Genomic DNA, 450,501 nt, shown 5'->3' with positions numbered 1-450,501 from the left:
GGCAACAACAACCTCTCGATGGGCCAGGGCGCGGGCGGCGGCGTGCAGGGCAACCGCAACCAGGCCTTCGGCGCGACGGCCGGGCAGGGCGTGACGGGCAACGACAACACGGCGCAGGGCAACGGCGCCGGCGCGCACGTGAGCGGCAACGCCAACATCGCCATCGGCAACGATGCGGGCGTGTACGTCAACGCGAACCAGACGCTGTCGATCGGCGCCTCGGCCCGCGCCAATGCCGACAACGCGATGGCCATCGGCAGCGGCGCGCAGGCGCAGGCCGACGGGGGCATCGCGCTGGGTGCCAACGCGGTGGTGCAGCACGCCAACAGCGTGGCGCTGGGCGCGGGCAGCGTGACCACGCGCGGCGCGCAAACCAACTACGTGGCCACGGGCATGGCGGGCCTGCAGTCGTCGGCCGGCGAAGTGGCGCTGGGCAACCGCCAGCTCACCGGCGTGGCACCCGGCAGCGCGCCGACCGACGCGACCAACGTGGGCCAGGTGCAGGGCATGGTGCAGAACGGCGTGGCCACGGCCAACGCGTACACCGACACCGTCGCCGCGCAGGGCCTGCCGTTCGGCAAGGCCTACACCGACCTCACCGCCGCGCGCCTGCAGAACCAGATGGACGAGAACTCGCGGCGCGCCTTCGCGGGCATCGCGGGCGTCGCCGCGATGGAAGCCGCGCCGCTCGTGCCCGGCAAGGTCAGCTATGCGGTGGGCCTGGGCAACTTCCGCAGCGAGAGCGCGATGGGCGGGTCGCTGCGCCGCACCTCCGAAGACGGCCGCTACAGCGTCACCTTGGGCGTGGGCGTGAGCAGCTCGGGCGCGGTGAGCCGGGTGGCGTTCACGGGCGTGTTCGACTGACAAGGTGCGCGTCAACCTGCTGCGCGCCCCGATCTCGCATCTGCGGTCCTCACCGTACGTGCGTACGGCTTCGGTCCTCGATGCAAGCTCGGGGCGCTCGCGACGGTTTCCTCACACCTTGTCCCTCGGCGATGCGTGAGAGGGCGCTTGCGCATCGGCGCCTTCTCACGCGGGTCTAAGCAACTTCTCACTGGCCCGTAAGTGGGCCGGCCTAGAGTGAAAAAACCAATCACTCCAGGAGACAGCCATGAGAGTCCGTACCGCAGTCCTTTGCATCGCCGCCGTGCCGGCGCTGGTGCTGGCCTCGCTCGCGCATGCGGGCGGGCGCGGCGATCCCGACTATCCGCAGATGTCGCACTCGACCCAGTCGCGCGACGCGGTGGCCGAGGACGCCATGCGTGCCAACACCGGCATGCACGCGACCGAGATTCTCGAATCGCAGGTGCAGCGGCCGGTGTCGGGCGCCGACCGCGCGCAGGTCCAGGCCGAGGCCGTGCGCGCCAACAACGCGATGCATCCGACCGAGATCCTCGAATCGCAGGTGCAGGCGCCGGTGGCATCGGCGAACCTGCCGGCATCGACCGCTCACGCGAGCGCTGGCGCGAACCTGAACAGCCAGTAAGCCGCGCGGCTCACTCGCGCCTCACTCGCGCGTGAGCACGAAGCGCTTGCGGATGCCGCCCGCGGCCGAAGGCGCCACCCACAGGTCGAACTCGCCCGGCTCGACCACGGGCTTCATGTCGCGGCCGATGAATTCCATGTCGGCGGCGGCGAGCGTGAACTCGACCACTTTTGATGCGCCCGGCTCGATGCGCACCTTCTGGAAGCCCTTGAGCTCGCGCACCGGCCGCGTCACGCTCGCGGCGCGCTCGGACAGGTACAGCTGCACCACTTCCTCGGCCTCGCGCATGCCGGTGTTGGTGACGGTGGCGCGCACGCGCAGTGTGTCGCCCATCGTCATGCGCTCCTGGCTCAGCTCGACGTTGTCGTAGCGCACCGGCGCGTAGCCGATGCCGAAGCCGAAGGGGTAGAGCGCCTCGTTCGTCGCATCGACGTAGCGCGTCTTGAACGACGTGCCCGGCGCGCCCTCGGGCGAGGGGCGTCCGGTGCGCTTGTGGGCGTAGTAGTAGGGCACCTGGCCCGCCGTCTGCGGAAAACTCACCGGCAGGCGGCCCGAGGGGTTGAAGTCGCCGAACACCACGTCGGCGATGGCGTGGCCCGTCTGCACGCCGAGGAACCAGGTCACCAGGATCGCGCGCGCATTGCGCACCGCGCCCTTGAGCGCCATCGCGCGGCCGTTGCTCAGCAGCACGACCACCGGCTTGCCGGTGGCGGCCACGGCCTCGGCCAGGTCCTGCTGCGGCGGGGGCAGGCCGATGTCGCTGCGCGAGCGCGACTCGCCCGACATCTTCTGGCTCTCGCCGATGGCCAGCACCACCACGTCGGCATCGCGCGCGGCGGCCACCGCGGCCTCGATGCCGCCGGGCAGCGGCGACTCGACGTTCGAGCCGCGCGCGATCGTCACGGAGGAATCGGGCCCCAGCGCGGCGCGCAGCCCTTCGTCGATGCCCACCGGCGCCGACTGGCCCGGGAACAGGCTCCACGAGCCCATCAGGTCCTTCGTGCCTTCGGAGAAGGGACCGATCAGCGCGATCTTCGTGCCGGCCTTGGGCAGCGGCAGCAGCTTGGCCTCGTTCTTGAGCATGACGATGGAGCGGCGCGCATCCTCGCGGGCGAGCGCGATGAACTCGGGGTTCTCGGTGCGCTGGGCGGCGGGCGGGCCGTCCAGGCCGCGGAACGGGTCGTCGAAGAGGCCCAGCTTCTGCTTGACGTGCAGCACGCGGCGCACCGCTTCGTCCAGCCGCGCCATCGGCACTTCGCCGGACGCCACGAGGTCGGGCAGGTGGCGCATGTAGAGCCCGCTCTGCATGCTCATGTCGGTGCCGGCCATGAAGGCCATCTTGGCGGCCTCGCGGCTGTTGGCGGCGTAGCCGTGCTCGATGAGTTCCTCGTCGGCCGTGAAATCGGAGACCACGAAGCCCTTGAACTTCCATTCATCGCGCAGCACGCCGGTCAGCAGCGCCGGGTTCGCGGTCGAGGGGATGCCGCCGATCTCGTTGAAGGCGCTCATGACCGAGAGCGCGCCCGCGTCGATGGCCGCGCGGAACGGCGGGAGGTAGACCTCGCGCAGCGTGCGCTCGGAGATGTCGCTCGCGTTGTAGTCCAGGCCACCCTCGGCCGCGCCGTAGGCCGCGAAGTGCTTGGGCGTGGCGAGCATCGAATCGGCATTCGAGAGGCTGCTGCCCTGGAAGCCGCGCACCCGTGCGGCCGCGAACTGGCGCGCGAGGAATGGGTCTTCGCCCACGCCTTCCAGGCCGCGGCCCCAGCGCGCATCGCGCGCGATGTCCACCATCGGCGCGAAGGTCCAGCGGAAACCGTCGGCCGTGGCCTCGACCGCCGCCGCGCGCGTGGTGCGCTCGGCCAGCGCCGGCTCCCAGCTGGAGGCCTCGGCCAGCGGCATCGAGAAGATCGTGCGAAAGCCGTGGATCACGTCGGCGCCGAAGATCAGCGGAATGCCCAGGCGCGACTCGCGCACCGCAACCTGCTGCAGCCGCAGCTTGCCTTCGAGGCCCGCGTTGTTGAAAAGGCCGGTAACGCGCCCGGCGCGCACGTCGGCCGTCTCCTGCTGGCCGTTGCGCCAGGCGGTCTGCGGGTTGTTGGGGATGTTGATGTCGGCGGGGCCGTAGAGGCTGAGCTGGCCGGCCTTTTCCTCGACCGTCATGCGCGCGATCAGCGATTCGATGCGCGCATCCGCCACGTCGGCGGGCGTGGGATCACCCGGGGCGGAGGCGGCGAAGGCGGAGGGAAGGAAACCGGAGGAGAGGGAGAGGAGGGCGGCGAGCGCCGCTTTTCGAACGTGCATGGCCTCCTATTCTGCAGACAACGGGCCTCGCCCCCGGCAAGCGGGTTTCCGTCGTCGCCGTAGGGCTATGTCTGACTTGGCCCCTTTACTCCGCCGTTGCGCCGGCTTCTTTCGCCACCTTCACCCACTTGGTGGTCTCCGTGCCGATGAAGGTCGCCAGCTCCGCGGGCTTCATGTTGCCGGCCGTCACGCCCTGCTCCTCGAAGCGCTTGACCACGTCGGGCTGCTGCACCGCGCGGGCGAGTTCGGTGTTCAGGCGCTGCACGATCTCGGGCGGCGTGCCGTGCGGGGCCATGAGCGCGAACCACGTCGTCATGTCGTAGCCCTTCAGGCCCGCCTCGTCCAGCGTGGGCACGCCGGGGTAGGCGGGCGAGCGCGTCTTCGTCGTCACGGCCAGCGCATGCACCTTGCCGGCCCTGACGTGCGGCGAGGCCGAGGGGCTGGTCTCGATGGCCATCTGGATCTGCCCGCCCATGAGGTCGGCCATCATCGGCGCGCCGCCCTTGTAAGGCACGTGCACGATGTCGGTCTTGGTCATCGAGCGGAACAGCTCGCCCGAGATGTGCTCGGTGCTGCCGTTGCCGGCCGAGCCGAAGTTGACCTTGCCCGGGTTGGCCTTGATGTACGCCACGAGCTCTGCCACCGTCTTGGCGGGCACCTTCTCGTTGACGATCAACACGTTGGGCGTGGAGGCCACGAGCGCCACCGGATCGAAGTCGCGCTGGAAGTCGTAGGCCAGCTTCTTGTAGAGGCCCGGCGCGATCGAATGCGCGATGGTGGCCAGGAACAGCGTGTAGCCGTCGGCCGGCGCCTTCGAGGCGATGGTCGCGCCCACGGTGCCGCCCGCACCGCCGCGGTTGTCGATGATCACCGGCTGCTTGAGCGATTCGGAGAGCTTCTGGCCGATGGTGCGCGCGACGATGTCGGTGGTGCCGCCCGCCACGAAGGGGACGACGAGGGTGATGGGTTTGGTGGGCCAGTCGGCGGCGGAGGCTGCGCCGGCCGCGAGCATCAGCGTGGCGATGGCGGTGCGGAGGAAATTCTTTCGGTTCATGGTCGTGAGGTCTTGGTGTTGTTGTTTGAAAGGAGATGGCGTCAGGCCACGCGGTTCAGCAGCGGCTGGCCTTCGTTCCAGCGTTTCAGGTTGTCCAGGAAGAGCGCGGCGACGCGCGCCTCGTTGCCGTCCGAGTGGCCGGCGGTGTGGGGCGTGACGATCACGTGGGGCATGTCCCACAGCGGCGAATCGGGCGGCAAGGGCTCGTGCGCGAACACGTCCAGGTAGGCGCCCGAGAGCGCGCCGCGGCGCAGTGCATCGATCAATGCGGGCTCGTCGACGACCTCGCCGCGCGAGACGTTCACGAGCCGCGCACCGGGCGGCAGCAACGCGAGCGCGGCCGCATCGACAAGGCCCCGCGTGCGGTCGGTCAAAGGGCAGGCGAGCAACAGCCAGTCGGCGCGCGGCAGCACGGTGTGGATGTCCTCGAAGCGCACGCTGTCGGCGCCCGCGCTGCTGCGCACGGCGATCACGCGCAGGCCTAACGCAGAAAGCAGCGTGCCGAGGCCTTGCCCGATCGGCCCCCAGCCGACGATCACCGCCGTCTGCCCCGCCGGGTCGCGCGGCAGGCCGCTGCCCACGAGCGGCGCCCAGGTCTTCTCGCGCTGCGCCGCGAGCAGTTGCGGAAAGCTGCGCGCCAGCATCAGCACGCCGGCGAGCGCGGTCTGCACGACCACGCCTGCGTTGGCGCCCGATGAGGTCGTCACCTCCACCCCGCGTGCGCGCAGCTCGCCGTACACGGGCCGGTCGGCGCCCGACGAATGCGCATGCACCCAGCGCAGCGATGGCGCGTTGCGCAGGGCATCGTGAAACTGCTGCGTGTGGGGCAGCACCTGGTGCTTGGTCGAGAGGCCGGTGACGTCGCGCGAGACGAAGGCGACGTCCGCATCGTCCCCGGGGTTCACCACCACGTGCGCGCGGCCGCCGAGCGCTTCGGCCAAGCCCGCGCCGGCCTGCCGCGCGGCCGCGGGCGTCATCAGGATGCGCAGCGGTGAACTCATTCGGCCGTCGCGCCCGAATCGCGCACGATCACTTTCCATTTGTCGTACTCCTGCCGCGTGAACTTGCCGAACTGCTCGGGCGTGCCGCCGACCGGGTCCGCGCCCTCGCGGATCATCTGCGCTTCCAGCGATGGCAGCGCGTCGTTCACCGATTTGTTGAGCAGCGCGATCACCGGTGCCGGCGTGCCCTTGGGCGCGAAGAAACCGAACCACGAGCCCGCCGAGAAACCGGCGAAGCCCTTCTCGGCCACCGTCGGCACATCGGGCAGCGAACGCGAGCGCTTCAGGCTGCTCACCGCGATGGCGCGCAGCTTGCCCGCGCGGATGTGCGGGATCACCGAGGGAATGGTCGCGAACATGAACTGGATGCGCCCCGCGAGCAGGTCGGTCAGCGCATTGGCGCCCTTGTAGGGCACGTGCAGCGTGTCCGCGCCGATGCGCTTGCTGAGCATGTAGCTGGACAGGTGCGAGGAGGTGCCGATGCCGGTCGAGCCGTAGTTCAGCTTGTTGGGGTTGGCCTTGGCGTAGGCGATGAACTCCTCCATCGTCTTGGCGGGCACCTCGGGGTTCACGACCAGCACGTTGGGCACGTCGGCGATCTGCACCACCGGCACGAGGTCGGCGAGCGGGTCGTAGGTCATGTTCTTGTAGAGCGTCTGGTTGACCGCCATCGGGCCCACCGAATTGACGATGAGCGTGTAGCCATCGGCCGGCGCGCGCACCACGAACTCGGTGCCGATGTTGCCGCCGCCGCCGGGCTTGTTGTCGATGACGAAGGGCTGGCCGAGCTTCTCGGACATCTGCTGCGTGACGGCGCGCGCGAGGATGTCGGTGGTGCCGCCCGCGGTGAAGGCGACGACCACGCGCACGGGTTTGTTGGGATACGCGGACTGGGCATCCGCACGCGGCGCGGCGCCCAGGCCCGCGGCCAGCAGCACGGCGGTGGCCGTGCCCATGAGCTTTTGCAGGAGGAAGGAGGAAGAGGAGGAAGGCGTGTCTCGTTTCATTTTTCTGATCCTTGGGTTCTGTCGTCTCTGTCGCTTGTCACTTACGGGGGTGGGGGAAAGTCGTACAGCGCCGCCGGGTTGTCCACCAGCACGCGCCTGCGCTGCACTTCGTCGGGCAGCCAGCGCGCCAGCAGGTTCACCAGGGCGCCGTCGTCCGGCACCTGCTGCGCTTCGAAGTAGTTGATGTGCGGCCAGTCGGTGCCCCACACCACGCGTTCGGCATTGGCCTCAAGCAGCGCGGCGGCGAAGGGGTCGATGTCGGCGTACGGCGGGCCCACGCCCGTGTTGCGGTCGGCGCCCGAGATCTTGGTCCACGCCTTGCCTTCTGCGACGAGGCGGCACAGCGTGCGAAAGCCCGCATCGTCGATGCCGCGCGATGCGGCCATGCGGCCCATGTGGTCGATGACCAGCGGCACGCCGGTGCGCAGCAGGCGCGGCGCCAGCTCGACGAGGTCGGGCGCATGAACCCAGATCTGCGCGTGCCAGCCGCGCTCCGCAAGACGCGGCGCCAGCGCTTCGAGCACCTCGATGCCTACGCCGTTGCGGTACACCGCATGGCCGTCGCGCTGGAAGAGGTTGAAGCGCACGCCGCGGATGCCGGCCGCGTGCCAACGGTCGAGCTCCGCATCGGTGGTGTCGGCTTGCGGCACGGCAATGCCCCGCAGGTGGTCGGGGTACTGCGCGAGCGCGGCGAGCACGGCGCCGTTGTCGGTGCCGCTCGCGCTGCCGGTCACCAGCACGCCGCGCGAGAGGCCCAGCCGGTCGAGGTGCGCGATGAAGGCCGCGCCGGGATATTCACCAGGCGTGTAGCTGCGGTCGTCAGCCAGCGGAAAGCGGTCGTAGGGACCGAAGACATGGGCGTGGCTGTCGCAGGCGCCGGGTGGCAGCGCGAAAGACACGGGCGTGAAAGCGTCGCGGGGAGGCAGGCAGGGGCGGGTCATGGTGCGTGCGTCTCCTCAATCGACCTTGAGCTTGCCGCTCTTGGCGAGCAACCGGGCACTCGCGTCTTCCTTCTTCAGCGTCGCGAGCCATTCGTCGGGCGACGAGGCCTTGCCGGGGCTGCCGACGGAGACGAGGTGGCGCTTCACGTTCTCATCGGCCAGCGCCTTGCGCAGCGCGGCATTGATCGTCGCGATCACGTCGGGCGGCGTGCCGGCGGGCGCGAGCAGGCCGGTCGCGGTGGTCGCGTCGAAATCCTTCAGGCCGGCTTCGCGCAGCGTGGGCACGTTGGGCAATGCGGGGTCGCGGTCCTTCGACATCACGGCCACCGCGCGCAGCATGCCCGACTGGATGTGCGCGGCCGAGCTCGTGAGCTGGTCCACCACGAGATCGATCTGCCCGCCCAGGAGATCCGTGAGCGCCGGGGCCGAGCCCTTGTACGGCACGGTGTTGAGCGTCAGCTGGCCGGCCTGCTCCAGTTGCAGCAGCGCGATGTGGTTGGTGGTACCGGGGCCCGCATGCCCGGCCGTGACCTGGCCCGGCTTGCTGCGCGCGGCCGAGAGCACGGCATCGATGTCCTTGTAGGGGCCCTGGCCGCGCACCGCGATCACCAGCGGCGTGGTGGCTGCGAGGCCGATGGGGGCGAAGTTGTCGAGCGCGTAGGTCGTCTTCGTCATCAGCGGCAGCACGACGAGCGCGTTCGGCGTGCTGACCAGCAGCGTGTAGCCGTCGGGCTGCGCACGGGCCACGTAGGACGCGCCGATGGCACCGCCTGCGCCCGCGCGGTTGTCCACGATCACCGATTGGCCGAGGATCTTGCCCATCGCCGGCGCCAGCGTGCGCGCGACGACGTCCAGGTTGCCGCCGGGCGCGAACGGCACGACGAGCGTGACCGGCTTCTGTGGGAATTTCTGTGCGAGCGCGGGCAATGCAAGCGCTGCTGCGAGCGCCGCGAGCGCGGCGGGGAGGAATCTTCTCTTCATGGGGCGTTGTCTCTGCTGTTCTTCGGTGCGTGCGTGTCAGTCGCGAAAGCCCGGGTCCATGCGGTCGAGCTTGCGCAGCAGCGCGGGCCACTCCATGAGGCCGTAGGGGCGGCGGGTGCCGGGTTGGTAGTTGTTCCAGGTTTCTTCGAGCACCTCTTGCGGCACGGCCTTGAGCGGCGTGTTGCACGACATCGCGCCGATCTGCGCGCGGCACGCCAGTTCCAGCCGGTGCATCCAGTTGAAGGCTTCGCCCACGCTGCGGCCCACCACGAGCGCGCCGTGGTTGCGGAAGATCACGGCCTCGCTCTGGCCGAGGTCGGCGAGCAGCGAGGCCTGCTCCTCGGTGTTCAGCACCACGCCCTGGTACTCGTGATAGCCGATCTTCAGGAAGCGCATGGCCGTCTGCGTGAGCGGCAAGAGGCCGCATTCGAGCGAGGACACCGCCATCGACGCCCAGCTGTGCGTGTGGATCACGCAGGCCACGTCGGGCCGCGCGGCATGCACCGCGCTGTGGATCACGTAGCCGGCCTTGTTGATGCCGTAGTTCAGGTCGCCGAAGTCGGGCGAGGAGAGGATGTTGCCCGCCTGGTCGACCTTGATGAGGCTGGAGGCGGTGATCTCCTCGTACATCATCCCGTAGGGGTTGATGAGGAACGCGCCGTGTTCGCCGGGCACGTGCGAGGAGATGTGGTTGGCCATCATGTCCGACATGCCGTACAGGTCGACCAGCCGGTAGCAGGCGGCCAGGTCGATGCGGGCCTGCCATTCGGCGGCCGAGCACCTGTCTTTCATGGAGGGGATCTGGAGTACGCCAGGGTTCGTCATCTAGTGGTTCCTTTTTCGATTGCAGGATTCGGTCATTCGGTCATTCGGTCAGTCGGCGCCCAGCTGCAGGCGGCTGGGCAGGCGCTTCTCGATCGCGAACTTCAAGAGCGCCGCCGAGCGGAAGATGCCGTGCGCGAACTTGCCGTAGGGCAGCGTGAGAAAGAGCGCCATCACCACGCCCAGGTGCACCGCGAGCAGGAGCGCCATGAAGGTCGTGTCGCGCCATGCGAGGAGCGCGAGGCCGGTGATGCTCGTGAGCAGAAGGAGCGCGATGAAGCCGCGGTCCATCGGCCGCTGCGCCACGTCGCCGTGCGCCGCGTTGCGCCGCAGGTTCAGCCACAGCAGGCCGACCGGGCCGACCACGAGGCCGATGCCGCCCGCGGTGCCCAGCAGCACCGGCAGGCTCGTGAGCGCATAAGGCGCATGCAGGCCGAACAGGTAGTGGTAGAGCGTCGCCACGCAGGTGGAGGCGAAGCACAGCATGAAGCCGTAGAAGGTGAAGTGGTGCAGGCGCCGGCGCCAGAGTGTGAAGCGGTCGTCCTCGTTGTTGCAGCCTTCGCCGTGGCCGCCGCCCAGGTACTTCAGGCGCAGCGCGTCGTGCGCGGCCTCGGCGCTCGCGGGGCCGCGCACGCCCGGCATCGACGGCGCATTGCCCGGATCGTTCGCGGGCGACACCTCGCGCCAGAAGCGCCGCACGCCCATGGCCAGCGCGAACATCACGAAGAGGAACACCGCGCCGAACACCAGCGCGAGAAAGTTGTGCGGAAAGATCGCGTAGAAGTTGCCGGCCAGTGGCTCGTGCAGCAGCGAGCCCGACATCGCGACGGCCAGCACGAGGAACAGCGCGAGACCGCCCGCGAGAGCCAGCGCGACGGTGAGGCCCGCCTTCTTGTAGAGCGCGCCCATCGCAGGCGGCCACGCGTAGTCGTGGTAGGTCTGCATGCGCACCTGCGCCATCGCCTGCGGCACGTTCACCGCGAACTCGTGCGGCGGCGCGTACTGGCAGGCATGCAGGCACGAGCCGCAGTTGTGGCAGAGGTTCGCGAGGTAGTGCGTGTCGGCTTTGCCGAATTCGAGCCGGCGCGTCATCGCGGGGAAAACGGCGCAAAAACCCTCGCAGTAGCGGCAGGCGTTGCAGATCTGCAGGATGCGCGCGACCTCGCCCTCGCTGGCGGTCAACGGGAGGGCGGGCTGGATCGGGATCACGCGCTGCGAAGGCGGCGCGCTGCCGATGCCGTCGGCATCCGCACGGGCGCGTGCGACGAGATCAGTGAGCTGCTGCAAGGGCGGTCTCCGGGGAATTCTTGGAAAGGTTTTTTGCTGCGCGTGCAGCCTGCGTGCCGGCGATGCGGCCGAAGGCCGTGCCGATGCTCATGCCCACGCCCGCCGTGTAGCCCTTGCCCAGCACGTTGCCGGCCATCATTTCGCCGGCCACGAAAAGGTTGGGGCTCGGCCGGTCGCCGAAGCGCACGGCCGCGGTCTCGTCCACTTTCAGGCCGAGGTACGTGAAGGTGATGCCGGGGCGCACGGGGTAGGCGTAGAAGGGTGCGGTGTCCAGCGGGCGCGCCCAGTGCGTCTTGGCGGGCGCGATGCCTTCGGTGTGGCAATCGTCCAGCGCGGTGTGGTCGAAGCGGCCGACGCGGCAGGCGGCGTTGTAGTCCTGCACGGTGCGCACGAAGGTGGCTTCGTCCAGGCCGATCTTCTGCGCGAGTTCGCCGAGCGTATGGGCCTGCGTGCCGGTGAACACCGGTGGCATGAATCGCCCGACCGCCTTCTGGTCGATGATCGACCAGGCGATCTGCCCCGGCTGCTGCGCCACGAGGCGGCCCCAGATCGCATAGCGCTTGGGCCAGAAGTCTTCGCCTTCGTCGTAGAAGCGCTCGGCCTCGCGATTCACCACCACGCCCAGCGACACGCAATCGATGCGCGTGCAGATGCCGCCGTCGTACAGCGGTGCGCGCGCATCGATAGCCACCATGTGGCCCTGCGATGGATCGCCGATGGTGTCGGCGCCCGCGGCGATCATGTATTTCAGCAGCACGCCCTGGTTGAAGCGCGTGCCGCGGATGAGGAAGTTGTCGGCCGGCCACTCGCCGCGCTCGTTCTGGCCCCACGCTTCGCGCAGCCATTCGCGGTTCGATTCGAAACCGCCCGAGGCGAGCACGCAGCTCTTCGCTTCGATGCGCTCGCCGGCTTCGGTGCGCACGGCCACGAAGCGGTCGCCGTCGAGTTCGACCGAGGCCACGGGCGTGTCGTAGCGGATCTGCACGCCCAGCTTTTCGGCGCTGCGGAAATAGGCATTCACCAGCGCCTTGCCGCCGCCCATGAAGAAGGCGTTGGTGCGCGCCACGTGCAGCGCGCCCGACAGCGGCGGCTGGAAGTGCACGCCGTGGCTGCGCATCCAGTCGCGGCAATCGGACGAAGCGCGGATGACGAGGCGCGCGAGGTGCTCGTCGGTCAGGCCGCCGGTCACCTTCAGCAGGTCTTGCCAGTACTCCTCTTCAGGGTAGGCATCGATCAGCACGTCCTGCGGCGCGTCGTGCATGCAGCGCAGGTTGCGGGTGTGCTGCGAATTGCCGCCGCGCCATTCCCTGGGCGAGGCTTCCAGCAGCAGCACCGAAGCGCCGGCCTCGCGCGCCATCAGCGCGGCGCACAGCGCGGCATTGCCGCCACCAACAACCACTACGTCTGCCAGTACATCCATCACTCGTGGGTCTCCTTGGAATCCAGGAGACTTTAGGGAGCATGGCCTTCACGCGAAAGGCCTGAACAGGCAACGGGTGTTCAGTTTTCGAGAAGACTTGCGCCCGTCCAGCGGCCCTCGCGAACGAGGGCGCGGGCGGTGTCGGCGACCACCACGCGCGCGGCCAGCGCGGCGGGAGAAAGCTCGTCGTCCGACAGGCTCACGAGCAGGTTGCGCCGGCCGACGTGGGCGTCGCTGATCTGCGTGAGTTCGAGGTCGTCGCGGTCATGCCGCGCGGTGGCCGCGCCGGGCTGCACGGTGGCGCCGTAGCCGGCGTGCACCGCATCCATCAGCAATGCCAGGCCGTCGACTTCGGCCACGATGCGCGGCGTGACGCGCGCCCGCAGGAAGGCGGCCATCAGCGTGGCGCGCAGGCCGTGGCTGCCGCTCGGCAGGATCAACGGCACATCGGCCAATTGCGAGAGACGCACCCTGGTGCCCTTGGGGCGTTCGGCCAGCGTCGGCGAGGCGACCACGAAGAGCTTTTCGGCCAGCAATGGCGACACGCTCCAGCGCCGCGGCGTGTCGGTCTGGAACAGCACCGCCAGGTCGAGCTGGCGCGCATGCAGCATCGTCGTGAGGTGGCCCGAGAGCGCCTCGACCATGTGCAGCCGCACCTCGGGGTAGCGCTCCTGCATCGCCCGCATCAGCGGCACGCCGAGCACGGTGGCGGTGGTGGGGGCGAGGCCCACGCTCACATGGCCCGACAGGCGTGCCTGCTGCGCCGCGCGCACCGCGTCGTCGGCATGGCGCAAGGTGAGTTGCGCCTGCTGCAGGAAAGCCAGGCCCGCATCGGTGGGCGTGACGCCGGTCGAGCTGCGCTGCAGGAGGCGCGTGGCCAGTTCGCTTTCGAGCCGGCTGATCTGCTGGCTCAGCGCCGAGGTGACCACGCCCAGCTCCACGGCCGCGCGGCCCATGCTGCGCAGTTCGCAGACCTTGACGAAGTAGCGCAGTTGCCTCAGTTCCATGCGCGCATCATCGCGCAGGCACGGCGGCGGGCTGGCCGCGCCGCAGCAACAGCCATCCGAACAGAGGGGCCGTGATGTACATCACCACCGAGTAAATCGCGGCCGGCAGCGCGAGCGGAAAGCTCCCCAGCACGCTCACCGCGATGAAGATCGCGAGCGTCGAGTTGTGGATGCCGATCTCGTAGCTGATGGCGGTGGCCAGCGGCTTGTCCAGGCCCGCGGCGCGGCTCAGGTAGTAGCCCGCGAGCAGGCTCACGAGGTTGAACAGCAGCACTGGGAGGCCGATCTCGGCGAAGGTGGCGGTGATGGTCTTCCACTCGTTGGCGATCGCGAGCACCGTGACCACCGCGAGCACCACGCCGCTGAAGATCTTGGTCGGCTTTTCCATGCGCGCCGCAAAGCCGGGCCGGCGCGAGGCCACGAACATGCCGATGGCCACCGGCACCAGCACGATCGCGATCACCTCCACCAGCTTGCGCGTCTGCAGCGGCACCACCTGGCCGCTCTGCGCGAAATGGCCGATCGCCCAGTTGGCGATGAGCGGCAGCGTGACGATCGACAGCAGCGTGTTCACTGCCGTGAGCGAGATGTTCATCGCCACGTTGCCCCCGAAGAGATGCGAGAACAGGTTGGCCGAGATGCCGCCCGGCGATGCGGCCAGCAGCATGAGCCCGATGGCGAACACCGGCGAGAGCCCGAAGCCCACGATGATCGCGTAGCACGCGAGCGGCAGGCCGATGACCTGCAGCACCAGCGCGATGGTCACCGCCTTCGGGTGCTTGAAGAGCCGCCGGAAGTCGGCCAGCGAGAGCGACAGCCCCAGCCCGAACATCACCAGCGCGAGCGCGCCGAACAGGAACCGGGTCACGATGAGCGTGGTGTCCATGGGGTGTGTCTCCTCTTTCGTTTTTCTTGGATGCGCTTGAAAAAATGGCTGCCGGCACCCGTCGCGCGGGCGCTGGCAGCCGTGGAAAACCGGGACCGACGCGTCTTATTGTTTGTAGCTGTCGTCGATGCGGTCGAGTTTGCGGATCAGCGAAGGCCAGACGAACATGCCGCCCAGGCCGCCGCTTTGCACCTTCATCGCCTGGCCCACGCCATCGATGATCTTCGGGTTCACATGCGTGAGTTCGCTGCCGCCCGATTGCGCCGCGATCTGGATCTGGCAGGTGTTCTCGAAGGTGTACATCGAAAGGAACGCATCGGCAATGGTCTTGCCGCAGGTGAGCAGGCCGTGGTTGCGCAGCATGAGGAAGTTGGCGTGGCCCATGTCGGCCTGCAGGCGCGGCTTCTCGTCGTCGCGGAAGGCCACGCCTTCGTAGTCGTGGTACGCCAGCGAGGCCAGCACGAAGGTCGATTGCTGGCTGATGGGCAGCACGCCGTTTTTCTGCGCGCTCACCGCGATGCCGGCCTTGGTGTGGGTGTGCAGCACGCACTGGATGTCTTCGCGCGCGGCATGCACCGCGCTGTGGATCACGAAGCCGGCCGGGTTCACCGGGTAGGGCGACTCGATGATCTTGTTGCACTGCTGGTCGACCTTCACGAGGCTCGATGCGGTGATCTCGTCGAACATCAGGCCGTAGGGGTTGATGAGGAAGTGGTGCTCGGGGCCGGGCACGCGCGCACTGATGTGCGTGAACACCAGGTCGCTCCAGCCGTAGAGCGCCACGAGGCGATAGCAGGCGGCGAGGTCGACGCGCAGCTGCCACTCTTCGGCGGAGACGAGCTTCTGGATTTCGGATTGGGAATTTGCGTTCATGGTGGGGGTGTCCTTTGTCTGGGGTCAGGCCGTGGCCGGCTCTTTCAGCACGGTCTTGTAGATGCTCTGCTTGGGCTGTGCCATCAACCGGCGCAGCATGGGCTCGAATTCGCCGATCGGCAAGGTCTCGGCCTGGGGGTCGAAGGCCGGGTTGTCGTAGAGCGCGCAGAACTCGGCCGTGCGCTCGTAGTGCGGGTGGTCCTTGAAGTTCTCGCGCATGTCGCGGTCCAGCCCGATGTGGTGGAAGAAGTAGTGGCCCTGGAAGATGCCGTGGTGCTGCACCATCCAGTGGTTGGCCTCGCTCACGAAGGGCTTCAGGATCGCGGCGGCGATGTCGGGGTGGTTGAAGCTGCCGAGCGTGTCGCCGATGTCGTGCAGGAGCGCGCACACCACGTACTCCTCGTCTCGGCCGTCGCGCAGGGCGCGCGTGGCGGTCTGCAGCGAGTGGGTGTAGCGGTCGACCGGAAAGCCGCCGTAGTCGCCTTCCAGGATCTGCAGGTGCTTGATCACGCGCGCGGGCAGGCCGCCCGCGAACTGCATGAACTCGCCGCCGATCAGTTGCCAGTCTTCGCGCGTGCTTTCCTGCATGCTCTTGAAACTTGCCCTTTCGCTCATCGTGCTGTCTCCATTGTTCGTCCGTTGTTCGTCCGTGGGGTGCCGGTCACTGTAGACCTGCACTTGACGCTCAACTGTCAAGAATTTGACAATGCGGGGTGCTGGTAAACCCCTGTCCCCAGGGGGACCCGCCCGTTCTTTTTCTCCCCATGCCCCCTTCCACCAAGCCGCGCCTCTCCGCCCCGCACCGCGTCGCGCTGGAGGGCAACCCGTGGTTCACCAGCATGCCGCGTGCGCAGCGCGAGGCGTTGGTCGGCGCGGCCGAGCTCATCCACGTGCGGCGAGGCACCATGGTGTTCCGCCAGGGCGACCCGATCCACGCGGCGGGCGGCGGCTTCTATGGGCTGGTGGCGGGCACGATCAAGATCTCGTCGCTGCGGCAAGACGGGCGCGAGGCCATCCTCGCGGTGCTGGAGCCGGGCAACTGGTTCGGCGAGATCACGCTGATCGACGGCTCGCCGCGCACGCACGACGCCACCGCGCTCGAAGCGCTCGACCTGCTGGTGGTGTCGCCCGAAGCCTTTGCGCGGCAGATGCGCGACGTGGTGTTTTCCAACGCCATCGCCGCGATGCTGGCGGCACGCGTGCGCATGCTCTACGGCCTGGCGGAAGACGCGACCTTGCGCAGTCTTCGCGCGCGGGTGGCGCACCGGCTGCTGGTGTTGGCGCGGGGCGATGCCACGCAGTCGGTGCACCTGCGCCACGAGCTGATGCTGCCGCAGGAGGCGCTGGCGATGATGCTGGGCGTGACGCGCCAGACGCTGTCGAAAGAGCTCAACGCGTTGGCGGGCGAGGGCGTGGTCGCGCTGGGCTATGGGCGTATCGAGCTGCTGTCGCTCGATGCGCTGCAGCGGCTGGTCAGCACCGGTTGATGCCGTTCAGCGCAACACCCGGCCGTCTGCGGAAATGCTGATCAGGTCGATGCTGCGCACGTTGTCGCGCAGGCCCGGGCGCAGGTTGATGCGAAAGCCGCCCACGTCGTAGTCGGTCATGGCGGTCATCGTGCGCTGCAGCGTCGCGGTGTTGAAGCCGCGGCCCGCGCGGCGCACCGCCTCGCCCACGGCCTTGGCGGCGATGAAACCCTCGAGCCCTTCGTACGACGCGGTCTGGTCGGAGTTGTCGACCGCCGCCAGGTACTCCTTGACGATCGGAATGGCCGAGGGCCGGGGCGAGGGCACCACCTGCGAGATCACGATGCCGCCGATGTCCTTGCCCAGCTCGGCGTAGAGCGGATCGATGCCCACGATCGAGAAGGCCATGAAGTTGCCCGTGTAGCCGCTCTTGCGGAGCTTGCGGATGGCGCTGGCCGTGGTGCCCGAGAGCGACACCAGCACGATCGCCTGGGGCGACTGCTTCTGCACGTCTTTCAGCGCGGCGTCGAGCTTGTCGCCGCCCGCGGGCACCAGCGCGCTTGCGACCAGCGGCGTGAGCTTGAGTTCGGTGATCGCCTGCTGCACGGCGGCCAGGCCCGCGCGGCCCATGGCGTCGTCGTCGCCCACGAAGGCCACGCGCGTCTGCCCCACGGTGGCGCACTGGCGCACGATCTTGAGAGCCTCGTCGATCATGCCGGGCCGCACGTGGAACACGTTGGGGTGGTCGGCGCCGCGCAGCGTGTCGGAGGCCGCGAACGGCGCGAAGAGCAGGCTGCCCTGCTGCGTGGCGACGTTCGCGCCGGCCTCGCTGCTGGCGGTGCCGACGAAGCCGAAGAGGAGATCTGCCTTCTGCGCGCCGAGCAGGGTGCGCGCGTTGGCGCTGGCGCGGGCCGCCTCGTAGCCGTCGTCGAGCTGGACCAGTTTCAGCTGAAGGCCGGTGGTGGCGTTGCGCGTGTTGAAGTCGCTCACCGCGAGCCGGCTGCCGGCCGCGAAGGCGCTGCCGATTTCAGCGGCGCCGCCGGTCAGCGGCACCGATTGCCCGAGCAGCACGACGCGGGGCGCGCCGCCCGTGCGGGTCTGCGCCGAGACCCGGTGCGTCATGCCGATACCGCCTCCCAGCAGCAGCGTGCCGTATGCCTTGCCCAGCCATTCCCTGCGTGACTTGTTCATCTGGACACCCTTTTACTTACAGTAGTAAAAAAGTGTAGCAATATCGAGGCCAAGGCGATAGGCGGGCCTGCTACAGAATTCCCCTATGAAATTTGCTTTTCTCCGGGGTGGTTTGGGGTTGTGCATGGCGCTCGCGGGATGCACCGTGCCGCCGCGCGAGGTGGTCGAAATCGCGGAGCCCGTGGGGGTGCCGTCGCCGTCTGTTGCTGCGCCGGCACCGCCCATGATCGATGCGCCGATCATCGGGACAAGGCGCCTGGATCCACCTGTCGTGACGCCCGCCGTCCAGACGATGGCGGTGATCCGCCAGCGCCGTCTGCCCCGCTATCCAGCCGTTCTTGCGGAAGACGGCATCGGGGGCCAGGTGATCGCGGTGTTCCACGTCGGCGCAGAAGGCAAGGCCGAAGACGTCCGCATCGAAAGATCGCCGCACCCGCTGCTCTCGAAAGCGGTGACCGATGCGCTTGAGGAATGGCGTTTCGATCCGGCACGGTCGGCGGACGGGCGCCCGGTGCGCACCCGGATGCGCTTGCCGTTCAGCTTCCAGGTCGAGTAGCGGGCTTTTCTTTCTTCAGGCGCGTTCGAACACCAGGTCCCACACGCCGTGGCCCAGCTTGATGCCGCGGTTCTCGAACTTGGTGAGCGGCCGGTACGCCGGCTTCGGCGCATAGCCTTCGGCCGTGTTGCGCAGGAGCGGCTCGGCCGCCAGCACCTCGAGCATCTGCTCGGCGTAGGGCTGCCAGTCGGTCGCGCAGTGGATGTAGCCGCCGGGGCGCAGGTGCTGCGCGAGCTTGGTCACGAATTCGGGCTGGATCAGCCGGCGCTTGTTGTGGCGCTTCTTGTGCCACGGGTCCGGAAAGAACACATGCACGCCGGCCAGCGTGCCGGGCTGCAGCATGTGGTCGAGCACGTCGACCGCGTCGTGCGCGCAGATGCGGATGTTCGGGATCGACTGCTCGCCGATGCGCTTGAGCAGCGCACCCACGCCGGGATCGTGCACCTCGCAGCAAAGGAAGTTGGTCTCCGGCAGCACCGTGGCGATGTGCGCGGTGGCCTCGCCCATGCCGAAGCCGATCTCCAGCACCGTCGGGGCGGCGCGGCCGCCGAAGGCCGCCGTGAGGTCCAGCGGCTCGGGGGTGTAGGGGATGAGGAACAGCGGGCCCAGTTCGGAGAAGGCCCGCGCTTGGCCGTCGGTGGTGCGGCCGGCGCGCTTCACGAAGCTCTTGAGGCGGCGGTGCAGCGGGTGCGGCTTGTTGCTGTCGCCCGCGCTGTCGTCTGTGGTTTCGTCGCTGGGCGGGAGGTCGTGGGGCACGGTGTCGGGAAAGGTCATTACGGCCGCGAATTGTAGAGAGCGCGCCATTCGGGCACCCAGCCGGCCAACGCGGCCGCGCAGGATGCGGCCGTGGCGGGGCCCAGGCCGAGCACGCGCGCGGCCGTATCGAGCGCGGCCAGCGCGGCTTCGGGCGTCGACGTGTCGATGGGCGTGGCGCCGTTCTGCTTGGAGAGCTTGTCGCCGTCGGCGCCGCGCACCAGCGGCGTGTGCAGGTAGCCGGGCGTCGAAAGGCCGAGCGCGCGCTGCAGCAGGATCTGGCGCGCGGTGTTGTCGGCCAGATCCTCGCCGCGCACCACGTCGGTCACGCCCTGTTCGGCGTCGTCGATGACCACCGCGAGCTGGTAGGCCCAGGGGCCGTCGGCGCGGCGCAGCACGAAGTCGCCGACCTCGCGGCTGACGTCTTGATGCTGCTCGCCCAGGCGCCGGTCGGTCCAGTGGAGCTCGCCCGAGAGCTCCGGTGCCGATGCCGATTCGAACTTCTCGGTGGCGAAGCGCCAGGCCCGCGCGGGTTTGCCGTGCAGGCCGTCGCGGCAGGTGCCGGGGTACACGCGCTCGCCATGCCGCTCGTGCCGATGGCCGAGCCGCGCGAGCGCGGTGTCGATGTCCTTGCGGGAGCACCCGCAGGGGTAGGCAAGGCCCAGCGCCTGCAGCTTGTGCAGCGCCGCTTCATAGCGTTGCGTGCGCTGCGTCTGCCACACCGGCGTTTCGTCGGGCAGCAGGTGGCAGTCGGCAAGCTGCCGCAGCATGTGCTCGCCCATGCCGGGAAGGCAGCGCTCGGTGTCGGCGTCCTCGATGCGGATCAGCCAGCGCGCCTTGGGGCCGCGGGCGCGCACGTCGAGCCAGCTCGCAAGCGCGGCCACCAGCGAGCCGGCGTGCAGCGGGCCGGTGGGCGAGGGCGCGAAACGGCCGGTCTCACGCATCCCGCGGATCACCTTTTCAGATCACGGCAAGCGCCAGCGAGAGGCCCGAGAGGAACGCGTCTTCCACCCGGTGCCCCGTGCACCAGTCGCCGGCCACGCCGATGCGGGCCTTGGCGTCCCAGAGGTGGGACTTGCCCACGGGCACCTGCGTCTGGGCTTCGGTCCAGCAGCGCGTCTGCGCATGCGAGGGGACGGCGTGGATGCCGGTGATCTCGGCGAAGGCGCGCAGGAGCTTGGCTTCGACGCGCGGTGCGTCGTCGCGCAGATGTTCCTGCGACCAGGTGGCGCTGGCCTGCAGCGTCCAGCGCTCGATGCGTTCGCGGCCGGGCTTGGACGATTCGCGCGCGAGCCACGCCACGCGATGGTGGGTGCTGCGCGCCGCGTTCCACTGCGGGCCTAGGTGCGACATGTTGGCCTGGTTGGCCTGCGGGAACGCGATCATCAGCGTCCAGCAGGGCGCGATGCGCACCGGCTCGATCTTCTGGCTGATGGAGGCCGAGAGCTTGCCGTCGCCCAGCAGCACGCGGGTGCGCGAGGGCGGCACGGCGAGCAGCACGGCGTCGAAGCCCGAGTACACATGCTGCGAATCGTCTTCGCCCGCGGTGCGCAGTTGCCAGCGCTTGGGATCGAGCGCGTCGGGCTCGATCTGGGTGACCTGCGTGTTCGTGATGAGGTCGCCGGCCAGCGGCGCGGCCCAGTGGGCGACCAGCGCGTCCATGCCGGGCTGCGCCACCCAGTGCGATTCGCGGCCGGGCAATGCCGCTTCGGCCACGCGGCCATGGGCGTCGAGCACGCGCACGAGGTTGGCGCTCCAGGGACGGCAGAGGTTGGGCGTGGCTTCGAGCGCCAATGCGAAGCGCGGATCGCGTACGGTGAAGTACTGCGCGCCGCTGTCGAAGCGGCCGAACGCCGTGTCGATGCTCGCCATGCGCCCGCCCGGTGCGGCTTCGCGTTCGAACAGCGTGACCTTGTGGCCGGCCTGCACCAGCGTGCGCGCGCAGGCCACGCCGGCAATGCCGGCGCCGACGACGGCGTAGTGGCGGCGAACGGTGGGAGGGGTGCGGGAGGTGCTGGAGGTGCGAGAGGTGGAGGGGGTTCGGTGGCGGTCGGTCTGCTTTGCAGTTGCGCGAGTGGTCATGGCGGACTCTTTTCTTTTGACAGGGAGACAATGAATGTGTCCGCACTCTACATCGGTCTGCGAGGGCGGCAGGAGGACGGGCCCTCAGGGCTTTCCTCAGCGTCCCCGATGACGCTCGAGCAGCGCGCGCCGCGTGGCCTCGTGCTCGAACTGCGCGAGCCACCATTCGAGCGCGCGCCCCGGCCCGCCCGCGCTGCGCACGCGCCATGCGCAATGCATGGTGCCCAGCGGCGGCGTGCGCTCGGTCTTGCGCTCGATCAGGTGACCCGCCTCGATGTACGGCCGCGCCATCGGCTCGGGCAGGAAGCCGCCGCCCAGCCCATGCAGTTGCGCGGCCAGCTTGAACTGCATGTTCGGCACGGTGAGCACGTCCTGCCCGCCCACGAGGTTCACCGTCATGCTCGGCCCGCTGCGCACCGAGTCGGCGGCCGCGACCGCGCGGTACTGGCGCAGCACCGCATCGGTCAACGGCTCGGGCAGGCGCGCGAGCGGATGGTGCGGCGCCACCGCGTACACGAAGCGCAGTTCGCCGATCGGCCGGCTGCGGATGCCCGTGGCCGTGAAGGCGAGGCTCGCCGCATCGAGCACGGCGCCGATGGCGAGGTCGGCCTCGCCGCTGGTCAGCGCCTCGATGGTGCCCAGCAGGGTCTCGTCGCGCAGCTTGAGCCGCGTGGGCGGATCGAGCGCGAAGAAGGCGGTGGCCAGGTCCAGCAGCGGGTCGCGCGCGATCACGCTGTCCACCGCGATGGTCAGCATCGGCTCCCAGCCGGTGGCCACGCGCTTCACGCGATTGGCGACCGCATCGATCTCGTTCAGGAGGCGCGCCGATTCGCGCAGCAGCTCGGCGCCGGCCTCGGTGATGCGCGCCTGGCGCGCGCTGCGGTCGAACAGCAGCACGTCCAGCGCATCCTCGATCTGGCGCACCCGGTAGCTCAGCGCGCTGGGCACCAGGTTGAGCGCGCGCGCCGCGCCGGCGAAGCTGCCGGTGGTGGCCACCGTCTGCAGCATGGCGAGCGCGTCGGGGGTCAGTACGTCTCTGGCGCTGGGCATGGCGGCTCCATTGATCAAAAAATTTGAATGATGCCATCAAAACCGAACGCTTTTCCCTCGGGGGTGCGGGCCTAAAGTTCTTCACATCCGCTGCGCATCCGGCGCGGCATACGAAGAAGGCCAGAACATCCCCCCGGGGAACGGCCAAAGGAGTTCGACGATGTTGCAAGTCCGTAAATCACAGGAACGCGGTTATGCCGACCATGGCTGGCTGCGCTCGTTCCACAGCTTTTCCTTCGCCGGTTACTACGACCCGGCACACATGGGCTTCGGCAACCTGCGGGTGATCAACGAAGACCGCGTGGCCGCGGGCGCCGGCTTCGGCACCCATGGCCACAAGGACATGGAAATCATCAGCTACGTGCTCTCGGGCGAACTGGCGCACAAGGACAGCATGGGGAACATCGAATCCATCCCGCCGGGCGACGTCCAGCGCATGAGCGCCGGCCGCGGCGTGATGCACAGCGAGTTCAACCACAAGAAGGACGAGACCACGCACTTCCTGCAGATCTGGATCGAGCCCAATGTGCGCGGCATCGCGCCGGGCTACGAGCAAAAGCAGTTCGGCGACGCCGAGAAGCGCGGCAAGCTGCGCCTGGTGGCCTCGCCCGACGGCAGCGACGGCTCGGTGAAGGTGAATGCCGATGCGCGCCTCTTCGCCGGGCTCCTGGACGGCGAAGAGAAGGCCAGCCTGGCGCTCGACCCGGCGCGCAAGAGCTACGTGCACTTGATTCGCGGCGAGCTCGAAGTCAATGGCCAGAAGCTCGTGGGCGGCGACGCCGCGATGCTCGAAGGCGAATCGCAATTGACGCTCGGCGCCGGCAAGGACGCCGAAGTGCTGGTGTTCGACCTGACCGCTTGATCCATGGCCGGGCGCTTGTCGCCCGGCTTTTTTTCTGTTCCCCTGTATTTCAACAACCCGAGGAGTTTTTCAACCATGGCAACCACCACCACCCCCAACGCAGCCCAGGACACCCTGGCGCTGATCGGCCGCATCCTGATCGCCACGCTGTTCATCCCCGCCGGCTTCGGCAAGCTGATGGGCTTTGCGGGCACCGTCGGCTACATCACCTCGGCGGGCCTGCCGCTGCCCCAGGTCGCGGCCGCGATCGCGATCATCGTCGAGCTCGGCTTCGGCATCGCACTGCTGCTTGGCTTCAAGACGCGCTGGGTGGCCCTGGTCATGGCGATCTTCACGGTCGCGACCGGCCTGTTCTTCCACAAGTTCTGGATCGATGCGACGCAGAACACGCAGTTCTTCAAGAACCTGGCGATCGCCGGCGGCATGCTTGCTTTCTCGGCCTTCGGCGCCGGCCGCTTCAGCATCGACAAGAAATAAGCGCTCCCCCAGGCTTGGCGCACTTCGTGTCGCTTCGCCACTCCCCCACCGAGGGCCACACCTGAGGGCCGGCAAAGCCGGTTCCTCGGTGTTCCGCGAAAAGACATTCACCATCACCGACCATCGTTTCACTCAGGAGATCATCCAATGGCAAACATCGTTGTCGTCTTCCATTCCGGCTACGGCCACACCCAACGCGTGGCGCAAGCCGTGGCCGAATCCGCCGGCGCGCAACTGCTCGCCATCGATGCCGACGGCAACCTGCCCGAAGGCGGCTGGGAAACGCTGGCCGCGGCCGACGCCATCGTCTTCGGCTCGCCGACCTACATGGGCGGCGTGAGCTGGCAGTTCAAGAAATTCGCCGATGCGTCCTCCAAGGTCTGGTACACGCAAGGCTGGAAGGACAAGCTCTTCGCCGGCTTCACCAACAGCGCCACCATGAACGGCGACAAGGTCACGACCATGGCCTACCTCTGGACGCTCGCGATGCAGCACAGCGGCATCTGGGTCAGCATGGGCATCTTGCCGACCAACAACAAGGCCGCCACGCGCGAGTCGATGAACTACGTGGGCGGCTACGGCGGCCTCTTGACGCAATCGCCATCGGACGCGAGCCCGGCGGAAATGTTCAAGGGCGACTTCGACACAGCCCGCGCATTCGGCGAGCGCATCGCCGCAGTGGCAAGATCGCGAGTCTAGAACTCACCCCCAGTCTTCGCGCACTTCGTGTCGCTTTCGCCAACCCCCTTTCAGGGGGCGACACCGGTGGCCCGGCAAAGCCGGTTCCACGGTGTCCCGCGAAAAGGCAATGGCGAAGCCGACAAAAAATGGAGCCCCCGATGACAGATACCACCGCCCCCGCACAACTGCTTCAACCGCACGACAAGGACCTGGGCGGTGGCTTCAACGTGAGGCGCCTCCTGCCCGCGGCGCAGCGCCGCTCGGTCGGGCCCTTCGTGTTCTTCGACCACTTCGGGCCGGCCACCGAGAAGCCCGGCACCGCGCACGACGTGCGGCCGCATCCGCACATCGGCCTGGCGACGGTCACCTATCTTTTCGAGGGCGCGATGATGCATCGCGACAGCCTGGGCAGCGTGCAGGAGATCCTGCCCGGTGCGATCAACTGGATGACCTCGGGGCGCGGCATCGTGCACTCCGAGCGCAAGCCCGATCGCCTGAAGGCCGACACCTACGTGAACCACGGGCTGCAGCTCTGGGCCGCGTTGCCGCAGGCGCATGAGGAGGTCGAGCCGAGCTTCGAGCACACGGCTGCCAGTGCCATCCCCGAAGTGGTGGCGCAGGGCGCCAACGTGCGCGTGCTGGTGGGCGAGGCCTTCGGCCAGCGCTCGCCGGTGAAGACATTGACGCAGACCGTCTACCTGGACATCGCGCTGCCGGCAGGCGGCCGCTTCGAGCTGCCCGCGCTGGCACCCGAGCTGGCCATCTACGCCGTCGATGCCGATGCGCGCGTCAACGGCGAGGCGATCCCCGCGCACACGATGGCGGTGCTGCCCGACGGGCAGGGCGCCGTGCTGACGGCCGACGCGGCCGTGCGCCTGATGGTGATCGGTGGCGAGCCGCTGGATGGCCCGCGCTACATCACCTGGAACTTCGTCTCGAGCCGGCGCGAGCGCATCCTGGAAGCCGGCGCCGACTGGGCCGCACAGCGCATGGGCCACGTGCCCGGCGAGACCGAATTCATCCCGCTGCCGGGCAAGCCTTTCGGCGTGCGCGAGCCGGACACCGGGACCACGCCCGTCTGATCCCTCGCGCGTGGAGCGCGCGCACGGTCCTCGCGCGTGCAGCGCGAACACGGCACACCCTGTGCCTTCGCCGGAGAGATTTCGCGAGATTCACGGACATGTGCAAGTAGTAAGCTGCGCCCCGCAAACGGCGATCGAGGGGATCGCCGTCCCAACGAACATCCCCAGAAAGGGAGCAAGGCACATGGCAGTTTTCCGAACCCCCGAGGTTGCACCGGGCGAATACGGCGATCTTTTCGAATTCCTCATGAAGGAGCTGAAGCTCTTCAAGCGGCAGTTGCTGGTCATGCTCAAGCATGTGCAGACCGGCGAGTCGATGGTCTACGAACAGGCCTGGTACGACTTTCACCTGAAGGACCGCATCACCCAGTTGCTCAAGACCGACGACTACGCCGCCGTCGCGCAGCTGCCGATCAACAAGAAGGGCCAGACGGGCATCTACATCGAGACCCGCTACGTCAAGAGCGGCAAGCTCGTGGGCCTGCAGCTCGTGGAGGCCCGGCCGCACGAGGGCGGGCGCTACGTCGGCCTCACGCCGGCGGTGGTGTTCACCGATGCCGATGGCGAACGCATGCTGGCCTTCGCGCAGAAGCTCAAGTAGAAGCTCGAACGAAAAAAGGGCCCGACTGAGCGGGCCCTTTTTCTTTGGGTTGTTGCCTCGGCCTACTTGCCGCCGAGCGAGATGGCTTCTGCAGGCGGCGTCCCATCGGGCGTCTTCGGCAGTTCGATCACCGCCTTGCGCCCCCCGCGGGCGCGCCACGCCGAGAAGCCCACACCGGCCAGCAGCAGCACGCACAGCCCGATGAAGGTGCCGCTGATCGGCCGCGTCACGAACACCGACATGTCGCCGCGCGAGAGCAGCAGCGCGCGGCGGAAGTTCTCCTCCACCATCGGCCCGAGCACGAAGCCCAGGAGAATCGGCGCGACCGAGAACTCCAGCGTCATCAGCAGCGCGCCGACGATGCCGAACACCAGCACTTCCCAGATCTGGAACAGGCTGTTCTGCGTGCTGTAGACGCCCGTCGCAATGAAGAACATCGCGGCCGGGAACAGGTACTTGTAGGGCACCTTCAGGAGCTTGACCCACACGCCGATCATCGGCACGTTGAGCACCACCAGGATCACGTTGCCGATCCAGAACGAGGCGATCAGGCCCCAGAAGATGTCCGGGTGCTCGGTGATGAGCTGCGGGCCGGGCTGGATGCCCTGGATCAGCAGCGCACCGAGGATCAGCGCCATCACCGCGTCGCCCGGAATGCCCAGGCTCATCGTCGGGATGAAGTCGACCTGCGTCTTGGAGTGGGCCGAGGCCTCGGGGCCGGCCACGCCTTCGATCATGCCGGTGCCGAACTTGTCGGGCGTCTTCGATACCTTGCGCTCCAGCGCGTAGGCGATGAAGGTGGTGATGGTCGGGCCGGTGCCGGGCATCGCGCCGAAGATCGTGCCCACGATGGTGCCGCGGATCATCGCGGGGAAGGCGCGCTTCAATTCTTCCTTGCTCGGGCGCATGTCGCTCAGCTTCAACGTGCCCGTGTCGCCGATGGCCTTCATGCGGTTCACGTTGAGCAGGAAGTCGGCCACGCCGAAGAGGCCCATCGAGATCGCCACCAGCTCCAGGCCGTCGCTCAGCTCGGGCAGGCCGAACGCGAAGCGGAAGCTGCCGCTGTTCACGTCGGTGCCGACCACGCCGCACAGGAGGCCGAAGATCGTCATGGCCACGCCCTTGAGCGGCGAGCCGCGCGACATGGTGGAGCCGGCGAGCAGGCCCAGCAGCATGATCGAGAAGATCTCGGTCGGGCCGAACTTGAACGCGATCTGCACCAGCAGGGGCGAGGCGAAGATCATCACGATGATGCCGACCGACGCCGCGAAGAACGAGGCGATCATCGTCACCCCGAGCGCGACGCCGCCCTTGCCCTGCTTGGTCATCGGGTACCCGTCCAGGCACGTCACCGCGTGCGGCGGGTGCGAGGGCATGTTCATCAGGATGGCGCCGATGGCACCGCCGTACTGCGAACCGTAGAAGATGCCGGCCAGCATCAGGATGGCGGGCACCGGGTGCATCGCGTAGGTGAGCGGCAAGAGGATCGAGATGGCCTGCAGTGCGCCCATGCCCGGCAGCACGCCGATCAGGTTGCCCACCAGCACGCCGAAGAACGACCACAGAAGATTGGAGCCCTGGAACGCGACACCGAAGCCGAACCAGAGGTCGTGGAGCGATTGACCGATCATGATTTCAGCCTCCCCACTGGAACAGGGGCAGCTGCAGACTCAGCGCCCACCAGAACACCACCACCGCGATGAACGACATCGCGAGCGAGAGCAGCACCGCTTCGGTCAGCGTGTTGTCGCGGTCGCCCAGCGCCGAGATGAACACGATGGCAAACGTTGCCGGCAGCAGGCCGCCGTATTCGCCGAGCAGCAGGAACGCGAGGATGCCCAGGATGATGCAGATGCCGCCGCGCAGGTCGGGCATGCCCGTGGGATGGCCGTGGGACACGGCCTCCGTGCTCTCTGGTTTTTCGCCTCGCGCGGACAGCGCGATCAAAAGGCCCGTGAGCGCCAGCAGGCCGCCGAGCGCGACCGGGAAGAAGCCCGGTCCCATGTGCGCCAGCTCGCCGACGCGGTAGCCGACACCGGCATAGACGGCCGCTAGGCCGATGACCACGAGCAACGCGCCGCCGTAGTAATCCTTCTTGAATTTGGATGCGGGCCGAAGCGCGTGCGAGGCCGGATCTTCACCGTGCGGGTGCATTGAGTCTCCTTCGATTTGGAAGGAGCGCAGTCTAGGAATCGAGGCTTTCAATCGCCTTTCGATGAGAGTGCGAAAGGCCTCTATCCCCTCAAAATACGTGTAATTGCGTACCGCTCTACCCCGCAGAAACCCTAGGTAAAACGGCCGCCAGCGGCAGTTTCAGGATCGCGCGGAGGCCACCGCCGTTCATGCGTTCGGGCATGTCGGCGTTGTCCAGTTCGATCTCGCCGCCGTTGCGCCGCGCATAGCCGCGCGCAATGGCCAGGCCGAGGCCCGCGCCCTGGGTGGCGGCACTGGCGGACGCATCGCGGTGAAAGCGCTCGAACACGCTGTCGCGCCGCTCGGGCGCAATGCCCGGGCCGCTGTCGCACACCTCGGCCAGTGCGTGCGAGGCCTCGCGCCGCACGGTCACCGTGATGTTGCCGCCGCGCGGCGTGTACTTGATGGCGTTGTGCACGAGGTTCGCGAGCACCTCGTGCAGCTCGGCGCCGTTGGCCTTGACGGGCAGGACCGGGGCCACGTTGTCGTCGTCGCCGTCGCGCTCGTCTTGCGCCTCCGGTTCGCCGCGCGCATCGACCCAGCCCAGGTCCTGGTCGTGCTCGCGTGCGAGCGGTAGGTACTGCAGCACCACGGCGCGCGCGATGTCGCTGAGGTCGACCACCGCGGGCTCGGCGCCGGCGACCGGGTCTTCGGTGGTGGCATGCGCCAGCGCCAGCAATTGCTCGCTCAGGCGACGCGTGCGCGCCAGCTGCGCGACGATCGCGTGCAGCGATTCGCGCATGCGCGCCGGATCGGTCTCGCGCACCGCGTAGCCGGCCTGGATCGACAGGATGCTCAGCGGCGTGCGCAGCTGGTGCGAGGCATCGGCAAGAAACTGCGATTGCTCCGCCACCATGCGCCGGTGGTCCGCGATGTGGTGGTTGACCGCGTCCACCAGCGGCACCACCTCCTGCGGCACGCCGCTTGCGTCCAGCGGCTCGAGGTCGTCGCGCGGGCGCTCGCGCAGCGACCGGCGCAGGCGCTCCAGCGGGCGCAGCGTCCAGGCTACGCCGAGCCACACCAGGAAGGCCATCACCAGAATCATGCGCGTGTCGCGCAGCAGTTCCTGCTTGAGCGATTCGGTCTGGGCCTGCAGGCGCGGACCGGTGCCCTCGGCGGCCTGGATCAGCACGCTCCAGGCGTCGCCGGGATGCTTGTTGTCGTAGACCGTCTGGCGCAGCGCGGCCACGCGCACCGGGTGCTGCTCGTGCACCGCGTCGTAGAACACAGGCGTGCCGTCGGCCGGTTGCCCGGGCGGAAGGGGCAGGGCAGGCACGCCCATGAGCGTGTCCTGCGGCGCGCTCGCATCCAGCGGCTCGCCCTTGGCGATGCGCTGCACGCCCACGTGCAGGTACTTGTAGCGCAGGTGCGTGGACTCGAACATCGCCTGCACCGAGAAGGCCTCCTGCACCCTCACGCTGCCGTCGCTCGCGACCACGATGCCGTTGGCCAGCGCCTGCACCGGTTCGAGCAGGCTCTGGTCGTAGGCGACCAGCAGCGATTCGGTGAGCGCCTGGTAGTCGCTCCAGCTGTCGAGCGCCATCAGCCCGACGATGCCCGGCACCAGCAGCGCGAGCAGGCGCGCGCGGATGCCGAAGCGCCGCGGTTCGGGGCTGCGCGGATCAGGCTGCGGCGGTCGGGGAACCTGCGGGTCCATCGGCAATGCCCTCGAGCATGTAGCCCAGCCCGCGCACGGTGACGATGCGCACGTCGCTGTCCGCCAGCTTGCGCCGGAGGCGGTGCAGCACCACCTCGATGGCGTCGGGGCCCGCGGTGCTGTCGTTGGTGAACACCTTGGCAAAGAGCTGCGACTTGCCCACCGGCGCGCCGCTGCGCATCAGCAGCGCCGTGAGCGCCGCCTGCTCCCGCGGCGTGAGCGACAGCAGCGTGCCGCGCAGCGTGAAGGCGTGGCTCTCGCTGTCGTACGAGAGCGAGGCGCACTGCAGCCGCGGATGCTGCTTGCCGCGGCTGCGCCGCACCAGTGCCGCCAGGCGCGCCTCCAGCTCGACCAGCTCGAAGGGCTTGGTGAGGAAATCGTCGGCGCCCAGGTTCAGGCCGCGCACCCGGTCCTGCAGCGCGCCTTGCGCGGTGAGGATGAGCACGGGGGTGCGGTCGTCGGCATCGCGCATGTCGGCCAGCACGCTCAGGCCGTGCTTGTCGGGCAGGCGCAGGTCCAGGACGATGGCGTCGTATTCGGTGCCGGCCATGAAGGCCTCGGCGGTGCGCGCATCGGGGGCGTGGTCGGCGACGAAGCCGCTCTGGGTCAACGCCCGGATGAGCCACGAAGCCATGTCCAGTTCGTCTTCCACCAGGAGGATGCGCATGAGGGGTTGCCGGTTATTTCTTCAGGCCGCGGCCCAGGTCGATGTCTTCCGACGCGCGTGCGCTGGCATCGGCCGCGCGCGCGCTCAGGTCGGGCGCCAGCGCGCGCCGGCCGTCGAACACGAAGCAGTCGCCGTGGTAGTGCGCGCCGCCCACTTCCTCGAAATATTTGAGGATGCCGCCTTCCAGCTGCAGCACGTGCTCCACGCCTTCTTCCCGCATCAGGATGGCCGCCTTCTCGCAGCGGATGCCGCCGGTGCAGAAGCTCACCACGGTCTTGCCCTTGAACTCCTCGCGGTGCGCCTTCAGCGCGGGCGGGAATTCGGTGAACTTGGTGATGCGCCAGTCGATCGCGCCGTCGAAGGTGCCTTCGTCGACTTCGAAGTCGTTGCGCGTGTCCAGCAGCGCGATCTCCCGGCCTTCGTCGTCGTGGCCCTGGTCGAGCCAGCGCTTGAGGGTGAGGGCGTCGACGCCCGGGGCGCGGCCGGCGGACGGCTGGATCGCCGGGTGGTCCATGCGGATGATCTCGCGCTTCTGCTTGACCAGCATGCGACGGAAAGGCTGCGCGGCGGACCAGCTTTCCTTGGTCTCGAGGTCGGCGAAGCGGGCATCGGCACGCAGGCCGGCCAGGAAGGCGTGGACGGCGTCGGCGGCGCCCGCCAGAAACAGGTTGATACCCTCCGGAGCCAGCAGGATGGTGCCCATGAGGCCCAGGGCCTGGGTGCGGGCACGCAGGTCTTCGCGCAGCACGGGGCTGTCGTCTATGGCCACGAATTTGTAGGCCGCGATATTCAGAATCTCTTGCACGGGGCGCGATTGTAGGGATTGGCGAATGGCGGGCGGACTTCCGGAGCGGGTAAAGTCTTGATACAACTAATCTGGGGGAGAAGAATTCATGGTTCGACGTTCGATCGCGTGTGTGGCCATTGCGCTATCTGCATCTGCCTGGGGGGGCTCCGACGCGTTGCAGGATGCCTATGATCTTTGCAATACAGGCCAGGGATTCACAACGGACAGGCTCACCGCCTGCGACAGGGCAATTGCCGCCAAGGGGCTCACGAAGCGGCAGTACGCCGTCGCACACACCGTGTTGGGCAATGCGTTGAAAGAGGACGGTGATATTTCTCGCGCGATGGTCGAATACACCGAGGCCTCTCGCATTGATCCGACCTATCCGTTTGGCCACAACAACCGTGGTGCGCTCTGGAACCTGACAGGGGAGCCGCGCAAGGCACTGCCATATTTCGACAAAGCCATTGAGCTTTACAAGCAGGTCGACAAGGCTGAGAGCCGCGCGCCCAAGTACGCCGAAATCTACAAGAACCGCGGTGCGACCTGGGAGGAGCTTGGAAACTTGGACAAGGCCATCGCGGACTATGACGAAGCACTTCGCATCAATCCTCAGGACTCCGGCGGTTATCAAGGTCGAGCCCTTATCTGGTTCAACAAGGGCGACAACGACCGCGCGATTGCGGATAACACAGAGGCTATTCGCGTCGACCCCCAGAACGTGCAGGCGCTGAACAACCGTGCAGTCGTGTGGCAGAAAAAGAATGAGATGGATAAAGCCATGGCGGACTTCAACGAAGCTATTCGACTCGCGCCTGGCTTTCCGATGGCACGGATGAGTCGCGGCTACATGTGGATCAATCGCAACGATCCGGGTCGTGCAATCACAGATTTCGATGAGGCCATTCGGCGCGTACCGAGCTTCTATAGCGCATACATTGGCCGCGGATTGGCCTTGGACGCCAAGGGCGAGCACGACAAGGCGATGAAAGACTATGACGCGGCGATCCGCGTCGAGCCGAAGAAAGCGGCTGCATACATTCATCGCGCCAACGAGTGGACGAGAAGAAAAGACTTTGATCGTGCATTGGCCGATTTCAATCAAAGTATTCTTTTTCAACCAGACTACGTCGACGGTTATTTAGGTCGAGCGGATGCCCGCAGGGCAAAAGGCGACCTTGACGGCGCGCTGACGGATTTAGACAAGGTCATCAGCTTCAAGACATGGCGCGCCGTTGACGCTCATTTCGTACGTGCCGACATCTGGCGCAGCAAAAACGATCCAAAGCGCGCGGCCGAAGAGGAAGAGGCCGCCTATCGCCTCGATCCGGGCCTCAGGGCACGGTCAGCAAAACCCGCGAAATAGTCCGAACGAAGGTCTTCATGACCGCGCCTCCGGGCGCCCGAAAACTACAATGGCCGGATGTTTGTTCACCTGCGCCTGCACACCGAGTTTTCCGTCGTCGACGGCACCAACCGGATCGACGAAGTCATCAAGGCCGCCGCTGCCGACCAGCAGCCCGCATTGGCCATCACCGACCTGAACAACCTGTTCGGGGCGGTCAAGTTCTACAAGCAGGGGCGAAGCAAGGGCGTCAAGCCCGTCATCGGCGCCGAGATCTTCATCGAGGGGCTGGGCAAGGAGCCCGGCGTGCTCACCCGCCTCGTGCTGCTGGTGCAGAACACCGAGGGCTATCTGCACCTGTCCGAGCTGCTCGCACGCGCCTGGACGCAGAACGTGGGCCGCGGCCAGTCGCAGGCCGCCTGCAAGCTCGAATGGCTGGAGGAGCTTTCGGGTGGGTTGATCGTGCTGTCGGGCGCGCAGGCGGGGCCGCTGGGCGTGCCGCTGCTGCAGGGGCAGGAAGAGCGCGCCGCTGAGCTGGCGCTGAAGTTGGCGGGCATGTTCCCGCACCGTTTCTACATCGAGCTGCAGCGCGCGGGACGTCCGGAAGACGAGCCGCACGTGGTCGCCGCCGTGAAGCTCGCGGCACGCCTGAAGCTGCCGGTGGTCGCCACGCACCCGGTGCAGTTCGCCGAACGCCAGGACTACGAGGCGCACGAGGCGCGCGTGTGCATCTCCGAAGGCGAGATCCTGGGCAACCCGCGCCGCGTGCGCAAGTTCACCGAAGAGCAGTACTTCAAGTCGAGCGCGGAAATGCAGGCGCTCTTCGCCGACGTGCCGAGCGCGCTGGCCAACACGGTGGAGATCGCCAAGCGCTGCAACCTCACGCTGGTGCTGGGCAAGCCGCAGCTGCCCGACTTCCCGACGCCCTTCGTGAGCGAAGGCGTGCGCATGCCGATCGACGACTTCTTCCGCCAGGAGTCGTTCGAGGGCCTGGAGGGGCGCCTGGCGCATCTCTACCCCGATGCTGCCAAGCGCGAGGCCGAACGGCCGCGCTACGTGGAGCGCCTGGAATTCGAGATCCACACGATCCTGAACATGGGTTTCCCCGGCTACTTCCTGATCGTGGGCGACTTCATCAAGTGGGCCAAGGAAAACGGCTGCCCCGTGGGCCCGGGCCGGGGCTCGGGCGCGGGCTCGCTGGTGGCCTATGCGTTGAAGATCACCGACCTCGACCCGCTCGAATACAAGCTGCTGTTCGAACGTTTCCTGAACCCCGAGCGCGTCTCGATGCCCGACTTCGACATCGACTTCTGCCAAGGCAACCGGGACCGCGTGATCGACTACGTGAAGGACAAGTACGGCCGCAACGCGGTGAGCCAGATCGCCACCTTCGGCACCATGGCCGCGCGCGCCGCCATCCGCGACGTGGGCCGCGTGCTGGACATGAGCTACATGTTCTGCGACGGCATCAGCAAGCTGATTCCGAACAAGCCGGGCATGTCGGTCACGCTGCAGTACCCGCCCGAGAAAAAGATCGAAGGCGACAAGAACAACTACGCCATCGAGATGGAGCCGCAACTCGCGCAGCGCATCGAGAAGGAAGAAGAAGTGCGCATGCTGGTCGAGCTCGCGCAGAAGCTCGAAGGCATGACGCGCAACATCGGCATGCACGCCGGTGGCGTGCTCATTGCGCCCGGCAAGCTCACCGACTTCTGCCCGCTCTACCAGCAGCCGGGCAGCGACTCGGCCGTGAGCCAGTACGACAAGGACGACGTCGAGGCCATCGGCCTGGTGAAGTTCGACTTCTTGGGCCTGGCAACGCTCACCATCCTGGAGATCGCCAAGGAGTTCATCGTCGCGCGCCACAAGGGCCAGGAGAACTTCGCGTTCGAGAACATTCCGCTCAAGGACGCGGCCACCTACCGGCTGTTCTCCGAAGGCAAGACGGAGGCGGTGTTCCAGTTTGAAAGCCGCGGCATGCAGGGCATGCTGAAGGACGCGCGGCCCACGCGGCTGGAAGACCTGATCGCGCTGAACGCGCTGTACCGTCCGGGCCCGATGGACCTGATCCCCAGCTTCGTGGCGCGCAAGCACGGCCGCGAAGAGGTGGAGTACCCGCACCCGGCCGTGGCCGAGATGCTCTCGGAGACCTACGGGATCATGGTCTACCAGGAGCAGGTGATGCAGACCGCGCAGATCCTGGGCGGCTACTCGCTCGGTGGCGCCGACCTGCTGCGCCGCGCGATGGGCAAGAAGAAGCTCGAGGAGATGGCCGAGCACCGCGAGAAATTCCGCGCGGGCGCCCTCGCCACGCACGGCATTCCGCAGGACAAGGCCGACGAGATCTTCGACTTGATGGAGAAGTTCGCGGGCTACGGCTTCAACAAGTCGCACGCCGCGGCCTACTCGCTGCTGGCGTACCACACGGGTTGGCTCAAGGTCCACTACACGGCCGAATTCTTCTGCGCCAACATGACCGTGGAAATGGACGACACGGACAAGCTCAAGCTCCTGTTCGAAGACGCCCAGAAGAATTTCGGCATCACCTTCGAGCCGCCGGACGTGAACCGCGGCAACTACCGCTTCGAGCCGGTCACCGACCGGGTGATCCGCTACGGCCTGGGTGCCGTCAAAGGCACGGGCCAGCTTGCGGTCGAGGCCGTGGTGCGGGCGCGCGAAGAGGGCGGGCCGTTCAAGAGCCTGTTCGACTTCTGCGTGCGCATCGACCGCCAGCGCATCAACAAGCGCACGGTCGAGGCATTGATCAAGGCCGGCGCGTTCGATGCGATCCAGCAGAACCGCGCGGCGTTGATCGCCTCGGTGGACCGCGCCTTCGATTTCGCCAGCGCCACGGCGGCCAATGCGGCGCAGGTCGACATCTTCGGGGACGCAGAGCACGGCTCGGCCACCGCAGAGCCCGACCTGGTCGACGCCACGCCCTGGGGCGTGAAGGAGCGTTTGACGCTCGAGAAAACGGCCGTCGGCTTCTATCTTTCAGGCCACCTTTTCGACGAGGTCTCGCACGAGGTGCGGCGCTTCTGCAAGCGCGAGATCGGCGACCTGCTCGACAGCCGCGACCAGCAGGTCATCGCGGGCATCGTGAGCGACTTCCGCGTGATCAACGGCCAGCGCGGCCGGCTCGCGATCTTCAAGCTCGACGACAAGTCCGAGTCCATCGATGCGACGGCCGACGAGGCGCTCATCAACGCCAACCGCAACACGCTGAAAGACGACGAACTCGTGATCGTGAGCGGCCGGCTGCAGCCCGCGCGCGGCGGCTTCGAGGCGCGCTTCCAGGTGCAGCAGGTGTGGGACCTGGCCACGGCGCGCTGCCGCTTCGGCAAGTTCCTGCGCGTGGCCGTGAACGGCAAGGCGCCCGACATCGCGCGGCTGGTGAAGGACTTTCCCCCGCGCACGGAGCAGACGGAAGTCGGCGATCTGGTGCAGGGGTTGCCGGTGCGTTTGTCGATGGCGCGCGGCGGCGCACAGGTCGAATTGCAACTGGGAGAGCGCGCCAAGTTCTTCCCGACCGATGCCGCGCTCGCGAGCTGGACGGCGCAGGCGGAGGCAGGCAAGGCGTTGATCGTCTACGAGTGAATGGCCCTTGGCTTTCGAGGGTCGTGGAACGTTTGGGCGCATCGCGCATCCATCTGTTTCTTCACAACCAGGCTGTTCGAGGAGGAACGATTGCCATGACCCATCACAAGACCAAGACCCTGAAGACCGCCTCGCTCGCGCTCGGCATGTCGCTGGCGATGTCCGCCGCCTTCGCCCAGTACGCCGGCCCGAGCAGCGTGCCGACGATGACGGTCAAGCAACTGCTGGACACCGGCAAGGACGACCAGCACGCCACGCTGCGCGGCTTCATCGTCTCGCACGATGGCGGCGAGCACTACACCTTCGCCGACGACACCGGCCGCATGAAGGTGGAGATCGACGCCAAGCACTTCCCCGCGGGCGTAAAGATCGACGACAAGGTGCGCGTCGAGATCTCGGGCGAGTTCGACAAGGACCTGGTCGGCAAGGCCGAGCTGGACGTCAAGCGGCTGAGCCTGGCGCGCTGACCCCGGCGGCGGCGGCGGGCTCAGCAGCCACGCCGCCCTTGCCACCCTTTTTCCGGAGCGCCTGCTCGATCTGTTCGAGCACTGCCTCCGGTGCATGCAGCCAGTCCTTGGCCAGCACCTGCACCACCTGCCACCCGAACGCATCGAGCACGCGCGGCCGCGAGACATAGCGCTCCAGCACGTTGCGGTTCTCGTAATGCGTGGCCGTGTCCACGAGGATGCCCAGCGCATAGTGCCCGGCACCCGGTGCACGCAGCGCGAGGTCGCAGCGAAAGCGCGACTGCCCCACCTGTTCGTCGACCGCGTGGCCGCGCGCGCGCAGCGCGGCTGCGAGCTGCGCCGTCACCTCGTCGGCCCGCGCATGCTGCGCGCTGCTGCCGCGCGTGAGCGGGTTCATGCTTTCGAGCACGCGCCGCGCCGTGGCCGAATCGCCGCGCGACAGGCACTCCGCATAGCGCAGGAACTGCTTGAGCGCCGCGGCGCCTTCGTTGTGGTCGTTGGTGATCGCCTCGTGGCGGATGGTCGAGACGACGGCCATGTGGTGCCGCGCGCGGCTGAAGATCACGTTCAGCCGCTTCTCGCCGCCGCGCTGGTTGATCGGGCCGAAGTTCATCAGCATCCGGCCCTCGGGGTTCGGGCCGTAGCAGATGCTCAGGATGATGATGTCGCGCTCGTCGCCCTGCACGTTCTCCAGGTTCTTGATGAAGAGGCCGCAGAACTGGTCGTCTTCCTCGCGCACGTACTCGGCTTCCAGCCGCGCGGCGAAGTCGCTGTCGATGGCGCCCAGCGCATCGAGCTCGGCCTCGATCTCGGTCTGCTGCGCTTCGGAGAACGCGACGATGCCCAGGCTGCGCCCGGTCTCGCGCCTGAGCAGCTCGCGCACCAGTTGCGCGATGTGGCGCGCCTCGCCGTCGTTGATGCGGTTCTCGTACACCGCATCGGTCACGCGGTGAAAGCTGATGGCGCGCGAGAGCAGGGCGTCGACGTTCGCGGCCACCGATTCGTCCGACGGGCTGCGCGACTGCACGAGGATCTCCTCGCGCGCATCCGCCGGAAGGCTCCGGTCCGGAATGGTGAAGAGGTTGCCCGCGTAGAAGGCCGCGTTCGAAAAACCGATCAGCGATTCGTAGCGGCTGCGGTAGTGCCAGGCGAGCAGCGTGGCCGGCAGGTTGCGCGCGCCCTGGTTCAAGAGGCTGTCGGCATCGAGCACCACGGCGATGCGATCGCCACCACCTTCGCTCTCATCCTCGACCGACACGGTGTCGTCCTCGGGGTCGCGGCCCGACGAGAAGAAGCTCGTCGGCGGCAGCTGCATCTCGTCGCCCACCACGATGATCTGCGGCGCGCGGTAGAGCGCGGGCACGGCTTCTTCCACCGGGATCTGGCTCGCCTCGTCGAAGATCACCACGTCGAAGAGGTCGGCCGCGAGCGGCAGCGTGTCGGACACCGAGAGCGGGCTCATGAGCCAGATCGGCTTCATGTCGCGCACGACCTGGCCGGTCTCGCCCGAGGCGAGTTCGCGGATCGCCTTGTAGCGCATGGTCTTGCCGAACTCGTGTTCGAGCTCGCGCCGGCCCGCGTTGTAGCTCTTCTTGAAGAGCTTGCCGCCGGCGTCCAGCTGGCTCGCGGGGAGCGCGCTTTTCTGCACGTGGTCGCGAAAGCGCTGGCGCACCGCGGCGGCGAGCGTGCGGGCGTTGCGGCCGAGCAGCTGGCGCTCTCCGTCGGCCAGACGCTGCGCATGGCGCGCAAGCGCGGCGCTGTCGAAGCGCGGCAGCCAGCGTTCGGTGCGGTAGACGCGCTCCAGGCCTTCGCGCGCGACGGCGTATTCGATGGCTTCGGGGGCGAGCGGCAGGGTGCGCAGGGCCTTGGCCAGGGCCGGGTCGGCATCGGCCAGTTCCTGCAGGTGCGGCAGCACGGTGGGCAGCGTATCGGCCTGTTCGCGCAGCGTGCGGGCCAGCGCTTCGAGCGCGGCCAGTGGCTGGGCGGCGGGGTCGTCCAGCAGGTCGTGCCACAGGGCATCGAGCGAGTCGGTGCGCTCGCCGAGGGCGGCCAGCCGTTCGACATTGCGGCTCGCGCCGGGCTCGGTGCGCAGGTGGGCGTGGAAAGTCGCGCGCAGGTTGTTGCCTGCGCCATCGCCGCGGCGCAGGGCGTCGAGCTGTTGCACGAAATCGTCGGGGTCGGTGCAGCCGTAGGTGGCTTCGATCTGCGTCCCCTGCTTGCCGACGGCCGCGCGGGCGGTGTGCTCGGCCAGCAGTTCCTCCAGCACCTGGCTGGGTTGCGGGCGCACCGCGTGCCTGGCGAAGTCGTAGCGGCGCTTGAGTTCGCCCGACAGGCGCCACCACGAAGGCTGGAGCCAGCGCAGCAGGGAGCCCTGCTGCGCCTTGGCCTGGGCGAGCCCGGCTTCGGTGTCGCCCGGAGAGAACCTGTCTTTCCAGTGGGCGGTGCGTGCCAGGGCTTCGTTCAGCACCTGCTGCAGCGCGCGGCGCTGCGCCATCGCCTCGCCGAACGCGAGGCTGGTGGGATGTGCGGTGTCGAGCAGCGAGAGATGCCCGCGCGCAGCCAGCGCAGCGACGCGGCGCGCGTCGGCCACCACGGCCAGCGCATCGCCCCAGAGCGTGGGGGCATCGCCCAGCGGCGGCCAGGCGTCGGTCAACGCATCGCGGTGCGGGCCGATCTGCTCCGCCGCGCGATCGCCGAGTTCAACCAGCCGTGCCAACGGCCGCTCCTGCCGCAGCAACGCGGGCGCGAGTTGCGCGAATGCATGCGCCGAGAGGTACGGCACGTCGAGGCTTTCGGTGACAGCGAGGTGCAGGCGCGCGACCAGGTCCGCATGCTGGCGCCATGCCGCGAACGCGGGCAGCGCCTCCGCCTGCAGCGGTGTGAGCGCCGGGTCGTGCGGCTTGAGCGCGACCAGCCGTGCCATCAGCGTGCGCACCGTCACGGCCAGGTGCGCGGGTGCCTCGCGCATCGCGGCGTCGAAGCGTTCGAGCGCCTTCAGGTCGGCGTCCATCGTGTCCACGAGCTGCGTGCGCTCGCGGGTCTCCGCGTCCAGTTCCTCGGGGGCCGTGAGCCAGTGCTCGTAGGTCTTCTTGAGGTTCTGCACGAAGGCCTTCTTGTCGCCCTGCGAGTCGTGGATCATGCAGCACAGCTCGTCCAGCCCCTGCTGCCGGAGGCGATGGAACACCACGTCGATGGCGGCGCGCTTCTCGCAGACGAAGAGCACGCGCTGCCCGCGCCCCACGTAGTCGGCGATGAGGTTGGTGATGGTCTGCGACTTCCCCGTGCCGGGCGGCCCCTGGATGATGTAGCTGGTGCCGGTGCGCGCGAGCGCCACGGCGGCGGTCTGCGTGGCATCGGCCTGCACCACGGGCCACTGGTCGGCCAGCGGCAGCGCGGCCGGCGTCTCGGCATCGACCTGGCGCGGCTGCAGCGAGAACACGCGGTCGAAGGCATCGCTCGCGATCTCGGTTTCGCTCAGCGCCGAGTAGTCGCGCACCAGCGACATCTTGCGGTGGTTGAAGTTGCCGAGCGTCACCGAGGTGAGGTCGACGTCCCATTGGTAGGGATTGCCGCTGCTTTCATGCAGCGCGTACGTCTGCTGCTCGGTCTGCGCGGCGGTGGACGCCATCTGCGGCGCGCGCGGCAGGGGCCGCGCGCCGACCGCATCGCGCAGCGCCAGCGGAACCGGCCGCACCTTGGTGTGAAAGAGCTGCAGCCCGAGCGGCCGGAAGTCGTCCTTCGCGTAGCTGAAGTCCTGTGCTGCCTGCACTCCCAAAGGCTGCGCGCCGGGGTTGCGCACGCGGGTGCGCCGCTTGAACTGTTCGAGCCGCTGGCGGGCGCGCTGGTGGATCAGCTCGATCTCGGGCTGCTTCACCAGCCGCAACTGCACGCCGGGCTCGCTCGCCGCGATCTGCGCGGCCAGCTGGGCGTGGAACTGCTCGATGGTGGTTTCGCGCAGGTCGATGGTCTCGGGCAGCACGATGCCGTAGAGCTGGCGCAGGTGGTGCCTGAGCGTCGGGTTGACCTGCGCTTCACTGGAGGCGGCTTCCAGCAGGTACTGGTCCTTCACGCCCTTCTTGCGCGTGAGTTCGACCGACAGCATGAGGAGCGGCGAGGCGATGCGCTCGGCCCGTTCGGTCTCTCCCTCCTTCAGGTTGTGCCAGCGCAGGAAGGCGATGACCAGCGACAGCTGCGAGAAGCCGTATTCGGAACGGTCGCGCCGCGCCTCCTGCAGGATGCGGTCGAGCGCGCCCGGCAGGTACGGCTGGTCTTCGAAGCGCAGCCAGCGCGCGAGCGGCACGGGGTCGCAGGTGGCGATGTCGCTGGCGAAGCGGCCGTCCCATACGCACAGCTGGTCGACGCGGATGTTCTTGATGTCCACCACCAGCGGCACGCTCGCCACCGTGAGGTTCACATGCGTCTGGCTCGGCTTGAAGTGCAGCAGGCGGTTGCGGCGCGAGAGGTCGAAGAGGCGATCGCGCAGGTGCACGCGGATCGCCTGGCGGCGCTGGCCTGCGCCGTCTTTCGCGGGCGCGATGCGGTCCAGGCCCAGGTCCAGCGGCTGGTCGCGGTAGGTTTCGAGCCGGCGGATCACCGAGGGCAGGTCGCGCGCGCGTTCGTGGCGATCGAGCGCGGTCATCTCGCCGATCACGGCGCTCACCACGGGGTGCAGGCGGCGGTTGAGCGCGAACAGGTTGCCGCGGTTCGCCACGAAGCGGGCGAGCGCCTCGCTGTCGGAGAAATCGAGCCCGCACGAGAGGCTCGCGAGCACCTGGCCGAGGCAGAGGATGTCGGTGAGCGCGTCGTGGTGCGCGAATCGCAATTCCCACGCGGTGTAGCCCGGCAGGTAGACAGGGCGCGTCGGCAGGGCGTCGGGCGCGGCGTCGGCCATGAGCGCGAGGTTCTCGACCGAGACGCCTTCGTCGGCATCGAGCGTCACGCGGTGCTCGCCGACCACGCGCAGCACGGAGGCGGCGGGCGCTTCGAGCGGCGCGATGGCTTCGCGGTTCTGGCGCGGCTCGGTGCCTTCGGGCTGCACGAGCACGAGGGCGGGCGTGTCGTCGACGCGGTAGGCGTAGGCGCTGCCGAGCGCGGCCACCTTGCCTTGCTCGTGCAATGCGGACACCTCGCGCAGCAGCGGCAGCACGAGGCTGAGCACATCGTCGGTCTGCAGGCCGCCGTGGGCGTCGGCGGTGTCCAGCAGTTGCAGCAGGGGGGCGATGGCGGCGGTCATTCGAATACCTTCGTGCTTCGCACTGCGGTGCGAGCTTGCTTGGGGCGGCCCGGCGCTGCGCTCATGCGGAGGCGCCCTGCAGATGTTGTGCGGCTGCTTTTTCGAGCAGCGTGGCGGCGTCGCGCTTCACGCGGGTGAGGCTGCGCTTGGGAAAGCGCATGTCCTTGACCACGCGCTCTTCGAGCTGCGTGGTGCAGCCCATCGCTTCGGCGAGACCGAGCGCTGCGGCGAGGGTGACGTCGTCCAGTTCGGGGTCGGCCGCGACGAAATCGACCAGCACGCTGGCCAGGTAGTCGTGCACGCCCGCCGGCACCGGGCCGGGTGGCGGCATCGGACTGGCGGGCGGGGCGAAGTTCGGGAAGAAGCGGCGCGCATGGGCCAGCAGCGATTCGGACTGCAGGAACGGCCGCTGCAGCAACTGGGCGATGGTCTCGCGCGTCAGTGCATCGGCGCGCTGTTGGCCGAGCAGGTCGAGCGTGGTGAGGTCCAGCGGGCCTTCGAGCGCGCCGGCGAGCCATTCGTCGGCCTCGGGCTGGCGCTCGGTCCACAGGCGCAGTGCCCGCGCCCGCACAAACACCTCGGGGTGGCTGGTGCCGCGCGTCTGGAGTTCGGGCGCGGCGCAAATCTCGTCGGCCTGCCGCAGGTAGCTGGCCGCGTTGACCTGGGCGAGGCCGGTCTGCACCTTGACCAATGCGGTGACCGCGGGTTCCAGCGCCTCGCAGGCGATGCAGGCGCCGCGGTCGGCAAAGGCCTCGGTATACAGGCCGTAGCGCCGCGCCGCGTGCAGGTGGCTCGCGTCGGCGCGGGAATCGGCCGCCGCGGCCTGCAGGATGCGGTCGACCACGTGGTACCTGCCGCCGTCGCGCTCCCACAGCAGGTAGTGCGCCAGTTCATGGCCGAGCACGGCCTGCAGTTCCGCGCCCTGCAGGCGCTCCATGAGCGGGCCCGAGAGCACGATGTGCGCCTCGCCCGGCAGGAAGAAGAGCGTGGCGTTCATCGTGCCGTCGCCCGCCTGGTAGAGCGCGACGCGCGCCGTGATGCCCAGGCGCTGCACCGCCGCGTTGCAGTGCGCGTGCAACTCGGGGTGGGCGTCGGCATCGAGCCGGTACGAATTGCGCAGCAGGTCCGCGCGGACGGCCGCGGCATGCTCCTCGCGCGCCTCGGCGGAAGCGGCCCAGCGCCAGACTTCGGGCTCGTTCGCCTGCAGATGGGCGGCCAGGGCCTGCTGGTAGGGGAGCGGGGTCAGGTCTTCGAGGCGAACGGCAGGAGGGGTGTCGACCATGTCAGGAGCGCCAGGCAATGAATTGCTGACGATCCTAAACGAGCGGGGTGCAGGCAATGCGCCATCAATGCGCCATCAATGCGCCATCAATGCGCCATCGACGTCACGGGCAGGTCGGGCAGCACGTTCAGGATGCGCAGCGTCTGCTGCACCACCTGGCTGAACACCGGCGCCGCGACCAGCCCGCCGAAGTACTTGCCCGCGCCGGGCTCGTCGATCATCACCGCGACGATGATGCGGGGCTTGTCGATGGGCGACATGCCGGTGTACCAGGCGCGGTACTTGTTGCTCGCGTAGCCCTTGCCGACCTGCTTGTGGGCGGTGCCGGTCTTGCCGCCCACCGAGTAGCCCTCGGTCTGCGCGAGCGGCGCGGTGCCGCCGGGCGCGGCGGCCAGGTGCATCATCTTGCGCACCTCGCTGGCGACCTGCGGCGAGAACACCTGCACGCCGGGCGGATCGGTGTCGGCGCTTTTCAGGAGTCCCACCGGGATGACCTCGCCGTTGTGCGCGAAGGCCGTGTAGGCGTGCGCGATCTGGAACAGCGACGCCGAGAGGCCGTAGCCGTACGACATGGTGGCCTGCTCGATCGGCCGCCACGACTTCCAGGGCCGAAGGCGCCCGGTCACCGCGCCGGGGAAGGGCGTCTGCGGCTTCTGGCCGAGGCCCAGCGAGGTGAACGAGTTCCACATTTCCTGCGCCGTCATGCGCTGCGAGATCTTGGTGGCGCCCACGTTGCTCGATTTCTGGATCACGCCCTGCACCGTGAGCACGCCGAAGTTCTCGTCGTCGTGGATCGTGGCGCCGGCCACGGTGATGCGCCCCGGGTTGGTGTCGATGATGGTCTGCGGCGTCACGCGGCCCAGCTGCAGCGCGGTGGCGATGGTGATCGGCTTCATCGTGGAGCCGGGCTCGAACACGTCGGTCATCGCGCGGTTGCGCAGCTGTTCGCCGGTGAGGTTGCGGCGGTCGTTCGGGTCGTAGCTCGGGTAGTTGGCCATGGCGAGCAGCTCGCCCGTCGCGGCATCGACCACCACCACGCTGCCCGCCCTGGCCTTGTTGGCCACCACGGCGTCGCGGATCTTCTCGTAGGCCACGAACTGCACCCGGTCGTCGATGCTCAGCTGGATGTCGTGGCCTTCGGTGGGTGGCACCTGGTCTTCGGTGTCCTCCACGATGTGGCCCAGGCGATCCTTGATCACGTGGCGCGAGCCCGCCTTGCCGGCCAGCTCGCTGTTGAAGGCGAGCTCGACGCCTTCCTGCCCGATGTCCTCCACGTTGGTGAAGCCCGCCAGGTGCGCGGCCGCCTCGCCCTCGGGGTACTGGCGCCGGTAGTCGCGGCGCAGGTAGAGGCCCTTGATGCCGAGATCGGTGATCTGCTTGCCGACCGCGGTGTCGACTTGCCGCTTGATCCAGACGAAGGTCTTGTCCTCGTCCTCGAGCTTCTTGTCGAACTCCTTCTGCGGCATGCCGAGCAATTTGGCGGCCTCTTTCAACTTGGCCTGCACGGCGGGGTCGTCGCGCTCGATGTCCTCGGGAATGGCCCAGATGCTGGGCGCCGGGATGTCGGAGGCGAGGATGAGGCCGTTGCGGTCGAGGATGCGCCCGCGGTTCGCGGGCAGCTCCAGCGTGCGCTGGTAGCGCACCTCGCCCTGGTGCTGGAAGAAGTCGTGGTTGAAGACCTGCACATAAGCGGCCCGGCCGGCCAGCAGCACGAAGCCGAAGGCGATGCTGGCCACGATGAACTTGCTGCGCCAGACGGGGGTGGGGCTTGCGAGGAGCGGGCTGCTGCCGTAGCGGATTCGGCCATTGGGATTCATGAGCCCCGATTATCGAGTTCCGGGTGACGTGTCCGTCACCCGGAAGGCCCTCGTTTTCTTAGCTGCGCGTTAGATGCGCGCCGAACTGGATCTACTTGGGACGCAGCGTCACGATGAGCGACGGGAAAATGCGCCCGTCGATGTCGCGCGGCACTTTTTCGGTCTTGTGCAGGCCGCGTTCGGCGGCTTCATCCCAGGCCGGCAAGCCGCTGGATCTGGTGAGCTTCACGCCGACGATGGTGCCGTCGGGTGCGAGATTCACTGCGAACTCGGCGGTGGGGTTGCCGTCCACGGTGCTGTTGTCGAAGGTGATGTTGGGCCTGACCGCCGCAGCGATGCGCCCGGCATAGCCGCTCGATGGGCCCGAGGAGCGCAGCGCATTGCCCTTGGCGTCGTCGGCACCGCTCGCACCCGCCAGACCCTGCATGCGCTTGAGCGTCGCCGCGCGGTCTGCCGCCGCCTGCTTGGCGGCAGCCTCGGCTTTCTTGGCGTCGACCTGCTTGGCGTCGGCCTCCTGCTGCTTTTTCTGGTCGGCGAGCTTTTGCTGCTGTTCCTTCTTGCGCTGGGCGTCGTCTTCGGCGCGCTGCTTGGCTTCGAGCTCTTTTTTCTTTTGCTGTTGCTGCTGCTCGAGTTCGCGCTCTTTCTGTTCCTTCTGCTCCTTGAGCTTCTTCTCGCGCTCCAGGGCGATGTCGGGGGCCTTGGGGGCGGGCGCGGGCTCGGGGGCCTTGGCTGCTGGAGGCGGTGGCGGCGTGGGCGCAGGAGGGGGCGGCGCGGGAGCGGGCGTCGGCGCCTCCGGTGCGGACAGGCGCGGCGCGGCCTGTTGCACCGTGGACGACCACAGCTCCGCATCGACGGCGCCTTCGTCGGCGTCGCTGCGCCAGCGCACGCCCCACGTCAGCGCCGCGATCAGCAACGCATGCGCGATGAGGGCGAGCACCACGGCGCGCGGCGTGCCGCGCTGCGGCGGAGGCGCGAACTCGGGGCGATCCAGTGCGAGCGACATGCCTTATTTGCCGCCCGTGGTCGTGACCGACAGGCCCACGCGCTCGATGCCGCTGCGCTTGAGCTGGTTCATCGCCTTCACGACGGTTTCGTACTTCACCGTCTTGTCGGCGCTGATGACCACGGGGCGCTCGGCGTCGCCGCCCTGTGCCTGCTTGGCGGCCGCGCCGATCTGCGTCATGGGGATCGACGTGCCGCCAGTGCCGGTGGACGGGTCCTTCTTGATCTGCACTTCGTCATCGCTCTTGATGACGATCTCGATCGGCTTGTCGGGCTGCTTGTTGGCGCGGTCGACCGAAGGCAGGTTGATCACGCTCGGCGTGATGAGCGGCGCGGTGACCATGAAGATGATCAGGAGCACCAGCATCACGTCGATGAACGGGACCATGTTGATCTCGTTGATCGTGCGGCGTCCTCGGCCCCGGGATGAAACGGCGGGCATGCGCTGCTATCCGTTCAGCGGTTGGCCGGAGCCACCGTGGTGGCTGCGGCGGCGGCGCCCGGGTTGGCCGAGAGGTTGCGCTGCAGGATGTTGGAGAACTCCTCGATGTAGGTCTCCAGTGCGATGGCGATCTTGTCGATCTCGCGGGCGAAGCGGTTGTAGCCGACCACCGCGGGAATCGCGGCGAAGAGGCCGATGGCCGTGGCCACCAGCGCTTCGGCGATGCCGGGTGCCACGGTGGCGAGCGTCACCTGCGCGAGGGCGGCCAGACCCGTGAAGGCATGCATGATCCCCCAGACGGTGCCGAAGAGGCCCACGTAGGGCGACACCGAACCGACGGTGGCCAGGAACGAGAGGTTCTGCTCGGCCGCGTCCAGCTCGCGCTGGAAGCTCGCGCGCATCGCGCGGCGGGCGCCGTCCAGCAGGGTGGCAGGGTCGCTCACGTGGCGCTCGCGCAGTTTTTGATATTCGCGCATGCCCGAGGCGAAGATGCGCTCCATCGGGCCCGCGAACTTGGCGTTCTGCGCGGCCGAGGCGAACAGCTCGTTCAGGCTGGTGCCCGACCAGAACTCGCGCTCGAAGTCGTCGTTCAGGGCGCGCATGCGCCGCAGCGCGAAGTACTTGCGGATGATCGCGGCCCAGCTGGCGATCGAGACGATCACGAGCAGCAGCACGACCAGTTGCACCACGAAACTGGCGTGGAGCAGGAGGTTGATGATGGAAAGATCTTGGTTCATGGCTTGAAAGGTTGAGTCATGGAGCCGCCGTAGTGCTCGAGGGTTCCCGAAACCTGGGGCGGTATGCGTGCGGGGCGCAATGTGGCGGCATCCACCCACCCGATGCGGATCGTGCCTTCGCACAGCAAGACCGGTTCCGGGGCACCGGTTCGCTCTTGCTCTGTTTTTGATAGCACTTGCTGTCTGATTATCAATGACGCGGTGCCCAATTGTTGAACATCGGCTGTCACCAGCAGTTCGTCGTCCAGGCGCGAGGGCCGATGGTATTTGAGCTGCGTTTCGCTCACCACGAACTGGCCGCCGGTTTCTTCGCGCAGCTTGCGCTGCGCGATGCCCAGGGAGCGCAGCCACTCGGTGCGCCCGCGCTCCATGAACTTCAGGTAGTTGGCGTAGAACACGATGCCGCCGGCATCGGTGTCTTCCCAGTAGACGCGGATCGGGAACGCGTAGCTCACCGGCATGCCTCTGTGCGTTGCACTGCGGCGCGCGCTTGCCTGGGGCGGCCCGGCGCTGCGCTCATTGCGCCCGGTTCTCGGCCATCGCCCGCAGGCGCTCGACCGATTCCTTCAGGTGTTCCATCGAGCTCGCGGTGGAGAAGCGCACGAACTTCGCCGTCTCGGCCGTGCCGAAGTCGCGGCCCGGCGTGATGGCGACGTGGGCGCGCTTCATGGTCTCGAAGGCGAAATCCCAGCTGCCCGAGATGCCGAGCTTCTCGGCAAAGCTCGAGCAGTCGGCCCAGGCGTAGAAGGCGCCATCGGGCACCACGGGCACGTTCAGGCCCAGGGCATCGAGCTGCGGAATGAACCAGTCGCGGCGCGCCTTGAACTCGGCGCGGCGGCGTTCGTACTCGGCGATGCTGGGCGCTTCGAAGCAGGCGAGCGCGGCGTACTGCGACACCGTGCTCGCGCAGATGAACAGGTTCTGCGCCAGCCGCTCGACCACCGGCACCAGCGCTTCGGGCACCACCAGCCAGCCCAGGCGCCAGCCGGTCATGTTGAAGTACTTGCTGAAGCTGTTGATGCTGATGACGTTGTCGTCGATGGCCAGCGCCGTCTGCCCGAAGGCATCGTCGTAGGACAGGCCCAGGTAGATCTCGTCGATCAGCGTGATGCCGCCGCGATCGGACACCACCTTGTGGATGCGGCGCAGCTCGTCCGGCGCGATCGAGGTGCCGGTCGGGTTGGAGGGCGAAGCGAGCAGCACGCCGCGTGTCTTGTCGGTCCAGGCGGCCTCGACCTTGGCGGCGGTGAGCTGGAAGCGCTCTTCGGCCGTGGTCGGGATCAACACGGCCTTGCCGTCCGCAGCGCTGACGAAATGGCGGTTGCAGGGGTAGCTCGGGTCGGGCAGCAGGATCTCGTCGCCCGATTCGATCAGCGCCAGGCACGCCAGCTGCAGCGCGGCCGAGGCGCCGGCCGTCACCACGATGCGGCGGGCCGGCACGTCGACGTTGAAGCGCTCGCGGTACCAGCCGCTGATGCGCTCGCGCAGGTGGTCAAGGCCGGTGGCCTGCGTGTACTGCGTGGCGCCGGCACGCACGGCGCGAAGGGCGGCTTCCTGCACCAGCGGCGGTGCGGTGAAGTCGGGCTCGCCGATGTTCAGGAAGATCATCGGCCGGTCGGTGTGCGCCACCTCGCGCGCGAGCACGCCCGCGGCCTTCGCCACCTCCATCACATAGAAGGGCTCGATGCGCTCCGCGCGCGTCGAAATCCTCATGCCTTCGCCTTGCCGGATGCGCGGTCGGCTTCCACTTCGAGCGGCCGCAACTGCGGCGCCAGCCCGTTGAGCACGGCGTTCACGTACTTGTGGCCGTCGGTGCCGCCGAATTCCTTGGCGAGCTCGATGCACTCGTTGAGCACCACGCGCCACGGCACGTCGGGGCAGTTCTGGAACTCGTACACGCCGATCCACATCACGGCGTGCTCGATGGGCGAGATCTCCTCGAACTTGCGGTCCAGCAGCGGGCGGATCAGCGTGTCGAGCGCTTCGGCGTTGTCGATGGAGCCGTGCAGCAGCGCGTCGTAGTGCGCGGCATCGGCCTTGTGGAAGCCGGCGAGGTCGCGCGTGAAGTGGTCGATGTCGGTCGGGTCGTTGCGGCCCACCAGGTGCTGGTAGAGCGCCTGCAGCGCGAACTCGCGTGCGCGGCTGCGGTTCGACTTGGCCGAAGCCTTGCGCGCGCCGGTGCTGGTAAGGCCCGTGCGCGTCTGGCGGGGCTTGGCGCCGCCTGCCTTGGTGGTGTCTTCGGTCATGAAAGGGTAGCCAGCAGTTGCGCCATCTCGACGGCGACCTGGGCTGCATCGCGGCCCTTGTCTGTTTGCCGTGCGACAGCCTGTGCCAGGTTTTCGGTGGTGAGGATCGCGTTGGCGATGGGAAGGCGGTAATCGAGCGCGATGCGGCTCACGCTCGCGCCCGATTCGTTGGCCACCAGTTCGAAGTGGTAGGTCTCGCCGCGGATGATGCAGCCCAGCGCGACGAGCGCGTGGTATCCGCCGCGCTCGGCCAGCGCCTGCAGCGCCACGGGCACTTCGAGCGCGCCAGGCACCTTCAGGTGATGGATGTCCGCCGCGGCCACGCCCAGCGCTTCGAGCTCGGCCAGGCACGCCGCCGCCAGCGCGTCGGTGATGTCGGCGTTGAAGCGCGCCTGCACGATGCCGATGCGAAGGCCCTTGCCGTTCAGCGGCTTCGCATCCGCTCCCTTGTTTGCACCTTGCATGATCTCAATTGCTCCTGTTGGAAATACCGCGGAACCGGCTTTGCCGGGCCGCAGGTATCGCCCCCTGCAAGGGGGTTGGCGAAGCGACACGAAGTGCGCGAAGACTGGGGGTGTACGTCATCTTTTGAGGTAGCCGGCAATTTCCAGGCCGTAGCCCGCTGCCATGCTGGGCATGCGCCGCGGCGTGCCCAGCAGGTTCATCTTGTGCACGCCGCATTCGCGCAGGATCTGCGCGCCGATGCCGTAGCTGCGCAGGTCCATGCGCCCGCGCTCGGGGGCCTGCGCGGGACGCGCGGTGCCGTCGAATTGCGCGAGCAGCTCGCCGGCGGTCTCGCCGCAATTCAGCAGCACGGCCACGCCCTTGCCCTCGGTCGCGATGTGCGAGAGGCTGGCGTCCAGGCTCCAGGAGTGCAGCGAGCGGTTGATTTCGAGCGCATCGAGCACCGAGAGCGGCTCGTGCACGCGCACCGACACCGTGTCTTCGGGCGACCACTTGCCGCGCACCAGCGCCAGGTGCACGCCGCGGCTGGGCTTGTCGGTGAAGGCGTGGGCGGTGAAGGCGCCCCAGGCCGTTTGAATCTCGCGGCAGCCGACCTTCTCGACCAGCGATTCGGTGCGGCTCCTGTGCTCGATGAGCGCGGCGATGGTGCCGATCTTGATGTCGTGCTCGGCCGCGAAGATCTGCAGGTCGGGCAGGCGCGCCATGGTGCCGTCTTCGTTCATCACCTCGCAGATCACCGAGGCGGGCGAGCAGCCGGCCATGGCGGCCAGGTCGCAGCCGGCTTCGGTATGGCCGGCACGCATCAGCACGCCGCCGTCCACTGCCTGCAGCGGGAAGATGTGGCCGGGCTGCACCAGGTCGGCGGCCACGGCATTGCGCGCCACGGCGGCCTGCACGGTGCGGGCGCGGTCGGCGGCCGAAATGCCGGTGGTGACGCCTTCGGCCGCTTCGATCGACACGGTGAAGGCGGTCGAGTGCTTGGCGCCGTTGCGCGCAACCATCGGCGGCAGTTGCAGCCGCTCGCACATTTCGCGAGAGAGCGTGAGGCAGATGAGGCCGCGTGCATGGCGCGCCATGAAGTTGATGGACTCGGCCGTGATGTGGTCGGCCGCGATGACGATGTCGCCCTCGTTCTCGCGGTCTTCCTCGTCCACGAGGATCACCATGCGGCCCGCGGCCAGCTCGGCCACGATTTCTTCGACCGAGGCGATCGGTGCGGGGGCGCGCGCGGCGCTGGGGGCGGCGCCGATCGGCGTGACGGAGGCATTCATTCGGCGGTGTCCTTGGAGTACGTGGCGGTCGGCGGGACCAGAACGCCGGCCTGGAGCATCCGCTCCACGTAGCGCGCCACGGTATCGATTTCGAGGTTGACCTTCGAGCCGGCCGAAAGGCCGCCCAGGGAGGTGTTGTCCACGGTGTGCGGGATCAGGTTGATGCTGATCTCGGCACCGTCGGCGATGTCTTTCACGCTGTTGACCGTGAGGCTCACGCCGTTGATGGTGATCGAGCCCTTGTAGGCAAGAAAGCGGGCGAGGGCGGGCGGTGCGACCACGCGCAGTTCCCAGCTTTCGCCCACCGGCTGGAAGAAGCTCACCGTGCCGATGCCGTCCACATGGCCCGAGACGATGTGGCCGCCCAGGCGGTCGCTGGCGCGCAGGGCCTTCTCGAGGTTGATGCGGCTGCCTTCGTCGGTGAGGCCCGCGGTCTTGTCGAGGGATTCGGCCGAGATGTCGATGGTGAACTGCTGTCGCTCGGGGGCGAGCGTGGTGACGGTCATGCAGGCGCCGTTCAGCGCGATGCTGTCGCCCAGCCCGACGTCGTCGAGATAGCCGTCAGGCACCGCAATGCTGAGTCTTTTGCCGTAGGAGGAGGAGGTGCCGAGGTCGTGGATGGCGGCGATGCGCCCCACGCCGGTGATGATTCCGGTGAACATTCGCACATTTTCGCAGACATCGAAGGCCCCCCGGCTTTTCATGGCGCTTTGCGCCATGTAATTCGCCACCCCCCGAGGGAGAGGCCCGGCTCGCCTCGAGGCTGGCCGGCGGCGGCGGCCACGATCCGCCTCTCTAGAAGGCGTCTTTCTCGCGGACCCGGGCGAGGATCCGGATGTCCGGCCCCAGCATGTCGACGGACCTGAATTCGAGGGGCAGGGCGCCCGCGAGCGCGGTCAGCGGACCGTCTGCGTGGATGTGGCTGGCCATGTCCAGCCCGCGGCCGATCACCTTGGGCGCGAGGTAAACGAGCAGTTCGTCGACACAGCCCTCGCGCAGCAGCGAACCATTGAGCTTGTGGCCCGACTCGACGTGCAACTCGTTGACGCCGCGCGCCGCCAGGTCCTTCAACATCGCGCCCAGATCGACCTTGCCATCGGCATTCGCCAGGCAGGTGACGGTGGCGCCGCGGGCTTCGAGCGCGGCGGCCCTGGCTTCGTCCCGCACGGCCGCATAGATCCAGACCGGGCGGCCCGCTATGAATATGTGAGCGTCAGGCGGTGTCTGGAGGCGGCTGTCGACCACCACGAGGTACGGCTGGCGCGGCGTCTCGACCAGGCGCACGTCCAGGCGCGGGTTGTCTTCGAGCACGGTGCCGACGCCGGTAAGCACGGCGCTCGCGCGGGCGCGCCAGGCATGGCCGTCGGTGCGTGCGGCCTCGGCGGTGATCCATTGGCTCACGCCGTTCTCCAAGCCCGTCTTGCCGTCCAGCGAGGCCGCCACCTTGAGCCGCACCCACGGTGTCTTGCGGACCATGCGGCTGAAGAAGCCGATGTTGAGTTCGCGCGATTCGGCGGCGCCGGGGCCGACTTCGACCTCGACACCCGCCGCGCGCAGCCGCTCGAAGCCCTGGCCCGCGACCAGCGGGTTCGGATCGGCCAATGAGGCCACGACCCGTCCGATGCCGGCCGCGATCAGCGCATCGCAGCAGGGGCCCGTGCGGCCATGGTGCGAGCAGGGCTCCAGCGTGACGTAGGCCGTCGCGCCTTCGACCGAATGGCCCTGCGCCGCCGCATCGCGCAACGCCATCACTTCGGCATGCGGACCGCCGGCCTTCTGCGTATGGCCCTGGCCCAGCACGCGCCCGCCGGCATCGCACAGCACGCAGCCCACGCGCGGGTTCGGATCGGTCAGCAGCAGCGCGTCGGAAGCCAGGCGCAAGGCCGTCGCGATGTGCTGCGTGTCTTGTTCGGGTGAGGGCATGAAAACAGGGAGAGGGGGATGGACGGAAAAATTTAACACCGGTGCCGTTCGATCATACGAGCGGCATGCCGATGCGGATGAACGGTGCGCGCGCCGTTGCACGCGGCCTCTACGCTCGAAGTTCGATGGCGGGAACAAAGAAGCAACACAAGTTGCAGCAGATCAGGGAGGACATCGAACATGGCTTCAACGAAGCATCGGGCCGCGGGCTTTTCGCTCGTGGAGGTATTGGTTTCCATCGTCGTTCTGAGCGTGGGGCTGCTCGGAACGATCGGCATGCTGCTCGCGTCGGTGCGCACCGGCAATGAAACGGCCACGTTCACGGCGGCGCTCAACCTGGCGCGCGAGTTGTCGGAAAAGGTGCGCATGAACAAGGGCGTGGCCGCGCGCAACGACGCGGCCAATGCGTACCTTGTCGAAGACTGGCGTGAAGGCGCCGCACCGGGTGCCGCTTCCGCCGGCGGTGCTTGCGTGGCGTCCGGTGCGGCCTGCAGCACCGCGGACCTTGCGACGTGGGACATGAGCGAGTGGAAGCGCCGCATCGCCAAGGCCCTGCCCGATGCGCGCCTGAGCGTGTGCTTCGACGAAGCGCCCTGGAATGCGGCGGCGGACGAATACACGTGGGCGTGCAGCCAGACGGGGCACACCTTGGTCGTGAAACTCGGCTGGACACCGCGCACGGTGCGAAGCGCCAAGGTGCAGTCGTCGGCGGCGCCGCGCCTGGTGATGCAGCTGGTCGCGGGGCATGCACACGATGGCCAAGCCGGTTCCTGATCCCATGGGCGATGTACGTCAGCGCGGCGTAACGCTGGTCGAACTGCTGGTCGCCATGGCCATCGCGCTGGTGGTCGTGCTCGCGGCCACGGCCGCGTTCATCGGCAGCCAGTGGCTGTTCACGGTCGATGCCGATGCGCAGGCGGTGGAGGAGTCGCTGAGGTTCGCGGGCTTCGTCGTGAGGACCGTCGTGCGGCAAGCCGGCTACGCCGACTACGCGCCCGACTCCCAGAGCCCCGACGGTGCGGCAACGATCGCGAGCGGCGCGACGGCGTCATCGAACGACCCCCTGGACCTCGACATCGTGGGCGCGAGCGATACGCGTGTCAGCGGTGTCGGCGACAGCTACGGCGCGCACAACACCCGCGGCGTCAACGCGAGCGATTCCCTGCGGATCCGCTTCTTCGGCCGCAGCCGCCCGGGAGGCGATGGCACCGAGCCCGACGGCGCCATGATCGATTGCATGGGCTTCGCGCAACCCGGGCCCTCGGCGGACAAGCCGGTGTCCGCGGACCGCGCCTGGAGCTTCTTCTACATCGCCGAAGCCGCGGACAAGGAGCCCGAGCTCTATTGCAAATACCGCGCCTCGAAGAACGGCCCGTTCCAGGCACAGCCGTTGGCGCGCGGCATCGAGGTCTTCAAGGTCGTCTACGGCCACGACGCCGATGGCGATGGCGTCCCCGATCAGTGGATGGACGCCGCCCAGCTCGAGGCGATGGCCGCGTCGCAAGACAAGGTCGCCGACGAATGGCGCAAGGTGGTCGGGTTGCGCATCGGCATGGTGGCACGCAGCGCGCACGCCCGGGGCGGGGGGCCAGAGGCGGAGGAGGTGCTCTATCCGCTGGGCACCGATTTTTCCGAGTTGAGTTTCAGGCCGCCAGCGGACGGCAGGCTGCGTCGCGTCGCGACCTTCACGGTCATGTTGCGCAATCCGATGAAGGGGCTTGCATCGTGAGCCCGCGCTGTCGTTCGCCGCAATGGGGCTTCTCGCTGATCGTCGTGCTGCTGCTACTGCTCGTGGCCACCGTGCTGGGCGTCGGCGCGGCGCAGGTCTCGCTGGTCAACGAACGCAGCGCCCGCAACGACCGCGACACCGAGGTGGCGTTCCAGGCGGCCGAGGCGGCCCTCGTCGACGCCGAAACCGATGTACTCGGCCCCAACGACGACACGCGGCAGCGCCTCTGTCTCTTCAGCCGCCGTGACGTGAGCGGCTTTGTCGAAGGATGCGGTGGTGACGGCAAGCAGCAGGGGTTGTGCGCACCCTCGGAGCCGGGTGTCGATCCGGCGTGGACGACCGTCGATTTTTCCGCCGACAGCGGCAGGTCTGTCGCCTACGGCACCTTCACGGGACAGCGCTACTTCAGCGGCGATGCCGCCACGGGAATGCGAGCGGGCGCGTTGCCTGCCCGCGCACCGCGCTACATCGTGGAAGCCGTTCGCAGCCGTGGTGGCTGGCCGGCCGATGCGCTGCAGAGCGCGAGCGCCCGTGACGCCGACTACCTCTTTCGCGTCACCGCTATCGGCTACGGCATGCGCGACGAGACGCAGGTCGTGCTGCAGACCAATTTGTACAAACCGGCGGCCGGCCCCGGCTGCCTTCCTCAAGACTGAACCTGCATGCGCTTTCTTCGACTTTGCGCGGCGCTGGCCTGCGCCGCCTCTTGTGCCCACGCGGCGACGACCCTGCTTCCACCTGAAGCGGTGCTTCCGAGCGAGCCGATGTTTTCGCTGGCATCGCGCGTCGATCCCGGGGTGGTGATCGATCTTTCGCTGAAGCGCGCGAACGCAGGCGCGGCGTACCGCGACAACTTCGACGCGAAGAAGACCTACGGCGGCTACTGGGACCCGATGGGCTGCTACAGCTACGCGACGGGCGACGGTTATTTCAAGCGCTCGGCCACGGCGACGAAGCCGGATGGCGGCGCCATTGCCTGCGTCAACCAATGGAGCGGCAATCTGCTGAACTGGGCCGTGTCATCGTCGCTCGACGGGGTGCGCCTTGCATTGACCGGGGGCGATCGCGTGATCGACGAACCGGGCCGCACGGTGCTGCAGCGCGCGGTGTTGCCGGAAGACTTTTATCGCAGCGGCTCCTTCCCCGACAAGACTGTGACTGGCAACCTCGACAAGCTGACGCCGTTGGTCACCGCAGCCCGCGATGGCTTGCTCGCGACCGGCACGCTGCACTTCGGCAACTGCCTGGACCGGTTTGCCGTCGGGCCGGCCGGTGGCGGCACTTGCACGGAGCCGGGCGGCACGACTTACCTTGCGCGCGTCGAGGTGTGTACGCCGACCGAAGCAGCGGCGCGCTCCTCGTTGTGCGCTTCGTATCCCGACGGCAACTACAAACCCGTGGGCAGCATCCAGCGCTACGCCGGGCGGATGAAGTTCTCCGTCTTCGGCTATCTGCCGGACGACGACCCCGCGCGCTACGGCGGCGTGATGCGCGCGCCGATGAAGCACGCCGGGCCGAAAAAGATCGACGCGACCCTCGACACGGTGGACAACCCACGGGCGGAGTGGGATGCGACGACCGGCGTGTTCAAGGCTGGTGCGGCGGAGGGCGACGGTGTCGTCGACGCCATCAACCGCTTCGGTCGCAACGGCGCCGGGCAGGGCGTCTACAGCCTGTTCGACCCAGCGGGCGAGCTCTACTACGAGTCGCTGCGCTACCTGCAAGGCAAGGCGCCGACGCCCAACGCGGTGTCAGACACGGACAGCGCTCGGAGCCGTGGAGACCCCATTGCCGCCAGTTGCCAGAGAAACGGCATCCTCGTGATCGGCGACGCCGAGACCCATTACGACCGTTCGCTCCCCGGCCTCTCGAAGGGCGACTCCATCGGCGACTTCGACCGCGGTTTCAACAGCGCAGCCTATGAACCCGACACCGCCTACTGGACGGGCCTGGTCGGTGCCTTCGAAAACAGGGAGGCACTTTCTTTCACGCACCCTTCAGGAAAGGCGGGCCTCACCACGAGCGGCAACGAGGGGCCCAGGGCGCTCAACTACAAGGGCGGAACACCGCTGACCTCCGCCAATATCGCCGCCATTGAAACGGGCGCAGACAAGGGCTCGTTCGGCATGGCAGGCCTCGCGTATTGGGCTCACACGCAAAAGATCCGCAGCGACCATCCCGATCTGCGGGTGCAGACCTTCGCCGTCGACATGGGGCGGGGCGGCGAGAGCGCCATCGGGCAGAAGCAGCGCGGCAGCGCTTTCTACCTGGCCGCGAAGTACGGCGGCTTTGCCGACACCAACGACGACGGCAATCCGTTTCGCGCGTCGGGCGGTGGTTCCGAATGGGCCGAAGGCCTCGACGCCGACAACCAGCCCAAGCCCGCCAACTACCTCCTGGCGGGTGAGCCGTCGCAGTTGACCGCTGCCATCCGCCGGGCCTTCCTGCGCGCCGAAGCATCGGCGGGCGGCATTTCGGCGGGCAGCGCGATCTCGTCGGACACGATCACGAACGCCGGTGCCAGCCTCTACGTGCCGCAGTTCGACGGGCGACGCTGGTCGGGCACGCTGCTGTCGTATCGGCTCGGCGTCGATGCGGCGAGCGGCGCTGTGCACAAGTCCGACAAGCCCGACTGGGATGCCGGCGAATTGCTGACCGGCAACCCGAACGCAACGCCGCCCGTGGCTGCGCGGGACATCGCGGGCCGGCGCATCTTCACGCTCTCGACGGCTGGTGTCGGCACGCCGTTCGAATGGGCGGCGCTCGATGACGGGCTGCGCGGATGGCTGAGCGCGACGCCGTATGCCGTGCCTGAAACCTCGGACGGTCTTGGCGCCGATCGCCTGGCCTATCTGCGGGGGGATCGCCGCAAGGAGCAGTCCTCGCCGCAGGGCATTTTCCGCGTGCGCGATTCGATCATGGGCGATGTGACCAATTCGAATCCGGTCTACGTGGGTGCGCCGAGCCTCGCGAGCCAGGGGGCCGGCTACGACAAGTTCCTGGCGGCCCATCGAGGCCGGCCGCACGCGGTGTACGTCGGCGCCAACGACGGCATGCTGCACGCCTTCGAAGCCCGCACCGGCAAGGAATTCTTCGCCTATGTGCCGCGGATCATGTTCGCCAAGCTGGGCGCCTACACCTCGCCCGACTACGTGCACCAAAGCCATGTCGATGGAACACCGGCCGTGGGTGAAGCGCGGATGGCGAACGGTGCGTGGAAGACCGTGCTGGTCTCCGGCAGCGGCGGAGGCGCCACCGGGGTTTTCGCGCTCGACGTGACCGACCCTGCGGACTTCTCGGCCGACAAGGTGCTGTGGGAGTTCAGCGGCGCGTACGACAACGACATGGGCCGCGTGACCCAGGCGCCACGCATCATGAAGTTCCGCACGGCCGCGGCCACGAAGACCGAGGCGGCGACCTATGGCTGGTTCGCCGTCGTTCCTTCGGGCTTCAACAACGCCAACAAGGAGGGACGCGCCGCGATGTTCCTGCTTTCGCTCGACAAGCCCGCAGCTGAGGCATGGAAGCTGAACGCCAACTTCTACAAGATCGTTCTGCCTCGCCCGGCGGACCTCACCTTCGTGAATGCCTTGAGCACGCCGGGCGACTACGCGGCAACGGACGGGTCCACGCGCTTGCTCTATGCCGGCGATACGCAGGGCAACCTGTGGAAGTTCGACTTCACGGGCAATGCGCCTTGGAGCGCGAGCAATGCACTGGGCTTGAATGGCCGCCCGCTGATGGTCGCCACCGCCGGCAGCGGCGCGGATGCGAAGCGCCAGCCCATCACCGTCGCGCCGGAAGTCGGTGTGGGGCCGGCTGGTGGCGCGATCGTGCTCTTCGGCACGGGCAAGTTCGTGAGCCCGGAAGACCTTGGCCGATCGAGCCGCGGCGTGCAGACGATCTACGGCGTGTACGACAACGGCATGGCGATTCCTGCCGGCGAAGCGCGCACGCAGCTTCAGCCTCGCAAGGTATCGCCCAGCGATGGACAGGCATCCCCGCCCCTCGCCGGCGATCCCTTCGTCTACGGTGCATTCGACCGCAAGACGAACACCCGGCGCGGCTGGTACTTCGATCTGCCGGCGGGACCCGAGCAGGGCGAGCGGCTGGTCTTCCAGCCGGTGCTGAGCGACGGCCAGCTGTTCTTCAACACGCTGATTCCCAATGCCAGCGCATGCAGCGCCGATGGCGGTGGCCGCAGTTGCGCGGTGAACGCGATGACCGGACTTTCGCAGGGCGGCTCTTGCACGCCATCAGGCATCGGCATGCTGGGCGCGCCGCACCTGGTGCAACTGGGCATGGCTGGCTTCGGCGCCACCGATGCCTTCGGGCGTCGGTCGGAAACCAAGCGGCTGGGCATCGTCAGCATCGGCGCGCGGGATGCCCGGGGAGGCCGGGCCGGCGGCATGTCGAACGCCCAGCCTGCCGGCGACGGCAAGATGGTCCAGACCGGCGGGCGCCTGAACTGGCGAGAGGTCGTCGATTACCGGGGCGCGAAAAAATGAAGCCCTCGGCATTTCGTGGATTCACGTTGATCGAGATGCTGATCGTGGTGGCCATTGCCGCGATCCTGGCCGCCATCTCCTATCCGTCGTACATGGATTTCGTGCGGAAGGGCTGGCGCAGCGAGGGGCGGTCCGCGCTGATGCAGCAGATGCAGGAGCAGGAGCGCCTCTACACGCAGGTCGGGCGGTACCGGCGCTACGCGGGCGACTCGGGAGACTCGGGAGACTCGGGAAGCTCAGGAAATGGCGGCGCAGGCGGCAAGTACACCGTCGAGAGCGGCAATTGCGAGGGGAAGGGGAGCATCGACAGCTGCATCCGGCTGACGGCCACGCTGAAGGCCGGTTTCTCCGATCCGCAGGTCGGCAACCTCTGGGTGGACAGCACGGGCGGCAAGGGCTGCGACGGCACGCAGGCGGGCAGGTGCTGGCAATGAAGGGCGGCAAAAGAACGTTGTCGGCTGGCTTCACCTTGATCGAGCTCATGGTGGTCGTGGCCATCGTGGCAGCGCTGGCGGCCGCGGGGGCGCCGAGCTTTCGCGACATGCTGCTCAACCAGCGCCTCGCGACCGCGGCACAAGGCTTCAATGCCGCATTGAGCTTCGCGCGCATGGAGGCCATCCAGCGCGCGCGGCCCGTCGAAGTGGCGGCGCTCGCGGGCAGCGACTGGTCCGATGGCTGGGTCGTCCGGACCGGCGCCGATGAATCGCCCCAGACGCTGCGGCGCTTCGAGCGATTGCCGCAGGGTGTGAGCGTCGACACGACACTGGGGGGCGGTTTCGCGCAGGGCCTGCGCTACGACGGCAACGGCTTCTCGCGCCAGACGAGCCGGTCCGGCTTCAGCGCGGGCTGCCTGACGCTGAAGGCCGAGACCGGGCGCAGGGCGTCGATCATCGTCTCGGCCTCGGGCCGGGCGAAGGTCTGCAATCCGGATGTGAGCGGCGATTGCGGCTCGGGCGCGTGCGCCAGGGGAGGAGAAAGCGGCGCCTGAGGAGCGCCCCTGCAGTCTCAGGTAGGCAGGCTCAGATGTCCCGCAGCAACTGCCTGAATTCGTCCACGTCTTCGAAGCTGCGGTACACCGAGGCAAAGCGCACGTAGGCCACCTTGTCCAGGCGCTTCAACTCGCGCATCACGAGTTCACCGACCTTGGTCGAATCGATTTCGCGCAGGCCGCTGGCCAGGAGCTTCTGCTCGATGCGCAAGAGGGCGGTGTCGATCTGCTCGATGCTCACCGGCCGCTTGCGCAGCGCCAGCATCATCGAGGCGCGCACCTTGGCCGAGTCGAAGTCGGCGCGGCTGCCGTCCTTCTTCACGACCACGGGGAAATTGACGTCGGGGCGCTCGTAGGTGGTGAAGCGCTTGTCGCAGGCGCTGCACTGGCGGCGCCTGCGCACGAAGTCGGCGTCTTCCGAAACGCGGGTCTCGACGACCTGCGTTTCAAGATGACCGCAAAAAGGGCATTTCATGCGGTCGTCTCGCCAGTCGGATCAGCGATAGACGGGGAAGCGGCTCGTCAGCGCATGCACCTTGGCACGCACCGCGTCGATGTTCGCCGCGTCGCGCGGGTTCTCGAGCACGTCGGCGACCAGGTTTGCGGTGATGCGGGCCTCTTCGTCCTTGAAGCCGCGCGTGGTCATGGCCGGGGTGCCGATGCGCACGCCGCTGGTGACCATCGGCTTTTCGGGGTCGTTGGGGATCGCGTTCTTGTTGATCGTCATGTGGGCGCTGCCCAGCACGGCTTCGGCTTCCTTGCCGGTGATGCCCTTGGCGCGCAGGTCGACCAGCATGACGTGGCTTTCGGTGCGTCCGCTCACGATGCGCAGGCCGCGCTCGGTGAGGGTGTCGGCCACGATCTGGGCGTTCTTGACCACCTGTTGCTGGTAAGCCTTGAACTCGGGCGCCATGGCTTCCTTGAACGCGACGGCCTTGGCGGCGATCACGTGCATCAGCGGACCGCCTTGCAGGCCGGGGAAGATCGCGCTGTTGATGGCCTTCTCGTGCTGCGCCTTCATCAGGATGATGCCGCCGCGCGGGCCGCGCAGGCTCTTGTGGGTGGTCGAGGTGACGATGTCGGCGTGCGGCACCGGGTTGGGGTACACGCCCGCGGCCACGAGGCCGGCGTAGTGGGCGATGTCGACCATGAAGATCGCGCCCACGTCCTTGGCCACCTTGGCGAAGCGCTCGAAGTCGATGCGCAGCGAGTAGGCCGAAGCGCCCGCGATGATCAGCTTGGGCATGTGCTCGTGCGCCTTGCGTTCCATCGCGTCGTAGTCGATGGCTTCGTTGGCGTCCAGGCCGTAGCTCACCACGTTGAACCACTTGCCGCTCATGTTCAGCGGCATGCCGTGGGTCAGGTGGCCGCCTTCGGCCAGGCTCATGCCCATGATGGTGTCGCCGGGCTTCAGGAAGGCGAGCATCACGGCTTCGTTGGCCGAGGCGCCGCAATGGGGCTGCACGTTGGCGGCGTCGGCACCGAAGATCTGCTTGACGCGGTCGATGGCCAGTTGCTCGGCCACGTCGACGTGCTCGCAGCCGCCGTAGTAGCGCTTGCCCGGGTAGCCTTCGGCGTACTTGTTGGTGAGCTGCGAGCCCTGGGCGGCCATGACGGCGGGCGAGGCGTAGTTCTCGCTGGCGATCAGCTCGATGTGGTGTTCCTGGCGCGCGTTTTCGGCTTGAATCGCAGCCCAGATCTCGGGGTCGGTCTGTTCGACCAGGATATTGCGTTGGTACATGGCAGTCCTTTGAAGACGAGGTCCTTGTTCTTCAACCAAACAAGGGCTGCCCAGGCGAACGGCTGAACGCCTGTTGTGGTCAGGCGGCACGCTTCCCAGTGGTATTCCACGTCAGCGCGGGGCACCTTGTTCGGGTGCTGCGCCTATCGCCAGTCGCGTACGGGGCCGAGTGTAGCTCACACCCGGCCAGGCCAGTTTCAGGAAACGGCGGAAAGCAGCGCGACCTTTGCGGGTTCCGAGCCTTCTTCGGCCTTGATCGGTGCCGGGGTCGGCGTCACGATGGGAATCGGCTGTGCGCGAATGATCGGCCGGGGCGGCAGCACCGACGGCGCACGGCCGTTGGCGACCTGCAGCAGGCGTTCGTGCTCGGCCATGACCTTGCTGGCGTAGCCGCCGTCGTCTTCGAGGTTGGCCGCGCCCACGTAGTAGCGCAGGCCCCCCTCGAGCGAGCCGGCACGGGCGATGCATTCCTGCAGCACCTTCACGCCCACGCGCATGTTGGTCACCGGGTCGAAGGCGGTGAGCGTGCCGCCCGCGCTTTCGTACTTGTCGCCGTGCACGCGGGTCATGACCTGCATCAGGCCCTGGGCGCCGACGTGGCTCTGGGCAAAAGGATTGAAACTGGATTCCACGGCCATGATGGCCAGGATCAGCGTCGGGTCGAGCTTGGTGCGCTTGCCGATGCTGTAGGCCTCGGACACCAGCACGCTCAGCGGCTCGGCCGCGACGCTGTACTTCTTGCTCAGCCAGTAAGCCACGGCCGCCTGCTGCTTGGGCAGGTCGCCGGGGCTCGCGGCCGTGGTGCGCTCGATGGCGGTCGGCTCCAGGTCGCTGACTTCAGGCGCGGGCTTGCGCGACTGCAGCCAGCCCATGAGCTGTTCCTCGCCGGTCTGGCGCAGATCGGGCCGTGCCACGAGGGCGAGGGCCGCGAACACGATGGCCAAACCGACCAATGCAAACCCGTTGTGGGTGATTTCAAAAAAGCCGTCTGCCACATCGGACACAAAGGTCCGTAGCCCGCGGGCTGTGGCATCAAACGCCTTGTTCATCGCTCTTCCTTTCTGTGCGGCACCTGCTCGCAACGCCTGGAGAGGCGATGGATGAAGGCAACGGCGCTTGGATTGGTACGAATCAGGCTCCGCGCATGGAGGGGTGTAGGGTAAGGAGCGCGGCGACCTGATCAAGCCGAGGGAGTTCTCGGCAGCGGATTCAGGGGGTGGCCCCGCTGCGTCTGGCAGTCGGGGCAGGGCGGATTCTATCGTCGCTAAATACCCGGTCAAGCATAAGGAAATCGTTTCATATGCTAATAGATGTTTAAAAATCCGACGCGTACAGAGGCATTCGGCTTACGGGAAATCCCTTGGAAGAATGAATTTGCAATGCAAGGGTGCGGCACCTAATCTGAACGGGCCTGGGTTTTCAGGCGTTTTTCCGAAGTCGGGCCGCCCGAGGTGCAAGTCAAGGGCTCGAACGACCGAGGATCCACGGCGGCAATCTCTTGCTGCCAGCACGGCAGGAACCATTGACTTCCGGTCGCGCGAATCGATGGCTTGGGTGTTAGGCCCGCCATCAAGCCCGGCAACGAGGCATTCAGTCGCGTTGCCGGGCTTTCTTGTTTCTGCGTTGACGCATGTTTGCGGCACACTCCCGCGATGGATGTAGCTTCGCTCAAACAAAACAAATGGGTGCGACGCGGGGTCGTCGCGTTGCTGGTTCTGTTGGCCCTCTGGGTCATCGCATGGCTGGCAGTGCCGCCGATCGCCAAGAGCCAGCTTCAAAAGATCGCGAGCGAGAAACTGGGCCGGCAGGTCACGGTGGGCAAGATCGACTTCAAGCCCTGGACCCTGGAGCTCGCGCTGCACGACCTGCGCATCGCCACGGCCGACGGCAAGCAGCCGCAACTGGCCATCAAGCGCATCTACGCCGATGCCGAACTGCAGTCGCTCTTTCGCCTGGCGCCCGTGATCGACGCGGTGTCGATCGAGGCGCCCGCGGTGCTGCTCACGCACCAGGCCGACGGCAAGTACGACATCGACGACATCCTGGCCAAGCTGGCAGCGGGCCCGCCGCCCGACCCCAAGGCCGAGCCGGCGCGTTTTGCCATCTACAACATCTCGATCAAGGACGGCGCGGTCGACTTCGACGACCAGACGGTCAAGCGCAGGCACGAGCTGCGCAACTTCGTGCTCAACGTGCCTTTCCTGAGCAACCTGGCTTCGCAGCGCGAGGTCAAGACCGAGCCCAAGCTGGCCTTCGTGCTCAACGGCAGCAGTTTCGATTCGGCCGCCTTCACCACGCCCTTCGCGCAAAGTCGCAAGACCGACGCCCACGTGCAGTTCAAGGGCCTCGACCTGGCGCCTTACCTGGGCTACATCCCCGGCGGCCTGCCGGTGAAGCTGCAGGCCGGCAGCCTGGATGCCGACCTGAAGATCGACTTCCAGCAGGCGGCGACCACCGGCCTCAAGATCTACGGCACGGTGGAGGCGCATGGCGCCAAGCTGAGCGACGCCCGGGGCCGCGACCTCTTGGGCTTCGATTCGCTCAAGCTCGCGCTGGCGGACGTGCGGCCGCTCGAATCGGTGTTCCATTTGAGCGAAGTGGCCCTGGCCAATCCGCAGCTCGTGGTGGCACGCGACGCCGCGGGCCAGCTCAACCTGATGGCCACCGACCCGGCGACGGGCGCCGCGGAAAAGGTGGCGCCGCTGCCGGCGGCCCCCGCCAGCGCACCGGCCGGCAAGACGGCGGAAAAGCCCAAGCTGAAGGTGCAGGTCGACAAGGTGGCGCTGAGCGGCGGACGCATCGGCTGGCGCGACGAGACCCTCAAGCCCGCGGCGGCCGTCGACCTGACCGACCTGGGGCTCGACGTCACCGCCATCACCTGGCCCATGGAGAAGCCAGCGCAGTTCAACGGCAGCACCGCCATCGCCGGCGCCTCGCTCAAGTTCAAGGGCAGCGCCACCGACAAGGCGGCGGATGTGCAGACCGAGGTCGACGCGCTCCCGCTCTCGCTGGCTGCTCCTTATCTGGCGCAGAGCCTGGAGCCCACGCTCGACGGCAAGCTGAGCGGTCAGATCGACATCGCCTGGAACCAGCCGAACCTCAAGTTCAAGGCGCGCCGCCTGGCCGCCGACGGACTGGCGCTGACCCAGACCAAGACCGCGCTGGCGAGCGTCGGCCGCTTCGAGCTGGTCGACGCCGAGGTCGACATGACGCAGCACACGCTGAACATCGCCTCGTTCACCGCCACCAACCCCAAGGTGCGCGTGGAGCGCGACAGCGAAAAGCGCTGGATGTTCGAGCGGTGGCTCCGCACGCCGGCCGGCAGCGGCGGCGCGGCCGAGGCGAAGGTGGCGGCGCCCAAGCCCGCCGGCGCCGGATCGGCCAAGGCCGACGCCAACACCAAGCCCTGGGCGCTGACCATCGCCACCATGGCGGTCGACAACGGCAGCCTCTCCTATTCGGACAAGGCCGGCGCGCTGCCGGTGACGGTCGAGGTCACGGCCTTCAAGCTGAACGCCCAGAAGATCGCGCCCGAGACGAACACCGTGTCGCCGCTGCAGGTCTCGGGCCGCATCGGTTCCGGCCGCTCCGATCCGGGCAAGTTCGACTACAAGGGCAACGTGGTGCTCAAGCCGCTGGCCGCCGAAGGCCGGCTCGAGGTGATCTCGTTCCCCGCGCACGCCTTCAAGGCCTATTACGCGGATGCGCTCAACGTTGACATCCGCCGCGCGTTCGCGAGCTACCGCGGCACGGTCCACTACGCGACCGCGCCGGCGGGCATGACCGTGAAGCTGGCCGGCGACACCGCGCTGGACGACTTCCGCGCCAACAGCGTCTCGCTCACCCAGTCGCCCGGTTTCGACCGCAACACCAACCAGTTGCTCAGCTGGAAGACGCTGAGCCTGCGCGGCCTGCAGGTCAGCATGGCGCCCAACGCGCCGCCGAACGTGAATGTGCGCGAAACCACGCTGACCGACTTCTTCGCCCGCGTGATCGTCGATCCGACCGGCCGGCTCAACCTGCTCAACCTGACGAAGAAGGGCGAGGCCGAAGGTGCGGCCACTGCGGCGGCGACCGCGGAAGCCAAGACGCAGAAAGGCCCGGGCGGCACCACCACCACGACCCGCGGTGCGCCACCTGCGCAGCGCTCGGGCGGCGCACCGGTGTCGGCCGAAGCCATGGTCGGCGGCAGCCCCGAGCCGGCCAAGCCGGCCAACCCGGCCGCAGCGCCCGTCGCCACGGCGCAGGCACCCGCGGACACCGGCCCCAAGCCGGTCATCAACTTCGGCCCGATGAGCCTGGTCAACGGCAAGATCGACTTCACCGACCTGTTCGTCAAGCCCAACTACTCGGCCGACCTGAGCGAGCTGACCGGCAAGCTCAGCTCCTTCTCGTCGAACCCGCCCAACGGGCAGGGCGGCCGGCCGGCACTGGCCGACCTGGAGCTGCGCGGCAAGGCGCAGCAGACCGCGGCGCTGGAAATCACCGGCAAGCTCAATCCGCTGGCCAAGCCGCTCGAACTCGACATCACCGCCAAGATGCGCGACCTCGACCTGGCGCCGCTGTCGCCGTACTCGGTGCGCTACGCCGGCCACGGCATCGAGCGCGGCAAGATGAGCATGGACGTGAACTACAAGGTCGCGCCCGATGGCCAGCTCACGGCCACCAACAAGCTGGTGCTCAACCAGCTGCAGTTCGGCGAGGAAGTCGCCGGCGCGCCCAACAGCCTGCCCGTCAAGCTGGCGGTGGCCCTGCTGGCCGACCGCAATGGCGTGATCGACGTCGACCTGCCGCTCAGCGGCTCGCTTAACGATCCGCAGTTCAGCGTCGGACCGCTGATCTGGAAGGCCGTGGTCAACCTGATCGTCAAGGCCGTGACGGCGCCGTTCAGCCTGCTCACGGGCGGTCTTGGCGGCGGCGGCAGCGGCGAATCGAGCGCCATTACCTTCGAGCCGGGCAGTTCGGTGCTCAGCGCCGCGGCCAGGGAGAGCCTCGAGAAGGTCGCCAAGGCGCTGACCGAGCGGCCGACGCTGGAAATGACGGTCGTGGGCACCTCCAGCCTCGAGAAGGAGCGCGATGCCTACCAGCGCCAGCGCGTGCGCCAGATGACCCAGGCCGAGAAGCGCCGCGTCGCGGTGCGCGGCGGCCAGACCGGCACCGACGTGGCGCCGGTCACCGACGCCGAGTACCCCGAGCTGCTGACCGCGGTCTACAAGCGCGCCGACATCACCAAGCCGCGCAACCTCGTCGGCCTGGCCAAGGACCTGCCCGTCAAGGAAATGGAAAACCTGTTGTTCGCGAGCGTGCCGGTCGACGAGGAATCGATGCGCCAACTGGCCGTGGAGCGCGGCGCCGCGGTGCGCGACTACCTGCTGGCGCAGAAGCTCACGAGCGAGCGGCTGTTCCTGGGCGCGGTGCGCACCACGGCCAGCGGTGCCGACTGGAAGCCGGGCGCCGAGCTCAAACTGACCATGAAGTGAGAGCGGCCACTTGGTTTTTTGCATCGGCTTGCTATATATGTAGTCACCTTTAATCTCCCAGCCCGCAACCTGCATTGGCCGCCGTTCCGCAACGGAATTGGGCGGGCCATCGCAAGTGGGTGAAAATGTCGATGTGCGCCGGCCTTTGCCGGCGCCTTCGCTTTCCATACCAAGACAACGATTTCGCGCAGTGACCTCTACTTCTTCCAAGCCACACGACCTTCAGGCCCTCGACACGCTCACCGGCGGCGCCTTCACCGCGCCGACCTCGGGAGAACGCGCCGCGCGCATCCGCGACTGGCTCGCGGGCAACCCCGCGTCCGAGCAAATGCAGGAAGTCTTCAAGGAGCTGAGCGGTCGCGACAAGGGCGCGGCGCGCCTCTTGCGCGAGAAGCTCGACGAGCTCAAGCGCGCCAAGGGCCAGGAGGCCATTGCCGCCGAATGGGCGCAGAAGGCCGAGGCGCTGCTGGGCCAGTCCAAGCTCAACATCGCCGATGCGCTCGCCTGGCAGCGCGACGCCGCCAAGGCTGGCGCGCCGCTCTCGCGCGAACCGCTCGCAAGCCTGAAGGCCAAGCTGGCCGAACGCGTCAAGGGCATCGAAGACCTGCAGCACCGCGCCCAGGTGCACCGCGAAGCCGCCGTCTTGCTGGCACAGCGCTTTGAAGTGCTCTCCACCAAGGGCTGGCAGGACGCCCAGGCCGCCGAGGAGTCGCTGCGCAGCGACGTTACCCATTGGCAGCAGCAGGCCGGCGACATCACCTCCGACATCAACTGGAACAGCCTGGACGCGAAGTTCGCGCCGCAGCTGGAAGGGTCGAAGTCGCAATTGCTGGTCGTGTCCGATGCGTTCCACAGCGCGCTGGCACAGGCCATCGCTGCCGCAGCCGACGCTGCCGCGCCGCTGCCGCCGGTGCCCGTGTGGGCCGACGAGCTGCGCAGCGCGCGCGGCGAGGTGCTCGCACCCAAGGCCGCAGCGCCCGCACGGCCTGCCGCACCCAAGATCGATCCGGCCGTGCGCGCCGCGGCGCAAGACGCCGTGCAGGCCGCACTCGCCAAGCTCGAGCAGGAAACCGCCGAAGGCCACGGCAAGGCCAGCGCCGGTGCGGCCGCTGCGCTGCGCGCGGTGCTCAAGGAGCACGGCAAGCTGGTCGAGGCGCCGCTCGAAGCCCGCGTGCATGCCGCGCTGGTCGCGGCCGGCGAGCTCGAAGGCTGGCAGCGCTGGAGCGCCGACAAGGTCCGCGAAGACCTCGTCGCCAAGGCCGAAGGCCTGCTCAAGCGCCCCGAAGGCCAGGCCCTCGGCGGCCGCAAGATGCAGGAAACGCTGCGCGCGCTGCGCGACCAGTGGAAGCAGTCCGACCAGGGCGGCGTGCCGAACCATGCGCTGTGGAAGCGTTTCGACGAAGCCTGCAACGAAGCCCACAAGGTGGTCGAGGCCTGGCTCGAGAAGGTGCGCGCCGATGCGGCCGAGCACCGCGCGCACCGCGTGGCGCTGATCGAAGAGGTGAAGGCCTGGGCCGCCGAGCATGCCGGCGCCACCGACCTGAAGGCGCACAACCGCGCGTTGCACCAGTTCGCCGACCGCTGGCGCGATGGCGGCCACGTGGGCGAGAAGGTGTTCGCCGAACTGCAGCCGCAGTGGAACGAAGCCTTCGGCGCCGCGCGTGCGCCGTTCGAGACGGCGCAGAAAGCCAGCGTCGAACGCCGCCAAGCCATGATCGCCGAGGCTGCCGAGCTCGGCGCCCAGCCGATGCTGCGCATCGACGCCGTCAAGGCGCTGCAGCAGCGCTGGCAGCACGAGGCGCAGAGCGTGCCGCTCGACCGTCGCCATGAACAGAAGCTGTGGGATGCGTTCCGCGCGCCCATCGACGAAGCCTTCAACCGCAAGACGGCCGAGCGCGAAAAGGCGTCGTCGGCCATGAGCGAGCACGACCGCCATGTGCTGGACGCCTCCAAGGCGCTCGACGCGGCCAATGCGGGTGGCGACGTGCAGAAGATCCGCGCGGCCATCGCCCGCCTCGAAGGCGCATTGCGCGGCGAAGCACCGCCGCCGGCACCGAAGGCTGAGCGGGCCGCCGAGCCGACCGCATCGACCGAATCGACGGAATCCAGTGATGGCCCGTCGCTCGGCGCGACCGACGTCGTGGCGCCCGGACAGGCTGCTGCGGAGTTCGCCGAAAGCGCCGAGCAGGCGCCGAGCCCGAGCGACGCGGAAGCATCGCCGGCCGCACCGGTCGAAGCGGCGCAGGCTGCCACCCCTGACCTCGTGGCACCCGCCGATGGCGCCGACGCCTCCGCACGCGCCGATGGCGCAGCGCACGACGCTGGCGAAGCCGCCGCTGTCGAAACCCCGGCACCGGCCGCCGCGCCGAAGCCGGCGCCCAAGCCGGTGGTGGCCATGCGCGGGGACGATCGTCCCAGCAGCAAGAAGACGGACGCGGCGCCCGCAGGCCGCGCCGGTGGCAAGTTCGGCGACCGCCGCGACGGCGGCCGGCCAGGCCCCGGCGGTCCGGGTCGTCCTGGCGACCGTGGCGCTCCGCGCCCCGATGCACGCGGTGATCGTGGCGATCGCGGCGGTGATCGCGGCGCACCGGCCGGCCGCTTCGGCGACCGTCCTCCGCGCTTCGAAGACCGCGGCCCACGCCTGGGTGATGCGGCTTTCCGCGCCCAGCGCGAAGCGCTCGAACGTGCGGACATGGCACTGCGCAAGCTCGCGGCGCAAGCCCACGGCGAAGCGCTGACGCAGGTGCTCGGCGCCTGGGAACAGCGCGATGCCGCGCGCCTGCCGAGCGTCCAGGAACTGGGTCGCGCGGTCACGCCGGCCGTGCGCACGAACTGGTCCCAAGCCATCGGCAGCGCGCCGACGGCCGCCGCCAACGACGCCGCCGAAGCACTGCTGCGGCTGGAAATGGCCGCTGAAGTGCCGACGCCGGCCGAGCAGCTCGACGCACGCCGCGCCCTGCAGCTCAAGCTGCTGACCAAGCGTGGCGATCCGGCGCCGGTGCAGACCTGGGGCCAGGACGCCGGCAAGGTGCTGGCTGCGGCGCACGACGCTGCCAGTGCACGCCGCCTGCAGAACGCGCTGAAGGCGCTGCTGCGCAAGTAAGCGCGCGCCGGACGGCCATGAAAAAAGGCGCCCCGCGGGGCGCCTTTTTCTTTGGGGGATGCACGCCCCGTGGGGTCAGGCCTGTCCGGGCAGGAAGAACTCGTCGAAAAGAACCACCACCCCGGCGAAGTCCCGGGCGAAGTTCGGGCGGTTCACGAAGTAGGCCTCGCAGGCCACAGCGAAGAATTCGCTGAGCGACGTCGCGCCATAGTCGTCCAGCCACGGCGGTTCGGTGCCGAAGCGCTCGGCCATGATGGTTTTCTCGCGGAAGTCGTCGTAGGCGGGCTGCAGCACGGCGAGCCACGCGGCGCGCGATTCCCGGGCGCTGCGCTTGCCTGCGAAGCCGGCCGGCAACGGCGGGCAGCCGTCGGCATCGCCGCCGCGCATGTCGATCTTGTGGGCGAACTCGTGGATCACGACGTTGTAGCCGCCTTCGCTGGTGACGCTGCTTGCGAGCACGTCCTGCCAGCTGAGCATGACCGGCCCGCGGTCCATGGCTTCGCCGGCCACGACCTCGTCGTACTCGTGCACGACCTGCGCCTCGTCGACGACCTTGCGGCGCGCCACGACCTCGGACGGGTGCACCACGATGCCGACGAAATCGTCGTACCAGTCGAGATGGCCCTTCAGGTGCAGCACGGGCAGCACGGCCTGCGCGGCAATGGCCAGCGCGACCTCGTCGGTGATGACGAAGCCCTGGGTGCCATGGAATTCCTTGTCGCGCAGGAACTCGGCCGTCAGCATGCGCAGCCGCTCCAGGTCCGCGGCGGGGCGGTCGGCCAGGAAGGCGTAGCGCGCCAGCGTGGCGTGCCAGGCGGCGTCGAGAATCGGGGGCAGGGCGCGCAGGCGGCGCAGCCACTTGAACATCGGCGGTTCCGCGGTTCGGGGCGCTGCTAGCGCAGGTCGACGCGCTGCGCGCCGGCGGTGGACAGGCACAGCAACTGCGCGCGCGGCGGATGGGCCGCGGCATCCCAGTCGCTCAGCACGATGCGGCGCAGGCCGTGGCCCAGGTCGTGGTCGGCGGGCCGGTGCGTGTGGCCGTGCACCATCGTCTGAGCCTGCGCCTGCTGTAGCCATTGGCGTGCGGCGTCGGTGTCCACGTCGGCCCAGATCGTCGAGGGGTTGCGCTTGCGGTCTTCGCTTTGCGTGCGCATCGAGCGTGCGAGCGCGCGGCGCTCCTGGAGCGGCCGGGCCAGGAAGGCGGCCTGCCATTCGGGCGTGCGAACCATGCCGCGGAACTTGAGGTACTCGGTGTCCTCCAGGCAGAGGATGTCGCCGTGGCTCAGGAGCCACCGCTGGCCGTGCAGCACCAGCACCGTGGGGTCGTCCAGCAGCGTGAAGCCGCATCGGGCCGCGAGCGCGGGGCCGACGAGGAAGTCGCGGTTGCCGTGCATGAAGAACACTGGCAGGCGCTGGGCGGTGCGGCGCAGCAGTTCGGCGCATTGCGCCTCGAAGCCGGGCTCGTCGGCGGCATCGTCGCCCACCCACACCTCGAACAGGTCGCCGAGGATGACGAGTGCATCGGCCGGCGTGGTCTGCAGGTACCCCTGCCAGGCCGCAAAGGTGGCGGGCTCGCCGGCCTGCAGGTGCAGGTCGGAAATCAGGTCGACGGTGCGCCACGCGGGCGGCGCGACCAGTTCCTTGAACACCCTCATTGCGGCCGCCGCCGGGCGGCCCCAAGGCGAGCCGCGCCTCCCCCACGGGCGTTGGCGAAGCACACGAAGTGGCAAGCCGCGGGGCTCACGGTTACTCCGCGATGACGACGGCCTTTTCGATCACCACGTCTTCGAGCGGCACGTCGTCGTGGAAGCCCTTGCGGCCCGTCTTCACGGCCTTGATCTTGTCGACCACGTCGGTGCCGTTGATGACCTTGCCGAACACCGCGTAGCCCCAGCCCTGGGCCGAGGGTGCCGTGTGGTTCAGGAAGCCGTTGTCCGAGATGTTGATGAAGAACTGCGCGGTGGCCGAGTGGGGCGCGCTGGTGCGGGCCATGGCCACCGTGTAGTTGGCGTTCTTCAGGCCGTTGTTGGCTTCGTTCTCGATCTCGGCGCCGGTGGGCTTTTGCTTCATGCCGGGCTCGAAACCGCCGCCTTGCACCATGAAGCCGGGGATCACGCGGTGGAACACGGTGTTGTCGTAGTGGCCCTTCTTCACGTAGGCGATGAAGTTCTCGGCCGACTTGGGCGCTTTCTCGGCGTCCAGTTCGAGCGTGATCACGCCGTAGTTCTTGATGTGCAGTTCGACTTGGGGATTGCTCATGAGGGACTCCTTCGGAAATTCGGAATGGGGGAATTACTTCGCCAGCGTGGCGGACTTGATGGTGATGGTCTCGACGGGCACGTTCTGCATGCCGCCCTTGTTGCCGGTCTGCACGGCGCGGATCTTGTCGACCACGTCGGTGCCGGCCACGACCTTGCCGAACACCGTGTAGCCGTAGCCATCGGGGTTGGGCGCGTTGAGCGAATCGTTGTTCTTCACGTTGATGAAGAACTGCGAGGTGGCCGAGTTCGGGTTGCCGGTGCGCGCCATCGCGATCGTGTACTTGTCGTTCTTCAGGCCGTTGCTCGCTTCGAGCGGAATCGGCGGGCGCGTGGGCTTTTGCTGCATGTCGGCGGTGAAGCCGCCGCCCTGGATCATGAAGCCGTCGATCACGCGGTGGAACACCGTGCCGTCGTAGTGCTTGTCCTTGACGTACTGCAGGAAGTTCTCGACCGACTTGGGCGCTTTGGCCGCATCGAGTTCGACCACGATGTCGCCGGCCGAGGTGGCCAGCTTGACGCGCGGTGCGGCTTGCTGCGCGTAGCCGGTGGCGGCGAAGCCGATGGCCGCGGCCAGGATGAAGGCGTTGCGGCGGCTGAATCTTGAAAGGGCGTGGATCGTCAAGTGATGCTCCGTTTGCGAAAGGGGGAGGGCGCCGGCAGCGCAACGAATGCGTCGCCGTGTCCGGGCCGGCAGCGGCTTATTTGCTGGAACGGCCGACCGGCTTGCGAATGACCACGGGCGCCGCCGGCAGTGCTGCGGCTTCGGCCTCGGTCTTGGACGAGAAGATCTGGCGGATCAGCGTGAGCTTGGGCGCGACGCTGGCGTTGGTGCTGGCGAATTGCTGGGCGCGCACGTATTCCTGTGCCGCAAGGCGCGCATAGACGTCGCCGAGGTTCTCGTGCGCGGTTGCGTAGTTCGGGTTGAGCTTGAGCGCGGTTTCGAGCGCGGCACGTGCCTGGTCGAACTTGCTCTGCGAGGCATACAGCGCAGCGAGGTTGTTGTAGGGCTCGGGCAGCTCGGGGAAATCTTGCGTGAGCTGGGTGAAGGCGATGATGGCCTCGGCCTGCTTGTTCTGCTCGGTGAGGATCACGCCGCGCAGGAACCGCATCTGCGGATCGCGCGGCTTGCCGGCGATGTAGGTGTCGGCCTTGGCGAGCGCTTCGGTGGACTTGCCCTGGCGCAGCAGCAGGTTGACATCGTCGTAGTCGTTGGCATGCGCGGCGGAGCCCCACAGGCTGAACAGGAGTGCGAAGGCGATGGAGAGTTTGGAGAACACGGCGTGCTTCATGAAGCCTCGGCAGGATTGGGGGAAGCGGGCCTGGAGAACACCCGGGAGGAACGCGGCGGCAGGCGTCAGCAGCCGTTTATACTGCGTTGCATTGTAGCCGAGGGGCCATGTCCAACCCCTCGTGGCCACTGTCCCGTCACCCCTGAAATACACCCGTCGTTCGCCCGTGCCGCACGTGCGCGAAGCGACGCTTTCCGAGCCTCATGAGTCTGCGCATCTACAACACGCTGTCGCGTGAACTGGAGGAATTCTCCCCATTGCAACCTGGCAAGGTGCGCATGTACGTTTGCGGCATGACGGTCTACGACTTCTGCCACATCGGCCACGCCCGCATGATGATGGCCTTCGATGTGGTGCAGCGCTGGCTGCGCGCGAGCGGCTACGGCGTGACCTATGTGCGCAACATCACCGACATCGACGACAAGATCATCGTGCGCGCCGTTCAGCGCGGCATCACCATCCGCGCGCTGACCGACGAAGTCATCGCGGCCATGCATGAAGACATCGGCGCGCTGGGCATCGAGCCGCCCACCGTCGAGCCGCGTGCCACCGAGTACGTGCCGCAGATGCTCGACATCATCCAGACGCTGGAGCGCAAGGGACTGGCCTACCGCTCGCCCGATGGCGACGTGAACTATGCGGTGCGCAAATTCCCGGGCTACGGCAAGCTGTCCGGCAAGTCGCTGGACGAGCTGCATGCCGGTGAGCGCGTCGCAGTGCTCGAGGGCAAGCAAGACCCGCTGGACTTCGTGCTCTGGAAGGCCGCCAAGCCCACCGAGCCGGACGATGCGAAGTGGGACAGCCCCTTCGGCACCGGCCGTCCGGGCTGGCATATCGAGTGCTCCGCGATGAGCTGCGCAACCCTTGGCGAGACTTTCGACATTCACGGCGGCGGCGCGGACCTTCAGTTCCCCCACCACGAGAATGAAATTGCGCAAAGCGAAGGCGCCCATGGCAAGCCGCTCGCGCGTTTCTGGGTGCACAACGGCTTCGTGCGCGTGGACAACGAAAAGATGTCCAAGAGCCTGGGCAACTTCTTCACCATCCGCGAGGTGCTGCAGAAGTACGACGCCGAAAGCCTGCGCTTCTTCCTCGTGCGCACCCACTATCGCAGCGCGCTGAACTACAGCGATGCACACCTGACCGACGCCCGCAACTCGCTCAAGCGCCTGTACACGGCGCTCGACCTGGTAACGCCCGCACCGGTCACGCTGGACTGGACGAATCCGCACGCGGCAGCTTTCAAGGCTGCGATGGACGAAGACTTCGGCACGCCCGGCGCCATCGCGATCCTGTTCGAGTTGGCCACCGGCGTTCACCGCACGCAGTCCGCGGAAACCGCCGGGCTGCTCAAGGTGCTCGGTGGCACGTTGGGCCTGCTCCAGGGCGACCCGAAGGCCTTCCTGCAAGCAGGCAGCACGCTCGACGATGCCGCGATCCAGGTGCTGATCGCCCAGCGCGCAGCGGCCAAGGCCGCGAAGAATTTCGCCGAAGCCGATCGCATCCGCCAGGACCTGCTGGAGCAAGGCATCGTGCTCAAGGATTCGCCCACAGGCACGACCTGGGCCGCTGCGCAGTGAACGGAACGACCAACCCCATGCCTGCTTCCAAAAACCCGACCGTACAGATCTACACGCCGGATTATTGGGAGGAGGCCTGCAAGCACCTGGCCAAGAAAGACCGCGTGATGAAGCGGTTGATTCCGAAGTTCGGCGAGGCCTGTCTCGAGTCGCGCGGCGACGCCTTCACCACGCTGGCGCGCAGCGTCGTCGGCCAGCAGATCTCGGTGAAGGCCGCGCAAACGGTCTGGGACAAGTTCGCGTTGCTGCCGCGCAAGCTGACGCCGGCCAACGTGCTCAAGCTGAAGGTCGACGACATGCGCGGGGCAGGGCTCTCGGCGCGCAAGATCGAATACCTGGTCGACCTGGCCCTTCACTTCGACTCTGGCGTGGTGCACGTCGATTCGTGGAAGGACATGTCCGATGAACTCATCATCGAAGAGCTGGTGGCCATTCGCGGCATCGGCCGCTGGACGGCCGAGATGTTCCTCATCTTCCACCTGATGCGCCCCAACGTGCTGCCTGTGGACGACGTGGGGCTGCTCAACGGCATCAGCGTCAACTACTTTTCGGGCGACCCGGTGAGCCGCAGCGATGCCCGCGACGTCGCCGTGGCCTGGGCGCCGTATTGCAGCGTGGCGACTTGGTATATTTGGCGATCGCTGGACCCCGTGCCGGTCGCGTATTGAAATAAAACAGGAGAAGACGTTGGCGAAACGAACCTTCCTCGATTTCGAGCAGCCCATTGCTGAACTCGAAACAAAGATTGAAGAACTGCGCTATGTACAGACCGAATCGGCGGTCGACATCTCGGAAGAAATCGATCAGCTGGGCAAGAAAAGCCAGCAGCTCACCAAGGACATCTACAGCGACCTGACGCCTTGGCAGATCACCAAGATCGCCCGGCATCCGGAGCGGCCTTACACGCTGGACTACGTCAACGAAATCTTCACCGACTTCGTCGAACTGCACGGCGACCGGCATTTCTCGGACGACCTGTCGATCGTGGGTGGCCTCGCGCGCTTCAACGGCGTGCCCTGCATGGTGCTGGGCCACCAGAAGGGCCGCGACACGAAGGAGCGCACCGCGCGCAACTTCGGCATGAGCAAGCCCGAGGGCTATCGCAAGGCATTGCGGCTCATGAAGACGGCCGAGAAGTTCAAGCTGCCGGTGTTCACCTTCGTCGATACGCCGGGCGCATACCCCGGCATCGACGCCGAGGAGCGCGGCCAGTCGGAAGCCATCGGCCGCAACATCTTCGAGATGGCGCAGCTGGAGGTGCCGATCATCGTCACCATCATCGGTGAAGGCGGTTCGGGCGGCGCGCTGGCGATTTCGGTCGGCGATCAGCTCGTGATGCTGCAGTACTCGATCTACTCGGTGATCAGCCCCGAAGGCTGCGCTTCCATTCTCTGGAAGACCAGCGACAAGGCGCAGGAAGCGGCCGACGCACTCGGCATCACGGCACACCGCCTGAAGGCGTTGGGCCTGGTCGACAAGATCGTCAACGAGCCGGTGGGCGGCGCGCATCGCGACCATCGCCAGATGGCCGCTTTCCTGAAGCGCGCGCTCAACGATGCGTTCCGCCAGGTCAGCGACCTGAAGACCAAGGAACTGCTGGACCGCCGCTACGAGCGCCTGCAGAGCTACGGCCGTTTCAACGATACCAAGGCCGACACCGGCCGGTAAGCACCCATGAGCGAAGCCTTCGAACGCGCCCTGGCCGCGTTCGAGCCGGCGCAATGGCCGCTGGCGGTGGGCTTCAGTGGCGGTGCGGATTCCACCGCCTTGCTGGCTGCATGCGCATCGCGCTGGCCGGGGCGGGTGGTGGCCTTTCATGTGCATCACGGCCTGCAGGCCGCGGCCGACGATTTCGAGCGGCATTGCGGCGCGGTGTGCGAGCGGCTCGGCTTGCCGCTCGTCGTTCGCCGGGTCGATGCGCGGCACGCACCGGGCGACAGCCCTGAAGACGCGGCGCGGCGTGCTCGCTACGAGGCGTTTGCAGCCATGGCGCGCACGGATGCCGGGCGATCCGCCGTCCGATCCATTGCCCTGGGGCATCACGCCGACGACCAGGTCGAAACCCTTTTGCTGGCGCTCTCGCGTGGCGCCGGGCTTCCGGGCCTGGCGGCCATGCCTGCGCATGCTGCGCGCCATGGCCTGGACATCTACCGGCCGCTGCTGGCGGTGTCCGCGGCCGACATCCGTGCCTGGCTCGCAGCGCGCGATCTCCCGTGGATCGAAGACCCGAGCAACGGCGACGCGCGCTACACCCGCAACCGGATTCGCGCGGTGCTTTTGCCCGCGCTGGAGCAGGCCTTTCCGCAGTTCCGGACGACTTTCGCCCGCAGCATCGGCCATGCCGCGCAGGCGCAGCAGTTGCTGGTCGAGCTTGCGGCGCAAGACCTGCAAACCGTGGGCGAGCCGCCCCACATCAAGGCGCTGCAGGCGCTTTCTCGGGCCCGGCAAGCCAATGTCCTGCGCCATTGGCTGATGCAGGCACACGGCTGCGCGCCCAGCACGGCGCAGCTCGACCAGCTGCTGGACCAGGTCCGCGCCTGCACCACGCGCGGCCACCGCATCCATCTCAAAGTGGCCGGCGGATTTGCCGAGCGGAAGGGCGACCGGCTGCATTGGTACAATGCCCCGCCCTCGCCGAAGACTTAGCTCCCACAGCTTGCAGGGCGCCGCCTATCCAGCGGCCCTTTTCTTTTCTCTGATTTCACCCATGGCATTGATCGTTCACAAATACGGCGGTACGTCGATGGGCTCGACCGAGCGCATCAGAAATGTCGCCAAGCGCGTCGCCAAGTGGGCGCGCGCCGGCCACCAGATGATCGTGGTTCCGAGTGCCATGAGCGGCGAGACCAATCGCCTGCTCGGCCTCGCCAAGGAGCTGGCGCCGAGCAAACCGGGCGACGCCCACAACCGCGAACTCGACATGCTGGCATCGACCGGCGAGCAGGCTTCGTCCGCGCTGCTGGCCATTGCGCTGCAGGCCGAGGGCATGGCGTCGGTGAGCTACGCGGGCTGGCAGGTGCCCATACGCACCGACAGCTCGCACACCAAGGCCCGCATCGAAAGCATCGACGATGTGCGCGTGATGGCCGACCTGAACGCGGGCAAGGTGGTGGTCATCACCGGCTTCCAGGGCATGGACGACGCCGGCAACATCACCACGCTGGGCCGCGGCGGCAGCGACACTTCGGCCGTGGCCATTGCGGCGGCGATGAAGGCGCACGAGTGCCTGATCTACACCGACGTCGATGGCGTCTACACCACCGATCCGCGCGTGGAGCCCGATGCGCGGCGCCTGACCACCGTGAGCTTCGAAGAGATGCTCGAGATGGCGAGCCTGGGCTCCAAGGTGCTGCAGATCCGCTCGGTGGAATTCGCCGGCAAGTACAAGGTGCCGCTGCGTGTGCTCTCCAGCTTCACCGCATGGGACATCGACATCAATGAAGAGGCCAAGTCCGGCACGCTGATCACTTTCGAGGAAGACGAAAACATGGAACAAGCCGTCGTATCCGGCATCGCATTCAACCGCGACGAAGCCAAGATCTCGGTGCTGGGCGTGCCCGACAAGCCGGGCATCGCGTATCACATCCTCGGTGCTGTGGCAGACGCCAACATCGAGGTCGACGTGATCATCCAGAACCTGAGCAAAGACGGCAAGACCGACTTCAGCTTCACCGTGCATCGCAACGAGTATGCGAAGACGATCGATCTCCTGCAGTCGAAGGTCATGCCCTCGCTGGGTGCGACCGAGATCGTGGGCGACACCAAGATCTGCAAGGTCAGCATCGTGGGCATCGGCATGCGCAGCCACGTGGGCGTGGCGAGCAAGATGTTCCGCGTGCTGAGCGAAGAGGGCATCAACATCCAGATGATTTCGACCAGCGAGATCAAGACCTCGGTCGTGATCGACGAAAAATATATGGAATTGGCCGTCCGGGCGCTGCATAAAGCCTTCGATCTGGATCAACCGGCCGTCTGACGGTGGCATAATCGCGGCTTCTTTCAGGAACTGTGACCGAGTGGCCGAAGGTGCTCCCCTGCTAAGGGAGTATGGGGTGTAGAGCCTCATCGAGGGTTCGAATCCCTCCGGTTCCGCCAAGACAAAGCCCCTGCAATCGCAAGACTGCAGGGGCTTTTCGTTTGTGGCAGCGGTTTGCCGACGCCGCAGGTTGGTCTGCCCATGTTTTGTTGGTTGCCGCCGAAAATTGACCCCGTGGGGTCAGAGATCAGCGGAACTCAACACACAGGCGGACCGCTGTTGCGACAGGTCGGCCGCCATGACTACTTGGTGGGCGACCGAGGGCTGACACCACAGGCTGTGGCGCAGGTGGTGAAAGCGGCGGTCAAAGCGGCGAGAGGACCGGATGCGGCGGCCGGGTGTGGAGCGAATTCACTGCGCGCCGGATTCGTGACTGAGGCTGCAGCGATCGGACTGCCCATACGCGAAATAACGAACACCACTCGACATACCTCGGTGTCCACGTCGTATGTCTACGTCCGGCCCATCGAGAAGGGGCGCGCGCGGAGCTTGCTCTAGTGAGATAGCGTCCATGCGCAGTGGAACTCATGGGAGGGGACATACTCCAGTCAGAATTCGCATGCGAACTTGCACTGGAGCCTTTCTCTTTGTCAGTCTGTGGCGCTGTACCCGACCTGCTTGACCACGGCGCCCCAGCGCTCCGTGTCCGTCCGCAGGAGCGCCGCAAAAGCCGCCATCGGCATCGACTTCGGCTCCATCCCGATCACCGCCAAGTTCTCAACGGCTGCCGGTTGCGCCAGTGCAGCGACGACGCGTGCGTGTAGCGCCTGCGACACATCGTCGGGAGTCGCCGCGGGCGCGAACAGTCCGAACCAGGTCGACGACTCGATCTCCTGCAAGCCCTGCTCCCGAAAACTCGCCACAGCCGGAGTGAAGCGCGAGCGCTTCCCTTCAGAGGTGCCCAGAATGCGCAGCTTGCCCCCGCTGGCAAGCGGCAACAGATCGGTCAGCACCCCGACGCAAGCGGCGATCTGGCCGCCGGCAGTGTCTTGTGCCGCGAGATTGGCGCCCCGGTAGGGAACGTGCGTCAGCTCGATCTTCGTGACGCGGGCGAACATCACACCGGTGAAATGCAGCGTTGAGCCGGCGCCCGAGGTTCCGAATGCCGCCTGCGCCGGGTTCGCTTTGCACCAGCGGGCGAAGTCGCTCATGTTGCGCACGTCCGCCGGGACGGCCGGGCCAACCGCCAGCGCGATGGGCACCGTACACAGCGTGGTGATGGGGCGGAAATCGGTAAGCGGCGCGTAGGGCAGGTTGCGGAACACGTGCGGGTACATCACCATGATCGCGTCGGGCGTGGCGAGCAGCGTGTGCCCGTCGGCAGTAGCGCGCTTGACGTATTCGGCCGCGAGCCGGCCCCCGGCGCCGGTGCGGTTCTCCACGACGTAGTTGAGGGTGCTCTGAGTGAGCTGGTTGGCGGCCAGGCGCGCGACGCTGTCCCCGGATGACCCGGGCGGAAAGCCGCTGATGACACGTCCGTAGTTCGTGGTCTGTGCGTGGCCGGTGGGCAGTGTCAGTGCGCCCATGGCGGCGGCGGTCGTTACGGCAAAGCGCCGTCGGTTCAACATGGTTTTGTCTCCTGGCTTGTTTTTGTTCGGGTGCGCTCGGGCGCTCGGGCGCTCGGGTTCTGGGCCTCAGCCGGGATCGGCATGCCATCCGGCAGCTTTGATGCCGGCGAGTGCGCAGTCTTCGTCGTTGTTCGGCAGGTCACCGCTGATGCCTACCGCGCCGACGACGTCTCCTTGTGCGTTGCGCACGAGCACTCCGCCAGGCACTGGCACCATGCGCCCTTCGGATGCGGCGGCCAGCGCTGCGTAAAAGCCCGGATGGGCCTGAGCACGCTCGGCCAGCGTACGACCACCCAGCCCCATGCCCAGTACGCTCCAGGCCTTGCCGATCGCGATCTGGGGGCGCAGGATGCCTGAGCCGTCCTCGCGCAGAAACGCTACCAGATGACCGCCTGCATCGAGCACAGCTATCGTGAGCGGTTTGAGTTGGAGGCCGCGGCCTCGAGCCAGTGCGACGTCGGCGATCCGCGATGCGGACGCAAGATCGAGGCGGCCCGATGAGATTGCGGCGGTGCTCATGCGGTGAAGGCCAGGGCGCGTTCGACGCGGCGAGACGCAAAAAGCCAGCGGCCGTCGGAATCCTTGACGAAGGTGTCGGCCATGTCGTTCACCCGGACCTGCATGGCCTGCCCCTCGCCAAGCTGCTCGTACGTGACTTGCACCGCAGTGGCGACGATATGCGAAGGCAGTGCGCGTTCGATGCGCAGGTTCGACCAGACATGGCGCGTGCGGCGGCCGGGCTGTGCCGCGCGGCGCAGGCAGTCGTCGGTAATCGCCTGCCGGCCGCTCAAGTCGAGCCCGCCCACGCGCAGCGTGCCTTCGGGTGCGAACAGTTCGCCCAGCGCCGAAGCATCGCCGTGGTCGGCATGCCACGCGAAGTCGGTCAACAGTCGTTCGATCGCCGCTTGGTCGGTGGCAGGGAGTAGGCACGTTGCCGCAGGCTCTTGGATCGATGGAGGGTGCATGTCTGAGCCTTGGGATTGCGGCATAGGATCGGGTGGGAGTGCGCTTGAGCACCCTGACACCAAGTCACTAGGTGACTTGGTAAAATGTAGTCATTGAGAACACAGAAGTCAAATGCCCGAAATGATCCCCTCTATCGCCCCGGCGCCCTGGACGCCCCGACGTATCGACCGCGGCAACGCAGCCGATCGGATCCTGCAGGAGCTGCGGAAGTCGATCCTTTCCGGCGTCTTCGTGCGCGGGGCTCGCTTGCCCACCGAAAAGCAACTGGCCTCTGGCTACGGCGTGAGCGGTGCGACAGTGCGCGAGGCCGTGCGTGGCCTGACCACCCTTGGGTTGATCGAAGTCAGGCACGGAAGCGGCGCCTATGTGACGGCGCGTCCCGATGAGCTGCTATCGGCACCCCTTCATTCGGTGATCGAACTTGAGCAAGTCGGCATCACCGAGATCTTTGGCGTACTCGGTGCGCTTAACGCGCATGCCGCCGGGGTAGCGGCACGTCGTGCCACGGATGCCGAGATCGCCGCCATGCGTCAGGCACTCGAAGCCATTGAAACGGCAACCGACCGTGACGGCGTGTCTCAGGGGCTGGCTTCTTTTCTGGATGTGCTCGCGCTGGCCTCCGGCAATCCCTTGCTGGCGGCGCTCTGCCGTTTTCTCTCGCGCATTCAGATTGACATCGCGCGCGAGCATTCGGGCGAGACCTTGAAGGACTGGCGCCGCACCGTGCGCAAGTTGACGACCGAACGGGCTCGGCTGGTGGACGCCATCGAAGCGCGCACTCCGGAAGCCGCGTCAGCCGCTGCTCGCGCGTATCACGAGCGGGCACTGGCGGTCATTGGCTCTTTGCCCCGTTCGGCCAGCGTGCGCATCGACGATCCGATGCTGGCGCGTCTTTTTCAAACTGCACATGGACGTGATCCCCGGGCGCCATAGGCAGAGACTCGCGTCCGATCTTCTCGACCATAGAAAGCTGAAGGAATTCATCGGGACGGGGACGGCCTTTCTGGCTTCGCTGGCCGACGCCGGCCGAGAACGGCGAGCGAGATCCTGAGATGCACCAGACGAAGAAGGGCAACCTGTGGCACTTCGGGATGAAGACGTACATTGGTGGGACGTGGACTTGGGGTGCACAGGGTGACGGCGACCGCTGCCAACGAGGTGGACCTGGAACAGATGGGTGACCTGCTGCACGGCAAGGAAGACATTAGCTCGGGCCACATGAGTTGGCGGGATGGCGCGCTCGACACGAGTGACGAAGTGTGCTTTGAAAAGTTTTCAGGTCAAGGCGACAAATGCCGACACCAGTGGAGCGCGGACACCTGAGCGCTGCCACATGATGCCGACGGTGCGGCTGGGAAAAGGGGAGGGCAGCGGCCACTTGCGCACCGGGCAGTTCGTGCCGGCGCCTGGCCAATCGGGCAACACGGAAACGCCCAGTCCTTCGGACACCAGCCTCGTGATGTTCTCGATGCCGTCCAGCTCGAAGCGCACCTTGGGACGCACATTGCGTTTGCGCAGGTAATCGTCGGCCAGACGGCCGGCAATCACATTTCGGTCGTAGCGGATAAATGGCTCGGATGCGATGGTGGCAAGCGCGTCGCGCACGCGCATGGTGGTCGGTGTGACGAGCACCAGGGGCTCTTCGCGCAATGTGTGCCACATCACGGTCTTTGGCAGTTCGTAGGCGGGGTGCACGAGGATGGCCGCGTCCAGTTCACCGCGCAGCACACGTTCATGAAGGAGCGCCGTCGGGGCGGGCTCGATGTAGACCTCGATCTGCGGGTGGTGTTCGACCCACGCTTTCAGCACCGCCGGTAGCGTTCCCGTCATGACCGTGGGCGTTGCTCCCAGTCGCAACGGCCCCGCCGGCAAGTCTGTGCCAGACGCGGCGGACATCAGGTCACGGATCTCGCGCAGGACGACCCCAGCGTGTTCTATCACTCGAGTACCCGCCACGGTCGGCTTCACGGTTCGACCGGCACGTGTCACCAGCGGGCTACCGACCTCGGCTTCCAGAGCCCTCAGCCGCTGCGCAACAGTCGGGGGCGTCAGGTCCAGTCGACGGGCCGCCTCAGCGATGGACCCCAGCTCCACGACGCGCACCAAGGTTTCCAAGAATCGCGAGTCCATGATGGAGGAGATTCTAGTTCGTGAGCCAGTCAGAATATGTTTTTTCCATCTTCTAATGAAGATGAAAGACGCTTGTTCCTTCTTGCTCGGAGCTTGAGACTTGAGCCTCGCACAAGGAGACTCAGTTGCCGAAAATTCAATCCATCGAGGTGTGTGCACTTGCCGTGCCACTGGACAAGGTCACCTCGTTTTCCAATCGAACGGTCACCGCGCGTCACTACGGACTGGTCAAGGTTCGCAGCACCGACGGTATCGAAGGCCTCGGTTTCTGCTACGTCGGTAGTGCGGCCGGCAAGCTCTTTCATGTTGCCGTGGAGGAACTGCTCGCGCCCGTCCTGCTGGGGCGTGACTCATCGGCCGTCGAGGGCCTGTGGAAGACCATGTACCAGGAAGCGCTGCTTCAGGGGCGCATGGGCACCGTGATGCGCGCCCTCAGCGCGCTCGACACGGCGTTGTGGGACCTGAACGCGCGTTCGGCCAAGCTGCCGATGCACAAATTCCTGGGCGCTGTGGAGCTGGACAGCGTTCCGGCATATGCCAGTGGCGGCTACTACCTCGAAGGCAAGACCGCCCAAGGCGTGGCCGATGAAATGGCCGGCTATGTGGCCCAAGGTTTCGGCGCTGTGAAGATGAAGACCGGCCGCTGGTCGCCACAGGGCGAGGAAACCCGCGTCCGCGCCGCGCGTGAAGCGGTCGGCCCCGACGTGGAACTCATGCTCGATTGCAACAACGGCTGGGTCGATACCGTGCAGGCCATGGAGTACCTGCGACGCATCGAGCAGTACAACCCTTACTTCATTGAGGAACCGTTCGGCCCCGACGACGTGGAAAGCCATGCGCGGCTGGCCAAGCTCACGCGGATCCCTGTCGCCACGGCCGAGATCGGCTATGGCCGGTGGTATCACAAGCAACTGCTCGACATGGGCGCAGCGGCCATCCTGCAGACTGACGCAGCGGTCTGCGGTGGCATCTCCGAATGGCGGCGCATCGCCGCCACAGCCGGCAGCTATGGCGTGCAGATGTGCCCTCATTGGTTCCACGATCTCCACGCGCCGCTGGTCGCTGCCACGCCGAACGCCCGATACGTCGAGTTCTTCGCCGACGACCAGGTGCTGAATTTCCGACGCCTCGTCGATCGCCAGCTCGAATACAAGGATGGTCGCGTCATGCTGCATCAGGAGCCTGGGCTGGGCTTCAACTTCGACGAGCGCGAAGTAGCCAAGCACGGTCGGTGGACAACGCTGTCATGAACGGCGCCGCCCGACATCGCCTTCGGGGCGTGCTCTCTCCAGTGCTCACGCCCTTTGGTCCCGACGGAAAACCCAGCACGACGCGCTTCGTGCGGCATTGCCGCTGGCTGCTGGATCAAGGCGTGGGGCTCGCGGCATTCGGAACCAATTCAGAGGCGAACTCGTTGAGTACAGCCGAAAAGATGTCGCTGCTCGACGTGTTGCTCGACGCTGGATTGCCGGCCGATCGCATGATGCCCGGCACCGGTGCGTGCGCATTGCCCGATGCCATTGCCATGACGCGCCACGCCGTGGACGCGGGCTGTGCCGGGGTTCTGATGCTGCCTCCTTTCTATTACAAGGGCGTCAGCGACGAAGGCTTGTTCCGCAGCTTCGCAAGTGTCATCGACGCCGTTGCCGATCGCCGGCTTCGCGTTTATCTCTACAACATCCCGCCCATGACGCAAGTGCCGCTCAGCCTCGGGTTGATCGAGCGTTTGCTCAAGGCCTACCCTGACGCAATCGCGGGGGTGAAGGACAGTTCCGGCGACTGGACCCACACGCACGCGATGCTGCGTGAATTCCAGCCAGAGGGTTTCGACGTCTTCGCCGGGTCCGAGACGTTCTTGCTGCAGACCATGCGGGCGGGCGGCGCTGGCTGCATCACCGCCACGGGCAACGTCAATCCGACAGCCATCCTCAGGTTGTATCGCGAATGGCAGCAGCCTGATGCACCCGTGCAGCAAGCGGCGCTGGACGCCACGCGCGCGTTGTTCCAGAGACATCCCATCATCGCTGCGATGAAATCGGCCATCGCATGGAAGTCCGCAGATGAGCAATGGGCCGCCGTACGAACACCGCTGATCGCGCTCAATGCGACCCAGCGTGAGCAGCTGGAGGCCGACCTGGCGGCTGAGGGATTCACAATCCCCAAGGCCGAAACGCTTGCCGGCAACGATGCCTCTTGCGCGACGAGCGCTGCATGAGGCGTGCCTTTCCAGCCTCCGCGTATTCCCATCCGGGCCCGGGCGAACAACACAAGGATTTCAGATGAACCAGAGCGACATGCTGTTCGACAAGGTGCTTGGCTGCCTTGCCGGCGGCGTCATCGGCGATGCAATGGGCACGCCGACTGAAAAATTGAGCTACGAGGAGATTGATGCCCGGTTCGGTTGGGTCACGAGCTTCCAAGGCGAGGGGACCGATGACTCCGCGCTCAAGCACATCCTGTGCGAGACGATCTTCCGTGCGCATGGCCATCCCACGGCCGACATGTGGGGCGAAGATTGGCTGCGCAACGCGGACACCTTCATCGGCAGCACGCTGTTCTTCGCGCCGGTCGTCAGCACCTTCTGGAAGCTGCGCGGTGAGCGCGCTCTGCCGCGCGAAGCCGGCAATGGGAACATGGCCAGCAGCAGCTCGGCGATGTGCATCTCGCCCATGGGCATCATCAATGCGGGCAACCCGCGGCAAGCGGCGCTGGAGACTTTTGAGGTAGCCAGCCTGATCCACCACAACTCCTCTCGCGACGGTGCTTGTGCAATCGCGGCCGCGGTGGCCGAAGCCTTCCGCCCACAGGCCGATGTCGACAGCGTTCTGGAGGCTGCTGCCCGCTACTTGCCCGAGCGCAGCGCGCAGGCGATGCGCGAGGCACTGGCGGCCACTTTGGCGCTGGCGCGCAGCTGCGGCGACTACCTGGAATTCCGCAAACGCTTCCACGAGCAGCTTCCACCGACCATGCACTTCACCGATTCCCGCGAGACGGTGCCGGTGGCCCTGGCGTTGGTGTTGCTGGCGAAAGGCGACGCCGAACAGGCGGTGATCTATGGCGCCAACTTCGGCCGCGACGCGGACACGATCGCTTCCATGGCTGGTGCGGTCGCAGGCGCCCTGCGCGGTGCCAGTGCCTTTCCTGCGCAATGGATGGACGGACTGGGGCCGCAGGCCGGCAAGCAGCGCGAGCTCGCCGCACGCATCACCGAAGTGACCCTTGCCCGTGCACAGGCGTCGTTGGAGGCAGCGCGGGTGTTGATCGGTATGGCTGGCGCTGCGACCGATGCGCTTCCCGGGAGCGGCGCATGAAGACCGTGCTCATCACTGGTGCCGCCGGCGGCATTGCCACTCACCTGCGGCGTGAACTCGCCGGCCGGTACCGGTTGCGCCTGTGCGACCTGCGGACCGTCGGTGAACTGCAGGCCGGCGAGTCCTTCGTGCAGGCGGATCTCTCCAGCCTGGACGAGCTGCAGGCGGCCATGCGCGGTGTCGACGCGGTGGTCCACCTCGGCGGCCTGTCGATGGAGGGCGCGTGGGACGACATCCTCAGCGCCAACATCGCCGGCTGCTACAACGCCTACGAGGCAGCGCACCGGGAGGGCGTGGGGCGCTTCGTCTTCGCATCGAGCAACCACGTCGCCGGCTTCTACCGCCGTGACGAGGTGATAGACGACAAGGTCTACCCGCGCCCCGACAGCCGCTATGGCGTCTCGAAGGTGTTCGGCGAGGCGCTCGGCAGTCTGTACGCGGACAAATACGGCATGCAGGTGCTGTGCCTGCGCATCGGCAACGTCAACCCGGCGCCGCTGGATGCGCGCCGCCTCGCCATCTGGCTGAGCCCGCGCGACATGGCGCAATTGGCGGTGATCGGCATCGAGCACCCGGACATCCGCTTCGAGGTGGTCTACGGTGTGTCGGACAACCGGCGCTCCTGGTACGACAACCGGAACGCGCATCGGCTTGGTTACCGTCCCATGGACGACAGCGAGACGTTTGCCAATACCGTGCTGGCCGGTGTGCCGGTCGAGGATCCGCGCGGTGCGCCGTTTCAGGGGGGCGCCTTCGTGCACCAGGAGCTGTTCGACAACCCCGCGCCCTTGCCGGGCAGAGAGCGTGTGCAGTGACAACGACGCCCGCGCAATGGCCGCAGGGAATGCCGGCCGGCGCATGCGACACCCACATGCATGTGTATTCGCAAGCCGTCGCGGGCGCACCTGGTGGCCCGCCACTGCCGGGCGACTACAGCGTCGCGGACTACCGCGCGTTCCAGGCGAACATGGGCTTGCAGCGCGTCGTCGTGGTGCAACCCAATGCCTACCAATTCGACAACAGCGTGCTCCTGTTGACCCTGCGCGCATTCGGGGAGAGCGCGCGTGGCGTCGCGGTCGTGAACAGCGACACAGACGACGCCCGGTTGGAGACGCTCACTCTGGCAGGCGTACGCGCCCAGCGCTTCTATGCGCTGCGCTGGGGTGCGATGGATTTCGAGGCCATGGACGCAGTCATGCGGCGCGTGCACCCGTATGGTTGGCACGCCAACATTCAACTGAACGGCAACGCACTGCCGCTGCATGAGGACCAACTGCGTCGTCTGCCGGGGGACTTCGTCATCGACCACGTCGGCAAGTTTTTGCCTCCTCCCGACACAAAGTCCGAGGCGTTTCGCGCCTTGCTGCGACTCATCGATACGGGTCGCTGCTGGGTGAAGCTGTCGGCGCCCTACGAATCATCGGCTCAGGGGGCATCAGGTTACAGCGACGTCGGGTCGCTGGTCGCCACGCTCGCCATGTATGCGCCCGAACGCATGCTGTGGGCGAGCAACTGGCCGCATCCGTTTCCACCGGGAGGCGAAGCGCCAGATGACCGCGCGCTGTTTTCTCTCTTCGCGCAATGGGTGCCCGATGCAGTCACGCGGCACCGAATCCTCGTTGACAACCCGGCGCAGCTCTATGGGTTTGCCCCCGCGGTGTCCTGACAGCTCAGAAATTCAAAGTAATACATATAAGGAGACAAGTGATGAACTGCAATAGATTCTTGGCGTTGATGCTCGCGTCCATGGCAGCACTCAGTGCGCCGCTGCAGGCCTATGCACAGGGCGATTTCCCCGACAAACCGATCACCATGATCGTTCCATTCCCGGCGGGAGGCGCTGCCGACAGCGCGGCGCGGGCGGCCATGAACGGTCTGTCGATCGCACTCGGTCAACCCGTCATCATCGATAACAAGCCGGGCGCTGGCGGCAATATCGGCGTGGCATTTGCCGCTCGAGCCAAGGCTGATGGCTATACCTTGTTGCTCGGCCATATCAGTCCGATCACGATCAATCCGCATACCTATGGAAAGCTGGCTGTTGATCCGATGAAGGAGCTGGCTCCGATCGGACTGATCTCCAGCGGTCCGATGATCCTGGTTGTGCATCCGAGTGTGCCGGCCAGGACGTTGCCCGAGTTCATCGCCTACGCGAAGGCAAATCCGGGAGCCGTCAACTACGCGTCCGCAGGCGCTGGTGGAATCACACACGTGGCGATGGAGCTTCTGAGCAGCAAGGCGGGTATACAGATGACGCATGTACCCTATAAAGGCGGCGCTCCCGCCCTGCAGGACCTGCTGGCGGGCCGCGTCCAAGCCATGAGCGATGCGCTGCCGCAGCTGTTGCCTTATGTGAAGGAGGGCAAGCTGCGCGCGATCGCCGTGACGTCGGCGCAGCGATCTCCCTACGCCCCAGACGTTCCCACGGCTGCGGAAGGCGGTCTTCACGACTACATCTTGTCCGGGTGGCTGAGCGTGTTTGTCCCCGCCAAGACCCCCGAAACCATCCGTCGGCGCATCAAAGAAGGGTTGGACGTGGCGGTGACGAGTACGGCGTACGCCGATTTCCTCACAGCCGCGTTCAGCCCGAAGATCAAACCCATGTCGACGGAAGACTTCACGAAGTTCGTGCAAGCCGAATACGTTCGTTGGGGAAAAGTCGTGCACGACGCGAATATCCTGTTGGACTGAGGGTTGCCCTTCGTATGCATTGGTCAAAGTGTTTGACGGTCTTAACGCCTTCCGAATTCAGCATGCCGATGCCGATGCCGATGCCGATGCCGATGCCGATGCCGATGCCGATGCCGATGCCGAGAAGCTGAGTCGCTTGTCACGGCGAAAGTCCTCTGTGCGCGCCAGGAGGCCACTGCACGGTCATACCCTTCTGCGACGCGCTTGTTGGCCCACGCCTCAGAGCTCCCTTAACTCCTCCGATGACTGCGCCATCTGACGCATACACAGACAGATTGGGACGGTCGTACGCCAGCTTGCAGGGCCAAGACAAAGCCCCTGCAGTCGCAAGACTGCAGGGGCTTTTCGTTTGGGCTCAGCAACTTACTGCGCCAGAGCGGCCCCTTCGCCGAGATAGCTCCGCAACCCCGCGAGATCGAGCACCTCGACGCCACCGTGCTCCACCCGCAGCAGCCCCGCGCGCTCGAGTTCGTGCAGCGCCCGGTTGGCGCGCTGGCGCGAGACGGCGGACAAGAGGCCGATCTCGTCCTGGCTCAGGCGCACGAAGCTGCTCGTCTTCGGATAGAGCAGGGGATCGAAAAGGCTCGCCAGGCAGCGCGCCACGCGCGCATCGGGCCCCAGCAGGCGGTCGAATTCCATGAGCCCGATGAACAGGCTCAGGCGTGCGTTGATGTGCAGCAGAAGAAACCGGTTGAAGTCCAGGTTCGTCGACACCAGGCGCTCGAAGGTGTGGCGCGGCACGCAGGCCATGCGCGTCGGGCGCATGGCCACGCCGTCGTAGCGCCATGGGCCGGGCTTGAGCAGCGAGCCTTCGCCGGCCCAGCCGCCGGTGGTCACGCCGGTGAAGGTGGAGACGCGGCCATCGGCCAGCGAGACCGACATCTTCACCAGGCCCTCGATGACGCCGAGCCACTGATCGGCCGATTCGCCGCGGCGCAGCACGAACCCGCCGGCCGGCACCTCGCGCTCGTGCGACTCGCGCACCACGCGGTCGAGCTCCTCGGCCGTCAGGGTCTGTGCCCACAGGCTCTCGCGGAGCATGGTCTCCATGGCGTTCGACGACATACGTGCTGTTCCTCGCTCGCTTGCTTGCTTGCTTTTCAGCTGGCTGGCTTGCTCACTCTCCACCCGTGTGGACCTGCATTGAAAAGGCCCGCGGACCGCGCGTAAGGAATGTCGTTGAAACGACACTCTCGGCGCAATGATCATGACATATTGACTCCTGTTCGCCACAACCAGAAGACAGGAGACAAGGATGGAACATCCCGAATCCGGCACGGTCCCCACGCATGTGCCGCGCCAAGACGAACCACCCGGCATGCGCCGGCGCGACCTCCTGGGATACGCGGCTTCGGCGCCTTTGGTTTCAGCCGCTGCCATAGGTCTTGGCGGGCTCGCAGCCCCCTCGACGGCCGAGGCCGCAATCCTGCCGATGACGCCCCCCGACACCACCGACCTGATCGACATCGGCGATGCGGTCACGCTCACCGCGTTGCCGACCATGCCGCTGGTCAAGGTGAGCAACGTTGCCAACGGCCGCGTGCGGCTGGAACTCCCGCGCCTGGAGTCGGGCCAGGGCATCGCCACCGCCGCCGCGATGATGCTGGCCGACAAGCTGCGCCTGCCGCTGAGCGCGATCGAGGTCGGCTCGGCCGACGCCAGCCCGGAGCTCATCTTCAACCAGCTCACCGGCGGGTCGTCCAGCGTGCGGTCGCTGCATGCCGGCATGCCGCTGCTGGGTGGCCTGGGCGGGTTGCTCTCGGGCAGCGCGAATGCGGTCGTCGGGCAGCGAACGACACGCCTGGACGCGCTGGACATCGTGACCGGGCGCAAGAAGTTCTCGATGGACCAGGCCGTGCCCCAGGCGATGCCGACCATGGTGTGCCGCCCGCCGACCATCAACGGCAAGTTCGTGCGCATCAACAACCTGAACACGGTGACGGCGATGCCGGGCGTTCTGGGCATCGCGCCGATTCCCGCGACCACCGGCATCGTGCCCACGCCGCCCGGCGTGGCGGTGATGGCCGAGACCTTCGGGCAGGCCTGGGCCGCGGTGAATGCGCTGGACGTCACCTGGACCGCCGGCCCGGTGGCGGGCGAGTCCAACGCCAGCATCCAGCAGAAGCTGAAATCCGCGCTGTTGCCTTTCCTGCTGCCGCCGCTGGGCGCGCTCACGGTCGAGGGCGAGTTCGAGTTCGCGGCGGTTTCGCACTGCCCGATGGAAACCGAATGCGCCATTGCCGACGTGCGTGCCGACCGGGCCGAGATCTGGTCCGGCCTGCAGAGCCCGATCGTCACGCAACAGGCCATTGCCGTCGAGCTGGGCCTGCCGCTGGACAGGGTGAAGGTGCACGCGGTGCCCTCGGGCGGCTCCTTCGGGCGGCGGCTCTTCTGGGACGCGACGCTGCAGGCGGTGCAGGCCTCCAAGGCGCTGGGCCGGCCCTGCAAGCTGATGTACCACCGCACCGACGACATGCGCCACGGCCGCGTGCGCCCGCCCATGTTCCACCGGGCGCGCGCCACGATGCTGCTGGGCCAGGTCATCGCCTTCGAGCAGCGCATCGCCGGGGTGCGGCTGGATACGCGCCACGGCTTCGGCGAGATGCTGGGGGCCGCGGCCATCGCGCTGCCCAACGGCTTTCCGCAGACGGTGGGCAACTTCGCCATCGAGCAGATCATGTTCAAGACGATGGTCACGTCGCCCTACAACTTCGGCGTCACCACCAAGCTCTTGACGCCGGTGGCGATGGACATGAACACCTGCTCGTACCGCTCGGTGCACATCCAGCCCTCGCGCCTGGTGGAGGAGATCCTGGTCGACGACATGGCCCGGGCGCTGCGCAAGGACCCGGTCGCGTTCCGCCTGGAGTACCTGCGATTGCCGCGCGCACGCGCGGTACTCAGGGCGGCGGCCGAGGCGGCGGGATGGGGCAAGGCGATGCCGGCGGGTTTTGCGCAAGGCGTGGGCGTGCACCAGGAGTCGAAGTCGTTCACGGCCTGCATCGTCGAGATCGATGGGCGGGTGCCGACCGACGTGAAGGTCATTCGCGCCACCATCGCGATCGACGTCGGCACGCCCATCAACCCCTCGGGCATCGAGGCGCAGATGCAGGGCGGGTTGTGCGAGTCGATCTCCATCGTGCTCACGGCGGGGCTGCACATCCAGAACGGCCTGCCGTTGGAAGGCAGCTATTCGCAGTACCACTTCGCGCGCATGAAGAGCTACCCGAAGGACGTGAAGGTGATCATCATGCCGGCCAGCACCGGCGAGGCGATCGGCGGGCTGGGCGAGGTGGGCCTGTCGGCCAGCTCGAGCGCGATCGCCAACGCCTACGCGCGCGCCACGGGCCGCAAACCACGCAGCTTCCCGCTGAATTTCCCGGTCGATTTCACCCCCATCCCCCCGGGCAAGCTGCCCACGCCGGTCGTCGTGCCGGTCCCCGCCTGAGGAGTTCGCCATGCCCATGCAATCTTTCAAGGTGAACGGCGGCAACGTCGATGTCGAGGCGCCCGACGACATGGCGCTGCTCTGGGTGCTGCGCGACAAACTGGGCATCACCGGCCCGAAGTACGGTTGCGGCATCAACGTGTGCAAGGCCTGCACCTGCCACGTGGACGGCAAGGCGGTCACCACCTGCTCCACGCGGGTGGCCGACGTGCGCGGCCGGCAGGTGACGACCATCGAGGGCCTGGCCAACGGCAACGTGCTGCATCCGGTGCAGCAGGCCTGGATGAACCTGGACGTGCCGCAGTGCGGCTTCTGCCAGCCCGGGCAGATCATGGCGGCGGTCGACCTGCTGCGGCGCACCCGCAACCCGACCGATGCCGACATCGATGCCATCGAGAACGTGTGCCGCTGCGGCACCTACGGCCGCATTCGCGAGGCCATCAAGGCGGCCGCGGCGATGATGGGGTAGCGGGGCGCGCGCTGCGGCCTGGTGCCGGTGCGACGCGCAACGGGGTGGGCGGAGACATAATTGTGAACTAATGCACACGTCTTCCGTTGCCCCTGGCCGACACACCATCCGCAAGGGCTGCAGGCAGACGGGGCAATGGATCGCAAGGCTGTGCCTCGCCCTGCCGTTGCTTGCCTTGCCTCTTGCGCATGCCAGCGAACCGCCGGCGGCGGGCGAAGCGCCGCAGCGCGACGGCGCGGTCCACGCGTCACAACAGGACGGCGCGGTCCACACGCCGCAACGCGACGGCGCGGTCCACATCACCCGCGCCGAGTTGCTGACCGTTCCCGGCACCGGCTATTCCGATCCGCCGCGGCTTGCCGAGGACGCCCGCCTGCCGGGCGACGAATGGCGGGAGATCAGCCTGCCGCACACCGCCGGGCGCGAACTGGTTCCCACGTCGTTGGGCGGCATACGCACCCTCACCGACTGGTACCGCATCGATCTCTCCGGGCTCGCGCCGTCGGCGCAGCAGCGCCTTCTCTATCTCCCGCGCTGGAAGACCCTGGGCCACATCGCGGTGTATGGCGACGGCGTGCTGCTTTATCAATCGCATGGCAGTCCCGTCCACAACGGCTACAACCATCCGCTGTTGCTGCCATTGAACGCGGCCGCCGGCACACCTTCCCCCACCTCCGTGCTGATCCGCGTGGACCGCCTGCGCAGCAGCGGGAGCGGATTCTCGACCGTGTGGGTGGGCGACCAGGCATCGCTGGTCTGGCGCTACCAGGCCCGCCAGCTGCTGCAGGTGCAGCTGCCGTTCATGGGCAGCGCCGCGTTCCTGGCGGTGGGCGCCTTCGCCTTCGCGGTGTGGCTGGGCAAGCGGCGCGAACCACTCTACCTGCTGTTCTTCGCCATCTCGGCGCTCGCTTTCCTGCGGACGGTGCATTACTACGCGGGCGGCAGCTATCTCCCGATCTCGGACGAGCTGTTCGAATGGATGACCGTGGCCTCGCTGATCTGGCTGATCATCGCCATCCACCTGTTCCTGGAGCGCCTGCATCAGCAGCCTTCGCCGTGGCTGACCCGCTCGTCGCTGGCGCTGGCAACGGGCTGCAGCATCGCCACGCTGCCGCACCTGTCGCCCTCGATCGCGAGCCTCTACCTCATCACGCCGCTGCTCAACCTGGCGGTGCTGCCCGTCGCGGTGCTGATCTTCGCGGTAAACCTGCGCAAGGCATTGCGCGCGAAATTGCCCGAGGGGCGGCTGGTGGCGGGCTGGACGGTCTTCGCCGTCGCGTTCACCTCCTACGACGGGCTCCTGCAGAACAACCTGGTGAGCCCGGAGAGCGTCTACACCTCGCCCTACGCGATCATCAGCCTGTTCTTCGTCTTCTCGTACATCATGTTCGAGCGCTACACCGGCGCGTTCGCCGAGGTGGCCCGGCTGAACAAGGGCCTGGCCCAGCGCCTGCAGGCGCGCGAAGCCGAGCTGGAGCAAAGCTATCAGCGGCTGCGCGTGATCGAGAACCAGCAGATGCTCAACGCCGAGCGCCGGCGCCTGATGCAGGACATGCACGACGGGCTGGGCTCCTCGCTGATCAGCGCCATCCGCTCGGTGGAGCGGGGCGCGATGAACGACGCCGAGATCTCCGACGTGCTCAAGGGCTGCATGGACGACCTGAAGCTGGCGATCGACTCCATGGAAAGCGTGGACGCCGATGTGTTGCTGCTGCTCGCGACCTTGCGCTTTCGCCTGGCGCCGCGCATCGAGAGCGCCGGCGTCGCGCTGCGCTGGGAAGTGCAGCCCGTGCCCGAGCTGCCCTGGCTGGATGCGGGCAGCGCGCTGCACATCCTGCGGATCATGCAGGAGTGCATCGCCAACGTGCTGCGCCACACGCGGGCCACCACCATCTGCTTCAGTACCGCGACGGTGGGCGAGGGCGTCTGCGTGGTGATCGAGGACAACGGCGCGGGCTTCGCCGTGGACGAGGCCCTGCAGCGAAGCGGCCGGGGGCTGCGCAACCAGCAGCAGCGTGCCATGGCAATCGGCGGGACCGTGAGCTGGGAGTCCGGCAGCGGCGGCACGCGCTTCACGCTCTGGCTGCCGCTGCAGCGCAAGGCCGATGGAGAAAAGGCTGCGCGGTCTTCCTGAGCGCAGGCGCGAGCGCTACTTCGGGCCCGGCGACGGCTGCGACAGCACCCAGCTCGCCAGCACCCGCGCATCGGCCTCCGAGACCAGGCTTTGCCGCGGCATGATGACGCGCCCCCAGGCCCCGACGCTGCCGTTGCGGATCTTCTCGGCCAGGCGCGGCGGCGCTTCCGGATCGTTGCGATAGCGGTCCGCGATCTGCGCGAAACCCGGGCCGACCTGCTTGTGGACGAGGCCGTGGCAGGCCATGCAGCCGTTTTTCCGCAGCAGGTCCATGACGGGTGCAGGGGGCGCGGTCTGCGCGAGGGATGTCGGCGCGCCGCAACAGATCGCCAGGAAGGCGCACAGCGCCGGAATCGAGAACTTCACGGGGACTTTGGTTTGCAGCCCGGAGAGGGCGGGGAAACGCATGGTCGCATGCCCGCGCACAGGTCGTCGTGCATTCGCGACAAGTCGATTCAAGAGTAACTATATGTATGGTTAAATCCGCGGAACTATCGCGAAAGAGGACGAGGGAATCCCATGAAGCTGTTGCTGAGCATTGCGTTCGCCGCTGTCGCCCTGATGGGCTGTACCGCCAGGGCGCCGCTGGTGCCGACCGAACCTGGCACAGGGTCTGGACTCACCTACGTGCCCCTGGTCGCCATGGAAGGCGTCGACAAGGTGCGCTACGACAGCGACGTGCAGGCCTGCCGCACCGCCGCCACCCGCATCACGGCGCGCAGCGAAACCGGCGATGCGATGTGGCTGGCACTCGGCCTCGGATTGATCACGGTGCACGGCCAGGGCATCGTGGCCGCCGCTTCGTACACCGGCATCAGCGCAGCGGTCATCGACTGGAACGGTCGCCCGACCTCGGAACTCATCGCCGAGCACCAGGAGATCGCCATCGTCCACTGCATGGCCAAGCGCGGCTATCGCAACCTCGATCCGGACGTGCGCGACACCTTCTACGGCCACACCTTCGATCCGGTCGTCGCCGCCAAGCCGCGCCGCACGGGCATCGACACCTACAACGTCGAATCGCTGGCCAAGGCCGGTCGCTGCAACGTGCAGCCGCGCGCCGAGCTCACGGCCAAGGGCCCGGGCTTCGAGTCGTACAACGTGCCTTGCGAAAACGGTGGAACCTGGGCGGTGCGTTGCGAATTCGGCAAGTGCCGCGTGCTGGCGCAGGCGCCGGTGCGCCGCTCCTGAGTTTCCTCAGGCAACGCAACTGCCGGCGCCCCATGCCGGCTCCGGCTTCATCGGCTTCAACGCCAGACGTAGTGGCCCGGCACCCGGCGGCCATGCTCCCGGTGCGCGGGCACCCAGACCTTGTGCTTGCGGTGGTTCTGTCCGGCGTGCGACCGGTCATAGCCCGGTCCGTGGCGCGGCGACATGGGCTGTGCCAAGGCGGCACTGGAAATGACGCAGGCGGCGAGAACGAAGAGTATCTTTTTCATGTTGGAGTCCCTCGGGTTGATGGATGCACCTTGAGCAGGTACGGCATGAACCTTAGTTTGCGGCGGTGCACGGCCTCGTAGGCCGCCGAGCACTTTACAAACAGGACGTTGCAGTGGCACGACGCCGCTGCAACCAACGGCACCGTCCTACTTGACGATCATTCCCTTGAGCGCCGGGTCCGGCGGCGGGGCCTTGAACTTCATCTGCCGCAGCGTCTTCATCAGCAACTGCGCAATCATCAGGTTGCGGTGCCGCTTGCTGTTGGCCGGTATCACGTACCAGGGCGCATGCTCGCTCGAAGTGGCCGAGAGCGCGTTCTCGTAGGCGCGCTGGTAGGCGCTCCACTTGGTGCGCACTTCCAGGTCGCCCATGCTGAATTTCCACTGCTTGCCGGGCGTGTCGATGCGCGCCTGCAGGCGCTCGCGCTGCTCGTCCTTGTCGATGTGCAGCATGCACTTCACGATGACCGTGCCGGTCTCGACCAGCAGCCGTTCGAAGTCGTTGATCTGCGCATAGCGGCGCTGGGTCTCGGTCTTGTCGATCCAGCCTTCGACCACCGGCACCAGCACGTCTTCGTAGTGGCTGCGGTTCCACACCGCGATCTCGCCGGTGCGCGGCACGACGGCGTGGCAGCGCCAGAGATAGTCGCGGGCCCGTTCTTCTTCGGTCGGCGCCTTGAAGGCCGCCACGCGCACGCCCAGCGGGGAGGTGCGCGAGAACACCCAGCGCACCGTGCCGTCCTTGCCGCTGGTGTCCATGCCCTGCAGCACCAGCAGCACCTTGCGGCGGCCTTCGGCGTGCAGCAGGTTCTGCAGCTCGTCGAGCTCGACGGCCATCGCGTCGACTTCTTCGCGCTGGGCCGCTTCATCGCCCTCGCAGAAGGCGGTGTCGCCGGGGTCGATGTGCGAGAGCTTGAACTTGCTGCCGACGCGGTATTTCTTGAAGCTGGCCATGAACCGGAACTCCTGCAGAAAAAGGAAAGCCGACAGCGTAAGCGAATCAGCGCTCGGTATCTTCAGGGTCGATCGAGGCGCTCCAGCGGTTGTCCCATTCGGCGTGGCGCACCGCGCCGTCCAGATCGCGCCGGTCGCGCTTGGTCGGGCGGCCCTGCTCGATGGCCAGTGCCGGCTCGCTGCCCATGCGGCGTTGCTCGCGGAGAGCGGCCTGTGCGGCAATGCTCTCGGCCGTCTCCTCGTAGAGCAGCTGGGCGACCGGCGCCGGCCCGCGCTGGCCGCTGATGCCGCGCACCGTCACGGTCCGCGTCTGCACGCCCAGGCGCATCGTCACGGTGTCGCCGGCCTTCACCTCGCGCGAGGCCTTGGCGACGTCGCCGTTCACCTGCACCCGGTTCTTGCCGATTTCCTCCGCGGCCAGCGAACGCGTCTTGAAGAAGCGTGCGGCCCAGAGCCATTTGTCGATGCGCAGACGTTCCAGAGAAGATTCCATAGGTCAGGAATTGTGCCGCCAGAGCGGCAGGTGCACGACGGCGTCCAGCCCGATGACCCTGGCGGCGCTGTCCAGCGTAGTGCTCTGCGTAGTGCCCTGCGTGGCGCCCTGCGCGGTGCGGTTCTCCAGGTCGATGCGTCCGTCCAGCGCCAGCACGATCTCGCGGCAGATCGCCAGGCCCAGCCCCGAGCCGCTGGACGCGCTGCCGGCGGAGAAGGGCGCGAACAGCCGCTGCCGCAGCTCGGGCGAAATGCCGGGCCCTTCGTCGCGCACGATGAGCACCGCGTGACCGTCGACAGCGCGCACGCTCACCGACAGCGCCGCGCCCTGCGGGCTCTGCTTGATCGCGTTGTGCAGCAGGTTGCGCGTGAGCTCCTGCAGCATCCACTGGTGCGCGCGCACGGCCACCGGCTCGCCCGCGGCCAGTTCGAAATCCAGCGCCTTGTCGGCCACCAGCGGCGACAGGTCGAGCACGACGTTGCGCACCACGTCGCAGAGGTCGAGCGTCACCGACTCGGGCTGCTGGCGCAACTGCTCCACTTTTGCAAGCGAGAGCATCTGGTTGGCCAGCATCGTGGCGCGCTCGACCGTCTGGCTGATCTCGCCGAAGGCCTGCTCGGGCGCCACGTCGCCGCGGCGCGCCGACTGCACCTGTGCCTTGAGCACCGCGAGCGGCGTGCGCAGCTGGTGGGCGCTGTCGCGCACGAAGCGCTTCTGGTGGTCCAGCAGCCGCTGCAGCCGTCCCATCACCTCGGTGGTGGCGTCGATCAGCGGCAGCAGTTCGCGCGGCGCATCGGGCGCGTCGATGGGCGAGAGATCGTCCGCCGGCCGCTTTTCGATCGCTTCCCCCAGTTCGCGCACCGGGCGCGTGGCGCGGTGCACCACGAACACCGTGACGCCCGCGATCACGCCCATCAGCAGCAACTGGCGCCACAGCGTGTCCAGCAGCAGCTTGCGCACCAGCGTCTCGCGCAGCTCGAGCGTCTCGGCGACCTGCACCACCGCCATGCCGCGGCCGCGCGCGCTGGCCACCGGCTGCAGCAGCACCGCGACGCGAACGGGTTGCCCCCGGAACTGCGCGTCGTAGAAATCGACCAGCGCCGCATACGCGCTGCGGTCCGGAATGCGGCCCCGCCAGAACGGCAGTTCGACGAAACCCGAGATCAGTTCGCCATCGAGCGCGGAGACCCGATAGAAGAGGCGGCTGCGGTTGTCGGCCTCGAAGGCCTCCAGCGCGGAGTAGGGCACGATGGCGCGCAGCTGCGCGCGCTCGTCGTAGCCCTCCACGTCCAGCTGCTCGCCGATGGTCTTGGCCGAGGCGAGCAGCGTGCGGTCGTAGGCGGTGGTGGCCGCCGCCAGGCTCTGGCGATACAGGCTCACGCTGTTGATCACGATGAACAGCGCCACCGGCGCGAGGATGCCGATCAGCAGCCGCGCGCGCAGCGAGGAGACATGCCTCATGCGGCCTTCATGTCTCGGGCCTGAGGAGATAACCCAGGCCGCGCATCGTCATCAGCACGGCGCCCGTGCCCGCGAGCTTCTTGCGAAGGCGATACACCACCACCTCGATGGCCTCGTACTGCACGTCGGTCTCGCCCGGGAACACCAGCTCGAACAGGCGCTCCTTGGTGACCGCGTGGCCCGGCTTCATCATCAGCGCCTTCATCAGCGCCAACTCGCGCGGCGTGAGCTCCAGCAGATCGGCGCGGTTGTAGATGGCGCCGTTGTCGGGCTCGAAGCGCAGGCCGCCGATCTCCTGCGGGTTCAGGCCCGAATCGGGTCCCGCGCTCTGGCTGCGCCGGCGCAGTGCGCGGATGCGGGCTTCCAGTTCGTCCAGGTCGAAGGGCTTGGGCAGGTAGTCGTCGGCACCTGCGTTCAGGCCCACGATGCGGTCGCCCACCGTGCCGCGGGCCGTGAGCAGCAGCACGGGGGTGCGCAGCCCCTCGGCGCGGGCCTGGGCGAGCACCTGCAGGCCGTCCAGGTTGGGCAGGCTCAGGTCGAGCGCGACCACATCGGGCTCGATGGCGCGCCACTGCGCCACCGCCTCGGCCCCGTCGCCGCACACGCGCACGTCGATGCGGCGGCGGGCAAGGGCGCGCTGCAGCGTGATCTGCATCGAGGGATCGTCTTCGACCAGCAGCAGCTTCATACGAGGGTCATACGGGGAGAGCGCAATGGATACTTTGGTGTTTTCCCCAGTCTGGCGGACAGCCAACTGACAGCGGGGCGGCGCATGATAGCGGCTCAGGCCTGAGTCAGGTTCCTTCAGGTTCCTGCCACCTTTCTTTCAGCCCCTCTGGAGACAACGATGCGTCGCGATACCTTTTTGAAGTCCCTGGCCGCTCTGGCCGCCGCCGGAGCGCTTCCGCTCTCGGCACGTGCTGCAGCCAACGTCAAGATGATGATCCCCGCCAACCCGGGCGGTGGCTGGGACACCACCGGCCGTGCATTGGGCAAGGCCCTGAGCGACGCCAAGGTGGCCGACACCGTCACCTACGACAACAAGGGCGGCGCCGCCGGCGCGCTGGGCCTGGCCCAGTTCGTGAACGGCTCCAAGGCCGATGCCAACGCGCTGATGGTCATGGGCTCGGTCATGCTGGGCGGCATCATCACCGGCAAGCCGCCGGTCAAGCTGGAACAGGCCACGCCCATCGCGCGCCTGACCACCGAATACAACGTGTTCGTGCTGCCGGCCAATTCGCCCCTGAAGACCATGAAGGACGTGGTCGACCAGCTCAAGAAGGACCCGGGCAGCGTCAAGTGGGGCGGCGGTTCGCGCGGCTCCACCGAGCACATCGCCGCGGCCATGATCGCGCAGAAGGTCGGCGCCGATCCGTCCAAGATCAACTACGTGGCCTTCCGCGGAGGCGGTGAAGCCACCGCCGCCATCCTGGGCGGCAACGTCACCGTCGGCGGCAGCGGCTACAGCGAATTCGCCGAGTACATCGCCGCCGGCAAGATGAAGGCGATTGCCGTCACCTCGGCCCAGCGCCTGCCGGGCATCAACGTGCCCACGCTCAAGGAACAGGGCATCGACGTGGAAATCGGCAACTGGCGCGGCGTGTACGGCGCCCCCGGCATCTCGGCCGAGCAGCGCAAGGCGCTGACCGACATGGTGCTGGCCGCGCTCAAGAGCGGCTCGTGGGCCGAGTCGCTCAAGAAGAACGAATGGACGCCGGCCGTGCTGTCGGGCGATGCCTTCGCCAAGTTCGTGGACGACGACTTCGCCAGCCTGCGCGCCATCATGACCAAGTCCGGCATGGTCTGACGCGCACACCGCACCACTTGCCTGCCGAATGGCACGCTGTCCTCGCAAGAGACGACAGCGTGCCGTTTTCAAATCCAGCACCACATTCCGGGCGCAAAAAATGACAACTCCAGAACCCTCGGTTTCTCCGCCCGACACGGCGGCCCAGGCGGCGGCGGTATGGCCGCAAACCCTCGTCGGCGCGGGCGTGCTGCTCGCCGGCCTGGCGCTCGCCTTCGGCGCCATCGGCATTTCTTCCGAAGCCGGCTACGGCGGCGTCGGCCCCAACTTCCTGCCCTGGATGGTGTCCGTGGTGCTCGTGCTCTGCGGCGGCTGGATCCTCTGGGAAGCGCGCACCGGCGGCTTCCGCGAACTGGACGCGCCCACGGGTGCCGATCGCGCCTACTGGCCCGGCTTCATCTGGGTCTCGGCGGGCTTGCTGCTCAACGCGGCGCTCATCACCACCCTGGGCTTCATCCTGAGTTGCACGCTGTGCTACGTGCTGGCCGTGCAGGGCCTGCGACGCGCGAGCGGACAGGCCGGCGTGAATTCGCCGCGCACCTTCGCCATCGACTTCGTCACCGGCGTGCTCATCGCCGCCCCGGTGTTCTGGATGTTCACGCAATTCCTGGCCATCAGCCTGCCGGGCCTCACTTCCACCGGGTGGCTCTGACATGGAAATCTTCAACGCACTCATGGCGGGTTTCGCCACGGCGATCACCCCGATCAATCTGCTCTGGTGCCTGATCGGCTGTGCCCTGGGCACGGCCGTGGGCGTGCTGCCCGGCATCGGTCCGGCGGTGGCGGTGGCCATGCTGCTGCCCATCACCGGCAAGGTCGACATCACGGCCTCGATGATCTTCTTCTCGGGCATCTACTACGGCGCCATGTACGGCGGCTCGACCACCTCGATCCTCTTGAACACGCCCGGCGAAACCGCCAGCATGGTGACCGCGATGGAGGGCAACAAGATGGCCAAGAGCGGAAGGGCGGGCGCTGCGCTCGCCACCGCCGCCATCGGCTCCTTCGTGGCCGGCACCATCGCCACGGTCATCGTCACGCTGTTCGCGCCCTTCGTGGCCGAGTTCGCGGTCAAGCTCGGCCCGCCCGAGTATTTCCTCCTGATGCTGCTGGCCTTCACCACGGTGAGCGCGGTGCTCGGCAAGAGCACGCTGCGCGGCATGACGGCGCTGTTCGTGGGTCTTGCGGCCGGCTGCGTGGGCCTGGACCAGATCTCCGGCCAGGGCCGCTACACCGGCGGCGTGCCCGAACTGCTGGACGGCATCGAGATCGTGCTGGTCGCGGTCGGCCTGTTCGCAGTGGCCGAGGTGCTGTACGCCGTGCTCTACGAAGGCAAGGTCACCGAGGGCCAGAACAAGCTCAGCCGCGTGCACATGACCAAGCGCGACTGGAGGCGCTCGATTCCCGCGTGGCTGCGCGGCACCGCCATCGGCACGCCGTTCGGCTGCATTCCGGCCGGCGGCACGGAGATCCCGACCTTCCTGAGCTATGCGATGGAAAAGAAGCTCGCCAAGGACAAGGACGCCAAGGCCGAGTTCGGCACCACCGGCGCCATCGAAGGCGTGGCCGGCCCTGAGGCGGCCAACAATGCCACGGTGACGGCCGCGCTGATCCCGCTGCTCACGCTGGGCATTCCGACCTCCAACACCACCGCCATCCTGCTGGGCGCGTTCCAGAACTACGGCATCCAGCCGGGTCCGCAGCTCTTCACCACATCGGCCGCGCTGGTGTGGGCGCTGATCGCCTCGCTCTACATCGGCAACGTGATGCTGCTGGTGCTGAACCTGCCGATGGTGGGCCTGTGGGTCAAGCTCTTGAAGATCCCGAAGCCGCAGCTCTACGCCGGCATCCTGATCTTCGCGACGGTGGGTGCCTACGGCATGCGCCAGAGCGCGTTCGACCTGTTCCTGCTCTACGCCATCGGCCTCCTGGGCGTGGTGATGCGGCGCTTCGACTTTCCGACCGCGCCGGTGGTCGTCGGCATGATCCTCGGGCCGCTGGCCGAAGCGCAGCTGCGCAACGCCATGTCGATCGGCGAGGGCAGCGCGGTGGTGTTCTTCCAGCGTCCGATGTCGATCGCGCTGGTGATCATCGTGGTCGCCGTGCTGGTGCTGCCGCGCCTGGCCAAGCGCATGAGCGACCGCAAGTTGAAGCGGCTGGCGCAGCTGGACGCCTGAGACGCTTTCGCTTTCTCTGCAAGATGCCGCGGCGCCCTGGCCCCGCGGCATTTTTCGTTCAGGCCCCTGCCACGGGCGCGAGGAAGTACGCCGTCTCCTGCTGGAGTTGCGAGTAGGGATAGGCGTTGCGCGCAATCACGCTCTTGTTGCCCTTGCTCTTGTCGTTGGCGTCGGGCCCGAAGGCATTGCCGTCGATGCTCTCCATGCGGTCGTTGGCGTTCGAGGTGACGATGAAGTGGTGGTTGCGCCCGCCCGGCTTGATGCCGCTCACCACGCCGATGCAGCCCGGGAACACCGCCGAGTAGTCGCTGATGCGCTGGAACACCTTGCGGTCGAACACGTTCTGGGTGTGCTGCGCCCAGCCGCCCGGCACGCTCACGCCGGCGGCGCGGTACACGTAGATGCAGAAGATGCCGCACCACGCGCACAGGTCGTTGGTGTTGCGCCAGGCGCCGGCATTCATCTCCTGCCATTTCTGCACTGCCTGCGCGGTGATGGTGGGGCAGCGGCCGATGTAGGCGCCGGGAACGCTCGCGTCCTGAAAGATCTTCTGCAACCCCACGCCGCCCTGGCGCGGGCGCTTCGGGTTGCCGCTGTCCGCGCACAGCGCCGCGGCAATGCGCTCGACGTTCTGGTTGGGTTGCGAGGCCAGCGTCCAGCCCCATTTGGCCAGCGCGGCCTCGGCCGCCGTCACCACGTTGGCGCCGAGCTCAGACGGCGTCTTGTGGTTCCCCGGCGGCACCAGCAGCCCGATGACCTGGCCGATCAGCGCCTCCAGCACGGCCCAGGTCTGCGGCCCGACGATGGCGTCGGGCACCAGCTTGAAGAAGCTCTGGTATTCCTTGACCTTCGAGTTGGTCTTGGCGCCGAACTGTCCGTCGGCCACGAGCAGCGGGAGCTTGGACGTCACCCATTGGTTCAGGGCCGATTGCATCAGCGACACGTCGGCGCCGTGTGATCCGAAGCGCAGGGTAGGTCGAGTCATGGGGTGTCTCCCCCGGCGATGCCGGTGTGTCGTGTGTGAAGTGGCACCGGGATTATTCGAAGGGCGGTCCTTGCGCGAAATCCGCCATGCAGCCTATTTCACCGGCCGAACGGGCAGCCGTTGGCGCGCCGCGGTGGCCGTTCGCGCTGTGCCTGCCGCATTCCGTCGCAAGGCGGATGCAGCGCGCAGTGCGCGTTCCTAGAGTCCGGCACCGAAGACGAAATGTCTTTGCCCGCCACGAACACCGAAAGGAAATCCACCATGGAACGCCGTCATTTCGCCCGCTCGATCCTTGCTGCCGCCGGCGCGGTCGCCCTCGGTGCGAGGGCGCAAGAGACCCGCTCGCAAGCACCGGCGGCGGCATCGCCCGCGCCCATTGCATCGGCCGCATCGGCCGCATCCGCCGCATCCGGACTGAAGCCCTTCCTCTTCGCGCAGGACGACACCTTCTGGTACGAGACGCTGCGCTCCTTCGGCCACATCGCCTATGGCGGCGCGGACTTCGGCGAAGTGGTGGTCACCGCCCAGCGCATCCGCGGCGGCGACTACGACAGCTGGCACGACGAATGGCGCCTCACCGCCGACCGGGTGGCCGCCGAGGCGCAGAAGAGCCTGGCCGCGGGCCACGCGGTGAGTGCGCGCGATGCGTTCTTCCGCGCCTCTAACTACTACCGCAGCGCGGAGTTCTTCCTGCACGGCAACCCGGCCGATCCGCGCATCAACGCGGCCTACGACCGCAGCGTCGAGTGCTTTCGCGCGGCCGTACGGCTCACGAACGGCGCGATCGAGCCGGTGCGCATCCGCTACGAAGGCACGAGCCTGCCGGGCTATTTCTATCGCGCGGCCGGCATGGGCAACAAGCGTCGACCCACCGTCGTCATGCACAACGGCTTCGACGGCTCGGTGGAAGAGATGCACTACGTTGCCGCCGCCGCGCTGGCCGAGCGCGGCTACAACGTGCTGAGCTTCGACGGCCCCGGCCAGCCCGGCCCGATGCACTGCGAAGGCCTGGTGCTGCGGCCCGACTGGGAGCGCGTGGTCGGCCCGGTGCTGGACCATGTGCTGGCACGGCCCGACGTCGATGCGAAGCGCGTCGCGCTGCTGGGCAACAGCCTGGGCGGCGTGCTGGCGCCGCGCGCGGCGGCGTTCGAGCCGCGCATCCGCGCACTGATCGCGCTGGACGGCATCTACGACATGGGCGAGAAGACGCTGCCGATGTTCGGCGGCCAGCGCGAGGTGGCGCGCCGTGTGCTCACAGCGCCCTCGGCACCGGACATCGACAAGGCACTCGCGCAGGTCGCCGCGCACGATGCGCAGGCGCGCTGGGCCTTCGGCCACGGCGCCTGGGTCACCGGCAAGGGCACGGCGCGCGGTTATCTCTCGACGCTGCTGGACTACAACGTGGCCGACGGCGTGGCCGAGCGCATCCAGTGCCCGACGCTGGTGTGCGCCGCCGCCAACGACATGTTCTTCAAGGGCCAGCCCGAGGCGCTGTATGCGCACCTCACGTGCCCGAAGACTTTTCTCGCGCTCGACGACACGCTGGGTGCCGGTGCGCACTGCCATGCGGGGGCACAGCGGCTGGCGATGGCGCGCATCGGCGACTGGCTGGATACGACGTTCGCGGCTTGAGGTTCGGCTCCCTTTCCCGCGAGCGGGAGAGGGGACAAGACCCCGCGTCAGGCCGCGGGCCGCGGCGTCTCGACCAGGTCGTCGTCGATGTGCGGGTCGGCCGGCTGCCCGCGCAGCCTGCGCACGGTGCGCTTGATCCAGTGCTCGATGTCGTCGATGTAGGTGAACACCGCCGGCACCACCAGAAGGCTCAGCACCGTCGAGGTGATCAGCCCGCCGATCACCGCCATCGCCATCGGCGAGCGGAAGCTGGAGTCGGCGGCGCCGAAGCCCACGGCGATCGGCAGCATGCCGGCGCCCATGGCGAGCGTGGTCATGATGATGGGGCGCGCGCGCTTGTGGCAGGCGTCGCGCAGCGCGTCCCAGCGGCTCATGCCGTGGTCGCGGCGCGCCACGATGGCGTATTCCACCAGCAGGATCGAGTTCTTCGTCGCGATGCCCATGAGCATGATCAAGCCGATCAGCGAGGGCATCGAGAGCGCCTTCTGCCCGATCAAGAGGCCCACGAAGGCGCCGCCCAGCGCGAGCGGCAGCGCGCACAGGATGGTCACCGGGTGCAGGAAGTCCTTGAACAGCAGCACCAGCACGATGTAGATGCACAGCACGCCCGTGAGCATCGCGAGGCCGAAGCTCGCGAAGAGTTCGGTCATCACCTCGGCGTCGCCCACCTCGGTCACGCGCACGCCGGGCGGCAGCTTCTGGATTGAGGGGAGGTTCATCACCGCGGTCTTCGCATCGCCCAGGCCCACGCTGGACAGTTCGATCTCGAAGTTGACGTTTCGCGAGCGGTCGTAGCGGTCGATCACGGCCGGGCCGCCTTCCATGGTGAGCGAGGCCACCTGGCTGAGCATGACGGGGCCGCGCGCACCGGGCACCGAGAGGCGCCCGAGCAGGTCCAGGTCCTTGCGCGCCGAGTCTTCCAGCTTCACCACGATCGGCACCTGCCGCTGCGCGAGGTTGAGCTTGGCGAGCGACTGGTCGTAGTCGCCCAGCGTGGCCACGCGCAGCGTCTCGGCGATGGCCGCGCTGGTCACGCCCAGATCGGCGGCGCGCGCGAAGTCGGGGCGCACCGCGATCTCGGGGCGGATCAGGCTCGCGGTGGAGGTGATGTTGCCCAGGCCCGCGATGGTGCGCAGGTCCTTCTCGACCGCGCTGGCCGCGGCCGCAAGCGCCACCGGGTCTTCGCCCGTGAGCGCCAGGATGTACTTCTCGCCCGAGCCGCCCAGGCCCACGGTGCTGCGCACGCCGGGCAGGGTTTCCAGGGCGGTGCGGATCTGGTTCTCGATGACCTGCTTGCGCGGCCGGTCGCCGCGCTCGTCCAGCTTGATGGTGAGCGTGGCCTTGCGCGTCTCGGGCGTGCCGAAACTGGCGAACGGATCGCCGCCCGCGCTGCCGCCGGCCACCGTGGTGTAGACGCTTTTCACGTGCGCGATCTTCATCACGCGGTTGCGCGTTTCCTCGGCGGCCGCGGTGGTCTGCGCGAGCGTGGAGCCCGGCGCGAGCGACAGGTACACCTGCGTCTGCGAGTTGTCGTCCGGCGGAATGAAGCCGGTCTTGAGCAGCGGGATCATCGCCAGCGAGCCGAAGAAAAAGAGGGTGGCCAGCACCATCGTCTTGAAGCGGTTGTGCGTGCTCCACTCCACGGCGCGCATGTACCAGCGAAGCCAGCCGGGCTCTTTCTCGGCACCCACGATCGGCTTCAGGATGTAGGCCGCCATCATGGGCGTGAGCACCCGCGCGACCACCAGCGAGGCGAACACCGCGAGCGAGGCCGTCCAGCCGAACTGCTTGAAGAACTTGCCGGCCACGCCGCTCATGAACGCCGTGGGCAGGAACACCGCGATCAGCGTGAAGGTGGTGGCGATCACCGCCAGGCCGATTTCGTCGGCCGCCTCCATCGCCGCCTGGTAGGGCGTCTTGCCCATGCGCAGGTGCCGCACGATGTTCTCGACCTCCACGATCGCATCGTCCACCAATATCCCGACCACCAGCGAGAGCGCGAGCAGCGAGATCACGTTGACCGAGAAGCCCAGGAGGTACATGCCGATGAAGGCCGGAATCACCGACATCGGCAGCGCCACCGCCGAGACGAACGTGGCGCGCCAGTCGCGCAGGAAGAGCCACACCACGATCACCGCCAGGATGGCGCCCTCGTACAGCAGGTGCAGCGAGCCGTTGTATTCCTCTTCCACCGGATCGACGAAGTTGAAGGCTTCGGTCAGCTCGATGTCGGGGCGCTGCGCGCGCATGTCGGCCAGCGCCTTCTGCACCGCATGGCCCACTTCCACTTCGCTGGCGCCGCGGCTGCGGGCCACCTCGAAGCCGACCACCGGCTTGCCGTTGAGAAGGGCCCCCGAGCGCGGCTCGGCGATGGTGTCGCTGATGCGCGCGACCTGGTCCAGGCGCACGCGGCGGCCGTCGGACAGCACGATCTGGATGTCCGCCAGCTGGTCGGCCGACTGCACGGTGGCCATCGTGCGCACCGGTTGCTCGCTGCCGCCCAGGTCGAAGCGCCCGCCGGCGCTTTCCACCTGCACCTGGCGCAGCTGGCGCGAGATGTCGCCGGCCGAGGCGCCCAGCGCCTGCAGCTTGGCCGGGTCCAGGTCGATGTGCACCTGGCGCGTGACGCCGCCCACGCGGTTCACCGCGCCCACGCCGGGCAGCGCGAGCAGCTTCTTGGTGATGTCGTTGTCCACGTACCAGCTGAGCGCCTCGGCGTCCATCTGCGAGGAGGAGATGGTGAAGGCCAGCACCGGCTGGCCCGCCAGGTCCAGCTTGGTGACCACCGGGTCGCGCACGTCGGCCGGCAGGTCGGCGCGCACGCGCTGCACCGCGGAGCGCACGTCGTCCACGGCTTCCTGCACGGGCTTTTCGAGACGGAACTCGACGATCAGCGTGGCAGCGCCGTCCTGCACCTTGGTGGTGATGTGCTTCAGGCCCTGCACGGTGGCGATGGAGTTCTCGAGCTTGCGCGCGACGTCGGTTTCCAGCTGCGAAGGCGCGGCGCCGGGCAGCAACGCCGAGACCGTGACGGTCGGCAGGTCGATGTCCGGAAAGTTCTGCACCTTCATCGCGTTGAACGACAGCAGCCCACCGAAGGTGAGCAGCACGAACAGCATCACCGCCGGAATCGGGTTGCGTATGGACCAGGCGGAAACGTTCATGGCGTGTCCTTGTTTGTCTTATTTGGCGACCGCGGCGGATGCCGCGGATTTGGCCGGCACGGCGGCCGGCGGCGTTGCCGCCACGACGCGCACCAGGTCGCCGTCGTTCAGGAAGCCCGCCCCCTGCACGACGATCTGCGCGCCTTCGGGCAGCGCACTGGTGATCTCGATGCGGTCGTTCAGCCGGCGGCCGATCTGCACCTTCAGCTGCGAGACGCGGTTGTCCGGCTGCAGCAGGAACACGTTGTTGAAGCCGTCGCGCGGAACGATGGAGGCCTGCGGCACGGTGGGCGCCGAGGTGCGGCCCAGTTCGAAGTCGCCGCGCGCGAACATGCCGGCCTTCACGCCCGTGTTCTGCAGCACCGTGGGCAGGTCGACGTAGACCAGCGCCGCGCGCGTCTGCGGATCGACCGTCGGCGCGATGCTGCGCACCTTGCCGCGCACCTGCGCGCCGCTGGCGCTCACCACGAAGGCCTGGGTGCCGACCGCGATGCGCGCGAGCTCGGCCGAGGTGACTTCGGCGCGCCATTCGAGGCGGCCCTGGCGGATCAGGCGAAAGAGCTCGGTGCCGGCCGACACCACGCTGCCCACCGTGGCGGTGCGCGCGGAAATCACGCCGTCGTCCGGCGCCAGCACCTGCGTGTTGCGCCCGCGCACCTGCTGCGCGGCGAGCACGGCCTCGGCCGCCTCGACGCGCGCCTTGGCGGTCTGCTCGGTGGTCTGGTACTGGTTGATCTGCTGCTGGCTCAGTGCGCCGGTGGCTTGCAGCGTGCGGGCGCGCGCGGCATTGCCGGCGGCGTCTGCGGCCGTGGCCCTGGCTTCGGCCAGCGAGGCACGCGACTGGGCGATGTCGGCCTGCACCGTCTCGGGCGAGAACACGGCGAGCACCTGGCCCTTCTTGACCACGTCGCCCACGTTCACGCGCACCTCGGCGAGCCTCAGGCCGTTGGACTCGGAGCCGACGACGGCCTCCTGCCAGGCGGCCACGTTGCCGTTGGCAGCGAGCGTGACCGTCAGCTCGGTGGCTTCGGGCCTGGCGACAGTGACGGTCAGCGAGGGCTTGGGCGCCGGTGCGCCGTCTTTGGCGTCTTTGGACTTGGCCGCCGCGGCCTGCTCGGCGGGCGTGCCCGAGGGCTTGCGCACGAGCCACACGGCCGCAACGACGACGATGACGAGCGCCAGCAGCGCGATGACAAGGGTGGAACGCTTCATTGTTTTCATGGTGACGTCGCAACCGTAGAGGTCGAGGAAGAGGTCATTGACGATTCAGGCCGGTTCCAGCCGCCGCCCATCGAGCGGTACAGCGAAACCCAGGCTTCGGCGCGTTCGCGCTGCAGCGTGACGCGCGCGGTCTGCGCGGTGAAGAGGGTGCGGCGCGAGTCCTCCAGCTCGAACAGGCTCGCCAGGCCGCTGCTGTAGCGCGCCTGCGTGGCGTCGAAGGAGGCCTGGTAGTTCTTCACGGCACTGTCGGCATCGGTGGTGCGGGCATCGATCGCGTCGAGGTTCACGAGCGCCTCTTCCACCTCGCGCACCGCCTGCCGCACGTTCGCGCGGTAGAGCGACACGGCCTCGGTGTAGCGCGCCTTGGCCGCATCGGTGTTGGCCTGGCGGGCGCCGCCATCCAGGAGCGGCACGGTGAGCGACACCGGCCCGACCGTCCAGGTGTCCAGCGACTCGCGAAAACCGCTGGTGCGGATCTGCATGCGGCCGATGGAGCCGGAGATGCTGAGCTTGGGATAGCGCTCGGCCTCGGCCGAGCCTACGTCGGCGCTGGCCGATGCCACGGCGAGTTCGGCCGCGTACACATCGGGCCGCTGCGACAGTGCCGCTGCCGGCACGCTCTGGATGCTGCCCATCACCACCAGCGCGCGCTGCGTGTGCGAGACGGCGAGCTTCTGCGCGAGCGTGGGTTCGTCGATGCCGCTGAGCGCCACCAGCGCCTTGCGCTGTATCGCGCACTGGGCGCGCTGTTGCGTGAGGCGGCCGGAGGCGTCCGAGGCGCTGGCGCGCGCGAGCGCCGCATCGGCCGGCGCGGTGAAACCGGCGCGCGCCGACAGGTCGGTGAGCCGCGAGGTTTCGCTGCGCGACTTGGCATCGGACTCGGACACGCGCAACTGCTGCCGGCAGGCGCGCTCGGCGAAATAGGCGTTGGCGGTTTCAGCCGCGACGGCCACGCGCGCGTCGTGCCATTTGGCGGTGGCGCTGTCGAGCTTCTGCTGGGCCGAATCGCGGTCGGCGCGCAGGCGTCCGAAGAGGTCGATCTCCCACTTGGATTGCAGGCCGGCCTGCAGCGTGGTGAGCGGCGCGGTGGCTGCCGCCGCGGCGCTGCTGCTGCTCGATGAAGAAGCGCCCGTGCCGCCCCCGCTGAAGGACGAGCCCGAGACACCGCGGCTCGCCGTGCCTGTGCCGTCCAGGCTGGGCAGCAGCGCCGCGCCGGCCTGCACGCGCGTGGAGCGCGCCTCGGCCACGCGCGCCGCGGCGCTCGCGAGATTGGGGCTGGCGGTTTCGGCCGCGGCGATCAGTTCGACCAGCAGCGGGTCGTCGAGCTGGCGCCACCAGTCGGCCAGCGATGCGAGCGAGCCGCCGTGGGGCAGGGGCGCATTCCATTGCGCGGGGAACGGCGCCTCGACGGTGGCCGGCGGGCGCATCAGGCCGCAGCCCGCAAGGCCCAGGCTCAAGCCCAACGGGAGGAGGCAGCGGGAGGCAATCAGTCGGAGTCGTCTCATGGCTTCTTTCTCGCGGCGCGTGCAGGGGAGGGCGCAGGCGCGGTGGCGGTTTTTTCGTCGACGCCCGCGCCCTGCCGGCGCGCGGCCTCGGCCTGCACCAGCGCCAGGGCGTAGACGGTGAGGCGATCGGCCCAGGTGTCGATGCTGCGCGGCGTGCGCAAGAGCGACGGGCGCACGGCCTCGATGAAATCCTGGTTCACGTAGAGCTGCATCGACAGCCCCGTGATCGCGAAGGTCAGGCGGTGGATGTCGTCGTCGGCGCGCTCCAGCTTCAGGTGGCGGCACAGCAGCTCGGCGATGGCGCGGTGCGGCCCCTTGATGTCGCGCTCGATTTCCTTGGCCCACTGGCTGGTCGGCTCCAGCATTTCGCGCATGTGCAGCTGGATGCATTGCCGCACGATCTCGCCCTGTTTGAGCGGCTCGATCACCGAGGTGAAGCAGATGCGCAGGGCCGCTTCGAGCGTGAGGTCGGGGGTGCTGAAGATCGCCACCAGGTCGTCGGAGTCGCCGCCCATCGGCTCGGTGAAGCAGGCGCCGTACAGGCCGTTCTTGTCGCGGAAGTAGTAGCTGATGGCCGAGATGTTGACCCCGGCCTCGCGGGCGATCTCGCGGGTCGAAGTCTTGGCGAAGCCCTTCTGCGCGAAGAGCCGCAGGGCGGTGTGCAGGAGGCGGTGGCGCGCCTCGGCGCCATCGGCGCGCGCGGCGCGGCGCGGCGTGGAAATGATGGGATCCCTCGCGTTCATGCCCGGCATTAAACCACGGACGAAATCAAACGATTGATTTACTTAAGGGATGCTGAAGGTCTTTGTCTTCGGCCCTCGCTCCAGCCTTGCCGCGGGCATTTCCAGTGCCACATCCATGCCGGATTTGCCGGGGCCGATGCACAGTACGATCCGCCCATGCCTGCTGCCCCAGCCGCTTCTCCCGCCTTGCCCCTCGATGCAGAGGGCATCCTCGCGCTCGCCGCGCGCTCGATGTTCCATCTGTTCTCCAGTATCAGCCAGGGCATGTTCCTGGTGGACAGCAGTGGGCGCATCGTGTGGGTGAACGAAGGCTACCGGCGCTTCCTGCCGGCGCTGGGGTTCTCGTCAATCGACCAGTTCCAGGGGCACATGGTCGAGGACGTGATCCCCAACACGCAGATGCGCCGCGTGCTCGAGACCGGCGAGCCGATCCTGGTGGACCTGTTGACCAACAAGGCGGGCACCTTCGTGGTCAGCCGCATTCCGCTGCGTGCGGAGAGCGACGGCCTCGAAGGCGGAGCGGGCGATGTGATCGGCGCCATCGGCATCGTGCTGTTCGACCAGCCCGAGACCACGCTGCAGCCGCTCATCAGCAAGTTCGCGCTGCTGCAGCGCGACCTGGACGATGCGCGGCGCGAACTCGCGAGCCAGCGCAACAATCCTCTGTACCAGCACGCGCCCGACGGGCAGCGCCGCTCCAAGTACACCTTCGCGAGCTTCATCGGCAGCAGCCCTGCGGCGGTGGAAGTGAAGCGCCATGCGCGTCGCGCGGCGCAGTCCGCCAGCCCGGTGCTGCTGCTGGGCGAGACCGGCACCGGCAAGGAACTGCTGGCCCACGCGATCCATGCGTCGTCGGCGCGCGCCAAGGGCATGTTCGTCAGCGTCAACATCGCCGCCGTGCCCGACACGCTGCTCGAAGCCGAGTTCTTCGGCTTCGCGCCCGGCGCCTTCACCGGCGCGGACCGGCGAGGGCGCGAAGGCAAGTTCAAGCTGGCCGACGGCGGGAGCCTCTTTCTCGACGAGATCGGCGACATGCCGCTCGGCCTGCAGGCCAAGTTGCTGCGCGCGCTGCAGGAGGGCGAGATCGAGCCGCTCGGCTCCAACAAGCTCGTGCCCTTCGATGCGCGCGTGATCGCCGCCACCTCGCGCGACCTGCCCGAGCTGGTGCGGCGCGGCCTCTTTCGCGAAGACCTCTATTACCGGCTCAACGTGCTGCCGTTGCGCGTGCCGCCGTTGCGGGAGCGTCGCAGCGACATCCCGGCGCTGGTCGAGGCGCTCGGCGAAGACATGGCGCTGCGCAGCGGCGAGGCGCCGCCCGAACTCACACCCGACGCACTCGCGCTGCTCGCGGGCCAGCACTGGCGCGGCAACATCCGCGAATTGCGCAACGTGCTGGAGCAGGTGACCATGCGCAGCGACTCGCAACGCATCGACGCCGTGCAGCTCGAGCGCATCCTGCGCGAAGCCGGGCTGGAGCAGATCGAGCTGCCTGATCTGTCGCATGCGGGCGGCGATGAAGAGGCGGCGCTGCTGCGCCCACTGGCGCAGCAGATCGCGGAACTGGAGCGCAAGGCCATCGCAGCGGCCATGGCCAGCACGGGCGGGAACAAGCTCGCCACGTCGCGGCTGCTCGGCATTTCGCGCGCGACCTTGTACGAGCGCATGACGAACCAGGGGCAGCCGTGAGCGTCCGAGCCCTGCGTTCCACCTTCGGCCCCAACTGCCACTGGTGCGGCCTCCCCATGGACTTCGAGGAGCCGCACGGCAGGCCTGAGTCCGCGACCATCGAGCACCTCGTCGACTCGACCCTGGGCGGCCTGCGCACGCAGAAGCACCGGCGCCTGGCCCATGCCGTCTGCAACCACACGCGCAACGAATTCCGCATGCAGGCCGAGCGCGAATTCCAGCGCTGGATCGCGGTGCGGCAGGCTTCTGGCAAACCCTGACTGATAAAAAGACAGTCGTCTGAAATTCAGACACGACAAGTGTTCTGAAATCAGGCGCCGAGGGCTTCTTCCCAATGAAGAAACCTTTGTTATCAATGAGTTGGGTGCGTGGCACGAACTGTGCAATATTCAGTCACCACTTTCAGGAGACATAACGATGATCCGTCGCCACCTCGTCGCGCTGGCTGCGCTTTCCGCCTGCGCCGCTGCCGCCCCCGCCTGGGCCCAGTCCAACGAAATCCGCATCGCCCACATCTACAGCAAGACCGGCGCGCTGGAGGCCTACGGCAAGCAGACGCAGACCGGCTTCATGATGGGCCTGGACTACGCCACCGGCGGCACGATGGAGGTCAACGGCAAGAAGCTGGTGGTCATCGAGAAGGACGACCAGGGCAAGCCGGACCTGGGCAAGTCGCTGCTGGCCGCCGCGTATTCGGATGACAAGGCCGCGCTGGCCGTCGGCCCGACCGCTTCGGGCGTGGCACTGGCAATGCTGCCCGTGGCCGAGGAATACAAGAAGATCCTGCTGGTCGAGCCCGCCGTGGCCGACTCGATCACCGGCGACAAGTGGAACAAATACATCTTCCGCACCGGCCGCAATTCGAGCCAGGACGCGATCTCCAATGCGGTGGCGGTCGACAAGGCCGGCGTCACCGTCGCCACGCTCGCGCAGGACAACGCCTTCGGCCGCGATGGCGTGAAGGCCTTCGGCGCCGCGCTCAAGAAGGCGAAGCTGGTGCACGAGGAGTACCTGCCGCCCGCGACCACCGACTTCACCGCCGGCGCGCAGCGCCTGATCGACAAGCTGAAGGACCAGCCGGGCCGCAAGATCATCTGGATCGTCTGGGCCGGCGCGGGCAACCCGTTCAAGATCGTCGACCTCGATCTGAAGCGCTACAACATCGAGATCGCCACCGGCGGCAACATCCTGCCGGCGATGGCCGCGTACAAGGCGCTGCCGGGCATGGAGGGCGCGGCGTACTACTACTTCGGCATCCCGAAGAACCCGGTGAACGAGGCGATGGTCTCGGCGCACTACAAGCAGTTCAAGACCCCGCCGGATTTCTTTACCGCGGGCGGCTTCTCGGCCGCGATGGCGGTGGTGACGGCGCTGAAGAAGACGGGCGGCGACACCAACACCAACAAGCTCATCAGCACGATGGAGGGCATGAGCTTCGACACGCCCAAGGGCAAGATGACCTTCCGCAAGGAAGACCACCAGGCGATGCAGTCGATGTACCACTTCAAGATCAAGGTGGACCCCGCGTTCGCCTGGGGCGTGCCCGAGTTGGTCCACGAGATCAAGCCCGAAGAGATGGACATCCCCATCAAAAACAAGCGCTGAGCGCCCACCCGATGCCGCGGCCCTGAGGACGGCCGCATCTCCTTTCGCCCCGGATGGCCGCCGGGCGAAGCGCCAGCCTGCGTCCGCGCAAGCCGGCGCGTTTCCACGGCCGATTCGTCAGTCTGCAAGCAAGCGTTCGATACCCACAACACTAGGAGACAGCGATGCAAGCGATGAGAAGGAACTGGAAGGGACTGGCCGCGGCTGCGGCAATGACGGTGGCGGCGCATGCCGCAGTGGCGGCGGTGCCGTTGCCCGCGCTCAACGCCAATCCGGCGGAGGTCAGTGTGTCCGGCCTCTCGGCCGGCGGCTTCATGGCGGTGCAACTGCACGTGGCCTATTCGGCCACGTTCAAGCGCGGTGCCGGCGTCGTGGCCGGCGGGCCGTACTACTGCGCCGAAGGCTCGGTGCTCAATGCCACGGGGCGCTGCATGACGCACAGCACCAGCATCCCGGTGTCCACGCTCGTGAGCACCACCAACAGCTGGGCCGCGAGCGGCGCGATCGACCCGGTCTCGAACCTGACCGGCTCCAAGGTCTACCTGTTCTCCGGCACCGCGGACAACACCGTCAAGCAGGCGGTGATGGACGACCTGAAGACCTATTACCAGAGCTTCGTGCCTACAGCCAACACGGTCTACAAAAACAACCTGGGCGCGGGCCACGCGATGGTCACCGACGACTACGGCGGCGCCTGCAGCACCACCGCCTCGCCCTACATCAACAACTGCGGCTTCGACCTCGCGGGCGAGATCTTGACGCACCTGTACGGCCCGCTGAACCCGCGCAACAACGGCACGCTGGGCGGCACCTTCACCGAGTTCAACCAGTCGGAGTTCATCACCGGCCACGGCGCGGCCGCCACCGGCTGGATCTACGTGCCGCAGGCCTGCACCACCACCTCGTGCCGCGTGCACCTGGTGCTGCACGGCTGCAAGCAGAACTACACCGACGTGGGCGACCAGTACGTGAAGAAGACCGGCTACAACCGCTGGGCCGACACCAACAACATCGTGCTCATCTATCCGCAGACCAGCACCGCGGCCACCAACAGCTGCTGGGACTGGTGGGGCTACGACAACGCGAACTACGCGAAGAAGTCGGGCCCGCAGATGGTGGCGATGAAGGCCATGGTCGACCGCGTGACCAGCTCGGGCGGCGGCTCGTCGCTGCCGGCGCCTACCGGCGTGGGCACCTCGGGCGCGACCGCCAGCAGCATGGTGATCGGCTGGGCGGGTGTCTCGGGCGCCACCGGCTACAACGTATACCGCGGCGGCAGCAAGGTCAACGCGGCGCCCGTTGCCGGCACCAACTACACCGACACCGGCCTGGCCGCCTCCACCACCTACAGCTGGACCGTGGCCGCGCTGGACGCGAGCAACGCGCAGGGCGCGATGTCGACGGCGGCCACCGGCACCACCACCTCGGGCGGCACCGGCGGCACCTGCTACACCGCGAGCAACTATGCGCACACCCTGGCCGGGCGCGCCTATGCGTTGTGGGGCCTGACGTATGCCTACGGCTCGGCGCAGGCCATGGGGCTGTGGAACATCTACGTCACCACCACGCTGAAGCAGACCGGCCCGAACTACTACGTGATCGGCACCTGTTGAGGCCGGTCGAGATCGACACTCTTTTCTTTTCGCAATGACCAACGATGCTTGAGACGCTAGATCTGACCATCCGCTTCGGGGGACACGTGGCCGTCAACAGCGTGAGCTGCGCTTTTGCGCCGGGCACGCTGACGGCCATCGTCGGCCCCAACGGGGCGGGCAAGACCACCTACTTCAACCTGATCTCGGGGCAGCTCAAGGCGAGCGCCGGCACGGTGTCGCTCGACGGGCAATCGCTCTCGGGCCTGTCGCCGTCCGCGCGTACGCACGCGGGGCTCGGGCGGGCCTTCCAGCTCACCAACCTGTTCCCCAACCTCTCGGTGCTGGAGAACGTGCGCCTGGCGGTGCAGGCCACGCGCGAGGGCGCGCACCGGCGGGGCCTGAACCTCTGGAGCATCTGGAGCGACCACAAGGCGCTGACCGAGCGCGCGGACCAGATCCTCGCGGACGTGGCGCTCAAATCGCGGGAGCACGCCACGGTCGCGAGCCTGCCGCACGGCGACCAGCGAAAGCTGGAGGTGGCGCTGCTGATGGCACTGGAGCCCAAGGTCTTCATGTTCGACGAGCCCACGGCCGGCATGAACGCGGCCGAGGCGCCGGTCATCCTGGACCTCATCCGCAAGCTCAAGCAGGACAAGACCAAGACCATCCTCCTGGTCGAGCACAAGATGGACGTGGTGCGCGAGCTCGCGGACCGCATCATCGTGCTGCACAACGGCACGCTGGTGGCCGATGGCGAACCGGCCGAGGTGATCGCCTCGCCGGTGGTGCAGGAAGCCTACCTGGGCATCGCGAAGGAGGCAGCATGAGCGCAGCGCCGGGCCGCCCCAAGCAAGCTCGCACCGCAGTGCGAAGCACGGAGGTCTTCTGATGAACACCAACTTGTTGACCCTCGAAGGCGTGCAGACGCACATCGGGGCGTATCACATCCTGCACGGTGTGGACCTCGCCGTGCCCAAGGGCCAGCTCACCATGCTGCTGGGCCGCAACGGCGCGGGCAAGACGACCACGCTGCGGACCATCATGGGCCTGTGGCATGCATCGCAAGGCCGGGTGCGCTTCGGCGACAAGGACATCACCGCGCTGCAGACGCCGCAGATCGCGGGCCTGGGCATTGCCTACGTGCCCGAGAACATGGGCATCTTCTCGGACCTCACGGTGAAAGAGAACATGCTGCTCGCCGCGCGGGGCGCCAAGAACGCCGCGCAGATCGACGATGTGCGGCTGAAGTGGATCTTCAAGCTCTTCCCCGCGGTCGAGAAGTTCTGGAACCACCCGGCGGGCAAGCTCTCGGGCGGCCAGAAGCAGATGCTGGCCGTCTCGCGCGCCATCGTCGAGCCGCGCGAGCTGCTCTTGATCGACGAGCCCAGCAAGGGCCTCGCGCCCGTGATGATCAACAACATGATCGACGCCTTCGCCGAGCTCAAGCGCAGCGGCGTGACGATCCTGCTGGTGGAGCAGAACATCAACTTCGCCCAGCGCCTGGGCGACAACGTCGCGGTGATGGACAACGGCCGCGTGGTGCACAGCGGCTCGATGGCGGCGTTCTCCGCCGATGCGCAACTGCAGCAATCGCTGCTCGGACTGGCTCTATGAAACTCGACTTCGACTGGAAGCCGCTGCTGCTGGCTCCCGTGCTCGCGCTGGTCGCGCTGCCGCTCACGGGCTCCTTCTCGACCTGGCTCACGCTCACGGTCGCGGGCCTGGCGATGGGCATGATCATCTTCATCATCGCCTCGGGCCTCACGCTGGTGTTCGGCCTCATGGACGTGCTGAACTTCGGCCACGGCGTGTTCATCGCGCTCGGCGCCTTCGTGGCGAGCAGCGTGCTCGGCCTCATGGGCGACTGGACCGGTTCGCAGGAACTCTGGCGCAACCTCGTGGCTGTGTTTCCCGCGATGCTGGTCGCGATGGCCGTCGCGGGCGCGGTCGGGTTTGCCTTCGAGCGCTTCATCGTGCGGCCGGTGTACGGCCAGCACCTGAAGCAGATCCTCATCACCATGGGCGGCATGATCATCGGCGAGGAGCTCATCAAGGTGATCTGGGGCCCGGCGCAGGTGCCGCTGCCTTTGCCCGAGGCGCTGCGCGGCTCGCTGCTGGTGGGCGATGCGGCGATCAGCAAGTACCGGCTGCTCGCGGTGGCCGTGGGCATCGTGGTTTTCGGTGTTCTCGCATGGACGCTCGGCCGCACCAAGATCGGTCTCCTGATCCGCGCCGGCGTGCAGGACCGCGAGATGGTCGAGTCGCTCGGCTACCGCATCGGCCGGCTCTTCGTCGGCGTGTTCGTGGTGGGCAGCGCGCTCGCGGGCCTGGGCGGCGTGATGTGGGGGCTGTTCCAGCAGAACCTCGTGCCGCAGATGGGCGCGCAGGTCAACGTGCTGATCTTCATCGTCATCATCATCGGCGGGCTCGGTTCGACGGGCGGGGCGCTCATCGGCGCGCTGCTCGTGGGCCTCATGACCAACTACATCGGCTTCCTGCTGCCCACGGTCACGCAGTTCGCGAGCATCTTCCTGATGGTGGCGGTGCTGTTGTGGCGTCCGCAGGGCGTGTACCCCGTGGCGAACCGTTGAGGAAGAAGACGCTCATGTTCCTGAAACGACTTCTCTCCAACGACATGCCGCGCAGCCGCCTGCTGGCGCTGCTGCTCGTGGCGCTGTTCATCGCGCTGGCCTTCGCGCCGTTCATCTTCCCGGGCGTGAAGGCGCTCAGCGTCGCGGCCAAGATCCTGGTGTTCGTGGTGCTGGTCGCGAGCTTCGACCTGCTGCTGGGCTACACCGGCATCGTGAGCTTCGCGCACACGATGTTCTTCGGCATCGGTGCGTACGGCATCGCGATTTCCGCTTCGCGGCTCGGACCCAACTGGGGCGCGGTGCTCGTGGGACTGGGTGCATCGCTCGCGATCTCGCTGGTGCTCTCGTTCGCCATTGGCCTGTTCTCGTTGCGGGTGCGCGCGATCTTCTTCGCGATGATCACGCTGGCGGTGGCCTCGGCGTTCCAGACGCTGGCCTCGCAGCTGTCGGATTTCACCGGCGGCGAGGACGGTCTGACGTTCAAGCTGCCCGAGCTGATTTCGCCGAGCTTCGAGTTTGCCGAGGAGCCGTTCCTCGGCGTCTCGCTCGATGGGCGGCTGCTTTGCTACTACCTGCTGTTCGTCGCGGCCGTGGTGCTGGTGCTGGCGCTGCTGCGCATCGTGAACTCGCCCTTCGGCCGCGTGCTGCAGGCGATCCGCGAGAACGAGTTCCGCGCCGAGGCCATCGGCTACCGCGTGGTGGTGTACCGCACGACGGCAGCCGTGCTGTCGGCGCTCTTCGCCACGCTGGCGGGCGCGATGCTCGCGATCTGGCTGCGCTACAACGGGCCCGACACCTCGCTGAGCTTCGAGATCATGATCGACGTGCTCCTGATCGTGGTGATCGGCGGCATGGGCACCATCTACGGCGCGGCCATCGGCGCGGTGCTGTTCGTGGTGGCGCAGAGCTATCTGCAGGACCTGCTGCGCCTGGGCAGCGAGGCGGCGAGCGGGCTGCCGTGGCTCGCGGCGCTGCTGTCGCCGGACCGCTGGCTGCTGTGGCTCGGTGTGCTGTTCGTGCTGTCGGTGTATTACTTTCCGACCGGCATCGTCGGCAAGCTGCGGGCGAGGGCGGCACGATGAGCGCGCTCCTCATTCCCACATCGCACTACGCGGAACTTGTCGGGCGCGAGATCCATTGGCTCGAATGGGGTGCGCCCGATGCGCCGGTGGTCATCGCCTGGCATGGTCTCGCGCGCACCGGCCGTGACATGGACGAGTTGGCGCAGCACTTTGCCTCGCGGGGCTTTCGCGTGATCTGCCCCGACACCATCGGCCGGGGCCTGAGCCAATGGAGCCCGTTGCCCGACGAGGAGTACCAGCTCTCGTTCTATGCAAAGCTCGCGAACGCGCTGTGCGACGAGCTGCGCCTGGGTCGCGTGCATTGGGTCGGCACCTCGATGGGCGGCGCGATCGGCATGGTCTGCGCCTCGGGCCTGTTCGAGCCGCGCATGAAGGCGCGCATCGCGAGCCTCACGCTCAACGACAACGCGCCGCAGCTCGCAGAGGCCGCCATCGAGCGCATCCGTGCTTATGCGGGCCAGCCGCCTTCGTTCGACACGGTGGCCGAGCTGGAGGCGTTCTTCCGCACCGTCTACAAGCCCTACGGATGGCTGAGCGATGCGCAATGGCGCCGCCTCACCGAAAGCTCCACCCGCCGCCTGCCCGACGGCCGCGTGACGCCGCACTACGACCCGGCGATGGTCAAGCAGTTCAGCGCGCACGACAACGACTACCTGATCTGGCCGCACTACGACGCGATCGAGGTGCCGGTGCTGTGCCTGCGCGGCGCCGAGTCGGACCTGGTGCTGCCCGAGGCGGTCGAGGAGATGCGGCGCCGGGGGCCGGGCGCCGAGGGGCGGCTGCAGGTCATCGAAATCCAGGGGTGCGGCCACGCGCCCGCGCTCAACGTGCCCGAACAACTGGAGCCCATCGAGGGGTTTATCCGCGCCGCCGGTCGCTGAACGCAGGGCGGCAGCACAATCGCCGCGGCTTCAACCACTACAAGGCTCACCTCACCATGGCGCTCTCGATGTACGACATTTCGGTCCCGGTCTTCACCCGCGGACTCGGCCAGCTCATCCACCTGTTCGACAAGAGCCTGGCGCACGCCAAGGCCAACGGCATCGACACCGCCACGCTGGTCGATGCGCGCCTGGCGCCCGACATGCTCACGCTGGCCGGCCAGGTCCAGCGCGCGAGCGACGCCTCCAAGCTCGGCGCAGCGCGCATCGCGGGCATCACGGCGCCCAGCTTCCCCGACGAGGAAAAGACCTGGGACGATCTCGTGGCCCGCGTCCGCAAGACGCAGGATTTCCTTGCGACCATCGACCGTGCGCTGATCGACGGCCAGGAGGAACGCCCCGTGACCATCAAGCAGCGCGAAGGCGAAGCGCACTTCACGGCGCAGCGCTACCTGCTGCAGTTCGCGCTGCCCAACTTCTTCTTCCACGTGACCACGGCCTACGACGTGCTGCGCCACAGCGGCATGCCGGTCGGCAAGCTGGATTACCTCGGCAAGTTCTGAGTGCCCCCAGGGCTGGGCTGCGCCCAGCCCGTCCCCGCAGGGGATCAAGTCAAGTGGCAAAGCCACATCGGCTTGAGAGCGCCGTTCGTCACGGCTTCGCGACAAACTTCAAATTGCCGTGACACATGCGCGCCGGCCCGGCGCGCGCCCAACAATCGCGCCAGACCGCTGTCGGTCTGACACGAATGGGGTTGCGATCATGGGCAAGCTGCTGTCGAGAAGGGCGTTTTCAGGACTGGGTGCGAGCGTGGCTGCGGCCGCCTGCTGGCCGATGCAGGGTGCGCTCGCCGCATCGCCGGGCCTGAAGGACTACGGCCGCGCGCCCGAGTTCGCGGGCATCGAGAAGTGGCTCAACTCGGGACCGCTCACGATGCAGGGCCTCGCGGGCAAGGTGGTGCTGGTCGACTTCTGGACCTACACCTGCATCAACTGCATCCGCACACTGCCGCACGTGGTGCGCTGGTACGAGACGTACAAGGACCAGGGCTTCGTCGTCGTCGGCGTGCACTCGCCGGAGTTCGCCTACGAGCGATCGACCCGCAACGTGCAGGACGCGATCGAGCGCTTCAACATCCGCTACCCAGTGGCGCAGGACAACAGCTTCACCACCTGGAAGGCCTACGACAACCAGTACTGGCCGGCGTTCTATCTCGTCGACAGCAAGGGGCAGGTGATGCGCCAGCACTTCGGCGAGGGCGAGTACGCCGAGATGGAGGCCGCGATCCAGGCGTTGCTGGCCCGCAAGGCCGCGGGCTGAGTTACCGGGTCGGCCAGCCGGCGAGGTTGCGCTCGGCGATGCCCGCGAGTGCGGTGATCCATGCCGGGCTGTCGTTCAGGCAGGGGATGTAGTTGAACGCCTGGCCGCCCGCGTGCAGGAAGGCCTCGCGGCCTTCCATGGCGATCTCTTCCAGCGTCTCGAGACAGTCGGCCGGGAAGCCCGGGCACACCACGTCGACGCGCTTCACGCCGCTTGCGCCGAGCTCGCGCAGCGTCGGCTCGGTGTAGGGCTCGAGCCACTTGGCGCGGCCGAAGCGCGACTGGAAGGTGACGCGGGACTGCGCGTTGGAAAGGCCGAGCCGCGCGGCGAGCAGGCGCGCGGTTTCGAGGCACTGCGCCTGGTACGGATCGCCGAGCGCGATGTTGCGCGCGGGGATACCGTGAAAGCTCATCAACAGCACCTCGCCGCGGCCCTCGGTCTTCCAGTGGCGCTCGATGCCCTGCGCGAGCGCATCGATGTAGCCGGGGTCGTCGTGGTACTGGTTGACGAAGCGGAATTCGGGAATGCGGCGCTGCGTGCGGCTCCAGTCGTTCACCGCGTCGATCACGCTCGCGGTGGTGGTGGCCGAGTACTGCGGATAGGCCTGCAGCACCAGCACGCGCGTCGCGCCTTCGGACTGCAGCGCGTCCAGGCGCGAGGCGATCGATGGGTTGGCGTAGCGCATCGCATCGCGCACCGTGACGCGGTGGCCGCGCTCGCCGAGCCAGCCGGCCAGGAGCGTCGCCTGCTTCTGCGTCCACACCTTGAGCGGCGAACCCTCGGTCATCCAGATGCTCGCGTACTTGGCGGCGGACTTGGCGGGCCGCGTGCGCAGGATGATGCCGTGCAGGATCAGCGCCCAGAGCAATTTCGGAATTTCGACGACGCGCGGATCGCCCAGAAAGTCGGCGAGGTAAGGGCGAACGGCGGCGGCGGTGGGGGCGTCGGGAGAGCCCAGGTTGCACCAGAGCACGGCGGTGCGGTCATTGGCGGAACTGGTGTTCGTCGTGGCGTTCGTCATGGCATTCGTCGGGGCTTGAGGCATGCGATATTCTCGGGCATGACCTCCGCTCCCCCAGCGCCCGCGAGCGCCGCGCCGCTCGACGTCCAGCGCATCGCCGCGATCTCCCTCGACCTGGACGACACCCTCTGGCCCATCTGGCCGACCATCGAACGTGCTGAAGCCGTGCTGCAGGAATGGCTCTTGCGCGAGGCGCCCAAGACCGCCTCGCTGCTGCTCACGCCCGGCATCCTGCGCGAACTGCGCGAGGCCACCGCCAAGGAGCGCTCGGACCTCGCGCATGACCTGAGTGCGCTGCGCCGCGAGTCGATCCGCACCGCGCTCACGCGGGCGGGTGAAGACCCGGCGCTGGCCGATCCGGCGTTCGATGCCTTCTTTGCCGAACGCCAGCGCGTGACGCTCTACGACGATGCGCTGCCCGCGCTCAAGTGGCTCAGCGAACGCTATCCGCTGGTCGCGGTGTCGAACGGTAACGCCGACATCCACCAGACCGGCGTGGGCCGCTGGTTCCGCACTGCGTTCAATGCGCGCGCCTTCGGCAGCGGCAAGCCGCATGCGCAGATCTTCCGCGCCGCCGCGGCCTCGGTCGGCCTCTTGCCCAAGGACGTGCTGCACGTGGGCGACGACGCCGAGCTCGACGTGGTCGGCGCGCTCAACGCCGGCATGCAGGCCGCATGGCTGGTGCGCGACGAACGCCCCTGGGTGCACGGCGCGCGGCCGCAGCTGATCGTGCCGAACCTGCACGCGCTGTGCGTGGCGCTGGGCGCCTGAGCCTTATTCGAAGACGGGCCTGAAGAAGCTGCGCTCGTAGCTGAGGAAACAGCGCGTGTCCTGCGCGTACTTGAACGCGGCCTGGCACTCGGGGTCCTGCATCGAGTCGGCGCGGTACTTCTCGTAGGCCGCGAGGCTCGGGAAGCTGAACATCGCCAGCGCCACGTCGTTGGCGCCTTCCGAGGGCAGGAAGTAGCCGTGGTGCGTGCCGCCGAACTTCTCGACCAGCGGAATCCAGAGCTTGCCGTAGTGCTCGAATTCCTTGAGCTTGTAGGCGTCGACGATGTAGCGCAGGTAGCAGGTGACCATGTTCTTTGTCCAGGGGTGAAGGGCAATTGGCGCGGCCCTGGCGGGCGGCGGGCCGTCGGACTATAGTTTCCCGCTCCCCCGTCTCCGCATCCCTCGATCACCTTTCGCGCAGGAACTCCGAAAGTGCACCTCTCCAACTGGCTCATCTTCTGCGGCGTGACGCTGCTCGTCGCCTTCACCCCCGGCCCGGCCGTGCTGCTCGCGGTCTCGAACTCGATCGCCGTGGGCCCGCGACGCGCGATGATCAGTTCGCTGGGCAATGCGGTGGGCCTGTTCATGGTGTCGGCGGCCGCGATGGCGGGGCTGGGCGTGGTGCTGACGACCTCGGCCTCCGCGTTCATGGTGCTGAAGGTGGCCGGTGCGGCTTACCTCATCTACCTGGGCGTGAAGCAGTGGCGCAACCGGGCCAGCGTGTTCTCCGACCTGGCCGCAACCGGTGCGCCCGCCGCGCCGCGCGCCGCATGGCGCCTGTTCGGCAACGGCGTGACCGTGGCGCTCACCAATCCCAAGGGCATCCTTTTCTTCTCGGCGCTGTTCCCGCAGTTCCTCATGCACGACGCGCCGATCCTCGGGCAGTTCGCGGTGCTGACGGCCACCTTCGCCGCGGGCTCGGTGCTGTCGCACGCGTTCTATGTGCTGCTCGCGCGGATATTGAAGAAGCAGTTGTCCGACCCGCGCCGCTCGAAGCTCTTCAACCGCGTCTCCGGCGGCGCCTTCGTGCTGCTGGGCTTGAGCTTGCTGCGCCTGCCCGGCAAGGCGGCCTGATCGAGATCAGTCGAGCGCGAACTGCTCGCGCAACGCGGCGCAGAAGTCCGCCGTGCCGCCGAGCGAGAAGGTGAGGGTGGTGAAGCGCGGGTCTTCGCGCGTTTCCTGCAGGTCGAAGTCCCAGGTCGCGCCTTCGTCCAATGCGCCGCGCGCATTCGGAAACTCGGCTTCCGCCCAGGCGAGCACCTGTTCGATCTCTGCATGCACCTCGGGTACTTTCTCTGGCGAGATCGAGGCCATGGCATCGAAGGTGCCGTGGCCTTCGGTGTCTTCGCTGTAGTCGAAGTCGAGGTAGCGCAGTCCGGTCATGGGGTGATCGATGCCTTGGCGGCGGCCAGTCCGCTGAGTACGGCGCCTTCGAGCGTGGCGGGGTAGGGGCCTTCGGTGTAGTCGCCGCAGGCCTGCAGGCCGGGCGCGATGCGCATCGGCGGCCGTGCGAGCGCGGGTGTGCAGGCGAAGGTGGCGCGCTTCTCGACGACGGTCTGAATGATCTCCAGTGAGGTCTGCCCCAATTGCCCTGCAGCCTGCGCGATCACCTGCGCTTCGAGCACTTCGCGCGATGCCTCGTTGGCGCTGACGACCAACGCGAGCACGCCATCCGGTCCGTCGAGCTGGGCGCGGTCGAACACGAACTGTGCGGGCGCCGTGGCCGGATCGCTGCGCAATGCCAGCATCGGCTCCGCCAGCTTCGAGGCGCCGCGCACATAGACCGTGGCGATGGCTTCGAAGCGCAATGCCTCGGTGGTTTCGCACCAGCTGTCGGCCGGCAAGCCCGATGCACGAACGAGCCGCGCGGCGTCCCAGGGTGCGCAGGCCAGGACGACCCGGTCGAAGGTTTCGTCGTCGACGCGCCATTGCCCGGCCTCGGGTGCGATGGCGCGCACGCGCGTGCCGATGCGCAGCGTGGCGCCGTGCTTCGCCAGCCACGCCATCGCGGCATCCGGGAACAGCGCACCGAGGTCCACACGCGGCAGCAGCAGGTCCGCACCACCGCTGCCGCTGAAGAGCGCGTCGCGCAGCACGCGCAGGAACACTTCGCCGCTTGATTGGGGTACCGGCGTGTTGAGCGCCGAGACGCACAACGGCTCGATCAGCTCCTGCATCACGCGCGGCGTGAGGTTTGTGCACAGGTCGGCCACCGAGGTTGTGCTTGCACAGCGGAAGCCGGAAAGGCGCCATCCGATGGCGGTGCGCAGCAGCGAGGACTTGTCACGCCATGTCCAGCCCCGCGCCGTGAAGATGCCCGTCAGCAGATCGAGCGGCGCAGGCAGCCGCGGCAGCTTGAGCCCGCCGCCGTCGGCGAATCGCAGCGAGAGCGGCAGGCGATGCAGTGCCTTCTCCACATCGACACCGACTTCGCGCATCAGCTTCAGCGTGGCCGTGTAGGCACCGATCAGGATGTGCTGTCCGTTGTCCAGCGCCATCCCGTGCATGTGGTCGACGCGCCGCGCGCGTCCGCCCGGCATGGGTGCGGCCTCGAACAGCGTGACGGCATGGCCGAGCCGCGTGGCCTCGACCGCAGAGGCGAGGCCGGCCCAGCCGGCGCCGATGACGGCTGTCTTCAAATCCGCCCCAGGGCCTGGACTTTCCATGCGAGCCAGAACTTGCGAACGGGCGTCAGGCTCACGCGCTGGTTCAGCACCTGGAAGTCGTCGCGTTCGATCTCGCGCAGCAGCGTGCGGTAGATGCTGGCCATCATCAGGCCGGGCTTCTGCGTGCGGCGGTCGGCCACCGGCAACAGGGCGAGCGCCTCGTCGTAGGCGGCATGCGCGCGCTGCGCCTGGAACTTCATGAGCGCCACGAAGCGGTCCGAGTGCACACGGTTCAGGATCTCGTGCGCCTTCACGTCGAACTGCTGCAGTTCGTTGACCGGCAGGTAGATGCGGCCACGCAAGGCGTCTTCGCCCACGTCGCGCAGGATGTTCGTGAGCTGCAGCGCCAGGCCCAGCTTGTGGGCGTAGGCGGTGGTCTGGGGATCGGTCTGGCCGAAGATGCGCGCCGCGACCTCGCCCACCACGCCGGCCACCAGGTGGCAGTAGCGCGCGAGGCCGGGGAAGTCGAGGTAGCGGGTCTGGTCCAGGTCCATCTGGCAGCCGTCGATCACCTCGTGCAGCTGGCGCGCCTGGATGCCGTAGGCCGCGACGTGCGGCATCAGCGCCAGCATCACCGGGTGGCGCGGCGTGCCCGCGAAGGCCTGGGCGACCTCGGTGCGCCACCAGGCGAGCTTGGTGGCGGCCACGCCGGGGTCGGTGACCTCGTCGACCACGTCGTCGACCTCGCGGCAGAAGGCATAGAACGCCGTGATCGCGGCGCGGCGCGGCTTGGGCAGGAACAGGAAGGCGTAATAGAAACTGCTGCCCGAGGCGGCGGCCTTGTCTTGCACGTATTGCTCGGGATTCATCGGGGAGGCGCTGCTTTCATGGGGCGCCATTGTCTCCGCATCCGCAGCGTCTTCCAGAGCAGCACGGGCGCATCGGCCTTGCCGATCGTGGGGCGCTGGGAGAAGGTGTCGAAGCCCAGGTCGGTGATCTTGTCCAGGATGCGCAGGCCCCCCTGCACGACCAGGCGCAGCTCCCAGCCCGCGCGGCCCGGCAGGCGATGCACCAGCGGCGCGCCTTCGTCCATGAGCTCGCGGGCCCAGAAGGACACGATCGACACGAGGTTGATGGCCTCCTGCGGCGGCGGCGCGGCCGAGAGCGGCGCGAACACCTTGAAATGCTCGCGCGTGAGCCCGCGCCGGGCGCAGTCGGTCAACGGAAAGTAGAAGCGCCCGCGCGGCAGGTCCACGCTCGGGTCCTGCCAGAAGTTGATGAGCTGCAGCGCGCTGCAGATGGCGTCGCTCTGCGCCAGCGCCTGTGCATCGTGCACGCCGTAGAGATGCAGCAGCAGCCGCCCGACCGGGTTGGCCGAGCGGCGGCAGTAGTCGAGCAGCTCGGCGCGGTCGGCGTAAGTGCCGTTGTCGCGGGTCTTCTCGACGTCCTGCATGAAGGCGCTCAGCAGGTCGGCGAGCAGGTTTTCGGGGAGGCCGTACTGCGCGATGCTGTGGGCGAGCGGGCCGAAGACGTGCGGCCAGCGCGACGCGGCGAGCGCCTCGCCCTGCGCGGCGGCGGCCAGTTCGCCCCGGTAGGCGCGCAACTCGGCCAGGCGCTGGTCGGGCGACGCATCGCCTTCGTCGGCGATGTCGTCGGCGGTGCGCGCAAAGTGGTAGATCGCGGCAATCGGCGGGCGCAGGTGCGGCGGGCAGAGCCACGAGGCGACCGGAAAGTTTTCGTAGTGCGCCGGCGGGGCGGCTTGGTGGGGAGTGGCGGACACGCCACGATTGTCCGCGAGACGATGCCCGGCACTTATGCTCGGTGCGTTGCCACTTCGAACAGCTCGCCCATGAACGCACCGGCCCCGGCCCCCACGGCCCAGATTCCAGCGCAAGGCGGAGCAGGACATCCGGCAGGGCCCGGACTGATGATTGCCGCGCTCGGCGTCGTGTTCGGCGACATCGGCACCTCGCCGCTCTACGCCTTCAAGGAAACGATGAACCCCGAGCACGGCGTGCCGTTCTCGCCCGACTCGGTGCTGGGGCTGCTGTCGCTGATCTTCTGGGGCCTGATGTTCGTGGTGACGCTGAAGTACGTGGTGTTCGTGCTGCGCGCCGACCACGACGGCGAAGGCGGCATCCTCGCGCTGCAGGCGCTCGCGCGCAGCGCGGTCGCGGGGCCCAAGACCAGGCCCTGGGTGTGGAACGCGATCGGCCTGCTGGGCCTGGTGGGCGCGGCCATGTTCTATGGCGACAGCCTGATCACGCCGGCCATCTCGGTGCTCTCGGCGGTCGAGGGGCTGGAGGTGCAGGCGCCGGTGCTGCAGCGCGCGGTGATCCCGATCACGGTCGTCATCCTGATCGCGCTCTTCATGGTGCAGAAGAAGGGCACCGGCGTGGTCGGCAAGATCTTCGGGCCGGTGATGCTGCTGTGGTTCATCGTGCTGGCCGCGGCGGGCCTCTGGCAGGTGCTGCAGCAGCCGCAGGTGCTGGCGGCGCTCGATCCGCGGCGCGCCTTCGGCTTTCTCATCGAGCACCGGGCGCAGTCGCTCGCGGTGCTGGGCGCGGTGTTCCTGGCATTCACCGGCGGCGAGGCGCTCTATGCGGACATGGGGCATTTCGGCGCGAAGCCGATCCGCCTCGCCTGGCTCTTCATCGCGCTGCCGGGACTGGTGCTGAACTACTTTGGGCAGGGGGCGCTGGTGCTGGCGAATCCGGCGGCCATCGACAACCCGTTCTTCCGCCTCTTTCCCTCGTGGGGCGTGCTGCCGATGGTGGTGCTGGCCGCGATGGCCACGGTGATCGCCTCGCAGGCGGTGATCTCCGGCGCCTTCTCGCTCACGGCGCACGCGATGCGCATGGGCTACCTGCCGCGCATGCGGGTGGTGCAGACCTCGGGCTCGGCCATCGGGCAGATCTACGTGCCGGCCGTGAACTGGCTGCTGATGGTGGGCGTGCTGCTGCTGGTGCTGGGCTTCCGCAGCTCGGGCGCGTTGTCGGCGGCTTACGGCATCGCGGTGTCGATCACGATGGTGACGACGACGCTGCTCGCGGGCATCGTCGCCTGGGGGCTGTGGAAGTGGAACAAGGTCGCGGTGGTGGTGGGCGTGCTGGCCTTCGCGGTGGTCGACCTGACCTTCGTGGTGGCCAACAGCCTGAAGGTGGCCGAGGGCGGCTGGCTCACGCTGGCGGTGGCGGCGGTGGTGATGGTGCTTTTCACCACCTGGGCCAAGGGCCGGCGGCTGGGCCTGGAGGCCGCGGCCGCCGAGAGCCTGCCGCTGCGGCCCTTCATCGAATCGCTGGCGCAGCACATGCCGCACCGGGTGAGCGGCACCGCGGTGTTCCTGAACCCCGACGCCACGGCGGTCCCGCATGCGCTGCTGCACAACCTGAAGCACAACCAGGTGCTGCACGACCAGGTGATCGTGCTGCGCGTGCTGGCCTGCGACACGCCGCGCGTGGACGCGCGCATCCGCATCGAGGCGGAGCAGCTGATGGAGGGCATCTGGGTGGTCACCGCGCGCCACGGCTTCATGGAGCGGCCCGACGTGCCCGAATTCATCCGCATCCTGGCCTACCAGAAGACGCTGGCGATCGATTCGATGAAGACCTCGTACTTCGTCTCCCGCGCCTCGGTGGGCGAGGAGAACCTGCCGGGCCTGAACCCGGTGCGGCGCGTGCTGTTCGGCTGGCTGCAGCGCAATGCGGGGCGGGCGTCGGACTACTTCGAGCTGCCCGACAACCGGTTGGTGGAGATGGGCCAGCGGACCTGAAAACACCGTCAACTGACCCGCGGGTCATTGACAGTATTTAACGTTTACCCTAGATTACTAACCAGTGGGTCATTAAAGGCCCGGGTTTGTCCTTTCTTGGGTGTCTCATGACCGCCTCTGCCGCTTTTCCCACTTTTCCTCCCCGTGTGCGCAGCACCCTGTGGCTGCTGATTCCCTCCCTGATCCTGGCCGGCTGTTCGCCCAAGCCGGCCGCCGAGGAGCCCGTGCGAGCGGTGAAGCTGGTGACCGTCGGCACCAGCGACTTCGACGCCCAGCCCGAGTTCTCGGCCGAGGTCCGGGCCCGCGTCGAATCGCGGCTCGGGTTCCGCGTGGCCGGAAAGATCACCCGGCGCCAGGCCGATCTCGGCCAGCGCGTGCAGGCCGGCCAGGTGCTGGCGCAGCTCGATCCGCAGGACTACAAGCTGGCCGCCGAAGCCGCCCGCGCCCAGCAGGCCGCCGCGCTCACCAACCGCGACCTGGCCGCCGCAGACCTGAAGCGCTACCGCGAACTGCGCGAGCAAAACTTCATCAGCGGCGCCGAGCTGGAGCGCCGCGAGACCACCTGGAAGGCCGCGCAGGCGCAGCTCGAACAGGCGCAGGCCCAACTCTCCTCGCAGGGCAATCAAGCGAACTACACGACGCTCGTGGCCGACGTGGCCGGCGTCATCACCGCCATCGAGGCCGAGCCGGGCCAGGTGGTGCAGGCCGGCACGCCGGTCGTGCGCATCGCACAGGACGGCGCGCGCGACGTGGTGTTCGCGGTGCCCGAAGACCGCGCCCAGGCGATCAAGCCCGGCTCGCCCGTCACGGTGCGCGGCTGGTCCGGCGGCGATGAATTGCAGGGGCAGGTGCGCGAAGTGGCGGCCAGTGCCGACGCCGTCACGCGCACGTATTCGGTCAAGGTCGCCATCGATGCGGCCACCTCGCCGCCGCTGGGCGCCACCGTCTACGCGCGCCCGCAGGCACTGGCCCACGCGAACACCGCCGTGATGAAACTGCCGACCAGCGCCCTGCGCCAGGAAGGCAAGGGCACGGCGGTCTGGGTGCTCGACAAGTCGACGATGACGGTGCGCTCGCAGCCCGTGCAAGTGGCCACCGCCGACGGCAACGAAGCCGTGATCGGCGGGGGGCTTTCGCCGGGGATGATGGTCGTGGCCGCCGGCGTGCACGTGCTCTCGCCGGGCCAGAAGGTCACCATCTACCAGTCCAAGGAGGCGGCCGCGGCCGCCGCCAATGCGAAGGACGTCGTGCAGGCCGTCGAGCCCGTCGCCGCAACCAAGAAGGAGATCGCTGCAGGTGCCGCCAAATGACGGAAGGCGCAGCGAACCCCACCGACAAGCCAGCCGGCTTCAATCTCTCCAAATGGGCGCTGGACCACGCGCCGCTCACGCGCTACCTCATGGTGGTGCTGATGGTGCTGGGCGCCTTCGCGTACTTCCAGCTCGGGCAGGACGAAGACCCGCCGTTCACCTTCCGCGCGATGGTCGTGCGCACCTACTGGCCCGGCGCCACCGCGCAACAGGTGGCCGAGCAGGTCACCGACAAGCTCGAACGCACGCTGCAGGAGGCGCCCTATGCCGACAAGATCCGCAGCTATTCGAAGCCGGGCGAGTCGCAGATCATTTTCCAGATCAAGGACTCCTCCAAGGCCGCGGACGTGGCCAACGTCTGGTACACGGTGCGCAAGAAGATCGGCGACATGCGCAACACGCTGCCGCCCGGCGTGCAGGGGCCGTTCTTCAATGACGATTTCGGCGACGTCTATGGCGTGATCTACGCGCTGGAGAGCGAGGGCTTCAGCTACGCCGAGCTCAAGACGCTGGCCGACGAAACCCGCCAGCAACTGCTGCGCGTGAAGGACGTGGCCAAGGTCGACCAGTTCGGCGTGCAGGACGAGAAGGTCTACGTCGAGATCTCGCAGAAGCGCCTGGCGCAGTTGGGGCTGGACTTCAACGCGGTGCTCGCGCAGCTCGGCTCGCAGAACGCGGTGGAAAGCGCCGGCACGATCCAGTCGCCGCTCGATGTGGTGCAGGTGCGCGTGGCGGGCCAGTTCACCAGCGTCGACCAGCTGCGCGACATGCCGATCCGCGGCACCTCGGGCAACCAGCTGAAGCTGGGCGACATCGCCGAGATTCGCCGCGGCTACATCGATCCGCCGGCCGTCAAGGTGCACCACCAGGGCAAGGAAGTGATCGCGCTGGGCGTCTCCATGGCCAAGGGCGGGGACATCATCGCGCTGGGCAAGGCGCTGAAGGTGGCCACGGCGCAGATCGACCAGCGCCTGCCCATCGGCGTGAAGCTCGCGCAGGTGCAGGACCAGCCGGTGTCGGTGGCCAGTTCGGTCAACGAATTCGTCGGCGTGCTGATCGAGGCCGTGGCCATCGTGCTGGCGGTGAGCATCATCGCGCTCGGTTTGCACAAGGGCGGGCGCTTCGGCTGGTACATCGACGTGCGGCCGGGGCTGGTGGTGGCGATCACCATTCCGCTGGTGCTGGCGGTGACCTTCCTTGCGATGAACTACTTCGGCATCGGGCTGCACAAGATATCGCTGGGGTCGCTGATCATCGCGCTGGGCCTGCTGGTGGACGACGCGATCATCGCGGTCGAGATGATGGTGCGAAAGATGGAAGAGGGCTACGACAAGGTGCGTGCCGCCACCTTCGCCTACGACGTCACGGCCAAGCCGATGCTCACGGGCACGCTGATCACAGCCGCGGGATTTTTGCCGATCGGCATCGCCAAGTCGGTGACGGGCGAGTACACCTTCGCGATCTTCGCGGTGACGGTGATCGCGCTGGTGCTGTCGTGGATCGTCTCGGTGTACTTCGTGCCGTACCTGGGCACGCTGCTGCTCAAGGTGAAGCCGCACGACCCCGATGCGCCGCCGCACGAGCTCTTCGACACGCCGTTCTACAACGGCTTTCGCCACGCGGTGGACTGGTGCGTGCAGCACCGGTGGCTGACCATCGGCGCGACGGTGCTGGTGTTCGCGCTCGGCATCTTCGGCATGGGCAAGGTGCAGCAGCAGTTCTTCCCCGATTCGAGCCGGCCCGAGATCATGGTGGACATCTGGTTCCCCGAGGGCACCTCGTTCGCGGCCAACGAAGAGGTCGCCAGGCGCGTCGAGCAGCGCGTGATGAAGGAAGAAGGCGTCAAGACCGTGAGCACCTGGATCGGCTCGGGCGTGCCGCGCTTCTACCTGCCGCTGGACCAGGTGTTCCCGCAGACCAACGTGTCGCAGCTCATCGTGCTCGCCAAGGACCTGAAGGTGCGTGAGCGCCTGCGGTTGCGGCTGCCCGCGCTGTTGGCCGAGGAATTCCCCGAGGTGCGCGGCCGCGTCAAGCTGCTGCCCAACGGGCCGCCTGTGCCCTATCCGGTGCAGTTCCGCGTGATCGGCACCGAGCCCGCGCAGCTGCGCGCGCACGCCGACGAGGTGAAGGCCGTGCTGCGCGAGAACGCCAACATGCGCGGCGTGAACGACAACTGGAACGAGTCGGTGAAGGTGATCCGCCTGGAGATCGACCAGGCCAAGGCGCGCGCGCTCGGCGTGACCAGTCAGGCCATCGCGCAGGCCTCGCGCACGATGTTCAGCGGCACCACCGTGGGCCAGTACCGCGAGAACGACTTGCTGATCGACATCGTGCTGCGCCAGTCGCCCGACGAACGCGAGGCCATCTCGGACATCGCCAACGCCTACATCCCGACCAGCTCGGGCCGCTCGATCCCGCTCACGCAGATCGCCCGGCCGGTGTTCACCTGGGAGCCCGGCGTGATGTGGCGCGAGAACCGCGACTACGCGATCACCGTGCAGGGCGACGTGGTCGAGGGCCTGCAGGGCGCGACCGTGACCGAGCAACTGCTGCCCAGGCTGCGCCAGCTCGAAGCCGGCTGGCTGGCGGCCGGGCAGGGCGCCTACCGCATCGAAGTGGCGGGCGCGGTCGAGGAAAGCAGCAAGGGCTCGGCCTCCATCGTGGCGGGCGTGCCGATCATGCTGTTCCTGGTGTTCACGCTCCTGATGCTGCAGCTGCACAGCTTCAGCCGCTCGCTGCTGGTGTTCATCACCGGGCCGATGGGCATTGCGGGTGTCGCCGGCGCGCTGCTGGTGCTGGACCGGCCGTTCGGCTTCGTGGCGCTCCTGGGCGTGATCGCGCTGATGGGCATGATCCAGCGCAACGCGGTGATCCTGATCGACCAGATCGAGAGCGACCGCGCGGCCGGCGTGCCGGCGTGGGACGCGATCGTCGAGTCGGCGGTGCGGCGCCTGCGCCCCATCGTGCTGACGGCGGCGGCTGCGGTGCTGGCGATGATTCCGCTCTCGCGCAGCGTGTTCTGGGGGCCGATGGCCGTGGCCATCATGGGCGGGCTGATCGTGGCGACGGTGCTCACGCTGCTGGCGCTGCCGGCGATGTATGCCGCGGCATTCCGGGTGAAGCGCGGGCCGGGCGGGCAGGGTGAGCAGGAGGTGCCGAAGGGTGCCCCCATTCATGCTTAAAATCGAAAGCTGACCGATTTCAAGCGGATGGTCTTCGGCCCGAGGGACTCCCGAGGTGCCGCAAGGCCGTCCGCTTTTGCATTCACCTGAAAGATTGGCATCGCGCGGGTGGCGAAATTGGTAGACGCACCAGGTTTAGGTCCTGACGTTCGCAAGAACGTGCCGGTTCGAGTCCGGCCCCGCGCACCAGCCTCTGCTATGTAGACGTTCTATCGAGCAGCGAAAAGCCCCCGTTCCACAAGGACGGGGGCTTTTTTGTTTATCAGTCGCTGCTGCTGGAACTGCTGTCGCTGCTGCTATCGCTGCTACTGCTGTCGCTGCTGCCACCGCTATCGCTGCCGCTGCTCGAGTCGTCCCACGAGCTCGTGTCCTTGATGCCGAAATCGTTGTCCACGGAGCTGCGGTCGGGCTGGCGCTCCGAGTCCGGAGCCGGATCGGACGAAGGCCACAGGCTGCTGCCGATGTGGTCGTTGTTGCTGCGGCTGTTGTTGGAGATGTTGACCGTGCTGCCTCCGCGCGGCTCCTTCCGGTTGTTCATGGCCTGGCGCAGCGCTTCGCCCACGATCACCGCGCCAACGCCGGCCACCGCACCGGCCGCCAGTGCGCCGCCGATGTTCGACCCCTGGCCGGGCGGCGGCGAGGCCGGAAATTCCCGGTCGCCGCTCGCTGCGCCATGGCCCATCGACGAATCGCTCGTGGATCGCGAGAACCGGGGCGCCTCGACGGGCGCGGCGGCGGCCGGCACCGGGAAGGTGACGGCGCGCGAACGCCGCTGGAAGAGGACGTAGGCGACGACGATCAGCGCCACGATGCCGATCGGCCCCCAGGGGATCGAGCCGGTGGGCGGGAAGGAGTCCGTCACCACGGGAGCGGGAGCCGGTGCGGCGACGGGGCTCGGTTCGGGCAGCGCTTCGGGCGCGATCTCCACCGGCTTTTCCAGCGTGCGCTCGAGCTTGGCGACCGATTCGGCCTTCGCGAACTTGAGGCCCGGCGACAGCTCCCTGGCCCGGGCCAGCGCATCTCTTGCGTCATCGAGCTTGTCCTGCATCGCGAGCAGCTGCGAATGCACGAAATGCGCCTTCGCGCTCTCGGGATGGCTCTTCAGCACCTTCGCGATCATCGCGTTGGCGGAATCCATACGGCCCTTGTCCGCCGCCTCGTAGATCTGCTGGATGGTCGGCTCCTTGGCCGCCTGCGCGCCGCCTGTCTTGGCCAGCGTCGGCGAGGGCATGCCGAACGCGAGAGCGGCAAGTGCGAGGGCGAAGGCGGCGAACAGGCGCTGGAGCATGGAGATCCCTGGGGGCAGTGGCGAATCGCCCGCCACTGTAAAGGGGAAAGCGGCGGGGGAATCCGGCACGCATGGCGCAATCTCCGCGCGTGGACTTCCGCCCGGGCAAAAGCGGGTGTTCCAGCCGATTAGAATCATGGGTTGCCCAGTTTTGCGAGCTGCACGCGTGTGCCGCCGCATAAATCCCGCTAGCGCGTGTAAGTCCTTGATCTGTATCGACAAAAAAGATGCAGGCCCCGCGCAACAGCCCCCTCACAAGGAAGACATCATGACCGTGACCGTTGAAACTCTCGAGAAGCTCGAACGCAAGATCACGCTGACCCTGCCGGTCGGCACCATCCAGAACGAAGTCGATTCGCGCCTCAAGAAGCTCGCGCGCACCGTCAAGATGGACGGCTTTCGTCCCGGCAAGGTGCCGATGAACGTCGTGGCCCAGCGCTATGGTTACTCGGTGCACTACGAAGTCATGAACGACAAGGTCGGCGAGGCCTTTTCGCAAGCCGCCAACGAAGCCAAGCTGCGCGTGGCCGGCCAGCCCCGCATCACCGAGAAGGAAGAGTCGCCCGAAGGCGAACTGGCCTTCGACGCGGTGTTCGAAGTGTTCCCCGAAGTCAAGATCAACGACCTCGCGGGCGCCGAAGTCGAGAAGCTCTCGGCCGAAGTGGGCGACGACGCGATCGACAAGACGCTCGATATCCTGCGCAAGCAACGCCGCACCTTCGCCCAGCGCGCGCAAGACGCCATTGCGCAAGACGACGACCGCGTCACGGTCGACTTCGAAGGCAAGATCGACGGCGAGCCCTTCCAGGGCGGCAAGGCCGAAGACTTCCAGTTCGTGGTCGGCGAAGGCCAGATGCTCAAGGAATTCGAAGACGCCGTGCGCGGCATGAAGTCCGGCGACAGCCGCACCTTCCCGCTGTCGTTCCCGGCCGATTACCACGGCAAGGACGTGGCCGGCAAGCAAGCCGACTTCATGGTCACCGTGAAGAAGATCGAAGCCTCGCACCTGCCCGAAGTCAACGAACAGCTCGCCAAGTCGCTCGGCATCGCCGAAGCCACCGTCGAAGGCCTGCGCGCCGACATCAAGCGCAACCTGGAGCGCGAAGTGAAGTTCCGCCTGCTGGCCCGCAACAAGAACGCCGTGATGGACGCGCTGGTTGCCAACGCCGAGCTCGACCTGCCCAACGCCAGCGTGCAATCGGAAGTCAGCCGCATGATCGAAGGCGCCCGCGCTGAGCTGAAGCAACGCGGCATCAAGGACGCCGACAAGGCACCGATCCCCGACGAAGTGTTCCGTCCCCAAGCCGAACGCCGCGTGCGCCTGGGCCTCGTGGTGGCTGAGCTGGTGCGTGCCAACGACCTGCAGGCCAAGCCCGAGCAGATCAAGGCCCACATCGACGAGCTGGCCGCCAGCTACGAAAAGCCGGCCGACGTGGTGCGCTGGTATTTCAGCGACAACAACCGCCTGGCGGAAGTCGAAGCCGTCGTCATCGAGAACAACGTGACCGATTTCGTGCTCGCCAAGGCCAAGGTCAACGAGAAGTCGGTGTCGTTCGACGAACTGATGGCGCAGCAGCAACAAGGCTGATCCGCCGCTGCCCGCATTGCCAATGGGGCTTGTGCTTTGCGGCACGAGCCCCATTTCATTCAGGCTTACAGTTCATACACAGCGAACGATTCCATCTTCCCGGAGAGCTACTTCATGATCGCAAACGAAATTCAAGGCCTCGGCATGATCCCGATGGTCGTCGAGCAGTCGGGCCGCGGCGAGCGGTCCTACGACATCTACTCGCGTCTCCTCAAGGAACGCATCATCTTCCTGGTGGGCGAGGTCAACGACCAGACCGCCAACCTCGTGGTGGCCCAGTTGCTGTTCCTGGAGAGCGAGAACCCGGAGAAGGACATTTCCTTCTACATCAACTCCCCGGGCGGCAGCGTGAGCGCCGGCATGGCGATCTACGACACCATGCAGTTCATCAAGCCCGACGTGTCGACCATGTGCCTGGGCTTTGCGGCCAGCATGGGTGCCTTCCTGCTGGCGGCCGGCGAGAAGGGCAAGCGCTTCTCGCTGCCCAACTCGAAGATCATGATCCACCAGGTGCTGGGCGGCGCACGCGGCCAGGCGACCGACATCGAGATCCATGCGCGCGACATCCTGCGCACCAAGGACCAGATGAACCGGATCCTGGCCGAACGCACCGGCCAGCCACTGGAAAAGGTCAAGAGCGACACCGAACGCGACTACTTCCTGACGGCCGATGAGGCCAAGGATTACGGTCTGGTCGACCAGGTCGTTGCCAAGCGCGGTTAAAACTGCCGGGCGCCGTGTGGCGCAAAAGGCAAAAAACGGCGTTTTCCACACGGGAAACGCCGTTTTTGTTTAGTTATCATTGTCCATACCCTGTCACGAGGCACCTGTCCATGGCCGAAAAAAAAGGCTCTTCCAGCGAAAAAACGCTTTATTGCTCGTTCTGCGGCAAGAGCCAGCATGAGGTCAAGAAGCTGATCGCGGGCCCTTCGGTCTTCATCTGCGACGAGTGCATCGACCTTTGCAACGAGATCATCCGCGACGAGTTGCCGGCCGGTGAAGAGGCGCGCGAAGCGCGCAGCGACCTGCCCACGCCGCTGGAGATCAAGACCAACCTGGACAACTACGTGATCGGCCAGGAGCCGGCCAAGCGCATGCTGTCGGTGGCCGTCTACAACCACTACAAGCGCCTTCGCCACAAGGAAAAGGCCAAGGGCGACGACGTCGAGCTCAGCAAGAGCAACATCCTCTTGATCGGCCCCACGGGTTCGGGCAAGACGCTCCTGGCGCAAACGCTCGCGCGCATGCTCGACGTGCCCTTCGTGATGGCCGATGCCACCACGCTGACCGAAGCCGGCTACGTGGGAGAAGACGTCGAGAACATCATCCAGAAGCTGCTGCAGAGCTGCAACTACGAGGTCGAGCGCGCCCAGCGCGGCATCGTCTACATCGACGAAATCGACAAGATCTCGCGCAAGTCCGACAACCCCTCGATCACGCGCGACGTGTCGGGCGAGGGCGTGCAGCAGGCCTTGCTCAAGCTCATCGAAGGCACCATGGCCAGCGTGCCGCCCCAGGGCGGGCGCAAGCACCCGAACCAGGACTTCCTGCAGATCGACACGACCAACATCCTGTTCATCTGCGGCGGCGCCTTTGCGGGCCTGGAGAAGGTCATCGAAAACCGCACCGAGGCCTCGGGCATCGGCTTCGGCGCCACGGTCAAGAGCAAGGCGCAGCGCAGCATCACCGAGGTGTTTCGCGAAGTCGAACCCGAAGACCTGATCAAGTTCGGCCTGATCCCCGAACTCGTGGGCCGCATGCCCGTGGTCGCATCGCTCGCGGAACTCTCGGAGGATGCGCTGGTCCAGATCCTGACCGAGCCTAAGAATGCGGTGGTCAAGCAGTTCACCAAGCTCCTTCAGATGGAGGGCGTGGACCTGGAGATTCGCCCGGCGGCGCTCAAGGCGATCGCGCGCAAGGCCCTGGCCCGCAAGACCGGTGCACGGGGCCTGCGTTCGATCCTTGAACAGTCGCTGATCGACACCATGTTCGAATTGCCGAACGCGACCAATGTCGACAAGGTGGTGGTCGAGGAATCGACCATCGACGAAAACAAGCCACCGCTGCTCGTGTACCGCGAAGCGGCGAAGAAGGCGTAAAGGATTTCGCATGTCTGGTCATACCCCCCTGCCTCCCGAAGCACTCGACCTGCCGCTGCTGCCGCTGCGCGATGTCGTGGTGTTTCCCCACATGGTGATCCCGCTCTTCGTGGGTCGCCCCAAGAGCATCAAGGCGCTCGAACTGGCCATGGAGGCCGAGCGCCGCATCATGCTGGTGGCCCAGAAAGCCGCCGCCAAGGACGAGCCCTCGGTCGAGGACATGTTCGAAGTCGGCTGCGTCTCGACCATCCTGCAGATGCTCAAGCTGCCCGACGGCACGGTGAAGGTGCTGGTCGAAGGCCAGCAGCGCGCACGCGTGAACCGCATCGATGACGGCGAGACGCACTTCACGGCCAACGTGACGCCCGTCGAGGCGACCGAAGGCGGCGAGAAGGGCACCGAGGTCGAGGCCCTGCGCCGCGCCGTGATGCAGCAGTTCGACCAGTACGTCAAGCTGAACAAGAAGATCCCGCCCGAGATCCTGACCTCGATCTCGAGCATCGACGACGCCGGCCGCCTGGCCGACACCATCGCCGCCCACCTGCCGCTCAAGCTGGACAACAAGCAGGCCGTGCTCGACCTGGACGACGTCAAGGCACGCCTGGAGAACCTGTTCGGCCAGCTCGAGCGCGAGGTCGACATCCTCAACGTCGACAAGAAGATCCGTGGCCGCGTGAAGCGCCAGATGGAGAAGAACCAGCGCGACTTCTACCTGAACGAGCAGGTCAAGGCCATCCAGAAGGAACTCGGCGAAGGCGAAGAGGGCGCGGACATCGAGGAGATCGAGAAGAAGATCAAGCTCGCCAAGATGTCCAAGGAGGGCCTGAAGAAGGCCGAAGGCGAACTCAAGAAGCTCAAGCTGATGTCGCCCATGTCGGCCGAGGCCACCGTGGTGCGCAACTACATCGACGTGCTCATCGCCCTGCCGTGGAGCAAGAAGACCAAGATCAAGCACGACCTGGCCAATGCCGAGGCCGTGCTCAACGCCGACCACTACGGCCTGGAGAAGGTCAAGGACCGCATCCTGGAATATCTCGCGGTTCAACAACGTGTCGACAAGGTGAAGGCGCCCATCCTGTGCCTCGTGGGCCCACCGGGCGTCGGCAAGACCTCGCTGGGGCAGTCGATCGCGAAGGCGACCGGCCGCAAGTACACGCGCATGGCGCTGGGCGGCATGCGTGACGAAGCCGAGATCCGCGGCCATCGCCGCACCTACATCGGCGCGCTGCCGGGCAAGGTGCTGCAGGGGCTGAGCAAGATCGGCACGCGCAATCCGCTGTTCCTGCTCGACGAAATCGACAAGCTGGGCACCGACTTCCGTGGCGATCCGTCGAGCGCGCTGCTCGAGGTGCTCGACCCCGAGCAGAACCACACCTTTGGCGACCACTACGTGGAAGTCGACTTCGACCTGAGCGACGTGATGTTCGTCGCCACCTCGAACTCGATGAACATTCCGCCGGCGCTGCTGGACCGCATGGAAGTCATCCGCCTCTCGGGCTACACCGAGGACGAGAAGACGCACATCGCGATCAAGTACCTCTTGCCCAAGCAGCTGAAGAACAACGGCGTCAAGGAAGAAGAACTCCTGGTCACCGAAGAGGCCGTGCGCGACATCGTTCGCTACTACACGCGTGAAGCCGGCGTGCGTTCGCTCGAGCGCGAGCTGTCCAAGATCTGCCGCAAGGTGGTCAAGGGCCTGCTGCTCAAGCAGATGACGCCGAAGGTCACCGTCGACGGTGCGAACCTCAACGAGTTCCTCGGTGTGCGCAAGTACAGCTTCGGCCTGGCCGAAAAGCAGAACCAGGTCGGCCAGGTGGTCGGCCTCGCATGGACCGAAGTCGGCGGCGACCTGCTGACGATCGAGGCGGTCACCATGCCCGGCAAGGGCGTGATCAGCCGCACCGGATCGTTGGGCGACGTGATGAAGGAATCGGTCGAGGCCGCGCGCACCGTGGTGCGCAGCCGCTCGCGCCGCCTGGGCATCAAGGACGAGATGTTCGAGAAGCGCGACATCCACATCCACGTGCCCGACGGTGCGACGCCCAAGGACGGTCCGAGCGCGGGTGCCGCGATGACGACGGCCTTCGTGTCGGCGCTCACCGGCATTCCGGTGCGCGGCGACGTGGCGATGACGGGCGAGATCACGCTGCGCGGCGAGGTCACGGCCATCGGGGGCCTGAAGGAAAAGCTGCTGGCCGCCTTGCGCGGTGGCATCAAGACCGTGCTGATCCCCGAAGAGAACGCCAAGGACCTGCAGGACATCCCCGAGAACGTGAAGAACGGCCTGGAGATCGTGCCTGTGAAGTGGATCGACAAGGTGCTGGAGATCGCGCTCGAGAAGATGCCCGAGCCGCTGTCGGACGAAGAGGTTGCCGCCTCCGCGGCCGCCGTGGCCGAGTTGGCCAAGCAGCGTGCTGGTGCTGCGGCTTCCGAGGGGCCGGTCAAACATTGATCGTGCGAATTTGCCGAGCCCCGAAAAAATGGTATATAATTCGAGGCTCGAAACGCGGGAATAGCTCAGTTGGTAGAGCGCAACCTTGCCAAGGTTGAGGTCGAGAGTTCGAGACTCTTTTCCCGCTCCAGTTTTGAAAAAGGGAAGCAAATGCTTCCCTTTTTTTCGCAAGTTCGGTTTCGTTTTTCTGCGTGGCGCGATAGCAAAGCGGTTATGCAACGGATTGCAAATCCGTGTAGCCCGGTTCGACTCCGGGTCGCGCCTCCACCTTCTCGTTAGACACGATTCGACCCGACAAACAAGCCCCGCCAACCACCGTTGCCGGGGCTTGTTTCGTTTGGGTTATCGTCGATGTTCAACCTGACGCCCGGATGGTGAAATTGGTAGACACATCGGACTTAAAATCCGCCGCTTCCTTGATCGGGGCATACGGGTTCGACCCCCGTTCCGGGTACCACATATAGAAAAAGGAGCATTCGATGCCTCGCTACAACGCTCCATTTGAAATCCATGTGCATGGCGACGTGCCATTGCGCCCGGACGTGAGCTTCGATCAGATCCAGGAGGCGCTCAAGCCGCTCTGGAAATATGCGGGCGCCAAGTCGCTCGCCGACGGCGCGACCAGCACTTACGAAGAAGAACCCGGCATCCGCTTCGAGCAGAAGGACCACACGCTGCAGATCTGCTGGACCGTGCCCGGCGACGAAGATTTCCGCCAGGCGCTCGACGAAATGTGCATGGCCCTGAACGAACTCTCGGACCGCGGCGCCGCCATCGAAGTCACCTTCTACGACACCGATTTCGACGAGGAAGAGGGCGACCCCGACGAAGAATCGCGCGACGATTTCCTGATGCTCTTCGTCGGCCCGAACCCGGCCGCGATCATGCAGGTGCAGCGCGACCTGCTGGTGGAAGACGTGGTCAACCTCATGGAGCGCCACTTCGACGGCGCCGAGCTGGGCGGCGTGGTCTCCGAAATCGACCGCCTCTTCAGCGACCGTTTCGATGCGCTCGTGAACTCGCTCGAAATCGGCAAGCGCCCGCGCGGCACGGGTGGCCCCGGCAGCGGCGGCACCGGCGGTGGGCACGGCGGCGGTCGCCGTCCGCGGCACCTGCATTAACCACCCAACGACTCCCTGATCCAAGGCCGCATGGCCCTGTTTCCCGCCTCCGCGCTGCGCCCTGGCGTGCGCAAGCGCGAGGTGTTCGGCTGGGCGATGTACGACTTCGCCAACTCGGGCTACACGACCGTCGTCATCACGGCGGTCTTCGCCGCCTACTTCGTGGGCGGCATCGCGAAGGGGGCGCCCTGGGCCGCTTTCGCGTGGACTGCGGCGCTCAGCATCTCCTACGCCATCGTGATGCTCACGATGCCCGCCATCGGCGCCTGGGCCGACCTGCGCGGTGCCAAGAAGCGCGTGCTGGTCATCGCCACCGCCGGCTGCGTGGTGGCCACGGCGGCACTGGCGTTCATGCCGCGCTTTGCAGGTGCGTCGGGCGGCGTTGCGCTGGCCATGTTGCTGGTGATCGTCTCCAACGCCTTCTATTCCTACGGCGAGTCCCTCACGGGCGCTTTCCTGCCCGAACTTGCCACGCCCGAAGGCATGGGCAAGGTGAGCGGATGGGGCTGGAGCTTCGGCTATGTCGGCGGCATGTTGACGCTCGGCATCTGCCTGGCCTACGTGCTGTGGTCGCAGTCGAGGGGCCTGCCGGCCTCGCATTTCGTGCCGGTCACGATGCTGGTCACGGCCGCGATCTACGGCGCCGCGGCCTGCGCCACCTTCGCGCTGCTGCCCGAAAGGGCGCAGCCCAAAACCACCGGCGGCGAACTCGGCGCATGGCAGCAACTGCGTGCCACCTACCGGCAGGCGCGCGCCTACCGCGACTTCATGTGGCTCCTGGTCTGCACCGCCTGCTACCAAGGCGGCGTGGCGGTCGCGATCACGCTCGCGGCGATCTACGCCGAGCAGGTGATCGGCTTCGTGGCGAGCGAGACGATGGTGCTGATCTTCGTGCTCAATGTCGCCGCCGCCATCGGCGCTTTCTCGTTCGGCTACATCCAGGACCGCATCGGCCACAAGGTCTCGCTCGCGGCCACGCTGGTGGCGTGGATCGCGGTCTGCGTGATCGCCGCCGTGGTGACCACCAAGGGCGGCTTCTGGTGGGCGGCCGCCATCGCAGGGCTCGCGATGGGCTCGAGCCAGTCCGCCGGCCGCGCGATGACGGGCTACCTCGCGCCGCCCCAGCAACTCGCGGAGTTCTTCGGGCTCTGGACCTTCGCCACGCGGCTGGCCAGCATCATCGGCCCGCTCAGCTTCGGCGCGATCACCTGGGCCACAGGCGGCAACCAGCGCATCGCGATCCTCTCGACCGCGGTGCTGTTCGTGGCGGGGTTGTTGCTCTTGCTACCGATCGACATGCGGCGCGGCCGCGAGGCCGCGCTGCGCAACTGAGCCATCAGAACAGGCTGTTGTTCGTCAAAGGCCAGCCGGCCTTGCTCTGGAACTTCCAGTTGGCCGTGTTCTTCACGCTCGCGGCAAAGTTCGCAATGTCGGTCGGCGTCGGCGAGGCCGGCAGCATCGGTCCGTTGTAGAGCACGTCGAACTGCGTGGGGAAACTGATCGCGGCACCCGTGGCCGTCAGCGTCGCGGGGATGGCGTTCGCATCGGGCACCGGTCCCAGCGTGATGCTGGCCAGGTACGTGCCCACGCCGCTGATGGTGCCGGCAGCACCGTCGCCCAGGCCGGCGATGGTGCCGCCGACGAAGGCGTAGACCGTCTCGTAGCTGGCGCTGATGCCGCCGCCCGCGCCCTGCACGGTGCCGATGCTGGCGATCGGGTTCGTGTTCTTGGCCACGTCCGGCTGGATGGTCACGATGGTGCCCGCCGGCAGGCTGCGGTCTGCGGTCCAGACGAAGGCGCTCTCGTTGGTGATGGTGTCGAAGTCGGCGGCGGTGCGGTCGCGGTCGGTGAAGAAGATGCGCGTGCCCGTGTCCATCGGCTTGAGCAGTACGAAGGCGAACGCGTCGGTCTTGTCGGCGTTCGCGCCCATGAAGAGGATGTCGCCGGCAGCCAGCGCGGGCGGTGCGCTGGTCGTGAAGCTCAGCGTGGCCGCGTCGGCGATGCCGGCGTAGGCGTTGCCCTTGGCATCGGTGATCGCGTTCGCATCCACGGTCACGTAGTAGCCGGTGGATGCTGCCAGCGGCTGGCTCGGTGTCAGCGTGATCACGTTGAAGGCGGCTTGCAGGCGCGTGGCCGGGCTGCTGGACGAGAAGCTCTCGATCACGCTGCCGTCGGCCTTGTGCAGCACGATGCTGCCGGCGCCCAGGCGCACGCCTTCGTTGAAGCTCAGGGTCACCTTCGCGTTCGCGCCGACGCTGCCGTCCGTGGCCTTGGGCGAGCCGCTGCGAAGCACCGGGCCGGCGGTGTCGACCCATGGCGCGCCCAGGCGCACGACGAAGCCATCGAATTTCTGGTCGGCCGGCGGCAGGTCCTTCGAGGCGTCCTTCTGGCCGGGCCAGACGGTGTCGCCGTTGTCCAGCAGCAATTGCACTTGCGTGCCGGCCGTCACCGGCCCCGGCACCTCGACGGTCGATTCGAAGCTGCCGCCCGTGTCCTTGCGCAGCTTGTCGAGGTCGTTCGACAGCTCGACCGGTGCGGTGCCCGGATTGCCGTTCCACGAAAAGAGCGCGAAGTTGCGGTCCACGTCGGCGCTGGCAGCGCCTGCCGGACCGGCAACGATCAGGTAGTTGCCATCGGTGCCCTTGTCGATCGAGCGGATGCCGCGGCCGCCGAGCTCCAGCTCGATGGGCGCACCGAACGCGGCCTGCGTGGCCGTGCCGCCCACCAGTGCAGCGTAGTTCTGCACCGGCACGATCAGCGCCTTGGCGCGCGTCGATGCGCCGGTCTGCGGCGCGCGGAAGCCCAGCCACAGGGCGCTGTCGCCCGGTGCGCTGGTCATGCCTTCCACCGAGAAGCCATCGACCCGCTCGGGCACGATGCCGGCGCCGGCCGACACGGTGAAGCCGAAGTGGTTTGCGCCCAGGCCGTGGCCGTTGGTGGTGTCCCAGGCGATGAGTTGCGCTTCGAGCGCCGAGAACTGGCCCACATAGCTGAAGCTGGTCGCAACACCAGTGCCGCTCACCTTTACAGCGAAGAGGTGCGAACGATCAGGCGCATCGCTGCCGTCTTTCTTGTTGCTGTTGGAGCCCGTGAGGTACAGCGTGTCGCCGATGCGCGTGCCGGCTTCCAGGTCGAGTTCCTTGCCGAGCTTCGGGCCTTCGAGCTCGTAGCTCCATTCCTTCACCGCGGCGCCACCGGCGCGCGGATAGATGCGCAGCACGTTGGCTTCGTCGTCGGCCACGATCATGAAGTTGTCGGGCAGGGCGAAGGCGGTCGATGCGTCCGACGAACCCTCGGTGGTGCCGGCATTGGGCGTGAACGTGGCCTTGGAGACCAACGGGTCCGGCTCCGCAGCGGGCGGCTGGGCGGGCGGCGGTGGTGCCGGCGGCGTGACCGCGGCGGGCGGCACGATCGGCAGGAAGTTGCCGCCGCCCCCGTCGCTACCGCCGCCGCACGCGGCCAGCAGGACGGCAGACAAGGCACTGGCGAGCAGCATGGGCTTGAAGGGAATGCGGGAGGCGGAGGGTGAGTTCATGGTGCGCGGTTGTTGTTCTGGACAAACCGCGCATGCTGGTACTTTCGTGTGACGGTGCCGTGAAACACCACACGAATTCAGCTGCCCGTCAGGGCGATTGCTGCAACAGCGACCTCGGCACCTTGAACCGTTCGCCGTCGTAGCGCAGCGTCACGGTGCTGAACTTCGCGGGCAGCGCCTTCTCGATGCAGCCCTGGTCCTCCTGCTCCTGCGCGCGGCTCTGCACGAGCGTGCGCGACAGCTGCAGGTCGGCAAAGCCGTTGCTGCTCGCCTTGCCCACCGAGAGCATGGTGCGCAGCTTTTCGAAGTGACCGGTGCAGGTCGAATCCCAGCCGCCGTTGTCGTGGTCCAGCTCGACCTCCTGCAGCACCTCGCGCAGCTTGCTGCCGTGCTGCACGTACAGGCGCACCGTCTCGCTGGCCAGCGGGCTGGACGGCGCGCTGCTGCCGCGGTAGCGCACGCGCAGGCCGAAGGCGCGCGCGTCGGAGGCGAGCACGTAGCGCGAGGTGTCGATGCGGATGTCCTGGATCGCGGTGGTCGCGTCCTCGTCGAGCGCCTCGGGCTGGAAGAGGCGGCCGATGACGGTGTCGCGCTCGGTGTTGCCGTTGTCGGGGCGCTGGATCAGCAGCACCTCCAGGTCGAAGACCTTGGCGCCCTTGTCGGTCGTCTCGCGCGGCATCGGCAGCACGACGATGCTGCGACCCGGGAATGCCGGCCACACCTTGCAGGCCGCAAGGCGCTCGTCGAGCGGGCGCTTGGGGTACAGCTTGGCGTGCATGCGCTCGGCCAGGCCGCTTTCGCAGGCGGCGTGGCTCAGACCCGCAGCCGAAAGGCACAGCAGGAGCAGGGCGTGGCGCAAGAAGGGACGCATGACGACGGTCGTTTCAGGCGGAGGTTGCCGTTGTACCTTGCGGCGACGTTTGCAGCCAGCGCGCGGCGGCTGCTTGGAGCACGGACGGGTCGCCGCTGCTCTGGAGGATCAGCCCGCCTTCGCCGTCCGAGAGACGGCCGGCAGCAGCCAGCACGCGCCGCGTCTGCTGCGCGACCGGTGCGCCGGTGTCGATGAAGCGCAGCGTGGGCGGCGCATGGCGCTGGAGCTCGCTCTTCACGAGCGGGTAATGCGTGCAGCCGAGCACCACGGTGTCGACTTCGCCGGTCGCATCGCCGAAGGGGCCGGCCTCTGCCATATAGCGCGCACAGAGCGTCGCGATGGCCTCGGCGTCGAAGCCTTCGATGGCCTTGACGAGCCCGTCGCACGGCACGGAGCGAACGTGGGCGGACCCCGCGAAGGAGTCGCGCAGGGCCGCGTATTTGGCGCTGGCCAGCGTTCCGCGCGTGGCCATCACCGAGATGTGGCCGGTGCGGCTCGTCGCCACGGCGGGCTTGAGCGCGGGCTCCAGGCCCACGATCGGCAGCGCCGGGTGTTCTGCGCGCAGCAGGTGGATGGCAGCCGTCGTGGCCGTGTTGCAGGCCACCACGAGCGCCTTGATGCCGTGCTCGGCGATCAGTTGCCCGGTCACCTTGCGCGAGCGCTCGATCACGTAGGCATCGCCGCGCTCGCCGTATGGCGCAAAAGCCGTATCGGCGAAATACACGAAGCGTTCGTGCGGCAGCTCGGCGCGCAGCGCGGCGAGCACGCTGAGCCCGCCGACGCCGCTGTCGAAAACGCCTACAGAAGGCACTGAAAGACCTCCGTGCTGCGCACTGCGGTGCGAGCGCCTTCGGGCGGCCGGGCGGCGCTCAAGCTTCTTCCATCATGATGGTCTTGAACTCGCCGCTGGCGATGCGCTTCTGCCACTCGGCCGGGCCGGTGATGTGCGCGCTGGTGCCGCCCGCATCGACCGCCACCGTCACGGGCATGTCGACCACGTCGAATTCGTAGATGGCTTCCATGCCCAGGTCCGCGAAGCCCACCACCTTGGCGGTCTTGATGGCCTTGCTCACCAGGTAGGCGGCGCCGCCCACGGCCATGAGGTAGGCGCTCTTGTGCTTCTTGATCGCCTCGATGGCGACCGGGCCGCGCTCGGCCTTGCCGATCATCGCGATCAGGCCGGTCTGGGCCAGCATCATCTCGGTGAAGCCGTCCATGCGCGTGGCGGTGGTCGGGCCGGCGGGGCCGACGGCCTCGTCGCCGACCGGATCGACCGGGCCGACGTAGTAGATGACGCGGTTGGTGAAGTCCACCGGCAGCTTCTCGCCCTTGGCCAGCATGTCCTGGATGCGCTTGTGCGCGGCGTCGCGGCCGGTGAGCATCTTGCCGTTCAGGAGCAGCGTGTCGCCCGGCTTCCAGCTGGCCACTTCGGCGGGCGTGAGCTTGTCGAGGTCCACGCGCTTGCTCTTCTTCTCGTCGGGTGCCCAGTTCACGTTGGGCCAGAGGTCCAGCGAGGGCGGGTCGAGGTACACCGCGCCGCTGCCGTCCATCACGAAGTGCGCATGGCGCGTGGCCGCGCAGTTGGGGATCATCGCGACCGGCTTGCTGGCCGCGTGCGTCGGGTACATCTTGATCTTGATGTCCAGCACGGTGGCCAGGCCGCCCAGGCCCTGCGCGCCGATGCCCAGCGCATTGACCTTCTCGTACAGCTCGATGCGCAGCGCCTCGACCTTGCTCAGTTCTGCGCCCGAAACCTTCTTGGCCTGCAGCTCGTGCATGTCCAGGTCGTCCATCAGGCTTTCCTTGGCCATCAGCGCGGCCTTCTCGGCGGTGCCGCCGATGCCGATGCCCAGCATGCCGGGCGGGCACCAGCCGGCGCCCATGGTCGGCACGGTCTTCAGCACCCAGTCGACCACGCTGTCGCCGGGGTTCAGCATGACGAGCTTGCTCTTGTTCTCGCTGCCGCCGCCCTTGGCCGCGACCGTCACTTCGAGCGTGTTGCCCGGCACGATCTCGGTGAAGATCACCGCGGGCGTGTTGTCCTTGGTGTTCTTGCGGTCGAACTGCGGATCGGCCACGACCGAGGCGCGCAGCGTGTTGTCGGGGTGGTTGTAGCCGCGGCGCACGCCTTCGTTGATGGCGTCGTCCAGGCTGCCGGTGAAGCCGCCCCAGCGCACGTCCATGCCCACCTTGAGGAACACGTTGACGATGCCGGTGTCCTGGCAGATCGGGCGGTGGCCCGTGGCGCTCATCTTGCTGTTGGTGAGGATCTGCGCGATGGCGTCCTTGGCAGCGGGGCTCTGCTCGCGCTCGTAGGCGCGGGCCAGGTGGGCGATGTAGTCGGTGGGGTGGTAGTAGCTGATGTACTGCAGCGCGGCGCTGATCGATTCGATCAGGTCGGCCTGCTGGATCGTGGTCGTCATGGTGGGGGGCTTTTATAGGAGTGGGAAACGCGGGAAACGCCCCCCGATTATCTCAGCCGCCGCCCGCGGCCCGCCTTGCTACCTCGCAGCAGCCCGCGCTTCGGCGATCCAGCCGTCGAACAGCGCCTGGTGCACCCGGATCCAGCCGTCCGTGTGGCGCTCCACGTCCTGCTGCGTATTGGCGCCCTGGCTCATGCGCAGGTTCTGGGCGTTGATGTCGCCGATGGGCAGCTTCATCACCTCGAAGAGCTTGCCCGCAGCCGGGTTCTTCTCGACGAAGGCCTTGTTCGCGACGATCTGCTCGCGGTTGGCCTGGAAGCCGTAGTTCTTGCCGTTGGGCAGTTGCGTGTCTGCCTGGCCTTCCTGCGACGAAGAGAAGGGCACCTGCAGCCACACCACGTCCGCACCCGGGCGCAGCACGGCGCTCACCCAGTACGGCGTCCACGTGTAGTACAGCACCTGCTTGTCCTGCCTGAAGCGGGCGATGGTGTCGGCCATCAGCGCGGCGTAGCTGCCCTGCTTGTGGGTGACGTTGTCGCGCAGCTGGTAGGCCGTCAGGTGGTTCTCGATGGCCAGCTCGCAGCCCCAGCCGGGGTTGCAGCCCGTGAGGTCGGCCTTGCCGTCGCCGTCCGCATCGAAGAGCTTGGCGATGGCGGGGTCCTTCAGCTGGGCGATGCTGGTGATGTTGTATTGCTCGGCCGTCTTGCGGTCGATGAGGTAGCCCTGCACCGCGCCCTCCGAGTACACGCCGGTGCGCGAGAGCTTGGCGTCGCCGCCGCTGTTCTTGTAGAAGTCGGCGTGCAGCAGGCTCCAGTGGTTGGCCATGAAGGTGGCGTCGCCGTTGGCAATCGCCAGGTGCTCGGTGGCGGGCTCCAGGTCCTTCATCGGCTCGACGGTGTAGCCGAGCTTTTCGAGCGCGCGCATCACGAGCAGCGTCTGGAACGCCTCTTCGGCGAGCGAGCTCTTGAGCGGCTGCACGGTGACGCCCCTGCTGGGCAGCTCGTTGGCGGCCTGCGCTGCCATGCCGAAGGCGACGAAGCCGAGTGCAAGGAGAGTGCGTGCGACGAGACGGGTTTTCTTCATGCGTTGATTTCCTCCGAGGTGGGTCATTGCGCTTGCGTGGACAGGGCGGGAACAGGCGCGTTCGCACCGCGCGACGGCGTGCCCAGCAAGCGCTGCAGCACGCGCAGAGAGAAGCCGGCCGGCCCCGTGTGCCACCAGCGGCGGCCTGCGCTGCGGCGCGACTTGCCCATCGCCTGCGTCAGCCGGTCGAGCGAGATCGCCAGCAGCACGATGCCCAGGCCCCCCACCGTCGCCAGGCCCATGTCGAGCCGCCCGATGCCGCGCAGCACCATCTGGCCGAGGCCGCCGACCGCGATCATCGAAGCGATCACCACCATCGACAGCGACAGCATCAGCGCCTGGTTGATGCCCGCCATGATCGATGGCATCGCCAGCGGCAGCTGCACTTTCACCAGCATCTGCCAGGGCGAGGCGCCGTAGGCGCGCGCGGCCTCGATCAGGTCGGGCCGCACCTGGCGCAGACCCAGGTTTGTCAGGCGCACCAGCGGGGCCAGCGCGAAGATGATTGTCACGATCACGCCCGGCACGTTGCCGATGCCGAACAGCATCACCACCGGCACGAGGTACACGAACGCGGGCGTGGTCTGCATCGCGTCGAGCACGGGCCGCATGATTCGCTGGGCCCGGTCGCTGCTGGCCAACAGCACGCCAAGAGGAAGGCCGATGACCATGCAGAACACCAGCGAGGTCAGCACCAGCGACAGCGTCACCATCGCTTCGGGCCAGATGCCCAGCATGGCCACGAGCAGCAGCGCGACCGTGGTGCCGATGGCCAGCGCGCGGCCGGCGAACTGCCAGGCGAAGAGGCCGATCAACGCGATCATCGCGAGCGTCGGCAGGCCGGTGAGCAGGCCCTGCACCCAGTTCAGCGTGCTGTCGATGGGCAGGCGCACCGTCTGGAAGAAGGGGCGGAAATGTTCGACCACCCAGCCGAGGCCCTGGTTGATCCAGGATTCGACGGGGAGCGAGCCGTCCCACAGGCGGTGCAGCTGGAAGCCGCTGGTGGCGGTGTCGGCCTGTCCGGCGAGCTGGTGCGCGGCATTCACCGGCGCATCGAGCCAGGCGCTGGTGGCCGAGGTGTCGGGCGCAGCCGAGAGCGCCTCCCACGGATCGACGAAGGCGGCGGGCGCCGGGGCCGTGTTCAACGCGGCGCCCAGGTCCTGTGCGTTCAGGTCGGAAGGAAGTGTGGTGTCGTTCATCGTTCAAGGTCCTTCGTGAATTCAGTGCGGCTCGGCGGCGAGCGCGGGCGCGGCATGCGGGGAGACGGGCTCGATCGGCGGCGTCTCGCGGTCCAGGAACTTGAGCAGCGTCGTCTTGCTGATCGCGCCGCAAAAGCGCCCGTCGCCCGCCACCACCGGCAGCGCGCACGGCGCCTGCGCGAGCTGGCCAATCAGGCCGGCCACGGGCGCCTCGGCGTCGATGCGCGGCAGGTCGGCCAGGAACGCGTGCTGCAGCCCCAGCGGGCCCGAATGCCCGTCGAGCGCGCCGCGCAGCGTGTCGGCCGACACCACGCCCAGGAACCGCTTGTTGGGGCTGGTCACGTAGGCGAAATCGCGGTCCTGGTCTTCCAGCAGCTTGAGCGCCGCGCGCGCACCGCGCTCGGGGTGCTCGCAGACCACGGTGAGCGACTTGCGCGCGATGTCCGCGGCCTTGAAGACGGCCGCCGCGTCCACGCCGCGCACGAAGCTGCGAACGTACTCGTCGGCGGGGCTGCGCAAGATCTCGTCGGGCGTGCCGACCTGGATCACCTGCCCGTCTTTCATGATCGCGATGCGGTCGCCGATGCGCATGGCTTCGTCCAGGTCGTGCGAGATGAAGACGATGGTGCGGCGCTGCTCCTGCTGCAGGCGCAACAACTCCGACTGCATCTCGGTGCGGATGATCGGGTCGAGCGCGGAGAAGGCCTCGTCCATCAGGAGGATCGACGGGTCGGAGGCCAGCGCGCGCGCCAAGCCCACGCGCTGCTGCATGCCGCCTGAGAGTTCGTCGGGGTAGCTGTCGCCCCAGCCCGCGAGGCCCACCTGCGCGAGCGCCTTGTCGGCCTGCGCGAGGCGTTCCTTCTTGCTCGTGCCCGACAGTTCGAGGCCGAACGCGGTGTTCTCTCGCACCGTCATGTGCGGCATCAGCGCGAACGACTGGAACACCATGCTGATGTCCTTGCGGCGCAGCGCGCGCAGCTTGGCGTCGGAGTGCTCGTTGATGTCCGCGCCGTCGATCACGATGCGGCCGGCGGTCGGCTCGATCAGCCGGTTCAACAGGCGCACCAGCGTCGACTTGCCCGAGCCCGAGAGGCCCATGATCACGAAGATCTCGCCGGCCTGGATCTCGAAGGTGGCATCGAACACGCCGATCGACTGGCCCGTCTGCGCGAGGATTTCCTTCTTCGAAAAACCTTGGCGGACGAGTTCGAGGGCTTCGTCGGGCGAATCGCCGAACACCTTGAAGACATGGTCGATGAGAATTCCTTTGGCCATATGCCGGGGCTCCTTGTGAGGGTTGGACACAGCACCGTCCCCGGCGAAGCACGGGACGGCAACGGTCACGCCATCAGCCGATGGGGCTGTCCGAACGGAGAGCACGTGAAGAAAACGCGTGCAATGGCCCGGCGAGCCTCTGGGGCTGCCGACAGGCACTGAAGACGACGTGGCGACGAAACCAGTGCCCGCCGAAAGGTGGCGTGGCAGTGGGGCCGGAAAGATCCGGCCGGTTTGCCGGGCAGGGCCCGGCGAAGAGAACCTTGCACCGCGACGGGATTCGAGATCCGCGAGTAGTGCAGGGCCAACCAACAATGACTTACATGACTTGTTGGTCGTCTGAAGCCAATGATTATAACTTTTTGACATGACGCGAGTCAACCCGACGGGCGTAACGTGATGTCGGCGGCGGCTCAATGGCCCCGTCAGATGCGAGCTATTCTTGTTGGCCGATACTCGGGCCGCGCCCGACCCGGCGGCGCAACCATTCCAAGACTGCGGAGCTTTTTCTCATGACGACTTCCCCCAAGACCCGTGCCGAGCGCGATACCTTCGGTCCGATCGACGTGCCGGCCGACAAGCTGTGGGGCGCGCAAACGCAGCGCTCGCTGCAGAACTTCGACATCTCCGGCGAGCAGCAGCCGCGCGAGATCATCAAGGCGCTGGCGCAGGTCAAGCGCGCATCGGCGGTGGTCAACCACGCGCTGGGCCTGCAGGACGAGAAGAAGACCCAGGCCATCGTGGCCGCGGCCGACGAAGTCATCGCCGGCAAGCACCCGGGCGAGTTTCCGCTGGTGGTCTGGCAGACCGGCTCGGGCACGCAGACCAACATGAACGTCAACGAAGTGCTGGCCAACCGCGCGAGCGAAATCCTCGGCGGCGAGCGCGGGGAAGGGCGCCTCGTGCACCCGAACGACGACGTGAATCGCAGCCAGTCGAGCAACGACGTGTTCCCCACCGCCATGCATGTGGCCGCTGTCGAGGCCATCACGCACAAGCTGCTGCCCGCCATCGCCAAGCTGCGCGGCACGCTCGACAAGAAGGCCAAGGACTTCGCCGACATCGTGAAGATCGGCCGCACCCACCTGCAGGACGCCACGCCCCTCACGCTGGGCCAGGAGTTCTCGGGCTACGTCGCGCAGTTGGCGCACGGCGAGGCGCACGTGCGCGCCGCGCTGCCGCACCTGAGCGAACTGGCGCTGGGCGGCACGGCCGTCGGCACCGGGCTCAATGCGCCCAAGGGCTATGCGGAACAGGTGGCTGCCGAACTCGCGAAGCTCACGGGCCTGCCGTTCGTGACCGCGCCGAACAAGTTCGAAGCCATGGCCAGCGTCGATGCGCTGGTGCATGCCCACGGCGCGCTCAAGACGCTCGCCGCCAGCATGAACAAGATCGCCAACGACGTGCGCTGGCTCGCGAGCGGCCCGCGCAGCGGCATCGGCGAGCTGAGCATTCCCGAGAACGAACCGGGCTCGTCGATCATGCCCGGCAAGGTCAACCCGACCCAGAGCGAAGCCGTCACGATGCTGGCCGCGCAGGTGTTCGGCAACGACGTGGCCATCAACATCGGCGGCGCCTCGGGCAACTTCGAGCTGAACGTGTTCCGCCCGATGGTGGCGCACAACTTCCTGCAGAGCGTGCGCCTCCTGGCCGACGGCATGGTGAGCTTCAACGACCACTGCGCCGTGGGCATCGAGCCGAACCGCGAACGCATCACGGAGCTGGTGCAGCGCTCGCTGATGCTGGTGACGGCGCTGAACACGCACATCGGGTACGACAAGTCGGCCTACATCGCGAAGAAGGCGCACAAGGAAGGCACGAGCCTGCGCGAAGCGGCGATCGCTTCGGGGCACCTGACGGCCGAGCAGTTCGACCAGTGGGTGGTGCCGGAGAGCATGACGGGGCGTTGAGGTTCGGGCGCCGGTTTGTTCGTGGGGGCCTCCGCGCGCGGCCGCCCGGAGCGGCCGGCCCGCCCCCGGTAGGGGGTTGGCGAAGCGACACGAAGTGCGCGCAGCCTGGGGGCGAGCCTCAATACCCGATGGTGTACCGCTGGCGCGAGTGCGCGGGCTTCTCGAGCTCGTCGATGAACGCGATCGCGTAGTCCTCGAAGCTGATCCAGCTTCGGCCCTCGGCGCTCACCAGCAGGTCGTCCTTGCCCAGGCGGAACTTGCCCGTGCGCTCGCCGTCGACGAACTCGGCCGAGGGCGAGAGGAAAGTCCAGTCGAGTTCCTTTTCGCTGCGCAGCGCATCCAGGAACACGCCGCCGGCCGTGGCTTCGGCGCGGTAGGCGTCGGGGAAGTTCGGCGTCTCGATCACCTTCAGGCCCGGCGCCGCGAACAGGCTGCCGGCGCCGCCGACCACCAGCAGGCGCTTGACCCCCGCGTGCTTGACCGGGCCGATGACGGCCGCGGGCGGCACGGTGGCGAAGTGCGCGGCGCTGAACACGGCGTCGTGGCCGGCCAGTGCCTGCTCCAGCGCGGGGCCGTCGAGCGCGTCGACGTCCACGGCCTTCACGTTGGCGCGGCCCGCCAGCTTCTCGCTGGCCTTGCGCGCGATGGCGGTGACGGTGTGGCCGCGGCGCAGCGCCTCGTCGAGAAGGCGGCCGCCGGCGCGTCCGGTGGCGCCGATGATGGCGATGTGGCTCATGAGTGACTCCAGGAAGTGGATGGGATGAATCGCATCTTAGGTTTCTGGTTTCGAAAGAAATACCTCGAAATCCGCGCTTCTTTATTCCTAAAATCGTTCGAATGGACCGATTGAACGCAATGCGGGTGTTCGTGAACGTGGTGGATTCGGGCAGCCTGTCGGCCGCCGCCGAGAAGCTGGACATGTCCCGCCCGGTGGTCACGCGCTACGTGGCCGAACTGGAGCAATGGACCGGCGCGCGCCTTCTGCACCGCACCACGCGCCGCCTGAGCCTCACCGCCGCCGGCGAGGAACTGCTGCCGCGCTGCCGCCAGGTGCTCGAGCTCACGGGCGACATGCAGGCCGCCGTGCGGCATCCGGCCGAGGCGCCGAGCGGCCAGTTGCGCATCACCTGCAGCGCCTCGTTCGCGCAGGCGCAGCTGGCCGATGCGGTGGCCGAGTACGTCCGGCGCTATCCGGCCGTGGCGGTCGACCTGGTGCTGCTCGACCGGGCGGTGAACCTGGTGGACGAGCGCATCGACCTGGCGATCCGCGTGGCGGTGGAGATCGATCCGAACCTGATCGCGCGGCGGCTCACCGTGTGCCGCTCGGTGGTGTGCGCGTCACCGGCCTATCTGAAGGCGCACGGCCAGCCGCTGCGCGTGGAGGAACTGGCGCAGCGCAACTGCCTCACGCATTCGTACTTCGGGCGCAGCCTCTGGAACTTCACGCGCAAGGACAGCGGGGAGCCGGTGTCCGTGGCCGTGGCGGGCAACGTCTCGACCAACGATGCGGCGAGCCTGATGTTCCTCGCGCGAGCCGGCGCCGGCATCGCGATGCTGCCGACCTACCTGACAGCGGAGCTGCTGCAGGCCGGCGAGCTGGTGCCGCTCTTTGCGGATTGCGAGCCGCAGGTCGTCGGCATGTACGCGGTGTACGCCTCGCGCAAGCACATGCCGGCCACGCTGCGCACGATGCTCGACTTCCTGGCCGAGCGTTTCACCGAAGTGCCGGCGTGGGATGCGCCGCGCGCCGCCGCCTAGGGCGAGCGCGCGCGGGCTTTCTCTTTCAGTGAGGCGCGCCGCCCTGGGCCGCGTTCGCGGTCATCAGCTTGTCGGTGTAGGCGATGGCGATGGCCGAGAACAGGAAGGTGATGTGGATCACCGTCTGCGCAATCAGCACGCGGTCGGTGTAGTTGTCCGCGTTGATGAAGGTCTTCAGCAGGTGGATCGAACTGATGCCGATGATGGCGGTGGCCAGCTTCACCTTGAGCACCGAGGCGTTCACGTGGCTCAGCCACTCGGGCTGGTCGCGGTGGCCTTCCAGGTTCATGCGGCTCACGAAGGTCTCGTAGCCGCCCACGATCACCATGATCAGCAGGTTGGAGATCATCACCACGTCGATCAGCGCCAGCACCACCAGCATGATCACCGTCTCGTTGAGAGCGCCGACCGGCGCGGTGGTCTTGTAGCCGATGCTGGTGATCAGGGCCTGCAGCGCGGTCTGGCTGCCGAACGCGGCTTCGACCAGGTGCAGCAACTCGACCAGGAAGTGCACCACGTACACCGCCTGCGCGACGATCAGGCCCAGGTACAACGGCAATTGCAGCCAGCGGCTGGCGAAGATCAGCTTGGGCAACGGCCCCATCGGCACGGTCCGGGTGGGGGGCGGGTTCAGGGGGTCGAAGGGATCGGGAGCGGACATCGGTGGGGGGTTCGTGGAAGACCGGCGATTTTATGGGTGCCCCCGTGTCGTACTCGTGATAACCCTGCGAACTAACATCGGACGCGTCAGTGACCCGTAAGTGCACCCGCCGACATTACGGCCGCACCCATCCAGGAGACAAAGCGAATGAGCAGCGCATCTAAAAACATCGAGTCCGTGCTGGTCGAGAACCGTGTGTTCCCGCCCGACGCCCGCGCCACCGACGGCGCCCGGATTTCAGGCATGGCCGCCTACGACGCCCTTTGCAAGGAAGCCGAGGACGACTTCGAAGGGTTCTGGACCCGCCTGGCCAAGGGCAACCTGCAGTGGACCAAGCCCTTCACCAGGACGCTGGACGAGTCGAAGGCCCCGTTCTACGAGTGGTTCGGCGACGGCGAGCTCAACGCCAGTGCCAATTGCCTGGACAAGCACGTCGGCACGCCTGTCGAGAACAAGACAGCGATCGTCTTCGAGGCCGACGACGGCACCGTCACCAACGTCACCTACAAGGAACTGCTCGCCCGCGTGAGCCAGTTCGCCAACGCGCTCAAGGCCGCGGGCATCCAGAAGGGCGACCGCGTCGTCATCTACATGCCGATGACGGTCGAGGGCGTGATCGCGATGCAGGCGTGCGCGCGCATCGGCGCCACCCACAGCGTGGTGTTCGGCGGCTTCTCGGCCAAGGCGCTGCAGGAGCGGATCATCGATGCGGGCGCCGTGGCCGTCATCACCGCCAACTACCAGCTGCGCGGCGGCAAGGAGCTGCCGCTCAAGGCCATCGTGGACGACGGCATCGCGTTGGGCGGCTGCGAGTCGATCAAGACCGTGTTCGTCTACGAGCGCACGCCCACCGCATGGGCCCGCGTCGAAGGCCGCGACAAGACTTTCGACGAAGCGCTCAAGGGCCAGAGCACCGATTGCCCGCCCGTGCCGGTGAACGCCGAGCACCCGCTGTTCATCCTCTACACCTCGGGCTCCACCGGCAAGCCCAAGGGCGTGCAGCACGCCACCGGCGGCTACCTGCTGTGGGCCAAGCTCACGATGGACTGGACCTTCGACATCAAGCCCGAAGACGTGTTCTGGTGTACGGCCGACATCGGCTGGATCACCGGCCACACCTACGTCGCCTACGGGCCCCTGGCGGCCGGCGCGACACAGGTGGTGTTCGAGGGCATCCCGACCTTCCCGCATGCGGGCCGCTTCTGGCAGATGATCGAGAAGCACAAGGTGTCGGTGTTCTACACGGCGCCCACCGCGATCCGCTCGCTCATCAAGGCGGCCGAGGGCGACGAGAAGGTGCATCCGAAGAACTGGGATCTCTCGAGCCTGCGCATCCTCGGTTCGGTCGGCGAGCCGATCAATCCCGAGGCATGGATGTGGTACCACCGCAATATCGGCCACGAAAAATGTCCGATCGTCGATACCTTCTGGCAGACCGAAACCGGCGGCCACGTCATCACGCCGCTGCCGGGCGCCACACCGCTGGTGCCGGGCTCGTGCACCTTGCCGCTGCCGGGCATCATGGCCGCCATCGTCGACGAGACCGGCAAGGACCTGCCCAACGGCGCGGGCGGCATGCTGGTCATCAAGCGGCCCTGGCCCTCGATGATCCGCACCATCTGGAACGACCCCGAGCGCTTCAAGAAGAGCTACTTCCCCGAGGAAATGGGCGGCACGATCTACCTGGCCGGCGACGGCGCGGTGCGCAGCGCCGACCGCGGCTACTTCCGCATCACCGGCCGCATCGACGACGTGCTGAACGTGTCGGGCCACCGCCTGGGCACGATGGAAATCGAATCGGCGCTGGTGTCCAAGACCGACCTCGTGGCCGAAGCCGCGGTGGTGGGCCGCCCCGACGACCTGACCGGCGAGGCGGTGTGCGCCTTCGTCGTGCTCAAGCGCTCGCGCCCGACCGGCGAGGAGGCCAAACAGATCGCCAACGAACTGCGCGCCTGGGTGGCCAAGGAGATCGGCCCCATCGCCAAGCCCAAGGACATCCGCTTTGGCGACAACCTGCCCAAGACGCGCAGCGGCAAGATCATGCGGCGCCTGTTGCGCAGCATCGCCAAGGGCGAAGAGATCACGCAGGACACCTCGACGCTGGAAAATCCGGCAATCCTCGAACAGTTGTCAGAACGCCTGTAGGACGTGGCCGCCTGTCCGTCCGGCAGCGCCGGACGGGCCCTTTGCCTGAGGTAAAACCAACCCGTTGCCGCGCGCCCCAAGGCGTGCGGCGCCGGTTGTTGTGTTCGATCTTTTCAGAGGAGGCCCCCCATGGGCGTGAGATCCGCTTTCCTGTTCGTCATCGTGCTGCTGATCGCAGCGCTCGCCGCATTGAACTGGGGGACGCTCGCGGCCCCCACCGACGTGTGGCTGGGCTTCATGACCGTCTCGGCGCCGCTGGGGCTGATCATGCTGGGCCTCACGGTCGTGCTGGCCGCCTTCTTCCTGGTCTACGTGCTGTACCTGCACAGCTCGGTGCTGCTGGACACCAAGCGCCACACGAAGGAAATGCAGGTCCAGCGCGACCTGGCCGACAAGGCCGAGGCCTCGCGCTTCACCGAGCTGCGCAATTTTCTCGAAGCGCAGGAGAACAAGCACATGGCGCACAACGCCGACCGGCACACGGCGCTGGTGGCGCGCATCGACCAGCTGGAGAACGCGGTGCGGCTGCGCTCAGAGCAGACCGACAACACGCTGGCCGCGCACATCGGCCAGCTCGAAGACCGCATCGAGCGCCGGCCGGTGGTGGTCCCGGCCGACATCAATCCTCAGGGTTGAACCGCCTCGGCGCAGTGGGTCGAGCCGCCTCAGCGCGGCGTGGCGAGCACCCAGGCGGCCAGCTTCTTCGCATCGGCTTCGCTGACCTGGTTGTTCGCCGGCATGGGCACCGGGCCCCACACGCCGGAGCCGCCCTTCACGATCTTGGTGGCCAGGGTGTCGACGGCGCTTTTGTCGTCCTTGTACTTCGTGGCCACGTCCTTGAAGGACGGGCCGAGCACCTTGCGGTCGACCGCGTGGCAGCTCATGCAGTTCTTCGACGTGGCCAGGGCCAGGTCGGCGAAGGCGGGCGCGGCGAGGCCAAGGCCCAGGGCTGCGGCGAACAGAACTCTTTTCATGGGGGATTTATTTCGTAAGGGCTGGGTTACATTCGATGCCAACGCGATTGTAGGTAGCGCCGTCGACCGGCGTCCGGATGCGTTGACAACAACCCGGAGGGATTCGCGATGCTGTTCTTGCTGTTGGGCCTGCTGGGCCTGGGCCTCAAATACTTCGAAGTCGGCGCCGTTGCCGGCTGGAGCTGGTGGATCGTGCTGTCGCCGTTCGCGCTGGCCGTCGCGTGGTGGGCATGGGCCGATTCGTCGGGCTACACCAAGCGCAAGGTCGTCGAACGCGAAAACCGCCGCAAGCAAGCGCGTATCGACCGCCAGAAGGCCAACATGGGCCTGCCGACCAGCAACGGCCAGCGCCCGCGCCGCTGAGCGCATAGCCGCTTCCCGGCCACCATCGCGCGCTCTTCGGACCCAAGCGCGCCATGGATGACGAAGCCGCCACCCACGCACTGCTCGTCTTCGGGCTGTCCCTCCTTGTCGGGCCGGCCATCGGCGCGCTCGTGGGCTGGCGGAAGACGCTCTTCTGGGGTGTCGGTGTCGGGGCGCTGCTGATCGGCTGCGCGGGGCTCTACGGCGCGGCCACGGTGGGCTGGCAGCGCCATCAATCGATTGCCGGCACGGTGCTGGTGGAAGGGCGCCTCGTCGAGTTCGTCGAAGAGCGCAGCAAGGACAGCAAGGGCCGCACGACGACCACCCGCGCCCCGGTCGTCGAGTACACCGCGTCCGACGGGCAGGCGCGCCGCGTCAAGGGGCTCGGCGGTGGGCTTTCCGACAAATCGCCGGACGACCCGGTCGACGTGCGCTACAAGCCGGCCGATCCGTCGCAGGCGCTGGTGGCCGATTTCCAGAACATGTGGGGCATCGTCTGGGCGCTCGGGCTCTTCGGCGGGTTTCCGACCCTCTCCGGCATCTTCTTCACCGGCATGGCCATCAAGGAGAGCCGCCACCGCAGCGGACGCGGCGTGGTGCGCACGCGCACGCCCGCGCAGCAGCGCTGGCGCACGCGCGGCACGGTGGTGGCCAACGTGGTTTTTCTTGCCGGCTTCGCGCTGGCGTTCTTCTATCCCGACCCGAACCCCATGAAGCAGTTCGGTGCGGGCTTCTTCACCATCGGCGTGGGTGCCTTGCTGCACATGGTCGTGCAGTGCCTGCCGCCGGCGAGAGACTTCGAGGTCCTGGGCATCCTCGCGATCGTGGGCCTGGGCTTTGCGGCCTTCGGCTACGGCGCGTGGATGATGGCCTGATCAGAACTTGTCGAGCACCGCGCCCGAGCTCGCGCTCGAGGCGTTGAACGCGAACTTGGCCTGCACGCCGCGCGTGTAGCGCGGTGCCGGAGCCTTCCAGCCTTCGCGGCGCCGGGCGATCTCGGCCTCGGGCACGTTGAGCTCGAGCACCAGCTTGTGCGCATCGATGGTGATCGAGTCGCCTTCGTTCACGAACGCGATGGTGCCGCCCGCCGCCGCTTCGGGCGCCACGTGGCCCACCACCATGCCCCAGGTGCCGCCCGAGAAGCGGCCGTCGGTGATGAGGCCCACGCTCTCGCCCAGGCCCGCGCCGATCAGCGCGCCGGTCGGCGCCAGCATTTCCGGCATGCCCGGGCCGCCCTTGGGGCCCAGGTAGCGCAGCACCATCACGTCGCCCGCCACGATCTTGCCGGCCAGGATGGCTTGCAGCGCCGACTGCTCGTCGTCGAATACGCGCGCCGGGCCGGTGATGACCGGGTTCTTCAGGCCCGTGATCTTGGCGACCGCGCCTTCGGGCGAGAGGTTGCCCTTCAGGATGGCCAGGTGGCCCTCGGCATACATCGGCTTGTCGATCGCACGGATCACGTCCTGGTCGGCGCGTGGCACGTCGGGCACGTCCTTCAGCACTTCGGCAATGGTCTGGCCGCTGATGGTGATGCAGTCGCCGTGCAAGAGGCCCGCGTTCAGTAGCACCTTCATGACCTGCGGAATGCCGCCGGCCTGGTGCAGGTCGACCGCCAGGTACTTGCCCGAGGGCTTCAGGTCGCACAGCACCGGCACCTTCTTGCGCATGCGCTCGAAGTCGTCGATGGTCCATTCCACTTCGGCCGCGTGCGCGATCGCCAGGAAGTGCAGCACCGCGTTGGTCGAGCCGCCGGTGGCCATGATCACGGCCACGGCGTTCTCGATGGCCTTCTTGGTCACGATGTCGCGCGGCTTCAGGTCTTTCTTGATCGCCTCGATCAGCACCTTGGCCGATTCCTTGGCCGAGTTGGCTTTTTCGTCGTGCGGATTCGCCATGGTGGACGAGTAGGGCAGCGAGATGCCCAGCGCCTCGAACGCGCTGGACATGGTGTTGGCCGTGTACATGCCGCCGCAGGAGCCGGTGCCGGGAATGGCGCGCTTCTCGATCTCGTGCAGGTCCTCGTCGCTCATGTTGCCGGCGGCGTTCTGGCCCACGGCTTCGAACACGCTCACGATGTTCAGGTCCTGGCCCTTGTAGCGGCCCGGGAGGATGGTGCCGCCGTAGACGTAGATGGCCGGCACGTTGGCGCGCAGCATGCCCATGAGGCCGCCGGGCATGTTCTTGTCGCAGCCGCCGACCACGAGCACGCCGTCCATCCACTGGCCGCCCACGCAGGTCTCGATGCAGTCGGAGATCACTTCGCGGCTCACCAGCGAGTACTTCATGCCTTCGGTGCCCATGGCCATGCCGTCGGAGATGGTGGGAGTGCCGAACACCTGCGCGTTGCCGCCGGCTTCCTCGATGCCCTGGATGGCCGCGTCGGCCAGCTTCTGCAGGCCCGAGTTGCAGGGGGTGATGGTGCTGTGGCCGTTGGCCACGCCGACCATCGGCTTCTTGAAGTCGCTCTCTTCGTAGCCCATGGCGTAGAACATCGAGCGGTTGGGCGCGCGGCTCTTGCCTTCGACGATGTTGGCGCTGCGGCGGTTGATCTGGATCGGCTTGGTGTCCATGGTGTCTCTTCTATCGTGGGGAGATCGGGGGGGAGCCCCAAGTATCGGACTTCTGATTGATTGGTTCCAATCCAATTTGAAGCCTGGATTGATATGCTTGGCATATGAATGAAGCCCTCATCGACCTGCGTGCCTGGCGCCAGTTCGTCGCCGTGGCCGAGGAACTGCACTTCGGTCGCGCGGCGCTCCGGCTGCACATGACGCAGCCGCCCGTGACGCAGGCCATCGCCCAGCTCGAGAAGACGCTGGGCGTGGTGCTGTTCGACCGCACCCGAAGGCGCGTGGCGCTCACCCCCGCCGGCGAGGCGCTGCTGCCCGACGTGCGCGAGCTGCTGGCCCGCGCGCAGGCGTTGCCGGCGCGGGCGCGCGCGGCGGCGGCGGGGCAGGTGGGGCGGGTGCGCATCGCCTTCGTCTCGACGGTCGGCTTCGAGCAGTTGCCGGCCTGGGTGCGCGAGTTCCGCGTGCTGTGCCCCGAGGTGGCGCTCGAACTGGTCGAGGCCACCGGCGACGTGCAGCTGGAAGCCTTCGCGCGCGGCGAGATCGATGCCGGGCTCATGCTGCATTCGCCCGGCGCCGCGCCACCGGGCCTGGCGCGGCTGGCCGTGTCCGAGGAGCCGCTGGTGCTCGCGCTGCCGGCCCCGCACGCGTTGGCCCGCACGCAGAAGCTGCTGCTGGCCAACGTGCTGGCCGAGCCGCTGGTGATCTTCCCGCGCCGCATCGTGCCTTCGCTGCACGACGCGATCTTCGGGCTCTATCACGCGGCGGGCCGCGTGCCGCAACTCGCGCAGGAGGCCATCCAGATGCAGACCATCGTCAACCTGGTCTCCGGAGACATCGGCGTGGCCTGGGTGCCGGAGAGCGTCACGCAGTTCCGGCGCGCGGGCGTCGTCTATCGCCGTGCCGCAGAATTCGCTCCGGCCGCCCGGCGCCGCAGCGCACCGGTGCTCCCGGTGTGCGAGACCAGCCTGGTGTGGCCCGAGGGCGCGAACAACCCGGCGCTCGCACGTTTCGTGGCGTTCGTGCGCGAGCGCGGTGCCAGGCAGAAAGAAGGAGGAATCGCGTGAAGAGGATGTTTGGGGCCGTTCTGGCGGCCACCCTGCTGCATGCCGCAGCCGTGAGCGCGCAGACGCCGCCGGCCGTGCCCCAGTTCAAGGATTACCCGGCCGAGGCGCCATATACCGGACGCAATCACCCGCTGGCAATGGACGACGAGTTCTCGCGCTCCTACCGCACGCGGTTGCGGGAAGCCATTGCCAATGGCAAGCCGGAGTTCGCCGGCCGCTACATCGTGACGCGTTGGGGCTGCGGCACCGGCGGGTGCAACGTCGGCGCGGTGATCGACGCGTCGACCGGGCGCGCCATCGCGATGCCTGGCGCGCTCATGAGCGTCTATCCGCTGAAGCCGGAGTTCGAGAAGGAAGATGGCCAGGAGCTTGTCTACAGGCTGTCGAGCCGGCTCCTGATCCAGGCGGGCACCATGGACCGTGAAAACGGCAACGACGTGGTGGAGTTCCACGAGCTGCGCGACGGCAAGTTCCATCTCCTGAAGACCGCGCCGTACGGCCGGGCGAAGAGCGAGACGCAGTGATGCGTCAGGACTGACGGGGCTTGCGGGGGCGGGCGCCGGCGGGCTTGTCGAGCGAATCGGCGAGCAGCGTTTCGAGCCACCCTGCAAAGGCCTGCATGCGACGCGAGAGATTGCGCCGGTGCGGATACACCAGCTGCACCGGCAGCGGCTCGGCGCGCGCCTCGGGCAGCACCTGGACCAGTTCGCCGGCCGCGAGATGCCCGCGCACGTCGTAGGCCGGGATCTGGATCAGCCCCAGCCCGGCCAGCGCGCAGGCGATGTAGGTCTCGGCATTGTTCGCGGCCACCTGGCTGCGCATGCGCAGCGTCGCGGTCTCGCCGTCGCGCTGCCATTCCCAGGGCGCCGCGCGGCCGCTGGTCGGCGAGGCGTAGTTGACCGCGATGTGCTGCGGCAGATCGGCGGGCGTTCGCGGTGTGCCGTGGCGCGCGAGGTAGGCGGGGCTCGCGCAGTTGATCAGCGTGAAGTGCCCGAGCGGCCGCGCCACCAGGCTGCTGCTGGCCAGCGGCCCGACGCGCAGGGCGCAATCGACGCCTTCGAGCACCAGGTCCACGGCACGGTCGCTCGAACCCAGTTCCAGCTCGATGGCCGGAAAGCGCGCGAAGAAATCCGGCAGGGCCGGCGCGATGACGAGCCGCGCGATGCGGCTCGGCACGTCGACCTTGAGCCTGCCGCTCACGTCGCTGTGCGCGGGAAGGAACTGCTGCTCGATGTCCTCCATGTCGGTGACCAGCGCGCGGGCGCGCTCCAGCAGCGCTTCGCCGTCGGGCGTGAGGCTCACGCGCCGCGTGGTCCGGTGAAGAAGGCGCGAGCCCAGCCGCGCTTCGAGCTGTTGCACGGCGGTGGAGATGGCGGCGCGCGGCAGCGCGAGGCGGTCGGCCGCGCGGGTGAAGCTGCCGGTCTCGGCGACGCTCAGGAAGACCTTGAGCAGGTCGATGCGGTCCATGGACGTATGGCCTCGATTGTTCGTGATTTTTTAAACAGTCTAGCGGTGTCTGGTCGCTTTATCTCGGCGTCCTCCATCAATAGACTGCGACTTCCCGTCACACATCCACGTTTTCAACAGGAGCTCATTCCATGGCCTCACGCACCCTCAAGAACAAGGTCGCCGTCATCGGCGGCGGCGGCAAGAACCTCGGCGCGCTCATCGGCCACCAGCTGGTCGACGGCGGTGCCCGCGGCATCGCCATCCACTACAACAGCGACGCCTCGCGCGGCGACGCAGAGAAAACCGCCGCGGCCCTGAAGGCGAAGGGCGCCGACACGCTGCTGGTGCAGGGCGACCTCTCGGTGGTCGACAACAACGTCAAGCTGTTCGACCAGGCCGTGAAGCATTTCGGCCAGGTCGACATCGCCATCAACACCGCGGGCGTGGTCATCAAGAAGCCGATCCTGGACGTCAGCGAAGCCGACTACGACAAGAGCTTCGATGCCAATGCCAAGGCCGCGTTCTTCTTCATCCAGCAGGCCGGCCGCACGATGGCCGATGGCGGCAGCATCGTCTCGCTGGTGAGTTCGCTGCTGGCGGCCTACACGCCGTTCTATGCGATCTACCCGGGCTCGAAGGCGGCGGTGGAGCATTTCACGCGCGCGGCCTCCAAGGAGTTCGGCGAGCGCGGCATCTCGGTCAACGCCATCGGTCCGGGACCGATGGACACGCCGTTCTTCTATGGCCAGGAGAGCAAGGAGGCCGTCGAATACCACAGCAGCGCGGCCGCGCTCAGCAAGTTCTCCAGGAAGGGCCTGACCGACATCGAGGACATCGCGCCGATCGTTCGCTTCCTGGTCACCGAAGGCTGGTGGATCACCGGCCAGACGATTTTTGCCAACGGTGGCTACACCACCCGCTGATCCGGCAAGATGACACCCGGAGGACAACGCATATGCACACAGTCATGGTGATGGGCGGCGGCTTCGTGCTGCTGGTGATCTTTCTCCTGGCCAGCCGCTTCATCGGCGACGGCTCTTCGCTGGCGCTGGCCACCGCCGCCAAGTGGTTCATTCCGGCGTGGTTCATCGGTGCGGGCATCAACATGGCGGTGGGCGTGATCAAGGCGGGGTACTCGGTGGCCGAGGAGCTGCCGATCTTCCTGTTGATCTTCGCGGTGCCGGCCGCGGTGGCGGGGCTCCTGTGGTGGAAATTCGGGCGCTGACCCCGGGCCCTTTCGCGTAAACACCGCGGACCGGATTTGCCGGGCCGCAGGTGCTGCCCCCGGTAGGGGGTAGGAGAAGCGACACGAAGTGCGCGAAGCCTGGGGGCGAGTCAAATGCTCCGGGCACAATCCGCGGATGCTCATGTATCCGCAGATCAACCCTATCGCCCTGCAGCTCGGGCCAGTGGCCATCCACTGGTACGGCCTCACCTACCTGGCGGCCTTCGCGCTGTTCTACTTTCTCGGCACCCGCCGCCTGCGCCACGAGCCGTACCGCTCGCTGGTCGGGCAGGGCGCCTGGCAGCGCAAGGACATCGAGGACATTCTTTTCCTCGGCGTGATGGGCGTGATCGTCGGCGGGCGGCTGGGCTATTGCCTGTTCTACAAGCCCGAGTTCTACCTCACGCATCCGCTCGAGATCCTCTACGTGTGGCAGGGCGGCATGAGCTTTCACGGCGGCATGCTGGGCGTGATCGGCGCGATGGTGTGGTTCGCGCATTCGCGTGCACGGCCGTTCTGGCAGGTGATGGATTTCGTCGCGCCCTGCGTGCCGACCGGCCTGGCCGCGGGCCGCGTGGGCAACTTCATCAACGGCGAACTCTGGGGCCGTTTCAGCAGTCCCGAGCTGCCCTGGGGCATGGTGTTTGCGCAGAGCGGCTCGATGCTGCCGCGCCATCCCTCGCAGATCTACCAGTTCCTGCTCGAAGGCCTGCTGCTGTTCGTGGTCATGTGGCTCTACGCGCGCAAGGAACGCAAGCAAGGGCAGGTGGCCGCGGTGTTCCTGATCGGCTATGGCGCGCTGCGCTTCTTTGCCGAGTACTTCCGCGAGCCCGACGACTTCCTCGGCCTTAGGGCGCTGAGCCTGAGCCAGGGGCAGTGGCTGAGCGTGCCGATGGTGATCGGCGGCATTGCGCTGTGGTTCTGGTTCGGCCGCTCGAAGAGCGTCGCTGCGCGCGCCTGAATCCGTAAGTTCTCAGGGTAAATCCGAGCCGCGCAGGCGATGCGCGGCACTTGCGCCCCATCGTCGAGGCGCTCACAATTACGCGTAATTACAGGAAATTACGCCGCGCCACCCAAGGTTGCCCGCCCCGATTCCCATGCGCCTGGTCCCCAACTCCCTGCACGACGAAGTCGCCGCCACGCTGCGCGAGCAGATCTTTGCGGGCGCGCTGGCGCCGGGCAGTTTCCTGGACGAGGTGGCGTTGTGCGAGCGGCTCTCGATCTCCCGCACGCCGCTGCGCGAGGCGCTCAAGGTGCTGACCGCGGAAGGGCTGCTTCGGCACGAACCGCGGCGCGGCTGCTTCGTCAACGAGGTGACCGAGCGCGACCTGGACGAGATCTTCCCGGTCATCGCGCTGCTCGAAGGCCGCTGCGCCTACGAGGCGGCCCGCAACGCGAGCGATGCCGAGCTGCACGAGCTCGATGGGCTGCACGAGCGCCTGGTGCGCCACGCCAAGGCACGCCGCATCAACGACTACTACGCCACCAACCACATCATTCACGAGGCGATCATCAAGCTGGCCGACAACCGATGGCTCGCGCAGGTGATCGGCGACCTGCGCAAGATATTGAAGCTCGCGCGCCTGCAGCAACTGCACGCGCCGGGCCGGCTCGACCAGAGCCTGTCCGAGCATCTGGCCGTGTTCGCGGCGCTCAAGGCGCGCGACAGCGAAGGCGCCGATGCCGCCATGCGCACGCACCTGACGCGGCAACGCGAGGCACTGCGCGAGGTCGCGCGGCAACAGAAATCCAGGGTGATGCCATGACGATTTGCCGCGGCACGCCCGCATCCGTTCACAGGGGAGTCCAGCGATGAGTGCGACCGAATGGTTCCAGGCGCGGCTGCGTTCTGGCGAAAAGTCCAAGGTGCCCGTGGCGCCCGAAAGCACGGCGAAGAGCGCACCGAAGAACACGTTCAAGCCCAGCGAGCGCACCACCGCAGAGCGCCTGCAGGTCACGCTGCGCAAGGCCGACGAGGCCCTGTCGCCGCGCGCGCTGCGCCGCGTGCTGACCGACCTGCAGGCCGTGATCGATCCGCGCGTGAGCGAGGTCGAAGGCGGCCGCCGGGCCCACGCCATCGCCCAGGCCTACGCCGATGCCACGCCCGAGGAACGCCGCGACTATTGGGCGCTGATGAGCGAGCACTTCGCCGCCGATGCGCAAAAGCTCAAGACCGCGCGCGACCAGCACCAGGCCGCGGTCGGCACGCCCGAGGAAGGGCAGGCCGAATCCAAGCTGCGCCGCGCGCTGGTCTCGCCGCGCATGCGCCTCTTGCAGCGTTTTGCCGTCGAGCCCGCGGGCATGCGCTTTTTGGTCGACCTGCGCGCCGACCTGCTGCCGTGCCTGAAGGCCGACAAGCGCCTGCTCGCGCTCGATGCCGAACTGGAGCAGCTCTTCTCCACCTGGTTCGACGTCGCCTTTCTAGAACTGCGCCGCATCGACTGGGATTCGCCGGCCTCGCTGATCGAGAAGCTCATCCGCTACGAGGCGGTGCACGACATCAAGAGCTGGTCCGACGTGAAGAACCGGCTCGATGACAGCGACCGCCGCTGCTACGGCTTCTTTCATCCGCGCCTGCCCAACGAGCCGCTGATCTTTGTCGAGGTGGCGCTGGTCGACCGCATCAGCGACGGCATCACGCCGCTGCTGGACGAGGCGGCCGTGCCGGTGCTGCCCGCCAAGGCGACCACCGCGATCTTCTATTCGATCAGCAACACCCAGACCGGCCTGCGTGGCGTGAGCTTCGGCGATTCGCTCATCAAGCGCGTGGTCGAGACGCTACAGGACGAACTGCCGCGCCTCAAGACCTTCGCCACGCTCTCGCCGATCCCGGGCTTTCGCACCTGGCTGGCAAAGAACGCCGCCGATCTCATGCCGCGGCTGGACGAAAAGCGCGAGGCCGAACTCGGCCGCCTGGTCGGCTCCGTGCCGCCCACGGCCGATCGCCTGCTCGCCGCCGTGGATGCGGCGGCCACCTTCGATGCGAAGTCGCCGCTGCGCCAATGGCTGCTGCAAGCCGCTGCCGAGTACCTGGGCCGCGCGCTGGTGGACGGCACGCCGGCCGACCCGGTCGCACGCTTTCACCTGGGCAACGGCGCGCGGGTGGAGCGGCTGAACTGGGCGGGCGATCCGTCGCCCAAGGGGCACAAGCAGTCGTACGGGCTCATGGTCAACTACCTGTATGACCTGAAGCGCCTGGACAAGCACAGGGCCTGGCTGGGCGATGGCAAGGTCGCGGTATCGGGAGACATCGAAAGCCTGTTCTTCAAAAAAGGCTGAGTGTTCGGCAAGAGCGGAAAGAGCGGAAAGAGCGAAAAAAAGCGGGCGCAGAGAAGGCGCCTACCGCCGCATCGGGCGGCAGAATCCACAACGATCGGAGAAGAGACACATGAACCAGAGTTTTCAGCGACGTGATGTTTTGCGCGTGGCCGCCGCCGGTGCGGCCGTTCTTTGCGGCGCCGCGCGCGCCCAAAGCTGGCCGACCAAGCCGGTGACGATGATCGTGCCGTTCCCGGCCGGCGGCGGCACCGATGCCTTCGCGCGGCCGCTCTCGGGCCAGTTCACCAAGGTGGCAGGACAGACGCTGGTGATCGACAACCGCGGCGGTGCCGGCGGCACGCTGGGCGCGAGCATCGCGGCCAAGGCGCCGGCCGACGGGTACACGCTCTTCATGGGCGCCGTGCACCACGCGATCGCACCCTCGGTGTATCCCAGGCTCGACTACGACATCGAGAAGGACTTCGTGCCGCTGATGCTGCTGGCCAACGTGCCGCAGGTGGTGGTCATCAACCCCAAGCGCGTGCAGGCCAACACGATCCAGGAATTCATTGCGCTGGTGAAGCGCAACCCGGGCAAGTTCAACTACGGCTCGGCCGGCTCGGGCACCTCGCACCACCTGGCGGGCGAGCTCTTCAAGATCCAGACGGGCACCTTCATCACCCACATCCCGTACCGCGGCGCGGGCCCGGCGCTGTCGGACCTGATCTCGGGCAACGTCGACCTGATGTTCGACGGCCTGGGTTCCTCGGCCCAGCACATCAAGAGCGGCCGCATCAAGGCGCTGATGGTCGCGGGCACCAAGCGCAACCCGGCCTTCCCCGACGTGCCCTGCGCCGCCGAAGTGGGCCTGCCCGACTACACCGTCACCACCTGGTATGGCCTCTGGGCGCCGAAGAACACGCCGGCCGATGCGCAGGCGCGCGCGGTCGACGACATGAAGAAGGCGCTCGCCACCGACGAGCTCAAGACCATCTGGGCGCAGAACGGCTCCGAGATCCCGACCCTCACCATGGCGGCCTACGGCGGCTTCGTGAACGCCGAAATCAAGCGCTGGGCCGCGGTCGTGAAGGCGTCGGGCGCCAAGCTCGAATGACGGCTGCGGGCACTGCGTCGCCCAGGCGCGAACGCGCGTCCGTGTCGGTGCAGCGCGAACGCGCGTCCGTATCGGTGCAGCGCGAGGGCGCGCTGGCGGTCGTCACGCTGTCGAACGCGGGCCGCCTCAATGCGATGACGCGCGCGATGTGGCGCGAACTGCGCGCGGTGTTCGCGGGCCTGGACGATGCGGGCCTGCGGTGCGTCGTGATCCGCGGGGAAGGCGGTGCCTTCTGCGCGGGTGGCGACATCTCCGAATACCCGTCGTTCCGCTTCGAAGAGCCGAGCCTGCGCGAGTTCCACGAGAACGAAGTGTGGGCCGCGCTGCAGGCCCTGCTCGACTGCCCCGTGCCGCTGGTCGCGCAGATCGAAGGCGCCTGCATGGGCGCCGGCATCGAGATCGCGAGCTGCTGCGACATCCGCATCGCCGGCGCCTCCGCGAAGTTCGGCGCGCCGATCGCCAGACTGGGCTTTCCGATGGCGCCGCGCGAAGCGGCCTTGGTGCAAGGCGCCATCGGCGACGTGCTCGCGCGCGACATGCTGCTGGCCGCCGGCGTGCATGGCGCCCAGCGCCTGTACGACGCGGGCTTCCTGCTGCAGGTGCTGCCCGACCATGAGGTCGCGACGGCCGTGCAGGCGCACGCCGACCGCATCGCCGCGCTCGCGCCGCAGGCCGCGCGCCTGCACAAGCGCACCTTCGCCATGTTGAAGGCCGGCGCGCAGTCCACGCAGCGCCTGCTCGCCACGGCCTACGACTACGCCGATTCCGCCGAGCACCGCGAAGGCATCGCCGCCTTCCTTGCCAAGCGCACACCGAATTTCTGAAGTACCTGCCAGATGAAGAAGCCAACCAACGCCAACCTGTTCGCCGCCTTGCGCGCGGCCTTTCCCGCCGACCTGGACGGCATCGCGGTCGAGACCGACAACGGCCTTTTCTATTCGTGGCGCGACCTCGAACGCGCGAGCGCGATGATCGCCAACCTGCTCGATGCGCTGAAGCTGGAGAAGGGCGCGCGCATCGCGGTGCAGGTCGAGAAATCGGTCGAGGCGATGCTGCTGTATCTCGCGACGCTGCGCGCAGGCTATGTGTTCCTGCCGCTCAACACCGCCTACCAGAGCGCGGAGATCGAATACTTCATCGGCAATGCCGAGCCCGCGGTCGTGGTGTGCACCAGCCGCAATGCCTCGTGGGTCGGGCCCATCGCCACCGCGGCGGGCACGCGGCACGTGTTCACGCTCGACGACGACCGCACCGGCACGCTGCTCGAAGTGGCCGCGCAGTGCAGCGACAGGCACACGCCCGCGAAGAAGTCGCCCGACGACCTCGCTGCGATCCTCTACACCAGCGGAACGACCGGCCGCAGCAAGGGCGCGATGCTCACGCACGGCAACCTGCTGTCCAACGCCGAGGTGCTCAAGGACTATTGGGGCTGGACGCCGGGTGACGTGCTCATCCACACGCTGCCCATCTTCCACGTGCACGGCCTCTTCGTCGCGCTGCACGGCGCGCTGCTCAACGGCAGCAAGATGCTGTGGTTCTCGAAGTTCGATCCCAGGCGCATCGTCGCCAAGCTGCCCGAGGCCACCGTGTTCATGGGCGTGCCCACGCTCTACGTGCGCCTCCTGGCCGAGCCGGGCCTCACGCGCAAGGCGGTGCGCAACATGCGGCTCTTCGTCGCGGGCTCGGCGCCGCTGCTCATCGAGACCTTCGACGAGTGGCAGGGGCGCACCGGCCACACCATCCTGGAGCGCTACGGCATGAGCGAGACGGTCATGCTCACCTCCAACCCCTACAAGCCCGAGCAGGGCGAGCGCCGCGGCGGCACGGTCGGCTTCGCGCTGCCGGGCGTGCAGCTGCGCGTGCGCGACGAGAACGGCAACGACTGCACCACCGACGAGATCGGCGGCATCGAGGTGGCCGGTCCCAATGTGTTCGCCGGCTACTGGCGCATGCCCGAGAAGACGGCCGAAGAGTTCACCGCCGACGGCTTCTTCAAGACCGGCGACGTCGGCAAGATCGACGGCCGCGGCTACATCACCATCGTCGGGCGCAGCAAGGACCTGATCATCAGCGGCGGCTACAACGTCTACCCGGCCGAGATCGAGGGCTACATCAACGAGATGGCCGGCGTGGCCGAGAGCGCGGTCATCGGCGTGCCGCACCCCGACTTCGGCGAAGTGGGCGTGGCCATCGTGATCGCCAAGGCGGGCACGGCCATCGATGCCGATGCGATCGTGGCCGAGCTCAAGTCCAGGCTCGCTAACTTCAAGATCCCCAAGCGCTGCTTCGTCGTGCCCGAACTGCCGCGCAACACGATGGGCAAGGTGCAGAAGGCGCTGCTGCGCGCCGAGCACAAGGGGCTGTTTGCCTAGGCCCGCTCAGTCCCCGGTGATCCTCGGCGCGAGCGCAGTGACGCGCGGCTCGTGAAACACCAGCGCATCCACCACCTCCGGTGAAGGCCGGCGGAACTCCGCGCTGAAGCCTTCGAGCGTCTCGACGTTGAAGCGCCGCCCGCCGGCCGACAGCAGCCGGTAGGTCGGCTGGCCCGGGATCGTCATGCTGAGCTGGTCGCCGGCGTCGAGCCGGATCTCGATCACGCGCCCCGCATGCAGGTAGTCGCCGGCGCACAGCCGGCGGAAGGCGGGGTCCAGCACCTCGCCGGCCGCGACGCGGCGGAACACGATGTCGTCCACCATCTGCTCCAGGGGCACCTCGATGCGGTCGATGTGGCCCTGCCGGTCGTAGCGGAAGGTGAGGGTGCGGTCGCTCGGATGCATGATCGTCGGCCGGTCGGGCGTGATGAAGACGTCGTAGTGGCGGTGCTGGAGCAGGTCTTCCGTGCCGCGCCAGTGCCATGCAAGCCCGTCCCCCCGTTGCTCGATGCGGATGCGCCCATAGGCCGGATGCTCGTACTCGCCGGCATAGTCTCCGAGCGGATGGCTCGGCCGGGTTTCGCTGTGGCGAACTTCCGCGGCAGCCTTCTTGTCGAGCTTCTGCTGTGCCACGGCCTGCCGGCGCTTCGGTGCGAGCCGGCCGAACCAGTCGATCGGCTCGCGGCCCGAGAGGCGGTCGAGCGCCGCGAAGGTGAGGATGGGCGTGGCACCGCCCGGCGTGCGGTTCGTCAGCACCACGACGCCGGCGAGGCGTTCCGGCAGCAGCGTCATGAGCGTGCTCCAGCCGGTCCACGAGCCCGAGTGCGCGATCGTGCGATCGCCGCGGTATTGCTCGCAGAAGAGGCCCAGGCCGTAGTGCGAATCGCCGATCTCCGCGTATTCGGAGCGGCCCATGTGCACGCGCGGTGTAGTCATCTCTCGCAGCGCTTGCGGCGAGAGCAGTTGGCGGCCGTCCGCCTTGCCGTCGAGCAGGAAGCGCGCCCATTTCGCCAGGTCGGCCACCGAGGCGTTGATGCCGCCGGCGGGCGTCGCGCGGATGGGCGACAGCGGCGACCGATGGCGCTCGTCGCCGTCGATCGCATGCGGACGGGCGCCGTCTTCGGCGGCGCCGAGCGCCTCGATGGAAAAGCCGAAGTGGTGAAGGCCCAGCGGTTTCATCAGGCGCTCGGTGGTGAAGTCTTCGTAGCGCTGGCCGCTGATGCGCTCGGTGATCATTCCCGCGACGAGGTAGCCCAGGTTCGAGTACTGGAAGGTGTCGCGCAGGTCCTTGTTCGGCGCGAGGTGCCTGAGCGCGGCGAGCATCTGCGCGTTGCTCAGGTCGCCGGGCATGTGGATCCAGTCGTGGCGCGGCAGCCCGCTGTGGTGGCACAGGAGATCTCGCACCGTGAGCCGCCCGGTCGCCACCGCGTCGTGCAGGCGGAACTCGGGGAGCACCTCGCGCACCGGGCGGTCCCAGTCCAGCTTGCGTTCGTCGACCAGCAGGCCGAGGCCCGCGGCGGTGAACGACTTGGTGATCGAGCACAGCAAGAATTGCGTGTCGGTGGTCACGGGCAGGCCGGTGTCGGTGTCGCGCACGCCGTAGCCCTTTTGCAGCACCACCTCGCCGTCCTGGATCACCGCCAGCGCAAGGCCGGGCACTTGCCACTCCTGCATCGAGGCTTCGACGAGTCTTTCGAGATCGCTCCACATGGTCGGGGTCCTTGCCTTGCGGCCTTGAGAAAGAGGGGGCGAATCCTAAGGCAATCCCGCGCGTCGAATTTTTCTCAGGCCGCAGACAGCCCGTTCATGAGCCCGCTGCGCGCGTGGCAGTTGATGTATTCGTAGCTCTGCTCGTCGGCCTTGAGCACCGACACCTCGTGGTACACGCGCAGCTGCAGCTGGAAATTCAGCGCCTGCACATAGCGCATGAAGCTGCCGAAGATCGCGACGTGCGTGGGATGCGATTCGGCCCAGCGCTCCATGTCGGCGAGCGAGCGCCAGTAGCTCAGGCCGAACGACTTCTGCAGCGGCGCGCCCTTCGCGTCGAGGTGGTGCATGTAGCGGTTGCTGTAGCAGCCGATGGACAGGCCCTGGTCGCGCAAGAAGTCCATGCCTTCGCGCAGCACCGGCTCCATCTCCTCCAGGTAGAGCGTGCGCTCCTGGCCGGCGGTGTCGGTCCATTCCTGGCCGGAGCGGATCATCGCGATGTTCTCGTGGCCCGCGATGCGCACGCGCTGGCCCGGTGCCGGCGCGCCGGCGATGACCGCGCGCGTGCCCGAGGGCGACAGCGCATCGGTCTGCGAAAGCGGGATGCGGTCGCGCATCGACCCCCAGTAGCCGTGCTCCTGCAACTCACCGCTGACCTCTCCCATCACCACGCCGACGCCCTCGAAGCGGTCCGGCGTGTTGAACATGGTCTCGAAGTGCTCGACGCGCGGCGAGGCGATTTCGCGGAAGTAGCCGAGGCCCTCCGCGAGGCGCTCGTCGGAGCGCCACCATGCGTTGATGGCGGGCGTCGCGCTCCAGCGTGCGAAGGCCGCGGCGTCGTCCCAGTAGGCGATCGCGACCATGTTGTCGAAGCCGTCGGCATCGACGCAGTGCGTGAGGTCGTGATGGCCCGGCCCGTCGGGCAGCGCGAAATCGCGCGCGATCTTCATCAGCGCGGCGCAGGCGCGGCCCTGCATCTGGGGGCCGCGCGACTGCACGCCGAAATAGCCCATCACCACCTGCGTCACCGAAGCCGGTGCGCGGGCCGACCAGACGGGGTAGGGCGGCGTGTAGTCGTCCTCGACGCGGCGGTGCCGCGTGCGGGGGCATTTCAGGTGCTCGGCAATGGCGGATTCCATGGCGGGGCTCCGGTGCGGTCAGGCCGCGAGCTGCAGGCGCGGCTCGGTGCCCGCGGCCACGGCTTCGGGTGCGCTGCGATCGGGCTCGGGCGTGCGCTGCAGCACCACGGGCTCGCGGCGCGTCTTGTTGAGCAGCAGCTGCGTGACATCGGGTCGCGAGTAGTGCCCGCTCGGGTCGCCCGCCGCCTTGGCGAGCGAGATCATGCCCAGGTCGATGTCGGCGATCACCAGGCCCTCCTGGTCTTCGGCCAGCGGCGTGCCGAGCGGCGAGCCGTCGGGTGCGTAGATGCGCGCGAAGCCGCCGCCGGTGCGCAGCATCTGCTGCTTGCCGGCATCGGTGCACATCAGCTCGCTCATCGCGGGCGAGACGGTGGCGCACGGCGCGATCACGAAGCATTGGCCCTCGGCCGCGTACACCTGGCTCGCCGCGTTGTTGACCTCCGGCCCGAGCGCGTAGGCAGCGCCGCGGTAGAGCGAGAAGCTGGGCCACGCGCCGCAGTGGATCTGCTCGTTCTGCGCATACATCGCGTATTTGCTGAGCGGCTGCAGGTGCTCCCAGCACGAGAGCGAGCCGACGTTGCCGATGGCCGTCTCGGCCACCGCGAGGTCGGCGCCGTCGCCTTCGCCGAACACGGTGCGCTCCACGTGCGTGGGCTTGAGCTTGCGGCGCGTCTGCACGGTGTTGCCCTGGTCGTCGAAGAGCGCCTGCGCGATGTAGAGGCTGCCCGCGGCCTTCTCGCTGTAGCCGAGCGACACCCAGATGCGATGCTTGCGTGCGGCCTCCTTGATGCGGTCGAACTCGGCCGAGCCGACCACCAGCGAGTTGTCGTGGTAGCGCTGCACGAACTGCATGCCCCAGGCGGGCGAATCGAGCCAGATCCACCAGGGATAGCCGGGCACCCAGGTCTCGGGAAAGGCGATGAGCTTCACGCCCTGGCCCGCTGCCTGGGCCATGAGCTCGATGGTCTTGTCGATGGTGCCGTCGAGGTCGAGGAACACGGGCGCGGCCTGAACGGCGGCGACGCGGAGCTTGGGATGAACGGTGGTGGGCATGGCGGGCTTCCGGAGGTGATGGTGGTGGGGTGGATGAAACAACTTCGCACACCCCCAACGCGGGTTTGCGCGGTGGCATGCGGGTTGCTTGAAGCGTAGATTCGCCGCCGCGGAACGCCTTGATCCGAACTGGCGGCGTTCTTGTTCCAGCGTTGCATGCGCTTTCCGGGGACCCCCATGAACCAGTTGCTCAGCACCGATGCCGTGGCGCGCGACCAGCGCCTGGCCTACTGGACCGACATGATCTGCAACGTCTACGTGCAGCTCGGGTGCGACCCGGTGCGGCCGGACGACATCGGCCGCTTCGAAGGCAGCATCCGCCAGCACTCGCTGCCCAGCCTGGACGTGTCGGTGGTCAGGTCGGGTCCGCAGAAGGTCATGCGCACGAGCGGGCACATCGCGCGCTCGGGCGACGACTATTTCCTCGTGAGCATCCAGGCCGAGGGGCGCGGCGTGGTGCGCCAGGACGGGCGCGATGCGGTGCTCTCGGCCGGTGACTTCGCGCTGTACGACAGCACGCGGCCTTACCAACTGCTTTTCGACGACACCTTCGAGCAGATCGTGCTCAAGCTGCCCGGCGAGCGCCTGCGCAGCGAACTGCGCGACACCGAGGCGCTGACGGCCACCACGGTGTCGGGCAAGGAGGGCGCGGGGCATCTGCTGCTGGGCATGATCCGCACGCTGCGGGAGGACATCGACACGCTGCAGCCCGCATCGGCGCTGGCCGTGGCCAACGGCGTGCAGAGCATCCTCGTGGCGGGCCTGCAGACGCTGCCGGCGGCGCGTGCGCCGTCGCTCAGTAACCTCACGGCGTACCACCTTGCGCGCGTGAAGCGGTGCATCGACGAGCAACTGGCCGATCCGTCGCTCTCGGTGGGCAGCATCGCGGCTTCGCTCGGGGTGTCGGCGAGCCACATCCACCGCGTCTTCAAGAGCGAGCCGCTGACGCCCTCGCAGTACATCTGGGAGCGCCGGCTCGACGCCTGCAGCCGCGACCTGCTGGAGCCGCGCCTGGCGGGCAAGCCGGTGGGGGAGATCGCGTATGGGCGCGGCTTCAACGATGCGGCGCATTTCAGCCGCGCGTTCCGCGAGCGCTTCGGCTGCTCGCCGCGCGAGTGGCGGCACCCACAGGTGCCGAGGGCGCAGTAGCAGCCGGGCGCTTGCTACTGGACCAGCAGCACCGAGATGTCGGTCTCGCCGATCACCTTGGTCGCCACCGAGCCCATCAGCGCGCGTCCGAAGAGGCCGTGGCCGTGGGTGCCGAGCACGATCAGCTCGGCCTGCGCGGCGGTGGCCGACTTGAGGATTTCCTCGGCCGCATGGCCGTGGCGCTTGTCGATCGTGTAGTTGCCCACACCCTTCTCGGCAAGAAGCGCCTTCACCGGATCGAGCACCTTGGCGCTCTCCTCGGCGTAGTACTCCGTCACGATCTCCTTGCTCAGGTGCCGCGTCACGTGGCCCGAGATGCCGGTGCACACGTGGACCACGATGAGCTCGTGCCCGTCCACGAACATGGCGCGGTTGGCGACGAGGTAGTCCAGCGCCTTGCGGGTGTAGGCGCTGCCATCGACGGCGATGAGGATTTTCATGAAACCGTTATACGGCTGCGACCTGTGGGTCGCAACGGGTCTCACCCGAGAACCGAAGGGCTATTTCCAGCCCCGTGCTTTCCAACCCGTGCCTCAGCCTTGCAGGCCCTTCCAGAGCATGTAGGCGGCGAGCAGGTAGAGGATGCTCGCGAACACCCGCTTGAGCTTCTTCACGGGCAGCGTGTGCGCGGCCCTGGCGCCCAGCGGCGCGGTGAACACGCTGCACAGCGCAATCACCACCAGCGCCGGCAGCCAGATGTAGCCGAAGGAGCCCGCGGGCAGGCCCTGCACCGACTGGCCGCTGATCGCATAGCCCATCACGTTGGCCACCGCGATGGGAAAGCCCAGCGCCGCGCTCGTGGCCACCGCGTTGTGGATCGAGATGTTGCACCACGCCATGAACGGCACGCTGATGAAGCCGCCGCCCGCGCCCACCAGGCCCGAGATGAAGCCGATCACGCCGCCGGCCGCGAGCTGGCCGCCGGTGCCCGGCATCTGGCGCGTGGGCTTGGGCTTCCGGTCGAGGAACATCTGCGTGGCCGAGAAGCCCACGAAGAGCGCGAAGAAGATGGCCAGCGCCGTGCCCTTGAGCAGCGCGAATACGCCCAGGCTGCCGGCCAGGCTGCCGATCACGATGCCGGGTGCCAGGCGCTTGACGATGTCCCAGCGCACCGCGCCGCGCTTGTGGTGCGCGCGCACGCTGGAGACCGAGGTGAAGATGATCGTGGCCATCGAGGTGGCGATCGCCATCTTCACCGCGAGATCGGACGATACGCCGCGGTGACCCATGATGATCGTGATGAACGGCACCATCAGCATGCCGCCGCCGATGCCCAGCAGGCCCGCGAGAAAGCCGGTGCCCAGGCCGAGCGCGGCCAGTTCAAGAATCAGGAGGGGGTCGAGGAGATCGGTCACGTTGCAGGTCTTCGGACAAAGCAACGGCCCCGAGCAGTGTGTGCTGGGGGCCGTGCCAATGGAAAAAGGTGTCTGCAAGTGGGCGCCGAACCCGCATCCTGAACCAGGGTTCAGGTGGGCGAGGGCAGCAAGACTTCGGGTTCATCTGACGCGAGATGATCACACCCGTCGAGCGATGTACCAAGCCCGGCTCCGGAGAGCATTGGAACAAGGAAATATTAAGCCCGACGCGCACCGCAGACAGTTCGGATTTTACGCTCCGTATGAGTCCATGGTGTTCATTCAGAGCAAATGACCATCGCCGGCCAGCGCCTGATCGAGCTTTTGAATGAGCTGGGCGGCCTTGGCATCGACTTCTCCGGGCTCGGTCGTGGCACGCACGGGCGCAGCGGCAGGCGCGGCAACCGCAACCGACTGTTGTGCCGCCAGGTCGAAGGCCAGGTTCAGCGAGGCCAGCACCGCGATGCGATCGCGCGCCTTGACTTTTCCCGCATCGCGGATCTTGCACATGGCGGCATCCACGCGTTCGACCGCATCGCGCAACTGCGGCTCGCCGCCGTCGGGACAGCCGAGCAAATAGCTCTGGCCCATGATCTGTACTTCTATCTGCTTCATGCGGTGGAGTCTTCGGGAGGTGGTTCGGCCGGCAGCCGCTCGAGCAGCGCGTCGAGGCGCGTGCGTGCCGCGGCGAGCCGCGACTTGAGCCCGTCGCGTTCGCGCGTGAGCGCATCGACCTGTTCCTGGAGCAGCGCATTGGTGCGCTGTACCTCTTCGTGACGCACGAGCATGCGTTCCACACGCTCGGCGATCTGATCGATGGGGCTGGAGGCGGGCATGGTTGGCGATTGTAGTTTCCCGGGGAATGGGGCCCGCCTGCAGGGCGCGCGGTGCCTTGTCTGGCATGGATTCTGCTGCCTTCGCAGTGGCGTTTCAAACATTTATAGCCACTCCATGACCACGAAGAACAACACTCTATTCAGCCGGCGCGACCTGCTCGCGCTCATCGGCAAGACTGCAGGTGGCGGCGCGATGTACCAGGCGATGACCTCCCTGGGTTTCGCTGCCGAGTCCAACTACGGCGGTCCTCCGAAACTCGATGGTGCAAAGAAGGGCGCTTCGGTGCTGGTTCTTGGTGCGGGTCTGGCTGGCATGGCCGCTGCGCTCGAACTGCGCGCCGCGGGCTACTCGGTGAAGGTGCTCGAGTTCAGCCAGCGCGCGGGTGGCCGCTGCTGGACGCTGCGCGGTGGCGACACCTTCACCGAGCTCGGTGGTGCCGCGCAACAGTGCGGCTTTGCGAAGGGCGAGTACTTCAACCCGGGTCCGTGGCGCATACCTTTTCATCACCACGCGGTGCTCGGCTACTGCAAGCGGCTGGGCGTTGCGCTCGAGCCTTTCATCCAGGTCAACTACAACGCGCTCGTGCATTCGAGCAAGGCCTATGGCGGCAAGCCGCAGCGCTATCGCCACGTGCAGGCCGACTACCAGGGCTATGTGGCCGAGTTGCTCGGCAAGGCGACGCAGCAGGGCAACCTCGATGCGGCGCTGACGAAGGAAGACAAGGAAAAACTGCTCGAAGGCCTGCGCCGCTGGGGTGCGCTCGACACGCAGTTCCGCTATCGCGAAGGCCCCATCGGCAGCGACCGCCGCGGCTATGAAGTCGATGCGGGCGGCGGCCTCATGCCGCTGGCCAAGCCATCGAAGCCGCTGGACATGAGCGAGCTGCTGCAATCGAACCTTTGGCGTTACATCGCGAGCGGCCAGGACTACGAATTCCAGAGCGCGATCTTCCAGCCCGTGGGCGGCATGGACATGATCGCCAAGGCCTTCCAGAAAGAAGTCGGCAGCCTCATCCGCTACGGCGCGAAGGTCACCAAGATCGAGCAGAACGACCGCGGCGTCACCGTCACCTACACCGACGAAGCCAAGGGCGGCGCGGTCACGCAGGCCAAGGCCGACTGGTGCCTGTGCACCATTCCGCTGTCGGTGTTGAGCCAGATCGACATCCAGGTCGGCGCCCCGATGCAGGAGGCGATCAACGCCGTGCCCTATGGCGCCTCGGTGAAGGTGGGCCTGCAGTTCAAGCGCCGCTTCTGGGAAGAAGACGAGCACATCTACGGCGGCATCAGCTACACCGATTTGCCGATCTCGCGCATCTCGTACCCCTCCACGCGCTACGGCGCCAAGGGCAAGGCGGTGGTGCTGGGCGCTTATGTGTTCGACGGCCCGAACTCCTACGAATTCACCGCGATGGCGCCCGAGGAGCGCGTGCGCCGCGCGGTCGAGTTCGGCACGCAGCTGCATCCGCAGTACGCGCGCGAGTTCGACAACGGCATCTCGGTCGGCTGGCACCGCGTGCCGGGCTCGCACGGCTGCTACGGCATGTGGACCGACGAGACGCGCCAGAAGCACTACAAGAACCTGTGCCAGGTCGACGGGCGCATCGCGCTCGCGGGCGAACACGCGTCCTACATTCCGGCCTGGCAGGAGGGCGCGCTGCTCTCGTCGCTCGATGCCATCCAGCGGCTGCACGCCCGCGCCGTGGCTGCATGAACGCAGAGTGAAGGACACACCCACCATGAACAACACTCTCACGACTTTCAAGCGCGCACTGCTTGGCCTTTCGCTCGGCGCATTGGCCTCGATCGGCGGGCATGCCTTCGCGCAATCGCCCGAGCCCGCGTTCTCCGTCGGCCCCCGGTTCCAGGAGAGCTCGGGCGAATCGATCTACCGCGCCACCTGCCAGGCCTGCCACATGGCGCAGGGGCAGGGCGCGAAGGGCGCGGGCGCCTACCCGCCGCTCGCATCGAACCCGCGCCTGGCGAGCGCGGAGTACCCGCTCTACGTGGTCATCAACGGCCAGAAGGGCATGCCCGCCTTCGGCAAGATGCTGAGCGACGAGCAGATCGCCTCGGTGGTCGGCTATGCGCGCACGCATTTCGGCAATCAGTACCCCGATGCCATCTCCGCGGAGAGCGTCAAGAAGCTGCGGCCTTGACCTCGTTGCGGCATCCGGCAGATCTTTCATCCATCCACTATCTACCACCCAGCAGAGAGACAACACGCATGACCATGACCCACTTCACCCAGACAAAGCAACTGGCGCTCGCCGCCGCCCTGTTCGCAGCCGGCACCGGGGCGGCGCACGCGGCCGACGAAGTCATTCGCCACCGCATTCCGAACTCCACCTTTCCGATCTCGGCCGCGGTCGAGGTGCCGTCTTCGCTCACCAACGTGTATCTCTCGGGCCAGGTGCCGCCGCTGCAGGATGCGGCCGCGCCCAAGAACACAGCGGCGGCCTACGGCGGCGACACCAAGGGCCAGACCGTCGGCGTGCTCAAGGCCATCGAGAAGAGCCTCACGGGCCTGGGCCTCACGATGGGCGACGTGGTGAAGATGCAGGTGTTCCTGGTGGGCGATCCGGCCAAGGACAACAAGATGGACTTCGCCGGCTTCATGGAGGGCTACACCCAGTTCTTCGGCACCACGGCGCAGCCGAGATTGCCGGTGCGTTCGGCAATGCAGGTGGCGGCGCTGGCCAACCCGGCCTACCTGGTCGAGATCGAGGTGATGGCCGTCCGCCCGGCCAAATCGAAGTAGCCCAAGTTGCGGCAGCCACAACTTTTGGCTTAGCGCCGCGGCCACAGGGCCTAAAATCCCGCCCGTTGGTGCTCGCGCCGTGGTTCGCACGGCGCAGTTCAACGGGAAGCAGGAGTGAACGCCCCCGAGATCCGGAAGCCCCGGACATCGGACCAAGGCCGAAGCCGCCTGCGCTGCCCCCGCAACGGTCAAGCAGACGACGCCGCAAGGCGCCACCCCTTTCCATCCAGCCACTGGGCGCCCTGAAACAGGTGCCTGGGAAGGCGGCAGGGGCCGTTCTGCCAGCCCGGATACCGGCCAACAAGGCGGCTGCCGCATGCAATGAACCGATGAAACGGTTCGTGCCTGGGGCGGTCATTGCGCCCCGAGGCGCCGGCGGGGAGGCCGGCCAGGGGCATTGACGTTCGTTCGGCTGATCCATGACTTCCTGCGTTTCTCTTTCCCGCGGCCGCGCTCCTGCGCGCCGTCATCTTGCGTGCCTGCCGCTTGCCTTGGCCTCGGCCTTCGGCGGCCTGTCACTGATCCCGCTGTCCGCGCTCGCGCAGGAAGCAACGCCCGCGCTGCCCCAGACGGTGGTCACGGCCAACCGCACGCCGCAGCCGCTGTCGGACCTGGTGGGCGATGTCTCCATCATCGACCGCGCGACCATCGAGCGCAGCGGCGCGACCGGCGTGGCCGACGTGCTGGCGCGCCAGCCGGGCATCGAGATCACGCGCAACGGCAGCGTGGGCAACACCACCAGCCTGTTCATCCGCGGCGCGGAAACGCGCTTCACCGCGGTCTACCTGGACGGCGTGCGCATCGACTCGCAATCCACTGGCGGCGCCGGCTGGGAAAGCATTCCGCTCTCGCAGATCGACCGCATCGAAGTGCTGCGCGGCCCGGCCGCCGCGGTGTACGGCTCGGACGCCATCGGCGGCGTGATCCAGCTGTTCACCAAGCGCGGCGAAGAGGGCGTCTCGCCCTATGCGGGCATCGGCTTGGGCAGCCACGGCCTGCGCAAGATCGAAGGCGGCGTGAGCGGCAAATCGGGCCTGTTCGACTACTCGTTCGGCGTCGCGCACGAAGAGAGCAAGGGCTTCAACGTGCAGCCGGCCGACAAGCGCACGCCCTCCAAGGACGGCTTCACCAGCCCCGACCGCGACGGCTACCGCAGCACCTCGGGCAACCTGAAGCTGGGCTTGCAGATCACGCCCGACCAGCGCATCGACGCCACCCTGCTCCAGAGCAACATCGAGGCAGGCTACGACGCCTCGGTCAGCTTCAGGACGAAGCCGCCGATCCTGTTCAAGAACGACGTCTCGACCAACACGCTGCGCACCGCGGGCCTCACGTGGTCGGCCAAGTGGAACGACATCTACAGCACCCGCGTGCAGGTGACCGACTCGCAATCGGTCTACAAGACGCAGCCCTCGTTCTATCGCACCGAGACCAACCTGCGCGGCTACCTGTTCCAGAACGAATTGCGCTTCGGCCCGCACCTGGTGACGGCCACGCTGGAGCGCCGCGAAGACGGCCTGGAGAACGCACCCACCACCTCGGCCAAGCTGTTCTCGCGAGACCGCTCGCAGAACGCGCTGTCGCTGGGCTACGGCTTCGTGCAGGGCCCGCATTCGCTGCAGCTGCACGTGCGCCGCGACAAGGACAGCGAATTCGGCGGCAAGACCACCGGCAGCGCCGCCTACGGCTTCGCCATTCTTCCGTCGCTGCGCTTCACCGCATCGGCCGGCACCGCCTTCCGCGTGCCCACGCTCTACCAGCGCTTCAGCGAATACGGCATCGCCACGTTGCGTCCCGAGGACAGCCGCAACGTCGAGCTGGGCCTGAACTACGCCAAGGACGGCACCACCGCCGGCATCGTGGTGTACCGCAACCGCGTGCGCAACCTGATCAACTTCGTGGGCACCGCCAGGGGCTGCGCCTCGTCGTTCGGCTGCTACACCAACGTGAACCGCGCCACCCTGCAGGGCGCGACGCTCTCGGCCAGCCAGCGCATCGGCGACGTCACGCTGCGCGCCTCGCTCGACGTGCAGGACCCCAAGGATGCCGACACCGGCAACCTGCTCGCACGCCGCGCCAAGCGCCACGGCACGCTGGGCGCCGACTGGCGCGTGGCCGGCTGGACGCTGGGCGCCGAGGTGCAGGCCTCCAGCCAGCGCTACGACGACACGGCCAACACCGTCAAGCTCGGCGGCTACACGCTGCTGAACCTGTCGGCCAGCACGCAGATCACGCGCGACCTGAACCTCATCGCCCGCATCGACAATGTGGGCGACAAGGACTACCAGTTCGCACGGCTCTACGCCAACGGGGGCCGCAGCGCCTACCTCGGCCTCAAGTGGACACCGCAGTAAACGACCGCTCGCCACGACACGCCGCCGCAGCCACCTGCGCCGCGGTGCTGATCGCCGCGCCCGCCTCGGGGCAGGGCAAGACGACGGTGGCCGCCGCGCTCGCGCGGCTGCATGCACGGCAGGGCCGGCGCGTGCGCGCCTTCAAGTGCGGGCCGGACTTTCTCGATCCGCACTGGCTGGCGCTGGCCACCGGTGCGCCCGTGCATTCGCTGGACCTGTGGATGACGGGCGAGGCCGATTGCAGGGCGCGCCTGCATGCCGCGGCGGCCGAAGCCGACCTCGTGATCGTCGAAGGCGTGATGGGTTTGTTCGACGGCACGCCGAGCGCGGCCGACCTCGCGGAGCGCTTCGGCCTGCCGGTGCTGGCCGTGATCGACGCGCATGCGATGGCCGGCACCTTCGGGGCGCTGGCCCATGGCCTGCAGAGCTTCAGGCCCGGCCTGCCGTGGGCCGGCGTGCTGGCCAATCGCGTGGCCAGCGAGCGGCACGCAGGCATGCTGAAGGACGCGCTGCGGGAGCCCTCGCAATGGATGGGCGCCTTGCCGCGCGATGCGAGGTTCGCGTTGCCCGAGCGGCACCTGGGCCTCGTGGGCGCGGGCGAACTCGACGACGCGATGGCGCGGCTCGATGCGGCGGCCGATGTGCTGGCCGAAACGCCGCTGGGCCGCTTGCCGGTCGCCGAGCTGCCGCAAGTGCGCTTCGATGCGGCTGTGGTGGAAGACGCGGCCACCACGCAACTGCTGGCGGGCCGCACCATCGCCATCGCACGCGATGCGGCGTTCTCCTTCATCTATCCCGCCAACCTCGATGTGCTCTCGGCACTCGGTGCGCGGCTCGCGTTCTTCTCGCCGCTGGCGGGCGATGCGTTGCCGGCCTGCGATGCCGTGTGGCTGCCGGGCGGCTACCCCGAGCTGCATGCCGAAGGCCTGTCGGCGAACGAACCGATGCGTGCCTCCCTGGGGGCGCACGTCGCCGCGGGCAGGCCCGTCTGGGCCGAGTGCGGCGGCATGATGGCGCTGTTCGATGAACTGGCCACGCACACCGATGCAGCGCCGCAGCACATCCATCGTCTCTGGGGTTTGCTGCCCGGCCGCGTGACGATGCAAAAGCGCCTCGCCGGCCTCGGTCCCCAGCAACTCCAGTTGGGAAGCCACACCCTGCGCGGCCATACGTTCCACTATTCGAGCTGCGACACGCCGCTCGTGCCCTCCGCCCACACCGCCCGGCCCGGCGCCACGCAGGCCGTCGGTGCGCGGGGCGGCGAGGCCTTCTATGTGCACGGTCCGGTGCGGGCCAGCTATTTCCACGCATGGTTCGCCTCCAGCCCGGAAGCCACGGCGCGGCTCTTCGGTGCGATGCCGATCGAGCTGGGCCACGACGCAGCAAAGGAAGAGATCGATGACCGTTGAGCACGAATTCATCCTCGGTGGGCAAAAGAGCGGCAAGTCGCGCCGCGCCGAGCAGCGCGCGGCCGACTGGCTCGCCGCCGCGCCCGGCACCCACCGCGCCGTGCTGATCGCCACCGCCCAGGCCCACGACGACGAGATGCAGGAGCGCATCGTGCGCCACCAGGCCGACCGCGCCGAGCGCGTGCCCGGCATGCGGACCATCGAGGAGCCGGTCGAGCTCGCGCGCGCCATCGTCACCCAGAGCGCGCCCGAGACGCTGGTCGTGGTCGACTGCCTCACGCTCTGGCTCACCAACCTCTTGATGCCGCTGCGCACCGAAGCCGCACGGCCGGTGACGCGCACGCCCGCGGCGCACGCCACCATGCTGCAGATCGCGCTGCGCGAGGCGCGCGGGCCGGTGGTGCTGGTGGGCAACGAGATCGGCCTGGGCGTGATTCCGCTCGGCCGCGAGACGCGCGCCTTCGTCGATGCGCTGGGGCGGCTGAACCAGGATGTGGCCGCAGCCTGTGGCCGCGTGACGCTGATGGCCGCCGGCCTGCCGCTGAGCCTGAAAGCACCCGCCTGATGAAGCTGCGCCGGATTCCATCGATCGCCGCCGCCATCGGGCTGTCGCTGTGCGCGCTCGCCGCGCACGCCTTGGACGTGGTTGACGAACGCGGCACCACGGTGAGCCTGCCGCAGCCGCCGCAGCGCATCGTCTCGCTGCTGCCGTCGCTCACCGAATCCGTCTGCGCGCTCGGCGCCTGCGAGCGGCTGGTAGGCGTGGACAACTATTCCAACTCGCCGGCGGCAGTGCGCGCCTTGCCGCAGATGGGCGGCGGCATCGAGCCCAATGTGGAAGCCATCGTCGCGCTCCGGCCCGATGCGGTGCTGCTGGCCAAGTCGTCGCGCGTCACGCAGCGGCTCGAGGCGCTGGGCCTGAAGGTATTGGTGCTCGAACCCAAGAGCCACGCCGACGTGCAGCGCGTGCTCGACAAGCTCGACCAGGTGCTGGGCACCCACGAGGCGCCGCGCGTGTGGCGCGTGATCGATGCGAGCGTGTCGGCCGCGGCGCAGTCGGTGCCTGCGAGCGCGCGGGGCAAGCGGGTGTACTTCGAGGTCAACAGCACGCCGTATGCGGCGGGCGAGTCGTCGTTCATCGGCGAGACGCTCGCGCGGCTGGGCATGAAGAACATCGTGCCCGCGAAGCTCGGGCCGTTTCCCAAGCTCAACCCCGAGTACGTGGTGCGCGCCAATCCCGACCTCATCATGGTCAGCGTGCGCAGCGCGCAGGGGCTGGAGCAGCGGCCCGGCTGGGGCGGCATCCGCGCGGTGCGCGAAGGCCGCATCTGCCGCTTCGACGCGCTGCAATCCGACGTGCTCGTGCGGCCCGGTCCGCGCATGGACGAAGCGGCGCGCCTGATGGCGCAGTGCCTGGTGGACAAGGGCCAGTGAACGCCGCGCACATCCATACCGCGCACATGCACACCGCGCACCTGCGCCGCGTCGTGGTGTTCGGCACGGCACTGCTGGTGCTGGGCGTCGCGCTGCTGCTGTTCGGCCTGGGCATCGGCAGCACCGGCTTCGAGAGCCTGCTGGCCGCGCGGCACGACCCGGTGGCGCTGCAGATCGTGTGGGACATCCGGCTGCCGCGCACGCTCGGCGCGTGGCTTGCGGGCGCGCTGCTGGGGCTCGCGGGCGCGGTGGCGCAGGGGCTGTTCCGCAATCCGCTGGCCGATCCGTATCTGCTGGGCAGCGCCTCGGGCGCATCGCTGGGCGTGGCGGTGGCGCTGATGCTCTTCGGCGGTTCCGCTGCGAGCACGCAGTGGGTGATGCGGCTCGGCCTCACCGGCGCGGCCTTCATCGGCGCGGTGCTCGCGGTGCTGCTGACGCTCACGCTGGCGCGCGGCGTGCAGCAGACGCTGCGGCTGCTGCTCGCAGGCGTGATCGTCGGCGTGGTGCTCGGTGCGGCGAAAGACCTGATCACCATCGCCTCGGCCGACATCCTCCAGGCCATCCAGGGTTTCATTCTCGGCAGCACCGGCCTGGTCGGCTGGAGCGCCTGCGCCGTGATGGGCGCTGTCTGCGCGGTGTGCCTGCTGGCGGCGTGGGCGCTGGCGCCGGTGCTCGATGGGTTGGCGCTCGGCGAGGCGACCGCGCGCAGCCTCGGCCTGCCGCTGGGCGCCATGCGCGCGGCGCTGGTCGTGGTGCTCGCGCTGGCCACCGGTGCGGCCGTCGCGCAGACCGGCCTGATCGCCTTCGTCGGCCTGGCGGCGCCGCACCTCGTGCGCTCGGTGGTCAAGACCACGCACGCGCGGCTGATCGTGCTGGCGGCGCTGATGGGCGGCCTGCTGCTGATGGCGGCAGATCTCCTGGCGCGCTGGCTGATCGCGCCGCAGGAACTGCCGGTGGGCGTGCTCACCGCGGTGCTCGGTGGCAGCTACCTGCTGTGGCTGATGCACCGGCGCGCCGCGCGTGGAGGCCTGGCATGAGCGGCACAGCCATCGAAGCGCGCCGCATCAGCGCCACGCTCGGCGCGACCGAAGTGCTGCACGGCATCGACCTCGCACTTTCGTCCGCCCGCTGGACCAGCATCGTCGGCCCGAACGGCGCGGGCAAGTCGACGCTGCTCAAGGCGCTTGCGGGCCTGCTCGCGCACCGGGGCGAGGTGCGGCTCTTCGGCGAGGCGGAGGGCAAGATCCCGGCCCGCATCCGCGCGCAGCGCCTCTCGTGGCTCGGCCAGAGCGGCACGGGCGAGGCGAGCGCCGACGACCTGATGGTCTACGACGTCGCCATGCTTGGCCGCCTGCCGCACCAGCGCTGGCTCGCGGCCCCGAGCGAGGCCGACCGCGAAGCCGTGGAGCGGGCCCTGCGCAGCACGCAGGCCTGGGACTGGCGCGACCGGCCGCTCGGCCAGCTCTCGGGCGGCGAACGCCAGCGCGTGCTGCTCGCCCGCGCCCTCGCGGTCGAAGCGCAGGTGCTGCTGATGGACGAGCCGCTCGCCAACCTCGACCCGCCGCACCAGGCCGACTGGATGCAGACCGCCCGCACGCTCGTGGCCGAAGGCCGCACCGTGGTCAGCGTGCTGCACGAGCTGCCGATGGCGCTGGCCGCCGATGAAATGGTCGTGATGGACAAGGGCCGCGTGGTGCACCACGGCGGCTGCGACGACCCGGCCACCCACACCGCGCTCGAACAGGTGTTCGACCACCGCATCCGCGTGCACCGCGTGGCGGACCAGTGGATCGCGCTGCCGAAATAAGGAACACACACATGCAGATCGAAACTCCCCCCAGCGAAAAGCCCTACGAGAAGCCCGAGGGCGAACGCCGCGGCATCGTCATCGTCAACACCGGCGACGGCAAGGGCAAGAGCACGGCCGCATTCGGCCTCGCGCTGCGCGCCCACGGCCGCGGCAAGGCCGTGAAGATCTACCAGTTCATGAAGGTGCCCTCGGCACGCTTCGGCGAGCACCGCATGTTCGAGCAGATCGGCATTCCGATCGAAGGGCTGGGCGACGGCTTCAGCTGGAAGAGCCAGGACCTCGAACGCTCGGGCCAACTGGCGCGCGACGGGTGGGAGAAGGCGAAGGCGGCGATCCTCTCGGGCGAGTTCTTCTTGGTGGTGCTCGACGAGATCACCTACCCGCTGATCTACGGCTGGCTGCCGCTCGAAGGCGTGCTCGAAACGCTGCGCGCGCGGCCCAGGCACGTGCACGTGGCACTCACGGGGCGCCGCTGTCCACCCGAGATCATCGAGCTGGCCGACACCGTGACCGAGATGACCATGGTCAAGCACGCGTTCAAGGCCGGCATCCCGGCGCAGCGCGGCATCGAGGATTGAGCGCGATGGCGCAGCACGCATTCGCGGCCGACGAGACGAGGGCGGTGTACCGCGCCATCCGCGAGCGGCGCGACATGCGGCACTTCGCGGGTGGCGCGGTCGCGCCCGACGTCCTGCGCACGCTGCTCGAAGCGGCGCATCACGCGCCCAGCGTCGGCTTCATGCAGCCGTGGCGCTTCATCCGCATCCGCGATGCCGCACTGCGCCATCGCCTGCACGATGCGGTCGAGCGCGAACGCGTGCTCACGGCGCGCGCCCTCGGCGAGCGCGAAGACGAATTCATGCGCCTGAAGGTGCAGGGCCTGCTCGATGCGGCCGAGTTGCTGGCCGTGTCGCTCGCCGATGGCCGCGACAAGCACGTGTTCGGCCGCCGCACCCTGCCGCAGATGGACCTGGCCTCGGCCTCCTGTGCGATCCAGAACCTCTGGCTCGCGGCGCGTGCCGAAGGGCTGGGCATGGGGTGGGTGTCGCTGTTCGATCCGGCCGAATTGAGCGCCTTGCTCGGCCTGCCCGAAGGCGCCGAGCCCATCGCCTTGCTGTGCCTGGGCCCGGTGCACGATTTCTACGAAGAGCCGATTCTGCAGCGCGAACGCTGGTCGAAGCGCGAACCGCTCTCGGCACTGGTGTTCGACGAGCGCTGGGGCCAGCCGTCGGACCTGTTTTCCCTTACCCCGTCTTCCGTGGAAACCGCCTGATGCTGGCCTTCGATACCGTCCTCTTCGAGATCGCGCGCCTGTTCCTCTGGCCCGTGACGCTCGGCGTGCTGCTGTCCTTCGTCTATGCGGTGTATTGCCTCGGCGCCTTCGGCATCGAGTACCTGCAGCGCCGCCGCGACCCCTCGCGCGTGCTGGCGCTGCGGCGCCATGCCGATGCGAGCCAGGAGCAGATGGAGCTGGTGGTGCTCAAGCACCTCGAAGGCGTGCGCCTGTGCAGCCGCGTGGCGCCCATGCTCGGGCTCATCGCCACCATGATCCCGATGGGGCCGGCGCTGGTGGCCGTTGCGTCGGGCGAATCGCACGGCGTGGCGCAGAGCCTTGCGCCCGCGTTCGCCGCGGTGATCGTGGCGCTCGCCTCGGCCTCGATCACCTTCGTGGTCTACACGGTGCGTCGCCGCTGGCTGATGCGCGAACTGGTGATGGTGCTCGATGCGCGGGATCGCTTGTCATGAGCGCCGCGCCGGGCCGCCCCGAGCAAGCTCGCTCCCGCTTGGCGGGAAGGCGCGCAGCGCCAAGGGTGCACCGATGACCCGTCGTCAGTTCTCGATCCTGAGCAGCCTGGACACGGACGACGACGACCCGGTGCTCTCGACCATCAACCTGATCGACGTGTTCATGGTGGTCATCGGCATGCTGATGATCGCGGTCATCAACAACCCGATGAACCCGTTCGCGCAGGACAAGGTGACGATCATCCGCAACGAGGGCAAGCCGGACATGGAGATCATCACGCGCGAAGGGCAGAAGGTCACGCGCTTCAAGGCCAGCGGCGCGACGGGGCAGGGCGACGGCGAGAAGGCCGGTACGGCCTGGCGGCTGAAGGACGGCACGATGGTCTATGTGCCGGCGGACGCCGTTCCGGCAGCTTCGGCGGTGCAGGGCGGGAAGTGACGCGCCTCCTCGCCTGGCTCTTGCTGATGGCGCTGGCGTTCTGCGCACACGCCGAGCCGGACGAGCCTTCGCGCATCGTGGTGCTGAGCACATCGCTGGTGTCCCCGGCGCGCGTGGTGCGGCTGCAGGAAGCGGCGCACGAAGCGGGGCTGCCGCTGCAGGTGGTGTCGGCCGCGAAGGATTCGCCTGAAGCGCTGGCAGCGGCCCTCGACGGCACGCGGCTGCTGGTGATCGATGCGCCACACATCAGCGTGGCGCAGGCCGCGGCGGCGCGCTTCGGCGATGTGGTTTCGCGCAGTGCCGTGCCGTATGTGCTGATCGGCGAGTTCGCGCTCGTGGCCAAGGGGCAAACCTCCAGCGCCGCGCCGCTCGCTGCCGAACGCGGCGTCGATGCGGCCTGGGCACAGCGGTTGCGGGCGTACTGGCGGTTCGCGGGAGCGGCCAACCTGAAGTCGGCGATGAAGGCGTTGGCGCAGATCGACGACGTGAACGGACTGCCGCCACCCGTGCCGACGCCGCTCTCGGGCTTCTATCACCCGCGCTGGCCGCGCATCGAGACCGGCCTCGCGGCAGTGGACAAGCTGCCCGGCACGACCGGAACCGTCGCCATCGCCATCAACGGCGCCACCGTGACGGGCGACGACACCGGCTGGCTCGACACGCTGATCGGCGCACTCGAACAGCGCGGCCTTCGCGCCTACGCCTTCTACGGCCCACGCCAGCAGAAGGACCTGTTCTTTCGCATGACGCACGCGGGCGATGGGGACGGGCGCCGCGTGGCCGACCTGATCGTCAACGCCGCGCTGGTCTTCACGCCGAACGAGCGCAAGGCCGAGCTGGAGCGCATCGGCGTGCCGGTGCTGCAGACCCTGCCGTCGCTCGCGATGGACGCTACCCAGTGGGCCGCAAGCAAGGACGGCCTCGCGCAGACCGACATCGCCTCCTACTACAGCCCGAGCGAACTGGCCGGCATGACCGACCCGATGCTCGTGAGCGCGCGCGATGCCGCCGGCGGCACGCTGCAGCCGCTGCCCGCGCAGATCGACGCGGTGGCCGGCAAGGCCGCTGCGCTGCTGCGGCTGCAGCGCACGCCGGCCGCGGACCGGCGCGTCGCGCTGCTGGTCTACAACTACCCGCCGGGCGAGGCGAACTTCGGTGCGTCGTTTCTCAACGTGCCGCGCAGCGTGAACCACATGCTGGCGGCGATGCAGTCGGCGGGCTACCGCACCGAGATACCCGGCGCGGACGCGCTCATCGCGCAGGTGCAGGCGACCATGAAGGCCTACTACCCCGTCGATGGCGGCGATGCGTTGCAGCCGCTGCTCGACAAGGGACTGGCCGATTCGCTGCCGCTGTCGCGCTACGTCGCGTGGTTTCGCGCACTGCCGGTGGAGACGCAGCGCCGCATCGAGACCTACTGGGGGCCACCGGAGAAATCGACGATGCTGCGGCCCGTCGCGGGCGAGCAAGCCTTCGTCGTCCCGCGCGTGCAGTTCGGCAACGTCGTCGTGCTGCGCCAGCCGCCGCGCTTCGAGCCCGGTACGCAGGTGGCGGGCAAGGCGGAGCAGGTCTACCACCGCTCGGCCATTCCGCTGAGCCATGGCTACCTGGCGACGTACCTGTGGCTGCGCACGCAGTTCGGCGCGAGCGCGGTCGTGCACGTGGGCACGCACGGCACGGTCGAATGGTCGGCCGGCAAGGAGCGCGGGCTCTCGGTGCAGGACGATCCGCTGCTCGCGCTCGGCGACCTGCCCAACGTCTACCCGTACATCATGGACAACCTCGGCGAGGCCACGACCGCCAAGCGCCGCGGCCGCGCGACGATGGTGAGCCACTCGACACCGATGTTCGCGCCCGCGGGCTTTCGCCCCGGCGTGCAGGCAATGCATGAGCGGATGCACGACTGGGAGACGCTGTCGCCCGGGCCGGTGAAAGCCGCGATGGAAAAAGAGCTCGCCGCGGAGTTCGTCGAACAGCACTACGACCGCGACCTGAAATGGACGCCCGCACGCATTCGCGCCGACTTCGCCGGCTTCATCGCGGTGCTGCATCCGTACCTGGACGAACTGGCGCAGACCGCGCAGCCGCTGGGCCTCGCAACCTTCGGGCAGGCGCCGGATGCGGAGCGTCGCCGCATGACGATCCTGCAGATCCTTGGCAAGCCGCTGGCCGAGGCGCTGGGCGAAGACGTCGATGAGGCCTTCCTTGTCGATGCGAAGAACATCGCGGCTTCGCGCCTCGCACGATGGGTCGAAGTCGCGGTCAAGGATGCCGATACCGCGAGCGCAATGGGCGCGGATGCCAAGGCGCTGCGAACCATGGCCCTGCGCGCGCAGAAGATCGACGCCGCACTCGCGCACAACGAAGAAATCGAAGGCCTGCTCACCGCGCTCGACGGCCGCTACCTCAAAGCCAGCTACGGCGGCGACCCGGTGCGCAATCCCGACAGCCTGCCGACCGGGCGCAATCTCTACGGTTTCGACCCGAGCCGTGTGCCGACGCGGGCCGCGTGGGACATCGGCGTCGCCGCGATGGACGCATGGATCGCCGAACACGCCAAAGGCCACGCCGGCAAGCCGCCCGAAAAGATCGCCTTCACCCTCTGGGCCGGCGAGGCCTCGCGCCATCAGGGCGTGATGGAGAGCCAGGCCTTCTACGCCATGGGCGTGAAGCCGCGCTGGGACGAGGCAGGGCGCATCGCCGGCATCGAGGTGCTGCCCGCATCGGCGCTGAAGCGGCCGCGCATGGACGTGCTGGTCAGCGTGACGGGCTCGTACCGCGACCAGTTTCCCAACGTGATGCGCTGGCTCGACGAGGCGGTGCAGCAGGTGGCCGCGCTGGACGAGCCCGGCAACGCCGTCGCGCGGCACAGCAACGCGCTGGCCCGCAAGCTGCGCGCGGAAGGCGCCACGCCGGCCGAGGCGACGCGCTGGTCGACCGCGCGCGTGTTCTCGAACGAGCAGGGCAGCTACGGTGCCGGGCTCGAAGAAGCTGCGCTCGCGAGCGATGTGTGGGCTTCGCAGCGCCGCGGCGGTGGTGATGCGCAGATGGCGCGGCTCTACATGGACCGCATGGGCCACGCCTACGGGCAAGGGCTCGACGGCGTGGCGCGGCCCGGCGCCTACGCGGGCAACCTCGCGCAGGTCGATGCGGCGCTGATGGCGCGCACGTCCAATCTCTACGGCGTGCTCACCAACGACGATCCGTTCCAGTACCTCGGCGGCATCGCGCAGGCCGTGCGCCAGCTCACGGGCAAGGACCCGGCGCTGTACGTGCAGAACCTGCGCGACGGCGGCGCGGTGCGCACCGACACCGCCGCCGGCGCCATCGCGCGCGAAATGCAGACGCGCTACCTGCACCCGCAATGGATCCAGGCGCAGAAGGCCGAGGGCTACAGCGGCACGCTGCAGGTGCTCAAGACCGCGCAGTTCCTCTGGGGCTGGCAGGTCACCGCGCCCGGCACGGTGCGCCAGGACCAGTGGCAGTCGCTGCACGACGTGTACGTGCGCGACAGGTACAGGCTGGGCACGCGCGAATGGCTGGAAGGCGACAACCGCGCGGCCTTCGCGCAGACGCTGGAGCGCATGCTCGACGCGGTGCGGCTGAACTACTGGGCGCCCGATGCCGCGACGCGGCGCGAGCTGGCGAAGGCTTACGCCGAGGCCGTTCGCGCCACGGGCCTGCGCGAACGCAATACGGCGGTGCAGCGCTTCGTGCAGGCGGAACTGGCACCGCGGGCTGCCGCGCCCGTGGAAGTACGGGACGTGCGGGAAGCGCGGGAAGCGCGGGAAGCGCAGAGGGCGCCCGTGGCTACGCCGCTCTCCGCGCCTTCGCCCGCACCGGCACCCGACGAGGCCGCCCCCGCGCAAGACAGCGGCACCCAGCACGTGGCCGGCCTCAAGCTCGAACCCACGCCCGACGAGGCACCGCCGCCGAAGGCCGAGACCGTGGTGCTCCGCCTCTGGGTCGCGTTCGGCGCGGCGCTGCTCATCGCGCTCGGCGCCTTCGCGCAGTGGCGGCGCGGCCGGGCGCGGCACCCGGCTGCCGTCGCTGCCTGATTCGCGAGAATGACGGCGCCCATGCCTGCCTTTTCTTTTTCTTTCTCCTTGGCCTTCGCCCATGCCCTCGTCGCCATCGCGGCGCTCTGGCTCGCGCTGGCCATCGACCGCTGGCTGGGCGAGCCGACGGCGCGCTTGCATCCCGTGGTCTGGATGGGGCAGTACCTCGGCTGGGTCGGTTCGCGCATCGCGCCCCGGCCCCACCAGGTGAAGCGCGTGGACCTGCCGCTGTTCTTCATCGGCGCGTTGACCTGGTGCATCGGCGGCATGGCGGTTTGGTGCGCGGCGTTGCTGCTGCAATCGCTCGTCACGCTGCATCTCCCCGCATGGGCCGCGGCCGCGCTGCTGGGGCTGTTGTTGAAGCCGCTCTTCGCATGGCGGATGCTGCGCGACGAAGTGCTGGCGGTCGAGGCGGCGCTGGCCGTGTCGCTCGATGCGGGCCGGGCGCAACTGGCCCGGCTGGTGAGCCGCGATGTCTCCATGCTGAGCGAACGCGAGGTGCGCGAGAGCGCGATCGAGTCGCTGGCCGAGAACCTCAACGACTCGCTGGTGGCGCCGCTGTTCTGGTTCGTGCTGCTCGGCCTGCCGGGCGCGGCGCTCTACCGCTTCGCCAACACGGCCGATGCGATGTGGGGCTACCGTGGCCTCCGCAACGGCCGCGACTGGACCTGGCTCGGCAAATGGGCCGCGCGCGCCGACGATGTGCTCTCGTGGCTTCCCGCGCGCATCACCGTGCTGCTGCTGGCACTGGCGGCATGGCAATGGCCAAGAGACCTGGGGCGCGAGGCGCGCCGCACACCGTCGCCCAACAGCGGCTGGCCGATGGCCGCGATGGCGCTGCTGGTCGGCGTGCGGCTTGCCAAGCCCGGGGTCTACACCTTGAACGGCGAGGGGCGCAAAGCCGCGGCGGCAGACACGCAGCGCACCGCCGTGCTGGCCGGCAGGGCGGTGCTGGCGTGGGCGGTGGTGGCGTCGGTGGCGATCCTTGCGATCTTTTCGATGGCGAGATGGCCATGACACTCACCAGTGCCCTGCATGGCGGCCCCGACGAGACCGGTGCGGCGCCGCACGACTTCTCGACCAACGGCAACGCGGTGGGCGCGTGTCCGGCAGCGGTGGCCGCGTTGCGCGCGGTCGACGCTGCGCACTATCCCGACCCGCGCTACACGTCGTTGCGCGAAAGGCTCGCTGCTTTTCATGGCGTCGGGGGCGAGCGCCTCGTGATCGCTGCGAGCGCGAGCGAATTCATCCATCGCATCGGTGCGGCCGTCGCGCAGGGCGGTGGCCGGCAGGTCTGGCTGCCGGCGCACAGCTACGGCGACTACGAGCGTGCGGCACTGGCGTGGGGGCTGCAGGTGCTGCGTGCGCCGGAGCCGTATGGCGAAGCGGCGTTGCACTGGTGTTGCGAGCCGTCGAGTCCGTTGGGGCAGGCGCAGGACGATCTCCCACTGCACGCCGAGGCCGGCAGCACCTGCGTTCTGGACATGGCCTACGAACCGCTGCGCCTCGAAGGCCGGGCTTCGCTCGATGCCGCGCAGCGCAACCGCGTCTGGCAACTCTGGACGCCGAACAAGGCCATGGGCCTCACCGGCATCCGCGCCGCCTACGCGATCGCGCCCGACGACGCCGCCGCCGCGCCCCTGATGCAGCGGCTCGAACGGCTCGCACCGTCATGGCCGCTCGGCACCCACGGCGTGGCGCTGCTCGAAACATGGACCGGCGATGAAGCGCAAGCGTGGCTCGCCGAGAGCCTGCGGACCCTACGAAGCTGGAAGGCGCAGCAACGTGCGCTCTGCGAATCGCTGGGCTGGCAGTGCCTGCCCAGCGACGCCAATTTCTTCTGCGCCCGCACCGACGCGCCTTACCCTCGGCGCGCGGCCGCGTTGCGCGCCGGCGGCATCAAGCTGCGCGACTGCGCCTCCTTCGGCCTGCCGGGCCACGTGCGCCTGGGCGTTCTGCCGCCGCAGAGCCAGCAGGCGCTGAGGGAGGCCTGGACACGCGCAGCCGCTTGCACCGAAGATTGAAACCATGCTCTACGCCATCACCTCTCTCTTCCTTTGCCAGCTGGCCGGCGAACTGCTCGTGCAGTGGCTGGGCCTGCCGATTCCGGGTCCGCTGATCGGCATGGTGCTGCTCTTCATCGCGCTGCTCGTGCGCGGCGGCGTGCCGCAGGCGCTGACCGACACCTCGGGCCACTTGCTGCGCAACCTGATGCTGCTGTTCATTCCCGCCGTGACCGGCGTCATGCTGCATTTCGAGCGGGTGGGGCGCGAGTGGCTGCCGTTCCTGGCGGCCGGCATCGTCGGCGCGGCCTTCACCATGACCGTCACCGCGCTCACCTTTCGCTGGATGATCCGCATCACCGGAAAGAACGCGGAATGAGCGCCGCGCCGGGCCGCCCCAAGCAAGCTCGCACCGCAGCGCGAAGCGCGGAGGTTTCTCGATGATTTCCGCGCCCGCGAAGCTCTCCGAGATCTGGGTTTTTCTCGCGCAGTCGCCGCTGCTGTGGCTGTCGCTCACGCTGCTCGCGTACCTGGGGGCGCTGTGGCTGCACCGGCGCAGCGGCGCGAACCCGATGGTCAATCCGGTGCTGATCTCCGTCGTCGTCATCGTGACGGTGCTGCTCGTCACGCGCACGCCCTACGACACGTATTTCGAAGGCGCGAAGTTCGTGCACTTCCTGATCGGCCCGGCGACCGTGGCGCTGGCCGTGCCGCTCTACGGCCAGATCGCGCGGCTGCGGCGCTTGTGGCTGCCGATCGGTGTCGCGCTGCTGATGGGTTCGGTGGCGGCCATCGTCTCGGCCATCGGCATCGCGTGGGCGCTGGGTGGATCGCACGAACTGATCATGTCGCTTGCGCCGAAGTCGGCCACCATGCCCATCGCGATGGGCGTGGCCGAGAAGATCGGCGGCCTGCCGTCGCTGGCCGCGGTGGCGGCTGCGGTGGCCGGCATCTCGGGCGCGATCATGGCGACGGGTCTCCTGAACCTGCTTCGCATCAAGGAGCCCGCGGTGCGCGGCTTCGCGGTCGGCATGGCGGCGCACGGCATCGGCACCGCGCGGGCCATCCAGGTCAACGAGACGGCCGGCGCGTTCTCGGCGCTCGCGATGGGGCTGAACGGCATCGCGACGGCGCTGCTGGTGCCGTTGCTGGTCAAGCTGCTGGGTGCCTGACCAGGGCCTGCTCCCCCTGCATCGCCCGCGCTTCGCCGCGCAGCCAGCAGCCTTGCGCCTCTTCGCCACGCGCGGGCAGCCGCACGCCGATCATCGAGGGCGAGCCCATCGCCTCACCTTGCCTGACCGTCACGAGCGTGGCCGCATCGCCCGCCAGCGCCTGTTCGCGCAGGCCCCAGGCGAGCGCCGCTGCAGCGATGCCGGTGGCGGCATCTTCCGGATAGCCGGACGAGCGCGGAAACTGCCGCGCGCTGACGACCGGGCCGTTGCCGTCGGCGAGCGCAAAGGGGTAGAGGCCGGTCGATGCGAGCCGGTCGCACAACGCCTCGACGCTGCCCAGGTCCACGCGCAGCGAGTGCAGCGCATCGAGGCTTTCCAGGCGAACCAGCGTCTTGACGCGGCTCGTGGCCGAGTTGAGCACCGGGCCGACGATCTGCCGTATCTCCACACCCAGGCAGCGTGCGATCTCCTGCACCAGCGCGTCGCCGACGACTTCCACTCGGGCGTTCGGCTGGCTGATCTCGACGGTGCCCTGCATGTACCGGCCCTGGACGGTGCCGCTCAGTGTCTCGACGGCCACGGGCTCGCCGTTCCAGAGGCCGCGCGCGTGCAGCAGCCAGAGCGCGCCGAGAGTCGCGTGGCCGCACATCTCCATCTCGTGGCGCGGCACGAAGTAGCGCATGCGGAACTGGTGATCGGCGCTCGACGGCTTCAGCACGAACACCGACTCGTGCCCGCTCAGGCGCGTGTGTTCCTGCATCTGCGCGGTGGTCATGTCGTCGGCACCGAGCCAGACGGGCGCGGGGTTGCCGCCGGTGTCGGCGCCGGGCAGGGCGAATACGCGAACGAGCTGCATGGTCATCTTTTCATCTCCTCAGTCGGCCTTCGCGTTGACGGCGCGGGCGATGCCGCCCCAGAGAGCGATGTCGGCATGGATCTTCTGGGCGAACGCTTCGGGGCTCAGGCTTTGCGGCGCCACGCCCTTGGAGAGCATGTCTGCGCGCAGGTTGCGGTCTTGCAGCACCTTGTCCAGCGCGGTGCGCAGGCGTTGCAGCACGTCTTTGGGCGTGGCGGCGGGCGCCATGAGGCCATACCAGAGCTCGGGCTTGAAGTCCTTGATGCCGGAAGCCTCGAAGGTCGGCAACTCGGGGAACACGGCCGAGGGCTGGCTGATCGCCAGCGCACGCATCCGCGAGGCGCGCACCTGCGGCGCCAGCGCGACGGGGTTGTCGAACAGCGCCTGGATCTGGCCCGCCATCAGGTCGGTCTGCGCGGGCGCTGCACCGCGATAGGGAATGTGCGTCATGTCGATGCCGGTGCGCTGCTTGAAGAGCTCGGCCGCCAGGTGGCTCGCGGTGCCGTTGCCGATGCTGCCGTAGTTCAGCGCGCCGGGCTTGGCCTTGGCGTAGCGGATGAATTCCGCCAGGTTCTTCACCGGCAGTTCGGGCGACACCACCAGCACGAAGGGCGTGGTGCCGAGCGTGCCGACCGGCGCGAGGTCCGCCAGCGGGTCGTAGGGCAGCTTGGGGTACACGGCCTGCGCCGAGGCGATGGTGGTGGTCGTCGCGGCCACGAGCGTGTAGCCGTCGGGCGCCGCCTTGGCCGCGTAGCCGGTGCCGACGGTGCCGCCCGCGCCGGCGCGGTTGTCGATGATCACCGGCACGCCCAGCTCGGCCTGCAGCTTGACCTGCACCGAACGGAAGATCACGTCGGTGCCGCCGCCCGCGGGAAAGGGCACGACGATGGTCACGGGCTTGGCCGGGTAGGCGGCGTGCGCGGCCGCTGCGGCTGTCAGCACACCGGCCGCCGCCAGCTTGAGGCCGGCGCGCACGAGGGACGAGGGGTTCATGAGGTTCCTTGCAGGATCGACGAGGGGATGCGGGCTAGTCTTGTCGAACGCGCCCCCGGGAGTGCGCCGGATCGCGACACCCGCGCGCACGAAAGCGACATTGGCGACAATCGGCCCATGCCACCGAAAGACGCCCAGCCCGGCCTGCGGATTTCGCCGTTCATCGACCGGCTCGCCCACAAGGCGACGATGGTGGCGAACGCGCGCGAGGGCTATGCGACCAGCACGCATGCGCACGATTGCGACATGCTCTTCGTGCCGCTGGCGGGCCGCTTCGACATCGTCGATGCGCAGGGCGATGCACTGCAATCGTCGCCCGGCCACTTTCTCTGGTTCGCCGCCGGCGCGGCCCATGCGACGAGCGCGCAGACGTTGCGGCAGACGCACGTCGCGGTGTACGTCGATTCCGAGTTCTGGGAGATGGCGCTGCGCGCCCAGGGCGTGCACGCGCCGATGCAGGGCATGCGCGCCGGGAGCGCGGCGCTCACCACGCTGTCGCAGCAGATGCTGTCGCTGGCGCAGGCGGGCGAAACCGACGAGCGGGTCGTCGCGCATTGCGGCGCGCTCGTCATGGAAGCGGCGCGGCTCACGGCCCACCCGCTCGTGCAGCCGAACGACCGGGGCGCGCCCGCGCAGGTGCTCGCTGCGCTGCTGGCCGACGACATCGAGGCCGACCTTTCTCGCGCGCTTTCGCTGGATGCATTCGCCGAGCGGCACCGGCTCTCGCGGCGGCAGGTCGAGCGGATCTTCAAGACCGCCTTCGAGGTGTCGCCGCTCGAATTCCAGCAGCGCAAGCGTCTGGAGCGCGCGCGCTACCTGCTCGAGACCACGGACGACTCGGTGCTCTCGGTCGCGCAGCAAGTGGGGTGGGAGTCGGGCTCCTACCTCTCACGCATGCTAGGCAAGGCCTGGGCCGTGACCGCCGCGCAGATCCGCGCTGCGGCGCCAACCAGAAGCTGACCCCACAACCCATCACGGAGAACGACGACCATGTCCGAATACACCGCAGAAGTTCTGTGGCAACGAGGCGAGCAGGACTTCCTGGCCAACACCTACAGCCGGCGGCACTCGCTGCGCTTCGACGGCGGCGCGGAATGGGCGGGCTCCTCGTCGCCGCACGTGGTGCCGCTGCCGTTTTCCGATGCGTCGGCGGTCGATCCGGAAGAAGCCTTCGTCGCGTCGCTGTCGAGTTGCCACATGCTGTGGTTTCTCACGATGGCGGTGAAGCGCAAGTTCTGCGTGGACCGCTACTTCGATGCGGCGAGCGGCGTCATGGAAAAGAACGCCGAAGGCAAGATGGCGATGACCGTGGTCACGCTCCGGCCCGAGGTCACGTTCTCCGGCGAGAGCCTGCCGACGCGCGAGCAGATCGCGCACCTGCACCACCGCGCGCATGAAGAGTGCTTCATCGCCAATTCGGTGAAGACCGATGTGCGCTGCGAGCCGGTTTATCGGGCCGACTAGCAACGGCACAGGGTGCATGCGCGCCTTTGTTCAGGGGTGTGCGCAGGCCATCGGGTATTCCATTCTTGCAGTTGCAAGCGCGGCATCGATCCGGTCTTCGCGCTCAGTGCTTGCCGTGCGCCTGTCGCGGCTTGCCGAACAGATCGCGCAACTCGTCCTTCGCGGCTTCGAGCCTGCTGCGCTGCTTGCGCGGCAGCGTGTCGCCGGCGCGGTTGATGTAGAAGCTCAACATCGACATGGCCGAGCGGTACGGGTCGCTCTTGCGGCGGTCGCTGTGCTCGGCGGAGCGCTTGAGCGAGCGCGCGATCCTGCGCGGGTCGGTGCCGGCGAAGACGCGTTTCTTCAGGTCGAGCGCGTCGCTTTTTTCAGTGACGTGGCGGGACCACTTGTGGGTGGCGGTGGTGGGCATGGGGGTCATCTCCTTTGCTTGAACGAGCCATCGATGCGTTCAAGCTAGGTGACGGGCCATGGCGGCTGCGTCAGCCGGTCATGGCCTCCCGTGTAGGCGTATTCAGCGGCGCTGAAGCCGCGGATTCTTGGCAAACAACTCCGCCGCCCAATCCACGAACGCCCGCACCTTTGCACTCAGATGCCGGTTCGGCGGATAGACCACATGAATCGGCAGCGGATCGCGGCTCCAATCCGGCAGCACTTCGACCAGCTCACCGCTTTCCAGATGCGGCTCCGCCATGAAGGTGATGCACTGCGAAATGCCGAAGCCACCGAGCACTGCAGCGATGTGCGCGTTGCTCTCGTTCACCGACACCCGATAAGGCCCGTTCAGCTCGATGCGCTCGTCGCCCTTGTGGAATTCGTGCGGGTAGATGCGCCGCGTGGTGCCCGAGAAGTAGCTCACCACCGTGTGGCGCTTCTCGATGTCGTTCGGATGCGCGGGCGTGCCGTAGCGCTTGATGTACGCGGGCGAAGCCACCGTCACGAAGTGCAGGGTGCCGATGCGCCGGGCCACCAGCGACTGGTCGCTGAGCTCGCCGGCGCGGATCACGCAGTCGACGTTGTCGCTGATCAGGTCGACCGTGCGGTCGCTCACGCCCAGGTCGACCTGGATGTCGGGGTAGCGGTCGCAGAAGCTGGCCAGGTTGGGCAGGATGATCTGCCTGGCCACCGACGTGCCGACATCGATGCGCAGCCGCCCCGTGGGGCTGGCCTGCGCATTGGTCATGCTGGCCTCCATGTCGTCGAAGTCGTTCAAGAGGCGCGCGGCGCGTTCGAAGTACGCGGCGCCGTCGGGCGTGACCGTCACGCGGCGCGTGGTGCGGTTCAAGAGCTTCACGCGCAGGCGCGATTCCAGCGCCTGGATCTGCTTGGTGACCGTGCCCTTGGGCAAGGCGAGCGAGTCCGCTGCCCGGGTGAAAGTGCCGGCCTCCACGACGCGGACGAAGATGCGCATGGCCTGGATTTGATCCATCGAATGCCTGTTCTGGTGCCCGGCCCACGCCGGAGGGAGGCGGATTCTCACACAAGGCGGCCAACCCCCCGTGGCATACGGATTGTTAGCCGTTTGGAAACAGAGTGGGGCCAGAGTGCCTGTTTCATGTCACACACGGCGCCTTATATTTCAACCATCGCCCATCCCCCTGAGGTCGCCCATGTCACCCGTTCCATCGTCCCGTTCTGCCGAAGCCGCCGCCGCAGCCGCTGCGGTGCAAGGCGTGGAAGCCGATCTTCTGATCGAGCTGCCCGGTCGCGAACCGGTGGCCGCCCGTATCTACGGGCAACGCGCCAAGGGTGACACGGCCCCGCTGGTGCTGCACTTCCACGGCGGCACCTTCGTGTGCGGCGGCCTGGACAACGGGCGCAACGTGGGCCGGCTGCTGGCCGGCGCGGGTGCCGTGGTGGTTTCGCTGGCCTACCCGTTGGAACCGTTCCCTGAACCCATCGAAGTCGGCTATGCCGCCCTCGAATGGCTCTACAAGCAACGCACCAAGCTGGGCGGCAAGGGCGCGCTGGTCTATCTGGCCGGCGAGGAAGCCGGTGGCAACCTGGCCGCCGCGGTGGCACTGATTGCCCGCGACCGGGCCCATCCGCCGCTGGCAGGCCAGATCCTGCTGTCGCCGATGCTGGACCCGTGCGCAGGCACTGCGTCGCTGCGCAAGGCGACCAACGATGCGGCCGAATGCCGCTGGGCGAGCGGCTGGGAAAAATACCTGAGCTGCCCGTCGAACGCCACGCACCCCTATGCGGTGCCCAGCGGTTCGCTGCGCCTGGCCGCCCTGGCACCGGCCCTGGTGCTGGTGGGGCAAGACGACGCGATGCGCGACGAGGCCATGACCTTCGCCGGTCGCCTGCGCGCCGCCGGCATCGAGGTCACCAGCAGCGTGCTGCCCGGCGCGGCGAACTGGCCCAAGGCGCTGTACGACCCTGACAACGAAGGTTGTCGGGACTGCGCGGCCAACGTGCAGCAGCACTTTCGCGAGTTCTTCAGCGCCACGACGCCGCCACCTCCCGCGCAGCCTCCCGCAGCGCCCGAGCCCAGCTAGACCCGCAAGAGTCAGCACCGCCCACTGACAGCCGCCGCCTCCCCCGAGGCGGGCGTCCGGCCCCTCTTTTCCCTGAAATCCGCCTCCTGTCGCCAAAAGCGACGGGGTGGCCTGTTGCATCCCAAAAAGTCATCGAGAAGGACGAAACATCATGTCGAACAACGAACAACAAAAGCTGTCTTCCACCGCCCGCAAGGGACTGTGGCCCGCCGTGACCGGCCTGACCGCGCTGCTGGCCGTGGCCGCCGCGGTGGTGGGCATGTACAGCTTCAAGGCCGAGGCCACGGCGCCGGTCGCGGCGCAACAGGGCACGCCGGTGTCGGTGGCGGTCGTCGCGTCGAGCCAGATCAATGCCTGGGACGAGTTCTCGGGCCGCCTCGAAGCGGTCGAGCGCGTCGACGTGCGATCCCGCGTGGCGGGCGCCGTGCAGGCGGTGCACTTTCGCGAAGGCGCACTGGTCAAGCAGGGCGACCTGCTGATCACCATCGACCCCGCACCGTACGCCGCCGAGGTGGAGCGTGCCGAAGCGCAGGTCGCATCGGCACAAGCCCGCCAGGCGTTCAGCCGCAGCGAGCAGGAACGTGCCCGCCGCCTCTGGGACGAGCAGGCCATCGCCCAGCGTGAACTGGACGAGCGCGTGAACGCCGGCCGCGAAGCCGAAGCCAACCTGCGCGCGGCACAGGCCTCGCTGCAGACCGCACGCCTGAGCCTGGGCTACACCCAGGTGCGCGCGCCGGTGTCCGGCCGCATCGGCAAGCTCGAAGTGACGGTGGGCAACCTCGTCGCCGCGGGCCCTGGCGCACCGGTGCTGACCACGCTGGTCTCGGTGAGCCCGATCTACGCGAGCTTCGATGCCGACGAGCAGGTCGTCACGCGCGCCCTGAAGGACCTGCCGGCCAACGCCGGCGCACGCGGCCAGATCGACACGATTCCCGTGCAGATGGGCACCGCCGGCCTGGAGGGCACGCCCTTCACCGGCAAGCTGCAGCTGATCGACAACCAGGTCGACGCCCGCAGCGGAACCGTGCGTGTCCGTGCTTCCTTCGACAACAAGGACGGCGCGCTCATCCCCGGCCAGTTCGCCCGCATCCGCATGGGCCAGGCGCGCAACGACACCGCGCTCCTGGTGAGTGAACGCGCCATCGGCACCGACCAGAACAAGAAATTCGTGATGGTCGTGGGCGAAGACAGCAAGGCCGTCTACCGCGAAGTGGCGCTGGGCGCATCGATCAACGGCCTGCGCGTCGTGAGCAAGGGCCTGAAGGCCGGCGATCGCGTCGTGGTCAACGGCCTGCAGCACATCCGCCCGGGTGCCCTGCTGGCACCGCAGAACGTGACGATGGACGCCAAGGCGGACGCGGCCAAGCAACAACAACCGGAACGCGTGGCGGAAGCCGCGAAGTCCTGAATCGAATTCGATGAACTCGGAGGGGACGCTTTTGCGTCCGCCGGAGAACCAACATGAATCTCTCTAAATTCTTCATCGACCGGCCGATCTTTGCCGGCGTGCTGTCGCTATTGATGCTGATAGCCGGCCTGATCGCGCTGCGCGGGCTGCCGATCTCGGAGTACCCGGAAGTCGCGCCGCCTTCGGTGGTGGTGCGCGCCCAGTACCCCGGCGCGAACCCGAAGGTGATCGCCGAAACAGTGGCCACGCCGCTCGAAGAGCAGATCAACGGCGTCGAAGGCATGCTCTACATGGGCAGCCAGGCAACGACCGACGGCGTGCTCACGCTCACCGTCACGTTCCGCCTGGGCACCGATCCCGACAAGGCCCAGCAGCTCGTGCAGAACCGCGTCTCGCAAGCCGAGCCGCGCCTGCCCGAGGAAGTGCGGCGCCTGGGCATCACGACCGTCAAGAGCGCGCCCGACCTCACGATGGTGGTCCACCTCGTGTCGCCGAACAACCGCTACGACATCAATTACCTGCGCAACTACGCGGTGCTGAACGTGAAGGACCCGCTCGCGCGCATCGAAGGCGTGGGCCAGGTGCAGATCTTCGGCGGCGGCGACTATTCGATGCGCGTCTGGCTCGACCCGCAGAAGGTCGCGCAGCGCGGCCTCTCGGCCAGCGACGTGGTGGCTGCGATCCGCGGCCAGAACGTGCAGGCCGCGGCCGGCGTGGTCGGCGCTTCGCCGGGCCTCTCGGGCGTGGACATGCAGCTGTCGATCAATGCGCAAGGGCGCCTGCAGAGCGAGGAAGAATTCGGCGACATCATCGTCAAGAGCGGCACCGACGGCGCCGTGACGCGCCTGCGCGACATCGGCCGCCTGGAGATGGGCGCTGCCGACTACTCGCTGCGTTCGCTGCTGAACAACGACCCGGCCGTCGGCATGGGCGTGTTCCAGGCACCGGGCTCCAACGCGCTGGACATCTCGGCCAACGTTCGCAAGACGATGATCGAGCTCAACAAGAACATGCCCGAAGGCCTGGAATACCGCATTGCGTACGACCCGACGCAGTTCGTGCGCGCGTCCATCGAATCGGTGATCCACACGCTGCTCGAAGCCATCATGCTGGTGGTGCTGGTCGTGATCCTGTTCCTGCAGACCTGGCGCGCCTCGATCATTCCGCTGCTGGCCGTGCCGGTGTCGGTGATCGGTACTTTCGCGGTGCTGCACATCCTCGGTTTCTCGATCAATGCGCTGAGTCTCTTCGGGCTGGTGCTGGCGATCGGCATCGTGGTGGACGACGCCATCGTGGTGGTGGAGAACGTCGAGCGGAACATCGAGGCCGGGCTCACGCCGCGCGAGGCGACCTACAGGGCGATGCGCGAAGTGTCCGGGCCCATCATCGCGATCGCGCTGGTGCTGGTGGCCGTGTTCGTGCCGCTCGCCTTCATCAGCGGCCTCACGGGGCAGTTCTATCGCCAGTTCGCGGTGACCATCGCGATCTCGACGGTGATCTCGGCGATCAACTCGCTCACGCTGTCGCCCGCGCTTGCAGCCCTCTTGCTGCGCGGCCATGACCAGCCGAAGGACGCATTGACGCGCGGCATGGACAAGGCCTTCGGCTGGCTCTTCCGCGGCTTCAACAAGCTGTTCCATCGCGGTTCGGAGGCCTACAGCGGCGGCGTGAAGAACGTCATCTCGCGCAAGGCGCTGATGCTGGCGATCTACGTCGCGCTGATCGCGGTGACCTTCGGCCTCTTCAAGGCCGTGCCCGGCGGCTTCGTGCCGGCGCAGGACAAGCAATACCTCATCGGTTTTGCCCAACTGCCCGACGGCGCCACGCTGGACCGCACCGAGGACGTGATCAAGCGCATGGGCGAGCTCATGAAGAAGAACCCGAACGTGGAAGACGCCATCTCGTTCCCGGGCCTGTCGATCAACGGCTTCACCAACAGCTCCAACTCGGGCATCGTGTTCGTCACGCTCAAGCCCTTCGACGAGCGCAAGCGCGCCGACCAGAGCGGCGGCGCAGTCGCCGGCCAGCTCAACGGTGCTTTCTCCAGCATCCAGGACGCATTCATCGTGATGTTCCCGCCGCCACCGGTGGCGGGCCTGGGCACCACGGGCGGCTTCAAGCTGCAGCTGGAAGACCGCGGCTCGGTCGGCTACGACCAGATGGACCAGGCTGTGAAGGCCTTCATGGCCAAGGCACAGGCCGCGCCCGAACTGGCCGGCATGTTCACGAGCTGGCAGGTCAACGTGCCGCAGCTGTATGCGGACATCGACCGCACCAAGGCCCGCCAGCTCGGCGTGCCGGTGACGGACATCTTCGACACCATGCAGATCTACCTGGGCAGCCTGTACGCCAACGACTTCAACAAGTTCGGCCGCACGTATTCCGTGCGCGTCCAGGCCGATGCGCCTTACCGCGCCCGTGCCGAAGACGTGGGCCTGCTGAAGGTGCGCTCCACGACTGGCGAGATGGTGCCGCTGGCCGCGCTCATGAAGGTCAATTCGACCTTCGGCCCGGAACGCGCCATGCGCTACAACGGCTACCTGGCGGCCGACATCAACGGCGGCCCGGCGCCCGGCTATTCGTCGGGCCAGGCGCAGGACGTGATCACCAAGATCGCGGCCGAGACGCTGCCCAAGGGCGTGAGCTTCGAGTGGACCGAGCTGACCTACCAGGAAATCCTGGCCGGCAACTCCGCCTTCCTGGTGTTCCCGTTGGCCATCCTGCTGGTGTTCCTGGTGCTGGCCGCGCAGTACGAGAGCCTGACGCTGCCGATCGCCATCATCCTGATCGTGCCCATGGGCATCATGGCCGCGATGGCGGGCGTATGGATATCGGGAGGTGACAACAACGTCTTCACGCAGATCGGGCTGATCGTGCTGGTGGGGCTGAGTGCGAAGAACGCGATTCTGATCGTGGAGTTCGCACGGGAGCTGGAGTTCGCCGGACGCACGCCCATCCAGGCCGCGATCGAAGCGAGCCGCCTGCGCCTGCGCCCGATCCTGATGACCTCGCTCGCCTTCGTGATGGGTGTGCTGCCCCTGGTGCTCTCCACCGGCGCGGGCTCGGAGATGCGCAAGGCCATGGGCGTGGCGGTGTTCGCCGGGATGATCGGCGTGACGGCCTTCGGCCTGTTCCTGACGCCGGTGTTCTACGTGCTGATGCGCCGCCTGGCGGGCAACAAGCCGCTCAAGCTGCATGGCGAAGTGCCGCACGGCGAGGAGTTCGTCTCGGCGGGCCATCCGGCCGCCCCGGCTCCGTCGTCGTCGCACGGTGGTTCCGGCGGTGGCGGGCTGCACCCGGTGCCGGCCTCGCCGCGTCCCTCGCACGAGTCGCATGACTGATCGCACGACCGATCAAGAAGAAAGTTCATCATGAAATTCGCATTCCAACCTTTGGTTCGCAACGCCTTGCTGCCGCTGGTGGCAGCCCTGGCGCTGGCCGGCTGCGCGACGGTGCCCTCCGGCGTGCCGGAGATCCAGACCACCGCGCAGTTCAAGGAGCAGGGCGCCACGCCGCCCGCCGGCTTCACGAAGGCATTGCCTTCCGAGGCGCAGGCACGCGGCGCCTGGTGGCTGGCGTTCAACGACCCGGTGCTCAATGCGCTGGTCGAGAAGGCCGACGTCAACAACAACAACATCCAGGGCGCAGCGGCGCGGCTGGCCGAGGCCCGCGCGCTCGCACGCAGTGCCAACGCCGACCGGCTGCCGCAGATCGGCCTGGGCGCGGGCGCCAACCGCGGCGCCGGCCTGGACAAGGCCACGGCCAGCGTCTCGCCGGCCACGATGACCAACATCGGCGCCACGTTCTCGTACGAAGTCGACCTGTTCGGCCGCCTCTCGGGCGCCAGCAACGCGGCCAAGCTCGATGCCGCCGGCCGCGAAGGCCTGCTGCAGAGCACGCGCCTGGCGGTGCAGGCCGAGGTGGCGCAGACCTACCTGCAACTGCGCGCGCTCGACGCCGAACGCGCACTGATGCGCGAGACGGTCGAGGCCTACAGCGACACGCTGCGCCTCACGCAGCGACGCCAGGCGGCCGGCGACATCGCCGAGCTGGACGTGGCGCGCGTGCAGACCGAGGTGTCGTCCACCGAATCGGACGCGCTGGCGCTCGATCGCCAGCGTGCCCAGGTCGAGCACGCGCTCGCGGTGCTGGTGGGCGACTCGGCTTCCAGCTTCGGCGTGCGCACCGACGAGTGGGCGACCGCGCTGCCGGCCATTCCGCCGGGCGTGCCCGGCACGGTGCTCACGCGCCGGCCCGACGTGTCGGCCGCGCAGAACGCGGTGCTCGCGGCACAGGCCCGCGTGGGCGTGGCGCAGACCGCGTGGTTCCCGGACATCTCGCTGACCGGCGCCGCCGGCTACGCCTCGCCCGAGATCGGCGACCTCTTCAAGTGGTCGGCCCGGTCGTGGGGCGTGGGCGCGCTGCTGTCGCTGCCGATCTTCGACGGCGGCCGCCGCGAGGCCGGCCTGCAGGGCGCCAACGCCCAGCTCGACGGCGCGATCGCCAGCTACCGCACCCAGGTGCTGGTGGCGTTCCAGGAGGTCGAAGACCAGCTGGCCGCGATCCGCATCCTGCAGGAGCAGTCGGTGGTGCAGGCCAAGGCGGTGTCGTCGGCCCAGCGGGCGACGAGCCTGTCGGACACGCGCTATCGCAATGGCTACATCAGCCAGCTCGATCTGCTCGACGCACGCCGCAGCGAGCTGCGCAACCGGCGCCAGGCGCTGCAGGTGAAGTCGGCGCAGTACCAGGCGGCCGTGGGCCTGATCCGCGCGATCGGCGGTACGTGGGAAGTGCCCGCAGCAACCGCTTCGGCTACAACGACGCAGAAGGTGGCGACGCGCTGATCTTCTGGAGCTCCGCGACGCCCAGGGCCAGGGCGTTGGAGTAGGTGGCCTGCGGCTTGGCCGCCGAGCGGAACACCCGGTAGTCGAGGGTGTCGTGAAGGTCTGAATGGCCGCTGTTGTCGAGGGCTTCGAGCAGGGTCCAGTAGAACTGGCCCGGCTCGCGTTCCTCGACCGTGAGCGCCAGGTCGTTGAGAGCGGGCATGGGTCCGTGGTCGCAAGGCATTGAGGTGTCTTGTATACGGACAAACGACGGCCCCGGATTCAAAATGCAACCGCATCCATTGCGCCCTGCGTGAAAGATGCCGCATTTCCGCCGACCGATTCGGGGCTCCCGGCGCTCAACGACAATCCGCCCCATGAGTTCAACGGCGAAAAGCAGGCCGGCGCGGTGCGTCATGGTCCTGGGCACCACCAGCGGAGCCGGCAAGAGCTGGCTGGCCACGGCGCTGTGCCGCTGGTATGCGCGGCGGGGCCTCAAGGTGGCGCCCTTCAAGGCGCAGAACATGAGCAACAACGCCCGCGTGGTCGATGGCGGCGAGATCGGCAGCGCCCAGTATTTCCAGGCCCTGGCCGCCAATGCCGTGCCCGACGTGCGGATGAACCCGCTGCTGCTCAAGCCCGAGCGCGACACCCACAGCCAGGTCGTGTTGATGGGGCAGGTGAGCGAGGCGCTCTCCGCCTTGCCCTGGCGCGGCCGCAGCGAACGCGTGTGGCCGCAGATCGCAGAGGCGCTCGATGCGTTGCGCGCCGAGAACGACGTGGTGGTGATCGAGGGCGCGGGCTCGCCGGCCGAGATCAACCTCATGGCCAGCGACATCGTCAACATGCGCGTGGCCCGCTACGCCGAGGCGCGCTGCCTGCTCGCGACCGACATCGACCGCGGCGGCGCATTCGCCCACCTCTACGGCACCTGGGCGCTGCTGCCCGAGGCCGACCGGTCTCTCTTGCACGGCTTCGTGCTCAACAAGTTTCGCGGCGATGCCTCGCTGCTCTCGCCCGCACCCGAGAAGCTGCAGGCGCTGACCGGCGTCGCCACCGTCGCGACGCTGCCGATGTGGTGGCAGCACGGACTGCCCGAGGAAGACGGCGTGTTCGACGACCGCAGCCGCGCGAGCGGCAAGGTCACCCGCACGGTGGCGGTCATCGCCTATCCGCGCATCAGCAACCTGGACGAATTCCAGTCGCTCAAGAACGTGCCCGGCGTGCGCCTGGTCTGGGCGCGCACGCCCGCCGACGTGGCCGGCGCCGACTGGATCGTGCTGCCCGGCTCCAAGCACACGAGCGGCGACCTGGCCTGGCTCCGCGCGCAGGGGCTGGACAGTGCCGTGGCCGCGCATGCGGCGCGCGGCGGCGTGGTGCTGGGCATCTGCGGCGGGCTGCAGATGCTGGGCGAGGCGCTGGTCGATCCGCACGGCATCGACGGCAATGCGCCGGGCCTGGGCCTGCTGCCGCTGGTGACGGTGTTCGAGCGCGAGAAGACCGTGCGCCATCGCACCGCCACCTTCGGCGCGCTCGCCGGCGACTGGGCCGCGCTGTCCAACGTGCCGATGGCCGGCTACGAGATTCACCACGGCCAGACCGCCGCCCACCCGCAGATGGCGCAGGACGGCCAGGCCGTGATGCCCGAGGGGCTCGCCTGGCAGAACGCGCGCGGCAACGTGCTCGGCCTGTACCTTCACGGCCTCTTCGAGGATGCGGCGGTGCTGCACGCGCTGTTCGGCGCCGCCGCGCCCACGCTGGACAGCACCTTCGACGGCCTGGCCGATTTCATCGACACCCATTTCGACGCCGGCGTGCTTGCCGGCCTGATTGAATCCGCATGAACGACACCATTCCAACCATTCCCGACCTCACCGACAACGCGCTGGCTGCACGGCTTCAGCACGCGATCGACAACAAGACCAAGCCGCTGGGCGCGCTGGGCAAGCTGGAAACGCTGGCCCTGCGGATCGGCACGATCCTGGGCAGCGAAGCCCCGGTGCTCGAAGCGCCGCAGATGCTGGTCTGCGCGGGCGACCACGGACTGGCGGCGCGCGGCGTCTCCGCGTTTCCGAGCGACGTGACCTGGCAGATGGTCGAGAACTTCCTGGCCGGCGGCGCGGCCGTGAGCGTGCTGGCGCGGCAGCACGGGTTGGCGCTGACGGTGGTCGATTGCGGCGTGCGGCGCGACTTCCAGCCTCGTCCGGGGCTGGTCTCGCGGCGGATTGCCGCGGGAACGGCGGATGCGTCGGCCGGGCCGGCGATGACGGCCGAACAATGCGCGCAGGCCATCGCCAACGGAAGAGACGTGGTGCACGTGCTGCCGGGCAATGCCTTGCTGCTCGGCGAGATGGGCATCGGCAACAGCTCGTCGGCCGCGCTGCTGCTTTCGCGGCTCGCGGGCCTGGACGTCGGCGCCTGCACCGGCGCCGGCACCGGCCTGGACGCCGCGGGGCTGGCGCGCAAGCGGGACGTGCTGCGCGAAGTACTCGCACTGCATGCGGCTGCGACCGGGCCGCTGGACGCGCTGGCCGCGTTCGGCGGCTTCGAGGTCGCGACGCTGGTCGGCGCCGTGCTGCAGGCGGCAGAAGAGCGCCGCGTGATCGTGGTCGATGGCTTCATCGCCGGCGCCGCGGTGCTCGTCGCGCAGGCATTGCAGCCGCACGTGACGCAGCGCTGCGTGGCCGCGCACAGCTCGGCGGAGCCCGGGCACGCGCTGCTGCTGAAGCACCTGGGGCTGGAGCCCTTGCTCCATCTGGACCTGCGCCTGGGCGAAGGCTCCGGCGGCGCACTGGCCTGGCCGCTGCTCGAATCGGCCTGCCGCATCCTGCGCGAGATGGCGAGCTTCGAGGCGGCGGGCGTGTCGCGCAAGGACGCATGAGCCGCCGGGCCGCTCCCAGGACGAACACCGCGGCGCGCAGCGCGAAGGTTGCCCAATGCGCCCGATGAACGGCGTTCGCCACTTCCTGCTGGCACTGCAGTTCTTCACCCGAGTGCCGGTGACGGGGGCGCTCGCGGCATGGGTCGGTTTCAGCCCGCAGATGCTGCGCGCGAGCGCGGCGCACCTGCCCGGCATCGGATGGCTGGTGGGCGGCGTGGCTGCGCTGGTCTTCGTGGCCGTGGGCGTCGGATTGCAGGGCGTCGCAGGCGCTGTCGCCGCGGCGGTGCTGAGCACCGTCGCCACCGTGATGCTGACCGGCGCCTTCCATGAGGACGGCCTCGCCGACGTCGCCGATGGCCTGGGCGGCTCGGCCCAGCGCGACCGGGCGCTGGAGATCATGAAGGACTCGCGCATCGGCGCCTTCGGCGCGGCTGCGCTGGTGCTCGCGCTGGGCCTCAAGTTCGCGCTGCTCGCCGCGCTGGCCGGACGCGGGCTGGAGACGGTGGCCGTGGCGATCGTCGGCGCGCATGTGCTGTCGCGGCTGGCGCCGCTGTTCCTGATCCGCTGGCTTCCCTATGTGGGCGACAGCGGGGCGAGCAAGGCGAAGCCGCTGGCCGATGCGATCAGCGGCGGCGCGCTGGTCATTGCGCTGCTGTGGTCGATTCCTGCCGTGGCGCTGCTGCTGTGCGCGCATGACGCCGCGCACGTCGCCGCCGCATTGCTGGCCGTCGTCCTCGCGGCGGGCTGGATGGCGCGTCTCTTCCTGCGGCGCTTGCAGGGCTTCACTGGCGATGGACTGGGCGCCACCCAGCAGGTCTGCGAACTGGCGATCTATCTCGCGCTCACGTGGCAGGCATGAGAAAGCTCTGGCTCCTGCGCCACGCGCCGGTGATTGCAGAGCCGGGGCTGTGCTACGGCGCCACCGACCTCGAAGCGGAAGCCGAGGCCACACTGGCCGCCGCGCAACGCATCGCACCCTTGCTGCCCGCCGGCATCGCGCTGCGCAGTTCGCCGCTGCGGCGCTGTGTCGCGCTGGCCGAAGCCATCGCGGCGCTGCGCCCCGACCTGGCCGTGCAGCACGATGCCCGTCTCGCGGAGATGAGCTTCGGCGCGTGGGAAGGGCGGCCGTGGTCCGCCATCGCGCGCGAAGAGTTCGAGGCCTGGACCGGCAATTTCGCCGACGGCATCGCCGGTGCGAACGGCGAGAGCGTGCGTGTCTTCATGCAGCGCGCGGCCCAGGCCCACGACGAATGGCGCTCGGGCGAGGGTGATGCGCTGTGGGTCACGCATGCCGGCGTGCTGCGTGCGGTGACGCTTCTGCAGCGCGGCATTCGCTGCCCCGCGACCGCAGCCGATTGGCCCGCCGGCGAACTCGCATTCGGCGGCTGGCTGACCTTCGAGCACCCACCCATCGGCTGACAACTACCCCCGCGCAAACCACAGTTCGAAGTGGTTGAAGCGCACGTTGTTGCACAGCTTCGATGCCAGCTCGGTCATCGCGGGCGCTGGAGTGACTTGGCTCGCCGTGGCCGTCCGCACCCGCTCCAGCGCCGCGGGCGAGACCTTGTCCTTGCAGTAGCGCACGCTGTTCTGCCTGGGCGTGTTCTGCGCCGGCACCAGTTCGATGCCGGGCACGATCATCCCGGCCTGCCGCAATCCCTCCGAGGCCCGGGTCGCGGCCGGCCAGTCGGCCCGGTCGCCGACTTGCAGGTAGATGCGGATCGGCAGCGTCGCGCTGTCCAGCGCCGCCGCCACGAGGCTGGGTGCGGCCGCCGCCGGGGCCGGCTCGGCAGCAACGCTCGCCGCGGCCGGCGTTCCCCACGCCTGCATCGCCGAGAGCCCCGCCTGGTCGAAGAAGCTGTAGATCGCCTGGCTGGCCACACGCTCCTCGGGCGTGGCGTTGGGCCGGTTGCCGGCTTCGGCGGTGCTGCGGAACAGCGCGACGATCTGCCCCGACACCTGCTTGTCGATGCCGTCGCCGGCCGAGAGGCTGTTGAGCAGCACGATCGCCATGTCCACCTGCGGACGCTTGTCGGAGGTGAGCAGGGGGCCGAGCTTGAGCAGCATGTCCGCGTCGCGCCGGCTGCGTTCGGCGAGCTCGCGGCGGGCGATGTCTTCCTGGTCGAAGTAGCGCTGCAGCTTGGTGAACCCCGTGGCTACAAGGCCGGCGAGCACGGTCGTCAGGAGCCAGAAGCCGACCTTGGAATCGCCGAAGGCCGAGAGGCGGTCCATCAGCGTGGGCGGCCCCTTCGGCGCGGCGAGGGACTTGCGCACTTCCATCCGGAAGTACTCTTCCTCGCGAATGTCCTGCTGCTGCTCGGGCGTGAGTGCCATGGCGTCTGCCTCCTCCACGCATGGTGGTGGCGTGCAGTGTGTGCCTCTGCCGGCCGTTGCACATCCATCGTTGGAGGTAGTGCGTTGGAGGCGGGCGGGGCCCGCCGGGCGCCCGTCAGCTCAATTCTTCTGCCGCCACTGTTCTCGCCAGAGCTTGTCCAGCTGCGGTGCCAGTGCCTGCGGTGGCGCGCCCACGAGGGTGTTCTTTCCGTTGCGCTGCGCGAGCCCGTAGATGCGGCCCGAACCCTGGTCGTAGAGGGCGATCGCGTTGTTGTCGAAGCAGTCGTGCGGCTTGCAGAAGGCGTGCAGCACGTAGCGCGTGCCGTCCACGGTGACCCACTGCGGCTCGGGCGCCGGGCCTTCGCGGCGCACCAGCCAGCGGTCGTTTTCCTTGGCGCCCAGCGCGGCGCGCCAGGCTTTCTGCATCGCGGGGCCTTGTGCGAGCGCGGCTGGGCTGCCCGTCGGTGGAGATGGCTGCTTCGTGGCGGCCGGCTCCGCGGGCGGCGTCGCGGCGCGCGCCGAGCCGTCGCATCGCCAGTAGCGCAGCTTCATCAGTTCGGGGCCCAGTTGCCCGGCCACAGGCCTTGCGGCGTCGAGCGTGATGGACTGGCCGCCCGCCTCGCGAAAGACCAGGAAGGTCAGGGCCCCGGCCTTGCCCACGTTGCTCATCAGGGCGACGTCGAAGCGCGCCGGCGGCTGGCTGTTGCCGAAGAAGCTGTGGGCCGACTCGGGCGCCCGGCCGACCACGCGGCGCTTGCCGCTTTCGACGATCAGCTGGTCTTCGCGCACCTGCAGCGTGGGCGCGGACGCATCGGCGCACGCGGTCGACCAGCGCCCGCCGTAGGCCGCCATGGCGTCGGGCGCGAGGCCCTTGCCGCCTTGCTGCGACCAGGCCGCAACCGGCAGGAAAGCGGCTGCCGAGAACAGGGCGGCGGCCAGCAGGGCGCCGTGGTTTTTCGAGGTCTTCATTTGCAGGGTGTCAGGCGGTTTTCGGGGCCGGTGTCTTGGGTTTGAAATCGCAGTACGCGGCCACCGCGCACTCCCAGCAGCGCGGCTTGCGCGCCACGCAGATGTAGCGGCCGTGCAGGATGAGCCAGTGGTGCGCGTGCAGCCGGTATTCCGGTGGGACGCGCTTCTCCAGCTTGAGTTCCACCTCCAGCGGTGTCTTGCCCGGCGCGAGCCCGGTGCGGTTGCCCACGCGGAAGATGTGCGTGTCGACCGCCATGGTCGGCTCGCCGAAGGCCACGTTGAGCACCACGTTGGCGGTCTTTCGGCCGACGCCGGGGAGCGCCTCGAGCTCGGCGCGCGTCCTGGGCACCTGGCCGCCGTGCAGCTCGACCAGCATGCGGGAGGCTTCGATCAGGTGCTTCGCCTTGCTGCGGTAGAGGCCGATGGTCTTGATGTAAGCCTCCAGCCCCTCGACCCCCAGGTCGTAGATCGCCTGCGGCGTGTTGGCCACCGGGAAGAGCTTGCGCGTGGCCTTGTTCACGCCCACGTCGGTGGCCTGCGCCGAGAGCAGCACGGCGGCCAGCAGCTCGAAGGGGGTGTCGTATTCGAGTTCGGTCTCGGGCGTGGGGTTGGCCGCCTGCAGGGTGGCGAAGAAGAGGGGGATGTTGTCTTTTTTCATGGGGCTCGGGGGGCGCCGCACGCGTCTGCCCGGGGGCGCAGCGCTGCGACAGGCGCAATATATCGTTGAAAGACGATAGCCTTACGCAGCATTCATGCACCCGCCTTTCGCGACAATGACGCCCAGAAAGTGAGACTGACCATGCAATTCGCCTCCCGCCTCGACAACGTCGAAACCTCCGCCATCCGCGAACTCTTCAAGCTGCTCGGCAAGCCCGGCATCATCAGTTTTGCGGGCGGTTTTCCGGACAGCGCGATGTTCGACGTCGAGGGCCTGAAGGAGGCGAGCCAGAAGGCGCTGACCGAGGAGCCCGGCGGCGCACTGCAGTACGGCGCCACTGAGGGCTACGAGCCGCTGCGCAGCCAGCTCAGTGCTTTCATGAAGACCAAGGGCGTCGATGTGGACCCCAGCGGCCTCATCGTCACCACCGGCAGCCAGCAGGCATTGGACCTGCTGGGCAAGACGATGATTTCCCCGGGTGACAAGGTGATCGTCGAGGGCCCGACCTTCCTGGCCACCATCCAGTGCTTTCGCCTCTACGGCGCACAGCTCATCAGCGCGCCCATCGACGCCAACGGCGTGAAGACCGACGAGCTGGAGAAGCTCATCGCCGAGCACAAGCCCAAGTTCGTCTACCTGATCCCGACCTTCGGCAACCCCAGCGGCGCGATGCTGACGCTGGAGCGCCGCAAGAAGGTGCTCGAGCTTGCCGTGAAGTACCAGACGCTGATCGTCGAGGACGACCCGTATGGCGACCTCTACTTCGGCGAAGCGCCTCCCCCTTCGATCCTCGCCCTGAGCAAGGATGTTCCGGGCAGCCGCGAACTGCTCGCGCATTGCGGCAGCCTGAGCAAGGTGCTGAGCCCGGGCCTTCGCATCGGCTGGATGATCGCGCCGCCCGAGCTGCTCGCCAAGGCGACGATGTGCAAGCAGTTCAGCGACGCGCATACCAGCACCTTCTCGCAGGCCACGGCCGCGCAATACCTCAAGAGCGGCCGCATGCCCGCCACGCTCGCGCATGTGCGCGAGGTCTACGGCCAGCGCGCGCAGGCCATGGGCGCGGCGCTGAAGCGCGAGCTGGGCGACGCGGTGAGCTTCACGCAGCCCAACGGCGGGTTGTTCTTCTGGGCGCGCCTGACGGGCGCCAACGGCAAGCTGGCCGATGCGAACGAGTTGGCCAAGCGCGCGATCGAGAAGCTCGTGGCCTTCGTGCCCGGCGCGCCGTTCTTCGCCGAGAAGCCCGACGTGGCGACGCTGCGCCTGAGCTTTGCGACGGCCGATGTGGCCAAGATCGAAGAGGGCGTGAAGCGCCTCGGCCAGGCCCTGTAAACCCTCAGGGCGAGCGATGCAGGCGGGGCGCCGCCAGCAGGTCCAGGTTCTCGGCAATGGCCGTATCCACGTTCGGATAGCGGCCTTTCATTTTCGAGAGCGTCATGATGGTCTGCAGCGCCTTCAGGTCCTTGACCGAGGGCCCGACCTTGATCTGCGCGATGGCCGCGGAAGCGTTGCCGCCGTTCACCAATGCCATCACCTTGCTTGCCCAGTCGTTTGCGCGCGCCATGTCTTTCACCTGCTTTCCATTGAGCCGCCGACTGTACACATGACAGCCGGGCGGCCGGGAAGTCAATCGCCGCCGGGCCGCGCCAAGGCGATTGAGCCTTCCCCTTTTGGGGTGGCGAAGCACACGAAGTGGCGACCCGGGGGCATTGGTTACCATCCACCATGAGAAAAACCTTTCAGCTCCAGGTCGAGGGCAAGCACCCCGACCGTCTCGTCGAAGCCATCAAGCACGAGATCGCCAAGTACATCAAGCGCGAACGCCGCCGCGACCTGCCCGAGGGCAGCGACTTCTGGGACTTCGATTGCAAGTTCGGCGCGTCGGCGGAAACCGCCGAAGTCGCCCAGCTGCCGGCCATCAACAAGCTGATCGACGGCATCGTGAAAGAGGCCGGCAAGCAGTTCTATATCGAGATCCTCGCCAAGCCCGGCAAGCGCACGCCGCGCCCGGCCGGGGAGCGGGCCGAGGAGCCGTCCGAAGAAGACTGACCCTCTAGATCAGCGCCTTCGCGAGCTGCAGCCCGTGGCGCTGCTCCGCCTCCTGCAGCGAGCGCGCGATCGACGGGTGCAGCCGCACCCCGTTCCTGGATTGCGCGTCCCGCCGCTTCAAACCGCCTTCACCCGGCAGCCGGACCGGCTTTGAAGGATCGATGGGCGTGTTGCTCCGGCACTGCGCCGCGACATGGTCCATCTGGCGCAGGAACGCCTCCTTGCCGCCGAACGCATGCAGGTCGTGCAGCGTGATGTGCACCGTCGCGCCCCAGCCCTCTTTCGGATCGGCACGGCCGAAGCCCGCCAATCCCGCCGTCAGCGTTTCCACCAGCAGCGCCATGCCGTAGCCCTTGTGGCCGTGGCCGAGGCCGCCCACGGGCAGCAGCGTGCCGGGCGGCTGGTCGAACAGCACCTGCGGGTCGTTGGTGGGCTTGCCGGCCGCGTCGATGAGCCATTCCTCGGCGAAGGTCTCGCCGGCCGCGCGCTTGCGGTTGCTCATGCCGTTGGTGGTGATCGAGGCCGAGATGTCGACCATCACGCCGCCCTGCGAGAGCGGAAAGCCCATCGCCAGCGGATTCGGCGTGAATACCGCCTGCGTGCCGCCGAAGGGCGCGACGCTGGCGGTGTTGGGGTCCGAGCAGGCCAGCAGCATCAGCATGTCTTCCTGCAGCGCGCGCAGCATGTAGACGGCGAGGCAGGCGATGTGGTGGCTGCGGCGGATCACGAGCGAGGCCGTGCCGAGCTCGCGGGCGCGCGGCACCAGCAGGTCCATGCCCTGGTCCATGAGCCACGGGCCGGGCAGGCGCTTGCCGTCCCACAGCACGGCGGCGGGGCGGTCCGACAGCACTTCGGGCGCGCCGCCGCGCGTCATGCCGCCCGATTCGACTTCCTTCACATAGCCGGCCAGGAGCGCCAGGCCGTGCGTGTCGTGGCCCAGCAGGTCGCCTTCGACGAGGGTGCGCGCGACGCTGTCGGCCATCGATGCAGCGAGGCCGGCTTTTTGCAGCAGGGCGCTCGCGTAGTCCCGGAGGGCATCGGCGCGGTAGAGCGGGGCGGCCGAGTCGGTCATTTCAGGATTTCGAGCAGGCGGTCGAGCCCGCCTTCGTTGATCGCCACCATGGCCTGCTCGCGCACCTTCGGCTTGGCGTGATAGGCCACCGAGAGGCCGGCCTCGCCCATCATCGGCAGGTCGTTGGCACCATCGCCGACGGCGATGGTTTCCTGCGGCGAGATGCCCATGAGCGAGGCCACTTCGAGCAGCGTGCGGCGCTTCTCGGCGCCGTCGCAGATGTCGCCCCAGCTCTGCGTCACGACCTGGCCGGTGAGCTTGCCATCGGCCTCGTCGAGCAGGTTGGAGCGCGCGAAGTCGATGCCCAGCCGGTCCTTCACGCGGTTCGCAAAGAACGTGAAGCCGCCCGACACCAGCAGCACCTTGAGGCCCGCCTTCTTGCAGGCCGCCACCAGCTCGCTCGCGCCCGGATTGAGCTTCAGCCGCTCGTCGTACACCTGCTGCAGCGCCTGGACCGGCACACCCCGCAGCAGCGCCACGCGGCGGCGCAGGCTTTCCTTGAAGTCCTTGATTTCGCCGCGCATCGTGGCCTCGGTGATCGCGGCCACCTCGGCCTTCTTGCCGACGGCATCGGCGATTTCGTCGATGCATTCGATGTTGATCAGCGTGGAGTCCATGTCGAACGCGATCAGCTTGAAATCGGCCAGCGCCAGCGGCGGCTTCACGCGCTGCAGGACGAGACCGGGAGAAATTTCTGTAGCGCTCATGCGGGGGCGGGTTCCTTGACGAGGGGTTGACCGAGGCTGCGCAGCACGTCGCGCACCATCTGCGCGCGGTCCTTCGGCTCCTTGAGCTCGCGCTCGATGCGCAGCTTCTCGTTGCCTGCGAGCTTGATGTGCTTGTTCTTCTGCACCAGCTGGATGATGGCCATGCCGTCGACCGGCGCGTCCTTCTTGAAGGTGATGTTGATGATGCCCGGCGCCGCATCGACCTTCACCACGCCATAGGGCCGCGCGAGCACGCGCAGGCGGTGCGTGTCGATGAGCGTCTGCGCCTGCGGCGGCAGCTTGCCGAAGCGGTCGACGATTTCTTCCAGCAGCGTGTCGATCTGGTCGGGTGTCTTCGCGGTGGCCAGCTTCTTGTAGAACGACAGGCGCAGGTGCACGTCGCCGCAGTAGTCGTCGGGCAAGAGGGCGGGGGCGTGCAGGTTGATCTCGGTGGTGACCGACAGCGGCGCCAGGAGGTCGGGCTCCTGCCCGGCCTTGAGCGCGCGCACGGCTTCGCTGAGCATCTCGTTGTAGAGCTGGAAGCCGATCTCCATCATGTTGCCGCTCTGGTTCTCGCCGAGCACTTCGCCGGTGCCGCGGATTTCCAGGTCGTGCATCGCGAGGTAGAAGCCCGAGCCCAGTTCTTCCATCTGCTGGATGGCGTCCAGGCGCTGGGCCGCCTGCTTGGTGAGGCCTTCGGTGTCCGGCACCATCAGGTACGCATAGGCCTGGTGGTGCGAGCGCCCGACGCGGCCGCGCAGCTGGTGCAGCTGCGCGAGGCCGAACTTGTCGGCGCGGCTCATCACGATGGTGTTGGCGGTCGGCACGTCGATGCCGGTCTCGATGATGGTCGAGCACAGCAAGAGGTTGTAGCGCTGCGCCACGAAGTCGCGCATCACGCGCTCCAGCTCGCGCTCGGGCATCTGGCCGTGGGCGACCGCGATGCGGGCCTCGGGCAATATCTCTTCGAGCTTCTGGCGGCGGTTCTCGATGGTCTCGACCTCGTTGTGCAGGAAGTACACCTGCCCGCCGCGCTTCAATTCGCGCAGCACGGCTTCGCGGATGACGCCCGTGCCCTCGTTGCGCACGAAGGTCTTGATGGCCAGGCGCCGCTGCGGCGCGGTGGCGATCACGCTCAGGTCGCGCAGGCCCTCGAGCGCCATGCCCAGCGTGCGCGGGATCGGCGTCGCGGTGAGCGTGAGCACGTCGACCTCGGCGCGCATCGCCTTCATCGCCTCTTTATGGCGCACGCCGAAGCGGTGCTCCTCGTCGATGATGAGCAGGCCCAGGTTCTTGAACTTGACCGACTGCGAGAGCAGCTTGTGCGTGCCGATCACGATGTCGATCTGCCCTTCGGCCAGCCCCTTCGCGGCGGCCGTGATTTCCTTGGCTGAGCGGAAGCGGCTCATTTCCGCGACCTTCACCGGCCACTTGGCGAAACGGTCCACCAGCGTCTGGTAGTGCTGCTCGGCCAGGAGCGTGGTGGGCGCGAGAAACGCCACCTGCTTGCCGCCGGTGATCGCGATGAAGGCGGCGCGCAGCGCGACCTCGGTCTTGCCGAAGCCCACGTCGCCGCAGACCAGGCGGTCCATCGGCTGGGGCGAGATCATGTCCTGCACCACGGCGTGGATCGCGGCCTTCTGGTCGGCGGTTTCCTGGAAGCCGAAGTCGTTGGCGAACACCTCGTAGTCGGCGGCCGAGTAGCGGAAGGCATGGCCTTCGCGCGCGGCGCGGCGAGCGTAGATGTTGAGCAGCTCGGCGGCCGAGTCGCGCACCTGTTCGGCGGCCTTGCGCTTGGCTTTTTCCCACTGGCCGGAGCCCAGCCGGTGCAGCGGGGCCTCGTCGGCGCTCACGCCGGTGTAGCGGCTGATCTGGTGCAGCTGCGAGACGGGCACGTAGAGCGTGGCCTTGTCGGCGTACTCCAGGTGCAGCATTTCCTGCAGCAGCGGCTTGCCTTCGGCATCGACGCCCTGGCCCAGGTCCATGTGCATGAGGCCGCGGTAGCGGCCGATGCCGTGCGCGGTGTGGACCACCGGGTCGCCAACGTTGAGTTCGGAGAGGTCCTTGATCAGCGCCTCGACGTCGCTGACCTGCTCCTGCTTCTTGTTGCGGCGGCGCGTGGTGGGCGCGGTGGCGAAGAGCTCGGTCTCGGTCACCAGGTCGATGCCCTGCTCGCGCCACGCGAAGCCCGAGGCCAGCGCGGCGGTGACGATGCCGATCTTCTCGTCGGTGGACGCTTCGAACTCGGCCAGCGAGTCGAAGGCCGGCGGGCTCACGCCGCTCGCGCGCAAGAAGTCGAGCAGGCTTTCGCGCCGGCCGTCGCTCTCGGCGATCAGCAGCACGCGGTGCGGCGTGGCGGCGATGTGGAGCTTGAGGCCGACCAGCGGGTCTTCGGCGCCGCGCACCACCGCGAAGGGCGGGAGCCGGTCGAACTCGGCGTAGGGCGTGTCGGTGGCAATGTCGCCGCGGATGGCCAGTTGCGCGTGCGGCTTGGCGCGCTGGTAGAACTGCTCGGCGCTCAGGAACAGCGCCTCGGGCGGCAGCGCCGGGCGTTCGGGGTCGCCGCGCACCAGCCGGTAGCGCTCGTTCGTGTCCTGCCAGAAATGCTGGAAGGCGGGTTCCAGGTCGCCGTGCAGCACCACGGTGGCGTCGGGGCCGAGGTAGTCGAACACCGTGGCCGTCTCGTCGAAGAAGAGGGGCAGGTAGTACTCGATGCCGGCGGTGGCCACGCCGTTGCCCATGTCCTTGTAGATGCGGCTCTTGGTCGGGTCGCCCTCGAGCAGTTCGCGCCAGCGGCTGCGAAAGCGCGCGCGGGCGTCGTCGTCCATCGGGAACTCGCGGCCGGGCAGGAGGCGCACCTCGGGCACGGGGTAGAGGCTGCGCTGGGTGTCGGGGTCGAAGGTGCGGATGGAATCGATCTCGTCGTCGAACAGGTCGACGCGGAACGGCACCAGCGAGCCCATGGGGAAGAGGTCGATCAGGCCGCCGCGCACCGCGTATTCGCCCGGGCTCACCACCTGCGTCACGTGGCTGTAGCCGGCCAGCGTGAGCTGGGCCTTGAGCTTGGACTCCTCCAGCTTCTGCTTGGCCTTGAAGTGGAAGGTGTAGCCGGCGAGGAAAGCGGGCGGCGCGAGGCGGTAGAGCGCGGTGGTGGCCGGCACCAGCACCACGTCGGCCTCTTTCTGGCTGATGCGCCAGAGGGTGGCCAGGCGCTCGCTGATGAGGTCCTGGTGGGGCGAGAAGCTGTCGTAGGGGAGCGTCTCCCAGTCGGGGAAGAGGGCGCAGCGCAGGTCGGGCGCGAAGAAGGCGATCTCGTCGATGAGCCGCTGCGCGTCGTTGGCATCGGCCGTGAACATCGCGGTGGCGCGGCCGGCGGCCTTCTCGCGCATCCCCAGCTGCGCGAGCAGCAGGGCATCGGCCGACAGAGGGGGGCGCGGCAGCGTGAAACGCTTGCCCGCCGTGAGGTGGGGGAGGTCCATGGAACGCTTGGAAAAATGCACAACACCCCGCGCCGGCTGGCGAGGGGTGTGCGAAGGTCAATTCTAGAATGGCGGCCCCTTATCCGCTTGTCGGCCATTGGCCCGTGCCGCACCCACCGATGTCTTCTTCCCGATTCTTCGTGCTGATTCCCTGTGCCGGCTCCGGCCACCGAGCGGGCGGCGTGCAGCCCAAGCAGTACCAGCGGCTCGCGGGGGCGTCGATGGTGGCGCACACGGTGGAGGCTTTTCGCGCGCTGGCCGGTCGTTTTGCCGGGCTGGCGGTGGTGGTGTCGCCGGACGACCGCGAAGTGCAGGCTGCGCTGCCGCGTTTTCCGGGCAACGACGAATACCTGCTGCAGGTCGGCGGCCTGACCCGGGCGGCCACGGTGCGCAACGGCCTCGCGGCATTGCGGCAGAAGGGCGCCGGGGCGCACGACTGGGTGCTGGTGCACGACGCGGCGCGTTGCCTCGTCACCTCCAGCCAGATCGAGGCGCTGATCGCCGCCTGCGAGCACGACGCCGTCGGCGGCCTGCTGGCACACCGGCTGGCCGACACGCTGAAGGTGTCCTCGACCGACAGCCGCGTCTCCCAGACCCTGTCGCGCGCCGACAAGTGGCTGGCCCAGACGCCGCAGATGTTCCGCATCGGCATGCTGCTCGATGCGCTGGAGCGCGTGGGCGACGTGGTGACCGACGAGGCCAGCGCCATCGAGGCGATCGGCCTTGCACCGCTCCTGGTGCCGGGCAGCGCCCAGAATTTCAAGATCACTTTCCCCGAGGATTTCGCACTGGCCGAGGCGGTCCTGCTCAGCCGCAAGAAAGCCATCGCATGACGACCGCAAAGCCCTTCAACATCCGCGTCGGCGAGGGCTGGGACGTCCACCAGCTCGTGGCGGGGCGCAAGCTCATCCTGGGCGGCATCGAGGTACCCCACGCCACCGGCCTCCTGGGCCATTCGGACGCCGACGTGCTGCTGCACGCGATCACCGATGCGCTGCTGGGCGGCGCGGGGCTGGGCGACATCGGCCGGCACTTTCCCGACACCGATGTGCAGTTCCGCGGTGCCGATTCGGCCGTGCTGCTGGCCGAGGCGGCGCGCCGCGTGCGGGCCGCCGGCTGGGAAATCGGCAACGTCGACAGCACCGTGATCGCGCAGGCACCGAAGCTGGCGCCGCACATTCCGCTCATGTGCCAGCGCATCGCGGACACGCTGGGCATCGCGCTCGACCAGGTCAACGTGAAGGCCAAGACGGCCGAGAAGCTCGGCCCGGTGGGCGAGGGCCGCGCGATGGAAGCGCGCGCGGCGGTCCTGCTGCACCGCTGAGCGGCTGGGTCAGACGGGCTTCTTGCCGTTCGGTACTTCGCCCGGCTTGGGCGTCGGCATGGCGCGCGGCATGCGGATGTGGGCCGCGAGCCCACGCCCTGGCGTACTGGTGAGCGCGAAGGTGCCGCCCATGCGCTCGATGTTCTTCGCCACGATCGACAGGCCCAGGCCCGCGCCCGCCGCCGAGGTGCGCGCCGCGTCGCCGCGGAAGAAGGGCTTGGTCAGCTGCGAGAGCAGGGCGGGCTCGACGCCCGCGCCATGGTCGCGCACCTTGATCAGCACCGCATCGTTGTTCGCCTGCGCCTGGATCGTGACGTCCGCCACGCCCGTGGCCGGCGTCTTGCCGTAGCGACGGGCGTTCTCGACCAGGTTGGAGATCACGCGGGTGAGCTCGACCTCGTCGCCCAGCACCCGCAGGTCGGCGGGCACCTCGACCTTGATGTTCATCTCCTCGTAGTCCTGCACGGCGTAGGTGCAGGCATCGACCACGTCGCGCAGCAGCACGGGCCGCGGATCGACATGGTCGGGGCGGGCGTAGTCCAGGAACTTGTCGATGATCGCGTCGAGCTGGGCGATGTCGGCGGCCATGTGGTCGCGGGCATCTTCGTCGGCCACGCTCATCTCGGTTTCCAGGCGCAGGCGCGCGAGCGGCGTGCGCAGGTCGTGCGAGATGCCGGCCAGCATGATGGCGCGGTCCTGCTCGATCTTGGCCAGCTGGTCCGCCATGCGGTTGAAGCCGATGTTGACCGCGCGAATCTCGTTGGTGCGGGCGCGCTCGTCGAGCCGGTGCGCCTCGTACTCGCCCTCGCGCACCTGCATGGTCGCGCGCGACAGCTGCTTGAGCGGCAGGTTGATGAGCCGGGTGATCAGCGCCGCGCCGGCCAGCGAGAGCGCCATCGCGGTGCTGAGCCAGACCAGCCAGGTGCGCCCGCCCACGCGGCTGAAGCGCGTGGGGTCCAGCAGCAGCCAGTAGGTGTCGCTCTCGATGGTGAAGCCGATCCACAGGCCCGCCTCGTCGTTCACGCGGCTGGCCACGGTGGTGCCTTCGCCGAGCTGGTCGATCAGCTCCTCGGTCACGCGCAGGTCGAGCGCGCCGCTGGTGTAGGGCTGGAAGCGGTCGTTGGGCTCGCGCGGGAGGATGCGCACGCCTTCCTGGTCGGCCAGCGTCTTGATCAGCGACACCCGCGTGATGGCGTCCGAATACACCAGCGCCGCGCGCGTGAGGTTCACGAGCGAGGCGATCTGGTGGGCCGTTTGAATGGCGCGCGGCTCGTATTCGAGCGAGCGGAAGGTCTGCAGCCAGGCGACCGTACAGCCGATCAGCAGCAATGCGAGCAGGAAGAAGGTGCGCCAGAAAAGGCTGAAGCCCAGCTTGAGGCCGGGGCGGCGGTCACGCTGGGAGCCCTCCAGGGGGCTCGGCATCGTGACCTGCGCGCCGTCTTCCTGCTGGGAGCCGGGTCTGGCGGCTTGGCCGATGGCCACCTCTCAGCGGCGCGTCAGGCCGTGCCGTCCGGCACGAACACGTAGCCCACGCCCCAGACGGTCTGGATGTAGCGGGGCGCCGCGGCGTCGGATTCGACGAGCTTGCGCAGGCGCGAGATCTGCACGTCCAGGCTGCGGTCGAAGGGCTCGAACTCGCGGCCGCGGGCCAGTTGGGCGAGCTTTTCGCGCGACAGCGGCTGCCGGGGATGGCGCACCAGCGCCTTGAGCATCGCGAATTCGCCGGTGGTCAGCGAGAGCTCCTCGCCGTCCTTCTTGAGCGTGCGCGAGCCCAGGTCGAAGGCGAACGGGCCGAAGGTGACGGTCTCGTTCTCGGTGGAGGGGGCGCCCGGCGCCTCCAGCGGCGGACGGCGGCGCAGCACGGCGTGCACGCGGGCCAGCAGTTCGCGGGGGTTGAAGGGCTTGCCCAGGTAGTCGTCGGCGCCGACTTCCAGGCCGACGATGCGGTCCACGTCTTCGCCCTTGGCGGTGAGCATGATGATCGGCGTGCGGTCGTTGGCGGCACGAAGGCGTCGGCAGACCGAGAGGCCGTCTTCGCCGGGCATCATGAGGTCGAGCACGATCAGGTCGACCGTGTCGCGCAACAGGATGCGGTTGAGCGCCTTGCCGTCCTCGGCCACGATCACTTCGAAACCTTCCTGGGTCAGGTAGCGGCGAAGCAGGTCACGGATGCGGGCGTCGTCATCGACGATCACGATCTTGTCAGTGCGAGCGGGAACTTGAGTCATTTCTACAACGTTGAATTTGTAACAGCGCTGATTCTGAAGGCGTTAGCACCCCATCGAGCCAGATTTACTTATGGTTTGACACTAAGTTACAAAACTTGCGGACGCTCGCCCTCTGGTCATCCGACGTTAGCTTGACGGTGGCAAAGTTCCCCTGCCTTATGACAAATGCTCAATGAGACTTCCTTTTTCCGCACTTCCATTGCTTCTAGCCTGCGCCTGTGGTTCGACATGGGCCGTTTCGGGGGATTTTTTCAGGGTCGGCGAGGTGCGCCGCAGTGAAGTGCGGGATGCAGTGGCCGCCCACCGGGCGGCGCAGCGAGAGGAAATCCGCCGCGAGGAAGCCGCAGCCGGCAGGCGCCTGACAGCCGCCGAGCTGTTCGAGTTGCGGCAGCAGGTGCGGGGGCAGTGGACGCCGCCCAGCGTGGGGGCCCTGGCGAATTCGGCAGAATCGCAGCCAGCCGAGCGAATCGCGCCGGCACCGATGCCCGCCGCCCGTTCGCTGACCGCGCCGCGCAGCCAGCGCCCCTGAGGGCCCTGGCGCGGGTGTTCCTCGCCATCAACCTAGGGAGTCCCTTGTCTTGAAAAAAATCAAATTGCTCGCCGTTTGCGCCGCCCTGGCCGCCGCCGGTTCCGCGCTGGCCCAGAACGTGGTGACCCCGGCGCCGCAGAACGTGCTGCAACTCACCGCCTCCGGAACGGTCGAGGTCCAGCAGGATCTCCTGAGCATGACGCTCGTGACCACCCGCGACGCGACCGATGCGGCCACCGTGCAGACCCAGCTGAAGGCCGCGCTCGACGCCGCCCTGACCGAGGCCAGGAAAAACGCGCAGACCGGCCAGCTCGACGTGCGCACCGGCAACTTCAGCCTCTCGCCACGCTATACGAAGGACGGCAAGATCAACGGCTGGCAGGGCTCGACCGAGCTGGTGCTCGAAGGGCGCGACTTTCCGCGCATCACGCAGACGGCCGGCCGCATCACCACGCTCAGCGTGGGCAACGTCGGTTTCGGCCTGAGCCGCGAGCAGCGCGCCAAGACCGAGGCCGAAGCGCAGAACATCGCCATCGAGAACTTCAAGCAGAAGGCCAACGAGCTGGCCAAGGGTTTCGGCTTCGGCGGCTACACGCTGCGCGAGGTGTCGGTGAACGCGAACGACGGCGGCCCGCGCCCGCGGGTGATGGCGATGCAGGCCAAGTCGTTCTCGGCCGATTCGGCCGTGCCGGTCGAAGCCGGCAAGACCAGCGTGATCGTGAACGTGTCGGGGTCGGTGCAGCTCAAGTAAGGCGTAAGGCGGATTGGCGGACGCCGCCGGGCCGCCCCAAGGCGGCCCGCGCCTCCTCCTCGGGCGGTGGCGAATTACATGCCGCGAAGCGGCATGAAAAGCCGGGAGGCCCGACTACTGCGCCGTCCAGCCGCCGTCCATCTGCCACGCCACGCCGCGCACCTGGTCGGCGGCCGGCGAGCACAGGAAGACCGCGAGGCCGCCGAGTTGCTCGACCGTCGTGAACTGCAGCGAAGGCTGTTTCTCCCCCAGCAGATCGTTCTGCGCCTGCGTGGCCGAGATGCCTTCGCGGGCTGCGCGGTCGTCGATCTGCTTTTGCACGAGCTGCGTCAGCACCCAGCCGGGGCAGATCGCGTTGCTGGTGATGCCGGTGGTCGCGGTTTCGAGCGCGACCGACTTGGTGAAGCCGACGATGCCGTGCTTTGCCGCCACATAGGCCGACTTCTGCACCGAGGCGACCAGGCCGTGGGCCGATGCGACGTTGATGACGCGGCCCCAGTTGGCCTCGCGCATCGCGGGAATCGCCAGGCGTGTCGTATGGAATGCGCTGGTGAGGTTGATTGCGATGATCGCGTCCCAACGTTCGACCGGAAAGTCCTCGACCTTGGCGACGTGCTGGATGCCGGCGTTGTTCACGAGGATGTCGACACGGCCGAACTTGGACGCAGCGAACTTCATCATGTCCTCGATCTGGCCGGGCTTGCTCATGTCGGCGCCGTGGTATTCGGCGCGAACGCCGAGCGCTTCGATCTGGGACTTCGGGGTTTCGGCATCGCCGAAACCGTTGAGCACGATGTGTGCGCCTTGCTGGGCGAGCGACTGGGCAATGGCCAAGCCAATGCCGCTGGTGGACCCCGTGACAAGCGCGGTTTTGCCTTTGAGCATGAAGATCAATCTCCGGATGAATTAGGATGCAACGAACCCATTATCCGCACCACGATTTCCCCGTTTTCATGACCGAACCGACGCTTCATTACGTGGCATGCGACGACCCACAGGGCGGCCATCGCATGGCCTATTGGCAATGGGGCGACGAACGCAGCGCGCATGTCGTGGTCTGCGTGCACGGACTCACCCGGCAAGGCCGCGACTTCGACGTGCTGGCAGAGGCCCTCGTGGCCCGCGCGGGCGGCGATGTGCGCGTGATCTGCCCCGATGTGGTGGGGCGCGGGCGCAGCGACTGGCTGCGCGATCCGGCCTTCTATCAGGTGCCTGTCTACGCGGCCGACATGGTGGCGCTGATCGCCCAGGTGCAGCGCGAACAGGCCATCGACACGCTCGACTATTTCGGCACCAGCATGGGCGGGCTGATCGGCTTCGTGCTGGCGGGCCACAAGGAACTGCCGCTCGCGCGGCCGGTGCGCCGCTTCATCGCGAACGATGTCGGTCCGACGATCGAACCCATCGCCCTGCAACGCATCGCGGCGTACGTGGGGCAGGGCGGTCGCTACGGCAGCGTGAAGGAAGCGGCCGATGCGATGTGGGCGATCTCGACCAGCTTCGGTCCGCACACGCCCGAGCAATGGCTCGCGCTGTCGCAGCACATGGTGGTGCCTGCCTCGCAGCGCACCGCCGACGGTGCTGCAAAGACCGACACCGGCAATGTCGCTGGCGAGGGGCCCTGGTTGCTTCACTACGATCCGGCCATCGCCGTGGCGTTGCGCGCCATCACGCCCGAAGCGGCGGCGCAGGGCGGCGCGATCATGTGGAGCCTGTACGACGCCATCCAGGCGCGCACGCTGGTGACGCGCGGGGCCGTGTCGGACCTGCTCTCGCGCGAGACGGCCCTGGCCATGACGCAGCGCGGCCCGAAGGCGGCGCTGGTCGAGTTCGAAGGCGTGGGCCATGCGCCGACCTTCATCGATCCCGCGCAGGTTGCCGTCGTCACTTCCTTCCTGTTCGATTGATGGGGTGAACAAGCGTGAAGCGCGAGTCCTCGAGCCTGCAGACGGCCCCCCTGTCCGATACCGCCGTGGTCGACTATCCGTTGTCCGCCGCCACGGCCGACCGCACGCCGGTGATCGAGAACATGCTTGCCCGCGCCCGTGCGTTCGCCGAGCCGCTGATCGCCGATGAAAAGCTGGACACCGGCGAGAACACGCTGGCGCACGCCGATGCGGTGGCCGCCATCGTCGCGAAGATGGGCGGCTCCGAAGCCATGCAGGCGGCGAGCTATCTCGTCTATTCGTGCCAGCACCTGAACCGCCCGCAGGAGGTGATCGCCAAGGTGTTCGGCGACAACTTCGCGGCGCTTGCGGTCGAGACCACCAAGCTCGTGCGCGTGCAGGAGCAGGCCCGCTCGGCTTCGCAGGGCCATCACATCGAAGGCGCCGGGGCACAGACCGAGAACGTGCGCAAGATGCTGCTGGCGTTCTCGCGCGATCTGCGCGTGGTGATGCTGCGGCTTGCTTCGCGCCTGCAGACCTTGCGCCATGCGGCGGCCAGCAAGCAGCCGGCGCCCGAGAGCGTGGCGCGCGAATCGCTGCAGGTGTTCGCGCCGCTGGCCAATCGCCTGGGCATCTGGCAGGTGAAGTGGGAGATCGAGGATCTCTCGTTCCGCTTCATCGAGCCTGAAACCTACAAGCTGATTGCGCGCCTGCTCGACGAAAAGCGCATCGAGCGCGAAGGCCACGTCGAGCAATTGCGCTCGCAGCTCGAGCAGGAACTGCAGGACGAGGGCGTGCATGCCACCGTGCAGGGACGGCCCAAGAACATCTACAGCATCGTCAAGAAGATGCGTGGCAAGTCGCTCGACTTCGCGCAGGTGTTCGACATCCTCGCGCTGCGCGTGGTGGTGGCCGACGTCAAGGACTGCTATGCGGCGCTGGCCTGGGTGCACACCCATTTCCAGCCGATCGACGAGGAGTTCGACGACTACATCGCGCGGCCCAAGCCGAACGGCTACCAGTCGCTGCACACCGTGGTGCGCGAACTGGTCGATGGCAAGCCGGGCAAGCCGATCGAGATCCAGATCCGCACCGAAGAAATGCACGACCACGCCGAGCATGGCGTGGCCGCGCACTGGGCCTACAAGGAAGCAGGGCACAAGGGCTATGCGGGGGTCTGGGCGAGCGGGGAGTACGACGCGAAGATCGCCGTGCTGCGGCAACTGCTGGCGTGGGAGCGCGATCTCTCGGGCGGCCTGCAGGGGCAGGGCCTGTTCGACGACCGTATTTATGTACTGACCCCGGACGCTGCCATCGTCGAGTTGCCGCAGGGCGCGACGCCGGTGGACTTTGCCTACACGGTGCACACCACGCTGGGCCATCGCTGCCGCGGGGCGCGTGTCGATGGCGCGATGGTGCCGCTGAACACGCCGCTGTCGAATGGGCAGACGGTGGAGATCATTGCGGCGAAGGAAGGCGGGCCGTCGCGCGATTGGCTCAATGCCGAGCTGGGTTATCTGGCGAGTCACCGTGCGCGCGCCAAGGTGCGCGCATGGTTCAACGCACAGATCACGCACGAGACCGTCGCACGCGGACGCGAAGCCGTCGAGAAGCTGCTGCAGCGCGAAGGCAAGACGGCCATGCGGCTGGAGGACCTGGCTTCGCAGCTCGGCTTCAAGTCGGCGGACCATCTGTTCGAGGTGGTCGGCAAGGACGAGTTTTCCTTGCGCAACATCGAGACGCTGCTGCGCCCGCCCGAGCCGGCGCCGAATCCCGACGATGGCGTGCAGATCAAGAAGGCGCGCGGCAGCGAGAAGTCCGGCAAGGGGGGCGTGCTGGTGGTGGGCGTGTCGTCGCTGATGACGCAGCTGGCCAAGTGCTGCAAGCCCGCGCCGCCCGATCCCATCGGCGGCTTCGTGACGCGAGGCCACGGTGTCAGCGTGCATCGCGCCGACTGCAGCAACTTCCGGACGATGGCCACGCGAGATGGCGAGCGCGTGATCGATGTCGAATGGGGCGCGACGAAGAAGGGTGGCGAGGCGCCCGTCTATGCGGTCGACGTGGCCGTCGAAGCGGCAGATCGCCAGGGCCTGCTGCGCGATATCTCCGATGTGTTCGCCCGGGAAAAGATGAACGTGATCGGCGTGCAGACGCAGTCGGTGAAGGGCACGGCGTGGATGACTTTCACTGTGGAAATCGCCGACGCAGCGCGGCTGACGCAGGTGCTCGGCATCGTCACTGCAGTTGTTGGCGTGCGATCTGCACGTCGCCGCTAAAAAGCGTGTTTTCTCCTGCTACAATAGCTGCTTCTCGGACACATCCTTAGGCGCGTAGCTCAGCTGGTTAGAGCACCACCTTGACATGGTGGGGGTCGTTGGTTCGAGTCCAATCGCGCCTACCAATTTCTGTTCAACTTCCGGCCAACCACCGGGTCTGTTGAACAGAGCTTTCACCGGGTTCCCCGGTGTTTCAATCGTCCCTTGTGGTGATGCAGAAAAAGACCATGGCCATGTTGTTGTGCTACCTTGGCCATCCTGCGAATCCATTCCCAATTCCTTGACAAGCGATCCGATGAATACGCGATCAACGCTGGTTGATCGGGCTCATGCCGACATGCGCGTTGCCGCGCTGTTGCGGCAGGCTCCCATCGAGTTTGCGCGCGCGGTCTACGGCATCAACGACCATGCGGGCGGCCGCACCGACACGATGGCGGCGCGCGAAGTGGCGCGGGCCCTCCGGCAGGGCGTGGCGGTGACCGAGGAGCGCGCCGAGCAGCGCGCCCGTGCCTATCTGCCGACCGTGGGGCAGGAGCACTGCCCGCGTTGCTGGGTGGTCTACGGCCACAAGAGCCCGCTTCGCTTTCGCGAAGCGACCGAAGAGCGCCCCGAAACAGCCGCCTGCCACGCATGCGGCGCCGAGTACGCGACATCGCAGGGCTGAAGTGCAGCGCGCGGTCAGGGTAAACCTTGTCGCGATGCAGCAAAACCGCTCCCTAGAATCATCCGATGACATGGGCGTCCATGTGAAGGAGTCCGCAGTGCAGAGCAAGAAGTCCGGGGTCAAACCGGTACAGCGTGTGATCAAGAAGTACCCCAACCGAAGGCTCTACGACACCGAGACATCCACGTACATCACGCTGACCGAGGTGAAGCTGCTGGTCATCCAGAATGCCCAGTTCGTGGTGCGCGATGCCAAGACCGGCGACGATCTCACGCGCAGCATTCTTCTGCAGATCATCCTGGAAGAAGAAGCGGGCGGCGCGCCGATGTTCACCGAGCAGGTGCTGGCCAACATCATCCGTTTCTACGGCCAGGCGATGCAGGGCTACATGGGCCCGTACCTCGAGAAGAACATCCAGGCCATGACCGAAGTGCAGGCCCAGCTCGCCGACAAGGCCGAGGGCCTCACGCCCGAGATGTGGTCGAAATTCATGACCATGCAATCGCCGATGCTCCAGGGCCTCATGGGCAACTACGTCGAGCAATCCAAGAATGTCTTCCTGCAGATGCAGGAGCAGATGCAGAAAAACACCGAGCAGGTACTGGGGGCCTTTGGCATCAAGCGTCCCTGAGCGCCTCCGGACCGCACCAAGGCGGGGCTTGCCCAATGATTGCCCGACTGTCACCGATAGCTGGGACAATAGAGGGATATGAGTGAAGTTGCCTCCCCCGAACGAACGACCACGTCGACCGCCCCCAAGGTCGGCTTTGTGAGCCTGGGCTGCCCCAAGGCCCTGACAGATTCCGAATTGATCCTGACCCGGCTGAGTGCCGAGGGTTATCAGACCTCCAAGACTTTCGAAGGTGCCGATCTGGTGATCGTCAACACCTGCGGCTTCATCGACGATGCCGTGAAGGAAAGCCTGGACACCATCGGTGAGGCGCTGGCCGAGAACGGCCGCGTGATCGTCACCGGCTGCCTGGGCGCCAAGACCGGCGACCAGGGCGGCAACCTGGTGCGCCAGATGCACCCGAGCGTGCTGGCCGTCACCGGTCCGCACGCCACGCAAGAGGTGATGGATGCGGTGCATGCCAACCTGCCCAAGCCGCACGATCCTTTCGTCGATCTGGTGCCGAACACCTTCGGGATCGCCGGCCTCAAGCTGACGCCCCGTCACTATGCGTACCTGAAGATCAGCGAAGGCTGCAACCACCGCTGCACCTTCTGCATCATCCCCTCGATGCGCGGCGACCTCGTGTCGCGGCCGGTGGGCGATGTGCTCGGCGAGGCCAAGGCCCTGTTCGAAGGCGGCGTGAAGGAGCTGCTGGTGATCAGCCAGGACACCTCCGCCTACGGCGTGGACGTGAAGTACCGCACCGGCTTCTGGGACGGCAAGCCGGTCAAGACCCGCATGCTCGAACTGGTGCGCACGCTCGGCGAAATTGCCGAGCCTTACGGCGCCTGGGTTCGCCTGCACTACGTGTACCCGTACCCGAGCGTTGACGAAATCATCCCGTTGATGGCGAGCGGACAGGTGCTGCCGTACCTCGACGTGCCGCTGCAGCACAGCCACCCCGATGTGCTCAAGCGCATGAAGCGTCCGGCCAGCGGTGAAAAGAATCTGGAGCGGCTCGCGCGTTGGCGCGAGGTGTGTCCGGAGCTCGTGATCCGCAGCACTTTCATCGCCGGCTTCCCCGGTGAAACCGAGCAGGAATTCGAGCATCTGCTCGACTTCATCCGCGAGGCCGAGATCGATCGCGCCGGTTGCTTTGCCTACAGCCCGGTCGAAGGCGCGACCGCCAACGACATCCCCGGCATGCTGCCCGCGGCCGAGCGCGAAGCGCGTCGCGCCCGCTTCATGGAAGTGGCCGAAGCCGTGTCGATCGCCAAGCTGCAAAAGCGCATCGGCGCAACGATGCAGGTGCTGGTCGATTCCGCGCCAGGCATGGGCCGCAAGGGTGGCGTGGGGCGCACTTACGCCGATGCGCCCGAGATCGACGGCACCGTGCGGCTACTGCCGCCCGAGAAGATCAGCAAGACGCTGAAGGTCGGTGAATTCACTCGTGCGCGCATCGTGGGCGCCGAGGGCCATGACCTGATCGCATTGCCGATTTGATGATTCGAACAGGCAAGAAAAAAGCCACCGGATGCCGGTGGCTTCATTCGAAAGACCTGGTAGGGGTCTGCTTGACTTTGGTGCCCAGAAGAGGACTCGAACCTCCACGATGTTACTCGCTAGTACCTGAAACTAGTGCGTCTACCAATTCCGCCATCTGGGCATTTCAGGAAAGCCTACGAGTATACCAAATCGAACGCAGCGATTTCGCCGCGGCGAAGGAATTCGTGGGTTGTTCGGTGTCTGCTCGAACGCGAGCGGGCAAGAAAAAAGCCACCGGAGACCGGTGGCTTGAATCGAAAGACCCGATGAGGGTCTGTTTAAACTTGGTGCCCAGAAGAGGACTCGAACCTCCACGATGTTACTCGCTAGTACCTGAAACTAGTGCGTCTACCAATTCCGCCATCTGGGCCCACATACCTGCAAAAGCAAGTACGTTTTGAATTTCAGGAAAGAAGGAGATCATATCAAAAATAATGTCAATTCCAGCGGCTTGCTGGACGAATTCGAAGGCACTGTTCAAGGACATCGCGACGGTCACGGCTTCGTGCAACGCGATGACGGCGAGGCAGACATCTATCTGCCCCCGAACGAGATGCGTGCAGTGCTGCACAAGGACCGCGTCAAGGCGCGCGTCGTGCGGCAAGACCGCCGCGGTCGTCCCGAAGGGCGCGTGGTCGAGATCGTCGAGCGTCCCGAGCAGCCGATCATCGGCCGCCTGCTGCACGAAGGCGGTATCTGGCTCGTAGCCCCTGAAGACAAGCGCTATGGGCAGGACGTCCTGATTCCCAAGGGCGCGACCGGTCCCGCCAAGGTGGGGCAGGTGGTCGTGGTGCAGCTCACCGAGCCGCCGGCGCTCTTCGGCCAACCCGTGGGCCGCGTGAGGGAAGTACTCGGCGAGATCGACGATCCCGGCATGGAGATCGAGATCGCCGTGCGCAAGTACGGCGTGCCGCACGAGTTTTCCGCTGAATGCCTGGCCGAGGCCAAGGCCTTGCCAGAGAAGGTCCGCCCCGCCGACAAGAAGGGGCGCGTGGACCTCACCGACATCCCGCTCGTCACCATCGATGGCGAAGACGCCCGCGACTTCGACGACGCTGTGTACTGCGAGCCCGCCAAGGTGGGCCGCGGCAAGGGCTGGCGATTGCTGGTCGCGATCGCCGACGTCAGCGCCTATGTGCAGACCGGTTCGGCGATCGACATCGACGCCTACGACCGGGCCACCAGCGTCTACTTTCCGCGCCGCGTCATCCCGATGCTGCCCGAGAAGCTCTCCAACGGCCTGTGCTCGCTGAACCCCGAGGTCGAGCGCCTGTGCATGGTGTGCGACATGCTCGTGGCTGCCGATGGCGAGATCTACGCGTACCAGTTCTACCCGGCCGTGATGTTCAGCCATGCGCGCTTCACGTACACCGAAGTGGCCGCGATCCTGGGCAACACGCGCGGCCCCGAAGCTGCGAAGCGCAAGGACCGCGTCAAGGACCTGCTGAACCTCGCCGACGTCTACAAGGCCCTGCTCAAGCAGCGCGGCAAGCGTGGCGCGGTCGACTTCGAAACCACCGAGACGCAGATCATCTGCGACGACGCCGGCCGCATCGAGAAGATCGTGCCGCGCACGCGCAACGAAGCGCACCGCCTCATCGAAGAAGCGATGCTCGCGGCCAACGTCTGCAGCGCCGATTTCATCGCCGAAGGCAAGCACCCGGGCCTGTTCCGCGTGCACGAAGGCCCGACGCCGGAGAAAAAGGAAATCCTGCGCGGCTATCTCAAGGCCATGGGCGTCGGCCTCAGCATCACCGACGATCCGAAGCCCGGCGAGTTCCAGGCGATTGCCGAAGCCACCAAGGAGCGCCCCGACGCGCAGCAGATCCACACCATGCTGCTGCGCTCGATGCAGCAGGCGATCTACACGCCGTTCAACAGCGGGCATTTCGGCTTGGCCTACGAGGCGTACACGCATTTCACGAGCCCGATCCGCCGCTACCCCGACCTCTTGGTGCACCGCGTGATCAAGGCGATCCTCACCAAGACGCGCTACCAGTTGCCGATGCTGCCGACCCCGGGCGAGGCACATGCCAAGCTGGCCAAGCGCCTCGCCTCGCGCGTGAAGGCGCCGACGAGCAAGCCGCAGAAGGCGACCATCGCGCCCACCAAGGAAGTGCTGGCCTGGGAAGCCGCGGGCCTGCACTGCAGCGCCAACGAGCGCCGCGCCGACGAAGCCAGCCGCGACGTGGAGGCCTGGCTCAAGTGCAAATACATGCGCGAGCACCTGGGCGAGGAGTACGGCGGCGTGGTCACCGCGGCCACGACCTTCGGCATCTTCGTCACGCTCGATGCGATGTACGTCGAGGGCCTGGTGCACATCACCGAACTCGGCGGCGAATACTTCAAGTTCGACGAGATGCGCCAGGAACTGCGCGGTGAGCGCACCGGCATTCGCTACGCCATCGGCACGCGGGTGCGGGTGCAGGTGAGCCGCGTCGACCTGGATGGCCGCAAGATCGACTTCCGCCTCGTGCGCGAGGGCGAAGACCTGACGGCGCGCGCCATGAAGGACAAGGGTGCCGGATCCGGCGGCGTGCCGGTCAAGGCGTCGGCCAAGCGTGGTTCGCGCCACAAGGCAGAGGCGGCCACCAGCGACCAGCGGGCGGAGCGCAGCACGGCTGCCGTTGCCGCCGGGCCGCAGTCGGCGATGCAGGCCTTCAAGTCGGCGGTCAAGAAGGCCGCCAACAAGATGAAGGGGCGCAAGCCCCGCCGCGGATGAGCCCCATCCAACCGATACGACAGACAAGCCGAGAAGGAGACATTGAGCATGAGCGTTGAGAGCAACAACAAGGGCCGCATCGCGATCGTCACAGGCGCGGGTTCCGGCATCGGCCGGGCCGCGGCGCTGGCGCTGCTGGGCGATGGCTGGAGCGTGGTCCTCGCGGGCCGTCGCCTGGAGCCGCTGGAGCAGGTGGCCGAAGAGTCGGGCGCCGGTGCGCGCGCCTTCGCGGTGCCGACCGATGTGTCGAATGCGGAGTCGGTGCAGTCGCTGTTCGCCGCCACCGTGGAGCGCTACGGGCGCGTCGACCTGCTGTTCAACAACGCCGGCGTGGGCAACCCGCCGGGCCCGTTCGAGGACTGGACGCCCGCGCAGTGGCAGGGCGTGGTCGACATCAATCTGACCGGCATGTTCTTCTGCATCCAGCAGGCGTTCCGCACGATGAAGGCGCAGGTGCCGATGGGCGGCCGCATCATCAACAACGGCTCCATCTCGGCCACCGCGCCGCGCCCGAACTCGATGGCGTACACCGCGACCAAGCATGCGGTGGAAGGTCTGACCAAGACCGCATCGCTCGATGGCCGCAAGTACGACATCGCCGTGGGCCAGGTCGATGTGGGCAACGCGATGACCGAACTGGCCGCGCGCATGGCCAAGGGCGTGCCGCAGGCGAATGGCGAACTCGCGATCGAGCCGCTGATCGACGTCAAGATCGTGGGCCAGTCGGTGCTCTACATGGCGAACCTGCCGCTGGAAGCCAACGTGCTGTTCCACACGATCATGGCGACGAAGATGCCCTTCGTCGGGCGCGGCTAGCGCGTCTTCAGACAGGCGCCTGGCGCGCCAGCGTGCCGGCCGTGAGCGGAGCCGCATCGGCCGGCCAGGTATCGGCGATGTGGCCGTGCCGCCAGACGGCGTCGCATGCCGCCTCGAAGGCCGGTTGCTGTGCCGCCAGCGCGGCGCCGATCATGCCGGCGAGCACATCGCCGGTTCCGGCGGTTGCGAGCCGGGCGTTGCCTGTCAGGTTGAGCACCGCCGGCGCGTCACTGTCCTGGGCGATCACCGTCCCCGATCCCTTGAGCACGGCGACGACGCCGAAGCGCGTCGCGAGCTGGCGGGCTGCCGCCAGCCGGTCTGCCTGGACATCACTGGCCGTGCAGCCGAGGAGGCGCGCGGCTTCCAGTGGATGGGGCGTGATCACGGTCGGCCTTCCGCGCCGGGCACGCGATGCCAGCTGCGTCTGCAATGCGCTGTCGGTCGCGATGGCGTTGAGCGCATCCGCATCGAGCACCAGCGCAGCCGCCGTCGCCAGCACGCGCGGCAGCACCGAGCGAACGTCCGTGCCACCGCCGCAGCCGCAGACTGCGGTCATGCCCGAGAGGTCGAGCGCTGCGGCGTCCCGGATCATCAGCTCGGGTTGCGCCATGTCCACGGGCGCGGCACCCGGATCGAGCAGCCCGACGAACACCCGGCCGGCACCCGCATGCAGCGCGGCCGATCCAGCCAGCAACGCGGCGCCCGCCATGCCCGATGCTCCTCCGATCACCGCGACATCGCCGTAGCTGCCCTTGTGCGATGCGTGGGTACGGGGCCGCGCTTTCGGAGCGCCTGCCAGGCGCGCGGTCGGCGGCTCGGCGGTGTCGCCGCAACCCAGGTCGTCGAACCACACCGTGCCCGCCACATCGCGGCCCTGCGCGGTGAAGAGACCGGGCTTCAAGGTCAGGAAGGTCACGCAGAAGCGGGCCGTCTCCGGGTGGGCGCCGATGCGGCCCGACAGCACGCCCGTGTCCGCGTTCAGGCCGGACGGTACGTCGACGCCGAGCACCGGCTGGCCCTTGGCGTCCATCTCGCGCAGCCACTCGGCCATGACGCCTTCGGGCGGACGAGTCGATCCGATGCCGAGCAGCGCGTCGATCGCCAACTCGTACTCAGCGGGCGGCTTTTGCGCAAAGATGACGCTGGCGTCGCGGGCGCGCTGCAGCGATGCCTTGGCGTCGGGCGGCAGCCGGTTCTCGTCGCCCAGGAAGGTGACGATCGGCATGAAGCCCCGGTGCTGAAGCTGTGCAGCAGCTTCGAAGCCATCGCCGCCGTTGTTGCCCGGTCCGCAGGCGATCCAGATCGTGCGCGCATGCGGCGCGACCGCCATCGCGAGCCGCGCCACAGCAAGGCCGGCGCGCTGCATCAGCGTGTGGGCGGGCAGGGCGGTGGCTGCGGCCTGTTCGATGCGGCGTGTTGCCGCGATGTCGAACAGGTCGGCGACGGCGACGGTGGCGGAGGTGATGCGGTGCATCGAGGCATTTTGCCGCCCTATGATCGGCGAATGAAGCTCAAGAGCCTTGGCTGGCTGCTGGTCCTGTTGCTGGCGTGGGTCGTCTTTTTCGGGATTGCGACGCTGGCATGGATCGCTGGCATGGCGTGGTCGCTCGGCCTGCTGGGCATCGTGTGGGGTGCCTTCTTGCTGGCCGAAGTGAAGCGGTGGGTGCCGATGCGCGATGTGGCCTGGGTTGCAGGCGTTGCCTATGGCGTCGGCGTGATCCGCTGGTTCGACCTGCCGGTAGAGGGGCTTTCCTTCATGCAGCGTTGGCTGATGATGGGCGCCGATCTGCTGTGCCTGGCTTTCTTTGCGCTCGTGGCGCCCGCGCTGTTGGCGTGGGTCGCCCAGAAGCTCAGGCCGCCCGCGGAGCCCGACCTGGCGGTCGAGCCGCCGCCGAGCCCCGAAATGCTTCGGCGATGGGGCCCTAGAGACTGAGCCGCTCGACGCCCAGGCCTTCGAGATCGACGCCCGGGTCGCGTCCGCCGATCAGGTCGCCCAGCACGCGCGCGCTGCCGCACGACAGCGCCCAGCCGCTGGAGCCGTGGCCAAGGTTGAGCCACACGCCCGGAATGCCGCTGGCGCCCAGCACCGGCGGGCCGTCGGGCAGCATCGGCCGCGCGCCCTTCCATTGCTGCACGCCCGATTGCAGTGTGGCCGCGCCCGGAAACCAGTCGTGCAGCACCTTGTAGAGCGTCTGGATCGCGGCCGGATTCATCGTGTCGAGCGAGCCGCCGATCTCGGCACTGCCGGCCACGCGCACGCGCTGACCCAGGCGAGAGATGGCGACCTTGTAGCGCTCGTCCATCACCGCGCTGCGCGGCGCATTGAGCGGCTCGCGCACCGGCGCGCTGACCGAGTGGCCGTAGACCGGCGCTAGCGGAATACGCAGGCCCAGCGGGCGCAAGAGCGTCGCCGAGGCCAGGCCGGCGCACATGATCACGGCATCGAAGCGCAGCGCTTCCGAGCCGCTGGCGAGCGAGAGCGACGTGGGCGCCGCGCGGCTGAGCGGCGCAATGTCGCAGTTGAAATGAAACTGCGCGCCGAGCGCCTCCGCCTCCCACTTGAGCAGCAGTGCGAACTGGCGGCAATTGGCGACTTCGTCTTCGGGCAGGTGGATGGCGCCCGCAAGCGGCGTGTCGGCGTTGAGCGCGGGCTCGATCCGGCGGGCCTCGTCGGCATCGACTTCGCGAAACACGCTGCCGGCCGTGCGCAGCACTTCGAGTCCGGGCTGGATCAGCTTTTTCTCGCGCTTGGAGCGCAGCAGCACGAGGTAGCCGTCGCTGCGCTCGTAGCTGAGCTCGCGCGCCTCGCTCACTTCGTGCAGCCGGGTGCGGCTGTAGAAGGCCAGGCGCTGCATGCGGGCGCGGTTGGCCAGGTAGGTCTCCAGCTTGCAGGCCTTCTGCCAGCGCGACATCCAGCCGAGGTCGCGTGCGCCGAGAGGCCAGCGCAGCTTGATGGCGCCGTGCGAGGAGAGCAGCGAGCGCAGCACCTTCATGCGCATGCCCGGCGCGGCCCACGGCGTGACGTAGCCCGGCGCCACGACGCCGGCATTGGCGAAGCTGGCTTCTTCGGCCGCGGCGCCGCGGCGCTCGAACACGGTCACTTCATGGCCGTCGGAGACCAGTTCCCAGGCGGTGGTGACGCCGATGATGCCGGCGCCCACGATCGCGATTTTCATTGATTGTTCAGAGGTAAAGGAGACGGCTGACGCCCGTGAAGAGGCGTGGGCGGCTATGGGTTTTGCAGCGCTCGCTCCGCCTGCAGGGCGATGGCGAGCACGGCGTCATCATGCAGCGCCGCGTGCCAGAGCATCAGGCCGGCCGGCAATTCGCCGGCGGCGTGACAGGGCAACGAAATGGCGCAGCCGTCGAGCATGTTGACGATCGACGGGTTGCGCAGCAGCAGCGCATTGACGCGGAAGAATTCATCGTCGCGCTCGGCGCCCGGCGCCACGCTGGCGATGGACGGCGCGGTAATAGGCACGGTGGGCGAGAGCACGGCGTCGAAGGGCGCCAGCGCCGTTTCGACGCGGGCGATCCAGGCGCGGCGGGCGTTGATGAGGTCGATGTACTCATGGGCCTTCATCGCGGCGCCGCGCAGGATGCGCTGGGCCACGCGCGGGTCATAGCCCGCGCCGCTGCGCTCCAGCAGCAGGCGGTGCCAGGCGTGCGACTCGGCCGCGGAGAAGCCGCCGGTGGCGTTGATGGACTGCAAGTCGGCGAGCTCGGGCAGCTCGATTTCCTCGATGCGGGCGCCCGCGGCGCGAAGCGTTTTCAGCGTGCGCTCGAACGCGGCAGCCACGACGGGCTCGATGCCGTCGAAGAAAACGTTCTTCACGACCGCCAGCTTGTAGGCGGAGAGCGGGGCCGTACCGGCCGTCACGCGGCGCGCCGAGAGAATCTCGTGCGCGGTGATCGCATCGCGCACCGAGCGCGTCATGGCGCAGACGGTATCGAGCGTGGTCGACAGCGGCAGCGCGCCGTCGGCCGGCACCAGGCGGGCTGTGTTCTTGAAGCCGACGATGCCGTTCAGCGCCGCCGGGATGCGGATCGAGCCGCCGGTGTCGGAGCCCAGGCCGATGAAGGCGGCGCCGCTGCCCACCGAGATCGCCGCGCCGGAGGAGGAGCCGCCCGGGATGCGTGGCGTGGCCTTGTCGCTCACGTTGACCGGTGTCCCGTGGTGCGGATTGACGCCCACGCCCGAGAAGGCGAACTCGCTCATGTTGGTGCGGCCCGTGGGCACGCCGCCCGCAGCGCGGAGCCGCGCCACCGCGATGGCATCGGTCCTGGCGGCCGGGGCATGGGACAGGACGACGGACCCCGCGGGCGTCGGCTGGCCTGCGATGTCGAACAAGTCCTTGGAAGTGAAGGCGAGTCCGGCGAGCCTGCTTTCGGGGTTCGCCTCGGCGGCGCTCCGGCGGGCTTCGTCGAACATCGTGCGGGTGAAGACGTGAGCGCAGGCCGGGGACCGGGAGATTTCGATGGCGCGCTCCATTTCGGTGCGTGCATCGGAGCCACCTGCCTGAAGGGTGAGACGGGCGGCGTGAAGGTCGTTCATGGGTGGCTGCGGGTGCCGCGGGCGGCTCGGTTCAAGGGGAAAGAGGGGCTGCGGCCGTGCTATACTCTTTGGGTTTCGCTGGTCGAGCGACGGCTCCCGTTGCATCCAGTCAAACACATCCGCAAACCAGCCCAATCAAGGTGTTGTGACTCCATTCGAAAGGAGCGCAAAACGGGCTGGATTTTAGACCCAACCTTTGGAGTAATTTCTAATGTCTACCACCATGCGCGAAATGCTGGAAGCCGGTGTCCATTTCGGTCACCAAACCCGCTTCTGGAACCCCAAGATGGCGCCGTTCATCTTCGGCCATCGCAACAAGATCCACATCATCAACCTGGAAAAGTCGCTCCCGATGTTCCAGGACGCGATGAAGTACGCCAAGCAACTCACGGCCAACCGCGGCACGATCCTGATGGTCGGCACGAAGCGCCAGGCCCGTGAAATCGTGGCGGCAGAAGCCCGTCGCGCCGGCGTGCCTTTCGTGGACACCCGCTGGCTCGGCGGCATGCTGACCAACTTCAAGACCGTCAAGACCTCGATCAAGCGTCTGAAGGACATGAAGGCTCAGCAGGAAGCCGGCCTCGACAGCCTGAGCAAGAAGGAGCAACTGACCTTCTCGCGCGAAATCGCGAAGCTCGAAAAGGACATCGGCGGCATCCAGGACATGGCTGCACTGCCCGACGCCATCTTCGTGATCGACGTGGGCTTCCACAAGATCGCCGTGGCCGAAGCCAAGAAGCTGGGCATCCCGCTGATCGGCGTGGTGGACTCCAACCACTCGCCCGAAGGCATCGACTACGTGATCCCCGGCAACGACGACTCGTCCAAGGCCGTCACGCTGTACGCACGCGGCATCGCCGACGCGATCATCGAAGGCCGCAACAGCGCCGGTGGTGACGTGGTCAAGGCCATCGCCGAGGGCAGCAGCGACGAATTCGTCGAAGTCGAAGAAAGCGCTTCGGCCTGATTGGTGCTCTCGCGAGCCTGAAGAAGGGGCTTTGGTGCCCCTTTTTTTTAACCTGATTTTTGGATTTACGGAGATACACAAATGGCTGCAATCACCGCAAGCATGGTCGGCGAACTGCGCGCAAAGACCGACGCGCCGATGATGGAATGCAAGAAGGCCCTGACCGAGGCCGAAGGCAACATGGAAAAGGCCGAAGAGCTGCTGCGCATCAAGCTCGGCAACAAGGCCGGCAAGGCATCGGGCCGCATCACCGCCGAAGGCGTGGTCACGGCTTACGTCGACGGCGCTGTCGGCGGCATGATCGAGATCAACTGCGAAACCGACTTCGTCACCAAGAACGACAGCTTCCTGGCCCTGGCCAACGCTGCCGCGATGCTGGTCGCCAAGAACAACCCCGCGGACATCGCTGCCCTGGGCGCGCTGGCCTATGAGCAGGACGGCTTCGGCCCCACGCTCGAAGACGTGCGCAAGGGCCTGATCGGCAAGATCGGCGAGAACATGAGCTTCCGCCGCTTCAAGCACTTCGCGGGCAACGGCAAGCTGGCTTCGTACCTGCACGGCACGCGCATCGGCGTGATGGTCGAGTTCGAGGGCGACGACACGTCGGCCAAGGACGTCGCGATGCACATCGCCGCCATGAAGCCGGTCGCCATCCAGGCGTCGGACGTGCCTGCCGACCTGATCGAAAAAGAGCGCGCCGTGGCCGCCGGCAAGGCTGCCGAAGACCGCAAGACGGCCGAGGCCGAAGGCAAGAAGCCGCAGCCCGACGACATCGTTGCCAAGCGCATCGAAGGCGGCGTGCAGAAGTACCTGAAGGAAGTCTCGCTGCACAACCAGTCGTTCGTGAAGAACGACAAGCAGACCGTCGAGCAGATGCTCAAGGCTGCCGACACGTCGATCAAGGGTTTCACCCTGTACGTGGTCGGCGAAGGCATCGAGAAGAAGGTCGACGACTTCGCCGCCGAAGTGGCCGCGCAAGTTGCAGCAGCCAAGGCCGCTGCTTAAGCCATAAGGCTTCCAACGACGGCGCGTGCTCGCGTGCCGTCGTTTTTTCATCGCTACGTTTTACACTCGTCACCGCCAACCCCAAAGGAAATTGCCCATGTCTGATGCCCGCCCAGCCCACAAGCGAATCTTGTTGAAGCTGTCGGGAGAGGCATTGATGGGCGATGACGCCTTCGGCATCAACCGCGCGACCATCGTTCGCATGGTCCAGGAAGTGGCCGAGGTGGTGAACATGGGCGTCCAGGTGGCGGTCGTGATCGGCGGCGGCAACATCTTCCGCGGCGTGGCTGGCGGCTCGGTCGGCATGGACCGCGCCACCGCCGACTACATGGGGATGCTGGCCACCGTCATGAACTCGCTGGCCCTCGCCGACGCGATGGACAAGCAGGGGCTCATCGCCCGCGTGATGTCCGCCATCGCCATCGAGCAGGTCGTGGAGCCCTATGTGCGCCCCAAGGCCCTGCAGTACCTCGAAGAGGGCAAGGTCGTGGTGTTCGCAGCCGGTACCGGCAATCCGTTCTTCACCACCGACACGGCCGCTGCGCTGCGCGGTGCCGAGATCGGCGCCGAGCTGGTGCTCAAGGCGACCAAGGTGGACGGCGTCTATTCCGCCGACCCCAAGACCAACCCCGACGCGACGCGCTACGTCTCGCTCAGTTTCGACGAGGCGATCGCAAAGAATCTCGGCATCATGGACGCCACGGCCTTTGCGCTGTGCCGCGACCAGAAGCTGCCGATCAAGGTGTTCTCGATCCTCAAGAACGGCGCGTTCAAGCGCGTCGTGATGGGCGAGGACGAAGGCACGCTGGTGCATGCCTAGGAGTATTTGAGATGACCATTGCAGACATCCGCAATGCGACCGACGCGAAGATGAATCAGTCGCTCGCCGCATTCCAGAACAACCTCACCAAGATCCGTACGGGCCGTGCCAACTCGGCGCTGCTCGACTCGATCCACGTCGAGTACTACGGCTCGCAAGTGCCGCTCAGCCAGGTGGCCAACGTGTCGGTGCTCGACTCGCGCACCATCAGCGTCCAGCCCTGGGAAAAGGGCATGGGCGCCAAGATCGAGAAGGCCATCCGCGAAAGCGACCTGGGCCTGAACCCGGCGTCGATGGGCGACCTGATCCGCGTGCCGCTGCCCGCCATGAGCGAAGAGCGCCGCAAGGAAATGACCAAGCTGGTCCGCAACGAAGGCGAAACCGCCAAGGTCGCCACGCGCAACCTGCGCCGCGACGCGAACGAGTCGGTCAAGAAGCTGGTCAAGGACAAGCTGGCGTCCGAGGACGACCAGAAGCGCGCCGAAGCCGACATCCAGAAGGTCACCGACCGCCATATCGCGGAAATCGACCGCCTGGTCACGGCCAAGGAAGCGGAGATCATGGCCGTTTGAGGCCCGTCATGGCCTCTTCGCCGCCGCGCATTCCCCACCACGTTGCCATCGTCATGGACGGCAACGGCCGTTGGGCGACGCGGCGGTTCATGCCCCGCGTGGCAGGGCACAAGCAGGGCGTGGAATCGCTGCGGCGCTGCGTCAAGGCCTGTGCCGATCGCGGCGTGGGCGTGCTCACCGTGTTCGCGTTCTCCTCGGAGAACTGGAACCGCCCCGCCGAGGAAGTCTCCGGGCTGATGGAGCTGATGGTGGGCGCACTCGCGCGCGAGGTGCCGCGGCTGAGCCGCGACGGCGTGCGACTGCATTTCGTCGGCGAGCGCGCCGGCCTGTCCGCCAAGATGGTGGCCGCGCTGATCGAAGCCGAAACGACCACGGCGCACAACACGCGGCTCGTGCTGAACGTCTGTTTCAACTACGGGGGACGCTGGGACATCGCCCAGGCCGCGGCCAAGCTGGCCGCGCAGGGCCTTCCGATGACCGAGATGAACATGGACCGCGCGATGGCGCTGGCCCATGTGCCCGACCCGGACCTGTTCATCCGCACCGGCGGCGAGCAGCGGCTGTCGAATTTTCTGCTCTGGCAGAGCGCCTACGCCGAGCTCTTCTTCAGCGACAAGCTCTGGCCCGAATTCGACGAGGCCGCGCTGGACGCGGCCATTGCCGCATTCCAGAGCCGCGAGCGCCGCTTCGGCCAAACCTCGGCACAGGTCTCGACGGCTGCGGCCTGAGAAGACCTCACAACCTCCCGCATGCTCAAACAACGCATCCTCACGGCGATCGTGCTGCTCGCGATCCTGCTGCCAGCGCTGTTCTATCGACACTACATTCCCTTCGCCTGCGTGATGCTCGTGCTGATCGGCGCGGCCGCGTGGGAGTGGGGACGTCTGAACGGCTACGGGCAGGGCATGTCGCTGTTCCTCGGCGCCGAGATGGTGGTGCTCTGCGGGCTTTCGTGGTGGCTGGGCCTGCTCGAGCAACCGCTGATCCTCATGTGGACCCTGGCCAGCGCGGCCTGGGTGCTCGGCGGCGCGGCGCTGCTGCGCGTGGCGGTGCCGGGCTGGCCCCGCATTCCGCGCGGGCTGCGCCTGGTCGGCGGCTTGCTGGCGCTGTGGGTCGCGTGGCTGGCCGCGGTGCAGGCACGCATGGTCGGCATCAATTTCCTGCTGTCGATCCTGGTGCTGGTCTGGGTGGCGGACGTGTTCGCCTATTTCGCGGGCCGCGCCTTCGGCCTGAAGTTCACACGCGGCAAGCTGGCCCCGGCCATCAGCCCCGGCAAGAGCTGGGAAGGCGTGTGGGGCGGAATGATCGGCGTCATCGTGCTGGCCTTCGCCTGGGTCTGGGCCGACCGCCACTTCGGCGCGGCGGTGCCCAGCCTCTACACCCGCCTGTTCGAGCGCGGCTGGTGGCTGCTCTTGATCGGCGCAGTGTTTCTCGCCGCGATGAGCGTCGTGGGCGACCTGGTCGAATCGCTGATCAAGCGCAGTGCCGGCGCCAAGGACAGCAGCCGGCTGCTCCCCGGCCATGGCGGCGTGCTCGACCGCGTGGATGCCCTCTTGCCGGCACTTCCCATTGCCATGATGCTGGCCTTCCTGTGAACACTCCCAAACAACGCGTCACGGTGCTGGGCTCGACCGGGTCGGTCGGCGTGAGCACGCTGGACGTCATTGCGCGGCACCCCGAGCGTTTCGAGGTGTTTGCGCTGTCCGCTGCCACCAAGGTGGACGAGATGCTTGCGCAGTGCGCGCAGTTTTCGCCCCGGTTCGCCGTGATGGCAAGCGCGCCGCATGCCCAGTTGCTGGCCGAGAAACTCAAGCAAAGCGGCCTGAAGACACGCGTGCTGATGGGCTCGGATGCTATTGAAAACATAGCTTCGCACGAAGACGTGGATGCCGTCATGGCCGCCATCGTCGGCGCTGCCGGGCTCGGGCCCTGCCTGGCGGCGGCGCGTGCCGGCAAGCGCCTTCTGCTGGCCAACAAGGAAGCGCTGGTCGTCGGCGGCGAACTGTTCATGCGCACGGTGCGAGAAGGCGGCGCCACGCTGCTGCCGATCGACAGCGAGCATTCGGCGATCTTCCAGTCGCTCCCCGAAGACCCGTCCACCTGGGCGCGGCGCATCGACAAGATCATCCTGACCGCTTCGGGCGGCCCGTTCCTCACCCGTTCGCCCGGCTCGCTGGGCGCCGTGACGCCCGAGCAGGCCTGTGCGCATCCGAACTGGGTCATGGGCCGCAAGATATCGGTCGACTCGGCCACGATGATGAACAAGGCGCTCGAAGTGATCGAGGCGCGCCACCTGTTCGGCGTCTCGCCCGAGCAGATCGAGGTCGTCATCCATCCACAGAGCGTCGTGCACTCGATGGTGCAGTTCACCGACGCCTCGGTCATCGCCCAGCTCGGCACGCCCGACATGCGGGTGCCCATCGCGGTCGGTCTGGCCTGGCCCGAGCGCATCGAGAGCGGGGCGGCGCGGCTCGATTTTCGCCAGATGGCATCGCTGACCTTCGATGCACCCGACGCGGCGCTATTCCCGGGCCTGGGTCTTGCGTGGCATGCATTGCGCGCCGCACCCGGCACGACGGCGGTACTCAATGCGGCCAACGAGGTCGCTGTCGAGGCCTTCCTTGACCGGCGCCTGCGTTTCGACCGAATTCATGCGGTCAACATGGAAACTTTGGAAACCGTCGCCCCCTCCAAGCCGGCATCGCTGGCCGACCTGCTGGCGCTCGACGCCAGCGCCCGGGCGGCCGCCAATGCCGCGGCGCTGCGTTTCGCAGCCTGACTTTTCCCATTCGCAGAGGATCCGATGCTCACTGTCATAGCCTTCGTGGTTGCACTCGGGGTCCTGATCGCGGTGCACGAATACGGTCACTACCGCGTAGCCGTTGCCTGCGGCGTCAAGGTGGAGCGCTTTTCGGTCGGATTCGGCAAGGCACTGTTCCGCTGGCAACCCAAGCGCCAGCACCCGGGGCAGCAGACCGAATTCGTCATCGCCGCCTTCCCGCTGGGCGGCTACGTCAAGATGCTCGACGAGCGCGAAGGGCCGGTGGCTCCCGAGGAGCGGCACCGGGCCTTCAACACCCAGCCCCTGCGTTCGCGCGCGGCCATCGTGGCGGCCGGGCCCATCGCCAACCTGCTGCTGGCGATCGTGCTTTACACGGCCGTCAACTGGATCGGCGTGGAAGAGCCGGTCGCCAGGCTGGCGCGGCCGGTGGCGGCTTCGCTGGCCGAGGCCGCGGGCCTGCGCGGCGGTGAACACATCACGCGCGCCGGCTTCGACGGCGATCTGACGCCCGTCCAGTCCTTCGAGGACCTGCGCTGGCGCATGACGCAGGGCGCGCTCGATGCCCGGGACCTGACGCTCGAAGTGGCTGGCGAAGACGGCAAGCCCGCGCGCCAGCTGGTGCTGCCATTGAGCCGGATGGAGGCCAAGGACGCCGATCCGCAGATGTTCCGCAAGATCGGCGTGCTCGCCCCCCTGACCCGGCCGGAGATCGGCGACGTCATGGCCGGCAGCGCGGGCGAGCAGTCGGGCTTGCGCAAGGGCGACCTGGTGCGCGCCATCGGCGATACGGCCATCTACGACGGACAGCAGTTGCGCGAGGTGATCCGGGCGTCGGTCGACGGCGATCAGCCGCGCACCCAGGCCTGGCAGGTCCAGCGCGATGGTCAGCTGCTCACGCTCCAGGTGAAGCCCGAAGTGCGCGAGGAGGGCGCCGCCAAGATCGGCCGCATCGGCGCTTACGTCGGTGCCCCGCCCGACATGGTGACGGTGCGCCAGGGGCCGGGCGATGGCGTCTGGCGCGGCGTGGTGCGCACATGGGAGATGTCCGCATTGACCGTCCGCATGATGGTCAAGATGGTGACCGGACAGGCTTCGCTCAAGAACCTGAGCGGCCCGTTGACCATTGCCGACTACGCGGGCAAGTCCGCAAGCCTCGGCCTGACCCAGTACCTGATCTTCCTGGCGGTCATCAGCGTGAGCCTGGGCGTGCTCAATCTCATGCCGCTCCCGGTCCTCGATGGGGGACACCTGATGTATTATCTTTGGGAGGGCCTGACCGGCAAAAGCGTCTCTGACGCCTGGATGGAACGGCTTCAGCGCGGCGGTGTCGCCTTGTTGCTGGTCATGATGTCGGTCGCACTCTTCAACGACGTCACGCGGCTCTTTGGTTAACTTTCTGCCCGGCCCTTTCCGTGCCGGCTCAATTCTCAGATGAACAAAAACTCCAATCGCTTTCGCCTGCGTAGCGTTGTCGCGGTGGTCGCCAGCGCACTTGCAGCCACGGCAGCCTGGGCCGTCGAGCCTTTCACGGTGCGCGACATTCGCGTCGAAGGCCTGCAACGCGTGGAGGCCGGCACGATCTTCGCGTCGCTGCCAGTGCGCGTGGGCGATACCTACAGCGACGAACGCGGCTCGGCCGCCATTCGCGCGCTGTTCGACCTGGGGTTGTTCAAGGATGTCCGCATCGACGTGAACGGCAATGTGCTGGTGGTGATCGTCGAAGAGCGCCCGACCATTGCAGACGTCGATTTCGTCGGCACCAAGGAATTCGACAAGGCAGCGCTGCAGAAGGCGCTGCGCGAAGTCGGACTGACCGATGGCCGTCCCTACGACAAGGCGCTGGCCGATCGTGCGGAGCAGGAACTCAAGCGCCAGTACGTGAGCCGCAGCCTGTACAACGCGCAGGTCGTGACGACCGTCACGCCCATCGAACGCAACCGCGTCAACCTGACGTTCACCGTCACCGAAGGCGATTCCGCACGCATCCGCGAAGTCCATATCGTCGGCGGCAAGGCCTTCAGCGAATCCACGTTGCTGAGCCTTTTCGACCAGGACAGCGGCGGCTTCATGAGCTGGTACACCAAGTCCAACCAGTACTCGCGCGCCAAGCTCAACGCCGACCTCGAAACGCTGCGCTCGTACTACATCACGCGTGGCTACCTCGAGTTCCGCATCGATTCGACCCAGGTCGCCATCTCGCCGGACCGCAAGGACCTGTCGGTCACGGTCAACATCACCGAAGGCGAAAAGTTCGTGGTGGCGGGCGTCAAGCTCAATGGCAACTACCTCGGGCGCGACGACGAATTCAAGTCGCTGATCACCATCAAGCCCGGCGAGCCCTACAACGGCGAGCTGGTCACCGAAACCACCAAGGCGTTCAGCGACTATTTCGGCACCTTCGGCTACGCCTTCGCCCGTGTGCAGGCCGTTCCCGACATCGACCGCGTCAACAACCGCGTCACGCTCACGCTGCAGGCCGAGCCTTCGCGCCGCGTGTACGTGCGCCGCGTGTCCGTCGGTGGCAACAACAAGACCCGCGACGAAGTGATTCGCCGCGAGTTCCGCCAGTTCGAAGCCTCCTGGTACGACGGCGACAAGATCAAGCTCTCGCGCGACCGCGTGGACCGCCTGGGCTTCTTCACCGAAGTGAACGTCGAGACCCAGGAAGTGCCCGGCTCGCCCGACCAGGTGGACCTAACGGTCAACGTGGCCGAAAAGCCCACCGGCAGCCTGCAATTGGGCGCCGGTTACTCGAGCGCGGAAAAGGTCGCGCTGACCTTCGGCATCTCGCAGGAAAACGTGTTCGGTTCGGGCAACTTCCTGGGCGTGTCGGTCAACACCAGCAAGTACAACCGCACGCTGTCGGTGACCACCACCGATCCGTACTTCACGAAGGACGGCATCTCGCGCACCATCAGCGTGTATCACACGACGACGCGTCCGTACTCGACGACCCTCGACGGTGACTACAAGCTGGTCAACCAGGGCGCATCCATCCGCTTCGGCGTGCCGTTCAGCGAAGTCGACACCATCTTCTTTGGCGTCGGTCTCGAGCGCTACGCATTCGACCCGAACAGCACGACGTCCTTCTCGGGCCTGTACACGCCGAATTCCTACCTGCGCTATTTCCAGTGCGAAAGGGATGCGACGGGTCTGTTCGTGACCGGCTGCGACCAGAAGAGCGTCTGGGGCGTGCCGCTGACCATCGGCTGGGGCCGCGACAGCCGCGACAGCGCGCTGATTCCAACGACGGGGCGCCTGCAGCGCGCCAACCTGGAGCTCGGCGCCGCGGGCGACATGAAGTACGTCAAGACGAACTACCAGTACCAGCAGTTCTTCGCGATCAACAAGCAATACACCTTCGCCATCAACGGCGAGGTCGGCTACGCCAAGGCCCTCGGCGGCAAGGTCTACCCGATCTTCAAGAATTTCTACGCTGGTGGCCTGGGCTCGATCCGCGGCTTCGAACAGAACTCGCTGGGTCCGCGCGATGTGCCGCTTTTCGGCCAGACCGAAGGCGCGGCGCTGGGCGGTACCAAAAAGGCAATCTTCAACGCCGAACTCAGCACGCCGTTCCCGGGTGCCGGCAACGACCGCACCCTGCGTCTGTACGGCTTCTTCGACGTCGGCAATGTGTTCGGCTCCCGCGCTGCCGGCCTGACCGACGAGCAATACAAGGCGCAGAAGAAGTTGCGTGCCTCGGTGGGTCTGGGCATCAGCTGGATCTCGCCGCTGGGCCCGCTGCGCCTGGCGTACGCTTTCCCCGTCAAGTCCCAAAAGGAAGTGCTCGACCCAACCACCGGCTTCGTCGTGATCCCGAAGGATAGAATCCAGCGCTTGCAATTCCAGATCGGAACGTCTTTCTAAATGAAGCATTTGATCCGCGCCGCGGCTGGCGCGCTGTTGATTCCCGCTTTCGCGATCGTGGCTGCGCCTGCACAGGCGCAGGAAACCTTTCGCATCGGCTTCGTGAATCCGGACCGCGTGCTGCGTGAAGCGCAGCCGGCCAAGGCGGCCCAGGCGAAGCTGGAAGCCGAGTTCCTCAAGCGCGAGAAGGACCTGACCGCGCAAGGCGACGCATTGAAGACGGCCTCGGAACGGTTCGAGCGCGAAGCGCCGACCATCTCCGAAAGCCAGCGCGCGACGCGCCAGAAGGCGCTGATCGACCAGGACCGCGAGTTCCAGCGCCGCCGCCGCGAATTTCAGGAAGACCTGAATGCGCGCAAGAACGAAGAGCTCCAGCAGGTCTACGAGCGCGCCAATCGCGTCGTGAAACAGGTGGCGGAAGCTGAAAAGTACGACGCCATCCTGCAGGAAGCGATCTACATCAATCCGAAGCACGACATCACCGACAAGGTGATCAAGGCGCTGAACGCGTCGGTCGGCTCCCCAGCGCCCGCGGCCGGCAAGTAACGCCGCGAACCGGCGTGTCGCTGCAGCTCGGAGCCATTGTCGACGCCCTGGGGGGCGAGCTTCATGGAGATGCCATGCTGTCCATCGAGCGGCTCTCGCCGCTCCAGAATGCACAGCCCGATGCGCTCAGTTTCCTGAGCCATCCCAAGTATCAGCAGGAACTTGCGGCCTCCAAGGCTGCCTGTGTGATCGTGTCGCCTGCCATGCAGGAGGCGGCTGCTGCGCGGGGCGCGTTCATCGTCACGCCTGATCCTTATCTCTACTTTGCGCGCCTGACACAGCTCTGGAAGGCGCATCACGCGCGCCCGGAGGCCGATCTCATCCATCCGTCCGCCGTGATCCATCCGCAAGCCCATGTCGACGCCACGGCGCGCATCGGCGCGCTCTGCGTGGTGGAGCGGGGCGCGCGCATCGGCGCGGGCACGGTGCTGAAGTCGCGCGTGACGGTCAGCGAAGACTGCACGATCGGCGAGCGCTGCCTGCTGCACCCGGGTGTGGTGATCGGCGCCGACGGCTTCGGCCTTGCGCTGCACCAGGGCGCCTGGGTCAAGATCGAGCAGCTGGGCGCGGTGCGCATCGGCAACGACGTGGAAATCGGTGCCAACACCTGCATCGACCGCGGCGCGCTGGACGACACCGTGATCGAAGACGGCGTGAAGCTCGACAACCTGATCCAGATCGGCCACAACGTGCGCATCGGCAAGAACACGGCCATGGCGGGCTGCGTCGGCGTGGCCGGTAGCGCCACCATCGGTGCGAACTGCACCTTCGGCGGCGGGGCCATCGTGCTGGGCCATTTGACGGTGGCCGACGGCGTGCACGTGTCCGCCGCGACCACCGTGACCCGATCGATTCACAAGGCCGGCCAGTACACCGGCATGTTTCCCATCGATGACAATGCGAGCTGGGAAAAGAATGCGGCAACGCTCAAGCAGTTGCACAGCCTGCGCGAACGACTGAAGGCGCTGGAGAAGGCTCCCCCGAAAAAATGACGACGATGCAGGAACAGAAAATCATGACGACGACGCTCGATATCCATCAAATCCTCAAGCTGCTTCCCCACCGCTACCCGTTCCTGCTGGTGGACCGCGTGCTGGACATGGAAAAGGGCAAGCGCATCACGGCGCTCAAGAACGTGACGATGAACGAGCCGTTCTTCAACGGTCACTTCCCGCACCGTCCGGTGATGCCGGGCGTGCTGATGCTCGAAGCCATGGCGCAGGCCGCGGCCCTGCTGTCGTTCCACTCGCTGGACATCGTGCCGGACGACAACACCGTCTACTACTTCGCCGCCATCGACGGCGCGCGCTTCAAGCGCCCCGTGGAACCCGGCGACCAGCTCACCCTCGAGGTCGAGATCGAACGCATGAAGGCCGGCATCTCGAAGTTCAAGGGCCGCGCGCTGGTGGGCAGCGAACTGGCCTGCGAAGCCACGCTGATGTGCGCGATGCGCCAGATCAGCTGATCACCAGGCCGCAGTCACTTGCAAGGCATGACCCAGGTTCATTCGACAGCGCTCGTCGACCCCCAGGCACAACTGGACGCCTCGGTGTCGGTCGGCCCCTACACCGTTATCGGCCCGCACGTGCGCGTCGGGGCGGGCACCACCATCGGCGCGCACTGCGTGATCGAGGGGCGCACGACCATCGGGCGCGACAACAGGATTTTTCAGTTCTCCTCGCTCGGCGCGGTACCGCAGGACAAGAAATACGCGGGCGAGCCGACCGAGCTCGTCATCGGCGACCGCAATGTCATTCGCGAGTTCTGCACCTTCAACCTCGGCGTGCCGGGGGCAGGGGGCGTGACCCGCGTGGGCAGCGACAACTGGATCATGGCGTACACGCACATCGCGCACGACTGCCATGTCGACAACCACACCACGCTGGCCAACAACACGACGCTGGCGGGCCATGTGCACCTGGCCGACTGGGTCACGGTCGGCGGGCTCACCGGCATCCACCAGTTCGTCTCGGTCGGCGCCCACGCCATGGTCGGCTTCGCGAGCGCGGTCTCGCAGGACGTGCCGCCCTTCATGCTGGTCGACGGCAATCCGCTGGCGGTTCGCGGCTTCAATGTCGTGGGCCTGCGCCGGCGCGATTTCTCGGCGCAGCGGCTGGCGGCGGTCAAGCAGATGCACAAGCTGTTGTATCGCCAGGGCAAGACGCTCGAAGAGGCGCGCGCAGGCATCGCGGCGCTGACTGCCGAGATGCCCGAGGCGGCAGGTGACATCACCTTGATGGAATCCTTCCTCGCCGGTTCCACGCGCGGCATCGCGCGCTGACGTGACGGCGATGCAGTCAGTCGAACAGCGACGCTTCGCGCTGGTCGCGGGCGAAGCGTCCGGCGACCTGCTCGCAGGCTTGCTGCTCGACGGCCTCCAGGCCCGCTGGCCCGGGCTCCAGACCGCCGGCATCGGCGGACCCCGGATGCTCGCGCACGGCTTCGAAAGCTGGTGGCCGCAGGAAAAGCTCGCAGTGCGCGGCTATATCGAGGTGCTGCGGCACTATGCCGAAATTGCAGGCATCCGCCGCCAACTCAAGGCCCGGCTGCTGCAGGAGCGTCCGGAGCTCTTCATCGGCGTCGATGCGCCCGATTTCAACCTGGACCTCGAAGCCGGCCTGCGCAGCCGAGGCATCAAGACCGTGCATTTCGTCTGCCCCTCGATCTGGGCATGGCGGCCGGAGCGCATCGAGAAGATCCGGGCGGCGGCCGACCATGTGCTGTGCATCTTCCCCTTCGAGCCCGAGTTGCTGGAAAAGCAGGGAGTCGCCGCGAGCTACGTAGGCCATCCTGTGGCCAACGTGATCCCGATGACGCCGGACCGCGCCGCGGCGCGCACCGCGCTGGGCCTGGCGCCCGATGCGCAGGTCGTCGCCTTGCTGCCGGGCAGCCGCCGCTCCGAGATCCGCTACCTGGCCGCCCGATTCTTCGCAGCCGCTGCGCTGATGCAGAAGACGCGGCCCGAACTCCAGTTCGTGGCGCCCATCATTCCCAGCCTGCGCGCCGAGGTCGACGCCTTGGTCCAGGCCAGCGGCATGGCAGGCCGGGTGAAGCTGCTGGACGGCCAGTCGCATGCGGCCCTGGCCGCCTGCGACGCCACGCTGATCGCGAGTGGCACCGCCACCCTCGAGGCGGCGCTCTTCAAGCGGCCGATGGTCATCGCTTACAACATGAACGGGCTCTCGTGGCGCCTGATGCAGCGCAAGCAGTTGCAGCCGTGGGTCGGCCTGCCCAACATCCTCTGCCGCGAGTTCGTGGTGCCCGAGTTGCTGCAGGAAGCCGCCACGCCCGAGGCGCTGGCCGGGGCCACGCTGGCCTGGCTCGACGCGCCCGAAAAGACGCGGGCCCTGCAACAAAGATTTTCCGAGCTGCACGTGCAATTGCAGCGCGATACGCCGACACTTTGCGCCGATGCGATCCAGAAAGTTCTTGAAGGCTGAGCAGGCCCGTCTGGTATGGGACGCGCCCGGCCTGCTCGCAGGCGTGGACGAGGCCGGCCGCGGCCCGCTGGCGGGCCCTGTGGTGGCCGCGGCGGTGATCCTGGACGACACCCGGCCGATCCGCGGCCTGGCCGATTCCAAGACCCTCACGCCCTTGCAGCGCGAGCGCCTGCACGACCAGATCCTGGCCAAGGCCCTTTGCTGCTCCATCGCCCAGGCGAGCGTGGAGGAAATCGACACGCACAACATCCTGCAGGCCACGATGCTTGCCATGCGCCGCGCGGTCGAAGGCTTGCGCCTGAAGCCGGCCAAGGTGCTGGTCGACGGCAACCGCCTGCCGACGCTCGACGTGCTGGCCGAAGCCGTGGTCAAGGGCGATGCGCTGGTCAAGGCGATATCCGCTGCGTCGATCCTGGCCAAGGTCCACCGCGACCGGCTGTGCGAGCAGCTGCATGTGGAGTTTCCGAACTACGGTTTTGCCGGACACAAGGGCTACGGCACGCCGGAACACCTGGAGGCGCTGCAGCGACACGGCGCCTGCGTGCACCACCGCAGGTCGTTCAGCCCGGTTGCCGCCGCGCTGGCTCGGACGGCAGCGGGCGAAATGCTGGTCATCCAGACCCTGTCGGCTTCGCCCGAGGTGCTGGCTGCCACGGTCGAGACCGTGCACCTCGACTTGCGCGCTGCGCCCTGAACCCGATGACCACCGACCCCGGCGCGAGCCTCATCAGTTCGCGCGACAACCCGCTGCTCAAGGACCTGCGCAAGCTCGCCCAGGACCCGGGTGCCTACCGCAAGCTGGGGCGTATCTGGCTTGAAGGCGATCATCTGTGCCGCGCGGCGCTGGCACGCGGCGTCAAGCCGGCGATTGCGGTGTTTTCCGAATCCTTCTGGCCGACTGCCCCCGCGGAATGGGGGGCGAGTGCTATGAAAACCGTAGTTGTCGCCGACGATCTGCTGCGCGGCGTCAGCGGGCTGGAGTCGCCGGCGCCGATGGGCTTCGTGCTCGACCAGCCGGCGCGGCCGGACTTGATCCCCGATACCCCCAGCGTGGTGCTCGACCGCCTGCAGGATGCCGGCAATGCCGGCTCCATCCTGCGCAGCGCGGCTGCTTTCGGCTTCACCCAGGTGATCGCCCTCAAGGGCACCGCCGCGCTGTGGGCGCCGAAGGTGCTGCGCGCCGGCATGGGCGCCCATTTCGGCCTGCGGTTGATCGAAGGTGTAGAAGCCGATGCGCTCGATGCGTTGAAGATCCCGCTGGTGGCGACCAGTTCGCACCGCGGCGAGTGGCTGCACAAGGCCCGCCTGCCGCACCCCTGCGCCTGGTTGATGGGGCACGAGGGGCAGGGCGTTTCCCCTGCACTGGAGGCTCGGGCGACCCATCACATCCGCATCGCGCAGCCCGGCGGCGAGGAGTCGCTGAATGTGGCCGCCGCCGCCGCCATCTGCCTGCATGCGAGCGGAGCGGCCTTCCAGGCCGAATAGGCCTCCAGTCCGGGCTACAATCGGGGGCTTACTCGCAATAGCGTCGCCCGGCCGCCTTTAACGCCAAAATCCCCTGAAGCAGCAGTCCGCAGGCAACGCGCCTGGGGCTCCGGGCGACCGTAACCATCCGGAGAACCCAGTGCTTTTGTCTCTCAAGGGAAATTTCCCGCCCGCCATCCTGGCGCTCGCAGACGGCACGGTCTTTCAAGGCAATTCGATCGGAGCCGCCGGCTCCACGACCGGTGAAGTGGTGTTCAACACCGCCATGACCGGTTACCAGGAAATCCTCACCGACCCGAGCTACTGCCAGCAGATCGTCACCTTGACGTATCCGCACATCGGCAACTACGGCGTCAACGGGGAAGACATCGAAGCCGACAAGATCCATGCCGCGGGCCTGATCATCAAGGACCTGCCCCTCGTCGCCTCCAACTTCCGCCAGACCGCCACGCTGAGCGAATACCTCGTGGCCGGCCAGACGGTGGCCATCGCGAACATCGACACCCGCAAGCTCACGCGGCACCTGCGCACCCACGGCGCGCAGAACGGCTGCATCCTGGGCCTGGCCGCAGGCGAAGCCGTGACGCAGGCGCTGATCGACAAGGCCATCGCCGCCGCCAAAGGCGCGCCGAGCATGGCCGGCCTGGACCTCGCCAAGGTGGTGTCCGTCACCGAGACCTACGAGTGGACCGAGACCGAGTGGAAGCTGGGCGCGGGCTACGGCGTGCAGATCACGCCGAAGTTCCACGTCGTCGCCTTCGACTACGGCGTCAAGAAGAACATCCTGCGCATGATCGCCCAGCGCGGCGCGCGCATCACCGTGGTGCCGGCCCAGACGCCCGCGGCCGATGTGCTCAAGTTGAAACCCGACGGCATCTTCCTGGCCAACGGCCCCGGCGACCCGGAGCCTTGCGACTACGCGATCAGCGCCGTCAAGGAGCTGATCGAAACCGGCATTCCCACCTTCGGTATCTGCCTGGGCCACCAGATCATGGCGCTGGCTTCCGGCGCCAAGACCTTCAAGATGAAGTTCGGCCACCACGGCGCGAACCACCCGGTGAAGGACCTGGACAACGGCCGCGTGAGCATCACCAGCCAGAACCACGGCTTCGCGGTCGATGAGAAGTCGCTGCCGGCCAACCTGCGTCCCACGCACATCAGCCTGTTCGACAACACGCTGCAGGGGCTGGCGCGCACCGACAAGCCCGCGTTCTGCTTCCAGGGCCACCCGGAAGCCTCGCCCGGCCCGCACGACATCGGCTATTTGTTCGATCGCTTCACGGCACTCATGGAAAAGAACAAGACAGAAAAGACGGAAAAGACGGAGAGCAAGAATGCCTAAGCGCACAGACCTCAAATCGATCCTCATCATCGGCGCCGGCCCGATCATCATCGGCCAGGCCTGCGAGTTCGACTACTCCGGCGTGCAGGCCTGCAAGGCGCTGCGCGAAGAGGGCTACAAGGTCATCCTGATCAACAGCAACCCCGCGACGATCATGACCGACCCGGCCACGGCCGACGTCACCTACATCGAGCCCATCACCTGGCAGACGGTCGAGAAGATCATCGCCAAGGAACGCCCCGACGCGATCCTGCCGACCATGGGCGGCCAGACCGCCCTGAACTGCGCGCTGGACCTCTGGCGCAACGGCGTGCTCGACAAGTACACGGGCGCGGCCACCGGCAAGCCGGTCGAACTGATCGGTGCCACGCCCGAAGCCATCGACAAGGCCGAGGACCGCCTGAAGTTCAAGGACGCGATGACCAAGATCGGTCTCGGTTCGGCCCGCTCGGGCATCGCGCACACGATGGACGAAGCCTGGGCCGTGCAGAAGACGCTCGGCTTCCCGACCGTGATCCGCCCCAGCTTCACGCTCGGCGGCACCGGCGGCGGCATCGCCTACAACCCGGACGAATTCGAGACCATCTGCAAGCGCGGCATCGAAGCCTCGCCCACCAACGAGCTGCTGATCGAAGAATCGCTGCTCGGCTGGAAAGAGTACGAGATGGAAGTCGTGCGCGACAAGGCCGACAACTGCATCATCGTCTGCTCGATCGAAAACCTCGACCCGATGGGCGTGCACACCGGCGACTCGATCACCGTGGCCCCGGCGCAGACGCTGAGCGACAAGGAATACCAGATCCTGCGCAACGCCTCGCTGGCCGTGCTGCGCGAGATCGGCGTGGACACCGGTGGCTCGAACGTGCAGTTCTCCATCAACCCGAAGGACGGCCGCATGGTCGTCATCGAGATGAACCCGCGCGTGTCGCGTTCGTCGGCGCTGGCCTCCAAGGCCACGGGCTTCCCGATCGCCAAGGTCGCGGCCAAGCTGGCCGTGGGCTACACGCTCGACGAGCTGCGCAACGAAATCACCGGCGGCGCCACGCCCGCGTCGTTCGAGCCGTCGATCGACTACGTGGTCACCAAGATCCCGCGTTTCGCGTTCGAGAAATTCCCGCAGGCCGATTCGCGCCTGACCACGCAGATGAAGTCGGTGGGCGAGGTCATGGCCATGGGCCGCACCTTCCAGGAATCGTTCCAGAAGGCCCTGCGCGGTCTCGAAGTGGGCGTGGACGGCCTGAACGAGAAGACGCAGGACCGCGAAGTGCTCGAAAAGGAACTGGGCGAGCCCGGTCCCGAGCGCATCTGGTACGTGGGCGATGCCTTCGCCATGGGCCTGAGCGTGGACGAAGTGTTCGCGCTGACCAAGATCGACCCGTGGTTCCTGGTGCAGATCGAGGAGATCGTGAAGATCGAGCTCGAACTGGAAACCAAGTCGCTGGACGACATCGACAAGGACACGCTGCTCGCGCTGAAGAAAAAGGGCTTCTCCGACCGGCGCCTGGCCAAGCAGCTGAAGACCACCGACACGGCCATTCGCGAGAAGCGCCGTGCCCTGGGCGTGCGTCCGGTTTACAAGCGCGTGGACACCTGCGCGGCCGAGTTCGCGACCAACACGGCCTACATGTACTCGACCTATGAAGACGAGTGCGAAGCCGACCCGACGGACAAGAAGAAGATCATGGTGCTCGGCGGCGGTCCCAACCGCATCGGCCAGGGCATCGAGTTTGACTACTGCTGCGTGCACGCCGCGCTCGCGATGCGCGAGGACGGCTACGAGACCATCATGGTCAACTGCAACCCCGAGACCGTGTCCACCGACTACGACACCTCGGACCGCCTGTACTTCGAGCCGCTCACGCTCGAAGACGTGCTGGAGATCGTCGACAAGGAAAAGCCGCTCGGCGTGATCGTGCAGTACGGCGGCCAGACGCCGCTCAAGCTCGCGCTCGACCTCGAAGCGAATGGCGTGCCGATCATCGGCACCTCGCCCGACATGATCGACGCGGCCGAAGACCGCGAGCGCTTCCAGAAGCTGCTGCACGAGCTGGGCCTGCGCCAACCGCCGAACGCCACCGCGCGCACCGAACCCGAAGCGCTCGAAAAAGCCGCCGCCCTCGGCTACCCGCTGGTGGTGCGCCCGAGCTACGTGCTGGGCGGCCGCGCGATGGAAATCGTGCACGAGCAGCGCGACCTGGAGCGCTACATGCGCGAAGCGGTCAAGGTGAGCAACGACTCGCCGGTGCTGCTCGACCGCTTCCTGAACGACGCCGTCGAGTGCGATGTCGACTGCATCCGCGATGCCGAAGGCGGCACGCTGATCGGTGGCGTGATGGAGCACATCGAGCAAGCCGGCGTGCACTCGGGCGACTCCGCCTGCTCGCTGCCGCCCTACAGCCTGAGCGCGGAAACCATTGCCGAGCTGAAGCGCCAGAGCGCCGCGATGGCCAAGGCCCTGAACGTGATCGGCCTGATGAACGTGCAGTTCGCGATCCAGCAAAAGGATGGCAAGGACGTCATCTACGTGCTCGAAGTGAACCCGCGCGCCTCGCGCACCGTGCCCTACGTGAGCAAGGCCACCGGCATCCAGCTGGCCAAGGTGGCGGCACGCTGCATGGCCGGCCAGTCGCTCGCGTCGCAGGGCGTGACCAAGGAAGTCACGCCGCCGTACTTCAGCGTGAAGGAGGCCGTGTTCCCGTTCGTCAAATTCCCGGGCGTGGACACGATCCTCGGCCCCGAGATGAAGTCGACCGGCGAAGTGATGGGCGTGGGCAAGACCTTCGGCGAAGCCTTCGTGAAGTCGCAGATAGGCGCAGGCACGCACCTGCCGAAGTCGGGCAAGGTCTTCATCTCGGTGAAGAACAACGACAAGGCGCGCGCGGTCGAAGTGGCGCGCGGCTTGGCGAAGCTGGGTTTCGAGCTCATCGCCACCAAGGGCACGGCAGCTGCCATCAGCACCGCGGGCATCGAATGCGCGACGGTGAACAAGGTGACCGAAGGCCGCCCGCACATCGTGGACATGATCAAGAACAACGAGATTGCGCTGGTCATCAACACGGTGGAAGAGCGCCGCAACGCCATCACCGATTCGCGGCAGATCCGCACCTCGGCGCTGCTCGCCCGCGTGACCACCTTCACCACGATCTTCGGCGCCGAAGCCGCGGTCGAGGGCATGGGCTTCATGGACGAGCTGGGGGTGATCTCGGTGCAGGAGATGCACGCGCAACTGGCGGCGGTGGCCTGAGCCTGAGCGCCATCATGCAAACCCAGCTCGTCGAACTGGACCTGAGCGACTGGAACGCGGCCACGCCCAACGAGGCGTGGATCGCGGCGCTGGAAGCCGGCAAGGTGCTGTACTTTCCGCGCCTGGGCTTCGAGTTGCTGCCCGAAGAGCGCAGCCTGCTCACGCCCAGCCTGTTGTCGCCCGACGTGCGCAACATCAGCCTGGATGCCAACGGCAAGCTCAAGGGTGCTGTGGGCGACGAGGCGGTGCAGCGCACTGCGGCGGCGATGGTGGGGCGGTTTCGCGCGCAGGCGCAGCAGCTGATTCACGGTCTGCTGCCGCACTACACGCCGGCCCTGCGGCTCGCGCCCACGAGCTATCGGCCGGCGCAGGTCGAGACGCGCGTTCAGTCGTGGCGTGCGGACGACCGTCGATTGCACGTCGATTCGTTCCCGTCGCGTCCCAATTACGGCGAGCGCATCCTGCGCGTGTTTACCAATGTCAATCCTGAGGGCGCGCCGCGCGTCTGGCGCGTGGGCGAGCCTTTCGAGGACATCGCCAAGCGCTTCCTGCCGCGTGCCAAGCCCTATGTGCGCTGGCAGGCCAAGCTGCTGCAGGCACTGCACGTGACCAAGTCGTTCCGCAGCGAATACGACCACCTGATGCTGCAACTGCACGACGGCATGAAGTCGGACATGGCGTACCAGGAAACTTCGCCGCAGGAGAAGGCCGAATTCCCGCCGGGCTCGGTGTGGGTGTGCTTTTCCGACCAGACCTCGCACGCCGTGATGGCGGGCCAGTACATGCTCGAACAGACCCTTCATTTGGCCGCTTCGAAGCAATACAATCCCGACTCGAGCCCGCTCGCCATCCTGAGCCGGCTGACCGGACGCAACCTCGTCTGATCTGTCCCCCCAATCGACCGCCGAACGGCATCGTTCGGCGGTTTCGCTTTATGGAGAACCAAACATGGCCACCATTCCAATCACCAAGCGCGGTGCCGAAAAACTGCGCGCCGAGTTGCACCAGTTGAAGACCGTGGACCGCCCCTGGGTCATCAACGCGATCTCCGAAGCCCGCGCGCAGGGCGATCTGAGCGAAAACGCCGAGTACGAAGTCGCCAAGGACCGCCAGGGCTTCATCGAAGGCCGCATCCAGGAGGTCGAGGGCAAGCTCTCGGCCGCGCAGATCATCGATCCGTCCGAGCTCGATGCCGGCGGCAAGATCGTGTTCGGCTCGACGGTCGAGCTCGAAGAAGAAGAGTCCGGCGAAGCCGTCAAGTACCAGATCGTGGGAGAGGACGAGGCCGACCTGAAGCTGGGCCTCATCAACATCTCCAGCCCGATCGCCCGCGCGCTGATCGGCAAGGAAGAGGGCGACACCGCCGAAGTGCAGGCCCCGGGTGGCCTGAAGCGCTACGAGATCGTGGCCGTTCGCTACCTTTGATCGCCCAACCGATTGATCCGTCGATGAAAGACCGCCTGGCCCTGCTGCTTGCCGCCTTCTGGTGGGGCAGCCTCACGACGATCGGCTTCCTGGTGGTGCCGATGTTGTTCGCCAAGCTCGGCAACCCGGCTGTCGCGGGCAATTTCGCCGGCCAGCTGTTCGAGGCGCAGAGCTGGGTCGCCATCGGCTGCGGCCTGATCCTGCTGATTCACTTCCGGAGCAAGGCCGACGAACGCATGGACGCGGCCACGATGACGTCCATCGGCATCGTCCTCGGCGCACTGCTGCTGGCGCTGCTCCAGCAGTACGCCGTGGCGCCGCGCATCCTGGCGCGGGAGAACCTCAAGCTGTGGCACACCATCGGCAGCGGCATGTATGTCGTGCAATGGGTGTGCACCCTGGCGCTGCTCTGGCGCATGGGCGCCCGGCCCGGCCGCTGATAAAGCGGCGGCGATGGCGGCTTTCGCCGCCATCCGCTCACTCTTTCCAGAACTTCGCGACCCAGTTCGCAGGCCGGATGTAGCGGAAGGCGCGGTTGCGCCGTCCCGCCAGCGCATCGGGCGGATTGCACTCGCCATGAAAAATCATGATGCGTGCGCCCTCGGGAACGAAAGGCTCTTCCCAGTAATTGGCCGGCCAGGTCGGGATGCCGTGGTACTTGAAGCTCGGGCACCAGGCCTCGGGCCAATAGGACAGCTTGCCCTGCTTGTGCAGGAAGTCCGACAGGTAGGCCTGCTCGTTGCGGTGTTCGGCCTGCACCTTGTCCATGTTGGCGCGGAAGTACGCCAGCACGTCGGCATGGGCACCGAGTTCGAAGCGGTAGACCGATGAATTCCCGGTGATCCGCTCGCGCCGCCAGGGACGGGCGTAGTCGTGAATGATCAGGAATTCGCCGGGCTGCTCGAAGAAGGCGTCCAGATTCCCCACGACGACCACGTCGACGTCCAGGAAGAGGGCGGTGCCGCGCAGGCCGTGCAGGTCCTGCTCGAAGGTCGTGAGCTTCTTCCAGGCGCCGTCGCGCTGGCCGGGGGCCAGTTGCAGGTTCAGCGGCGGGATCGGCAGGCACGTCACTTCGGGGCGGATGCCGGTGCCGTCGTCCGTCAGGCAGACGAACTTGAAGTCGCCGCTCAAGTTGCGGCGCACCATTGCGTAGAGGCGGTTGACGTATTCGGGGCCGTATTTCGTGCCCCACTTCATGCAGAGGATATGGCGCTGGGCGCCGTGCGCTGCCACCCAGCTCAATCCGACTGGTTGCGCTTCTTGGCCGACAGCGGCCGCTTGGCCTTGGCGCGCTTGATGGTTCCGCCGGGGGTGAGGCGCTGGTTGCCGAGCACGCGCAGGGTCTTGATCTCGGGGCGCTGGCCGCCGCGCTTGCTGTACTTCAGGACCTTGACGTCGCGCGGGCCGGGCATGCGGTCTTCATCGACCACTTTTTCCTTTTCGGGGATCGGCCGCCAGAGCACCAGCAGCTTGCCGATGTGCTGGATCGGGGCGGCGCCAAGCTCGTCGGCGAGTTCGTGCAGCATGGCGTCGCGGGCGAGGCGGTCATCGGAGAAGACGCGGACCTTGATCAGGCCATGGGCCTTGAGCGCCGCGTCGGCTTCCTTTTTCACGGCAGGGGTAAGCCCGTCTCCACCGACCATGACGATCGGATCCAGGTGGTGAGCTTCGGCGCGGTGCACTTTGCGCTCGGCAGGGGTAAGTTGAATGGCGGGCATCCCCGTATTATCGAGGGTAGAAAGCACCTCCTGAGCCGCCGGGCCGTTCCCAAGGCGAATACCGCAGTGCGGAGCACGGAGGTTCCTAATGAACACCAAAGCAAAAAGCAAAAAAGTCAACAAAGCCTGGCTTCACGATCACATCAATGATCCGTACGTGAAATTGGCCACGCGAGAGGGGTATCGCGCACGCGCCGCCTACAAGCTCAAGGAGATCGACGAGTCGCTCGGGCTGGTCAAACCGGGCCAGCTGGTGGTCGATCTGGGCTCCACGCCCGGGGCCTGGAGCCAGTACCTGCGGCGGCGCATGTCGCCCGAGGGCGCCGCGGTCGGCACGCTGAACGGCACCATCATCGCGCTCGACATGCTGGCCATGGAGCCCATCGAGGGGGTCACTTTTCTCCAGGGGGACTTCCGCGAGGCGGAATTGCTGGAGCAGGTCCTGGGCGTGCTGGCAGGCCGCAAGGCCGACCTGGTGGTCTCGGACATGGCACCCAACATTTCGGGCATCCATTCGGCCGACGGTGCGCGCATTGCGCACCTGATCGAGCTTGCGGTCGACTTCGCCCAGCACCACCTGAAGCCCGAAGGCGCGCTGGTGGCCAAGCTTTTCCATGGAGGCGGCTACGACGAATCGGTCAAGCTGTTCAAGGCCAGCTTCCGCACCGTCAAGCCAGTCAAGCCCAAGGCTTCGCGCGATAAATCGGCAGAGACCTTCCTCGTGGGGATGGGATTGAAAGCTGCGGATACGCCTTGATACCTTGCCGCCACGGGGCGTCAGGGGGCGCAAACCCTTGTCAGGCTATGGCTGCTTTAGGGAAATGCCCGTTTTTCGCAGCTTGAAAAGCCTAAAATGGGGCGCAATTGCGTACCCATAGCGCGTTTTTTCATATCCTCGTCACGCGCTTTCGACTGGAGCTTCGTTTGAACAATCAGTGGTTTTCCAAAGTTGCCGTATGGCTCGTCATTGCCATGGTGTTGTTCACTGTGTTCAAGCAGTTCGACACCCGCGGTGGCGTCGGCTCTGGAGCAGTCAGCTACTCCGAGTTTCTGGACCAGGTCCGGGGCAACCAGATCAAGAGCGCCGTCATCCCTGAAGGTGCCGGCGGCGGAGAAATCGTCGCCGTCACCAACGACGACCGCAAGATCCGCACGACCGCCACGGTCCTGGACCGCGGCCTCGTGGGCGACCTGATCGACCACAACGTCAAGTTCGACGTCAAGCCGCGCGAAGAGGGCTCGCTCCTCATGACGCTCCTGGTGAGCTGGGGTCCGATGCTGCTGCTGATCGGCGTCTGGATCTACTTCATGCGACAGATGCAGGGCGGCGGCAAGGGCGGGGCGTTCAGCTTCGGCAAGAGCAAGGCCCGCATGATGGACGAGAACAACAACACGGTCACCTTCGCCGACGTCGCAGGCTGCGACGAGGCCAAGGAAGAAGTCCGCGAAGTCGTCGACTTCCTCAAGGACCCACAACGCTTCCAGAAACTGGGTGGCCGCATCCCTCGCGGTTTGCTGCTGGTCGGCCCTCCCGGCACCGGCAAGACCTTGCTCGCCAAGTCGATTGCCGGCGAAGCCAAGGTCCCTTTCTTCTCGATCTCCGGCTCCGATTTCGTTGAAATGTTCGTCGGCGTGGGCGCTGCCCGTGTTCGCGACATGTTCGAAAACGCCAAGAAGAACGCCCCCTGCATCATCTTCATCGACGAAATCGATGCGGTGGGTCGCCAGCGTGGCGCCGGTCTCGGCGGCGGCAACGACGAGCGCGAGCAAACCTTGAACCAGATGCTGGTCGAGATGGACGGCTTCGAAACCAACCTCGGCGTGATCGTCGTGGCTGCCACCAACCGCCCCGACATTCTTGATGCTGCGCTGCTGCGCCCCGGTCGTTTCGACCGCCAGGTGTACGTCACGCTGCCCGACATCCGCGGCCGCGAACAGATCCTCGGCGTGCACATGCGCAAGGTCCCCCTGGGCCAGGACGTGAACCCGAGCGTCATCGCCCGCGGCACGCCCGGCATGTCCGGCGCCGACCTGGCCAACCTCTGCAATGAAGCCGCTCTCATGGCCGCACGCCGCAATGCGCGCGTCGTCGAAATGCAGGACTTCGAGAAGGCCAAGGACAAGATCTTCATGGGCCCCGAGCGCAAGAGCATGGTCATGCCCGAGGAAGAGCGCCGCAACACGGCCTACCACGAGTCCGGCCACGCCCTCATCGGCAAGCTGCTGCCCAAGTGCGACCCGGTCCACAAGGTCACGATCATTCCGCGCGGCCGCGCCCTCGGCGTGACCATGAGCCTGCCGGCGCAGGACCGCTACAGCTACGACCGCGAATACATGCTCAACCAGATCAGCATGCTGTTCGGTGGCCGCATCGCCGAGGAAGTGTTCATGCACCAGATGACCACCGGCGCCAGCAACGACTTCGAACGTGCGACCTCCATCGCCCGCGACATGGTCACCCGCTACGGCATGACCGATGCGCTGGGCCCGATGGTCTATGCCGAGAATGAGGGCGAAGTGTTCCTCGGCCGCTCGGTCACCAAGACCACGAACATGAGCGAGCAGACCATGGAAAAGGTCGACGGCGAAGTGCGCCGCATCATCGATGAGCAATACGCCCTGGCGCGCAACCTGATCGAAGCGAACAGCGACAAGATGCACGCGATGGCCAAGGCGCTGCTCGAATGGGAAACCATCGACTCCGAGCAGCTCGACGACATCATGGCCGGCCGCGCGCCGCGTCCGCCCAAGGACTGGACGCCGCGCACCCCTCCTTCGGGCAGCGGTGGCAGTGGCGGCACGCCGGCCGTCAATACCGACCCGGCGCCGACCGCCGCTTGAGGTGGGCTTGAAATCAAGCGACAACGGGGCCTCTGGCCCCGTTTTTCATGGTGCGCCGAATGGCGCGGTCTGGCAGACCTCGCGCTTCAAAATCGACCTCGCACAGCCGCGCGTGATGGGCATCGTCAACGTCACGCCCGATTCCTTCTCCGATGGCGGCGCACATGCGTCGACCGGAACTGCGCTGCAGCACTGCGAGCAGTTGCTCAAGGAGGGCGCCGACATCCTGGACATCGGGGGCGAATCCACCCGCCCGGGCAGCCCCCCCGTGCCGCTCGACGCCGAACTGGCGCGCGTGCTGCCGGTGGTACGCGAGGCCGTGAAGCTGAACGTGCCGCTCTCCATCGACACCTACAAGCCCGAGGTCATGCGCGCCGTGCTCGACCTGGGGGCGGACATCGTCAACGACATCTGGGCGCTGCGCCAGCCCGGCGCGCGCGAGGCCGTCGCGGCGCATCCGTCGTGCGGCATCTGCCTGATGCACATGCACCGCGATCCCCAGACCATGCAGGCCGTGCCCATGCAGGGCGACGTGATTCCCGAGGTGATGGCGTTCTGGGCCGAACAGGTGGCACACCTGCACGCTCTGCAGATCGATCCCTCGCGCATCACGCTGGACCCGGGCGTCGGCTTCGGCAAGACCGTGGCGCAGAATTTCGCGCTGCTGGGTCGGCAGCGCGAGCTGCTCGGCGCCGGCTATCCGCTGCTGCTGGGCTGGTCGCGCAAGTCGTCGATCGGCGCAGTCACCGGCATCCAGGCCGCGGGCGAGCGCGTCGTGCCGAGCGTCGCGGCCGCAGTGCTGGCCGTGGACCGCGGCGCCGCCGTGGTGCGCGTGCACGACGTGCGCGACACGGTGGCGGCCCTGGCCGTGTGGCGCGCGATGAAGGCGACAGAACAACAACCACAACAAAGAAAAGAGCAAACCCCATGACCCGCAAGTACTTCGGCACCGACGGCATCCGCGGCACGGTTGGCCAGTCGCCCATCACGCCCGACTTCGTGCTGCGCCTCGCGCACGCCGTGGGCCGCGTGCTCAAGAAGAGCCAGGCGCGCCCCACGGTGCTGATCGGCAAGGACACCCGCATCTCCGGCTACATGCTCGAATCGGCGCTCGAGTCGGGCTTCAATTCGGCGGGTGTCGACGTGGTGCTGCTCGGCCCGCTGCCCACGCCCGGCGTCGCGTACCTCACGCGGGCGCAGCGCGCCAGCCTCGGCGTGGTGATCAGCGCGAGCCACAACGCCTTTCCCGACAACGGCATCAAGTTCTTCAGCGCGCAGGGCACCAAGCTGGACGACGCCTGGGAGCTGGCGGTCGAGGCGGCGCTCGAAGAGGCGCCGGTGTGGGCGGCCTCCGCCGACATCGGCAAGGCGCGGCGCCTGAACGACGCGCCCGGCCGCTACATCGAGTTCTGCAAGAGCACCTTCGCCAACGACCTGACGCTGCGCGACATGAAGCTCGTGGTCGATGCGGCGCACGGCGCGGCCTACCAGGTGGCGCCCAACGTGTTCCACGAGCTGGGCGCGGAAGTGACCAGCATCGGCTGCGCACCCGACGGACTCAACATCAACAAGGGCTTCGGCGCGACCCATCCCGAGGCGCTGGTCGCCGCGGTGACGGCGCAGAAGGCCGACTACGGCATCGCGCTCGACGGCGATGCCGACCGCCTGCAGCTGGTCGATGCCAGCGGGCGTCTCTTCAATGGCGACGAGCTGCTGTACCTGATGGTGGCCGAGCGCATCGCACGCGGCGAGAAGCCGGTGGGCGTGGTCGGCACGCTCATGACCAACAAGGCGGTGGAGGTCGCGCTGCGCGGGCAGGGCATCGAGTTCGTGCGCGCCAAGGTCGGCGACCGCTACGTGCTCGAAGAACTCGACAAGCGCGGCTGGATCCTGGGCGGCGAGGGTTCGGGCCACCTGCTCGCGCTCGACCGGCACACCACGGGCGACGGCATCGTGAGCGCACTGCAGGTGCTGCAGGCGTGCGTGCGCAGCGGCAAGACGGTGGCGCAGCTGCTCGAAGGCGTCACGCTCTTCCCGCAGACGCTGATCAACGTGCGCCTCTCGCCCGGTCAGGACTGGAAGGACAACAAGGCGCTGGCCAGCGAAACGCAGCGCATCGAGGCCGAGCTGGGCGACGGCGGCCGCGTGCTGATCCGCGCGAGCGGCACCGAGCCGTTGGTTCGCGTGATGGTCGAGGCGCGCGACGCGGCGCAGTCCCAGTCGTGCGCAAAGCGCCTCGCGGCCACGCTGGAGCCAGCGCAATGAGCATCGAGACCTTGATTGCCGATTACCGCGATGCCGCGCAGGCCGCGGCGGTCGTCGACCTGCTCGACACCTACGCGCGCGATCCGGCCGGTGGCGGCACGCCGCTCGACGCCGCCGTGCGCGAAGGCTTGCCTGCTGCACTGGCGGCGCGTCCGCAGGCCTTCAGCGTGCTGGCCTTCGATGGCGACACGCCCGTGGGTCTGATCAATTGCATCGAAGGCTTCTCGACCTTCGCCTGCAAGCCGCTGGTCAATGTGCACGACGTGGTCGTGCTGCCCAGCCACCGCGGCCAGCGCGTCGCGCAGAAGATGTTCGCTCGGGTCGAAGAAGAGGCGCGCAAGCGGGGCGCCTGCAAGCTCACGCTCGAAGTGCTCTCGGGCAATGCGCCTGCGTTGCGCTCCTACGAGCGTGAGGGATTCATCGGCTACCAACTCGACCCGGCCTTCGGCCAAGCGGTCTTCCTGCAGAGGAAGCTCTGAAAAAGAAAAGGGCCGAGGCGAATTGATCGCCGTCGGCCCTCACCCCAACCCTCTCCCCGAGGGGAGAGGAGCAAGACAACGAATCAGAAGCGCGTGACGGGCGCCTCGGCTTCGGTCTTGTTGGGCGCGTACTTGCCCAGCTCCCACTTCGCGATCGCATTGCGGTGCACTTCGTCCGGGCCGTCCGCAAAGCGCAGCGTGCGCGCGCCGGCATAGGCGTAGGCAAGCGGGAAGTCGTCGCACATGCCGCCGCCGCCGTGGACCTGCATGGCCCAGTCGATGACCTGGCAAGCCATGCTGGGCGCGACCACCTTGATCATCGCGATCTCGTTCTTGGCGACCTTGTTGCCGGCCACGTCCATCAGCCAGGCGGCCTTGAGCGTGAGGAGGCGCGCCATGTCGATCTTGCAGCGCGCTTCGGCGATGCGTTCCTGCGTCACGGTCTGCGAGGCGACGGTCTTGCCGAAGGCGACGCGCGAGGAGGCGCGCTTGCACATCAGTTCGAGCGCGCGCTCGGCCAGGCCGATCAGGCGCATGCAGTGGTGGATGCGTCCCGGGCCAAGGCGGCCTTGCGCGATTTCGAAGCCGCGGCCTTCGCCGAGCAGGATGTTGTCGACAGGCACGCGCACGTTCTCGAAATACATCTCGACGTGGCCGTGCGGCGCGTCGTCGTAGCCCATCACGTTGAGCGGTCGCACGATGCGGATGCCCTTGGCATCGGCTGGCACGATCACCATGCTCTGCTGCGAGTGGCGCGGTGCGTCCGGATCGCTCTTGCCCATGGTGATGAAGACGGCGCAGCGCGGATCGGCAGCACCCGAAATCCACCATTTGTGGCCATTGATCACGTACTCGTCGCCCTGGCGTTCGATGCGGGTCGAGATGTTGGTGGCGTCACTCGATGCCACGTCGGGCTCGGTCATCGCGAAGGCCGAGCGGATCTGGCCTTCGAGCAGCGGCTTGAGCCAGCGCGCCTTGATGGCGTCCGAGCCATAGCGGGCGATGGTTTCCATGTTGCCGGTGTCCGGCGCGGAGCAGTTGAAGGCTTCCGATGCCCATGGCACGTGGCCCATGATTTCGGCCAGCGGCGCGTATTCCTGGTTGGTGAGGCCCGCGCCGTCGTAGCCCGAGGCGGCGGCGCTGTCCACCGGCAGGAACAGGTTCCACAGGCCCTGGGCCTTGGCCTTTTCCTTGACCTTCTCGACGGTCTTCAGCGCGGTCCAGCGCTTGCCGGCGGCCGTGTTGGCGGCCAGCTCGGCGGAATACTCGGCTTCGGCCGGGTAGATGTGCGCGTCCATGAAGTCGCTGACGCGCTTTTGCAGTTCCTTGGTCTTGGCCGAATATTCGAAATCCATGCTGTCTCCTGGTGGGGGTGATTGGGCGGAGGGGGAGGGCCTGGTTATGCCTTTTGGGCAAACTGCCAGGCCATCTCGGCCATCGGTCTCGCGCCGCGCGCTGACGCCACGGCTTGCTCGCTCGATGCAGTACCGGCCTCGACCCGCTTCGCAATGCCCTGCAGGATTGCAGCCATGCGGAACAGGTTGTAGGCCTGATAGAAATTCCAGTCGGGTGCCAACGCCTCGGGCGTGCTGATGCGCGTGCGCTCGCAATAGCGGCGGATGTACTCGCTCTCGGTGGGAATGCCCAGCGCCGCGACATCCACGCCGCCGATGCCGCGGCCGGTGGTGGGGGGCATGTGCCAGGACATGCAGTGATAGCTGAAGTCCGCCAGCGGATGGCCCAGCGTGGAGAGCTCCCAGTCGAGCACCGCGACGATCCGCGGCTCGGTGGCATGGAACATCACGTTGTCCAGGCGGTAGTCGCCATGGACGATCGAGACCTTGCTCTCGTCGCGCGCGCTTGCCGGCATGTGGGCGGGGAGCCAGTCGATCAGGCGCTCCATGGCCTCGATCGGCTGCGACAGTTCGCCCGCGCCATCGGTCGAGGCCTTGTACTGCTTGCTCCAGCGGCCGATCTGGCGCTCGAAGTAGTTGCCGGGCTTGCCGTAGTCGGCCAGGCCTCGGGCGGCGAAGTCGACCGTGTGCAGCGCAGCGATGACGCGGTTCATCTCGTCGTAATAGGCCGCGCGCTCGGCGTTGCTGAAACCGGGGAGCGACTGATCCCAGAGCACGCGGCCCTGCATGAACTCCATCACGTAGAAGGCGCGGCCGATGACGGATTCGTCCTCGCACAGGCAATGCATGCGCGGCACCGGCACGTCGGTGCCCTGCAGGCCGCTCATGACCTTGAATTCGCGCTCCACCGCATGGGCCGAGGGCAGCAGCTTGGCAACCGGCCCGGGCTTGGCGCGCATCACGTAGCTTTGCGTGGGCGTGACGAGCTTGTAGGTCGGGTTCGACTGGCCGCCCTTGAACATCTCGGCCGTCAGCGGCCCCTTGAAGCCCTCGAGGTTCTTCTCGAGCCAGGCGGCGAGCACCTCGATGTCGAAGGCGTGCTGCTGCGACACCGCGCGGGTGCCGACGAAGTTGGAGAAGTCCTGGCTCATGTCAGATATCCGCTTCCGAGACGCGCATGAGTGCAGCGCGATCCAGAACCACAAGGCCGCCCGGCTCGATCCGGATGGTGCCCTCGCGTTCCATGGTCTTGAGTTCCTGGTTGACCCGCTGGCGCGACGCGCCCAGCAGTTGCGCCAGTTCTTCCTGCGCCAGTTGCAGGCCGATGCGCATCTGGCTGCCGTCGTCCAAGTTGGGCACGCCGTAGCTGCGCACCAGGTGAATCAGCTGCTTGGCCAGGCGTGCGCGCAAGGGCAGGGTGTTGAGGTCTTCCACCAGCCCGAACAGCGTGCGGATGCGGCGCGCCTGCAGCCGCATCAGCGCTTCGTACAGTTCCACGTGCGAGGTGAGGATCTTCTGGAAGTCGGCCCGCGCCACGCAAAGAATGGTGCTGTCCCCATGCGCATACGCGTCGTGCGTGCGCCGGTCCCCGTCGAACATCGCCACGTCGCCGAACCAGATGCCCGGCTCCACGTACGTCAGCGTCACCTGCTTGCCCGAGACGGCCGTCGAGCTGACCCGCACCGCGCCCTTGGCGCAGGCAATCCAGTGTTCGGGTGGATCGCCGCGTGCGGCGATCAGGTCGCCGTCCTTGTAGCGTTTGACGAAAGCGCATCGGAGGATGTCGTGCCGTAGCGATGGAGATAGGGAAGAAAACCAGCGACCACTGTTGATCGCTTCACGTTCTTCGATGGTAAGAATGGGGTCGTCCATTGGTCTGTCCTCTCGGCGACTGAAAAGCTGGGGGGTGTCACGGGAGCGACGCCAGAAGGCGCTACTCGTACTGCGGCGGTTTCTTCTCCAGGAACGCGGCGATGCCGATGCCCGCGTTCGCATGGTGCAGGTTGCGAACGAAGTGATCGCGCTCCTGCGACAGCTGCGCGGCCAGCGTGGCGCCGCGTGCTTCGCTCAGCAGTTCCTTGATGCTGGCCAGCGAGTTGGGCGCGCGGGCGTTGAGCTTCTTCGCCAGCGCCAGGGCACCCGCGAGCGCCTGTCCGTTCTCGGTGAGCTCGTTCACGAGGCCGGCCGCATGCAGGCGCGGCGCGGCGATGCGCTCGCCGTTCATGAGCCATTCGCTGGCCAGCTGCCGCGGCAGCTGCTGCCCCAGGTGCCAGCTGAGGCCCCCGTCGGGCGACAGCGCCACGTTGCTGTACGAGGCCGCGAACACCGCGTCGCGCGCCGCCACCACGAAGTCGCAGGCCAGGGCGAGCGAGAAGCCCGCGCCGGCCGCGGCGCCTTCGACGGCCGCGATGATCGGCTTTGGAAAGGTGCGGATCGAATCGATCCAGTTGTGCAGGCCCTCGATGCTCTCGGCCTGCACCGAGCGGTCGAGCTCGCGGTTGGCCAGAAGGCGCTGCAGCGAGCCGCCGGCGCAGAACCACGCGCCTTCGCCCACGATGACGACGCTGCGGATCTCCGCGCTGCTCTCGGCGCCGTTGAGCGCCTCGATGCCCGCGGCGTAGATCTCGGGGCCCAGCGCGTTGCGCTGGGTGGGGTTGGCGATCGTCAGCACCATGGTGCTGCCTTCGCTCGTGCTCTTGAGTTCGGCGGTCATCGCTGTGTCGCGTTTCCAGTCGGTTGTTGTTTATTTATTCTTCTTCGTGCAAGAGGCTCAGGCCCAGCGCGCCGCGGCGGCGCAGCCACGGGCTCGGGCGATAGCGCGGGTCGCCGTAGACGGTCTGCAGGTTGAACAGCACTTCGAGCATGTTGGTCGGGCCATAGAGATTGCCCATGGCCAGCGGGCCGCGCGGATAGCCCAGGCCCAGTTGCACCGCGGTTTCCAGGTCGGCCGGCGAGCACACGCGCTGCTGGCACATGTCGGTGGCGATGTTGACGATGGTGCCGATCACGCGCTGCGTGACGAAGCCGCCGCTGTCGCGGATCACGCTCACGGCCTTGCCGTCGCGCGCGAAGAGGGCGTGCGCGGCATCGCGGATGTCGCGACGGGTGGCCGGATTGGTCGCGAGCACGCGACGCTTGGTGGCAGCGTCGTCGATCAGCATGTCGATGCCGACGGTGCGCGTGGCGTCCAGGCGCTCCACAGCCGCAACCGTGGTCACGTCGAAGCCCAGCGGGGCCACGAGGATCAGCGAGTGCGGTGCGGCGGTGGCGCCGCTGTCGATCTGCGCGCCCAGCGTGTTGATCAGGCGCAGCAGCTCGGCACGGCGCGCGGCGCGCGGCGATACCCAGACCGAGGGCGTGCCATCGACCACGGGTGCAGGGGCCTCTGGCGTCTGCTGCATCACGCCGTCGGTGTAGCGGTAGAAGCCTTCGTTGGTCTTGCGGCCGAGCGCGCCGGCGGCCAGGCGCTGCGCGGTGATCACGCTCGGGCGAAAGCGCGGCTCCTCGAAGTACTGGTGGTAGATCGATTCCATCACCGGGTGCGACACGTCGAGCGCCGTGAGGTCCAGCAGCTCGAATGGGCCGAGGCGAAAGCCCGCCTGGTCCTTCAGGATACGGTCGATGGTCACGAAATCGGTCACGCCTTCGCCGACGATGCGCAGCGCTTCGGTGCCGTAGCCGCGGCCCGCGTGGTTGACGATGAAGCCGGGCGTGTCCTGCGCCTGCACCGCGCTGTGGCCCATCTGCACCGCGTAGCCGGCCAGCTGCTTGCAGACCTCGGGCGCGGTCTTGAAGCCCGCCACCACCTCGACCACCTTCATCAGCGGCACGGGGTTGAAGAAGTGAAAACCCGCGAAGCGCTCCGGATGCGAGAGCCCGGCCGCGATGGCCGTGACCGAGAGCGACGAGGTGTTGGTGACCAGCGTGGCCGTCGGGGCCACCACGGTCTCGATCTCGCGGAAGAGCTTGCGCTTGACTTCGAGGTCTTCGATCACGGCCTCGATGACGAGGTCGCAGCCGGCCAGCGCCTGGATCGAGTCGATGGCCTGCACGCGCGCGATCTGCGCATCGCGGGCCGCGGCGTCGAGCTTGCCTTTTTCGTGCAGCTTGTTCCATTGGGCGATGAGGGCTTCGCGTCCGCGTTCGGCAGCACCTGCAAAGCTGTCCAGAAGCAGCACCTCGCTGCCGGCCTGTGCGGCGATCTGTGCGATCCCGCGACCCATGGCGCCGGCGCCGATGAGCCCGATCCTTTTGTAATTCACTGTCATTTGATGAAGATTTTCGCTGGTTGAGTGATATCCGGACCTGCCGCGCAGGTGGGGGCGCAAGAGCGCCCGCAAGCTCCGATTCTGCAATCCCGCGCGGGCGATGCGTCCCGGGTCTTACGCGGGGCCGCGGTTTTCAGGCCGCGCGACGGCTGCGGTCGATGGCCACGCTGAGGGCAATGGCCATCAGCAGCAGCGCAAGGCCGACCCGGCTCATCCAGGGCGCCGCGTCGTTGGCCAGCAGCCAGCCGCCGAGCCCAGCGCCGACGGCCTGGCCGATATAGATGCCCGAGCTGTTGAGTGCCACGGAGCCCGGTGCGAGCGCGGGTGCCAGCCCCACCAGCCGCGCCTGCTGCGCCGAGTTGGTGGCGAAGCAGCCCAGGCCCCAGGGCACGATCACCACCGCGAGCCAGGCGAGCGTGCTCGCGAACGGCCACAGCAGCAGGCTCAGCGCGATCAGCGAACTCGTCAGCAGCACCATGCGGCCCGCGCCGATGCGGTCGATGTAGCGGCTGACCACCATGTTGCCGACCAGCCCGAAGGCACCGAACAGCGCCCACATCAGGCTCAGCGTGTTGGCGTCCGCGCCGAAGCTCTGCTTGAGGACGGGCCCGAAATAGCTGAACAGCACGAACTGCCCCGAGCCCTGCAGCGCCGTGACCGACACGATGCCCATCAGCACCGGGCTGCGCAGCACGCGCGACCACGCGGCGGCCGTGAGCGCGGCGGGGCGGATGCCGGTGGGCAGCGTGAGCCAGATCGAGGCGGCACTCACGACGCTGAGCATCGCGATGGCCATGAAGGCCATGCGCCAGCCCAGGTGGCCGCCGATCAGCGCGCCGATCGGCAGGCCCAGCACCGAAGCCATCGACCAGCCGAGAAAGACGAAGGTGACGGCGCGCCCGCGGTGTTCCGGCGGCACCAGCAGGCCAGCGCAGGCCGCCGCCTGCGGCGTGAAGATCGCAGGCCCGATCACCGTGAGCATGCGCACGGGCAGCAGGGCGCCGAAGCTCGGCATGAGCGCGCAGAGGGCGTGTCCGGCGGCGTACCAGAGGAGCGTGAGGGCCAGGAGTTGGCGACGGTCCCAGCCCGCGACCAGGGCGGCCAGGAGCGGTGCGCCGAGGCACATCACGACCGCGGCGGCAGTGATCAACTGGCCCGCCGTCGCAGCGGTGACAGAAAGCGAGGCACTGATCTCGTTGAGCGTGCCGGGCACCACCATCACGCCGGTGCCGATCACGAAATTGCCGGCCAGCAGCGCCCAGAGCGCGCCTTGGGGCGCAGGCCGGGTCACTGAGCGACCTCTGCCTTCGGCTGCGGTATCCGCCTTGGGGCGGCCCGGCGGCTCATGAACTCACCGGCGGACCTGCAGCGCGCCGGGATTCACGATGTTGGTGGGGTTGCCCTTGATGAAGCTCACGACGTTGTCGAAAGCCTGCCCGAAATAGCTTTCGTAGCTGTCCTGCTCCACGTAGCCGATATGCGGCGTGCAGATGCAGTTCTCCAGGCGCAGGAGCGCGTGGCCCTGCAGCGGTGGTTCGCTCTCGAACACGTCGATGGCCGCGAGGCCCGGGCGTCCGCGATTGAGCGCGGCGAGCAGGGCATCGGATTCGACCAGTTCGGCGCGCGAGGTGTTGACGAAGAGCGCCGTCGGCTTCATGCGCGAGAGGTCTTCGAGCGTGACGAGCCCGCTGGTTTCCTCGTTGAGCCGCAGGTGCACCGACAGCACATCGGCCGCGGCGAAGAACTCGTGGCGGTTCTGCGCAACCTGGAAGCCGTCGGAGCGCGCCTTGGCGCAGCTCGCCTCGCGGCCCCAGATCACCACCTGCATGCCGAAGGCCTGCCCGTAGCGCGCGACCAGCTGGCCGATGCGGCCATAGCCCCAGATGCAGAGCGTCTTGCCCTTGAGCACCGAGCCCAGCCCGAAATTGGGCGGCATCGAAGCCGACTTGAGGCCCGATTGCTGCCAGGCGCCGTGCTTGAGATTGCTGATGTACTGCGGCAACCTGCGCATGGCGGCCATGATCAGCGCCCACGTGAGTTCGGCGGGGGCTTGCGGGGAGCCGCTGCCCTCGGCCACTGCGACACCGCGCTCGGTGCAGGCATTGACGTCGATGTGGCCGCCGACCCGGCCGGTCTGGGAAATCAGCTTGAGCTTGGGCAGCTTTTCGATCAGTTGCCGCGAGATCTGGGAGCGCTCGCGGATCAGCACGATCACATCGGCGTCCTTGAGGCGCACCGACAGTTGCCCGATGCCCTTGACCGTGTTGGTGTAGACCTTGGCCGCGTACGCGTCCAGCTTGGCGGCGCAGCGCAGCTTGCGCACGGCGTCCTGGTAATCGTCGAGGATCACAATGTTCATGGCGTGCCATTGTGCCTCGCAGCATTGGGATGTCGTGCCAGTGAACGTTTGGATACCCACCCCGGAGCGCTTCTGGAGCGGTTCTTCGGGGGAAATGTCTCAGTGCAGGCGGGTGGAGCGGGGCGCCGAGCCCATGGTTTCCGCCGCCTCGAGCGCGGCCAGCCGGTCGAGCTCCGCGCAGACATCGGCCATGCGGCCCGAGATCACCATACGGCTGGTGCCGCGGTGCTGGCCCTTTTCATCGACGACGCGAACCACGCGCAGCGGGCGTGCAACCGCTGCGGCGGTTGCGGTCGGGGCAGGCGCGGTGCGCGTGGTGCAGGCGGGGCGCACGGCCACATAGCGCAGTCCGGCTGCAGTGTCGCCGCTGTCCCGGTGACGGGTTCGGCGGGCGGGCATCAAGCGGCTTGCGAGCGATTGCAGCGGCATCCAGAAATCAGTGATGGCGAGGAGGGCGATTCCCATGTGAACTCCAAAAAAGTCTGAGGTTGAACACAGGCAGGATTTCTTGAATCGGCCGCGACAGGGTGATGGCGACTTTGCGCCATACGCCCGCCACCTGTTGCGGCCGGATGGGGTGCTGCTGCAAGCAGGCCGCGAGGCCTACATCAGCATGGTGTTGCGGATGAGGCCGACCGCGAGGCCTTCGATTTCGAAGGGCTCGCCGGGCTGCACGATGATGGTCGGATAGTCGGGGTTCTCGGCGTGCAGCTCGATCACCTGCTTGTTGCGCTTCAGGCGCTTGACGGTGACTTCGTCGCCCAGGCGCGCGACCACGATCTGGCCGTTGCGCGCTTCCTTGGTGGCTTGCACGGCGAGCAGGTCGCCGTCCATGATGCCGGCGTCGCGCATCGACATGCCGCGTACCTTGAGCAGGTAGTCGGGCTGGCGCTGGAAGAGCGTGTTCTCGACGTAGTAGGTCTGGTCGACGTGCTCTTGCGCCAGGATGGGCGAGCCCGCCGCGACGCGGCCGATGAGCGGCAGCGCCAGCTGCGCCATGCCGGGCAGCGAGAGCGAGAACTGGCCGCCTTCGCGATGGCGCGTTTCATTGAGCGAACGCAGCGCATCGCCCTTGAGGCGGATGCCGCGGGAGGTGCCGCTGACGAGCTCGATCACGCCCTTGCGTGCCAGCGCCTGCAGGTGCTCTTCGGCGGCGTTGGCCGACTTGAACCCCAGCTCGTTGGCGATTTCGGCGCGGGTGGGCGGCGCACCAGTGCGCGCGATGGCGCTCTGGATCAAGTCGAGGATCTGCTGCTGGCGGGCGGTAAGCTTCACGGCGAACTGCATATGTGGTTCCTTGCGGCACTGGCTAGATATCCAGTACCTGTATTTTTAACCAGTTTTTGGAAGTTGACAAGTCATGGCCAATTCCCATTTGCCTGAAGTGCGTCGCGTGGTGGTTTTGGGCACTGGCGGGACCATCGCTGGAAAGGCATCCAGCAGCGGCGACAACATCGGCTACACCGCCGGGCAGGTGGATGTGGCGGACCTGCTGGGCGGCATCGAGGCGCCCGGGGGCATCGAGTTGATTGCGGAGCAGGTGGCACAGGTCGACAGCAAGGACATGGCGTTCGACATCTGGCAGAAGCTCGCGCAGCGTTGCGAGCATTGGCTGGCGCGACCCGATGTGGCCGGGGTGGTGATCACCCATGGCACCGACACGCTCGAAGAGACCGCATTCTTTCTTCACTCGGTGCTGGCACCGGCGAAACCCGTGGTGCTGACGTGTGCGATGCGCCCGGCCACGGCGCTTTCGCCGGACGGACCGCAGAACGTGCGTGACGCCATCGCGGTCGCGGCAACGGCGGATGCGCAGGGCGTGACGGCGGTGTGTGCCGGCACGATTCACGGCGGGTTGGATGTGCAGAAGGTGCACACCTACCGGCTCGATGCCTTCGCATCCGGCGATGCGGGGCCGATCGGCTATGTGGAAGAGGGCGCGGTGCGACGTCTGAGGGCGTGGCCGGCCGCGCCGTCATCGCAATCGTCGAAGGCGCTGAGTGCGCCAGGGCCCTGGCCCCGGGTGGAGATCGTCATGAGTCACGCCGGCGCGAGCGGCGCAATCATCGATGCGCTTCTTCGGGAAGGCGCAGAGGAGCCTGTCCGCGGGCTGGTCCTGGCCACCACCGGCAACGGCACCGTGCACCACGCGCTGGAAGTCGCTGCGCTCAAGGCGCAGGACGCCGGCATTGCCGTGCTGCGTGCCACGCGTTGCAGCAGCGGACGCATCCTGCCGAAGCCCGATGACCCACTGCGGGACGCAGGCGCGCTCACGCCGGTGAAGGCGCGCATCGCGCTGATGCTGGAACTGCTGGGGAAATAGCCGCCCTGTCGAAGGGCAGCGGGGGTCAGCTGCTCAATGCCGCCAGGGCACGTTGCGTGATCTCGTCGACCGTGCCGACGCCCTTGATGGCGCGGTACTTCGGCGCGGCGGCCGGATCGGCCTTGGCCCAGGCCGAGTAGTAGTCGACCAGCGGACGCGTCTGCTGGCTGTACACGTCCAGCCGCTTGCCCACGGTTTCTTCCTTGTCGTCTTCGCGCTGGATCAGGTCCTCGCCGGTCACGTCGTCCTTGCCTTCGATCTTGGGCGGGTTGAACTTGACGTGGTAGGTACGGCCCGACGCCGGGTGCGAGCGGCGGCCGCTCATGCGTTCGATGATGTCGCCGAAGGGCACGTCGATCTCGAGCACGTAGTCGAGCTTGACGCCCGCGGCCTTCATGGCATCGGCCTGCGGAATGGTGCGCGGGAAACCGTCGAACAGAAAACCGCCGGCGCAGTCGGGCTGGGCGATGCGCTCTTTCACGAGGTTGATGATCAGGTCGTCGCTCACCAGAGCGCCCGCGTCCATGACGGCCTTGGCCTGCAGTCCGAGCGGCGTGCCGGCCTTGACGGCGGCACGCAGCATGTCGCCGGTCGAGATTTGGGGGATGCCGTATTTCTGGCAGATGAAGGCCGCTTGCGTGCCTTTGCCCGCCCCGGGCGCGCCCAGCAAAATTAGTCTCATGGTGTCCTCGGACGGTTCTTAGATTTTGTGTCACGCCAAGCGTCGGCCCGAGGGCTGGGCAAGGCGGATTTCACGTCGAGGATAGCATGCGTCCCCGTAGGGAATTCCCTCCGTGGCGCACGTTCTTAGAGGGGCGGCCGGGCGGCGAAGACCGCGCGCACGCGCGCCAGATCTTCGGGGGTGTCGATGCCCGGGCCGGGCGCAACGTGGCTCACGTGCACCGCGATGCGATGCCCATGCCACAGGGCGCGCAATTGTTCGAGCGCTTCGGTGGCTTCGACGGGGGCCGCTGGCAGCGACGGAAATTTGCGCACGAAGCCCGCGCGGTAGCCGTAGATGCCGATGTGGCGCAGCGGCGCAGGGCTCGGCAACACCGTCGGCGCAACACCGCCGGCCGAGCCATCGCGCCACCAGGGGATCGGCGCGCGGCTGAAGTAGAGCGCGTTGCCCTCCGCGTCGAGCACCGCCTTCACCACGTTCGGGTTCATGAAATCGCTCACCGAGTCGATCGCGTGGGCCGCGGTGCTCATCGCCGCCTCGGGGTGAAGGGCCAGCGCGGCGGCCACGGCATCAATCAGTTCGGGGTCGATCAGCGGTTCGTCGCCCTGTACGTTGACGACGATCTCGTCGCCGTCGAGGCCCAGTTGCTCGCACGCTTCGGCCAGCCGGTCGGTGCCGCTCGGATGGTCCTGGCGGGTGAGGATGGCTTCGACGCCGTGCGCCTTGCAGGCCGAAACGATGGATGCATCGTCCCCGGCCACGACAACGCGCGTTGCGCCCGATTCGCCGGCCCGCTGCGCCACGCGCACGACCATCGGAAGTCCCGCGATATCGGCCAGGGGTTTGTTGGGCAGCCGCGTGGAGGCCAGGCGTGCCGGCACCAGGACGGTGAAGCGCACGGGCCCGGTCACAGACCCAGCTCTTCGTCGGACAGCGTGCGCGCCTCGTTCTCCAGCAGCACCGGGATGCCGTCGCGCACCGGGTAAGCCAGGCGGGCGCTGCGGGAGCACAACTCCTGCTTCTCGGCGTTCCAGGTCAGGGGGCCCTTGGTCACGGGGCAGACGAGCAGTTCAAGCAGCTTGGTATCCATCGGGCGATGATAGCTTTGCGTCGAGCGCGGCGAAGAATTCCGGAGCGGGCACGAAGTGCAGCGGCACGGCCAGCGCATCGGGCGCCTTGCGCCACAGCTTGACCGCATCTTTCTCGGTGCAGAGCAGGGTGTATTCGCTGCCGGACGGTCGCTGCCATGCGTCGAAATCATGATGGTCGGGCAATGCGATGGTCTCGGTGAGCGTGAGTCCCCGCGCGCGCAGCATCTCGAAGAATCCCTCGGGCCGTGCGATGGCCGCCAGCGCGATCAGCGGCTTGCCCGCGAGGGTCTCCAGAGGAACACGCCTTCCGTCGCTCCCCACCGCATCCTGCGCAAGGCTACGGGTGGCGGTATAGCCACCGGCAAAGGCGGGCCGCTCGCCGCTGTGGAGCACCAGGTCGCAACGGCGCGGCCAGGGCTCGCGCAACAGGCCGGCGGGCAGCAGCCAGCCATTGCCGATGCCGCGGTCGTCGAACACGCAGATCTCGATGTCGCGGGCCAGTGCCAAGTGTTGCAGGCCGTCGTCGCTCACGATCGCCTGCGTGGCCGGATGCCGCTCCAGCAGGGCGCGCGCGGCCTCGATGCGTCGTCGCGCGACGAAAACCGGGGCGCCCGTGGCATGGCGAATCAGCGCCGGCTCGTCACCGACATCCCGAGGATCGCTGCCGTCGAGCACCTCGCGGCAATCGTCGGTGCGTCGGCCATAGCCGCGCGACACCACGCCGACCTGGAGTCCCCGGGCCTGCAGATGCCGGACGATGGCCATCACGACAGGCGTCTTGCCCGCGCCGCCCGCAATCACGTTGCCGACGACGATCACGGGAACAGGCACGCGCTCGGTCCGCAGCCACCCGAGGCGATGGAACCAGCCACGCAGCGCGAAGAGCGCGCCGTAGAGCAGCGAGAGCGGCCACAGCAGGCAGGCCAGCAGGCCGCGATGCAGCCAGGCGTCCTGCAGCCGCGAGGCGGATGCGCCCGTGCTGCTGCGGCCCTTGGCTGGCACTCAGTGCCCGGCTTGCGCCGTCGACTGGGCGGCGAATGTGATCTGCATCAGGCCGGCGCGGCGCGCGGCTTCCATCACCGTGACGACGGCCTGGTGCGGGCTGCTCGCGTCGGCGCTGATGATCACCACGCTGTCCTTGCCGCCCGTGGCCGCAGCGCCGAGTGCAGCGGCCACGGTGTTCACGTTGCGGTCCGCCACCGGGGCCTTGTTGACCGTGTAGCGGCCGTCGGCAGAGACCGTCACGATCACTTCCTTCGGATAGTCGCGCTGCGCGTCCACGTCCGCCGTCGGCAGCCGCAGCTGCATCTCGGTGAACTTGCTGTACGTGGTCGACAGCATCAGGAAGATCAGGACGACCAGCAGCACGTCGATGAACGGGATCAGGTTGATCTCCGGCTCGTCGCGCGCGCCGTGGCGAAACTGCATGCGCGCTCGGCTCATTTGCGCAGCGCGTTCAGGTGGCGGGCGAACCGTTCACCCGAGAGTTCGAGGTTCAGCAGGTATTCGTCCACGCGGCTGCGGAAGTAGCGCCAGAAGATCAGCGTCGGAATCGCCACGATCAGCCCGAACGCCGTGTTGTACAGCGCGATCGAAATGCCGTGCGCCAGCTGCGCCGGGTTGCCCGAGCCGACAGCGCCGCTTCCGGGCGACTGCGAGCCGAAGATCTCGATCATGCCGATCACCGTGCCCAGGAGACCCAGCAGCGGCGCGGCCGAAGCGATGGTGGCCAGTGCCGGCAGGTAGCGCTCCAGCTTGTGCGCGATGGTGCGGCCCGAGGCCTCCATGGCGGCGCGAAGGTCGTCCTCGGTGCAGCGCGGGTTGGCGTTGAGCGCCCGCAGGCCCGCGGCCAGCACCTGGCCGAGCATCGAGTTGCGTTCGAGTTTGGTCACGATGTCCGGTCCGGGAACGGACCCGCGCGAGACGGTGATGGTTTCGTCGAGCAATTTCGGCGGCAATACTTTCACGGTCTTCAGACTCGTGAAACGTTCTATAACCAGCGCGAGCGCAATAACCGAACAAGCGAGCAGCGGCCAGATAGGCCAACCCGCAGCAACAATGATGGAAAACAAGAAAATCCTCCGGCCCGTAGACTGCAAATGCGCGGCGATTATCCACCGAGCCCACCATCGGTATGTGGCTTGTTTGCGTGTCGGCAAGGACGCACAGATTCTGTGGATAACTTTGTGATTAACCTGCTTCGCAACACGTCCGAACCCGCACGGGCGGGCCTTTCCGCTAGATCGATTGAATTTTGAGCAGTACTTTTTTGAATGAAATCAACCACTTGCACGAGAAACCGTGCGCCTGCCCCGCATGGGGGGCCTTGGGCAGGGGACGCCGGGCCTGTTGTGGAAGAGTGGCTTTCGGCCGCTCGCATGCTTTGTGAACTTGCGTGAAACGAATTCCGCGCCCGGGCCGCGCATCTGGGCTGTCGGCGCGCTGTGCCGGGCGGTGGCCGACACGCTGGACGCGCGCTTCAATCCGGTGGCCGTGCGCGGCGAGATTTCTGGTTTTTCACGCGCGTCGAGTGGACATTGTTACTTCTCGCTCAAGGACGAGTCCGGCCAGCTGCGCTGCGCCATGTTCCGCCGCGCCGCCGGACTGCTCGATTTCTCGCCGCGCGACGGCGACCAGGTGGAGGTCCGCGGCCGGCTTGCGGTCTACGAGCCGCGCGGCGACCTGCAACTGGTCGTCGAAAGCCTCAGGCGTGCCGGCCAGGGCGCGCTGTTCGAACAGTTCCTGCAACGCAAGGCGCGCCTCGAAGCCGAAGGGCTGTTCGATCCGGCGCGCAAGCGTGCGCTGCCCACCATGCCGCGCGCGGTGGGTGTCGTCACCTCCCTGGGGGCTGCGGCGCTGCACGACGTTGTCACCGCGCTGCGGCGGCGCGTGCCGCACATCCCCGTGGTCTTGGCGCCGGCGGCCGTGCAAGGCGCCAATGCGCCGGCCGAACTGGTGCGAGCGCTGCAATCGCTTTACGCGATGGAGCCGGCTGTCGATGTGATCCTGCTGGTGCGTGGTGGTGGGTCGATCGAAGACCTGTGGGCCTTCAACGACGAAACCCTGGCGCGGACCATCGTGCAGAGCCCGGTCCCGGTGGTGAGCGGTGTCGGGCACGAAACCGACTTCACCATCGCCGACTTCTGCGCCGACCTGCGTGCACCCACGCCCACGGCGGCCGCCGAGCTCGTCAGCGCGCCGCGCGACCTGTGGCTCGGGGCGCTCGACCTGCTCGACGAGCGGCTCGGCGATGCGCTGGGCGCGCGCCTGGACGTGTTGGGACAGCGGCTGGATCAAGCGGCGGGCCGTCTCGGCCGGCCATCGAACCTGGTGGCACGCCAGCAGCTTCGCCTGGCGCACCATGCGCAGCGCCTGCACTTTGCGGTGCTGGCGAGACGGGAGCGCCTGGCGCAGGTGCCGCGGTCGATTGCAGCCGATCTTCCGGCGAAGTTCGATCGCGCACTCGTACAGCGGCGCGAACGCCTGGAGCGCGTGGCGATGCGCCTGCGGCTGCTCGACCCGGCGCTCGTCCTGCAGCGCGGCTACGCCTGGCTCACCGGCGCGGATGGCCGAGCCATCGTCAGCGCGAAGAACCTGAATGCAGGCGACGCGGTGGTCGCGCGGCTCGCGGACGGCGAGGTCGACATGACCGTGACGCCCGGCGGCGCGACGGGAACGCGTCCGACGCCGCCTCGATGATTACTTCCTAGAATCCTCCATTCCCCACAACCAACCCACGAGAAAAAACCATGGAACATGTGCTCCCACCCCTGCCATACGCACTCGACGCGCTGGCACCCGAGTATTCGAAGGAAACCCTCGAGTACCACTACGGCAAGCATCACAACGCCTACGTCGTGAACCTCAACAACCTGCAAAAGGGCACCGAGTTCGAAGCCCTCACGCTGGAAGAAATCATCAAGAAAGCCAGCGGCGGCATCTACAACAACGCCGCCCAGATCTGGAACCACACCTTCTTCTGGAACTGCATGAAGCCCCAGGGCGGCGGTGCACCGACCGGCGCGCTGGCCAAGGCCATCGATGCCAAGTGGGGCAGCTACGACGCCTTCAAGGAAGCCTTCGTGAAGTCGGCTGTCGGCAACTTCGGTTCGGGCTGGACGTGGCTCGTGAAGAAGGCCGATGGCTCGGTGGACATCGTGAACACCGGCGCGGCCGGCACGCCGCTGACGACCGCAGACACCGCACTGCTGACCGTCGACGTCTGGGAACACGCCTACTACATCGACTACCGCAACCTGCGCCCGAAGTTCGTCGAGACCTTCCTGGCCAAGCTGGTGAACTGGGACTTCGTCGCGAAGAACTTCGGCTGAAGCCATTTCCCGCATGAAAAAAGCCGACCCTCGGGTCGGCTTTTTTGTGGGCTACAGCCAGCAGAAACTCAACGCTTGGCGGCTGAGAACAGTTCGCCGCCTAGCTTGGCGCCCTTCTTGATGTTCTTCTTGGCGAACCAGCCCTGGTTCATCTCGAGCACATAGCGCACCGGCTCTTCGGAGCAGTGCGAGTTCTCGGTCAGCGGCTGCATGTCGACCAGGTTGACGATGCGGCCGTCGTCGGCCACGAAGGCGGCAGTCAGCGGCAGCAGGGTGTTGCGCATCCAGAAGCACTGCGTGGCGGGCTGCTCGAACACGAAGATCATGCCCTCGGCCTGCGGCATGGTCTTGCGGAACATCAGGCCGATTTCACGTTGCTGGGGCGTCTGGGCGATCTGGGTGTCTATCTTGTAGAGGCCGACCGACAACTGCGTGCGTGCGAGGTCGGTCTGGGGTTGCTGCTGTGATTGCGCATGCGTCGGCATCACGAACGAGGCGGACAGCAGGAGCAGGGCGGCTAAACGCTGAAACATCGGACAACTCTTTCAGGGCGGGGGCCGCAAAAGGCCCGGCCCGTAACCAATAAAAATGCCCGCTGATGCGGGCATTGCCGGGTGAGCTTGAAAGCTTACACCTTCTTGGCGGTGGCCGTGTGGGCCTTGGCCACGTGGCGAACCTTGTGCTTCTTGACTGCGTGCTTGGCCTTGGCCTTGTGAACGGCAGGTGCGGCCGGGGCGGCGGTTGCGGGTTCAGCGGTTTGAGCAAATGCACCGGCAGCGAAGAGACCGGCGATCAGGGCTGCGAGCAGCTTGTTCATGAGAAATCCTTTGAGATTGTTGATTTGGACCACCTCCCTGTGGAAGGTCCACATTCAACGGAGCCCATCGAAGGCGGTTGACAGCACTTTGGTTGCGCCGGGCGAAAAAAAAGCGCCCCGAGGAGCGCTTTTTTCAGGGGACGCCAAATTACTTGGGCGTGCCGCCTTGGGTCGACTTGCGCTTGACGCTGCCGTCCTTGTTGCGACGACGTTGGTCGCGCGTTTCAGCGCGCTTTTCGCCAGAGGCTGCAGCCTTGTCGGTACCGACAGCGCCGCCTTCGGGCGTCTTGGCGATGTCGCCAGCGGGAGCGGCCACTTGACCAGCGGGCTTGGCATCCTTCTTGGCTTCAGCACGTGCTTGCGACTTGCTGTTGGTTGCGTTCCCTTGTTCGGGCGTGGTGCCGGCCGGGTTTTGGGCATAGGCGCCAGCTGCGAACAGACCAGCGATCATGACTGCGAGAATTTTGCTCATTGAAGATTCCTCTATCGAGAATTGGTTGGAAACGCCTCCCGGCGAGCAGAAGGTCAGCCACTAACGAGCCCATTGGCCCCATGGTTGACAAACGCCAGCTGATGGGCAGCGTCTAAAATGTACAGCGATTTGTTAGCCGGTTGTACAGCGAAACCCCCTCGCTGTCTGAATTCGCTGACACTCGTCAAAATTACATCACTCCCGGAGCCTTCGCCCTCATGCCCAGCTATCAGCACATCAAAGTCCCGGCCGAAGGCCAGAAGATCACGGTCAATGCCGACAGCTCGCTGAATGTGCCCGATCAGCCGATCATCCCTTTCATCGAAGGCGACGGGACGGGGCTGGACATCACCCCGGTGATGCTCAAGGTGGTGGATGCTGCGGTGTCCAAGGCCTACGGCGGCAAGAAGAAGATCCACTGGATGGAGGTCTATGCCGGCGAGAAGTCGACCAAGGTGTACGGCCCCGACGTCTGGCTCCCCGAGGAAACCCTGCATGCCGTGCGCGACTACGTGGTGTCCATCAAGGGCCCGCTCACCACGCCCGTCGGCGGCGGCATCCGCTCGCTGAACGTTGCGCTGCGCCAGGAACTCGACCTCTACGTGTGCCTGCGCCCCATCCAGTATTTCGAAGGCGTGCCCAGCCCGGTGCGCGAGCCGCACAAGACCAACATGGTGATCTTTCGCGAGAACTCGGAAGACATCTACGCCGGCATCGAATTCGAAGCCGAAAGCGACAAGGCCAGGAAGCTCATCAAGTTCCTGCAGGACGAGCTCGGCGTGAAGAAGATCCGCTTCCCCAACACCTCCGGCATCGGCGTGAAGCCCGTGTCGATCGAAGGCACCGAGCGCCTCGTGCGCAAGGCCTTCCAGTACGCCATCGACAACGACAAGCCCAGCGTGACCATCGTGCACAAGGGCAACATCATGAAGTTCACCGAAGGTGGCTTCCGCGACTGGGCCTACAACCTGGCTGCCAAGGAATTCGGCGCCGAACTGATCGACGGCGGCCCGTGGATGAAGTTCAAGAACCCGAAGACGGGCAAGGAAATCACCGTCAAGGACAGCATCGCCGACGCGTTCCTGCAGCAGATCCTGTTGCGTCCCGCCGAGTACAGCGTGATCGCCACGCTGAACCTCAACGGCGACTACGTGTCCGACGCGCTGGCCGCGCAGGTCGGCGGCATCGGCATCGCCCCGGGCGCGAACCTGAGCGACACCGTCGCGATGTTCGAAGCCACGCACGGCACGGCGCCCAAGTACGCCGGCAAGGACTACGTGAACCCCGGCTCCGAGATCCTCTCGGCCGAAATGATGCTGCGCCACATGGGCTGGACCGAAGCGGCCGACCTGATCATCAGCGCGATGAAGAAGTCGATTGCCAGCAAGCGGGTGACCTATGACTTCGCGCGCCTGATGGAAGGCGCGACGCAGGTGAGCTGCTCGGGCTTCGGGCAGGTCATGATCGAGCATATGTAATCAATTCGCCAAGCGCTTGGGCGTCTTATGGCGTCGCCGCATCGAGCCCTCGAATTTCCAAAAGGAATTCGAGGGCTTTTTTCTTGGTCGCGTAGAAGTTTTTCAATAGAAATTACTACTTTCAAATTGTCGGAATTGCGCGCGCCTGGAGAAATTTCACAGATCAATTGCCTGCTTTCGGGGTTTAACTATTGGTAGAAACTGTGCACCGCACAGACCTGCACGAACACCCAGAATCGCGCCTATTCGAGGAAGCATAGGGAGCGTGAAATGGGCAGGAAGACAGCAAATACCGGTGCTTTGCCCGGCGGTGCAATGCGTGATGCCGCTGCGCAATTGACGTCGTTGGCGAAGCGGTAGATCGCAATGGCGATTTCTCGACGAGCGCTGTTCGGCAAGCTCAATCTCACGCTGTTTCGGGGTATTGAATCCGCAACTGCCTTTGCCAAGCTGAGAGGAAATCCATATGTCGAACTGACGCACTGGATTCATCAACTCTGGCAGCTCAATGACAGCGACCTGCATCGTGTCTGCCGTCACTACCAAGTCGATGCGCAGGCGGTCGAGACGGATCTGGCTTCGGCTTTGTCGGAATTGCCTTCCGGCGCGACGTCACTGAGCGATTTTTCCCATCACGTCGAAGTGGCCGTCGAGCGTGCTTGGGTGCTGTCCAGTCTTGAATTCGGCGACCGCTGCGTGCGCGGCGCCTGGCTGCTTGCAGCGCTGGTGCAAACACCCGAACTTCGGCGCGTGCTCCTTGGCATATCACCGGCGTTCCGGAAAATTCCCGCGGAGCAACTGGCGGATGTTCTCGCTGCACTCATTGCAGGCTCCCCAGAAGATGGTGAAGGGCCGCACGACGGCTCGGCCCTGTCGCCCGCAATGCCGGGAGAAGCGAGCGAAGCGATCGCCAGGTCGCCGGATGGCAAATCGGCCTTGGCTCGCTACTGCACCGACCTGACGGATCGTGCACGTAGCGGACAGATCGACCCCGTGATCGGCCGCGAACACGAGATCCGCACGATGGTCGACATCCTGCTGCGCCGGCGGCAGAACAATCCTTTGCTCACGGGAGAGGCTGGCGTTGGCAAGACGGCTGTGGTCGAAGGCCTCGCGCTCGCCATCGCCGGCGGCGAGGTTCCACCATCGCTGCGCGATGCCCGCCTGCTCAGCCTCGACGTAGGCGCGTTGCTCGCCGGTGCCAGCATGCGGGGCGAGTTCGAGTCCCGCCTCAAATCGCTGCTCGAAGAGGCGAGCACGTCGAGCCGACCGGTCATTCTCTTCATCGACGAGGTGCACACCTTGATCGGCGCGGGCGGACAGGCGGGCACCGGGGACGCGGCCAACCTGCTCAAACCGGCGCTCGCGCGCGGCACCTTGCGTACCGTCGGCGCGACCACGTGGAGCGAATACAAGCGCCATATCGAAAAGGACCCCGCGCTGACCCGGCGCTTTCAGCTGCTGCAGGTCGCCGAGCCCGGGGAGGCCTCCGCCATCGAGATGGTGCGCGGCCTGGTTGCCACCTTTGCCGCGCATCACGGCGTCACCGTGCTGGACGAGGCGGTACGGGCGGCAGTGACGCTGTCCCATCGCTACATCCCGTCGCGCCAGTTGCCGGACAAGGCCATCAGCCTGCTCGACACGGCATGCGCACGCGTCGCCATGTCGTTGCACACGCCACCTGCCGTGGTCGATCGACTGCGGCAGCGCATGGCGGCCCTGGACGTGGAACTTGAACTGCTGGCGGCAGAGGGCGCGATCTCACAGGGCAGCGAGAAGCGATCGAAGCGCATCGAAGCCGCAAATTCCCGACTCGTGGCGGCCGAACATGAACTCTCGGCGCGTGAAGCCCGGTGGCAGGAAGAGCTTGCGATGGTCCAGCAGATTCAAGCGCTGAGAACAAGGAAGAGGGAGGAGGGTGAGGGTGAGAGGGAGAGTGGCGCCGAGGGCGAACGGCCCTCGGCGCGATTGCAGGCCCTCGAAGAAGAACTCCTGTCGCGCCAGCAGGACGCGCCGCTGGTCTTTCCTCAGGTCGATGAGTCGGTGGTCGCTGCCATCGTTGCGGACTGGACGGGGATTCCCGTTGGACGCATGGTGCAAGACGAGGTCGCCGCGGTCTTCGGGCTCGAATCCATGCTCGATGAACGAGTCATTGGCCAAGGCCACGCGCTCGCGGTGATTGCCGAACGCATCCGTACGTCGCGAGCCCATCTCACCGATCCCGACAAGCCGGTGGGCGTCTTCCTGCTGGTCGGTCCCTCGGGCGTCGGCAAGACCGAGACTGCGCTGGCATTGGCGGAGGCGATGTATGGCGGTGAACAGAACCTCATCACCATCAACATGAGCGAGTTTCAGGAGCCGCACACCGTCTCTGCCCTGAAGGGTTCGCCGCCGGGCTACGTGGGCTATGGAGAGGGCGGCGTTCTCACGGAGGCCGTGCGACGCAGGCCCTACAGCGTGATCCTGCTCGACGAAGTGGAAAAGGCGCACCCGGATGTGCACGAACTCTTCTACCAGGTGTTCGACAAGGGCTGGATGGAAGACGGCGAAGGCCGGCATATCGACTTCAGGAACACCACGATCCTGCTGACGAGCAACACCGGCGCCGAGAACATCGAGAGCCTGTGCGAAGACCTTGCGACGCCGCCTGAAGTCGAAGTCCTGCGCGACGCGCTGCAGCCTGCACTTCGCCGGGTATTCCCGGCCGCGTTCCTGGGGCGCCTGTCCGTCGTGCCCTATCTGCCGCTGGGCAAAAAGGCCTTGGGCCGCATCGTCTCGCTGCACCTGGACCGCGTGGTCCATCGCATGAAAAAGCAGCATGGCATCGAACTGGGCTATGCGCCTTTCCTGGTGGCCGAAATCATCGAGCGATGCGGCACCCATGAAACCGGCGTTCGCCGCCTGATCGCCTTCATCGAGCAGAACCTGCTGCCCGTTCTGTCGCGGCACTGGCTCAACGCCTTGCAGGAAAAACGAACGATCACCCGGATATCCGTCGACGCCAAGCTGCGCGGCACAACCGGTCTGGACTTGCAAGGAGGAGATGTCGTCATCTGCCACATCGAGTACGCCTGACTCCTCAAGCCGCCGCGTTGATCCGGCGCCACTACTTTCAGTTTTCCATCAGGGAGTTTTCATGACAAACAACAACAGCAGCCAGAAGTTCATCGCCCGCAACAGGGCGCCACGCGTGCAGATCGAATACGACGTGGAAATCTACGGCTCGGAGAAAAAGATCGAGCTGCCTTTCGTCATGGGTGTTCTGGCCGACCTGTCCGGCAAGCCCGCCCAGGCATTGCCGCCGGTGGTCGATCGCAAGTTCCTCGAGATCGAAATCGACAATTTCGACGAACGCATGAAGGCGATCCAGCCGCGCGTGGCCTTCGCCGTGCCCAACACGCTGTCGGGCCAGGGCCAGCTCATGGTCGACATCACCTTCGAGAGCATCGAAGACTTCTCGCCGGCGGCCGTGGCCCGCAAGGTCGAACCGCTCAGCCGCCTGCTCGAGGCGCGCACGCAGCTTGCGAACCTGCAGACCTACATGGATGGCAAGGCCGGTGCCGAAGGCCTGGTCAACAAGCTGCTGCAGGACCCGACGCTCATGAAGTCCCTCGTACAGGCGCCCAAGCCTCGAGCGGCGGACCTCGGCGACGCATCGACCGCCGACTCGGCGGCCTGAAATCTGCCCCAAGGAACCTCACATGAACATCGCAAGCGATTCCGTGCTCGACGCGTCCGCGCCCGCGCAATACACCCATCCCTCTGACTTCGCATCCTTGCTGGACAAGGAATTCAAGCCCAAGACCGAAGAGGCCCGTGACGCCGTCGAAGCGGCGGTGCGCACCCTGGCCGAGCAGGCGCTCGTCAATGCCGCGACCATGACCGACGATGCCTACAGCAGCATCGAGGCCATCATTGCGGAGATCGATCGCAAGCTGTCCGAGCAGATCAACCTCGTGCTGCACAAGGACGAGTTCCAGAAGGTCGAGTCGGCCTGGCGCGGCATGCACCACCTGGTCTACAACACGGAGACGGACGAGAAGCTCAAGATTCGCTTCATGGATGTGTCCAAGGACGAAGTGCGTCGCACGCTTCGCCGCCACAAGGGCATTGCGTGGGACCAGAGCCCGATCTTCAAGCGCATCTACGAGGAAGAGTACGGCCAGCTCGGCGGCGAGCCGTACGGCTGCCTCGTGGCGGACTACTACTTCGACCATACGCCGCCCGACGTCGAGTTGCTGGGCGCGATCGCCAAGATATCGGCCGCCTCGCATGCGCCATTCATCGCCGGGTCGGCCCCGTCGCTGCTCGGCATGGAGTCATGGCAGGAACTTGCGAACCCTCGCGACCTGGCGAAGATCACCTCGAACCTGGAGCATGCGCCCTGGAATTCGCTGCGCAGCACCGAGGACTCGCGCTACGTCGGCCTCGCCATGCCACGCTTCCTCGCGCGCCTGCCCTATGGGGCAAAGACCAACCCGGTCGACGAGTTCGATTTCGAAGAGCAAACCGAAGGCGCGGACCATCGGAACTACGTCTGGAGCAACGCGGCCTACGCGATGGCCGTCAACATCAACCGCAGCTTCAAGCTCTACGGCTGGTGCACGATGATCCGCGGCGTGGAGTCGGGCGGTACGGTGGAGAACCTGCCGTGCCATACCTTTCCGACCGACGACGGCGGCTTCGACATGAAGTGCCCGACCGAGATCGCCATCTCGGACCGCCGGGAAGCCGAACTCGCCAAGGCGGGCCTGATTCCCCTGGTGCATCGCAAGAACACCGATCACGCCGCGTTCATCGGCGCGCAATCGGTCCAGAAGCCGCAGGAGTACATGGACCCCGACGCAACGGCCAATGCCAACCTGTCGGCCCGGCTGCCATACCTGTTCGCCAGCACGCGCTTTGCGCACTACCTCAAGTGCATCGTGCGCGACAAGATCGGCTCGTTCAAGGAGCGCGAGGACATGCAGCGCTGGCTCAACGAATGGATCATGCATTACGTCGATGCCGATCCCGCCAACTCGTCACAGGAGACCAAGGCCCGCAGGCCCCTCGCTGCCGCCGAAGTCGTGGTGGAAGACATCGAGGGCAACCCCGGCTACTACGGCGCGAAGTTCTTCCTGCGCCCGCACTTCCAGCTCGAAGGGCTGACCGTGTCGCTGCGCCTCGTTGCGAAATTGCCGTCCCTCAAGGACGCAGCCTGACCGGCATCGCTTCCATCCATTCCGAATTGTTCGATGAAGTGGCGCACAGACGCCACCCGCAAATTCGCTCGAGGCGCCGAAAGAGCGCCAGGGCATCTGTCAAACATTGAAAAAACCAAGCTCAGGGAGTTTTTATGGCGCAAGACATTTTTCTGAAGATCAACGGCATCGAAGGTGAATCCCAGGATTCCGATCACAAGAACGAGATCGAGGTTCTGGCCTTCAACTGGAAAGCCTTCCAGGAATCCACCATGCACGCCGGTTCGGGCGGTGGTGCCGGCAAGGCCACGGTCGAGGACCTGGAGTTCGACCACTACGTCGATCGCTCGAGTCCCAACCTGATGAAGTACTGCCTCACCGGCAAGCACGTCCAGGAAGCGAAGCTCACCATCCGCAAGGCCGGTGGCAACCCGCTGGAGTACCTGAAGTTCACGTTCTCCGACGTGATCATCACCGCCATCCAGCCTTTCGGTTCGAACGCCGACGAGATGCGCATCAAGGAGCGCGTTCGCCTGTCGTTCTCCAAGATCAAGCAGGAGTACTCGGTGCAGAACGCGCAAGGTGGCAGCGGTGGCGCGGTCACTGCCGGCTACGACATCAAGGGCAACAAGGAGTCCTGACAGCGAAGACCGGGCCCTGAATCGATTCAGGGCGCTTCGACTTCGGACGGCACGGCGCACGCAGGTGCGGCGCGCTGCCCGTTGTCGGCCCTTCGGCCCTCTCGACCTTCTCGACCTTCTCGACCTTCTCGACCTTCTCGATCGTTTGCACCATCTCCTTTTTCTCATGCCGTTCAACGTGCCTTGTCCCCGGCGGATCGCTTCGCGGCGATGGCTTCCCGTAGTGCTTTCGCCGCTGGTCCTCGCGCTTTCCCTGCTCGCAGCGGCGTCTTCGAATGCCCAGTTCTCCAACCCCAGGGAGCAGACCCGGCTCGATATCACGATCACGGCGGAGGCCGGCGTCAACCCTGACGACAAGGGCAGGGCGGCGCCCATCATGGTGCGTCTCTATGAGCTCAAGTCGGAGGGCACCTTCGAGTCCGCCGACTACTTCTCTCTCCATGGCAACGACAAGGCCCTGATCGGCAGCGACCTGCTCGTCAGGGACGAATTCATCCTGCGCCCGGGCGATGTCAAGACCATCCGCCGCAAATCGCACCCCGACCTGGCTGCCATCGGCATCGTCGCGGGCTATCGCGATCTCGCGCAAGCCGACTGGCGCGTGGTGCAACGGATCGATCCCGCACCGGAAGTGGCCTGGTATCGCTCGGTCCTGCCGGCCAACAAAGTCAAGTTGCAGGTCGCCCTTCAAGCCAAGGGCATCCAACTCATCCCCCTCAAGTAAGCCCACGGCTTGCGACCACAACGATCGATTTCATGAGTTGGTACAACAAAGTCGCCTGGAGCGAAGGGCTCTTCCTGCGCCCGCAGCTGTTTCAGCAGCAGGAGCGCTATCTCGAACACCTTGCGCACAAGCGCACTGCGTCGCTCAGTCCGTTCTACTGGGGCTTCAATCACTACAGCATCGATGCGGAATCGCTGTCCCTTGGCAAGCTCGTGCTTGCCAGTGCAGCGGGTATTTTTTCGGACGGCACGCCCTTCGATGCGCCGGGTCAGACGCTGCCGCCCGCACCGCTCACCATCCTGCCGGAGCATCTGGAGCAGGTCATCCATCTGGCCGTGCCCATTCGCACGCCCAATGGCGAGGAAACCACTTTCGACGATGCAGTGGCGTCCGCGGCATCGCTTGCGCGCTTCTCGGTTTTCGACGTCGAGTTGCGCGACGCGAATTCCATTGGCCAGGGCCCGAAGACGGTGCAGCTTTCCCGTCTGCGCTTGCGCCTGCTGCCGCAACGCGAGCTCACGGACGCATGGATCGGCCTTCCGCTCGCCAAGGTGACCGTGCTGCGCTCCGACGGGAGCATCGCCATCGATCCGCACCTGATACCGCCCGTTGCCGGCTACGGCGCGAGCCCGCTGCTGACCGATTGGGTGACCAACTTGCACGGCCTGTGCCGGCTGCGCGCGCAATCGCTCGCGGCGCGGCTCAGCGGCAACGATGGCAAGTCCAGCGAGTCGGCCGAAGTGTCCGACTTCCTGCTGCTGCAGATCCTCAATCGCTATGAGCCCTTGTTCGAGCACTGGCTGCGCGTGCGAGAGACCTCGCCGGAAGTGCTCTACACCGCGTTGCGCACCCTCAGCGGGGAGCTTGCGACGTTCGTGCGCGCGAGCACGCGCCGCCCCGCCGTGCACCCGGCCTACCAGCACATCGACCCCTGCCTGTCCTTCAGGGAGTTGATGGGCGACGTGCAGGCCCTGCTCAACGACGTGCTGGTGCGCAGCGCACAGAGCATTCCCCTGTCCAACCGCGCCAACGGCGTGCGCGTGGCGAGTGTCGAGCCGTCCGAATTGCAAGGTTTCTCCAGCCTCGTGTTCGCCGTGGCTGCCCATACGCCGCCCGATCAACTGGCCAGCCAGTTTCCGGCGCGCTGCAAGGTCGGGCCGAGCGACCGGCTTGCCGAACTCATCCGTTCCCACCTGCCCGGCATCCCGTTGCAGACGCTGCCCGTGCCGCCGCGCCAGATTCCCTTCAATGCAGGTTTTGTCTATTTCCAGATCGATTCGCGTGGACCGCTCTGGGAGCACATGGTCAAGCACGGCGGCCTCGCACTGCACGTGGCTGGCGATTTCCCTGGTCTGCGCATGGAACTGTGGGGCGTGCGCGAAAAATGACGCCATTCATTGACGACCCCAGGCGCGACCTGGAAGAACCCAGCGGCATCCCCGCTGATGCCGATCCGGCCGACGGTTCGCGGCCGGGTGATCTGCCAGGAGAAACGCCTCTCGCCCCGGAATCGCCGATGCAGGTGCGCCTGGCCGCGGTGGCTGCTGCCCGGAATCCTTTGCTCGAAGCAGCCCAGCCTCTGCTGCGCGCGCTGGCCGACATGCCGGCGACGCTCGGCAACGAGGGCGTGACGATCCTTCATCAGCTGCTGGAGCGAGAGGTCGCGAGTTTCCAATCGCTCTGCAGCAGCGCGCAGATCCGGCACGAGCACGTGGTGGCGGCGAGCTATTCGTTGTGCACGGCGCTCGACGAGTCCGCCAACAGCACGGAGTGGGGCGGCGGCAAGAACGGTGAGGCCGGCATCTGGGCCGGGCAGCAACTGGCCGCGAAGTTTCATGGCGACACCAAGGGCGGTGACAAGTTCTTCCTGCTGGTGGGGCGCCTGGCCGCCAGCCCGCAGGAGCATGTCGATCTGCTCGAACTGATGTACCAGGTTCTGGGGCTCGGATTCGAGGGCCGCTTCAGCACCGCGGCCAACGGACGCCGGCAGCTGGAGACGGTTCGCCATCGGCTGTTCACGCTGCTCGGGACGGCGCGCGGCGATGTGCCGCACGACCTTTCCCCGCACTGGAAGGGCGTGGGCGTGGGCACATTTCGTCTGCTGCGCAGCGTGCCGGTCTGGTTGACGGCGTCGCTGCTGGCACTGGTCCTGTCCGGGCTGTTCGCCTGGTACAAGTACCAACTGCTGCGGATGAGCGCCGATGTGGCGCAGCGCATCGCCGCCATCGGCCAGATGCGTCCACCTCCAGCGCCACCGACGCCTCCGGCCAAGGCACTGCGCCTGAAAGAGTTGCTGGCGCCCGAGATCGCACGCGGCACGGTGAGCGTGGAAGAAGACGAGCGCCGCAGCGCGGTGAGCTTCAGGGGCGACGACATGTTCGTCCCCGGCCAGGCGCGCCTGAACGCACGGATTCTTTCGGTCCTGGCCAAGGTGGCGGACGAGATCAACCAGGTCTCGGGCTCGGTGCAGGTCACCGGCCACTCAGACAACCGGCCGATCAAGACCCGCGAGTTTCCCGACAACCAGGTCCTGAGCGAGAAGCGCGCCGAAGCCGTCGCTGCCGTGCTGCAGGAAAAGGGCGTCGTGGCTTCGCGCATACGAACCGAAGGAAGAGGCGACACGATGCCGGTTGCCGACAGCGCGACGGCCGCGGGGCGCGCCAGGAATCGCCGCGTCGACATCGTCGTCACCCAGGGCGATGGCAACAACCCGGCGCGAACCATCTCACCTTCGGCAGCGCCCCACTAGAGGCGCCTCGGGCTTCACTCATGCAATACATCAAACAATTCCTGGCGTTCCTTTTCTCCCGGCAGATGCTGGCATTCATCGCCATGGTGGTGCTGGCACTGGCGATCTGGTTCGTCGGCCCATTGCTCGCCGTCGACGGGCTGCGCCCGCTGGCGCCGGCCGGGGTGCGCGTGACCTTCATCGTGCTGCTGCTGGTGCTGGGCATCCTTTGGCTGATCTCGGGTCCGTACAGCCTGGTGGGGGTGGCTGCGCTGTGCCTGCTGCTGTGGCAGGCGGGTCCCTTGCTGGAAATCGGCGCCGCAAAGCCGTTGGCGCCGGCATGGGTGCGCGCGGCGATCGTGGGCGCCATCCTGCTGCTGTATGCGCTGTACTGGCTCTACCGCCTCTGGCAGGCGCTGCGCAACAACGAGGATCTGCTCGCACGGGTCCTGGGCTTCGGAAAGGGCGTGGGCAAGGACGAGACGGGCAGGGAAGAGATCAAGACGGTCACCGCCGCGGTCACTCGCGCATTGGCGCAGCTCAAGGGCATGCGCGGTCGCGGTGGATTGCGCCGTCTGCTCGAGGGCCGACGCTATCTGTACGAGTTGCCCTGGTACATGATCGTCGGCAGTTCCGGTGCCGGAAAAACCACGGCGCTGCTCAACGCCGGGATGCAGTTTCCCCTGGCGCGGCAGATGGGCAATGCGTCCAGGCGCGTGGTGTTCAAGTCAGAGGGCGGCACGCTGCATTGCGACTGGTGGTTTGCCAACGAGGCCGTCCTGATCGACACGGCCGGTCGCTACACCACGCAGGAAAGCAACCCCGTGACCGATCCGGTCGAGTGGCGCGGCTTTCTCGGCCTGCTGCGCAAGCACCGCACGCGTGCGCCACTCAACGGCGTGATCGTTGCGCTCAATGCAGCCGAACTGCTGACCATGACCGAGATGGAGCGCGCCGAGCACGCCGGCATGGTGCGCGACCGCCTGACCGAGCTGCGCCAGGAGTTGGGCATTCGCTTTCCCGTGTACGTCGTCGTCACGAAGATGGACCTGCTGCGGGGCTTCAGCGAGTACTTCCAATCGCTCACCAGCGAAGGGCGGATGCAGGCCTGGGGCTTCACGCTGCCATTCAACGGCATGAAGAACGCGCGCACCACCATGCAGGTCCGCGAGACCTTGCGCGCGCAAGTGGAAGCGGAGTTGGCCTTGCTCAAGGATCGGCTCGCCGATGGATTGCGCGCGCGGCTGAACGAAGAATTCGATGTGGAGCGTCGCAAGCGCCTTTTCGCACTGCCGCAGGAGTTGGCCGGGCTGGCGGTGCCATTGGTGCCGATGCTCGACGAGATCTTTCTCGTCTCCCGTTTCGACAGGACGCAACTGCACGACACCCTGCGCGGCGTGTACTTCACGAGCGGCGTGCAAGCTCGCATGGAACTGCCGGCCGACCCCGGCACGCTGATCCAGCGATTGCAGCGCAGCCTGGGCTTGTCGCTACCTTCGAACCCGCATGCCGCCGGCACGGCGCCCGGACGGGGGCAGCAGGGCTTCTTCATCCAGGACCTGCTGACCAAGGTCATCATTCCGGAATCCCATCTCGTCAGGCCCAACCTGCGCTGGGAATTTCGGTTCAGGCTGCTGCGCCTCATGGGACACGCGTTGGCGGTGGTGATCTTCCTGTGGCTGGCCAGCGCGCTGGCCGCGAGTTTCGGCAACAACCGCCAGTACCTGGGCACCGTCGGCCAGCGCACCGACGTGCTCGCGGGCCAGGTGCGCGCGCTGCTCGGCAACTTCAAGCCGGCGGGTGTGCCGGATGTGCTCAATGGCGCCAGCGAGTTGCCTGGCTACGCCGGTCTGGACATCGACAACCCGCCGGGCAGCTTTCTCTACGGCCTGTACACCGTGCCGCCGGTGCTGGCGGCAACGGGCGAAACCTATGCGCAGCTGCAGGACCACACCTTGCTGCCGACCATCCTGCAGCGCATGGAGGCCGTGCTCGCGCAGAGCATGAAGGACGGCGATGCCAAGACGGCCTACGAAACCCTGCGTGTCTACAAGCTCCTGCACGACAAGGACCGCTACATGAAGGGCGGCGCGCGGGACGTCCGGAACTGGGTGCTCAAGGACTGGGAGCAGGCCGACAGCGCCGCGGCCTTCGGCGGACGCGCTTCGATGGTGGGCCATGTGACAGCGCTCTTTTCCGGCGAGCGTGCGGTGCAGGCGGCGTCGCTGCCCAACGATGGGCTGGTGCGTGCGGTGCAGGACTTCCTGAACGGCAATACCTCGACGCAGCGCGTGTACGAGCGCGCCAAGGCGGCGATGCTGCCCGACGCGCCGCAGGAGTTCACGCTGGTCCGCGCGGTCGGGCCACAGGCCGGCACGGTGTTCTCGCGTGCCGGTGGCCTGCCGCTTGAAAAGGGCGTGCCGGGCCTCTTCACTTATGACGGATACCACGACGTCTTCAGCAAGCGTCTGCCGGAGTTCGTCGGGCAGGCGATCGACGACGATGCCTGGGTCATGGGGCGGGGTGGGGCCGGGCCGTTGGACGCGGCGGCTCGCAAGCTGCAGGACGCGCCCTTGCTCGATGACATCCGCCGCCAGTACCTGAGCGAGTACGCCCAGCAATGGGAAGCCTTCCTCGAATCGATTCGCACGGTCGGCGGGAGCGACACCACGGGCACCAGCCTGGGCTTCGACCTGGGCGTGCTGCGGCAGTTTGCCGCGCCCGATTCGCCCCTGGCCCGGCTGGCGCGTGCGGCGGCGCGCGAGACCACGTTGTCGCGCCCCCTGGTGGTGGGTGCGCAGGAAGAGAAGGGTTTCCTCGACAAAGCCTCCGACGAACTGAGCAAGAAGACCGGTGCGATCGGCAGGAACCTCGGCATTCGCGCCGAGGAGCGGCTCGAAAAGCAGATCGTCGACAACCGCTTCGCAGCGCTGCGCGAAGTCGTGACCGGTCAGCCGGACATCGGCGCGGGGAATCTCGGTGCCACCGGTGCCAAACCCGGGCTCGAAGCGATCTCGGGCCTCGTCAACGAGTTCTACACCTTGCTCGTGGTGGCCGACACGGCGCTCGCGGCGGGCAGCCTGCCACCCGGTGGCGCCGAGATCGGCGCGCGCCTGAAGCTGGAAGCCGGGAAGCTCCCGGCACCGCTGCGCGAAGTGCTGACCGCGCTGGCCACGAGCGGTGGGGACAAGGTGGTGCTGGGCGCCACCGGCATCCTGCGCAACCAGGCGCAGCAGCAGCTCGACCGCATCATGGGCCTGATGGCGATGCAGGTCGGCGAGCCTTGCAAGCGCGGCGTGGAAGGGCGCTATCCCTTGGCCGCCGTGGCGCAGGACGCATCCATTGAAGACTTCACGCTGGTCTTCGCCGCGGGCGGCGCCGCGGACGAGTTCTTCAACAAGTACCTGGCTTCGTATGTCGATACCAGCGTGCGCCCCTGGCGCTACAAGGATCCGAACATGGCCAACGCCATGGCCGGCGTGGAAGGGGCCGCCGGCGGTGCAGCGCCGGCGCCCGCGACCACGGGTCCGACCTTGCTTGGCGAACTGCTCAAGCTGCTGGCCCAGAGCGGGCCGAACCTCGATGCCTTCTACCGCGCGCAACAGATTCGCGACCTGTTCTTTCGCGATGCCGGCGGCAAGAAGCTGGCGTGGAAGATGGACCTGCGGGTGCTCGAGCTGGAGCCCAGCATCACCGAACTGCTCATCGACATCGATGGACAGGGCCAGCGCTACATCCACGGCCCGGTGCAGGCGTTCACCGTCAACTGGCCGGGGCCGCGTGGCGGTGCGATGGCGGAGATCACCGCGAATCCGCGAATCTCGGGGCCTACCTCGACCTTTCTGGCCAACGGTCCGTGGGCATTGTTCCGATTGCTCGAAAAGGGCCGCATCGTGAACACGGCAACGCCGGGGCGGCTGAGCGTCGAGTACGCATTCGACGGCCGCAAGGCGCTGATCGACATCAGCGCCGGCAGCCAGCCCAATCCACTCAACAGCGATGTGCTCAAGGGCTTCCGCTGCCCGGGCCGGGCGGCTTGATCCCATGCTGAGAAAACTGATCGCCCCCTGGTGCATTCTTCCGCCGGCCATCTGGGGCAAGTTGCCGGACCGCGCGGACTTTGTGCGCAGTGGCGTGCGCCATGGAGAAGCAGAGGCATGGATGCTGTGGCTCGCGCAGCAAGGCTTCGACGTGCAAGCCGGCGTTGCCGCCAGGGCGATGTCCGCGCCGGTCGCTTTCGTACTGCCTGCCGGCGTCCTGGCGTTTGCGCGGCGGCGGTTCGTGTTCGGCGTGGTGGCGCCGTCCATCGACAAGGTAGGGCGCTCGCATCCCCTGGTGATCTATCAGCAGGCACACCCGCGCTGGGCCATGCGTCATTTCGAGGCGCAACGCGATCAACCGCTCAATTGGCAGTTCTGGCTTGCGCGCGCCGTGGCCCGCCATGCGCGCAAGCAAGGCCATGCCGACTTTCATGCGTTGGAGATCGCGGTGCGTGCGTTGTGGGAGGCAAGTTGCCGGATGGAGAGCGACCACCCCGGACAGAGAACGCGCCGGATGGCGGCCCTGCTCGACCAGTGGGTCGGCCCCGCATCCGACAACGATCCCGCCGCCGGGCTGCACGGCGTTCGCCATCTTCCGTGGGCCGATTGGCCGCATCGTCTGCAGGGCACGCGTGCCGAAAGCGCGTTCTGGCAGCAAGACGCGGAGGGACGTTTCATCGGGGCCGCCAACAGGTTGCAGAAGTTGTGGGGCGGGGGCGGCATGCGATGAATACCGGCAACTCTCATGCGATCAACGGCAACGTGGCCCCTTTGCTTCTTCGACTCACGCACAGCGGCGGCGAGGCGCGCAACGGGACCATGCTGATTCCCCTGGGCGGGGCGGCCATGGCCGATGCCCTCCAGCTGTGCGGTGAGCGCCAGAGCGATGCGCAGTGGCGCGTCGCCAATCTGTGCCGCATTGCATGGCGCAGCGAAGCCGGCGGCTGGCAGTTGCTGAACGGAAGCTACACGCTCGTGTGCGCACACAACGGTGAACGAATCCCGGTTGGCGCGGCGGTGACCGTGACGGCAGGCGACGCGCTCGAGTTGGGATTGCTGCGCTTTGTGCTGGAGTCGGGGGAAGGCGTTGTGCCTGCACAGATGCACGTGGAACCCAAGAGGTTGGAAGACCTGCTGGATGTGTTCGATCACTGGGCGATCGCATCTCCAACGTCGGCGGGGAAACGGCATGGCTTCGATCCGGGCGATCTGCGCGATCTGGACGGCCGCGGTAGCGACCGGCAAATCGATACCCTTGCCGATCCATTCGGCGTGCTCGACATCGCGGGTGCAAGGTCTCGCCCGGCCGCAGACACTCTGGCCGGTCTGCTCGGCGAAAGCCCGCGACGCGAAGCACGGACGGTGCCGACTGCGCGGCCGCCGGCACCTCGTGGTCGCGCGGAATCCGTGTTGGACGAATTGCACGAAGAGTTCGTGCGCGTGGTCCGGGACCCCGATCAACTCGCAGGCCGCACCGATTGGGAGGGATTCGTGGTTTTCGGCGGCGAGGCTGCGCCGACGCTGGAGGAACTGAGCAGGCAAGCCGAGCCCTATGCCTTGCTGCGCGACATCCTGCTGCCGCGCGAAGGCATCGACCAGATCATCGACGAGTTCGAGCCGCTCGCCCGATCGGGGCTCCTCGAAGTGGGGCCTTCGGAAGACGTGCTGGGCCTGTTCGCACCGGAGCTTGTTCGCGACGCAAGAGTTGCGTTGCCCAGCCTGACGCGACGCGAGCACCACGAGCTCTCGCCCGACAGCCATGTCCGGATCGGTTCGATGCGCGTTGGCGGCGGCGAGGGCGGCGAGGGCGAGAAGGAGGGCGCTTCATGACGCAATCCCCCGCCAAGGCTGTGCGCCAGGAAATGCTCGTGCAATTGCGCGAGGCGCCCTGGAAGTTCGGATTCCTTGCGGTGTTGAGGCGCTTCGGCGCTGCCTGTTCGCAGCAACCCCCCATCGGACTTGCAAGCCGCCCGCAGCAAGAGTCCTTCCGGTTGGGACAGGCCGCGGCTTTGATCTTCGCGCCGCGCGAGATCGCCTCCGCGGTGCTGCCGGACGAAGCGGCGCCGCGTTTGCCAGGGGCGGCGCCCCCACGCGCCGGAAACAATCCAGCGCTTCCTATGGTGCGCGTATACGGCCTGGGCTTGCTGGGCCCCAACGGGCCGCTTCCGCTGCACTACACGGAGCTGGTGCGCGATCGCGCCGAGAACCACAACGACAGCACGCTGGCGGATTTCCTGGACCTTTTCCATCACCGCTACCTGACGCACATGTACCGCGCGTGGGCACAAAGCCAGGCTGCGGCGGGCCTGGATCGCGCGGAGGACGAGGCTTTCAGCCGCTACGTCGCACGCCTCACGGGGCACGACCCGCTGGAGATCTGCGATTCGGTGTTGCCCGCGCATGCGCGCCTTGCGGCATCCGCGCACCTGGGCCGCGAGGCCCGCAACCCCGATGGACTGGCTGCCACGCTGGCGCGATTTTTCGCGGTGCCCGTGCAGCTTCAGGAGTTCGTGCTGCATTGGATCCGCATCGACGACGAAGACCAGAGCCATCTGGGCCAGGCGCGCGCCTCCAGCGTCATGGGGGCAGGAGCGATCGCGGGGGAGGTCGTGGCCGATCGGCAGAACAAGTTCCGGCTCGTGATCGGGCCGTTGAAGCTCGACCAGTACCTGCGCTTCACACCGCGCGGGAAGGATCTCGCGCTGCTCGTCGAGTGGGTGCGGGCCTTCGTCGGCCATGAGTTCGTCTGGGAGGTCGAACTGCGCGTACGCGACGACAGCACGCCCCCCGCCCGGCTCGATGACGCTGAACGGCTCGGATGGTCCACCTGGCTCGGCGGCGCCGAGGGCAGGGGAACAGGGCGGGCCGTGGCACATGCAGTCGACTTCACCGTCGGGATGGTTTTCGAGCCGGAGCAATACATCGGCGCGCGCTATCGCGACAGCGATGCCCGGACCTCTCATTGACACGTTCACCGACATTCATGACCTACGCTGCTGCCTACCCCGTGTCGGACATCGAGTTCGCGCCCTTGAGCGCCAAGGAGCCTTGCGGCCCGAGTCTCGAGTACGACGCGGAATACGCCGTATTGCTCTCGCGCATGTCGCCGCGCAGCGACGCACAGTACGGGCAATTTGTCGGAACGCCGGAGGCGCCCAACTGGACCGAGATCGAGCGCGACTGCCGCCGCCTGCTGCTGCGGACGCGGGACATCAACCTGTTCGTCTGGCTGTGCCGGGCTCGCACGCGACTGGCCGAGGCCCCGGGGCTTGCGCAGTCGCTGACGGCGCTGTCCGCGGTGCTGGAGCGCTGGCCCGACGCAGTGCATCCGCAGATCACCGTGGAGGGAGAGCGCGATCCGGCCGTACGCGCCAATGCCCTGGCGGCGCTGGCAGATCCTGACGGCTTGCTGGCCGACGTGCGCGAGATCGTCGTCGCGGCCAACGCCGCGCGCCACCTGACGGTGCGCGAAATCGAACGCGCACGTTCGGTGCCGCGTCCGGCCGATACGCCGAGTCCCGAATCCGTTGCGCAGCAGCTTGCGCAACTGCGGCTCTCCTCGAATGGAGGCGTCGAGTTGCCGGTGGACCTGCTGTCGCAGGCGTCTCGGGCTGCCCGGCAGATCGCTGCCTGGGCGCAACATCGCCTGGGGCAGGACGCACCCTCGCTGCAGGCATTGATCGATCTCCTGAAGCCCTTCGACGAGATCGAACCTGAAGCCGGGCCGGAGTCCGAGCCTGCCGGACATTCCGAAAGCGCGACACGTCCACACGTTCGCGGCGCCACCTCGCGCGACGACGTCCTTCAATCCATTCGCGAGGCGCGCGAGTGGTTTGAAAACCACGAACCCAGCAGCCCGGTGGCGGTATTGCTGAGGCAGGCCGAACACATGGTCGGCAAACGGTTCGCCGAGGTGGCCGACGCCATTCCGCTCGATCTGTTGCGGAAATGGGACTCCGCCGAAGGGCGCCGCTGATGGGAAATGAGATGGAGGTGGGCTTCCTGTCGGCCTGTTTCGTCCTGGGGGTGCTCGGCGCCGGGCTTGGCGCGTGGGCCTTTTCACAGGCCGCCCGCGCGCAACTGAAGGCGCAGCGACGGGCGTTCGAGCTGGCCAGCGAGCAGGCCCAGCGGGATTTCCAGCAGGCCTTGCTGTGCGTGCCGCAATGGGTTCAGCGGGCGACGCGAATCGAGCTGGAGCTTCTTGGCCGGCAGCACACGGCGCGCCACAAAGCGCTGCTGCGCGAGCAGCAGCATTGGCAGTCGGAGCAGGAAACCCAACGGCAGGCCGAATGGCGCACGCTGCTGTCGGGCCTCAGCGAAGCGGGGTCGCGAGAAAGAGGGTCGCCCGCCGATATCGCCCAAGCGGGAAAATCGACACCTGCACAGTTACCAGCCGCTGCCGATCCGGACGAAGCGACGGACACATATCGGTCGCCACCGGCACTCATTCATGCCTCGGAAGCGCCGGAACGCGCGCTCAGTGACGAGGAAATCGACGCATTGCCGCCCGATCTGCCAGCACCGGTCCGGCTGCAACGCAGAAAAATATCGGCGCCGAATAAGCCAATCCTGCGCAATATCTGAGCGGGGCGGCAATTCGCCGATTTATTTCGCTGTCTGGGCTGTCGCACCCGACGCAAGGCCCTTGATTTGTCGAATACACGTCACCAAGTCCTCCTGCGTCAGCACGGTGCTTGCACGCTCTATAGAATCTTTTTCATGGCAACGAGAATTCCCAAGACTCCCCCCACCCCCCCGGCCCAAAAACCGGCCGGGGATGACGGAGATTCGGTCGTTCTGGAGCGCCGGCCGCAGAAAACTGCGCCGCCCCAGATGTACCAGGTGGTCATGCTGAACGATGACTACACCCCCATGGAGTTCGTGATCGTGGTGCTGCAGGAGTACTTCAGCAAAGACCGCGAAAGCGCGACGCAGATCATGTTGAAGATTCACCTGGATGGCCGCGGCGTCTGTGGGGTTTATTCCCGCGACATGGCAGCCACTAAAGTGAATCAGGTCATGGAGGCCGCGCAGCAGGCTGGGCACCCGCTGCAATGTGTCAGTGAGCCAGTTGCGTGAACCTGTTGAATTGCGCAAGCTCCAACCCATCTGAGAACTTATTTACAGCAAGGCAAAAGGAAATCACATGATTGCCCAGGAACTGGAAGTCAGCTTGCACATGGCCTTCGTCGAGGCCCGGCAGCAGCGCCACGAGTTCATCACCGTGGAGCATCTGCTGCTCGCTTTGCTGGACAACCCGAGTGCCGCAGAGGTTCTGCGCGCCTGCTCGGCGAACGTCGACGACCTTCGGGCGTCGCTCACCAACTTCATCAAGGACAACACGCCGCAAGTGGCGGGTACCGACGATGTAGACACCCAGCCCACGCTGGGTTTCCAGCGCGTGATCCAGCGCGCCATCATGCATGTGCAGTCCACCGGCAACGGCAAGAAGGAAGTCACCGGCGCCAACGTGCTGGTCGCGATCTTCGGTGAGAAGGACTCGCACGCGGTCTACTACCTGCACCAGCAGGGCGTGACCCGCCTGGACGTGGTCAATTTCATTGCCCACGGCATCAAGAAGAGCGACCCGCCCGAAGCCGTCAAGGGCAGCGGCGAAGCCCCTCAAGGTGAAGGCGAAGAGGGCGGCGGCGAACGCAACGAGAAGGCATCGCCGCTCGAGCAGTTCACGCAAAACCTCAACCAGCTCGCCAAGGACGGCAAGATCGATCCGCTGATCGGCCGCGAATACGAGGTCGAGCGCGTCATCCAGATCCTGTGCCGCCGGCGCAAGAACAACCCGCTGCTGGTGGGCGAGGCCGGCGTCGGCAAGACTGCGATTGCAGAAGGCCTGGCATGGCGCATCACCCAGGGCGACGTGCCCGAGATCCTCGCCGAGGCGCAGGTCTACTCGCTCGACATGGGCGCACTGCTGGCCGGCACCAAGTACCGCGGCGATTTCGAGCAGCGCCTGAAGGGCGTGCTCAAGTCGCTCAAGGACAAGCCGAACGCCATTCTCTTCATCGACGAAATCCACACGCTGATCGGTGCGGGCGCAGCCTCGGGCGGCACGCTCGATGCGTCGAACCTGCTCAAGCCCGCGCTCTCGAGCGGCCAGCTCAAGTGCATCGGTGCGACCACGTTCACCGAGTACCGCGGCATCTTCGAGAAGGATGCGGCCCTGTCGCGTCGTTTCCAGAAGGTCGACGTGGTCGAGCCGTCGGTGCAGGAAACCGTCGACATCCTGAAGGGCCTGAAGTCGCGCTTCGAGGAGCACCATGGCGTGAAGTACGCGGTGGCAGCCCTGCAGGCCGCCGCCGAGCTGAGCGCCAAGTACATCAATGACCGTCACCTGCCCGACAAGGCGATCGACGTCATCGACGAAGCCGGTGCCGCGCAACGCATCCTGCCGCCGAGCAAGCGCAAGAAGACCATCAGCAAGACCGAGGTCGAGGAAATCGTCGCGAAGATCGCGCGCATTCCCCCGGCCAACGTCAGCAACGACGACCGCAGCAAGCTGCAGACGATCGAGCGCGACCTCAAGAGCGTGGTGTTCGGCCAGGACAAGGCCCTCGAAGTGCTCGCCTCGGCGGTCAAGATGGCGCGTTCGGGCCTGGGCAAGGGCGACAAGCCGATCGGCTCGTTCCTGTTCTCCGGTCCCACGGGCGTCGGCAAGACCGAAGCGGCCAAGCAACTTGCCTACATCATGGGCATCGAGCTGATCCGCTTCGACATGTCGGAGTACATGGAGCGTCACGCGGTGAGCCGCCTGATCGGCGCGCCTCCGGGCTACGTCGGTTTCGACCAGGGTGGTCTGCTGACCGAAGCCGTCACGAAGAAGCCGCACTCGGTGCTGCTGCTCGATGAAATCGAGAAGGCGCATCCGGACATCTTCAACGTGCTGCTGCAGGTGATGGACCATGGCACGCTGACCGACAACAACGGGCGCAAGGCCGACTTCCGCAATGTCATCGTCATCATGACGACCAATGCGGGCGCCGAGACCATGAACAAGGCGACCATCGGCTTCACCAACCCGCGCCAGACGGGCGACGAAATGGGCGACATCAAGCGCCTGTTCTCGCCTGAATTCCGCAACCGGCTGGATGCCATCGTCAACTTCAAGGCGCTCGACGAAAACGTCATCCTGCGCGTGGTCGACAAGTTCCTGCTGCAGCTGGAGACGCAACTGGCCGAGAAGAAGGTGGAAGTCACCTTCAGCGACAAGCTGCGCAAGCACCTGGCGAAGAAGGGCTTCGATCCGCTGATGGGCGCGCGTCCGATGCAGCGTCTGATCCAGGACACGATCCGTCGTGCACTGGCCGACGAACTGCTGTTCGGTCGCCTGACCGACGGCGGCCGCCTCGAAGTCGACCTGGACGACAAGGACGAAGTGCTGCTGGACATCCAGCCTCTTCCGAAGAAGGAAGGCAAGTCCAAGCCTGAAGCGGAAGAGGCCGCAACGGGTTGAGAAACCGGGCATTCCGTGGCCGACGAGGCCGCGGAACCGCCTCCAAAGGCCGGTAGCATCGCGCTGCCGGCCTTTTTCTTTGGGCGGCCCGAAACCCGCAAGCCCAATCGCACGCTCTTTCCGCCTTGATCCTCCCCGAACTCAGTCACGAATGGAAAACCGGCCTCTCCCTGGCGTGGAGCGGCTACATCGCCGTGCTGTCGATCTGGATCGTGATGCAGAAGCGCGCGCCGGTGTCCACGATGAGCTGGATCCTGTCGCTCGCGCTGTTGCCGTTCGCGGGCTTCGTCATCTATTACTTCCTCGGTCCGCAGCGCCTGCGCAAGCAACGCATCAAGCGGCTGCGCAGCCGCGCCGGGGCCTCGGCGCAGGCCGACCTCGCCCGGCTGCGCGACGCGGCGCAGAACGCACCCCCGGCGCTGCAGCAGATGGCGCGGCTGGGCACTGCGGCCTGCGGGCTGCCGGTATCCAGCGCATCCGACGTGCAACTGCTCTCGGGCGGCGCGCGCACCTTCGATGCCATCTTCGAGGCCGTGCGCGCGGCGAAGGATCACATCCACCTGGAGTACTACATCTTCGAGCCCGACAAGATCGGCACCGCGCTGCGCGACCTCCTGGCCGAGCGCGCAAAAGAGGGCGTGACCGTGCGGCTGCTGCTCGACGCACTCGGCTCCAAGCGCATCGGCCGCAAGTTCATGGCGCCGCTGCACGAGGCGGGCGTGAAGGTCGCGCTCTTCCACGACACCAAGATCGGCCGGCGCCTGCGCCCGGTGACCAACTACCGCACCCACCGCAAGATCGTGGTGTGCGATGGCCGCGTGGGCTTCACGGGCGGCGTGAACATCACCGACGAGGAAGACAAGCGCACCAACCCCGACGCGTACCACGACGTGCACCTGCGCATCGAAGGCAGCGCGGTGCGCTGGCTGCAAACGACGTTCCTCGAAGACTGGACCTACGCCACCGGCGAAGACCCGCGCGGCATGGACGACGCGATGGCCGCGATGCTGCCGCAGCTCGACGCAGGCGACATCCCGGTGCAGATCGTGACCAGCGGCCCCGACAACATGCTCGAGCCCATCCACCGCATGCACGTCGAGGCGATCCATTCGGCCACGCACCGCGCCTGGCTCACCACGCCGTACTTCGTGCCCGGCGAGCCCGCGCTGATGGCGCTCACCAGCGCCGCGCTGCGCGGCGTCGATGTGCGATTGCTCGTGCCGCGCCGCAGCGATTCGGCCATCGTGAGCGCCGCCGCGCGGTCGTACTTCGACGAACTGATCGCCGCGGGCGTCAAGGTCTGGGAATACAAGGCGCGCATGCTGCACTCCAAGACCTTGGTGGTCGACGAGCATTGCGCGATGATCGGCACCGCGAATTTCGACAACCGCAGCTTCCGCCTCAACTTCGAGGTCTGTGCGGTGGTCTACGGTCCCGCGCTGGCCCGGCCGCTGGCGGCGCAGTTCGAGACCGACCTGCACAGTTCCGGCGCGGTGCGCGCCAACCGGCCACAGAATTTCTGGCGTCGCCTCGGCGATTCCATTGCGCGCTTGTTTTCACCCCTGCTCTGAATGAACCACACCTTTCTCTGGCACGACTACGAAACCTTCGGCGCCGTGCCGCGTCGCGACCGGCCCTCGCAGTTCGCCGCCATCCGCACCGATGCCGAGCTGAATGAAGTCGGCGAACCACTGATGGTCTATTGCAAGCCCGCGCCGGACTACCTGCCCAGCCCCGAGGCCTGCCTCATCACCGGCATCACGCCGCAGGTGTGCCTGGAGCGCGGCATTCCCGAGCACGACTTCGCCGCCCAGATCGAACGCGCCTTCTCGCAGCCCGGCACCATCGGCGTGGGCTACAACACGATCCGCTTCGACGACGAGGTCACGCGCTTCATGTTCTGGCGCAACCTCATCGACCCCTACGCGCGCGAGTGGCAGAACGACTGCGGCCGGTGGGACCTGCTGGACGTGGTGCGCTTGACCTACGCGCTGCGGCCCGAGGGCATCGAGTGGCCGAAGAAGGAAGACGGCAAGCCCAGCTTCAGGCTCGAAGACCTGGCGCGCGCGAACGGCTTGCTGCACGAGTCGGCGCACGATGCGCTCTCCGACGTGCGCGCGACCATCGCGCTGGCCCGGCTCATCCGCGACCGGCAACCCAAGCTCTTCGAGTTCGCCTTCGGTCTTCACAAGAAGGACCGCGTGGCGAGCGAACTCGGCCTGCCCGCGATGCGCGAAACCGCCAAGCCCTTCCTGCACGTCTCGGGCATGTTCCCGGTCGAGCGCGGCTGCCTCGCCGTGATGTGGCCGCTCGCGAGCCACCCCACCAACAAGAACGAACTGCTCGCCTGGGACCTCGCCCACGACCCGAGCGAGCTGCGCGACCTCGATGTCCAGACGCTGCGCCTGCGCCTGTTCACCCGCACGGCCGACCTGCCCGAAGGCGTGGTGCGCCTGCCCGTGAAGGGCATCCACCTGAACAAGTCGCCGATGGTGGTGGGCAACCTGCGCACGCTCGCGCCGCCGATGGCCGAACGCTGGGGCGTGGACCTGGACACCGCGATGCGCCACGCCGCCATCGCGCGTGACCTGCCCGACATGAGCGCCATCTGGTCGCAGGTGTACGCGCGGCCGAAGGAGGCCACGCCCGACGTCGATGAAGACCTGTACGGCGGCTTCGTCGGCAACGCCGACCGCCGGCGCCTGAACCAGCTGCGCGGCCTCTCGGCCGGCGAGCTCGCCAAAGACCGCACCGGTTTCGACGACGGCCGCCTCGAGGAAATCGTCTTCCGCTACCGCGCGCGCAACTGGCCTGAATCGCTCGCCCCGGAAGAAACCGAGCGCTGGGAGGCGCTGCGCGTGGCGCGCCTGTTCCACGGCGAGGGCGGGGTGCGCACCATCGAGCAGCTGTTCAGCGAAGTCGATGCGCTCTCCGAAACGGCGGACGAGCGCGGCGAGGAGATCCTCGGCGCGCTCTACGAATACGCCGAAGCCATCGCGCCCGAAGCCTGAACGTTCAAGCACACCCACCGCCATCCGCCATGGACCAGAACCTGACCATCACCCCCGAGCTTTCCACGGGTCTCGAAGCGCACGGGCTGTTTCTCTCGGCGGGTGTCCAGCTGTCGATCCCGTTCCGCTTCGAGACGCCGGTGCGCATCTGGCATGCGGTGCGCGTCATCGGCGGGTCGTTGGGCGCGTACACCACGCTCTCGCCGGGCGCCGCGCTCAACGCGGTGCATGTGGGGCGCTACTGCTCGATAGGCGACGGCGTGCAGGTGCTGTCGGACCACCCGTCCGACTGGTTCACCACGCACATGCTGAGCTTCGCGCCGAATTTTCCGGAGCCGTACCGGCACCAGACCGTGGGCGGGTTCTGGTCGCATTCGAGCGTGAACATCGGGCACGACGTGTGGATCGGCTCGCGCGTGAGCATCCGCGGCGGCGTGACCATCGGCGATGGCGCGGTGATCGGCGCGGGGGCCATCGTGACCAAGGACGTGGCGCCGTTCACCATCGTCGGCGGCGTGCCGGCGCGGGTGATTCGCCAGCGCTTTCCGGATGCGCTCATCGAACGCATCCGCGCCTGCCCGTGGTGGGACTGGGACCTGCGGGCCTTGGCGCTCAACTGGCAGCAGCCGGAAGAAGCCCAGACCATGCTCGAAGCCGCCATCGCCGAGGGGCGCGTGCAGCGATGGGAGCCGGGATGGCGGCTGCTCGATTTCGGCACGCCTGAAAAAGAAGGGGCGCCCGCGCCGCTCATCTTTCGGCCGGGTTGATCGCTGAGGGGAACGCCATGACAAGCATTTCTTCCCGCGCCCGGTTGGCAGTGACTGCCGTCATGATCGGCGCGCTCGCAGGCTGCGGCGCCATGCCTTCCGCATCGACGAGCGTCGGGGCCTGCGAGCCTGGCTTCGATGCCTTCGAGCGCGACACGCTCTTCTTCGGCCGCGCCATACCGGCGGGCGGGCAGGTGTCGGATGCGCAGTGGGCCGGCTTTCTCGACACCACCGTGACTCCCGCATTCCCGCAAGGCCTCACGGTGCTCGACGCCGTCGGCCAATGGCGCGGCGCCTCGGGCGGCGTGGTGCGCGAGCCCTCGAAGCTCGTCGTTCTGCTGCATCCGCGCAATGCGAAGGACGACGCATCCATCGCCCGCATCATCGACGCGTACCGCAAGAATTTCGGCCAGGAGGCCGTGCTGCAGGAAAGGCAATCCGTCTGTGTCCGCTTCTGAAGAAAACACCGTGAAGGACAGCAACATCGTCCGTCGCCTGATCGCCGCGGATGCCGCCGCTTACCGCACCGTGATGCTCGACGCCTACGCGACGCATCCCAGTGCCTTCACCTCCACGGTCGGTGAGCGCGAGGGCTTGCCATTGAATTGGTGGGAGAAGCGTCTGGGCGCCGAGGTGAATGCGCCGAGCGTGGTCTTCGGTGCGTTCGACGACAAGGGGGCGCTGGTCGGCGCCGCCGGCCTGAGCTTCGAGGACCGCGAGCGCGCGCGCCACAAGGCCACGCTCTTCGGCATGTCGGTGAAGGCGTCGGCACGCCGCGCGGGCTTCGGTCGCCGGCTGGTGCAGGCCGTGCTCGACCATGCGCGCGCGCACGGCGGGCTGCGGCTGGTGCAGCTCACGGTGACCGAGGGCAATGCGCCCGCGCAGACGCTGTACGAAAACTGCGGCTTCCAGGTCTTCGGCATCGAGCCGTTGGCCATTGCGCTCGACGGCGCGCTGCTGGCCAAGGTGCACATGTGGTGCGACCTCGAAGACGGCAGATCGGCTTCGGCTACTGGGTCGGTTGTGCCGGCAGCCCGCTGAGGTCCTGCGACCAGCCGAGCGCCGATCTGCACCACTGCTGCCTGCGCGGCGGCAAGCGGTCGCGCTCCACCATGCTGCCGATGCGCAGCGAGTAGGTGGGTGTCGGGTCGATGTCGGGGCTCGATGCAATCGGCGTTCCGCAGTTCTCGCAGAAGCTCTGCCGGCGGCGCGTGCCGCTTTCGGCGGTCTTGACGTAGACCTTGGGCTGGCCGGTCAGCAAGTGAAAGCCGGCGGCCGGCACGGGCGCCGAGACGCGGTACGCCGTCCCCGAGAGCACCTGGCAATCGGCGCAGTTGCACAGGCTGACCTTGTCGGGATCGACCTCGGCCTCGTAGGTGATGCGGCCGCAATGGCAGGCGCCGTGGACTTTCATGTCGTGTGTCTCCAGGAATCGTTCATCGGGTTCGCACATCGGCAGGCCGGGGCCATCCGGTGTGGTCACTTCGCCCAGTTCGTGAAAGCCTGCGCAGGCCGTTGCGGATTGCGCGGAGATTCAAGCCTTGGGATTCATCCAGCTGGTCGCCTGCGCCCGGCCCGGCAGGTGCAGCGTGGCCGTGGCCGCCGGCGTTTCCGCCAGCAGCTTGCCCTTGCGGAACACCTTGAGCCGCGTCGCGCGCAGCCGGATCGCCTCGACCGCATCGCGCGCCTGCAGCAGCACGAAGCTCGCGTCGCAGCCCGCCTCGATGCCGTAGCCCTGCAAATGCATCACGCGCGCGGCATTCGTGGTCACCGCCTCGAAGCACTGGCGAATGCCGGCCTGGCTGGTCATCTGCGCCACGTGCAGGCCCATGTGCGCCACTTCGAGCATGTCGCCCGAGCCCATGCCGTACCAGGGGTCCATCACGCAGTCGTGGCCGAAGGCGACGTTCACGCCGGCCGCCATGAGCTCGGGCACGCGCGTCATGCCGCGGCGCTTCGGATAGGTGTCGTGGCGGCCCTGCAGCGTGATGTTGATGAGCGGGTTGGCAATGACGGCCACGCCGCTCTGCGCGACCAGCGGCAGCAGCTTGCTCACGTAGTAGTTGTCCATCGAATGCATCGAGGTGCAGTGCGAGCCGGTCACGCGGCCCTGCAGGCCCAGGCGCTGCGCCTCGAAGGCCAGCGTCTCGATGTGGCGCGAGAGCGGGTCGTCCGATTCGTCGCAGTGCATGTCGACCAGCTTGCCGCGCTCGGCCGCCAGCTCGCACAGGAGCTTCACGCTGGCGGCGCCGTCGGCCATGGTGCGTTCGAAATGCGGAATGCCGCCGACCACGTCCACGCCCTTGTCGAGCGCGCGCACGAGGTTCTCGACGCCGCCTTGGGAGCGCAGCACGCCGTCCTGCGGAAAGGCGACCAGCTGCAGGTCGATGTGGGGCGCGACCTGGCGCTTGACCTCCAGCAGCGCATCGACGGCGAGCAGGCTCGGGTCGCTGGTGTCCACGTGCGTACGGATCGCGAGCAGGCCCTTGGCGACGGCCCAGTCGCAGTAGGCCAGTGCGCGTTCGATCAATGCATCGGCGGTGAGCAGCGGCTTGAGCTCGCCCCACAGCGCGATGCCTTCGAGCAGCGTGCCGCTCTCGTTGACGCGCGGCAGGCCGTAGCTCAGCGTGGCGTCCATGTGGAAGTGCGGATCGACGAAGTGCGGCGAAAGCAGCAGGCCCTGCGCGTCGAGTGTCTCGTGCGCCGGTGCATCGAGGCCCGCGGTGACTTCGGCGATGCGGCCGTCCTGCACGGCGATCGACATGCCGGTGCGGCCGTCGGGGAGGGTGGCGTTGGTGATGAGGAGATCGAGCATCGTGGGAGTTCCTGGGACTGTCGTTCAGCGCGTGCGCTGCGCCCGGTAGCGGTACTGGCCCGCCGCGGGCCCGACCTCGATCGTCACCCGCCGCAGCTTGTCGTCATGCCCGGATGCCGCCTTCGCCGTCACCACGATGCCGCGCGGCGTGGCGCGGCAGGTGATGTCGGTGAGGGCGATCTCCGAATGGTCGTTGTCGAGTTCGGCAATCGCCGCTGTGTGCTCGGCGTGCAGGCCGCCGTTGGCATCGCGCGTCATCCACTGCACGTAGAGGAAGGACTGCGCGTACTGGTCCGCATGGACCACGCGGTAGGTGCCCTGGTGGTCCTTGCCCCAGGTGCCGCACAGCTGCACCCAGCTGACCGAATCCGGCGTCTTGAAGGTGTCGTAGCTGTAGTCGCTGCCCAGCGCATGGACGCCGGTTGCGCCTAGCGAGAGCAGGGCGGCGAGCAGGGTTGCAGCGGTCGTCTTCATCATCTCAGCGTTCCCCTTTGCGGTACGGCTTCATCAGTGCCTGCGGATAGCTGGCCTTGCGTGCCACCAGCACCAGCGCGAGGATCGACAGCAGGTACGGCAGCATCAGGTAGAGCTGGTAGGGCAGCACGGCGTCGCCCGATTGTTGCAGCCGCAGTTGCAGCGCGTCGAAGAAGGCGAACAGCAGCGCGCCCAGCAGGGCCTTGCCGGGCCGCCACGAGGCGAACACCACCAGCGCCACGCAGATCCAGCCGCGGCCGTTCACCATGTTGAAGAAGAAGGCGTTGAAGGCCGAGAGCGTGAGGAACGAGCCCGCCACGCCCATCAGCGCCGAGCCCGCGACGATGGCGCCCGTGCGCGTGGCCGCGACCGACACGCCCTGGCTCTCGGCGGCCTGCGGGTTCTCGCCGACCATGCGCAGCGCCAGGCCGAGCGGCGTGCGGTACAGCACCCAGCCGACCGCGGGCACCAGCAAGAGCGCGAACAGCGTGAGCGCGGTCTGCGCGTTGAGGATGGGCACGGGCAGCCACTCCATCGGCGCGAAGGGCGTGATGGTCGGCGGCGTGTTCACCTTCGGAAAGCTCACGCGGTAGCCGAAGTAGCTGAGCGCGGTCGCCAGCAGCGTGATGCCCAGGCCCGAGACGTGCTGCGACAGCGCCAGTCCCACGGTGAGAAAGGCGTGCAGCAGTCCGAACACCATGCCCGTGAGCGCCGCCACACCGACGCCGACCCACAGCGGCGCGCCGGCGTACACCGCGAGCCATCCCGTGAAGGCGCCCGCGACCATGATCCCTTCGATGCCCAGGTTGAGCACGCCCGCGCGTTCGCACAGCAGCACGCCCAGCGTGCCAAGAATGAGCGGCGTGGCGATGCGCAGCACCGCGACCCAGAAGGCGGGGTTGGCGAGGATGTCGAGCAGGTCGGTCATTTGGTCATCCGCACGCGGTATTGCGTGAGCAGCGTGGCCACGAGCACTGCGATCAGCGAGGCCGCGACGATCACGTCGGCGATGTAGGTCGGCACGCCCACCGCGCGGCTCATGGTGTCGGCGCCGACCAGCACGCCGGCCACGAACACGCCCGCGGCGATCACGCCCAGCGGGTGCAGCCCGGCCAGCATCGCGATCACGATGCCGGTGTAGCCGTAGCCCGGCGACATGTCGAGCGTGACGTAGCTGGTGCGGCCCGCCACCTCGATGGCGCCGGCCAGACCGGCCAGCGCGCCCGAGAGCAGCGCGACCATCACCACGGTGCGCGTGACCGGCACGCCGGCGAACGCGGCGGCGCGGGCATTGGCGCCGACCGCGCGGATGTCGAAGCCCAGCACCGTGTACTTGAAGATCGCCCACACCATCACCGCGAGCGACACGGCCCAGAGCAGCCCCGTGTGCACGCGTGTCTGGGCAATGAGCTTGCCCAGTTCGAGGTCGGACTGCAGCGACACGCTCTGCGGCCAGCCCATGGCGGTCGGGTCCTTCATCGGCCCGTCCAGCAGCGCCGAGACGCCCAGCAGCACGATGAAGTTGATCAAGAGCGTCGTCACCACCTCGTCCACGCCGAGCTTGTTCTTCATGAGCGCCGGGCCCAGCAGCAGCAGCGCACCGGCCACGGCGGCGGCCAGCATCATCAGCGGGAACAGCACCCAGGGCGAGAGTTCGAAGCCCGTGCCGCCGTGCATGCCGCCCACGGCCACGGCAGCGAGCGCGCCGGCAAAGAGCTGTCCCTCGGCACCGATGTTGAAGAGCCGCGCCTTGAAGGCGACCGTCGCGGCCAGCCCGGTGAGGATCAGCGGGATCGCGCGCGTGAGCGTCTCGCTCCACGCGAACACCGAGCCGAAGCCGCCCTGTAGCAGCAGCGCGTAGGTGCGGCCGATCGGCGCGCCGGCCCAGAGCACGAGCAGCGCGCTCACGACCATGGTGAAGACCACGGCGCCGATGGGTGCCAGCACCAGTGCGGCGCGCGAGGTTTCGTGGCGTCGTTCGAGCCGCATCATGAGGCGCCTCCCGCGCGTTGCGCCGCCGTGGCGCCGGCCATCGCGAGGCCGATGGCTTCGCGCGTCCAGGCCGCGGCCGGGCGCGCTTCGCCGAGGTGGCCGCCGTGCATCACGGCCACGCGGTCGCCGAGCGTGAGCACTTCGTCGAGGTCGTCGGAAATCACCAGCACCGCCGCGCCGGCATCGCGCGCGGCAATCAGTTGCTGCTGCACGTAGGCGACGGCGCCGATGTCCAGGCCCCAGGTCGGCTGGTGCGCGACGATCAGGCGCGGGGCGCGATTTGGGTATTTCTTGTTGTCGCTCCCTTTGGTTTCTTCCGCCTGCTCGGGCGCGAGCAACGCGCGTCCCAGGATCAGTTTCTGCATGTTCCCGCCGGAGAGCGAATGGGCCGGCGCCATGAGCCCTGCGCCGCGCACGTCGAATGCCTTTTCGATGCGCCGGGCGTGCAGCCGCGCGGCCGCACGCCGCACGAACACCGACCAGCGCGAGAACACCGGGCTGCGCAGCCGCTCGGACACCGCGTTCTCCCACACCGGCAGGTCGCCCACCACGCCGACCGCATGCCGGTCCTCGGGGATGCGCGCCACGCCGCGCTGCACCAGCCGGGCAGGCGAGGGCGGAAGCGCGCGGCCCATCAATTGGGCGGTGCCGGAGACAGCGCGGCGCGTGCCGCAGAGCAGTTCGGCCAGCGCCACCTGGCCGTTGCCCGAGACGCCTGCGATGGCGGTGATTTCGCCCGCGCGCAGCGTGAGGGAGACCTCGCGAAGCCGGTCCTGCCCACCGCCCTTGGCGGAGGTGGTGCTCACGTGGTCGAGCACGCAGACCGCGTCGCCCACCGATTTCGCAGGCCGCCGCTGCGGCGCCTCGACCGCGTGCCCGACCATCCACAGCGCGAGCTGCGCCTGCGTGGTGTCGGCCGTGCGCGCCTCGGCCACGAGCTTGCCGCCGCGCAGCACCGCGATGCGGTGCGACACGCGCAGCACCTCGCCCAGCTTGTGGCTGATGAAGATCACCGACAGGCCCTGCGCCACCATCTGCGCGAGCGTGGCGAAGAGCGCCTCGCTCTCCTGCGGGGTGAGCACGGCGGTCGGTTCGTCCAGGATCAGGATGCGCGCGCCGCGGTACAGCGCCTTGAGGATCTCCACGCGCTGGCGCTCGCCGACCGAGAGGCTGCCGATCTTCGCGTCGGGCTGCACGGGCAGGCCGAAGCGCTGCGCCACTTCGAGCAGCCGGGCACGCGCGGCCGCGCGGCGCGAGACGGGCCGCCACAGCGGCTCGGTCCCCATCATCACGTTGTCGAGCACGCTGAGGTTGTCGGCCAGCGTGAAGTGCTGGTGCACCATGCCCACGCCCGCGGCGAGCGCGGCCTTGGGGTTGCCGGGCGGCAGCGGCGCGCCGAACACCTCGATGCCGCCTTCGTCGGCGACGTAGTGGCCGAACAGGATCGACATCAGCGTCGACTTGCCCGCGCCGTTCTCGCCGAGCAGCGCGAGCACTTCGCCGGTTTGCAGGTCCAGGGAGATGGCGTCGTTCGCGACGAGGGTGCCGAAGCGCTTGGTGATGCCCTGGAGGCGGAGAACGGTGGAGGGCGTCATGGAGAAATGGGTTGCAGGTCGCGGCAGAAATTCTCGATGGCACGGGCGGATGCGATGGGGCAAGCCTGCAGCAGGCCGTGCGGTCCTTCGAGCTTCACGACGCGTAGCGCCGAAAGCCGCTGCTGGATGAGCGTGGCTGCCCGCCTGGGCACGATGCGGTCCTGCAGGGCCTGGAGGTACATCGCAGGCACACGCACCAGCGACAGCTTGTCGCGCACGTCCACGCGTTGCACTTCTTTCATGCGGCGGGTCATGACGGCGACGGATACCTGCCCGAGCGAGTCGTCAAGCATCTCCGACAGATGCGGCGTCGCAGAGCGCCCGAGCAGAAGATGCCGCATCGGCGCGCGCATCAGCCTTGAATGCAGCAGATGCATCGACAGGTCGAGCAGGCCTGCGCGCATCACCGCAAGGCCGGGCCCGGGCCGACGCGCGAAGCTGCAGCACAGGATCAGTCCCAGAAGGCCTGGCGGGCGCGACGCCGCGATCGAGATGGCCAGCGGCCCGGAAAAGGATTCGCCGAGCAGCACGAAGGGGGCTTGCGTCGGCAGTCGTGCGCGAACCAGCGGCTCCAACTCGCCGTAGCCCAGTGCCTGCCGGCCCGGGTAGCGCACGACGTCGATGACGGCGTGCGGTCCCATGGCCTCTTTCAGAGGCTCGAAGAGATCGCCCGTTCCGTCCATGCCCGGCAGCAGCACGAGGCGCACGGGCGCCACCGTCACTTCCAGGCAGCCAGGAACGCCAGCATCACCTTGGCCGAATTGTCGGCCGCGATGCCCATGAAGGTGCCCATCTCGTTCTCGCCGTCGCCGCCACCCGCGAGGTCGCTGAGCGAGCGGAAGGCGATGTACGGCACGCCGTTGCTGTAGGCCACCATGCCCACGGCCGCGGTCTCCATGTCGAGCACGTTGGCCTGGAAGGTCTTGAAGGTGTACTGGCGGAAGGCCATGTTGTCCATGAAGGCCTGGCCCGAGACGCCGTTGCCGCCGATCACCAACTGGGGCTTGCGCGCCAGGCACTTGCCGGCGCTGCAGTTGGCCAGGTCGACGGTGCGGATGCTGCGGGCCACCTCGAGCATCTTCGGATCGACCTCGAACCAGAACTTGCGCGCGATGTCCGGCTTCGCGGCCGAGCGGACCTCGACCGGGCGCGGATGCACCATGCCGAAGTTGGGGAACGTCGCGTCCTTGATGAAGGGCGGCGCGGTGTACTTGCCGGGCGCGGTTTCGCGTGCCATCAGCACCTCCAGGTACTGGCCCCATTGCGCGGGCACCGTCACGTCGCCCACGTGCAGCGACGGGTTCACGCCGCCCGCGATGCCGCTGAACACGATGCTGGTCACGCGAAAACGATTGAGCACGAGCTGCGTGTTCATGGTCGCGTTCGTCATGCTGATGCCCGAGAGGAACAGCACGACCGGCTTGCCTTCGAGCGTGCCGGTGGTGAACTCGACGCCGTTCACGCTGTGCTTCGCCGGCCCCTGCAGGCGCGCGAGCAGCAGCTTGAGTTCGGGCTCGAAAGCGGAGATCACCGCGATGCGCGGCGTGTCGTCCAGCCGCGTGCTGCTGTTGATGCTCGCGCCGGCGCCCTTGTAGACACCGACGCAGCCCGCAAGGCCGAGGGCCAGCGCACCGGCTGCGAGAAGGGTGCGCCAGCGCATCGTCGTCGGCTTGCTCATTTCGCGGTGGATTTGGGTTGCGAGTCGTCGACCTTCACGGTGAACTTGCCCGCGAGGATGTCGGCCTGCCTGGCCTTCACCTTGGCGACGATGTCGGCCGGCACCTTCTTCTCGAAGGTGCCGAGCGGTGCGAGCTCGGAGCCCTTGTGCTTCATCTGCGAATAGACGCCGTAGTCCTCGGCGGCGAACTTGCCTTCCTTCACGAGCTTGATCGCGCGGTCGGCCGAGGGCTCGAAGTTCCACAGCGCCGAGGCGACCACCGTGTCGGGGTACTGGCTCTGCGTGTCGATCACGTTGCCGATGGCGAGCTTGCCCTTTTCCTTGGCCGCATCGGAGACGCCGAAGCGCTCGGCGTACATCACGTCGGCGCCCTTGTCGATCATCGCGAAGGCCGCTTCCTTGGCCTTGGGCGGATCGAACCAGCTGTTGATGAAGCTCACGCTGAACTCGACTTTCGGATTCGTTTCCTTGGCGCCCGCGATGAAGGCGTTCATGAGGCGGTTGACCTCGGGAATCGGGAAGCCGCCGACCATGCCGATGCGGTTGCTTTTGGTCATGCCGCCGGCCACCATGCCGCTCAGGTATGCCGGCTCCTGGATGAAGTTGTCGAACACGCTGAAGTTGGGTGCCTGGGGCTTGAGCGACGAGCCCATGAGGAACGCGACCTTCGGAAAGTCCTTGGCGACCTTGCGCGCCGCCGCTTCCACGCCGAACACCTCGCCCAGGATCAGCTGGTTGCCGCCGGTGGCGTACTCGCGCATCACGCGCTCGTAGTCGGCGTTGCTGACGTTCTCGGTGGCCTTGTATTCGATCTCCCCGCGCGCCTCGGCCGCCTTCAGCGCCTTGTGGATGCGGCCCACCCATTGCTGCTCGAAGGGCACGGTGTACACCGCCGCCACCTTGAGCTTGGCCTGCGCAAGCGCGATGCCCGGCGCGCCGGCCGCGAGTGCTGCGGCGATGGCGACGGAACGAATGATCAACTGACGGCGTGCTGTCACGGTCTTCTCCTCGGTCGTAAAAAAGTTAAAGCGCTGCAATCCCCGTGCCCGATCGCTGCCCCTTCGGGAAACACCGCGGAACCGGCTTTGCCGGGCCGCAGGTGTTGCCCCCGGTAGGGGGTTGGCGAAGCGGACACGAAGTGCCGCGCAGCCTGGGGGCGAGCCCTATTGGGGGCGAGCCTTATTTCGTGCCGAAGATGCGGTCGCCGGCGTCGCCCAGGCCCGGCAGGATGTAGCCGTGGCTGTTGAGTTCGCGGTCGATCGCCGCGGTGTAGATCGGCACGTCCGGGTGCGCCTTCTGCATCGTCGCCACGCCTTCGGGGCAGGTCAGCAGGCACACGAACTTGATCGACTTCGGGTTGAGTTCCTTCAGCCGCTCGACCGCGGCCACCGCCGAATTGCCGGTGGCCAGCATCGGGTCGACCACGATCACGTCGCGGTTCTCCATCTCGCCGGGCATCTTGAAGTAGTACTCGACGGCCGTGAGCGTCTTGGGGTCGCGGTACAGGCCGATGTGGCCGACGCGGGCGCCGGGCACCACCGTCAGCATGCCGTCCAGGATGCCGGTGCCGGCGCGCAGGATCGACACCAGCACCAGCTTCTTGCCGTCGATGACCTTGGCCTGCATGGTCTCCAGCGGGGTTTCGACCTCGATGTCCTGCATCGGCATGTCGCGCGTGACCTCGTAGGCCATGAGCATGCTGATTTCGTTGAGGAGCCGGCGAAAGCTGTTGGTGGAGGCGTCCTTGCGGCGCATCAGCGTGAGCTTGTGCTGGACGAGGGGATGGTCGACGAGGTGGACGTTGCTCATTGGAATTTTTTCTGGCGTTGCTGGAAGTGAACCCGCGAGTCTAAAAGACGGTGCCGTCGCTCTCGATCAGCAGCGGTGGCGCTCCGTCACGCAAGCGTTGTGCCAGTGCCCGGCCCGCCGCCCAGGTGCCGCCTTCGAGCACGCAGGCGAGCGGAAGCTCCTCCTCGGTGCGGTCGAGCACCTTGCGCACGCGCGGCGCCACCTCGTCCAGCAGCGCCACGGTGAGCGCGCGCCATTCGACGATGAACTCGTCGCCGGCCTTCCAGCGGCGGGTGAGAAAAGCTGCATCCTTGGGCACGATCACGCCGCTGTCGATCAGCAGGCCGCCGTTGCGGTATTCGGGGAGCGCGGTGAGCGCATCGAGGTGGCGCACCTTCACGCCCGCCCATTCGAAGGGCTCGAGCAGCGAATAGGTGAGCCACTGCGAGAGCTTGTGAAAGGGCATCCAGCCGTTGGTGAGCCCGGGGCCGCGCACCGCGCTGTGACGCCAGCAGTCGCCCAGCGCGAGCGCCGGGTCGCCCGAGCCGATGCCGCCTGCGTTGTCGCTGCCGTCGATGGCGATGCTGTCCACCGCATTGGCCGAGGGCCAGATGCGCGAGAGCGTCTCCAGCAGCAGCGAGAGGATCTGGTGCGCGGTGATCTCGGCCGTGGGCGGTGCGGCCGGGCCGAACGGGCCGACCAGCGCATCGAACAGGCCCCCCGGCCGGCCGTCGTCGCCGAAGTATTCGGGCTGCTCGCCCATCGCCTCGCCGAGCCGGCGCAGCAGCGTGGCGCGGCCTGAAAGACCCACCAGCGGATTGACGTCGCTCACCTGGAACGCGTCGCCGAGCCGGTCGGTCACCAGACCCTTGAGGCCGGCCGCGTCGGCCTGCAGCGGATGGTCGGGGTCGGACGAAAAGAGCCCGCTGGTGAAGGCATGGAAGCTCGCGACGCCCAGGCCCTCGGAGCGCGTGTAGCGCTCGCCGGTGGCCGGCTCGGTGTAGTGCCAGTCGGGGCCGGCACCGGCATCGAGCAGCACGCTCACCAGCACGAGATCGATGTGCGAGCGGGCGCGCTGCCGGGCGTCGATGCCCTTGCCGAGCAGCTGGTCGAGTTGCTTCAGGCGATCGACGCCGCCGGCCTCGAAGTGGCGCCAGCGGCTGTGGTACGGGATGGTGTCCCACGGATAGCGCTCGCGCGTGACCTCGGCCACGGTGCGCGCCGCGTCTTCGAGCGCGTCGTCGCTGCCGATGCGGAACCACTGCGATTCGCCGCGCCGCGCGCGCGCCAGCAGGGCGCCCGCGCGCTGGCGGATGGCGGCGGTGGTGCGCAGCAGCGAGGCCGCGCCGGCCGGGTGGCCGGTGTCGGCGGTGAATTCGATCGACGGATCGACCTTGCCCGCGCCGCCGGGCGCGAGGCTGCCGGAGCCGTCGGCCGGCATGTTGGGATCGGTGTTGTTGCTGGTGGTCATTCAGTGAGTCCGCGGCCCTTGGCCTTCTTGAGTTCCTCGGCGTCGGGCACCGGGCCGGGCGTGAAGTAGCCGGCGGCCATCTTGGCGTCCATCTCCACGCGGGCGTCCGCCGGGATCAGTTCATCGGGAATGTTCACGCGCTCGCCGATCTCGATGCCCGAGCCGGTGATCGCGTCGAACTTCATGTTGCTCATCGACACGAGCCGATGGATCTTCTTGATGCCCAGCCAGTGGAAGACGTCGGGCATCAGCTCCTGGAAGCGCATGTCCTGCACCCCGGCCACGCACTCGGTGCGCGCGAAATACTGGTCGGCCGTGTCGCCGCCCACCTGGCGCTTGCGGGCGTTGTAGACCAGGAACTTGGTCACTTCGCCCAGCGCCCGGCCTTCCTTGCGCGAGTAGGCGATGAGCCCCACGCCGCCGCGCTGCGCGCCCTGGATGCATTCCTCGATCGCGTGCGTGAGGTAGGGGCGGCAGGTGCAGATGTCCGAGCCGAACACGTCCGAGCCGTTGCACTCGTCGTGGATGCGCGCGGTGAGTTCCACGTCGGGGTTGGCCAGGTCGCGCGGGTTGCCGAAGATGTAGAGCGTCTGCCCGCCGATGGGCGGCAAAAACACCTCCAGGTCGGAGCGCGTGACCAGCTCGGGGTACATGCCGCCGGTCTCCTCGAAGAGCGTGCGGCGCAGGTCGGTCTCCGAGCAGCCGAAGCGCCGCGCCACCTCGGGCAGGTACCACACGGGCTCGATGGCCGCCTTGGTCACCATCGCGGCGCCGCCGGAAGTGAGGAAGTGGCCGTCGGCCTTCAGGCGCCCGCTTTGCAGCGCCTCGATCACCTCGGGCAGGATCACGTGCGCCTTGGTGATCGCGATGGTCGGGCGGATGTCGTAGCCCGCGGCCAGTTCGGTGGAGAACGCATCGGCCACCAGCGCGCCCCAGGGGTCGAGCGAGACGATGCGGCCGGGCTCGCCCCACTGCGGGTACGGGCCGATCACGTCGGTGGGCGATGTGTTGGTGAGGTCGGCCTTGTGCTCGCGCTTCAAGGCGCCCGACGCCACCGCGAGCGCGCGGTACACGCTGTACGAGCCGCTGTGCGTGCCGATGACGTTGCGGTGCGCGCGCTTGGTGGTCGTGCCGACCACGGGGCCACGTTCGGTGGCGGTGGCCGCGCCCCACTGGATGGGCAGTGCGCCGAAGCCGCCGGCATGCGAGGTCAGGCGGATGTGACCGGTCGAGGAGGAGGGGTGCAGCGGAGGGAAGGGCGCCGTGCCGGCCGGCAGTGCGGAAGGGATCTCGGTGCTATCTACGGACATTGGAGGCCCTCAAAAAATGCAATGTACCGATCACTCGTGCGGCTGGCAAGCCGGGGCGGACCATGCCCTGCATCCATCGAACGCAGCGCGCTGCTCAGGCCGGCGAGGAGCGCAGGCCGTAGGTCTTGCCGCCGACGAACAGGTATTCGGCGCGCAGCACCGCATCGCCTTTCTCGCCGGTGAAAGTGAAGCCGAGCACGCCCACCTGGGTGCCGGGCTTGATCTCTTCCACGCCCCAGGCCTGCAGGCGCGTGAGGGGCGCCAGCTCGACCTGCCATTTGCGGTCGCGCCGCGTCGGCAATTGCGCCTTGGCCAGGAGCGCGGGGCCGTCGACGGACGTCGACTGTTTCGGCAATGCGCGTTGCTTCAGGTCGGCGGGAAGCGCGGGGTTTTCGGAGAGCTCCAGCTCCAGTTCGCCGTGCGGGTTGCGCCACATGACCTTGGTCGCACGCCCCTCCAGGTACAGCGGGCGCTCCTGGTCGAAGCTGCTCCATCCATGGTGGGCCCAGGCGGGCAATGCGAGGCCCATCGAGGCGGCAACGAAGAGGCGTCTTTGCATCATCTCGGTCTCCTTCGGTTCGGAAAGTTCAGAGGTAGGCGATCCAGCGCCCGCAGATGATGACAGCGAGCCAAAACCCCAAGGAGAGAAGGCATTGCACCCTGGCGAACCGGTCCAGGGCCGCGACGCCACTGCGAAAGTGAAAGAGCGCCGCGTTGGCGCCGGCCAGTGCGATCAGCAGCAGCTTGATGCGAAACGCGGTGTTGGCCAGCAGCTCGTCGGGCTGGCCGGAGAACATCGTGAGCCCGGTGACCGCGCACAGGCCGAAGCCAGCGAGGGCGGGGCGCAGCGTCATGCGCGCCAGCAGCGGCGCGGGCAGTTCGCGCCCCATGCCCAGGGCGCGCAGCTCGAACACGAAGAGCCCGCCGAACAGCAGCGCGATGCCCACGATGTGCGCCACCTCCAGCGCCGGATAGGCCCAGGGGTGCGAGACGAGTCCGCTGAACATCGGCGCAGCTTAGCCCATGGGCGGGCGAAGGGCTTGCGGGCGAAGCGCTTGCGGGTGCTGGCACTTTCCGTGTCACGGCACAATCCAACGCACTATTTTTCGACCAGGCTGTAACCGGCCAGCCCGATGGCACGAACCACTGAAGGTAGCAGGATGCAGATGAGCGACGCGGAAGCGGCGTTGCGGAGCCTGTTCCTTCGGGGCCTGGCCGGCGATGCGAAGGCCTACCGCGAATTCCTGCAGAAACTCAGCGCGCACCTGCGCGCCTTTCTGGGCAAGCGCCTCTTTGGCTGGCCCGATGAAGTGGAAGACCTCGTCCAGGAATGCCTGCTCGCCATGCACAACCAGCGCCATACCTACCAGAGCGACCAGCCGTTGACGGCCTGGGTGCATGCGATCGCGCGCTACAAGATGATCGACCTCCTGCGCGCCAAGTCGGTCCGCGAAGACCTGCATGACCCGCTGGACGACGACCTCGCGGTGTTCGCCGAGTCGGCCACCGAGGCCAGCGATGCGAAGCGCGACCTGGGCGGCCTGCTCCAGACGCTGCCCGAGCGCCAGCGCCTGCCGATCGTGCACGTGAAGATCGAAGGCCTCTCGGTGGCCGAGACCGCGAGCCTCACGGGCATGTCGGAGTCGGCGGTGAAGGTCGGCATCCACCGCGGGCTGAAGGCCCTGGCCGCGCGCTTCGGCCACAGCTGGAGTGCCGCCGCATGAAGACCGACGATCTGGTCGCGATGCTCGCGAACGGCCCCGTCGCCGCGCCGCGCCGCGCGGCGAGCCGGCGCCTGGGCCTCGCGCTGCTGGCGGGCGTGCCGCTGTCGCTCGTGATCCTGTTCGCCGAGTACGGGCTGCGGCGCGACCTGGTGCAGGCCATGTTCTGGCCGATGTTCTGGGTCAAGGTGCTGTTCCCGCTGTGCATCGCGGCGGCCGGCTTCGTGATGGTGCAGCGGTTTGCGCGGCCGGGCGTTGCCGTGCGGCATGCCTGGGCCGGCGCGGCGTTGCCGGTTCTGGGCATCTGGGCGCTGGCCGTCCTCGCGTGGTTCACCATGCCGGCCGAGGACCAGATGCCCTCGCTCATGGGGCAGTCGTGGCGCATCTGCGCGGCGAGCATCGGGCTCATGGCGCTGCCGGTTTTCGCGGCCACGCTGGTGGCGCTCAAGGGGCTCGCGCCCACGCAGCCCGCGCTGGCGGGCGCCGCGGCGGGCGCGCTCGCGGGCGGTGTCGGCGCTGCGGTCTACGCGCTGCACTGCATGGAACTCACCGCGCCGTTCCTGGCGGTCTGGTACGTGAGCGGGATTGCCGTGCCGGTGCTGGTCGGCGCCGTGCTGGGCCCGCGCCTGCTGCGCTGGTAGCCCCCGATGTCCCCGCGTGGGACAAACCCTAGTCGGGCCTGAAATGTCGTTCCCATAACAGTCCGCGGAAAACGAAAGTAGTGGAATCGCGTCGCTTTTTCCTCAAATAACGAAGGAGACACGATGCGAGACATCTACCGAGCGGGGCTCAGGGTATTGGGCCTGTGTGTGCTGGCTTCCCTCATCAACTGCGGCGGCGACGGGGGAGGCGGCAGCGGCTTCCTGCCGATCGTGCCGCCCTCGGGCAACACGCCGCCCACGAACAATCCGCCGCCCGGCGATGGGCCGCCGGTGCAAGCAACCGGCGAGCTGAAGATCCGCACGCTGTCGAACCGCGCCGACATGATCAGCGACGGCGATGCCTACGTCGAGATCGTGCTGCCCGAGGGCAAGAGCGCGCTCGACCTCGCCGTGGACCTCGACGGCAAGGACGTGTCTTCCGCCTTCGCCCTGCGCGCCGACGGCCGCGTGCTCGGCACGGTCACCGGGCTTCGCGTCGGCAGCAACACGCTGACCGCCACGCTCAAGTCCACGAAGACCGGCGCGAAGCTCGCCATCGAGAACTTCGCCCGCGGCGGCAACATCTTCGCGGGCACGCCGGTGCAGCCGTGGATCTGCGCGACGAAGGCGGGCTCGGTCGCGACCGTGACGGTGCCAGGCACCGGGCTCTCGGCGAGCGCGACCACGCAGGTGAGTGGCCTGGACGCCGACCCGGTCGATGCCGACTGCAACGCGCCGACCGTCTATACCTACTACTACCAGCCCAAGGCCAAGGAAGGCACCGACTGCGGCCAGCAGCCGTTCGGCCCCTACGCCTGCTTCCTGCAATACGACCCCACCAAGCGCCCGAAGGACGCCGACATCGCGAACTTCACCACCGACCGCGGCGACACCGTGAAGGCCCTGCTGCGCGTGGAGCTGGGCACCATGGGCCGCAGCGAATACCAGGTGGCGGTGTACTTCGACCCGGCCAAGCCCTGGACGCCGTGGGAGCCGCAGAAGGGCTGGAACGGCAAGGTGCTCTGGAAGATGGGCGCCTCGGCCTCGGGCAACCGCTTCCAGCAGAACCCGGGCACGGCCCTCTTCGACGACAACGCGCTGCGCGCCGGCTTCATGACCGTCAATTCGCAGCTGACGAACCACAACGACAACAACAACGAGTTCCTGGCGACCGAGAACATCATGATGGTCAAGGAGCACATCGTCGACACCTACGGCGAGATCCGCTTCACCATGTCCGACGGCGGCTCGGGCGGCTCGATGATGCAGACCGTGCCGGCCTCGGTGATGCCCGGCCTGCTCGACGGCCTGCAGACCGGCTACAGCTACCCCGATGCGGTCACGACCTGGATCGAGACGCGCGACTGCGGCAACCTCTGGCGCTACTACGGCACCGGCCCGGGCGCCGGCCTCTCGCTGGCGGCGCGGGCCGCCATCGAGGGCCATCCGACGGCCGACTACTGCACCATGTGGGTCTATTCGTTCCTGGCGCCCCAGAACCCGGTGCAGTCCACCAATTGCGGCCCGGGCTTTCCGGCGGCGCTGGTGTACGACCCGGTGCTGCGGCCCAATGGCGTGCGCTGCACCATCCACGACGTGATGACCGCGATCCTGGGCACCACCGAGCTCAACGGCAACACCGTGCCCAACCTGCCCTACGACAACGCGGGCGTGCAGTACGGCCTGAAGGCGCTGCGATCCCACGCCGTCACGCCCGAGGAGTTCGTCGCGCTCAACGAAGGCATCGGCAGCTGGGATGCGGACATGGTCTGGTCGGGCGACAAGGCCGTCATTCCCGCGGTGCGCGCCCGTGCGCAGACCAGCGCCATGACCGCGCTCTACCGCAGCGGCCTGGTCAGCTACGCGAAGAATCTCGCCAAGGTGCCGATCGTGGACCTGCGGCCCGAGCTGGGCGCCGACATCCACATGGCATGGCGCACCTTCGAGCAGCGCGCGCGGCTCGATGCGGGCAACGGCGGGCACGACAACCACGTGGTGCTGGCGAGCGCGGCCGGCACCGGCGTGGCGCTCACCAAGCAGGCCTTTCTCATGATGGACCGCTGGCTGAGCGCGATGGAGGCCGACAAGTCGCAGGATGCGAAGGAGAAGAAGGTCGTGAAGAACAAGCCCTCCGACGCGGTCGATTCCTGCATCGCGACCGCGGGCATGACCACGGCCGAGCTGGTGGACGTCGGCTTCACCACCTCCGCGTGCCCGGTCAGGCCCTACGAGTCGGTGCGCGTCGTGTCCGGTGGGCCGCTGTCGGAAGACGTGTTCAAGTGCCAGTTGAAGCCGATCGACTTCGCATCGGCCGACTATGCGGGCATCCGCTTCACCGGCGGCCAGCAGGTTCGCCTGCAGGCGACGTTCCCCGACGGCGTGTGCGATTGGACCAGGTCCGGCGTGGGGCAGGTGCCATGGAGCCCGACCACCTTCCGCAACGGCCCCGGCGGGCAGGACCTGCCGGCCGCGCCGGTGTCCGTGACCTTCTGAGCCGCGCGAGCTTCCACCCGTATCAGCCGGGTTGGTTGTTCGGAAACCTCGACAGGCGCTGCCTGTCGAGCACGTTGATGTAGCCGTAGCCCGTCTTGATGAGCTGGACGGCTTCGAGCTCGTGCAGCGCCACGTTCACCCGCTGGCGCGACACGCCGACCATCCAGCCGATTTCTTCCTGGCTGATCTGCAGGGTCGCGTCGGTGTTCGGATAGAGCACCGGATGAAAGAGGCTCGCAATGCCGCGCGCCACGCGGGCGGTGGGCTCCAGCAGCCGGTCGAACTTCACGGTCGCGATGAACTGGCTCAGCCGCTCGTTCAGGTGCGAGAGCATGAAATGGTTGAAGGGCACGCTCTTGTCCAGCAGCCAGGTGAAGGTCTCGCGCGGCAGGTGCAGCGTGGTGGTGGGGCGGGTCGCGGCGATCTCGTACTTGCGCTGCTCCACCTTCAGCAGCGAGCCTTCGCCGATCCAGCCGCCGGTGGCCACGCCGGTGAACATCACCGGCTTGCCGTCGGCCGAGGTGTCCTGCACGCGCAGGAAGCCGCGGATCACGCCGATCCAGCTGTCGGCGATCTCGTTGCGCTGGCAGACGAATTCGCCCGGGCCGTGTTCGCGGGTGTAGAGCGCCTTGTGGACCACCTCGCGCTCGCTCTGGGTCAGCACGCGCGGCCAGATGCAGCGCTCCCAGAATTCGCTGACCTCCTTGTCCGGCAGCTTGCTGGTGGACATGCAGGTTTCCGTGGTGCGGGTGGTTGCCGTCGGCCTCAGCGCTTCTTGGAACCGAAGATCCCGCCGAGCACGCCGCGCAAGATCTCCTTGCCCACCGAGGTGCCCATGGTGCGCACCGCCGACTTGGCCATGGTCTGCACCAGGCCGTCGCGCTTGCCGCCGCGCGGGCCCGTGCTGCCGAAGATCATGTCGTTGAGCATGCCGCCCATGCCGGAGCCGGACTCTTCGGCCGCCTTGCCCACCTGCGCCTTGGCCGCAGACGCGTCAGGCGCGGACTCGGCGCGGCCCTTGAGCTTTTCGTAGGCCGATTCGCGGTCCACCGTCTTCTCGTACACGCCGGCGACGAGCGAGTTGGCGATCAATGCCTTGCGCTGGTCGGGCGTGATCGGGCCGAGCTGGCTGCCCGGCGGCAGCACGAACACGCGCTCGGTCACGCTCGGGCGGCCCTTCTCGTCGAGGAAGCTCACCAGCGCCTCGCCGACCGCGAGCTCGGTGATGGCCGTCTCGATGTCCAGGCCGGGCTTCTGGCGCATGGTGGTGGCTGCCGCCTTCACGGCCTTCTGGTCGCGCGGGGTGAAGGCGCGCAGCGCGTGCTGCACGCGGTTGCCGAGCTGCGCCAGCACCGTGTCGGGAATGTCCAGCGGGTTCTGGGTGACGAAATACACGCCCACGCCCTTGGAGCGCACGAGCCGCACCACCAGTTCGATGCGCTCCACCAGCGCCTTGGGCGCCTCGTTGAACAGCAGGTGGGCCTCGTCGAAGAAGAAGGCCAGCTTGGGCTGGTCGGGGTCGCCGATTTCGGGCAATTGCTCGAACAGCTCCGACAGCATCCACAAGAGAAAGGTCGCGTACAGGCGCGGCGAGTTCATCAGCTTGTCGGCCGCCAGCACGTTGACCACGCCCTTGCCGCCCACCGTCTGCATGAAGTCGGCGATGTTGAGCATCGGTTCGCCGAAGAACTTGTCGCCGCCCTGGGTCTCGATCTGCAGCAGGCCGCGCTGGATGGCGCCCACGCTGGCGGCGCTGATGTTGCCGTACTGCGTGGTGAACTGGCTCGCGTTTTCGCCCACGTACTGCAGCATGGCGCGCAGGTCCTTCAGGTCGAGCAGCAGCATGCCGTTGTCGTCGGCGATCTTGAACACCAGGTTCAGCACGCCCGCCTGGGTTTCGTTCACGTCGAGCATGCGGCCCAGGAGCAGCGGGCCCATGTCGGAGACGGTGGCCCGCACCGGGTGGCCCTGTTCGCCGAACACGTCCCACAGCGTCACGGGGCAGGCGGAGGGCTCGGGCACGTCGATGCCGCGTTCTTTCAGCGTGGCGGCCAGCTTGTCGCCGACGGCGCCTTTCTGGCTGATGCCGGTGAGGTCGCCCTTCACGTCGGCCATGAACACCGGCACGCCGATGCTGGAGAGCTTCTCGGCGATGGTCTGCAGGGTGACCGTCTTGCCCGTGCCGGTGGCCCCGGTGATCAGGCCATGGCGGTTGGCGAGGCTGGGGAGGAGGGCGCACTCGATGCTGTCGTGGCGGGCGATCAGAAGGGGGTCTGCCATGGAGGGCTCCGGGTCGTATCGAAGCGGGTAGTCTAGGGCCTGTCCACCCTGTGCAAGGGGGTCGCGTTGCTCGCCACAGCCCGCCCATCAAGGCGCGTGACGCCGTGCGTGCGTCCGCACGCACAAGGAACGCAACGCCCAGGGGCGGGCTGTGGCGAGCTTCCCTCCGGGTTGCTTCGCAAAGGGGCCGTCTGCGGCGTTGCCCACGCTTGCAAGGCACCAGCCTTGCTGTGCGCGGGCGCCTTGCAGCCAGCCCCTTTGCGAAGCAACGCGACCCCCTTGCACAGGGTGAACAGGCCCCAAGCAGCACTCCTATAATCCACGGCCGCACGAAGGTTCAGGAAAAAGTTTTCAGGAGGTTTTTTTGTCATCGACTGCTCAGCCCCCCATTCCCGCCACTGGCGATGCGTCAGAACAGTCGCCGATCGAAAAAGAACTCGCCGTACTGCTCGTGAACGCCCTCAACCTCGAGGTTGCACCCGAGGACATCGTCCCCACCGATCCGCTGTACGGCGAAGGTTTGGGGCTTGACTCCATCGACATCCTCGAAGTCGCGCTCGAAGTCTCGCGGCGCTACGGCTTCCAGCTGCGCTCGGACGACGAGCGCAACCAGCAAATCTTCCAGTCGCTGCGCACGCTCGCGACCCACGTCGCCCAGCATCGCAGCGCTTCCTGACGATGTCACGATGGCGACTGGCGCTCCTGCTGCTGGTGGGAGTGGCCTATGCCGGCCTCTCTCACTGGATGACCCTGTTCCACGCCACCGAGCCGTGGGCGGTGGTGGTGTTGCTCGGCCCGCTCTGGCTTGCGGCCATGGGCTTTGCCGCAAGCTGGTTCGGCCGCTGGGGCTTTGCCGCCGCGGCGGCGCTGGGCATCGGCGGCTTCGCGCTCGTCTTCCTGGGTGAGGCGGGCGATCCGAACCGCCTCTATGTGCTGCAGCACGTGGGCATCAACGGCGCGCTGTGCGGCTGGTTCGCCTCCACGCTGCGCGGCCGCGGGCTGCCGCTGATCACGCAGTTCGCGCAGCGCGTGCACCCGCTCAAGGGGCACATGCTGTCCTATACGACCCACCTCACGCAGGTCTGGACCGTGTATTTCGCGGTGGTGGTCGTGTCGTCGATCGTGGTCTACCTGACGATGCCGTTCTCGGCCTGGTCGCTGCTGGCCAATGTGCTGTCGCCGGTGTCGGTGGCCCTGCTTTTCGTGGGCGAGCACCTGGTGCGCTACAGGCTGCACCCCGAATTCGAGCGCACGCGCCTGGTCGATGCGGTGCGCGCCTTCTACGGCACCTCGTCGGTCGACAACGGCGCCGGCCCCCGGTGACACAGGCGCAGCCCGCGTGACGACAGACACCCACTTCCTGCCCCTGCTCGCGGACCGCGACCCCGACGCTCCCCTGGCCTGGCGCGCCGGCGTGCCCGTGAGCACCCGCCAGTTCCTGGCCGACGTGGCCCGCTTCGCGCCGGTGCTGCCGGCCGAAGGTCCCGCGGTCAACCTGTGCATCGACCGCTACGCCTTCGCCGTGAGCCTGGGCGCCGCGCTGGTGCGCGGCCATGCAAGCCTCCTGCCGCCCGATGCGCGAGCCGACACGCTGGCGCGGCTGGTCGAAAGCCATGGCACCGGCCTGTTCGCGCTCACCGACGACACGAAGCTGCAGACGCCCGGCATGCAGCGCGTGCTGATCGAAGACCGCTCCAGCCTCGAAGGCGATGCGAGCGCGACCGTGCCCGCGTTCGACGGCGCGATGCACGCAGCCAGCCTGCTCACCTCGGGCTCCACCGGCGCGCCGCAGCCGCATGCCAAGACCTGGCGCACGCTGGTGGGCGACGTGGCCGTCGCCGTCGAGCGACTCTGCCGCGTGCTGGAGCGCCCCACGCTCGAAGGCCTGACGCTGGTTGCGACCGTGCCGGTGCAGCACAGCTACGGGCTCGAATCGTCGGTGCTGCTGGCGATGCTGGGCGGCGCCGCTTTCGAAAGCGGGCGGCCGTTCTTTCCGGCCGACGTGGCGCAGACGCTGGCCTCGGTGCCGCGCCCGCGCGCGCTGGTGACCACGCCGTTCCATCTGAAGACGCTGCTGCTCTCGGGCATCGCGCTGCCGCCCGTGGACCTGATCCTCTCGGCCACAGCGCCGCTGTCGCCGCAACTTGCGCTGCAGGCCGAAGAGGCCATGGGCGCGGTGCTGCTCGAAATCTACGGCAGCACCGAGTCGGGCCAGGTCGCCACGCGCCGCACGACCGACAGCGAAATCTGGGAAAACTTCGGCCAGATCCGCGTGCACGCGGAGCCGGGCGAGGCCGATGGGCCCGAGCGCTTCATCTTCGAGGGCGACTTCCTGCCCGAACCGACGCCGATGGCCGACGTGCTCGAGCTGCTGGACGACCGGCGCTTTCGCCTGTTCGGCCGCGCGAACGACCTGATCCACGTGGCCGGCCGGCGCAGTTCGCTGGCCCACCTGAACTACCACCTGAACAGCATTCCCGGCGTCGACGACGGCGCCTTCTGGCTGCCCGACGAAGTGGCCGACGGCGTGGTGCGGCCGGTGGCCTTCGTGGTCGCGCCCACGCTGGCGGCGGGCGCGATCGTCGCGGCGCTGCGCCAACGCCTGGAGCCGGTGTTCGTGCCGCGCCGGGTAGTGCAGGTGAAGTCTTTTCCGCGCGAAGGCACCGGCAAGCTCACCGTGCGGGCGCTGCGCGAATTCGCGCTGGCGCAACTCGCGGAAGACGACACGCCGGTGAAGATCGGCCACACGGTGCCCGTCGACCATCCTTCTTTCGCCGGCCATTTCCCCGGCCAGCCGCTGCTGCCGGGCGCGCTGGTGCTGGCCGAGGTCATGGAGGCCATCCAGCGTGTGCCGGCGCTGGTCGCGCGCCTGGGGACGACGCCGACGCTCGCGGCGGCCAAGTTCCTTGCGCCCGTGCGGCCCGGGAGCACGCTCTGCATCGAACTGCATCCGGAAGCCGGTGCCGGCCGCGGCGTGCGCTTCGACGTGCGCTGCGACGGCGTGGTGGCTGTCAGCGGCCGCTGGACGGCCGTGCAAGAGTCCGCGTCATGAAGCACACCGACGCTGAAACGCGCGCCGTCAACGAGGCCGCCCAGACCGCGCAGAAGAGCGGCTGGACCCAGGCGCCCGAGCGCAGCAACATGCTGGCGCTGCGCTTCATCTGCTTCATGGCCCTGGTGTGCGGGCGCCATGTCACACGCCTGCTGCTGCCGCCGATCAGCCTGTACTTCCTGCTGTTCGCGCCCGTGCCGCGCCGGCAGATCAAGCGCTACCTGTTCCGGGCCATCGGCCCGCACGCCGGCTGGGTCGACGGCTACCGGCTGCTGCACGCGTTTTCGTCGACGGTCCTGGACCGCGTGTACTTCCTGCGCGGGCGCATGGATCTCTTCAAGCTGACGATCGAAGGCAACGTTCCGCTGGAAACCGAGGCGGCCGAAGGGCGGGGGGCTTTCCTGCTCGGCGCGCACGTGGGCAGCTTCGAGGTCATGGGGGCCTGCAAGCACCAGACCCAACAGCACGACCTGCGTCTGGCGATGCTGATGTACCCGGACAACGCGCAGCGCATCACCGCCATCCTCAACAACATCGCGGTGCCCCAGATGCGGCCCCACGTGATCTCGCTCGGCCGGCCGCATTCGATGCTCGCGCTGCGCGACTGGCTCGACGGCGGGGGCCTGGGCGGCATGCTGGCCGACCGCACGCTGCCGGGCAGCGAAGAGCAGCCCTCGCACCACCGCGGCAACAACATCGTGCTGCCGTTCCTCGGGCAGCCCGCCACCTTCAACGACGGGCCGTTCCGGCTCGCGGCGCTGCTGCGCCGCAAGGTGTTCTTCATGGCCGGCCTCTATGGCGGCGGTGCCCGCTACGATGTCCGGTTCGATCCGCTGGCCGACTTCGCAGAGCCGGCCGCCGACGCCGCGGACCGCGAGCGGCGCATCCGTGCCGCCGTCGAGGCCTACGTCGCACGCCTGGAGGCGCTGTGCCGCGCTTATCCGTACAACTGGTTCAACTTTCATGATTTCTGGCTCGAAGATGCGGCTTGACCGGCTTTGCAAGGTGTTCGTACTCGCGGTGGCTTTCTGCGCCGCGCCGGCGTGGGCGTTCGACCTGCCCGAGCTGATGGGCCTCCTGGCCAAACAGAAGAGCGGCGAGGCCCGCTTCACCGAACAGCGCTTCGTGCATGGCCTGGAAGGCCCGCTCGATGCGAGCGGCACGCTGAGCTTCGATGCCCCCGACAAGCTCGTGCGCCGCACGCTGTCGCCGCGCATCGAGACCATGGCCGTCGACGGCAACACGCTCACGCTCTCGCGCGGCGGCCGCAACCGCACGCTGGCGCTGGACAGCATGCCCGAGCTGCTCGGCCTGGTGGAAGCCATGCGCGGCACGCTGAGCGGCGACGGCGCGACGCTGCAGCGCTACTTCAAGAGCACGGTGACGGGCGCGCCGGGCCAATGGACGCTCGACCTCGCACCCATGGACAGCCGGCTGGCCGCGCAGGTGCGCAGCATCCGCATCAGCGGCCGCGCGAGCGACGTGCTGGGGCTGGAGATGGAGTTCGTCGGCGGTGACCGGTCGGTCATGAACATCTCGCCGAACGCGCCGGCGCCCGCGCCCGCCGCCGCTGCTCCGTCCGGCGCGGCCGGACGCACCACCCCGTGACTGCCGTGACGGCGCCAGAGGCGGGCGGCCCGCCGAGCTGGCGGCGCAGGGCGGTCGTGCTGCTGGCATGGCTGCTGGTGCTGGTGTGCGGCGCGGTGGTCATCGCGCGCACGCAGATCGGCGCCGATCTCTCGGCGTTCCTGCCCAAGAGCCCCGACCTGCGCCAGCGCGTGCTGATCGAGCAGCTGCAAAGCGGCGTCGCCTCGCGCACCCTGATGCTGGGCTTCGAAGGCGGCAGCGCCGAGCAGCGCGCCACGGTGTCGCGCGCGGTGGGCAAGACCATGCGCGAGAGCCGGCTCTTCGACCTGATCCAGAACGGCGACGTCGGCGACTGGAGCGAAGCCGGCACCTGGGTGTTCCAGCACCGCTACCAGCTGTCGCCCGGCGTCACGCCCGGGCAGTTCACCGCCGGGGGCCTGCGCGACGCAATCAACGAGACGCTGTCGATGCTCGGCACGCCGGCCGGCAACGTGATCAAGCCGTTCCTGGACCGCGACCCGACCGGCGAGACGCAGCGCATCGCCATGGAACTGGTGCCCGCGAGCGCGCCGCGCAGCGAAGACGGCGTGTGGATGTCGCGCACCGCGCCGCGCGCGCTGATGATCGCCACCACGCGCGCCGCCGGCAGCGACCTGGACGCGCAGGCCGTGGCCATCGCGAAGGTGCACGCCGCGTTCGACGCCGCCACGCGTGACATGGGTGAGGCGAAGCCCAAGCTGCTGTTGAGCGGCCCGCCGGTGTTCTCGGTGATGAGCCGCGACAAGATCAAGACCGAAGCCATCCACCTGGCGATCGTCGGCGGCATCGTGATGGGCGCGCTGCTGCTGTTGGCCTTTGCCTCGCCGCGCGCGCTGCTCATCGCCTTCTTGCCGGTGGCGACGGGCGTGGTGATCGGCACCGCGAGCGTGAGCCTGGTGTTCGGCTCCGTGCACGGCCTCACGCTGGGATTCGGCAGCACGCTGATCGGCGAGACGGTGGACTACGCCATCTACTACCTGATCCAGGCGCGGGGCGCATCCGTGGCCGGCACCGGCTGGCAGCGCTGGCGCGACCTGAACTGGCCCACCGTGCGGCTCGGGCTGCTCACCTCGGTGTGCGGCTTCGCGGCGCTGGTGTTCTCGGGCTTTCCGGGGCTCGCGCAACTGGGCGTGTTCTCCATTGCCGGCCTGATCGCCGCCGCGCTGGCCACTCGCTACGTGCTGCCGATGCTCGCGCCCGACGGCGCGACCGGCATGGGCATGCGCAGGTACATGGCGCAGGTCGCCGGCATGCTGGTGCGCGGCCTGCCGCGCCTGCGCTGGCCGCTGGCCGCGCTCGGCGTGGCCGCGCTGGGGCTGGTGCTGTGGCAGGGCGGTCACCTGTGGCGCGCCGACCTGGGCGCGATGAGCCCGGTGCCCAAGTCGGCCCAGCAACTGGACGAGATGCTGCGCAACGACATCGGCGCGAGCGACGGCGGCGTGCTGGTGGTGGCCTACGGCGACGACGAGCAGGCGGCGCTGCGCAACACCGAAGCGGCGGCAGCAAAGCTCGACGCGCTGGTCGACACGGCCGAGCTCGGCGGCTACGAGGCCGTCACGCGCGTGCTGCCCAGCGCGGCCGCGCAGAGCGCGCGCATCGCGAGCCTGCCGGATGCGGCCACGCTGCAGGCCAGCCTGGCCGAGGCCACGAAGGGCCTGCCGCTGCCGGCCTCGCGGCTCGGGCCTTTCCTGGCCGATGTCGAGGCGGCGCGCAAGCTCGCGCCCGTGCAGCGCGCCGACCTGGCCGGCGGACCGCTCGGCTCCGTGCTGAACACGCTGATGTACCAGCGCCCGGGCGGCGGATGGGCGACGCTGCTCGTGCTGCATCCCGGCCCGAAATTCGACCAGGGCCGGCTCGAAGCCGCGCTGGCGGGCACGACCGACGTCCAGGTGGTCGACGTCGGCCGCGAACTCGCGAGCCTGTACCAGCGCTATCTGCACGAGGCCTTCGTGCAGGTGCTGCTCGGCGCGCTGGCGGTGGTGGTGCTGCTGGGCATCTACCTGCGCTCGTGGCGCCGGCTGCTGGCCGTATGCCAGCCGCTGGTGTTCGCGGTGATGCTCACGCTGGGCGGCATGGCGCTTGCGCAGGCCGCGCTCGGCATCCTGCACCTGGTGGGGCTGCTGCTGATCGTGGCGGTGGGCTCGAACTACGCGCTGTTCTTCGACCAGCTGCGTACGACAGGGCGGGCGGACGAAGACACGCTGGCTTCGTTGATGCTGGCCAACTTGACGACGGTGGTGTCGTTCGGCTTGATTGCGATATCGGACATCCCGGCGTTGTCGTCGATCGGTCGCGTGGTCGCGCCGGGCGCGTTGCTGGCACTGCTGCTGTCGGCGGCCTTCGCCCGGCACGTGGCGCCCACGCCCGCTTCGCCCGCACGGCGCACCTGATGGGAAAATCCGCCGCCATGTCTTCCGCAACCGCCACCCCCGAATCCTGGCCCTGGCCGCCGGCCATGCGCGCCAGCGCGGCCTGGCATGTGGCGGCCATCGGCGCGGGCGTGCTGGTGCCGGGCGCGTGGCCGTGGGCCATCGGCGCGATCGTGCTCAATCACGCGCTGATCACCGGTGCCGGGCTCACGCCGCGCAGCAACCTGCTGGGCCCCAACGTCACGCGGCTGCCCGAAGCGGCGGCCGCCCGCCGCGAAGTGGCGATCACCATCGACGACGGCCCTGAGCCCGAAGTCACGCCCCGCGTGCTCGACCTGCTCGATGCACATGGCCAGCGTGCCACCTTCTTCTGCATCGCCGAGCGCGTGCTCGCGCATCCGGAACTGGCGCGCGAGATCGTGGCGCGCGGCCACAGCATCCAGAACCACACGGCGCAGCACCGGCACAACTTTTCGTTCCTGGGGCCGCGCGGCTTCGCCAGCGAGATCGCACGGGCGCAGGACATCCTCGCCGAGGCCACCGGCCAGCGCCCGACCTGTTTCCGCGCGCCAGCCGGGCTGCGCAATCCGTTTCTCGAACCCGTGCTGCACCGCCTGGGCCTCTCGCTCGTGAGCTGGACGCGCCGCGGTTTCGACACCCGCGAAGGCGACCCCGCCAAGGTGATGGCGCGCCTCGCCCGCCACCTGCAGGCCCGCGACATCCTGCTGCTTCACGACGGCAACGCCGCGCGCACCGCTGAAGGAAAACCCGTTTTGCTGGAGGTATTGCCCTTGTTGCTCGAACGCCTGCGCGCCGATGGATTGCGCGCCGTGACCCTGCCCGAAGGGCTGAAGTCGTGAGTGCCGCGATGTTGTCGTCCACGGACAACGCGTGGCGCGAGCTGCACGAAGCCGCGACCGTTCCCTACAAGAAGGGCGGCACCTTCGCCTGGCAGTTCGCGCGTGGCAAGCTGGGGCGCGATCCGGTGTTTCGCGGGTTGCTCGAGCGCGGGCTGATCGATGCGCAGCATCGCCGCGTGGTCGACATCGGCTGCGGACAGGGCCTCTTCGTGAGCCTGCTGGCGTCGATGAGCACGATGCAGCAGCAGGGGCGCTGGCCGACCTCGTGGCCGAGCACGCCGGCCGCTGCGGACTACACCGGCATCGAACTGATGCCCAAGGACGTGGCGCGCGCCGAGGCGTCGGTGGGTCATCTGCAGCCGACACCGCGCCTGGTGTGCGCCGACATGTGCTCGGCCGCCTTGCCCGACTGCGACCTGGTCGTGATCCTCGACGTGCTGCACTACGTGGACCTCGCGGCGCAAGAGGGCGTGTTGACGCGGGTGCGCGATGCGCTCCGGCGCGGCGGCAACCCGAAAGCCCGCTTGCTGCTGCGCGTGGGCGATGCGTCGAGCCGCCGTGGTTTCGCGATCAGCCAATGGGTCGACCGCACGGTCACGCGCATCCGCGGCCACAAGGTCTCGCCGACCTGGGGCCGTCCGCTGGCCGAATGGACGGCGCTGCTGCAGCGCCTGGGTTTCCGCGTGCAGGGCATTCCGATGAGCGAAGGCACGCCCTTCGCCAACGTGCTGCTGGTGGTCGACCTGGAGGCCGCCGCTTGACGGCGCCGCAGACGCTCGACCGCGCGGGCATCGCCGAGCGCATTCCACACAGCGGCAGCATGTGCCTGCTGGAGCGGCTCGACGGGTGGGACGCGGAAGTGATCCGCTGCAGCACGACGACCCACAGGCTGGTGGACAACCCGCTGCGCACCGCCGGCGGATTGCTCGCGCCGAACGCCATCGAATACGCGGCGCAGGCCATGGCGCTGCATGGCGGATTGCTGGCCACCGAGGGCGGCACGCCGTCGGCTGGCTTTCTGGCGAGTGCGCGCAACGTGCGGCTGGCCGTCGCGCGGCTGGACGACATCGAAGGCGCCTTGCACGTGCAGGCCAGGCGCCTGTCGGGCGACGAGCGGCAGATCCTCTATGAATTCGCGGTGAACGCCCACGACGGCCGCACGCTCGCCGAGGGCCGGGCCGTGGTGGTCCTGAACACGCCGCTGGCAACAGAAAGCAGGGGATCATGAGTCTCGAAGGAAAACGTGCGCTGATCACGGGCGCCAGCGGCGCACTCGGTGCCGCCATGGCCGAGCGGTTTGCGCGCGACGGCGCGACGGTGCTGCTGCACGCGAATTCGCGACCGGAAGCGGTCGAGCAGCTGGCGGCTTCGATCGCGGCGGCGGGCGGCAAGGCGGAATGCCATGTGTTCGACCTGCGCAGCGACGAGGCCTCGGCCGCCGCGTGCGCGCGCATCCTGGAAGGCGGGCCGGTCCAGATCCTGGTCAACAACGCTGGCGTGCACGACGACGCGGTGCTGCCGGGCATGCGCGCCGATCAATGGCACAAGGTGATCGACGTGTCGCTCAACGGCTTCTTCCGCGTGACGCAGCCTCTGCTGCTGCCGATGATGCGCACGCGCTGGGGACGCATCCTGAACATCTCCTCGGTGTCGGCGATCACCGGCAACCGGGGCCAAGTCAACTACGCCGCGGCCAAGGGCGCGCTCAACAGCGCGACCAAGGCGCTCTCGCTCGAGGTGGCGTCGCGCGGCGTGACGGTCAATGCCATTGCGCCGGGGATCATCGCCTCGCCGATGGCGGACGCCGTGTTCGATCCCGCGGTCATCAACCAGATGGTGCCGGTGAAGCGGGCAGGGACGCCCCAGGAGGTGGCCGCGCTGGCTTCGTTCCTGGCCAGCGACGAAGCGGCCTACATCACGGGGCAGGTGATCTCGATCAACGGCGGGATGATCTGAACCTGCCGCCGGGCGCTCTGCACAGGATGCCCGGCAGGGCTTACAGCGGCAGCGTGTCGAACGCTGCGTAGGCCGTCGCCAGCCACGACTTCACCCGCTGGCGCTCCAGCAGCCCCAGCGCGTGGACTCCTTCGCGATCGTTCACAGCCTTCCAGAAGCTCGTGTTCTGTGCATCGATCTTGCGCATGCTGGCTTCATGCAAACGCGGCAGGGCAATGACACGCGCGCCGTTCGCGTTCGCCTTGGAGAGCGACTGCGACGCCAGCAGCATGCCGAAGTCGCTGCCGCGCCCGTAGTTCTGCACCACGATGTAGTTGGGCCGGTTGCCGAAGGTGTCGATCAACGTGCCCAGCAGGTCTGTGGAGTCCTTGCCGTCGTCCAGCACGTGCCAGAAATTGACGGTCACGCCGATCTCGGCGAACACGTCGAAGAGGTCCGACTCCTTGATCCAGCGCGACAGCGGCGCCAGTGTCTGGGCCGCGAGGTCGACGATCACGCTCTGCTTCGGGTTGCTCTCGAAGCCGTTCACGACCGTGTCGAGTCCTTCGTAGCTGTCGACCACGACGGGCGAGGCAAAGCCTTCGTAGAAGCGGGTGAACGAGCTGTGCGAGCGGTCGGTGTCGAAGCCCGTGAAAGGGCGGCTGCGGTCGATGAAGTACTGCGCCAGCACGCGCGCCGTGACCGACTTGCCGACACCGCCTTTTTCGCCGCCGATGAAATTGATGGAGCTCATGAGTTGCTGCTGCCTCGAATGGGTTGAGGGGTGAAGGGCTGAATCATTCTAGGGGTCGCGTTTTTCGGTTGGCCTATTTGCCGCGCCTGGCCATGCCTTGCAGCAAGGGGTGTGCCTGCAAGCGTTGCTGCAGCCGTTTTTTCCATGGCGCGGGCAGCGTCGAGGCGTCGATCATCCCGGGCCAGAGGCTGCGCGCGAGCCGCGCCGTGTCGGCGACCACGCGGCGCACCAGCGGCTCGTGCAGCCCGGTCGAGAAGCAGAAGGCGCGCACGTTGGCGGGGGTGAAGAGGGCGGTGCGCCTGGGCGTTGCGGTGTTCGTCGGCAGGAGGGGAAGCGCATGGCCGTCGACGCCCTGGATCGCCGCATACGCGACGATGTCGTAGGCCGGCGCCAGGCGGGGTGCAATGCCATCGATGTACAGCACGCCGAAGTTCTTCAGGTGGGCGTCGGGGTTGCCGAGCAGGTCGTTCACCGCGAGGCGCCGCACGAGCTCGAGCACCGCGTCCTCGCCCAGCGAGGGAAAGGCCTGCATCGCCAGCGCCATGTCCAGGTAGCTCGCGCTGTACTTGTGCATCGGGTCCACGGCGAGCACTTGCGCAAAATCTTCGAAATGGATGCGGCGCGCGCCGTCGCGATCGAAGCGCGTGACGGCCAGGAAGTCGGGCTCGTCGGGCAAGGCGTAGCTGTGTTCGGCCTTGATGGCCGAGAGTGGCGCGAGTTCGGCGTCGCACACCTGGACGCCCGCGGCACCCGCCATCCGCAGCGAGAGCATCTCAAGCTGCGGCATGTGCGGCCGCCCGGCCACGGGCAGCTTGGCGATCACGCGGGTGCTCGCGCCGGCCCGCGTGCGCGCCACGTAGCGCCCGCCCTGGCGGCGCAGGCCCAGCTTGGGCTGCACGCCCGACACCGAGATGCCCTGCGGCATCGGCAACTCGACCACCGACATCTCCAGCGCGTCCTGGTCTTGCGTGATGAGCCGCTGCAGCGTGCTGCGGTCCACCGACACCGGTTTGGCGCTCACCGCGCCGGGCAGGTCGCCGCCGCAGGCCGCGAGCAACTCGAAATGATCGTTCTCGCGGCAACCGCGCAACTGCGCGATGTGGCTGCGCAGCACGCCTTCGGGCAGCAGGTTCTGGAAGAAGCGGGGGAGCTGTCCGCCCTGGGCGTTGAAGAGCGGGTTCTTCACATCGCTCCAGAGGGCGGCTTGCGTGGCGGGGTCGCTCGCCACCATCGAGAGGGACAACACCTCCGGCGGCGGCGCGGCGATCAGTTCGGGCTCCGCCACGAAGCGGCACAGGTCTGCGTACTGGAACAGCTTGCCGAAGCGCCGCGTGCCCAGCGAGATCTCCAGGATCTTGACGTTCATGGCGTGCGGCGCTTGTTGGCGTAGGGCGGCGGCGCGGGTGCCTGCGCGACGGCATGGCCCACGCGCGTGGTGACCGGGCGGTAGCCGGGATCGGTGCCCGTGCTTTCGCCGAAGCCCTTGGGCGCCAGTTGCAGCTCCAGCCCGAGCGCATCGACCAGCGCCAGCAGCGACGACATCTGCGGATTGCCTTGGAGGCTCAGGGCATTGCGCACCGAGCGCTCGGTCAGCCCCGAGCGCAGCGCAATCTCCGCGGTCGAGAGGCCCGCGGCGTCGCGCCGCGCGGCGAGGGTGGTGATGAGTTCCTGCTTGGTCACGGAAACATATTACCGTAAATGGAATTTGGGGAAATATATTTCCTCTGGAGCCACGCCATCCGGCGGGCTTATTTCGGCAGCATCGTGAAAAAGGGCATGACCACGCCCATGACCCAGTTCTGCCCGAAATCGAGCGCTGCGCGGCGGTATTTCTCGTCGGCCTGCGCGGCCAGCAGGTCGAGCCGGGCCACCACCTTCGACAGTTCGCGATCGGCCACGAGGTTGCGCCCGCGCTCGCTGATCTCGGTGGCCAGCAGCAGCGGCTGGCCGTCGGGGCCGGTCTTGGAGGAAATCAGCCAGAGCGAGATCTCGAAGTTGCGCGCGGCCCGGTAGCTGTTCTCGGCGTTGACGCCGTCGACCATGGTCTGCTCCCAGGTGCCGCCGTTGGCCTGCTTGAGCATCGAGGCCCAGCCGACCACCAGTGCCGCGACGCGGTCGCCCTGGTAGGCCTGCGGACCGGTATCGAAAGCCAGCCGGATCGCGTCGATGCCGGTGGCACCGCGCAGATCGGGCAGGTCGGGGCCTTTGAGGATCGCGTCCCAGGTGCGCTGCATGGCGTCGTCGATGCTGGTCGCCGACTTGCGCCATTCCCGCGGATTGCGCCGGTAGAGCGTGGTCTGCACACGCCGGATCGACTGCAGGTTGTCGCGCAGCGAAAGGTTCGCGATGCGGTTGGCGCCGGATTGAAGCCATTCCTGGTTGGCATAGGGCTCGGCGCGGTCGGTGGACCGGACCGACGAACAGCCTGCCAGGCCGATCAGGGAGGCGGCGCCGGCCAGAAGGCAGGTGCGTCGTGCCGCAAGGGGTAAAACCGGAGAAAGACTCATGCCCTGACGTTATCATCCAAGACTGGGGCGGCGGCTCGCTTCAAGCTGCGGGCCCGTGCAATTTTCCTTACAAATCAATACCTTGGCGCTAACGTCAAGGCAGGCCGACAAGTCGTGCGTCTTAATTCCATCAAGCTTTCGGGCTTCAAGTCGTTCGCCGAACCCACCAACTTTCTGCTGCCGGGCCAACTGGTCGGCGTGGTCGGGCCCAACGGGTGCGGCAAGTCGAACATCATGGATGCGGTGCGCTGGGTGCTCGGCGAATCGCGCGCCTCCGAACTGCGCGGCGAATCGATGCAGGACGTGATCTTCAACGGCACGACCACCCGCAAGCAGGCCAGCCGTTCGAGCGTCGAACTGGTGTTCGACAACGCCGACCACCGCGCCGGCGGCCAATGGAACCAGTTCGGCGAAATCGCCGTGCGGCGCGTGCTCACGCGCGATGGCACCAGCAGCTACTACATCAACAACCAGCCGGTGCGCCGCCGTGACGTGCAGGACGTGTTCCTTGGCACCGGCCTCGGGCCGCGCGCCTACGCCATCATCGGCCAGGGCACGATCAGCCGGATCATCGAATCCAAGCCCGAGGAACTGCGCCTGTTCCTGGAGGAAGCCGCCGGTGTCTCCAAGTACAAGGAGCGCCGCCGCGAGACCGAGAACCGCCTGGGCGACACGCGCGAGAACCTCGTGCGCGTCGAAGACATCCTGCGCGAACTCAACGCCAACCTCGAGAAGCTCGAGAAACAGGCCGAGGTGGCCGCGCGCTACAACACGCTGCAGGGCGATGCCACCAGGAAGCAGCACCAGCTGTGGTTCCTGAAGCGCAGCGAGAGCGATGCGGACCAGGCCAAGATCAAGTCCGATTCGGAAAAGGCGATCAACGACCTCGAATCGCGCACCGCAGACCTGCGCCACATCGAAGCCGAACTCGAGACCGTGCGCCAGGCCCATTACGCCGCGGGCGACCAGGTCAACCAGGCCCAGGGCAAGCTCTACGAAGCGAGCGCCGAAGTCGGCCGGCTCGAGGGCGAGATCCGTTTCGTGGTCGAAGGCCGCCAGCGCGTCGAGCAGCGGCTGGTCCAGTTGCGCGAGCAGATGGGCCAGTGGGGCACGCGCCGCGAAGAGGCCGAAGTCGAAATCGAACGGCTGGCCGGGCAGGGCGTCGATGCCGAAGAACAGGCCATCCTCCTGGCCGCCCAGCTCGAAGAACACGACGCGCGCATGCCCGAGCTCGAAGACGCCGTGCAGCGCGCCCAGAACGACGCCAACACCCAGCGTGCGACCGTCTCGCAGGTGCAGCAGCAGATCCAGGTGCTGGCCGCCGACCAGCGCAACATCGAAGACCAGAGCCGCCAGCTCACGCAGCGCAGCGAGCGCCTGCGCGCCGACCAGAACGCACTGGCCGCACCCGACGAGGCTCGCCTCGCCGACATGCAGGAGCAGCTCGCCGCCGCGCAGGAAACCGCCAGCGAAGCCGAGGCCCGCCTGCACGAGCTGCAGGAGGCCGTGCCGCAACTGGACGACGACCGCCGCGCGAAGCAGCAGGCCGTCAACACCGAAGGCGCGCGCCACGCCGAGTTCTCGGCGCGGCTCGAAGCGCTGCGCGCGCTGCAGGAAAAGGTCAAGACCGACGGCAAGCTGGCCCCCTGGCTCGCCAAGCACGGCCTCGATGGCCTGCAGGGCCTGTGGAGCCGCATCCACATCGAGCAGGGCTGGGAAAGCGCGCTCGAAGCGGCCCTCCGCGAGCGCCTGGGTGCGCTCGAAGTCAGCCGGCTCGACATGGTCCGCGCCTTCGGCAACGACGCGCCGCCGGCCAAGCTGGCTTTCTACAGCCCGCCGTCGGCCGGTACGCCGCAAGGCACGGCGACGCTGCCGCGGCTGTCGAGCCTGTTGCGGCTGAACGATGCCGGCCAGCAGGCGCTGCTGAACGACTGGCTTCATGGCTGCTACACCGCCACCAGTTTCGAAGAAGCGCTGGCGCAGCGCGCCACGCTGCAGCCGGGCGAAGTCATCTACGTGCAGAGCGGTCATGCCGTGTCCTCGCACAGCGTCAACTTCTACGCGCCCGATTCCGAACAGGCCGGCCTCCTGGCCCGCCAGCAGGAAATGGAAAACCTGGAGCGCCAGCTGCGCGCCCAGACGCTCATCAACGAAGAGGCGCGCACCGCGCTGATCCGCGCCGAAGCAGCCTACGGCGACGCCGCGCAGCGCCTGGTGACCGCGCGGCGCGAAGCGGCCGACACCCAGTCGCGCGCCCACGAACTGCAGGTCGAGACCCTGCGCATGACCCAGCTCGCCGAGCAGACCCGTGCGCGCAGCCAGCAACTGGCCTCCGACCTCGGCGAAGTCGACGCGCAACTGGAGGAACTGCAGGAAAAGCGCATCGCCGCCGAAGGCCGCTTCGAAGAGCTCGACATGCAACTGGCCGACAGCCAGGAGCGCCACGCCCAGCTGGACGAACGCGTGATCGAGGCCGGCCGCGCGCTGACCGCCAGCCGCGAGCAGCACCGCAGCCTCGAACGCCAGGCGCAGGAGGCCACCTTCTCGCAGCGCACGCTGGAAGCCCGCCGCGCCGAGTTGAACCGCGCGATCGAGACCGCCTCGCAGCAGACCGTTGCACTCACCGACGAAGACGAGCGCGCCCGCGCCGAGCTGGGCCGCCTGTCCGATGCCGCCGCGCAGGCCGGCCTGCAGGACGCGCTGTCGCTCAAGCTCGAACGCGAAACCTCGCTGGGCGCCTCGCGCAGCCAGTACGACGACCTCACGCTCAAGCTGCGCGCCAGCGACGAGCGCCGCCTGCAGCTGGAGCGCGAGCTCGATCCGCTGCGCCAGCGCATCACCGAATTCCAGCTGAAGGAGCAGGCCGCGCGCCTGGGTGTCGAGCAGTACCAGCAACTGCTGGAAGACGCCGGCGCCGACCTCGAGGCCATCGCGCAATCCATCGAGACCGACAAGGTGCGCCTGACCGGCCTGCAGAGCGAAATCGACCGCCTCAACCGCGAAGTGGTTGCGCTGGGCGCGGTGAACCTGGCTGCGCTCGACGAACTCGCGATCGCGAGCGAGCGCAAGATTTTCCTGGATGCCCAGTCGGCCGACCTGAACGAAGCCATCGGCACGCTGGAAGACGCCATCCGCAAGATCGACGCCGAAACGCGCGACCTGCTCGGCGGCACCTTCAAGATCGTCAACGAGCACTTCAGCCGCATGTTCCCCGAGCTCTTCGGCGGCGGCAACGCGCGGCTGGTGATGACGGGCGACGAAATCCTCGATGCCGGCGTGCAGGTGCTCGCGCAGCCACCCGGCAAGAAGAACCAGACCATCCACTTGCTCTCGGGCGGCGAGAAGGCGCTCACGGCCATCGCGCTGGTGTTTGCCATCTTCCAGCTCAACCCGGCGCCGTTCTGCCTGCTGGACGAAGTGGACGCGCCGCTGGACGACGCGAACACCGAACGCTATGCCAAACTCGTGACCGCCATGAGCCGCGAAACCCAGTTCCTCTTCATCAGCCACAACAAGATCGCCATGGAAATGGCCGAGCAGTTGATCGGCGTCACGATGCAGGAGCAGGGCGTCTCGCGCATCGTCGCGGTCGACATGGAGGCCGCGGCCTCCATGGTCGAGGCCGCTTGAGTCGAGCGGCGCGCATGAGCAACCTCACTCTCGCTCTCTCCATTCTTGGAGGCCTCGTTCTCGCGGCCGTCGTCGGCTACGAAGCCCTGATGTCGCGCCGCAACGCGCCACGCCAGCCCGATGCGGTAGATGCAGCGCTGGCCGACGTGGAACGCTCGATGTCGTCGGGCGACGGCGTGGAGCCGATGCTGCACGTCGATCCGAACCAGCGCTCGGCGCACGACCGCCACGAGCCTTTGTTCGATCCCGACCTGCCGGCGCCCAGCGGCGTTCCGGTCGCCACCGGCGAGCGGCGTGGCGGGCTCGATCCGCTGATCGACGTGATCGCGCCGGTGTCGCTGGACGGCCTGGCCTCGGGCGACGCCGCCATCGCGGCCATGCCGCCGACGCGGCGCGCGGGCAGCAAGCCGGTGGCCATCGAAGGCCTGAACGAACACAACGGCCAATGGGAGCCGCCGGTGGCCGGCCAGCGCTACAGCGCGTTCCAGGTCGGCGTGCAGCTGGCCAATCGCACGGGCGCGCTCAACGAGATCGAATACTCCGAGTTTGTGGTCAAGGCGCAGGCCTTTGCCGATGCGGTCAACGGGTCGCCGGAGTTTCCCGAGATGCTCGACGAAGTGGCGCGGGCCCGCGAGCTGGACCAGTTCGCCAGCGCGCACGACGCGCAGCTGGGCTTCGTGCTGCGCGCACTGCACGCGGCCTGGAGCCCGGGCTATGTGCAGCAGAACGCCGCCCGGCTCGGTTTCGTGGCCGGCATCATCCCGGGGCGCATGGTGCTGCCGACCGGGGAGGTCGGCTTGCCGCCGATCCTCGGCCTTGCCTTCGACACCCAGGCCGCGCTGGCCGACGACCCGGCGCAATCGGCCATCCGCGAGCTCAGCCTGAGCCTGGACGTGCCGCAGGTCGACCGCGGCGAAGAGCCGTTCCGCCGCATGCGCGAAGCCGCCGCCACGCTCGCGCGCGAGATGGACGGCGTGGTGACCGACAGCGACGGCCAGTTGCTGCGCGACGAGACGATGGACGTCATCGGCAGCGACCTGGAGCAGCTCTACGACACGCTCGATGCGCGCGATCTCGCGGCCGGCTCACCGCTCGCACGGCGCCTCTTCAGCTAATTCCGACTTCCGGGAGACACCCACATGACGACGCGCGACGAAGCGGCACGCGAAGCCGCCGCACTGAGCGAACAGCTCCACAAGCACGCCCACCTCTACTACGTGCTCGACGCGCCCGCCGTGCCCGACGCCGAGTACGACAGGCTGTTCCAGCGCCTGCAGGCCCTGGAGACCGAGTTCCCCGAACTGCGCACGCCCGATTCGCCGACGCAGCGCGTGGGCGGCAAGGTGCTGGACGGCTTCACCAAGGTGCGCCACAAGGTGCCGATGCTCTCGATCCGCACCGAGACCGACATCACGCCCGGCGGCGCGAGCGCCTTCGATGCGCGCGTGCGCAAGGAGCTGGGCCTGCCCGAAGATGGGCCGCAGGTCTCGTACGTGTGCGAGCTCAAGTTCGATGGCCTCGCCATGAACCTGCGCTACGAGAACGGCGTGCTGGTGCAGGCCGCGACGCGCGGCGACGGCGAAGTCGGCGAAGAGGTCACGCAGAACATCCGCACGGTGCGCGAGATTCCGCTGCGACTCAGCGGCAAGGCACCACCCGTGGTCGAGGTGCGCGGCGAGGTCTATATGAAGCGGGCCGATTTCGACGCGCTCAACGAGCGCCAGCGCGAGAAGATCGCGGCCGGCCAGAAGAACGAGAAGGTGTTCGTCAACCCGCGCAATGCGGCGGCCGGCGCGGTGCGCCAGCTCGATCCGGCGATTGCCGCGGCGCGGCCGTTGAGCTTCTTTGCCTACGGCCTCGGCGAAGTCACGCCGGCCGCGGAAGGCGGTCCGGATTGCCCGACGCAGTTCGACTGGCTGCAGCAGTTCCATGCCTGGGGTTTTCCGGTGGCCACGCAGACCGCGCGGGCGACGGGTGCCATCGAACTGATCGCGTTCCACGAGAACATCGGCCGCCAGCGCGATGCCTTGCCCTACGACATCGATGGCGTGGTCTACAAGGTCGACAGCGTCGAGTTGCAGCGGCAGCTGGGTTTCGTCTCGCGCGAGCCGCGCTGGGCGGTGGCACACAAGTATCCGGCGCAGGAGCAACTGACCGAGGTGCTCGGCATCGAGATCCAGGTGGGCCGCACAGGCAAGCTCACGCCGGTGGCCAAGCTGGCGCCGGTGTTCGTCGGCGGCGTGACCGTGACCAACGCCACGCTGCACAACGAGGACGAGGCCCGCCGCAAGGACGTTCGCGTGGGCGACACCGTCATCGTGCGGCGCGCGGGCGACGTGATTCCCGAAGTGGTCGGCGTGGTGCCCGAGAGCCTTGCCAAGCCGGAGGGCGAACGCGGCCCGGTCTTCACCATGCCGCACCAGTGCCCCGTGTGCGGCTCGGACGCGGTGCGCGAAGAAGAAGAGGTCGACTACCGCTGCACCGGTGGTCTCTTCTGCGCGGCGCAGCGCAAGGAGGCCATCCTGCATTTCGCGGCGCGGCGCGCGGTCGATGTCGATGGGTTGGGCGACAAGCTGGTCGAGCAACTGGTAGACGCCAACTTGATCCGCACCTTGCCCGATCTCTACAAGCTGGGATTCACCACGCTCGCGGGCCTGGACCGCATGGCCGAGAAGTCGGCCAAGAACCTCGTCGATGCGCTGGAGGCGTCCAAGAAAACCACGCTGCCGCGCTTCCTGTTCGGCCTGGGCATCCGGCATGTGGGCGAGAGCACGGCGAAGGACCTGGCCAAGCATTTCGGCAAGCTGGACGCCATCATGGATGCGACCGAAGAGCACCTGCTCGAGGTCAACGACGTGGGCCCGGTGGTGGCGCAGAGCCTGCGCACTTTCTTCGACCAGCCGCACAACCGCGAAGTCGTCGAGCAGCTGCGCGCCTGCGGGCTGACCTGGGAAGAGGGCGAGCCCGCGGCCCGCGCGCCCAAGCCGTTGGCGGGCCTGACCTTCGTGATCACCGGTACCCTTCCTACGCTGGGCCGCGACGAGGCGAAGGATAAGTTGGAGGCAGCCGGCGCAAAGGTCGCCGGTTCCGTCAGCAAGAAGACCCATTACCTCGTGGCCGGCGAAGAAGCCGGCAGCAAGCTCGACAAGGCTCGGGAAATCGGGGTGACCGTGATCGACGAGGCGCGTATGCTGGAGATTCTGGAGAACGGCGTCACGGAGTGAGGATCGGCCCAGCCGCCTCTTTACCGGCCGTTACGCAGCTTCATCGCAGCGCAGTCAACAGGGTCTACAACCTGACGTTGAAAGAAAACTGAAGGCCAACAAGGAGCCCCTCATGCAAAAAATTCGCGTTCTTGGTGCCAGCATTGCCCTCGGCGGCCTCGCGCTGTTGACCGGCTGCGTTGCGGTTCCGGGCGATCCGTACTACTCGGGCGGTTACTCGGAGCCGTACTACTCCGACTCGTCGCCGGTGGTCGTTTCACCGGCCCCGGTCTACATTCAGGGCGGAGGCTATTACGAGCGTGGCCGCTACTACGACCGTCGTCCGTACTACGGTCGTCCTGGCTATCCGGCCGTGCGTCCGGGCTACCCTGCGGTACGGCCCGGCTATCCGGCCGGGCGCCCGCCGGGCAACTGGGGCGGTGGTGCCCGCCCACCTTCCGCCGGTGGCGGCGTTCCTGGCATCACGCCCTCGCGGCCGCAGCAGATGCCTCAAGGCCGGGCGCGTTTGTGGACCTCGCCAGACTCGAAGAACAACACCCAGGGCATCCCGTGATCGTGGTGTGAGGCTGTCGCGATAATCGCGTGATGGCCATTCGCGAAATACTCAAGATGGGCGACCCCCGGCTGCTGCGCATCGCGCAGCCGGTCGCCGCTTTCGATACCGACGAACTGCACCTCCTGGTGCGCGACATGTTCGAGACCATGCATGCGGTCAACGGCGCCGGCCTCGCGGCTCCGCAGATCGGCGTGGACCAGCAACTGGTGATCTTCGGCACCGACATCGTCAACCCCCGCTACCCCGACGCGCCGCCGGTGCCCCGCACCGTGCTGCTGAACCCCGTCATCACGCCCATCGGCGAGGACGAGGAAGAGGGCTGGGAAGGATGTCTCTCGGTGCCGGGCCTGCGCGGCGTGGTGCCGCGCTTCGCCAACATCCGCTATACCGGCTTCGATCCATACGGCGACCCGATCGACCGGGTCGCCAGCGGTTTTCATGCGCGTGTGGTGCAGCATGAAGTCGATCACCTGCTGGGCAAGCTGTACCCGATGCGGGTGCGCGATTTCTCGCGCTTCGGCTACACCGAGGTCCTGTTTCCAGGCCTCGATGCGGCGGACGACGACTGAGGCGCCTAGCCCTGCTCGTTACCTGTTGCTGAGGCCGAAGCGGCCGCCGCCCGTGAAGGCCAGCGAGATCGCCGCGAACAGGAACATGCCCTGCAGTTCCAGCGCCCAGCCGCCCTGGCCGTTGATCGCGCCGAGGTCCTTGCGGTGCACCAGCCAGAGCGCCACCAGCATGTTGATCGCCACGATCACCGCGGCCGGCCGTGTGAACAGGCCGACGATCAGCAGCGCGGGTGCCAGGATCTCACCGACATAGACCCCGTACGCGAGGAAGGCCGGCAGGCCGTGCGAGGCCAGCATGCCGCCGATGCCGTCGACGCCCTTGGTGACCTTGGCCACGCCGTGCAGCAGGATGAGGATGCCCAGCGCGAGGCGCAGAACGAGCTTGCCGGTGTCGTCGGACTTGAACATTGTGTGATTCCTGTTCGGGAGAGTTGGTAAAGGGCCGTATGGTATTGCGGTATTGCAGCGTGGTCGGGCATATGCATCCAACCGCGTGTTCTTTGGCGCGCCGCGGCGACGCCCCGTACACTGCCTTTCGTTGTCTGTTGAGGAGAAACACACCCATGAAAAACCGATTCCGCCCGGCACTGATCGCCGCCGCATCCGTCGTCGTTCTTGCCGCCGCCGCGCCGGCCTTCGCGGGCAAGACGCTCGATGCGGTCAAGCAACGCGGCACCGTCAAGTGCGGCGTGACCAACGGCGTGGCGGGCTTTTCCGCACCGGACACCCAGGGCAACTGGTCGGGCCTGGATGTCGACACCTGCCGCGCCATTGCTGCGGCCGTGCTCGGCGATGCGAAGAAGGTCGACTTCGTGCCGCTCAATTCGCAGCAGCGCTTCTCGGCCCTGCAGGCCGGCGAAATCGACATCCTCGCGCGCAACACCACCTGGACGCTCACGCGCGACGCCTCGCTCGGCTTCAACTTCACCACCATCACCTACTACGACGGCCAGGGCTTCCTGGTGCCCAAGAAGCTCAAGGTGACCAGCGCCAAGCAGCTCAAGAACGCGACCATCTGCACCCAGTCGGGCACCACCAACGAGAAGAACGTCTCCGACTACTTCCGCGCGCAGAACATCCCCGTGAAGACCGTCGTCTTCGAGAGCTTCGAGGCCTCGTTCAAGGCCTTCTTCTCGGGCCGCTGCCAGGCCTTCACGACCGACGCTTCGGCGCTCGCGGGCCTGCGCAACAAGGAAGCGCCGAACCCCGACGACTACATCATCCTGCCCGAGCTGATCTCCAAGGAGCCGCTCGCGCCGCTGGTGCGCCGCGGTGACGACGAGTGGTTCGCCATTGCCAAGTGGGTGCCCAACGCGCTCATCGAGGCCGAGGAGGCCGGCGTCACGCAGGCCAACGCCGACGCACTCAAGGCCGGCAGCAAGGACCCGGCGCAGCAGCGCCTGGTCGGCACCGGCGAAGACCTGGGCAAGCTGCTGGGCCTGGACAAGGACTGGTCGTTCCGCGCGATCAAGGCCGTGGGCAACTACGGCGAGGTGTTCGAGCGCAACGTCGGGCCCAAGTCGGTGCTCAAGCTGCCGCGCGGCTCCAACAATCTGTGGAGCAAGGGCGGCCTGATCTACGCACCACCCGTGCGATGAGCCGTGAGGGCGCCTCGCGCCGTGGCGCCTGGCTGGCCTGGACCGTCCAGGCGCTGCTGGTGCTGGCCGTGGTGGCCGGCGCCTTCTGGGTGGTGCACCACGCGCTGGACGTGCTGCGCGCGCGGGGCGTGCGCTCTGGCTTCGACTTTCTCACCGAGCCCGCGGGCTTCTCGATCAGCGAGGGCTGGCTCGACTTCGACGCCAGCCAGCCTTTCTGGCGCGCCTTTCTCGCGGGCCTGATCAACACGGTGCGGGCGGCGGTGCCTGCTGCGATCTTCTCGGTCGTGCTTGGCACCTTGATCGGCATCGGCCGCCTCGCGCCGCACGTGCTGCTGCGCGGCATCTGCACGGCGTATGTCGAGCTGCTGCGCAACGTGCCGCTGCTGGTGCAGTTGCTGATGCTGGCCTTCGCGATGGCGAACCTGCTGCCTGATCCGACCGAGCCCGTCCGGTTATTGCCGGGCGTGTGGCTCAGCAAGGGCGGACTCAGCGTGCCCTGGCCCGTCGCGGGCGAAGGCAGCTGGTGGCCCACGCATTTCGAGTGGCCCGAGCGCGGTGATTTCGGCGTGAGCGGCGGCGCGGCGCTGAGTCCCGAGTACGTGACCATCGTCGCGGGCCTGTCGTTCTATTCGGCCGCGTTCGTCGCGGAGATCGTGCGCGCCGGCATTCTCTCGGTCTCGCAGGGGCAGGTGCTGGCGGGGCAGGCGCTGGGCCTGTCGCCCGCGCAGCAGTTGCGCATCGTGATCCTGCCGCAGGCGCTGCGGGTGATCGTGCCTTCGCTCACCAACCAGCTGCTCAGCCTGGTCAAGAATTCGTCTTTGGCCGTGGCCGTGGGCTATCCGGAACTGGTGTCGGTCGCCAACACCACCATCGGCTCGAACGGCCGGGCCTTCGAATGCATCGCGATCATCATGGCGATCTACCTCATGCTGTCGCTGGCGATCTCCTTCGGCATGAACCGCTACAACGCGCGCGTCGCCTTGCGGGGGTGGCGATGAGGAATGTTGCGCAGGGCCCGATCGCCTGGCGCCGCGAACTCTGGGGTTCGCCGCTGCGCGCGCTGGCGACCGTGCTGCTGATCGCGGTGCTCGCGTGGGTCGGCTTTCACATCGTCGAGTGGGCGGTGGTGCATGCGGTGTTCCGCGCCGACGCCGAGGCCTGCCGCGCGGTGCAGCACGGCGCCTGCTGGGGCGTGGTGGCCGAGAAATGGCGGCCGATGCTGTTCGGCCGCTTCCCTTACGAAGAGCAATGGCGCCCAGCCATCGCGGTGGTGGTGCTGTCTGCCGTCACCGTGCTGAGCGCCTGGCCGCGCAGCTGGCGCTGGTGGCTGGTGCCGCTGTGGATCGTCGCGCTGTTGCTGTTCGTGCTGCTGATGCGCGGCGGCGTCCTTGGCCTGAACCATGTGCCGACGAGCCGCTGGGGCGGCCTGCCGCTGACCATCGGGTTGGCGGTCGTGGGCCTTGCGCTGGCTTTCCCCCTGGCGCTGCTGCTCGCGCTCGGCCGGCGCTCGGGCTGGCCGGTGGTTCGCACGCTGAGCGCGAGCTACATCGAGCTGGTGCGCGGCGTGCCGCTGATCTCGGTGCTGTTCATGGCCTCGTTCCTGCTGCCGCTGCTGTGGCCGGCAGGTTGGCAGCCGGACGTGCTGGTGCGCGTGCTCGCGGGCCTCACGCTGTTCGTTGCGGCCTACCTGGCCGAGATCATCCGCGGCGGCCTGCAGGCCGTGCCGCGCGGGCAGACCGAGGTGGCGATGGCGCTGGGCTTCGGGCGCTGGCCGGTGCAGCGAGACATCGTGCTGCCGCAGGCCTTGCGCCTGGTCGTGCCCGCGCTCACCAACAGCGTGGTCGGCACGCTGAAGGACACCTCGCTCGTCACCGTCGTGGGCCTTTTCGAGCTGACCGGCGCGCTGGGCCTCGCGCTCGGCGGCGATCCGGTCTGGCGGCCGTTCTACCTCGAGGGGTATCTCTTCATCGCGGCCGTGTACTGGGTGCTGTGCTTCGGGCTCTCGCGCTACAGCGTGTGGCTGGAGCGCAGGCTGGCGAGCACGCCGGCCTGAGCCGCATCCGGCGGGCTGTCGTCCTGCAGTCCGAGCGCGACGGCCTTGTCCCGCGGCGCCTTCGTCACGAGGCTCACGGCCACGACGACCGCGGCGTTGATGGCCATGGCGATCAAGCCCGCCTCCCATTGCGGCACGGTCGTGGCCCAGAACTTCGCCGCGAACGGCGCCAGCAGCGCGACGAAGCCTGCGATCAGGCCCGCCAGCACGCCGATCGCGCTCGTGCGCTTCCAAAGGAACCCGAGGAACACGCCGGGCGCGAGCATGCCGATGGCCGAATACGCATCCAGCAGGATCTTCACCAGCGAGCCCTTCTGGCTCACCGACAGCCAGACAGCGATCGCCGCGAAAACCACCAGCGAACCGCGCGACAGCGCCAATGACGCGCGCTCGCTCAGTCCGCTCCTGAACGGCCGCACCACGTTGCGCGTGAAGATCGACCCGGCCGTCAGCAGCAGCAGCGAGCCCGGCGCCAGCGCCAGCAGGAAACCCGTGCCCGCCAGCAGCCCGACCATCCACGACGGATAGCGGTCGGACACGAACTGCAGCAGCGCCGCATTGAGGTTGCCGCCCGGTGGCTGCGTCTGCGCCAGCAGCGCCGCAAAGCCCAGCAGGATGATGAAGAAGTAGGCCAGCGAATACAGCGGCTGCCAGATCGCATTGCGCCGGATCGCCGTCGCGCTGTGCGCCGTGTACGACATCTGGAACAGGTGCGGGAACACCCAGTTCCCCAGCGCGATGTTGATCGCCGAGGTCATGAGCCAGATCGCGGTCGTCGGCGAGGTGGCGTCCAGGCCCGGGAACTTGCCGATGCCCGGGTGCTTCGCCTCCGCCATCGAGAACAGGTCGAGCAGCGAGGCCGCGCCCACCTTGCTGGCCACGGTGACGCTCAGCAGCACCACCACGACCACCATCAGCACGTCCTTCACGCCTGCGGCGAAGGCGGCGGAGCGCACGCCCGCCACGAACACGAAGGCGATCATCAACACGCCCGCGCCGATGGTCGCGGCCTCGCTCGTGATGCTGTTGCCCAGCGTGAGCTGCACGATCAGCCCGAGGCTCACGAGCTGGATCTGCACATAGACCACCAGCGAGGCGATGCCGACCACGCCCGTCAGCACGCCCAGCCACGGCGCCTCGTAGCGCGCGGCGAAGAAGTCGGACTGCGTGAGCAGTTTTCCGATGCGCCCCGCGCGCCAGATCCGCGGCATGAGCCAGTAGCCGACCGCGTAGCTCATCGAGACCGAGCAGAACGCAAGGTACGCCGGCGCGCCCAGCGCCCAGGCGTAGCCAGAGATGCCGAGCACCGCGAAGGTGGTGTAGACCTCGCCCGCGTTCATGAACCAGAAGATCAGCGTGCCCAGGCTGCGGCCGCCGACGGCCCAGTCGGCGAAGTTGTTGGCGCGGCGCGTGCGGCGGCCGTAGGCGATGGCGCCCGCCACGGTCGCGAGCAGGATGGCCAGGACGATGGCGAGCTTCATGGTGCGCCGTCCTCGTGGGTCTTCAGGCTGTGGGCGAGGAACGCGGCTTCCTCGGCTTCCACGCCGGCCTTGGCATCGAGGCGAAAGACGATCGCGATGACCACGCTGGTCAGCACGATGCCCGCCATCTGCCAGAACATGGGGAAGGGCAGTCCGAACGGGGTGAGCGCGATGTCGTTCACGGCGGGCGCCAGGCAGGCCTGCCAGATGAACGGAAAGACCAGCAGCCAGCGGTGTCCGAGGCGTCGCCGGGTGGGGCGTGGGGGGGAAAGCGGGTCGGCCATCTCGATGCTCCTGTAAAGTATTACTGCACGATCTGGGCGCGGAGTGTGCAGGGAAAATGCACAAGGCACAAGTGGGATGGAGGACATTATCCATTCGACGAACCCCGGATTTTCGAGGCCCACTTTGATGCTTGACGTGCACCACAACCGTACATACCATCCCGCTTGTTGTGCTGTTCAACTGCACAAATACAAAAGACAGAAAGACCCAGCCCATGATCGGCGACCGACTGAAGGAATTGCGAACGGCACGCGGCCTGTCCCTGCGCGAACTGGCGGCGCAGGCGGGCGTGTCCGCCACGCTGCTGAGCCAGATCGAGCGCGCCGTCACCGATCCCAGCCTGGAAACCCTGCGCCGGCTGGCGGGCGTGTTCGGCGAATCGGTGTCCTCGCTGTTCTCGGAGCCGACGCCGCCCACCGTCTGGATCAGCCGTCCGAGCCAGCGCGTGATGCTCACCGCGCCCAAGGGCCAGGTCGCCTACGAACGCCTGACGGCCGGCGCGGGCCAGCTGGAAGTGCTGCGCGCCGTGCTCGAGCCGGGCCAGATGTCGGCCGACGAGCCGCGCGGCCACGAATCGGCCGAATGCGTCTACGTCGTCGCGGGCGCGCTGGTGGCGCAGGTGGCGGGCGTCGACTACGCGGTGAAGGCCGGCGAGAGCATCTCCTTCGACGCGCGGCTGCCGCACCGCTACCTGAATGCGTCGAAGGCGCCGACCGAAATCATCCTGTCCGTCACCCCACCGAACCCCTGACCATGAACACCCCGACAACCCCGGTGACCCCGACAACCCTGGAAGACGGCGCCTTCACGCTCTACGACCTGCGCGTCGAAGTGGTCGCGCCCGAAGGCGCAAAGCTCTACTGCAACGCCAAGGTCGGCGACTATTTCGAGCTGCGCGGCGAGATGCTGCACCTGCCCGAGGGGCAGGGCTTCTCGATCTATTCGCTGGGCGCCTTGCTGCCGCTGCTCGCGGCCAAGCAGCGCCCCACCGACGCCAACGACTGGATGAGCACCGACGCCGAAGTGGCGTGCCCCGATCCGCATTGCCCCTCGCGCTTTCGCATCACGCGCACCGCGACGCGCGTTTTCCGCCACGCCGACACGACGGCCGTGGTCCACCCTTCCAAGTCTTCGAAGAAGAATCCATGAGCCAACCGCAACGCTTCGACCTCGCGCCGAACTATTCCATCTCCCGCCTGCTGAAGGGCGGCTGGCAACTGGCCGGTGGGCACGGCGGCATCGACCGCGCCGCCGCCATCGCCGACATGGCGGCCTACTGCGAAGCCGGCATCACCACCTTCGACTGCGCCGACATCTATACGGGCGTGGAAGAGCTGATCGGCGACTTCCGGCGCGAGCACATCGCGCGCCACGGCAGCGGCAGCCTCTCGCAACTGCGCGTGCACACCAAGTTCGTGCCCGACCTCGCGACGCTCGCGCAGATCGACAAGCGCCAGGTCGAGCAAACGATCGACCGCTCGCTGCAGCGCCTGGGCGTCGAGCGGCTCGATCTCGTGCAGTTCCATTGGTGGGACTACGGCGTGCCGCGCTATGTCGAGGTGGCGCACTGGCTGCAGGAGCTGCAGCGCGCCGGCAAGATCGAGCTGCTGGGCGGCACCAACTTCGACACCGCGCGCGTGCGTGAGCTCGTCGATGCCGACGTGCCGCTGCGCAGCATGCAGGTGCAGTACTCGCTGCTCGACCAGCGGCCGCAGCCGACGCTGGCGCCGTACTGCGCGGCGTCGGGCATCCAGCTCCTGTGCTACGGCAGCGTGGCCGGCGGGTTTCTCTCGGAGCGCTGGCTCGGTGCGAGCGAACCGCAGGAGCCGTTCGAGAACCGATCGCTGGTCAAGTACAAGCTGATCGTCGACGACTTCGGCGGGTGGGACCTGTTCCAGCAGTTGCTGCTGCAACTGCAGAAGGTGGCCCGGCGGCACGACACGTCGATTGCCACGGTGGCGATGCGCTGGGTGCTGCAGCAGCCGCAGGTGGCGGGCGTGATCGTCGGCGTGCGGCGCGGCGACCACCTGGCGGATCACCTGAAGGTGCTGTCGCTGCAGCTCGATGCAGAGGACATCGCCACGCTCGATACGGTGCTCTCGCAGCGCCAGCCGCCGAGCGGCGATGTGTATGCGGTCGAGCGCGACATCGAAGGCCGCCATGGCCGTGTGATGAAGTACGACCTCAACAAAGAGCCGCACTGAGCCTGTTCAGCCTTTGGGTCGCGGCACCAGTTCGGGGTAACCGGTTGCCGGATCGTGCTCACGGGCGAAGCGCCATTCGGGCAGCCAGGCGACCAGGATTTCGGCGGTGGTGCGCACCGTGCAGCCCGGCGCGACATGGCCGCCGCGCACCTGGCCCGCTGCATCCGACACGCTGATGTGCAGATGCGCGCCATCCGGCGAAAGCGTGCCGGACAGCGTGAGGATTTCGAGATCGCCTTCGAGCAAAGTGGCGCTTTCCACGCCGGCATACCGGATGCGCGCGCCGCGGAGGCTGCCGATGCCCGAGACCACGAAAGCCGCCTGGGCACCGCGCTGCCTGAGCGCTGCATCGAGCGCGGCGCGCAGGTCGTCGCCCGGGTTCAGGCGCAGCGCGTGGGCTTCCATGGCCGGCCGCCTGGCTTCAGCTCGACAGCGCCTTGTCCACCAACTGCTGCGCCTCTTCGAGGATGCGCGCTAGGTGCTCCGCGCCCTTGAAGCTCTCGCCGTAGACCTTGTAGATGTTCTCCGTGCCCGAGGGCCGCGCCGCGAACCAGCCGTTGGCGGTGACGACTTTCACGCCGCCGATGGCCGCGCCGTTGCCGGGCGCATGGCTCAATACGGCTTCGATCTTGTCGCCCGCCAGTTCGGTCGAACTGACCTGTTGCGGCGACAGGTTCGACAGCTTCTTCTTCTGCTCGACCGTGGCCGCCGCATCGACACGGTCGGACACCGGCTGTCCCAGCGCCTGCGTCAGTTCCGCATAGCGCTCGCCCGGATCGCGCCCGGTGCGCGCGGCGATTTCGGCCGAGAGCAGGGCGGGCACCATGCCGTCCTTGTCCGTGGTCCACGCCGAGCCGTCGTGGCGCAGGAAGGTGGCGCCCGCGCTTTCCTCGCCGCCGAAGCCCAGCGATCCATCGACCAGGCCATCGACGAACCACTTGAAGCCCACCGGCACTTCGTAGAGCTTGCGGCCGAGCCTTGCCGTGACGCGGTCGATCATCTGGCTGCTGACCACCGTCTTGCCGACGGCCGCAGCCGCCGGCCATTGCGGGCGGTGCGTGTAGAGGTAGTCGATCATCACCGCGAGGTAGCTGTTCGGCTGCATCAGGCCCGCGCTGCGCGTGACCACGCCGTGGCGGTCGTGGTCGGTGTCGCAGGCGAAGGCGATGCCGAAGCGGTCCTTCAGCGCGATCAGCTTGTGCATCGCGTCGGGCGAGGACGGGTCCATGCGGATGCGGCCGTCCCAGTCGAGCGACATGAAGCGGAAGGTCGGGTCGACCTCCTGGTTCAGCACCGTGAGGCGCTGGAGCTTGTAGCGCTCGGCGATGGCCGGCCAGTAGTGCACGCCGGCGCCGCCGAGCGGATCGACGCCCAGGTCGATCTGCACGCCGCGGATCGCGTCCATGTCCAGCACCTGCGCCAAGTCTTCGACGTAGGTGTTCAGGTAGTCGTGCCGGTGCGTGGTGGAGGCCTTCAGCGCCTGCGCGAGCGGCATGCGCTTCACGCCTTCGAGCCCGTTCGCCAGCATCTTGTTGGCGGCGGCTTCGACGGCGGAGGTGATGTCGGTGCCGGCGGGGCCGCCGTTCGGCGGGTTGTACTTGAAACCGCCGCTCTCGGGCGGGTTGTGCGAGGGCGTGATGACGATGCCGTCGGCCAGCCCCGTCGTGCGGCCGCGGTTGTAGACCAGGATCGCGTGCGACACGGCCGGCGTCGGCGTGTATTCGTCGTCCTTGGAGAGCATCAGCTCGACGCCGTTGGCGGCCAGCACTTCGACCGCGCTGCTGAAGGCGGGCGTGGAAAGGGCGTGCGTGTCGATGCCCAGGAACAGCGGGCCGTCGATGCCTTTCTGCTTGCGGTAGTCGCAGATCGCCTGGCTGATCGCCAGCACATGCCATTCGTTGAACGCATCGTCGAACGACGAGCCGCGGTGGCCCGAGGTACCGAAGGCCACGCGCTGCGCGGGCACCGAAGGATCGGGCCGGCCCGTGTAGTACGCCGAGATCAGGCGCGGCACGTTCACCAGCAAGTCGAGGGGGGCGGGCTGGCCCGCGAGAGGATTGGTTTTCTGACTCATGTCCGGGGTGCCCAGTCGTCGATATGAATGAGGTCGCCGATGCGCTCGATGGTGATGTCGGCGGGCGCGTAGGCGGCAATGGCCTGCGCATCGAGCGCGTAGTGGCCCTGCCGCACGAAGACAGTGGTGAGCCGCGGCCCCCAGATCGCCTTCATGGCCGAGAGCAGGCGCAGCTTGTCGTCGACCATCACGTAGTGCGCGGCGGGGTGGCACTCCTCGATGGTGTCGAGCATCTGCTCCTTGTGCACGTAGATCAGCACGCGGCCCTCGACGGCGTCCCACAGGCCCGAGCGCTGCACCTTGCGCGGCTGGAACACCACGTCGCCGTCGGACAGGATGACCGTGGGGCCGTGGCGGCGCAGATGCTTCAGGGCATCGAGCGCGCCGGGGTACAGGCGGTCGGCGAAGGGGTAGTCGATGAGAAAGCCCGACATCAGGAGCAGGCGCGAATCGCTCATGCCGCGCTTGCTTTCCTCGGCCCGGTAGCGCTGCAAGGCGCCCAGGTAATCGACGTAGCCGAGCTCGTTGCGCAGCGTCTCGAAGGCCGTCCAGTAGCGGCTGGCGCTCTCCGTGCCGAAGGCTTTTTCGAGGTGGGCGCGCAGGTCGCCGACGACGCCGTCGTTGTCGAGCAGGGTGTTGTCGACGTCGACCAGGAAAACGGTGTCAGGGTGCTGTGTCATGAAGGGGCGCCCATTGCGCCGGAGTGAGGCCGGAGTTGGCCGGAGCTGCATGCATCGGTTTCAGGATACGCCATCGAAAAGGCGGCGCCGATACCCATCGTGAATTAGTTGATGCTTTGTGTACCGCTGGCTTAACCTGTGCGCGTCGTGTCGTTTTTGGCGAATAAGCTTCACCCAGTTTCAAGGAGCAAAAAAGTATGCGCATGAAGAATGGTCGAAGCTGGTTGTGCCTGTCGGCGGTGGCCCTGTTGGTGGCGGGCTGCGCCGCCCCTCCCAAGGACCGCCCGCTGACCTCCGAGGTGCCCGAGCCGCCGAGCTTCGCGCCGCCGCCGGAAACCTGCCAGGCCGCGGCCGCGCGCTTCGGGCTCGGGTTGCAGGCGACCCAGGCGTTGCTGCAGGAAATGATGCAGCGCGCCGGCGCCAAGACGGGCCGCACGGTGCTGGCGACAGAAACGGCGAGCCCGGCGCAAGACGCGACGCGCCTCAATCTGCAGGTCGAGCCCACCGGCCGCATCGTCGGCGCGTACTGCGGCTGAAGCGGGCGATCAGGAGGCCAGCGCTTCCATCAGCTCGGTCTCGATCGCGAGCTGCGTCTTCTGGCCCTGCAGTTCGGGGCCGCTGATCAGGAAGGTGTCTTCCACGCGCTCGCCCAGGGTCGTGACCTTGGCCAGTTGCAGGTTGAGGTGATGGCGCGCGAGCACCCGCGCCACCGAATACAGGAGGCCCGCGCGGTCGCTCGCCGAGATGTTGAGCAGCCAGCGCTGCGCCTTGTCGTCGGGCAGGAGGCTGATGCGCGGCTTGATCGGAAAGCTCCGCACCCGGCGCGACACCCGGCCCATGCTCGGCGGGGGCAGGGCGCCGGCTTCGGTGAGCGTTTGCGCCAGGCCCGACTCCACCATGCTGATGAGGTCGCGGTAATGGTCGGGCAGGAAGGTGGTCACGACCTGGAAGGTGTCCAGCGCATAGCCGTTGCTCGTGGTGTGCACCTTGGCATCCAGGATGCTGAACGACGACTGGTCGAAGTAGCCGCAGATGCGCGCGAAAAGGTCGGGCTGGTCGGGCGTGTAGACCACCACCTGCAGGCCTTCGCCCACCGGCGACAGGTGCGCGCGCACGATGGGCGGCGCCTTCGGATCGACCGGCACGTTCGGCGGCGGCACGAAGCGCGAGAGCTGCTTGGCGTGCCAGGCGATTTCGGTGGCGTCGTGGCGCATGAAGTAGCCGACGTCCAGCGTGTCCCACAGCGCCTTGTGCGCCTCGAAGCGCTGGGCGTGCAGGGCCAGCTGCACCAGTGCCTCGCGCTTGCGCGATTCGACCTCGGCGTCCGGGTCGGGCATGCGGCCGCCCAGGGCGCGCAGCGTGTAGCGGTACAGGTCTTCGAGCAGCTTGCCCTTCCACGCATTCCACACGCGCGGCGAGGTGCCGCGGATGTCGGCGATGGTCAGCAGGTACAGGGCGGTGAGGTAGCGCTCGTTGCCCACGCGCCTGGCGAAGGCGCCGATCACCTCGGGATCGCTCAGGTCCTGCTTCTGGGCCACCTGGCTCATCACCAGGTGCTCGGCCACGAGGAATTCGATGAGCCTGGAGTCTTCGCGCGCAATGCCGTGCTGCTTGCAGAAGCGCTGCACGTCGCGCGCGCCCAGCGTCGAATGGTCGCCGCCGCGCCCCTTGGCGATGTCGTGGAAGAGTGCTGCCACGTACAGGATCCAGGGCTTGTCCCAACCGGCCGCGAGCTGCGAGCAGAACGGGTACTCGTGCGCATGCTCGGCGATGAAGAAGCGCCGTACATTGCGCAGCACCATCAGGATGTGCTGGTCCACCGTGTACACGTGGAACAGGTCGTGCTGCATCTGACCCACGATGCTGCGGAACACGCGCAGGTACCGCCCCAGCACCGAGGTCTGGTTCATCAGCCGGAAGGCATGCGTGATGCCGTAGGGCTGCAGCAGGATGCGCATGAAGGTCTGGTGATTGACCGGGTCGTTACGGAACTTGCTGTCCATCACGTGGCGCGCGTTGTAGAGCGCGCGCAGCGTGCGCGCCGACAGGCCCTGCACGCCGATGGTCTTCTGGTAGAGCAGGAAGGTCTCGAGCACGGCGTGCGGCTCGCGCTCGTAGAGGTCGTCGCTCGCGATCTCGATGAGGCCGGCCCGCTCGTAGAAGCGCTCGTTGATCGGCGTGTGCTGCTCGTCGCTCGGCTGCAGGCGCTCGGAGATGTTGAGCAGCAGGATCTGGTTGAGCTGCGACACGGCCTTTGCCGCCCAGTAGTAGCGCCGCATCAGCGCCTCGCTGGACTTGCGCTGCGATTCGCTTTCGTAGCCGAAGCTGGCCGCCACGGCCGTTTGCAGGTCGAACACCAGGCGGTCTTCGCGCCGGTTGGCAATCACGTGCAGCCGGGCGCGGATCAGCGAGAGCAGCGCCTCGTTGCGCTTGATCTGCTGCGCCTCGAAGGAGGTGGCCAGGCCGTTCTTGGCCAGGTCGTCCCAGCGGCTGCCGTAGCCGGCGGCCTTGGTCATCCAGAGGATGGTCTGCAGGTCGCGCAGGCCCCCCGGCGATTCCTTGCAGTTGGGCTCCAGCGCGTAGGGCGTGTTGTCGAACTTCTGGTGGCGGTGCCGCATTTCCTGCGACTTGGCCACGAAGAAGGCTTGCGGATCGATGGCGCGCGTGAAGCGGCGGCGGAAGGCGACGAAGAGCTTCTTGTTGCCCGCGATCAGCCGCGACTCGAGCAGCGAGGTCTGGACGGTGACGTCTTTTTCGGCCTCGGCCAGGCACTCGTCGACGGTGCGCACGCTGGAGCCGATTTCAAGACCGGCGTCCCAGCAGTGGCCGATGAAGGCCTCGATGCGGGCCGGGTCGATCGTGGCGGCGTCGCCCTCGGGCGGCAGCAAAAGGAGCACGTCGACGTCGGAATACGGGAACAGTTCGCCGCGGCCGAAACCGCCGACAGCCGCCAGCGTGAGCGAATCGCCGAAATCGGCCTCCTGCCAGAGGGTGCACAGCGTCTGGTCGGCCAGCGCCGAGAGCTGGCGCAGCACCGTGTGCACGCTGCGGGTGGGGGCGCGCGCAAAGCGCAGGGTGTCGAAGAGGGCGAGCTTCTTCGCGCGATAGGCTTCGCGCAGCGTCGCCACGTCGATCTTGGCTGCTTCGATCACGGCCGGGGGCGCGCTCGGGGCGCGTCAGGTCTTGGTCGAGGTGACGAAGGAGGGCAGCGGCGGGCTGCCTTCCGACAGGGTCAGCACTTCGTAGCCGGTCTCGGTGACGAGCACCGAGTGCTCCCACTGGGCCGACAGCGAATGGTCGCGGGTGACGATGGTCCAGCCGTCGTACTGGCCGCCCTTGAAGTCTTCCTTCACGTCGCGCTTGCCGGCGTTGATCATCGGCTCGATGGTGAAGATCATGCCGGGCTTGAGCTCTTCCATGGTGCCCGGGCGGCCGTAGTGCAGCACCTGCGGCTCTTCATGGAAGCGCTGGCCCACGCCGTGCCCGCAGAACTCGCGCACGATCGAGAAGCCCTGGCCTTCGGCGAACTTCTGGATCGCATGGCCCACGTCGCCCAGGTGGGCGCCGGGACGCACCTGCAGGATGCCGTGCCACATGGCTTCGTAGGTGACGCTGCACAGGCGCTTGGCGGCGATGGAAGCATCGCCGATCACGAACATGCGGCTGTTGTCGCCGAACCAGCCGTCCTTGATGACCGTGACGTCGACATTCATGATGTCGCCCTTCTTCAGGGGCTTGTCGTTGGGGATGCCGTGGCACACCACGTGGTTCACCGAGGTGCAGAGCGACTTGGGGAACGGGACGCTGCTGGCGCCCATGTAGCCCACCGTGGCCGAGGTGGTGCCCTGCTTGACCATGTATTCGGCGGCCAGCCGGTCCACGTCGTTGGTCGTGATGCCGGGCTTGATGAAGGGCGTGAGGTAGTCCAGCACCTCGGAGCCGAGGCGGCAGGCGACGCGCATGGCTTCGATGCCTGCAGCGTCTTTGTAGGTAATGCTCATGCCCGGAATTATCCCATCCACCAAGCTAAAATTCCGGGTTAACGCGGATGACCCCAGTCAGCGGCCATCCGCCCAGATCCTTGATTCCCAACGCGGCCCCCGAGGCCCCACATCGACCGTGACGCAGCCCGCACCTCAAGCCCTTCCCGTCGTAACCCTGTTCGAGGGCGGCAGCGCGCTCAGCGATTTCCGCGCGCGGCAACTGCTGCCGAAGCTGCAGGCCATCGAGCCGCGCATCGAGGGCATTTCGGCCCGTTTCGTGCACCTGGTGGTCACCGACGCCGCGCTCGACGCAGCCGGCCACGACCGCTTCGCCGCGCTGCTGACCTACGGCGAGCCCTTCGAGGCGCCGGCCAGGGCGGGCACCTCGGTGGTCGTCACGCCGCGCCTGGGCACCGTGTCGCCCTGGGCCTCCAAGGCCACCGACATCGCCCACAACTGCGGCCTGGCGCTGCGCCGGGTCGAGCGCGTCACGCAATACCACCTGAAGCTCAAGGCGCCGCTGATCGGCAGGGCGCCCGTCATCGAGGGCGACACGCTCGCCGCCGTGGCCGGCCCGCTGCACGACCGCATGACCGAATCGGTGCTCGCCACCGTCGAGCAGGCGGCCAGCCTGTTCAGTGAACTGCCGGCCCAGCCGATGGCGCAGGTCGACGTGCAAAAGGGCGGCCGCGAAGCGCTCGTCGCCGCCAACACCGGCTTCGGCTTGGCGCTGGCCGAGGACGAGATCGACTACCTCGTCGAAGCCTTCACGCGCCTCGGCCGCAACCCCAGCGACGTCGAACTGATGATGTTCGCGCAGGCCAACAGCGAGCACTGCCGCCACAAGATCTTCAACGCCCAGTTCACCATCGACGGCAAGGCGCAGCCACAGAGCCTGTTCTCGATGATCCGCCACACCGAGAAAGAGAACCCGCAGCACACGGTGATCGCCTATGCGGACAACGCCTCGGTGATGGAAGGCGCGACCATCGAGCGCTTCATTCCGGCCGACGGCTCGCAGAGCTATCAAAAAGATAGCGCCCTGAGCCATGTGCTGATGAAGGTCGAGACGCACAACCACCCGACCGCCATTTCGCCGTTCCCCGGCGCCTCGACGGGCGCGGGCGGCGAGATCCGCGACGAAGGCGCCACCGGTCGCGGCTCCAAGCCCAAGGCGGGGCTGACCGGCTTCACCGTCTCCAAGCTCTGGCCCGAAGAGGGCCACTACGGCAAGCCCGAGCACATCGCCAGCCCCCTGCAGATCATGACCGAGGGCCCGCTGGGCGGCGCCGCGTTCAACAACGAATTCGGCCGGCCCAACCTGCTGGGCTATTTCCGCGAATACGAACAGGCGGTGACGAGCGACCTCGACACCGTGCAGCGCGGCTACCACAAGCCCATCATGATCGCGGGCGGCCTCGGCAGCATCGACGCCACGCAGACCAAGAAGATCCTGTTCCCGGCCGGTTCGCTCTTGATCCAGCTCGGCGGCCCCGGCATGCGCATCGGCATGGGCGGCAGCGCCGCGAGTTCGATGGCCACCGGCGCCAACGCGGCCGAGCTCGACTTCGACTCCGTGCAGCGCGGCAACCCCGAAATCGAACGCCGTGCGCAGGAGGTCATCAACCACTGCTGGCAGCAGGGCGCGGCCAACCCGATCCTGGCGATCCACGATGTGGGCGCGGGCGGCCTGAGCAACGCCTTCCCCGAGCTGACCAACGACGCCGGCCGCGGCGCGCGCTTCGACCTGCGCGCGGTGCCGCTGGAAGAGTCGGGCATGGCGCCCAAGGAAATCTGGTGCAACGAAAGCCAGGAGCGCTACGTGCTGGCCATCGCGCCGGCATCGCTCGAACAGTTCAAGGCCTTCTGCGAGCGCGAGCGCTGCCCGTTCTCGGTGGTCGGCGTGGCGACCGAAGAACGCCAGTTGCTGGTGGCCGACGAAGGCGCGGCCGTGCAGCCCGTCGACATGCCGATGGACGTGCTGCTGGGCAAGCCGCCCAAGATGCACCGCGACGTGAAGACCGTCGCGCGCACTTTCAAGCCGCTCGACCTCACGGGCGTCGATCTGCAGAAGGCAGCCATCGACGTGCTCGCGCACCCGACCGTGGCCTCCAAGCGCTTCCTCATCACCATCGGCGACCGCACCGTGGGCGGCATGAGCCACCGCGACCAGATGGTCGGCCCGTGGCAGGTGCCAGTCGCTGATTGCGCCGTGACGCTGGCCGACTACAAGGGCTTCGCCGGCGAGGCCATGAGCATGGGCGAGCGCACGCCGCTGGCCGCGCTGGACGCGCCGGCCTCGGGCCGCATGGCCGTGGCCGAGGCCATCACCAACCTGCTGGCCGCGCCGATCGAACTCTCGCGCGTCAAGCTCTCGGCCAACTGGATGGCCGCTTGTGGCGAGCCCGGCGAAGACGCCGCGCTGTACGAGACCGTCAAGGCCGTGGGCCTGGAACTGTGCCCGGCGCTGGGCGTGTCGATTCCGGTAGGCAAGGATTCGCTGTCGATGCGCACGCAGTGGAAAGATGGCGATGAAGCCAAGAAGGTCACCTCGCCCGTCAGCCTGATCGTCACCGCCTTCGCCTCGCTCGCCGATGTGCGCGGCACGCTCACGCCGCAGCTCGATGCGCAAGAGGCCGACACCACGCTGGTGTTGATCGACCTGGGCCGTGGCCAGCACCGCATGGCCGGCAGCATCCTCTCGCAGACGCTCGGCCAGAGCGGGGACACGGTGCCTGACCTGGACGACCCGGCGCAGCTCGTGGCGCTGGTGAATGCCGTGAATGCCCTCCGCGCCGACGGCAAGATCCTCGCAATGCACGACCGCAGCGACGGCGGCCTGTTCGCCACCGCCTGCGAAATGGCCTTTGCCGGCCACGTCGGCGTGGCGCTCAACGTCGACATGCTGGTCACCGAAGGCGACGGCATTTCCGACAGCCGCATGGAAACCGGCGACGCCAAGAACTGGGCGCAGCAGGTCAGCGCGCGGCGCGAAGAGCTCACGCTCAAGGCGCTGTTCAACGAAGAGCTCGGCATGGTGCTGCAGGTGCGCACCGCCGAGCGCAACGACGTGATGCAGGTGCTGCGCGCCCACGGCCTCAGCGCCCACAGCCATTTCGTCGGCAAGACGCGGCCTGTCAGCTCGGCGATGGATGCGGGCAAGGGCAAGCTGGAAGTCTGGCGCGATGCCAAGTCGGTGTTCAGCGCGTCGCTGCACGACCTGCATCAGGTGTGGGACTCGGTCAGCTGGAAGATCGCCCGCGAGCGCGACAACCCGGCCTGCGCCGATGCCGAGCACGCCGCGGCCGGCGAGCCTTCGGACCCGGGCATGCATGTGTTCCTGCCGAACGCGCAGCCCGCGGCGCCCGCCATTCTGCAGCCGCGCCCGAAGGTGGCGATCCTGCGGGAGCAAGGCGTCAACTCGCATGTCGAGATGGCTTATGCGTTCACCGAAGCGGGCTTCCAGGCCTACGACGTTCACATGACCGACCTGCAGACGGGCAGGGCGGACCTTGCCAATTTCAAGGGCGTGGTCGCCTGCGGCGGCTTCAGCTACGGCGACACGCTGGGCGCGGGCATCGGCTGGGCGCGCAGCATCACCTTCAACCCGAAGCTGGCCGAGCAGTTCAAGGCCTTCTTCGGCCGCGAAGACACCTTCGGCCTGGGCGTATGCAACGGCTGCCAGATGTTCGCCGAGCTGGCCGACATCATTCCCGGCGCCGAAGCCTGGCCGCGCTTCACCACCAACCAGAGCGAGCGCTTCGAGGCCCGCCTGTCGATGGTCGAGGTGCTCGAATCGCCGAGCATCTTCTTCTCGGGCATGACGGGCACGCGCCTGCCGATCGCGGTGGCGCACGGCGAGGGCTATGCGAACTTCAAGCACCGCGGCGACGCGGCCAAGACCATCGCGGCGATGCGCTTCGTGGACAACCACGGCAACGCGACCGAGCAGTACCCGTTCAACCCGAACGGCAGCGCCGGTGGCCTCACGTCGGTGACCACGCCGGACGGCCGCTTCACGGCCGTGATGCCGCACCCGGAACGCGTGTTCCGCAACATCCAGATGAGCTGGACGCCGGGCGACCGGAGCGAACTGAGCCCCTGGATGCAGATCTGGCGCAATGCGCGCCGCTGGGTGGGCTGACCGGCGCATGCTGGACCTCGATCACCCGCGAAGCCAGCACGTGCTGGAGGCGGCGCGCATCGAGGACCTGATCCGCCGGCTGCTGCTCGCATGGCGCGAGGACGCGGCCGCCGCTTCGCTGGCGCGAATGCAGATCCTGCAGATGCTGATCCCGCAGCTCGAAGTGCTCAACGCCGCGCACTTCGGCGCCTCGAAAAAGATCTACCTCACCCTCGACGCGCTGGGCCGGGCGGTGCAGGGCGCCGATGCCGACAAAGCGTGGCAGGCGTTCACGGCGCTGGACGGGCCGGGCGACAACTTCGGCACCTGGGCCATCTAGAAAAGAGAAAAGACGCCCATGAAAAAGCGGCCCACGGGCCGCTTTTTCTTTGGCTGGATCGACTTACTCGACCTTGGCCTTCGCGCGCAGTTCCTCTTGGTACTTCTGCAGGCGCTGTTGCTGCAGCTGCTGCGTGACCTGCGGCTTCACTTCTTCCAGCTTCGGCAGTTGCGCCTGACGGATGTCATCCACGCGGATGATGTGATAGCCGAACTGCGTCTTGATGGGCGCCGGGGTGGTCTCGCCCTTCTTGAGCTTGATCATCGCTTCCGAGAATTCGGGCACGAAGTTCGCAGGGTTGGCCCAGTCGAGGTCGCCGCCGTTGGCGCCCGATCCCGGGTCCTTGCTCTGCTTCTTGGCGATGTCTTCGAACTTGCCGCCCTTCTTCAGGTCGGCCAGGATCTTCTTGGCCTGGTCCTCGGTCTCCACCAGGATGTGGCGGGCCTTGTATTCCTTGCCGCCGTTGGCCGCGACGAACTTGTCGTACTCGGCCTTCACGTCGGCGTCGGAGATCGGGTTGGTCTTGCGGTAGTTGTCGAAGAGCGCGCGGATCAGGATGGCCTGGCGGGCGAGCTCGAGCTGGTTCTTGTAGTCGTCGCTGGCGTCCAGGCCTTGCTTTTGCGCTTCCTGCATGAACACTTCGCGGGCCACGATTTCTTCGCGCAGCTGGCTTTGCATCTCGGGCGTCACCGGGCGGCCTGCGGCGGCCAGTTGCTGGGCCAGGACGTCCATGCGGGCCTTGGGCACCGGCTTGCCGTTCACGATGGCTGCGTTCTGCGCCAGAGCCGCCATGGGAATGGCACCGATCAGCGCTGCGGCCGCTACGGCCTGCAAGATGTGTTTTTTCATGAAATGAATATCAGGCTGGAGAGGAAATGCGCGTGTAGGAAAAGGCGCGTGAAGGAAAGCGGAGAGAGGCGGACAAAAGGGGGAGAGGAACGACGGCCGGGGCATTGCGGCGAAGGCCGTGTGCAACCCCATGCAACAGTACGGACGACTCAGAGCACCTCGATGGCGATGGCGTGCAGACCCTGTGCGATAAAAACCTGGAGGGCATCATACACAAGCCGATGCCGCGCCACGCGGGGCTTCCCGTCGAACTTCGGGGAGGCGATGCGGACCCGGAAATGGGTGCCGTAGCCCTCTGCATTGGCGCCTGAATGGCCTGCGTGCGCCGCGCTTTCGTCGATCACCTCGAGCTGCGTGGGGGCCAGTGCTTCGCGCAGCGCCGCCTCGAGCGCGGCCACGGTCGGCAGGGGAATGGTCGTGCGGGTGGTCATGCGGTCGGCTTGTCTTCTTTCAGGTGCGGCGCGATGTACAGGCCCTGCGCCACCAGGAAGACGATCGGGAACACATAGCCCCAGAGCTTGAAGTTGACCCAGGCCTCGGTCGTGAAGTACGCCGCCACGTAGCCGTTGATGAGCGCCATGAAGAGGCAGTAGCCGATCCACGCCACGTTCAGGCGGCCCCAGATGCGGTCGGGCAGCTCCAGCTGCGAGCCCAGCAGCATCTTCAGGAAGTTCTTCTTCAGCGCCCAGAGCGCCACGGCCAGTGCGATGGCCATCGCGCCGTAGAGCACGGTGGGCTTCCACTTGATGAAGCGGTCGTCGTGCAGCACCAGCGTGAGCGTGCCGAACAAGAGGATCAGCACCAGCGTGGCCTTCTGCATCGCCTGCAGCTTGCGCTCCATCGCATAGATGATGGCCATCTGCACCACGGTGGCGGCCATGAGCACGCCAGTGGCGGTGTAGATGTCGCCGAGCTTGTAGGCGCCGAAGAACAGCAGGATCGGGAAGAAGTCGAGGATCAGTTTCATTTTTTCTGGAAGTCGAGCGACGCCGAGTTCATGCAGTAGCGCAGGCCCGTTTCGGTAGGACCGTCGGGGAACACGTGCCCCAGGTGGGCGCCGCAATTGGCGCAGACATTCTCGGTGCGCACCATGCCGTGCGAGCGGTCGACGATGTTCCTGATGGCGCCGGGCACCGCTTCTTCCGAGAAGCTGGGCCAGCCGCAGCCGGCGTCGAACTTGGTGCCCGACTCGAACAGCTTCGCGCCGCAGCACACGCAGTGGTAGGTGCCGTCGTCCCAATGGGCTTCGTACTTGCCGGTGAAGGGGCGTTCGGTGGCGGCGTGGCGGGTCACCTCGAAGGCCGCGGGTTCGGCGCCTTTTTCAGCGAGCACGGCTTTCCATTCGGCGTCGGTTTTTTCAACAGGAGTGGTCATGATGAGCAGCTGATTTCAATCGTGGAGGCCCAGTCGGGCGGGAAGCCGGCATACGCGTCGGCACCGGGGTGTTCTTCAAATGGGGTTTGGAGCAGCGTGAGCAAGGTTGCCACACCCGAGAAGTCTTTTTGCGCAGCCGTTTCGATGGCTTGCTGGCCCAGGTGGTTCCGCAGCACGTACTTGGGATTGGATTGGCGCATCAAACCGGCGGCCTCTGAGCGCACCGACTGCGCATGGCGCTCTGAAAACGATAGCAGCCAGGCGTCGAAGCCCGCACGGTCCAGGAACAGGTCGCGCACCGGTTCGACATTGCCATCGGCCATGTACTGCGAGAGGCGGCGCCAGAAGATCGTGTAGTCGACCTTGCCGGCGGCCAGGAGCTTGAGCGCGCCTTCGATCAGCGCGCGATCGCTTTCGGCCGCATCCGCGAGGCCGAGCTTGGCGCGCATGCGGGCCTCGAAGGCGTTCGGGAACGCCGTCTTGTACGACTCCAGCGCGGCCACGGCGACTTCCTGGTCGCCGATCAGCGGCAGCAGCGCCTGCGCGAGGCAAAAGAGATTCCAGTACGCCACGTTGGGCTGCTGGTTGAAGGCGTAGCGGCCGTTGGTGTCGCTGTGGTTGCAGATGTGCCGCGGATCGAATCCGTCCAGGAACTGGAACGGCCCGTAGTCGATGGTGAGCCCCAGGATGCTCATGTTGTCGGTGTTCATCACCCCGTGGCAGAAGCCCACGGCCTGCCATTGGGCGAGCAGGGTGGCGGTGCGCTCGCTCACAGCTTCGAGGAACGCGGCGTAGGCGTTGCCGTTGAACCGCTCGGTGGTGCGGCAGGCCGGGTAGTAGCGGTCGATGACGTAGTCGGCCAGGGCGCGCAGTTCGTCTTCGCGCTGGTTGGCCGCGAAGTGCTCGAAGTGGCCGAAGCGGATGAAGCTGGGCGCCACGCGGGCCACGACGGCCGCGCTCTCGGGCTCTTCGCGGAACACGCGGGCGTCGGAGCCGGTCACGCTGAGCGCGCGGGTGGTCGGGATGCCCAGGCCGTGCATGGCCTCGCTGCAGAGGAATTCGCGGATGCTGGAGCGCAGCACCGCGCGGCCGTCGCCGCCGCGCGAGTAGGGCGTGCGGCCCGCGCCCTTGAGTTGCACCTCCAGCCCGCCCTCGGTTTCGCCCAGCATGATCGCCCGCCCGTCGCCGAGCTGGCCGGCCCACACGCCGAACTGGTGCCCGCTGTAAACGGTGGCAAAAGGATTTGTGCCGGCGACCGGCAGGCTGCCGGTCAGCGCCGCGAGCGTGGTGTCCGATTGCCGCCAATCGGCCGGCAACCCCAGTTCGCGCGCCACCGCCTCGCTGTGGCCTACCCAGTAAGGATCGGCCAGGGGTGTCGGTCGCAGGTGGGTGAGAAAGGCGGGTCCCAGCGCCGCGAAACCGGGTTTCCAGCGCAATCCCAGGTCCGCGACGTCCGTGTCTTCAGCAAGCAGGCTCATGGCCGGATTGTCCGGCACCGGGCGTAACCCCTTGCCGCGCGGGCCATCGGCGCCCGACGCGGCTCAGTGGGCCAGCGCCGGCGTGTTCGTATCCGTATCCCAGATCCGCGCGCGGTACTGCGCGGGCGGCAGGCCGAACCAGCGCTTGCAGGCCCGGAAGAAATTGCTGCTGTCGACGAAGCCGAGCATGTCCGCCACGTCGGTGAGCGTGTGGCGGTCTTCCGCCAGGTACTGCTGCGCGAGCTCGCGGCGGGTGCGGTCCAGCAGCGACTGGAACGACACCGACTCCTCCTGCAGCCGCCGCTGCAGCGTGCGCTCCGCGAGGCCCAGGCCCGCGGCCACGTCCTGCCGGCGCGGCTCGCCCTGCTGCAGGCGGCGCGCGATCTCGGCGCACACCAGGCTGCTGGTGGTGGTCTGGCCCAACAGGTTCAGCTGGTCGTCCAGCAGGTGCTCCTGCATTTCGCCGAGCGTGGGGTGGTAGGTGGGCAGCGGCATGGCCATGTCGGCCGCCGACAGCAAGAGGCGGTTGACGGGCGCGTTGTAGCGGATCGGGCAGCCGAAGGCCTCGCTGTGCAGCCGGTCGTCGGCCGGCGGGGGATAGACGAATTCCAGCGCCATCGGCTGCAGGTCGCGCCGCGTGAGCCACTGGCATTGCATGAGAACGGTCAGGAGCGCGTATTCGACGCGCTGGCGCGGAATCGGCAGGCTGCCGCCGGTGTGCTCCATCGTCATCCAGCAGCCGCGCGCCTCGGGCTGCATCGAGAAGGCGGTCGCGTCGGAGATCACGGCCATGTAGCGCGTGAGCCGCGTCAGCGCCGCGTCCAGGTCGGCGCTGCAGGCCATGGCGTGGCCGACCGTGCCCAGCTTGCTGTGCGTGGCGGCCAGGTCGCGGTGCAGGCCCAGCGTGGGCTTGCCGGCGCGTGCCACCGCGAGCTGCCAGAGCACGGAGATTTCGTCGACCGGCACGCGCGCGTTCTGGCGGTGCAGCGAATCGGGGTCGAAGCCCGCGTCGCGCAAGAGCGAGGGCACGTCCAGCCCCTCGGCCTCGAACATCGAGAGCACGCCTTCGAGCCAGGCGGCCGAGCTGGTCCGCAGTTCCGGCTGCTGTGTGCAACCCGGCCGGCGTTGCGGTCGGCGCTGTGCATGCGGCATGGAGGCTCCTGAAGTCATTGAATTGGCTCGCTTGCGATAGCGGGGGAAGCGCGGTCCGTTCCTAGAATTTTCTGGCGGGTTCGGCCGGCCGGAGTATGGCTGCCGGGCACCGATCCAGGAATTCCGATTAACCCGGTGTGGAGACAAACAATGAACAAAGCAGAGACAACGGAAAACCAGGGCGCAAGCCGGCCAACGGCGGCCAAGGCCGTGGCGAGGGCCATGGCGGTGACGGCCTGTATTGCGCTTTCGGCTTGCGGCGGCGGATCGGATTCGGGCTTCTCCTTCACACCGATCGTTCCCGCGCCGCCACCGCCGCCGGCACCGCCACCCGCGCCCCCGGCCGACGGCCCCATGGTGCGCCAGACCACCGCCGGCAAGATCGAAGGCGTGGACGACAGCGCCGGCACCGGCACCTTGTTCTGGAAGGGCGTTCCGTTCGCCAAGGCGCCGGTCGGCACCCTGCGCTGGGCGCCGCCCGCCGATCCCGAGTCCTGGCAGGGCGTGCGCGCCGCGAGCCAGTTCGGCCGCAGCTGTGCCCAGGGCGGACGCTATTTCAGCCCCGCGCCCGGCGACGCACCGTTCGGCCTGGGCAACCGCGAGGGCTTCGGCAAGCCGGTGGGCGATGAGGACTGCCTCACGCTCAACATCTGGCGCCCGGCCGGCGATGCCGCCAAGCTGCCCGTGATCGTCTACATCTACGGCGGCAGCAACATCTCGGGCTACACGGCCGACCCGGGCTACGACGGTGCCCAGCTCGCCAGGCGCGGCGACGCCGTCGTCGTGACGATCAACTACCGCCTGGGCGTGCTCGGCTGGCTCGACCTGCCGCAGCTCAAGACCGGCAACGCGAGCAACGACTCGGGCAACTTCGCGCTGCTCGACCAGATGCAGGCCTTGAAGTTCATCCAGGCCAACATCGGCGCCTTCGGCGGCGATGCGGGCAACGTCACGGTCATGGGGCAGTCGGCGGGCGCGGTCAACACCTGGGGGCTGGTCGTGTCGAGCGCGTCGGCCGGACTGCTGCACAAGGCGGTGCCGCTGAGCGGCGGCATTTCCTTCGCGACGCGGGCCACCGCGCAGACCTATTCGAAGGCGCTGCTCAACGCGATCGCCATCGCCGAGGGCAAGGCCACCGACACCCCCTCGGCCAACGCCTGGGTGGCCTCCCAGACCGATGCGCAGATCGCGGCCTACCTGCGCGGCCTGCCGGCGGACCGGCTGCTGACCATCGTGCTCGCGAACCCGCAACTGGGCAACGCGCCCGCGCCGATCGAGGACGGCGCCATCCTGCCGGTGAACTCGCGCGCCGAGGTCGATGCCGGCAGGTTCAACAAGGTGCCGATGCTGATCGGCAACACGCGCGACGAAGGCACGCTGTTCGCCAACCTGTTCGGCACCTTCACGGGGCAGGGCCTGGGCTTCAAGCCGACCGACTACGAGCGCTTCGGCCTGCAGTACAACTTCAACCCCGACGCACCCGTGACGCTCACCGAGGCCGACCTGATCAACGCGCCCTACCTGCCGGTAGACAAGCCGCTGAACGGCTGGAAGGCGGCGTCGGACTTCGCCACCAACGCGATCTTCCTCAATGGCCTGCCCGCGCAGATCGACTCGGTGGCCAAGTACCTGCCGACCAGGACCTGGTACTACCGCTTCGACTGGAGCCAGCAGGTGGCACCGTTCAACACCGTCTACGGCGCCACGCACGGGCTGGACACGGCGTTCATGTTCCACAACTTCGGCACCAGCATCTTCTCGTTCTCCTTCGGCGAAGCGAACCGGCCGGGGCGCGAGGCGCTCTCGGATGCGATGGTGGGCAGCCTGTCTGCGTTCGCGCGCAATGGCGATCCGAACCATTCGGGCCTGGGCGTGACGTGGCCCAACTGGCCACGCAAGATCGTGCTGGACGCCAGCAAGACGCAACTGCAGAACAGTGCGCCTTGAACACTGCGCCACATCGAGGCGCATCGCAGCGGCGGCGATGACCGCTGCTGCGATGGCGAAGGTCACCTCATGGACGAGGTGCCTGCACGCTCCGGCAGGCGCCAGCTGTCGTCCGGACGACAGATCGGTCCTCGCAAACCGCGGGTTTCTGTCATTGTGCGAACGCACATAAATTGCGTGAATCGCCGTAGTCCGAGAAACCACTGAATTCTGTTGAAAGAAGGAGCCTGTAGATGCTGGGTTTGATGCAAGACCAACCGCTTTTGATCTCGTCGCTGATCGAGTTCGTCGAGCGCCACAACGGCGACGGCGAGATCGTCTCGCGCCGTGTCGAAGGCGATATTCACCGCACCACGTGGGGCGGAATCGCATCGCGCGCCCGGCAGGTGGCCAATGCGCTGGATGGCGAGCAGCTGCTCTTCAGCGACCGCATTGCCACGCTGGCCTGGAACGGCTATCGGCACCTGGAGCTGTACTACGGCGTGAGCGGCAGCGGCCGCGTGCTGCACACCATCAACCCGCGCCTGCACCCCGACCAGATCGCCTGGATCGCCAACCATGCCGAAGACCAGATCCTGTGCTTCGACCTCACCTTCCTGCCGCTGGTGCAGGCGGTGCATGCCAAGTGCCCCACGATCCGGAAATGGATTGCACTGTGTGATGCCGACAAGCTGCCGGTCGACAGCGGCATCCCCAACCTGGTGAGCTACGAAAGCTGGATGGGCGCGCAGTCCAGCGAATACGACTGGCCCACCTTCGACGAGAACTCCGCCTCGAGCATGTGCTACACGAGCGGCACCACGGGCAACCCGAAGGCCGCGCTCTACAGCCATCGCTCCACGATGCTGCACGCCTACGCCGCGGCCTTGCCCGACGTCATGCGCCTGTCGGCGCGCGACTCGGTGCTGCCGGTGGTGCCGATGTTCCACGTCAACGCCTGGGGCATTCCGTACTCGGCGGCGCTCGTGGGCTGCAAGCTCGTGTTCCCCGGCCCGGCGCTGGACGGCAAGTCGGTGTTCGAGCTGATCGAATCGGAAGGCGTGACCTTCGCGGCCGGCGTGCCCACCGTGTGGCAGATGATGCTGGGCCACATGCAGGCCGGCGGCCTGAAGTTCAGCAAGCTCAACCGCACCGTCATCGGCGGCTCGGCCTGCCCGCCGGCCATGATCACGGCGTTCCAGGAGAAGTTCGACGTCGAGGTGCTGCATGCCTGGGGCATGACCGAGATGAGCCCGCTGGGCACGCTCTGTACGCTCAAGAACAAGCACCTGTCGCTGCCGCCCGATGCGCAGTTGCAGATCCGCATGAAGCAGGGCCGCGCGATCTTCGGCGTCGACTTGAAGATCGTGGACGGCGAGGGCAACGAGCTCCCCTGGGACGGCAAGGCCTACGGCGACCTCCTGGTCAAAGGCCCCTGGATCGTGAAGGAATACTTCAAGGGCGAGGGCGGCGATCCACTCATTCCCGACGCGCAGGGCCGCGGCTGGTTCCCCACTGGCGACGTCGCCACCATCGACGCCGAGGGGTACCTGCAGATCACCGACCGCAGCAAGGATGTGATCAAGTCCGGCGGCGAGTGGATCAGCTCCATCGAGATCGAGAACATCGCCGTCGCGCACCCGGCCGTGGCCATGGCCGCGTGCATCGGCGTGTTCCATCCCAAGTGGGACGAGCGGCCGATCATCGCGGTGGTGAAGAAGCCCGGCGCCGAAGTCACGCGCGAGGAGCTCCTGAAGTTCTACGAGGGCAAGACCGCCAAGTGGCAGGTGCCCGACGACGTGGTCTTCGTGGAGGCCATTCCGATCGGCGCCACCGGAAAGATCTTGAAGACCAGGCTGCGGGAACTGCTCAAGGACTACAAGCTCCCCACGCTCTGACAACCCCAGGCCCGACCGCACTGTCGCGCACGCGATAGGAAGGCCGCTCCGGCGGGCTTCCTTGCGGGCAATCCCTGTGCGGGGAAGAAAAGGGCGCTTGTACGCTGGCATTCCGCCTCATCCCGGCTTTCAATCAGGAGACTCTTCATGCGATTCGCCCTCAAGTCAGTAGCTGCCTGCGCAATGTTGGCCAGTGCTGCCGCCGCCTTCGCCCAAAAGGGCGAGACCGTCAAGGTCGCCTGGCTCGACCCGCTGTCGGGCCTGATGGCCGCGGTGGGCACGAACCAGCTCAAGACCACGCAGTTCCTGGCCGAGGAGTTCAACAAGAAGAATCTCTCGGGCGTGAAGTTCGAGATCATCGCGCTGGACAACAAGCTGAGCCCGCAGGAAACCACCGCCGCGCTGCGCTCGGCGCAGGACCAGGGCGCGCGCTACATCATGCAGGGCAACGGCTCGGGCCCGGCGCTGGCGATCATCGACGCCATCGAGAAGAACAACGCGCGCAATCCGGGCAAGGAGCTGCTGTACATGAACTACGCGGCGGTCGACCCTGACCTCACCAACAGCAAGTGCAGCTACTGGCACTTCCGCGTGGACGCCGACACCTCCATGAAGATGGAGGCCCTGACCACCTGGATGAAGGACCAGCCCGACATCAAGAAGGTCTACATCCTCGGGCAGAACTACGCGCACGGCGTGCAGGTGTCCAAGTTCACCAAGGAAGACCTGAAGGTCAAGCGCCCCGACATCCAGATCGTGGGCGACGACCTGCACCCGCTGGCCCAGGTGCGCGACTTCGCGCCCTACATCGCCAAGATCAAGGCCTCGGGCGCCGACACGGTCATCACCGGCAACTGGGGTTCGGACCTCTCGCTGCTCATCAAGGCGGCCAACGACTCGGGCCTGAACGTCAAGTTCCTCACGTACTACGCGCCGGGCGCCGGCACGCCCACGGCCATGGGCGCCACCTCCGAGGGCAAGGTCTACACCGTGGCCTATGCCCACTACAACATGGGCGGCGAGATCCAGAAGCTGCTCGGCGGCTACAAGAAGAAGATGAACGACGACCTGACGCAGGCCTCGATCTACCACGTGTTCGCGCTGCTCGATGCGGCCTTCGCCCAGACCAAGTCGACCGACCCGGTGAAGGTGGCCGCGGCGCTGGAAGGCATGAAGATCAAGAGCTTCAACGGCGAGGTCGAGATGCGCAAGGCCGACCACCAGTTGCAGCAGGGCCTGTACATCTCGCGCTGGGAAAAGGCCAGCGCCAAGTACCCCTACGACGCCGAGAACACCGGCTACACGAACGTCCCCGTGAAGTACTACGAGTCGTATGTGGCGAGCACGCCGACGACCTGCCAGATGAAGCGCCCCTAGGCGTCTTTGTGAACGCATTTCCTACTCGCTGGTAGCAACGCTCTACCGGCGGGTAGCAATTGGAGAAATGCGCTGTCGCCTGCGCGATAGAAACGGGCCTTGCGGCCACCCCCTTACGGGCATTCCCTGAGGGGAGGGGCCGTGAACGCTTGTACGCTCGTGCAAGGCTTTTTGATTCGGTTTGACCAGGAGATATAGATCGTGAAATTCGCTCTGAAAATCGCTACCGCAGCCATCCTTGCCGCGAGTGCCACAGGCGCTCTGGCCCAGAAGGGTGAAACCGTCAAGATCGCATGGCTGGACCCGCTCTCGGGCCTGATGGCCGCGGTGGGTACCAACCAGCTGAAGACCTTTCAGTTCCTGGCCGAAGAATTCAACAAGAAGAACGTGGCCGGCGTGAAGTTCGAGGTCATCGGCATCGACAACAAGCTGAGCCCGCAGGAAACCACCAGCGCACTGCGCTCGGCCATGGACCAGGGCGCACGCTACGTGGTGCAGGGCAACGGCTCGGGCCCGGCGCTCGCCATCATCGACGCGCTGGAAAAGCACAACGCCCGCAACCCGGGCAAGGAAGTGCTCTACATCAACTACGCGGCGGTCGATCCCGACCTCACCAACAGCAAGTGCAGCTACTGGCACTTCCGCCTCGACGCCGACACCTCCATGAAGATGGAGGCGCTCACCACCTTCATGAAAGACCAGACCGACATCAAGAAGGTCTACCTGATCAACCAGAACTACTCGCACGGCCAGCAGGTCTCCAAGTTCGCGAAGGACAACCTGAAGTCCAAGCGCCCCGATGTCGAGATCGTCGGCGACGACCTGCACCCGCTCGCGCAGGTGCGCGACTTCGCACCCTACATCGCCAAGATCAAGGCCTCGGGCGCCGACACGGTCATCACCGGCAACTGGGGTTCCGACCTGGCGCTCCTCATCAAGTCGGCCAACGACGCGGGCCTGAACGTCAAGTTCTATACCTACTACGCCGTGACCAACGGCACGCCGACCGCCATGGGCGCGGCCTCGGACGGCAAGGTCTACCAGGTGGGCTACAGCCACTACAACGCGCCGGGCCCGGTGCAGCCGCTGATGGGCGAGTTCAAGAAGCGCTTCAACGACGACATGTACACCACCGACATCTACACGGTGTACGCGATGCTGAGCGAAGCGTTCGTGCGCACCAAGTCGACCGAGCCCGTGAAGGTCGCGGCCGCGATGGAGGGCATGAAGTTCAAGAGCTTCAACGGCGACGTGGAGATGCGCAAGGCCGACCACCAGCTGCAGCAGGGCCTGTGGATCACGCGCTGGCAGAAGGCCGACGCCAAGAACCCGTACAGCCCCGAGAACACCGGCTACACGCTGGCCCCGGTGAAGTACTACGAGCCCTACGTCTCCAGCACGCCGACGACGTGCCAGATGAAGCGACCCGGCGCCGCGGCTTCCTGATCCGTCGCCCAGCTGGTCGAGGCCCGACTTCAAACTTCGGGCCTCTTTCTTTTTCACGCATCCGAAAGACCGATGAACGTCGAATTCTTCGTCATCTCGCTGCTCAACGGCGTCAGCTACGGCTTGCTGCTGTTCATGCTGAGCTCTGGCCTTACGCTGATCTTCAGCATGATGGGCGTACTCAACTTCGCGCACGCGAGCTTCTACATGCTCGGCGCCTACATCGCCTACACGCTCTCGGGCATCGTGGGCTTCTGGCCGGCGCTGTTTCTCGCGCCGCTGCTGGTGGGCCTGCTGGGTGCGGGCTTCGAGCGCTACAGCCTGCGCCGGGTCCACAAGTTCGGCCACGTGCCGGAGCTGCTGGTGACCTTCGGTCTTTCGTACCTCATCCTGGAACTCGTGCAACTGGCCTGGGGCCGCTCGACCGTGCCCTACGGCCTGCCGACGCAGCTGCAGGGTCCGCTCTTCTCGCTCTACGGCACGCAGTTTCCGAAGTCGCGCTCCTTCATCATGCTGGTGGCGGTGCTGATGCTCATCTCGGTGTGGCTGCTGCTCACGCGCACGCGCATCGGCCTGGTGATCCAGGCGGCGCTGAAGCACCCCGACATGGTCGAGGCGCTGGGCCACAACGTGCCGCGCGTGTTCATGCTGGTGTTCGGCGGCGGCGCCGCGCTCGCGGGCCTCGCGGGCGTGATCGGCGGCAACACCTACGTCACCGAACCCGCCATGGCCGGTTCGGTCGGCACCATCATCTTCGTGGTGGTGGTGGTCGGCGGCATGGGTTCGCTGGCCGGCGCGTTCCTCGCGTCGCTTTTGATCGGCATCATCCAGACCTTCGCGGTCGCCATGGACCAGTCGCTGGCCACGGCCTTGCGGGCCATCGGCATGACCGTGACCGACCAGACCTTCGGCTACGAGCTGCTCAGGCTCACGATCTCGCAGGTCGCGCCGATCCTGCCGTACCTGTTCCTGGTGCTGATTCTCATCTTCCGGCCCAAGGGTCTTCTTGGTACGCGGGAGGACTGACGCCATGACCACAGCAACCACGCAGTACTACCGCTTCAAGCCCTGGAACATCGGGCGCTACCTGATCTGGACGCTCTTCGCCATCGTGCTGATCGTCTCGCCGCTTTTGTTCAAGAGCAGCCTGGCGCTCACGATGCTCTCGCAGATGGGCTACCTCATCATCATCTGCCTGAGCTACAACATTCTCCTGGGGCAGGGCGGCATGCTGAGCTTCGGCCACGCCGTGTATGTAGGGCTCGGCTCGTTCCTGGCGATCCATGCGATGAACATGGGCGCCAAGGGCGGCATGCAGATTCCGCTGGTGCTGATCCCCTTGGTGGGCGGCCTGGCCGGCATGTTCTTCGCGATCCTGCTGGGTTTCGTGACCACCAAGAAGTCGGGCACCACCTTCGCGATGATCACCATGGGCATCGGCGAACTGGTGGCCTCGATGGCGTTGATGTTCCCGAGCTTCTTCGGCGGCGAGGGCGGCATCACCACCGACCGCGTGTACGGCCCGACTTTCTTCGGCTTCAACTTCGGCTCGCAGATCCAGGTGTACTACCTGATCGCCGCTTACTGTTTCGTCTGCACCGCGCTCATGTATGCCTTCACCGGCACGCCGCTCGGCCGCATGCTGAACGCGGTGCGCGACAACCCGGAGCGGGTCGAGTTCATCGGCTACAACACGCAGCGCGTGCGCTACTTCGCGTTCATCATCGCGGGCTTCTTCGCCGGCATCGGCGGTGGCCTCGCCTCGATCAACTTCGAGATCGTGAACGCGGCCGACAGCCTGAACGCCATCCGCTCGGGCGGCTACCTGCTGTTCACTTTCCTGGGTGGCGCGGTGTTCTTCTTCGGGCCGATCATCGGCGCGGTGCTGCTGGTGTTCGCGTCGATCCTGCTGTCGGAGCTTTCGAAGGCCTGGCAGCTGTACTTCGGCCTCGTGTTCGTGTTCATGGTGATGTTCGCCCCCGGCGGCATCGCGAGCCTGATCATGATGAACCTGCGCGTGGCCAAGTTCGGCAAGTTCGACCGCTTCTGGCTGCTGTACCTCGCGCTCGCGGTGGCGCTGGTTCCGGTGATCATCGGCGCGGCTGCGTTGATCGAAATGATCTATCACATCCAGCTCAATGCGGCGATGGGCCCGACGCTGAACTTCTTCGGCGTGGCGCTCAACACCGAGGGCATGGGCAGCTGGCTCGGCGCCGCGGCGATCCTGGCCGTGGGCCTGGCCGCACTCGAGGTGGCGCGACGCCGCTTCGTGCGCGTCTGGGGTCATGCGCAGGAAGAAATCGAAGCAGAAATCAAACGTCGGGAGGCGGCGTAAATGAGCGCGCAACACGGAAAATACGCACTTGAATTGAAAGCGCTGCGCAAGAACTTCGGCAAGACCGAAATCATCCGCGGCGTGGACCTGGCGGTGAACGCCGGGGAGCGCGTGGCCATCATCGGCCCGAACGGGGCGGGCAAGTCGACGCTGTTCAACCTGATCAGCGGCCGCCTCACGCCCACCAGCGGCGAGGTGCTGCTGAACGGCGAACGCATCGATGGCAAGAAGCCTTACGAGATCAACCGGCTGGGCCTGTCGCGCAGCTTCCAGATCACCAACATCTTCCCCAAGCTGAGCGTGTTCGAGAACCTGCGCTGCGGCGTGCTGTGGAGCCTGGGCTACAAGTACACGTTTCTTCGTTTTCTCTCGAACCTGGACGACGCCAATGCGCGCACCGAAGAGCTCATCAAGCAGATCGGCCTGGAGAGGAAGCGCGACGTGCATGCGGTGAACCTCACCTATGCCGAGCAGCGCGCGCTGGAGATCGGCGTGACGATCGCGGGCGGCGCCGGCGTCATCCTGCTGGACGAGCCCACGGCCGGCATGAGCAAGACCGAGACCTCGCACTTCATCTCGCTCATCAAGCACGTGACGGTCGGCAAGACGCTGCTGACGGTGGAGCACGACATGGGCGTGGTCTTCGGCCTCGCCGACAAGATCGCGGTGGTGGTGTATGGCGAAGTCATCGCCTTCGACACGCCTGCTGCCGTTCGCGCCAATGCGCGTGTGCAGGAGGCTTATCTCGGGTCCTCGGTGGCCGACGCGCAGGGGGCGGGACACTGACATGCTGAAGCTTCACGACATCCACGCCTACTACGGCAAGAGCCATGTGCTGCATGGCGTTTCGTTCGACGTCGGCGCCGGCGAAATCGTCGCGCTGCTGGGGCGCAACGGCTCGGGCCGCTCGACCACCGCCAAGGCCATCATGGGCCTGGTCCATGCCGAGGGCACGCTGCGCTGGAAGGACCAGGACATCCTGCGCAAGAAGGCCTACGAGATCGCCCACCTGGGCATCGGCTACGTGCCCGAGAACCGCGACATCTTTCCCAAGCTCACGGTGCACCAGAACCTGCTCCTGGGACAGAAGGGCACGGGCAAGGGCAGCCGCTGGCAGTTCGACGACATGTACAACATGTTCCCGCGCCTGAAGGAGCGCCAGCACACCGAGGCCGGTGTGCTCTCGGGCGGCGAGCAGCAGATGCTCACGCTGTGCCGCACGCTCATGGGCGACCCCGACCTCATCATCATCGACGAGCCGACCGAAGGCCTCGCGCCCAAGATCGTCGAGCTGGTGGGGCAGTACCTGCGCACGCTCAAGGACAAGGGCATCTCGGTGCTGCTGATCGAGCAGAAGCTCACCATCGCGATGCAGATCTCCGACCGCGCGCTGGTCATGGGCCACGGCAGCATCGTGTTCGACGGCACGCCCGACAGCCTGCGCGCAGACAACGCCACCCGCAAGGAATGGCTGGAGGTTTGACGGGTGGCGCGGCGCGCAAACGGTTGCGCGCCGCAACTTGTCCCGGCAGCGACTTGCTGCCATTGCCCGGCCATTCGAAACGCCTAGAATCCAATAAAAAAGAACACTCGTGCTTTTTGGAGTCTTCGACGGCGGTGCTTCATCGCGCTACGCTGCACGAACCTCCCGGATTCGTTTCCCGATTTTTCTTCTTCACACACCAAGGAACGCAGCATGACGGCTGAATACAAAGTGCTCGGCGATGTCGCCGTGATCACACTGACCAACCCTCCGGTCAACGGTCTCGGTTTCTCGACCCGCATCGGCATCACCGATGGCCTGGCCAAGGCCAATGCCGACGACGCCGTCAAGGCCATCGTCATCACCGGCGCCGGCAAGGCGTTTTCCGGCGGTGCGGACATCAAGGAATTCGGCACGCCCAAGGCGCTGCAAGAGCCCAACCTGCTGAGCGTGATCCTCACGCTCGAAGCGTCCCCCAAGCCCATCGTCGCAGCCATCCATTCCGTGTGCATGGGCGGCGGCCTCGAACTGGCGCTGGGCTGCCACTACCGCGTGGCCGCACCCGGCACCAGCGTGGCACTGCCTGAAGTCAAGCTGGGCCTCCTGCCCGGCGCCGGCGGCACGCAGCGCCTGCCGCGCGTGATCGGTGTGGAAACCGCCCTCAACATGATCGTGAGCGGCGAGCCCGTGAAGAGCGAAGTGCTCGCCAGCCTGCCGGGCCAGAAGCTGTTCGACAAGCTGGCCGCTTCGCCCGAATCGGTGTTCGAGGAAGCCGTGGCCTTCGCCAAGAGCGTGGCCGGCAAGACCGGTGAAGCGCTGCCGCTGGTGCGCAACCTGCCGTGCAAGCACCCGCAAGGCGATGCCTACTTCCAGTTCACCAAGAACATGGTCGGCGGCATGTCCAAGAACTACCCGGCGCCGCTCAAGTGCATCGACGCCGTGCAGGCTGCCACGAAGATGAAGTTCGACGAAGGCATGGCCGAAGAGCGCCGCCTTTTCACCGCGCTGATGTTCACGCCCGAATCGCTGGCGCTGCGCCACCTGTTCATGGCCGAGCGCGCCGCCTCCAAGATTCCCGACGTGCCCGAAGACACGCCCAAGCGCGAGATCAAGGCCGTGGGCGTGATCGGCGCGGGCACCATGGGCGGCGGCATCTCGATGAACTTCCTGAACGCGGGCATCCCCGTCAAGATTCTGGAGATGAAGCAGGACGCGCTCGACCGCGGCGTCGCCACCATCAAGAAGAACTACGAAGCCCAGGTCAAGAAGGGCAAGCTCAAAGAGGACAAGTACGCGCAGCGCATGGCGCTCCTGAGCACCACGCTGAGCTACGACGACCTGAAGGACGCCGACCTCATCATCGAAGCGGTGTTCGAGGAAATCGGCGTCAAGGAAAAGGTCTTCAAGGAACTCGACCGCGTCGCCAAGAAGGGCGCGATCCTGGCCTCCAACACCTCGACGCTGGACGTGGACAAGATCGCCTCGTTCACCGAGCGTCCGCAGGACGTGGTCGGCATGCACTTCTTCAGCCCGGCCAACGTGATGAAGCTGCTCGAAGTGGTGCGCGGCAAGGCCACCGCCAAGGACGTGCTCGCCACGGTCATGGCCATCGGCAAGAAGATCAAGAAGACCTCGGTGGTCTCGGGCGTGTGCGACGGCTTCATCGGCAACCGCATGATCGAGCAGTACTCGCGCCAGGCCGGCTTCCTGCTGGACGAAGGTGCGCTGCCGCAGCAGGTGGACAAGGCCATCGAGAAGTTCGGTTTCGCCATGGGCCCGTTCCGCATGGGCGACCTGGCCGGCAACGACATCGGCTGGGCCATTCGCAAGCGCCGCGCCACCGAACGCGCCGACATGAAGTACAGCCGCACGGCCGACAAGCTCTGCGAGCTGGGCCGCTTCGGCCAGAAGACCGGGGCAGGGTGGTACGACTACCTGGCCGGCAAGCGCGATGCGATTCCCTCGGACCTGGTCAACAAGATGATCGAGGACCACCGCAAGGAACTGGGCATCACGCCGCGCAAGATTTCCGATGAAGAGATCGTGCAGCGCCTGGTGTATGCGCTGGTCAACGAAGGCGCACACATCCTGGAAGACGGCATTGCCTCGAAGTCGGGCGACATCGACATGGTGTACCTCACCGGCTACGGCTTCCCGATCTGGCGCGGCGGCCCGATGCACTACGCATCGCAAGTAGGCCTGTACAACGTGGCCGAGTCGATGAAGCGCTTTGCGAAGAACCCGCGCGACGACGCCGAGTTCTGGCAGCCCGCACCGCTGATCCAGAAGCTGGTGGCCGAAGGCAAGTCCTTCAGCTGAGACCGAACCGGGATCAAGACCGCCAATGTTGAAACGCATCTTCCTCGGGCTGCTGCTGGTGCTCCTGGCACTGGTGGCCGCCGTGGCGGTCAAGACCTGGACCACGCCATCGCAGCAGCTGGCGGTGGCGCCCGCACCCAAGCTGGACATCGACGTGCAGGCCGCTGCCAAGCGGCTCTCCACGGCGATCACGTTCCGCACGGTGTCGGGCCTGGACGACCCGGCCGCCAACGCGGCCGAGTTCGACAAGCTGCACGCATACCTCGAGCAGCAGTTCCCCAAGGTCCACGCCACCCTCAAGAAGGAAGTCGTGGGCAACAAGGCGCTGCTCTACACATGGACCGGCACCGACCCCTCCGCCAAGCCCATCGCACTGATGGCGCACCAGGACATGGTGCCCATCGCCCCCGGCACCGAAAAGGCCTGGACGGTCGACCCCTTCGCGGGCGAGATCAAGGACGGCTTCGTCTGGGGCCGCGGCACGCTGGACAACAAGAGCAATCTCTTCGCGCAGATGGAAGCCATCGAGCTGCTGATCGGCAGCGGCTTCAAGCCGAAGCAGACCGTCTACCTCGTGATGGGCGATGACGAAGAGGTGAGCGGCCTGCGCGGCGCGCTGCCCATCGCCGAACTGCTCAAGTCGCGCAACGTGCGCCTGGACTGGGTGCTCGACGAAGGCCTCTTGGTGCTCGATGGCGTGCTGCCCGGCCTCTCGAAGCCCGCGGCGCTGATCGGCCTGGCCGAGAAGGGCTACGGCACCTTCTTCCTCTCGCTCGATACAGCCCCTGGCCATTCATCGATGCCGCCGCAGCACAGCGCCATCGGCAGCATGAGCGCGGCGCTCGCGCGGCTCGAAGCCAACCCGATGCCCGGTGGCATCCAGGGCGTGGCCGGCCAGATGTTCGGCGCGCTCGCACCCGAGATGAGCGGCGTGAACCGCGTGATGCTCTCCAACCTGTGGCTCACCGAGCCGCTGGTGCGCGGCCAGCTCGAGAAAAGCCCGAGCAGCAACGCCATGCTGCGCACGACCACGGCACTGACCATCGTGCGCGCCGGCAACAAGGACAACGTGCTGCCCGGCCGCGCCGAGGCGGCAGTCAACTTCCGAATCCTGCCGGGCGACACCATCGACAGCGTCGAGGCGCACCTGCGCAAGAGCCTTGGCAACGACGACATCAAGATCAAGCGCTACCCCGGCAACTCCGAGCCATCGCCCGTCTCGCCGACCGACAGCACCGGCTACCGCGCGATCCAGCAGGCCGTTCGCCAGACCTTCCCCGATGCCGTCGTGGCCCCCGGCCTCATGACCGCCGCCACCGACTCGCGCCACTTCAGCCTCGTGAGCGACGCCGTCTTCCGCTTCTCGCCGTTTCGCGTGAAAGGCGAAGACCTCGCGCGCTTTCACGGCAACAACGAACGCCTGGCCATCTCCAACTACGGCGAGATGATCGGCTTCTATCACCAGCTCCTGAGCAACACCAACGCTGCTCCGGCGCAATGACGACCTCCTTCTCTTTTCCCTTCCATCTTCAAAGGACCTCACCATGACCAGCGCCGTCATTGTTTCCACCGCCCGCACGCCGCTCGCGAAGAGCTGGAAGGGTGCCTTCAACATGACGCACGGTGCCACGCTCGGCGGCCACGCCGTGCAGCACGCCATCTCGCGCGCCGGCATCGAAGCCGCTGAAGTCGATGACGTCATCATGGGTTGCGCCACGCCCGAAGGCGCCACCGGCTCCAACATCGCACGCCAGATCGCGCTGCGCGCCGGCTGCCCGGTCACCACCTCGGGCATGACGATCAACCGCTTCTGCTCCTCGGGCCTGCAGACCATCGCCACCGCCGCGCAACGCATCATCGCGGGCGAAGGCGAGGTGTACGTGGCCGGCGGCGTGGAGAGCATCTCGTGCGTGCAGAACGAAGCCAACAAGCACATGCTGGCCGACCCGTGGCTCGTGAAGCACAAGCCCGAGATCTACTGGAACATGCTGCAGACGGCCGAGCAGGTCGCCAAGCGCTACAACATCGGCCGCGACGCCATGGACGAGTACGGCGCAGCAAGCCAGCAACGTGCCACCGCCGCGCTGGAAGCCGGCCGCTTCAAGGAAGAAATCGCACCGATCACCGTGCTGGCCGGCGTGGCCGATCCGGTGATGGGCCTTCGCACCAAGGAAGTGACCATCGAGAACGACGAAGGCATCCGCGCCGGCACCACCAAGGAAGGTATCAGCGGCATCCGCTCGGCCATTCCCGGCGGCTTGATCTCGGCGGGCAATGCCAGCCAGTTCTCCGACGGCGGCGGCGCCTGCGTGCTGGTCGACGAAAAGTACGCGCAGCAAAAGGGCCTGAAGCCCCTCGGCCGCTTCCTCGGCTTTGCCGTGGCGGGCTGCGAGCCCGACGAGATGGGCATCGGCCCGGTCTTCGCGATTCCCAAGGTGCTCAAGCGCCTGGGCCTCACGGTCAACGACATCGACCTGTGGGAGCTGAACGAAGCCTTCGCGGTGCAGGTGATCTACTGCCGCGACAAGCTGGGCATTCCGGCCGACCGCCTGAACGTGGACGGCGGCGCCATCGCCGTGGGCCACCCCTACGGCGTGAGCGGCCAGCGCCTGACGGGCCACGCGCTCATCGAAGGCAAGCGCCGCGGCGCCAAGAAGGTGCTGGTCACGATGTGCATCGGCGGCGGCATGGGTGCCGCGGGCGTGTTCGAGGTTCTTTGACTCTCCCCCAGTCTGCGGCGCACTGCGTGTCGCCTTCGCCAACCCCCTTCCGGGGGCAACACCAGCGGCCCGGCTGAGCCGGTTCCGCGGTGTTTCACGAACGGGCCTGGCTTCGCCGGCCGATGAGCGCTGCCGGTGGAAGTCGGTGGCCTCCACATCAAGACCGATCATGAGCCTGCGTCCCACCCTCGATTTCCTGCTCTACGACTGGCTCGATGCCGAGTCGCTCAACCAGAGCGAGCGCTTCGCCGACCATTCGCGCGAGACCTTCGACGCGGTGCTCGACACCTGCGAGCGCATCGCGCGCGAGAAGTACGCGCCGTTCAACCGCACGGTCGATACGCAGGAGCCGCACTTCGACGGCGAGAAGGTGATCCTGCCGAAGGCCACGCACGATGCGCACAAGGCCTTCGTCGAATCGGGAATGATGAGCGCCGCGCAGGACTACGACATCGGCGGCATGCAGCTGCCCTACACGCTGTCGGCCGCGGCCAACAGCTTCTTCGCGATGGCCTCGGTGAGCATCGGCTCCAACATGCTCACCAGCGGCAACGCCAACCTGCTGATGGTGCACGGCACCGAGACGCAGAAAGAGGTGTTCGCGAAGAACGAATTTTCGGGCCGCTGGGCGGGCACCATGTGCCTGTCGGAGCCGCAGGCCGGCTCGTCGCTGAGCGACGTGGCCACGCGCGCGGTGCCCGACGGCGCCGACTTCCAGGACGATCCTCTCGGCCCGCGCTATCGGCTCACCGGCAACAAGATGTGGATCTCGTCGGGCGACCATGAGCTGACCGAGAACATCGTGCACATCGTGCTCGCCAAGATCCCCGACGAGAACGGCAAGCTGGTGCCGGGCACGCGCGGCATCTCGCTGTTCATCGTGCCCAAGCGCATGGTGAACACGAGGGGCGAACTGACCGGCGAGCGCAACGACGTGGCGCTGGCGGGCCTGAACCACAAGCTGGGCTGGCGCGGCACGACCAACACGCTCCTGAACTTCGGCGAGGGCAAGTACCCGGTCGATGGCAAGGCGGGCGCGGTGGGCTACCTCGTCGGTTCGCCCGGCAAGGGGCTGCACTGCATGTTCCACATGATGAACGAGGCCCGCATCGGCGTCGGCACGGCCGCGACCATGCTCGGCATGGCGGGCTACTACGCCTCGCTGGACTACGCGAAGAGCCGGCCGCAGGGTCGCCTCGTGAAGAAGCCCGAGGCGGGCGCGGGCAGCCAGGTGGCGAAGGACTCCGGGAGCCCGCAGGTCCGCATCATCGAACACGCCGATGTGCGCCGCATGCTGCTCGCGCAGAAGGCGTACTGCGAAGGCGCGCTGGCGCTGGAGCTGTACTGCGCCCGGCTGGTCGACACGCAGAAGACCGGCGATGCGGGGGCTGCCGACGATGCGCGCCTGCTGCTCGAAGTGCTCACGCCCATCGCCAAGAGCTGGCCCAGCGAGTGGTGCCTGGAAGCCAATTCGCTCGCGATCCAGGTGCACGGCGGCTACGGCTACACGCGCGACTTCCCGGTGGAGCAGTACTGGCGCGACAACCGCCTGAACATGATCCACGAGGGCACCCACGGCATCCAGGCGGCCGACCTGCTGGGCCGCAAGGTGCTGATGGAAAAGGGCCGCGGGCTGCAGCTTTTGGCTGGCCGCATCACCGAGACCATCGGCCGCACGGCCAAGGTGCCCGCGCTCGCGGCGCATGCCAAGGCGCTGGGCGCCGCGCTGCAGCGCATCGGCAGCGCCACCGAGGCGGCCTGGTCCACCGGCGACCCGGCCGACGCGCTGGCCAACGCGGTGCCGTACATGCAGGCCTTCGGCCACACGGTGCTGGCCTGGCTCTGGCTGGACGTGGCGCGGCGGGCGCTCGAAATCGACGCGGAAAAGGCGAGGGCGGTAACAGCTGGCAAGATCGGCGCCACGGACTATTTCTTCCACTACGAGCTGCCCAAAATCGGTGCCTGGCTCAACGTGGTCGAGAGCCGCGACCCGACCTGTACCGCTTTGCCCGAGGACGCTTTCTGACAATGGCCAACGCCGCCCCCAACTCTCCCACCCCCGCCACCCCCGCTGCCACCCCGAAGCCGCACGCCCGGCTCGAGAAGTGGATCTGGATCCTGATCTACGGCGGCCTGTTCCTGGTGATCCTGGGCATCGCCACGGGCCGCATCGATGCCGCGCTCGGCTGGTCGATGGCCGCGCCCGGCGGCGTGGTCGCGCTGGTGGGCGTGGTGCTCATCTACGTGCGCTCGCGCCTGAACGACAAGAAATAGGTAGAGAGAAGAAGGCCAGACCATGCTCAAGCACGTCGTGATGTGGAAGTTCAAGGAACACGCCGAGGGCGCTGACAAGGCGACCAACCTGCTGAAGGCCAAGGCGCTGCTCGATGCCTGCGCGAAGCTCTCGCCCGGCACGCACCGCTTCGAAGTGGCCATTGCCCAGCCTGGGCTGGAGGCCACCTACGACCTCGTCCTGTACTCGGAATTCACCGATGCGGCCGCGCTTGCGGCCTATGCGGACCATCCGCAGCACGTGGCGCTCAAGCCCTTCATCGGCGCCGTGCGCGAAGCGCGGCAGTGCATGGACTATGAAGTCTGAACCCCGCGCGCCCGACGCGAAGGCCTCACCGGCCGACCGGCGGGCGTTCGGCCGCGCACAGCGCACACGCTGCGCGCGCGGCCAGTGGGCGGAGTCACCCCAGCCCGACGCCAAGGACCGCGATCCGCTCGGCTGGCTGAAAGCCTCCAACCGCGGCCGCGTGCCCGAACTGGTGCCGGTGCGCCACGGCCGCATGCTGGCCAGCCCCTTCACCTTTTATCGCGGCGCCGCCAGCCTGATGGCGAACGACCTGGCGAAGCTGCCGCACAGCGGCATCGCCACGCAGCTGTGCGGCGATGCGCACCTGGCGAACTTCGGCTTCTTCGCCAGCCCCGAGCGCTCGCTGGTCTTCGACATCAACGATTTCGACGAGACCCTGCAAGGCCCGTTCGACTGGGATGTGCGCCGGCTGGCCACTTTGTTCGTCGTGGCCGCGCGCGACCGCAAGTTCAAGCCACGCGTGGGGCGCGATGCGGTCCGGCAGCTGGCCGAGGCCTATCGCGACCGCATGCGCCGCTTCGCGCAGATGGACACGCTGGACGCCTGGTACGCGCGCCTCACCTCGCAGACGCTGCTCAAGCTCGGCGCACAGGACGCGACCGAACTCGCGGTCATCAGGAAGGCCCGCCGCAGCACCTCGCGCGTGTTCGCCTCGGGCGCCACCGAGATCGTCGACGGCCGCCTGATGATGCGGGAGCAACCGCCGTTCGTGTACCACGACGCCAAGGCGACGGCGCGCGAGATCCGGCGCTTTCGCACCGGCTTGCCGGCCTTCCTCGCGCAATACCGTGCGAGCCTGCCGCCGGAGCGCCAGCGGCTGTTCGACCGCTACGAGCTGAACGACGTCACGGTGCTCACGCCCGGCGTGGGCTCGGTGGGACGGCGCTGCTTCCTGTTGCTGCTGGTGGCGGATGGCGTCCATCCGCTGTTCCTGCAATGCAAGGAAGCCTGCGACTCGGTGCTCCAGGCGCATCTGGGCCCGCCGCTCGAGCAGGGCTCGCCGGGCCGGCGCGTGGTGCAGGGACAGAAGCTGGCGCAGGCCGCCAGCGACGTGTTCCTGGGCTGGGCAGAAGCGCAGGGCGGACGCGGCTTCTACGTGCGGCAGCTGCGCGACATGAAGGCCTCGTACAAGCTCGAGGACTTCAAGCCCATCGACCTGCTCGAATTCGCCGAGGCCTGCGGCTACAGCCTGGCGCGCGCCCATGCCAAGGGCGGCGACGCCTGGGCCATCGACGGCTACCTCGGACGCTCCAGGACCTTCAACACCGCGCTCGCCGATTTCGCCGAGGCCTATGCCGACGTCAACCAGGCCGACTGGCGCCGGCTGAAGGCCGCCGTGGCATCGGGCAAGGTCGCGGCCGTCGATCTGGCCGAAGCCGCTTCGTAGCAACGGCGCGAGCCTTCGATTTCTTCCTTCTTCACATCGACTCCGGAGACACAGACATGACGCCACGCACCACCCAACAGCTCTTCGACCTCAAGGGCAAGACCGCCCTCATCACCGGCGGCTCGCGCGGCCTGGGCCTGCAGATGGCCCATGCGCTCGGCGAAGCCGGCGCGAAGATCATGCTGAGCTCGCGCAAGGCCGACGACCTGGAGCAGGCCGCCGCCGAGCTGCAGGCCGCCGGCATCGACGCGCGCTGGATCGCCGCCGACTGCTCCAAGGAAGAAGACACCCGCCGCCTGGCCGACGAGACGCTGCAGCGCATGGGCGCCGTGGACATCCTCATCAACAACGCCGGCGCGAGCTGGGGTTCGCCGGCCGAAAGCCACCCGGTCGAGGCGTGGGACAAGGTGATGAACCTCAACGTGCGCGGCTACTTCATCCTGTCGCAGCAGATCGCCAACGGCTACATGATTCCGAAGAAGACGGGCCGCATCATCAACATCGCCTCGGTCGCCGGCCTGAACGGCAACCCGCCCGAGATGCAGACGCTGGCCTACAACACCTCCAAGACGGCGGTGATCGGCTTCACGCGCACGCTGGCGGCCGAATGGGGCAAGTACAACATCACGGTGAACGCAATCTGCCCCGGCTTCTTCATGACGAAGATGGCCGCCGGCCTGATCAAGTCACTGGGCGAAGAAAAAATGGCTGCCAAGGCGCCGCTCGGCCGCCTGGGCGACGACGAAGACCTGAAGGGCCTGACGCTGCTGTACGCGAGCGATGCCGGCAAGCACATCACCGGCCAATGGCTGGCGGTGGACGGCGGCGTGAGCGTGGTCCTCGGCGCGGCATAGCGTTCTCCCCTAGGCTGCGCGCGCTTCGTGTCGCTTCGCCTTCCCCCTCGCCGGGGGCGACACCGGCGGCCCGGCGAAGCCGGTTCCGCGGTGTCTTCATGAAAGACCCAATGACCACTGAATCTTCTCCTCCCAACGACATCAACATCCGCTCGTACACGAGCCAGATCCCGTTCGCGCGCCACCTGGGCTTCGAGCTCACGAAGTTCGAGGGCGGCGAGTCCGAGATCGTCTATACGGCCAAGCCCGAGCACCTGAACACCTTCGACGTGACGCACGGCGGCGCCTGCATGACGCTGCTGGACATCACCATGGCGGCGGCCGCGCGCAGCGTGGCGCCCGAGACCGGCGTGGTCACGATCGAGATGAAGACCAGCTTCATGCAGCCCTCGGTCGGCCCGCTGCACGCGCGCGGCACGCTCATTCACCGCACCGCGACGCTGGCCTTCACCGAAGCCAAGATTTACGACGAGCAGGAGCGCGTGTGCGCCCATGCCACCGGCACCTTCAAGTACGTGAAGCGCCGCCTGCCGACGGGCGCCGCGAGCGCGAACGAAATGCGGCCGCCTTCGACCGACTGATCGACTGAACGAATTCCCAGGAGACACACATGCCCACGAACAAGCAGATCCACCTCGACAACCGCCCCGATGGCGAAGCCGTTGCGAGCAACTTCAAGCTGGTTACGATCGAGACGCCCGCGCTCGCCGACAACCAAGTGCTGGTGCGCCACCACTACATGAGCCTCGACCCGTACATGCGCGGCCGCATGAACGACGCCAAGAGCTACGCGCAGCCGCAACCGGTCGGCCAGGTGTTCCAAGGCGGCACGGTCGGCGAAGTGGTCGAGAGCAGGCATCCGAAGTACGCCGTCGGCGACAAGGTGGTCGGCTTCGGCGGCTGGCAGGAATACAGCGTGGTCGATGGTTCGCAGCCCGGCGCGCTGAAGAAGGTCGACACCACGCACGTGCCGCTGTCGCACTACCTCGGCGCGGTCGGCATGCCGGGCGTCACGGCCTGGTACGGCCTGGTGAAGATCATCGCGCCCAAGGCCGGCGAAACCGTGGTCATCACGGCGGCCAGCGGCGCGGTCGGCAGTGCCTTCGGCGCGCTCGCCAAGGCGCGCGGCTGCCGCGTGGTGGGCATCGCGGGCGGCCCGGACAAGTGCAAGTACGTGACCGACGAACTGGGTTTCGACGCCTGCATCGACTACCGCCAGCACCCCGACGTGAAGACCATGAGCGCGGCGCTGAAGGAAGCCTGCCCGAACGGCATCGACGGCTACTTCGAGAACGTCGGCGGCTACATCTTCGATGCGGTGCTGCTGCGCACCAACGCCTTCGCGCGCGTGGCGCTTTGCGGGATGATCGCGGGCTACGACGGCGCGCCGCTGCCGCTGGCGAACCCGGCGCTGATCCTCATCAACCGGCTGAAGATCGAGGGCTTCATCGTCAGCGAGCACATGGACGTGTGGCCCGAGGCGCTGGCCGAGCTCGGCACGCTGGTGGGCACGGGCAAGCTCAAGCCGCGCGAATCGGTCGCGCAGGGCATCGAATCTGCCCCCGAGGCCTTCCTGGGTTTGCTCAAGGGGAAGAATTTCGGCAAGCAGCTCGTCAAGCTGATCTGAATGCACTGAAACGCACGGCAAGGAAGCCGGTCATGCACGCCGCGCCAGGCCGCCCCAGGCAAGCGTGCACCGTAATGCGAAGCATGGAGGTATGCGAATGAACTCGACGCACGAGGTGTTCAACCAGCCCGCACCGCTCGCGGACTACAACCTGTTCGAAACCAACCGGCCGCTGCGCGATGCGTTGAAGTTCAATGCGCCGCAGTTGCAGGTGGCGCCGTTGCAGGAGCTGGGCGTGACCATCGGCTCGGCCGAGATGCAGACGCATGCGCGCCTGGCCAACATCCACACGCCCGAGTTGCACACGCACGACCGCTTCGGGCGGCGCCTCGACGAGGTGGAATTCCATCCGAGCTACCACGTGCTCATGTCGGCTGCGGTGGGCGCAGGGCTGCACGGCACGCCGTGGACCGGCACCTCGGCCTCTCCCCATGTGCTGCGTGCGGCCGGCTTCATGCTCTTCACCGAGCTGGAGCCGTCGATGCTGTGCCCGATCTCGATGAGCTACGCGGTCACGCCCGCGCTGCGCGGCAATGCGGCCGTGTACGCCGACTGGGGCCCCAAGCTCACCAGCCTCTGGTACGACCCGGCGCTCAAGTCCTTCAAGGACAAGCCTGGCGTGACCATGGGCATGGGCATGACCGAGAAGCAGGGCGGCTCCGACGTGCGGGCCAATACGACCAAGGCCGTGCGCGACGGCAGCGACGCCTGGGGCGAGCGCTACGCGATCACCGGCCACAAGTGGTTCTTCTCGGCGCCGATGTGCGATGCCTTCCTGGCGCTCGCGCAGGCCGAGGCGGGCTTGAGCTGCTTCTTCCTGCCGCGCGTGCTGCCCGATGGCACGCGCAACGCCATCCACATCCAGCGCCTGAAGGACAAACTCGGCAACAAGGCCAACGCGAGCTCCGAGGTCGAGTTCCACGGCGCCAGCGCCTGGCTCGTGGGCGAAGAGGGGCGCGGCATCCCGCAGATCCTGGAGATGGGCACGATGACCCGGCTCGACTGCGCGCTCGGCACCAGCGGCCTGATGCGGCAGGCGTTAAGCATCGCCATCAACCACGCATCGCAGCGCCACGCCTTCGGCAAGCCGCTGATCGCGCAGCCGCTCATGAAGAACGTGCTGGCCGACCTGGCGCTCGAAAGCGAGGCCTCGACCGCGCTGGCCATTCGCCTGGCCCGCGCCTTCGACCACCCGGACGACGAACACGAGCGCCTGATGGCGCGCCTGCTCACGCCCGTGGCCAAGTTCTGGATCTGCAAGCGCGGCAGCCATTTCGCGCAGGAAGCCATGGAGTGCCTGGGCGGCAACGGCTACGTGGAAGAGGGCGGCGAAGGGATCATGGCGCGCGTCTACCGCGAGATGCCGCTCAACTCGATCTGGGAGGGCGCGGGCAACATCATGGCGCTCGACCTGCTGCGGGGCCTGCGCAAGGGCGACGCGGTGGCGGCGCTGACCAGGGAGCTGGCGCCGGCACGCGGCCAGCACGCCGCGCTGGACCGCCTGGCCGACGCGCTGCCGGCGCGCATCGAGGCGATGGCCTCCGAGGTGGAGGCGCGTCGTCTGGCACAGGACGTGGCGCTGGCCGTGCAGGCTTCATTGCTGGCACAGACCGCGCCGCCCGCCGCGGTCGGCGCCTTCTGCGCATCGCGCCTGGGCGGCGACTGGGGCAATGCCTTCGGTACGCTGGGCGCGGGCACCGATTTCGATTCGATCATCCAGCGGGCGAGCCCTCTATAGGATTTCACGCCACCCCGCGAACCCGTTCGCACCGAGCCTGTCGAAGTGCCGCGCGCAGCTTCGACAAGCTCGGCCCGAACGGCGGTGGTGGAATTCAGCCTCACGACACAAGGAAACCTGAACCATGGCCGACCTGATCCTCCACCACTACACCACCTCGCCGTTCTCGGAGAAGGTGCGGCTGATCCTCGGCGCCAAGAAGCTGCCGTGGAAGTCGGTCTTCATCCCGCCGATCATGCCCAAGCCCGACGTGGAGGTGCTCACGGGCGGCTACCGCAAGACGCCGTTCCTGCAGATCGGCGCCGACATGTACTGCGACAGCGCGCTCATCGCCGACGTGCTGGAGCACCTGCAGCCCGAGCCCACGCTCTACCCGGAGCCTGAGAAGGGCCTGTCGCGCATCCTCGCGCAGTGGGCCGACACCACGCTGTTCTGGGCCGCGATGGCCTGGAACCTGCAGCCCAAGGGCGCGGCCGAGGTGTTCGCCAAGGCGCCGCCCGAGGCCGCCAAGGCCTTCGGCGAAGACCGCGGCAAGATGAGCGCCGGCAATATGACGCGCCTGCGCCCGGCCGATGCCACCAGCGCCTACAAGTCGTACCTGCGGCGACTGTCGGACATGCTGGACGACAGGCACTACCTGCTGGGCGAGGTGCCGAGCATCACCGACTTCTCGGTGTATCACCCGCTCTGGTACACGCGGCGCATCGAGTCGGTCCGCACCATCCTGGACCTCACGCCCGCAGTGGTCGACTGGATGGACCGCATGGCCGCCATCGGCCACGGCGCGCCCGAGAAATTCACGCCCGATGAAGCCGTCGCCGTGGCCAAGGCCGCGACGCCGCACACGCTCTTGACCGACAGCACCTTCCAGGACGACCACGGCATCGCGCTCGGCAGCGCGGTGACCATCCGTGCCGAGAGCTTCGGCCTGGAGGAGACCGCGGGCACGCTGGTGGCCGCCACGCGCACGCACTACACGCTGGAGCGCTCAGGCGAGCGCATCGGCACGGTGCACGTGCACTTCCCGCGCATCGGCTATGTGCTGAAAAAAGCGGAGGCCTGAAACCCGCCGGGAAAGTGCCGGCGCAGGGCACCTTCGTGACTGCGCGGCGGCGCGTTCCGTATTTCAATAGCGCCTCCAACGTCGCAGACGTCGACATTCAACGCAAGAAGGACACCGGCAAATGATTCAGGACTTCAAGGGCAAGACCGCCGTTCTCACCGGCGCGGGCTCGGGCTTCGGCCTCGAATGCGCGCGCATCGGCGCTGGGCGCGGCATGAACCTCGTGCTGGTCGACGTGCAGCAGGACGCGCTGGACAAGGCCGCGGCCGAGATGCTGGCGGCCGGCGTGCAGGTGCTGGCCCGCAAGGTCGATGTGTCCGACGCCGCGCAGATGGAAGCGCTGGCCGCCGCCGTGAAGGAGCGTTTCGGCGCGCCGCACTTCGTGTTCAACAACGCCGGCGTGGGCGCGGGCGGACTCGTGTGGGAGAACACGGTCTCCGACTGGGAGTGGGTGCTGGGCGTGGACCTCTGGGGCGTGATCCACGGCGTGCGCCTGTTCACGCCGATGATGCTCGAAGCGGCCGCCAAGGACCCGGGCTACCGCGGCCACATCACCAACACCGCCAGCATGGCGGGCCTGCTCACGCCGCCCAACATGGGCATCTACAACGCGGCCAAGGCCGCGGTCGTGAGCCTCACCGAGACGCTGTACCAGGACCTGACGCTGGTCACCGACCAGATCGGCGCGAGCCTCTTGTGCCCGTACTTCGTGCCGACCGGCATCACCAGCAGCGAGCGCAACCGCCCGAATGCGCCCAAGGACACCGAGCTCACCAAGAGCCAGCTGATCGGCCAGGCCATGAGCAACAAGGCGGTGAGCAGCGGCAAGATCACCGCGGCCGAGGTCGCGGCGAAGGTGTTCGACGCCATCAGCGACAACCAGTTCTACGTGTTCAGCCACCCCAAGGCATTGGGCAATGTGCGCGCGCGCATGGAGAACATCGTGGCGGTCACGAACCCGGCCGACCCGTTCCTGGAACGGCCGGAGATCGGCCAGAAGCTGCGGGAGCAACTTCGCGCGGCCTGAGGCGGCGCCGGTGCGCGGTCAGTCAGTTGTAGCTGACCGTCACCATCGCGGCCGCCACGCGGCCTGCGGGCGGCTGCCGTTGCGCCGCGATGGACAGCTTTCCCCCGTCCAGGCCGATCGCGCGCCCCTGTGACGGATCGACGGGGTGCTGCCGGCCCTGGGCATCGGTGAACACGGTGCGCAGGGGCAGGGCGCCGAGCCCGTCGATGCGCACGGTGCCGCTGGGGCGGTCCACGCGTTGCCGCACAAAAGAGAGTTCGGCGACGGGGCCCGAGCCGCTCATGCGGTGGGCCACCGTTGGCGCCGGTGCTGGCGCCTGCGCCGCGAGGCGCATCTCGTAGGGGGCGGCGACGATCTCGCCCGTGAAATGAATGGTGCCATCGGCAGCATGTGCATCGATCGATGCCATGCAGGTGGACAGCAATGCCAGTGCCGCGAGCACGCGCGAGTCATGGTGCTTCATCTCGATCCTCTCCCGATCTGCTTTTTTATTTACTCCCTGTTTCGAATCGATGAAATCACGTTCCGTGCACGGGCGCAAGCTGCAAAGCACTTACACCGCAGCCCGCTTCAGCGCCGCCGCAACGAAGACGATCGCAGCGAGTGCCGACGACGCCGTCCGCACGCTGTTCCACATCGTCCAGGTCTTCAGATAGGCCTGCCAGAACACGTGGCCGTCGGTGGGCGATGTCGCCGCGAGCTGGTCGTTCAGCGGCACGTTGAGAACCATCGTCACCCCGAAGCAGCCGACCACGTAGAGCAGGCTCGCGAGCAGGACCAGTTGCGAGTCGAGCTGCGAGATCGAGAACAGCGACCAGCCGCCCAGCACGATGCCCAGCACCGCGCTGCCCATGAACAAGAGCATGAAGCCGGGCGTGATCACCGTGACGTTGATCGCGTTCATCGCGTGGATGCCTTCGCTGTTCTGGATGCGCGCGAGCGCGGGCATCACGAACGAAGAGAACGCGTAGAAGATGCCGGCGACCATCGCCGTGGAAAAGGCGCTGGCCAGGATCAGTACCGTGGCCGTCTTGCCCATCATCACCTGGCTCCCCAGACCCCGGTCGGGGCCGTGCGCGCAACGTAGTCGGCGAAGGTGCGGGGCGGGCGGCCCAACGCTTGCTCCACGCCGTGGGCGACGGGTGTGTTGCGGCCGTCCAGCACGGTGGTGAACAGGTAGACCACGAGCCAGCAGAGGTCCTTCGGCAGCCCCGCTTCGGCCAGGAGCCCGGCGTAGTCGTCCATCGGGATGATGCGGCAGTCGATCTGGCGATGCGTTGCACGGGCGATCTGTGCAATGGCTTCCGGGAAGGTGAAGGCCTGGGGTCCGGTCAGTTCGTAGAGCTTGCGGCTGTGGCGGCTGTCGACGAGCGCTTCGGCCGCGATGTCGGCGATGTCGTCGGCATCGATGAAGGGCTCCGCGGCGAGCCCTTCGGGCAGCGTGATCGCGCCTGCAACGATCTCGTCGAGAAAGTAGTTCTCGCTGAAGTTCTGAAAGAACCAGCTGGCGCGCACGATGGTCCAGTCGAGCGCGGTGGCCGCCTGCAGGGCGCGCTCGGCGTCGTGCGCTTCGGGTTCGCCCCGGCCCGACAGGAGCACGATCCTTTCGACGCCGGCCTTGGCGGCTGCGTCGTAGAACGCGATCACCGTGTCGACGGCGCCCGGCACGCACAGGTCCGGCTGGTAGGCAACGTAGACGGCGCGAACGCCCTTGAGCGCGGCTTTCCAGGTGGCGCGGTCTTCCCACTCGAAGGGCGGCTCTGCGGAGCGCGAGCCGGCGCGCACCGCGTGGCCGGCGGCGCGCAGCCGCTGCAGGACGCGCCCGCCCGTCTTGCCGTTCGCGCCGAGAACCAGAATGGGATGTGCATCATCCCGGGTGCTGCTGCTGATTGCCATTTTCGAACTCCTTGAGATAATGTGAGTAATGCTCACGTAAAAAATGATAGTTACTCACATTTTGAATGTCAACCCCCGGACAAAGCCATGACACGTAGCACACCTTTGCCATCGCAGGTGGCCGTCGCCGAGGCGCCCTCGGCCAGGAAGAGTCCCATCCAGGAGCGCAGCAAGGCGCGCGTGGAGCGCATCCTGGAAGCGGCCGCCGAGCTCATCGTGCGAGGCGGAAGCGACCAGTTGAAGATGAGCGAGGTCGCCGCATCGGCCGGCATCTCGATCGGCTCGCTCTACCAGTACTTCCCCGAGAAGGCTGCGCTGATCCGCATGCTGGCCGAGCGCATCAACGCAGGCAGTCGCGAGTGCATCCGCGACGGCCTCAAGGACGTGGTGGACCTGTCGAGCCTGCAGTCATCCTTCGCCGCGCTGGTGGACGTGTACTACGCGATCGTCAACGAGCGCCCTGTGATGCGCGACATCTGGAGCGGCATGCAGGCCGACAAGCAGTTGCTGGCCCTGCAGATCGCAGAAAGCCGCGCCTGCGGGCAGATGCTGGCCGACGCGATGCTCAAGGTGCACAGGGTGCGCGCCCGCGCGGACATCAAGCGCATCGAGCAGGCCGCTTTCCTGATCTGGGAGATGGGCGAGGCGACCATTCGCTTGGCCATCGCGGTCGAGCCGGCCGAAGGCGCGGCGCTGGTGGCGGCCTACAAGCGCATGGCGCTTCGCGAGATCACCGATCCGCTCGCCTGATCAGCTGGCCGCGGCCTGCGATTCGATCCACTGCCACACCGCGCGAATCGCGGGCTCGTTCTCCCGCCCGTTCGCAGTCGCGAGAAAGTAGCTCCCCGTATCGAGCGCCGGCCCGAAGGGCTGCACCAGCGCGCCGCTGCGCAGCTCTTCGGCCGCGAGCGTGAGGCTCAGCAGCGCGACGCCATGGCCTGCCAGCGCGGCGAGCATTGCGTGCGTCTCGTCCGAGAACGACAGGCCCGCGGCCCTGGCCGAGCGGCCACGCGGCGCCGCGATGCCCGCTTCGCGAAACCAGCGCGACCACAGTGCCGGCGCAAGCGCCTGCGGTTGCCAGTCGCAGTGGATCAGCTGGTGCTTGGGCAGATCGCCCTTGCGGCGCAGCCCCAGCATCGGGCTGCACAAGGGCGCGTAGCGCTCGGGCATCAGTTCGCTCGATACCAGCCCCGGCCAGTTGCCGCTGCCCGAGCGCACCGCGATGTCCGCATCGCCGCGCGAAAGATCGACCACCGTGTCGCCCGCGTGCAGCCGCAGTTCGATGCCGGGGCAGGCCTTGCGGAACGCCGTCATGCGCGGCAGCACCCAGCGCGCCGCGAAGGCCGTGTTGGTGGTGAGCGTGACCGACTGCGAAACCGCAGGCCGGCGCAGCCGTTCGACGCCCGCTTCGAGCGCATCGAAGCCCATGCGCAGGTCGTCGAAGAGCCGTTGGCCCGCGGGCGTCAGCGCGAGCTGCCGCGTGAGCCGGCGAAACAGCGGTTGCCCCAGCGTGTCTTCGAGCGCACGCACCTGGTGGCTGATCGCCGAGGGCGTGACCGAGAGTTCGGCCGCCGCGCGCTGGAAGCTCAGGTGCGCGGCCGCCGCCTCGAAGGCCCGCAGCGAGAGCAGGGGCGGCAGGCGACGTGATGGGCGAACAGATGAGCCAGTCTCTTGCATTCGAGGAGAAATGATCGTTTGTAAATGGCCAGGCGTGTCCATAGATTCAAGGCCTGTGCAGTCATTCTGACAGCGCAACACAGCGTAGATCAACTCATCCATTCACGGAGCGAACCCAATGACCCTCAATCTGCTTCACATCGACGCCAGCGCCCGCCCGGGCATCTCGGGCACCGACCCTCACGGCTCGCACACGCGGCGCCTCTCGGCACGCTTCGTCGAACATTGGCGCAAGACGCGGCCCGACGACCGCATCGACCACCTCGACGTAGGCCAGCATCCGCCGGCCTACGTCGACAGCCGCTGGATCCACGCCGCCTTCACCGCCCCGGCCGACCGCGAACCCTGGATGGCCGAGGTGCTCGCCGAAAGCGACCGCCTCGTCGACCAGCTCGTCGCCGCCGACCTGATCGTGGTGGGCCTGCCGATGTACAACTTCAGCGTGCCCGCGCAGTTCAAGGCGTACATCGACAACATCGTGCGCGTGGGCCGCACCTTCGGCTTCGATCGCGCGCGCGGCGCAGTGCCTTACTGGCCGATGCTCGCCGGCGCCGGCAAGCGCATGGTGCTGCTCGGCGCGCGCGGCGACCATGGCTACGACAAGGGCGGGCGCATCGCGCACCTGAACCACGCCGAGGCCTCGGTGCGCTCGGTGTTCGGCTACATCGGCATCACCGACGTGCACGAGGCGGCGGTGGAGTGCGACGAGTTCGGCGGCGAGCAGCTCGCGCAGTCGATGCGCAAGGCCGAGGCGGCGGTCGATCGCCTCGTGGATGAACTCAGCGGTACGAAAGAACAAGCCCGTGAACGAGCCGCGTCCACCCATCCAGCATCACGAACAGCAACAGCTTGAACGGCAGCGAGATGGTGGTGGGCGAGATCATCGACATGCCCAGCGCGAGCAGCACCGTCGCCACGATCAGGTCCACCACCACGAACACCAGGTAGATGATGAAGCCGATCTGGAACGCGCGCGTCAGCTCGCTGAGCGTGAAGCTGGGCACCAGCACCATGAAGTCGTCGTCCCTCAACTGCTCGGCACGCGCCTTGGGCCAGATGTTGGAGGCCGATTTCAGAAAGAACTGGCGCTCCCGCTCGTGCGTGTGCTTCTGCAGGAACTCCTTCACCGGCACCTTGGCGGCATCGATCACCGCCATGATGTCGCCCATGCTCTCGCCCTTGACGCCGAAGTTGCGGGTGCGCAGCGTGTCGCCGATGTCCATGCCGACCGGCGCCATGATGTAGACCGTCAGGATGATCGCGATGCCGTTGAGCACCATGTTCGGCGGCGTCTGCTGCAGGCCGAGCGCGGTGCGCAGGAGGCCGAACACGATCACCAGCTTGGTGTAGCTGGTCACCATCAGCGCGGCGAAGGTCGCAAAGCCGAACGCGACCATCACCGCGACGAGGGTCAGGGGCTCCGGAATTCCTCCTTGCATCGGTGCCGTCCCGTTCAGACTTCGCCGGGCGCGAACTCGGACACGCGCACCCCCAGGCGATCGCCCACCGCCACCAGGTAGCCCTTGCCCAGCACGTTGCCGTGCGCCAGGATGCGCACCGGGCTGCGGTTCAGCGGCTCGGCCAGGTCGAACACGTGGCCCGCGCGAATGCTCTTCAATTCGCCGAGCGAGAGCGACAGGTCGCCCACCTCGAAGCGCAGCGTCACCTCCAGCGCATCGAGCCGGTCGAGCGGCAGGTTGACGTTGTTGTCTGCGGCGGCCGCAGGGTCGGCGGGCGTGTCTGGCTTCATGGCACTGTCTCTCGATTGCTGAACGGTGATGCGCGAGCCTTCGGCCACGGCCGAGAGAAAGAGCCCCGTCGGGCCGCCCAGCGCGGCGGTGACGACGATGCCGCCGCCCGAAGAACGCCATTGCTCGATGCCGACGATGTCGCCGGGACGGATGCTGCTGATCTCGCGCAGCTGGATCGGCGTGCTGCCGAGCAGGAAGCTCACCGGCATGCGCAGCGTGTGGAAGGCCTCGCTGGTGCGCACGGCATGCAGCGGGCCGGTGGTGGGCGGCACGAGCGCGTCGAGCGTGGCGGCATCGTCGAACTGCACGAAGCCGCGCAGCATCGCGCCGCCGTCAGAGGGCGTGGCCACGAAGAAGGCCGCGCGCTCGGGGTCGCAATGCACGAGCGGCTGCTCGCGGACCTCTCGCGCATCGCGCGGCTCGCGGGCTTCGGCCTCCGACGGCTGCCATTCGAAATGAAGGCGCAGTGCTTTCTCCAGCGCATCGATCACCGGGTGCAGCGCATCGGCCAGGAGGATGTAGCGCAGGTCGCGCGGCAACAGGTCGATGCGCCGCTCGCCGAGCAGCACCTGCATGCTCGGCGCATCCATGGCGAGATGGCCGACGTGCGCACCGAGCCTGAAGCTGTAGCGCTCGCGCGTGGTGTGGCCGAAGGCCGCGTCGTGGTGCCACGCGAGCCGGTAGCTCGTGCCGCGCGCCGCCACGCCATGCAACGGCGCGGCTGCATACAGGCGGTTGAGCGCCCGCACGTTCGCCGCATCGGCACGGGGCAACGCACGGGCCTCGCCGAGCTCGGTCACCACTTCAACGGCGTGGCTCTGCATGCATGCTTTCGTTCGAACAACGGCTACGTCCTGTCACTGTCTACATACCTTGGAGCAACGCGAAAGGCTTCGCATCGGGTCGGCGCAGCTTAGCGAAAGGGGCTGGGCGCAGGTAGTACGTGAACGCGTAGTGCCGCCTGCGCCACAAGTCCTTCGTACTTACGAGAACTCGTGGTTGCCGTGATCGGAGGGCGCCGCTTAGAGTCCATCGCGACGTGATGTTCTTCACGTTCGTTGTGCAACTGGAGTGCAGTGCGCATCACAAAACAACTCCAGGATTCCACTTGGGCAAGGACGCAATGGCGAGTCCCTCGCGATCTCTTCAACAGTACCGCGGAAGCTTTCGCGACCTGCTGGGCAATGCGGGCCGCTACAACGATCTGCTGCTCGCGGCCTTGCTCGTGGTGGTGGTGGCGCTGTTCGTATTGCCGCTGCCCACGCCGCTGCTCGACTTCCTGATCGCGAGCAACCTGGCCATCAGCCTGGTGCTGCTGATCGTCGCGATGTACGTGCCTTCGGCGCTGTCGCTGTCGACCTTTCCCTCGCTGCTCCTGTTCACCACGCTGTTTCGCCTCGCGCTGAACATCGCGTCCACCAAGCTGATCCTTCTGCATGCCAATGCGGGCCACATCATCGACACCTTCGGCAAGCTCATCGTGGGCAACAACGTGGTGGTCGGCGGCGTGGTGTTCCTCATCATCGCGATCGTGCAGTTCATCGTGATCGCCAAGGGCTCCGAGCGCGTGGCCGAGGTGGCGGCGCGCTTCGCGCTCGACGCCATGCCCGGAAAGCAGATGAGCATCGACGCCGACGTGCGCGCCGGCGTGCTGTCTTCGGCCAAGGCGCAGAAGCAGCGCCGCCTGCTGGAGCAGGAGTGCCAGCTGCACGGCGCGATGGACGGCGCGATGAAGTTCGTCAAGGGCGACGCCATCGCCAGCATCGTGATCGCGCTGGTCAACATCCTCGCGGGCATCGCCATCGGCACGCTGATGCACGACATGACGCTGGGCGGCGCGCTGCAGCGCTACGCCATCCTCACGGTGGGCGACGGCATGGTGTCGCAGATTCCGTCGCTGCTGGTGTCGATTGCCGCGGGCATCGTCATCACCCGCGTGAGCACCGGCGACCGCCGCGACTCGCAGCTCGCGCAGCAGATCGGCGACCAGCTGATGGCGCATCCGCGCGCGCTCATCATCGCGGGCCTGGCAGTGGCCAGCTTCCTCATCGTGCCGGGCTTTCCGAAGTGGGTGTTCGGCGTGCTGGCCGCCATCCTGCTCGGGCTGGGCTTCACGATGCGCATGCTGCGCCAGCAGCGCAACACGCCGGGCTGGATCTCGCACGGCGGCGGCGTGGCGGCCGAGGAAACCGACACCGACCATGCGATTGCCGCGCCGCTCGCGGTGCGCCTGTCCTCGGGCCTGCGCAGCGCGGTCGATCGCTATGTGCTCGACCAGCATCTCTCGCTCGTGAAGACCTCCGTCGAATCCGACCTCGGCCCGATCTTTCCACGCCTGCAGCTGAACTACGTCGATGGCCTGGCCGACAACGAATACCAGGTGCTGGTGCACGACGTGGCCGTGGCCCGCGGCACGCTCAAGCCCGACTGGCTGCTGGTCGATCCGGCGCAGGCGGTCGCCACGCCGCCGGGTGCCGAAGTCGCCGAGCCCTTCGGTCCGTTCTCGCGCGTGGTGTGGGTGCCGGGCCCCGAACCGGGCCTCACGACATGGACGGGCGCAGAGGTCGTGGGCCTGCACGTGGACCACACCGTGCGCCGCAACGTGAAGGACCTCATCGGCCTGCAGGAAGTGCAGCGCCTCCTGCATTCGGTGCAGCGCGATGCGCCCGAGCTCGCCGCCGAAGTGCTGCGCGTGGCCTCGGCCCGGCGCATCGCCGAGGTGCTGCGCCGACTGCTGCAGGAGGGCATTCCGATCCGCAACCTGCACGCCATCTTCGAGAGCCTGACGATGTGGGCGGCCAAGGAGCAGGACGGCATCGCGCTCACCGAGCTGGTGCGCATCCACCTGGGGCGCTACATCACCAGCCGCTACGTCGGGGCGAACCGCCAGCTGGAGGCAATCCTGTTCGAGTCCAGCCTCCTGGACCGCGTGCAGAACGCCATCGAACGCTCGCCGCGCGGCAACCTGCTGCTGCTGAGCCCGGCGGTCACGCAGGACATCCGCGAACAGCTGCGCCGCGTGCTCGGCTCCACCGCCAACCGCGTGGTGGCCATCGCCTCGTCCGACGTGCGGCGCTACATCAAGAACCTGATCGAGCCGGTGGCGCCGCAACTGGCGGTGCTGTCGTACCAGGAGATCGACGACGACGTGGCCCTGCAACCGGTGGGATGGATCACCAATCCCCAAGCGCACTGATCGATGAACGACCACAACAACCTGTTATCCGAGGGAACCGAAACCAGCCATGACACCGCAGAACATCCTGGACATCACGCGCGAGGGCCTCATGCTCGTGCTGTGGATCTCGTTGCCGGTGGTGGTGGTGGCCACGCTGTCGTCGCTCGTCGTGGCGGTGCTGCAGGCGGTGACGCAGGTGCAGGACCAGAGCATCGGCCAGTCGGTGCGGCTGATCGCGGTGATGGTGGCGATCATCGTCACGGCCGGATGGCTGGGGCGCGACGTGATGCGCTTCGCCGAGCGCGCCTTCCTGTCGCTGACCTCGCTGTCGTGACTGTCGTGACTGTCGTGACTGTTGCAACGATGATGACGACCGTCGCCGCACGCCTTCTCCTCGCTCGGCGGCAGGCCTTCATGCTGCTGGGCTGCGCGATGCTCATGCTGCTCGCCGTGCAGCACAGCATGGCGGCGGAGTTCCGCTGGCAGAACAAGCCCTTCCAGATCATCGCCAACGAGAAGCCGCTGAACGACTTCCTGCGCGAGCTCGCATCGTCGCAGGGCATCACCGCGGTGATCGACCCGAAGGTCAACGGCGTGATCAGCGGCAAGTTCGACGGGCCGGCAAAGAACATCCTGAACAGCGTCTGCTCGGTCAACGGCCTCACCTGGTACTACGACGGCGCATTCCTCTTCGTCGACCTGGCCGCCGACGCCAAGAGCGAGGTGCTGCCGATCGCGGCGGAGAACGCCGGGCGCATCGCCGAGACGCTGGTGCGGCTGCACATCTCCGACGAGCGCTATCCGCTGAGCATCAGCGAGCGCGACGCCAGCGTCTACGTGACCGGCCCGCGCCGCTACGTGGAGATGGTGCGCCAGGCCGTGAAGCTCGCGGACCAGAAGACCGCGATGGCCGAGGGCGCGGAGATCCGGCTCTTTCCGCTCAAGTACGCCTGGGCTTCGGACTTCCGCATCAACCGCTCGGGCAAGGAGACGGTGATTCCGGGCGTGGCCAACGTGTTGCGCAGTCTCTATGGCCGCAGCACCGGCAACCAGTCTTCGGGCGGCGGCTCCGGCGGGCGCGGCACCAACGGCACGCTGTCGGTGGGCCCGAACCGGCAGATCAAGCTGCGCAGCGGCGAGACCATCAACGCACCCAAGATCGACATCGCGGGCGCGGGGCAGGGCGGCGACGCGACCACGCTGGGCGGCATGTCGAGCGTCGCGGGCAACGAGCTGCCGCAGTTCCAGGCCGACACGCGCATGAACGCGGTGCTGGTGCGCGACATGCCCGACAAGATGGCGCAGTACGCCAAGCTGATCGAATCGATGGACACCCGCCCGCGGCTGGTCGAGATCGAGGTGACCATCATGGACATCAGTTCCGACAACCTCACGAGCCTGGGCGTGGACTGGCGCCTGCATGGCCGCCACGCCGACTTCCAGACCGGCCGCGGCGACCGCGGGCCGCTCACCTGGGGCGGCACGGGCAGCGAGGCGGGTCAGATCGGCAGCGCCGACACCTCGGGCAACCCGCTCACGCCGCTTGGCGGCATGTTCACCGCGGCCATCGGCAACAGCGCGCGCAACTACCTTTTGGCCCGCGTCACCGCGCTGGCCACCAATGGCAACGCCAATTTCGTGGCCCGCCCGAAGGTGATGACGCTGGACAACACCGAGGCGGTGCTGGAGAACCTGAGCGAGTTCTACGTGCGCGTGGACGGCTTCCAGGACGCGGGCCTCTTCAGCATCACCGCCGGCACCGCCGTGCGCGTGACGCCGCTCATCATCGACGAGAAGACCGGCCGCGGCGTGATGATGTCCATCGACATCGTCGATGGCGACCTGAGCCCGCAGTCGGTCGACAAGATCCCGATCGTGCGGCGCCGCACCGTCAACACGCAGGCACTGGTGGACGAGGGCGCGAGCCTCCTGATCGCGGGCTACTCGTCGGAGGAGAAGAGCAACGCCATCACGGGCGTGCCGCTCCTGAAGGACATTCCGGGCGTCGGCGGGCTCTTTCGCTACACCGACAAGAAGCAGAACAACATGGAGCGCTTCTACCTGCTGACGCCGCGCCTGGTCACGCCCGGCTCGACGGCCTCGGTGCCGACGCTGCCCTTGCCCGAGCCCGGAGGTTGAACCGATGAATGGCGACATTCCGTTCGACGACGAGCCGGCCGCGGAAGCTCCCGCACCACAAGGCGCGCACGCGCAGGCGGCGGGCTGGTGCCTGCGCTTCCTGAGCGGCGCGGTGAAGGGCCGCACCATCGTGCTCAAGCCCGGCATCAACGTGCTCGGCTCGGGCGGCGAGTGCGAGGTGATGCTGCCGGGCGGCGACGTGCTGCCGCGGCACCTGGCCTTCACCGTGGGAGAGCTGGTGGTGTCGATGCAGCGACTGGGCACCGCCTCGGCGCGCCTGAATGGCGAAGAGATGCAGCAGCCGCGCAAGAGCGTGGTGGCCGGCGACATCGTGAGCGTGGGGCAGATCGACTTCCAGCTCGACCGCACCTATCCCACGCATGCGCAGGAAGACCGCATGTTCGCGCCTGCGCATGGCGCATTGCCCGATGAGCGCGTGCTCGCGGGCCAGCCGGCCTCGCGCACGCAGCGGCTGGGCCTGTGGGTCGGTGGCGTGGTCGCGATCCTGGCCGTGCTCGGCATTGCCGCGATGTCGCTGGGCGGCGATCGCAACGGCGGGGCGGGCGGCAACAGCGTGAACCTGGCCGAGGTGGAAAAGGCGCTCGTGCCGTTCCCCGAGGTGGAGGTCATCGCGGCGCCCGGCGGGCAGTTCGGCGTGAAGGGCTACGTGGAATCGAAGCAGCGCCGCCGCACGCTCGAGGACGCGATGGCGCGCTTCGGCAGCAAGGTCAGCGTCAACGTGCATTCGGCCGAGGACATGGTGGAGCAGGCGCGCCGCTACGTTGACGACCCGGGCGTGGCCGTCACCTACTCGGGGCAGGGACGGCTGGTGCTCACGGGCACGGTGGAAGACGCGGCCGTGCGGCAGAAGATCCGGCGCCTCAGCGAAGACCTGCACCCCTCGGTGCTGGTCTCCGACAAGGTGCAGTACCGCGAGAAACCCAAGGCCGAGAACAAGGACGACGACGTGCGCGCCCAGTGGGAAAACTGGCAAAGCGTGCTGCCCGCGCGCATGGTGAGCATCACCGAGGACAGCAACGGCTTGCGCCACATCCAGCTGGCCAACGGCAACCGCTACTACGAAGGCTCGGTGTTGCGCTCGGGCGCAGAACTGAAGAGCATCGATGTCGATGGGTTGGTGCTGAGTGGCGGTGTACCCAACAAGAAACCCGCGAGGTGAAGGACGTGTTCTGCATCACCTCGCGTTCCCCGATTTCATGCGCAGATGCACCGCGGTGCGCCGCATGGAATGGCTTCGCCGAAGGGCGGAGCGCTTTCATCCGCAATTGAACAAACCTCAACCTTCAACAGGAGTTTCACCATGAGCGCAGTCGACACCTCGATCCAGCAAATGCAGCAAGCCGCGGCCGACCAGGCTCGCCTGATGAGCGTCAGCATGGCTGCGGGCGCGACCATTTCCGGCGCAGCCGCCACCGCGCAGACGGTCAACGGCGCCAACGCCGCCGGCACCGAAGTGGCCAAGTCCACCGGCAACGACATCCGCCAGTCCGCCAAGCAGAACTGACGGTGAGGCATGCGCGAAGCCGACGGGCTTCGCGCGGCCCTTTTTTCTTTGCGAGGAGTTTGAACCATGACCGACCCCATTGCCTCTGCCGCGATCAGCGCGCCGCCACCCGAAGCCACGGCATCCACCGCATCTGCCAACGCCACCCAGGCGCAGCAGACGGTGCGCCCCTCGCACTTCGAGCCGGGCGAGACGCGCATGTTCGCCAACATGATGCAAGGCGCGCAGGCACCGGTCGGAACGAGCGCGCCGAGTGCGATCGGCGATGCGGCCAAGTCGCTGGCCGCGCAGTTGTCGGGCAACGTGCGCTCGATGGAAGACATGCGCAAGAGCATGCTGGAGTCCATCGATTTCGCCGACCCCATCAAGACCATGTTCGTGATGACCGATCACGCCATGGAAGCGAACATGATGTTCGCGCGAATGCATATTTCCACCGGGCTGGCCAGCGCCGCGACCAGCCTGTTCGGCAGCCTGCTGAAGAACCAGCAATGAGGCCATTCCGAAGCCCGCGTTGGCTTGCCGCGCTCGTGCTGCTCCTGGCCCTGGCGGGCTGCAAGGTCGCGCTCTATTCCAACCTCAAGGAGCAGGAGGCCAACGAGATCGTCGCGGCCCTGTCGGGCGAGGGCATCGGCGCGACCAAGACCAAGCTGGAAGGCGCCAACTGGCAGGTCGAGGTCGAGGAAGACCGCCTGAGCCAGGCGCTGGACGTGCTGCGCGTGCAGGGCCTGCCGGCCGAGCGCTACGTGAGCATGGGCGAGGTGTTCCAGAAGCAGGGGCTGGTGTCCACGCCTTCGGAAGAGCGCATGCGCTACATCTACGCGATGTCGCAGGAGCTGTCGCAGACGTTGCGCAGCATCGACGGCGTGGTGGACGCACGGGTGCACGTGGTCATTCCGGCCAACGATCCGCTGAGCGAGAAGATCCGGCCGTCGTCCGCGGCGGTGTTCATCAAGCACCGGCCCGACGTCGACCTGCGCCTGCTGGCACCCGCGGTAAAGGACATGGTGGCGCACAGCATCGAAGGCCTCACGCACGACCAGGTGTCGCTGTCGCTGTTCGAGGCGCGCCGCATCGCACGCACCACTTCCACGGGCGCGCCCGTCGGCGAGCCGATGGTGCTCGGCCTGTTCTCCACGCAGACCGCGATGGTGCTGCTGGGCCTGCTGCTGCTGGCCGCCATCTGCCTCATGGCGCTGCCGACCTTGCTGCGCCGGCAGGGCCAGGACTGGCGCACCTGGATGCGCCGCCAGGTCCTGAAGCGCTGACCTCACCCATGCAGGCGCAGACCACCGCACCCACCACCCCTGCGGCCATGCCCGGCCCGATGGACCTGGTGCGCCTGGTGATGCGCTTCAACCTGCACCCCGAGGCCGACCTGCATCCAAGCTGGCTGCCGGCCAACTGGCCGGTGCGGCACCGCTCGGTGGCGCGCATGGGGCCGGCCGGCCGCGCGGTGCTGGCCGACCTGCTGCGACGGGAACACGCAAAGGGTCCGGTCCAGGCGCACGCCGCGGCCGACTACAACTTCGACTCGCGCCTGAAGCGCCTCGCGTTGCTCGATGCCGCATCGCTGCGCCGCCTGGCCGCCTACCTCGGCTTCTGCGCGCACCTGCCGCTCTTCAAGGTGCGCGGCGGCGCGGGCCTGCAGATCCGCCGCCAGGCGCGCCGCTTCGACCGCGACGCCGTCGACTTCGTGCTCGACCGCGTGCCCCAGCTCACCGAGCTGCGCATGGACAGCGCCATGGTGCAGCAGCGGCCCATCGCCACCGGCCGCGTGGTGATCGACCGCGGCTACCGCCTGCTGCTGGGCGCGGCGGCCGCCGAAGGAGAGCTCGTGCTCCAGCGCCTGAAGCACAAGCTGCCGCGCCGCATCGCCGCCCTGAGCGTGCCGGTCTTCGAGCCGCGCCAGGCCCTGCAACTCAACGAACTGATGCTCTCGTGCATCGTTCCCGAAAGACTGCCGCAATGGGACTGGCTTTTCTGATCACCACCGACAACCTGCAGCTCCTGAGCGAGCGCAAGGTGTTGAAGGAAAACGAATATGCGGCGCTGCTCGATGCGTCGGCGGTGGTGGACACCGCGCGCAAAGAGGCCGCCCGCATCGGCCAGCAGGCCGAGTCCGGCGCCGAGGCGAGCCGGCGCAAGGGCTACGAAGAGGGCCTTGCGCAGGCGCGCGCCGAATACGCGCGGCAGCTCGTCACTGACAGCATGGCGGTCGAGCGGCAATTGCATGCGCTGCGCACCTCGATGGCGCAGATCGTGGTCAAGGCCGTGGGCCAGTTCCTCGCCGAGGCCGACCCCGCGGTGCTGTTCCGCTCGGCGCTGCTGCGGGTCGAGGCGCTGCTGCGCGCCGAGTCGTTCATCACCGTGCGCGTGGCGCCGGCGCAGGAGGCCCACATGCGCGAGACGCTGCACCGCCTGCGCACCGATGCCAACTGGAACATGGCCGTGACCATCACGCCCGATGCCGACCTGCCGTCCGGCGCCTGCCTCGTGCAGACCTCCACCGGCGTGCTGGAGATCGGCGTCGATGCGCAGCTGGAGGCGTTCCGCCGCGCGGTCGAGCAGGGCGGCATGCTGGTGCCCTCGGGCACATCGGGGAGGGCGCAGTGAACATGCAGCAGATCGGCATGGCCGACGCCGCCCTGGGCATCGTGGCCGAACTGGAGGCCGCGTTCTCCCACGTCACGCCGGTGGCGATGCGCGGGCGGGTCAGCAAGGCGGTGGGCATGCTGATCGACGCGACGGGCATCCAGGCGCACGTGGGCGAGCTGTGCGAGCTGGTCACGCCGGGCGAGCCGCCGCTGCTGGCCGAAGTGGTGGGCTTTCGCGGCAACACGGCCATCCTCACGCCGCTCGGCTCGATCACCGGCATCTCGGCGCTGACCGAGGTGGTGCCGACCGGACGCGGCCATGTCTGCCCCGTGGGCGCGGGCCTCTTGGGCCGCGTGCTCGACGCGCTGGGCAATCCCATCGATGCGCTCGGTGCGCTCGCCGCCCACACGCGGCTGCCGGTGCACCGCGAGCCGGTGAGCCCGCTCGCGCGCCGCATGATCGATGCGCCGATTGCCACCGGCATCCGCGCGGTGGATGCGCTCCTCACCGTGGGCGAAGGCCAGCGCATCGGCGTGTTCGCGCCGCCAGGCGTGGGCAAGAGTACGTTGCTCGGCATGCTGGCGCGTGGCTCGACGGCCGAGGTGAACGTGATCGCGCTGATCGGCGAACGCGGGCGCGAGGTGAAGGAATTCGTCGAGCACAACCTGGGCCCCGAAGGCCTGGCCAAGACGGTGATGGTGGTCTCCACCTCCGATCGGCCGCCGATGGAGCGCATCAAGTCGGCCTATGTGGCGACCACCATCGCCGAGCACTTCCGCGACCAGGGCAAGAAGGTGCTGCTGCTGGTCGATTCCCTCACGCGCTTTGCGCGCGCGCAGCGCGAGATCGGTCTCGCGAGCGGCGAGCCGCCGACGCGGCGCAGCTACCCGCCGTCGATCTTCTCGATGCTGCCGCAGTTGCTGGAGCGCGCGGGGCAGGGCAAGACCGGCTCGATCACCGCCGTGTATTCGGTGCTGACCGAAGGCGACGAAGAGAACGACCCGATCGCCGAAGAGGTGCGCTCGATCCTGGACGGCCACATCGTGCTGTCGCGCAAGATCGCGGCCGCCAACCGCTATCCGGCCATCGACGTGCTCGCGAGCATCAGCCGCGTGATGCCGCTGGTGACCACGCGCGAACACGGCACGGCGGCGGCGCATTTCCGCAGCCTGCTGGCCAAGTACCAGGAGATGGAACTGCTGGTGCAGATCGGCGAATACCGCCCGGGCAGCGATGCGCTGGCCGACGAGGCGATCCAGGCGCGGCCCGCGATGCTCGACTTTCTCTCGCAGCCGCCCAAGACCATCCAACCCTTCGCGCAGTCCGTTGCCGCGCTGCTGCGCCACGCACCCCGCACGGAGCGCGCCCGATGAGCATCGACTGGAAGCTCCTGGCCGACGTGCGCGAGCGCCAAAAAACCGCCGCGATGGGCGTGGTCGCGCGCGACCGTGTAGCCGCCGAAGAAAGCCAGGCGCAGTTGCATCAGGCCGAGGCCGCGCAGCAGGAGCAGGTGCAGAACAAGCTGCGGCATTGGGAAGCGACACGCGGCGCGTTGTCGGGCGGTCAGGTCAGCGTGGCGGAGTTTCGCAGCGCGGGCGCCTGGAGCGGCGCGCTCGATGCGCAGATCGCAGAAGCCGGCCAGGTCACCGCGCAGGCCGCGCGTGCGCACTCCGAGCGCGAGCAGGTGCTGGAAGAAAGCCGTCGGCAACTCCGCGCCGCGCATGGCGAACTGGAGAAGGCCCAGCAGATGCAGCAGCGCGCGCGTTCTGAGCGCCTGCACCTGCAGGAGCAGCGGCTCGAAGACACCAACGAAGAGAGCACCGCGCAGGCCTGGGCCATGCGGCGGCCAGCGTAGGCCCGGAGCACCGATCATGGAAAGCTTCGAACTCGGCAACATGGAGCAGTTCTTCTCGGCGGTGGTGCTCACGCTGCCGCGGTTGTTCGCGATCTTCGCGGTCGTGCCTTTTCTCTCGGGCGGCATGATCACCGGCACGGTGCGCAACGGCATCCTGCTGATGCTGGCGATCTTCATGTCGCCGGTGGCGGGCGAGGTGCCGGCCGCCTCGATGGCCACCTGGGTGCTCATCGCCGGCAAGGAGGCGCTGATCGGCGTGATGCTGGGCCTGGGCTTCGGCATCTTCATCTGGGCCATCCAGAGCGTGGGCGACCTGATCGACTTCCAGACGGGCTCCAGCAACGCCTCGTTCTTCGACCCGGTGGCCGGCCACGAGAACGGCGTGACCAGCGAGTTCCTGGGCTGGATGGTCATCACGCTGTTCGTGTCGGCGGGCGGGTTGCTTGCGATGCTGGGCGTGATCGTCGACTCCTACCGCATCTGGCCGGTCGGCTCCTTCTTTCCCAACCTGGGCCTGGTGCTGGAGCAGTTCGCGGTGCGCCAGGGCGACACGCTGTTCCTGTGGATCGTGAAGCTGGCCTCGCCGGTCATCGTGGTGCTGCTGCTGGTGGAACTGGGCGTGGGCCTGGTGGGCCGGGTGGCGCCGCAGCTGAACGTGTTCGTCTTCGCGCAGCCGCTCAAGAGCCTGCTGGCGCACCTGATGATGCTGCTGTTCCTGTTCTTCGTGTACGAGTCGCTGCAGGACTTTCTCCGGCCCGAGAACGGCGTGCTCGATTTCCTGAGGTCCACGCTGTAGCGGGCCCGGCATGGCAGAAAAAGACCAGGCCCCCACCGCCAAGCGCCTGCGCGATGCGCGCAAGCGCGGTGAAGTGGTGTTCAGCACCGACGTGGCCTCCACGGTGGTGTTCGTCGTGGTCCTGCTGTCGCTGTGGCTGGGCGGGCAGCTCATCTACAGCCTGCTGCGGGAACTGTGGCTGCATGCGACCAGCACCACCTTGCTGACCGCGCCCGAAGACCGCTTTGCGGAGCTGCTGCTGCACACGGGCGAAACGCTGGTGTGGGGGACGCTCCCGATCATGGCGATCACCGCTGCCGCGGGCATCGTCGGCTCGCTGTTCCAGGTGGGCGGCGTGGCGGCCTGGGAGCGCCTGAAGCCCGACGTGAACCGCATGAACCCGGCCGAGGGCCTGACCCGCATCTTCTCCACGCGCAGCCTCATCAACCTCCTGAAGATGTGCACCAAGACCGCATTGCTGGCCTTGCTGATGTTCGTGGTGGTGCGCGGCTTCGTGGACACCGCGCTCAAGCTGGGCTACGCGCAGCCCGAGGGAATCATGACGGCCTCCGCCCACATGGTGCTGGTCGCCTTCGGCTGGGCCGTGGTGATCTACGCGGTGATGGCCGCGGTCGACTACGTGCACGAGCACCACGAGTTCATGAAGAAGCAGCGGATGTCCATCGAGGAAATCCGCCAGGAATACAAGGAGATGGAGGGCGACCCCATCAACCGCTCGCGGCGGCGCTCGGCGTACTTCGAGGCGGTGTACGCGAGCCTGAACGACCGGGTGCGCGCGGCGTCGGCGGTGATCCATTCGCCGCGCATCGCCATCGCCCTGCAGTACCTGGGCGAGACCGACCTGCCGCGCGTGATCGCGCGCGGCGAGGGCGAGGTCGCCGCGCAGATCCGGCGCTTCGCGAGCGAAGGCCTGATCCCGACCGAATTCGAGCCCTCCCTGGCCGAGCGCATCTACGAAGAGGTGCCGCAGGACCAGCCGATCCCGCGCGCGCTGTATGCGCCGGTGGCCAAGCTGCTGCGCTGGGCGCAGGGCAATGAATGAATCTTGAAGAACCTGTGATCGAAAGGAACACCCCATGGTCATGATTGCGGATGGAGGCGGCAGCGTACGCGTGCCGGTGAACGTTCCCAACCCCGTGAACCAGACGCAGCAGCCCGCGAGCTCGCCCGAATCGGATGCCGCGGCGCGCGCACGGGAACTGCAGCGCCAGCTCGAAGCGCTGCTGGAGAAACTGCGCGAGGCGCAGCGCCAGGCCGAGGCAGCGCGCCAGCGTGCCATCGATGCACAGAAGCAGGCCCAGAAGGTCAAGGACCACGCCGAGGCCATGCAGGCGCAGGCCCAGAAGACCAAGGACCTCGCCGACCTTAACAAGGCCAAGAAGGCCCAGCAGGACGCCAAGCTCGAGGACGCGCGCGCCAAGAGCGCGAGTGCCGAGGCCAACCTGAAGGACAAGGACGTCGACCTCCTCGGCGCCCAGGTCGCGCAAAAGCGCGAAGAGAAAAAGAGTCCCGAGGCCAAGGCCTCCGCGGCCACCGACAAGAAGGTGCAGGACGCGCAGGCCCATCGCGATGACGCGAAGACGACCAACGACCTCTCCAGGCTGTACCTCGACTCGCAGGAGAAGGAGAGCAAGGCGCAGGACGCGGAGGCCAAGGTGGTCGGGCTGACGCCGCCCGCGAGCAAGCCGCAGTCGGTCATCACCGACAAGGAGCGCACAGACCTGTCGAAGGCGCAGACCGATGCGACCACGCTGCGCACCGACGCCAACGCGGCGAACAGGAAGTTCACCGATGCCGTCGGCACCGAGGCGCAGACCGAGTTCTACGGCAGCCCGCCCGCGAGCCAGACCGCGACGCAGCCGTTTCCCACGGTGCAGGCGGCGGCGCAGATGCCCACCGATCCGATGCACTCGCCGCTGTTGCAGCTGCTGCAGGTGCAGTCGCGCCCCTCGCTGCCCGGCAGCCCCGGCCTGCCGCTGTCGTCGCTGACGTTGACCACGCAGAACGGTCCATTGAAGGGACCGACCACCTTGCCTTCGACCTTGAGCGCGCCCGCGTGGGGCACGAACGGCACCTCGTCCACCCCGGCGTTGACGAGCCTGTTCCCGCCCAAGCCCACCGCGGTGACGCCGGAGGTCACGAAGACGCTGTCTTCCATCGCCGACGGCAAGACCGTCGAGCAGATCGCCAAGGATCGCAACATCGGCGTGGACAAGGTGATTGCGGAGGCCGATGCCGCGGGCATCAAGATTGCGTCCAGCAAGCCCGGCACCGACGTGCAGGTCACCACTGTCAAGAAGGGCGACGCTTCGCTCTCCTACACCAACGATTACCAAAGCGGTTCGCTCTCGGTGAACGGCTCGTTCGCCGACGCGAAGGCCCCGGGGGGGCGCAAGACCATCCAGGTCACGCAAGACGGCAACGGCCTGCTGAGCCAGACGGTGAAGGACCAGAAGACGGGCAACAACGTCACGCACACCATCGACCCCAAGGCAGGCACCCGCACCGACACGGTGGTCGGCGCGGACGGCAGGCGCACCGAGACCACCACCTCGCTGACCGGCGCGCCCGTGCTGCGACCGGTCGGCCCCTACGAGGGCTACCTGGAAGTGGCGAAGGCCGCGAACCTCACGCCGGACCAGCTGTTCGCACTGAACCCGGACGTCGACTACGGCGTGGCGCTCAAGCCGGGCCAGCAGTTGGTGGTGGCCGGCGTGCCGACCACCGTCAAGACCTACAGCGCGGACGGCTCGGTGCTGGAGAAGACCACCGCCAGCGACGGCACCCTGCAGGTGGTCAACACCACCGCCAGCGGGCACCGCGCGGTGCTCATGGGCGACCCGGAAACCAGGACCGGCCCCGGCGAGGCGGCGCGCAAGGCGATCTTCGACGACAAGAAGCCGATCGCCGAGGTCGCCAAGAGCCTGCACCTGAGCGAGGACCAGTTGCTCGCCTCGCTGCCGCCGGGCACCGTGGACGTGACCAAGCCGACCTCGGACAACGGCGAGGTCGAGACGCGCACGATCTACGACCCGAGCACCAACCGCACGGTGGTGGAGTACCACGACTGGAAGAACGACAGCGTCTCGCACAAGGTCATCGACGAGAACACCGTCTTCAAGGTGCAGGGCTACGACAAAGAGGGCAAGCCCGCGATCGAGGACATCCCGGGCGGCGCGGGCTACGCGCAGAAGCAGGCCGACGACAAGCTCGCGCTCGTGGGCGACTACGGCAAGCAGATCGGCGACCTGGACAAGATCCTGCGCGACGCGCGGCACATGGGCGATACGCTGCCGGAGGTGCAGGCGCAGCGCCGCGACCTCGTGGCCCAGCGCGACGCGGCGCAGGAGCAGGCCGACATCGCGCAGAGCAAGGCCACCTCCACGCTCACCCAGTACAAGCAGACGGTGATCGACAAGAACGCCGGCATCGCCTACCAGAACCTGGCGGTGGCGCGGCCGGGCAGCAAGGAGCAGGCGGCCGCGACCGCGGACCTGAACGACATGCTGGGGCGGGTCGACAAGATCGACCGCCTGGTCGTCGCAGCCGGCAAGGATGTCGATCTCGTCGAAGCCCGCGTCGCCAAGGACGACGCCCACGACGCCAAGCTCCTGGCCGACCAGAACCTGCAGACCGAGTTCGAGAAGTGGAAGCGCAACTGGCGCTGGGGCGGCCTGGACGAAAAGGAGATCCAGAAGCGCGAGGCGCAAGGCGCCAAGCCGGTCGGCCCCCAGTACCGCAACGCGGAGGAAGAGAACGAGGCCGCGTGGCGGGACTTCAAGAAGGGTCAGAGCATCAACGACGAGCGCTTTGGCAAGTCGTCGACCAACGGCGAGGTGCCCTGGCACGACGCCTGGGTGAACCGCAACGCGGCCAGCGATGCCGAGCAACTGGCGAACCTGGACTACGACAAGGCCTCGATCGCCCAGGGCAACGCCGATGCGCACGTGATCGCCGGCGACGTGGCCCGCCTGCAGGAGAAGAAGGACGCCTGGACCCGGGCCAATCCGACGCTGTTCTCCGAGAGCTTCGCGCAGCAGGGCGATCTGGACAAGCTGGGCGACCAGCTTGCGCAGAAGAAGGCCGGCGTGCTGCAGGACGGCCAGCGCAAGGACTACACCGAGTTCCTCGTGAATGCGTCGGCGCCCGACCGCGAAGAGCCCGAGGAACTGAAGAAGCTGCAGGACAAGTTCAACAACGACAACGCGGGCGCCGCGGCTGCGGTCGACCGGCAGGTCAAGGACATCCTGCTGGACCGCACCCGCCGGCAGGCGAAGGCATCGGAGGACTTCCTCAACCTCTGGCCGACACGCAACCCGGCGTTGCAGAAGGAGCTCGACGGCGTCGGCACCACCGCCGGCACGGGCAGCGTGCGCGCCGCCGAGCGCCGCACGCAGGACCTGCTGGACTCCAGCGAGCAGGGCAGGCAGTTGCAGAACGCGCGCACCGTCAAGGCGAGGAGCTACGACGCGCTCACGAAGCTCAGCGTGGAAGACGACGCGCTGCTGAACAAGGACTACGGCGACATCAAGAAGAGCCAGGAAGGCCACACCTGGCTGCGCGACATCTTCGACGACTCGGCGGACGAGGCGGTCGACTACACGAAGGAGCAGCGCGACAAGGCCAAGCAGCTGAAAGACCAGCTGGCCAGGGGCGATATCTCGCTGACCAAGTACACCGAGGAAGAAGACAAGCTCATGGACGCCTACAGCGTCAAGGCCGTGGACGTCAACCGGGAGCAGCGCGACAACGACGAGTTCTGGAGCGTGGTGGACGAGGCGGCGCGCATCGGCGTCTCCACGCTGGCGGGCATCGCGGCCACCGTGGCCACCGGCGGCAACGTCGCGGCCGGCATCGCGGCCGGCGTGGCCGTCAACGAACTCTGGGACACGACCGGCGACATCGTGGCCGCCGCGCAGGGACGCGACATCTACGCCGACGGCCACACCTCGATGTGGACGGCGACCTACAAGGGGGTCAACGGCGACCTGAGCTGGGACGACGTCAAGTTCACGCTCAAGGACGAAGCCGTCGACATCGCCTCGTCCGCCGTGGGCGCCACCGGCGTCGGCGCGGGCATGCGCGCCAGCGCCGGGTTCACCGCCAGGTACCTGGCCAAGGAGGGCTTGCAGCAGGGCGTCGGCACCACGCTGAAGATGGGCCAGCGCGTGTCGGTCGGCATCCGCGCCGGGGTGATCTCGCAGGCCGTGGACGGCGCGGGCCGCGTGGGCGTGGAGACGATGAGCGTCGGGCTCGACGGCCAGCTAGGCTCGGCGGAAGGCGACAAGCGCATCCAGTCGACCCTGGTGAGTTCGGTCATGGGCGCGGCCACCGCGCCACTCACCGGCGGTTTCTCCGCCGTGATGCCGCTGCCGAGCCTGGCCGGCGGCGTGCTCTCGAAGACCAAATTCGCCGGCGCCGTGGCCGTGCAGTTCGGCAACGACCTGGGCGGGAGCATGGGTACGGGCCAGCTCATCTCGCTGGCCAACTACGGCCGCGGCATGAACGAGGGCGAACGGCGGGCGGCGTGGATTCAGGCCTTTCCGGGCACGGTCAACAACATCGGCCTGCATCCGTACATGGCGCGCAAGGCGGCCGCGGCGCAGGAGCTGCAGCAGCAACAGCCGGAGTCACCGGCGCCGCCGAGGCATGGCGACGACGCGGAGGGACTCGCCGATCCGGCCGATGCGGCAGATCCGGTGAACGCCGTCGATGCCTCCAACGCCGGCAATGTGGCGAACGCATCGAATGCGGCCAACGCGGGGAACGGGGCCAACGCAAGCCAGGGCGGCGAGTCGGGCACCGGAGGCAACACGGCCAATCCAGGCAGCCCCGCCGACGCAGCCAACGCCGCGAATGCAGCGAATGCCGCGAATGCGGCCAACGCGTCGAACACGAACGGCACCTCCAACGTCAAGGCCGGCGACCTGGCGGACCACGCAGGGCACGACCTGGACAACCTCGTGGTGCTCGATGCGGGCCTGAACGACCTGGCGAACGGCTCCGACATTCCCCTGCGCGCGGCGCATGCGCTGTCGCCGGGCGGCATGGTCGAGTTCCGGGTGACGCTCGACGCGCAGAACGCGGCCAGCGGCGATGGCGGCGGTATCAAGACGGTCGGATTCTCCAGCGGCACGCAGGGCCGGGCCAAGGCCGTCGACGGCGGCGTCGCGCGCAAGGGCGACGAATCGCAGGCCGCGCAGGACCGCGACGCCGAACAGGACGCGGTCATCCGCGACCGGATGCGCGCGGCGGGCCTGGACAACGTCACCATCGACCGCGAGATGGACATCGACACGGGCCGGATCGTGCTCGTCGTGCAGGCCCACAAGGCGGCCACGCAGATGCCCGATGGCGAGCTGCCGCTGCAGTCGCGCGCGGTGCCGCGCGGACCCGGCGCACGCGGCGAAGGCACCGCCAGAGCGGATGGCGGCGAGCCCGAATACACGCTGCCGCCGCCCAGCAGCGATGCGCACACCAACAACTGGGCCGCCACCCTCAAGGCCATCCTGCAATCCGGCGGCAAGGTGAAGGACGCCGCCTTCTACGTGCATGGCAGTCGCTACGACGAAGACACGGGCATGGCGCGCAGCCCCGCGCAGCACGGCCTCGCACCGGCCGAGCAGGGCCCCGCGCCGGCCGTGCGCCAGGCGGCCTACACGGCCGGCGATGCCGCCGACGACGGCGCGCTGCCGACGCCCGCGCGCTACGAAACGCTCGACGATGCGCTGGCTGCGGCGCAGCCGGGCAAGGGCATGCGGCCCGCCGACAGCATCGCGCTGGTCTACGAGCCGTTGCTGCGGCCCGACGGCTCGGTGCCGCCCGAGGCGGTGCTCGCCACGCTGGGCATCGACAGGAACGGCGCCGAAGCCCCCCAGCTCGCGACCGTGGCGTCGAACCGCCACAGCGACACCGCGGAAACCCAGCCGCTGAAGGTGAGCTATCCGCCGGCCGCGCCGCGCAACAGGCCTTCGGGACTGATCCTGCCGGGCAGCGTGGCGCGCCCCACGCACCTCACGGTGCCCGACGACGCCACCGTCTACCTCACCGACAAGGCGGGCCGCGTGACGCAGATCGACGTGGACGATCCGCGGGTGGCCCAGGCGCTGGAGCGCGCGCAGGCCTCGCGCAACCGGCTGCTGGCGCTGCCGAGCCGGGAGCAAGGCCTGGACGCGGACGGCGTGCAGGCCTGGATGCAGGCGCAAGGCATGAAGCCGGTGGACCTGCGCGTGGTCGATGCGGGCAGCGTGCCCGATCTGCTGCCCGGCAAGGCCGGCCGCTACATCGGTCGCGACGGCGTGGGCCTGGTCGCGCGCGATCCCGCGGCGCAGGGGCCGGGCGGCGTTGCGAGCGTCCAGCGCACCATGGTCCATGAAGCAGCGCACGGCAACGAGAACAAGCGCGGCGTGTTCATGCTGAGCGAGGCGTCCGATCCGGACACGCAGCGGCCCGTCTACGTCATCGAGCCGGTGATCGGCCTGACCCGCTTCGATCCCAAGCTCGGCTTCGCGGTCGGCCTGCCAGGCGAGGAAGGCTACGCCGCGCGCAAGGCGCAGCAGTTCGAGGAATCGCGCTCGGGCCCCAGGAAGGCCGGACCCACCTTCGACGACCAGATCGACCGATACCTGGAAGACGGGAACACGGTCGACCATGGCGCCTTCACGGCCGTGACGCTGGACGCGCTGGTGCGCATGAACCCCAAGCTCGAAGGCCTGATGGAGCGCGCGCGCTTCTCCAGCGCCGCCCACGACGAACTGATCGCGACGATGGGCAAGACGCTCGATGCCATCAACGGCTACCGCGGCACCGACCTCACCACGCCGGAGTACCAGGCGCGGGCCGAGGCGATCTACCACGCCGTGCAGAACAACGGTCCGCTGCCGCCTGTCGGGGGCAAGGCCCCGCCGTCGCTGGGCGGCCCGGCGGTGACGCTGAGCCGCCCCGTCCAGCGCGCCGCCGGCGCGGGCGCCGACGGCCTGCCGCTCAAGCCCTCGGCCTTCGGGACCGATGGCGACTGGATGGCCGCGGCGCTGCACCTGGAAGACACGATCGCGCAGCAACGCGCCGCCGGCCAGGCCGACAAGCTGCCGCCCGGGATGATCATGTCGGACGCCGACAAGGCCGTGACCCATGCGCTCATGAAGGACCCGGAACCGGGCTCCGGCGAGTGCTTCATCGTGTCGGGCCGTCCGCCCAGCCAGGGCATCTTCGCGGGCGGCGACGTGCGCGCCAAGCGCGGCGATGTGCACGCCACGCTCGACAAGGCGCTGGAGGCCGCCTCCAGGCAGCAGGGCGGCGCGTGGATCTACCGCGCCGCGCCCGAGGGCGGCATCGCCGAGATGACCCGCTTCGGCAAGGCCCGTTCGCACAACATCCTCGGGGCCTTCCATGCGAACCCCGACAGAACCACCTTCGAGGTCGGCATCGCGAACCCGCAGTTCGACCGCTGGGACCTGTCGCCCGCCGCGCCGTCGGCCGGGCGCCCGCACGTGTACAACGCCTCGCTCACGATGCCCGTGGGCCGGCCGGCCGAGGGCATCTTCCGCCAGGGCGGCATCGAGGAAGGTGCCGATGCGGCCATCGCGGCCCTGGACCGCGCCGTGGCCGACGGCCGCCCGCCGCGCGTGATGATCGCCGCGGGCTACTCCACCATGGGCGGCCGCGCCGAGACCAGCGGCCCCGGCGGCGCGGCCGTGGCCGGCAAGGCGGTGCGGCTCTATGCGAGCCAGGTGCACGGCGAGGACGTGAAGGTCGTCTACGTCGCCGCGGGCCGCAGCCAGCGCAAGGTGCTCGCCGCGGCGCTTGAGGCGCTGGGCGAGCGCAAGGGCGAGCACTACGAGATCGTGAGTTTCAACGCGCGCGGCAAGCGCGCCGAATGGCGCTCCAGCGCGCTCCTGAACCGCCACGAGCCCGACCTGCTCATGGGCTTCGACGTGCCCGGGCGCACCGAGAAGGGCGAGTACCACAACAGCCAGGGCCACGCGATCGGCGCGCGCACGCCGGCGCGCGACCAGCTCTTCATCGACGCGACGCGCCGCGACGGCACCACCACCGTCGCGGGCTTCGACCTGGGCAACGAGGTGGGCGGCGGACACCCGGACGTGCACACGCGCGTGCAACCCGCGCCCGACGGCACGCCCATCGCCTCGATCGTGACCGCCGACGTGGCGATGACCGGCGGGCGCACCAACTGGGTCGGCTATGCCTTCGGCACCGAGGTGCTGCGCCGCGGCGGCGTGATGAGCGCCGTGCCCGACGAGACCGCCGTGCGCGGCATGGTCATCAAGATGATGAAGGCTGGCGGCATCGACAGCGAGACCGGCAGCCGCGTGCCCTTCAAGACGGATTCACGCGGGCGCAAGTCGGGCGTGGGCGGCATGTCGCCCGACGTGGAGGCCGCGGTGGCAGCGATGCTGCGCGTGCGCGCAGAGAAGATCCACATGGCCCCGGGCATCGACCTGCGCGGCGTGCGCCTGCGCCTGGGGGTGTTCGACTCGGGTTCGGGCGGCATCATCGCGGCGTCCGAGATCAAGCGCGTGGTCGAGGAAACGACCGGCGCGCGCGTGGACCTGGTCATGGTCGGAGACCACGGGGCGGGCACCTACGGCGGCAAGCCCAAGACATCCATCGCGGACCACACGCGGGCCGGCCTGGAGACGCTGGACAAGGTCGGCGTCGACCTGATCGTCATGGCCTGCAACACCGCATGCACCTCGGGCATGGCCGAGTACGCGCGCGGCATCAAGGCGCCGGTGATCGACCTGATCGACAGCACCCGCGACTTCCACAAGGGCCTGGTGGATCAGGGCGAGCGCGTGGTGGCGTTTTCCACGCAGAAGACCGCCGAGCTTCCGCTGCCGAGCGACCTGAGCGTGGAAGGGGTCTATCGCGACAAGAACGTGGTTCCGGTAGGCGGGACCGACAACGACGGCAACCTGGACGTGGCATCGCTGGTGAACCGCTACATGGGAGACCCGATGGACGACGGCATGCAGCAGCTCATGCAGCAAGCCGCCAACCACTATGCCGACAAGATCCTCGCCGCCGACCCCCAGGTCACGGCCATCTCGTGGTGCTGCACGCACTATCCCGAGCTGGAGCCGTTCTTCACCAAGGCACTCGCCGATCCGAACATCCGCAAGGGGCGGGGCGCCGAGGACATCAAGATGGTCAACCCCATGACCAACCAGGCACTGGAGGCGATCGAGGTCGCGCGCAAGTTGCCGCCCGGCATGGGCACCGGCCCCAGCCGCGCCATCGGCATCACCACCGCGGTGGAGGACAAGGCGACGTCGACGAAGCCGCCGGGCCAGAGGCAGGTCGACCAGAAGGACGTACGCGACACCCTGCGCATCGCGCTGCAGCGCGACGACATCACCCTCGTGCCGCTGGAGCGCCTGGGGGCCGACGTGGACGTGGAGGCCGCGCGCAACGTGCTGAACAAGGACGAGGCGGGCGACCCCATCGATGCGCTGCAGGCCTTCGACCCCTCGGGCCGCGGTTTCCCGATCCACGTGCCCGGCGGCGCTTACGCCGCGGCGAAGATGCTGGGCGACGCGGGCAAGGTGGTGGTGGTGGCGGGCTTCCCGCTGCGCACCGCCGGCGGCCGCGTGGCGCCCGAATCGGACAGCACCAAGGGCGCGGCCGTGCTGGCTTCGTCGCTTGCCAAGCTGGGCAAGGATGCGACCTGCATCACCACGCCCTCGAACGTCAAGCCGCTGAAGGCGGCGCTCTCGGTGCTCGGCCGCGAGGACATCGACGTGAAGCCCTTCGGCCTGAAGACCGGCCCGCACGCCGAGGCCCAGGCGCGGCAGATGCTGCGCGACCTCGATCCCGACGCGCTGGTGAGCGTGGAGGCGCCCGGGCGCGACGCGCAGGGCGAGTACTGGAGCTCCACCGGCGAGCGCATCACCGGCGACGTGGCCGCGCTGGACGAGTTCTTCTATGCGGCGCGCCACATCAACGGGACACGCGGCGAGGGCGCGCCGAAGATCGCGCAGATCGCCATCCTGGACGTGGGCAACGAAGTGGGCGGCGGCAGCGTCGACAAGCGCGTGCGCCGCGCGCCCGACGGCCAGCGCATCGCCTCGGCGGTGACCGCGGACCAGCTGGTCACGGCCGGCGTCGGCAGCTGGGGCGCGGACGCCACCGTGGCCGCGCTCGAGGTGGCCCATGGCCGCAGCGACCTCCTGCCCACGGCCAAGCAGGTGCCGCGCCTGATGCGGGCGATCGCCCGCGAGGGCGGCGTGGACAGCCAGTCGCGCACCGGCATCGACGCGGCCGCGGGCTACGGCCCGACGGTGCACGTCGGCATGACCGAGCTCTATCGCCAGGCGGCGCTGGAGGTGAAGGCCGACCGCGCCAAGGGCACCGATGCGGCAGCCGAGCCACCCAAGGGCGGCACGCCCAGGCCCGGCACCGCGCCGGTGGCCGAGCCGATGAGCGCGGCCTTCCGTGGCGACGAGTGGCCCGAAGTGCATGCGCGCCTGACGAGCGGCGGCTTCGGCAACGACAACGTCTACGTCTACCGCGTGAAGGGGCAGCCCGACCTGTACGCCGACCCCGCTTCGCCCGCCAACCTGACGCTGCGGCAGATCGACGGCAGCGGCCGCGTCGCGCGGGGCACCGACACCGTGCGCTGGTACGGCAACAGCACGCCGGGCAGGGGCGTGGGCGGGCTCGCGCCGCGCCGCGAGATGGGCGCCAGGTTCGGCCTGGAGCCCAAGGAGGCCAAGGAAACCGTCTACCGCATCAAGAACCGCGAGACCGGCGAGATCACGCGCCAGAGCGACAAGCCGACCGATGCGCAGTACGCCGATTCCAACCTGCGCATCCGCGCGCTCACCGGCCGTCCGCCGCGCAAGGCTTCGGCGCAGCCGACGCAGGACTGGTTCATCGTCTCGAACCAGTCGCCGGTGCGCATCGATGCGGCCAATGGCCTTCGCAACGTGCAGCGCGGCGACGGCGCGTTCACGCTGCCGAGCATCGAGAACGCGCCCAAGCCGCCGGGCGGCTGGCCGCTGGGCAAGGTGATCCGGCGGCAGATCACGGTGGGCCTGGTGGCCGCGGTGGGCATCACCACGGCCAATGCGATCAGCCCGATCGACACCGGCCACGACGTGCCCACGGGCATCGTCTCGCTGCCCCGCAACCCGATCTCGGCCAGCACGCCGCACAACCACCAGACGCCGTCGTTCCAGGCCAGGCCGGAGGCCTTCTCGGTGCCTGCCGAAGTGACGCTCGGCCTCGCGCAGCACCAGCAGCGCGCGGCCGATGCGCTGGCCCGCGAGCCGGGCCATGACCCGGCGGCGGTGAAGTCGCTGCAGGCGACGGCCGACGGCCACTGGGGCGCGTTCTCGGCGGAGATGCTCAAGGCCATCCGCAACGACGTGCAGCAGAGCGGCGCGAACCCCGTGGCAGCGGCGAACCGGCAGCGCGCGCAGCTCATCGCGCTCGACAAGCTCGACGTGCGCAGCGACACCGCCGTGCGCGACGCGTTGCGCGACTCGGGGCTGCTCAAGGGCACCACGGCCGACGTGCAGGCGCAGATGGACTACGCGCACCTCGTGGCCGACCATCCCACGCTGGTGAACGACAAGAGCCGCGACCTGGCGCGCCAGGACCCGGCCGGCTTCGCGGCCGCCACGCTGGTGGAGATCGGCCCCGATGCGCCGGCCTACAAGGCGCTGGTCGACGACAACGCCGCGATGCTGGGCCGGCTGCATTCGGAGAGCGTGGTGAAAGACCGCCTGGCCGACGGCGACGTGGCCGGCGCGGCGCGGGAAGCACGCCAGCGGCTGGACGTGAGCCGCGATGCGGGCGAGCGCGACAAGGCCGCCGCCGGCATGCGGCCGCTGTTCGAAGCGGAACGCACGCGCGCGCTCGACCTGCTGGACGAGATGCCGATGCACGACGTGGGCGACTACCTGGCGCAGTACCGCGATGCGCCGCCCGAGATCTCCGAGCCGGTGGCCAAGGGCATGCTCGACCTGCTGCAACGCAACCTGCCGCGGCCCAGCGACGACCTGGCCAGCATGACGCAGTTCGAGAAGTTCGTCGAAGGCCTGTCGATCGTGGCCGAGTCGGCCGATGCGCGCTCGCCGACCTCGGCCTGGTCCGAACGCTTCGCGACCGAGCTGCTGAAGGGGCGCTTCACCGACCGGCCGGAATTCAATGTGAGCCTGCAGCGCGCCGTCGAAGGCGCGGTCGTGCAGGGCGGCACGAAGCTGCCGGTAGAACTCGCGAACGCGCTGGAAAAGCAAGGCAACCAGGGCATGCGCGACAGCGTGCTCGCCGGCATCGACAAGGGCGTGAAGGCACAGGAGACGCACCTCACCGAAGCCATCGGCAACCTGCGCGGCACCGCCGGCTACAACGCGACCGGCGCCTCGATGGCGTTCTACGTGGCGCATTTCTCCGACGGCACGCCGCAGGGCGTGGCCGCGGCGATCGCGCAGTACCGGCGCGTGAACCCCGACATCGCCAACAAGGTCGATGCGGCCACGCGCGTGGTCGGCGAGTGGGGCGACACGCTCGCCAGGACGCACGAGAACCTCAATGGCCTGCGCGTGGGCACATCGGAAAGCGATGCGCAAAAGGGCCTGGAGGGCACGCTGGATGGCGTCTACAACAAGAACGCCGACGTCGCGCTGGCGATGTCCCAGAGCCCGCAGCTGCGCCAGGACCTGCTCAGCCGCACCACGCAGGGCGTGGCCGATCCGCGCACGATGACCGAGTACCTCGTCAACCCGGTGATGTTCATCACACGGCACGTTTCGGGCACCACGCGCATGGTGTGGTCGATGGTGGCCGATGCGCAATTCAACGGCATGGTGATGGACCCGGGCAGCTACGCCAAGCGTTGGGACGCCTTCCGCGTGAAGACCGAGGGCATGGCCAAGACGCTGGGCCTGAACGCGGACGAGGTGCGCCAGGGCACCGCGCTGGTGGACGACTATGTCGCCAAGGCCGCGGCCGTGGATGCGAACCTGCCCGATGCGGCCCGCATCGACGCGTTCGCCCGGCTGGGCTCCGAGCTGGACGGCAAGCTGCAGAAGCTGCTGGGCGTGGGCGCCAAGACGGTCAACAACGCGACCAACGCCAACACCGCCTTCGGGCAGGTGCTGCGCTGGGTGGCCAACGCGGGCTTCGTCACGCACAACGTGAGCACCGAGCTCACCAACCTGCGGCCGCTGGCCAACGGAGTGCAGGACTACGCCCAGTGGTACCACCGCATCTATGCGCCCACGCAGGCCTTCTTCATGGCCAAGCCCTACACGACGCTGATGGCCGAGCGCTCGCGCGCGGGCAACCGCACCATCGACGGCGCCGCGGCGGACATCGAAGGCAAGATGGCCTGGAAGTACGTGTTCGGCCTGGGCACCGCCGGGGTGGGCGTGGCCGACCTGTCGCTGGCCGTGGGGCAGGCCAAGACGGTGCCCAGCTGGGTGACCTTCACCAACGTCGGCATGGGCGTGGGCGGCGTGGTGGACGGCGGTGTGGGGCTGGTCAACGTGACCGGCGCGGCGCTCACGCGCGCGGGCGCCGTCGAGCTGGGTTCGCTGCTGGCCATACCGGCGGAGATCGGCACCATCGGCGGGCTGGGCGTGGCGGTGTTCACCGGCATCAAGCAGTTCTACAACATCGCCCATCACTACGACCAGGTCGACGCCCGCGAGGCGCAGCGCGACGCGGGGTTGCGCAATGTGCTGAAAGACAGCGGTTTCAGCGACGCGCAGACCCGCGCGATGCTGGACTGCACGCACGAGGGCGTCTCGCCGATGGTGGCGTGGAATGCGCTGATGAAATCGCAGGGCAAGACGGTGGACGAAGGGATGCAGATGCTGCGCGACCGCTTGGGGCAGGACGGCCCGCAGGGCATTCCGGCCAACGAGTGGGTCAAGGTGATGCACGGCCTCACCGACGACAAGATGAACGACAACGACGGCAGCTTCCCCAAGAGCGATCCGGCTGCGGCGCAGGCCGGGCAGAACGTCATCCGCTACATTCCGACGAAGGGCGGCGCGGTGAAGTCGGAGTCGATCGCGCTGCCGCAGAGCATCGAGGGCCTGGAGAACTACGCGCGCGCGCACTGGCACCTGGACATCTGAGCGCGGCGGGCCCGCGCCGGCGGGCCTCGGAGATGCAGCACTGGCCGAGGCCGGTGCTGCATTTTTTTTTGGCTGATCTCCCCGGACAGGCCATGCATTTGCGTTATGGCGCATACCGCAATTGCCATTGGTGCGCCCGTGCGGCCGCTCCTAGACTGGGCCCGATGATGAATGCCCACGCGACCCTCATCGGCCCTGCGCCGTCGGCCACGATTCCTCCTTCATTGTTCGCACGGCGCGGCCCCGCGCCGCAGCGGGCCGCGGGCAGCGGCAGCCCCGCATTGCGTCCGCCCGGCGACGATGCGCGCGGCGTGCCGCCGCTCTTCTATGCGGACGACCGGCCGTCGCTGCCGGCCACGGCGCACCGCGAGCGGCGCGCCACCGGACTGGTCGCCGCGCTGACCGAGGCGCCCGACCACGCGGCGCGCCAGGCGCTCATGAAGGCGCAACTGCGCGCCATCGGTTTCGAATGGCTGGGCTACGGAACGGCCGAGGACAACCGGGGGTGCATGCGCCCGCTGAGCTTTCTCACGAGCTACGCGTGCGAGAGCTGGACGCGCCGCTATTTCTCGCAGCGCCACCACCAGATCGACACGCGCCTGCACGACGCGCCGGTCTCGGGCCTTCCGCTGCTGTGGGACCTGGAGTCGATCGAGCAGTCGCACTGCAGGCAACCGATGCGCGCCGAAGCCGAGGAGGGCGAGGGCATCGCGCAGCGCCAACGCATGCTGCGCACCGACCTGGAAGCCTGCGGCATCCGCAGCGGCATCTTCTTTCGCCTGGCCACGCCGGGCCTGATGAACGAGTACACCCTCATCAGCCTGCTCTCGCAGACGCCGGGGCGCCGCTGGATCGCCGACAGCGTGGTGGGGCGCGCGCTCATGCTCGGGCTGAGCCTGCACGAGCACGTGTCGCGCCACGTGCAGAAGGCGGCCGCGGCGCTGGACCAGGGCGAGGTGCTGCATGCGAAGTCGCCGATGTCGGCCACGCAGCAGTCGATCCTGGAAGCCCTGCTGCGCGGCCTCGGCGACAAGGAGATCGCCCACGCGCTCGGCCTCTCGGCCCATGCGGTGGACTACCACATGCGCCAGTTGCGCCGCCGCTTCGACGTGCGCAACCGGGTGCAGCTGGTAAGCGCGGCGGCCGACTGGCAGCCTTAGCAGCCCCGGGCAGTCTGTTGCGATGCCGCGGTCAGCCCACGATGCCGTTGCGCGCCGAGGCCGGCTGCAGCGCATCGAGCGCCGACAGCTTGCGGTAGTCGCCCGGCAGCACCGCGTAGGTGCTCATGAAGGTCTTGTGCAGGTGGCTCTGGTCGGTGAAGCCGGCCGCATGCGCCGCGTAGGTGACGCTGGCGCCGCCCGCGATGAGGTCGCGCGCGTACTCGATGCGGTGGCCCACCAGCATCTCGTGCGGCGTGAACCCGAGTGCGCCGCGGAAGCGCCGCTGCACATGCACCGGGTGCAGGCCCACCGCGCCGGCGAGGCTGTCCAGCGTCATGCGTTGGTGGAAACCCGAGGCGATCAGTTCGTAGAGCCGGTTCATGCGGTCGTCGCCGCTGTCGACGACGCGCGGGGGCGGGGCCTGCAATGGAATCCATTGCGCCAGGCGCTGGCGCAGCAGGGCGCGGCCGGCCGCGATGTCCTCTTCGTTGCCGGTGCTCGCGGATTCGTGCAGCAGCCGGTGGCATTCGAGGAATTCAAAGGCCGCCGGGCTGTCCAGAAAGATCGAGACGCCCGCATCGTCCTGCGCGCGGGCCGCGGGCGCGCCTTCGTTCGCAGCGCTGATGCAGCGGGCGACGGCGGAGCTGCAATACATGGCGTCTTCGCGCCACGGCGCGCTGCGCGCCTGCACCGAATGCCAGACCTGCGGCGCGATGCGCAGCAGCGTGCCCGGCGGCACGACCGTCACGCGGTTGCCGGTGCGCACGTGCAGCTCGGTGTCGGACACCGAGAGCGTGTAGCCGACGTGCCGGTGCGGCCGGATCTCGCGATGCAGCAGGCGGTTGGCGGTGAACTGGAGACCTGTGAGGTCGGCGTCTCGCCAATAGCGGGAAGCAGCCAGGATTTCCATCGAAGGCGGGACTCCTCGGATGTTGTTGTTGTGCTGACGGGAGCAACCAGCATGCCAGCGCCTTCGCTTTCTGTGAAGCGCCCGATATCGCATGGATTGATGACCAATTCGCATCGGTCATGCGAAGGTATTCAGTTGCGGCGCGGGGTGCGCTGCCACGGGCCACCTTCGACTGCATCGGGGGTGCGAATGCGCGCCCGAGGCTAAGAATTTACAAGGCGACAACCGCGCCCTTTGGTACTTTGGCTCCCAGCCTGCAGCGTCGGCCGACGATGCCTGCGGCATCTCCAACAGGCACCTCATGATTCTTGCTACCTTGTTGCAACGCGCGGCAGCGGCATCGCTGTCGGGAGCGCCGGACCTCGACACGCCGGAGCTCGATGCGGCGGCGCCGCCCGGCGATGCCGATGCGGACACGGCCGAGCTGTCGGCCGGCGGCCCGTTTCCGCAGCTCTATGCCGAAGAGCAGCTGTACCTGCCGCCCTCGGCGGACCGCCACGCCGAAGGCGTGCCCGGCATCGTCGGCGGCCTGCTGGACGCCGGCAGCCAGGAGGAGCGCCGCTACCTCATCCAGGGCATGCTCAACGCCCTGGGCTTCGACTGGCTCGGCTACGGAACGATCACCTACCTGCGCGGACGCTGGTGGCCGCTGAGCTTCTTCACCGCCTACGCCAACCCCGAATGGGTGCAGCGCTACTTCTCGCACCGCCTCTACGAGATGGACCTGCGCCAGCAGGGCGTGCCGGCCTCCAGCCTGCCGCTGGTCTGGGACGTCGAGCAGATCGAGTCGTCGCCCCTGTCCACGGCCGCCACCACGGCAACCGAGGATGCGGCGGGACGGCGGCAGCGCTTCGTCGACGACCTGCACGCGAGCGGCATCCGCAGCGGGCTGATGTTCCGGCTGGCTTCGCCCACGCACGTGAACCAGTACACCGTCATCAGCCTGCAATCGAGCGAGCCGGGGCGCCGCTGGATCACCGACGAGGTCGTCGGACAGGCATTGACGCTCGGCCTGAGCCTGCACGAATACCTGTCGCGCCATTCGCGCATGGCGAGCGAAACGGGTGGGGCGCGCATCGAAATATCGACGACGCAGCAGTACATCCTGCAGCACCTCCTGCAGGGCCGCAGCGACAAGGAAATTGCCAACCGGCTGGACCTGTCGTCGCACACGGTGGACTACCACATGCGGCAACTTCGCCGCCGCTTCGCCGCACGCAACCGGGTGCAGCTGGTGAACGCGGTGCAACAGGGCGACAGCGACTTCGGCGTGCTCAGCGAGATGTAGCGGGCGATAGCCCGGGGCGCCGCCTCCCGCTCCTGACACCACGCTGTCAGGAGCCGCCGCCTAAGATTTTTCGACCCGCCTTGCGGAGCGAAGGATCGTGATGACGCCCGACCCGTTGATGCAGCGTTTTCCCAGTTCCGCGACTGCGCGGTTGTTCGGCCAACGCATCATCGGGTTCGATACGGCGAAGGGCTGGGTCCGCATGAGCTTCGTCGCGACCGGCGACTTCTTGAATCCCGCAGGCTCGGTGCAAGGCGGCATCCTGGGCGCGGTGCTCGACGACACGATGGGCCCGGCGCTGTGGCTCATGAACGGCGCAGGCGCGTTCTCGGCAACGATCGATCTCAACGTGTCGTTTCTGGCGGCCGCTTCTCCGGGGCTCTTGTACGGAGAGGGCCGGGTCGTGCAGCTCGGCAAGACCATCTCGTTCCTCGAAGCGCATCTGAGCGATACGCAAGGGCGGATGGTGGCGCGGTCGACGGCGAGCGCGCGGATGATCCAGCCCCGCTAGTCGCGGAGCGGCGTCGCGAGCACGTGATTCCTGTGCCTGCCTTCGCCGAGGACGAAGTCGGTGCTCCCGCGAATCACGAACCCATGCTTTTCATAGAAGCGGCATGCGCGCAGGTTCTGCACGTTGACCAGGAGCCACAGGCCGTCGTAGCTCGCGCGTGCCGCCCGCAGCAATGCGGACCCCACGCCGCACCGCGTGAACGGCTCCTGCACATACAGCGTGCAGAGCTCCGAGTCCGATTCAGGCACCAATGGCTGCGGCACGCCGGAGCGCACAAGCGCATAGCCGGCGAGACGTTCATCCACCTCGGCAACGCGCAGCGAAACATCGCTTGCTTCCAGCAGCGCCAGGAATTTTTCGGGCGTGAACTCCGAGAGCACATAGCGCGCGAACAGGTCGCTCACGCCTTCGGTGTAGGTGGTGAGCCAGACCTGGATCGACAAGGCGGCGAGGGCGTGCGCGTCGGCCGCGCGCGCGGGCCGTATGGCGATGGGCATGTTTGTCATGGGACCCGGATTCTTCCAGAACGAAAGCGACCCGAATCTAGGCCGCCTGCAGATTCATGCGGAACTTGCTCGGCGTGGCGCCCGCAGCCTTCCGCATGAGGCGTCTCAAAGCCGTCGCGTCTTCGTAGCCGACCTGCGCCGCAACCTGGTCGATCGTCATCCGGCTCGTCTCGATCAGCATCCGCGCCCGGGACAAGCGAACGCTCTGCACCAGCGCCAGCGGGCCGAGGCCCGTTGCGGCGCGCACATGGCGGGCCAGCGTGCGCTGCGACATCGCGAACTCGTCGGCGAGGAGCGCGACGCTCGGCGGGCGCGGCAGCGACGATTCGATGCGCTGCGTGAGCCGCCGGATCAGTTCGCTGCCGTTGGACATCATCGACGGCACGACGAATGGCGCCTGGGCCTCGCGCCCGTCGATCAACAGCACCTTGCCGACGGCGTCGGCCAGCGGTGCGCCGAAGCGCGTGCGCAGCAGGTGGAGCATGAGGTCCGACTGGGCG

At 67.5% G+C, this 450,501-nt stretch carries 405 protein-coding genes, 8 tRNA genes, 1 pseudogene and 2 riboswitches (2 of these 416 only partly in view); of the genes and pseudogenes, 245 read left to right on the top strand and 169 right to left on the bottom strand.

What is annotated here, in order from left to right; translation table 11 throughout:
• Together BM133_RS10095 and BM133_RS10090 are read left to right on the top strand one after the other, a co-directional pair.
• A protein-coding gene (locus BM133_RS10095) for a YadA family autotransporter adhesin (protein ID WP_093433418.1) crosses the window boundary here: on the top strand, nucleotides 1-864 show its end. It extends 1,026 nt beyond the left edge of the window; 864 of the gene's 1,890 nt are visible here — the last part of the coding sequence; its start codon lies off the left edge, out of view; the stop codon is at nucleotides 862-864.
• Between the two features lie 247 nt (nucleotides 865-1,111).
• On the top strand, nucleotides 1,112-1,486 hold the full coding sequence (locus tag BM133_RS10090) for a hypothetical protein (protein WP_093433417.1): 375 nt from the start codon (nucleotides 1,112-1,114) through the stop codon (nucleotides 1,484-1,486).
• A gap of 21 nt (nucleotides 1,487-1,507) precedes the next feature.
• Here the strand turns inward: BM133_RS10090 and BM133_RS10085 are convergent, their stop codons facing one another.
• The 13 genes from BM133_RS10085 to BM133_RS10025 all read right to left on the bottom strand — a co-directional run bounded on the left by BM133_RS10085 (nucleotide 1,508) and on the right by BM133_RS10025 (nucleotide 15,681).
• Complete coding sequence (locus BM133_RS10085) at nucleotides 1,508-3,787, bottom strand: glycoside hydrolase family 3 N-terminal domain-containing protein (protein WP_093433415.1); 2,280 nt, start codon at nucleotides 3,785-3,787, stop codon at nucleotides 1,508-1,510.
• An 85-nt stretch (nucleotides 3,788-3,872) separates the two neighbouring features.
• On the bottom strand, nucleotides 3,873-4,841 hold the full coding sequence (locus BM133_RS10080; protein WP_093433414.1) for a tripartite tricarboxylate transporter substrate binding protein: 969 nt from the start codon (nucleotides 4,839-4,841) through the stop codon (nucleotides 3,873-3,875).
• A gap of 41 nt (nucleotides 4,842-4,882) precedes the next feature.
• Nucleotides 4,883-5,842: a D-2-hydroxyacid dehydrogenase gene (locus BM133_RS10075; RefSeq protein ID WP_093433412.1), complete on the bottom strand. Its 960-nt coding sequence runs from the start codon at nucleotides 5,840-5,842 to the stop codon at nucleotides 4,883-4,885.
• The gene (locus BM133_RS10070; RefSeq protein WP_093433411.1) at nucleotides 5,839-6,798 is read right to left on the bottom strand and encodes a Bug family tripartite tricarboxylate transporter substrate binding protein; all 960 of its coding nucleotides are present in this window, start codon (nucleotides 6,796-6,798) and stop codon (nucleotides 5,839-5,841) included. Before BM133_RS10070 ends, BM133_RS10075 begins: the two co-directional genes overlap by 4 nt.
• Before the next feature lie 92 nt (nucleotides 6,799-6,890).
• Nucleotides 6,891-7,790, bottom strand: a complete 900-nt coding sequence (locus tag BM133_RS10065; RefSeq protein WP_093433409.1) for an amidohydrolase family protein — start codon at nucleotides 7,788-7,790, stop codon at nucleotides 6,891-6,893.
• Between the two features lie 15 nt (nucleotides 7,791-7,805).
• On the bottom strand, nucleotides 7,806-8,771 hold the full coding sequence (locus BM133_RS10060) for a tripartite tricarboxylate transporter substrate binding protein (protein WP_093433408.1): 966 nt from the start codon (nucleotides 8,769-8,771) through the stop codon (nucleotides 7,806-7,808).
• Nucleotides 8,772-8,807: 36 nt separating this feature from the next.
• Nucleotides 8,808-9,596 carry a class II aldolase/adducin family protein gene (locus tag BM133_RS10055; protein ID WP_093433406.1) on the bottom strand — a complete coding sequence of 263 codons (789 nt, stop codon included), beginning with the start codon at nucleotides 9,594-9,596 and terminating at the stop codon, nucleotides 8,808-8,810.
• A 48-nt stretch (nucleotides 9,597-9,644) separates the two neighbouring features.
• Nucleotides 9,645-10,880 carry a tricarballylate utilization 4Fe-4S protein TcuB gene (tcuB, locus tag BM133_RS10050; protein ID WP_093433405.1) on the bottom strand — a complete coding sequence of 412 codons (1,236 nt, stop codon included), beginning with the start codon at nucleotides 10,878-10,880 and terminating at the stop codon, nucleotides 9,645-9,647.
• Nucleotides 10,864-12,291, bottom strand: coding sequence for an FAD-dependent tricarballylate dehydrogenase TcuA (gene tcuA / locus BM133_RS10045; protein ID WP_093435219.1), 1,428 nt, complete (start codon nucleotides 12,289-12,291; stop codon nucleotides 10,864-10,866). The genes tcuB and tcuA overlap by 17 nt, the downstream gene beginning before the upstream one ends.
• 89 nt (nucleotides 12,292-12,380) lie before the next feature.
• Nucleotides 12,381-13,307, bottom strand: a complete 927-nt coding sequence (locus BM133_RS10040; RefSeq protein WP_093433403.1) for a LysR family transcriptional regulator — start codon at nucleotides 13,305-13,307, stop codon at nucleotides 12,381-12,383.
• A 7-nt stretch (nucleotides 13,308-13,314) separates the two neighbouring features.
• Entirely contained in the window at nucleotides 13,315-14,193 is an 879-nt protein-coding gene (locus BM133_RS10035; RefSeq protein ID WP_093433402.1) for a bile acid:sodium symporter family protein, read from the bottom strand.
• 105 nt (nucleotides 14,194-14,298) lie between these two features.
• Nucleotides 14,299-15,066: a class II aldolase/adducin family protein gene (locus tag BM133_RS10030; protein WP_093433400.1), complete on the bottom strand. Its 768-nt coding sequence runs from the start codon at nucleotides 15,064-15,066 to the stop codon at nucleotides 14,299-14,301.
• Between the two features lie 24 nt (nucleotides 15,067-15,090).
• Nucleotides 15,091-15,681: an HD domain-containing protein gene (locus tag BM133_RS10025; RefSeq protein WP_093433399.1), complete on the bottom strand. Its 591-nt coding sequence runs from the start codon at nucleotides 15,679-15,681 to the stop codon at nucleotides 15,091-15,093.
• A gap of 149 nt (nucleotides 15,682-15,830) precedes the next feature.
• Here BM133_RS10025 and BM133_RS10020 point away from each other — a divergent pair, with 149 nt between their 5' ends.
• Nucleotides 15,831-16,553, top strand: coding sequence for a Crp/Fnr family transcriptional regulator (locus BM133_RS10020; RefSeq protein ID WP_093433397.1), 723 nt, complete (start codon nucleotides 15,831-15,833; stop codon nucleotides 16,551-16,553).
• A gap of 6 nt (nucleotides 16,554-16,559) precedes the next feature.
• Here BM133_RS10020 and BM133_RS10015 read toward each other — a convergent pair whose 3' ends face one another.
• A complete protein-coding gene (locus BM133_RS10015; protein WP_093433396.1) occupies nucleotides 16,560-17,723 on the bottom strand; it encodes an ABC transporter substrate-binding protein in 1,164 nt (387 codons plus the stop codon).
• Between the two features lie 85 nt (nucleotides 17,724-17,808).
• Here BM133_RS10015 and BM133_RS10010 point away from each other — a divergent pair, with 85 nt between their 5' ends.
• Complete coding sequence (locus BM133_RS10010; RefSeq protein WP_093433394.1) at nucleotides 17,809-18,279, top strand: energy transducer TonB; 471 nt, start codon at nucleotides 17,809-17,811, stop codon at nucleotides 18,277-18,279.
• 15 nt (nucleotides 18,280-18,294) lie between these two features.
• On the opposite strand, the gene trmB is transcribed toward BM133_RS10010, so the two are convergent.
• From trmB to BM133_RS09990, 4 genes are all read right to left on the bottom strand, one after another.
• Complete coding sequence (gene trmB / locus BM133_RS10005; RefSeq protein ID WP_093433393.1) at nucleotides 18,295-19,053, bottom strand: tRNA (guanosine(46)-N7)-methyltransferase TrmB; 759 nt, start codon at nucleotides 19,051-19,053, stop codon at nucleotides 18,295-18,297.
• Entirely contained in the window at nucleotides 19,053-19,976 is a 924-nt protein-coding gene (gene gluQRS, locus BM133_RS10000) for a tRNA glutamyl-Q(34) synthetase GluQRS (protein WP_093433391.1), read from the bottom strand. The genes trmB and gluQRS overlap by 1 nt, the downstream gene beginning before the upstream one ends.
• A 16-nt stretch (nucleotides 19,977-19,992) precedes the next feature.
• Nucleotides 19,993-21,114: an NAD(P)/FAD-dependent oxidoreductase gene (locus BM133_RS09995; RefSeq protein WP_093433390.1), complete on the bottom strand. Its 1,122-nt coding sequence runs from the start codon at nucleotides 21,112-21,114 to the stop codon at nucleotides 19,993-19,995.
• Nucleotides 21,115-21,210: 96 nt separating this feature from the next.
• On the bottom strand, nucleotides 21,211-22,164 hold the full coding sequence (locus tag BM133_RS09990; protein WP_093433388.1) for a LysR family transcriptional regulator: 954 nt from the start codon (nucleotides 22,162-22,164) through the stop codon (nucleotides 21,211-21,213).
• 160 nt (nucleotides 22,165-22,324) lie between these two features.
• Between BM133_RS09990 and BM133_RS09985 the strand changes: the two genes are divergently transcribed.
• The 5 genes from BM133_RS09985 to BM133_RS09965 all read left to right on the top strand — a co-directional run bounded on the left by BM133_RS09985 (nucleotide 22,325) and on the right by BM133_RS09965 (nucleotide 25,867).
• On the top strand, nucleotides 22,325-23,026 hold the full coding sequence (locus BM133_RS09985; protein WP_093433387.1) for a pirin family protein: 702 nt from the start codon (nucleotides 22,325-22,327) through the stop codon (nucleotides 23,024-23,026).
• 42 nt (nucleotides 23,027-23,068) lie between these two features.
• A complete protein-coding gene (locus BM133_RS09980) occupies nucleotides 23,069-23,503 on the top strand; it encodes a DoxX family protein (RefSeq protein WP_371286332.1) in 435 nt (144 codons plus the stop codon).
• A gap of 147 nt (nucleotides 23,504-23,650) precedes the next feature.
• Entirely contained in the window at nucleotides 23,651-24,202 is a 552-nt protein-coding gene (locus BM133_RS09975; protein ID WP_093433384.1) for a flavodoxin family protein, read from the top strand.
• 140 nt (nucleotides 24,203-24,342) lie between these two features.
• Nucleotides 24,343-25,266 (top strand): pirin family protein, encoded by a 924-nt coding sequence (locus BM133_RS09970; RefSeq protein WP_093433382.1) that lies wholly within the window; start codon nucleotides 24,343-24,345, stop codon nucleotides 25,264-25,266.
• A gap of 184 nt (nucleotides 25,267-25,450) precedes the next feature.
• Nucleotides 25,451-25,867 carry a hypothetical protein gene (locus BM133_RS09965; RefSeq protein WP_093433380.1) on the top strand — a complete coding sequence of 139 codons (417 nt, stop codon included), beginning with the start codon at nucleotides 25,451-25,453 and terminating at the stop codon, nucleotides 25,865-25,867.
• 62 nt (nucleotides 25,868-25,929) lie between these two features.
• Here the strand turns inward: BM133_RS09965 and BM133_RS09960 are convergent, their stop codons facing one another.
• The 5 genes from BM133_RS09960 to BM133_RS09940 form a co-directional block, all read right to left on the bottom strand.
• The gene (locus BM133_RS09960; RefSeq protein ID WP_093433379.1) at nucleotides 25,930-27,498 is read right to left on the bottom strand and encodes a tripartite tricarboxylate transporter permease; all 1,569 of its coding nucleotides are present in this window, start codon (nucleotides 27,496-27,498) and stop codon (nucleotides 25,930-25,932) included.
• 4 nt (nucleotides 27,499-27,502) lie between these two features.
• Entirely contained in the window at nucleotides 27,503-28,021 is a 519-nt protein-coding gene (locus BM133_RS09955; protein WP_093433377.1) for a tripartite tricarboxylate transporter TctB family protein, read from the bottom strand.
• Nucleotides 28,022-28,136: 115 nt separating this feature from the next.
• A complete protein-coding gene (locus BM133_RS09950) occupies nucleotides 28,137-29,717 on the bottom strand; it encodes a sensor histidine kinase (RefSeq protein WP_093433376.1) in 1,581 nt (526 codons plus the stop codon).
• Nucleotides 29,683-30,384: a response regulator gene (locus BM133_RS09945; RefSeq protein ID WP_093433374.1), complete on the bottom strand. Its 702-nt coding sequence runs from the start codon at nucleotides 30,382-30,384 to the stop codon at nucleotides 29,683-29,685. The genes BM133_RS09950 and BM133_RS09945 overlap by 35 nt, the downstream gene beginning before the upstream one ends.
• 13 nt (nucleotides 30,385-30,397) lie before the next feature.
• Nucleotides 30,398-31,189 carry a sulfurtransferase gene (locus BM133_RS09940; protein WP_093433372.1) on the bottom strand — a complete coding sequence of 264 codons (792 nt, stop codon included), beginning with the start codon at nucleotides 31,187-31,189 and terminating at the stop codon, nucleotides 30,398-30,400.
• Nucleotides 31,190-31,277: 88 nt separating this feature from the next.
• Here BM133_RS09940 and BM133_RS09935 point away from each other — a divergent pair, with 88 nt between their 5' ends.
• The 3 genes from BM133_RS09935 (at nucleotide 31,278) to BM133_RS09925 (ending at nucleotide 36,580) form a co-directional block, all read left to right on the top strand.
• A complete protein-coding gene (locus BM133_RS09935; RefSeq protein WP_093433371.1) occupies nucleotides 31,278-32,537 on the top strand; it encodes a tetratricopeptide repeat protein in 1,260 nt (419 codons plus the stop codon).
• 57 nt (nucleotides 32,538-32,594) lie between these two features.
• On the top strand, nucleotides 32,595-36,113 hold the full coding sequence (dnaE, locus tag BM133_RS09930; RefSeq protein ID WP_093433369.1) for a DNA polymerase III subunit alpha: 3,519 nt from the start codon (nucleotides 32,595-32,597) through the stop codon (nucleotides 36,111-36,113).
• 95 nt (nucleotides 36,114-36,208) lie between these two features.
• Nucleotides 36,209-36,580, top strand: coding sequence for a YgiW/YdeI family stress tolerance OB fold protein (locus tag BM133_RS09925; RefSeq protein ID WP_177224772.1), 372 nt, complete (start codon nucleotides 36,209-36,211; stop codon nucleotides 36,578-36,580).
• Here the strand turns inward: BM133_RS09925 and BM133_RS09920 are convergent.
• The 13 genes from BM133_RS09920 to ribD form a co-directional block, all read right to left on the bottom strand.
• Nucleotides 36,555-41,813, bottom strand: coding sequence for an AAA domain-containing protein (locus tag BM133_RS09920; protein WP_256219114.1), 5,259 nt, complete (start codon nucleotides 41,811-41,813; stop codon nucleotides 36,555-36,557). The two genes, BM133_RS09925 and BM133_RS09920, sit on opposite strands and share 26 nt — an antisense overlap.
• A 61-nt stretch (nucleotides 41,814-41,874) precedes the next feature.
• Complete coding sequence (locus tag BM133_RS09915) at nucleotides 41,875-43,095, bottom strand: SprT-like domain-containing protein (protein ID WP_093433367.1); 1,221 nt, start codon at nucleotides 43,093-43,095, stop codon at nucleotides 41,875-41,877.
• Nucleotides 43,096-43,181: 86 nt separating this feature from the next.
• Nucleotides 43,182-44,912: a peptidoglycan D,D-transpeptidase FtsI family protein gene (locus tag BM133_RS09910; protein WP_093433365.1), complete on the bottom strand. Its 1,731-nt coding sequence runs from the start codon at nucleotides 44,910-44,912 to the stop codon at nucleotides 43,182-43,184.
• A 91-nt stretch (nucleotides 44,913-45,003) separates the two neighbouring features.
• On the bottom strand, nucleotides 45,004-45,915 hold the full coding sequence (gene tolA / locus BM133_RS09905; RefSeq protein ID WP_093433363.1) for a cell envelope integrity protein TolA: 912 nt from the start codon (nucleotides 45,913-45,915) through the stop codon (nucleotides 45,004-45,006).
• A gap of 3 nt (nucleotides 45,916-45,918) precedes the next feature.
• Complete coding sequence (locus tag BM133_RS09900; protein ID WP_093433361.1) at nucleotides 45,919-46,356, bottom strand: ExbD/TolR family protein; 438 nt, start codon at nucleotides 46,354-46,356, stop codon at nucleotides 45,919-45,921.
• A 14-nt stretch (nucleotides 46,357-46,370) separates the two neighbouring features.
• A complete protein-coding gene (tolQ, locus tag BM133_RS09895; RefSeq protein WP_093433360.1) occupies nucleotides 46,371-47,093 on the bottom strand; it encodes a protein TolQ in 723 nt (240 codons plus the stop codon).
• Nucleotides 47,090-47,548, bottom strand: a complete 459-nt coding sequence (gene ybgC, locus BM133_RS09890; RefSeq protein ID WP_093435216.1) for a tol-pal system-associated acyl-CoA thioesterase — start codon at nucleotides 47,546-47,548, stop codon at nucleotides 47,090-47,092. Before ybgC ends, tolQ begins: the two co-directional genes overlap by 4 nt.
• A gap of 61 nt (nucleotides 47,549-47,609) precedes the next feature.
• The gene (locus tag BM133_RS09885) at nucleotides 47,610-48,806 is read right to left on the bottom strand and encodes a pyridoxal phosphate-dependent aminotransferase (RefSeq protein WP_093433358.1); all 1,197 of its coding nucleotides are present in this window, start codon (nucleotides 48,804-48,806) and stop codon (nucleotides 47,610-47,612) included.
• Nucleotides 48,803-49,339, bottom strand: a complete 537-nt coding sequence (gene nusB / locus BM133_RS09880; RefSeq protein WP_093433357.1) for a transcription antitermination factor NusB — start codon at nucleotides 49,337-49,339, stop codon at nucleotides 48,803-48,805. The genes BM133_RS09885 and nusB overlap by 4 nt, the downstream gene beginning before the upstream one ends.
• The gene (gene ribH, locus BM133_RS09875) at nucleotides 49,336-49,803 is read right to left on the bottom strand and encodes a 6,7-dimethyl-8-ribityllumazine synthase (RefSeq protein ID WP_093433355.1); all 468 of its coding nucleotides are present in this window, start codon (nucleotides 49,801-49,803) and stop codon (nucleotides 49,336-49,338) included. Before ribH ends, nusB begins: the two co-directional genes overlap by 4 nt.
• 117 nt (nucleotides 49,804-49,920) lie before the next feature.
• Entirely contained in the window at nucleotides 49,921-51,075 is a 1,155-nt protein-coding gene (ribBA, locus tag BM133_RS09870) for a bifunctional 3,4-dihydroxy-2-butanone-4-phosphate synthase/GTP cyclohydrolase II (RefSeq protein WP_093433354.1), read from the bottom strand.
• Nucleotides 51,072-51,737, bottom strand: coding sequence for a riboflavin synthase (locus BM133_RS09865; protein ID WP_093433352.1), 666 nt, complete (start codon nucleotides 51,735-51,737; stop codon nucleotides 51,072-51,074). Before BM133_RS09865 ends, ribBA begins: the two co-directional genes overlap by 4 nt.
• A 133-nt stretch (nucleotides 51,738-51,870) precedes the next feature.
• Nucleotides 51,871-52,998 carry a bifunctional diaminohydroxyphosphoribosylaminopyrimidine deaminase/5-amino-6-(5-phosphoribosylamino)uracil reductase RibD gene (gene ribD / locus BM133_RS09860; RefSeq protein ID WP_093433351.1) on the bottom strand — a complete coding sequence of 376 codons (1,128 nt, stop codon included), beginning with the start codon at nucleotides 52,996-52,998 and terminating at the stop codon, nucleotides 51,871-51,873.
• A 180-nt stretch (nucleotides 52,999-53,178) separates the two neighbouring features.
• Here ribD and pilV point away from each other — a divergent pair, with 180 nt between their 5' ends.
• From pilV to BM133_RS09830, 6 genes are all read left to right on the top strand, one after another.
• Nucleotides 53,179-53,772, top strand: coding sequence for a type IV pilus modification protein PilV (gene pilV / locus BM133_RS09855; protein WP_093433349.1), 594 nt, complete (start codon nucleotides 53,179-53,181; stop codon nucleotides 53,770-53,772).
• Nucleotides 53,773-53,776: 4 nt separating this feature from the next.
• Entirely contained in the window at nucleotides 53,777-54,727 is a 951-nt protein-coding gene (locus BM133_RS09850; RefSeq protein WP_177224771.1) for a PilW family protein, read from the top strand.
• Nucleotides 54,724-55,383 carry a pilus assembly PilX family protein gene (locus BM133_RS09845; RefSeq protein WP_093433346.1) on the top strand — a complete coding sequence of 220 codons (660 nt, stop codon included), beginning with the start codon at nucleotides 54,724-54,726 and terminating at the stop codon, nucleotides 55,381-55,383. Before BM133_RS09850 ends, BM133_RS09845 begins: the two co-directional genes overlap by 4 nt.
• Nucleotides 55,384-55,491: 108 nt before the next feature.
• Nucleotides 55,492-59,235: a pilus assembly protein gene (locus tag BM133_RS09840; RefSeq protein ID WP_143100105.1), complete on the top strand. Its 3,744-nt coding sequence runs from the start codon at nucleotides 55,492-55,494 to the stop codon at nucleotides 59,233-59,235.
• Nucleotides 59,232-59,669: a type IV pilin protein gene (locus tag BM133_RS35130; protein WP_177224770.1), complete on the top strand. Its 438-nt coding sequence runs from the start codon at nucleotides 59,232-59,234 to the stop codon at nucleotides 59,667-59,669. The genes BM133_RS09840 and BM133_RS35130 overlap by 4 nt, the downstream gene beginning before the upstream one ends.
• On the top strand, nucleotides 59,666-60,223 hold the full coding sequence (locus BM133_RS09830) for a GspH/FimT family pseudopilin (RefSeq protein WP_093433342.1): 558 nt from the start codon (nucleotides 59,666-59,668) through the stop codon (nucleotides 60,221-60,223). The genes BM133_RS35130 and BM133_RS09830 overlap by 4 nt, the downstream gene beginning before the upstream one ends.
• A 31-nt stretch (nucleotides 60,224-60,254) precedes the next feature.
• On the opposite strand, the gene nrdR is transcribed toward BM133_RS09830, so the two are convergent.
• The 3 genes from nrdR to BM133_RS09815 form a co-directional block, all read right to left on the bottom strand.
• Nucleotides 60,255-60,698 carry a transcriptional regulator NrdR gene (nrdR, locus tag BM133_RS09825; RefSeq protein ID WP_093433340.1) on the bottom strand — a complete coding sequence of 148 codons (444 nt, stop codon included), beginning with the start codon at nucleotides 60,696-60,698 and terminating at the stop codon, nucleotides 60,255-60,257.
• A gap of 21 nt (nucleotides 60,699-60,719) precedes the next feature.
• Entirely contained in the window at nucleotides 60,720-61,964 is a 1,245-nt protein-coding gene (gene glyA / locus BM133_RS09820; protein ID WP_093433339.1) for a serine hydroxymethyltransferase, read from the bottom strand.
• 41 nt (nucleotides 61,965-62,005) lie between these two features.
• A riboswitch (ZMP/ZTP riboswitch) is annotated at nucleotides 62,006-62,131 on the bottom strand.
• A 30-nt stretch (nucleotides 62,132-62,161) separates the two neighbouring features.
• Nucleotides 62,162-63,013, bottom strand: coding sequence for a lytic transglycosylase domain-containing protein (locus tag BM133_RS09815; RefSeq protein ID WP_093433337.1), 852 nt, complete (start codon nucleotides 63,011-63,013; stop codon nucleotides 62,162-62,164).
• A 603-nt stretch (nucleotides 63,014-63,616) separates the two neighbouring features.
• On the opposite strand from BM133_RS09815, the gene BM133_RS09810 reads away from it, so the two are divergent.
• On the top strand, nucleotides 63,617-67,444 hold the full coding sequence (locus tag BM133_RS09810; RefSeq protein ID WP_093433336.1) for a DUF748 domain-containing protein: 3,828 nt from the start codon (nucleotides 63,617-63,619) through the stop codon (nucleotides 67,442-67,444).
• Between the two features lie 190 nt (nucleotides 67,445-67,634).
• The gene (locus BM133_RS09805; protein ID WP_093433334.1) at nucleotides 67,635-70,547 is read left to right on the top strand and encodes a DUF349 domain-containing protein; all 2,913 of its coding nucleotides are present in this window, start codon (nucleotides 67,635-67,637) and stop codon (nucleotides 70,545-70,547) included.
• Nucleotides 70,548-70,622: 75 nt separating this feature from the next.
• Here BM133_RS09805 and BM133_RS09800 read toward each other — a convergent pair whose 3' ends face one another.
• The 5 genes from BM133_RS09800 to BM133_RS09780 form a co-directional block, all read right to left on the bottom strand.
• Nucleotides 70,623-71,414: a M90 family metallopeptidase gene (locus BM133_RS09800; protein ID WP_093433333.1), complete on the bottom strand. Its 792-nt coding sequence runs from the start codon at nucleotides 71,412-71,414 to the stop codon at nucleotides 70,623-70,625.
• A 26-nt stretch (nucleotides 71,415-71,440) separates the two neighbouring features.
• Nucleotides 71,441-72,202 carry a UDP-2,3-diacylglucosamine diphosphatase gene (locus BM133_RS09795; protein ID WP_093433331.1) on the bottom strand — a complete coding sequence of 254 codons (762 nt, stop codon included), beginning with the start codon at nucleotides 72,200-72,202 and terminating at the stop codon, nucleotides 71,441-71,443.
• 91 nt (nucleotides 72,203-72,293) lie between these two features.
• On the bottom strand, nucleotides 72,294-72,806 hold the full coding sequence (locus tag BM133_RS09790; protein ID WP_093433330.1) for a peptidylprolyl isomerase: 513 nt from the start codon (nucleotides 72,804-72,806) through the stop codon (nucleotides 72,294-72,296).
• A 33-nt stretch (nucleotides 72,807-72,839) separates the two neighbouring features.
• On the bottom strand, nucleotides 72,840-73,430 hold the full coding sequence (locus BM133_RS09785) for a peptidylprolyl isomerase (protein WP_093433328.1): 591 nt from the start codon (nucleotides 73,428-73,430) through the stop codon (nucleotides 72,840-72,842).
• 76 nt (nucleotides 73,431-73,506) lie between these two features.
• Nucleotides 73,507-74,097: a tetratricopeptide repeat protein gene (locus BM133_RS09780; protein ID WP_093433327.1), complete on the bottom strand. Its 591-nt coding sequence runs from the start codon at nucleotides 74,095-74,097 to the stop codon at nucleotides 73,507-73,509.
• Between the two features lie 203 nt (nucleotides 74,098-74,300).
• Here BM133_RS09780 and cysS point away from each other — a divergent pair, with 203 nt between their 5' ends.
• The 6 genes from cysS (at nucleotide 74,301) to BM133_RS09750 (ending at nucleotide 79,772) form a co-directional block, all read left to right on the top strand.
• Nucleotides 74,301-75,677, top strand: coding sequence for a cysteine--tRNA ligase (gene cysS, locus BM133_RS09775; RefSeq protein ID WP_093433325.1), 1,377 nt, complete (start codon nucleotides 74,301-74,303; stop codon nucleotides 75,675-75,677).
• 17 nt (nucleotides 75,678-75,694) lie between these two features.
• Nucleotides 75,695-76,345 (top strand): DNA-3-methyladenine glycosylase family protein, encoded by a 651-nt coding sequence (locus tag BM133_RS09770; RefSeq protein WP_093435214.1) that lies wholly within the window; start codon nucleotides 75,695-75,697, stop codon nucleotides 76,343-76,345.
• 19 nt (nucleotides 76,346-76,364) lie between these two features.
• Entirely contained in the window at nucleotides 76,365-77,345 is a 981-nt protein-coding gene (locus BM133_RS09765; protein ID WP_093433324.1) for an acetyl-CoA carboxylase carboxyltransferase subunit alpha, read from the top strand.
• A gap of 6 nt (nucleotides 77,346-77,351) precedes the next feature.
• Complete coding sequence (tilS, locus tag BM133_RS09760) at nucleotides 77,352-78,323, top strand: tRNA lysidine(34) synthetase TilS (RefSeq protein ID WP_093433322.1); 972 nt, start codon at nucleotides 77,352-77,354, stop codon at nucleotides 78,321-78,323.
• 61 nt (nucleotides 78,324-78,384) lie between these two features.
• Nucleotides 78,385-79,653: an aspartate kinase gene (locus BM133_RS09755; protein WP_093433321.1), complete on the top strand. Its 1,269-nt coding sequence runs from the start codon at nucleotides 78,385-78,387 to the stop codon at nucleotides 79,651-79,653.
• A gap of 26 nt (nucleotides 79,654-79,679) precedes the next feature.
• A tRNA-Ser gene (locus tag BM133_RS09750) sits at nucleotides 79,680-79,772 on the top strand.
• A 531-nt stretch (nucleotides 79,773-80,303) separates the two neighbouring features.
• On the opposite strand, the gene BM133_RS09745 is transcribed toward BM133_RS09750, so the two are convergent.
• The 3 genes from BM133_RS09745 to BM133_RS09735 form a co-directional block, all read right to left on the bottom strand.
• On the bottom strand, nucleotides 80,304-81,281 hold the full coding sequence (locus BM133_RS09745; RefSeq protein ID WP_093433319.1) for a Bug family tripartite tricarboxylate transporter substrate binding protein: 978 nt from the start codon (nucleotides 81,279-81,281) through the stop codon (nucleotides 80,304-80,306).
• A gap of 66 nt (nucleotides 81,282-81,347) precedes the next feature.
• Entirely contained in the window at nucleotides 81,348-81,800 is a 453-nt protein-coding gene (locus BM133_RS09740; RefSeq protein WP_093433318.1) for a GlcG/HbpS family heme-binding protein, read from the bottom strand.
• Nucleotides 81,797-82,246 (bottom strand): nuclear transport factor 2 family protein, encoded by a 450-nt coding sequence (locus BM133_RS09735; RefSeq protein WP_256219113.1) that lies wholly within the window; start codon nucleotides 82,244-82,246, stop codon nucleotides 81,797-81,799. Before BM133_RS09735 ends, BM133_RS09740 begins: the two co-directional genes overlap by 4 nt.
• Nucleotides 82,247-82,358: 112 nt before the next feature.
• On the opposite strand from BM133_RS09735, the gene BM133_RS09730 reads away from it, so the two are divergent.
• Both BM133_RS09730 and BM133_RS09725 read left to right on the top strand, forming a co-directional pair.
• Nucleotides 82,359-83,180, top strand: a complete 822-nt coding sequence (locus BM133_RS09730) for a FadR/GntR family transcriptional regulator (protein WP_093433315.1) — start codon at nucleotides 82,359-82,361, stop codon at nucleotides 83,178-83,180.
• An 86-nt stretch (nucleotides 83,181-83,266) separates the two neighbouring features.
• Nucleotides 83,267-83,462, top strand: a pseudogene (locus tag BM133_RS09725) (IS5/IS1182 family transposase); the annotation flags it as partial.
• Nucleotides 83,463-83,522: 60 nt separating this feature from the next.
• On the opposite strand, the gene BM133_RS09720 reads toward BM133_RS09725, so the two are convergent.
• Nucleotides 83,523-84,377, bottom strand: a complete 855-nt coding sequence (locus BM133_RS09720) for a LysR family transcriptional regulator (RefSeq protein ID WP_093433313.1) — start codon at nucleotides 84,375-84,377, stop codon at nucleotides 83,523-83,525.
• Nucleotides 84,378-84,502: 125 nt separating this feature from the next.
• Here BM133_RS09720 and BM133_RS09715 point away from each other — a divergent pair, with 125 nt between their 5' ends.
• The 6 genes from BM133_RS09715 to BM133_RS09690 all read left to right on the top strand — a co-directional run bounded on the left by BM133_RS09715 (nucleotide 84,503) and on the right by BM133_RS09690 (nucleotide 90,379).
• Nucleotides 84,503-85,627 (top strand): mandelate racemase/muconate lactonizing enzyme family protein, encoded by a 1,125-nt coding sequence (locus tag BM133_RS09715; protein WP_093433312.1) that lies wholly within the window; start codon nucleotides 84,503-84,505, stop codon nucleotides 85,625-85,627.
• Complete coding sequence (locus BM133_RS09710) at nucleotides 85,624-86,592, top strand: dihydrodipicolinate synthase family protein (protein ID WP_093435213.1); 969 nt, start codon at nucleotides 85,624-85,626, stop codon at nucleotides 86,590-86,592. Before BM133_RS09715 ends, BM133_RS09710 begins: the two co-directional genes overlap by 4 nt.
• A 64-nt stretch (nucleotides 86,593-86,656) precedes the next feature.
• A complete protein-coding gene (locus BM133_RS09705; RefSeq protein WP_177224767.1) occupies nucleotides 86,657-87,688 on the top strand; it encodes an ADP-ribosylglycohydrolase family protein in 1,032 nt (343 codons plus the stop codon).
• A complete protein-coding gene (locus tag BM133_RS09700; RefSeq protein WP_093433309.1) occupies nucleotides 87,685-88,503 on the top strand; it encodes an NAD-dependent epimerase/dehydratase family protein in 819 nt (272 codons plus the stop codon). Before BM133_RS09705 ends, BM133_RS09700 begins: the two co-directional genes overlap by 4 nt.
• The gene (locus tag BM133_RS09695) at nucleotides 88,500-89,354 is read left to right on the top strand and encodes an amidohydrolase family protein (RefSeq protein ID WP_256219112.1); all 855 of its coding nucleotides are present in this window, start codon (nucleotides 88,500-88,502) and stop codon (nucleotides 89,352-89,354) included. The genes BM133_RS09700 and BM133_RS09695 overlap by 4 nt, the downstream gene beginning before the upstream one ends.
• Before the next feature lie 41 nt (nucleotides 89,355-89,395).
• On the top strand, nucleotides 89,396-90,379 hold the full coding sequence (locus BM133_RS09690) for a Bug family tripartite tricarboxylate transporter substrate binding protein (RefSeq protein WP_093433306.1): 984 nt from the start codon (nucleotides 89,396-89,398) through the stop codon (nucleotides 90,377-90,379).
• Between the two features lie 363 nt (nucleotides 90,380-90,742).
• Here BM133_RS09690 and BM133_RS09685 read toward each other — a convergent pair whose 3' ends face one another.
• Complete coding sequence (locus BM133_RS09685) at nucleotides 90,743-91,444, bottom strand: Crp/Fnr family transcriptional regulator (protein ID WP_093433304.1); 702 nt, start codon at nucleotides 91,442-91,444, stop codon at nucleotides 90,743-90,745.
• Between the two features lie 190 nt (nucleotides 91,445-91,634).
• Between BM133_RS09685 and BM133_RS09680 the strand changes: the two genes are divergently transcribed.
• The 3 genes from BM133_RS09680 to BM133_RS09670 all read left to right on the top strand — a co-directional run bounded on the left by BM133_RS09680 (nucleotide 91,635) and on the right by BM133_RS09670 (nucleotide 96,430).
• On the top strand, nucleotides 91,635-93,827 hold the full coding sequence (locus BM133_RS09680; protein ID WP_093433303.1) for a molybdopterin cofactor-binding domain-containing protein: 2,193 nt from the start codon (nucleotides 91,635-91,637) through the stop codon (nucleotides 93,825-93,827).
• Between the two features lie 10 nt (nucleotides 93,828-93,837).
• On the top strand, nucleotides 93,838-94,296 hold the full coding sequence (locus BM133_RS09675; RefSeq protein ID WP_093433301.1) for a (2Fe-2S)-binding protein: 459 nt from the start codon (nucleotides 93,838-93,840) through the stop codon (nucleotides 94,294-94,296).
• A gap of 166 nt (nucleotides 94,297-94,462) precedes the next feature.
• Nucleotides 94,463-96,430 (top strand): sensor histidine kinase, encoded by a 1,968-nt coding sequence (locus BM133_RS09670; protein WP_256219111.1) that lies wholly within the window; start codon nucleotides 94,463-94,465, stop codon nucleotides 96,428-96,430.
• Nucleotides 96,431-96,445: 15 nt separating this feature from the next.
• Here the strand turns inward: BM133_RS09670 and BM133_RS09665 are convergent, their stop codons facing one another.
• Entirely contained in the window at nucleotides 96,446-96,838 is a 393-nt protein-coding gene (locus BM133_RS09665; RefSeq protein ID WP_371286314.1) for a c-type cytochrome, read from the bottom strand.
• A 111-nt stretch (nucleotides 96,839-96,949) separates the two neighbouring features.
• On the opposite strand from BM133_RS09665, the gene BM133_RS09660 reads away from it, so the two are divergent.
• Nucleotides 96,950-97,621 carry a hypothetical protein gene (locus BM133_RS09660; RefSeq protein ID WP_093433298.1) on the top strand — a complete coding sequence of 224 codons (672 nt, stop codon included), beginning with the start codon at nucleotides 96,950-96,952 and terminating at the stop codon, nucleotides 97,619-97,621.
• Between the two features lie 56 nt (nucleotides 97,622-97,677).
• On the opposite strand, the gene BM133_RS34550 is transcribed toward BM133_RS09660, so the two are convergent.
• The 5 genes from BM133_RS34550 to BM133_RS09640 form a co-directional block, all read right to left on the bottom strand.
• Entirely contained in the window at nucleotides 97,678-97,869 is a 192-nt protein-coding gene (locus BM133_RS34550) for a hypothetical protein (RefSeq protein WP_143100103.1), read from the bottom strand.
• Between the two features lie 147 nt (nucleotides 97,870-98,016).
• Complete coding sequence (locus BM133_RS09655; protein WP_093433297.1) at nucleotides 98,017-98,823, bottom strand: PPK2 family polyphosphate kinase; 807 nt, start codon at nucleotides 98,821-98,823, stop codon at nucleotides 98,017-98,019.
• Between the two features lie 46 nt (nucleotides 98,824-98,869).
• The gene (locus BM133_RS09650) at nucleotides 98,870-99,304 is read right to left on the bottom strand and encodes an RNA-binding S4 domain-containing protein (RefSeq protein ID WP_013541870.1); all 435 of its coding nucleotides are present in this window, start codon (nucleotides 99,302-99,304) and stop codon (nucleotides 98,870-98,872) included.
• Between the two features lie 15 nt (nucleotides 99,305-99,319).
• On the bottom strand, nucleotides 99,320-100,777 hold the full coding sequence (locus BM133_RS09645) for a sensor histidine kinase (RefSeq protein WP_093433295.1): 1,458 nt from the start codon (nucleotides 100,775-100,777) through the stop codon (nucleotides 99,320-99,322).
• Nucleotides 100,778-100,784: 7 nt separating this feature from the next.
• Complete coding sequence (locus tag BM133_RS09640) at nucleotides 100,785-101,465, bottom strand: response regulator transcription factor (protein WP_093433294.1); 681 nt, start codon at nucleotides 101,463-101,465, stop codon at nucleotides 100,785-100,787.
• Nucleotides 101,466-101,624: 159 nt separating this feature from the next.
• Between BM133_RS09640 and BM133_RS09635 the strand changes: the two genes are divergently transcribed.
• From BM133_RS09635 to BM133_RS09625, 3 genes are all read left to right on the top strand, one after another.
• Nucleotides 101,625-102,584, top strand: a complete 960-nt coding sequence (locus BM133_RS09635; RefSeq protein ID WP_093433292.1) for a Bug family tripartite tricarboxylate transporter substrate binding protein — start codon at nucleotides 101,625-101,627, stop codon at nucleotides 102,582-102,584.
• A 100-nt stretch (nucleotides 102,585-102,684) separates the two neighbouring features.
• Nucleotides 102,685-103,236 carry a tripartite tricarboxylate transporter TctB family protein gene (locus tag BM133_RS09630; RefSeq protein ID WP_093433291.1) on the top strand — a complete coding sequence of 184 codons (552 nt, stop codon included), beginning with the start codon at nucleotides 102,685-102,687 and terminating at the stop codon, nucleotides 103,234-103,236.
• 1 nt (nucleotide 103,237) lies between these two features.
• Nucleotides 103,238-104,761: a tripartite tricarboxylate transporter permease gene (locus BM133_RS09625; RefSeq protein ID WP_093433289.1), complete on the top strand. Its 1,524-nt coding sequence runs from the start codon at nucleotides 103,238-103,240 to the stop codon at nucleotides 104,759-104,761.
• A 58-nt stretch (nucleotides 104,762-104,819) separates the two neighbouring features.
• On the opposite strand, the gene BM133_RS09620 is transcribed toward BM133_RS09625, so the two are convergent.
• The gene (locus BM133_RS09620; RefSeq protein WP_093433288.1) at nucleotides 104,820-105,746 is read right to left on the bottom strand and encodes a peptidoglycan-binding domain-containing protein; all 927 of its coding nucleotides are present in this window, start codon (nucleotides 105,744-105,746) and stop codon (nucleotides 104,820-104,822) included.
• Between the two features lie 261 nt (nucleotides 105,747-106,007).
• Here BM133_RS09620 and BM133_RS09615 point away from each other — a divergent pair, with 261 nt between their 5' ends.
• Nucleotides 106,008-107,378: an alpha/beta hydrolase family protein gene (locus BM133_RS09615; RefSeq protein WP_218158353.1), complete on the top strand. Its 1,371-nt coding sequence runs from the start codon at nucleotides 106,008-106,010 to the stop codon at nucleotides 107,376-107,378.
• Between the two features lie 47 nt (nucleotides 107,379-107,425).
• On the opposite strand, the gene BM133_RS09610 is transcribed toward BM133_RS09615, so the two are convergent.
• Genes BM133_RS09610 through BM133_RS09595 form a run of 4 tightly spaced genes read right to left on the bottom strand, consistent with a single transcriptional unit; the run spans nucleotide 107,426 to nucleotide 114,020 of the window.
• Nucleotides 107,426-110,542 carry an efflux RND transporter permease subunit gene (locus BM133_RS09610; RefSeq protein ID WP_093433286.1) on the bottom strand — a complete coding sequence of 1,039 codons (3,117 nt, stop codon included), beginning with the start codon at nucleotides 110,540-110,542 and terminating at the stop codon, nucleotides 107,426-107,428.
• An 18-nt stretch (nucleotides 110,543-110,560) separates the two neighbouring features.
• Nucleotides 110,561-111,763, bottom strand: coding sequence for an efflux RND transporter periplasmic adaptor subunit (locus BM133_RS09605; RefSeq protein WP_093433285.1), 1,203 nt, complete (start codon nucleotides 111,761-111,763; stop codon nucleotides 110,561-110,563).
• Nucleotides 111,760-113,268, bottom strand: coding sequence for an efflux transporter outer membrane subunit (locus BM133_RS09600; protein WP_093433283.1), 1,509 nt, complete (start codon nucleotides 113,266-113,268; stop codon nucleotides 111,760-111,762). Before BM133_RS09600 ends, BM133_RS09605 begins: the two co-directional genes overlap by 4 nt.
• Entirely contained in the window at nucleotides 113,265-114,020 is a 756-nt protein-coding gene (locus tag BM133_RS09595; RefSeq protein WP_093433281.1) for a TetR/AcrR family transcriptional regulator, read from the bottom strand. Before BM133_RS09595 ends, BM133_RS09600 begins: the two co-directional genes overlap by 4 nt.
• Before the next feature lie 147 nt (nucleotides 114,021-114,167).
• Between BM133_RS09595 and BM133_RS09590 the strand changes: the two genes are divergently transcribed.
• The 11 genes from BM133_RS09590 to BM133_RS09540 all read left to right on the top strand — a co-directional run bounded on the left by BM133_RS09590 (nucleotide 114,168) and on the right by BM133_RS09540 (nucleotide 124,771).
• Nucleotides 114,168-115,697 carry a sigma-54 interaction domain-containing protein gene (locus BM133_RS09590; RefSeq protein WP_093433279.1) on the top strand — a complete coding sequence of 510 codons (1,530 nt, stop codon included), beginning with the start codon at nucleotides 114,168-114,170 and terminating at the stop codon, nucleotides 115,695-115,697.
• Entirely contained in the window at nucleotides 115,694-115,957 is a 264-nt protein-coding gene (locus tag BM133_RS09585; protein WP_093433277.1) for a hypothetical protein, read from the top strand. The genes BM133_RS09590 and BM133_RS09585 overlap by 4 nt, the downstream gene beginning before the upstream one ends.
• 157 nt (nucleotides 115,958-116,114) lie before the next feature.
• Complete coding sequence (locus BM133_RS09580) at nucleotides 116,115-117,302, top strand: substrate-binding domain-containing protein (protein WP_093433275.1); 1,188 nt, start codon at nucleotides 116,115-116,117, stop codon at nucleotides 117,300-117,302.
• A gap of 164 nt (nucleotides 117,303-117,466) precedes the next feature.
• Nucleotides 117,467-118,915 (top strand): extracellular catalytic domain type 2 short-chain-length polyhydroxyalkanoate depolymerase, encoded by a 1,449-nt coding sequence (locus tag BM133_RS09575; RefSeq protein ID WP_093433273.1) that lies wholly within the window; start codon nucleotides 117,467-117,469, stop codon nucleotides 118,913-118,915.
• A gap of 44 nt (nucleotides 118,916-118,959) precedes the next feature.
• A complete protein-coding gene (locus tag BM133_RS09570) occupies nucleotides 118,960-119,724 on the top strand; it encodes an ABC transporter ATP-binding protein (protein WP_093433271.1) in 765 nt (254 codons plus the stop codon).
• 58 nt (nucleotides 119,725-119,782) lie between these two features.
• The gene (locus BM133_RS09565) at nucleotides 119,783-120,511 is read left to right on the top strand and encodes an ABC transporter ATP-binding protein (RefSeq protein ID WP_093433269.1); all 729 of its coding nucleotides are present in this window, start codon (nucleotides 119,783-119,785) and stop codon (nucleotides 120,509-120,511) included.
• Nucleotides 120,508-121,488 (top strand): branched-chain amino acid ABC transporter permease, encoded by a 981-nt coding sequence (locus tag BM133_RS09560; RefSeq protein WP_093433267.1) that lies wholly within the window; start codon nucleotides 120,508-120,510, stop codon nucleotides 121,486-121,488. Before BM133_RS09565 ends, BM133_RS09560 begins: the two co-directional genes overlap by 4 nt.
• A 14-nt stretch (nucleotides 121,489-121,502) precedes the next feature.
• Nucleotides 121,503-122,570: a branched-chain amino acid ABC transporter permease gene (locus BM133_RS09555; RefSeq protein ID WP_093435208.1), complete on the top strand. Its 1,068-nt coding sequence runs from the start codon at nucleotides 121,503-121,505 to the stop codon at nucleotides 122,568-122,570.
• Nucleotides 122,567-123,451 carry an alpha/beta fold hydrolase gene (locus tag BM133_RS09550; protein WP_093433265.1) on the top strand — a complete coding sequence of 295 codons (885 nt, stop codon included), beginning with the start codon at nucleotides 122,567-122,569 and terminating at the stop codon, nucleotides 123,449-123,451. Before BM133_RS09555 ends, BM133_RS09550 begins: the two co-directional genes overlap by 4 nt.
• 56 nt (nucleotides 123,452-123,507) lie before the next feature.
• Complete coding sequence (locus BM133_RS09545; RefSeq protein ID WP_093433263.1) at nucleotides 123,508-124,014, top strand: DUF1993 domain-containing protein; 507 nt, start codon at nucleotides 123,508-123,510, stop codon at nucleotides 124,012-124,014.
• A gap of 199 nt (nucleotides 124,015-124,213) precedes the next feature.
• Nucleotides 124,214-124,771, top strand: a complete 558-nt coding sequence (locus tag BM133_RS09540; RefSeq protein ID WP_093433261.1) for a thioredoxin family protein — start codon at nucleotides 124,214-124,216, stop codon at nucleotides 124,769-124,771.
• Nucleotide 124,772: 1 nt separating this feature from the next.
• Here BM133_RS09540 and hemH read toward each other — a convergent pair whose 3' ends face one another.
• Nucleotides 124,773-125,792 (bottom strand): ferrochelatase, encoded by a 1,020-nt coding sequence (gene hemH / locus BM133_RS09535; protein WP_093433259.1) that lies wholly within the window; start codon nucleotides 125,790-125,792, stop codon nucleotides 124,773-124,775.
• Between the two features lie 39 nt (nucleotides 125,793-125,831).
• Here hemH and BM133_RS09530 point away from each other — a divergent pair, with 39 nt between their 5' ends.
• Nucleotides 125,832-126,563, top strand: coding sequence for an HAD family hydrolase (locus tag BM133_RS09530; protein ID WP_093433257.1), 732 nt, complete (start codon nucleotides 125,832-125,834; stop codon nucleotides 126,561-126,563).
• A 3-nt stretch (nucleotides 126,564-126,566) separates the two neighbouring features.
• On the opposite strand, the gene BM133_RS09525 is transcribed toward BM133_RS09530, so the two are convergent.
• Nucleotides 126,567-126,872 (bottom strand): NIPSNAP family protein, encoded by a 306-nt coding sequence (locus tag BM133_RS09525; RefSeq protein WP_093433255.1) that lies wholly within the window; start codon nucleotides 126,870-126,872, stop codon nucleotides 126,567-126,569.
• A gap of 123 nt (nucleotides 126,873-126,995) precedes the next feature.
• On the opposite strand from BM133_RS09525, the gene BM133_RS09520 reads away from it, so the two are divergent.
• Complete coding sequence (locus tag BM133_RS09520; RefSeq protein ID WP_093433254.1) at nucleotides 126,996-127,637, top strand: LysE family translocator; 642 nt, start codon at nucleotides 126,996-126,998, stop codon at nucleotides 127,635-127,637.
• A gap of 6 nt (nucleotides 127,638-127,643) precedes the next feature.
• On the opposite strand, the gene BM133_RS09515 is transcribed toward BM133_RS09520, so the two are convergent.
• The 4 genes from BM133_RS09515 to hpnC are packed head-to-tail and all read right to left on the bottom strand — an operon-like array spanning nucleotide 127,644 to nucleotide 130,949.
• On the bottom strand, nucleotides 127,644-127,946 hold the full coding sequence (locus BM133_RS09515) for a hypothetical protein (protein WP_093433252.1): 303 nt from the start codon (nucleotides 127,944-127,946) through the stop codon (nucleotides 127,644-127,646).
• Nucleotides 127,943-129,202: a hydroxysqualene dehydroxylase HpnE gene (gene hpnE, locus BM133_RS09510; RefSeq protein ID WP_256219107.1), complete on the bottom strand. Its 1,260-nt coding sequence runs from the start codon at nucleotides 129,200-129,202 to the stop codon at nucleotides 127,943-127,945. Before hpnE ends, BM133_RS09515 begins: the two co-directional genes overlap by 4 nt.
• On the bottom strand, nucleotides 129,199-130,038 hold the full coding sequence (gene hpnD / locus BM133_RS09505; RefSeq protein ID WP_093433249.1) for a presqualene diphosphate synthase HpnD: 840 nt from the start codon (nucleotides 130,036-130,038) through the stop codon (nucleotides 129,199-129,201). The genes hpnE and hpnD overlap by 4 nt, the downstream gene beginning before the upstream one ends.
• Nucleotides 130,035-130,949 carry a squalene synthase HpnC gene (hpnC, locus tag BM133_RS09500; protein ID WP_093433248.1) on the bottom strand — a complete coding sequence of 305 codons (915 nt, stop codon included), beginning with the start codon at nucleotides 130,947-130,949 and terminating at the stop codon, nucleotides 130,035-130,037. Before hpnC ends, hpnD begins: the two co-directional genes overlap by 4 nt.
• Before the next feature lie 147 nt (nucleotides 130,950-131,096).
• Here hpnC and BM133_RS09495 point away from each other — a divergent pair, with 147 nt between their 5' ends.
• The 4 genes from BM133_RS09495 (at nucleotide 131,097) to BM133_RS09480 (ending at nucleotide 137,622) form a co-directional block, all read left to right on the top strand.
• Nucleotides 131,097-132,941: a potassium transporter Kup gene (locus tag BM133_RS09495; protein WP_093433246.1), complete on the top strand. Its 1,845-nt coding sequence runs from the start codon at nucleotides 131,097-131,099 to the stop codon at nucleotides 132,939-132,941.
• Nucleotides 132,942-133,048: 107 nt separating this feature from the next.
• Nucleotides 133,049-134,251: an efflux RND transporter periplasmic adaptor subunit gene (locus BM133_RS09490; protein WP_093433245.1), complete on the top strand. Its 1,203-nt coding sequence runs from the start codon at nucleotides 133,049-133,051 to the stop codon at nucleotides 134,249-134,251.
• Nucleotides 134,248-137,433, top strand: a complete 3,186-nt coding sequence (locus BM133_RS09485; protein ID WP_093433244.1) for an efflux RND transporter permease subunit — start codon at nucleotides 134,248-134,250, stop codon at nucleotides 137,431-137,433. Before BM133_RS09490 ends, BM133_RS09485 begins: the two co-directional genes overlap by 4 nt.
• A 102-nt stretch (nucleotides 137,434-137,535) precedes the next feature.
• Nucleotides 137,536-137,622: transfer RNA gene (locus BM133_RS09480), tRNA-Leu, on the top strand.
• 73 nt (nucleotides 137,623-137,695) lie between these two features.
• On the opposite strand, the gene BM133_RS09475 is transcribed toward BM133_RS09480, so the two are convergent.
• Nucleotides 137,696-138,721, bottom strand: coding sequence for a tetratricopeptide repeat protein (locus tag BM133_RS09475; protein ID WP_093433242.1), 1,026 nt, complete (start codon nucleotides 138,719-138,721; stop codon nucleotides 137,696-137,698).
• Between the two features lie 268 nt (nucleotides 138,722-138,989).
• On the opposite strand from BM133_RS09475, the gene tig reads away from it, so the two are divergent.
• The 9 genes from tig (at nucleotide 138,990) to BM133_RS09430 (ending at nucleotide 147,313) form a co-directional block, all read left to right on the top strand.
• Nucleotides 138,990-140,309, top strand: coding sequence for a trigger factor (gene tig / locus BM133_RS09470; RefSeq protein WP_093433241.1), 1,320 nt, complete (start codon nucleotides 138,990-138,992; stop codon nucleotides 140,307-140,309).
• A 114-nt stretch (nucleotides 140,310-140,423) separates the two neighbouring features.
• A complete protein-coding gene (clpP, locus tag BM133_RS09465; RefSeq protein ID WP_093433240.1) occupies nucleotides 140,424-141,032 on the top strand; it encodes an ATP-dependent Clp endopeptidase proteolytic subunit ClpP in 609 nt (202 codons plus the stop codon).
• Nucleotides 141,033-141,142: 110 nt separating this feature from the next.
• Nucleotides 141,143-142,408 carry an ATP-dependent Clp protease ATP-binding subunit ClpX gene (clpX, locus tag BM133_RS09460; RefSeq protein ID WP_013541833.1) on the top strand — a complete coding sequence of 422 codons (1,266 nt, stop codon included), beginning with the start codon at nucleotides 141,143-141,145 and terminating at the stop codon, nucleotides 142,406-142,408.
• 10 nt (nucleotides 142,409-142,418) lie between these two features.
• Nucleotides 142,419-144,860 (top strand): endopeptidase La, encoded by a 2,442-nt coding sequence (gene lon / locus BM133_RS09455; RefSeq protein ID WP_093433239.1) that lies wholly within the window; start codon nucleotides 142,419-142,421, stop codon nucleotides 144,858-144,860.
• A gap of 54 nt (nucleotides 144,861-144,914) precedes the next feature.
• Nucleotides 144,915-144,990, top strand: a tRNA-Gly gene (locus BM133_RS09450).
• A 63-nt stretch (nucleotides 144,991-145,053) separates the two neighbouring features.
• Nucleotides 145,054-145,127, top strand: a tRNA-Cys gene (locus tag BM133_RS09445).
• Nucleotides 145,128-145,225: 98 nt separating this feature from the next.
• Nucleotides 145,226-145,317: transfer RNA gene (locus tag BM133_RS09440), tRNA-Leu, on the top strand.
• Nucleotides 145,318-145,339: 22 nt separating this feature from the next.
• Nucleotides 145,340-145,981, top strand: coding sequence for a DUF6806 family protein (locus tag BM133_RS09435; protein ID WP_093433238.1), 642 nt, complete (start codon nucleotides 145,340-145,342; stop codon nucleotides 145,979-145,981).
• Between the two features lie 30 nt (nucleotides 145,982-146,011).
• Nucleotides 146,012-147,313, top strand: coding sequence for an MFS transporter (locus BM133_RS09430; RefSeq protein WP_093433237.1), 1,302 nt, complete (start codon nucleotides 146,012-146,014; stop codon nucleotides 147,311-147,313).
• A 4-nt stretch (nucleotides 147,314-147,317) separates the two neighbouring features.
• Here BM133_RS09430 and BM133_RS09425 read toward each other — a convergent pair whose 3' ends face one another.
• From BM133_RS09425 to proV, 7 genes are all read right to left on the bottom strand, one after another.
• Nucleotides 147,318-149,516, bottom strand: a complete 2,199-nt coding sequence (locus tag BM133_RS09425; RefSeq protein WP_093433235.1) for an Ig-like domain-containing domain — start codon at nucleotides 149,514-149,516, stop codon at nucleotides 147,318-147,320.
• Nucleotides 149,517-149,604: 88 nt separating this feature from the next.
• Nucleotides 149,605-150,387, bottom strand: coding sequence for a PA3715 family protein (locus BM133_RS09420; RefSeq protein ID WP_093433234.1), 783 nt, complete (start codon nucleotides 150,385-150,387; stop codon nucleotides 149,605-149,607).
• 13 nt (nucleotides 150,388-150,400) lie between these two features.
• The gene (gene murI / locus BM133_RS09415) at nucleotides 150,401-151,198 is read right to left on the bottom strand and encodes a glutamate racemase (protein WP_093433232.1); all 798 of its coding nucleotides are present in this window, start codon (nucleotides 151,196-151,198) and stop codon (nucleotides 150,401-150,403) included.
• A gap of 58 nt (nucleotides 151,199-151,256) precedes the next feature.
• Nucleotides 151,257-152,810, bottom strand: coding sequence for a fumarate hydratase (locus tag BM133_RS09410; RefSeq protein ID WP_093433231.1), 1,554 nt, complete (start codon nucleotides 152,808-152,810; stop codon nucleotides 151,257-151,259).
• 78 nt (nucleotides 152,811-152,888) lie between these two features.
• Nucleotides 152,889-153,893 (bottom strand): glycine betaine/L-proline ABC transporter substrate-binding protein ProX, encoded by a 1,005-nt coding sequence (gene proX, locus BM133_RS09405; protein WP_093433229.1) that lies wholly within the window; start codon nucleotides 153,891-153,893, stop codon nucleotides 152,889-152,891.
• 23 nt (nucleotides 153,894-153,916) lie between these two features.
• Nucleotides 153,917-155,092 carry a glycine betaine/L-proline ABC transporter permease ProW gene (proW, locus tag BM133_RS09400; protein ID WP_093433228.1) on the bottom strand — a complete coding sequence of 392 codons (1,176 nt, stop codon included), beginning with the start codon at nucleotides 155,090-155,092 and terminating at the stop codon, nucleotides 153,917-153,919.
• 21 nt (nucleotides 155,093-155,113) lie between these two features.
• Complete coding sequence (gene proV / locus BM133_RS09395) at nucleotides 155,114-156,367, bottom strand: glycine betaine/L-proline ABC transporter ATP-binding protein ProV (protein ID WP_093433226.1); 1,254 nt, start codon at nucleotides 156,365-156,367, stop codon at nucleotides 155,114-155,116.
• Nucleotides 156,368-156,879: 512 nt separating this feature from the next.
• On the opposite strand from proV, the gene fumC reads away from it, so the two are divergent.
• A complete protein-coding gene (gene fumC, locus BM133_RS09390; protein ID WP_093433225.1) occupies nucleotides 156,880-158,277 on the top strand; it encodes a class II fumarate hydratase in 1,398 nt (465 codons plus the stop codon).
• Nucleotides 158,278-158,395: 118 nt separating this feature from the next.
• On the opposite strand, the gene BM133_RS09385 is transcribed toward fumC, so the two are convergent.
• Nucleotides 158,396-159,013, bottom strand: coding sequence for an NAD(P)-dependent oxidoreductase (locus tag BM133_RS09385; protein ID WP_093433223.1), 618 nt, complete (start codon nucleotides 159,011-159,013; stop codon nucleotides 158,396-158,398).
• Between the two features lie 101 nt (nucleotides 159,014-159,114).
• On the opposite strand from BM133_RS09385, the gene BM133_RS09380 reads away from it, so the two are divergent.
• Nucleotides 159,115-160,035: a LysR family transcriptional regulator gene (locus BM133_RS09380; RefSeq protein ID WP_093433222.1), complete on the top strand. Its 921-nt coding sequence runs from the start codon at nucleotides 159,115-159,117 to the stop codon at nucleotides 160,033-160,035.
• 25 nt (nucleotides 160,036-160,060) lie between these two features.
• On the opposite strand, the gene BM133_RS09375 is transcribed toward BM133_RS09380, so the two are convergent.
• Nucleotides 160,061-160,696: a YqhA family protein gene (locus tag BM133_RS09375; protein WP_093433220.1), complete on the bottom strand. Its 636-nt coding sequence runs from the start codon at nucleotides 160,694-160,696 to the stop codon at nucleotides 160,061-160,063.
• Nucleotides 160,697-160,843: 147 nt separating this feature from the next.
• Between BM133_RS09375 and acs the strand changes: the two genes are divergently transcribed.
• Together acs and BM133_RS09365 are read left to right on the top strand one after the other, a co-directional pair.
• Entirely contained in the window at nucleotides 160,844-162,841 is a 1,998-nt protein-coding gene (gene acs, locus BM133_RS09370; RefSeq protein ID WP_093433219.1) for an acetate--CoA ligase, read from the top strand.
• Nucleotides 162,842-162,970: 129 nt separating this feature from the next.
• Complete coding sequence (locus BM133_RS09365; protein ID WP_093433217.1) at nucleotides 162,971-163,477, top strand: Signal transduction histidine kinase; 507 nt, start codon at nucleotides 162,971-162,973, stop codon at nucleotides 163,475-163,477.
• Between the two features lie 29 nt (nucleotides 163,478-163,506).
• Here BM133_RS09365 and BM133_RS09360 read toward each other — a convergent pair whose 3' ends face one another.
• A complete protein-coding gene (locus BM133_RS09360) occupies nucleotides 163,507-163,815 on the bottom strand; it encodes a c-type cytochrome (protein WP_093433216.1) in 309 nt (102 codons plus the stop codon).
• A gap of 108 nt (nucleotides 163,816-163,923) precedes the next feature.
• Here BM133_RS09360 and BM133_RS09355 point away from each other — a divergent pair, with 108 nt between their 5' ends.
• Both BM133_RS09355 and BM133_RS09350 read left to right on the top strand, forming a co-directional pair.
• Nucleotides 163,924-164,178, top strand: coding sequence for a TIGR04438 family Trp-rich protein (locus tag BM133_RS09355; protein WP_093433214.1), 255 nt, complete (start codon nucleotides 163,924-163,926; stop codon nucleotides 164,176-164,178).
• Between the two features lie 53 nt (nucleotides 164,179-164,231).
• Nucleotides 164,232-165,053 carry a DUF3592 domain-containing protein gene (locus BM133_RS09350; RefSeq protein WP_093433213.1) on the top strand — a complete coding sequence of 274 codons (822 nt, stop codon included), beginning with the start codon at nucleotides 164,232-164,234 and terminating at the stop codon, nucleotides 165,051-165,053.
• Here the strand turns inward: BM133_RS09350 and ilvD are convergent, their stop codons facing one another.
• The gene (gene ilvD / locus BM133_RS09345; protein WP_093433211.1) at nucleotides 165,054-166,748 is read right to left on the bottom strand and encodes a dihydroxy-acid dehydratase; all 1,695 of its coding nucleotides are present in this window, start codon (nucleotides 166,746-166,748) and stop codon (nucleotides 165,054-165,056) included. It abuts the gene before it with no gap.
• A gap of 104 nt (nucleotides 166,749-166,852) precedes the next feature.
• Between ilvD and BM133_RS09340 the strand changes: the two genes are divergently transcribed.
• Nucleotides 166,853-167,812 carry a LysR family transcriptional regulator gene (locus BM133_RS09340; protein ID WP_093433210.1) on the top strand — a complete coding sequence of 320 codons (960 nt, stop codon included), beginning with the start codon at nucleotides 166,853-166,855 and terminating at the stop codon, nucleotides 167,810-167,812.
• Nucleotides 167,809-168,336, top strand: coding sequence for a hypothetical protein (locus BM133_RS09335; protein WP_143100102.1), 528 nt, complete (start codon nucleotides 167,809-167,811; stop codon nucleotides 168,334-168,336). The genes BM133_RS09340 and BM133_RS09335 overlap by 4 nt, the downstream gene beginning before the upstream one ends.
• A 4-nt stretch (nucleotides 168,337-168,340) precedes the next feature.
• Here BM133_RS09335 and BM133_RS09330 read toward each other — a convergent pair whose 3' ends face one another.
• Complete coding sequence (locus tag BM133_RS09330; RefSeq protein ID WP_093433207.1) at nucleotides 168,341-169,279, bottom strand: LysR family transcriptional regulator; 939 nt, start codon at nucleotides 169,277-169,279, stop codon at nucleotides 168,341-168,343.
• A 131-nt stretch (nucleotides 169,280-169,410) separates the two neighbouring features.
• Between BM133_RS09330 and BM133_RS09325 the strand changes: the two genes are divergently transcribed.
• From BM133_RS09325 to BM133_RS09290, 8 genes are all read left to right on the top strand, one after another.
• Nucleotides 169,411-170,184 (top strand): SDR family oxidoreductase, encoded by a 774-nt coding sequence (locus tag BM133_RS09325; protein ID WP_093433205.1) that lies wholly within the window; start codon nucleotides 169,411-169,413, stop codon nucleotides 170,182-170,184.
• Between the two features lie 32 nt (nucleotides 170,185-170,216).
• Nucleotides 170,217-170,486, top strand: a complete 270-nt coding sequence (locus BM133_RS09320) for a hypothetical protein (RefSeq protein ID WP_093433204.1) — start codon at nucleotides 170,217-170,219, stop codon at nucleotides 170,484-170,486.
• A 136-nt stretch (nucleotides 170,487-170,622) separates the two neighbouring features.
• Entirely contained in the window at nucleotides 170,623-171,447 is an 825-nt protein-coding gene (lgt, locus tag BM133_RS09315) for a prolipoprotein diacylglyceryl transferase (RefSeq protein ID WP_093433202.1), read from the top strand.
• Between the two features lie 136 nt (nucleotides 171,448-171,583).
• Entirely contained in the window at nucleotides 171,584-172,252 is a 669-nt protein-coding gene (locus BM133_RS09310) for a GntR family transcriptional regulator (protein WP_093433201.1), read from the top strand.
• Nucleotides 172,253-172,298: 46 nt separating this feature from the next.
• A complete protein-coding gene (locus BM133_RS09305; protein ID WP_093433199.1) occupies nucleotides 172,299-173,765 on the top strand; it encodes a malonyl-CoA decarboxylase in 1,467 nt (488 codons plus the stop codon).
• Between the two features lie 109 nt (nucleotides 173,766-173,874).
• Complete coding sequence (locus BM133_RS09300) at nucleotides 173,875-174,858, top strand: Bug family tripartite tricarboxylate transporter substrate binding protein (RefSeq protein WP_093433197.1); 984 nt, start codon at nucleotides 173,875-173,877, stop codon at nucleotides 174,856-174,858.
• On the top strand, nucleotides 174,855-175,682 hold the full coding sequence (locus tag BM133_RS09295) for an enoyl-CoA hydratase/isomerase family protein (RefSeq protein WP_256219105.1): 828 nt from the start codon (nucleotides 174,855-174,857) through the stop codon (nucleotides 175,680-175,682). Before BM133_RS09300 ends, BM133_RS09295 begins: the two co-directional genes overlap by 4 nt.
• Nucleotides 175,683-175,694: 12 nt before the next feature.
• Nucleotides 175,695-177,230, top strand: a complete 1,536-nt coding sequence (locus BM133_RS09290; protein WP_093433196.1) for a malonate--CoA ligase — start codon at nucleotides 175,695-175,697, stop codon at nucleotides 177,228-177,230.
• Between the two features lie 6 nt (nucleotides 177,231-177,236).
• Here BM133_RS09290 and BM133_RS09285 read toward each other — a convergent pair whose 3' ends face one another.
• The 3 genes from BM133_RS09285 to BM133_RS09275 form a co-directional block, all read right to left on the bottom strand.
• On the bottom strand, nucleotides 177,237-178,940 hold the full coding sequence (locus BM133_RS09285; RefSeq protein WP_093433194.1) for a serine hydrolase: 1,704 nt from the start codon (nucleotides 178,938-178,940) through the stop codon (nucleotides 177,237-177,239).
• Between the two features lie 74 nt (nucleotides 178,941-179,014).
• A complete protein-coding gene (locus BM133_RS09280) occupies nucleotides 179,015-180,076 on the bottom strand; it encodes a phenylacetaldoxime dehydratase family protein (RefSeq protein ID WP_093433193.1) in 1,062 nt (353 codons plus the stop codon).
• An 18-nt stretch (nucleotides 180,077-180,094) separates the two neighbouring features.
• A complete protein-coding gene (locus tag BM133_RS09275) occupies nucleotides 180,095-181,129 on the bottom strand; it encodes a carbon-nitrogen hydrolase family protein (RefSeq protein WP_093433192.1) in 1,035 nt (344 codons plus the stop codon).
• Between the two features lie 177 nt (nucleotides 181,130-181,306).
• Between BM133_RS09275 and BM133_RS09270 the strand changes: the two genes are divergently transcribed.
• Nucleotides 181,307-182,278 carry an AraC-like ligand-binding domain-containing protein gene (locus BM133_RS09270; RefSeq protein WP_093433190.1) on the top strand — a complete coding sequence of 324 codons (972 nt, stop codon included), beginning with the start codon at nucleotides 181,307-181,309 and terminating at the stop codon, nucleotides 182,276-182,278.
• 14 nt (nucleotides 182,279-182,292) lie between these two features.
• On the opposite strand, the gene BM133_RS09265 is transcribed toward BM133_RS09270, so the two are convergent.
• The 4 genes from BM133_RS09265 to BM133_RS09250 all read right to left on the bottom strand — a co-directional run bounded on the left by BM133_RS09265 (nucleotide 182,293) and on the right by BM133_RS09250 (nucleotide 184,469).
• Entirely contained in the window at nucleotides 182,293-182,718 is a 426-nt protein-coding gene (locus BM133_RS09265; RefSeq protein WP_093433189.1) for a universal stress protein, read from the bottom strand.
• Between the two features lie 93 nt (nucleotides 182,719-182,811).
• Complete coding sequence (locus tag BM133_RS09260; RefSeq protein WP_093433187.1) at nucleotides 182,812-183,633, bottom strand: sulfite exporter TauE/SafE family protein; 822 nt, start codon at nucleotides 183,631-183,633, stop codon at nucleotides 182,812-182,814.
• A 282-nt stretch (nucleotides 183,634-183,915) separates the two neighbouring features.
• Nucleotides 183,916-184,248, bottom strand: a complete 333-nt coding sequence (locus BM133_RS09255) for a cell division protein ZapA (protein ID WP_093433185.1) — start codon at nucleotides 184,246-184,248, stop codon at nucleotides 183,916-183,918.
• Nucleotides 184,245-184,469 (bottom strand): DUF904 domain-containing protein, encoded by a 225-nt coding sequence (locus BM133_RS09250; protein WP_093433184.1) that lies wholly within the window; start codon nucleotides 184,467-184,469, stop codon nucleotides 184,245-184,247. The genes BM133_RS09255 and BM133_RS09250 overlap by 4 nt, the downstream gene beginning before the upstream one ends.
• A 115-nt stretch (nucleotides 184,470-184,584) precedes the next feature.
• Between BM133_RS09250 and BM133_RS09245 the strand changes: the two genes are divergently transcribed.
• From BM133_RS09245 to BM133_RS09160, 18 genes are all read left to right on the top strand, one after another.
• Entirely contained in the window at nucleotides 184,585-186,183 is a 1,599-nt protein-coding gene (locus BM133_RS09245; protein ID WP_218158352.1) for a flavin monoamine oxidase family protein, read from the top strand.
• Between the two features lie 25 nt (nucleotides 186,184-186,208).
• The gene (locus BM133_RS09240) at nucleotides 186,209-186,628 is read left to right on the top strand and encodes a c-type cytochrome (protein ID WP_256219104.1); all 420 of its coding nucleotides are present in this window, start codon (nucleotides 186,209-186,211) and stop codon (nucleotides 186,626-186,628) included.
• 68 nt (nucleotides 186,629-186,696) lie between these two features.
• Nucleotides 186,697-187,230, top strand: a complete 534-nt coding sequence (locus BM133_RS09235) for a RidA family protein (RefSeq protein ID WP_218158351.1) — start codon at nucleotides 186,697-186,699, stop codon at nucleotides 187,228-187,230.
• Between the two features lie 49 nt (nucleotides 187,231-187,279).
• Nucleotides 187,280-187,547, top strand: a riboswitch (cobalamin riboswitch).
• A gap of 102 nt (nucleotides 187,548-187,649) precedes the next feature.
• Complete coding sequence (locus BM133_RS09230) at nucleotides 187,650-189,584, top strand: TonB-dependent receptor domain-containing protein (RefSeq protein WP_093433181.1); 1,935 nt, start codon at nucleotides 187,650-187,652, stop codon at nucleotides 189,582-189,584.
• Nucleotides 189,569-190,993 (top strand): cobyrinic acid a,c-diamide synthase CobB, encoded by a 1,425-nt coding sequence (locus tag BM133_RS09225; protein WP_093433179.1) that lies wholly within the window; start codon nucleotides 189,569-189,571, stop codon nucleotides 190,991-190,993. Before BM133_RS09230 ends, BM133_RS09225 begins: the two co-directional genes overlap by 16 nt.
• The gene (locus BM133_RS09220; RefSeq protein WP_093433178.1) at nucleotides 190,983-191,558 is read left to right on the top strand and encodes a bifunctional adenosylcobinamide kinase/adenosylcobinamide-phosphate guanylyltransferase; all 576 of its coding nucleotides are present in this window, start codon (nucleotides 190,983-190,985) and stop codon (nucleotides 191,556-191,558) included. Before BM133_RS09225 ends, BM133_RS09220 begins: the two co-directional genes overlap by 11 nt.
• Complete coding sequence (locus tag BM133_RS09215) at nucleotides 191,558-192,427, top strand: ABC transporter substrate-binding protein (protein WP_093433176.1); 870 nt, start codon at nucleotides 191,558-191,560, stop codon at nucleotides 192,425-192,427. The genes BM133_RS09220 and BM133_RS09215 overlap by 1 nt, the downstream gene beginning before the upstream one ends.
• A gap of 26 nt (nucleotides 192,428-192,453) precedes the next feature.
• Nucleotides 192,454-193,464, top strand: a complete 1,011-nt coding sequence (locus BM133_RS09210) for a FecCD family ABC transporter permease (RefSeq protein WP_093433175.1) — start codon at nucleotides 192,454-192,456, stop codon at nucleotides 193,462-193,464.
• Nucleotides 193,461-194,234: an ABC transporter ATP-binding protein gene (locus BM133_RS09205; protein WP_093433173.1), complete on the top strand. Its 774-nt coding sequence runs from the start codon at nucleotides 193,461-193,463 to the stop codon at nucleotides 194,232-194,234. The genes BM133_RS09210 and BM133_RS09205 overlap by 4 nt, the downstream gene beginning before the upstream one ends.
• A gap of 11 nt (nucleotides 194,235-194,245) precedes the next feature.
• Nucleotides 194,246-194,815 carry a cob(I)yrinic acid a,c-diamide adenosyltransferase gene (gene cobO / locus BM133_RS09200; RefSeq protein WP_093433171.1) on the top strand — a complete coding sequence of 190 codons (570 nt, stop codon included), beginning with the start codon at nucleotides 194,246-194,248 and terminating at the stop codon, nucleotides 194,813-194,815.
• Nucleotides 194,816-194,820: 5 nt separating this feature from the next.
• The gene (gene bluB, locus BM133_RS09195) at nucleotides 194,821-195,510 is read left to right on the top strand and encodes a 5,6-dimethylbenzimidazole synthase (RefSeq protein ID WP_093433169.1); all 690 of its coding nucleotides are present in this window, start codon (nucleotides 194,821-194,823) and stop codon (nucleotides 195,508-195,510) included.
• Nucleotides 195,510-195,983, top strand: a complete 474-nt coding sequence (locus BM133_RS09190; protein ID WP_093433167.1) for a MotA/TolQ/ExbB proton channel family protein — start codon at nucleotides 195,510-195,512, stop codon at nucleotides 195,981-195,983. Before bluB ends, BM133_RS09190 begins: the two co-directional genes overlap by 1 nt.
• Before the next feature lie 73 nt (nucleotides 195,984-196,056).
• Nucleotides 196,057-196,422, top strand: a complete 366-nt coding sequence (locus BM133_RS09185) for a DUF2149 domain-containing protein (RefSeq protein ID WP_093433165.1) — start codon at nucleotides 196,057-196,059, stop codon at nucleotides 196,420-196,422.
• Entirely contained in the window at nucleotides 196,419-200,480 is a 4,062-nt protein-coding gene (cobN, locus tag BM133_RS09180) for a cobaltochelatase subunit CobN (RefSeq protein ID WP_093433163.1), read from the top strand. The genes BM133_RS09185 and cobN overlap by 4 nt, the downstream gene beginning before the upstream one ends.
• A gap of 9 nt (nucleotides 200,481-200,489) precedes the next feature.
• A complete protein-coding gene (gene cbiB / locus BM133_RS09175; RefSeq protein WP_093433162.1) occupies nucleotides 200,490-201,497 on the top strand; it encodes an adenosylcobinamide-phosphate synthase CbiB in 1,008 nt (335 codons plus the stop codon).
• Nucleotides 201,494-202,504 carry an aminotransferase class I/II-fold pyridoxal phosphate-dependent enzyme gene (locus tag BM133_RS09170; protein ID WP_093435203.1) on the top strand — a complete coding sequence of 337 codons (1,011 nt, stop codon included), beginning with the start codon at nucleotides 201,494-201,496 and terminating at the stop codon, nucleotides 202,502-202,504. The genes cbiB and BM133_RS09170 overlap by 4 nt, the downstream gene beginning before the upstream one ends.
• 4 nt (nucleotides 202,505-202,508) lie before the next feature.
• Nucleotides 202,509-202,862, top strand: a complete 354-nt coding sequence (locus BM133_RS09165) for a CidA/LrgA family protein (RefSeq protein WP_093433160.1) — start codon at nucleotides 202,509-202,511, stop codon at nucleotides 202,860-202,862.
• A gap of 64 nt (nucleotides 202,863-202,926) precedes the next feature.
• Nucleotides 202,927-203,655, top strand: a complete 729-nt coding sequence (locus tag BM133_RS09160) for an LrgB family protein (protein ID WP_093435201.1) — start codon at nucleotides 202,927-202,929, stop codon at nucleotides 203,653-203,655.
• Here BM133_RS09160 and BM133_RS09155 read toward each other — a convergent pair.
• On the bottom strand, nucleotides 203,636-204,517 hold the full coding sequence (locus BM133_RS09155) for a PhzF family phenazine biosynthesis protein (protein ID WP_093433158.1): 882 nt from the start codon (nucleotides 204,515-204,517) through the stop codon (nucleotides 203,636-203,638). The genes BM133_RS09160 and BM133_RS09155 overlap by 20 nt on opposite strands.
• 12 nt (nucleotides 204,518-204,529) lie before the next feature.
• Nucleotides 204,530-205,504 (bottom strand): Bug family tripartite tricarboxylate transporter substrate binding protein, encoded by a 975-nt coding sequence (locus BM133_RS35125; RefSeq protein ID WP_177224765.1) that lies wholly within the window; start codon nucleotides 205,502-205,504, stop codon nucleotides 204,530-204,532.
• Between the two features lie 117 nt (nucleotides 205,505-205,621).
• Between BM133_RS35125 and BM133_RS35120 the strand changes: the two genes are divergently transcribed.
• Both BM133_RS35120 and BM133_RS09145 read left to right on the top strand, forming a co-directional pair.
• The gene (locus BM133_RS35120) at nucleotides 205,622-206,464 is read left to right on the top strand and encodes a helix-turn-helix domain-containing protein (protein ID WP_177224764.1); all 843 of its coding nucleotides are present in this window, start codon (nucleotides 205,622-205,624) and stop codon (nucleotides 206,462-206,464) included.
• Nucleotides 206,465-206,494: 30 nt separating this feature from the next.
• Complete coding sequence (locus BM133_RS09145; protein ID WP_093433154.1) at nucleotides 206,495-206,968, top strand: OsmC family protein; 474 nt, start codon at nucleotides 206,495-206,497, stop codon at nucleotides 206,966-206,968.
• Between the two features lie 103 nt (nucleotides 206,969-207,071).
• On the opposite strand, the gene BM133_RS09140 is transcribed toward BM133_RS09145, so the two are convergent.
• Together BM133_RS09140 and BM133_RS09135 are read right to left on the bottom strand one after the other, a co-directional pair.
• Nucleotides 207,072-207,377 carry a DUF3175 domain-containing protein gene (locus tag BM133_RS09140; RefSeq protein ID WP_093433153.1) on the bottom strand — a complete coding sequence of 102 codons (306 nt, stop codon included), beginning with the start codon at nucleotides 207,375-207,377 and terminating at the stop codon, nucleotides 207,072-207,074.
• Nucleotides 207,378-207,479: 102 nt separating this feature from the next.
• A complete protein-coding gene (locus BM133_RS09135) occupies nucleotides 207,480-208,394 on the bottom strand; it encodes a LysR family transcriptional regulator (protein ID WP_093433151.1) in 915 nt (304 codons plus the stop codon).
• Nucleotides 208,395-208,575: 181 nt separating this feature from the next.
• Here BM133_RS09135 and BM133_RS09130 point away from each other — a divergent pair, with 181 nt between their 5' ends.
• The 4 genes from BM133_RS09130 to BM133_RS09115 all read left to right on the top strand — a co-directional run bounded on the left by BM133_RS09130 (nucleotide 208,576) and on the right by BM133_RS09115 (nucleotide 215,718).
• Nucleotides 208,576-209,466: an alpha/beta hydrolase fold domain-containing protein gene (locus tag BM133_RS09130; RefSeq protein ID WP_093433149.1), complete on the top strand. Its 891-nt coding sequence runs from the start codon at nucleotides 208,576-208,578 to the stop codon at nucleotides 209,464-209,466.
• Nucleotides 209,467-209,617: 151 nt separating this feature from the next.
• The gene (locus BM133_RS09125) at nucleotides 209,618-210,874 is read left to right on the top strand and encodes an efflux RND transporter periplasmic adaptor subunit (protein ID WP_093433148.1); all 1,257 of its coding nucleotides are present in this window, start codon (nucleotides 209,618-209,620) and stop codon (nucleotides 210,872-210,874) included.
• A 53-nt stretch (nucleotides 210,875-210,927) separates the two neighbouring features.
• Nucleotides 210,928-214,215 carry an efflux RND transporter permease subunit gene (locus BM133_RS09120; protein WP_093433146.1) on the top strand — a complete coding sequence of 1,096 codons (3,288 nt, stop codon included), beginning with the start codon at nucleotides 210,928-210,930 and terminating at the stop codon, nucleotides 214,213-214,215.
• Nucleotides 214,216-214,245: 30 nt separating this feature from the next.
• Nucleotides 214,246-215,718, top strand: a complete 1,473-nt coding sequence (locus tag BM133_RS09115; protein ID WP_093433145.1) for an efflux transporter outer membrane subunit — start codon at nucleotides 214,246-214,248, stop codon at nucleotides 215,716-215,718.
• Here the strand turns inward: BM133_RS09115 and BM133_RS09110 are convergent.
• Entirely contained in the window at nucleotides 215,687-215,920 is a 234-nt protein-coding gene (locus BM133_RS09110) for a hypothetical protein (RefSeq protein WP_093433143.1), read from the bottom strand. The genes BM133_RS09115 and BM133_RS09110 overlap by 32 nt on opposite strands.
• A gap of 154 nt (nucleotides 215,921-216,074) precedes the next feature.
• Between BM133_RS09110 and BM133_RS09105 the strand changes: the two genes are divergently transcribed.
• The 4 genes from BM133_RS09105 to BM133_RS09090 all read left to right on the top strand — a co-directional run bounded on the left by BM133_RS09105 (nucleotide 216,075) and on the right by BM133_RS09090 (nucleotide 219,997).
• Nucleotides 216,075-217,541, top strand: coding sequence for a cobyric acid synthase (locus BM133_RS09105; protein ID WP_093433141.1), 1,467 nt, complete (start codon nucleotides 216,075-216,077; stop codon nucleotides 217,539-217,541).
• On the top strand, nucleotides 217,538-218,578 hold the full coding sequence (gene cobT, locus BM133_RS09100; RefSeq protein ID WP_093433139.1) for a nicotinate-nucleotide--dimethylbenzimidazole phosphoribosyltransferase: 1,041 nt from the start codon (nucleotides 217,538-217,540) through the stop codon (nucleotides 218,576-218,578). The genes BM133_RS09105 and cobT overlap by 4 nt, the downstream gene beginning before the upstream one ends.
• Nucleotides 218,579-218,642: 64 nt before the next feature.
• Complete coding sequence (locus BM133_RS09095) at nucleotides 218,643-219,437, top strand: adenosylcobinamide-GDP ribazoletransferase (protein ID WP_093433138.1); 795 nt, start codon at nucleotides 218,643-218,645, stop codon at nucleotides 219,435-219,437.
• Nucleotides 219,434-219,997: a histidine phosphatase family protein gene (locus tag BM133_RS09090; protein ID WP_093433136.1), complete on the top strand. Its 564-nt coding sequence runs from the start codon at nucleotides 219,434-219,436 to the stop codon at nucleotides 219,995-219,997. The genes BM133_RS09095 and BM133_RS09090 overlap by 4 nt, the downstream gene beginning before the upstream one ends.
• A 3-nt stretch (nucleotides 219,998-220,000) precedes the next feature.
• Here BM133_RS09090 and BM133_RS09085 read toward each other — a convergent pair whose 3' ends face one another.
• The 3 genes from BM133_RS09085 to nth all read right to left on the bottom strand — a co-directional run bounded on the left by BM133_RS09085 (nucleotide 220,001) and on the right by nth (nucleotide 222,539).
• Nucleotides 220,001-220,912 carry a hypothetical protein gene (locus tag BM133_RS09085; RefSeq protein ID WP_093433135.1) on the bottom strand — a complete coding sequence of 304 codons (912 nt, stop codon included), beginning with the start codon at nucleotides 220,910-220,912 and terminating at the stop codon, nucleotides 220,001-220,003.
• 120 nt (nucleotides 220,913-221,032) lie between these two features.
• Nucleotides 221,033-221,881: an Ivy family c-type lysozyme inhibitor gene (locus BM133_RS09080; protein WP_093433134.1), complete on the bottom strand. Its 849-nt coding sequence runs from the start codon at nucleotides 221,879-221,881 to the stop codon at nucleotides 221,033-221,035.
• Between the two features lie 10 nt (nucleotides 221,882-221,891).
• Nucleotides 221,892-222,539: an endonuclease III gene (gene nth, locus BM133_RS09075; protein ID WP_093433132.1), complete on the bottom strand. Its 648-nt coding sequence runs from the start codon at nucleotides 222,537-222,539 to the stop codon at nucleotides 221,892-221,894.
• 141 nt (nucleotides 222,540-222,680) lie between these two features.
• Here nth and BM133_RS09070 point away from each other — a divergent pair, with 141 nt between their 5' ends.
• On the top strand, nucleotides 222,681-223,868 hold the full coding sequence (locus tag BM133_RS09070; RefSeq protein ID WP_093433131.1) for an aminotransferase-like domain-containing protein: 1,188 nt from the start codon (nucleotides 222,681-222,683) through the stop codon (nucleotides 223,866-223,868).
• 4 nt (nucleotides 223,869-223,872) lie between these two features.
• Here BM133_RS09070 and BM133_RS09065 read toward each other — a convergent pair whose 3' ends face one another.
• Entirely contained in the window at nucleotides 223,873-224,100 is a 228-nt protein-coding gene (locus tag BM133_RS09065) for a hypothetical protein (protein ID WP_093433129.1), read from the bottom strand.
• 161 nt (nucleotides 224,101-224,261) lie between these two features.
• Here BM133_RS09065 and BM133_RS09060 point away from each other — a divergent pair, with 161 nt between their 5' ends.
• Nucleotides 224,262-224,585 (top strand): DUF6172 family protein, encoded by a 324-nt coding sequence (locus tag BM133_RS09060; RefSeq protein WP_093433128.1) that lies wholly within the window; start codon nucleotides 224,262-224,264, stop codon nucleotides 224,583-224,585.
• Nucleotides 224,586-224,589: 4 nt separating this feature from the next.
• Here the strand turns inward: BM133_RS09060 and BM133_RS09055 are convergent, their stop codons facing one another.
• The 3 genes from BM133_RS09055 to mfd are packed head-to-tail and all read right to left on the bottom strand — an operon-like array spanning nucleotide 224,590 to nucleotide 229,843.
• A complete protein-coding gene (locus BM133_RS09055) occupies nucleotides 224,590-225,657 on the bottom strand; it encodes an Ldh family oxidoreductase (protein ID WP_093433126.1) in 1,068 nt (355 codons plus the stop codon).
• Nucleotides 225,654-226,364, bottom strand: coding sequence for a phosphoserine phosphatase SerB (serB, locus tag BM133_RS09050; protein WP_093433125.1), 711 nt, complete (start codon nucleotides 226,362-226,364; stop codon nucleotides 225,654-225,656). The genes BM133_RS09055 and serB overlap by 4 nt, the downstream gene beginning before the upstream one ends.
• On the bottom strand, nucleotides 226,361-229,843 hold the full coding sequence (gene mfd, locus BM133_RS09045) for a transcription-repair coupling factor (protein WP_093433123.1): 3,483 nt from the start codon (nucleotides 229,841-229,843) through the stop codon (nucleotides 226,361-226,363). The genes serB and mfd overlap by 4 nt, the downstream gene beginning before the upstream one ends.
• 119 nt (nucleotides 229,844-229,962) lie before the next feature.
• Here mfd and ispD point away from each other — a divergent pair, with 119 nt between their 5' ends.
• Together ispD and ispF are read left to right on the top strand one after the other, a co-directional pair.
• Entirely contained in the window at nucleotides 229,963-230,676 is a 714-nt protein-coding gene (ispD, locus tag BM133_RS09040; protein WP_093433122.1) for a 2-C-methyl-D-erythritol 4-phosphate cytidylyltransferase, read from the top strand.
• Nucleotides 230,673-231,167: a 2-C-methyl-D-erythritol 2,4-cyclodiphosphate synthase gene (ispF, locus tag BM133_RS09035; protein ID WP_093433120.1), complete on the top strand. Its 495-nt coding sequence runs from the start codon at nucleotides 230,673-230,675 to the stop codon at nucleotides 231,165-231,167. The genes ispD and ispF overlap by 4 nt, the downstream gene beginning before the upstream one ends.
• Before the next feature lie 9 nt (nucleotides 231,168-231,176).
• Here the strand turns inward: ispF and BM133_RS09030 are convergent, their stop codons facing one another.
• Together BM133_RS09030 and ompR are read right to left on the bottom strand one after the other, a co-directional pair.
• Entirely contained in the window at nucleotides 231,177-232,589 is a 1,413-nt protein-coding gene (locus BM133_RS09030; protein WP_093435200.1) for a sensor histidine kinase, read from the bottom strand.
• Nucleotides 232,590-232,663: 74 nt separating this feature from the next.
• Nucleotides 232,664-233,395: an osmolarity response regulator transcription factor OmpR gene (gene ompR / locus BM133_RS09025; RefSeq protein ID WP_007837017.1), complete on the bottom strand. Its 732-nt coding sequence runs from the start codon at nucleotides 233,393-233,395 to the stop codon at nucleotides 232,664-232,666.
• A gap of 172 nt (nucleotides 233,396-233,567) precedes the next feature.
• Here ompR and BM133_RS09020 point away from each other — a divergent pair, with 172 nt between their 5' ends.
• Together BM133_RS09020 and BM133_RS09015 are read left to right on the top strand one after the other, a co-directional pair.
• Nucleotides 233,568-233,924: a hypothetical protein gene (locus tag BM133_RS09020; protein WP_093433119.1), complete on the top strand. Its 357-nt coding sequence runs from the start codon at nucleotides 233,568-233,570 to the stop codon at nucleotides 233,922-233,924.
• Nucleotides 233,925-233,973: 49 nt separating this feature from the next.
• The gene (locus BM133_RS09015) at nucleotides 233,974-234,675 is read left to right on the top strand and encodes an SIMPL domain-containing protein (protein WP_093433117.1); all 702 of its coding nucleotides are present in this window, start codon (nucleotides 233,974-233,976) and stop codon (nucleotides 234,673-234,675) included.
• 114 nt (nucleotides 234,676-234,789) lie between these two features.
• Here the strand turns inward: BM133_RS09015 and BM133_RS09010 are convergent, their stop codons facing one another.
• Nucleotides 234,790-235,560, bottom strand: coding sequence for a 3-hydroxybutyrate dehydrogenase (locus tag BM133_RS09010; protein ID WP_093435198.1), 771 nt, complete (start codon nucleotides 235,558-235,560; stop codon nucleotides 234,790-234,792).
• Between the two features lie 26 nt (nucleotides 235,561-235,586).
• On the opposite strand from BM133_RS09010, the gene BM133_RS09005 reads away from it, so the two are divergent.
• The 6 genes from BM133_RS09005 (at nucleotide 235,587) to rimO (ending at nucleotide 241,617) form a co-directional block, all read left to right on the top strand.
• Nucleotides 235,587-236,582, top strand: a complete 996-nt coding sequence (locus BM133_RS09005; protein ID WP_093433116.1) for an alpha/beta fold hydrolase — start codon at nucleotides 235,587-235,589, stop codon at nucleotides 236,580-236,582.
• 14 nt (nucleotides 236,583-236,596) lie between these two features.
• Complete coding sequence (locus BM133_RS09000; protein WP_093433114.1) at nucleotides 236,597-238,837, top strand: RelA/SpoT family protein; 2,241 nt, start codon at nucleotides 236,597-236,599, stop codon at nucleotides 238,835-238,837.
• Between the two features lie 48 nt (nucleotides 238,838-238,885).
• A tRNA-Val gene (locus BM133_RS08995) sits at nucleotides 238,886-238,962 on the top strand.
• Between the two features lie 170 nt (nucleotides 238,963-239,132).
• A complete protein-coding gene (locus tag BM133_RS08990) occupies nucleotides 239,133-239,501 on the top strand; it encodes a hypothetical protein (RefSeq protein WP_256219102.1) in 369 nt (122 codons plus the stop codon).
• Between the two features lie 70 nt (nucleotides 239,502-239,571).
• Nucleotides 239,572-240,132: a polyhydroxyalkanoate synthesis repressor PhaR gene (phaR, locus tag BM133_RS08985; RefSeq protein WP_093433111.1), complete on the top strand. Its 561-nt coding sequence runs from the start codon at nucleotides 239,572-239,574 to the stop codon at nucleotides 240,130-240,132.
• 78 nt (nucleotides 240,133-240,210) lie between these two features.
• A complete protein-coding gene (gene rimO, locus BM133_RS08980; protein ID WP_093433110.1) occupies nucleotides 240,211-241,617 on the top strand; it encodes a 30S ribosomal protein S12 methylthiotransferase RimO in 1,407 nt (468 codons plus the stop codon).
• Between the two features lie 78 nt (nucleotides 241,618-241,695).
• On the opposite strand, the gene BM133_RS08975 is transcribed toward rimO, so the two are convergent.
• Nucleotides 241,696-241,780, bottom strand: a tRNA-Leu gene (locus BM133_RS08975).
• A gap of 164 nt (nucleotides 241,781-241,944) precedes the next feature.
• Nucleotides 241,945-242,029: transfer RNA gene (locus tag BM133_RS08970), tRNA-Leu, on the bottom strand.
• A gap of 81 nt (nucleotides 242,030-242,110) precedes the next feature.
• Between BM133_RS08970 and rnr the strand changes: the two genes are divergently transcribed.
• Nucleotides 242,111-244,381 (top strand): ribonuclease R, encoded by a 2,271-nt coding sequence (rnr, locus tag BM133_RS08965; RefSeq protein WP_371286313.1) that lies wholly within the window; start codon nucleotides 242,111-242,113, stop codon nucleotides 244,379-244,381.
• Between the two features lie 48 nt (nucleotides 244,382-244,429).
• Nucleotides 244,430-245,197 (top strand): SDR family oxidoreductase, encoded by a 768-nt coding sequence (locus BM133_RS08960; RefSeq protein ID WP_093433108.1) that lies wholly within the window; start codon nucleotides 244,430-244,432, stop codon nucleotides 245,195-245,197.
• Between the two features lie 7 nt (nucleotides 245,198-245,204).
• Here the strand turns inward: BM133_RS08960 and BM133_RS08955 are convergent, their stop codons facing one another.
• Nucleotides 245,205-246,671: an NAD(P)H-hydrate dehydratase gene (locus tag BM133_RS08955; protein ID WP_093433107.1), complete on the bottom strand. Its 1,467-nt coding sequence runs from the start codon at nucleotides 246,669-246,671 to the stop codon at nucleotides 245,205-245,207.
• A gap of 30 nt (nucleotides 246,672-246,701) precedes the next feature.
• On the opposite strand from BM133_RS08955, the gene BM133_RS08950 reads away from it, so the two are divergent.
• Nucleotides 246,702-247,130, top strand: coding sequence for a hypothetical protein (locus BM133_RS08950; protein WP_093433105.1), 429 nt, complete (start codon nucleotides 246,702-246,704; stop codon nucleotides 247,128-247,130).
• On the opposite strand, the gene BM133_RS08945 is transcribed toward BM133_RS08950, so the two are convergent.
• Together BM133_RS08945 and BM133_RS08940 are read right to left on the bottom strand one after the other, a co-directional pair.
• On the bottom strand, nucleotides 247,120-248,373 hold the full coding sequence (locus BM133_RS08945) for a D-amino acid dehydrogenase (protein WP_093433104.1): 1,254 nt from the start codon (nucleotides 248,371-248,373) through the stop codon (nucleotides 247,120-247,122). The genes BM133_RS08950 and BM133_RS08945 overlap by 11 nt on opposite strands.
• A gap of 53 nt (nucleotides 248,374-248,426) precedes the next feature.
• Entirely contained in the window at nucleotides 248,427-249,752 is a 1,326-nt protein-coding gene (locus tag BM133_RS08940; RefSeq protein WP_093433102.1) for an amidase, read from the bottom strand.
• Between the two features lie 211 nt (nucleotides 249,753-249,963).
• Between BM133_RS08940 and rpsB the strand changes: the two genes are divergently transcribed.
• From rpsB to BM133_RS08835, 21 genes are all read left to right on the top strand, one after another.
• Nucleotides 249,964-250,719: a 30S ribosomal protein S2 gene (rpsB, locus tag BM133_RS08935; protein ID WP_013541740.1), complete on the top strand. Its 756-nt coding sequence runs from the start codon at nucleotides 249,964-249,966 to the stop codon at nucleotides 250,717-250,719.
• A gap of 81 nt (nucleotides 250,720-250,800) precedes the next feature.
• Nucleotides 250,801-251,724 carry a translation elongation factor Ts gene (gene tsf / locus BM133_RS08930; protein ID WP_093433101.1) on the top strand — a complete coding sequence of 308 codons (924 nt, stop codon included), beginning with the start codon at nucleotides 250,801-250,803 and terminating at the stop codon, nucleotides 251,722-251,724.
• A gap of 97 nt (nucleotides 251,725-251,821) precedes the next feature.
• On the top strand, nucleotides 251,822-252,544 hold the full coding sequence (pyrH, locus tag BM133_RS08925) for a UMP kinase (protein WP_093433099.1): 723 nt from the start codon (nucleotides 251,822-251,824) through the stop codon (nucleotides 252,542-252,544).
• An 11-nt stretch (nucleotides 252,545-252,555) separates the two neighbouring features.
• On the top strand, nucleotides 252,556-253,116 hold the full coding sequence (gene frr / locus BM133_RS08920) for a ribosome recycling factor (RefSeq protein ID WP_093433098.1): 561 nt from the start codon (nucleotides 252,556-252,558) through the stop codon (nucleotides 253,114-253,116).
• Nucleotides 253,117-253,124: 8 nt separating this feature from the next.
• Nucleotides 253,125-253,844: a polyprenyl diphosphate synthase gene (gene uppS, locus BM133_RS08915; RefSeq protein WP_093433096.1), complete on the top strand. Its 720-nt coding sequence runs from the start codon at nucleotides 253,125-253,127 to the stop codon at nucleotides 253,842-253,844.
• A 21-nt stretch (nucleotides 253,845-253,865) separates the two neighbouring features.
• On the top strand, nucleotides 253,866-254,711 hold the full coding sequence (locus BM133_RS08910; protein WP_093433095.1) for a phosphatidate cytidylyltransferase: 846 nt from the start codon (nucleotides 253,866-253,868) through the stop codon (nucleotides 254,709-254,711).
• On the top strand, nucleotides 254,708-255,895 hold the full coding sequence (ispC, locus tag BM133_RS08905) for a 1-deoxy-D-xylulose-5-phosphate reductoisomerase (protein ID WP_093433093.1): 1,188 nt from the start codon (nucleotides 254,708-254,710) through the stop codon (nucleotides 255,893-255,895). The genes BM133_RS08910 and ispC overlap by 4 nt, the downstream gene beginning before the upstream one ends.
• A gap of 24 nt (nucleotides 255,896-255,919) precedes the next feature.
• Nucleotides 255,920-257,290: an RIP metalloprotease RseP gene (gene rseP, locus BM133_RS08900; protein WP_093433092.1), complete on the top strand. Its 1,371-nt coding sequence runs from the start codon at nucleotides 255,920-255,922 to the stop codon at nucleotides 257,288-257,290.
• 39 nt (nucleotides 257,291-257,329) lie between these two features.
• Entirely contained in the window at nucleotides 257,330-259,765 is a 2,436-nt protein-coding gene (bamA, locus tag BM133_RS08895) for an outer membrane protein assembly factor BamA (RefSeq protein ID WP_093433090.1), read from the top strand.
• On the top strand, nucleotides 259,766-260,311 hold the full coding sequence (locus BM133_RS08890; RefSeq protein WP_093433089.1) for an OmpH/Skp family outer membrane protein: 546 nt from the start codon (nucleotides 259,766-259,768) through the stop codon (nucleotides 260,309-260,311).
• 14 nt (nucleotides 260,312-260,325) lie between these two features.
• Nucleotides 260,326-261,303: a UDP-3-O-(3-hydroxymyristoyl)glucosamine N-acyltransferase gene (lpxD, locus tag BM133_RS08885; RefSeq protein ID WP_093433087.1), complete on the top strand. Its 978-nt coding sequence runs from the start codon at nucleotides 260,326-260,328 to the stop codon at nucleotides 261,301-261,303.
• 23 nt (nucleotides 261,304-261,326) lie between these two features.
• Nucleotides 261,327-261,776 carry a 3-hydroxyacyl-ACP dehydratase FabZ gene (gene fabZ / locus BM133_RS08880; protein WP_013541729.1) on the top strand — a complete coding sequence of 150 codons (450 nt, stop codon included), beginning with the start codon at nucleotides 261,327-261,329 and terminating at the stop codon, nucleotides 261,774-261,776.
• Between the two features lie 27 nt (nucleotides 261,777-261,803).
• On the top strand, nucleotides 261,804-262,592 hold the full coding sequence (gene lpxA / locus BM133_RS08875) for an acyl-ACP--UDP-N-acetylglucosamine O-acyltransferase (protein WP_093433086.1): 789 nt from the start codon (nucleotides 261,804-261,806) through the stop codon (nucleotides 262,590-262,592).
• A gap of 10 nt (nucleotides 262,593-262,602) precedes the next feature.
• A complete protein-coding gene (lpxB, locus tag BM133_RS08870) occupies nucleotides 262,603-263,751 on the top strand; it encodes a lipid-A-disaccharide synthase (protein WP_093435194.1) in 1,149 nt (382 codons plus the stop codon).
• Complete coding sequence (gene rnhB, locus BM133_RS08865) at nucleotides 263,723-264,445, top strand: ribonuclease HII (RefSeq protein ID WP_093433084.1); 723 nt, start codon at nucleotides 263,723-263,725, stop codon at nucleotides 264,443-264,445. Before lpxB ends, rnhB begins: the two co-directional genes overlap by 29 nt.
• 5 nt (nucleotides 264,446-264,450) lie before the next feature.
• On the top strand, nucleotides 264,451-265,236 hold the full coding sequence (locus BM133_RS08860) for a TrmH family RNA methyltransferase (protein ID WP_093433083.1): 786 nt from the start codon (nucleotides 264,451-264,453) through the stop codon (nucleotides 265,234-265,236).
• Nucleotides 265,237-265,375: 139 nt separating this feature from the next.
• Nucleotides 265,376-266,578: a glutamine-hydrolyzing carbamoyl-phosphate synthase small subunit gene (gene carA / locus BM133_RS08855; protein WP_093433081.1), complete on the top strand. Its 1,203-nt coding sequence runs from the start codon at nucleotides 265,376-265,378 to the stop codon at nucleotides 266,576-266,578.
• Nucleotides 266,571-269,822: a carbamoyl-phosphate synthase large subunit gene (gene carB, locus BM133_RS08850; protein ID WP_093433080.1), complete on the top strand. Its 3,252-nt coding sequence runs from the start codon at nucleotides 266,571-266,573 to the stop codon at nucleotides 269,820-269,822. Before carA ends, carB begins: the two co-directional genes overlap by 8 nt.
• A gap of 14 nt (nucleotides 269,823-269,836) precedes the next feature.
• Nucleotides 269,837-270,706: a Kdo hydroxylase KdoO gene (locus BM133_RS08845; protein ID WP_093433078.1), complete on the top strand. Its 870-nt coding sequence runs from the start codon at nucleotides 269,837-269,839 to the stop codon at nucleotides 270,704-270,706.
• Nucleotides 270,707-270,770: 64 nt separating this feature from the next.
• On the top strand, nucleotides 270,771-271,247 hold the full coding sequence (greA, locus tag BM133_RS08840) for a transcription elongation factor GreA (RefSeq protein WP_093433077.1): 477 nt from the start codon (nucleotides 270,771-270,773) through the stop codon (nucleotides 271,245-271,247).
• Nucleotides 271,248-271,270: 23 nt separating this feature from the next.
• Entirely contained in the window at nucleotides 271,271-271,687 is a 417-nt protein-coding gene (locus BM133_RS08835; RefSeq protein WP_093433075.1) for a DUF4149 domain-containing protein, read from the top strand.
• Nucleotides 271,688-271,724: 37 nt separating this feature from the next.
• Here the strand turns inward: BM133_RS08835 and BM133_RS08830 are convergent, their stop codons facing one another.
• Nucleotides 271,725-272,444 (bottom strand): glycosyltransferase, encoded by a 720-nt coding sequence (locus tag BM133_RS08830; RefSeq protein WP_093433073.1) that lies wholly within the window; start codon nucleotides 272,442-272,444, stop codon nucleotides 271,725-271,727.
• A gap of 41 nt (nucleotides 272,445-272,485) precedes the next feature.
• The gene (locus BM133_RS08825; RefSeq protein WP_093433071.1) at nucleotides 272,486-272,965 is read right to left on the bottom strand and encodes a YhbY family RNA-binding protein; all 480 of its coding nucleotides are present in this window, start codon (nucleotides 272,963-272,965) and stop codon (nucleotides 272,486-272,488) included.
• Between the two features lie 88 nt (nucleotides 272,966-273,053).
• On the opposite strand from BM133_RS08825, the gene BM133_RS08820 reads away from it, so the two are divergent.
• From BM133_RS08820 to BM133_RS08800, 5 genes are all read left to right on the top strand, one after another.
• Nucleotides 273,054-273,722: an RlmE family RNA methyltransferase gene (locus BM133_RS08820; RefSeq protein WP_093433069.1), complete on the top strand. Its 669-nt coding sequence runs from the start codon at nucleotides 273,054-273,056 to the stop codon at nucleotides 273,720-273,722.
• 167 nt (nucleotides 273,723-273,889) lie between these two features.
• On the top strand, nucleotides 273,890-275,806 hold the full coding sequence (gene ftsH / locus BM133_RS08815; RefSeq protein ID WP_093433067.1) for an ATP-dependent zinc metalloprotease FtsH: 1,917 nt from the start codon (nucleotides 273,890-273,892) through the stop codon (nucleotides 275,804-275,806).
• 115 nt (nucleotides 275,807-275,921) lie between these two features.
• Complete coding sequence (gene folP / locus BM133_RS08810; RefSeq protein ID WP_256219099.1) at nucleotides 275,922-276,737, top strand: dihydropteroate synthase; 816 nt, start codon at nucleotides 275,922-275,924, stop codon at nucleotides 276,735-276,737.
• On the top strand, nucleotides 276,734-278,071 hold the full coding sequence (gene glmM, locus BM133_RS08805; protein ID WP_093433065.1) for a phosphoglucosamine mutase: 1,338 nt from the start codon (nucleotides 276,734-276,736) through the stop codon (nucleotides 278,069-278,071). The genes folP and glmM overlap by 4 nt, the downstream gene beginning before the upstream one ends.
• Nucleotides 278,068-278,550, top strand: a complete 483-nt coding sequence (locus tag BM133_RS08800) for a GNAT family N-acetyltransferase (protein ID WP_093433063.1) — start codon at nucleotides 278,068-278,070, stop codon at nucleotides 278,548-278,550. The genes glmM and BM133_RS08800 overlap by 4 nt, the downstream gene beginning before the upstream one ends.
• A gap of 83 nt (nucleotides 278,551-278,633) precedes the next feature.
• Here BM133_RS08800 and BM133_RS08795 read toward each other — a convergent pair whose 3' ends face one another.
• The 9 genes from BM133_RS08795 to lexA form a co-directional block, all read right to left on the bottom strand.
• Nucleotides 278,634-279,905 (bottom strand): acyl-CoA dehydrogenase family protein, encoded by a 1,272-nt coding sequence (locus tag BM133_RS08795; protein ID WP_093433061.1) that lies wholly within the window; start codon nucleotides 279,903-279,905, stop codon nucleotides 278,634-278,636.
• A gap of 44 nt (nucleotides 279,906-279,949) precedes the next feature.
• Nucleotides 279,950-281,056 carry a phosphotransferase gene (locus BM133_RS08790; RefSeq protein WP_093433059.1) on the bottom strand — a complete coding sequence of 369 codons (1,107 nt, stop codon included), beginning with the start codon at nucleotides 281,054-281,056 and terminating at the stop codon, nucleotides 279,950-279,952.
• A 1-nt stretch (nucleotide 281,057) separates the two neighbouring features.
• Entirely contained in the window at nucleotides 281,058-281,777 is a 720-nt protein-coding gene (locus BM133_RS08785) for a Crp/Fnr family transcriptional regulator (RefSeq protein WP_093433057.1), read from the bottom strand.
• A 61-nt stretch (nucleotides 281,778-281,838) separates the two neighbouring features.
• On the bottom strand, nucleotides 281,839-282,618 hold the full coding sequence (locus tag BM133_RS08780) for an oxepin-CoA hydrolase, alternative type (RefSeq protein ID WP_093433055.1): 780 nt from the start codon (nucleotides 282,616-282,618) through the stop codon (nucleotides 281,839-281,841).
• Nucleotides 282,619-282,652: 34 nt separating this feature from the next.
• Nucleotides 282,653-284,173 carry a 3-hydroxyacyl-CoA dehydrogenase gene (locus tag BM133_RS08775; protein ID WP_093433053.1) on the bottom strand — a complete coding sequence of 507 codons (1,521 nt, stop codon included), beginning with the start codon at nucleotides 284,171-284,173 and terminating at the stop codon, nucleotides 282,653-282,655.
• Between the two features lie 133 nt (nucleotides 284,174-284,306).
• Nucleotides 284,307-285,464 carry an MFS transporter gene (locus BM133_RS08770; protein ID WP_093433051.1) on the bottom strand — a complete coding sequence of 386 codons (1,158 nt, stop codon included), beginning with the start codon at nucleotides 285,462-285,464 and terminating at the stop codon, nucleotides 284,307-284,309.
• A gap of 60 nt (nucleotides 285,465-285,524) precedes the next feature.
• Nucleotides 285,525-286,532 (bottom strand): D-2-hydroxyacid dehydrogenase family protein, encoded by a 1,008-nt coding sequence (locus BM133_RS08765; RefSeq protein WP_093433050.1) that lies wholly within the window; start codon nucleotides 286,530-286,532, stop codon nucleotides 285,525-285,527.
• Nucleotides 286,533-286,631: 99 nt separating this feature from the next.
• Nucleotides 286,632-286,997, bottom strand: coding sequence for a hypothetical protein (locus BM133_RS08760; RefSeq protein WP_093433048.1), 366 nt, complete (start codon nucleotides 286,995-286,997; stop codon nucleotides 286,632-286,634).
• Between the two features lie 138 nt (nucleotides 286,998-287,135).
• Nucleotides 287,136-287,819 carry a transcriptional repressor LexA gene (lexA, locus tag BM133_RS08755; RefSeq protein ID WP_013541704.1) on the bottom strand — a complete coding sequence of 228 codons (684 nt, stop codon included), beginning with the start codon at nucleotides 287,817-287,819 and terminating at the stop codon, nucleotides 287,136-287,138.
• Nucleotides 287,820-287,892: 73 nt separating this feature from the next.
• On the opposite strand from lexA, the gene BM133_RS08750 reads away from it, so the two are divergent.
• Nucleotides 287,893-288,855, top strand: a complete 963-nt coding sequence (locus BM133_RS08750; protein ID WP_093433046.1) for an asparaginase — start codon at nucleotides 287,893-287,895, stop codon at nucleotides 288,853-288,855.
• Nucleotides 288,856-288,880: 25 nt separating this feature from the next.
• Here the strand turns inward: BM133_RS08750 and adk are convergent, their stop codons facing one another.
• The 6 genes from adk to BM133_RS08720 form a co-directional block, all read right to left on the bottom strand.
• Nucleotides 288,881-289,537, bottom strand: coding sequence for an adenylate kinase (gene adk / locus BM133_RS08745; protein WP_093433045.1), 657 nt, complete (start codon nucleotides 289,535-289,537; stop codon nucleotides 288,881-288,883).
• 125 nt (nucleotides 289,538-289,662) lie between these two features.
• The gene (kdsB, locus tag BM133_RS08740) at nucleotides 289,663-290,436 is read right to left on the bottom strand and encodes a 3-deoxy-manno-octulosonate cytidylyltransferase (protein WP_093435190.1); all 774 of its coding nucleotides are present in this window, start codon (nucleotides 290,434-290,436) and stop codon (nucleotides 289,663-289,665) included.
• Nucleotides 290,437-290,444: 8 nt separating this feature from the next.
• Nucleotides 290,445-290,627 carry a Trm112 family protein gene (locus BM133_RS08735; protein WP_013541700.1) on the bottom strand — a complete coding sequence of 61 codons (183 nt, stop codon included), beginning with the start codon at nucleotides 290,625-290,627 and terminating at the stop codon, nucleotides 290,445-290,447.
• A complete protein-coding gene (gene lpxK, locus BM133_RS08730) occupies nucleotides 290,608-291,630 on the bottom strand; it encodes a tetraacyldisaccharide 4'-kinase (RefSeq protein WP_093433043.1) in 1,023 nt (340 codons plus the stop codon). The genes BM133_RS08735 and lpxK overlap by 20 nt, the downstream gene beginning before the upstream one ends.
• Complete coding sequence (locus tag BM133_RS08725; protein WP_371286331.1) at nucleotides 291,631-292,056, bottom strand: ExbD/TolR family protein; 426 nt, start codon at nucleotides 292,054-292,056, stop codon at nucleotides 291,631-291,633.
• 11 nt (nucleotides 292,057-292,067) lie between these two features.
• Nucleotides 292,068-292,700, bottom strand: a complete 633-nt coding sequence (locus BM133_RS08720) for a MotA/TolQ/ExbB proton channel family protein (protein ID WP_093433040.1) — start codon at nucleotides 292,698-292,700, stop codon at nucleotides 292,068-292,070.
• 313 nt (nucleotides 292,701-293,013) lie between these two features.
• Here BM133_RS08720 and xseA point away from each other — a divergent pair, with 313 nt between their 5' ends.
• Nucleotides 293,014-294,327 (top strand): exodeoxyribonuclease VII large subunit, encoded by a 1,314-nt coding sequence (gene xseA, locus BM133_RS08715; protein WP_093433039.1) that lies wholly within the window; start codon nucleotides 293,014-293,016, stop codon nucleotides 294,325-294,327.
• Between the two features lie 50 nt (nucleotides 294,328-294,377).
• A complete protein-coding gene (locus BM133_RS08710; RefSeq protein ID WP_042578222.1) occupies nucleotides 294,378-294,959 on the top strand; it encodes a superoxide dismutase in 582 nt (193 codons plus the stop codon).
• Between the two features lie 68 nt (nucleotides 294,960-295,027).
• Here the strand turns inward: BM133_RS08710 and BM133_RS08705 are convergent, their stop codons facing one another.
• The 3 genes from BM133_RS08705 to BM133_RS08695 form a co-directional block, all read right to left on the bottom strand.
• Nucleotides 295,028-295,492, bottom strand: a complete 465-nt coding sequence (locus BM133_RS08705) for a DUF192 domain-containing protein (protein WP_093433037.1) — start codon at nucleotides 295,490-295,492, stop codon at nucleotides 295,028-295,030.
• A 95-nt stretch (nucleotides 295,493-295,587) separates the two neighbouring features.
• Entirely contained in the window at nucleotides 295,588-295,776 is a 189-nt protein-coding gene (locus tag BM133_RS08700; protein WP_093433035.1) for a hypothetical protein, read from the bottom strand.
• Between the two features lie 148 nt (nucleotides 295,777-295,924).
• A complete protein-coding gene (locus BM133_RS08695; RefSeq protein ID WP_093433033.1) occupies nucleotides 295,925-296,248 on the bottom strand; it encodes a cell envelope biogenesis protein TolA in 324 nt (107 codons plus the stop codon).
• A gap of 218 nt (nucleotides 296,249-296,466) precedes the next feature.
• Here BM133_RS08695 and icd point away from each other — a divergent pair, with 218 nt between their 5' ends.
• The 21 genes from icd (at nucleotide 296,467) to BM133_RS08590 (ending at nucleotide 323,329) form a co-directional block, all read left to right on the top strand.
• Nucleotides 296,467-297,726: an NADP-dependent isocitrate dehydrogenase gene (icd, locus tag BM133_RS08690; protein ID WP_093433032.1), complete on the top strand. Its 1,260-nt coding sequence runs from the start codon at nucleotides 296,467-296,469 to the stop codon at nucleotides 297,724-297,726.
• Between the two features lie 366 nt (nucleotides 297,727-298,092).
• The gene (gene tssH / locus BM133_RS08685; RefSeq protein ID WP_093433030.1) at nucleotides 298,093-300,801 is read left to right on the top strand and encodes a type VI secretion system ATPase TssH; all 2,709 of its coding nucleotides are present in this window, start codon (nucleotides 298,093-298,095) and stop codon (nucleotides 300,799-300,801) included.
• A gap of 61 nt (nucleotides 300,802-300,862) precedes the next feature.
• Nucleotides 300,863-301,405: a type VI secretion system contractile sheath small subunit gene (tssB, locus tag BM133_RS08680; protein WP_093433028.1), complete on the top strand. Its 543-nt coding sequence runs from the start codon at nucleotides 300,863-300,865 to the stop codon at nucleotides 301,403-301,405.
• A 22-nt stretch (nucleotides 301,406-301,427) separates the two neighbouring features.
• The gene (gene tssC / locus BM133_RS08675) at nucleotides 301,428-302,930 is read left to right on the top strand and encodes a type VI secretion system contractile sheath large subunit (protein ID WP_093433027.1); all 1,503 of its coding nucleotides are present in this window, start codon (nucleotides 301,428-301,430) and stop codon (nucleotides 302,928-302,930) included.
• 134 nt (nucleotides 302,931-303,064) lie between these two features.
• The gene (locus BM133_RS08670) at nucleotides 303,065-303,550 is read left to right on the top strand and encodes an Hcp family type VI secretion system effector (RefSeq protein WP_093433025.1); all 486 of its coding nucleotides are present in this window, start codon (nucleotides 303,065-303,067) and stop codon (nucleotides 303,548-303,550) included.
• 166 nt (nucleotides 303,551-303,716) lie between these two features.
• Nucleotides 303,717-304,274, top strand: a complete 558-nt coding sequence (gene tssJ, locus BM133_RS08665; RefSeq protein WP_093433024.1) for a type VI secretion system lipoprotein TssJ — start codon at nucleotides 303,717-303,719, stop codon at nucleotides 304,272-304,274.
• A gap of 32 nt (nucleotides 304,275-304,306) precedes the next feature.
• On the top strand, nucleotides 304,307-305,662 hold the full coding sequence (tssK, locus tag BM133_RS08660) for a type VI secretion system baseplate subunit TssK (protein ID WP_093433022.1): 1,356 nt from the start codon (nucleotides 304,307-304,309) through the stop codon (nucleotides 305,660-305,662).
• The gene (gene tssL, locus BM133_RS08655) at nucleotides 305,659-307,023 is read left to right on the top strand and encodes a type VI secretion system protein TssL, long form (protein ID WP_093433021.1); all 1,365 of its coding nucleotides are present in this window, start codon (nucleotides 305,659-305,661) and stop codon (nucleotides 307,021-307,023) included. Before tssK ends, tssL begins: the two co-directional genes overlap by 4 nt.
• Before the next feature lie 20 nt (nucleotides 307,024-307,043).
• Nucleotides 307,044-311,042 (top strand): type VI secretion system membrane subunit TssM, encoded by a 3,999-nt coding sequence (gene tssM / locus BM133_RS08650; RefSeq protein WP_093433019.1) that lies wholly within the window; start codon nucleotides 307,044-307,046, stop codon nucleotides 311,040-311,042.
• Between the two features lie 4 nt (nucleotides 311,043-311,046).
• Nucleotides 311,047-311,772: a type VI secretion system-associated protein TagF gene (tagF, locus tag BM133_RS08645; RefSeq protein ID WP_177224763.1), complete on the top strand. Its 726-nt coding sequence runs from the start codon at nucleotides 311,047-311,049 to the stop codon at nucleotides 311,770-311,772.
• Nucleotides 311,769-312,872, top strand: coding sequence for a TagK domain-containing protein (locus tag BM133_RS08640; RefSeq protein WP_093433016.1), 1,104 nt, complete (start codon nucleotides 311,769-311,771; stop codon nucleotides 312,870-312,872). The genes tagF and BM133_RS08640 overlap by 4 nt, the downstream gene beginning before the upstream one ends.
• Nucleotides 312,869-314,008: a type VI secretion system baseplate subunit TssG gene (gene tssG, locus BM133_RS08635; protein WP_093433015.1), complete on the top strand. Its 1,140-nt coding sequence runs from the start codon at nucleotides 312,869-312,871 to the stop codon at nucleotides 314,006-314,008. The genes BM133_RS08640 and tssG overlap by 4 nt, the downstream gene beginning before the upstream one ends.
• A gap of 17 nt (nucleotides 314,009-314,025) precedes the next feature.
• The gene (locus tag BM133_RS08630; RefSeq protein WP_093433013.1) at nucleotides 314,026-315,018 is read left to right on the top strand and encodes a type VI secretion system protein TssA; all 993 of its coding nucleotides are present in this window, start codon (nucleotides 314,026-314,028) and stop codon (nucleotides 315,016-315,018) included.
• Entirely contained in the window at nucleotides 315,018-315,626 is a 609-nt protein-coding gene (locus BM133_RS34545) for a hypothetical protein (protein ID WP_143100101.1), read from the top strand. Before BM133_RS08630 ends, BM133_RS34545 begins: the two co-directional genes overlap by 1 nt.
• Before the next feature lie 135 nt (nucleotides 315,627-315,761).
• A complete protein-coding gene (gene clpS, locus BM133_RS08620; RefSeq protein WP_093433010.1) occupies nucleotides 315,762-316,121 on the top strand; it encodes an ATP-dependent Clp protease adapter ClpS in 360 nt (119 codons plus the stop codon).
• Nucleotides 316,122-316,188: 67 nt separating this feature from the next.
• On the top strand, nucleotides 316,189-318,510 hold the full coding sequence (clpA, locus tag BM133_RS08615) for an ATP-dependent Clp protease ATP-binding subunit ClpA (protein WP_093433009.1): 2,322 nt from the start codon (nucleotides 316,189-316,191) through the stop codon (nucleotides 318,508-318,510).
• 125 nt (nucleotides 318,511-318,635) lie between these two features.
• On the top strand, nucleotides 318,636-320,081 hold the full coding sequence (gene cls, locus BM133_RS08610) for a cardiolipin synthase (RefSeq protein ID WP_093433007.1): 1,446 nt from the start codon (nucleotides 318,636-318,638) through the stop codon (nucleotides 320,079-320,081).
• Complete coding sequence (gene sbcB, locus BM133_RS08605) at nucleotides 320,082-321,521, top strand: exodeoxyribonuclease I (RefSeq protein ID WP_093433005.1); 1,440 nt, start codon at nucleotides 320,082-320,084, stop codon at nucleotides 321,519-321,521.
• A gap of 29 nt (nucleotides 321,522-321,550) precedes the next feature.
• The gene (locus BM133_RS08600) at nucleotides 321,551-322,288 is read left to right on the top strand and encodes a CatB-related O-acetyltransferase (protein ID WP_093433004.1); all 738 of its coding nucleotides are present in this window, start codon (nucleotides 321,551-321,553) and stop codon (nucleotides 322,286-322,288) included.
• Nucleotides 322,289-322,305: 17 nt separating this feature from the next.
• Nucleotides 322,306-322,746 (top strand): DUF3574 domain-containing protein, encoded by a 441-nt coding sequence (locus BM133_RS08595; protein ID WP_093433002.1) that lies wholly within the window; start codon nucleotides 322,306-322,308, stop codon nucleotides 322,744-322,746.
• A 10-nt stretch (nucleotides 322,747-322,756) separates the two neighbouring features.
• Nucleotides 322,757-323,329, top strand: a complete 573-nt coding sequence (locus tag BM133_RS08590) for a GNAT family N-acetyltransferase (RefSeq protein ID WP_218158349.1) — start codon at nucleotides 322,757-322,759, stop codon at nucleotides 323,327-323,329.
• Here BM133_RS08590 and BM133_RS08585 read toward each other — a convergent pair.
• The 14 genes from BM133_RS08585 to BM133_RS08520 all read right to left on the bottom strand — a co-directional run bounded on the left by BM133_RS08585 (nucleotide 323,298) and on the right by BM133_RS08520 (nucleotide 336,418).
• Nucleotides 323,298-323,702, bottom strand: a complete 405-nt coding sequence (locus BM133_RS08585; RefSeq protein ID WP_093432999.1) for a GFA family protein — start codon at nucleotides 323,700-323,702, stop codon at nucleotides 323,298-323,300. The two genes, BM133_RS08590 and BM133_RS08585, sit on opposite strands and share 32 nt — an antisense overlap.
• 120 nt (nucleotides 323,703-323,822) lie before the next feature.
• Nucleotides 323,823-325,103, bottom strand: a complete 1,281-nt coding sequence (locus BM133_RS08580; protein ID WP_093432998.1) for an amidohydrolase family protein — start codon at nucleotides 325,101-325,103, stop codon at nucleotides 323,823-323,825.
• A 24-nt stretch (nucleotides 325,104-325,127) separates the two neighbouring features.
• Nucleotides 325,128-325,580: a hypothetical protein gene (locus BM133_RS08575; RefSeq protein ID WP_093432996.1), complete on the bottom strand. Its 453-nt coding sequence runs from the start codon at nucleotides 325,578-325,580 to the stop codon at nucleotides 325,128-325,130.
• 1 nt (nucleotide 325,581) lies between these two features.
• Nucleotides 325,582-326,505, bottom strand: coding sequence for an ABC transporter permease (locus BM133_RS08570; protein ID WP_093432995.1), 924 nt, complete (start codon nucleotides 326,503-326,505; stop codon nucleotides 325,582-325,584).
• Entirely contained in the window at nucleotides 326,502-327,566 is a 1,065-nt protein-coding gene (locus tag BM133_RS08565; protein ID WP_177224832.1) for an ABC transporter permease, read from the bottom strand. The genes BM133_RS08570 and BM133_RS08565 overlap by 4 nt, the downstream gene beginning before the upstream one ends.
• Nucleotides 327,566-329,164: an ABC transporter ATP-binding protein gene (locus BM133_RS08560; protein ID WP_093432992.1), complete on the bottom strand. Its 1,599-nt coding sequence runs from the start codon at nucleotides 329,162-329,164 to the stop codon at nucleotides 327,566-327,568. The genes BM133_RS08565 and BM133_RS08560 overlap by 1 nt, the downstream gene beginning before the upstream one ends.
• Nucleotides 329,161-329,871 carry an alpha/beta fold hydrolase gene (locus tag BM133_RS08555; RefSeq protein ID WP_256219097.1) on the bottom strand — a complete coding sequence of 237 codons (711 nt, stop codon included), beginning with the start codon at nucleotides 329,869-329,871 and terminating at the stop codon, nucleotides 329,161-329,163. The genes BM133_RS08560 and BM133_RS08555 overlap by 4 nt, the downstream gene beginning before the upstream one ends.
• Nucleotides 329,872-329,882: 11 nt before the next feature.
• A complete protein-coding gene (locus tag BM133_RS08550; protein WP_093432989.1) occupies nucleotides 329,883-330,842 on the bottom strand; it encodes a 5'-methylthioadenosine/S-adenosylhomocysteine nucleosidase in 960 nt (319 codons plus the stop codon).
• Entirely contained in the window at nucleotides 330,839-331,840 is a 1,002-nt protein-coding gene (locus tag BM133_RS08545) for a BMP family protein (protein WP_093435188.1), read from the bottom strand. The genes BM133_RS08550 and BM133_RS08545 overlap by 4 nt, the downstream gene beginning before the upstream one ends.
• A 181-nt stretch (nucleotides 331,841-332,021) precedes the next feature.
• Nucleotides 332,022-332,651, bottom strand: coding sequence for a uracil phosphoribosyltransferase (upp, locus tag BM133_RS08540; RefSeq protein ID WP_013541661.1), 630 nt, complete (start codon nucleotides 332,649-332,651; stop codon nucleotides 332,022-332,024).
• A 40-nt stretch (nucleotides 332,652-332,691) separates the two neighbouring features.
• The gene (locus BM133_RS08535; protein WP_093432987.1) at nucleotides 332,692-334,101 is read right to left on the bottom strand and encodes a URC4/urg3 family protein; all 1,410 of its coding nucleotides are present in this window, start codon (nucleotides 334,099-334,101) and stop codon (nucleotides 332,692-332,694) included.
• On the bottom strand, nucleotides 334,098-335,411 hold the full coding sequence (locus tag BM133_RS08530) for a GTP cyclohydrolase II (protein WP_093432985.1): 1,314 nt from the start codon (nucleotides 335,409-335,411) through the stop codon (nucleotides 334,098-334,100). The genes BM133_RS08535 and BM133_RS08530 overlap by 4 nt, the downstream gene beginning before the upstream one ends.
• Before the next feature lie 94 nt (nucleotides 335,412-335,505).
• Nucleotides 335,506-335,973: a DUF6152 family protein gene (locus BM133_RS08525; protein ID WP_093432983.1), complete on the bottom strand. Its 468-nt coding sequence runs from the start codon at nucleotides 335,971-335,973 to the stop codon at nucleotides 335,506-335,508.
• A 25-nt stretch (nucleotides 335,974-335,998) separates the two neighbouring features.
• Complete coding sequence (locus tag BM133_RS08520; protein ID WP_093432981.1) at nucleotides 335,999-336,418, bottom strand: hypothetical protein; 420 nt, start codon at nucleotides 336,416-336,418, stop codon at nucleotides 335,999-336,001.
• A 126-nt stretch (nucleotides 336,419-336,544) separates the two neighbouring features.
• Between BM133_RS08520 and BM133_RS08515 the strand changes: the two genes are divergently transcribed.
• The 3 genes from BM133_RS08515 (at nucleotide 336,545) to BM133_RS08505 (ending at nucleotide 340,266) form a co-directional block, all read left to right on the top strand.
• Nucleotides 336,545-337,135 (top strand): sigma-70 family RNA polymerase sigma factor, encoded by a 591-nt coding sequence (locus BM133_RS08515; protein WP_177224762.1) that lies wholly within the window; start codon nucleotides 336,545-336,547, stop codon nucleotides 337,133-337,135.
• Nucleotides 337,132-337,773, top strand: a complete 642-nt coding sequence (locus tag BM133_RS08510; protein WP_093432979.1) for an NrsF family protein — start codon at nucleotides 337,132-337,134, stop codon at nucleotides 337,771-337,773. The genes BM133_RS08515 and BM133_RS08510 overlap by 4 nt, the downstream gene beginning before the upstream one ends.
• A gap of 123 nt (nucleotides 337,774-337,896) precedes the next feature.
• Complete coding sequence (locus tag BM133_RS08505; protein ID WP_143100100.1) at nucleotides 337,897-340,266, top strand: DUF6351 family protein; 2,370 nt, start codon at nucleotides 337,897-337,899, stop codon at nucleotides 340,264-340,266.
• A gap of 22 nt (nucleotides 340,267-340,288) precedes the next feature.
• Here BM133_RS08505 and BM133_RS08500 read toward each other — a convergent pair whose 3' ends face one another.
• Together BM133_RS08500 and BM133_RS08495 are read right to left on the bottom strand one after the other, a co-directional pair.
• Entirely contained in the window at nucleotides 340,289-340,996 is a 708-nt protein-coding gene (locus tag BM133_RS08500) for a Crp/Fnr family transcriptional regulator (protein WP_093432976.1), read from the bottom strand.
• Nucleotides 340,997-341,031: 35 nt separating this feature from the next.
• On the bottom strand, nucleotides 341,032-342,546 hold the full coding sequence (locus BM133_RS08495; protein WP_093432975.1) for a helicase HerA-like C-terminal domain-containing protein: 1,515 nt from the start codon (nucleotides 342,544-342,546) through the stop codon (nucleotides 341,032-341,034).
• Between the two features lie 364 nt (nucleotides 342,547-342,910).
• Between BM133_RS08495 and BM133_RS08490 the strand changes: the two genes are divergently transcribed.
• From BM133_RS08490 to fabG, 10 genes are read left to right on the top strand one after another with little or no spacing between them, the layout of a single operon-like run.
• Nucleotides 342,911-343,222 (top strand): phosphopantetheine-binding protein, encoded by a 312-nt coding sequence (locus BM133_RS08490; protein ID WP_042578247.1) that lies wholly within the window; start codon nucleotides 342,911-342,913, stop codon nucleotides 343,220-343,222.
• A gap of 2 nt (nucleotides 343,223-343,224) precedes the next feature.
• On the top strand, nucleotides 343,225-343,869 hold the full coding sequence (locus BM133_RS08485) for a COG4648 family protein (protein WP_093432973.1): 645 nt from the start codon (nucleotides 343,225-343,227) through the stop codon (nucleotides 343,867-343,869).
• Nucleotides 343,870-343,885: 16 nt separating this feature from the next.
• Nucleotides 343,886-345,598, top strand: a complete 1,713-nt coding sequence (locus tag BM133_RS08480) for an ApeI family dehydratase (RefSeq protein ID WP_093432972.1) — start codon at nucleotides 343,886-343,888, stop codon at nucleotides 345,596-345,598.
• A complete protein-coding gene (locus tag BM133_RS08475; RefSeq protein ID WP_093432970.1) occupies nucleotides 345,595-346,590 on the top strand; it encodes an acyl-CoA synthetase in 996 nt (331 codons plus the stop codon). The genes BM133_RS08480 and BM133_RS08475 overlap by 4 nt, the downstream gene beginning before the upstream one ends.
• Nucleotides 346,562-347,206, top strand: a complete 645-nt coding sequence (locus BM133_RS08470) for an outer membrane lipoprotein carrier protein LolA (RefSeq protein ID WP_256219096.1) — start codon at nucleotides 346,562-346,564, stop codon at nucleotides 347,204-347,206. The genes BM133_RS08475 and BM133_RS08470 overlap by 29 nt, the downstream gene beginning before the upstream one ends.
• Entirely contained in the window at nucleotides 347,203-349,614 is a 2,412-nt protein-coding gene (locus BM133_RS08465) for an MMPL family transporter (RefSeq protein WP_256219095.1), read from the top strand. Before BM133_RS08470 ends, BM133_RS08465 begins: the two co-directional genes overlap by 4 nt.
• Nucleotides 349,614-350,453, top strand: coding sequence for a polysaccharide deacetylase family protein (locus BM133_RS08460; RefSeq protein WP_093432966.1), 840 nt, complete (start codon nucleotides 349,614-349,616; stop codon nucleotides 350,451-350,453). Before BM133_RS08465 ends, BM133_RS08460 begins: the two co-directional genes overlap by 1 nt.
• Nucleotides 350,450-351,214, top strand: coding sequence for a class I SAM-dependent methyltransferase (locus tag BM133_RS08455; RefSeq protein WP_371286312.1), 765 nt, complete (start codon nucleotides 350,450-350,452; stop codon nucleotides 351,212-351,214). The genes BM133_RS08460 and BM133_RS08455 overlap by 4 nt, the downstream gene beginning before the upstream one ends.
• Nucleotides 351,211-351,681, top strand: coding sequence for a hotdog family protein (locus BM133_RS08450; protein ID WP_093432964.1), 471 nt, complete (start codon nucleotides 351,211-351,213; stop codon nucleotides 351,679-351,681). The genes BM133_RS08455 and BM133_RS08450 overlap by 4 nt, the downstream gene beginning before the upstream one ends.
• A complete protein-coding gene (gene fabG, locus BM133_RS08445) occupies nucleotides 351,678-352,409 on the top strand; it encodes a 3-oxoacyl-ACP reductase FabG (RefSeq protein WP_093432962.1) in 732 nt (243 codons plus the stop codon). Before BM133_RS08450 ends, fabG begins: the two co-directional genes overlap by 4 nt.
• A gap of 40 nt (nucleotides 352,410-352,449) precedes the next feature.
• Here the strand turns inward: fabG and BM133_RS08440 are convergent, their stop codons facing one another.
• From BM133_RS08440 to BM133_RS08425, 4 genes are all read right to left on the bottom strand, one after another.
• Nucleotides 352,450-353,142 carry a P-loop NTPase family protein gene (locus BM133_RS08440; RefSeq protein WP_093432960.1) on the bottom strand — a complete coding sequence of 231 codons (693 nt, stop codon included), beginning with the start codon at nucleotides 353,140-353,142 and terminating at the stop codon, nucleotides 352,450-352,452.
• A 73-nt stretch (nucleotides 353,143-353,215) separates the two neighbouring features.
• Nucleotides 353,216-354,508 (bottom strand): type II toxin-antitoxin system HipA family toxin, encoded by a 1,293-nt coding sequence (locus BM133_RS08435; RefSeq protein WP_093432958.1) that lies wholly within the window; start codon nucleotides 354,506-354,508, stop codon nucleotides 353,216-353,218.
• Nucleotides 354,505-354,822: a helix-turn-helix domain-containing protein gene (locus BM133_RS08430; protein WP_093432956.1), complete on the bottom strand. Its 318-nt coding sequence runs from the start codon at nucleotides 354,820-354,822 to the stop codon at nucleotides 354,505-354,507. Before BM133_RS08430 ends, BM133_RS08435 begins: the two co-directional genes overlap by 4 nt.
• A gap of 68 nt (nucleotides 354,823-354,890) precedes the next feature.
• Nucleotides 354,891-355,649: a hypothetical protein gene (locus tag BM133_RS08425; protein ID WP_093432955.1), complete on the bottom strand. Its 759-nt coding sequence runs from the start codon at nucleotides 355,647-355,649 to the stop codon at nucleotides 354,891-354,893.
• Between the two features lie 114 nt (nucleotides 355,650-355,763).
• Between BM133_RS08425 and smc the strand changes: the two genes are divergently transcribed.
• The 5 genes from smc (at nucleotide 355,764) to def (ending at nucleotide 363,628) form a co-directional block, all read left to right on the top strand.
• Nucleotides 355,764-359,279: a chromosome segregation protein SMC gene (gene smc / locus BM133_RS08420; protein ID WP_093432953.1), complete on the top strand. Its 3,516-nt coding sequence runs from the start codon at nucleotides 355,764-355,766 to the stop codon at nucleotides 359,277-359,279.
• 14 nt (nucleotides 359,280-359,293) lie between these two features.
• The gene (locus BM133_RS08415) at nucleotides 359,294-360,394 is read left to right on the top strand and encodes a cell division protein ZipA C-terminal FtsZ-binding domain-containing protein (RefSeq protein WP_093432952.1); all 1,101 of its coding nucleotides are present in this window, start codon (nucleotides 359,294-359,296) and stop codon (nucleotides 360,392-360,394) included.
• A gap of 24 nt (nucleotides 360,395-360,418) precedes the next feature.
• Nucleotides 360,419-362,503, top strand: coding sequence for an NAD-dependent DNA ligase LigA (ligA, locus tag BM133_RS08410; protein ID WP_093432950.1), 2,085 nt, complete (start codon nucleotides 360,419-360,421; stop codon nucleotides 362,501-362,503).
• Between the two features lie 112 nt (nucleotides 362,504-362,615).
• On the top strand, nucleotides 362,616-363,056 hold the full coding sequence (locus tag BM133_RS08405) for a hypothetical protein (protein ID WP_093432949.1): 441 nt from the start codon (nucleotides 362,616-362,618) through the stop codon (nucleotides 363,054-363,056).
• Nucleotides 363,057-363,088: 32 nt separating this feature from the next.
• Complete coding sequence (def, locus tag BM133_RS08400; protein WP_013541635.1) at nucleotides 363,089-363,628, top strand: peptide deformylase; 540 nt, start codon at nucleotides 363,089-363,091, stop codon at nucleotides 363,626-363,628.
• Nucleotides 363,629-363,646: 18 nt separating this feature from the next.
• Here the strand turns inward: def and BM133_RS08395 are convergent, their stop codons facing one another.
• The gene (locus tag BM133_RS08395) at nucleotides 363,647-364,036 is read right to left on the bottom strand and encodes a DoxX family protein (RefSeq protein WP_093432947.1); all 390 of its coding nucleotides are present in this window, start codon (nucleotides 364,034-364,036) and stop codon (nucleotides 363,647-363,649) included.
• Between the two features lie 155 nt (nucleotides 364,037-364,191).
• Here BM133_RS08395 and BM133_RS08390 point away from each other — a divergent pair, with 155 nt between their 5' ends.
• From BM133_RS08390 to BM133_RS08380, 3 genes are read left to right on the top strand one after another with little or no spacing between them, the layout of a single operon-like run.
• On the top strand, nucleotides 364,192-365,226 hold the full coding sequence (locus tag BM133_RS08390; RefSeq protein WP_093432946.1) for an amino acid ABC transporter substrate-binding protein: 1,035 nt from the start codon (nucleotides 364,192-364,194) through the stop codon (nucleotides 365,224-365,226).
• Nucleotides 365,223-366,224: an amino acid ABC transporter permease gene (locus BM133_RS08385; RefSeq protein ID WP_093432944.1), complete on the top strand. Its 1,002-nt coding sequence runs from the start codon at nucleotides 365,223-365,225 to the stop codon at nucleotides 366,222-366,224. Before BM133_RS08390 ends, BM133_RS08385 begins: the two co-directional genes overlap by 4 nt.
• Nucleotides 366,221-367,279, top strand: a complete 1,059-nt coding sequence (locus BM133_RS08380) for an amino acid ABC transporter permease (protein WP_093432943.1) — start codon at nucleotides 366,221-366,223, stop codon at nucleotides 367,277-367,279. Before BM133_RS08385 ends, BM133_RS08380 begins: the two co-directional genes overlap by 4 nt.
• Here BM133_RS08380 and BM133_RS08375 read toward each other — a convergent pair.
• Complete coding sequence (locus tag BM133_RS08375; protein WP_218158348.1) at nucleotides 367,234-368,760, bottom strand: sodium:solute symporter family protein; 1,527 nt, start codon at nucleotides 368,758-368,760, stop codon at nucleotides 367,234-367,236. The genes BM133_RS08380 and BM133_RS08375 overlap by 46 nt on opposite strands.
• Nucleotides 368,757-369,044 carry a DUF3311 domain-containing protein gene (locus BM133_RS08370; protein WP_093432941.1) on the bottom strand — a complete coding sequence of 96 codons (288 nt, stop codon included), beginning with the start codon at nucleotides 369,042-369,044 and terminating at the stop codon, nucleotides 368,757-368,759. The genes BM133_RS08375 and BM133_RS08370 overlap by 4 nt, the downstream gene beginning before the upstream one ends.
• A 215-nt stretch (nucleotides 369,045-369,259) precedes the next feature.
• Here BM133_RS08370 and BM133_RS08365 point away from each other — a divergent pair, with 215 nt between their 5' ends.
• The 3 genes from BM133_RS08365 to BM133_RS08355 are packed head-to-tail and all read left to right on the top strand — an operon-like array spanning nucleotide 369,260 to nucleotide 371,249.
• Nucleotides 369,260-369,796, top strand: a complete 537-nt coding sequence (locus BM133_RS08365; protein ID WP_042581832.1) for a cupin domain-containing protein — start codon at nucleotides 369,260-369,262, stop codon at nucleotides 369,794-369,796.
• Nucleotides 369,797-369,798: 2 nt separating this feature from the next.
• Complete coding sequence (locus tag BM133_RS08360; protein WP_177224761.1) at nucleotides 369,799-370,194, top strand: TIGR04076 family protein; 396 nt, start codon at nucleotides 369,799-369,801, stop codon at nucleotides 370,192-370,194.
• The gene (locus BM133_RS08355) at nucleotides 370,191-371,249 is read left to right on the top strand and encodes an aldo/keto reductase (RefSeq protein ID WP_093432940.1); all 1,059 of its coding nucleotides are present in this window, start codon (nucleotides 370,191-370,193) and stop codon (nucleotides 371,247-371,249) included. The genes BM133_RS08360 and BM133_RS08355 overlap by 4 nt, the downstream gene beginning before the upstream one ends.
• 6 nt (nucleotides 371,250-371,255) lie before the next feature.
• Here BM133_RS08355 and BM133_RS08350 read toward each other — a convergent pair whose 3' ends face one another.
• Genes BM133_RS08350 through BM133_RS08340 form a run of 3 tightly spaced genes read right to left on the bottom strand, consistent with a single transcriptional unit; the run spans nucleotide 371,256 to nucleotide 374,003 of the window.
• Nucleotides 371,256-371,654, bottom strand: a complete 399-nt coding sequence (locus tag BM133_RS08350; RefSeq protein ID WP_093432938.1) for a PPC domain-containing DNA-binding protein — start codon at nucleotides 371,652-371,654, stop codon at nucleotides 371,256-371,258.
• 16 nt (nucleotides 371,655-371,670) lie between these two features.
• Entirely contained in the window at nucleotides 371,671-373,323 is a 1,653-nt protein-coding gene (pgm, locus tag BM133_RS08345; RefSeq protein WP_093432937.1) for a phosphoglucomutase (alpha-D-glucose-1,6-bisphosphate-dependent), read from the bottom strand.
• On the bottom strand, nucleotides 373,320-374,003 hold the full coding sequence (locus BM133_RS08340; protein WP_093432935.1) for an HAD family hydrolase: 684 nt from the start codon (nucleotides 374,001-374,003) through the stop codon (nucleotides 373,320-373,322). Before BM133_RS08340 ends, pgm begins: the two co-directional genes overlap by 4 nt.
• Before the next feature lie 203 nt (nucleotides 374,004-374,206).
• Between BM133_RS08340 and BM133_RS08335 the strand changes: the two genes are divergently transcribed.
• The gene (locus BM133_RS08335) at nucleotides 374,207-374,539 is read left to right on the top strand and encodes a hypothetical protein (RefSeq protein ID WP_256219094.1); all 333 of its coding nucleotides are present in this window, start codon (nucleotides 374,207-374,209) and stop codon (nucleotides 374,537-374,539) included.
• A gap of 9 nt (nucleotides 374,540-374,548) precedes the next feature.
• Here the strand turns inward: BM133_RS08335 and BM133_RS08330 are convergent, their stop codons facing one another.
• Nucleotides 374,549-377,155 (bottom strand): [protein-PII] uridylyltransferase, encoded by a 2,607-nt coding sequence (locus BM133_RS08330; RefSeq protein ID WP_093432932.1) that lies wholly within the window; start codon nucleotides 377,153-377,155, stop codon nucleotides 374,549-374,551.
• A 24-nt stretch (nucleotides 377,156-377,179) separates the two neighbouring features.
• The gene (gene map / locus BM133_RS08325) at nucleotides 377,180-378,004 is read right to left on the bottom strand and encodes a type I methionyl aminopeptidase (RefSeq protein WP_093432931.1); all 825 of its coding nucleotides are present in this window, start codon (nucleotides 378,002-378,004) and stop codon (nucleotides 377,180-377,182) included.
• Nucleotides 378,005-378,122: 118 nt separating this feature from the next.
• On the opposite strand from map, the gene purL reads away from it, so the two are divergent.
• The gene (gene purL / locus BM133_RS08320; RefSeq protein ID WP_093432929.1) at nucleotides 378,123-382,130 is read left to right on the top strand and encodes a phosphoribosylformylglycinamidine synthase; all 4,008 of its coding nucleotides are present in this window, start codon (nucleotides 378,123-378,125) and stop codon (nucleotides 382,128-382,130) included.
• A gap of 7 nt (nucleotides 382,131-382,137) precedes the next feature.
• On the top strand, nucleotides 382,138-382,449 hold the full coding sequence (locus BM133_RS08315; protein ID WP_093432927.1) for a hypothetical protein: 312 nt from the start codon (nucleotides 382,138-382,140) through the stop codon (nucleotides 382,447-382,449).
• Between the two features lie 63 nt (nucleotides 382,450-382,512).
• Here the strand turns inward: BM133_RS08315 and BM133_RS08310 are convergent, their stop codons facing one another.
• The 6 genes from BM133_RS08310 to BM133_RS08285 all read right to left on the bottom strand — a co-directional run bounded on the left by BM133_RS08310 (nucleotide 382,513) and on the right by BM133_RS08285 (nucleotide 387,302).
• Nucleotides 382,513-383,298: a peptidylprolyl isomerase gene (locus tag BM133_RS08310; RefSeq protein WP_042581659.1), complete on the bottom strand. Its 786-nt coding sequence runs from the start codon at nucleotides 383,296-383,298 to the stop codon at nucleotides 382,513-382,515.
• A 149-nt stretch (nucleotides 383,299-383,447) separates the two neighbouring features.
• On the bottom strand, nucleotides 383,448-383,729 hold the full coding sequence (locus tag BM133_RS08305; protein ID WP_093432926.1) for a BolA family protein: 282 nt from the start codon (nucleotides 383,727-383,729) through the stop codon (nucleotides 383,448-383,450).
• The gene (locus tag BM133_RS08300) at nucleotides 383,726-384,265 is read right to left on the bottom strand and encodes a septation protein A (protein ID WP_093432924.1); all 540 of its coding nucleotides are present in this window, start codon (nucleotides 384,263-384,265) and stop codon (nucleotides 383,726-383,728) included. Before BM133_RS08300 ends, BM133_RS08305 begins: the two co-directional genes overlap by 4 nt.
• Nucleotides 384,262-384,672: a peptide-methionine (R)-S-oxide reductase MsrB gene (msrB, locus tag BM133_RS08295; RefSeq protein WP_093432923.1), complete on the bottom strand. Its 411-nt coding sequence runs from the start codon at nucleotides 384,670-384,672 to the stop codon at nucleotides 384,262-384,264. The genes BM133_RS08300 and msrB overlap by 4 nt, the downstream gene beginning before the upstream one ends.
• Nucleotides 384,669-386,150, bottom strand: coding sequence for a protein adenylyltransferase SelO (locus BM133_RS08290; RefSeq protein WP_093432921.1), 1,482 nt, complete (start codon nucleotides 386,148-386,150; stop codon nucleotides 384,669-384,671). The genes msrB and BM133_RS08290 overlap by 4 nt, the downstream gene beginning before the upstream one ends.
• Before the next feature lie 63 nt (nucleotides 386,151-386,213).
• Nucleotides 386,214-387,302: an AraC family transcriptional regulator gene (locus BM133_RS08285; RefSeq protein ID WP_093432920.1), complete on the bottom strand. Its 1,089-nt coding sequence runs from the start codon at nucleotides 387,300-387,302 to the stop codon at nucleotides 386,214-386,216.
• A 150-nt stretch (nucleotides 387,303-387,452) separates the two neighbouring features.
• Here BM133_RS08285 and BM133_RS08280 point away from each other — a divergent pair, with 150 nt between their 5' ends.
• The 21 genes from BM133_RS08280 (at nucleotide 387,453) to BM133_RS08180 (ending at nucleotide 413,101) form a co-directional block, all read left to right on the top strand.
• On the top strand, nucleotides 387,453-389,249 hold the full coding sequence (locus tag BM133_RS08280; RefSeq protein WP_256219093.1) for a carboxylesterase/lipase family protein: 1,797 nt from the start codon (nucleotides 387,453-387,455) through the stop codon (nucleotides 389,247-389,249).
• 233 nt (nucleotides 389,250-389,482) lie between these two features.
• Nucleotides 389,483-391,126, top strand: coding sequence for a 3-(methylthio)propionyl-CoA ligase (locus BM133_RS08275; protein WP_093432918.1), 1,644 nt, complete (start codon nucleotides 389,483-389,485; stop codon nucleotides 391,124-391,126).
• Nucleotides 391,127-391,273: 147 nt separating this feature from the next.
• The gene (locus BM133_RS08270; protein ID WP_093432917.1) at nucleotides 391,274-392,503 is read left to right on the top strand and encodes a branched-chain amino acid ABC transporter substrate-binding protein; all 1,230 of its coding nucleotides are present in this window, start codon (nucleotides 391,274-391,276) and stop codon (nucleotides 392,501-392,503) included.
• 201 nt (nucleotides 392,504-392,704) lie between these two features.
• Nucleotides 392,705-393,949 carry a branched-chain amino acid ABC transporter substrate-binding protein gene (locus tag BM133_RS08265; protein WP_093432915.1) on the top strand — a complete coding sequence of 415 codons (1,245 nt, stop codon included), beginning with the start codon at nucleotides 392,705-392,707 and terminating at the stop codon, nucleotides 393,947-393,949.
• 72 nt (nucleotides 393,950-394,021) lie between these two features.
• Nucleotides 394,022-394,975, top strand: a complete 954-nt coding sequence (locus BM133_RS08260) for a branched-chain amino acid ABC transporter permease (RefSeq protein ID WP_093432914.1) — start codon at nucleotides 394,022-394,024, stop codon at nucleotides 394,973-394,975.
• 4 nt (nucleotides 394,976-394,979) lie between these two features.
• Nucleotides 394,980-396,284, top strand: coding sequence for a branched-chain amino acid ABC transporter permease (locus BM133_RS08255; protein ID WP_093432912.1), 1,305 nt, complete (start codon nucleotides 394,980-394,982; stop codon nucleotides 396,282-396,284).
• Complete coding sequence (locus BM133_RS08250; RefSeq protein ID WP_093432911.1) at nucleotides 396,285-397,070, top strand: ABC transporter ATP-binding protein; 786 nt, start codon at nucleotides 396,285-396,287, stop codon at nucleotides 397,068-397,070. It begins immediately after the preceding gene.
• A gap of 1 nt (nucleotide 397,071) precedes the next feature.
• The gene (locus BM133_RS08245; protein ID WP_093432909.1) at nucleotides 397,072-397,767 is read left to right on the top strand and encodes an ABC transporter ATP-binding protein; all 696 of its coding nucleotides are present in this window, start codon (nucleotides 397,072-397,074) and stop codon (nucleotides 397,765-397,767) included.
• 213 nt (nucleotides 397,768-397,980) lie between these two features.
• On the top strand, nucleotides 397,981-400,086 hold the full coding sequence (locus BM133_RS08240; protein ID WP_093432908.1) for a 3-hydroxyacyl-CoA dehydrogenase NAD-binding domain-containing protein: 2,106 nt from the start codon (nucleotides 397,981-397,983) through the stop codon (nucleotides 400,084-400,086).
• A gap of 25 nt (nucleotides 400,087-400,111) precedes the next feature.
• A complete protein-coding gene (locus BM133_RS08235; protein ID WP_093432906.1) occupies nucleotides 400,112-401,587 on the top strand; it encodes a M20 family peptidase in 1,476 nt (491 codons plus the stop codon).
• A 43-nt stretch (nucleotides 401,588-401,630) separates the two neighbouring features.
• The gene (locus BM133_RS08230) at nucleotides 401,631-402,806 is read left to right on the top strand and encodes an acetyl-CoA C-acyltransferase (protein WP_093432905.1); all 1,176 of its coding nucleotides are present in this window, start codon (nucleotides 401,631-401,633) and stop codon (nucleotides 402,804-402,806) included.
• Between the two features lie 169 nt (nucleotides 402,807-402,975).
• Entirely contained in the window at nucleotides 402,976-404,832 is a 1,857-nt protein-coding gene (locus tag BM133_RS08225) for an acyl-CoA dehydrogenase (protein WP_093432903.1), read from the top strand.
• A 2-nt stretch (nucleotides 404,833-404,834) separates the two neighbouring features.
• On the top strand, nucleotides 404,835-405,080 hold the full coding sequence (locus BM133_RS08220; protein ID WP_093432902.1) for a hypothetical protein: 246 nt from the start codon (nucleotides 404,835-404,837) through the stop codon (nucleotides 405,078-405,080).
• 22 nt (nucleotides 405,081-405,102) lie between these two features.
• On the top strand, nucleotides 405,103-405,405 hold the full coding sequence (locus BM133_RS08215; protein ID WP_093432900.1) for a Dabb family protein: 303 nt from the start codon (nucleotides 405,103-405,105) through the stop codon (nucleotides 405,403-405,405).
• On the top strand, nucleotides 405,395-406,792 hold the full coding sequence (locus BM133_RS08210) for a DUF2252 domain-containing protein (protein ID WP_177224760.1): 1,398 nt from the start codon (nucleotides 405,395-405,397) through the stop codon (nucleotides 406,790-406,792). The genes BM133_RS08215 and BM133_RS08210 overlap by 11 nt, the downstream gene beginning before the upstream one ends.
• A 56-nt stretch (nucleotides 406,793-406,848) precedes the next feature.
• On the top strand, nucleotides 406,849-407,646 hold the full coding sequence (locus tag BM133_RS08205) for an SDR family oxidoreductase (protein WP_093432897.1): 798 nt from the start codon (nucleotides 406,849-406,851) through the stop codon (nucleotides 407,644-407,646).
• A gap of 110 nt (nucleotides 407,647-407,756) precedes the next feature.
• Nucleotides 407,757-408,227, top strand: coding sequence for a PaaI family thioesterase (locus tag BM133_RS08200; protein WP_093432896.1), 471 nt, complete (start codon nucleotides 407,757-407,759; stop codon nucleotides 408,225-408,227).
• A gap of 29 nt (nucleotides 408,228-408,256) precedes the next feature.
• Nucleotides 408,257-409,273 (top strand): NADP-dependent oxidoreductase, encoded by a 1,017-nt coding sequence (locus BM133_RS08195; RefSeq protein ID WP_093432894.1) that lies wholly within the window; start codon nucleotides 408,257-408,259, stop codon nucleotides 409,271-409,273.
• Between the two features lie 97 nt (nucleotides 409,274-409,370).
• Entirely contained in the window at nucleotides 409,371-411,011 is a 1,641-nt protein-coding gene (locus tag BM133_RS08190; protein WP_093432893.1) for an isovaleryl-CoA dehydrogenase, read from the top strand.
• Between the two features lie 124 nt (nucleotides 411,012-411,135).
• Nucleotides 411,136-412,074: a glutathione S-transferase family protein gene (locus BM133_RS08185; protein ID WP_093432891.1), complete on the top strand. Its 939-nt coding sequence runs from the start codon at nucleotides 411,136-411,138 to the stop codon at nucleotides 412,072-412,074.
• 121 nt (nucleotides 412,075-412,195) lie between these two features.
• On the top strand, nucleotides 412,196-413,101 hold the full coding sequence (locus BM133_RS08180; protein ID WP_093432890.1) for an SDR family oxidoreductase: 906 nt from the start codon (nucleotides 412,196-412,198) through the stop codon (nucleotides 413,099-413,101).
• Between the two features lie 22 nt (nucleotides 413,102-413,123).
• Here BM133_RS08180 and BM133_RS08175 read toward each other — a convergent pair whose 3' ends face one another.
• The 3 genes from BM133_RS08175 to BM133_RS08165 all read right to left on the bottom strand — a co-directional run bounded on the left by BM133_RS08175 (nucleotide 413,124) and on the right by BM133_RS08165 (nucleotide 414,997).
• Nucleotides 413,124-413,564, bottom strand: a complete 441-nt coding sequence (locus tag BM133_RS08175; protein ID WP_093432888.1) for a type 1 fimbrial protein — start codon at nucleotides 413,562-413,564, stop codon at nucleotides 413,124-413,126.
• Nucleotides 413,565-413,654: 90 nt separating this feature from the next.
• A complete protein-coding gene (locus BM133_RS08170) occupies nucleotides 413,655-414,143 on the bottom strand; it encodes an anthrone oxygenase family protein (RefSeq protein WP_093435178.1) in 489 nt (162 codons plus the stop codon).
• Entirely contained in the window at nucleotides 414,143-414,997 is an 855-nt protein-coding gene (locus tag BM133_RS08165) for an NAD(P)H-binding protein (RefSeq protein WP_093432886.1), read from the bottom strand. Before BM133_RS08165 ends, BM133_RS08170 begins: the two co-directional genes overlap by 1 nt.
• Before the next feature lie 87 nt (nucleotides 414,998-415,084).
• Here BM133_RS08165 and BM133_RS08160 point away from each other — a divergent pair, with 87 nt between their 5' ends.
• Nucleotides 415,085-415,747, top strand: a complete 663-nt coding sequence (locus BM133_RS08160; RefSeq protein ID WP_093432885.1) for a TetR/AcrR family transcriptional regulator — start codon at nucleotides 415,085-415,087, stop codon at nucleotides 415,745-415,747.
• Here BM133_RS08160 and BM133_RS08155 read toward each other — a convergent pair whose 3' ends face one another.
• Nucleotides 415,748-416,674 (bottom strand): LysR substrate-binding domain-containing protein, encoded by a 927-nt coding sequence (locus BM133_RS08155; protein WP_093432883.1) that lies wholly within the window; start codon nucleotides 416,672-416,674, stop codon nucleotides 415,748-415,750. It abuts the gene before it with no gap.
• 118 nt (nucleotides 416,675-416,792) lie between these two features.
• Between BM133_RS08155 and BM133_RS08150 the strand changes: the two genes are divergently transcribed.
• A complete protein-coding gene (locus BM133_RS08150) occupies nucleotides 416,793-417,527 on the top strand; it encodes an FMN-dependent NADH-azoreductase (RefSeq protein ID WP_093432882.1) in 735 nt (244 codons plus the stop codon).
• On the opposite strand, the gene sctR is transcribed toward BM133_RS08150, so the two are convergent.
• Both sctR and sctQ read right to left on the bottom strand, forming a co-directional pair.
• Nucleotides 417,454-418,113 (bottom strand): type III secretion system export apparatus subunit SctR, encoded by a 660-nt coding sequence (gene sctR / locus BM133_RS08145; protein WP_093432880.1) that lies wholly within the window; start codon nucleotides 418,111-418,113, stop codon nucleotides 417,454-417,456. The two genes, BM133_RS08150 and sctR, sit on opposite strands and share 74 nt — an antisense overlap.
• Nucleotides 418,114-418,127: 14 nt before the next feature.
• On the bottom strand, nucleotides 418,128-419,249 hold the full coding sequence (gene sctQ, locus BM133_RS08140; RefSeq protein ID WP_093432878.1) for a type III secretion system cytoplasmic ring protein SctQ: 1,122 nt from the start codon (nucleotides 419,247-419,249) through the stop codon (nucleotides 418,128-418,130).
• A 299-nt stretch (nucleotides 419,250-419,548) separates the two neighbouring features.
• Here sctQ and sctV point away from each other — a divergent pair, with 299 nt between their 5' ends.
• The 15 genes from sctV (at nucleotide 419,549) to BM133_RS34535 (ending at nucleotide 446,786) form a co-directional block, all read left to right on the top strand.
• Nucleotides 419,549-421,621, top strand: coding sequence for a type III secretion system export apparatus subunit SctV (gene sctV / locus BM133_RS08135; RefSeq protein WP_093432876.1), 2,073 nt, complete (start codon nucleotides 419,549-419,551; stop codon nucleotides 421,619-421,621).
• Between the two features lie 49 nt (nucleotides 421,622-421,670).
• The gene (sctS, locus tag BM133_RS08130) at nucleotides 421,671-421,937 is read left to right on the top strand and encodes a type III secretion system export apparatus subunit SctS (protein ID WP_007834706.1); all 267 of its coding nucleotides are present in this window, start codon (nucleotides 421,671-421,673) and stop codon (nucleotides 421,935-421,937) included.
• Nucleotides 421,938-421,969: 32 nt separating this feature from the next.
• Nucleotides 421,970-423,742 (top strand): type III secretion system outer membrane ring subunit SctC, encoded by a 1,773-nt coding sequence (gene sctC, locus BM133_RS08125; protein WP_256219091.1) that lies wholly within the window; start codon nucleotides 421,970-421,972, stop codon nucleotides 423,740-423,742.
• A gap of 4 nt (nucleotides 423,743-423,746) precedes the next feature.
• On the top strand, nucleotides 423,747-424,922 hold the full coding sequence (locus BM133_RS08120) for an FHA domain-containing protein (protein ID WP_093432873.1): 1,176 nt from the start codon (nucleotides 423,747-423,749) through the stop codon (nucleotides 424,920-424,922).
• Between the two features lie 141 nt (nucleotides 424,923-425,063).
• Nucleotides 425,064-425,267: a hypothetical protein gene (locus BM133_RS08115; RefSeq protein ID WP_007834711.1), complete on the top strand. Its 204-nt coding sequence runs from the start codon at nucleotides 425,064-425,066 to the stop codon at nucleotides 425,265-425,267.
• Nucleotides 425,268-425,333: 66 nt separating this feature from the next.
• Nucleotides 425,334-425,762 carry a hypothetical protein gene (locus BM133_RS08110; protein WP_093432871.1) on the top strand — a complete coding sequence of 143 codons (429 nt, stop codon included), beginning with the start codon at nucleotides 425,334-425,336 and terminating at the stop codon, nucleotides 425,760-425,762.
• Nucleotides 425,759-426,535, top strand: a complete 777-nt coding sequence (gene sctJ / locus BM133_RS08105; protein WP_093432870.1) for a type III secretion system inner membrane ring lipoprotein SctJ — start codon at nucleotides 425,759-425,761, stop codon at nucleotides 426,533-426,535. The genes BM133_RS08110 and sctJ overlap by 4 nt, the downstream gene beginning before the upstream one ends.
• A gap of 8 nt (nucleotides 426,536-426,543) precedes the next feature.
• Nucleotides 426,544-427,254, top strand: a complete 711-nt coding sequence (locus BM133_RS08100) for a type III secretion system protein (protein WP_093432868.1) — start codon at nucleotides 426,544-426,546, stop codon at nucleotides 427,252-427,254.
• Nucleotides 427,236-427,883, top strand: coding sequence for a type III secretion system stator protein SctL (gene sctL / locus BM133_RS08095; RefSeq protein WP_093432867.1), 648 nt, complete (start codon nucleotides 427,236-427,238; stop codon nucleotides 427,881-427,883). Before BM133_RS08100 ends, sctL begins: the two co-directional genes overlap by 19 nt.
• Nucleotides 427,884-427,885: 2 nt before the next feature.
• Nucleotides 427,886-429,238, top strand: coding sequence for a FliI/YscN family ATPase (locus BM133_RS08090; protein ID WP_093432865.1), 1,353 nt, complete (start codon nucleotides 427,886-427,888; stop codon nucleotides 429,236-429,238).
• A complete protein-coding gene (locus tag BM133_RS08085) occupies nucleotides 429,235-429,720 on the top strand; it encodes a serine kinase (RefSeq protein ID WP_093432864.1) in 486 nt (161 codons plus the stop codon). The genes BM133_RS08090 and BM133_RS08085 overlap by 4 nt, the downstream gene beginning before the upstream one ends.
• A gap of 16 nt (nucleotides 429,721-429,736) precedes the next feature.
• On the top strand, nucleotides 429,737-430,516 hold the full coding sequence (gene sctT / locus BM133_RS08080) for a type III secretion system export apparatus subunit SctT (protein WP_093432862.1): 780 nt from the start codon (nucleotides 429,737-429,739) through the stop codon (nucleotides 430,514-430,516).
• 10 nt (nucleotides 430,517-430,526) lie between these two features.
• Complete coding sequence (locus BM133_RS08075; RefSeq protein WP_093432861.1) at nucleotides 430,527-431,558, top strand: EscU/YscU/HrcU family type III secretion system export apparatus switch protein; 1,032 nt, start codon at nucleotides 430,527-430,529, stop codon at nucleotides 431,556-431,558.
• A gap of 34 nt (nucleotides 431,559-431,592) precedes the next feature.
• Complete coding sequence (locus BM133_RS08070; RefSeq protein WP_093432859.1) at nucleotides 431,593-445,626, top strand: glutamate cyclase domain-containing protein; 14,034 nt, start codon at nucleotides 431,593-431,595, stop codon at nucleotides 445,624-445,626.
• A gap of 164 nt (nucleotides 445,627-445,790) precedes the next feature.
• The gene (locus BM133_RS34535; protein ID WP_177224759.1) at nucleotides 445,791-446,786 is read left to right on the top strand and encodes a helix-turn-helix transcriptional regulator; all 996 of its coding nucleotides are present in this window, start codon (nucleotides 445,791-445,793) and stop codon (nucleotides 446,784-446,786) included.
• Between the two features lie 31 nt (nucleotides 446,787-446,817).
• Here the strand turns inward: BM133_RS34535 and BM133_RS08060 are convergent, their stop codons facing one another.
• Nucleotides 446,818-447,696, bottom strand: coding sequence for a helix-turn-helix domain-containing protein (locus BM133_RS08060; RefSeq protein WP_177224758.1), 879 nt, complete (start codon nucleotides 447,694-447,696; stop codon nucleotides 446,818-446,820).
• A gap of 301 nt (nucleotides 447,697-447,997) precedes the next feature.
• Between BM133_RS08060 and BM133_RS08055 the strand changes: the two genes are divergently transcribed.
• Both BM133_RS08055 and BM133_RS08050 read left to right on the top strand, forming a co-directional pair.
• Entirely contained in the window at nucleotides 447,998-448,984 is a 987-nt protein-coding gene (locus BM133_RS08055) for a helix-turn-helix transcriptional regulator (protein ID WP_093432856.1), read from the top strand.
• Between the two features lie 100 nt (nucleotides 448,985-449,084).
• Nucleotides 449,085-449,495, top strand: a complete 411-nt coding sequence (locus BM133_RS08050) for a PaaI family thioesterase (RefSeq protein WP_093432855.1) — start codon at nucleotides 449,085-449,087, stop codon at nucleotides 449,493-449,495.
• On the opposite strand, the gene BM133_RS08045 is transcribed toward BM133_RS08050, so the two are convergent.
• Together BM133_RS08045 and BM133_RS08040 are read right to left on the bottom strand one after the other, a co-directional pair.
• On the bottom strand, nucleotides 449,492-450,001 hold the full coding sequence (locus BM133_RS08045) for a GNAT family N-acetyltransferase (protein ID WP_093432853.1): 510 nt from the start codon (nucleotides 449,999-450,001) through the stop codon (nucleotides 449,492-449,494). The genes BM133_RS08050 and BM133_RS08045 overlap by 4 nt on opposite strands.
• A 37-nt stretch (nucleotides 450,002-450,038) precedes the next feature.
• On the bottom strand, nucleotides 450,039-450,501 hold the final stretch of the coding sequence (locus BM133_RS08040; RefSeq protein WP_093432852.1) for a GlxA family transcriptional regulator. The gene runs 518 nt beyond the window's last position; only the last 463 of its 981 coding nucleotides appear in the window; its start codon lies beyond the right edge, outside the window — the gene reads right to left on this strand; the stop codon is at nucleotides 450,039-450,041.

This window comes from Variovorax sp. 770b2 (genome assembly GCF_900115685.1).
Classification (GTDB): domain Bacteria; phylum Pseudomonadota; class Gammaproteobacteria; order Burkholderiales; family Burkholderiaceae_C; genus Variovorax.
Note: the sequence above shows the minus strand (reverse complement) of the source record. Positions and strands in the feature narration are given on the sequence as shown.

What these genes read in the sequence shown, in the direction of transcription:
- BM133_RS10090 (WP_093433417.1), top strand. Translation starts at nt 1,112, where the DNA reads ATGAGAGTCCGTACCGCAGTCCTTTGCATCGCCGCCGTGCCGGCGCTG.
- BM133_RS10085 (WP_093433415.1), bottom strand. Translation starts at nt 3,787, where the DNA reads ATGCACGTTCGAAAAGCGGCGCTCGCCGCCCTCCTCTCCCTCTCCTCC.
- BM133_RS10080 (WP_093433414.1), bottom strand. Translation starts at nt 4,841, where the DNA reads ATGAACCGAAAGAATTTCCTCCGCACCGCCATCGCCACGCTGATGCTC.
- BM133_RS10075 (WP_093433412.1), bottom strand. Translation starts at nt 5,842, where the DNA reads ATGAGTTCACCGCTGCGCATCCTGATGACGCCCGCGGCCGCGCGGCAG.
- BM133_RS10070 (WP_093433411.1), bottom strand. Translation starts at nt 6,798, where the DNA reads ATGGGCACGGCCACCGCCGTGCTGCTGGCCGCGGGCCTGGGCGCCGCG.
- BM133_RS10065 (WP_093433409.1), bottom strand. Translation starts at nt 7,790, where the DNA reads ATGACCCGCCCCTGCCTGCCTCCCCGCGACGCTTTCACGCCCGTGTCT.
- BM133_RS10060 (WP_093433408.1), bottom strand. Translation starts at nt 8,771, where the DNA reads ATGAAGAGAAGATTCCTCCCCGCCGCGCTCGCGGCGCTCGCAGCAGCG.
- BM133_RS10055 (WP_093433406.1), bottom strand. Translation starts at nt 9,596, where the DNA reads ATGACGAACCCTGGCGTACTCCAGATCCCCTCCATGAAAGACAGGTGC.
- BM133_RS10040 (WP_093433403.1), bottom strand. Translation starts at nt 13,307, where the DNA reads ATGGAACTGAGGCAACTGCGCTACTTCGTCAAGGTCTGCGAACTGCGC.
- BM133_RS10035 (WP_093433402.1), bottom strand. Translation starts at nt 14,193, where the DNA reads ATGGACACCACGCTCATCGTGACCCGGTTCCTGTTCGGCGCGCTCGCG.
- BM133_RS10030 (WP_093433400.1), bottom strand. Translation starts at nt 15,066, where the DNA reads ATGAACGCAAATTCCCAATCCGAAATCCAGAAGCTCGTCTCCGCCGAA.
- BM133_RS10025 (WP_093433399.1), bottom strand. Translation starts at nt 15,681, where the DNA reads ATGAGCGAAAGGGCAAGTTTCAAGAGCATGCAGGAAAGCACGCGCGAA.
- BM133_RS10020 (WP_093433397.1), top strand. Translation starts at nt 15,831, where the DNA reads ATGCCCCCTTCCACCAAGCCGCGCCTCTCCGCCCCGCACCGCGTCGCG.
- BM133_RS10015 (WP_093433396.1), bottom strand. Translation starts at nt 17,723, where the DNA reads ATGAACAAGTCACGCAGGGAATGGCTGGGCAAGGCATACGGCACGCTG.
- BM133_RS10010 (WP_093433394.1), top strand. Translation starts at nt 17,809, where the DNA reads ATGAAATTTGCTTTTCTCCGGGGTGGTTTGGGGTTGTGCATGGCGCTC.
- trmB (WP_093433393.1), bottom strand. Translation starts at nt 19,053, where the DNA reads ATGACCTTTCCCGACACCGTGCCCCACGACCTCCCGCCCAGCGACGAA.
- gluQRS (WP_093433391.1), bottom strand. Translation starts at nt 19,976, where the DNA reads ATGCGTGAGACCGGCCGTTTCGCGCCCTCGCCCACCGGCCCGCTGCAC.
- BM133_RS09995 (WP_093433390.1), bottom strand. Translation starts at nt 21,114, where the DNA reads ATGACCACTCGCGCAACTGCAAAGCAGACCGACCGCCACCGAACCCCC.
- BM133_RS09990 (WP_093433388.1), bottom strand. Translation starts at nt 22,164, where the DNA reads ATGCCCAGCGCCAGAGACGTACTGACCCCCGACGCGCTCGCCATGCTG.
- BM133_RS09985 (WP_093433387.1), top strand. Translation starts at nt 22,325, where the DNA reads ATGTTGCAAGTCCGTAAATCACAGGAACGCGGTTATGCCGACCATGGC.
- BM133_RS09975 (WP_093433384.1), top strand. Translation starts at nt 23,651, where the DNA reads ATGGCAAACATCGTTGTCGTCTTCCATTCCGGCTACGGCCACACCCAA.
- BM133_RS09970 (WP_093433382.1), top strand. Translation starts at nt 24,343, where the DNA reads ATGACAGATACCACCGCCCCCGCACAACTGCTTCAACCGCACGACAAG.
- BM133_RS09965 (WP_093433380.1), top strand. Translation starts at nt 25,451, where the DNA reads ATGGCAGTTTTCCGAACCCCCGAGGTTGCACCGGGCGAATACGGCGAT.
- BM133_RS09960 (WP_093433379.1), bottom strand. Translation starts at nt 27,498, where the DNA reads ATGATCGGTCAATCGCTCCACGACCTCTGGTTCGGCTTCGGTGTCGCG.
- BM133_RS09955 (WP_093433377.1), bottom strand. Translation starts at nt 28,021, where the DNA reads ATGCACCCGCACGGTGAAGATCCGGCCTCGCACGCGCTTCGGCCCGCA.
- BM133_RS09950 (WP_093433376.1), bottom strand. Translation starts at nt 29,717, where the DNA reads ATGGACCCGCAGGTTCCCCGACCGCCGCAGCCTGATCCGCGCAGCCCC.
- BM133_RS09945 (WP_093433374.1), bottom strand. Translation starts at nt 30,384, where the DNA reads ATGCGCATCCTCCTGGTGGAAGACGAACTGGACATGGCTTCGTGGCTC.
- BM133_RS09935 (WP_093433371.1), top strand. Translation starts at nt 31,278, where the DNA reads ATGGTTCGACGTTCGATCGCGTGTGTGGCCATTGCGCTATCTGCATCT.
- dnaE (WP_093433369.1), top strand. Translation starts at nt 32,595, where the DNA reads ATGTTTGTTCACCTGCGCCTGCACACCGAGTTTTCCGTCGTCGACGGC.
- BM133_RS09925 (WP_177224772.1), top strand. Translation starts at nt 36,209, where the DNA reads ATGACCCATCACAAGACCAAGACCCTGAAGACCGCCTCGCTCGCGCTC.
- BM133_RS09920 (WP_256219114.1), bottom strand. Translation starts at nt 41,813, where the DNA reads ATGACCGCCGCCATCGCCCCCCTGCTGCAACTGCTGGACACCGCCGAC.
- BM133_RS09915 (WP_093433367.1), bottom strand. Translation starts at nt 43,095, where the DNA reads ATGGTCGACACCCCTCCTGCCGTTCGCCTCGAAGACCTGACCCCGCTC.
- BM133_RS09910 (WP_093433365.1), bottom strand. Translation starts at nt 44,912, where the DNA reads ATGAATCCCAATGGCCGAATCCGCTACGGCAGCAGCCCGCTCCTCGCA.
- tolA (WP_093433363.1), bottom strand. Translation starts at nt 45,915, where the DNA reads ATGTCGCTCGCACTGGATCGCCCCGAGTTCGCGCCTCCGCCGCAGCGC.
- BM133_RS09900 (WP_093433361.1), bottom strand. Translation starts at nt 46,356, where the DNA reads ATGCCCGCCGTTTCATCCCGGGGCCGAGGACGCCGCACGATCAACGAG.
- tolQ (WP_093433360.1), bottom strand. Translation starts at nt 47,093, where the DNA reads ATGAACCAAGATCTTTCCATCATCAACCTCCTGCTCCACGCCAGTTTC.
- BM133_RS09885 (WP_093433358.1), bottom strand. Translation starts at nt 48,806, where the DNA reads ATGAGGATTTCGACGCGCGCGGAGCGCATCGAGCCCTTCTATGTGATG.
- nusB (WP_093433357.1), bottom strand. Translation starts at nt 49,339, where the DNA reads ATGACCGAAGACACCACCAAGGCAGGCGGCGCCAAGCCCCGCCAGACG.
- ribH (WP_093433355.1), bottom strand. Translation starts at nt 49,803, where the DNA reads ATGCAAGGTGCAAACAAGGGAGCGGATGCGAAGCCGCTGAACGGCAAG.
- ribBA (WP_093433354.1), bottom strand. Translation starts at nt 51,075, where the DNA reads ATGAATGCCTCCGTCACGCCGATCGGCGCCGCCCCCAGCGCCGCGCGC.
- BM133_RS09865 (WP_093433352.1), bottom strand. Translation starts at nt 51,737, where the DNA reads ATGTTCACCGGAATCATCACCGGCGTGGGGCGCATCGCCGCCATCCAC.
- ribD (WP_093433351.1), bottom strand. Translation starts at nt 52,998, where the DNA reads ATGCCCTCACCCGAACAAGACACGCAGCACATCGCGACGGCCTTGCGC.
- pilV (WP_093433349.1), top strand. Translation starts at nt 53,179, where the DNA reads ATGGCTTCAACGAAGCATCGGGCCGCGGGCTTTTCGCTCGTGGAGGTA.
- BM133_RS09850 (WP_177224771.1), top strand. Translation starts at nt 53,777, where the DNA reads ATGGGCGATGTACGTCAGCGCGGCGTAACGCTGGTCGAACTGCTGGTC.
- BM133_RS09840 (WP_143100105.1), top strand. Translation starts at nt 55,492, where the DNA reads ATGTTTTCGCTGGCATCGCGCGTCGATCCCGGGGTGGTGATCGATCTT.
- BM133_RS35130 (WP_177224770.1), top strand. Translation starts at nt 59,232, where the DNA reads ATGAAGCCCTCGGCATTTCGTGGATTCACGTTGATCGAGATGCTGATC.
- BM133_RS09830 (WP_093433342.1), top strand. Translation starts at nt 59,666, where the DNA reads ATGAAGGGCGGCAAAAGAACGTTGTCGGCTGGCTTCACCTTGATCGAG.
- nrdR (WP_093433340.1), bottom strand. Translation starts at nt 60,698, where the DNA reads ATGAAATGCCCTTTTTGCGGTCATCTTGAAACGCAGGTCGTCGAGACC.
- glyA (WP_093433339.1), bottom strand. Translation starts at nt 61,964, where the DNA reads ATGTACCAACGCAATATCCTGGTCGAACAGACCGACCCCGAGATCTGG.
- BM133_RS09815 (WP_093433337.1), bottom strand. Translation starts at nt 63,013, where the DNA reads ATGAACAAGGCGTTTGATGCCACAGCCCGCGGGCTACGGACCTTTGTG.
- BM133_RS09810 (WP_093433336.1), top strand. Translation starts at nt 63,617, where the DNA reads ATGGATGTAGCTTCGCTCAAACAAAACAAATGGGTGCGACGCGGGGTC.
- BM133_RS09800 (WP_093433333.1), bottom strand. Translation starts at nt 71,414, where the DNA reads ATGTTCAAGTGGCTGCGCCGCCTGCGCGCCCTGCCCCCGATTCTCGAC.
- BM133_RS09795 (WP_093433331.1), bottom strand. Translation starts at nt 72,202, where the DNA reads ATGAGGGTGTTCAAGGAACTGGTCGCGCCGCCCGCGTGGCGCACCGTC.
- BM133_RS09790 (WP_093433330.1), bottom strand. Translation starts at nt 72,806, where the DNA reads ATGAGCAATCCCCAAGTCGAACTGCACATCAAGAACTACGGCGTGATC.
- BM133_RS09780 (WP_093433327.1), bottom strand. Translation starts at nt 74,097, where the DNA reads ATGAAGCACGCCGTGTTCTCCAAACTCTCCATCGCCTTCGCACTCCTG.
- cysS (WP_093433325.1), top strand. Translation starts at nt 74,301, where the DNA reads ATGAGTCTGCGCATCTACAACACGCTGTCGCGTGAACTGGAGGAATTC.
- BM133_RS09770 (WP_093435214.1), top strand. Translation starts at nt 75,695, where the DNA reads ATGCCTGCTTCCAAAAACCCGACCGTACAGATCTACACGCCGGATTAT.
- tilS (WP_093433322.1), top strand. Translation starts at nt 77,352, where the DNA reads ATGAGCGAAGCCTTCGAACGCGCCCTGGCCGCGTTCGAGCCGGCGCAA.
- BM133_RS09755 (WP_093433321.1), top strand. Translation starts at nt 78,385, where the DNA reads ATGGCATTGATCGTTCACAAATACGGCGGTACGTCGATGGGCTCGACC.
- BM133_RS09745 (WP_093433319.1), bottom strand. Translation starts at nt 81,281, where the DNA reads ATGTTGAACCGACGGCGCTTTGCCGTAACGACCGCCGCCGCCATGGGC.
- BM133_RS09740 (WP_093433318.1), bottom strand. Translation starts at nt 81,800, where the DNA reads ATGAGCACCGCCGCAATCTCATCGGGCCGCCTCGATCTTGCGTCCGCA.
- BM133_RS09735 (WP_256219113.1), bottom strand. Translation starts at nt 82,246, where the DNA reads ATGCACCCTCCATCGATCCAAGAGCCTGCGGCAACGTGCCTACTCCCT.
- BM133_RS09730 (WP_093433315.1), top strand. Translation starts at nt 82,359, where the DNA reads ATGCCCGAAATGATCCCCTCTATCGCCCCGGCGCCCTGGACGCCCCGA.
- BM133_RS09720 (WP_093433313.1), bottom strand. Translation starts at nt 84,377, where the DNA reads ATGGACTCGCGATTCTTGGAAACCTTGGTGCGCGTCGTGGAGCTGGGG.
- BM133_RS09710 (WP_093435213.1), top strand. Translation starts at nt 85,624, where the DNA reads ATGAACGGCGCCGCCCGACATCGCCTTCGGGGCGTGCTCTCTCCAGTG.
- BM133_RS09705 (WP_177224767.1), top strand. Translation starts at nt 86,657, where the DNA reads ATGAACCAGAGCGACATGCTGTTCGACAAGGTGCTTGGCTGCCTTGCC.
- BM133_RS09700 (WP_093433309.1), top strand. Translation starts at nt 87,685, where the DNA reads ATGAAGACCGTGCTCATCACTGGTGCCGCCGGCGGCATTGCCACTCAC.
- BM133_RS09690 (WP_093433306.1), top strand. Translation starts at nt 89,396, where the DNA reads ATGAACTGCAATAGATTCTTGGCGTTGATGCTCGCGTCCATGGCAGCA.
- BM133_RS09685 (WP_093433304.1), bottom strand. Translation starts at nt 91,444, where the DNA reads ATGTCGTCGAACGCCATGGAGACCATGCTCCGCGAGAGCCTGTGGGCA.
- BM133_RS09680 (WP_093433303.1), top strand. Translation starts at nt 91,635, where the DNA reads ATGGAACATCCCGAATCCGGCACGGTCCCCACGCATGTGCCGCGCCAA.
- BM133_RS09675 (WP_093433301.1), top strand. Translation starts at nt 93,838, where the DNA reads ATGCCCATGCAATCTTTCAAGGTGAACGGCGGCAACGTCGATGTCGAG.
- BM133_RS09665 (WP_371286314.1), bottom strand. Translation starts at nt 96,838, where the DNA reads ATGCGTTTCCCCGCCCTCTCCGGGCTGCAAACCAAAGTCCCCGTGAAG.
- BM133_RS09660 (WP_093433298.1), top strand. Translation starts at nt 96,950, where the DNA reads ATGAAGCTGTTGCTGAGCATTGCGTTCGCCGCTGTCGCCCTGATGGGC.
- BM133_RS34550 (WP_143100103.1), bottom strand. Translation starts at nt 97,869, where the DNA reads ATGAAAAAGATACTCTTCGTTCTCGCCGCCTGCGTCATTTCCAGTGCC.
- BM133_RS09655 (WP_093433297.1), bottom strand. Translation starts at nt 98,823, where the DNA reads ATGGCCAGCTTCAAGAAATACCGCGTCGGCAGCAAGTTCAAGCTCTCG.
- BM133_RS09645 (WP_093433295.1), bottom strand. Translation starts at nt 100,777, where the DNA reads ATGAGGCATGTCTCCTCGCTGCGCGCGCGGCTGCTGATCGGCATCCTC.
- BM133_RS09640 (WP_093433294.1), bottom strand. Translation starts at nt 101,465, where the DNA reads ATGAAGCTGCTGCTGGTCGAAGACGATCCCTCGATGCAGATCACGCTG.
- BM133_RS09635 (WP_093433292.1), top strand. Translation starts at nt 101,625, where the DNA reads ATGCGTCGCGATACCTTTTTGAAGTCCCTGGCCGCTCTGGCCGCCGCC.
- BM133_RS09630 (WP_093433291.1), top strand. Translation starts at nt 102,685, where the DNA reads ATGACAACTCCAGAACCCTCGGTTTCTCCGCCCGACACGGCGGCCCAG.
- BM133_RS09625 (WP_093433289.1), top strand. Translation starts at nt 103,238, where the DNA reads ATGGAAATCTTCAACGCACTCATGGCGGGTTTCGCCACGGCGATCACC.
- BM133_RS09620 (WP_093433288.1), bottom strand. Translation starts at nt 105,746, where the DNA reads ATGACTCGACCTACCCTGCGCTTCGGATCACACGGCGCCGACGTGTCG.
- BM133_RS09615 (WP_218158353.1), top strand. Translation starts at nt 106,008, where the DNA reads ATGGAACGCCGTCATTTCGCCCGCTCGATCCTTGCTGCCGCCGGCGCG.
- BM133_RS09610 (WP_093433286.1), bottom strand. Translation starts at nt 110,542, where the DNA reads ATGAACGTTTCCGCCTGGTCCATACGCAACCCGATTCCGGCGGTGATG.
- BM133_RS09605 (WP_093433285.1), bottom strand. Translation starts at nt 111,763, where the DNA reads ATGAAAACAATGAAGCGTTCCACCCTTGTCATCGCGCTGCTGGCGCTC.
- BM133_RS09600 (WP_093433283.1), bottom strand. Translation starts at nt 113,268, where the DNA reads ATGAGACGACTCCGACTGATTGCCTCCCGCTGCCTCCTCCCGTTGGGC.
- BM133_RS09595 (WP_093433281.1), bottom strand. Translation starts at nt 114,020, where the DNA reads ATGCCGGGCATGAACGCGAGGGATCCCATCATTTCCACGCCGCGCCGC.
- BM133_RS09590 (WP_093433279.1), top strand. Translation starts at nt 114,168, where the DNA reads ATGCCTGCTGCCCCAGCCGCTTCTCCCGCCTTGCCCCTCGATGCAGAG.
- BM133_RS09580 (WP_093433275.1), top strand. Translation starts at nt 116,115, where the DNA reads ATGATCCGTCGCCACCTCGTCGCGCTGGCTGCGCTTTCCGCCTGCGCC.
- BM133_RS09575 (WP_093433273.1), top strand. Translation starts at nt 117,467, where the DNA reads ATGCAAGCGATGAGAAGGAACTGGAAGGGACTGGCCGCGGCTGCGGCA.
- BM133_RS09570 (WP_093433271.1), top strand. Translation starts at nt 118,960, where the DNA reads ATGCTTGAGACGCTAGATCTGACCATCCGCTTCGGGGGACACGTGGCC.
- BM133_RS09560 (WP_093433267.1), top strand. Translation starts at nt 120,508, where the DNA reads ATGAAACTCGACTTCGACTGGAAGCCGCTGCTGCTGGCTCCCGTGCTC.
- BM133_RS09555 (WP_093435208.1), top strand. Translation starts at nt 121,503, where the DNA reads ATGTTCCTGAAACGACTTCTCTCCAACGACATGCCGCGCAGCCGCCTG.
- BM133_RS09550 (WP_093433265.1), top strand. Translation starts at nt 122,567, where the DNA reads ATGAGCGCGCTCCTCATTCCCACATCGCACTACGCGGAACTTGTCGGG.
- BM133_RS09545 (WP_093433263.1), top strand. Translation starts at nt 123,508, where the DNA reads ATGGCGCTCTCGATGTACGACATTTCGGTCCCGGTCTTCACCCGCGGA.
- BM133_RS09540 (WP_093433261.1), top strand. Translation starts at nt 124,214, where the DNA reads ATGGGCAAGCTGCTGTCGAGAAGGGCGTTTTCAGGACTGGGTGCGAGC.
- hemH (WP_093433259.1), bottom strand. Translation starts at nt 125,792, where the DNA reads ATGACGAACGCCACGACGAACACCAGTTCCGCCAATGACCGCACCGCC.
- BM133_RS09530 (WP_093433257.1), top strand. Translation starts at nt 125,832, where the DNA reads ATGACCTCCGCTCCCCCAGCGCCCGCGAGCGCCGCGCCGCTCGACGTC.
- BM133_RS09525 (WP_093433255.1), bottom strand. Translation starts at nt 126,872, where the DNA reads ATGGTCACCTGCTACCTGCGCTACATCGTCGACGCCTACAAGCTCAAG.
- BM133_RS09515 (WP_093433252.1), bottom strand. Translation starts at nt 127,946, where the DNA reads ATGACCGGACTGCGCTACCTCGACTTCGACTACAGCGAAGACACCGAA.
- hpnD (WP_093433249.1), bottom strand. Translation starts at nt 130,038, where the DNA reads ATGAATCCCGAGCAATACGTGCAAGACAAGGCCGCCGCCTCGGGCAGC.
- BM133_RS09495 (WP_093433246.1), top strand. Translation starts at nt 131,097, where the DNA reads ATGATTGCCGCGCTCGGCGTCGTGTTCGGCGACATCGGCACCTCGCCG.
- BM133_RS09490 (WP_093433245.1), top strand. Translation starts at nt 133,049, where the DNA reads ATGACCGCCTCTGCCGCTTTTCCCACTTTTCCTCCCCGTGTGCGCAGC.
- BM133_RS09485 (WP_093433244.1), top strand. Translation starts at nt 134,248, where the DNA reads ATGACGGAAGGCGCAGCGAACCCCACCGACAAGCCAGCCGGCTTCAAT.
- BM133_RS09475 (WP_093433242.1), bottom strand. Translation starts at nt 138,721, where the DNA reads ATGCTCCAGCGCCTGTTCGCCGCCTTCGCCCTCGCACTTGCCGCTCTC.
- tig (WP_093433241.1), top strand. Translation starts at nt 138,990, where the DNA reads ATGACCGTGACCGTTGAAACTCTCGAGAAGCTCGAACGCAAGATCACG.
- clpP (WP_093433240.1), top strand. Translation starts at nt 140,424, where the DNA reads ATGATCGCAAACGAAATTCAAGGCCTCGGCATGATCCCGATGGTCGTC.
- clpX (WP_013541833.1), top strand. Translation starts at nt 141,143, where the DNA reads ATGGCCGAAAAAAAAGGCTCTTCCAGCGAAAAAACGCTTTATTGCTCG.
- lon (WP_093433239.1), top strand. Translation starts at nt 142,419, where the DNA reads ATGTCTGGTCATACCCCCCTGCCTCCCGAAGCACTCGACCTGCCGCTG.
- BM133_RS09435 (WP_093433238.1), top strand. Translation starts at nt 145,340, where the DNA reads ATGCCTCGCTACAACGCTCCATTTGAAATCCATGTGCATGGCGACGTG.
- BM133_RS09430 (WP_093433237.1), top strand. Translation starts at nt 146,012, where the DNA reads ATGGCCCTGTTTCCCGCCTCCGCGCTGCGCCCTGGCGTGCGCAAGCGC.
- BM133_RS09425 (WP_093433235.1), bottom strand. Translation starts at nt 149,516, where the DNA reads ATGAACTCACCCTCCGCCTCCCGCATTCCCTTCAAGCCCATGCTGCTC.
- BM133_RS09420 (WP_093433234.1), bottom strand. Translation starts at nt 150,387, where the DNA reads ATGCGTCCCTTCTTGCGCCACGCCCTGCTCCTGCTGTGCCTTTCGGCT.
- BM133_RS09410 (WP_093433231.1), bottom strand. Translation starts at nt 152,810, where the DNA reads ATGACGACCACGATCCAGCAGGCCGACCTGATCGAATCGATCAGCGCC.
- proX (WP_093433229.1), bottom strand. Translation starts at nt 153,893, where the DNA reads ATGAAGAAAACCCGTCTCGTCGCACGCACTCTCCTTGCACTCGGCTTC.
- proW (WP_093433228.1), bottom strand. Translation starts at nt 155,092, where the DNA reads ATGAACGACACCACACTTCCTTCCGACCTGAACGCACAGGACCTGGGC.
- proV (WP_093433226.1), bottom strand. Translation starts at nt 156,367, where the DNA reads ATGGCCAAAGGAATTCTCATCGACCATGTCTTCAAGGTGTTCGGCGAT.
- fumC (WP_093433225.1), top strand. Translation starts at nt 156,880, where the DNA reads ATGACGACTTCCCCCAAGACCCGTGCCGAGCGCGATACCTTCGGTCCG.
- BM133_RS09385 (WP_093433223.1), bottom strand. Translation starts at nt 159,013, where the DNA reads ATGAGCCACATCGCCATCATCGGCGCCACCGGACGCGCCGGCGGCCGC.
- BM133_RS09380 (WP_093433222.1), top strand. Translation starts at nt 159,115, where the DNA reads ATGGACCGATTGAACGCAATGCGGGTGTTCGTGAACGTGGTGGATTCG.
- BM133_RS09375 (WP_093433220.1), bottom strand. Translation starts at nt 160,696, where the DNA reads ATGTCCGCTCCCGATCCCTTCGACCCCCTGAACCCGCCCCCCACCCGG.
- acs (WP_093433219.1), top strand. Translation starts at nt 160,844, where the DNA reads ATGAGCAGCGCATCTAAAAACATCGAGTCCGTGCTGGTCGAGAACCGT.
- BM133_RS09365 (WP_093433217.1), top strand. Translation starts at nt 162,971, where the DNA reads ATGGGCGTGAGATCCGCTTTCCTGTTCGTCATCGTGCTGCTGATCGCA.
- BM133_RS09360 (WP_093433216.1), bottom strand. Translation starts at nt 163,815, where the DNA reads ATGAAAAGAGTTCTGTTCGCCGCAGCCCTGGGCCTTGGCCTCGCCGCG.
- BM133_RS09355 (WP_093433214.1), top strand. Translation starts at nt 163,924, where the DNA reads ATGCTGTTCTTGCTGTTGGGCCTGCTGGGCCTGGGCCTCAAATACTTC.
- BM133_RS09350 (WP_093433213.1), top strand. Translation starts at nt 164,232, where the DNA reads ATGGATGACGAAGCCGCCACCCACGCACTGCTCGTCTTCGGGCTGTCC.
- ilvD (WP_093433211.1), bottom strand. Translation starts at nt 166,748, where the DNA reads ATGGACACCAAGCCGATCCAGATCAACCGCCGCAGCGCCAACATCGTC.
- BM133_RS09340 (WP_093433210.1), top strand. Translation starts at nt 166,853, where the DNA reads ATGAATGAAGCCCTCATCGACCTGCGTGCCTGGCGCCAGTTCGTCGCC.
- BM133_RS09330 (WP_093433207.1), bottom strand. Translation starts at nt 169,279, where the DNA reads ATGGACCGCATCGACCTGCTCAAGGTCTTCCTGAGCGTCGCCGAGACC.
- BM133_RS09325 (WP_093433205.1), top strand. Translation starts at nt 169,411, where the DNA reads ATGGCCTCACGCACCCTCAAGAACAAGGTCGCCGTCATCGGCGGCGGC.
- BM133_RS09320 (WP_093433204.1), top strand. Translation starts at nt 170,217, where the DNA reads ATGCACACAGTCATGGTGATGGGCGGCGGCTTCGTGCTGCTGGTGATC.
- lgt (WP_093433202.1), top strand. Translation starts at nt 170,623, where the DNA reads ATGCTCATGTATCCGCAGATCAACCCTATCGCCCTGCAGCTCGGGCCA.
- BM133_RS09310 (WP_093433201.1), top strand. Translation starts at nt 171,584, where the DNA reads ATGCGCCTGGTCCCCAACTCCCTGCACGACGAAGTCGCCGCCACGCTG.
- BM133_RS09305 (WP_093433199.1), top strand. Translation starts at nt 172,299, where the DNA reads ATGAGTGCGACCGAATGGTTCCAGGCGCGGCTGCGTTCTGGCGAAAAG.
- BM133_RS09300 (WP_093433197.1), top strand. Translation starts at nt 173,875, where the DNA reads ATGAACCAGAGTTTTCAGCGACGTGATGTTTTGCGCGTGGCCGCCGCC.
- BM133_RS09295 (WP_256219105.1), top strand. Translation starts at nt 174,855, where the DNA reads ATGACGGCTGCGGGCACTGCGTCGCCCAGGCGCGAACGCGCGTCCGTG.
- BM133_RS09290 (WP_093433196.1), top strand. Translation starts at nt 175,695, where the DNA reads ATGAAGAAGCCAACCAACGCCAACCTGTTCGCCGCCTTGCGCGCGGCC.
- BM133_RS09285 (WP_093433194.1), bottom strand. Translation starts at nt 178,940, where the DNA reads ATGTGGAGCGATCTCGAAAGACTCGTCGAAGCCTCGATGCAGGAGTGG.
- BM133_RS09280 (WP_093433193.1), bottom strand. Translation starts at nt 180,076, where the DNA reads ATGGAATCCGCCATTGCCGAGCACCTGAAATGCCCCCGCACGCGGCAC.
- BM133_RS09275 (WP_093433192.1), bottom strand. Translation starts at nt 181,129, where the DNA reads ATGCCCACCACCGTTCATCCCAAGCTCCGCGTCGCCGCCGTTCAGGCC.
- BM133_RS09270 (WP_093433190.1), top strand. Translation starts at nt 181,307, where the DNA reads ATGAACCAGTTGCTCAGCACCGATGCCGTGGCGCGCGACCAGCGCCTG.
- BM133_RS09265 (WP_093433189.1), bottom strand. Translation starts at nt 182,718, where the DNA reads ATGAAAATCCTCATCGCCGTCGATGGCAGCGCCTACACCCGCAAGGCG.
- BM133_RS09255 (WP_093433185.1), bottom strand. Translation starts at nt 184,248, where the DNA reads ATGAAGCAGATAGAAGTACAGATCATGGGCCAGAGCTATTTGCTCGGC.
- BM133_RS09250 (WP_093433184.1), bottom strand. Translation starts at nt 184,469, where the DNA reads ATGCCCGCCTCCAGCCCCATCGATCAGATCGCCGAGCGTGTGGAACGC.
- BM133_RS09245 (WP_218158352.1), top strand. Translation starts at nt 184,585, where the DNA reads ATGACCACGAAGAACAACACTCTATTCAGCCGGCGCGACCTGCTCGCG.
- BM133_RS09240 (WP_256219104.1), top strand. Translation starts at nt 186,209, where the DNA reads ATGAACAACACTCTCACGACTTTCAAGCGCGCACTGCTTGGCCTTTCG.
- BM133_RS09235 (WP_218158351.1), top strand. Translation starts at nt 186,697, where the DNA reads ATGACCATGACCCACTTCACCCAGACAAAGCAACTGGCGCTCGCCGCC.
- BM133_RS09230 (WP_093433181.1), top strand. Translation starts at nt 187,650, where the DNA reads ATGACTTCCTGCGTTTCTCTTTCCCGCGGCCGCGCTCCTGCGCGCCGT.
- BM133_RS09220 (WP_093433178.1), top strand. Translation starts at nt 190,983, where the DNA reads ATGACCGTTGAGCACGAATTCATCCTCGGTGGGCAAAAGAGCGGCAAG.
- BM133_RS09215 (WP_093433176.1), top strand. Translation starts at nt 191,558, where the DNA reads ATGAAGCTGCGCCGGATTCCATCGATCGCCGCCGCCATCGGGCTGTCG.
- BM133_RS09210 (WP_093433175.1), top strand. Translation starts at nt 192,454, where the DNA reads ATGCACACCGCGCACCTGCGCCGCGTCGTGGTGTTCGGCACGGCACTG.
- BM133_RS09205 (WP_093433173.1), top strand. Translation starts at nt 193,461, where the DNA reads ATGAGCGGCACAGCCATCGAAGCGCGCCGCATCAGCGCCACGCTCGGC.
- cobO (WP_093433171.1), top strand. Translation starts at nt 194,246, where the DNA reads ATGCAGATCGAAACTCCCCCCAGCGAAAAGCCCTACGAGAAGCCCGAG.
- bluB (WP_093433169.1), top strand. Translation starts at nt 194,821, where the DNA reads ATGGCGCAGCACGCATTCGCGGCCGACGAGACGAGGGCGGTGTACCGC.
- BM133_RS09190 (WP_093433167.1), top strand. Translation starts at nt 195,510, where the DNA reads ATGCTGGCCTTCGATACCGTCCTCTTCGAGATCGCGCGCCTGTTCCTC.
- BM133_RS09185 (WP_093433165.1), top strand. Translation starts at nt 196,057, where the DNA reads ATGACCCGTCGTCAGTTCTCGATCCTGAGCAGCCTGGACACGGACGAC.
- cbiB (WP_093433162.1), top strand. Translation starts at nt 200,490, where the DNA reads ATGACGGCGCCCATGCCTGCCTTTTCTTTTTCTTTCTCCTTGGCCTTC.
- BM133_RS09170 (WP_093435203.1), top strand. Translation starts at nt 201,494, where the DNA reads ATGACACTCACCAGTGCCCTGCATGGCGGCCCCGACGAGACCGGTGCG.
- BM133_RS09165 (WP_093433160.1), top strand. Translation starts at nt 202,509, where the DNA reads ATGCTCTACGCCATCACCTCTCTCTTCCTTTGCCAGCTGGCCGGCGAA.
- BM133_RS09155 (WP_093433158.1), bottom strand. Translation starts at nt 204,517, where the DNA reads ATGACCATGCAGCTCGTTCGCGTATTCGCCCTGCCCGGCGCCGACACC.
- BM133_RS35125 (WP_177224765.1), bottom strand. Translation starts at nt 205,504, where the DNA reads ATGAACCCCTCGTCCCTCGTGCGCGCCGGCCTCAAGCTGGCGGCGGCC.
- BM133_RS35120 (WP_177224764.1), top strand. Translation starts at nt 205,622, where the DNA reads ATGCCACCGAAAGACGCCCAGCCCGGCCTGCGGATTTCGCCGTTCATC.
- BM133_RS09145 (WP_093433154.1), top strand. Translation starts at nt 206,495, where the DNA reads ATGTCCGAATACACCGCAGAAGTTCTGTGGCAACGAGGCGAGCAGGAC.
- BM133_RS09140 (WP_093433153.1), bottom strand. Translation starts at nt 207,377, where the DNA reads ATGCCCACCACCGCCACCCACAAGTGGTCCCGCCACGTCACTGAAAAA.
- BM133_RS09135 (WP_093433151.1), bottom strand. Translation starts at nt 208,394, where the DNA reads ATGGATCAAATCCAGGCCATGCGCATCTTCGTCCGCGTCGTGGAGGCC.
- BM133_RS09130 (WP_093433149.1), top strand. Translation starts at nt 208,576, where the DNA reads ATGTCACCCGTTCCATCGTCCCGTTCTGCCGAAGCCGCCGCCGCAGCC.
- BM133_RS09125 (WP_093433148.1), top strand. Translation starts at nt 209,618, where the DNA reads ATGTCGAACAACGAACAACAAAAGCTGTCTTCCACCGCCCGCAAGGGA.
- BM133_RS09120 (WP_093433146.1), top strand. Translation starts at nt 210,928, where the DNA reads ATGAATCTCTCTAAATTCTTCATCGACCGGCCGATCTTTGCCGGCGTG.
- BM133_RS09115 (WP_093433145.1), top strand. Translation starts at nt 214,246, where the DNA reads ATGAAATTCGCATTCCAACCTTTGGTTCGCAACGCCTTGCTGCCGCTG.
- BM133_RS09110 (WP_093433143.1), bottom strand. Translation starts at nt 215,920, where the DNA reads ATGCCCGCTCTCAACGACCTGGCGCTCACGGTCGAGGAACGCGAGCCG.
- BM133_RS09105 (WP_093433141.1), top strand. Translation starts at nt 216,075, where the DNA reads ATGAGTTCAACGGCGAAAAGCAGGCCGGCGCGGTGCGTCATGGTCCTG.
- cobT (WP_093433139.1), top strand. Translation starts at nt 217,538, where the DNA reads ATGAACGACACCATTCCAACCATTCCCGACCTCACCGACAACGCGCTG.
- BM133_RS09095 (WP_093433138.1), top strand. Translation starts at nt 218,643, where the DNA reads ATGAACGGCGTTCGCCACTTCCTGCTGGCACTGCAGTTCTTCACCCGA.
- BM133_RS09090 (WP_093433136.1), top strand. Translation starts at nt 219,434, where the DNA reads ATGAGAAAGCTCTGGCTCCTGCGCCACGCGCCGGTGATTGCAGAGCCG.
- BM133_RS09085 (WP_093433135.1), bottom strand. Translation starts at nt 220,912, where the DNA reads ATGGCACTCACGCCCGAGCAGCAGCAGGACATTCGCGAGGAAGAGTAC.
- BM133_RS09080 (WP_093433134.1), bottom strand. Translation starts at nt 221,881, where the DNA reads ATGAAGACCTCGAAAAACCACGGCGCCCTGCTGGCCGCCGCCCTGTTC.
- nth (WP_093433132.1), bottom strand. Translation starts at nt 222,539, where the DNA reads ATGAAAAAAGACAACATCCCCCTCTTCTTCGCCACCCTGCAGGCGGCC.
- BM133_RS09070 (WP_093433131.1), top strand. Translation starts at nt 222,681, where the DNA reads ATGCAATTCGCCTCCCGCCTCGACAACGTCGAAACCTCCGCCATCCGC.
- BM133_RS09065 (WP_093433129.1), bottom strand. Translation starts at nt 224,100, where the DNA reads ATGGCGCGCGCAAACGACTGGGCAAGCAAGGTGATGGCATTGGTGAAC.
- BM133_RS09060 (WP_093433128.1), top strand. Translation starts at nt 224,262, where the DNA reads ATGAGAAAAACCTTTCAGCTCCAGGTCGAGGGCAAGCACCCCGACCGT.
- BM133_RS09055 (WP_093433126.1), bottom strand. Translation starts at nt 225,657, where the DNA reads ATGACCGACTCGGCCGCCCCGCTCTACCGCGCCGATGCCCTCCGGGAC.
- serB (WP_093433125.1), bottom strand. Translation starts at nt 226,364, where the DNA reads ATGAGCGCTACAGAAATTTCTCCCGGTCTCGTCCTGCAGCGCGTGAAG.
- mfd (WP_093433123.1), bottom strand. Translation starts at nt 229,843, where the DNA reads ATGGACCTCCCCCACCTCACGGCGGGCAAGCGTTTCACGCTGCCGCGC.
- ispD (WP_093433122.1), top strand. Translation starts at nt 229,963, where the DNA reads ATGTCTTCTTCCCGATTCTTCGTGCTGATTCCCTGTGCCGGCTCCGGC.
- ispF (WP_093433120.1), top strand. Translation starts at nt 230,673, where the DNA reads ATGACGACCGCAAAGCCCTTCAACATCCGCGTCGGCGAGGGCTGGGAC.
- BM133_RS09030 (WP_093435200.1), bottom strand. Translation starts at nt 232,589, where the DNA reads ATGCCGAGCCCCCTGGAGGGCTCCCAGCGTGACCGCCGCCCCGGCCTC.
- ompR (WP_007837017.1), bottom strand. Translation starts at nt 233,395, where the DNA reads ATGACTCAAGTTCCCGCTCGCACTGACAAGATCGTGATCGTCGATGAC.
- BM133_RS09020 (WP_093433119.1), top strand. Translation starts at nt 233,568, where the DNA reads ATGAGACTTCCTTTTTCCGCACTTCCATTGCTTCTAGCCTGCGCCTGT.
- BM133_RS09010 (WP_093435198.1), bottom strand. Translation starts at nt 235,560, where the DNA reads ATGCTCAAAGGCAAAACCGCGCTTGTCACGGGGTCCACCAGCGGCATT.
- BM133_RS09005 (WP_093433116.1), top strand. Translation starts at nt 235,587, where the DNA reads ATGCAACGAACCCATTATCCGCACCACGATTTCCCCGTTTTCATGACC.
- BM133_RS08990 (WP_256219102.1), top strand. Translation starts at nt 239,133, where the DNA reads ATGAATACGCGATCAACGCTGGTTGATCGGGCTCATGCCGACATGCGC.
- phaR (WP_093433111.1), top strand. Translation starts at nt 239,572, where the DNA reads ATGGGCGTCCATGTGAAGGAGTCCGCAGTGCAGAGCAAGAAGTCCGGG.
- rimO (WP_093433110.1), top strand. Translation starts at nt 240,211, where the DNA reads ATGAGTGAAGTTGCCTCCCCCGAACGAACGACCACGTCGACCGCCCCC.
- BM133_RS08960 (WP_093433108.1), top strand. Translation starts at nt 244,430, where the DNA reads ATGAGCGTTGAGAGCAACAACAAGGGCCGCATCGCGATCGTCACAGGC.
- BM133_RS08955 (WP_093433107.1), bottom strand. Translation starts at nt 246,671, where the DNA reads ATGCACCGCATCACCTCCGCCACCGTCGCCGTCGCCGACCTGTTCGAC.
- BM133_RS08950 (WP_093433105.1), top strand. Translation starts at nt 246,702, where the DNA reads ATGAAGCTCAAGAGCCTTGGCTGGCTGCTGGTCCTGTTGCTGGCGTGG.
- BM133_RS08945 (WP_093433104.1), bottom strand. Translation starts at nt 248,373, where the DNA reads ATGAAAATCGCGATCGTGGGCGCCGGCATCATCGGCGTCACCACCGCC.
- BM133_RS08940 (WP_093433102.1), bottom strand. Translation starts at nt 249,752, where the DNA reads ATGAACGACCTTCACGCCGCCCGTCTCACCCTTCAGGCAGGTGGCTCC.
- rpsB (WP_013541740.1), top strand. Translation starts at nt 249,964, where the DNA reads ATGTCTACCACCATGCGCGAAATGCTGGAAGCCGGTGTCCATTTCGGT.
- tsf (WP_093433101.1), top strand. Translation starts at nt 250,801, where the DNA reads ATGGCTGCAATCACCGCAAGCATGGTCGGCGAACTGCGCGCAAAGACC.
- pyrH (WP_093433099.1), top strand. Translation starts at nt 251,822, where the DNA reads ATGTCTGATGCCCGCCCAGCCCACAAGCGAATCTTGTTGAAGCTGTCG.
- frr (WP_093433098.1), top strand. Translation starts at nt 252,556, where the DNA reads ATGACCATTGCAGACATCCGCAATGCGACCGACGCGAAGATGAATCAG.
- uppS (WP_093433096.1), top strand. Translation starts at nt 253,125, where the DNA reads ATGGCCTCTTCGCCGCCGCGCATTCCCCACCACGTTGCCATCGTCATG.
- BM133_RS08910 (WP_093433095.1), top strand. Translation starts at nt 253,866, where the DNA reads ATGCTCAAACAACGCATCCTCACGGCGATCGTGCTGCTCGCGATCCTG.
- rseP (WP_093433092.1), top strand. Translation starts at nt 255,920, where the DNA reads ATGCTCACTGTCATAGCCTTCGTGGTTGCACTCGGGGTCCTGATCGCG.
- bamA (WP_093433090.1), top strand. Translation starts at nt 257,330, where the DNA reads ATGAACAAAAACTCCAATCGCTTTCGCCTGCGTAGCGTTGTCGCGGTG.
- BM133_RS08890 (WP_093433089.1), top strand. Translation starts at nt 259,766, where the DNA reads ATGAAGCATTTGATCCGCGCCGCGGCTGGCGCGCTGTTGATTCCCGCT.
- fabZ (WP_013541729.1), top strand. Translation starts at nt 261,327, where the DNA reads ATGACGACGACGCTCGATATCCATCAAATCCTCAAGCTGCTTCCCCAC.
- lpxA (WP_093433086.1), top strand. Translation starts at nt 261,804, where the DNA reads ATGACCCAGGTTCATTCGACAGCGCTCGTCGACCCCCAGGCACAACTG.
- lpxB (WP_093435194.1), top strand. Translation starts at nt 262,603, where the DNA reads ATGCAGTCAGTCGAACAGCGACGCTTCGCGCTGGTCGCGGGCGAAGCG.
- rnhB (WP_093433084.1), top strand. Translation starts at nt 263,723, where the DNA reads ATGCGATCCAGAAAGTTCTTGAAGGCTGAGCAGGCCCGTCTGGTATGG.
- BM133_RS08860 (WP_093433083.1), top strand. Translation starts at nt 264,451, where the DNA reads ATGACCACCGACCCCGGCGCGAGCCTCATCAGTTCGCGCGACAACCCG.
- carB (WP_093433080.1), top strand. Translation starts at nt 266,571, where the DNA reads ATGCCTAAGCGCACAGACCTCAAATCGATCCTCATCATCGGCGCCGGC.
- BM133_RS08845 (WP_093433078.1), top strand. Translation starts at nt 269,837, where the DNA reads ATGCAAACCCAGCTCGTCGAACTGGACCTGAGCGACTGGAACGCGGCC.
- greA (WP_093433077.1), top strand. Translation starts at nt 270,771, where the DNA reads ATGGCCACCATTCCAATCACCAAGCGCGGTGCCGAAAAACTGCGCGCC.
- BM133_RS08835 (WP_093433075.1), top strand. Translation starts at nt 271,271, where the DNA reads ATGAAAGACCGCCTGGCCCTGCTGCTTGCCGCCTTCTGGTGGGGCAGC.
- BM133_RS08830 (WP_093433073.1), bottom strand. Translation starts at nt 272,444, where the DNA reads ATGAAGTGGGGCACGAAATACGGCCCCGAATACGTCAACCGCCTCTAC.
- BM133_RS08825 (WP_093433071.1), bottom strand. Translation starts at nt 272,965, where the DNA reads ATGCCCGCCATTCAACTTACCCCTGCCGAGCGCAAAGTGCACCGCGCC.
- BM133_RS08820 (WP_093433069.1), top strand. Translation starts at nt 273,054, where the DNA reads ATGAACACCAAAGCAAAAAGCAAAAAAGTCAACAAAGCCTGGCTTCAC.
- folP (WP_256219099.1), top strand. Translation starts at nt 275,922, where the DNA reads ATGGGCATCGTCAACGTCACGCCCGATTCCTTCTCCGATGGCGGCGCA.
- glmM (WP_093433065.1), top strand. Translation starts at nt 276,734, where the DNA reads ATGACCCGCAAGTACTTCGGCACCGACGGCATCCGCGGCACGGTTGGC.
- BM133_RS08800 (WP_093433063.1), top strand. Translation starts at nt 278,068, where the DNA reads ATGAGCATCGAGACCTTGATTGCCGATTACCGCGATGCCGCGCAGGCC.
- BM133_RS08795 (WP_093433061.1), bottom strand. Translation starts at nt 279,905, where the DNA reads ATGGATTTCGAATATTCGGCCAAGACCAAGGAACTGCAAAAGCGCGTC.
- BM133_RS08790 (WP_093433059.1), bottom strand. Translation starts at nt 281,056, where the DNA reads ATGAGCCAGGACTTCTCCAACTTCGTCGGCACCCGCGCGGTGTCGCAG.
- BM133_RS08785 (WP_093433057.1), bottom strand. Translation starts at nt 281,777, where the DNA reads ATGGACGACCCCATTCTTACCATCGAAGAACGTGAAGCGATCAACAGT.
- BM133_RS08780 (WP_093433055.1), bottom strand. Translation starts at nt 282,618, where the DNA reads ATGACCGCCGAACTCAAGAGCACGAGCGAAGGCAGCACCATGGTGCTG.
- BM133_RS08775 (WP_093433053.1), bottom strand. Translation starts at nt 284,173, where the DNA reads ATGACAGTGAATTACAAAAGGATCGGGCTCATCGGCGCCGGCGCCATG.
- BM133_RS08765 (WP_093433050.1), bottom strand. Translation starts at nt 286,532, where the DNA reads ATGAACATTGTGATCCTCGACGATTACCAGGACGCCGTGCGCAAGCTG.
- BM133_RS08760 (WP_093433048.1), bottom strand. Translation starts at nt 286,997, where the DNA reads ATGGGAATCGCCCTCCTCGCCATCACTGATTTCTGGATGCCGCTGCAA.
- lexA (WP_013541704.1), bottom strand. Translation starts at nt 287,819, where the DNA reads ATGCAGTTCGCCGTGAAGCTTACCGCCCGCCAGCAGCAGATCCTCGAC.
- BM133_RS08750 (WP_093433046.1), top strand. Translation starts at nt 287,893, where the DNA reads ATGGCCAATTCCCATTTGCCTGAAGTGCGTCGCGTGGTGGTTTTGGGC.
- adk (WP_093433045.1), bottom strand. Translation starts at nt 289,537, where the DNA reads ATGAGACTAATTTTGCTGGGCGCGCCCGGGGCGGGCAAAGGCACGCAA.
- BM133_RS08735 (WP_013541700.1), bottom strand. Translation starts at nt 290,627, where the DNA reads ATGGATACCAAGCTGCTTGAACTGCTCGTCTGCCCCGTGACCAAGGGC.
- BM133_RS08725 (WP_371286331.1), bottom strand. Translation starts at nt 292,056, where the DNA reads ATGCAGTTTCGCCACGGCGCGCGCGACGAGCCGGAGATCAACCTGATC.
- BM133_RS08710 (WP_042578222.1), top strand. Translation starts at nt 294,378, where the DNA reads ATGGAACATGTGCTCCCACCCCTGCCATACGCACTCGACGCGCTGGCA.
- BM133_RS08705 (WP_093433037.1), bottom strand. Translation starts at nt 295,492, where the DNA reads ATGTTTCAGCGTTTAGCCGCCCTGCTCCTGCTGTCCGCCTCGTTCGTG.
- BM133_RS08700 (WP_093433035.1), bottom strand. Translation starts at nt 295,776, where the DNA reads ATGAACAAGCTGCTCGCAGCCCTGATCGCCGGTCTCTTCGCTGCCGGT.
- BM133_RS08695 (WP_093433033.1), bottom strand. Translation starts at nt 296,248, where the DNA reads ATGAGCAAAATTCTCGCAGTCATGATCGCTGGTCTGTTCGCAGCTGGC.
- icd (WP_093433032.1), top strand. Translation starts at nt 296,467, where the DNA reads ATGCCCAGCTATCAGCACATCAAAGTCCCGGCCGAAGGCCAGAAGATC.
- tssH (WP_093433030.1), top strand. Translation starts at nt 298,093, where the DNA reads ATGGCGATTTCTCGACGAGCGCTGTTCGGCAAGCTCAATCTCACGCTG.
- tssB (WP_093433028.1), top strand. Translation starts at nt 300,863, where the DNA reads ATGACAAACAACAACAGCAGCCAGAAGTTCATCGCCCGCAACAGGGCG.
- tssC (WP_093433027.1), top strand. Translation starts at nt 301,428, where the DNA reads ATGAACATCGCAAGCGATTCCGTGCTCGACGCGTCCGCGCCCGCGCAA.
- BM133_RS08670 (WP_093433025.1), top strand. Translation starts at nt 303,065, where the DNA reads ATGGCGCAAGACATTTTTCTGAAGATCAACGGCATCGAAGGTGAATCC.
- tssJ (WP_093433024.1), top strand. Translation starts at nt 303,717, where the DNA reads ATGCCGTTCAACGTGCCTTGTCCCCGGCGGATCGCTTCGCGGCGATGG.
- tssK (WP_093433022.1), top strand. Translation starts at nt 304,307, where the DNA reads ATGAGTTGGTACAACAAAGTCGCCTGGAGCGAAGGGCTCTTCCTGCGC.
- tssL (WP_093433021.1), top strand. Translation starts at nt 305,659, where the DNA reads ATGACGCCATTCATTGACGACCCCAGGCGCGACCTGGAAGAACCCAGC.
- tssM (WP_093433019.1), top strand. Translation starts at nt 307,044, where the DNA reads ATGCAATACATCAAACAATTCCTGGCGTTCCTTTTCTCCCGGCAGATG.
- tagF (WP_177224763.1), top strand. Translation starts at nt 311,047, where the DNA reads ATGCTGAGAAAACTGATCGCCCCCTGGTGCATTCTTCCGCCGGCCATC.
- BM133_RS08640 (WP_093433016.1), top strand. Translation starts at nt 311,769, where the DNA reads ATGAATACCGGCAACTCTCATGCGATCAACGGCAACGTGGCCCCTTTG.
- tssG (WP_093433015.1), top strand. Translation starts at nt 312,869, where the DNA reads ATGACGCAATCCCCCGCCAAGGCTGTGCGCCAGGAAATGCTCGTGCAA.
- BM133_RS08630 (WP_093433013.1), top strand. Translation starts at nt 314,026, where the DNA reads ATGACCTACGCTGCTGCCTACCCCGTGTCGGACATCGAGTTCGCGCCC.
- BM133_RS34545 (WP_143100101.1), top strand. Translation starts at nt 315,018, where the DNA reads ATGGGAAATGAGATGGAGGTGGGCTTCCTGTCGGCCTGTTTCGTCCTG.
- clpS (WP_093433010.1), top strand. Translation starts at nt 315,762, where the DNA reads ATGGCAACGAGAATTCCCAAGACTCCCCCCACCCCCCCGGCCCAAAAA.
- clpA (WP_093433009.1), top strand. Translation starts at nt 316,189, where the DNA reads ATGATTGCCCAGGAACTGGAAGTCAGCTTGCACATGGCCTTCGTCGAG.
- sbcB (WP_093433005.1), top strand. Translation starts at nt 320,082, where the DNA reads ATGAACCACACCTTTCTCTGGCACGACTACGAAACCTTCGGCGCCGTG.
- BM133_RS08600 (WP_093433004.1), top strand. Translation starts at nt 321,551, where the DNA reads ATGGACCAGAACCTGACCATCACCCCCGAGCTTTCCACGGGTCTCGAA.
- BM133_RS08595 (WP_093433002.1), top strand. Translation starts at nt 322,306, where the DNA reads ATGACAAGCATTTCTTCCCGCGCCCGGTTGGCAGTGACTGCCGTCATG.
- BM133_RS08585 (WP_093432999.1), bottom strand. Translation starts at nt 323,702, where the DNA reads ATGAAAGTCCACGGCGCCTGCCATTGCGGCCGCATCACCTACGAGGCC.
- BM133_RS08580 (WP_093432998.1), bottom strand. Translation starts at nt 325,103, where the DNA reads ATGCTCGATCTCCTCATCACCAACGCCACCCTCCCCGACGGCCGCACC.
- BM133_RS08575 (WP_093432996.1), bottom strand. Translation starts at nt 325,580, where the DNA reads ATGATGAAGACGACCGCTGCAACCCTGCTCGCCGCCCTGCTCTCGCTA.
- BM133_RS08570 (WP_093432995.1), bottom strand. Translation starts at nt 326,505, where the DNA reads ATGACCGACCTGCTCGACATCCTCGCCAACCCCGCCTTCTGGGTCGCG.
- BM133_RS08565 (WP_177224832.1), bottom strand. Translation starts at nt 327,566, where the DNA reads ATGCGGCTCGAACGACGCCACGAAACCTCGCGCGCCGCACTGGTGCTG.
- BM133_RS08560 (WP_093432992.1), bottom strand. Translation starts at nt 329,164, where the DNA reads ATGACGCCCTCCACCGTTCTCCGCCTCCAGGGCATCACCAAGCGCTTC.
- BM133_RS08550 (WP_093432989.1), bottom strand. Translation starts at nt 330,842, where the DNA reads ATGAGCAAGCCGACGACGATGCGCTGGCGCACCCTTCTCGCAGCCGGT.
- upp (WP_013541661.1), bottom strand. Translation starts at nt 332,651, where the DNA reads ATGAGCAACGTCCACCTCGTCGACCATCCCCTCGTCCAGCACAAGCTC.
- BM133_RS08535 (WP_093432987.1), bottom strand. Translation starts at nt 334,101, where the DNA reads ATGACCACCAGCAACAACACCGATCCCAACATGCCGGCCGACGGCTCC.
- BM133_RS08530 (WP_093432985.1), bottom strand. Translation starts at nt 335,411, where the DNA reads ATGTCCGTAGATAGCACCGAGATCCCTTCCGCACTGCCGGCCGGCACG.
- BM133_RS08525 (WP_093432983.1), bottom strand. Translation starts at nt 335,973, where the DNA reads ATGATGCAAAGACGCCTCTTCGTTGCCGCCTCGATGGGCCTCGCATTG.
- BM133_RS08520 (WP_093432981.1), bottom strand. Translation starts at nt 336,418, where the DNA reads ATGTTCAGCGGACTCGTCTCGCACCCCTGGGCCTATCCGGCGCTGGAG.
- BM133_RS08515 (WP_177224762.1), top strand. Translation starts at nt 336,545, where the DNA reads ATGGCACGAACCACTGAAGGTAGCAGGATGCAGATGAGCGACGCGGAA.
- BM133_RS08510 (WP_093432979.1), top strand. Translation starts at nt 337,132, where the DNA reads ATGAAGACCGACGATCTGGTCGCGATGCTCGCGAACGGCCCCGTCGCC.
- BM133_RS08505 (WP_143100100.1), top strand. Translation starts at nt 337,897, where the DNA reads ATGCGAGACATCTACCGAGCGGGGCTCAGGGTATTGGGCCTGTGTGTG.
- BM133_RS08500 (WP_093432976.1), bottom strand. Translation starts at nt 340,996, where the DNA reads ATGTCCACCAGCAAGCTGCCGGACAAGGAGGTCAGCGAATTCTGGGAG.
- BM133_RS08495 (WP_093432975.1), bottom strand. Translation starts at nt 342,546, where the DNA reads ATGGCAGACCCCCTTCTGATCGCCCGCCACGACAGCATCGAGTGCGCC.
- BM133_RS08485 (WP_093432973.1), top strand. Translation starts at nt 343,225, where the DNA reads ATGTCACGATGGCGACTGGCGCTCCTGCTGCTGGTGGGAGTGGCCTAT.
- BM133_RS08475 (WP_093432970.1), top strand. Translation starts at nt 345,595, where the DNA reads ATGAAGCACACCGACGCTGAAACGCGCGCCGTCAACGAGGCCGCCCAG.
- BM133_RS08470 (WP_256219096.1), top strand. Translation starts at nt 346,562, where the DNA reads ATGATTTCTGGCTCGAAGATGCGGCTTGACCGGCTTTGCAAGGTGTTC.
- BM133_RS08460 (WP_093432966.1), top strand. Translation starts at nt 349,614, where the DNA reads ATGGGAAAATCCGCCGCCATGTCTTCCGCAACCGCCACCCCCGAATCC.
- fabG (WP_093432962.1), top strand. Translation starts at nt 351,678, where the DNA reads ATGAGTCTCGAAGGAAAACGTGCGCTGATCACGGGCGCCAGCGGCGCA.
- BM133_RS08440 (WP_093432960.1), bottom strand. Translation starts at nt 353,142, where the DNA reads ATGAGCTCCATCAATTTCATCGGCGGCGAAAAAGGCGGTGTCGGCAAG.
- BM133_RS08435 (WP_093432958.1), bottom strand. Translation starts at nt 354,508, where the DNA reads ATGAACGTCAAGATCCTGGAGATCTCGCTGGGCACGCGGCGCTTCGGC.
- BM133_RS08425 (WP_093432955.1), bottom strand. Translation starts at nt 355,649, where the DNA reads ATGAGTCTTTCTCCGGTTTTACCCCTTGCGGCACGACGCACCTGCCTT.
- BM133_RS08415 (WP_093432952.1), top strand. Translation starts at nt 359,294, where the DNA reads ATGAGCAACCTCACTCTCGCTCTCTCCATTCTTGGAGGCCTCGTTCTC.
- ligA (WP_093432950.1), top strand. Translation starts at nt 360,419, where the DNA reads ATGACGACGCGCGACGAAGCGGCACGCGAAGCCGCCGCACTGAGCGAA.
- BM133_RS08405 (WP_093432949.1), top strand. Translation starts at nt 362,616, where the DNA reads ATGCAAAAAATTCGCGTTCTTGGTGCCAGCATTGCCCTCGGCGGCCTC.
- def (WP_013541635.1), top strand. Translation starts at nt 363,089, where the DNA reads ATGGCCATTCGCGAAATACTCAAGATGGGCGACCCCCGGCTGCTGCGC.
- BM133_RS08395 (WP_093432947.1), bottom strand. Translation starts at nt 364,036, where the DNA reads ATGTTCAAGTCCGACGACACCGGCAAGCTCGTTCTGCGCCTCGCGCTG.
- BM133_RS08390 (WP_093432946.1), top strand. Translation starts at nt 364,192, where the DNA reads ATGAAAAACCGATTCCGCCCGGCACTGATCGCCGCCGCATCCGTCGTC.
- BM133_RS08385 (WP_093432944.1), top strand. Translation starts at nt 365,223, where the DNA reads ATGAGCCGTGAGGGCGCCTCGCGCCGTGGCGCCTGGCTGGCCTGGACC.
- BM133_RS08380 (WP_093432943.1), top strand. Translation starts at nt 366,221, where the DNA reads ATGAGGAATGTTGCGCAGGGCCCGATCGCCTGGCGCCGCGAACTCTGG.
- BM133_RS08375 (WP_218158348.1), bottom strand. Translation starts at nt 368,760, where the DNA reads ATGAAGCTCGCCATCGTCCTGGCCATCCTGCTCGCGACCGTGGCGGGC.
- BM133_RS08370 (WP_093432941.1), bottom strand. Translation starts at nt 369,044, where the DNA reads ATGGCCGACCCGCTTTCCCCCCCACGCCCCACCCGGCGACGCCTCGGA.
- BM133_RS08365 (WP_042581832.1), top strand. Translation starts at nt 369,260, where the DNA reads ATGATCGGCGACCGACTGAAGGAATTGCGAACGGCACGCGGCCTGTCC.
- BM133_RS08360 (WP_177224761.1), top strand. Translation starts at nt 369,799, where the DNA reads ATGAACACCCCGACAACCCCGGTGACCCCGACAACCCTGGAAGACGGC.
- BM133_RS08355 (WP_093432940.1), top strand. Translation starts at nt 370,191, where the DNA reads ATGAGCCAACCGCAACGCTTCGACCTCGCGCCGAACTATTCCATCTCC.
- BM133_RS08350 (WP_093432938.1), bottom strand. Translation starts at nt 371,654, where the DNA reads ATGGAAGCCCACGCGCTGCGCCTGAACCCGGGCGACGACCTGCGCGCC.
- pgm (WP_093432937.1), bottom strand. Translation starts at nt 373,323, where the DNA reads ATGAGTCAGAAAACCAATCCTCTCGCGGGCCAGCCCGCCCCCCTCGAC.
- BM133_RS08340 (WP_093432935.1), bottom strand. Translation starts at nt 374,003, where the DNA reads ATGACACAGCACCCTGACACCGTTTTCCTGGTCGACGTCGACAACACC.
- BM133_RS08335 (WP_256219094.1), top strand. Translation starts at nt 374,207, where the DNA reads ATGAAGAATGGTCGAAGCTGGTTGTGCCTGTCGGCGGTGGCCCTGTTG.
- map (WP_093432931.1), bottom strand. Translation starts at nt 378,004, where the DNA reads ATGAGCATTACCTACAAAGACGCTGCAGGCATCGAAGCCATGCGCGTC.
- BM133_RS08315 (WP_093432927.1), top strand. Translation starts at nt 382,138, where the DNA reads ATGCTGGACCTCGATCACCCGCGAAGCCAGCACGTGCTGGAGGCGGCG.
- BM133_RS08310 (WP_042581659.1), bottom strand. Translation starts at nt 383,298, where the DNA reads ATGAAAAAACACATCTTGCAGGCCGTAGCGGCCGCAGCGCTGATCGGT.
- BM133_RS08305 (WP_093432926.1), bottom strand. Translation starts at nt 383,729, where the DNA reads ATGACCACCCGCACGACCATTCCCCTGCCGACCGTGGCCGCGCTCGAG.
- BM133_RS08300 (WP_093432924.1), bottom strand. Translation starts at nt 384,265, where the DNA reads ATGAAACTGATCCTCGACTTCTTCCCGATCCTGCTGTTCTTCGGCGCC.
- msrB (WP_093432923.1), bottom strand. Translation starts at nt 384,672, where the DNA reads ATGACCACTCCTGTTGAAAAAACCGACGCCGAATGGAAAGCCGTGCTC.
- BM133_RS08290 (WP_093432921.1), bottom strand. Translation starts at nt 386,150, where the DNA reads ATGAGCCTGCTTGCTGAAGACACGGACGTCGCGGACCTGGGATTGCGC.
- BM133_RS08285 (WP_093432920.1), bottom strand. Translation starts at nt 387,302, where the DNA reads ATGCCGCATGCACAGCGCCGACCGCAACGCCGGCCGGGTTGCACACAG.
- BM133_RS08280 (WP_256219093.1), top strand. Translation starts at nt 387,453, where the DNA reads ATGAACAAAGCAGAGACAACGGAAAACCAGGGCGCAAGCCGGCCAACG.
- BM133_RS08275 (WP_093432918.1), top strand. Translation starts at nt 389,483, where the DNA reads ATGCTGGGTTTGATGCAAGACCAACCGCTTTTGATCTCGTCGCTGATC.
- BM133_RS08270 (WP_093432917.1), top strand. Translation starts at nt 391,274, where the DNA reads ATGCGATTCGCCCTCAAGTCAGTAGCTGCCTGCGCAATGTTGGCCAGT.
- BM133_RS08260 (WP_093432914.1), top strand. Translation starts at nt 394,022, where the DNA reads ATGAACGTCGAATTCTTCGTCATCTCGCTGCTCAACGGCGTCAGCTAC.
- BM133_RS08255 (WP_093432912.1), top strand. Translation starts at nt 394,980, where the DNA reads ATGACCACAGCAACCACGCAGTACTACCGCTTCAAGCCCTGGAACATC.
- BM133_RS08250 (WP_093432911.1), top strand. Translation starts at nt 396,285, where the DNA reads ATGAGCGCGCAACACGGAAAATACGCACTTGAATTGAAAGCGCTGCGC.
- BM133_RS08245 (WP_093432909.1), top strand. Translation starts at nt 397,072, where the DNA reads ATGCTGAAGCTTCACGACATCCACGCCTACTACGGCAAGAGCCATGTG.
- BM133_RS08240 (WP_093432908.1), top strand. Translation starts at nt 397,981, where the DNA reads ATGACGGCTGAATACAAAGTGCTCGGCGATGTCGCCGTGATCACACTG.
- BM133_RS08235 (WP_093432906.1), top strand. Translation starts at nt 400,112, where the DNA reads ATGTTGAAACGCATCTTCCTCGGGCTGCTGCTGGTGCTCCTGGCACTG.
- BM133_RS08230 (WP_093432905.1), top strand. Translation starts at nt 401,631, where the DNA reads ATGACCAGCGCCGTCATTGTTTCCACCGCCCGCACGCCGCTCGCGAAG.
- BM133_RS08225 (WP_093432903.1), top strand. Translation starts at nt 402,976, where the DNA reads ATGAGCCTGCGTCCCACCCTCGATTTCCTGCTCTACGACTGGCTCGAT.
- BM133_RS08220 (WP_093432902.1), top strand. Translation starts at nt 404,835, where the DNA reads ATGGCCAACGCCGCCCCCAACTCTCCCACCCCCGCCACCCCCGCTGCC.
- BM133_RS08215 (WP_093432900.1), top strand. Translation starts at nt 405,103, where the DNA reads ATGCTCAAGCACGTCGTGATGTGGAAGTTCAAGGAACACGCCGAGGGC.
- BM133_RS08210 (WP_177224760.1), top strand. Translation starts at nt 405,395, where the DNA reads ATGAAGTCTGAACCCCGCGCGCCCGACGCGAAGGCCTCACCGGCCGAC.
- BM133_RS08205 (WP_093432897.1), top strand. Translation starts at nt 406,849, where the DNA reads ATGACGCCACGCACCACCCAACAGCTCTTCGACCTCAAGGGCAAGACC.
- BM133_RS08200 (WP_093432896.1), top strand. Translation starts at nt 407,757, where the DNA reads ATGACCACTGAATCTTCTCCTCCCAACGACATCAACATCCGCTCGTAC.
- BM133_RS08195 (WP_093432894.1), top strand. Translation starts at nt 408,257, where the DNA reads ATGCCCACGAACAAGCAGATCCACCTCGACAACCGCCCCGATGGCGAA.
- BM133_RS08190 (WP_093432893.1), top strand. Translation starts at nt 409,371, where the DNA reads ATGAACTCGACGCACGAGGTGTTCAACCAGCCCGCACCGCTCGCGGAC.
- BM133_RS08185 (WP_093432891.1), top strand. Translation starts at nt 411,136, where the DNA reads ATGGCCGACCTGATCCTCCACCACTACACCACCTCGCCGTTCTCGGAG.
- BM133_RS08180 (WP_093432890.1), top strand. Translation starts at nt 412,196, where the DNA reads ATGATTCAGGACTTCAAGGGCAAGACCGCCGTTCTCACCGGCGCGGGC.
- BM133_RS08175 (WP_093432888.1), bottom strand. Translation starts at nt 413,564, where the DNA reads ATGAAGCACCATGACTCGCGCGTGCTCGCGGCACTGGCATTGCTGTCC.
- BM133_RS08170 (WP_093435178.1), bottom strand. Translation starts at nt 414,143, where the DNA reads ATGATGGGCAAGACGGCCACGGTACTGATCCTGGCCAGCGCCTTTTCC.
- BM133_RS08165 (WP_093432886.1), bottom strand. Translation starts at nt 414,997, where the DNA reads ATGGCAATCAGCAGCAGCACCCGGGATGATGCACATCCCATTCTGGTT.
- BM133_RS08160 (WP_093432885.1), top strand. Translation starts at nt 415,085, where the DNA reads ATGACACGTAGCACACCTTTGCCATCGCAGGTGGCCGTCGCCGAGGCG.
- BM133_RS08155 (WP_093432883.1), bottom strand. Translation starts at nt 416,674, where the DNA reads ATGCAAGAGACTGGCTCATCTGTTCGCCCATCACGTCGCCTGCCGCCC.
- BM133_RS08150 (WP_093432882.1), top strand. Translation starts at nt 416,793, where the DNA reads ATGACCCTCAATCTGCTTCACATCGACGCCAGCGCCCGCCCGGGCATC.
- sctR (WP_093432880.1), bottom strand. Translation starts at nt 418,113, where the DNA reads ATGCAAGGAGGAATTCCGGAGCCCCTGACCCTCGTCGCGGTGATGGTC.
- sctQ (WP_093432878.1), bottom strand. Translation starts at nt 419,249, where the DNA reads ATGCAGAGCCACGCCGTTGAAGTGGTGACCGAGCTCGGCGAGGCCCGT.
- sctV (WP_093432876.1), top strand. Translation starts at nt 419,549, where the DNA reads ATGGCGAGTCCCTCGCGATCTCTTCAACAGTACCGCGGAAGCTTTCGC.
- sctS (WP_007834706.1), top strand. Translation starts at nt 421,671, where the DNA reads ATGACACCGCAGAACATCCTGGACATCACGCGCGAGGGCCTCATGCTC.
- sctC (WP_256219091.1), top strand. Translation starts at nt 421,970, where the DNA reads ATGACGACCGTCGCCGCACGCCTTCTCCTCGCTCGGCGGCAGGCCTTC.
- BM133_RS08120 (WP_093432873.1), top strand. Translation starts at nt 423,747, where the DNA reads ATGAATGGCGACATTCCGTTCGACGACGAGCCGGCCGCGGAAGCTCCC.
- BM133_RS08115 (WP_007834711.1), top strand. Translation starts at nt 425,064, where the DNA reads ATGAGCGCAGTCGACACCTCGATCCAGCAAATGCAGCAAGCCGCGGCC.
- BM133_RS08110 (WP_093432871.1), top strand. Translation starts at nt 425,334, where the DNA reads ATGACCGACCCCATTGCCTCTGCCGCGATCAGCGCGCCGCCACCCGAA.
- sctJ (WP_093432870.1), top strand. Translation starts at nt 425,759, where the DNA reads ATGAGGCCATTCCGAAGCCCGCGTTGGCTTGCCGCGCTCGTGCTGCTC.
- BM133_RS08100 (WP_093432868.1), top strand. Translation starts at nt 426,544, where the DNA reads ATGCAGGCGCAGACCACCGCACCCACCACCCCTGCGGCCATGCCCGGC.
- sctL (WP_093432867.1), top strand. Translation starts at nt 427,236, where the DNA reads ATGGGACTGGCTTTTCTGATCACCACCGACAACCTGCAGCTCCTGAGC.
- BM133_RS08090 (WP_093432865.1), top strand. Translation starts at nt 427,886, where the DNA reads ATGCAGCAGATCGGCATGGCCGACGCCGCCCTGGGCATCGTGGCCGAA.
- BM133_RS08085 (WP_093432864.1), top strand. Translation starts at nt 429,235, where the DNA reads ATGAGCATCGACTGGAAGCTCCTGGCCGACGTGCGCGAGCGCCAAAAA.
- sctT (WP_093432862.1), top strand. Translation starts at nt 429,737, where the DNA reads ATGGAAAGCTTCGAACTCGGCAACATGGAGCAGTTCTTCTCGGCGGTG.
- BM133_RS08075 (WP_093432861.1), top strand. Translation starts at nt 430,527, where the DNA reads ATGGCAGAAAAAGACCAGGCCCCCACCGCCAAGCGCCTGCGCGATGCG.
- BM133_RS08070 (WP_093432859.1), top strand. Translation starts at nt 431,593, where the DNA reads ATGGTCATGATTGCGGATGGAGGCGGCAGCGTACGCGTGCCGGTGAAC.
- BM133_RS34535 (WP_177224759.1), top strand. Translation starts at nt 445,791, where the DNA reads ATGATGAATGCCCACGCGACCCTCATCGGCCCTGCGCCGTCGGCCACG.
- BM133_RS08060 (WP_177224758.1), bottom strand. Translation starts at nt 447,696, where the DNA reads ATGGAAATCCTGGCTGCTTCCCGCTATTGGCGAGACGCCGACCTCACA.
- BM133_RS08055 (WP_093432856.1), top strand. Translation starts at nt 447,998, where the DNA reads ATGATTCTTGCTACCTTGTTGCAACGCGCGGCAGCGGCATCGCTGTCG.
- BM133_RS08050 (WP_093432855.1), top strand. Translation starts at nt 449,085, where the DNA reads ATGACGCCCGACCCGTTGATGCAGCGTTTTCCCAGTTCCGCGACTGCG.
- BM133_RS08045 (WP_093432853.1), bottom strand. Translation starts at nt 450,001, where the DNA reads ATGACAAACATGCCCATCGCCATACGGCCCGCGCGCGCGGCCGACGCG.